Genomic DNA, 450439 nt, shown 5'->3' with positions numbered 1-450439 from the left:
CGTCGGGCGTGACCTCCAACCCATAGATGCCGGGGCCGACGGGCAGGTCGAGGGCGGGATCGTAGGTGGCTTTGGCGCCGTCGAGGGCGAGGACACCCACCTTGGCCGCCTTGTTCTTGGCCACGAACGCGCGGCGCCCGTCCGGGGCGATGGCCAAAGCCGCCGCCTCGTCGCCGACATCCACGGTGGACACGGCGCGCACGTTCGTCCCGGCGATCGACAGGATCGTGACGCTGCGGCCCTCGCGGTTGGCCACGAGGGCGACATCGCCTGTCCGTGCGATCGCGAGGCCCGAGGGCTGGCGCCCGACGCGGATGGTCTCCACCAGACGCGGCGGGTCCGCGAGGAGGTCGATCACGTGGAGCCGGTCGTCCGCCTGCGCGTACCAGGCCTCGCCCTCCTGCCGCATGAGCACCGAACTCGCCACCAGCCCGAGCCGTCCGTCCGGGGTGATCTGCAGGTTGGTGGGCGGCCCGTAGACGGAATTGTCGAGAGGCAGGACATGGGCGAGGCGGGGGCGGGCCTCGTCGCTCACATCGACGATGGCCAGCGCATCGCGTCCATTGGGGCCGTTCCGGCCGCCTTCGGGCAGGAAGAAGGTTTTTCCATCGAGGCCGACGAGGAGATAGGCCGGCGCCTCGGCGGCGCAGGCGGGCGTGAGGCCGAGGAGCCCCGCCATGAAGATTCCGACGAGGCGCATCGTTCTCACTCCCAGCCGTCGCGGACGAGAGCCGCCGTGCCACCGCACCTGCCGATCCCGATGCGACGAAGGCATAATGATCCAGGACCGGGAAGGTTTGCGGCGGATCAGGCGCCCGCTGTCATGCGGCCCTGACCGTGGAGAGGAATTGCGACATCGCGGTATCGAGCTGGTTGAACTGCAGTGACAATTCCGAGGCCGAGGCGAGAACCTGGGCCGAGGCGGCCCCCGTCTCCTCGGCGGCCGAGGCCACGGCACTGACGTTGTGGGTGACCTCCCTGGTCCCGGCCGAGGCTTCGGTGACGTTGCGGACGATCTCCTGGGTCGCCGCGCCCTGCTCCTCCACGGCCGCGGCGATGGAAGCGGACACGTCGTCGATCTCACGGATGCGCTGGGTGATGCCGGCAATCGCCGAGACCGCCATGCCGGTGGAAGCCTGGACGCGTGCGATCTGGCCGGTGATCTCCTCGGTGGCCTTGGCGGTCTGGTTTGCCAGTGCCTTCACTTCGGAGGCGACCACCGCAAAGCCCCTCCCCGCCTCGCCCGCGCGCGCAGCCTCGATGGTGGCATTCAGTGCCAGCAGGTTGGTCTGGCCCGCGATCGTCGAGATCAGGGACACCACATCGCCGATACGGGCCGTGGACTCGCTGAGATCGCGAACGAGCGCGGCGGTCTCGGCCGCTTCGCTGACGGCACGCTGGGACAGGCTGGCGGAGCCTTGCATCTGGCGGCCGATCTCCTGCACCGACGAGCCGAGCTCCTCGGCGGCAGAGGCCACCGCGGTGACGTTGGCGGCGGCCGTGTCCGCCGCGGCCGCGGCATTACCGGAGCGTCGGGCGGTCATCGTGGCCGTGGCGCTCATGCTGCCCGCCGTGGCCTGCAACTCCGTGGCGGCGGCGCTGACCTGAGTGGCGATGCCGCCGACCGCGGCCTCGAACCGATCGGCCATGTCGAGCATGACCGCCCTGCGCTGGGCCTCGGCGCCGGCGCGCGCGGCTTCGGTCTCCGCCTCCAGGGCACGGGTGCGGATGATGTTGTCCTTGAACACCACGACGGATTTCGCCATCGCGCCCACTTCGTCCATGCGATCGACGCCGGGGACCTCGATATCCGTGTCGCCCCGAGCGAGAAGCTCCATGGCCGAGGTCATCCGGCGCAAGGGGCGGCTCACGGTGAGTGCCAGCATGATGGCAGCGCCTGAAGCCATCAGCGCGGCGATGGCGACGAGGACCATGGTCGAGATCACGGCACCGTCATAGGTCGCCTGCGCTTGGGTGCCGCTTTCGCGCGCCACGCGCGCTTCGTAGGTGACGAGCTTCTGAAGCTCGGCCAGCACCGCATTGATCCCCGTCGACATGGTCGTGTTGTAGGTGCGCTGGGCCTGGGCAAGGTTCCCGGCCTGCGCCTCCGTGACGATGCCGTCCTGCAACGCCAGATAGGCGACCCATTGGGTCTCGAACGCCTTGTACAGTGCCTTCTCCTCGGCCGTGTCCAGGCGAGGCGTGTAAGCCGCCTGGACGTCGCGCATCTCATCGGCACGCAATTTGAGCGTGGCGGCGACGCTGGCGCGCAGTTCCGGCGTATCCGCGGTGATCAGACGCCCGCCACTCACCCGCTGCCGCAGGACGAGAACCTGGATCCTGCCGAGCATCTCGGTCTTCGGCAGGTGATCGTCCCGCATCTCCCGCGCGATGTCATTGACGGCTTGGAGAAAATAGAGCGATGCCCCTGCGAGTGCAGCCGACAACAAGAACATGATTCCGAAGCTGGCGACGAGCTTTGCTCGAACGGAGAAAGACTTAGGAAACATGGAAGCGGCGACCTCGAAATCCGAATTTCCGATGGAACACCGAGCATGTTAAGATCCGGTAACGTCGCCGATCGATACTTGCCGCGCCCTGAGCGGCAACCGCAAAGTCGTGTCGTGTCTGTTTCTAGACTAAACACGGCCGAGGCTGCATGGCGCGAACACTGATCAGAGCGAGCATCGGGCGCTACCACGATCGGGCGCTCGGCCCAGTCTCACTTCGGCTTGGGTTCAATCCGGCGCGCGGCCGAGCGCCCTGCGTATCAGCCGCTTGGCATCCTCGCTGCCCCAATCGGCCGGTCCCTTCATCACGCCGAGGATACAGCCCTTGGCGTCCACCAGCATCGTCGTGGGCAGGCCGAGCGAACCGGTCGCCTTCTGCATCGCCGGCAGCACCCGCCCGCCGGGATCGGCATAGTAGGCGAGGTTCGTGATCCCATTCTCCTTCAGCCATTGCGGCGGCTTCTCGAGATTGCGCGTGTCCACATTGATCGCCGCGACGGTGAAGTCCGTCCCCCCCAGCGTCTGCTCGAGCCGGTCGAGGGCCGGCATCTCGGCCTTGCAGGGCGCGCACCATGTCGCCCACAGGTTCACCAGCGCGAGCCGCCCCTGTAGCTGGGCGAGCGTCCGGTCGGTGCCGTCCGGCCCCTTGAACACGAGGTCCGGCGCGGCGCGCGGAACCTTGGAGACTTCCATGGCCGCCACCTCGCCACGGGCATGGGGCGCGATGCGCGCGATCGTCTCCACGGCGCCACGGCACGGCTCGGCCACAGCCTCGCTGTTGCCGCCGGTCGGACGCGTCCCGTATACGGCGAGACCGCCCGCGATCAGGACGGCGACGACGGCTCCCGCAGCCAGGGTCGCCTTGGCTCCGGGCATCATCGTTGCGTCGCCCGACGGGTGGATGGGGCGGCCGAGAGGAACAGTGTCGACATGAGCAACCGGATGTGGGGCGGGCGCTTCGCGAGCGGCCCCGCCGAGATCATGGAGGAGATCAACGCCTCCATCGGATTCGACAAGCGCCTCGCACCCCAGGACATCCGCGGCTCGCTGGCGCATGTGGCGATGCTGGGCAAGGCGGGCATCCTGCCATTGGCCGATGTGGCAGCGATCGAGGACGGTCTCAAGGCCGTGCGCGCGGAAATCGAGGGCGGCGGCTTCGTGTTCAAGCGCGAGCTCGAGGACATCCACATGTCGGTCGAGAGCCGGCTCACCGAGATCGTCGGCCCCACCGCCGGGCGCCTGCACACGGCCCGCTCGCGCAACGACCAGGTCGCCACCGACATGAAGCTCTGGGTGCGCGACACCCTCGACAACCTCGACGAGCAGGCCGCCGGCCTGCAGCGGGCTCTGGCCGAGAAGGCGCTGGCGCACGCCGCCACGGTGATGCCGGGCTTCACCCATCTGCAATCGGCCCAGCCCGTCACGTTCGGGCACCATTGCCTGGCCTATGTGGAGATGCTGGCCCGCGACCGTGGCCGGTTCCGCGATGCCCGCGCGCGGCTCAACGAGTGCCCGCTCGGAGCCGCGGCGCTGGCCGGCACCTCCTTCCCCATCGACCGGCATGCCACGGCGGCGGCGCTCGGGTTCGACCGGCCCACCGCCAACTCCCTCGACTCGGTAGCCGACCGCGACTTCGCCCTGGAATCGCTCTCCGCCGCCTCGATCTGCGCCGTGCACCTGTCGCGCTTCGCCGAGGAACTCGTGGTCTGGACCTCGGCCCAGTTCAACTTCGTGAAACTGTCGGACGGCTACACCACCGGCTCGTCGATCATGCCACAGAAGCGCAACCCGGATGCGGCCGAGCTCGTCCGCGCCAAGTCCGGCCGCGTCATCGGCGCGCTGACCGGCCTGCTCATCGTGATGAAGGGCCTGCCGCTGGCCTATTCGAAGGACATGCAGGAGGACAAGGAAGGCACGTTCGACGCGCTGCAGGCGCTCTCCCTGTGTCTGGCCGCCATGACCGGCATGGTCCGCGACCTGGAGCCCAATGCCGACGTGCTCGCCCGCGCCGCCGGCTCCGGCTACGCCACCGCCACGGACCTCGCCGATTGGCTGGTGCGCGAACTCGGCCTACCGTTCCGCGAGGCGCATCACGTCACCGGCCGCCTCGTCGGCGCTGCATCCGCCAAGGGGATCGGGCTGGAGGAATTGGCGTTGTCCGAGATGCAGGCAGCCGAGCCGAGGATCACCGATGCGGTCTATGCGGTGCTGGGCGTGGAAAACTCCGTTTCCAGCCGCACCAGCTATGGCGGCACCGCGCCGGACAACGTGAGGACGCAGGCCACGCGCTGGCTGGCGCTGCTCGACGCGCCAGCCGCGACAGCGTGATTCACAGGGCGACAAAAAAGCTCGGCCGGAGCGGATGCGTTCACGGTCGAGCTATGTGATCCTGCCTAAAGCTCGGACCCACGCACGCCGGAGATGTCGATGCCCGTCGAGAGTTGGATGAATCCCGAAGACACCGCCGCCCTCGCGGCGGAAGCCACCACGCTGATCGATACCGTTCTGGCCCGCCTGCCCGAGGCGGACCGGGCTGCGTTCTGGGCATCGATCCGCAAATGCTACAACACGCCCTACAATGACCCGAAGCCCCGCGCCCTGCCCGTCCGCGACGTGATGGAAGCCAATGCCACCGCACCGCATTTGGCAGCCTCGATCGCCGATCTGTCGGCCATCGCCGAGCCGCCGCGGGTGGAGATGGCGATGGGCGCCATCCTCGCGGGACCGACCTTCGCACCGGAGGCGCACCCGGCCTGAATCGTCCCAACGCGCCGACCCCATTCGCGCGGAGCCGCTGGTCGATCCGGCCCGGCGTGAACGCCTGATGGCGTCTCGCCGCAATTCCGCACAATTTTACAGCCTGTGTCGGGACAGCCGCTTTGGCTGCCAGTCCGTCCTTCGCGGCGCAGATTTGCCCTCCACGCTGTCGGCGGGCCTTCTTTCGTATTCGAGAACCTGAACACGATGCAGCATCCTCTCCGCCGCCTCCTCGCCGTCAGCGCCTCGGCGGCTGTCCTGGCGACCCTCGGCCCGGCCTCTCTCACCGCTCCCTCGCCGGCACTGGCGCAGCAGGAGGCCGCCACCGCAGCCGAGGCTCCGGCCAAGTCACGGGGGCGCGGGCGAGAGAAGAAGAAAGCGGTCAGCGCGCCGGGCATGCAGCAGGCGACGCCGGTCGCCATCTTCGGGGACTGGAACGTCTTCGCCAACGGCCAGGGCAAATCACGCACCTGCTACGCCATCGCTCAGCCCCAGGCCCGCACACCGAAAACGCTCAAACGCGACACCGCCTACTTGTTCGTCACCATCCGCAAGGGTGACAACGTGCAAAACGAGGTCGCGGTCATGTTCGGCTTCCCGCCCAAGCCGGCCGCCAGCCAGGCAAAGGCCAATGCCACGGCCGCCTCCGATCCAATCCTCAGCCTCGGCAGTTCGCAATACGGCTTGGTCGTGAAGGACGAGAATGCCTGGCTTCAGAACCCATCCGAAGAGGCCCGCCTCGTCGGCGAGATGGCCAAACTGGCCAAGGTTCAGGTCAAGACGACGTCCATGCGCGGCACCTCTACCAGCGACGAATACGCGTTGGCGGGCTTCGGTGACGCGATGAAGCGCGCCCGCGAGGAATGCAAGTAAGACCAAGCCTCAACGAGGCGCGCGAGTGTCCGCTGCCGCTCACTCGCGCAGCCGGGCCTCGATGAGAAAACGTCATCGAGGCCCGCTATCAGGCACCGCCCAGGGCCGCCCGTGTGAGCGCGTCGGCCCCGATATCCTCGGTGCCGTTCATGCCCAGCGTTTCGATCAGCCGGCCACGGGCGCGGCTGACACGGCTTTTCATCGTTCCCACGGCGACACCGCAGATTTCGGCGGCCTCCTCGTAGGTGAAGCTCTGCGCGCCGACGAGGACGAGGGCCTCGCGCTGGCTCAGCGGCAGCAGGTCGAGGGCGGCCTGGAACTCCCGCATCTCCACCCGGATCTCCTGCTCGGGCAGGCTGGTGAGCCGCGCGGCATGGACGCCGTCGGCATCCTCCACCTCGCGCTTGCGCTTGCGTTGCTCGGAATAGAACAGGTTGCGCAGGATGGTGAACAGCCAAGCCGTCAGGTTCGTGCCCCGCGTGAAGCTATCCGCCTTGGTCCAGGCGCGGGCCAGCGTGTCTTGAACGAGGTCGTCGCTGCGATCGAGATCGTAGGTCAACGAATAGGCGAACGCTCTCAGGGCCGGAATCGCGCCGAGCAGAAGCTCACGCATCTCGGTATCGGCGCCCGAGGGCGTGCCGACAGGATGGGTATGGCAGCTCATCATGAGGTCTCCCGCGAAGCAGGCTTGGCCGCGAGTTCGGCGAGAAGGGTCTCGAAACGGTCGGGGAGCGGCAGATCCAGGACGTTGCCGTAGAGAATGCGGAGGTTTCGGCCGATCCGCCGCCGGGACTCCGTGTCCATGCCGGCTCGGTCCATGCCCGATCGGTCCATGCCGACTTGTGCGACGCCCAGACCGGGGCCGGCCATGGCTTCCGCTTCCGCAGACGACGCTTCGCCGCCGCAGGCGTGGTCACGGGGGACCCGTTTCCCCACGTCCAGCACCTCGAAAGGGCCGTGGATATCGCTGGCGTCGATCGTCATGGTTCTCCACCGTTATGTCGGTGTCGGTCCTAGTGACGAGCGCTTTAACGCGTTCTGAAAAATGTATTCAGAAACCTTTAAGCTTGTAAAAGCAGCGTCTCTCGCGCGATTCGATGTGTCGAAAGACATCTTATGCGGAAGCACAGCCAGAACAAGCTGAGCCGTAGATTCACACTACATTTACAAATCTGGATGGATGCTGAACGAGAACGGTGCCCCGCGCGGGGATGATGAAGGCCGGACCGACCGATTCACGAATCCTAACGGTTCTATGCGCCTCGGCGCGGCGCGTAGGGACATCGATCGCGCCGCCTGAAATCGAGCGGAAATATGAATTTCCGGCCTCGGATGTCCCTTCGGTATCGCACGGTTGTGCACCGCACGGGGCTGCCCGTGCGGCGCGGAACCGCCATCCAACGGGATCATTGGCCCCGCTGATACAGGAGGTCCGATGCCGATCATCCAATCGCTCGCAGGCGATGCGATCCGCTGGCTCACGTGGCTGCCCTGGTGGGCGCAGACCCTTGCTCTCGTCGCCGGATGCTGTGCCGTGGTCCTCCCGCTCCATGGCGTCGTGTTCCGCGCCATGCAGCGCGCAGTGGCGGATCGGAGCCTGTTCTGGCGGTCCCTGGTCTCGCGGACGCATGGGCCGAGCCGTCTCGCGCTGCTGATCGTTTCCGTCACGGCGGCGTCGTCTGCCGCACCCCTCTCATGGGACGTGCGGATCGTCCTCAACCAGATCCTCGTCGTCGCGCTCGTGGCGCTGGCCGGCTGGTGCTGCGCCACCGCCCTGCATATCGCGACAGTGATTTACCTGCGCCGGTTCAAGCTCGACGCGGAGGACAACCTTCTCGCGCGCAAGCACTTCACCCAGATGCGAATTCTGGAGCGCGCCGGCGTGACGCTCGTCGCGCTGCTGACCATCTCCATCGCGCTGATGACCTTCGAGCCGGTCCGGCAGTACGGCGTCAGTCTTCTCGCCTCGGCCGGGGCGGCGGGGCTGATCCTGGGCCTCGCGATGCAGCCCGTCCTCTCGAACCTCGTGGCGGGCATCCAGATCGCGATCACGCAGCCGATCCGGATCGAGGATGCGGTGATCGTTGAGAACGAGTGGGGCTGGGTCGAGGAGATCAACTCCACCTATGTGGTCATCCGGCTCTGGGACTGGCGCCGCCTCGTCCTGCCGCTGACCTACTTCATCCAGAAGCCGTTCCAGAACTGGACCCGCGAGGGCGCCTCGCTCATCGGCAGCGTCTTCCTCTATGTCGATCACCGCGCGCCGGTGGAGGCGATGCGAGCGAAGCTTTCCGAGATCGCGGCGCAGTCGCGCCTGTGGGACCGCAACGTGGTCAATCTCCAAGTGTCCGACGCCAAGGAGAGCGTCATCGAGATCAGGATGCTGGTGAGCGCCCGCAACGCTCCGCAGGCATGGGACCTGCGCTGCGAGGTGCGCGAGAAGATGATCTTCTTCCTGCAGACGGAATATCCCGGTGCCCTGCCGCGCCAGCGGGCGGAATGGATGCAGGCGGAGGCCGCGCCCCTCCCCCGGCAGGAGCCGGAAATTCCGCGCCGCGCGGCGTAACGCGTCGCCGCCGGGGAATTTCACCCGATCCCCGGTGGTATGGCTCGCCGAGCCCGCCCGTCTGGCCCATAAGGCGAGCGGAAGACCCGAGCCACGAGGACGAACCTTGACCGTCACCCAGCTGACCCACCACGACCTCGACGGCTACGGAGCCTCGACCATCGTCGGTGCCTTCCTCGACGTGTCGCGGATCGTCCATATCCCGCGCTATGCCGATGTCGGCCCGGTGGTCGACGCGGAATTGAAGCGGCTCTCCCGCGCCCAGGCGCCCGAATGCCTGATCATGACGGATCTCGGGTTGGAGGCCGTCGCCGTCACCTTCATCACCCGGTTCACTTCCATGAACCTGCGTCGCGACGAGGCAGCGCGGCACCGGCTGATCGTGCTCGACCACCATGCCTCCTCCCTCGACCAGTTGCGCGACCAGGGCCTCACTCTCGCGCCCGTGCCGGAGAGACCCGGCCTCACCAAGGTCGAACTCTCCGACCCGAACGTAGTCGTCCTCATCGACGAGGACCGCTGTGCCACCCGCCTCGCCTACGAGCATCGGGAGCTCTACGCCTCGCGTGAGGTGGAGGCCGGGACGACCGAGGAACTCGAGACGCTTGTCGCTGCCGTCGATGCCCTCGACCTATGGAAGAAGGAGCGCCCGACATTCCGGGGCGGCCTCGCCTTGGATGAGATCTTCTGGGACAATGTCGCGACCCTGATCCCGCTGGGCCATCCCTGGCATGACCGCTTCATCAGCGCGCTGCTGCGGGCTGTCTCCGCCCTGTTGCGCGAGGGGGCATCGCCGGCCCGCGTCGAGGCCGAGATCGCCGCGACCCGGCGTCGCCTCGTGGATGCGCTCCTCGCCGACGAGCCTCAGGACGACCCGACCCTCACCACCCGCATGCGGATGGCCCGAGCGCTCGCCCGGTCGGATGCCCTGTTCCAGCGACTCTCGGATGGGACGATGCTGTCCTTCGGCCTCGATTCGGGCATGTTCCAGCGCGTGTCCGACCTCGTGATGGAGAGCGGCAGGGCGACCCGCGTCGTCAATGTCCAGCGCACGGGCTCGCTGTCGTTCCGCTCGAACAACGAAACGGCGCTGGACGGTGCGCGCAAGTTCCGTGGCGGTGGCCACAAGGATGCGGCCGGCGGCAAGCTGAATGCCGGATCGGCCTTCTCCCTGGCCGATGCCGTCTCCCAGGTGGAGCCGGTGCTCAACCCGCCCCAGCCCGATCCGGCCTCCAGCCCCTTCGCGGCGCTCAAGGCCTGGAAGGGCTGAACCTCGCTCCTCAGCCGACCTTGCCCGTGGTGAGGACGCCGCGGGCCGCCGCCAGCACCTCCTCGCTGAGCTCATCGTCGTCGATGGCACGGGCCAGGGCGACGGCTCCGATCATGAGTGACAGGCTCGCAAAGGCCCGCTGGCGCCGCCGCTTCGCCAGGGCCGCGGGAAGCAGGCCGGTCATGCGCTCGATCAGGTCTCGGGCCCCGTGAAGAAACCGCGCCCGCAGCGGAGAACCCGGCGCTTCACGCGACACGTCATTGGCCAGACACGCCAGTGGACAGCCGAGGCCCGGGTTCCGAACGTGGCCGAGAGTCAGGTAACCCGCCATCCAACCGTCGAGATCGTCAGGGCGCCAGTTCTGGTTGGCCGCCAAGTCGAACGCCTCGACCGCCAGCGCCTCCTTGCTGGCGAACTGGCCGTAGAAACCGCCATGCGTCAGGCCCGCCGAGGCCATGATGTCGGCGACGCCGACGCCATGCAGTCCGCGCTCGCGGAACATGGCCGCGGCGACCTCGACCACCCGTTGCCGGTTCAGCTTGGCCTGCGCCTGTGAAACCTTTGGCACGGTGAGATCCTCCTGCTTGACCTCCCAACATATAGATGATCGGCCTCATGCAAAAGGGGGCATCGCGACGGCGATCCAGGGCAGTCGATGCCACCGGTCCTGATTCTTCGTGTCGCGGGCTCACCGCACGCGTGGCAGCATCTCCTTCGCAAAGCGCCGCATCTCGGCCTCGAACGGCTGAAACTGCAGCATGAACAGGTCGATGCCGGAGCCATGAAAGGCGCGGATGCGTGCGGCGACGGTCTCGTAGCTGCCGACGAGCCCGGCCGCCGTGCCGCCATTGGTGCCGACATGCTGGGCCGCCGCCGCATCGGTCTTGGCGAACATCACGCTGGCGGCGTCGGTACGGGCCCTCGTGGCATTCCGTAGCCCCTCGTCGCGCCGCGCCAGGGCGAGGAGCCGGGCATGCTCGGCCTCAGCCTCGGCATCCGTCTCGCGGGCGATCACGAAGGCGGAGAGGCCGTAGCGCAGCGGCCCGTTGGCGGCGGGCCGGCGCGCGACATCCGCGATCAGGGCCCTGACATCGTCGAGCGGCTGTCCGTTGATGAACCAGACATCCGCCCGCTCCGCCGCCAGGGCGCGGGCCGGCTCGGATTCGCCGCCGAGATAGACCGTCGGCCGTGGCCGAAAGGTCCCGGCCGGGCGCAACTGGTAATCCTCGACATGGAAATGCCGGCCCGCATGGGTCACGCGTTCGCCCCGCATGAGCCGGTCCACGAGGCCGATCCATTCCCGGCCATAGGCGTAGCGGTCGTCATGGGCCGGGAAGGGCAGGCCCGCCCGCTCGAACTCGGCCTTGTTCCAGGCATTCACGAGGTTGAGGGCGAAGCGACCCTCGCTCACATGCTCGATCTGCAGGGCCATCTTGGCGAGCACGACCGGGTGGTAGAGTCCCGGCTTGATCGCCGCGATGATCTCGATGCGGCGCGTCAGGGCGGCGAGCGCAGCGGAGGCGGTCCAGGCCTCCAGCTGGTCGCGCTCGTCGTCGTAGGGATTCGCGGTGTGCTGGGCCACCAGGACCGAGTCGAAGCCCAACGCCTCGGCCTCCAGCACCAGGGACCGGTTACGGGTCCAGCTGGCATCGTCCGGCTCGTCCGGATCGTGGTGGGACGCGCGCGAGCCGTGGACGGCCGCCCAGATCCCGAAACGGGGCGCATCGCTCATGCGCGTCACCCCGCCCGCGCGGCGGGCGGTTGCCAGATCGCCACCCCGGTGGCGTCGAGCTTGCGGGGGATCAGCTTGGCCTCATAGAACGTATCGGCGATCTCCTGCTGCTCGCCGAGTTCGGCACGGGTCACGGGAGTGACTTCGTAGGTCCGGCGGCGGTTCACCGTCGCGACGATGTCGGGGGACAGGTCGCCCCAGATCGGGGCCAGCAGCGCCACCGCGGCGTCCGGCTCGGCCTTCGCCCACCGGCCGGCTTCCTTCAGGGCCTCGTAGACCGTGGCGACGACCTGCGGGTTCTCGGCCACGAAACGGTCGTTGGCGAGGAAATAGCGGTGATAGCTCGACAGGCCGGTGGCGTCGGCCAGCACGCGCACCGGCCGCTTGGACTGCGCGATGGCAAGAAAGGGGTCCCAGATGACCCAGGCATCGAGACTGCCCTGGTTGAACGCGACGAGCCCCTCGGGCGCCTGGAGATAGGCCGGCTTGATATCGGGGAAGCCGAGACCGGCCTTCTTCAGCGCCGCCGCCAGGATGAAATGGCAGCCCGACCCACGCGATACGCCGACCGTCCGGCCCTTCAGGTCGGCGATGGAGCGGATGGGCGATTCGGCCGGTACGATGATCGCCTCGGCGGAAGGAACACCGATCTCGCGCGCGTAGAAGGTGAGCTGAGCGTTGGCGGCCTGAGTGAAGATCGGGATGGCATCCGCCACGTCCGCGTGCAGATCGACAGCCCCCGCATTCATCGGCTCGATCACGCTGGTGAACAGATGCCAGGACGGCGCGAAGCCAAGGGGCTTCAGACGCTCGTCCAGGGTGCCCTTCGCCTTCAGGATGGTGAGCAGGGTCGAGGAGCGCTGGTAGCTCAGGCGGACGGTGCGCTCGGCGGCGTGCACCGCCGGCGATCCGAGCGACAGGCTCGCTGCCACTCCTAAGCCGGCACGCAGAATCGTCCGGCGCGAGGGGGATGCTCCGCCCGGAGTGTCATGATTCATCTTCGTCTCCAGGGTGAGGAAAGCACGTCCGGTGCGAGCTTATTACAAGATGAAGCCCACACAGATCCAGGCAGCGCCTGCGGATCTGCGGCTTGACCAAGCATAGGCACCGACCGACTCCGGTGTCTTACCGAGATGCTTGACTTCTCCACAAGAAAACAGTTTTTCGAATTTCCCCGCCTTCGCGGACGAATATTTCCCACCCCCTCGTCGTTGAGATGCTTATCCTTCAAGATGGCGACAGCGATGCCATTCGTTCTCGAAACGGCACGTTCCATGGCTTAAAGCAGTCGCTCGAGACCCTGCAACGGGTCGAGCGCCGGAGATGCACCTGCAAGGACCGCAGATCGTGGTTGGGTGTGAGGATGCAGAGGCCGCCAGTCCAGGACCAGTCGCCACAGGCACAAGCACGGCGGCAGGATCGAAGCCTGCGAGGCATTTGCGTCTCGAAGGCCTGCGACGCCCATGATTCGCGACGCTAAGCCAACCGACCTTCCATCCGCGATCCTGCTCGCGGGAAACCAAGCATCTTAAGTACATCATTCTAAAATTGAAAATGACGCACGATTAAATCTTTAGTAATCCCGACAATCCAAATAGAATAATTCCGATTACGATTGTCTCCATGACCACGCGACAGATCATGACGGCCTGGATGGCCAAATGGTCGGCATAATGAGGACCGGGCTCGGGCAGGTGTCCCTTGTCGAAATGCTGCATCGGAAAAGCGACCCCCATGATGCGCAATAATTTAAGATCTTGGATAATTTATAGAAAAATTCGCAACCTTTCAAAAGAGCAGAAGGAGTATCCGTCAGGGTTGTCAAACGCGAATGTGGCAATCGATGAGACATCGATCGCCGCCCGGTCGCAAGAAGGCGCCGCCGCCATGGATGCATGATCTCGGCCTGCCTCCCGGGATTGGACACCACTGTCAGCAGGCGCCAAGGCATGGCGTGAAGATTGTCATCGAAGCACGGTCGGCGAACCGGATCCGCCTTCTCCGCGTCGGCGAGCGACCGCTTCCGTCGCGCCCTCGCGCATCCCCACACCGGGAGGCGCCAGGAACACGTCGCCGAAGATGGGCGAAGAGTTCGCAAACAGATGTGGCGTCGGCGCTACGGCGGCGGGCGATAGGCCCGGATCGGCAGATCGGGGGACAGGCGGTCCTCCGTCTCCACGCTCGTGGGGGCAGCGGGTTTCGGCGCGGCGACGGGAGCCGTTGGCGCGAGCGTGGGGGTCGGATCGGTGATGTAGCGCGGGGCGCCCGTGGCGGGACCGGCCGGCAGCGGAACGGCGGTGCCCGCGGCAGGCGGCGACGGGATCGTGGGGGAAGCGCGCTCCACGACAGGAACCGGGGCGCGCCGGCCGTCATCGGCTTTCTGGTTTCGTGCGCTCGGCCGTTCCATGGCACCGGGCGGCTGCGCGGCCGCCTTCGCGGGCTCCTTCGAAGCGCGGGCGGACGGTGCCTCGCGCCGGGGCTTGGGCGCCGCGCGGGTGGATACGTGCGGTCGTCCGCCCTCGCGCCCGGCACCGAGGGAGAGGTTCATGCGTTCGACGCCGGAGACGAGATCCGCGAGGGTCGCGGTAGCCGTCCGGCACAGGCTCACCCGGAGGGACGCCGCGCGCTCGGTGCTTCCGCCGAAGAGACTGTCAGGGGCCGATCGCCCGCCGGATCGCGGAGCGAGATCGATCCATTGCCAGGCGTAGAGGCAGTTGCTGCCCACCGCGAGGCCCACGGGGCCATAGGCGTTCCGCTTGGGAACGGTGGAGACGCGCATGCCCTCCCCGGGAAAGCGCGCCAGGAGTTCCGCGGCGATGCCGAGGCGGGTCGGCTTCGCCATGATCAGGGCGGAGCCGAAGCGCCCCCCCGCATCGGCTCCGTTGCGAACGCTGATCTCGGCGTAGTTGCGCGGGCCACCGGCAAAGGTCACGCGCTGGGCGAAGCCATCGCGAAAGGCGGTCTGCGCCACATCCGAGACGCGGCCCGCGCCGGGGATCTCGACCACGGATTGCGCGAGAGCGGCCCGTGTCGTGAAGGCCCACGGTAGGAGGACCAGGGCAGCGAAAACGCCGGATCGCAGGGAGGAGACCAACCGATGGGAGCGGATCATGGACGTTGCATCGAGCTCGGCGCGGTATCGGGCTGATCGTAGCCGCGATTGACGGCCTGCGAATTGGGCAAGGTGAAGCGGTCGGCCTCCGACGCAGCACGCTCCTGCGGGCCACGGTTCCGCGAGGCCTGCTGCGCCCGCCATAGGGTGCCCTCGCCCGGCTCCGACAGGGTGGAGGGCCGTTCGGAGCCGTCATAGCCCGGCAACAGGTTGAAGCCATAGCTCTCGTAGGGCATCGGCCCCGCTCCCGATACCCGGCGCGCGACGAGCGGCATGGTCTTCGAGGCGGGCGGCTCGGCCAGGAAGGCGCCGTCCTGCCGATCCGCGACCACCCGCGCCAGGGAGGGCGGAGCGTAGCGCAGGGGGTTCTCCGCCGACACTGCGAGGGGGAATTCGCTGCGCTGGACCGGCAGGGGCTTGGTCTGGCCGTCTCCCGATGCATCGGGTTTGGGCACCCGGCCATAGGCTGCCGTGTTGCGGGCCGGCGCGGTCGCGGCGGGAGCGGCGGAGGCGGCCGGTGCCGGGCGCCCCCCCTGGGACGGGGCTGCGTCCGCTGTCGCGGCGCAGGCCAGGGGTGGTCCGGCCGGCCCCTCGCGGAACAGGAGATCCACTACTTTGGGGAACAGGCCGTCGTAGCGGTTCACGATGGTGAGGTAATCCTGCTTGCGCTTCAGGCGCTGCAGCGACAGGGCATAGCCGGTCACGGCGGACTCGCTCGGAAGCCAAGCGACCGCGTGCTGGAACCATTCCAGCGCGGCCTCGAACTGGCACGAATTGTAGGCGTACCAGCCGAGGGCCTCGGCCCCCTCCCCCGACGCCGTGGCCAGGGTCACCTTCGCATAGCGGTTGATCCGCTCCAGATCGATGAAGCTGGGATTGGCCTGCGTCAGCCTGCGGCCCATGAGGTCGATGAACAGGATGCTGTTGCCGACATACTTGTCGCGCCAGGCATAGGCGACCTCCTCGGCCTCCCGCAGCATCCCGAGCTCGCGCAGGGTATGGGCGAGGCCATGGGCGATCATGGCATCGCCGCCGCGGCTGATGGCGAGCTTGAACCAGTCGAGGGCCGCGCGGAACTGGCGGTGGTTGTACGTGTACCAGCCGAGCAATCCGGTCTGGCTCGCATCGCCGGAGGCGCGGGCATAGGCCTGGAACGCGGCCATGTCCGCCGCGCTCGGCTCCTGGGCCGGAGCGCCGTGGAGATCCGCGACGATGCGGGCGCGGGTGATGTCGTTGGCGATCGCCTTGAACTCGGAGCCTCCCTCGGCATCCGTGCGCCCGATGGCGATGAGCTTCTCCGCCAGGGCCATCGGCAGGGTCGACATCGCCTTCTGGATCGTGGCCAACCGCACGCTGGTGTCGTTGCTGGTGTCGAGCACGGTCTTGTAGAGGGCCAGGGCCTCGTCCGAGCCGGCCGCTCCCCCTTCGGAGGCCAGGGCTTCCGCCGTGGTCCAGTAGCTTTCCACGTCGCTCGGATCGAGGGCGCTCGGGTCGGCCCGGTAGAGGGTGACGATATCCGCCGTCTTGCGCCCGGTGGTCAGGGCTTTCAGGCGGCTGCGGAAACTGGCCCGCAGGAGCTTGCGCGACAGTTCGTCGGAGGGGCGCCAGTTCGGGTCGGCGGCGCGGCGGGCCGCGATCGCCGCATCGAGGTCGTCGAAACGCCCTGCGGTGAACAGGTCCCAGAGCGGCGCCTCCTCAGGCGGGCTCGGCTGCAGGGTGTCGAGGTCGGTGGGTTCGACCCAGCCGGGATAGAGCTGCTTCAGCCGCGCCGCCTCGGCCTTCATCCGCGTCGTCTGCTTCTGCGACGCGTAGTAGCGCAGGGCGCTCTCATCGACCATGCCGGCGGCGGCGGAACTGCCGGGCACCGCGATGATCGCGGGCGCACGCGCCGCGTCGTCCGGGCTCTCGGTCTGCGCCGCCAACGGAGCGACGAGGCAGAACCCGGCGAGGGAGACGCCGCAGAGCAAGGCGAAACCCCGCGCCGCTCCCGTGGCGCGAGCGGTCGCCGGCCTCCCCCATCCGCGGATCACCGTGCCGGACATGACAGGTTCCTCATCTGCAGCGCCACCATCGACAGGAGGTGCAGCGTGGTCGGATAGTAGTTCTCGTTCCCCTGCGGCCGTCCGAACCCGTCGGGCAGCGGCATGCCCTTCCGGTCGCACAGGAGCAGCCCCGAGAGGGCGGTATAGCCGCTCTCGCTCAGGGACTCGACCGTCCGGCCGTCGGAGGTGTCGACGATGGGCAGGCGCTCCCGGTCGGGGCCGGACCAGAGCGCGACGAACGGGTCGTAATCGCTCGGGCGCCCGACACCCGCCCAGACCATGTAGAGGGGAATGCGAATGGCGTTGTAGGAGAAGAGCGGCGGGAATCCATCCGCCGGACGCGGCTCCTCGCCCTTCAGGGAGATCCATTCGGTCGGCAGCTTCGCCGTGCCGAAGCGGGAGCGGCGGATCAGGTTGAGCCCGCTGGCGGTCAGAGCCGCCCATTCGAATTCGGGGGCCACGATGGGGAGCCGGGCGAAGGCCGGGAACACCCAGTAGGAGAGGTTGATCAGCGGCCCGTCCGCGCGTTCGGCTGCGGAGAAGCCGGAGACCGCCGGCAGCAGCAGTGCCCCGTTCTTGTCCTTGAACAGGATGGTCTTGCGCGCGACCTCCACGGCGATGCGCCGCGCGGCCACCCGGTACGAGGCCTCGTCCCAGGCCTCGGCCGCTTCGGTGAGGGCCCAGGCCACGAGGATGTCGCCGTCGGACGCGTCGTTGAGATCGGCCACCGCCGGTCGTTTGCCGGGCTCCCAGCGCCAGGCCAGCAGCTCGTCCGAGCGGACCATCAGGTTGGCGCGGGTCCATCCCCATAGCCGTTCGAAGGTGGTCCGGTCATTGGCGGCGACCGCGAGGAGCATGCCGTAGCCCTGCCCTTCGCTGTGGCTGATCATACCGTTGGCAGTGTCCACCACGCGGCCCGCCTCGGTGATGAAGCGGGACCGGTAGGAGCGCCAGGCATCGGGATTCTTCAGGGAATCGGCGAGAACCGCCGGCTTCGAGGCTCCCGGCATGGCTTCGCCTTTCGCGGTGGGGGCACCGGGCATCGCGGTGGCGGGTGGAACCGGCGAGGCGCCGTCCTGCGCCCTCGCGGGAACGATCCAGGGGCTCGCGGCGGCCAGTGCCGCGCCGAGAACCAGGCCGAGAATGGGATGCACGGTGCGGGTCATCCGTTTTTCCGGCCGATATTGCGGACAAGGGACGTCGTCGTCAGGCCGAGGAGCAGGGCGAGCCCGAGGGTCAGCGCCACATAGATCGCCGGGTTCATCGAGAGCCAGCCGGCGGTGACGAGGCGAATGTTGGAGAGTGAGCGCGTCTTCGTCTCGACGAGCTCCACGTTCCGGGGAGCCACCGTCTCGAGGGATCCGTCCGAGGCATCGAGGAAGGCGAAGCGCCCATCGATCCGCGACCAGACCTCGGGATCGATGAGGCAGGCCGCCGAAGCCTTGAGCAGCAAGGCATTGGGGGCGGTGATCACGGTCACCGACCCGTCGAAGCCGTTCTGCGCCGCCGCCTCCGTCGGAAAGCCCTGGGCCATGATCAGGCTGGCGCCGGGGGGAACCGTGACCGTGGCGGGCGTCGATGGCGCCGCGCTGAACAAGGCGCGGGGGTCACCCACGACGGAGTTGAGCAAGGCCCTCCCCCGCTCGACGACGCCGTCCGCAGCTTCGAGGACGGGATGGCGCGCGCGAAGGGTCTCGTCCCATTTCGTGACGAGATCACCGTCCGACAGCCTGGCCTGGGGCGAACGTCGCGCCTCGGCGGGCGCGGCGGAGGCAATGGTCGGGCTGGGGGCCGGCGCGCGCAAGGTCAGTTCGGGCAGGCTGCAGCGCGGCGGCAGGTTGCGGCGAAGCCGGTCCAGGGTCGGGGCCGGCACCGAGCCGGACTGGCCGGGCGCCCGCGCCGTTTCCGCGCGCGCCTGCCAGATCGTCCTGATCTGGTCCGGGTCGAGGCCCAGCCCCGACAGCGTCGAGGGAGACAGGGACCGCACCGGGGCGACGACGAGGGTCGGCCCGGGAGAGCCGCTCTGCATGTCGCCGGCGAGCTCGAAATCGATCATCCGCCCGGCGGCGCCCGCCAGTCTGGCGGCGAGGGTCGCGGCGGCCGCCACCGTGTCCTTGTCGAGGGTGGGCAGGACCAGACGCGGACGGCGTTCGGACTTGACGAAGGCCAGGGCCCCGCTCGTCGTCGCGGCGAGATCGGGAATCCTGGCCGCGTGCGCCAGGGTGGGAATCGACAGGCTCGCGCGGTCGAGGATGAGGAAGCGCTCACGCTTCGAATCCGTGGCGTTGAGGCCGCAGGTCTCGTCCGCCGGGGCGGGAACCTGGGCCATGATCGCGACGCGGTTGAGGCCCGGACGCCATTTCGCCAGGGGCAGCGGGATCGTGTTGTTCTCGAACACCTCGCCGCGGGTCTGGGCCAGCGGCACGCTGGCGGCATTGCTGCCGTTGAGATCCACGAGGATGCGGGCGTCCGAGGTCAAGCCGGACGCGTAGGCGCCCGCCAGGTTCAGCATGACCTTGCCGTAGTCCGCCGGCAGGAAATCCGCCGGCAGGTAGACGTCGAAGGCGGTGCGCAGCAGCCGCCCCGAGAATTCGCGGGTGGAGACGCCGAGGCTCTGCAGCGAGACCGTCTCGTCACCGTCCAGGATGGTGCCGCGTGCGAGGGACGCCGCCTTCAGGCCGGCGGGAGTGCCGTAGACCTCCCCTCCCCGCGCCAGGGCGGCGATGGCTTCCTCGATCTCGGCATAGCTGGTGCCCGTGACGACCAGGGTCGGTACCCGGTCCGGGCGCGGCGGCAGGACCACCAGCCTCGGCCCGCCGGTGGCGCCGATCGATTCGAGATCGGGCATCTCCCGTAATTCCGCCGCCGTCCCGACGATGAGGTTGAGACCCGACCGGCCCGACATGGGCGGGCCGAATTCCACCACCGGCCGGGCGATGCGACCGATCAGGCCCACCGCCTCCACCGCGTGGATCATACGCTCGAGCCGGGGCAGGTTCGGCTTGTCGTTGGCGACCACCCGCACCGGCAGGGCGCCGCTATGGTCGGGCTCGAGGGCGGGAAGATCCTTGAGTTCGAGGCTGGCGGCGGCGACCGGCGCGACCACGAGCCCGGAGCGCGACGGATCGATCTGCGTCCAGAGTTCGTAGGTGGCGTTGAGCGAGCAATCGACCCGGTGGCGCTGGCTGGCCTGCAGGGAGACGGCGTTGTAGCCGAGCTTGAGGCTTCCCTCCGGAATCTCGAATTCCACCACCTTCACCGCGCCCGGCGCCTGGATATTGGTGCGTCCGACCACCGCGCCATTGACGCTCACGGTCAGTTCGGAGGCTTCGGGCGCGACCGAGATGGCCGAGAGGTAGGAAATGCGCAGGCGCGGGCGGCCCCGCGTCTGTGCTTCCGTCAGATAGACCGGGAAGCGCAGCGTCGCCTCCTCCCCCTCCATCCGGAACCCGTCGGTGGTGGCCGCGAGGCGACGCGCCGGGGCGATCCGGCCGACAGGCTCGCGCTGGGCCTCCTCGGGGGGCGGGGCGGGGCGGGTTGCGGGCGGCGGGGCGTCCGGGCGGCGCATGGCATCGCCCACGGGCGGCACCGAGAAGCGCTCGGTCGGCCCCGATCCGAGGAAGCTCTGGGCTTGGCCGGCCGGCGGCTGCAGGATCAGGCCGAGGGCGCCAAGACAGGCGAGGACGCGAAAGGTCGACATGGTGATCTGCCTCACGTCCGCACGAGCGGGTCGTGCGACCCACGGCTCGCTTGCTTGCCCGAGCTTTCGAGAAGGCGGTCGTTCTCGAATTCCAGCATCAGCCGGACCCAGTCCGTCGCGGCCTCGCTGCCGGGAATGCGGCTCGATCCCTGGCGGACGACGAGGGGATTGTCGGACGGGCCGGGCGGGGTGGGCTGCGTGTCGGCGGGTGCGGTGAAAGGGGCCGGCTGCTGCACCAGGAGGGGGGCTTGCGCGCTTTGTTTCGGCAGGACCGGGCCTGCCTTGGCCACGGTCTCCGCCGTAGAGGCATGTCCGCTCTTGAAGGCGTAGCTCGCCGCGCGGAACGGCTCGACCAGGCCCCACCAGATCAGCTGCAGCGTGCCGGAAAGGATGTTCTTGTGCCGGCGGCGGCTCTGCTGGAAGCGCAGGAGCGCACCGGCATCGCCGTACATCAGGCCCGCCAGCGCCCCGTATCCCTTGGGGTCGAGGGGCTGGAATTGGAGGTTGAGCACCATCTCGTCGCCCGATTGGGTCATTTCGCCGATCTCCACCGGCAGCGGCACCTGCACCGGAGCACCGTCGATGGGGACGACGGAGAGCTGGCCGGTGCGGTGCGTACTCCCAGCTCCCGGCGGCAGCGCCTCGGCGCCGAAACGGATCGTGCAGCCCAAAGCAGAGGCGCGTTCGATGGCGACATCGAGAGCGCGCCCGCCGAAGACGAGGCGGCCATGCCGGTTGATCGCCAGCGAGGGGCTCGCTTCGGTGGTCCTGCGCTCCGCCGCCACGCCGAGGGCCACGCCGGCGGTGAGGAGGTTGAAGAAGTTCCAGAGGCCCACGACCAGCATCAGGTTGGTGACGCCGGGCTCGAACAGGTAGCGGTAGAGGGCCGTGCCGCAGCCGATGAGCAGGATGAAGTAGACCGCGAAATAGGGCCACGCCATGGGCGAGAGGTGGTCCTGATCGAGGGCGGCCCCCTTGGCGGTGACGTTGAAGGTCGGCTTGCGCGGCGAAACGATCACCGAAATGATGGCCCGGAAGAGATACAGGCCCTGGACGTATTCGTAGAGCTCCGAGACGAAGGGCCAGCGAAACTTACCGTAGACGTAGTTCTGCATCATCAGGTTGATGACGATATAGGTCGCCGTATAGGCGATCGACTCATCGACGCTGGCGACGAAGATCTTCAGGTCGAAGAAGATGTGCAGCATGGGCGCGAACATGAAGATCATGCGCGGCACCGGAAAGAACCAGAACGTCATGCTCGACAGGTAGGCGAGCTTCTGGATCGGGTGGAGCCCGCGCTTGAACAGCGGGTTCTTGAGCATCAGGATCTGGAACATGCCCTGGCACCAGCGCGAGCGCTGGCCGATGAAGGCCACCAGCGTGTCGGGCTGCAGGCCGGCGATGAGGGGCGTGTCCACGTAGATGCTGTTCCAGCCGCGCGAATGCAGCTCGAAGGCGGTCTCGCAATCCTCGGTGATCGTGACGCCGGAGAAACCGCCGGCCTCGTCCAGCGCGCGCCGGCGCAGGAGAGCGGCCGACCCGCAGAAGAACGACCCGTTCCACTTGTCGAGGCCGCGCTGCGTCACCGAGTAGAACATTTCGTTCTCGGAGGGCATGCGGTCGAAGGTGCGCAGGTTCCGCTCGATCGGGTCCGGATTGAGGAAGGCGTGCGGGGTCTGAACCAGAAACAGGCGCGGGTCGGCCGCGAAATGGCCGATCGTCTCCCGCAGGAAGGAGCGGAACGGCACGTGGTCGGCATCGAGGACGACGATGATCTCGCCCTGCGAATGCTTGAGACCGTTATTGAGGTTGCCGGCCTTGGCGTGCTGGTTGCGCGGCCGGGTCAGATAGGTGACGCCGAGCGCCTTGCACAGGGATTGAAGCTCGCTGCGCCGCTGTATCGCCTCCTGCGCTTTCGCGGGGTCGGGATCGGCGCATTTCTGGTCGGTGCCGCCGTCATCGAGCAGCCAGACATGGAGCTTGTGGGCCGGGTAGTCGATGAGCTTGGCGGCGGACAGGGTCGTGGAGAGAATTCCCGCATCCTCGTTGTAGCTCGGAACGAAGATGTCGACGGTGGGCAGGTCCTCGGGCGGGCCCAGGGGCGGCGTGGCGCGGCGAAGCGGATCGGCGTTGATGATGAGGCTGATGAAGAGGATGAAGACGCAGTAGAGTTCGCCCAGCAGCAGGACGAGGCCGAACCCGAAGCTCACTGGATCGGACGGGGACGGCAACGTGTTCGTGACGCGCCAGAACATGTAGCGCAGGACCACGAGGCTCCCGAGAGCCAGGAAGACGAACCGCGCCGGCGGATTGTCGAAGAAAATCCATAGGATGCTCATCGCCACCATGGCGCACAGGCTCATCGCGAGCTGATCCTGCGTGCTGATCGGCTGACTCAGCAGAGCGAGAACGGCGACCGCGGACACCATCCACACGATCCAGCGCAATGCAGATCTCAAAACGAGTATCCCTTTGGGGGCGGGCAATCGGTCGGCACAAGCAATTATCGCGCGGGTGCATGAAGCTGTCGTGAGGAAGAATGCTTAACTTCCAGCATCCGACATCCACGGCAGCGTCAGGCATCGGACTCGGCCATTTTGCGGCCAACCGGTTGCGATTGTCTTGCTACGCTGAAAATCGAGAAATCTCGGTCTTAATATGTCGTTTAGGATGCAATTGGGCGGTTGCGACGCCGAAAAAGCGCGGAATGGTGTGACGCGTCGAAACGAAGCACGGCAGGCACGGCCTCAGAACGCGGCCCGGGCCTCCACACTGGAATAGTAGCCGCTGCCCTGGATCCGGTCCTTCACGTAGCCGACGCCAACGGCCATCTTGATCGGGCCGATGGAGAAGCCGGTGACATGGGCGCCGATGCGGTACTGGCTGAAGAAATTGTCGCCCAGGACCATGGCCTCGGGCCCGATATAGATTCCATCGGCGACCATGTAGCCGGCGCGGAAGCGCGTGTAATAGGCGCTGAACTGCGTCGAGTAGGAGCCATAGGCCGAGACCATGGTGTTCTCGGTGGGCCGAGCGTAGAAATTCGCGGCGAGCTTGGCCCCGACTCCGGTTCCGATCACGGGGTTGTCCGGGTCGAGAATCGAGAGCTGGTTGCTTCTCACGTTGAAGCCGACGAAGCCGGCCAAGGCCGCGTCGCGCCAGATCCACTCGTAGCCGGCGCTGAGCGCGCCTTCCTGCTGGTAGCCGTTGACCCGCTGGGCGACGCCCTGGCCGGGATAGCTGTAGGTTCCGGCGACCGCCTCGACGCGAATACGCGGGCCGCTCTGAAGCAGAGTGCCTTCCGTGGCAAACGTCCCCGTCACCGAACCGAAGGCCGAACTGTTCGAGGTGACAGCCGCCGAGGCATCCACGGCCGTCGTCCAGGCGTCGTCCCGCGCCACGGGCTCGGCGCCCGTGTACCAATCCGCCGCCTGAGCCGACATCCCGACGAGCAAAGCGGGGACGAGGACAGTAGCGAGAGTTGCAAAGCACTTCATGGGGGCACGACCCTGTTGTCCCGGCGCGCCCGGATGCATCCCTCAACGGGTACCGTTACCATCGGCGCGAATTCTTTTATGTTCCGTCAACGTTAACTGAGAGCTAACGGCGGCCGGGAAGCCACCATTCTTCGTAAGCTTGCTGGAAACTTACTCAGAGACGCGCGATCTTGTGTCGCAACGGGACGAGAACGCTCAAGCCAATACGTCCGTGACAGGCCGGCTCATCCCGTGACGGGCGCGCGGCGACATCCGAGGCGGATGCCGCGATCATCGATCGCGATCCGAGGATCGTCGGCCGGCGGGACGTGCGTCCCACGCCAGTCCAGCCACGAAGCCGCGATTGTCGGTCCGAGCTCGCGGGACGAGGCGTCCCGCGCCTTCTCAGGCCGCGACCGCCGCGTTCTTGCGGGCGGCCTCGCGCATGACCGCCGCCAGGGCCGGATAGCGGAATGGCTTCTCGATATGCAGGAACGCGCGGGCGCTCGCTGGCAACTGCCCCCCCGGGCTCGCGAGAATGACGCGGATCTGGGGATGGCGGTTGGTCATGGTCACGGCCAATTGGAGACCGCTCACCACGGGCATGGCCCAATCGGCGATCATGACATCGAAGGTCGCCGCTTCGTCGACGAGGGCCAGGGCATGCTCGGCTGAGCCCGCCTGGACGACATCGTGGCCGAGATCGGTGAGGGCATCGGCGAAGCTCTGGCGCACGAGGCTGTCGCTGTCGACGAGGAGCACCCGAAGGGCGGGCATCTGCGCGCCGGCTTCCTGCGCCTCGGTTTCGGAGGGCGCATCCCCGGCGCGGAGCCAGACTTCCGCGAGAAAGCCGGTGGCACTGCTGCCATCCGCCAGAAGTCTGAAACCACCTCCGACCTGGGTGAGGAGAGCAGCCACCGCCTTGGTCGCCTCGCTGTCGCTGGAGGGTATGGTCGTGGCATGGCGACCTGGCGTGCCGCTGGCCAGGATGATCCGCACGTAACGGCCGGAGGCGAGTGCGATCCCCTCGTCGTCGGAGAGCACCTTCTCGTCGGCACCGATGGCGAACCCTTCCGAGCCGATGTCGCGGACATGGAAGGCGAGGTTGAGAAGGACGGCCTCCAGAACCTTCTCGCTGCACAGGACCTTGGCGAGGCCCGGACGGATCCGGGTCTCCACCGAGGTCTGGTGCAGCACGTTGGCGCCCAGGAACGGGACGAAGGCGGTCAGCGTCACGGCCACGTCGGTTTCCTGCAGGCCGGAATCGTCGCGGCGCACGAAGTTGACGAGGCGCCGGGTCAGGCTCGATCCGCGTTGGGCGCCCGCCAGGGCGGCATCGATCAGGCGTGCCTGGTTCGAGGGAAGATCATGACGCCGTTGAAGGGTCGCCAGATTGGCGATGACCACGGTGAGCACGTTGTTGAAGTCGTGGATCACCCCATCCACCACCTTGCGCAGGACGGTACCGGTCCGGGATTCCACGGGACCATCGGTCTCCCGGCGACGCCGCTCGACCGGAGACGCGCTGCCCTCCGCCTCCGCGCCACCGACGAAATTCGGGTCCTTGACGGTCTCGCCGACGAATTCGCGGCTCAGCGCGTGCAGGATCGTGGGCTTGGCCGACTGCGTCTCGTCCTCGGCACGGATGAAACGGACGAAGAGGCGCCGCTGGCCATTCTCCGCCAGACTTCCGGTGGTGCGCAGGACGACGTCATGCGGGCCGGGCTGGTCCAGCGCCGACCGCATCGTGAAATCCATCAGATCGCGATCGTCCGGGGCGATTCCGCTCTTGAGATCGGTGAGGGCGACGGCGCGGTCCGGAACCGCATGGTTCGCGTGCGTGGCGGGGTCGCTCCAGGTGACACTGCCGGCCTCGGTGTCGATCTCCCAATAGGTCCAGCCCGACATGGATTCGAAGGTGCGGAAGCGCTCCCGGATGCGCGAGAGGGCCGAGCGCGTCTCTTGGAGTGCGCGGACACCGCTGCGCTCCCGTGCCACGAGGCGCTCTTCGTGTTCCGACAATTCCGCGATACGCGAGGGCGACGAGACGCCCTGCTCGCTCTCGCCGATCAGCTTGAGCCGCCGCACGATGCGATCGCCGACGATCCAGCCGCCGCAGGCCGTCAAAAGACAGACGGCCAGCCACAGCACCACGCTCCCGTTATCGGGAAGGGAGGCCTCGATGCTCCGCGGCGCTCCGGCATTCGTCACGCGTGCGACAGCGAGCCAGCCCGAGGGGGCGAGATCACGAAATCCTGCGCTCGGCGTCGCCTGTTCCACGACCTCCCGGGCACCAGAAGCCTGTTGGGCCATGAGGCCCGAACTCGGCCGCGCATCGGGAGCGAGAATGGACAGGCCCATGACGCCGTTCGTCACGGGGCCGCTCGCCGTGGCAGAGGCGGCCAGCACCCTGTCCTGAATCTCGCCGATCCACGCCTCGTTCAGGCGGGCGACGAGAATGCCCTCTCCGCCGGCCGCAGGGCCCGGAACCGGCAGCGCGATGTCGAACACCGTCCGCCCGTTCGCCCCCGGAGACGGCACGGCGACGATGGCTTGGGAGGCCCTGGCGCGCAGGAACCAGGACCGGCCGGATACGTCCCGGCCGAAACCGAGATCGTTGCCGGCGACCTTCACGCGGCCATTCGGGCCCACCAGGTTGAGTTCGGCATAATCGGGACGCAACCTGAGCCATGCGCTCAGCACCGGCTGAAGCTCATCCGCATCGAGGCGCTGGGACGTCTGCTTCAGGGTGACGGCGAGCGTCTTGAGATCCTGGACGACGTCGTAGACCCCGCGATCGAGGGCGGCGGCGAAGCGCTGGGAGGCTTGGGCGGCCTCCAGCGGCTTGCGCGCCTCATCACGGCTCAGGTTGGAGACCGCGAGACTGCCCGAAACGACGAGGATGCCCACGAGCGCTGATGCTCCGGCCACCACGGCATAGAGCGATTTCATCGACATCAGGCTCAGGCTGAGCTTCTTCATCTCATCTCACGCTGATCGTTCTCGGCGTCACGCCGGGACCGCGTTCCTGACCGTCGGGGAGACATCAGACAGACAGATCAGCATTAAAAACTCTTTAAGCGCGGCGCTTAGCGGGTTGCAATCGTTCAGTGTTCCCAAGCGGAACCGGGCCGTTCCCCGCCCGCACGCGCCACGTCCCCCATCCGGCCCGGCCGTCGGCCGCGGTCCGACGGTCCGCCGCTTATCTAACGCCCCTTGGGGTGTCGCCGTCAGGTGGCGACAGGGCGCACCTCATAAGCGGACGGCGTTCCGCAGGCCCGGCAGAAGCGCTCGAAGGTGCTCTTGCGGTGGTCGCAGGTCGGGCAGCGTTCGAAGGCGCCGAGGCCGCAATGAGGGCAGAAGTTCAGGTTCGGGTCGTCGAGGGCGATCGGCCGTTCGCAGCCCGGGCAGGCCTTCTTGGCGAGCCGCTCCAACGCCTGATCCGTGGCGATTTCGCCCCGGCGCTCCTCGGTCGGTCGTGTTTCCGCCAGCTTCTGCCGCTCGTTATAGGATTGCAGGGCACCGATCGCCGCACGGCCGGCGACGAGGGTCACGAGGACGCCGACGCCGTATTGCACGTAGCCGCCATAGCTCGGCAGATACGGAACGAGCTCGACGAAGAACGCGAAGGTCGCCGCAAAGGCGAAGCCCCAGACGAAGGGCCAGTTGCGGCCCCGCCGCCGCTTCAGCAACAGCCACCCGGCCAGCCCCAGCAGCGGCAGGGTCAAGGCGAGGCGATATCCGAAGACGCGTAGCTCCTGCTCCCGCTCGACGGCGTCGAGCTTGACCTGAGCCGCAGCGCGCAGGTCGCTCTCCGCTTGCGTCAGCGGTTCTTCCTGCTCGGAAAGGGCGAGCCGCGCCTTCGCCAGCCCTTCCAGCCGCTCCTCGATGGTCCGTTCCGCCCCCTTCAGCGCATCGAGCGCCTGCGTGCGCGCGATGAGGTCCGGATCCTGGTCGACGCGCTGCGTGGCGTCGCGGGTCTTCAGCCAATTGGCGAAGGTCTCGCGCGCAGCCTCCGAGGCCGAACGCGCGGCATCGAGGGCGAGCTGCTCCTGCTCCGTCCGGCGCCGAATGTCGTCCTGCTCCCGCCGGATCCGCTTGAGGGACTCGGCCGCCGCGCCATCGGCCGGTCCGTCGAGGAACTGTTCGAGGGTATAGCGGTGCTCGACCTGGGGCAGGTCACCGACGATGAGGGCGCCAAGGCCGATCAGGAACCAGCCGAAGAGGAGGGCGATGAGCCAAAGCCCGAGCGTCAACCAGCGTTCGGACAATCTTCGGCTGGACCGCATGTCGTGACCCCTGTCGATGGCCCCGCCCCCGCCTCGGATTCACGAGGTCGAGGCCGTCTCGCGCAACCCCCGAAGGGGCCGATATCGCGAGCTGGGCCATAAAGCTGACGGGTGTACCCGCCTTCGCTCCGCGCGAACAGGTGCGTGCCGGCCATCTGCGGATGAGAGAACAGGGCGAGGCGTAAAACTAGAAACCGCGAGGATGGGCAAAGCCATTACCTCTCCAGACGGCGAGTGAAGGCAGCTTCAATGACCCTAAGCTGTTCTTCGTGTTATGATCCGTTTTATCAGATGGCCTTTTATGAAGGCTTCAGCTCGATCAGTTTCCGGCCAATATTATACAGCCTCTTGTCGTCCTCCTGGGCACACCGCGCTAGGTTTGCAAGCTTATGGCTGTCGCGCTGGCCCATTTTAAACGCTTCGATCACGTGCCCTATTTCTTTTGCATCGCCCTTGCTGAAGGCCTCCCACAACTCAGCGCGACCTTTTACATCCTGTCCTTGGTTCAGGCTCCAGTTCAGGTCGTCTTTAACTGATTTCCAGTTTGCAGACATTATTTCCTCCCTTGCCCCGTGCGGGACGAGAAAGAGGATACGCTTCTTTTTATCATCGTCGAGCAAATCCGCATGGGCGGCCTTGCTCGCGGGATCGCGGTCAAGCTGCCTCCTGCTAGGGAGGCTGGATGACGTATCGCCGGTTATCGCTAGTCCTCCATACTGCATTCACACGCTCGTCCGCGCATGGAAGGCAAACGGATGGGCTACGACAGCCCGCGACACGGCGAGTGGTCGTAGCCCATCCGTGACGGCGGCCACGCGGTGGTATGGCCGACGCCACGGATCTGGTTGCGGGAAAGCCTTCTCAGGAGAATGAGCCGAAACTCTCAAAAACCGACGGAGACACAGCTCTCACATATGGAGCCGGAGGTGCCGACGTAGGCTGGATCGTCCCGTTATTAGTGGTTGGCTCTCTACGCCCAATGTCGGTCAAGGAGCTAGAGCCGAGCACCACTGGTTCCAAGGTTGCGGGCGTAGCAAGACGACCACGTTCAATGTGATTGTACATTTGTCAGGCCCATCTGGACGCGTTGAATTGGGAGAAGTGAGCTTAGAATGCGCTGCGAGCGGGCGTGTTCCGGCTGGTATGCCTGGGTCTGGTGTCGCACCGTCACATGGTCAAGCTTCAATCTACTGCCCACTAAGAGATGGTCCGCCCGAAGTCCCACCGGTGCCGGGCGGGCTGCTGGTGAGCGTGCCGCCGATATTCACGTCCGGCGTGCTGCCAGGAACGGAAGCCGGGCTCGGATTGCCCGGAATAGCATCGGCAGGACGGCCCCTCGCACCGCTTGCCCGCGGCACCGGACCCGGCTCCATGGATGGTGTCATGACGCCAGTGTTCCCAGCCCCGCCGGTGGGAGCCAGCTGCTCGGCGAAAGCCGGCGCGGTCAAAAGGACAGCCAGCGTAGTCGTGAGAGCGAGTTTCGTGAGGGTCATGTGTCCGTCCGTGCGGCTGAAGTCGATCAGCAACGGCCGGCGGTTCGGAAGGTTCGGCGCCGCTTCGACGAGAGAGCCGCAGGCTGCCCTCGCCGCGGACACCGACAAATCAATGTCGAGCGCCGTGTGCTTCTCATCGGCGGCACCGACGCGGCCGGTATCGCCGATACGGAGCGCCGCTGCCGCGAAGCCGAGGGCGCCGCCGTCGGCGGCCTTGGCGGAACACGACGTTGTCGTCGCGCGCAAGCGGCCCGGCGTGATGGGCATCCTTCTCAACGACGGCAAGGAATGCACGGAACAGGTCGGCATCCGTCCCGCCATCCGGGCGAGCGACGTCGCGACGACGCTTCGACTGACCCTGGCCGGGGCGGGCACCTCCCGAGCCTCATCGCCGCCCGTGACGTCGAAGGGGGCCTGCTCGTCCGGGTTCGCGGACCGTGGGCCACCACGGGCGGGGCATCGAGGACAGTGAGTCTGGCGGGACGGAATTTGCCGGAACGCGTACGCCTGTTCCCCGAACATGTGCGCACCGAAATCTCGAAGCGGTTTTCCTTGGAATCCACGCAGCGATAGAAGATCCGGGCAGCGAGTTTCTCACGGAAGCCTCTCGTCGCCCTCGCGTGCGGACGAGCCCCCGACTCCTCTGCGGGGAATGCGACGCGCCCATACGTGGAAACCCGACGCTCGGTACCAGCTTCGAAGCTTCTTATTGGTCGGAAGAGGGACCGTCCGCTCCAGAGGGGAAGTATCGAGGAGAACCGTTCATCCAGAAGCGATGAGTTCGAGGGCTCATCGCTCATGTCACATCTGCCGACCCAGTCTCGTCTTTGTGGCATGACGCGCGTTTCTTGATCCTAACGAGCCAGATGCAAGCGCGTCCCACGAAAGGGATGACGATGACGACTGCAGTGACAACCAATATCGGACGAACCGATCCCGGATATGCTGGCGCTCCACCTGTGGGGGCTGAGGAGTTGGTGCCCTCGCGCTACGCAGTGCGGATCGGTGAGATCGACGTGCTGGTCGTCAGCGACGGAGTGCTGCCGCTCCCGACCAAGATGTTGGGACACAACGTCGAGGCGGCCGAGAGGGCGACTTGGCTGAGCGACATGTTCCTGCCGCCGGACGCGTTCGACTGGTCGCTGAACGTGGTGGTTGTCCGCAGTGGCGGCCAGACCATTCTCATCGACGCCGGATTGGGGCTGGACCCGAACCTCAACCTGCCGCGGGCCGGGCAACTGGTCAGGCGATTGGAGGCCGCCGGTATTGATCTGGCGTCCGTGACCGACGTGGTGCTGACCCATATGCACATGGACCATGTCGGCGGGCTCCTCGTCGAGGGAGTGAAGGAGCGGCTGCGCCCGGACCTGCGGATCCATGTGGCGGCCGCCGAGGTCAAATTCTGGGAAGCGCCCGACTTTACTCATGTCGACATGCCACAGGGGTTCCCGGACGCGCTTCGGGCGGCCGCCAAGCGGTTCGCGCAGGAGTACCGCAGCCAGTTGCGGCTGTTCGATGAAGAGCACGAGGTCGCGCCGGGGGTGGTCGTCCATCGCACCGGTGGCCACACTCCCGGGCACAGCGTGGTCCGCCTGGCATCCGGCGGCGACCGGCTGACATTCGCCGGCGACGCCGTGTTCACGGTCGGGTTCGAGCACCCAGACTGGCACAACGGCTTCGAACACGATCCCGAGGAGGCGGCTCGCGTTCGCGTCAGGCTTCTGCGGGAGCTGGCGGCGACCGGTGAGCAGTTGATCGCCACGCACCTGCCGTTCCCGTCGGTCGGTCGGGTCGCGGTCGATGGCGACGCCTTTCGGTGGGTTCCCGTGTTCTGGGACTACTGAAGGCATGGGGTCAGTGCCGACCCGGTCGTCCGTTGGAACCATGGTTCGCGCACGCATGATCCATCCGCAATGGCCGCTCCTCGGGATCCGTCCCGAGGAGCGGTTTCCATGGGATCACGCCGTCCCGGCACGCCCGAACCGGGACGGCTTTTCTCCGAGGCCGCGCCCGTCGCGAGCATCCCACATGGCGAGCCCTCGCCGGTCCCAAGTCGGACGCATCGATCGTCCGCGCCGATGTCACACCGCGAGGGGCATTCCTCGTCATGACGGCGACCGGTCCCGATGGGACTGGAGACAAGATGGAGCGTCACATGAAGATCGTCGTCATCGGCGGCACGGGGCTGATCGGCTCGCAGGTCGTCACCATTCTCAAAGCCGCCGGCCACCAGGTCCTTGCGGCCTCGCCGAATACCGGCGTCAACGCCGTCACGGGCGAAGGCCTCGCGGAGGCGTTGCGGGGCGCCGGCGTGGTGGTCGACGTCGCCAACTCACCGTCCTTCGCCGACGAGGCGGCGATGGACTTCTTCGTTCATGCCGGACGGAACCTCGCGGAGGCCGAGAAGAATGCCGGCGTCTCCCACCATGTCGCGCTCTCGGTCGTCGGGACCGAACTCCTGCTCGACAGCGGCTACTTCCGAGCCAAGCTCGCCCAGGAAGAACTGATCGCCTCGGCGGGCGTGCCGTGGACGCTTGTCCGTGCCACGCAGTTCTTCGAATTCGTTGCGGCGATTGCGGAGGCCGCCATCGTCGACGGCGTTGCGCGCGTCACCTCCGCGTCGATCCAGCCGATCGCATCGGCCGATGTGGCCGCGAAGGTCGCCGAGTTTGCCCTGGCGCCACCCCGGAACGGCATGATCGAGATCGCCGGCCCTGACCGGCTGCCGATGGCCGAATTGGTGAAGCATCACTTCGACGGCATCGGCGAGACACGCGACGTCATCACGGACGACACCGCACCGTATTTCGGGGTGGTCCTTGGAGGGCCTTGGCTGACGCCCACCGGGGACGCGTGGCTTTCGCAGCGGCGCTACGGCGACTGGCTGGCGGCGCAGCCGAAGCGCGTGGCCTGAGGCTCCCCGCCGGTGGATGCGGCCTATATCTCAGCGCTGTCCGCGCTTGCGGGGTCGGCCATCGGCGCGATGGCCTCCTTCGCGACCACATGGTTGACGCAGCACAGCCAGGAGCGCGCGACGCTCCTGGTGCAGGATCGCGCGCGACGGGAGGCACTCTACGGCGAGTTCATCCGCGAGGCCTCGACCCTGTTCGGCGACGCCTTCGAGCATGACCTCGACGACCCGGCCAAGCTGGTCAACCTCTATGCCATCGTGAACAAGATCCGGCTCTTCGGAGAGCCGGAGACACTCGAAGAGGCCGAGCGTGTCATGCAGCGCATCGGCGAGACCTATTTCGCTCCCAACAAGGATCTCGCCGCCTTCTCGGACATCCGCCATGCCAGGGACCTCGATCCGCTCTGCGCGTTCTCGATCGTCTGCCGCAGGGAACTGGCAATCGCCCGCCGTTGAGGCTCAGTGAGACACCGGCGCTCCCAGCATCCCTCCGAACCGCATGGCCATCCTCTGGAGCTTGTCCGGATTGCGGGTGAAGTAGATGCCGACGATCAGTCCGGCCTGAATATCCAGGGCGACGGTCTGGAGCATTCCGCCCGGCTCCAGGCTGACATAGCCCGGCAGGCCATCGATCCAGAGGTCCTGCAGCTTTTGGGCATGCTGGATCCACGATTTTCGCGTGGCGCCCTCGAACATGCGCGTGACCTTGTCGATGCCGACGATGGGCCGCGGGAATGCATGCACCTTTCCGCCGCCGTCCGAGTGCACGACGACGGCATCGGCGAGCATGCTGCGCAGGGCCGCGACGTCGCCTGTCGCCGATGCCTCGAAGAAGGCTTTCGCGATCCGCGCACCCTCCTCCCTCTCGACCGGAAAGCGCGGGCGGGCGGACTGCACGTGCTTCCTGGCCCTCGCGGTGAGTTGACGAACCGCCGGCGGCTCACGCCGGAGCGTGACCGCGACGTCCGCGAGCGGGACCGCGAAGACATCGTGCAGGAGAAACGCGGCCCGCTCCAGCGGCGAGAGCCGCTCCAGGGCCAACATCAGCGTGAGTGTCAGGTCGTCGCCCGGGTCTTCGTCCGGGGCCATGGCGACGGGCTCGGGCAACCAGGTCCCGAAATAGGTCTCGCGCCGTACCCGCGCGGATTTCATGACGTCCAGGCAGAGCCGCGTGACCGTGCGTGACAAGAAGGCACCGGCCGAGCCGACCTCGGCATGGTCGACGCGCCGCCAGCGGAGCCAGGCGTCCTGTACGACATCCTCGGCCTCGCCGATGGACCCGAGCATGCGGTAAGCGAGCCGGACGAGCCGCACCCGCTCCTGCTCGAAGACGAGGGTCGGATCGTCAATGGTCGGCATGGCGGAACGACCAGATGCTGAGGGCGACCGCAATAAGCGCAGGAAGTGTCACCGCGGGGAAGTCGCGAGGCAGAACCTCCGGTCCGCAAATGCCGACGGCCACCTCCCAGACATGGAACAGCGCATGGCCCGAGAGCCAGGTCGCACCCATGGTCCAGAGCAGGACACGCGAGCCGGGTCTCACGACACCGTACACAAATCCCGACCCGATCAGCACGAAGATCAGGCCGATATCTCGCAGGAAGTGCTGATTGAACGGGCCTGTCGAGGTCACGCCCGGCACCGCGAAATACCAAGCCTCGGGTGCGGCGAGCATGTAGAGGCCATTGCCGATCAATCCTGCGCCAAGAAGGCCAGCCAGCAGCCGAATAGCTTTGGTCATCGCACTCTCCCCACGTGATTGGTCAGTGTGGGTGACGACGCGCCAAGGCCGGATGTGACATGGGATGGGTCTTATCCCGGCACTTTCATCGGCGCCTTCGGTCTTGCACGGCGCACCTCACTGAATTCGAGTCGGCTGCGCTGATGTTCGAGTGTCGGGAAGTTTGAGCGTGCCGCGAAGAGATTCGGCCGCTGTAGCGCGGGCATGATCGCGTTGGTTTCGACCAGTGATTTCGATCGTTCCTGCGATGTCGGCAGGGGCAATGCGGCATCGAAGCAGTGTCAGGCATCCGGTTGCAAGGACGCCTCACCGCAGCCTGTTTCGACGCACGACGAACGGGCAATGGAGTTGGGCTGGACGGGGATCTGCCTCCGAGAAGTGGGCGCAGGAGGTAAGGCGATGCGTCACTGTATGACATCACTCGGGGGCACACGGAGTAATCGCCGCAAATCCATTTGCGCTCCGTACAATGAGCCTCCTCGGTGAGACGATCGAGGAGCGCATCGATGTCGTAGCTGCGTACGCTCCTTGTATGGCGGCGGATTGATTATTTCATTGTATCAATTCTAATATTGATCACATCACTGCTCTGTGTGAATTGCCTCTTGTGTGTGTATCGGAATTTTGCAATCCGATCCTTTACGCGCATCTGTTCCAGGATGCTTTAACTCGGCACTCGAAATGCTCCGCGTTTCCCGAACGCAGTCCGAACAGGAGTCCCGGCTAGGCATACTTTATCGCACCCATCGCGAGGCACTTTTGCGGTTTCTCGGTCGCAAGGTGGGTGTTCACGAAGCCTCCGATCTCGCGCACGAGACGTTTCTTCGGGTGGCCCACGTCGCCCTGGACGATCCCCCGCTGCAGAACGAACGCGCATTCCTGTTCAAGGTCGCGGCGAACTTGGCGATCGATCATCGGCGAGCCGAGGCACGTCGGGCACGCCTGCTCACCGCGGAGGACATTGCCGCCCATCTCTCGGTGCCGGATGACGCACCGGGACCGGACCGGGATGCGAAGGCACGTGCCGATCTCCGCCGTCTGACACAGGCGCTGTCCGAGTTGCCGCCTCGCCGGGCGACCGCGTTCCGTCTCAGCCGGATCGAGGGCATGAGCCATGCGGCCATAGCCACGCATCTCGGTGTTTCGCTCCGCACGGTCGAATCGGAGGTTCGGATGGCACTGGACCATTGCGCCGAGCGCCTACGGATCGGTCACCATGGACGCTGATTGCGGGGCGGCACGGGCGGAGGCGTCTTCCATCGTAACGGCCCGCAACCGAGGGCCTGTGTTGCAGAGTCATGCCAATAACCGGCGAAGGCTCCGAGCATCCGGTCGGATAGGCTGTCTAAGCCGTCGCTCCGGGAGAGTAGCCCTTGCACGCCACAGTCTGGGAATGCTCTTGCGGCGTGTCCACGAGGAGAAGGCACGAAGGCTATGATGGCCGGGGATCACGACCGGGAACTCGGATCCGGCGACGCGGCGGCCGTCGAACGGGAGGCTCGTGCCTGGATCGTGCGGTTGACGTCCGGGACGGCAACGCATGCCGATGCGGAGGCCCTTACCGCGTGGCGCACGCGGCCCGAGCACGATGCCGCTTTCATCGCGGCCTCAAAGCTGTGGCGCCAAGCCGGTATCGCGCTCCCGAAGCAGGTCGCACCTGCCCTTGTCCGCGAGGCACCGCGTGACATCTCCCGCCGCCGGATACTCCGGGGGGCGGGGCTGGGAATCGCCTCGGCCTCCATCGCCGCGAGTGGGGCTGCCTTCCTGGCGAACTGGCCCGAACTGAGCGCGGATTTCCGAACCGGCACCGGAGAGGTACGGACGATCGATCTGCCGGGAGGGGTCCGGATCGAACTCGATGCCGAAACCGCTCTCGATGCCGGGACGGCTGAACCCGACACTTTCGTCCTGCATGCGGGAGCCGTCGCCGTCACGGTCCCCGCCAATGCGCGTCCGATCTCCCTGACGGTCGGTCCGGCGCATGTGGCCGCGCGTCCCGGGATGGCGACGGAGTTCGTCGTTCGCTGCCGTCCGGCCGAGGGGCTTACCGGCTGGACCGGCGGGACGGACGCCGAACTCTCCTGCATCTCGGGCTCTGTCGAAGTGGTGGCGGAACCGGGCGCGCCGCCGACGGTGCTGGCCGCCGGCCAGGGGGTCGACACGAAGCGTGGGGCGCGGGACATTCATTCCATCGACACGGCGACGACAGCGGCGTGGCGGCGCGGCCTTCTCGTCTTTCGCGACACGCCGTTGTCTCAGGTCGTCGACGATCTCAACCGCTATCGCCCCGGTCGGATCGTGTTGGGCAGTTCGGCGGCCTCCGCCCGGCGGGTGACGGGCATCTTCCACCTGTCGCGTCCGGAGGAGGCACTCACGAACATCCGCACCGCCCTCGCTCTCTCCGAATTCAGGCTCGGCGACCGGCTCGTCATCCTGCGCTGACCCGTCACGGACTTTTCTTGCGGGGTGACGGGCTCCGCAGCGTCTCAGGAATCAGACGGGCGATCACGACCCGTCGCACAGCGGTGGCAAGCCGCCTTGAGACGATGGGGCTGATGACGGTGCGGCGTAGCAGACAAGACCGGGGACGGGACCAGTACCGGATGGCCATTGGATTGAGCGGTCTCGCGACATTGGTCGCCGCCATGCCGGCTCCGGCTTCGGCGGCGATCGAGCATGCCGGCCCGGCTGCAACGATGGGTCGATTACATCTCGTCCAGGCATCGGCACTCATGCCGGCCCAGGACACGGTGATCGACTTCGCTCTTCCCGCCATGCCCCTCGACGAAGCGCTCGCGGCCTATGGCGCGGCCAGTGGCGTTCAGTTGATCTATGACAGCAGCGCCACCCAATATCTGCGCTCGGTCGCGGTCGTCGGACGCTACGACCGTGCCGAAGGGTTGCGGCGGCTCCTGGCCGGCACGGGACTGACGCCCCAGTTCACCGCCGAGCGATCCGCCACCCTCCTGCGCGTGGTGGCACAGGCTGGTATCGTCGCCCCGGATCAGGCCGGGGCCGTTGCCCTCGACATGCTGGAGGTGTCGGGGGAGAACGCCATCGGTCCCGTCCACGGCTATGTCGCCCGCCGCAGCGCAACCGCGACCAAAACCGGAACGCCGATCCTGGAGACCCCTCAGGCCATCAACGTGGTTGGGCGGAAGGAGATCGAGGACCGTCAGGCCCAGAGCGTCAGTCAGGCCCTGCTCTACACGCCCGGCGTGATGAACCAGTACGGCACAGATGTGCGCTATGATTGGCTCTACGTCCGCGGCTTCGTACCGGGCCGCTACCTCGATGGATTGCGGTTGCCCTTCGGAGCCCGGGGCTACTCGCAACCGCGTGTCGAATCCTATGGTCTCGAGCGTGTCGAGTTGCTGAAGGGGCCATCGTCGGGACTGTATGGTCAGAATTCCCCAGGGGGCCTGCTCAACCTCGTGAGCAAGCGCCCGACGGCGACACCTCTGCGTGAAATCCAACTCCAGACCGGTAGTTTCGGGCGTGCGCAAGCCGCCTTCGACCTGTCCGGGCCGATCGATCCTGAAGGCAAGATCCTCTATCGGCTGACCGGTCTGGCCCGCACCACGGGAACGCAGCTCGATTATCTCGAGGAAGACCGCGTCTTCATCGCGCCGAGCCTCACCCTGCGGCCGGATGCCGATACGTCCCTGACGATCCTGTCACAATATCTCAACATCGATTCGCCCGGCGGGGGAGCGCCTCAGGGATTGCCCGCCCTGGGCACACTCTACGCGAACCCGAAGGGCCGCATCCCTACGAAACGCTTCATCGGAGAGCCGAATTACGACCGGTTCAAGCTGCAGCAAGGCTTCATCGGATACGCGTTCGAACATCGCTTCAACGACGTCTGGACCGTCCGGCAGAACCTGCGTTACTCGCATGTCGACGCCAATACCCAGCGTGTGCAGGCAATCGGCCTCGGCGCCGATAACAGCACGCTCTCCCGCTACGCCTGGGCCTTCCCGGAGCGGTCGGACCTGTTCAACATCGACAACCAGGCCGAAGCCCGTTTCTCCACCGGCCCCTTCGCGCATACGCTTCTCCTCGGCGCGGACTACCTGCGCGAGGATGCCCGGTACGATGAGTCCCAGCTCCGGATCGTGCCATCCGTCGACGTGTTCGCCCCGGTCTATGCAGGCACGGTCACGCGTCCCCCGCTCGGTACGCGGATCACCCAGGGACGAAACCAGACCGGACTCTACGCGCAGGACGAGATCCGCTTCGGCGGCTTCCGCCTGACCGTCAGCGGGCGTCAGGATTGGGCCGACGCGGTGACCCGCACGACGAATGCCGCGACCGGCGCACTCACGCGAGTGAAACAGGATGACGCTGCTTTCACGGGCCGCGTCGGGCTGAGCTATCTGCTGGACGGCGGATTGGCCCCTTACATCAGCTACGCCACCTCGTTCCAGCCGACGGCCGGAACGGACCGCGCCGGTCAGCCCTTCGCACCGACGGAGGGTGAGCAGATCGAAGGCGGCATCAAGTTTCAGCCGCCCGGTACGAACCTCCTGATGACGGGAACGGTATTCGATCTGACGCAGAAGAACGTTCTGACACCGGACCCGACGGATTTCCGGTTCAATGCACAGACCGGCGAGGCCCGCGTCCGCGGCGTGGAACTGGAGGTCAAGGCAAGCCTGACCGAGAGTCTCGACCTGATCGCCTCCTACGCCGCCATGAACAGCGAGATCACCAAGGCGAATGCGAACGCGGCCGGGGCAAGCATCATCGGGAACGAACTCCCCTTCGTGCCCCAGCACCAGGCATCGGCTTGGCTCGACTACACGTTCCGAACGGGTGATTGGGCCGGGCTCGGTCTCGGGGCAGGCGTGCGCTACATCGGCGCCTCGGTGGGGGACAACGCCAACCTCTATCATATCCCGGTCGTCACCCTGGTCGACGCGGCCGTTCGGTATGATTTCGGCTACCGCTATCCAGCGCTGAAAGGCGTGGATCTCGCCGTCAATGCGACGAACTTGTTCGATAAGACCTACGTATCGACCTGCATCGCCGCGACCGGCTGCTTCTACGGCAATCGTCAAACCGTGCTGGCGACGCTGCGCTACCGTTGGTGAATGGCTGAAGAGGACTCAGTCCCAAGCGAAACGGTATTGCCGCTTTGCTTGGAACTCATCAAATTTTGCCTGCTGGCTGAATTTGAACATTTTGACGAAAGCGCAAAGATTATCTGCTTTGCGCTATTCGTTTGGCAAATCGCGGTAATCTGCGTTGCTGCACGCGATCATATCGGCATCCCCGCGGCCGAATATCCCTCGCCATTGTTCAATGATGCCTGAACGTTGCAGTCGTTGGCCTGTATAGGAAACGAAGCAGCGAGGAACCATTTCGCACACGATTCGATCGTCGGCGCAGGCCCCGTTTGCGTAGGCCGGCGGGACGTAGGCGACGCCAGCCTTCCCAGACATCGTAATGCGCTGCCACCAAGACAGCGCGACTTAGAAGTCGGTCCGCTCGGTAGTGAAGTACTGGCCATTTTCGACGGTGCTAGGATGCGCCGCCCAACTTGAATATGGGGGTATCCTCCGTAATCGGCACCATTACGCCACGGCCTGCCCCATCTGGTGACCCAAGTACAAAGTTAGCGCGTCAGCGGCCGTGTGACGATGGCGGAGCGAGCGAACGGCGCTGAGCTGCTTGGCTCTGCTGACCAGATGACGACCTCTGGCGCTGGCGGGTGGCAGCCGACCGACTGGTCTGGGCGGATGCTGTTGTAGCGCCTCCGCCATAGCTCGATCACGAGGCTGGCCTCCTTGAATAATTGGCAGATGAATAAGCTGGCAGAACGAGCCCGGGCCGAATTAGGCTGCTGGATGGTTAGCCCAGTCGTCGCAATCATTCTGGACGTCCGCAAGCGGACGCGTCCCCCATAGGCGGCCCTACCGAGCCCTCGCGCCGCGGCTAGAGCTGCGCCCGACCACGTTGGGTCGGGACACATCTCTAAGCCTCTGTTTGCCGCGCTCTTTTTCGCCGAACCGGCATCCACTTCGGCGGAGAGCGCTCTAGACCGTAACGACGATCTTTCCGATCTGCTCGTTGCTTTCCATGAACCGATGCGCCTCGGCGATGCCATCGAGTTTGAAGGTTTTCGCGATGACTGGCTTGAGTGCCCCTGACGCGAGGCCCTCGACGATATACACTTTGGCCTTCCGAAGACGCTCCGGGTCCTGGGTGATCTCGAAGAGTTGGTAGCCGCGCACGGTGAGGTTCTTGCCGAGCAGCGACAGGACCGGGATCGTGATGGGCGTGGTGTCGAGCGCGCCGTACTGAAAGAAGATCCCGAGGGAGCTCAACGCCTCAAGGATCTTGCCGACCTCCGGTCCGCCGGCCGGGTCGAAGGCGACGCGAGCGCCCTTGCCGTCCGTGATCCGCCTCACCTCGGCGACGAGGTCCTGCTCCTCCGTGGCGATGACATGGGCGGCACCATGGGCCAGGAGTTCGTCGCGCTTGTTGCTGCGCCGGGTCAACGCAACGGGGATGGCGCCAAGCGCCTTTGTGATCTGAATGGCGGCGAGCCCGACGCTGCTGGACGCAGCGCGGATCAACACCGTCTCGCCGGCCTTCACGTCCGCGATGTCGATCAGCGCACCGTAGGCGGTCGTAAACATCATCCAGGCAGCGGCCGCCTCCTCCCAGGACAGCGTCTCCGGGTGCTTCACGACACCGGTGGCCGGTGCGTTCACGAGTTCGCCGTGCAGGCCGTACTCCCCCAGCATGAAGCAGGGAATTACGCTGACGGCATCGCCCACCGCGAGGCCATCGACGTCCGGTCCGAGAGCTTCGACGGTGCCGGCGGCCTCGTACCCGAGGATGGCCGGGAAGGTCGGCTCGGTGACGTACTGGCCGGTCCGGAACATCACCTCGGCGCGGTTCAAACCCATCGCCTTGACCCGGATCTGGACCTCGCCGGCCTTCGGCGCCGGTACCGCCACATCCTCGACCTTGAGGACCTCGGGGCCCCCGATTTCATGGAAGCGTACGATGCGCGTCATGGGTTGTTTCCTGTCGTGGGCGCCATTCCCGCGGATCGGGGATGGGCTGGTGTCTCGAACCTAAGGATGGGCGACTGCTGCAATAACCTGCTAGTTTCTGCGCGCGGTGATGAATGAAAGTGAACAATGCGCGCGAGCGAGCTCGGTGAGATGTCGACCTTCCTGGCAGTCGCCAAGCATCGCAGCTTCCGGAAAGCCGCAACCGAGCGCGGCGTCGCTTCCTCCGCTGTCAGCCATGCAATCCGCAGCCTCGAGGAACGCATAGGCGTTCGGTTGCTACAGCGCACGACCCGATCCGTTGCTTTGACCGACGCAGGCGAACGCTTTCTCGCCGAACTCGCACCCGCCTTCGACCAGATCGCGAGGGCTCAGGAGAGCCTGAACACCTTCCGGGAGACGCCGTTCGGCATGGTCAGGATCAACCTGCCCACCTCGATTGCCCCCTTCCTGCTGCGCGACGTCCTGGTTCCGCTGACCGAAGGAAATCCGGGTCTGCACCTCGACGTCGTGTCCACAGACCGCTTGGTCGACATCGTCGAGGAAGGTTTTGACGCCGGCATCCGGTTCGGCGAAGTGCTATCCCGCGACATGGTTGCCATCCGGATTGGCCCGGTGCAGCGTCTCGTCGTGGTGGCTTCGCCGGATTACTTAAGCAAAAACTCTCGTCCAGAGCATCCACGGGACCTCGCACGGCATACCGGCATCCGATACCGCTTCCCCAGTGGCAAAATCTTCAACTGGCGGTTCGAGCGCGACGGCGAGGCCATCGAGGTCGAGGTCGATGGTCCTATCACCCTCGACGACCAGCAACTGATGATCGAGGTGGCCGCCAAGGGAGGCGGCCTCGCCTACGTCTGGGAGGATCGCGCCAAGCCGCACCTCGACGCCGGGACGCTGGTCCTGTGCCTGGAGGAATGGTGCCCCGTGAAGGAAGACTTGTTTCTCTACTATCCGAGCCGGCGGCATGTCTCCGGAGGTCTTAGGGTCTTGATCGACCGCATGCGGATCTGATCGAACGATAGCCGACTGACGGCAAACCACCCGACCTTACCGTTGAGCGAACCGGCGGTTGGTGATTGAAAACAACAACACCCCGCCCAAGCTGGTGACGTTGACCACCTGAGTTACCGTAGCCTTTGCCTTACGGCCAAACGCATCAGCCCTGCCCCTTGAAGACGAGGCTTTTCTCATATCGGGGATCTGTCCTGCTGACGCCGGAGACAGTCGTGCGATGCACCGGAGAGGTGACGCGAAGCTCTTTCTTTCTCGTGCTTCTTTCAAGTCCCGAGCATGTCCGCCTCTGCCCTGCCCACGGCCGCTGCCTGTTGCTGCGCGACGGCCCTGTCGGATCTGCGCTTGAGACGGAGGCCGATGGCAATGACGAGGGTAGCGCCGAGCACACCTATCGCGTGCGGGACCAAGCCCTGCAGGGTTGAGGGCATGAGCGCGACCATGTGCTCTTGAACGAGCCGATCCGTCGCGATCATCTCGCCGGCCACCCAACCCAACAGCCCGCCGCCGAACCAAATCAGGATCGGGAACCGGTCGATCAGCCGGGTGATCAGGCTGGCGCCGACCACAAGCAGCGGTACCGAGAGAGCCAGGCCGATGATGAAGAGTTCGTCGTGTCCCTTGGCGGCGCCCGCCACAGCGACGACGTTGTCGAAGCTCATCACGGCGTCGGCCACCACGATGGTCCAGATCGCCTTGGGCAGGCTGGAATGCTCCTTGATGGCGCTCTCATCTTCCTCCTCGCCGCGCACGAGCTTGACCGCGATATGCAGCAGGATGAGGCCACCGGCCACCTTCAGCAGGGGCACCGCCAGCAACTGCGAGATGATGACGGCGAAGACGATCCGCAGCAGAGCCGCCGCGAAAGCGCCCGCGAACACGCCGATCCGCCGCTGCCGCTCGGGCAGGCCGCGGCAGGCCATGGCAATGACCACCGCATTGTCGCCCGACAGGATGATGTCGATCCAGACGATCTGCAGGAGCGACAACAGGAAGGAGGAGGTGAGGTAGGATTCCACGTCGAAAACGCCTCTGCTGCTCCGGCTCGGCGAAGCGATCGAGCACTCGGCAGGTGCCCATTGTCCCGCCTGCACATGCGCAGACGGGCACCTCGGATTGTCGGCAGAGCCGGCAATCCCCCCAAGGAGATACCGGCTCTGATCGCGGGTTCAGGGATTGGCTTCGACGGCGGAGCGGAGCACGGGGGTCCACCGCGCCACCTCGCGTTCGACAAGCGCCTGCAGAGCGTCCGGGCCGGCCTCGGCATCCTTCGGCACCGTGCCGCCGAGATCGAGGATGCGCTTCGTCGTGCCCGGGTCCTTGAGCGCCGTCTCGAGAGCCGCCACGAGTTTGGCCCGGACATCCGCCGGCAGGCCTTTCGGCGCGAACACGGCGTTCCAGGCGCTGACCTCGTAGCCGGGCAGGCCGGCCTCCTTCGTCGTCGGCACGTCGGGCAGGCTCGGGGAGCGCTCGGGCGTCGCGATGGCATAGGCCTTGATCGTGCCGCCGGCGATCTGCGGGGCGACGTTGACGATCTGATCCGTCATGAAGTCGACCTGGTTCGCCATCAGGTCGTTCAGCGCAGGCCCCGTGCCGCGATAGACGACGAGCGTGGGTTTGGCGCCGGTGAGCGAGTTGAACAGCACGCCCGCCGAATGCGAGACCGAGCCGACGCCCGCATGGGCCTGGTTTATCGAGGGGCCGCCCGCCTTGATCGCCTCGATGAAGCTTTTGAGATCCTGCGCCGGGAAGCCCTTCTTGGCGACGATGACGATCGGCGTGCCGGCGGCGAGGCCGATGGGATCGAAGCTCTTGGCCGGATCGTATTTCAGGCCTTTGAACAGGGCCGGTGCCGCGCCGTGCGTACCCATGTGGCCCATCATGATGGTGTAGCCGTCGGGCAAGGCCTGTGATGCACGGGTGATGCCGGTGGTGCCGCCGGCTCCGGTGACGTTCTCGACAACGACCTGCTGGCCGAGCGCGCGGGACATGGGTTCGGCGACGATCCGCGCCACCACGTCGGTCGGTCCACCGGCCGCGAAAGGCACCACCATGGTGATCGGACGCTGGGGATAGGTATCGGCTGCAGCGCTGACGGCGGCGAGCGCCGACAGGAGGCCGATGGCGAGAGCCCTTCTCATGTTCCTCATCCTTTTCGTTTCTGGTTATCGTGTCCGCCGTCGAAGGACGCCGGGGCGTCCGCTCCGTCAGGCCTCCGTGAACACCTCGTCGCGGCTTCGCCGCAGCGACGGCAGCAGCGCCGCCGCCAGGATGGTGAAGGCGACGAGGAACAGCACCGCGCTGACCGGGCGCTCGAGGAACACCAGGGCGTCGCCGCGCGACAGGGTGAGGGCACGGCGCAGGTATTCCTCCATCAGCTTGCCCAGGACGAAGCCGAGTAGCAGCGGCGCGGGCTCGAAGCCGAACTTGATCAGCCCGTATCCGAACACTCCGAAGGCCGCGATCAGCATCACGTCGGTGGGCAGCGAGTTGATCGAGTAGATGCCGATCGAGCAAAACATCAGGATCGCGGGGAACATCAGCCGGTAGGGCACCTTCAGCAGGCGCACCCAGATGCCGACGAGGGGCAGGTTGATGACGAGGAGCATGAGGTTGCCGATCCACATCGACGCGATCATGCCCCAGAACAGGTTGGGGTTCTTGGTCATCACGCCGGGGCCCGGAACGATGCCGTGGATCGTCATCGCGCCGACCATCAGCGCCATCACGGCGTTCGGCGGAATGCCGAGGGTAAGGAGCGGGATGAAGGCCGTCTGAGCTCCGGCATTGTTGGCGCTCTCCGGACCAGCGACCCCTTCGATGGCGCCGCGCCCGAAACGGCTCGGATCGCGAGCGAGCCGCTTCTCGATCGTGTAGGAGGCGAAGGGGCCGAGGACGGCGCCATTGCCGGGCAGGATGCCCAGGATCGACCCGATCGCCGTCCCGCGCAGAGCCGAGGGTGCGGCCTGCCGAAGGTCCGCGAGACTGGGCAGCAGGCGGCCGATCCGCGCCCGGGCGATCTCACGGGTCTCGGTCTGGTCGAGGTTACGCAGGATCTCGGCGACCCCGAACAGGCCCATCGCCAGGACCGAGAAATCGACGCCGTCAGTGAGGAAGACGAGGCCGAAGGTCATGCGCTCCTGGCCGGTCTCGAGGTCGGTGCCCACGGCGGCGAGCAGGATTCCGACCAGGATCATGGCCACGGCCTTGAGCACGGAGCCGTGTGCGAGGACGACGGCGAAGGCGAGCCCCATCACCATCAGGGCGAAGTACTCCGCGGGCCCGAAGATCAGCGCGAGGCGCGTCAGCGGTGCGCCGAGCGCCGCGATCAGCAGCGTGGCGACGGTGCCGGCAAAGAACGAGCCGATGGCGGCGATGCCGAGGGCTACTCCGGCCCGCCCCTGACGGGCCATCTGGTGCCCGTCGAGGGTGGTGACGACCGACGTCGCCTCACCGGGGATGTTGACCAGGATCGCGGTAGTGGAGCCGCCGTATTGCGCCCCGTAATAGATCCCCGCGAGCATGATCAGGGCGCCGACGGGATCGAGCCCAAAGGTGATCGGCAGGAGCATCGCGATGGTGGCGATCGGGCCGACGCCGGGCAGCACGCCGATCAGGGTGCCGACGAGACAGCCCAAGAAGCATAGCGTCACGTTCTGCAGGCTCAGCGCGACGGCAAAGCCGAGGCCGAGATTGGCGAGGAGATCCGTCACGTGCCGCGCTCCCGATCAGGTCGACATCGTGTGCGGCGCGACGTCGATCCGACCTCGGTGGGTGGAGCGGCGCTGCATGGCGAGCAGGCCGAGTCCCGCAAGGGCGAGGGCGCCGGCCCCGAGCCTCAGCATCACGCGCGATGGGATCGTGCCGCTCGCCGCCTCGATGAGGACGGTGGGAAAGATGGGGATCGGCAGGTTGAGCAGGTCCCCGAACAGCATCATGCAACCGGCGCTGAGAAGCAGGGCCAGGATCAGAAGTTCGCGAAATCGCGCTTCGGGTGTGGCGTAGCCCCCGATGATCACCGCGAGCGGCCCCGCGACGATCAAGCCGAGGCCGGGACCGGCAACGGGGCCGAGGGAGACGGGACGGATCGTGACCGCGAAGGCAAGGATCGCCAGCACGACGGTGACCGGGCCGCGCAAGCCGAAGGTCTGGAGGCCCGCGCCTTCACGGACGAGCCCCGTCAAGGCCAGCACGCCGCCGCAGATGGCGACACCGATCGCGACCCAGTGCGGCAGCATGCCCGGTCCCATGGACCCCAGGGTGCCCCGTGGCAGATCGCTTGCGGCCCAGATGCCAAACATCCCAAGCAGAACCAGCGCGATGCCGGCCACGAAGCTCTGCGGCGCAGGCACGATGGACCTTGTCCGCCGCACGCCGTCGGATGCGTCACTCATCGTTTCTCCCCTACGCGCGCCGCCTTCGTTCTTCGGGCGGTCGTCACAGCGATGTTCAGATCAGATGTGTTCCGACGAAGCGTATCCTCGAGGACGGCCTCTGCGCGGCCTGGGCAGCTAACGCTTTCGCTCACACAGAAAAGATAGACCTAAAATCATAGGATCGCCCCTATTGATCGTTGTCAAGAGGCTATGCCCTGAACCGAAACCTCTAAAAGTGGCCATGCGTTAACAATCAACTTGTTTTGCAATCCGATCTCGCGGAGTGAAGCTACGCGGCAGGGCGCGCTTTAATCCATGTTCACCGAAAGATTTTGAGTGAGCGGGCTTCGTTCAACTGCGACCGCTTCCCGACCCGATGGTTCGGCGAAGTCCGCAAAGCAGTCGGATTGCGAAACACCATCGTCGGGTCGATCGGAAACTGCGGCTACAGGTTTCCTTCCGCAACCGATCCATCCGGACACTCACTCCAGCCTTCGGGCCATCGTTTTTTCATGAACGGTCCTTCTCGTGCGAGCCGAGCCATGCGCCGTCTAGCGTGGCTCATCCCCGCATAGGATCGGCATTGCCTGGTTCGCACCGATCACGGTCGTTAGCGAGCCGGCATATTCGTCTGTCCCGAGGACCAGCGTCCGGGAACGTTCTCCTGGTTCCCGCGGTCGGGGGTACGACCCCTCATCAGGGGAAGGATGGGATCGCCGGAGCCAGCCTCAGGCTGACACTGGGGTGCGAAGCGGGGAGTACGTGGCGCGGTAGCTGCGCGGGCCGATCACGGGAAGCAGGAGGTTTCTGGCCCAGCCCGGCATCCGCGCGGTGCGGGACAGGCGATCGGTCATGGCCTGGACATGGGCCACGCGAGGCCGGCGCAGCGCTTCGTAGTGTGCACCCACCGTGCCCCAGTCCGTTCTCTCCGCCAGCAGAGCGCTCAGCACGAGCGCGTCTTCCAGGGCGAGGGCGGCGCCCTGGGCCCAGACCGGCGCGGTCGCGTGCGCGGCATCTCCGACCAGCACCACCCGGTCCCGGTTCCAGCTCGGAATCCGAACCTCTTCGAGGGGGGAGTGATAGAGCCCGCCCGGCTCGGCCAGAACCACATCGAGGGTGTCGCGGACGAGACGCGGGAACGACGCGAAGGCAGCACGCGAGGCGGCCAAGTCCCGCCCCTGTCCGGCAGCCTTGACGACGGAGACCCAGCCATAGACCTCGCCCCGGCCGACGGGGATGAGCAGGAACAATCCGCCCGATCCCGCCCAGAGTGTCCAGGCGTCGAGGCCTGGATTCGGTGCCATGAAGCGCCAGCTCGCCGGGGCCAGCATCGCCGCGTCGGGCGCACGATCGCCGAACACGCTGCGTCGGACCCGCGAATGCACCCCGTCCGCGCCGACGAGCAGCCCCCGGGTTTCGACACTTCCGTCCAGGCATTCGGCGGTGACACCGTGCGGCCCCTGCCTGACGGCGGCGACCTCGCATCCGCTTCGGATGTCGTCCGGCTCGAGGTCGAGCGTCAGAAGGCGCAGCAGGTCGGCGCGACGGAGACAATGAGGCCGTGCCGCCTCGCCCCAGAACGCCGTCTCGTCGACGGCGAAGAGGAGGCGCCCGCTCTCGGTGCGGTATTCGCGCCGGTGAATGGGTGCGCCGACCCTGCGCAGGGCGTCGCCCAGGCCAAGTTGGCCGAGAGCCTGGACCGCATTGCCCGGCAGGTTGATGGCGAGGCCCGCATCCGCCGGCCCTCCACGCCGCTCCAGGGTGAGCGAAGGCAGCCCGCGCCGCTGCAGCGCCCGCCGCATGGCGAGGCCCGCGATGCCGCCACCGGCGATGAGAACTCGATCCTCTTCGTCTCTGGCCATACGACTTCGCAATCCTCTTCGCTTCTGCTCAATGCCAACGGTAAGGCTCGGCCAACGGGAAGGCTCGGCCAACGGGAAGGCTCGCGATCCTGCTTCTCGGGAATGAGCACCCAGAACGGATGATGCGAAGCGCTCTCGGAAAAGACCAGATCAAGTCAAGATCAGGACCAGTGGCGGCGTTCGGGTCGCGACGCGTTCATCAAGGGCATCGCGACAAACTCCGCATGACGGGGATAGGCAAGCCCGGCAAGCGCAATCAGCAGCACGAGCGGAGGTAGCATCGTCGCGGCAGGATCACCCGCATACCAGTGGCTGCCGACGGCGCCGGCCATCAGGATGGCGAGCAGTGTCGCTCCGACTGCGGTGAAGCCGCGAACCCAGAGCAATACCGCGCCGAGCAGTTGCAGAGCCCCGATCACGTACATGAACCAGAGCGGGTAGCCGAAGCGCTCGAAGCCGGCGACCTCGAAGGGCAGTGCGGCAAACTTCATACCGGCCGCAGCTGTGAAGATGAGCGTCAGTATCGCGCGCGCAATGAAGCCGCTGAATGTCTTTCGGTCCCATGTCTGTGCCATTGCGGTTCCCCTGTCCAAGTAGAGCTGTCCCCGCCGATACGGTGCCGAACCATGACCCAATTTGTTTTCAACGCGATGGCGTTGTCTTTCACGAGGCTCGCGAAATCTCCGCAACGGCCGAGGCCAGCGTGCCGATACGCGCCCCGTCGTCCCCGCAAGGCGTGATGCGGCGGAGAGAGTGTCCGGGCCGCCGCCGTGCGTACGGCGGCGGCCGTTCTACGGTTCCAAACCTGAAGAGCTTGGCGCCCGATCAGCCGCAGACGCGCTCGTAACCGTCGAACAAGGGCGTGTAGACGGTGCGGCAATCGCCGAAATCGGAGCTGAGAAAGTCGCCGCTTGCGGGAGCGACCCAGGGGAGCCCGCCGAAGCGCTGGCGGAACCCGCGGTAGTAGAAACGTCGATCATGCCCGAACCGCCCGTACCCGAACCGCCCGTGCCCGAACCCGCGGTGACCGAAGCCTCCATGATGGCCGAAGCCGCCGTGAAAGCCGCCGTGTCTGAACCCGCGGGCATCCGCACTGAGACTACCGGCAGCCAAAGTCGCGAGCGCGAGACCGGCTGCAATCATCATCTTCGTCGAATTTGTCTTCATCGTGCTTCTCCCTGTTGGGGTGGAAGCACTCTGCCCTCGATGATGATTGATCTCTGTGATCTGGGTCACGAATACCTGAGCGTTCGCCTCGACTCGAAGAATATCACGGCGGAGGTGGATCGTGCCGCAGCCAAACCTCTATCGGCTGAGCGCGTCCACGGATGGCCGCAATCTGTTGCTCATCGAAAATGTCATCCGGTGTATCGATGCCGGCGGCTTTCAGCAGATCGGCGCTCACGGCGAGGCGCGACGTTCTCTCGGAGGCCACCGCCAGCAGGCGGCTCGCGACGTTGACCGTATCGCCTGTCGCCGTGATGTGCTGATTGGTGTCGCTTCCGAGGCGCGAGAGAATGACCGGCCCGTAATGAGCGCCGATGCGCACATCGAGCGCGCGTCCTGCGCCCGCCAGCTCAAGGTCGCGTGCGATCCAATCCCGGGTGCGTCGGATGAGGTCTTCGGTTGCCCGCACGGCGTTTTCCGCTCGCGCCGGATCGGGGTCCAATGCGCCGAACACGACCATCGCGCCGTCGCCCATGAAGTTGACGACGAGACCTCCGTGTGAAGAAGCCGTCTCGTCCACGAGATCGTGGAACGTCTTGAGGATCGTGCGTGTGCGCACCGGGCCAAGGCGCTCGCTCTGGCGGGTGAATCCGGTGAGATCGATGAAGAGAACCGGGATCTCGCGCGCCAGGGGCTCAGCCAGATAAGTCGGGTCCCAGGCGAGGCGATCCGCGAGGGCTGCGGGTTGAAGCTGGCGCAGGGCCTGCTCCGATTGCGCCAGCCGCACGCCTCGGTGGCGATCCAGCATCTGCCGGGCCACCGCACACAGAAGCATCGGCAGTCCGGCCGCTGCGACCGGCAGGGCGGCGCTCAACCAGATGCCATGGCTGAAGGCGACGGTGCCCACGGCAAACCACGCAGCCAGCAAGATCAGCACGAGGATGGACGCCGGGCCAGGCGGCGCCAGCGCGATCAGAAGCACGGCGGCGCCCGCGAGAGTCACGGCCGCCAGGGCGTCGAGCCGCCGCACGCGGGCATCGCGCACCAGGCCGTCCCCCGTGGTCAGGTGGGCGATGCCGGTCGCCAGCAGTTCGACGCCGGGCATCACCGGATCGAACGCCGTGGCAAAGGTGTCGCTGCCTCCGAGTGCCGTCGCGCCGATCACGACGATACGGTCGCTCAGAGATGCCACCGCTGCCGTACCATCCAGGAGCGCGGCGGCGCTGAGGGTCCGGATCGTGCGCCGCGGCCCATAGGGACGAAGAGGAAGATGATAGCCGAGATCGAGCGGGATGACGGCAGAGCCGATCCGGACCTGCCCCTCGCCCAGGACCGGATCGGTCTGGGCGGCCAGGGCCGCCGCGCGCAGGACGAAAGCCGTGGCCACGCCCTCATCCGTCATCGCAACCAGGGGAAGGTGCCGCGGCACGCCCGCAGCGTCCTCGGACACATTGACGATCCCCGACAGCGCGGTCGCGCCGATCCCCGGTATCGGCCGGTGCACGGCGGTGGCGACCGGGATACCGTCCTCGTTCGTCACCTCGTTGAAAACGGCCGCCGCCGCCAACACGGCGGGCACTTTGGCAAGGGCAGCGGCGAGGGCACGATCCGCCTCCGGCTGGCGCCCGTTTTCCAGGAACAGAACATCCACGGCGAGCGCGCGCGGGCGGGCGGCGGCGATCGTCTCGATCAGCCGCGCCATCGTCGCGCGCGAGATGGGGAAGCCTCCGTCCCGGCGGACGATCTCGTCGTCGATGGCGACGATCGCGATCTCTTCGGGGGGTGCGCGCCGACCGGCCAGCCGCATGCGCAGGTCCGTCATGGCCGCCTCGACGTGGTCGAGTGGCGTCGCCCGCCCGGCGATGTGCAGATGGGCGAGCCAGCCGCTCCAGCCAAAAGCGGTCACCAACGCAAGGAGGACGAAGCGCCGGGTCACCCGACGGCGGTTCGAGATCGGCTCACGCCCCTGCATCAGGCCCGCTGCTTTCACTGCCCGAAGCGTTCCAGCAAACCTCTGACGCGTTCCTGCGGCCACCGCCGCACGTCCAGGGGCCCCTGGTCCCCGTCGACATCGACGCCCTCACCCGGGGCCAGCGTGACGGAAACGCCCGGCGCGTTACGGCGCGCGACGACGACATGGCCGCGAGCCACGAACACCGCCGTTTTGGCGTCGGTCACATCGACGGCGTAGACCGTGCCGCGCACGGAGGCAATCGCGTGGGGCGTGAGGATCTGGAAGCCGCCCTTCCGGGGACGCGAACGGGGCGGCAGGGTCACCAGAACGGCGCGGCCGCCGATCTCGGCGCCTTCCAGTTGCCCGTCGCCGTTCCGATCGATCGGCCGCAGCGTGGCCGACCGCTCGGTTTCCAGTGAAAGACCATCCGTGCAATGCAGGACCCGCAGGGGCGGATCGAAGCGTGTCGTTTCCGTGCAGCGCGTTTGGGCAAGGGCGATACCGGGGACGATGCTGGCCGCGAGTGCCGCCGCGACTCGTGCCGGGTTTTTCATGGGTTGGATCCCTTCTGCCGCTTCAGATCCGGGACGGACCGCCGAGGGCCGCCAGACGCTGTGCGAACTTCACATTCACGCGTGAACGCCCAAGATCGATGATGCCGGACCGGCGCCAATCCTGAAGAACGCGGTTCACGCTTTCCCGCGCCGCGCCAACATAAGCAGCAAGCTCTTGCTGCGTCACCTGAATCTCGGCACCGTAATCCTCGGACAACATGATCAGTCGGCGTGCCAATCGAGCGTCGAGGGGAAGCAGCGTGGCTTCCTCCATCCGCTCGCTCATCCAGCGCAGTCTTTGGCACAGGAATTCGATGATCCGTACCGCCAGCGTTGCGTCATGCGTGAGAAGGCCGAGGAAGTCCCGCCGCTCGATGACGAAGAGATCCGTCGCCTCGAGTGCGACGGCCTCTGCGGTGCGGGCATGGCCGTCCAGAAGGGCAATCTCGCCGAAGACATCGCCGGCCCCGAGGAGATTCAGCGTCACGGACCGCCCCTCCTCGCTGCAAGCGGCGATGCGGATCTGCCCGCGACGGATCGCGTAGAGAGCATCGCCCGGATCGCCCTTCTGGAAAAGTACCTCGTTTCGCGCGACGCTCACTGTCCTGCACAGGCCGGCGATGCTTTGGATGGCTTCCTGGCCCAGTTCGGCGAAGAAAGGATTGGCCGCCAGGATGCGGGTGAGCCTGTGTGGCGTGCTCACGACAGCGCCCCCTGAAGTCGCGAGGCCGGGCGCACGTTCGGGACCAGACTTCGCAGACAAGCGATACGTCGACGGTCGAACCTCGGACCGGATCTGCGAGGACGGCGCTCCGCGCGCAGCGTCGCCCCCAGGGTCTTCTTCGCACCGGAACGGGTACTCCCGCCGAAGGCACTGCTCTGTTTCACCGTCATCGTCCGATCCGTCCTGCAGCCTCGTGTCGGCGCGATGCCTCGCCCTATGGCTCTTCATGGACCGGATCGTCCGTGATGAAGGTCACAGAGCGGCGCAGCCAAGTCGTCGCGCGAGGTTAGGCTCGCATGACGGCCCAATGTACAACGGCGTCTCAGTATCTCTCACAGAACTGCCTTTGCGCCGTCGTGCTCCGAGCGAGGGCCGACCGTGGCCGGGAGTTTCGTGAGCACTCTTGGAGCCGGGAGATCTGGCAAGACCGGTCCTTCGGCAAGACTTGCGCGTCTCCTTCGGCTGGGGCGTCGCGCCTTCCTCACACGGTCGGTATCGTGCCCCCATCGATGACGTATTCGGTCCCGCTGATCGAGGACGCATGGGGTGATACGAGGAACAGGATCAGACTCGCGACTTCCTGGGGCTTTGCGGGGCGTCCGAGTGGGATGCCGCCAATGCTGTTCATGATGATCTGCTTGCCCCCTTCATAATCCGTCCCCGCTTCGGCCGCGAGGCGTTCCGCCAGCTGGATCGATGCTTCGGTCTCGACCCATCCCGGAGATACGCGAACGACCCTGACGCCCTTGGGCGTGACCTCCCTGGACAAGGCCTTGCTGTAAGTGGAGAGCGCGCCTTTCGCCGCGGCGTAGGCGGTGGTCGATTCCGGCAGGGGGAGCTGGCGCTGGATCGACGTGACATGCACGACGATTCCGTGCCCACGCTCGACCATGGCAGGGACAAGGGCTCGGTCGAGGCGGACCGCCGCCATCAGGTTCTGTTGTATCTCCCTGTCCCAGGTCTCGTCGTCGAGCGCCGAAAAGCCGCCGCCCGGGGCGCTCGAGCCGCCGAGTACGTTGACGATGATGTCGACACCCCCGAACGCCGCAATCGCTGCCCGGGCCAAGTCGGAGCATCCGGCGGATGACGCAGGTCCGCCGCGACGAATTCCACACGGTCCAGCAGGTTGGCCGGTCTTGCGTGGGCACTCGTCATTCAGCGTCTCCGGTTCTCCGATCTCGAGCGCGCGATCCCGGCGATTTCACAAAAGATGCTGGTTCAGCAGTTACGAGGGTTGGAAGCAGACGGAATCGTGACACGCCTCGTCCACCATCAGGTTCCGCCGAAAGTCGAGTATAGCCTCACGGAGTGGGGGCAATCGTTGTGCCCGATGCTGGACGCGCTTCTGAAATGGGCTACTGCGCGATACACGTAGGAATAAGATCGCGCCGCGGAATCGTCATGCTCTGCAACAGCGGAATTGCTTCGATCACCCGGCCGGATTGAGCCGCAGACGGCCTAACGGGTCGCTCGACGAAGACGCGGGACGCTGCACCAAAGGGGAGATTTGAAGAAAGGCGGGCAACCTCACCCATGACTCGCCCTGCGCCCTCAAGTCAGAGATCGGGCGGGAGGTTTCACCGCATGCTGCGCAGCAGGATCGCGGCCTCGGGCCGAGTCATGCCGTCCCTCCCTTCGGAGGGCCTCGCGCAATTGCCGTTCGGTCGCCCGCAGGCGGACCTCGGAGGAGGCCAGAGCGGCAAGCGCCGACAGAGCCTGCGCCTCACGCTCGTCGAGCACGCGCTGCTTGTAGTCGATCACGCAGAGCGAGCCGACGGGGAAACCTTCGTTGTCGAGGACGGGAACGCCCGCGTAGAAGCGGAACCCAGGATCGCCCGCAACGGCCGGATTACTGCTGAATCGAGGGTCCTTTGCGAGATCCTCCACCGAGAAGACCCCTTTTTGCAGAATGGTATAGTTGCAGAACGCCCAACTCCGCGGCGTCTCCGGAAGGTCGAGCCCAAGGCGTGACTTGAACCATTGCTGCGTCGGCGTGAGTAGGGTCAGCAGCGAGATCGGTGCTTTCAGTGTCTGGCTGGCAAGCCATGTCAGGCGATCGAAGGTCTCCTCGGGTGCCGTGCCCAGGAGCCCGGATCGTTCCAACGCCACAAGCCTCTGGCCCTCGTTGAGGGCGACCGGGAAGGGCAAGGCCCCGGACGGCAGTGCCGTCTGCCCCGTATCGGCCAACGATCGGCGGATGGCCGCCACCGCCTGTTCGGGGGTATCGATGGCGATCACACGACCGAGCCCATCGGACCTTTCCGGCGGCACGGAGGCACCCACGGCCAAAATACGGCTGTGACCTAAGGATGGGTTGGCCACGAGGCTGTGCAGGAGGCAGGACCGTTCGACATCCCCGTCCGCAAGATCGACCACGATGGCATGGGGACGGGCCGAGCCGAGCGCGAACAGCGCAGCATGCAGATCTTCGAAGATCTCAGCCTCGCATTCGGGGACGGCGGCGAACACTTCCTCGTAGAAACGAATTCGGTCTCCCGGTGTGATGACGATCACAGTGGCGGAGGCCGAGGGCGTGCCACATCCACCACCCTCGATGAGCGCTTCGATATCCGTCCGATACACACGGCGATGCCCACCCGGCGTCTTCCAAGACGGAACCGAGCCCCCCTCGATGAGCAGCTGAGCTGTGCGGACTGAAACGCCGAGCAGCTTGGCCGTCTGGGCCGTGGTGAGGATGTCCTTCTCCATCGCCTTCACTGTGTCCACCTGCTGATCCCGCCGACGCGAACGGCGCCGTCGGCAGCAAAAAACGAGCCCTAGCAGGGAAGCCGTCCCCGCGCAAAATTGGCATATTTGCTAAATCTGATAGATTTGATATAGCGACGCTTCCCTGTAGCGGTTCAGCTAAGAGCCTCAGACGGGTGCACCGTCTCCCGAAGCCGAATCCAAGCAACTTCAGCATTTCGCAGCGGAAGCCACCAAAGACCGGGGGAGACTGTCTTTGTCCCTAGTGACCACAGTTTTACGGAAGAGGAGGCATGAAATGGTGAGCCACCCCTTTGATGAAGACCGGGATTTGTCTCGTCGTGCGCGGGAGAACCAAGGGCGCCTGATCGCCGAGTTGAAGCCGCACTACGATTTCATCGTGTGCGGCGCTGGCGCGTCGGGCTCCGTCGTCGCACGGCGGCTCGCGGAGAACTCCGAAGCGCAGGTGCTGTTGATCGAAGCCGGCGGCAGCGATGACGCGGAGGCTGTGCTCGACCCCGCTCAATGGCCCGCCAATCTGGGCAGCGAGCGGGATTGGGGTTTCCAGGCGCAACCGAACCCGCATCTGAACGGTCGTGCCCTGTCGATGTCGATGGGCAAAGGTCTCGGGGGTGGCTCCAGCATCAACGTCATGGTGTGGGCGCGCGGGCATCGCAGCGACTGGGATTTCTTCGCCGAAGAGGCTGGCGATCCCGGCTGGGGTTACGACAATGTCCTCGAGATCTACCGTCGGATCGAGAATTGGCAGGGGACGCCCGATCCCGCCTATCGCGGCCAATCGGGGCCGGTCTGGGTCCAGCCCGCCTCTGATCCCAGTCCCATTGCATACGCGATGCTCGATGCCGCCCGCGAGATCGGTATCCCGACCTTCGAGCACCCGAACGGCCTGATGATGGAGGGGCCGGGCGGCGCCTCCATCTCGGACATGCTGGTCCGCGACGGCCGGCGCCAGTCGCTTTACCGGGCCTATATCCGCCCCTGGCTCGACCGCCTCAACCTGACGGTCTTGACCGACACGACCGTTCGGCGCGTGCTGATCGAGAATCGGCGCGCCGTCGGGGTCGAGGTGGTTCGCGCCGGGCAGGTCCTCACGATCCACGCGCGGTCCGAGGTCGTGCTGTCACTGGGCGCGATCCAGACGCCCAAGGTCCTGATGCATTCGGGCATCGGAGATCAGGCGGAACTGACCCGTATGGGAATACCGGTGCTGCAGCATCTGCCGGGCGTCGGGCAAAACCTTCAAGACCACGTGTCCTTCGGATGCATCTGGAATTACGAAGAGCCTATCGCCCCGCGTAACAGCGGCAGCGAGGCCACCCTGTACTGGAAGAGTCGTCCGGAACTCGATGCGCCGGACGTGTTGTTCTGCCAAGTCGAATTTCCCGTCCCCAGCGAGCGGACCTCGGCGCGCGGTGTGCCGGCACATGGCTGGACGATGTTCGCCGGTCTCGCGCATCCGGCGAGCCGCGGCCGGCTGCGTCTGACGAGCGCCGACCCCTCGGTGCCGATGGCGATCGAGGCCAACATGATGTCCGAGCCCGCGGATATGGCAACGGCCCTCAGATGCGTCGATCTCTGCCGCCAATTGGGAAATGCTCACGCGTTCCGGCCCTTTGTCCGCAACGAGGCCGTGCCCGGCGACCTCAAGGGTGACGCGCGCGAAGAGTTCGTCCGTGATGCCGCGGTGACCTACTGGCACCAGAGCTGCACGGCCAAGATGGGCCGTGACGCGATGTCGGTCGTCGATGCGTCGCTGAAGGTTTACGGGATCGAATCCCTGCGTATCGCAGATGCCTCGGTCATGCCGCGTGTGACCACGGGGAATACTCAAGCGCCCTGCGCCATCATCGGGGAGCGGGCTGCACAGATGATCCACCAGGCTCACGGCCTATCATCGTAGCGCAGCCATGCGCCGCGCCGACGGACGGCGTTCGCGGTGAGGATATCGGCAGGATGGCGGTTCCTGGATGCTCGGTCATCGACACGATTGTCCCAGGTCTTGGCGCCATCCTGCGTGATGCCGTGAGCCGAGAACGGATGATTTCATGCATCGTCGAGCAGATGCATAGCATCATATCGGCATCATCAGAATTTTTGTCAGTGCTCCAGGCTCAAGCGCGCTTGTCGTCTACGAAATTTCGAATGATCGCCGGCCGGTCATCTCCGCGCGCATGAATCGATCTTGATCCAGGCACATCGGATCGGTCGCAATCATGCGAGATCCTTCTCATTCACAGGTCACGACCAAGTGTCGCGATCGTCGCACTGGTGGTCCCCGATGAACGTCCATGCTGTCGAACGCAAGCTGCGGCAAATGGGAGATGAGGCAAGGGGGCTCGCCGTGATCGGTGCGGTCTTACGCGTGCGGCAAGGAGCGGCAAAGGTTCATCCGGAGGTAGAGCGCCGTCTGCTCGATGCGGTCGCCGCCTTGGTGCCGGGAGGCCTGGATGAGCTCGATCAGGAGCGGATGTCCGCTCTGCTGACATCCGCCACCCACGCGCTGGAGGAAGCACGGGATCTGCTCGAGCATCCGGACAGGCCTCCGCTCTGGCAGGTCAGCGATCCTGCGATGCTGCAGGCCCAAGGCCAAGCCTCGCGCGGCGTCGTACGGCGCTTGGCAGCCTTGGCGGCGGAGCGTCCAGCGCTCGCGGCCGCGCTTGGCGGGCATTTCCTGGACGTCGGCACCGGTGTCGCCGGCATCGCCCTGGAGGCGGCTGCGCAATGGCCTTCGCTGCATGTCGTTGGTTTGGACATCTGGAAGCCCGCCCTCGATTTGGCCCGCGAGAACGTGGCGGCGAGCCCTTTTGGCAGCCGCATCGAACTTCGCCTGCAGGATGTGACCCGTTTCGATGAAGTGGCGGGCTACTCGCTGACATGGCTCCCGACGCCCTTCCTTTCGCAGGACGCGGCCCGGACAGCGCTCGATCGACTGACGGCTGCTCTCCGACCGAAGGGATATCTGGTCGTGGGGCTCTATGGCCCGCCGGCGGAGCCCATCGGAGCCGCACTGGCGGCCCTGCGGTTGGCCCGGAGTGGCGGGCATCTGTGGGATTGTCACGACATGGAGGTTGAACTGCGCTCCCGCGGGTTCACTGCTGTCGAGACCTGTCGCGGACAGCCGGTGTCGCTCGTCATGGGACAGGGCGCATAAAGCGCTCATCCCTCAGCCTGACCCGGTACGCCCGCGCCGTCATCGGCGACTGGTCCGGCATCGGCGACGCGTGCGGCGACCCCGCCCCGGGCACCCCGGAGAACATCGACGCCCTGATGGCCCGTCGGGAAGCTTACGAACGGAATTACCAACTCGTGTTCACCCCGGCCGTCGACGCGAACACCGACCAGGCCGTCGACGCCGCGGCCTGAGATCCACCGCATATCGTCCTGAGCGGGCGCCGATCTCGACCACATCGGGTCGGCTGCGGCGCACGCACGGACATCGACGACGCAGCGCTACTCGCGCGGCGCGGACGGAAAATCACGGGTGGTAGCGAATCTTCAGGTCGCGCATCGGGCCGTGAAGAACGGGGCCTGAACAGGCCTTGGGGAACGCGATGGCGAACATGGGGAACGCGAGATCAGCGGAAGGGGGCCAGAAAATCTGACGCTTCAACGAGTTAGTTGGAGCGGGCGATCGGGATCGAACCGACGACATTCAGCTTGGGAAGCTGACGTTCTACCACTGAACTACGCCCGCATGCCGGTTGCGGGAAGGCCTCGACAGCCTCCACTCGTCCAGCAGAGCGGACCATATCAGAGCGGCCCGCTTTGTCCACGGCCTGGCGAGGGCGCGGCGCGACGGTTTGCGTTTCCAAGGAGCGGGCTTTCCGATAGCGTACCGGCCGGTCCGGCATGTCGATCCGGCACGCCAAGCGGGCCGCTCGCGACCGGGTCGGCCCGCCCTCTCCCCCAGCCTGCGGATTGTCAAAAAGCACCAATGGATATCTCTTCCGCGCAGGGCGGCACGCACGCCACGATGAATGACGCCTCCGGCGAGACGCCGCGCCGGGGCCCTCGCCTCGTTCTCGCCTCCGCCTCACCGCGCCGGCTGGCGCTGCTGCAGCAAGCGGGCATCGAGCCCGACGCCCTGCTTCCCGCCGATGTCGACGAGACCCCCCACAAATCGGAAGCGCCGCGCGAGTTCGCACGACGCCTCGCCAGGGCCAAACTCGACGTGGCGGGGGACGCCGCCCGCCGCCGCGACGACATGCGCGACAGCTACATCGTCGCGGCCGATACGGTGGTGGCCGTGGGACGGCGCGTCCTGCCGAAGGCGGAACTGGCCGACGAGGCCACCGATTGCCTGCGCCTGCTCTCCGGGCGCCAGCATCGTGTCTACACGGCGGTCTGCGTGCTCTCGCCCAAGGGAAGCCGCCGCGAGCGTGTGGTGGAGACGCGGGTGCGGTTCAAGCGTCTCTCCGGCCGCGACATCGAGCGCTACATCGCCTCGGACGAGTGGCGGGGTAAGGCGGGCGGCTACGCCATCCAGGGTCTCGCCGGTACCTTCGTGGTCAAGCTCGTCGGCTCGCACAGCGCCGTCGTCGGCCTGCCACTCTACGAGACGATCAGCCTTCTCGAAGGCGAGGGCTTTCCCGTGCGGCAAGGCTGGGGGGCGATGGCATGAGCCGGGCCGTTCCCATCAAGCCGAAGCCGGAGCCGTGCCCGATCTGCCGCAAGCCCGCACAGCCGGAATTCCAGCCCTTCTGCTCGGCCCGCTGCGCCGATATCGACCTCGGCCGCTGGCTCACCGACCGCTACGCGATCCCCACCGAGGAGGACGAAACCGAGGACGAGGACCCGCCGCGTTCGTCCTGAGCCGATTCCATCGCACGAAGCGCGCAAAGGAGGCTGGACAGGGCCCCGCCACCTCACTATACCCCCGCTCCAGTCGACGGCGCCAAGCGCTTCGGCGGGGGCCCAGGTAGCTCAGTTGGTAGAGCATGCGACTGAAAATCGCAGTGTCGGCGGTTCGACTCCGTCCCTGGGCACCATCTATTTTTTTAAGCCCGTAGTTTCGCTGGATTATCCCGATCGGCTCCCGCACCAGGGTAGTAGGTCAGGGATAAATGAGCGCCGAGCGGGCCAGCCGGACTTTTTCGGCGGTGCGTGTGTAGACCGCGCTTTCCCGGCTTCCGGGCGTCCACCCATAGAGAGCATTGCGCTGGGCCACCGTAGCTCCAGCTTTGGCAGCACGGCGCGCCGGAGTTCCGTAGACCGTGCGTTGACCCCGCCCGCCGGCATCACGACAGATCTTGTTGAATCAGTTCCCGTACGATTCTTTCGTGAAGGCCCGGCCGTGCTCGCTGATGATGAAGGTGAGATCTCCGGTCGGCGGCGCTGCGGTCGGCTCGGCCAGCATCGGGAGGATTGGCCGCAGGACGACGTTTCCCGTCTTTTCCGTGCGAATCGACAGCTCCCCGCTCCGGACGTGCTGGCAACCGATCTTCACCGCATCGCCGCGCCTGAGGCCCGTATAGAGCAACACGTCGAAGGCGAGGCGCTGGCGGGTGCCGACCGGCCACTTCGCTTCGAACCGGACTAGTTCGTCCTCCGTCCAGCTATGGAAGCGCACGTCGTCGTTCGCGCCCGTCAACAGCTTGACGTTGAGGGTCGGGGCGACCGGGACAAGCCCCCGATCCGTGGCCCAACCGAAGAGGCCACGCATGGCCTTCAGGAATGTGTTGGCGGCGTGCGGCTTGTCGCGGCGCTTATCCCGGCCGGCGAGAATCACCCTCCGATCTATGGTGGTCAGAGTCTCCGAACCGGCAGTTTCCTGGATGGCGCGGTACACCGTATGCCGCCTGCGCGTGGAGACGCTGAGGTCTGACCATTTGGCGCTATCGAGGCATTTCTCGATCAGCCACGAGAGTGCCCCTGTGGCTGGCCCTTTGTACCTCGGCGGGCGCTCCCTCGGGCGCGAGGCCGTAGGGTGGCTGCTGCCATTCGCTTCCTGCGCAAAACAGAGCTCGGCCATTTCGGGGAGAACGTCCGCTTCCTTCGTTCGTCGTTGGAAAGCGGACGGGTCACCATTTCACGACGAAATGGTGGGTTCAGGCACGAGCGCCCTTCGTCCGACTCCTTCCGTCAGCTCCAGGCGTGGAACGGCGGGTTCACGCCGTTGAGGGCGTGGTTGCCGATGATCGCGTATTTCCAGCGCACCGGGTCGTGGAGGGTGTGGGTGCGGGCGTTGCGCCAGTGCCGGTCGAGGTTGCTCTCGGCCAGGGTCGAGCGGGTGCCGGCGAGCTCGAATAGCTTGCTGCTCGCCTGCACGGCGATCTCGGTGGTGAGCACCTTCGATTCGGCGACGGCGAGCTGGGCCGCAGCCACCGTCTCCGCGCTCGGGTTGGCCACTGCTTCGTCGAGGGCGAGGCCGGCTTTGTCGAGGATGGCTTCGGCCGCATGGAGTCGGATCGTCAGCTCGCCGATCGCCTGGATCGTATAGGGATCGTCGGAGGCGCGGTCCTGGCCGCTATCGACCCAGGGGCGGGTCTTGGTGCGGACGAAGGCGATGGTGTCATCGATGGCCTCGCGGGCGATGCCGGCATCCACCGCCGCCTGGATGATCTGGAAGACGGCTCCATCGGAGCGCGGCTGCTCGTAGCCCTTCCAGGCCGGAACGAGATGGGTCTTGGGCACACGGACGTCGTCGATGAGGACGGTGCCGCTCGCCGTGGTCCGCTGGCCGAAGGCCGACCAGTCGTCGATGACGGTGAGGCCGGGGGCGCCCCTGTCGGCGATGGCGTACCAGGCGCGCCCCTCGCCGTCGAGGGCGACGATGGGGACGAGATGGGCGAGCAATGCCCCCGTCGAATAGAACTTCTTGCCGCGCACGATGACGTGTTCGCCGTCGTCGACGAAATGGGTCTTGAAGTCGGTGGCGCGCGGGGTGCCGATCTCCGAGAAGGCATTGCCGAAGCGGGTGCCCTTCAGGACCTCGCCGAACAGCAGCGCCTGCTGCTCCGGGTCGGATACCGTACGGATCGCCGCCACGATGCCGAGGTGGTTCTGCGAGATCTGGCCGATCGAGGGGTCGGCGGCCGAGATGATGGCGACGACCTGCGCCAGGGTCTTATAGGACACCTCCGGCCCGCCGAAGGCCTTGGGCACGTTGATCGACCACAGCCCGCTCTGCGAGAACGCGTCGAGCTCGGCATAGGGCCGCCGGTTGGTCTGGTCGCGTTCGGACGCGCCCTCGCGGAACTCCTTGGCGAGGGCATGGGCGACGCGGATCGCCTCGGCATCGTCGCGGATGACATGGGCGGGGGATGCCGGACGGGGAACCGGCGGCGCGCCCCGGGCGGTTTCGAGCGACTGGGCGCTGACAGCGATGTTCATGGATGGCTCCAGGGTACCGGGCAGGCGATGGGCTGGTTTGAACGGGCGTTTGAAGACCTCAGCCGGATCCCCCTCTCGTCGGGGGCGAGGCAAGCGGAGGCGAGGCCGAAGCGAGGGTGAGGGGGCGATTCCGAAAGAGGCTCCTCCGGACGAGCCCCCTCACCGGCGGATGCCGCCTCGCCGCGCCGACGACGAGGTCGTCGCGGCCCTCTCCCCGCCTGCGGGGAGAGGGGATGCGCGGCTGTCGTCAGCTGGCGCTGGAAAGGCCGCTCAGGCGGCCTCGGCCCGACGCTCGCGCGCGGCTTCGAGCGCCCTCACCTTCGGGATGATGTGCGCGCCGAAATAGGCGACCTCCTCCTGGAAGTGCAGGAAGGCGAGGAGCGCGAGGTCGACGCCGGCATCCTTCAGGGCCACGATACGCTCGGCAATCTGGTCGGGCGTGCCGATCAAGTTGGTCTTGAAGCCGTCATTGTACTGGACGAGATCCTCGAAGCTCGATTTCGCCCAGTTGCCCTCCCCTTCCGGAGAGGCCTTGCCGGCGTTCTTCACCTCGTGGCCGAAGGCCTTCACCGCATCGGGATCGGCGTTGTCGATGATCTCCTGGAGGACGGCGCGGGCCTCTTCCTCGGTGTCGCGGGCGATGACGAAGGCGTTGACGCCGACCTTCACCGAATGGCCGTTGGCCGAGGCCTTGGCTTGGATGTCGTCCACCTGCGCCCGGATCCCCTCCGGCGTGTTGCCGTTGGTGAAGTACCAATCGGAGACGCGGGCCGCCATGTCGCGCGCCGCGCGGGACGAGCCACCCTGGAAGATCTCGGGCTGCGGGTCGGCCGGCTTCGGCTTCAGGGTGTAGTTGGTGTAGCGGTAGAAATCGCCGCGGAAGGTGAAGTCGTCCTGCGTCCAGATCCCGCGCAAGGAGCGGATAAACTCCTCCGAGCGGCGATAACGCTCGTCATGGTCGAGCCAGGGCTCGCCGATGGCGCGGAACTCACCGGAGAACCAGCCCGACACGACGTTGATGGCGATGCGCCCGTTGGTGAGTTGGCTGATCGTCGCGATCTGCTTGGCGGCGATGGTCGGGTTCCAGGGGCCGGGCAGGAGCGCGGCGATGACCTTGAGCTTCGTGGTCACAGCCAGCAAGGCGTGGCTGAACGCCACCGATTCATGCTGGTACTCGGCGCCGTAACCGGCGGTGAAGCGAATCTGCGTCAGGGCGTAGTCGAACCCCGCCTCCTCGGCGATCTGTGCGAGGCGGCGATTGTAATCCGCTTCCCAGCTCGTGCGTTGTTCGATCTTGCTGATGACAAGGCCACCGGACACGTTCGGCACCCAATAGGCAAAACGGATCGGCTCCGGAGGGCGATGGCTCGGGCGGGTCATAGTTCTATCCGCGAATGTGAGAAACCAGGCATTCATCTGGAGCGAAAGCCTCAGTTGAATACATTATTGCAGCAAGCATATTATCATTCACTGCTTGTGCTTCATCTTTGATAGATGAAATCTCTTACAAACCGGACCTATAGTCAAAGGAATGGAAATACATTTTCTTGCCGCAGACAAGGACAATCTTTCGATACGCAGCCGTTCAGCGAGAACATTCTATTTCCCCCCGTCGACCTCGCCTCGGTGAGACGATCACCCGGGGTGCATCGGACGCGTCGCGGAGCCGACCTTCGCCACAGGGTGCCGACCGCCGGCCCCTCCGTGAACGACAAGGTATCGGGGGTTTTCCCTCGCCGAATGTTTCATCGCCGCCTGGGCCTCCCGCGCTGCGGTCAACGGCCCTAGCTATCGATGCGCGAGCGATGGTAATCCCGCGTTCAGTGGTGACGGACAGAGACTCGGCCCCGGCCCGGACAGGGCGTGGCAGGGCATCTCGGATGACAGGTGGGAACCAGGCGATGACCGGCTTCGACGCTTCGACCTCTCCTTTCGCCGGACCGTCATTGCCGCGTCCGTCATCGCAGCTGGTCACCGTCTTCGGCGGTTCGGGCTTCCTCGGACGCCATGTGGTGCGGGCGCTGGCCAAGCGCGGCTACCGTATCCGGGTCGCGGTCCGGCGGCCGGACCTCGCCCTGTTCCTGCAGCCTCTCGGCAAGGTCGGGCAGATCGTCGCCGTGCAGGCGAACCTGCGCTACCCGGATTCCATCGCCAGGGCGGTGGAGGGAGCCGACGCGGTGGTGAACCTCGTCGGCATCCTCCAGGAGACCGGCAGGCAGGGATTCCTCACGCTTCAGGCTGAAGGGGCGGGCGAGATCGCCCGTGCCGCCGCCGCAATCGGCGCGCCCTTGGTCCACGTCTCGGCTATCGGGGCGGACCCGCATTCCGACTCTCTCTACGCGCGCTCGAAGGCGCTGGGCGAGGCGAAGGTGCTGGCGGCCCAGCCCCGGGCTGTGGTCCTGCGTCCCTCCCTGGTCTTCGGCCCCGGAGACAGCTTCTTCAACCGTTTCGCGTCGCTCGCCCGCGTGCTCCCGGTCCTCCCCCTCGCCGGAGCCGAGACGCGCTTCCAGCCGGTCTTCGTCGGCGATGTGGCCGAGGCCGTGGCCCGCGCGGTGGACGGGCAGGCCGAGGCCGGCCGCGTCTACGAACTCGGCGGCCCGGAGGTCGAGACCCTCGACGGCCTCGTCCGCTATATGCTGAAGACCACCCGCCGCCGCCGCCTCGTCGTCGACCTGCCCAAGCCCATCGCCATGCTGCAGGCCCGCGTGATCGAGACCGTGGACACGCTGAGCCTCGGCCTGCTGCCGGACAGCCTCAAGCTCACCCGCGACCAGGTCACGCTGCTCCAGACCGACAACGTGGTCTCGGAAGCCGCCAAGGCGGAAGGCCGCACGCTGGACGGGCTCGGCATCCTGCCCACCGCGATGGCCGCCATCGTGCCCGGCTACCTCTGGACCTTCCGCAAGGCGGGCCAGTTCTCGAAGGAGGCCTTCACCGCTTCAGAGGAGGAGGCCGCAGAGCCGTCCTCCCCGCCGGTCGCCCGGCCGAGCGGTCCCCCGATCGGCCCCGATGCGGCCGCCCCGAGCCGGATGGGCGTGCGCTGGGGCACGCGGGGATAGTACGCCGTCTGGAGTGGCGGCGGAGAACGGATGAAATCCGAAACCGGGCGAATGTTTGAAACAGACAGGTTGTGTGTAGCCGCGAAGTTTCGTCGTAGCCCGGAGAAAAGCGTCACCTGCATTGGCGTGCAGGGCTGCGCGGCTACGACGGCACCCAGAAGCTGGCTGGGCACAAACGCGTGGCGTTGATCGATGCCGAAGGGCATGTCCTGGCTTCAGCGAACGTGCAGGATCGCGTTGCGCTGGCTGCCCCTGATGACGGCAAAAAGAGATGGTCCAGCCTGCACTCAGCCAAATTCGACGGTGCCTCACGGTCGAGCGCCGCCAGGATTGGTGCCTGATCCAGGGCACGCGCCACCCCGCCATCGAGAAGCCGCCGGATCAGAGCTGCCCTCATCTTGAGCTTGTCGAAGGATGTCGTGCTGGAACAGCGCCGAGACGTTGAATGAATCTTCGGTGGGCTTCGCCATTGGGGCGGCCCGCACCGACAACGTGCCGAACGCCCTGGATGTCGCAACCAGACGGCTCGCTTGCGTCGCCGTCCTCCCGGCCAAAAATGCCCTCGACAATCCCGCATGAGAATGCAGGCCAATACAGGCTCTAGGGAGCTCGTTGCCGTCGCCGAGGAGGTCTCCTTACTGTCATGCAGTTGTGATCCAAGGGCCTGGATCATTCCCATTCATCAGGAAGGCAATGTTATGGACGGCACGCGCGCCGGGACTCGTCCTTTCGATATCGAGGCTATTCGTCGAGAGATGGCCGACGACTTCGATGAAGAATTGGAGATGGAACTAGAAGACGAGCGCCTTGAGCGACTGGTTAGCGAAATCGATGCAAGCCCGCGTCCGCCCAGCATGGACCGGCGAGTCTATTTCCGTGAGCTGTTTCGGCTCCAACACGAGCTGGTTCGTCTGCAGGATTGGGTCCAGGCCCAGAAGCTCCGCGTGGTCGTGATCTTCGAAGGGCGAGATTCGGCTGGTAAGGGCGGGGCCATCAAGCGCATCACCCAGCGTCTCAATCCGCGCGTCTGTCGCGTTGCCGCGCTTCCGGCTCCCAGCGAGCGCGAGCGCACGCAATGGTATTTCCAGCGCTACGTCGCGCATCTGCCGGCGGGCGGCGAGATCGTGCTGTTCGACCGCTCCTGGTACAATCGCGCCGGCGTCGAGCGCGTGATGGGGTTCTGCACCCCGGACCAGTACGAAGAGTTCTTCCAGTCCGCGCCGGAATTCGAGCGCATGCTGGTGCGGTCCGGCATCATCGTGCTGAAATACTGGTTCTCGATCACCGATCAGGAGCAGGAACTGCGCTTCAACATGCGCATCCACGATCCCCTGAAACAGTGGAAGCTCTCACCGATGGACGTCGAATCCCGTCGCCGTTGGGAGGATTATACCAAGGCGAAGGAAGTGATGCTCGCCCGCACGCACATTCCCGAGGCGCCGTGGTGGGTGGTCGAGGCCGTGGACAAGAAGAAGGCCCGCCTCAACTGCATCAGCCATCTCCTCACGCAGATCCCCTATGGTGACGTGGAGCACCCGCCGGTGCATCTGCCCGAGCGCATGCGCCACGAGGATTACGCCCGCCAGCCAGTTCCGCAGGATATGTTCGTCCCGGCGCTGTTCTGATCGGAGCCGAGGGCATCGAAGGCCGCCTGTCCGGTCTCCCTGCGGTTGCCCAAAGCGGCACGGATGGGCAAGACCCGTGTCGAAGAGGCCGATGAACGGCCGGTCCGGCATGGGAACCCCGCATGAGCGCCACCGACGAGATCCTGTTCGAAACCGACGATGCCGGCATCGCCCGCATCGTCCTCAACCGGCCACAGGCACGAAACGCCCTGACCTTCGCGATGTATCAGGGCCTCATCGACCTGTGCGGACGGATCGAGGCGGACGAACGGATCAAGGTTCTCGTCATTACCGGCGCCGGTGAGAAGGCCTTCGCCGCCGGCACCGATATCGCCCAGTTCCGGGACTTCTCCAGCCCGGAGGACGCCCTTGGATACGAGCGCTTCATGGACAAGGTCCTCGGCACGCTCGAGCGTCTGCGCGTGCCGGTCATCGCCGCTGTCGCCGGCGCTTGTACCGGCGGCGGTGCCGCCATCGCGGCTTCCTGCGACCTACGCATCGCCACACGCGATGCCCGGTTCGGCTTTCCCATTGCGCGGACGCTCGGCAATTGCCTGTCCATGTCGAACCTTCAGCGCCTGTCCGGCCTCATCGGTCCCGCACGGGTGAAGGACATGATCTTCACCGCTCGGTTGTTCGGCGCGGAGGAGGCGCTTTCGGCCGGTCTCGTCGGCGAAGTCGTGGAAGATGCCGCCGCTCTCGCCGCCAGGGCGACGGAACTCGCGACGCAGCTTGCCGGCCATGCACCGCTGACCCTACGCGCCACGAAGGAAGGTCTGCGCCGCCTCGCCGCCGAGGAGGAGGCATCGGAACGGCCCGACGACGATCTCATCCTCATGTGCTACACGAGCGCCGATTTCCGCGAGGGCATGGAGGCGTTCCTGGCCAAGCGCCCGCCGAACTGGACCGGCAAGTAAGGCGCTCCTCACAGAGCACTACTCTGAAGCGGATGTGGGAAGCGCGACACACCGGGATAGGGAATTCCTGCGGCCACATCGCTCCCTCGTATCGGTTACAGCTCTGTCACGCTCTGCATGATAGAGCGCGAGCGGGGGTCGGTCGCCCTGGGACACGCTTTTCCGAGGAATGATGCTCCGCTCGTTTCCTCTTGCGACCGTCGCAGCCCTGATGTCCGGCCTTGCCGTGTCTGGCGCCCACGCCCAGACCGCTGCCGAGATTGCGGCACGGCAGGCGCGTCTGGCGCTGGAGGGGCTCGATATCGGCTCACCGCGCGGCGCCGGCGGCGATCCGCAGACGTCGGTGGCGCAGTCGGTGACCTCGGCCAAGCCTTCGGCCAACCTCAACACCTCGATACAGGACCAGCTCGGCCCGTATGGCGACCCCTATGGCCTGCGTTCCTTTCTGAAGACCAAAGGCATCGAGTACAGCCTCACCTATATCGGCGAGAGCTTCGGCAACGCGACGGGCGGTGTACGGCGCGGTGCGATCGTCGAAGGGCGCCTGGATATCCAGTTCGATGCCGACCTCGAGAAGCTGGCAGGTTGGCAAGGGGCGACCTTCCACACCAATCTCTACCTCATCCACGGCACCGGCCTGTCGCGCTACTACGTCAACAACTTCATCACCGTGAGCGCCATCGAGGCACTGCCCTCTTCGCGGCTCTACGAAATCTGGCTGGAACAGAAGCTGTTCGACGGACAGTTCGGATTGAAGGTCGGTCAGATCGCTGCCGATACCGAATTCGCCGTGACTCAGACCGGCACGCTGTTCATCAATTCCACCTTCGGCTGGCCCAACATCATGGCGGAGGTGCTGCCGAGCGGCGGTCCGATCTACCCGCTGGCGGTGCCGGCGATCCGGGCGAAATACGTCCCGAACCAGAATTTCTCGCTGCAGGTCGGCGTCTTCGACGGCGATCCGGCAGGGCCTTACCCCAGCGATCTCGATCCTCAGCGCCGCAACCGCACCGGCACGAATTTCCGCACCAGCGACCCCGCCCTCGTCATCGCGGAGGCCGCCTATGCGTACAACATCGCGCAAGGTGATGAGGGCGATCCCGGCACGGTGACGCTGGGGGGCTGGCATCATTTTGGCCGGTTCGACAGCCAGCGTTTCGACGAGGCCGGGCGCTCGCTGGCCGATCCGTCCACCACCGGCATCGCCCGGCGCTTTCGCGGCGATAGCGGCCTCTACGGCATCATCGACCAGACCATCTACCGCGAGCCCGATGACCCGAATGACGGTGCCAGTGTGTTCCTGCGCCTGTCCGGTTCGCCCTCCGACCGCAACATCGTGGATTTCTACGCCGATATGGGCATTGCCTATAAGGGCTTGTTCAAGGGACGGTCCGACGACACGATCGGCGTCGCCTTCGCCCTGGCCCGCATCTCGGACAGTGCCCGCGGGTTCGACACAGATGTGATCCGCTTCGGCGGCGCGAGTGGACCCCGTCGGAGCAGCGAGGCCGTGATCGAGGCGACCTATCAGGCCGTCCTCGGACCTGGCGTGACGGTTCAGCCGGACATCCAGTACATCTTTCGCCCGGGCGGCGGCGTGCCCAATCCGCGCGATCCCGATGGCGCCCGGATCAAGAATGCCGCGGTGTTCGGCGTGCGGGCGACGGTGCGTTACTGAGGAGCACCGGTTTCTCGCACCTCGCGAATGTTTCGAGCAAAGTGGCAAGATCTCCGGGCGCGATAGGCCCCGAATGCCCTGCCGGGCCGGGTCACATCGTCAGCGCGGCCACGGCGGCACGGTAAATGGTCTGATCGATCGCGCCGAGATGTTCGGCGCAAGCGGCTTGCGCCTTCTCCCAGAGCGGGTACGCCTGTGCCAGGACGGTGCGACCTTCGTCGGTAAGCAGGATGCGTCTGACGCGCCTGTCGTCCGCATCGGCCTCGATTCTTAGCAGCCCGCGTCGTTCCAGGGGCTTCACGTTGGCGGTGATGGTCGTGCGATCCATCGCTAGGGCCTGTGCCAGCACGCCGATGGTCGGAGCCTCGTCTCGGACGAGCATCATCAGCAGCGTAAACTGCCAGTTCGAGAGGCCGGTCGGGCGGAGCGCCGCGTCATAGCGCCGGCCAATGGCGCGCGCCGCCTTCTGAGCCGCGAAGCTGAAGCAGGCTTGTTCGACCCCGGCCGCGATCTTTGGAGTGAGGACCGGATGTCCGGCCATACGAAATTCCCCCGGAGTGTTGATACCAACGAGATAATGGCCCTGCGGGTTTTGTACAGCCCCTGCCAAACGAGACCTTCTCCGAATATGATTGGTATCAACCTATGTGCGGACGCGCACCGCAGGCTGCGACGCTACGTTTATATCAACGTTATTGCAACGGGCCGAAGCGTCGGGTCATCGGAAACCTCCCCCGACGAACGCTCACCGAACAGGACGTCGTATCATGACCACTCGCTCCACCTTCATCACCGGCGCCATCCTCACACTCGTCGTCGCCGCCATCGTTCCTGCCAAGGCCGAGCCGGCGAGGTCGTTCGACGCCTGGGGGCATCGCTTCACTGTCCCCGGTACCCAAGCGACAGTGACCGCACCAGCCACCAAATCGCCGAACACCGATTTCATTGCGCCGAAGCGGTCCTACGCATCGGCCAAGGCGAGCGCAGAGACCGTGGACGCTCCGTCTAAGCCGTCGATCCGCACGCTCAATATCTGGGGTGCACGCGTCGATGCCCCCCGCTACTGACGGCAGGGCTGAGAACGACGTCGAAGCTCCGCCTCATCGCTGGCGGTCGGCGTCCATCGGCTGCCGATCAGAGGCGCCTCGGCTTCGGGACTTAGGTCTCAAACCCTTGGTGAAGTGACAAGCCCAGCCGATGACGAGACAGGGTGAGACATCCCATCCTGTCTCACGCTTTCGAGCGACGTATGCGGATCGAAACGGCTGGAGACGTAAACGGCCGCACGGTCCAATTGGAAGCATCGCATTGATACGGTCGATACCGGATATCGATACTATCTGTTTGATGAATGGTGCGCCGCAAAATATATCGGTCTCACGAAACGGGGCATCGGCCCCGAAACATCAGAGGGATCAATATTATGACCGTTCGTAGCCTTGTCCTCGCCGCTCTCGCCTCCGCCACCCTGGTCGGTACCGCGACCGCCGACGAGCGCATCACCGTCACCCCCACGCTCTATCGGGAGCAGGCCCGCGTCACGGCCGCCGTGCGTCCGGCCTCCGAGCTGACCACCACGCCGTCCCTGACCTCGCGTGCTCCCGCGACCCGGCGCATCGTCGCCGAGATCGTCGACCCCGCGACCCGCTAAGGCCGCTCCCGTGAGCGGGGCCGGAGCAAAGGCGTGCATCAGCGCTCCATGGGGTCTGCCCCATGGAGCGTTTTGCGTGTCGAGCCTACCGAATGCGGGTGTTCAGGCGCTCGCCTGGCTCACGAACTTCGTCGTCAGATAGGCCTCGATCGCCTCCGAGCCGCCCTCGCTGCCGTAGCCGGAATCCTTGATGCCGCCGAAGGGAGTTTCTGGGAAGGCGAGGCCGTGATGGTTGATGCCGAGCATGCCGCTCTCGACCCGAGCGGCGATCTCCGTCGCGCGGGAAGCCGAGCGCGTATAGGCGTAAGCGGCCAGACCATAGGGCAGCCGGTTGGCCTCGGCGAAGGCCGCCTCGTCGTCGGAAAAGCGCTGGACCAGGGCCACGGTGCCGAACGGCTCCTCGTTCTTGAGCCGCGCGCCGCCGCTTTCGGCCAGCAGGGTTCAGCCAGTGCGCGGCGTTCGGTCGGAGGACGAAATCACAGCCAGAAGCCGGCGTGCCTCCATGGACATTCGACGCGCCTCGCCGATGCCGCGAACAGGTTGACCTCCATAACGCTACAGCACAGACAAAATACCCTACAGGCGGATAGTCAGGCAATAGCTATAGTCTTAATTTCGATTTATGCTTGATAACATAGTATAAAACTGCAAATAGGATCGAGTCTCTGCGTGATTAGATCGCCGGGATGGCCATTCGTATCCAGAATAACCAGGTAAGATACATGCATAAGACCCTGTTTCGTGCTGCCCTGGTGGCTGGCGCGCTGATGCCGGCCGCCGCTTACGCCACGGATGGCTATTTCCTGAACGGCGTGGGCGGGAAGGCCAAGGGCCAGGCGGGGGCGGCCATCGCCGACCCACAGGACGCGTTGTCCATCGCGGCCAATCCCGCCGCCGCGACCGACTTGGGCCACCGTGTCGATTTCGGCGCGGAGATCTTCGTGCCGGATCGTACCGCCAGGATTACCGGCAACCGCGTGGGGCTGAACGGCGATTATAGCGGCAACGGCCTCAATCCTTCCCTCCTACCCGATTTCGGCTATGTCCGGCCCTTGTCCGACAAGATTTCCCTCGGCATCGCCGTCTACGGCAACGGCGGGATGAACACGGTCTACAAGCGCAATCCCTTCGCCAGCTTCGGTACGACGGGCCATGCGGGGGTCGACATCAAGCAGATGTTCATCGCGCCGACCCTCGCCGCGGAAGTGGCCCCCGGCCAAAGCATCGGCATCTCGCCGCTCGGGGTGATTCAAAGCTTCAAGGCGTCGGGTCTTCAGCCGTTCGCGCAAGTGTCGGCCGACCCGGAGAATTTCACCAACCGGGGAACGGACTGGGCGACCGGGGCGGGCGTACGCATCGGTTATCTCGGCCATTTCGGGGTCGTGAATCTCGGCGCATTCTACCAGTCGAAAGTCCTGACCGAACGGTTCGACAAGTATGCGGGGCTGTTCGCCCAGCAGGGTGGGTTTGACGTCCCGGCCTCATGGGGAGGTGGCGTTTCCGTCAAGGCGAACGAGGCCTTGACGATCTCCGCCGATTTCAAGCGCATCGAATATGCCGACATCCGCTCGATCGGGACGCCGCTGGCCCCCCTGCTCACCGGCAAACCCTTCGGCGCGGGTGACGGTCCCGGCTTCGGCTGGCGCGACATTTCGGTCTACAAGCTCGGTGTGCGTTACGCGGTGGACGAAAGCCTGACCCTGCGCGCCGGCTACGGGTATGCGCAGAATCCGGTTCGATCCTCGGAAACCCTGCTCAACATCCTCGCACCGGGTGTCGTCACCCATCACATCACCGCTGGCGCGACGTGGACCACTCGCACGGGCATCGAGGTGACGGGCTATGTCCTTCACGCGCCCAAGAACACGGTAAAGGGCAGAGGCTCGATCCCGGCTGCCTATGGCGGCGGCGAGGCCGACATCGCCTTGGCGGAAACCTCTTTCGGGCTTTCGGTAGGCTGGAAAATCTAGACTCGAACCGGCTCTCGATAAGCTGGGCTGATCGAGAGCCGGTTGCAGGGATCTCGGGCGCTCAGGCGCTCGCCTGGCTCACGAACTTCGTCGTCAGATAGGCCTCGATCGCTTCCGAGCCGCCCTCGCTGCCGTAGCCGGAATCCTTGATGCCGCCGAATGGGGTTTCGGGGAAGGCGAGGCCGTGATGGTTGATGCCGAGCATGCCGCTCTCGACCCGGGCGGCGATCTCCGTCGCGCGGGAGGCCGAGCGCGTATAGGCGTAGGCGGCGAGACCATAGGGCAGCCGGTTGGCCTCGGCGAAGGCGGCCTCGTCGTCGGAGAAGCGCTGGACCAGGGCCACGGGGCCGAACGGCTCCTCGTTCATGATCCGCGCGGTGAGCGGGGTCTCGGTGAGTACGGTCGGTTCGAAGAAATGGCCGCGGTTGCCGATGCGCTTGCCGCCGGTGCGGAGCTCCGCGCCCTGCGCTACGGCATCGGCCACCAGGGATTCCATCGCCTCGCGCCGGCGGGCATGGATCAACGGCCCCATCTGGGTCTCGGGATCGAGGCCGTCGCCGACCCTGATGCCCTGTGCATGCGCCACGAACCCCTCGACGAAGCGGTCGTAGACGGAATCGTGGATGAGGAAGCGGGTCGGCGCGACGCAGACCTGCCCGGCATTGCGGAATTTGTTGGCGCCGAGCACCGAGACGGCCTTCTCCACATCCGCATCGGCGAAGACCAGGGCGGGGGCGTGGCCCCCGAGTTCCATGGTGATGCGCTTCATGTGGCGCCCGGCCAAAGCCGCGAGCTCCTTGCCCACCGGAGTGGAGCCGGTGAACGAGATCTTGGCGATGACCGGATGCGGGATCAGGTAGGACGAGATCTCGGCCGGATCGCCGAAGACCAGGGACAGCACGTCACCCGGCACCCCGGCATCAAGGAAGGCGCGGACGAGTTCGGCGCAACTCGCCGGCGTATCTTCCGGCCCCTTCAGGATCACCGAGCAGCCGGCGCAGAGCGCCGCCGACAGCTTGCGGACGGCCTGGTTGATCGGGAAGTTCCAGGGCGTGAAGGCGGCGACGGGGCCCACCGGCTCGCGCAGAACCATCTGGCTCACACCCGGCACGCGGGCGGGGATGATGCGGCCGTAGGCGCGTTTCCCTTCCTCGGCGAACCAGTCGATGACGTCGGCGGCGGCAAGCGTCTCCACCCGCGCTTCGGCCAGCGGCTTGCCCTGTTCCAGCGTCATCGTCCGGGCGATGTCGTCGACGCGCGAACGGAGCAGATCGGCGGCCCGCCGCATCACCTTGGCGCGATCGAAGGCCGCGACCCTGCGCCATTCGGCGAATCCGCGACGGGCGGCCTCCAGGGCACGGTCGAGATCGTTGCGCGTCGCCACCGCCACGGTGCCAATGGCGTCGCCGGTGGCGGGGTTGAGGACGGGGATCGTCCCCGCGTCGGAGCCGGGCGTCCAGGCCCCGGCGATGTGAAGGGTCACGTCCGTGTCGGTCATCGGCGGCTCACGCTCTCGAAGGAGCATGGGTTGTCCGCCCTTCGCGCCAGCGCCGCAACCCTCCATGCCGCAACCCTCGGGAGCAGTCTCAGGCGGCGATGCGGACCCGCGCCTCGTCGGCGCCCTTCACCGTCACCGTGCCGCTGCGTGTCGCCTGCAACGTGCCGCCGCGCGGGATCACGATCCAGCCCTCCTTGCAATCGTCGATGGGCTCGGAGACCACAACGAGACCGGTTTCGGTCTGGCGGTAATAGAGGCTCGGCGGGCGGCCGTCGCAGGCCCAGCGATAGGCCGTCAGGGTCTCGCCGTCGGTGACGACGGAGGTGAAGCGCAGGGCCTCGGTGATTCCGGCCGCCTGCATCAGGTCGCGGACCGTCGAGAGGGTTTCGGCCATGGCACCGATCGGGTCTTCGGCGAGGCCGTTGGCCAGGGCCAGGAGGAAGATCGCCTCGGAATCGGTGGTGCCGCGCCGCGCTTCGTAGAGCGCGTCCGGGATCAGGGCCTCGATCCGCCGCTTGATGCGGTGATAGCCGCCGATCTGGCCGTTATGCATGAACAGGTGCCGGCCATGGGCGAAGGGATGGCAGTTCGCCCGCGTGGTGGCCGTGCCGGTCGAGGCGCGGACATGGGCGAAGAACATCCGCGCGCGGACTTGCTGGCAGAGGTTGACGAGGTTCTCGTCCGACCAGGCCGGGCAGACGTCGCGATACTGGCCCGGATCGGTCCGTTCGCCGTACCAGCCGATGCCGAAACCGTCGCCGTTGGTCTCCGTCTTCGCCTCGGTGGCGTGCAGCGACTGATGCACCAGCGAGTGCGTCGGCGCGCAGACGAGATCGGTCAGGAAGACCGGATCACCGCTATAGGCGAGAAAGCGGCACATGACTGAGCAACAACCCCCTGTTTCGGCACCCCTCCCCGGATCGGGAAACAGAAACCGTTCCATGATCCAGCTTGACGGTCGTTGAACTGTAACATTCGATCTTTTGCGGTGAACAGATCGTTAATGCGTTGCGGTATGCCCGAACCTTGTGCGTCTGCGTAGACGATGTGCAGAGACGCTCGATTTCGTGCATTCTCGGATCTTAGGCTGCCACCAAGCCCGCTTTGAGGCGGTTCCGCTTTTTATGGAGCGAGAGGCGCATGGCCGTGGCGGCGGCTGGCACTCTTGCCGATCCCGGCCAGGCGGCGCAGCCTTCGAACAATCGAATCATCGACCGGGCGCATGACGCCCTGCGGGGCCGCGATCGCGCCCGCCCCCATTCCAAGAAGGAGACCTCATGAATCATACCATCCACTCGACCGCCGACACCGTATCGCCAGCCCAGATCGACGGCCCCGTTGCCCTCGTGGTTGAGGACGACGCGGCGGTTCGCGACCTCGCTGCAGCCATTCTCGAGGAAACCGATCTCGACGTGATCGCCTGTGACAGCGCCGAGGCGGCCATCGGCTTTCTCGAGCGCAAGGGACTGAACGTCGCCCTGCTGTTCGCCGATGTGCGCCTCGGCGGGGCCATGGACGGCATCGCCCTGGCGCGGACCGTGGAGCAGCGCTGGCCCGATGTTCGGATGGTCCTGACCTCGGGCTACGACGAGCGCAGCACCGGTCGCCTGCCCGAACAGGCCATTTACATGCAGAAGCCCTGGCGCGCCCTCGATGTCCTGGTGGAAGCCGAGCACGCCTCCGCCGCCGTGGGGATCGCCTGAAACGACAGAATGCCCGGACGCATCGGCGCCCGGGCATTCTGAGAGATGGGACGGTAGCGCCAGTAACCGCGTTCGGGGCCGATACGGGATCGGCCGCCGGTCGGTCTTACGAGGCGACGTTGGCCGAGGGAGCGGCGCTCGGAGCGAAAGGCGAACCGCCCGGACGACGCGGCGCACCGGCGCCGAAACGGGGCTTCGGCTTCGGAGCGGCGATCAGGCCCTCACGGATCGCGGTCTTGCGGGCCTGCTTGCGGGCGCGGCGCACGGCCTCGGCCTTCTCGCGAGCCTTGCGCACGGAGGGCTTCTCGTAGGCCTTGCGCTGCTTCATCTCGCGGAAGATGCCCTCGCGCTGCATCTTCTTCTTGAGAACGCGGAGTGCCTGGTCGACGTTGTTATCGCGAACGAGTACCTGCAACGGACTTGATCCTTTAGAGACGTATGTTTGTCGGACGGCGCCCTCTCCGAACGCCCCCGCCTGTCCGACGAGGGCAAACCGCCAATAGCCCCATACCCTGGATCGCTCCAGGGAGGGACCTGTGTGTGACGGTCTCGAATCGACGCTGAAAACTCACTTGGGGCAGGCTCATACACCAAGCGGACACGAGTTCCAACCGCTCTCGGTTAAATCCTGAGCCGGACCCGCATCCTCATGCGTGCGATTGGATGAAGTTGCGCACGAGCGGGTAGGTCTGCCCCTCCCACTTGCGGCCGGTGAAGACGCCGTAATGACCCACGCCCGCCTGCAGGTGGTGGCTCTTCATGTGCGGGGGGAGGCTGCCGCACAGGTCGTGCGCCGCCATGGTCTGCCCGACGGCGCAGATATCGTCGCGCTCGCCCTCCACGGTCATCAGCGCGGTCTTGCGGATGGACCGCATGTCGATGGGATTTCCGCGATAGGTCAGTTCGTTCTTGGCGAGGGTGTAATCTTGGAACACCGTCTGGACGGTTTCGATGTAGAACTCGGCCGCGAGGTCGAGGACGGCAAAATACTCGTCGTAGAACGTCTCGATCTGGTTGGCCTTGTCGGCCTCGCCGTTGGCGAAATGCCAGAACAGGTCGGCATGGCTCTGCTGGTGGCGCTTGGCATTCATCGAGACGAAGGCCGAGACCTGTATGAAGCCGGGATAGACCCGACGGCCGGCCCCCGCATGACGCTGGGGCACCGTGGCGATGAGGTTCTTTTCGAACCACGCGATCGGCTTCGAGGTGGCGAGCTTGTTCACCGAGGTCGGGCTGATGCGGCAATCCACCGGCCCGGCCATGAGCGTCATGCTGCGCGGATGCGCGATGTCTTTCGACTGGGCCATGACGGCGGCGGCGGCGAGCGCCTGGACCGCCGGCTGACAGACCGCCACCACATGCGAGCCCTCGCCCATCACGCCGAGGAACTGCACCAGGTGATCCACGTAATCGTCGAACCCGAACGGACCGTCGGCGAGCGGCACGTCGCGGGCATTATGCCAATCGGTGATGTAGACGTCGTGGTCGGCCAGCAGGGTCCGCACCGTGCCGCGCAGCAACGTGGCGAAATGGCCCGAGAGCGGCGCGACGACGAGCACCTTGGGCTGCTCGGAATCGATGTCCTTCCTGAAGCGCAGAAGCGTCCCGAACGGGGTCGAGAACGTCGCCTCCTCGCTCACCGACACCTCGCGGTTGCCGACCCGGACGCTGTCGATGCCGAAGGCGGGGCGGGCGAAGGTCAGGCCCGCGCGCATCATCATCCGGGCGCCGGCCGACCACCAATTCATCGGCGCCGCGTTTCGCGACCCGACCCAGGGCGACACGGCGTCGTGGACGAGCTTCCCCCAGGAGCGCGTGCGCTGGGCAAGGTCGGACTGCACTTCGAAGGCATCGTAGAGCATGACGCTCGAACTCCTGCGCGAACGATCGGATAGCGGGTCATTCGCTTCGTTGTGCTCAACCGCCGGGATCGCCTCCGACGGTCGTCACAGCCCGCTAGGCTGAGCCACGGTTGCGCGCAACGCAATCGGCTGCAGGTACGATCTGTAATAAATGTTGTGAGAATGCATCACTGTCCCATCGACGAGACAGGAAAGGTTTTTCTCCTTCGGAGAAGGCCGGTTCGATGCGGCACGAGACTTGGATGCCCCCTGCACAGCTCGGGCCGAAAACCTTATGGACGGTCGGGGATGAGAAGACAGGGGATGGACATGCCAGTCGCCACGCTCACGATTTCGAGCCGGAACTACTCATCCTGGTCGCTCCGGGGATGGTTGGTCTGCCGCATGGCCGGTCTCGATTTCGAGGTCGAGGTCCTGTCCGGTGACGACGAATCCTCACGGGCCGAGCTTCTACACCTGTCCCCGTCCTTCCTCGTGCCCCGCCTCGTCCATGGCGAGATCGAGGTCTGGGATACCCTGGCCCTCTCCCAGTATCTCAACGAGACCTACCCCGATGCGGGCTTCCTGCCGAAGGATCCGGTGGCGCGGGCGCGCTGCCGTTCGATCTCGGGCGAGATGCATGGAGGGTTCATCAACCTGCGCTCGGCCCTGCCGATGAACCTCAAGGCCCGCCACACCCATTTCAAGATCTTCAACGGAGCCAGGGGCGATATCGAGCGCGTCATCACCATCGTCGAGGATTGCCTGGCGCGCTACGGCGGTCCGTTCCTGTTCGGCACGCGTCCGAGCCTCGCCGACGCCATGTTCGCGCCGGTCTGCACGCGGTTCCAGACCTACGACGTCTCGCTGCCCCGCAACGTCGCGGCCTATCGCGACACCATCCTGGCCTGGCCCCTGATGGTGGAATGGAGCGAGGCGGCCGCCGCCGAACCCAACGAGATCGAAGAACTCGACATGGAGTTCTAAGGGAGACCCCCGGCGTGTAGCCCCCCCGGTGCCTGGGCGTGGATGCCGGGCACCGGGCGGGACCGCCCTTACGTGTTGAAGTCGAACAACAGGGCGCTGGCGCTCGCGCCGGACGCCTTGGCACCGGAGGCGGCGTAACCGGACGCACTCGTCTGCGATTCCTGGAGCGTCGTCATGAAGCTGTCGAGAAGCTCGCTGACGCCGGCCGACATGTCTGTCGAGGATGACGCGCCTTGTGCCTCAACCTCGGATGGCGGCGGGCCGGCTGGTCGAGCGCCCGCGCCACCTGCGTCCCCAACTCCTCCCCTGCCCGACGCGTTGGCTTCGAACAGCGTCTTCAGGGTCTCGGCCTGATCGGTGGTGAGGTCGCCGCTGGAGACCTGATCCTCGATGAGGCTGCCGATCGTGTCCTCGATCTGCGACGGGTCGAGGCGTGTGCTCGTTCTGCCGGTCGCGTTGGAGCTCTCGCTCTTGAGGCTCGAATCGATGGAATCGAGGGCGTCGGTGAGAGCGGTGCCGTCGGTGGCGCTGATGCCGCCGGTGGAGACCTCGCTGGCGATGGCCTGCGCGACCGGATTGCCTCTGGACGGCGGCGGACGCTGGGCCTGGAACGTGGCGGAGGTCTGAGTGGAACTGACAGATGTCATGGCGCGGTCGCCTCGGTCGAATGCCGTCGCGGGGAGCTCGCGACGGGTGTCGAGAGAGCGACACCCAGGGTTAAGCGGACCTTTCCCGCGCCCGGCACAAGAGTTTCGCGATGTTTCGAACCCACGTTCCGAAACAGTCGAATGCCAAAATCAGGAAATGACCGGGGCGACGGTCCCAGGGTTCGTCGATGGAGACGCGCGCAGCTGCCCTCCCTGAGCGACGGCGAGGGGCAGGTCGATACGGGCCACGAGGCCGTGGGGGGGCTTGTTCGACAGGGTCAGCCGGCCGCCATGCCCCTCCACGATGGCGAGAACGATCGACAGACCGAGGCCGAAGCCGCTGGCCTCGTTGAGATTCCGGGCCCGGTCTCCGCGTACGAAAGGCTGCACCATGGCGTCGCGCTCGGCCTCCGGAATGCCGGGACCGTCATCGGACACTTCGAGAGCCACGCCCTGATCCGACGGGTGCATCGTCAGCCGCGCCGCGCCGCCATACTTCACCGCATTATCGACGAGGTTGACGATGGCCCGCTGGAGCTCGTCCGCCCGGCCGCGCACGAGGACGTGCCGCGTCTGTTCCACACGCACGTCCGCGCCGACATCTGCGAAGCCGTCGCACACGGTCTGGACCAGGGAAGCGAGGTCGACGAGAGTCTGGGTGCCCCCGGCCTGACCATCCCGGACGAAGGACAGGGCGGCGTCCACCAGCCCGTTCATCTGGTCGAGGTCGCGCAGGGTCATGGTGCGTGCGTGATCGTCCTCGATGAATTCGGCCCGCAGCCGCAAACGGGTGATCGGGGTGCGCAGATCGTGGCTGATCGCCGCCAGCATCTGGGTTCGGTCGTCGATCAGGCGGCGGACGCGGCCGCGCATCGTGTCGAGGGCGCGGGACACGGCCATCACCTCCTTCGGCCCGTTCCGGGGCAGAGCCACGAGGTTCATGCCCGTGCCGAAGGCATCGGCGGCCTCGGCGAGTTTCGCCAGCGGTGCGGTCAAGGCCCGCGTCGCCCAGATCGACATGAGCGACAGGGTGATGCCGAGGAGGACGAAGGTGAAGATGATCGGGCCGGGGCCGAACGGAGACCGGACGTCATCCGGCAGGGTCGCGCGCAGGCTCGCACCGGACGGCGTCGTGATGCCGATCCGGATGCCACTGGCCGTCTCCGGCACTTTCCCCGGAGACGAGAGATCGGTGATCGTGAGGGGCCGTCCGAACCCGTCGCGCATGCGCTGGACTATGGGATGGTCGGCCTGCCCGTCCCGAGTGCCGGGGGCGGGAGTTTCCGGCGGGGCCGCTTCGAGCTGCAGGCCGGGCAGGCTGCGTGCCGCATCCTGCAGCAGGCGCGGCCGATCCCCCGGCGGAGCGGCATCGAGCAGGCGAACGATGGTGGCCAGCCGTGTCGCGGCTACGCCCGGATGATTGTCCGGATTCCAGGGTTCGCGCAGCATCAGGAAGGCCAGGGTCGCGACCGCATGGCTGACGACGATGGCGGCCACGCTGAGCATCGCGATCTGGCCGGCGATACTGCGGGGCGGAAAGCCGAGAAGGCGCCCCCACCGGCCCTTCGTGGTTGCGCTCATGATCGCGTCACCGCCGGGGTGAACAGGTAGCCGCCCGAGCGGATGGTACGGATGATCTCCGGGTTGCGAGGGTCGGCCTCGATCTTCTGGCGGATGCGGCTGATGAGAACGTCGATGCTCCGCTCGTATGGGCCAGCGGCCCGTCCCTGGGTCAGGTCGAGGAGCTGGTCGCGCGAGAGCACCCGGCCGGGTCTCAGGCAGAGCACGTGCAGCAGGTCGAATTCCGCCCCCGTGATGGTGATGCGGGCATCGTCCGGGCTGAGGAGCTGACGCAGGGACACGTCGAGGGTCCAGTCGAGGAAGCGCAGCCGGCGGGCGCCATCGTCGCCGGCAGCCTCGGCGCTCGCGCCCCGCCGCAGGATCGCGCGGATGCGGGCGAGAAGCTCGCGCGGGTTGAACGGTTTGGCGAGGTAATCGTCCGCCCCGATCTCGAGCCCGACGATCCGGTCGATCTCCTCGGCCTTGGCGGTGAGCATCAGGATCGGGATCGAGGACCCCGCGCGCAGGCGCCGGCACAGGCTCAACCCGTCCTCGCCCGGCAGCATCAGGTCGAGCACGATGAGGTCGACGCGCGCATCCGCCAGCGCCTTGTCCATCTCGCGCCCGTCCCCTGCGAGGCTCACCCGGCATTCGTTGGCGCGGAGGTAGCGCGCCACCAGGGCGCTGATCTCGCGGTCGTCCTCGACTACGAGGATATGGGGCGTGGCGGAATTCGTCTGCGTCATGTCTCGTCCATCCGGTGGCCGTTTATGACGCCTCGGCGGAGGGATTCGAAGGGGATAGCGAGATCAGAATTGTAAACGTCTGTTTCGGTCCGGTATCCGGGACACATTCGGCAAATGTCACCGCAAAGACGCTTGCGTCGACTATGCTCTACCGCCTGCGAAACCCGAAATAGCCGCCATCGGCGTCGTAAAGCACGTCGAAGCCATTGAGAAAACGCAGGCCGGTATTGACGAAGGGCTCCGGGCGACGGGTGTTGAGGGTCACTTTGCCCGGCGAGAGCGGGGACGCGTCGCCGATGACGATGTCGTAGGCCGCCGCCGGTTCGGAGCCTCGTCCGGGGAAGGTGAAGCCGAGGCGGGTACCGGGCAGGAACTGGCTCCGGCCGTCGGCATCGGAAGTGACGGCACCGTCCACGGCCCCTGTCGGCAAGGTCAGGTACATCACCGACACGCCCGTATCGACGAGCGCCCGGCCGCAGGCGCCGGGTGCCTGGCCGTTCACCGTGATGCAGACGGGGACGCCCTGCCATTCGCCGGGAATGCCGGGGTGGGGATCGAGCTTCACGAAGCGGATGTCGCCGCGCGTATTGGCTCCGGTGAGACCCGCATGGATGCCGTCCCGCGTCACCACGTAGCCGCGCCGTGCGGGGCTCCTGCCGTCAGGCGCGAGGTTGAGGAGCGGGTTGGTGTCGGGCGTGCTCTGGCTCTGCGAGTCGCCCTCCCGTCCGAAGCCGATGCCCAACATGGCCACGTGGCCCGGCATCGTCTCCGGCGTGCAGGCGCGGGCGTTGTTCGTGCACGCGATCTCGGTGACCGCCAGGACGGGGAGCGGTGAGGTGGTCACGCTGGCCCCGTTGCCGCCGACGAGCGTGACGGGCAGCGTCACCCAGCGTCCGATCATGATCCGCCCGGAACTGCTGTAGGTGAGCCGTCCGGGCCGCGACGGCATCGTCTCGAAGCCGGGGATCCGGCTCGCCGAGACGACGATGCCGGTGGAGCCGGTATCCATCAGGACCGGGCGCACCTCATCCCCGAAGGACAGGCCGAGGCGCGGCGAGCGCGTGATCTCGGCGCCATCCTCCCCCGCGTTGAGGTAGGAGAGATACGTGCCCTGACGGAAGCCGTCGTAATGCGGTCGCTCGTCGGCGGAGGCCGGGTTGGCGGACGTGCTCAAGGCGGCGATCCCAAAAGCAAGTGCGGCAAGCGTTGCCTCATTGAGCGATCGGGGCCGGCGTCCCGCGGCGCGGATGCGGTGCTTGAGGCCCTCGATCATCATTCTCCCCTCCGACACGCTGGTAAAGCGGCGCCGGAGCCCTCGTCTCGGTGCCACCGCTTGTCGGTTAAGCCTTGGCAGACAACCACTTAAGGGACGCTTACACGGATCGGTGCGCGTCAGCCGCCATCTCGTTCCGCAGCGGCGGCGGCGACGGCCCTGGCCACCGAGGCGATGGTGGCGCTACGCGCCTCCGGCGACGTCTTCGCCCCGGTCAGGTAGACCGTCAGGACGAGGGGAGCCCGGCGCGGCGGCCAGATCACGGCAATGTCGTTGGCCGTGTCGTTCTCGCCGGATCCGGTCTTGTCGCCGATGCGCCAGTCCTTCGGCAGGCCGGCGTGTAGCCGTGCATCGCCGGTGCGGCAACCCACGAGCCAGGCGGTGAGGAGGGCGCGCGAGGAGGGCGAGAGCGCGTCCGCGAGGACGAGGCGCCGGAGCGTCTCGGCCATGGCCAGCGGCGTGGTGGTGTCACGCGGGTCGCCGGGCACGGCCTCGTTCAGATCCGGCTCGATACGGTCGAGGCGGGTCGTCGCGTCGCCGAACGCGTGGATCTGGGCGGTGAGTCCGGCCGGGCCACCCATCGTCCCCAGGAGCAGGTTGGCGGCAGTGTTGTCGCTGAGCGTAACGGCGGCCTCGCAGAGTTCGGCGAGGGTCATGCCCTCGCCATCCGCCCTCGGTCCGCTCATGGGCGAGTAGGGCACGACCTCGCTCGCCGCGTAACGCAGCCGCCGGTCGAGACTGTCCTCGCCCCGGTCGATCCGCGCCAGCACAGCACCGGCCGCGAGAACCTTGAACGTACTGCACATCGGGAAGCGCTCCGCCCCGCGATGCGCCGCCTGGGTCCCACTGCCGGTATCGAGAAGACCGATCCCGAGCCGTCCGCCGCTCGTCGCCTCGATCTGCGCGAACCTGTCGGCAAGATTCTCCGGAAACGAAGCCGCGGCGAGCGCCGGTCTCCCCCCGGCGAGAAGATGTCCCGCAGCCCAGGCGGCTGTGCCGAAGGTATAATCGCGTCGGGTGACCATGCGCATCCTTGCCGGTCCGTCGAATCGGCGGTGACCATGGCGACCGGTTTGCGGTCCCATCGTGGCGGATCGAACGTGGTTTTGGCGGGCCGGACCGCGAATTCCTCGGCCGTGCGCCTTGCCTTCGGATTGCCTCGCACGCCTTCGATTCTTATCTGCTTACCTCAGGTGCCGGCGCGATGTCCGACGCGGGCCTCGATCTCGGGAGACGACGATGCAAGGCTCTAAGGACGGCGCGGGCCGCGGCTCCAACCGCTTGTTCGACGATTTCGCCCGACTCATGACCGATGCCGCCGGTGCGGCGCAGGGCGTGAAGCGTGAGGCGGAGACCGTGTTCAAGGCGCAGATCGAGCGGCTGATCCGCGACATGGACATCGCCACCCGCGAAGAGGTGGACGTGCTGCGCGATCTGGTCTCGGCTCTCCGCACCCAGAACGATGCTCTCGCAGCCCGCGTCGCCGTGCTGGAGGGCCGGCTCGGCACGCAGGAGCCGCCGCCTCCGCCAGCGACATCGGTCTGATTCGCGGGCCCCGAGTCCGGTCTAAGCTTGTGCACAGGAAGGAACGGTGGAAATCCGCTTTCCTGTTCACCGGTCATCGGGAGCGCTTTGAAACGCGAGTCCGCCACGGTCTATAGTGAGTGAGGCACTGATTCGCTTCGCCCCCGGACCCGACCTTCGACCCTTAAGCTTCCCCTCGATCACGCTGTGTCTTGCCTGTGCGCGGATTCAGCTTGGGGATGGGAAATCCGGAAGGGGATTGATTGTCGTTCACCATTATCGGCGCCCCTTTCGGGACGCCTAGCTGGACCGCTATGACCCAACTTCACATCGAAGGCCTCGACCGGAACGAGCACCCCCTCGACATCGTCGAGCGGCTCGCTTCCCTTCGCGATTGGATCTTCGACCGGGCCGAGACCGACGAGATGTCGGTGGCCGTGGCCGGCCGCTGGTCCGACTATCACGTCGCCTTCACCTGGATCGAGGATGTGGAGGCCCTCCATGTGGCCAGCGCCTTCGACCTGAAGGTGCCGGCTCACCGCCGCACCGAGATCCTCACCCTCATCTCCCTCGTCAACGAGCAGCTCTGGGTCGGTCATTTCGACCTGTGGTCCACCGACAGCGTGGTGATGTTCCGGCATTCTCTGCTGCTCACCGACGGTGCCGCGCCGACCCAGAGCCAGTGCGCGATGATGCTGAAATCCGCCGTGGATGCCTGCGAGCGCTACTATCAGGCGTTCCAGTTCGTGCTCTGGGCGGGCAAGTCCGCCCGTGAATCCCTGGATGCGGTCTTGTTCGAGACCGAAGGCGAGGCGTGAGCATTCCATCTTCCTCCGCCCTGCCCGCCTCCCTCACCCTGGTTGGGGCGGGCAAGATGGGTGGCGCGATGCTGGCGGGCTGGCTCGCGGGCGGACTCGATGCCGCCAGGACATGCGTCGTCGATCCGCAGGCCTCGCCCGAGATGGTGAGGCTCTGCGAGAGCCATGGCATCGCCCTGAACCCGAGTGACGTCCCGGCCAACGATGCGCTGATCCTCGCCATCAAGCCGCAGGGGTTGGAGGGCGCGGCCGGCCTCCTCGATGGGATGATCGCACCCCATACGCTCGTCGTCTCTATCCTGGCGGGCAAGACCATCGGCGACCTGCAGGGCCGCCTGCCCTCCGCGCGCGCCATCGTCCGGGCGATGCCGAACCTTCCGGCGAGCATCGGCCGCGGGGTCACCGGCGCGGTGGCGAATGCCAACGTCTCCCCGGATCAGCGCGACCAGGCCGATGCCTTGCTCAAGGCCGTCGGCGCTGTGGAATGGCTCGACGACGAGGCGCTGATCGACACGCTGACGGCTTTATCCGGTTCCGGCCCGGCCTATGTTTTCCTCCTGGCGGAGGTGATGGCCGAGGCGGGTGTGGCGGCTGGGCTGCCGGCCGACATGTCGGCACGGCTTGCCCGCGCCACGGTGTCAGGGGCCGGGGCGCTCCTGTCCACCAGCCCTCACGATGCGGGACAGCTGAGGCGCGACGTGACGTCACCGGGCGGCACCACCGCGGCGGCCCTCTCCGTGCTGATGCGCGAGGGCGGTGTGCAGGACCTGATGCGCGAAGCGGTCGCCGCCGCGAAGCTGCGGGCAGGCGAGCTCTCCGGCTGAGCCGCCCCCTAACCGATCCGCCTGCACAACCTACATGATAGGGAACAGACACGAGGATCGAACGACCATGGCAAACACCACAGGTGCGAAGCCCGAGGGCGGTAATGAGACCGGCGGCAACGAGACCGCTGGGACGGACATCGCCGTCGCCGCCCCGCAGCACTCCCCGCGTGAGGCTGCCGTCGAGGCGCTGATGCGGCTCGCCGCCGTCCAGCCCTGGAACGACATCGAAATCGGCGACATCGCCCGCGAGGCCGGCCTGTCCCTCGCCGAATTCCGCGACCTGTTCCCCTCCAAGGGCGCGGTGCTCGGTGGCCTTTCGCGGATCATCGACCGCAAGGTGCTGGAAGGCGATTCCTCCGACCTCGCCGAGGAGCCCACCCGCGAGCGTCTGTTCGACGTGCTGATGCGCCGCCTCGATGCGATGACCCCCTACAAGGACGCCCTGCGCCGGATCTCCTACGCCCTGCGCGGCGATCCGCTCTCCCTCGTCGCGCTGAACGGCGTGGCGCTGAACTCGCACCGCTTCATGCTGGCTGCGGCCGGCATCAACACCGAGGGGCCTCTGGGCCGGCTGAAGCTGCAGGGCGTGGTCATCGCCTTCGCCCGCACCGTCGAGGTGTGGCTCGACGATGACGACCCGGCCCTCGCCCGCACCATGGCCCGCCTCGACAAGGAAATCCGCAACGGCGAGCGTTTCATGGAACGTGCCGACGATGCCCGCCGCCTCACCGCGCCGTTCCGTGCCATCGGTCGGTCGCTCCTGGAGCGCGGCGCCCGCCGACGCCGGGGTACGCGTCCCGAGGACGAGGTCGGCCAGCAGACGGTGTGACAGAACGCTTTCCCTCCCCCCTATGCGGGGGAGGGTGGCCCGCGAAGCGGGTCGGGAGAGGGGAGCGCCATCTCCGGAGAGGTCGCCCCCTCTCCCGCCTGCTCCGCAGGCACCCTCTCCCGCAGAGGGGAGAGGGTGCCTGCGGAGCAGGCGGGAGAGGGGGCGCAAACGAAAAGGGCCGCCCCACCGGGCGGCTCTTTCCTGTTTCACGGGGCGATGGCTCAGCCGCCGATACGGTCGGCGAGGACGGCCGAGTGGCCGTGCTGGTTGGCGATGTAGGGCAGCGCCTGGTTCGCGAATTCGCGGCCCTGGGCGTTGTCGCCGTTGCGCGAGTAGGACTCGTAGAGGCCGAGGGTGCGGGCATCCGAACGGGCCTGCTGCTGCACGAAGGTGCGGTCGAATTCACGGCCGGTGCGGGCATTCTTCAGGCGGTCGATCCGGGCCTGACCGTCCGGGCCGATGGCGACGCGGCGGCCGGGCTCACCGGGGGTGTTGTCGACGAGGCCGACGCCACCGAGCACGCCGCCGACGATCCGTGACGCGATGGTGGCCGAGATCGTTACCGGGGCGAGGACGACGCCGACCGGGTTGTCGAAGCGGGTCTCGAAGGGCTGGCTGTCGGAGACGACGGTGCCGCCGGCGGTCAGCGAGGTGCCCTCGGGCAGCAGCGCCTTGGTGGTGGCCTCACGCTCGACCAGCACGTTCTTGGCGTAGTTGCGGACGTTCGGGTTGCGCGAGCGCTCGAGGGCGATGCGGCTCGACTCGATGCTGACGGCATCCGAGCGCAGGGCGGCGGCGCGGAACGAGGAAGTATCCCGGGCCTCGGGGGCGTTGGCGTCGAACTGGGGCGCGACGCGGATACCGAGGGGCTCCTGCGCGAGCGCCGGGGTCGTGATCGCCGCGACGGTGAAGCCGAGGGCGGCGAGAAGCTTGGTGTTGATCATGGCGGAGGTTGTCCTCACACGCCTTTACGGCGTTTGGTTGAAAGACCGTTTCGTCCGGCATGAACGTTTCGTTAACTTGGCGGTTCCTGCGCGGAGGGCATGGCTGTGGTGCATCAGCAATAATTCCAGCCTTAAACAAAACCGGCAATTATTCCTAGTGCATATCCTCCCTAATTCTATCAGGCAGCTTTGAACGCAATTGTTCATCATGCCGAAATAAAAGATCTATTTTTTGGATTTAAGCGCCTGACCCCTTCGTGATATTTGCTTTGAGATGCTGCAGGATTAGCAGGTAGAATGCCGGCTTTTAGCGCATTTAAGCATTGCGTTGCAACAGAGTCTGCCGCTGATAGCATTCGGTTTGCGATATTTTCCTTTCCAACATCAACGCTTGCATAAATGAATTGCATTCGCTGCGGAATGTAAATATCTTCTAATATAGGTATTTCTCTGGAATTGAGCGCGTTAATATTACCTAAATCGTGATCAGTTACAACTCCTACCCTCTCTCCATCGAGAATTTTATTTTCCCTAAGCAATATCTCTAAGGCCGTGACCCACCCAAGCTTTTCTGGATCAAATTTTGGTCTGGTTATTTCGACGCAAAATACAGTATCAGTTTTCCAGAAGTCCTCTAACCCCTCTTTGCTTGGTAGTGGTTGGTATCTAAATAATAATACTCCGACCGCCGAGACTGTATTTCCGAGATGTGAGATCGTATTAGTATCTATTGCGCACACGACATCATAATTTTCTCGCAGCGCGGCATCAGACTCGAACGATAGGCGATCTGATTTTTGCGGAATTCGCGTGATTATTTTAGGCTTCTTAGGTCTATGATAAGATATTTCTGAATACGTATTTACCATTTCATTGCCAAAAAATATTTCTCCTGACCATTCGTCTATAGATACAGTAATTCTATCCACTTTGCTTTTCGTTGTTCCATAAATATACTCAGTCCTCTTCTTCCGTACATCTTTTGTCATAGTTGGATCCAAAGCGCGTCTTAAGAAATCATCGCACAACGTTCAATGCGCCTCCTCCCAATTCCCCGCCGCCTGCGCCTCCACGACCAGCGGCACGCGCAGGGTCAGCGCCGGAGAGGGCGCCTCGACCATCACCCGGCGGATCACCGGCAGCGCCTTCTCCACCTCGTCCTCGGGTGCTTCGAACACCAATTCGTCGTGCACCTGCAGCAACATGGTCACGTTGAGTTCTTCCGCCCGCAGCGCCTGCTCCATCCGGACCATGGCCCGGCGGATGATGTCGGCGGCCGAGCCCTGGATCGGGGCGTTGATCGCCTGGCGCTCCACGCTCGCCCGCTCGTTCGGGTTGTTCGAGCGGATCTGCGGATAGTGGCAGACGCGGCCGAACAGGGTGGTGACGTAGCCGAGGTCGCGGCAGAGCTTCTTGGTGTCGTCGATATAGGCGCGGATGCCGGGGAAGCGCTCGAAATACTGCTTGATGAAGGCCGAGGCCTCCTCGCGGCCGATGCCGAGGCGGTCGGCCAACCCAAAAGCCGAGATGCCGTAGATGATGCCGAAATTGATCGTCTTGGCGCGCCGGCGCAGGTCCGAGGTCATGTCCTTCAAGGGCACGCCGAACATGGCGCTGGCGGTGGCCGCGTGGATGTCGACACCGTCTTCGAAAGCTTGGCGCAGCTGCGGGATATCGGCGATGTGGGCGAGGATGCGCAGTTCGATCTGGCTGTAATCGGCCGAGATGAGCTTCCTGCCCTCCGGCGCCACGAAGGCACGGCGGATGCGCCGGCCCTCCTCGGTGCGGATCGGGATGTTCTGCAGGTTCGGCTCCGAGGAGGAGAGCCGGCCGGTGGTGGTGGCCGCCAGCGAGAACGAGGTGTGGACCCGGTCCGTCTCGCGGTCCGCATGCTGCTGCAGCGAATCCGTGTAGGTGGATTTCAGCTTGGCGAGCTGGCGCCATTCCAAGATCTTTTTGGGCAGTTCGTGCCCGGCCTGAGCCAGTTCCTCCAGCAGGGTGGCGGGCGTCGCCCACTGGCCGGACGGCGTCTTCTTGGCGCCGGGCAGGCCCATCTTGCCGAACAGGATGTCGCCGATCTGCTTCGGCGACGAGACCTGGAAGCGCTCGCCGGCATCCTCCTGGATCTCTTCCTCCAATCGCACGAGGATCTGCGAGAAATCACCCGAGAGCCGGCTCAGCATGTTGCGGTCGACGCGGATTCCCGCCGCTTCCATCCGGGCGATGACCGGGATGAGGGGGCGTTCCAGGGTCTCGTAGACCGTCACCCGGCGCTCGGCGACGAGGCGCGGCTTCATCATCCGCCACAGGCGCAGGGTCACGTCCGCATCCTCGGCGGCGTAGGCGGTGGCCTTGTCCAGGGGCACCCTGTCGAAGGTGACCTTCGCCTTGCCGGTGCCGGCCACGTCCGAGAAGGTGATCGGCTGATGGCCGAGATGGCGGCGGGCGAGTTCGTCCATACCGTGCCCGCCCTTGCCGGCATCGAGCACGTAGGAGATCAGCATCGTGTCGTCGAACGGCGCGATCTCGATGGCGACGGTCTGACGCCGGAACACCAGCCAGTCGTACTTGATGTTCTGGCCGACCTTGAGGACGCCCGGATCTTCGAGGAGCGGCTTCAGCGCCGTCAGGGCGGCATCGATCGGGATCTGGCCCGTGACTTGGCTGAACTGCCCCGTGGCCGCCTTGGCATCGCCGAACAGGTCGCTCGCCTCGGACGCCGCCACCGGCTCCAGATGGGCGAGGGGGATATAGGCCGCCCGCCCCGGCGCCACCGCCAGGGAGACTCCGACGAGGGCGGCGTTGTTCGCGTCGAGGGAGTCGGTCTCGGTATCCACCGCCACCACTCCGGCCTCGCGTGCCTCGGCGATCCAGGCCCCCAATTGAGCGAGGCTGGTGATCGTCTCGTAACCCGTCGTGTCGATGGGGTTCGTCGCCTCGGCCGCGCGCAGGGCAACGAGGCCGGAGGGCGTCGGTTCTGAGGGGCCGCGCGGCTTCGCTTCGCCTTCCGGCAGGTTCAGGTCGGCAAAGGGATCGACCTCGCCGCCTTGTGCCGCGGCCTCGAACGGGGGCGCGTCGGCGCCGTCCGACCCCGGCAGCAGGGCCGGATCGGGCTTCACCTTCTCGGGGTCCACATGCAGCATCGAGGCGATGCGGCGGGTCAGGGTGTTGAACTCCATCGCCTTGAGGAAGCCGACGAGCTTCTCGGGGTCGGGCGCTGGCAGGCGCAGGTCGTCGAGGGCGATGGGGAGCGGCACGTTCTCTTCCAGCGCCACCAGCCTCCGAGAGAGCTTCGCCTGATCGATACTGGCAAGAAGGGTCTCGCGGCGCTTGGGCTGCTTGATCTCGCCCGCCCGCTCCAGCAGCGCGTCGAGGCTGCCGTATTCCTTGATCAGGGCGGCGGCCGTCTTGAGGCCGATGCCGGGCACGCCGGGCACGTTGTCGGACGTGTCGCCGATGAGCGCCAGGGCGTCACCGATCTGGTTCGGCTGCAGGCCTTCCCATTTGGCGATGATGGCGTCGAGGTCGAGGTTGCGCTCGGGCCTATGCCCGGGCTTGCCCTTCACGCCGGATTCGAAATCGTAGAACCGCACCAGCGGCCCCACCAGCTGCATCAGGTCCTTGTCTGAGGAAACGATGATGACGCCGGCCCCGCGCGCCTCGGCTTGGCGCGAATAGGTGGCGATGAGGTCGTCGGCCTCGTAGCGCTCCAGCTCAATGGGTTGGAGGCCGAAGGCGCGCACGGCCTCGCGCATCAGCGGCATCTGGCGTTTGAGGTCGTCCGGCGCGTCGGGGCGGTGGCCCTTGTAGTCGGGGAAGAGCTCCTTGCGGAACGAGCCCTCCGACTTGTCGAACACGATGGCCAGATGCGTCGGCTTGATCCCCGCTGCCCCGTCCTGAACGAACTGGGCGATCTTGGTGCAGAACAGCCGGACCGCCCCCGTGGGCAGCCCGTCCGAGGGCCTGGTGTTGTACTTCTGGTCCTGGTTGATCGACTGGAAGTAGGCCCGGAAAATGAACGACGATCCGTCCACCAGGATGATCTGATCGCCGGGGCCGACGGGGGCGGATGGAGAGACAGCGTTCATCGTGAGAAAAAGGCCAAGTTCAGGAGACGAGAGCGAGCGCGCTCAGGAGGCAGAAAAAGCGTCGCGTTCGGCGATGCAGGCATGACGTACTTCGCCGAGCCGTTCTTGGACGGCAGCCCAGACCAGATCCAGCTCTACCTTGTGATAGGGATGTCGATAGACGTTGCCGACATTGGCGATCGATTGCCAGGGAATATGCGGGTTGCGCAGCTTCGTTTCCGGATCGAGGCGGCGACTGGCCTCGGAGATGATCTCGAGACAGCGGATGACAGCGTAGACCGTACGTTGGTCAGCGATGAACGTCTCGAACGTCATTCCAGCCGTGAAGTGCTGAGCGGCGTCGATATTGTCGATGATGTCGATGATCGCATCGCGGACGCGTTCAGAACGCATGAACGGCATCTCGTTCGGCCCGCAGACGGATATGCGGTTTCAGAGCATCACGGCTGGCCACGTCCACGCTGACCGGAAAGAGCGCCTCGATGAAGTACACCAGGCCCACATAATCGTAGACGTCACGAATGGTCTCTCGGTCGAGAACGACCATGACGTCGACGTCGCTTGAACCGATCGCCTCTCCCCGCGTCGTCGACCCGAACAGCGCAGCATGACGGACGCCGCGTAGGCATAGCTCCGCCTCGTTCTCTCGAAGAATTCCGATGGCGATGCCGCGATCCATTCGGCGACACTACTTCAAATCGCGGGCGCGCTGAAGGGCCGGGTGGAAGTGTCGCGTGCCGGAACGGCGGATTCCAAGACCGCGTTTCAGCCTCGTCCTCCACAGTTTCGGAATCCCACCGCATGATCCCGGTCCGCCGCTCGACCTGCCTCGCCCTGACACTCGCCCTCTCCGCCGCCCCGCTCCCGGTCTTTGCCCAGGCGCTGCAGAACCCCGGCACGGCGACGATCGAGGCCCATGTGGTGAAGGCCGCGCCGCTGGAGGCGACACCGGAGCGGATCGCCGCTCTGAAACTCCCCGCAGGGTTCAAGATCGAGGCCTTCGCCCGCGATCTCGGCGCGCCCCGGGTCATTATCGTGGCGCCGGACGGGGCGCTCTATGTCAGCGACCGCGACGCCGGCACGGTCACCCGCATTGATGCGACCGACGCGGCCAAGCGCCAAGTCGTCCTAAAGAAGCCGGATGTGCACGGGCTCGCCATCCATGACGGCACCCTGTTCTACGTGACGGTGAAAGAGATCTTCTCCGCGCCGATGAAGGCCGATGGCGGTCTCGGCCCCGAGACGAGGCTCGTCGCCGACCTTCCCGATGCCGGCCAGCATCCGAACCGCACCATCGGCTTCGGGCCGGACGGCTGGCTCTATGCCAGCCTCGGTTCCACCTGCAACGAATGCGAGGAGCGCAACCCCGAGAACGCCACGATGGTGCGGATGAAGCCGGATGGGTCGGGCCGGGAGATCGTCGCTTCAGGCCTGCGCAACACCATCGGTTTCGCCTGGGAGCCCGGGACGAAGGCGCTCTATGGCTGGGATGACGGCGTCGACTGGCTCGGAAACGACGCAACGCCGGAGGAACTGAACCGGATCGAGCCGGGCAAGAAGTATGGCTGGCCCTACATCTTCGGCGCCGGGATCAAGAACCTCTACCGTGAGGTCCCGAAAAGCTCGCTGGAGCAGTGGGACAAGGACAGCGACCGACCGCTTCTCACTTGGACGGCGCACGCCTCTTCGATGCAATTCGCCTTCTACGACGGCGCGCAATTCCCGGCCGAGTACAAAGGCGATGCCTTCGTCACCATGCACGGTTCCTGGAACCGCAAACCGCCGAGCGGCTACGAAGTCCTGCGCGTGCATTTCGAAAAGGGCCGCCCGACGACGATCACCCCCTTCGTGTCGGGCTTCCTCACCGAAGGCGGCCCGAGCGGCTGGTCGCGCTTCGCGCGGCCCTTCGGTCTGGCGGTCGCCAAGGATGGAAGCCTTTTCCTCGGCGACGACCAGCACGGCATCATCTACCGGATCAGCTACAAGGGCTGAGCGGAACTCAACTCGCGGCGCCCACCGTATCCGCCATGCGGGCGTCGCGAGCTCCCAAGGGCTCCTCGTGTCCGATAGTGGTATCGGCCTCGGTCTGGTGCTCCATCTCCGCATTGATCTCGGCGCCGACGAGGACGATGGTCGTCGAGATCCAGATCCAGGTCATGAAGCCCACGACCGCGCCGAGGGAGCCGTAGGTCTCGTTGTACTTGCCGAAATTCGAGACGTACCAAGAAAAGCCCAGCGACCCCGCGAGCCATAGCACGCCCGCGATGGCGCTGCCCCAGGTCACCCAGCGCCAGCGCGGCGCGTCGCGGCTCGGACCATAGCGATAGAGCACAGCGAGGCCGGCCAGCACCGCGAGCAGCAGCACCGGCCAGCGCAGGAGCGAGATGTACCAGGCCTCCGCGCTGAGACCGACGACGTTGATCACCGCCGGCACCACGACGATGCCCACCAGGGCCAGCACGATGAAGAGCAGCGCCCCCGCCGTGAAGGTGAGCGAGCGCAGGTTGAGCCAGAAGAAGTTTCGGGTCTCGCGCTCCTCGTAGACGATGTTGAGGGCCTGGAAGACCGCTTTCATCCCGCCATTGGCGCTCCAGATCGACAGGGCGAGACCGGTGAAGAAAGTGAGACCCAGGGTGGTGTCACCCTTCTCAGCGATGCGCTTCACCTGTTCGCCGATGATGTCGAGAGCACCGGACGGGATCACGCCCTGGAGGTTCTGCAGGTGATCGTTGATCGTCGATACCTCCGCCACCAGACCGTAGCAGGCGACCAGGGCGGCAATGGCGGGGAAGATCGCCAGCAGAACGTAGAAGGTCACGCCGGCGGCCACCGAGACGAGGTTGTTCTCGCCGATATCGTGGAAAACCCGAAGACCGATATCCTTCCAGCCCTTGGCGGGGATTTCGGACGGTGTCGACGCCTGCCGCCCGCGTTCGGTCTCCGTCCTGGCGACGTGCTTGGCGTCCCTTCCCTCATGGGAGGGGGAGGGCTCGCTCGTGCGCGGGGCGGAGGGAGACCTGTCCAACGATGACCCGGACGGGGATGGCCGCGTGCCCTTCCGCGGCAGGACGACGAGACCGACGAGCGCGGTCACGAGCCCCAGCGTCCACAGGGTGGAGCCGGATTGCCCAGCGCCCCCCGCTCCCGCCGGGTCATGATGTGGTTCGGCCATCGGCGGTTCGTCCTGTAGAGCGGAAAGTGAATTCAATTCCCTGCGACAACCTTCCGCCGCCCAGAGAGTTTCATGCACGGTCGCCGACCGTCTTTCAGCGGACGAAGTCGGTGAGGGAGAGCCGCAGACGCGCTGTCCGGCACGGTGCGTGCTCTCAGGCACGGACTGTCAACCCGTCTGCGGTTATCTAGCGCCATTCGGCGCTTGCCCTCGGCAGCCGTTGCCCTCACCGTTTTCGCGAAATCTTCCAAACGAGGACACGACAGCCCCGTGCCGCACGCGACAGAGCTGATTGCCATCATCGCCCTCGGTCTCGTCCTGGCCTTCGCCTGTGGGATGCTGGCCCAACGGCTGCGGCTTCCTCCCCTGGTCGGCTATCTCCTGGCCGGGGTTCTGGTTGGGCCGTACACACCCGGCTTCGTCGGCAACAGCCAGCTCGCGAGCCAGCTGGCCGAAATCGGCGTGATCCTGCTGATGTTCGGGGTCGGCCTGCATTTCTCGATCAAAGACCTGATGGCGGTGCGCACCATCGCCCTGCCGGGCGCGATCGTGCAGATCGTGGCCGCTACCGCCATGGGTGGGCTGCTGGCGCATCTCTGGGGCTGGGGCATCGGCGCGGGCCTCGTCTTCGGCCTGGCCCTCTCGGTGGCGAGCACCGTGGTGCTGCTGCGTGCCCTGGAGGAGCGTCGGCTCCTCGACAGCGACAAGGGCCGCATCGCGGTGGGGTGGCTCATCGTCGAGGATCTGGCGATGGTCCTCGCCCTGGTCCTGCTACCCGCTCTCGCACCATCCCTCGGGGGAACCGGCGACGGCGCGGCCCACCATGTCGCCGACGGCAACATCTGGCTCACCCTGGCCCTGACGTTGGCCAAGGTCGCGGTATTCGCCCTGGTGATGCTGGTGGGCGGACGCCGCGTCGTGCCCTGGCTCCTAGATCAGGCGGCCCGCACCGGCTCGCGCGAACTCTTCACCCTCGCCGTCCTCGCTTTGGCGCTGGGCATCGCCTTCGGATCGGCGGAACTCTTCGGGGTCTCCTTCGCGCTCGGTGCATTCTTCGCCGGCATGGTGCTGGCCGAATCCGACCTCAGCCATCAGGCGGCGGCCGATTCCCTGCCCCTGCAGGATGCGTTCGCGGTGCTGTTCTTCGTCTCCGTGGGCATGTTGTTCGATCCGGGCATCCTCCTGCGCGAGCCGCTCTCGGTGCTGGCCGTCCTCGGCATCATCCTCCTCGGCAAATCGCTCGCCGCCGTGGCCATCGTGCTGGCCTTCAAGCATCCCATCGGCACCGCGCTCACCATCGCGGCCAGTCTCGCGCAGATCGGCGAGTTCTCCTTCATCCTCGTCAGCCTCGGATTGTCGCTGAAGCTCCTGCCGACGGAAGGACGCGATCTCATCCTCGGCGGCGCGATCCTGTCGATCACGCTCAACCCGCTCTTCTTCGTCCTGGCGGAGCGGGCGACGCGCTTCTTCGCCGAGCGGCCGGAGCTCGCGGCCCGGTTCGAGCGTCGCGGCGCAGCGGCGATGGCGGTGACGGAGGAGGCGAAGCCTCACCGCGGGCATGCCATCGTCATCGGCTATGGCCGTGTCGGAAGCACCATCGCCAAGGCCTTCGCCACCTGGGACCTTCCCTATCTGGTGATCGACCGCGACCGCCGCCGCGTCCTCGACCTGCGCAAGGACGGTGTCGAAGCGGTGTTCGGAGACGCCACGGCGCCGGGTATCCTCGAGGCCGCCGATATTGGCCAGGCGAAGCTCATCGTGGTCGCATCGCCCGAGCCGCATACGGCGCGCCGCCTCGTCGAACTCGCCCGCGAGGCCAATCCCGGCATCGACACGCTGGTGCGCACCCATAACGATGGCGAGCGGCACTATTTCGAGGAACAGGGCGTCGGCCTCGTCCTCATGGCCGAGCGCGAACTGGCCTTCGGCATGACGCTCTACGCCCTGCGCAGCCTCGGGCTGAAGGAAGGCGAAGCCCGCATCTTCGTCGATAGCACCCGTGTGGAGAGCCGCACGGCCCCGGTCGAGGCCGAGATCGACCAGGGCGCTCCGGAACTCCGCCCGCACAAGCCGGATGTGGTCGAAGGGTAGGGCTTGGTCTGCGGTCCTGCGAAGGACGGGATGGGTTCCGTCTTTTCAAACACATCCTGCGGGCAGGCATCGTCCTGAGTCCGTCCGAGCGCCCGGGTATGTGCGACGCAACCCACCCCATGTCCGGAGCATTTCGTATCGAGTGACCGGCCGATCGGTCCGATGAGCTCCGGGGGCGTCCCGGCTCAGGCAGGTCCTGCCAGGGCGCTCTTGGGCAGTAGCATGTGCACCCCCTTGTTGCCGTCGACCGTTTGCGTGATCCGGAGGTTCCCGGCGAGCGAGCACAGCATGTTGGCCTGATTGCGGGTCAGGCTGCTGCGTGCGCAGACATGGCGGACCATCTCGCGCACCGCCTGGCGCATGGCCTCGTCGAGGCTTTCATGCAGGCCGATCGTCATGAGATCGGTCGGGGTCTCGGCAAACGGCCACGCATAGCCGAGATCCTTGCGCACGGTCAGCCGAAAGGTCCCCGATAGGCCGGTCTCGAGAGCGGTGATGCAGACCTCGCCGTCACCCTGCACGCCGTGGCCGTCGCCGGCATAGAAGCCCGCGCCCGGATTGAAGACTGGCAGATACAGCGACGTGCCGGCCTTGAGTTCCTTGTTGTCCATGTTCCCGCCGAAGGCGCGGGGAACCGGAGAACCGACCCTTCCCCAGGCTGCGGGAGGCGCCGTGCCCATGATTCCGAAGAACGGATCGAGGGGCAGCTCGGCGCCCCAGGGCAGGATCGCGACGCCGCGGGCGACGTCGATGTCGGGATGGATCGTCTCGTAGTCGGTGAACTCGTCCGGCAGGGTGCCGAGCAGCGGAAGGATCGCCACGAAGCCCCAATCCATGCGGAACTTCAGATCGAGGATGTCGACCTGAAGCACGTCGCCGGGTTCCGCCCCGCGGACATGGACCGGACCGGTGACGAAATGCGGCCCGGGGCCGGAGGCGAGGGTATCGAGGGCGGCGAGGTAATCGGCCGGCACCCGAGCCGGATCGGGATGGAGCGATTCCTTGCCGCCGGCCGGAAACGAATGGAGCGTGACGGTGTCGCCGGACTCGACCTCCAGGACCGGCAGCAGAGCGGCGTCGAAATAGCCGAGCACCATCGTGTCGGGGGTCGCGGGAATCTCGTGATGCGTCGACATGAGGGATCCTTCCGAAGGTCTGATGGCGGCTGGTCAGACCGCGATGTGCCGGGACAGGGTGGCGTGGTCCAAGGTCTCGCGCGTGCCCCGTTCGACCACGTTGCCGCGCGAGAGCACGACGAAGGAATCGGCGAGGCGAACCGCGAATTCGAGATATTGCTCCACGAGGAGCACGGTGATCCGGCCTTTGAGCTCTTCGATCACGGTCTCGATCGCCGAGACGATGGAGGGTTGAATGCCTTCCGTGGGCTCGTCGAGGAGGATGAGGCGGGGGCGTGTGCTCAGCGCGCGGGCGATGGCGAGTTGCTGCTGCTGACCGCCCGAGAGATTGCCGCCGGGCCGGTTCCACAGGTCGCGCAGGGCCGGGAACAAGGCGACCGCTTCATCCACGGCGTCGGTGCGGTCCAGCCCGTGTGCCCGGGCGGCGACACGCAGGTTCTCGGCCACAGAGAGGTCGGCGAAGATCTCGCGCCCTTGCGGCACGATGGCGAGGCCCGCCCGCGCCCGCCGGTCGGGAGACATGTCGGTGATGTCGGTCTCGCCGAGGATGATGCAGCCACGGCTCACCGGAATCAGGCCGGCAAGACAGCGCAACAGCGTCGTCTTGCCGGCGCCGTTGCGGCCCAGCACCGCCAGGCAGGAACCCGGCTCGATGGACAGGTCGACGTTCCGCAGGACTTGCGCACTGCCGTAATGCTGGTCGAGGCCGGTGACGGACAAGCCGAGCGGAACCGGCGAAAGGGAGGGGGACACGTCGCTCATCGGCCGAGGAACACCTCGATGACCCGTGAATCGGCGCGCGCGCCGGCCATTCCGCCCTCGAACAGGGTGCGGCCCTCGTGCAGCACGGTCACCCGGTCGGCGATCGCCTCGACGAATTCCATGTCGTGCTCGATCACCAGAATGGCCCGGTCGGGCCGGCGCAGGGATCGAATGAAATCGGCGGTGCGTGCAGTCTCGGCATCGGACAATCCTGCCACCGGCTCGTCGAGGAGGACCAGCTTCGGCTGCGAAGCTAGGACCATGCCGATCTCCAACCATTGCTTCTCCCCGTGCGCCAGGGAACCGGCGAGGGTGTCCGCACGCGTCTCCAACCCGGTCTCGGCGAGGGATACCGCGATGCGGTCGGATCGCTCGGAGATCGGGCAGTCGAGGCCACAGCCGATCTCAAGGTTTTCGCGCACGGTCAGGGCAGGAAAGACGCTGGGCTTCTGGAACTTGCGACGCACGCCCGCATGGGCGATCTCGGCCTCCGAGCGGCGGGTCAGGTCGAGGTCGTCGCCGAGCATGATGCGGCCCGAGGTCGGTTTGGCGATGCCCGTGATGGCGTCGAGAAGGGTGGTCTTGCCGGCGCCGTTCGGACCGATCACCGCCCGGACCTCACCAGGATCGATGGCCAGTGACAGCTCGTCCAGGGCGCGGAACCGCCCGAACACGACGCTCAGATTCTCGATGGTCAGGGCGCTCATCCGAGCCTCCCGCCGCGCCGCAGCCAGGTCGGCTTCAGGCGCAGGGCCGCGAGGTCGAGGAGGCCGTTCGGCAGCCCCAGCACCACGACGAGGACGAGCCCCGACAGGATGAAGGGCCACGCCTCCGGCATCGCGGCGCTCAGCCAGAACTTGAGGGCGTTGACCGCCACGGCGCCGATCACCGCGCCGCCGAGCCTTCCCATCCCGCCGATGGCGACCCAGACTGCGATCTCGATGGAGAGATCGGGGCTCAGCACGCGCGGGTTGATGATGCCGACCTGAGGCACGTAGAGGATCCCGGCGATGGCGGCGATCGTCGCGGAGAGGCACCAGATCCCGAGCTTCAGGCGCGTCGTACTGTAGCCGAGGGTGCGCAGGCGGGCCTCGTCGTCGCGGCAGGCCAGCATGCGCCGGCCGATACGGCCGACCACAAGGGCACGCGTGCCCACGAGGATCAGGGCTAGGGCCAGCAGCGTCGCCACGGCCAGACCCGTGACCATGCCGGGCGCGCCGATGGGATAGCCGAACAGGAGCGGGAATCCGGTCATGCCGTTATTCCCGCCGAGACCGGTATCGTTCCGGAACATCAGCAGCATGGCGACATAGACCAGGGCCTGGCTGATGATCGAGAAGTAGACGCCGTTCACCCGCGAGCGGAAGGAGGCATAGCCGAACAGGAAAGCGATGGCGGCCGACAGGACAAGGGCCATGACCAGAGCATACGGCGCGCTCGCGAGACCGGACCAATAGAGCGGCAGGGTCTTCCAACCCATGAACTGCATCAGGTCCGGTGCCACGCCGGTGACGGTATAGGCGTGGGAGAGCAGGTGCATCGCGCAGACGTAGCCGCCAATGGCGAAAAACAGGCCATGCCCCAGGCTGAGAATGCCGAGATAGCCCCAGACCAGATCGAGGGAGACGGCGAGGATCGCGAAGGCCGCGAGTTGGCCGACCATGTTGACGAGGTAGGGGGCGGGTTGCAGCAGGAGGATCGCGAGCGCGCCGGCGAGGACGAGACCGATCACCGCCGCCAGCAAGGTATCTCCCCTCAAAGCCGGAAGAAGCCAGCGGAACGCCGGCATGGGCCGAGATCGTGTCATGGGCTGAGATGGTATCGTCGGCGAGGGTTCCACGGCCTCGCTCATCGCCGACGCCTGACGGCGAACAGCCCTTCGGGCCGGCGCTGGAGGAAGAGGATGATGCCCACGAGCACGATGACCTTGGCGGCGACCGCGCCGTAGAACGGCTCGATCAGGACGTTGGCCCCGCCGATGCCGAGGGCCGCCACGAGGGTGCCGATGACGGTACCGACGCCACCGAGCACCACCACCATGAAACTGTCGACGATGAAGGTCGCGCCCATGCCCGGATTGACGCTGTAGATCGGGCAGAGGGCCACACCGGCGAGCCCCGCCAGTCCCGAGCCGAAGCCGAAGGCGAGGCAGTCGACCCGGCGGGTGCGGATGCCGAGACAGGCCGCCATGTCGCGATTCTGCGTCACCGCACGGATGTCGAGGCCGAGCGGCGAGCGCTTCAGGATCAGGAGCGTCAGCACCAGGGTGATCGCCGCAAAGGCGATGGCGAAGAGCCGGTTCCAGGTCACGATGAAATCGGCATAGAGGGGCACGCCGCCGCTCACGTAGGACGGCATGGCGAATTGCAGGTTCTGCGATCCGAAGACCACGCGCACGAAATTGATGAGGAACAGGCTCACGGCCCAGGTGGCGAGCAGGCTCATCAACGGTCGACGATAGAGGTGGCGCAGGATCAGCGCTTCGATGACGATCCCCACCATGGCGGCGGCGAGGAAGGCGACGGGGATCGCCGCGAGGAGGTAGAGGTCGAGGAAGCCCGGAGCGAAGCGGCGGAACGCCTCCTGCACGGCATAGGCCGCATAGGCGCCAACCATGATGAACTCGCCCTGTGCGAGGTTGATCACGCCCATCAGTCCAAAAATGATCGCCAGCCCCGCGGCGGCCATGAACAGGATGCTGGCGAAGCTCAAGCCGTTGTAGAGGAGCGCGAGGCCGTTGCCGATCCACACAGCGCGTTCGACCTTGGCGATCGCGGCCTCCAAAGCCGCACGGAAGGCGGGGTCGGCGCGATAGGCCGGATCACTCTTCAGGGCGGAGAGCCGCGAGAAGGCAGCACCCGAGGGAGCCTCGGCCACCGCCCGGATCGCCGCCAGGCGACGCGCCGGATCGGGCGAGGACAAGGCCGCTCCCTGTGCCGCCACGCCGATTGCCGTCTTTAATCCGGCATCGTTCTCGTTGTCCTGCGCCCGCACCAGCACGGCATCGGGGACGCCCGCCATGCGCCGCTCGACGGCTGCCAACCCCTTCCGTCGAAGCTCCACCGTCTCGCCCGCGATCAGGGTCGAGATGCCGAGGGCGGTCTCCACGAGGCCGCGCTGGCGGAGGCCGAGCACCGGCGAGCGTCCGCCATTCGTGGAACGAACGCCGCCGCTCACAACCTCGCGCCCGTCCGGTGCCCCGGCCTTCTCGAGCAGAACAGCCGTATCGCCGAGGCAGACGAGGCGTCTCTCAAGCAAGCCGCCCAGCAGGATGCCGGCGAAAGCGAGATCCTCGACCGTCATCTCGCCGCTCGACCGGATCAGCGCATCGAGCACCCGGCTCTGCGCGGCCCCGTCACCGCACAGGCCGACCGCGAAGCCCGCGCGTTCGAAGCTAGGCGACGCTCCGAAGGCCGGCTGCATCAGACCGGCGACGAGCAGGATCGCGCCGCAGAGCCAGGATTTCAGGCTCTCAACCATACGGGCTGAACGGCACGGGTTTGGGAGCGTCGGGCGATTGCCAGAGGATGTCGAAGCCCTGCTTCTCGTTGACCGAGCCGATGAAGACGCCGCGGGCGACGTAGTTGTTCTCTCCCGTCATCGTCAGTGTGTAGCCGGAGGGATCGGCGAAGCTCAGGCCGGCGAAGGCCTTGCGCACTTCGGGCACGTCGAAGCTCCCGGCCTTCGCCGCCGCCAGGGCCCAGAGCTGAACGCTGTCATAGGCCGAGACCATCGGATCGATGACGGTGTCGGCGCTGAAGGGCACCGATTTGGCCTTCACGTAAGCGGCCCAATCCGCAAGGAACCGGGTATTGGCCTCCGCCTTCGCCGCCTGGAGATAGGCCCAGCAATTGAGGTGGCCGACGAGAGGCGCCGTATCCAGCCCTTCGAGATCGGCCTCCACCATATCGAGGCCGAGGATCGGCACATCGGTGGCCCGGATGCCCTGGTTGGCGAATTCGCGCAGGAAATCCGGAATCGACGAGCCCACCACCGTGAGCACGACAATGGGCTGCCCGCCCGGCTCGGCGGCGAAGCTGCGGATCTGGTTCACCAGGGTCTGGAAGTTGGAGAAACCCAGGGGCACGTATTCCTCGCGCCAGGCCGTCGCCGCCACGCCCTTCGATGCCCAATAGGCCTTGAGTTGCTTGTTGATCGTGCGCGGCCAGACGTAATCGGAGCCTATCATGAAGAAGCGTTTGGCCCCGACGCCCTCGGCACCCATCAGGTAATCCACCGCGGGCAGCACCGAGCTCGCCGGCGGTGAATTCACGTAGACGACGTTCTTCGAATTCTCGTCGCCTTCGAAATGAAGAGGATAGAACAACAGCCCGTCACTCTGCTCCACCACCGGCAGGACCGACTTGCGCGAGACCGAGGTCCAGCAGCCGAACAGGGCGGCGACCTTCTCCTGCTGCAGCATCTGCCGGCCGATCTGGGCGTAGAGCGGCCAATCCGAAGCCGGGTCCGAGGTCACCACCTCGATCCGGCGTCCATTGACGCCGCCCTTGGCGTTGATTCCATCGGCCGCCATGCGCACCACATGGTTCAGGCGGCCTTCGATATTGGCCATCGTGCCCGAGGAGGAGAACAAGCATCCGAGCTTGACCGTGTCGGCTGCCCAGGCCGGACGGATGATTGCGGGGGCAGCGAGCGCCGCCGCGGTCCCGATGAAATGACGCCTCGTGACATCGACCATGGGCTTCGAACCTCCCCCGATACGACCCGAAGTTTCCAATTCCTCAGGACCGAACGGAAGGTCAAATACGCTGCATGGTCCCCCTTGGATGCGCAAAAGGTCATCGGACCGCCTGCAACATGGGCTGGATCCGATGCAAAACGTCAAAATTTGCATTTGCGCCGTCAGCTATTCGCCGGCCTGACCTCCCATTCCACGGTGCGCTTCTTGCTGGTGCATCTTGCTCGAAGCCAAACCCCATCTTCGATCGCGAAGGTCTACACATGCGTCGATGCCGACACACCGATCAGGAGGTCGCCTTTCTCCTTAGGGAAGCCGAGAATGGGACTCCCATTTCGGCCATCTGCGAGACGGCTCATATCTCCGTCGGCACGTTCTACCGCTGGCGTCGCCGCCTCGGCGGTCTACCGCCGGCAGGCGTCGCCCATCTCGGGCAGATCGAACGCGAGAACGCCGCATTGCGGGCCGAACTGGCTCGCCTGAGGCATTCCTTGCTCGCCCTGACCCCACGCTATCCCGATCACCGGGTGGATCTCACGACCAAAGCCCTCGACCGCGCTGAGACACCCCCAGCCCATGGCGAAGGCGTGCGCTATCGCGGAGAAGCCGCCACGGTCGGTCGCTACGCCTTCGTGCGCGGCGCCAACTGAAGCCCGGCTCCGTTACGGGAGAGGTTCGTCGAGGATCGGACCATGCCGGCGTATCGGTGGCCGATGAGATGCATGGACGTACGCGCCCAACGCTGCTCCGGATGGCGATCCGAGTCTCGCATGGCGAAACGCCGCTTTGACCGCCGACACCGTTGCGCGGGGCCACGGCTTGGGTTAGGTGTCATCCACGGTCAGCACCCGTAGCTCAGCTGGATAGAGCGTTGCCCTCCGAAGGCAAAGGTCACACGTTCGAATCGTGTCGGGTGCGCCAATTTTTCGACGAATTAGGATTTGGACTCATAACCAATAGCTGATGGTTGCAGCGATGCAGGCAGCTTTGAGTTAGTGGGCTGCAGACCCGTCGTATCGCGTGGCGCTGCGACGGAAGTCCTTGATGCGGCCGAACATGCGCTCGACGGCATTGCAGCCCTGGTAGAGGACCGGCGAGAAGCAGGGCTTCCAGCGCCGGTTGGACTTTGGCGGGATGTTGGAGGCGGCTCCTGTCGCTTCGATCTGCCGGCGAATGGCATCGCTGTCGTAGCCTTTATCGCCGAGCAGGATCCGGCACCGGGGCGAGCGCTCGAGGAGCAAGGCTCCTGCCTTGCGGTCCGCGACTTGTCCGCCCATCAGTAGGAAGGCGAGCGAGCAGCGCTGCGCCACTCGGTTCAGGTGGCCAAGTCAAGATCTGCTTTGCAGGCGGGCGGTGGAACGCTCCTGCGCCGGAGGCACGCGCTTCCGCCGAATCGTCAAGGATGACGAATGGTATTCCAGCGCGCTCGCAGATCTCCACATCGCAGCCTTCGTCTGTCTTCTACTCGAACAGGCTGCTCAACGCGCAGACAGTCGATAACGGACGAGATTCGATACCCATCAGATCTGTCCGGGCTGGCAGCCATAGGGTGGCACCGAGCGCGGGAAACGTTCTTTGATGCGCTCGCAGCCCCACGACCGCAGCGACTCTGGCAGGCGGCGGTTCACTTCGATGCCAACCTCGTCATAGGGCGTTTGTCCGGCTGTGACGTAGCTGTACCAGCGCCAGCCCAGGGTGCCGACGCCTGCGAGCAGGATTGCGAAGGCCACCGTCGCGGCCAGCCCCAAGCGTGACTGCGCAGGTCTCGTCTTATCTACCATGCAGACCATGTCCTCGATGTTCGTGCGATCCTGACAATGCTCTGCTCCCTCGCGGGGAAGAGCCCGTTGCGACCGACAGGATGATGGGGGCTCCCTTACAACACCCATTCAACGGATGGCCATGCTGCCGCTCTGTGAAAGACGGACGATCGGCTTGGCAACAACGTCAACGCCTCTCAGCATCCGCCCGGATGCCTAGCCTTTTTGATGTAAAAGGTATGTATTAACCCAAAGAATTTTCTCCGCCTCATGGGCCAAACCAGCCGCTCTTCTCTACGTTGTCTGTCCGCACGGCACGAGGTGAGCTCGTTTGATCGTGCCATGCTAAACGTGATGGACAAAAATCTGTAATGATACATCAGCTTGTTTACTATAGCCGAAACGTTGTTGCCGGCAACGATCGCTCCATGCTTATGAATTTGCGTGACATCGTCTCGGCCTCACAACGCAACAACAGCCGTGATGGGATTACCGGTTTTCTCATATTCGATAAAACCTGGTTCATTCAGGTTCTTGAGGGCGACCAAGCGCAGGTGAGTAGTACCTATACGCGCATCGCCCGCGATCCGCGCCATACAAGTGCTACCATTCTGGATGCACGGAACGTTCAGGGCCGCTCCTTTCCCAACTGGACCATGGGTGGCGCCATGCGAACCCCAGAAGTCGAAGAAATTTACTTGCAGCATGGCATCGGAAGCTTCATCGACCCGACGCGCCTGACGAGCGGCAAGGTCATCGCCCTCGCCCTCGACCTTCAGGCTTTCGATGCCGCGAAACGTCAGACTCAGCGGCTCGCGAGTTGAAGTCTGCGCGACCAGTCCGGGTACGGCATTTGACGCGGTTCGACCGCAGACATAGCAACGCGTCCACAAGGCTGCGTGCCCGCACTCGACTGGCCTCAAGTCCCGGTGCATGACCGAAAGCCCGGCCCTCTGAAACGATCTCGCGAGCACTCGCGTCTCGCGGGGCCGGTTCTCTTCGGCTTCGAGTCGAGGGCGGATGCGGCGGAAACGGGAATATGGGCGTGTCCCTGCGGTGGATCGGTGCAACGGCTGGCGGGATCCTGGCCCGCTTGGCCATGGCCGCTATCCAACCGTGGAGGCGTGCCGGCGAGGCTCGCCACGCAGGTTTGGGACGGCTCGCGGCGAGGCGGACCCGCGTCGACGGCCAGATCATCCATGCCCTTGTCTCCATCGATGCCGTGCCGGATGATCGACTACCCGTGATCCTGGTCCATGGGCTGGGAATGTCCAGCCGATACATGGTCCCGCTCGCAAGGCATCTTGGCCCTCACCTGAAGGTCTACGCCCCCGACCTGCCCGGCTTCGGCTTGAGCGACAAGCCCCGGCACGTGCTCACCGTTCGCGAACTCGCCGATGCGCTGGCCGCCTGGATGCAGGCCTTCGACCTGAAGCGGGCGGCTTTTATCGGCAACTCGCTCGGCTGCGAAATACTGGTCGAACTGGCGATCGCTCACCCCCACCTCGTCGACCGCCTGGTTCTGCAGGGGCCCACGCCAGACCCGGAGGCGAGGAGCCTCTTCCGGCAGGTTGCGGGGTTCCTGGCCATCGCGCCGTTCGAGCGCTGGTCGCTGGCCTGGGTGGCGCTGAGCGATTATGCGCGGGGCGGGATCAACCGATACATCCTGACCTTGCACAGCATGGTCGGCAACCGCATCGGAGAGAAGGCGCTCCGCGTCATGCAGCCCACGCTCGTGGTCTGGGGCGCCCGTGACTACATCGTTCCCTACGCGTTCGTCACGATCCTCGCCGAAAGCCTGCCGCGCGGACGCCTTGCCGTCATTCCCGGTGCGGCCCACGGGATCAACTACTCCCACCCCGAGGCATTCACTGCCGTGCTTCTCCCTTTCCTCCTCGCCGAAGGCGACAGGCCTGCCGCGCAGAACCAGTCCTAAAGCGCTCACCGCCGAAGTGGATGCCGGTTCGGCGAAAAAGAGCGCGGCAAAACAAAGGCCTGGAGTTGCACCCGACTCAACGTGGTCGGGTGCAACTCCAGGCGGCCGGCACAGGCTGACATTCGGCCAGCGAGCGCCGTTATCGTTGCTCCCGCCGGTCGCGACATACGTCGGCAGGAGGTCCGTCTCGGACCGGAGGCGATGACGGGCGCGCCGAAGGATCGGCTGTCGAAACATTCGCCGAAGAACGGGCTCGTCATAGGATACCGCGCCAATACGCCGTCCGGCACGGATGCCGACCCCTTCACGACTCCTCAACCACACGGCGCCAGGATCGGGTTATGCTGAACCTCTCGACTCCACGCCGTCTGACCTTCCTTCTCTCGCTGGTGCTGATCGGCCTCGCCGTCGCCAGTCTCTATTTGCGCCTTCCGACCATTGGTCCCACTGTGGTCAAGTACCGGACCTGGTTCTTCGTCGGCGCGTATGTCCTGCTGGCTTTCGGTGTCGTCTCGAAAAGCCTCTGACCGGTCGCAGACGAAGATCGTACGTCCCTGTTCTTCCTCCAGATCAACGACACACGATTTCTGAGGCCATACTGTCCATGCCAACGGTGTTCCTGGATTGCGATGGCGTGCTGGCCGATTTCGATGCCGGCGCGAAGCAAGCCTTCGGGATGTCACCGGCGGAATTCGAGCGGCGTTTTGGCCTGAAGGGTTTCTGGGGCGAGCTTGCCTCGCTCAACAACTTCTTCGGTGAGCTACCGTTGATGCCGGATGCCATGGAACTGTATGAGGCGGTTCGCCACCTCGAGCCCATCATCCTCACGGGTCTTCCGCGGGGAAACTGGGCTGAGCCACAGAAACGCCTCTGGACGGCCCGGTATTTCCCCGGTGTCGAGGTGATCACGACGAGTGCCGCGCTGAAACGAGAACATTGCCGTCCTGGCGATGCCCTCGTGGATGACCGGGAGAAATACCGGCCCCTTTGGGAGCAGGCTGGAGGCATCTTCATCCATCATCGCAATGCGGATGCATCGATCCGGCGGTTGCGCCAACATGCATTCATCTAAGATAAAATGGCTTGTGCTTGTATCTCACTGGACAAGCATCATCTGTTCCTCATATGCTAAGCATTCGCTGCCGACGCGTCTTGCGTCCTTGAGCGTGTCGATCTCAGGATTATCTCATACATGAAGCGCCGTAGCGCGCGACCTTTCACGGTCGAAATCAAGCATACCCGTACATCCCGCGCCTCGCTCCCCGACGCCCCGGCACGTTCCCGCGTCGGCGACGACCTGTGGGGGGACCTGCAGGCAGCTGTGGCCGACAAGCCGGCCGATATGCAGCCCCTGCGCCTCGCTCATCCCGAGCCTGCACCGTCAGTGGCGCCCGCCGAGCCGCCCGCTCGGCGTGTCCTGCCGAGTCTCGTGCCGATGTTTGCCATGCCCGATGAGCCGGACGCATCCGAGGTCGTCAAAGCGCCGGAAGAGGAGCGACTGCCACGCGTGCAACGCGTGAAGCCACCGACCAAACGTAAGCAGAAGGTCGTGGCGCAGGTCGACTCGGCACTTTCGTTTGCCGATGCGGAAGACGAGCTCGACGATACACCGGTTGTCGCGAGCGCTGACTCGACACAGCCATCCGGTGGCGTCAGTGGGCCTGCTTTGGCTCAAGCGCGGACCGCACGGCGCGCTCAGCAGGCGGCGGCTCTACGGCCGGGCGAGCGTTGGAAGCGGCGGCTGCCACGTGCGCTCTGGTGATCCAACGCAACGGCTTCCTGCCTTGCTCGAGATGTAGCCTCCATTGTTCGATGGTTTGAAGCCTGCCCGCGCGGCCGCGTGGTGGCCGTCCGCGGGCCCTCAGTCAGCCTGACCGATGAGCCTGCATGATCTCCGAGTTGGTCGGCAACGACGCATAAGGCCGTTTTCCAATCGAGACGGGCGGAATGCGACACCATGCAGGCCGCGCTGCCAAGCGAGAGCAGGTGCACGCGTAACGAGTGCACTGCTCAAGACGATAGACGAATAGCCGTTTTACCAAGTCGTCGGCTTGGGGTTGCGCTCGTCGAACCCCTTCTGGTGCCAATAGGGATAGATCGGCGTCTCTTGGCTCGCCGCATCGAGGCGGGCCACCTGCTCGGGCGTCAGCGTCCAGTCGAGAACGGCAAGGTTCTGCTTGAGCTGCTCCTCGGTGCGGGCGCCAACGACGATGTTGCACACGGTGGGCCGGGTCAGCAGCCAGTTCAGGGCGACCTGCGCCACCGTCCTGCCGGTCTCCGCCGCCACATCATCCAGCGCATCGACCACGCCAAAGAGGTACTCGTCCGACACCGGCGGCCCGCCCTCGGCGCCGCCCGCAGCGATGCGGCCGCTCTGGTTCGGTTGCCCACGGCGGATCTTGCCGGTCAGACGGCCCCAGCCGAGCGGACTCCAAACCATCAGGCCCACGCCCTGGTCGATGCCGAGCGGCATCAACTCCCACTCGTAATGCCGCCCGATCAGGGAATAGTAGCCCTGATAGGCCACGTAACGCGCGAGCCCATAGCGCTCGGATGTGGCGAGCGCCTTCATCAGGTGCCAGCCGGAAAAGTTCGAGGCGCCGATATAGCCGATCTTGCCCGAGCGGGTGAGATCGTCGAGCGCCCGAAGCGTCTCCTCCACGGGGGTGAGTGCGTCGAATCCGTGCATGAAGTAGACGTCGATATGCTCGGTACCGAGCCGCTTCAGGCTGGCCTCGCAGGCACGAACCAGATGATGGCGCGAGGAGCCGACTTGGTTCAGGTCGTCATTGAAGCGGAAGGTCGCCTTGGTGGAGATCAACGCGCGCTCGCGCTTGCCCTTCAGAGCCTGGCCCAGGATCTCCTCCGAGGCACCTCCCGAGTAGATGTCGGCCGTGTCGAAGAAATTGACACCGGAATCCAGGCAAAGGTCCACCATACGGGTCGCCTCAGCGACATCGGTCTGGCCCCAGCGCTGAAAGAATTCGTTTGTCCCGCCGAACGTGCCCGTGCCGAAGCTGAGCACCGGTACGGTAAGGCCGGAGCGGCCAAGCTGCCTGTATTCCATCGAATCCTCTCAGCAACCCATCGCGCGGTATGTGATGCGCCTGCCGATCTAACGCGACGGGAGGCCTCGGTTTCCGTCGCGCGGGCATCGCTTCCGCGCGCCTCCTGGCTCTCGGCATGCAGGCCGCCTGCGTATCCTCGAAGTACTTTCGTTTGTATCGACCCGAGTGTTGCACCACGCATCTTGTACAGTGATCGCATCGGATATCGACGATCATCAGAATAGCCTGCGAAGACCTGTTGAACAATCGATGCCGGTCTCGCAGGCGTATGCGCAGATCGAGCTGTGCCCCGCTGCATCTTTCGTGGCCCCGATCCTGGATGCCGAGGGGACTCATCGTTCCCACACGAAACCCGAAGATTCCACATTGGAGGCTCCGACTTCGGAGAGCCCCGACTTCGGAAAGCCCCGACTTGGGGATGCTTCGACCCGGGGGATACTCTCGGGGGATATTTCGGCATGACAGGCATGCCGGTCGCCGCGAGCGGCTGCCCCGAGAAAGGACGAGCATGGACACGATGACGATCCTCGACGCGCACCGCTGCCATCTCGGCGAGGGCCCCTGCTACGATCCGCGAACCGGCACGGCATGGTGGGTCGACATTCTGGAGCGGCAGCTGTTCGAGAGGTCGCTCGCGGACGGCACCGCGCGCCTGCACGACCTGCCTTTCATGGCGAGCGGCGTCGCCGCGGTGGACGAGACCCGTCATCTCCTCGCCGCCGAAGACGGGCTTTACCTGCGCGGGCTGAGTGACGGAAAGCTCATGCTGCTCTGTCCGCTGGAGGCGGAGGATGCAGGCACCCGCTCCAACGACGGCCGTGTGCATCCCTGCGGCGCTCTGTGGATCAGCACCATGGGCCGCGATGCCGAGCCGGGGCGTGGCGCGATCTACCATGTCGCCGGTACCCGGGTCACGCGCCTCTACGGGTCGCTCACCATCCCGAACGCCATCTGCTTCTCGCCCGATGGCGCGACCGGCTACTTCGCCGACACCGATGCGGGTCTGCTGAAGCGCGTCAGCCTCGACCCCAGCACCGGCCTGCCGACGGGCGAGCCGTCGACGCTCTACGATCATCGCGGCGGGGATGGCGGCCTCGACGGCGCTGCGGTCGACGCCGAGGGCCGCATCTGGTGCACCCGCTGGGGTGCGTCCTGCATCGATGCCTATAGCCCGGAGGGCGAGCGCGTGCGGACGGTTCCCCTGCCGGTGACCCGCCCCTCATGCCCCACATTCGCCGGGCCGGATCTCGATCGCCTGCTGATCACCAGCGCCTATGAGGGCATGAGCCCGGAGGAACGCGACGCCGATCCCGAGCACGGGCGCACCCTCTTGGTGGCCGCCGGAATACGTGGCCTGCTGGAGCCCGCCTTCCGGATCTCCCCGTAAGTCGGTCGTTTCCGGCTATGCGCGACAGCCACTTGGCGCAGGAGTCGGAGACAGGCGCTGTGGGAACGCCGATGCTCATTCTTTGCCAGCGGACAGCGTCACCACGAAGACCGCGCCCTCATTCGTCCCGGGCTCACAACGCACCGTCGCGCCCATGCGCTCGGACAGCGTCGCGACGATGAACAACCCCATGCCCGTGCTCGGCGGTCCATCGGATCGCGTCCCAACAGACTGATGGAACTTCTTGAACAGGAGATCGTGACGGGCAGGATCGATACCCGGTCCGCGATCCTGAACCCGGATCGACACGTCTCCGCCATCCTGTGCGGCGCTGACCGTCAGGATGCCCCCCGTCGGACTGTAGCGGACGCCGTTGCCGAGAAGATTGTCGAGAATCTGTGCCAGGGCACCTGCGTCGAGCGTGGCGACCAACGGGCGATCCGGAAGGTCCACGTCGATCCGAACGTCGGCGGATTGCGCGAGCGGCTTGGTCCGGCCTGCGGCGGCCAGCACATGCCCTCGCACATCCTCGTCGGTGAGGCGCGTGAGCGGCCGGTGCTCGGCGGCGTGCGCATCGAGCAGCCGGGTCGCGAGAGCGAGCATCGCGTCGATGCTCGCTCTCGCCTGGTGCAAGACGACGAGCGGCAATTCCGGCTCCCGCGTTGCGCGCCGGACGGCGAGATCGAACAGGTTGCGCAGCCCGTAGAGGGGACTGCGCAGGTCATGGGCGGTGATCGCCATCAGGGTGTCGAGTTCGCCGTTCCTCTCCATCAGCCGGTCATTCTGCAGGCGGATGGTGCGCTTCTGCTCGTAATCGCTGCGACGTCCGGCATGGATCAGCGCTGCGGCGACGACGGCGATGACCGAGACGATCGCGGCATTGACGATGGCGATGACCTGCTCGGCGGGAAACGTCGCCGTGCCGAGCACGATCCAACAATAGGTGAGCAGCAGCGGGATCAAGGTCAGCCCGAAGGTGAGCGGCGGCAGCACGAACAGCAAGGTCAGAGACAGGAGCATCATAGGGTATCCGCTCGTCAGCCGCCCCTTGGCGCCCATCGCGGCGATCGCCCATTGGGTATCGAGCAATGTCAGAACCAGGAAGATTACGACGAAGACGCGCGGGAGCCACGTCCCACCGCCGCGCCGCAGCGTCAGCGAGGCAAGCAGGAAGCAAAGCGCCAACACGATTTCAACGGCGATCTGTACGGTCCTGAGCCCGGTGGCGAACTCGATCGACTTCGTGAACAGCCCCAGCATGCAGGCGATCTCGACCCGTCGAATATTGACGAGGGTCAGCATGTCTCCGAAGCTCATGCCGGCCTGCTCGGCGGGGGACACGTCCCAGCGTGCCAGCCAGCTCTTCATGATGACCTGCCTTTCATGACGGATCGAGACGCCCCGCGAGGTGATCCGCCGCATAGCGTTCGAGCATTCTCACACTGTCCAGCCCGAGCTTGACCTTCAGGCGCTCCCGATAGGTACCGACGGTCTTCACGCTCAACCCGAGTTCCTTCGCCAGAGATTGCAGCGTCGCACCGCTGCCGATCAGCTGGAGAACCTGAAGTTCACGGCCGGATAGGGCGCCGATATCCGTCCGACGGTCGCATCGACGCGCGAGATCACCGATCAGCAGCTGTTGCACCGGCTCGCTCAGATGGATCGCGCCCGCCACCACGCGGTCGAGGGCCACGGCGACGGTTTCGAGCGGCTCGGATTTCGCCACGTAGCCGTGCGCGCCGGCATAGATCACAAGAGGCCCCCAGACCGTTTCGTCGCGGCTGGAATAGACGATGATCCTGGCCGCCGGCAGGATGGCGCGCAGATCCTCGATCAAGGCGATGCCGTCACCGTCCCCCATGATGAGATCGGTAACGATGATGTCGGGCTGCACTCGTTCGGCCTCGATACGGGCCGTCCGGGCCGAGCTGGCCTCTCCGCTCACGTCAAAGCGGTCATTGCCCTGGAGCAACAGCTTCAGACCGGCCAGCACGATCGGGTGGTCATCGACGATCAGCAACCGAAACAAGGACATGTCTACCCCGAGCGAAGCGGCCAACCAGGGTATGATTCCTCATTGTTGCGCCCCCTGTAGGTCACCGACCTACACGAGATCAACGTCATGCGACCATGATCCGTCCAAGACGCCACGTACGCTTCTGAATGACCCTCAGGCGAATCCGCTTCGCGCGGGCGGCCAAGGCCCGTGAGCCATAAGCCATACCGATCCCACAGACCCGTACACGTCGCCGGATAGAGCCCTGGCCCGCCGGCCCGGGCAACCGGACAGCCTTGGTCCGCCCGACGCCCGACGCCCGACGCCCCGAGTCTGCCATCGGAGACTGTGTCGCCCACCCGGCGTGAGCGACCTGGAGCATTTGGACGAAGGCGCACCAGCGCCGACGCTTCACGGCTTCACGCCGCACCACCCTCGTTCAGGTACCCTCCCCACGCCGCCCCACGCCGCCCCACGCCGCCCCACGCCGCCCCACGCCGCAAAAACAATTCAGTAACCTTCAATCGAAGCAATCAGCTTCGATTGACTTGAACTTTCCCCAAAGATTGAAATGTTTACAATAAGCTCATGATTTTCGTTCATCTCTGTATTTAAATTCCATTCGCTGCTCAAGAATTGAGCATGGAAGTGAATTTCTGTAGGTCAATGACCTACAGAGCTACCGAACCAGTCATGTATTTGGGCGATATGGGATTCGCAGGATGAGTTCGGTGGCGTACAACCAAGATGTTATCGAAAAACCGAATGCAAGTGGCGGTCTAGACTTACGGCAGGATGCGTCGCGCGCAATCAAAACCGGGACGACGAAGGCCGTCGCGACGAAACTCACTGTGCGGCCCGGCATGGAGGCTCGCTTCGCAACGTGGCAGGCCGAGTTTACCCGGGCCGTCTCGGCATCCCATGACTTCGTCAGCCTCGAGATCATCCCGGCTTTCGCCGGTTCGGTCGAATGGCAGATCATCCAACGGTTCCGCTCGCCCGAAGCGCTGACCCGATGGGTCGAGGACGAGGCGCGCGCTACGCTCCTGGCAAACCTCACGGCCTTGGAAAGCGACGGCAAGGGACCACACGCCGATGAGGCGGCGCCGGATTATCACTCCACGACGACCGTCACGGAGGTCATCACGACGGTTGTGAAGCCGGGGCAGGAAGAGGCGTTTCGGCGTTGGGCCGAACGTATTCAGCAGGGACAGGCCCGCTTTCCAGGATATATGGGCACCCTCGTCCAGGCGCCCCTGTCGCCGGAAGTCCCGTACTGGACAACGCTGGTGCGCTTCGAAAGCCCGGCCTTCCTCGATGCCTGGCTGCAATCCCCGGAAAGACAGGCGATCCTGGCCGAAGCGACGCCCCAGGTATCGACCTGGCGGAGCCACAGGATGAGCAACCCGTTCGCCGGGTGGTTCGCCAATGAGCAGCGTCTCGCGCCGCCACCCGCCTGGAAGCAGACCTGCCTCGTCCTGCTCGTTCTGTTTCCCGTCGTCATGCTGGAAATCCGCTTCCTCAGCCCCTTGCTGAACGGATTGCCGCTGACCGTTTCCACCTTCATCGGCAATGCCATCAGCGTCTCGCTCGTGTCATGGCCGCTGATGGCGGTGGCGATTTTCGGCCTGGGCTGGTGGCTGAAACCGGATGCGCACAAGCGCTGGCGCAAGGAGTTGCTGGGCGTGACGATTCTGGCCGCACTCTACGGGCTCGAAATGTTCTTCTTCTCCCACCTGTTTTAATCATTCGTCATCGTTCGTCACAGCATAAGCTGATCACTCAACCGAGGAAGACTGGAAATGGCTCACGACCACACTGATTTCATGGCTCGGGCGATCGCGTTGTCCGAAAAGACCTCCCTGGTCGAGAGCGCCGGTGGCGTCTTCGGCTGCGTCATCGTTCAGGATGGCGAGATCATCGCCGAGGGCGCGAATCGCGTCGTCGCGGAAAACGATCCGACATGGCACGGAGAGATCGAGGCCATTCGCAAGGCCTGCAAGTCGCAAGGGACGTTCAAGCTTCGCGACGCGACGCTCTATACCAGCGCCGAGCCCTGCCCGATGTGTATGGCGGCCGCGTACTGGGCCGGCATCAAGCGGGTTTACTACGCCGCCCAGGTGGAAGACGCACTGGAATACGGCGGCTTCGACGACAGCATGATCTATGCCGAGCTCAAGAAGGATGTCTCCGAGCGCTCCATTCCGACAACGCAGATCATGCGCACGGAAGCCGTCGAAGTCTGGAAGAAGTATGCCCAGAAGGCGGACAGGGTCCCTTACTGAATCCGACTCTCGAACGCCGATCAAAGCAAGATCCTCCGCCCGGATCGCTCCCATCCGGGCGGGCTCCTCCTTCATACTGCGTGACGCCATGAATATCGTTGGTCTGAGGGACGCCTGCAAAGGTGAGGTCTTCGCTGCGGGCGATGCGCAGTTCCTCGAGGCGATCCATGGGAATCTCTGGAACAGGCTGATCCCGGACCGTGCCCCCCAGGCCGTCGTGAGAGCCGTGGACGAGGACGATGTCGTCGCGGCCGTGCGGTTCGCCCGCGCGAGCGGCCTGAAGGTCGTCGTCCGCGGCGGCGGCCATAACTGGTGCCAGCCCTCGTTGCGTCATGGCGGCATCCTGATCGATCTCTCGAATTTCACGAAGATCATCTCCATCGATGCCGATAATCTGAAGGCGGTCATTCAGCCGATCATCAGCAATCGTGACATCCAGAAAGCGCTCAATCCCCTTGGGCTGGCCTTCCCCACCGGCCATTGTCCTCAGGTGAAGGCGAGCGGCTATCTGCTCGGTGGTGGCATGGCCTGGAACCCCACCGTCTGGGGGAGCGGAGCCGAGAGCGTCGAGGCGATCGAACTCGTCACGGCGCAGGGCGACTTGATCAAGGCGAGCGCGACCGAGAACACGGATTTCTTCTGGGCTGCCCGAGGTGCAGGCTCCGGATTCTTCGGGATCGTCACGAAATACTTTCTCAAGCTTCATCGGCTGCCCGAAGCCATGCATGGCAGCACCTATTACTATCGGCTCGATGACGCACCGGCGATCGGAACCTGGCTCGGCACGATAGCCCCGAGCCTGTCTCCCGCGGTCGAACTGAGCCTGTTCGTCGTACAGGCGCCACCGGAGTTGAGAGGACAGGCCGCCGCTCGGAACGGCTGGCTTTGCATGGTCACGGCGACGGCGTTCGAGCAGACGCCGCACGCCGCGGAGGCCGCGCTGCAGGCGCTGGAACACGCTCCGATCCTTCCGCTCTCGTCGTCGTTCGCGACGCTCGTTACCTTCGAGCAGCTGTTCGATGCGTCAGGATCCTTCTGGCCGGAAGGTGCCCGCTCTCGCGTCGAGGCGACCTATTCCGATCACTCCCCGGGAGAGTTGGTGCAGGCCATCCTGCACCTGCTGCCGAGCGCGCCTTCCGCGACATCCGTCTTCTTGTTGACCATCTTCTGCGGCCCCAATGTCCCGGCCGCACAGAAGGACATGGCCTATTCCGTCTCCTCCAAGGTTTATGGTGGCCCGTGGACCATGTGGTGGAAGGCCGAAGACGATGACGCCAACACCGAATGGCATCGCCGTATCACGACGACCTTGCGCCCTTTCAATACCGGCTATTACATCGGCGAGACGAACACGGTCGAACAGCCAAGCAATATCCCCCAAGCCTTCACCCCTGAAAAATGGGAACGGCTTTGTGCTCTGAGAGACAAGCACGATCCAGATCGCGTCTTCTTTGATTACTACGATGGATTCTGATGAAAGTTGAATTTTATTTATGTTGTGATGCCGCTTTATGATCAAGAACACGAAAGATTGTCAACGATCTCACGCGGAGTTGCTTTCACCTGTTCACCGACACCACGCATCACCGATTGGAGGTGATGAGGCTGGTCGAGCGTAGCCCTCCATGTAGGCGAACACGTCGCGTCGGGCCTCGTCCCGGGTCGGCCATCGTCGCGGGTGGACGAGGCCCGACCTTGAGGTCGTGGAAGAAGCTATCTGACGTGACGGTCGAGACGTGAGACGTCCGGGCGCTACAGCCATTCTTGTCCGCGCGGCATCAGCCCGGACGGACGCGATCGTCGTTCTTCTGGCACGATTCGAAATCCCGCACCGAGCGATTGTAGGTCTCGTTGAAGCGTTGCGCCGGCTGGCTCGGGTCGCCTTTCGCGCGAATGTCACGCGCCACATCCCGGCCATGCCCGATCAGGCTCGCGACCGTATCCGTGTAGCCCGTGCAGGATGAGTCGGCTTTCGGACTCATGCCGTCGAAGGTCGTGCCAAGCTGCCGGTTGGCGTTCGATACCTCGGCCAGTGCCGCCAGAAAGGGCGCGACATCTGCCTTCGGTCCCAGTGACTCGAAGCGCCGCACGGCGCGTCGCAAGGTAAGGCTCGTCGAGAGAAGACGGCGCGCCGGCGCGTCTTCCGGAAGCGTCGTCAGGCGCCGCTCATCCCGGGCAATCTCACGCTCGAACAGCGCGGAGCCGTAAGTTTCGATCGCTTTGGCAGCGGCCTCGACACGGGGGACGAGGATCGCGTGCTGCTCCCTTGCGAATTTGTAGCCGTCCTCCTTGAATTCTCGTGTGGTCTGATAGCGGGTGAGTGCCTTCAGCGTGGGGTTGAGCTCGCGCAGCGCCGCGAGCAATCGGGCGGCCTCGGCATCGATCTCGGGCACCGCTCCAGGCAAGGCGATGGCCTTCTCCAACTCACCGATGACTCCATCGAAATCCACGATGCCGAAATGGTACCACGCATTGGCTCCGAGCTTCGTGCCGAGCTTGAGCACCCGCTCATTGTCGCGGCGATAATCGGCGAGTTGCTGCTCGAGAGGGTGGGACCGGACGAGATGGTTCTGAGCCTCCGTATAGGCATTGGCCTTGGCGAGCGCCTGAGCCTCGGGGGTCGGCGGCGGCGCAGTGCGGGTGGGCGCACCCGTGCTTCTCGGTGGCGACGGTGGGGTCTGCAGCAGAGCCTGCGAAGCTGAGGGCGCAGCCGGAAAATCGCATTTGAAGGCATCGATCAGGCTTTTGCGTACGGCCTCGTGAGCCTGGGCACATTGATAGGCCACGGTCGGTCGAGCCGTCTCGTTACGCATGACCGTGTCGCGGAAGCTCTCCCGCATCGTGTTGATGCCCTGTCGAATGCCTGGGCGGGCCGCCTCCGGTACTCCAGGGCTGGCAGCACATCGGGCATATGCCTCGAGGAACGCGTCGCAGCTCTCCACTCCCACGGGCGTCACCGGCGTGATGGCGAAAGCAGGCGTCGTCAAAATCCCAAGCAGAATGGCCGACACAGCGGCGGCGCCACGACGCGGTCCTGTATGATGCATCCGTGCTGAGCCGCGCATTCTCATTCCTTCGGTCGAAGAGCCAGTCGGGCCTTTACGCAGTCAGCGACCACTTCGTTGCAATACGCTGAGGGTAGCTCTCGCTTTTGCAGCGGTCCGCGAATTCAGGTCTCCGCACGCGGGATCCCCGGCCGGAAAAAAAGGCCCGCCTGCAAGCTGTCGCCGATGCGGTGAGCACGCTCGATGAGGATCGTCGCGATGTCAGGTGGGAACTCCTCGTTCGCCGCTTGTTCGAACAGCGCGAGCCAGCGGGCGAAATGGGCTGGCGTCAGATCACCGAGCCCCCGATGCTTGCCGAAGGGATTACCCTTGTAACGGCCGGATTTCAGAAGCACCGAGGACCAGAAATCCTGAATGACAGCCAAGTGGCGGGGCCAATCGTCATTGGCGATGACACGGGCAAAAACCGGCCCGATGAGGGGATCGCGTTGAACTCTCGCGTAAAAGGCACCAAGGAACGCGTGCAAGCTCGCTTCCGTAAGGGTGTCTTCCGTCATCTTGCCCTAGCCCATCGCCCTGCGTGACGCCGCATGCACAACGCCCCTGTTTTCCATAGTGTGCCGTGACGGCGCCAGGGTCAGGGGCGAGGCAGGCTGGGCCTCATGCCTTTGGATCTCCCGGCCATCATGCCCCTCGCCCTCGAACCATTCCCTCTCGCTGTCGCAGCCTTCGCTTTCTTCCTTGCCGGGTTCGTCAAAGGTGTCGTCGGGCTTGGCCTACCGCCTGTGGCCATGGGGTTGCTCAGCTTGGTCATGGCACCGGCTCAGGCCGCCGCACTCCTGGTCGTGCCGGCCTTCGTGACGAACATCTGGCAGCTTGCGGCCGGTCCGCGCTTCGGGACGCTGGCGCGGCGCCTCTGGCCGATGCTCACGGCGAGTGTCGTTGGGACCCTGGCGGCAGCTGCGCTCCTACATGGAAATTTCGGAGGCGGGGCCATCGTTGCTTTGGGCCTCGCCCTGATCGCTTCTGCGATCCTCGGGCTCGCGGCCCCCCGCCTGAGAGTCCCACCAGGGGCCGAGCGTTGGCTGGCACCGCTGGCTGGGGCGACGACGGGATTGGTGACGGCCGCCACGGGTGTCTCCTCGATTCCCGCCGCACCGTTTCTCGCCGCACTGGGTTTCAATCGGGAGGATCTCATCCAGGCCCTTGGGCTATCCTTCACGGTGTCCACCGTGGCGCTTGCCGTCGCCCTGGCGGGTAGCGGGATCCTGAACCTCGGCATCGCCAGTGTCTCGGCGCTCGCCCTGGTCCCTGCCCTCCTCGGCATGAAGCTGGGTGGTTGGGTGCGCGGCCGTGTGAGTGAGCCCGTCTTCCGACGCTGCTTCTATCTCGGGCTGTTGGGGCTCGGGCTCCACCTCGCGTCCAGGGCACTTGTCTGACATGTGAGCCCGGTGGACCGGTGCGGCATCTACGCGACCACGCCGCCTTCCGGTCAGTACTCTCCCTCATCGGGAATGCTCAGCACGGTCCCGCAGGCCTTGCAGTGAACCGCATCCGGCTCGTGCCTTTGTAAAGCGCAGGCCGGACAAGGATGCCTTACCTTGTTGGGACGAAACAGAACTTGAGCGAGGCGCAGAAACAGCGTCACTCCGCATATCATCACCACGACGGACAGTAAGCGACCAGACGTGCCAGGCAAGGTCACGTCGCCATAGCCGGTGGTGGTGAGTGAGGTGACGGTGAAGTACAAGGCATCGACGTAGTTGGCGATAGCCGGATTGGTGCGGTGCTGAGTGGCGTATACCAACCCCGTCATCACGAAGACGAACACCGAAAGGTTGGCGGCGGCGAGGATCACCTCCTCGTTGCGGCGGAAAAACCCGCTATCGGAGCGCAAGCGGTCAAGGAGTTGATAGGTCCTCAGCAGCCGTAAGGTTCGCAGGATACGCAGAAACCCGGCCCCTTCGCCGACGATGGGGGCGAGGAACGAGACCAGTGCGGCGATGTCGGCCCAGGTGGTCGGACGGAGTAATTCCCGCCAGCGGTGCCGTTCGATGGAGAATCGGGCGACGAAGTCCGTGAGCACTGCAAGGCCGACGAGGACATCGAGTCCCTCCACGACCGGCGCCCTTGGCATGAACGACGACACCACAATGAAAAGGATCGTCGCGATATCGAAGACAAGCAGGCCGTAGCGAAATCGGTGTGCCCTGTCGCTATCGCCCTCGTACAGGTCTCTGAGACGATGCTTGATCGCTTCCATAAAGGTTTCTACCCGCCCCAGCCTTCGTCGTCCCGTTCCACTTACACATGTGTCTGAAGGAACGTTCCGCAAAACGTCCGGGCTGGCGCTCTGCCATGGCTTGCCCCCCCCTGAAACATGGTCCGTCCTCGGACCTGGCCTCGCCCGAACGGATTGCAAAGTCTGACGTTTTCCCGTTTCAGGTGAGGAGACGTGGTGCTGTCGGACGGACAGGCGATGGAGTTGGCGCCGTTTATTTCGGCCTGTCGCCCGAAGGCCAAGATGCGGCCCAAAGCGCTTCGGCGCACGATCTCGGGGTCCTGTCCCGGGCAGGCGAACCGCCACGGCGTTCTGTCGCGCGATCCGCAGGAAGGGTGACGAATTAATCCAGGCCGGCGGCCCCGAGGCCCTAACGCACGAAATCGCATTTATCCGCGAACTGGCCCCAACAAGGCCGACCCTCGCGAGGCCAACATCACCGAGGCATGGACCGGCCTCGCGGGGTGGTTGTCATGAGCGTCCCACCGACAGAGCGATTGACGGCTACGCCTACCCCATCAACGCCTTCTCGAACGAGTGGCCCAAGCCGTTACCGACATCGGTCTCATCGCCAAGCAGGCGACGACCGGATGCGATCACCTGCACGGCTTGGCGGCGAGAACATTCCTGGCGGGCAACGACTTCAAGGTCTCGCAGATATTCGATCACAGGCTCTCGCGCTTTGGGTGCCCGACCAAACACGGATGTCACCCTCGCCTCTACGAGGCCGGGGATCGCTTCCCAGAATTCCCCGGACCGTTCGAGCATGGCGACTTCTCCCGTCAGGTCAGAAGAAAGTGTGTCCACCTTAGGGTCGCCACCTTCATTCACACAGGTTGATACCCAGCGGGCCCGTCGGATCTCACACACAAAAACGGCGAGGCTCTCGCCCCGCCGCCAACGACAACCGTTCTCAGCAAGCTTAGCGGTTACCGCCCGAGGTGCGGCCATACTGCCAGACCGGGAAGCTGTTCTGCTCCGCATTGCCTTCCTGAGCGGAAGTGCGACCGCGGCTGTACCCGATCGATCCGGTAGTCAGATCGTCATCGGCCGTGACACGGCTCGGGGCGGAAGAGGTCACCTCATAGGCCGGAACTTCGCCACGTGCGAGATAGGTCTTGGCAAGGGCGGGCGAAGCAACGGCGCTGACGCTCAGGACGACAGCAGCAACAGCAGACGTAATACGAGTGTTCATGGCACAATCCACTTGGGTTTGCGCGGTCTCCGTCGAATGGCGGTTGGCCGTGACTTGTTCAGTGACCATGATCTAGGCCCGCCTCGCCCGGCACGCCGTGCGGTTCGGCACTCGCTCACACGCCAACCCGCTCTGGATCTCAAGCATGCCCCATCCTGTCACATGCCGTGCCCCACCGGCGTTGCTGACATGGAAAGGCCCCGCCGATTACCGAAAGGGCCCGTCCGATCGAGTTGCACAACGCGATCGTCCTTAGGAGGTGGTGTGATGCGATGCGCGAAGGGTCGCCAAAATTGACCGTCTAGGGCCGCCGTCAACTCGGCCGGTGGTCGTGGCGGTTTCGGACCGAGTGCCTTCCCTGGCCCGCTGGGGCGACGGGGCAGCCATCCAGCTCCGCCTGAATGCAGCGAACCCAAACTCCGCTGCGACAATTCGTGCAGGAACGTGGAGAGCGGACATGCTCGGTGGCTACTGGTCTGCCGCAAACCCCGGCTTGTGGCGCTCGGTCTAGATCGCGCCTCTGGCTTTATCGTCCGGTGGCTTGGCCTTGGTTTCATCCGCCGGGATGATGCTGATACGGCCATCGGCTTCGATCGAGGCTTCCTTGATGCATGCTGGGTCATCGATCCCCTGATGTCTGAGCTGGCTCATCAGTTCCGCATGAGTGATCATGGCTTGGCGCATGTTCTTCCAACAGATTTCGCCATCTGCCACCAATCGCAGGCGCTTGGGTACGATGAAATTTTCGAAAATTGGCAATCGAAAGCTCAACCAATCGATAGCATAGTTCCAAAACACGATCGTCAGAACCAGCAGGATGCCTTCTGTCAGAGACTTGTATTCATTAGAAAATGCATTCTGCGACACATCTGCAATCAATACGATCACAAGGAGGTCGGCAAGACCTACAGCGCCAGCTTGCCTTTTCATAACGAAGCGCATGATGATAAATAGCATCAGGTACATCACAGAGCCACGCAGAAGTATTTCAAGAAGCGAGTGCTCCGGTACGATCATCGCGCGCCAATCCATCGTGCTTTTCTCCTCGGCAGCCAAGGTACAGGGCTGAGTTCCATAGGATCGCTCGCTGGCCCCGTGCGAGCCACGTTTCTCGATGTGGCAACCGTCCGTAAAAATAGCTCGCAATCGATAGTCAATATGAGCTGGAGCCCTGCGAGCCGAAGGGATGGCGCATTTTTGGGCCCGCTAACACACAGAAACCATTGTAAGAACGTCGATCAAATCAACACGACGTCTACGATGGCAGAGGTGTAGGACCGATCGATGACGACGAGGAAACCTATGACGAGCGACAACTTTATCCGGGACCAAGTCGGTCACCTTATTGCCTTTCAGGAGCTCGAGCATCTCACCGGGCGGCGGTTCTCCGAGACCGAGCTCGCCAAGATGGAAGAAGCGGCACAAACCCAGGGGCACACTCTAGAGGAGGCACTTGCCAGGTTCCTCCACGCCTTGCGCAGCATTAGCCAGGACGACCTCGAGACGATTGTTAAGCTTCGGGGGGCACCTCACTAAGAGAAGAGTTCGTTGCAGACCTTACGTGTCAGAGTCCCTCTCCTTCTGCCGGATCGCTTCCACCAAGTGCTCGTTCTTTACGGGCCCGTGCAGGCCGTGGTGGATCTCGCGGTGGCAGCCTGGACAGACAACTCCTACGAACCGTCGATCGTCTGGACCGCCGTCGCTGAACCGCCGAGTATGATGGGGCTCAAGGTAGGGCTCTCCCCGCAGAGTGACGAAGGGTGCAGGCTGATTGCAGCTCTCACAGATCCCGGCCGCTTGAGCGAGGGCGTAGCGACGGACAGCTGCCGAGCGTCGGTAAAGGCTTCGGCGAGTTTCAGTGCCAGCGACCTGGGGCGTCAATCGAGCTGCATCCAGAGCGCGCGAGCGGACGACGGCTAGATCGACGTCGACCTCCTCGGCCTGCTCCTCTCCGACCTCGAGCGGCTTGTCACCGACACTGGCTAGGACGAACTCGAAGACGATCGCAGAGCGTTGGGTGCCTTCTCGATCAGGAGCTGGCTCGGTGCTGTCGCCGGCGCACTCGAACTGACCCAGGAACCGCACGCCCTACCATGACGGCAGAGAAACCTCGGCACGCCGACCATGTTAATGAAGCTGTTCGAACGCATTGTGAGCCCGAAAGCGTGGCCTTCATTGGAACTGCTGGGTGGAATGTGCCGAAAGCCTACGCTGGTGCGTTTCCGGCCGTTGGAAGCCACCTACAGCGCTATGCCCAGCGCCTCACCGCCGTGGAGATCAATACGTCGTTCTATCGCCCTCATCGTCTCGCCACCTACAAGCGATGGGCCGAGGCCACGCCTGAGCATTTTCGCTTCGCCGTGAAAGTCCCGCGCATGATCACGCACGAGCTGCGGCTTGGGAATGCCGACGCCCCGCTACAGCGATTTCTGGATGAGATCGCTGGACTCGGCCCGAAGCTCGGCCCGCTCCTGCTTCAGCTACCGCCGAGCCTTCGCTTCGACGATCGGACGAGCGACCCGTTCCTGCGAGCATTTCGGCACGCCCATGGCGGCAGCATCGTTTGCGAGCCGCGGCATGCCAGCTGGCTGGCGCCAAGTGTTGATGCGCTGTTGACGAAACTTCGTATTGCCCGTGTGGCAGCAGATCCGGCACCGATGCCGGGCGCAGACGAGCCCGGTGGCTGGCAAGGCCTACGCTACTATCGACTTCACGGCTCGCCGAAAATCTACTACTCCGCTTACGAGCAGCACGCCCTCGACGCGATGGCTGACCGCCTCGCCGCAGACGCGACGCGGGGATGCGAAAGCTGGTGCATCTTCGATAACACTGCCACCTTCGCCGCGACCGGCGACGCGCTCTCGATCCTGGAGCGTTGGGCGTCCTAGCGTCGTCTAGTGAAGTTCACTCCGCAACCTAGCGTCACTGTGAGGCACAGCTTGCCACCCCGCATTCTGGCCGCATCGCGTATTGATCGGATGCATAGGCGAAATGCCGCCGCTACCAGCGACCGCAAAATTGACTGCCGAGTTGGATTGCCCTTGTTCTCAGCACGTTAACTGGAAAGGCTGGGGCGCTCAGAGCATATCTTCAGCCTATAGAGTGTACACGTAGCACATATTGCGCCACCACCGGCAAGTCGGACTACGTAGGCAATTCGCGCCATAAATTTTCAGAAAAGTGAATGAATTAGTTAAGGAACGGTTTTTGTTGCGATGCCGTTGAATAATTCGCTGATGCCGAAATCCTGGCGCAGCGCACAAAGGCGGCGCGGAGACAGGTCGCCTCATAGATTTATAATGCAACTAATTGGGCGCACTTGCAACAAAGTGCGCTCTTGCTTTGGGTTAACGAGATTAGTCAGTAGAACTAGCGATCATCCGCCTTATCAGAGGCGTTGATCCAGCCGTACAGTCGTGCGTGATAGCCCTCTAAATAAAACGGCTAAACTTCTGTTGAGCATGCCAGTTAGCCGCAGGTTGCCATTTGGTTAATTCACTATTAGCCATCTTAAATTCATCGAATGAGCCAACGCCAGGCAGCATTCGGGCCTAAACCACATCTAATACTCCGCGATTGCGTCTGCGCCCATGTTGGACGCCTGGATCGCTGTGCCATTAGTCGCTTGGAGCCAAGTATAGATTTGCTTGGATCCTTGGCGTGCCTGTCACTCATGCTTTCTACTTAAGGAGAGTCCTATGCAGCGACCCGTACCGGCCTCCGCGTCCCTCGTTGGCCAGAAACCAAGTCATACACGGATGGTGCGAGTCTCAGCATATTCGGTCGCAACCGTCCTCGCCCTACTGATGACTACGGCGACCCTACCGCCCCTCCTCGCTGATCAGTCGGATCGTGCCGTCATCAACGCGCCAATTAGCTTACTGACGGCGCCCATTGCCGGGGAGATGACTAAGGTCTCTGCCACCATCGGGCAGCACCTCGGCCCCGGAGCACCGGTGGCGCGCATTCAGAACGTTCGCATCGACCGCACGACGCTGATTACTCTTGATGGCAAAGTTGACGAGTTGCGCGGCTCTCTCCTGGCGGCGCGGCAAAAGAGGGAGTCCGACGAGACCTACGTAGCGGCTCTTGATGCCGAGATTAGGCGTCAGGTGGAACAAACTGTCGCTAAGCTCGACGGAGAAGTGGCTGAAGCTCGCGCCCGCGTGGGGTCAGCAGATGCCGAGGGTCAATCCACCAAGGCGGTGGTCGACCGCCAGCAGGCCATGGTTGATCGCAACACCGCCAGCCTCGATCTCCTGCGTCCGACTCAGCACAAGCTCGAAGCCGCTCGCTTCGACAAGGAAGCAGAAACGGCCAAGCTGAACCAGAAGTTGGCGGAGCTCAGTGCGGTCAAGAAGAGCGTCTTCGTAGGCAACCAGTCCAATAGCCTGGCGGTGCTGACTCAGAAGCGGCGGGATCTTGCATTCGATGCCCAGCGGCTTGCTATCGAGGAGGCGCAACTCTCCACAAGTCTGAAGGCGCAAGAGGCGTTGCTCGTCGCGGAACGCAAGCGCCTCGACAGCCTTGCCGATGCGGAGATGCGGGCCATGAACGGTGGTGTCGTCCTCGGACTCGGTGTTGCGGAAGGGCGTCACGTCAACCCAGGCGACTCGGTGGCGACTTTGGTCGATTGCGATCAATCCTTCGCTGTCGGGATCTTCTCCTATCGCCAAGCACAAGAACTGGCAGTTGGAACGCCGGTGCGAATTTCGGCGGCGGGCAGCAGCATTCCCGAGCGCGGGTGGGTCAGTGAGATTCTGCCGAAGACCAGCGACAAGACCGATCAGCAATACGCGGTGCCGTTCCCTCAAACCGAGCGGCGCGAGATGTATGTGCTCGTAAGCCTGGACCGCGACACGCTGCCTAACTCGGACAAGACCGCTTCCCCCACCGAGGCCGCGCGCCGCACCACGCCGTGTTCGGTGGGCCAGTGGGTCACGATTACCCGGGAGAACGGTTGGGTTCCATCGGCTTCTGTGGCCTGGAAGGCGGTCGCGTCTGGGGTTACGGGGCCGGAGATCAAGGCGGCCTGGGCTTCTCTGGCCACGACCGTCAACGGGACGGCGGTGCAAGCCTCCGATCTCGTGAGCCGTGGTGTGAACTCGCCGGCGGCGAAGCAGGCATGGGCCTCTGTGGCGAACGGCGTCACGCAGGCGGCAGATGCAGTGGCGAATGGGGTCAAAGACCTGTTCTCGAAAGGTTCGACCGCCCCCGCGAACGGTAAGACGGCACAATCCGCGCCGCGCCAGCACAGCGCCGAGAACACCCATTGACCCGGCCGCATCCGCGCGGCGGATCTGTGCTGGCTCTGACCGTGGCAGCGCTGCTCCTGGTCTCGCTCCGGCCCATGGAGGCGGAGTCCTCGCCAGGTAGAGTCGAACGTGCCCCTTTGTCGTTGGCGGGAACGCTGTGTCACTCTCTATCTGAGGCCGTCGACACGACGGGAACCGGACCGATTTTTGTGTCGAGCTATCGTCCGGGCCCGCATGAGATTGAGCTGCCCGCTCCCCTGAAGAGTTCGGCCTTCACCTACGACAATGCCGTTGCGGCGATCGCTTTGATTGCCTGCGGCGAGGTCGGGCGGGCCCGCAGGATCGGCGACGCACTCCTCGCCGCGCTGGCACGGGACCGCAGCTTCTCCGATGGCCGCATTCGCAATGCTTATCGTGCCGGTCCAGTAGGTGACGGCTCGTTGGCTCTGCCCGGGTGGTGGGACGCGAGACAGAATCTATGGGCCGAGGACGCCTATCAGGATGGCACTGCTACCGGGAACGTCGCCTGGGCCGCCCTCGCCCTTCTCAACCTAGACGCAGTGGCACCCGGCGGCGGTTACCGCGCCGGCGCTCGACGGATGCTGGGGTGGATCGCCGGACAGACCGGCGATCCGCGGTCTCCCGAAGGGTATACCGGCGGCGTCGATGGTTTCGATCCGCATCAGACACGCCTGATGTGGAAATCTACTGAGCACAACCTCGACATCCACGCGGTCGCGGCCTGGCTTCATCGTCTAGACGGCGGAGCGGAGGAAGCTCGGATCGCGGCGACGGCGCGGGGCTTCCTTGACGCGGTCTACGCGCGCGATCCGGGGGTGTTTCGTCTCGGCACGACGCCAGACGGCAAGCTCCAGCCCATCGCCAAGATCGCCCTGGATACGCAGCTCTGGCCCCTGATCGGGGTGATCGATGCACCCGACATCTGGCGCAGGGCGCTCGACTTCGCCGAACGCCATCTCGCAATCCGAGGCGGTTTCGATTTCAACGAGGACCTCGATGGCCTCTGGCTCGAGGGCACGGCCCAGGCCGCGTTGACCGTCCGTTTTCTCGGCCGAAGCGCCGAGGCCGACCGCCTCCTCGCCACCATCGCTGGGCAGCTCTCGCCATCCGGCTTCCTGTTCGCCACCGATGTCACCCGCCTCACCACCGGCATCGCCATCGGTCCGGCCAGTGCCGAGCCCGATTTCTTCTACTTCCGCCGGCCGCATCTCGGCGCCACCGCCTGGGGCGTCCTCGCGGCCGTGGGCTGGAATCCCTTCACCGGACGGAACGTGGAGTAACCCCGCCCATGTTCGAAGCGCCTCAGGACGTCCTGTCCGTCCTCACCATCGATCTCGGTATTCTCATCGGGCTCCTCGTCATGGCGGGCCTGCTCGACCGCACGAGCGCCGCCGCCCGCATTCTGTTCGGCCTAACCACGGCCGTGTTCATCGTCTGCTACGCCGCCTGGCGCTGGCACGACACCCTTCCAAGCTTCGAGCCGGGGCTCGACATGCTCTGGCCCTACCTGTTCTTCGCCTTCGAGATGGTGGCGATCCTCTACACGCTGATGTCCATCGTCATCCTATTCCGCTTCGAGGACCGGTCCGCCGAGGCCGACCGCGAGGAGGCGCGGCTCTCGGTGAGCGGTGCTTGGCCCGCCGTCGACATCTTCATCTGCACCTACAACGAGCCCCTGGACGTGGTCGAGAAGTCGATCATCCCGGCGTTGGCGGTGGATTACCCGAACGCCACGGTGTGGGTCTGTGACGACACCCGGCGCGACTGGCTGCGGACCTATTGCGAGGAGGTCGGGGCGAACTACGTCACGCGGCCCGACAACCACGGTGCCAAGGCCGGCAACCTGAACAATGCCCTGCGTCATACTGCGAGCCGGTCCAACGCGCCGATCATCCTGGTGCTCGACGCGGATTTCGCGGTAGCGCCCAACATCCTGCGCCGCGCCGTCGGCCTCTTCCACGACGAGCGAGCGGCCGTCGTCCAGACTCCGCAATTCTTCTTCAACGCCGATCCCATCCAGCACAACCTGATGGCGTCCGAGGCCTGGGTCGACGATCAGCGGATCTTCTTCGACGTGTTCCAGCCGGCCAAGGATGCCTGGGGCTGCGCCTTCTGCGTCGGCACCTCGTTCCTGGTGCGGCGCGACCGCGTCGAGGAGATGGGGGGATTCCCGCACGATGCGATCTGCGAGGACATCAATCTCACCTACTCGCTGATGCGCCACGGTTATCGCACCCATTGGCTCAATGAGCGCCTTAGTGCCGGGTTGTCGGCGGAGGGACTACCGGAATACATCACCCAGCGCACGCGCTGGTGCCTCGGCACGATTCAGGTTGCTCTGCTCAAGGTCGGCCCCTTCCGCAGCGGCGATTACACCCTGCTGCAGCGGCTGCACTACTTCCACGGAGTGCTGAACTGGCTGTGCAAGCCGTTCATCGTGCTCATGCTGGTGGCCCCGTCGATCTACTGGCTCTTCGATATGCCGGCCTTCCAGGCCGACTACCTCTCGTTCCTTCGCTACGGCCTGCCGACGCTCTTCGCCCTCTGGACCTACAGTAGCTGGGTGTCCGGACGGCGCACCCTCCCATTGTTCATGGAGGTCACGCACATCATGACGGCCCTGGCCATCACGCTCACCCTGGCATCCGCCGCGATCCGGCCGTTCGGTCGTCCGTTCAAGGTTACCGACAAGGGCGGCGATCGCTCGGTGTCCATGGTGCGTTGGCGCATGGCGGCAGGATTCGGAGCGATCACCCTGCTCTCCGCCGGCGCGATCGTCTGGTCGTTCGTCTCCCCGTCCGGGGCCACCGAGATCTCATCCCTCGACTATTTCAACCTGATCTGGGCCGGCGTCGCCATGCTGTTCTGCTTCGTCGCCTTCCTGGTCTGCTTCGAGCGTCCCCGCGGGGCGGAGGAGTTCCGGATCGAAGAGCCCGTGCGGGTGAGGTCGGGCGGGGTCGCTTACGACGCGGTTCTGGCGACCCTCGGTATGGAGACCGCCCGGCTGCGTGTCACCGCACCGGGCCACGCCTTCGCAGTGGGCGACGGCCTCGATGTCCTGATCGAGCCAACCGGCTGGGTTCCAGCCAGTTTTCTTGCGGTGCAGGCGGGCAACTATGCGGTTGCCCTCGCGCCAAACCCTCTGCAGCGCCGAACCCTGATCTTGCGACTATTCACGCAGGCAGTGGACCCGATCGCGCGCACGGCGAGCCTGCGACTTGCTCTGCGGGGCCTCATCGCCCGCTGCTTCCGAGCGACGTGACGCGGGATTTGACGCGATCAGGGAGCGCATTACAGCCCTTATTGCGAGGTCGCTTTGGCATCGACGTCTCGATCCATCCGCCGTGAGATGCCTGTCCCCTCGACAGCGCTGATCGCCGTGACGAAGCGGTGGAAGCCATGCCATGCGAGAAGCAGGGCACCGAAGAGTACGACCGCGTGGGCTCAGCCGTTTGGGCGTATGTCTGATTGGGCGAACCGCATTCCAAAAGCGGACCGGCAGAAATCCACCCGTCCCAGCCGTAGATCACTACCTCACCAAGCAGCCTGCCAGCGGACGTTCCCAGCTTCTGTAAGGGGTCGTAAGCGGTCCCCTCGACTATGTCCGCTTGATGCAACCGCTGTCCAGAAACGGACGGGCAGGAGACCACCCGATCTAGTCGTAGGTCTTTGTCTGCGAGGTCGCCTGGAAGCGGACCTTCCCGGGGTCTGCAACGGGTTGAAAGCGGAAGCTCTACCACGCTCATCATCAGGGGCGGCGCGAGGTCGGTCGTGATGATGCCGGCCTTACTGAAGCGCCAGGGGCGGTCCCCTTGGCGCCCCGTGCTCTGCAATCCAATCCGGCAACACTGAGCGGAGTTAATCGCTTCAGGGTGACGCCATCCAACAAGCTACGTGAGTTTTGCTTGGTGAAAGCGTTGTGTTTCGTACCAAACTTACTCTATGGGGCGTCCACGGATCCTCAGAGAAAATGCTATGGCCGACAGCACCCAAAATTCTCAGCCAGACTACATCAAACTCGCAGCGGACATCGTCGCCGCCTACGTCTCCAATAACTCTTTGCCAACAAGCGCCTTGGGCGAGTTGCTGAGCAACGTGCATGCTGCCGTCAGCAGTCTTGCGATTGGTGGAACCGGTACGGTGGCCGAGGACAAGATCGAGAAGGCGACGCCGGCTCAGATCAAGAAGTCCATAACGCCCGACCATCTCATCAGCTTCGAGGATGGCAAGCCCTACAGAACGATGAAGCGGCATCTGACGCTCCGTGGACTGAGCCCCGAGACCTACCGCGCGAAGCATGGCCTACCTGCCGACTACCCCATGGTCGCCGCAAGCTACTCGGCTGCAAGGTCCGCCCTGGCCAAGCAACTCGGTCTCGGGCAGCAGCGGAATGGTGCGGCCAAGGCGAAGGCTGTCGTGCCGGAAAACGCCGTCGTTGAAGAGACCGCTCCGGCTCCGGAGAAACCCAAGAAGGCGGGTCGGCCTCGGAAGGCTGCCGCAGCAGCTTGACGAACATAACGGCAGCATCTCAGGTGCCGTTTCCGCTTGGGTCTCAGAAAATCTCGGCACCCCCAACTCAGGTGAGTGCGACCGCGCAAAAGCGGTTGCACAAGGATGGGCCTGTAAGATTGCACCCCGCAATCTAGCGAGTGCCGTGCCGCCCCCTCGCTGCTCCTCCGCCATGGTGACCCTTTGTCGAACACCGTCAGCCCCATAGGGAGCAACGCTATCCCATTAGTGCGGGAGCAAGTTGGGCAGGCGATCAAGTTAGCTCATGAGATGCGGGCAGAGGTAAAGCGCAGCCGTGCTTTGATGAAAGAAGCGAAGGAAACCCTCCGTAAAATCAAGCCCTATCGCACGAACTTCGACTGAGGTTCGGCGGTCGCACCTTGGTGCATTTGCTCCATAAGGCCGGCTTTTTGGGCATGGTCTCTGCGGAAGCCATGGGGGGCGACGGGAAGCCCTGCGAACGCCGCTCTCAGCAAGGCCCAAGGCGGGGCGGGCCGTCCATCTCACAGTGAGCCGATACGCAACTTGGCTCGATGGGAGGATGCACCGGGTCGGTTAGCGGAAGGACAAGGCGCTGGAACCGACACGGCCCGGATCGGGAATGGCAGATGAGGCACAGGTGCCTAGTGCCTGTGCTGAACGTCTGAGAAGGGTGGAGGCTGTGTGAGAACGCATTTGCGGCCTGGAAAGATCTGACAGCGCATCGCGCAAAGGGACCGGGCTTTCAGCCTCGGATAGCTGCGATGAGCGGGCCGGCACCGAGGATCGCGATCACTCGCTTCATGTTGTAGGCAAGAACCTGCAGGCTCATCTCACTGGCCACGTTCCTCAACCCCCGGGTCAGGAAGTGGGTCGCTCCCATCCAGGCTTTGAGGGTGCCGAAGACGTGCTCGACCGTCTGGCGGCGGTCACGCATCGCGTTCGGGTTCTCGTCGAGCCGGCGCTGGACGGCTTCCAGCACGTGCTCGTGTTCCCAACGCGTGATGCGACGCTGCTCGGCGGGCGTGCAGGAGGTCTTGATCGGGCAATTCGAACAGGCCGACGTCCAGTACCGCCGTAGGGTCATCCCGTTCTCGATGCTCTCGAAGCGATAGGTCAGCGTCTGGTCCCCCGGGCAGCGATAGGTGTCGTCGCTCGCCTGGTAGACAAAGTCCTGCTTGCCGAATCGGCCCTCGGCCTTCGCACCGGACGTCATCGGCTTTGGCAGGGTGACCGCGATCCCCGCCCGGTCGCAGGCCAGGATCTCCTCACCGGAGAAGTAGCCCCGATCCGCCAAAACCTGGATGGCTTCCTCGCCCGCGGCGGCCTGAGCTTGCCCCGCGATATTGGCGAGCTGGGTGCGGTCGTGGCCGACGTTGGTCACTTCATGGGCGACGATGAGGTGATGCTTCGTGTCCACCGCGGCCTGAACGTTGTAGCCAACGAGCCCGGTGCCCTTGCCGTTCGTCGCCATGGCCCGCGCATCGGGGTCGGTCAGCGAGATCTGTCGGTCCGGCGCGGCCTCGACGAGCGTCTCCATCGCCTGCAGCGCGCGCAGCCGATCCCGGAGTGCAGAGAGCCGCTCCTTCAGGCGCGGGGTACGAAGCTCTGTCACCTCGGCCTCCTGACGGTCGGCGGTATCGAGGGCTGCGAGGTAGCGCACGATGCTCGTCTCGACCTGCTCGATGCGCCTGCGGACCGCGGCCGGGGTGAAGTTCCGGTCGCGCGTGTTCACGGCCTTGAACCGGCTGCCGTCGACGGCCACGACGCCTCCGGCCAGGAGACCGACCTGCCGGCAGAGCATCACGAAGTGCCGGCAGGTCGCGCGAAGCGCATCCCCGTTCTCGCGTCGGAAGTCGGCGATCGTCTTAAAGTCGGGTGCGAGGCGGCCGATCAGCCACATCAGTTCGACATTGCGGCCGGCCTCCCGCTCCAAGCGCCGGCTGGACGGGATCTGGTTCAAGTAGCCGTACAGGTAGAGCTTCAATAGCGTCGCAGGGTGATAGCCGGGTCGACCGGTGGCGGCGGGCGTCACGCCGGCAAAGCCGAGTGCTGCGAGATCCAATTCATCGACAAACGCATCGACGACGCGGGCTGGATTATCTTGCGTGACGTAATCGTCCAGGCAATCAGGAAGCAGTGCAACCTGGTGACGATCTGCAGCTTGGACAAAGCGTGTCATCCCGGGCCTCCGTTAAAGGCTAAGTCTAACACAAAACGCATCAGATCAAATATATGTTGATCTAATTCGCTGATTGTCTGTCGAATATTTCAGATCCAGGGATCGAACGATCGACGTCGCGGATTTCTTTGAGCTTCCTTGCGATCTCGCAACGATCGGGATGGGGGGCAAAAAGCCTGCCCGCCGCTCTCCCAAGCGGCCGGACAGCCCCAGCTTGGCGCCCTCTTTTCACACGGCCTCCACCCAACGCAGTCATTCCAGGCCGCATCTCCACGGGTATGCCTCGCAAAGGCTGCACCCGCCCAACGCATAGCTTGATCGTGTCGGGTATCCGTTCGTTTTAACGACACCCTGGGCGTAGGCGCAAAAGTCCGAGAAGGGTGGGAAGCGGTCCCTGCCCCCTGGCCCTGAAGCGGACGTTCCGCCTCCGACCCAACCTAGTCGAAGACGCAACTCCCAATGGTCGCCGGAAGCAGACGTTCGCTAGGCGAGCTAACGAGAGAGTGCCTCACAATAATCCCGTCCAGGCGATGATGACCCGGCCATGCGGCTCAGCCAGAGCCCCATACTTCAGGGCATTGGTCGCCAGTTCATGGACGGCCAGCGTGAGGACTTCCGCGGCCTTTGGAGCCAGTAGGAGTTCCGGTCCGGAGAGACGGTACTGGTCGTCGTGCTCCGCCTGGCCCTTGATCTCTTCTCGGACCAGGGTGGCCAGATCCACGTCGGCATTGGCTGTTCGGGTGAGCAGCGCTGCGTTCGGGCGAGTGCACGAAAGCGGCCCTCCAGGCGGTTACGGTAATCCTCGACGCTGTCTGCCGTGTCGCCCATCAGAGCGACAGCCCAAGGATTTTAATCCGTCCAGACAGCCCAGTTCGAGGCCGCCCGTTCCGAACACGAGCATCCGTGAATCACCTAGTATGTTCAAGAGATACTGAACCAAACTTCAAAAACGGGGTTCTTTTAGCGAAACAGGAGGTTCAATGGCTCCCATCGATAAAAAACCGTCACCGGTCAAAAGTAACCGCTTCGGCCTGATTGCGGCAGGTATCTTGTTCGCAGCGCTGGTGGCATACGCAATTTACTTCATCTCTATCCCATCGCCGTTGCCGCCGCAGTGAGGAGGACACCCAAGTTAGGTGACGCCTCATATTATCTTTAGCCAAATTCAAATTGATCAATCGCGCATGCACATAGGTAGTCTCCATCTGGTTAGGTGGTTGAGATTGCCTGCCTTCGGCGTGAATTTGCCCGGCCGCACATGAGCCCAAAGACCCTCAGCCGGACTACGCGTAAACGCCGTCAGCCCGCCGAACTGCTTGGTAAGTTCCGATCGCACGCACGTGTAATCGGAGCCGGGAAAGCCGTGGCCTTAATTATCGGAGAGGGGTAGTAGGATTTGGATCGGATGGTGCGGCATCTCGGGTCCATGGGGTCGGGCTAAGCTAGCGATAGGGGCTTGGTGCATCCGCCGCTATCTGGCGAAGGCCCTGGCACCTTGCATCTCAGGACGCGCATGAAGAAAGGCCGCGATAGCCTTGGCAATCTTCTGCCCGCCTTTGACCGACGGCTCGATGGGGTTGGCAAAGTCAGCGTCCTCGTTGCACAGAACGCGCAGGTCGACCAGCGAGAGATCACGCGTGAAGGCCTCGCGCGTGATTACGTCATTCAGCAGCGTGAGGGCTGTCGTGATCAGCCGTCGTCGTTGAGGGTCTGGATAGCGTGGGTCGTAAATCGTGCAGAGTGCCGTGGGGCGTGCCGCCGCCAGGACCGTGTCCAGCATGGCGCTGTACGCGGTCTGAAAGCGTTCTCTTACCTCAGCCAACAGGTAGAGAGCCTCAGCTACTGATCGGGTGGGATGCTCGATCACACCGGACGCTCTCAGCGCGTCGTTACCACCCACACTTACCACGAGGTGGGTCGCGCTGTCTGGAAGCCGGCTCAGCTGGCGCGGCACGTCCGTGATCACGTGACCATCGACGGCCAGCAATGTGGACTGTGAGCCCTCAGGCAGAACTGTTCGCAGTTGCTGTACCACATCTGGCGCTCCGCCCACGTAAGCAGAGTTATCAAAAACAGAGTCGCCGAGCAGTACAACGTGCAGCATGGATGTCTCACCTGATATGCACATCTAGGATGTGAGGGCAGAGGAAGTATCAGGCCTATTGCGGCCAAGTCTTGCTATGGCCGATAAGCAAGACCAGAGAACGCATCGCATGGTCTCCGAGCTATCACGAGCCCGCTTCCTTACACCCACCCCCGAAGCAGGGTATCAGTCGTGACGGTCTCGACCTGCTGGCCATATCGGCCATGGTAGAGGGTGAGCATCGCATCATGCGCCTCGTCCGAAGAGCTGCAGAGCCCGTCTGTGACGACGACAATGCGGTAGCCGCGATCGACAGCGCCTAACACGGCACTAAGCACGCACACGTCCGTCTCACCACCTGTAACCACGAGCGTGTCGATGCCCCGCCCGCGCAAACGTTCGTGCAGGTCTGTGCCCAACCATGGCGAGTAGACGTGCTTGTCGATCATCTCGGCAGGCGGCACGAAACGGCTAAGCTCTGGGACAAGGTTGACCCTGTCTACTCCGAGGTGCGCAATCGTCATGGAAGACCAGCGCTCGTAGTAGCGCTTCCACGTTCCTTCCCCATTGCCCGGCATTTGGGCTGGCACGAAACGAGTGAACAGGGTCTCTTTGGGATGAGCCTCGACGATCTGCACCACCTTCGGCAGAACGCGAGGCATCCAGGGCGTGCACCAATCGGTTTGCTCAGCGAACATACGCTGCATGTCGACACACAAATGCGCGCAGCTACGGCCGAGTGGTCCGAAACGAAGCTCGTCGGTTCCTACCATATTGCGCCCGTCAGAAGTTGTTTCTCTCTGTGGGCTATGCAAACGGGAAGGGCTGGAGGAGAGTTCCGAAGCAAGCATCGGTCAAGCTACTGTCGCACAGCAGCACGGACGCATGTACTAGCAAGTGAATAAAGATCTCCTCGCAACACGCGGTAGCAGTTCAGGTTGTTTTCGGTCAGCGGGCCTCGCTGAGGGGTACACGCAGGGCGTCTACTGGCGGAGAAAGGTCATAGGCGCATTTTGAGCGTCCTACCCTTCTCATGGTGCAGCCAATGCGTTGCGCCAAGCAGCAACTCGGTTCTCTCTTGCATGCATAGGTTAAGGCTCTCGGCCGCGGGCTTAGAGCTAGATGCGAATTGCCCCATATCCAGGGTAGGTGAGCGGATCGGCCTCAACTCCGGCACCCGTTCGATCACATCGGCATTGTCCCGCATCGGCGCCCTGATCATCTCGGCGTCAATGCCGCCACGCCTATCTTAGGTTGCATCGAAGAGCAATGCTGCTACCGACCAGTTAAAGTCTCAGGTGGCAGGAACGCCTGCTAAATTACTCCAAGCCCGTTCTTGGCGAAGGCGCGGTTGGGCCTCATCGTGCGAAGCGCGCCGCCACCCGCGCGTCGGTAACGCAGCCCCGAGGCGGGCAAGCGCCTCCATGAGGAGTTCGATCGTGGATCAAGCGTGTTTACGAGCCACCACTCCGCTCCTTCCGCCCAGCGAGCGGGTCTTCTCCTCGTGGCCGGAAAAGCGCTCCTGCAGATCCTTTCCTCGATGGCGCGGACGTTTCCGTCGATGAAGACGAACTGCCGAACGGCCCCGCAGACTTTCTCAGCAAACATTCGGTGTATCGAGTGCACCAGCTTCGACCGGGCCGGTGACACCGAGGCAGATGCCAACGGAAGCTCGGGTAGCTCACTCGTTCAGTGCTGCGAGTTTCCTACAGGCGATCATGGGCGGTGGATCTGCAACCATGGGCGAAACACCGGCCGCGCAGGCCAACCGGAGGCGGCACAGTTCCCGGACCTGCTCGGCCATATCGACGGCGAGACGCAGCCGTTTGACGCGCAGCGGTTTTGAAGCCTGTTCACAAAACGCGGATGAGAGACCCTAACCGGCCAAAGCCTGCATCTCGGCTACGCCATCGTGGAGCACGTAGCCGCGTCCCCAGACGGTCTCGATGTAGTTCTTACCGGACGAAGCGTTCGCGAGCTTCTTGCGCAGCTTGCAGATGAAGACGTCGATGATCTTCAACTCGGGCTCATCCATGCCGCCGTAGAGATGGTTGAGGAACATCTCTTTCGTGAGGGTCGTGCCCTTGCGCAAAGCGAGGAGTTCAAGGATCTGGTACTCCTTGCCGGTGAGGTTCACCCGGTTGCCGGCAATGGCCACCATCTTCTCGTCGAGGTTCACCGTCAGGTCACCGGTGGTGATGACCGATTGGGCATGGCCCTTCGAGCGGCGGACGATCGCGTGGATGCGGGCGACGAGTTCGTCCTTATGGAACGGCTTTGTGAGGTAATCGTCGGCTCCGAAGCCGAGGCCCTTCACCTTGTCCTCGATGCTGGCCATGCCAGAGAGGATCAGAATCGGTGTCTTGACCTTCGCCACGCGCAGATTGCGGAGCACCTCATAGCCCGACATGTCGGGAAGGGTGAGGTCGAGCAGGATGATGTCGTAGTCGTAGAGCTTGCCGAGGTCGATACCTTCCTCGCCGAGATCCGTCGTGTAGGTGTTGAAGCTCTCCGACTTGAGCATCAGTTCGATGCTCGCGGCGATCGAAGCGTCGTCCTCAATCAGCAGCACGCGCATGGGAAGATCCTCAAAAGATTGAGACTTCCTAACCGGACGTTGGCAACAAACCGTTAAGGTGCGGGAGAAAGACTCGCTTCTCTATGCAGGCATGGCTCGGCTGCGCACCAGGCCACGGACGGCCCGGAACGGAAGCGTCACAACCGTGAGGCAGGCGCCCAGCGCCAGGACCACGATGACCGACAGGATCGCCGTCAGGATTTTGATCATAGGCTTGCTCACTCCGGCGTGCAGCGGCATAGGCCCTGCACCACCGCCACGATCCTCCTAAAGTTCGGCGAGAGTGTGTGCGAGCCAACCCAAGCCATCGCGATGCGCGCATCGGCCCTACTGGCCAGCCACATCCACTCATCGGCATGACCAGGTTTGATGCACATACGAAAAACGCCCCAGGAGAAGCTCCTAGGGCGTCTGTTGGCCGAGCGGCCGGCTGGATCGGGCTGGGGATGCTCAGTCAGAGGATATAAGGCGAAGCGCCTTAGTAAGATCCGAACTTGTAGTTCAGGCCAGCGCGGACGACGGCGAACTCGCTCTCACGAGCGGTGACCGAACGGCTGAGCGTAAGAACGTTGGTGGCTGGGTTGAACACCGAGCGATTGCCGGCCCGGCCTTCGTTCTCGAGGTTCACGTACAGGCCTTCGACCTTCAGCGTCACTGCGGACGACTTGAAGAAGTTGAAGAACGAGTCGGTAGGCATCGCGTACTCGAAACCACCACCAGCGGTGTAGCCGGTGCGGAAGTCGTCGCCACCCGTGCCACCGTCGCCATAGGCAAAGCCGCCGGTGCCGTAGAACAGGACGCGATCGAACGCGTAGCCGAGGCGGCCGCGGACGGTGCCGAAGAAGTTCATCTCGTTGCCCGGGACGCGGACACCGACGGGGCTGTTGAGAGCGCCGGCGACAGGGCTGATGGTGCCGGTCACGGTGCGGCTCTTGTTGCCGAAGTCGGTGTACTGGGCGTCCGCCTCAACACCGACGACCACGCCCAAACCCGGGGTGAACTGGTAGTTGTAGCCGACCTGACCACCGCCGACGAAGCCTTCGAGGTCGTTGCCGCCATTGGTGGACACGACCACCGGGGTGCGGGTGAAGGAGTTCAGCACCGAACCACCCGGCAGGGCGTAGCGGTCGCTGTTGCTGCCAGCGTCGAAGCCGTAACCGGCGTTGATACCGAAGTAGGCACCCGTCCAGGTGAACACCGGCACCGGCACGAAGACCGGGGGAGCGGCGCGACGCGGAAGGTCGGCGGCCGAAGCGGCGCCAGCCAGGAGAGCGGTGGCCGCAGTGGTGAGGAGAAGCTTCTTGAACATGGAAGTCATTGGCCCGTGCGATGAATTTGAACGACACAGAGCCTCGAAAGCGTCAGCAGCGATAGTGCGATCTTGCAACACTGGGGATTTACAGCGCATCAGCCGCGCGCCGATTCCCTATGCTGCAAAGACAAATACGCAGTGGCCGTCAGGCGGAAGGCAATCATACTTAACCAATACTTAATTGAGCGGGTGGCCACTGTGACTGTAAAATCCACGACAGACGTTGATCGTACCGTCGGCCTACGCATCGCAACGCTGCGAAAGGCGAAGGGATTGTCGCAGACTGATCTAGGCCAGCACGTCGGCGTCACGTTTCAGCAGATCCAGAAGTACGAGAAAGGAGCGAACCGCGTCAGCAGCGGCCGGCTGCAGCAGATCGCTCAGTTCCTCGAAGTGCCGATGTCTACCCTGTTCGGCGATCATGAAGCCGAGGAGCACAACGATGCCTTCGGCTTCTTCAGCGAGGCCAGCGCTGTCGATCTGCTTCGTGCCTATGCCACCATCGAGAACGATCAACTGCGCTGCGACGTGCTGCAGCTCGTTCGTTCAGTGGTGGGCTTGAGGGCGAGGCAAACCCAAGGCGCGGAAGAACCTAGACAGATTGTTTTGACAGGTGACAGGCCAAACTCTCACTCCTGATCGCCCTTGGCCTTCTCCTGCCCAATCTCCCCGTCGAGCATTTCCCAGCCCCGTTTCCAGGTGGCATGCTCCTCAGTGTCCAAGGGGTAAGGATTGGCGCTGCTTGGGTCGCCACGATCACGGGCGTGACGCCCTTCCTGGCTGACGGCTGAAGGCGATCGCTGCGGAAAAGACACGGTCGACCTCCTCGTCCGCCGCTACAGATCATCATCCTGATTGAACACTGGCTTATCAGGCTGCGCATCGGTTTCGGCGGTTTTTGGATGCTCCCCCGGCTTTGGCGGCTTGGGTGCTGGAGATCCAGCTTCGGGCGTGGAGGAGTACACAGGCGGTCGGGGCCATAGCCCAGGCTCGCGAGCTTCACGCCCATCGCGAATCGTTAGCCAGCGTCACGGCACTTGACCGTGCCGTAGCTCCTTGGGGCATTTGTTCCATAAGATCAGATTCAATCAGCCAATCGCATCGCATTGCCCTCAACGATTTCAGGTGAGTTTGCTACATGATATCGAACTTTTGTTCAGGCAAACGCACGTTGCTAGCTGGGTTTTGTTGCAGCAAGCGCCTTGCGTCACGGGTTATGGCCCATCCGAACACATCTTTTACTCGGATAAATCATTCCTGTTAATTGATCGCGCGGTGACGCCTTGCTTGTCGCGGTGATGAGTTGCCCATTCATGAACGTCATCATCTGATAAGGAATTGACGTCACGGTCTCCGAAATATGAAGAAAGGAATCCAAATATGCAGCGATAGCGTTTGACTGTCGCAGGCTGAACTTCCTGTTTTGGCCCTGCCTCCCAGGCCGAAAAAATGTCGCTGATTGTAACAGACCGCCTCTTCACCCGACGACGAGCGCCGGTATCCCAAGGTAGGGAAGCGAGCAAGTGTCTTATCCACACTATAACCCCCGCTGGCGTTTCGAAAGCCGCAGCCTGCAGCTTGGCGCGTTGCTCGACAAAGCTCCCGCATCAGAAGAACCCGACTGGCTACATCCGTCACAAGCGATTTTTGCTGCAGAAGTGCGTCCGCTTGAGCTCCGAACGCGGCCTCTAGAGCGCTCTCCGCCGAAGTGGATGCCGGTTCGGCGAAACAGAGCGCGGCAAACAGAGGCTTAGAGATGTGTCCCGACCCAACGTGGTCGGGCGCAGCTCTAGCGTCACCATCGGGATGGCACGGAGATCGTCGAACGTGGCCCACTCTGCCGGTGTTCCGGCCTCCTCGAGAGTGCTTAGGAAGGCGTCGCGCAGGGTCTCGAAAGTGATGTGATCCGTTTTGAGATCGCTCCCAACCCGATCGGCTTCCCCGACCACCCTAAGGAGGTATCGGCTTCTGTCGTCACCGAGACATTGCATCCCTGCGGCGTACATTTGTCCTGTCAGCGCCGTCACTTCTCTATGCGTCAGCGGCTGTGGCCCGATCCGGACGGTTTCCCAATAGCGCTTGAGTTCGGCATCAGCCTCGCTGTGGCGTCGCTTCGCTTCCGCAACATCCTTGGTTCGGAGGGACACCTGGACCGCTGCGCCAGCAGTGACGGCCACAGGCTTTTCACCGATGTGAAGAATGACTCGCGTCCCTTTGATACGGGAGACACAATCCTGTGCGGCCTTTGCCGCAGGTGACAGGTTCCCGTGCCGGGATCCTTCCGGGGACGCGCCATCTGGGAGGCCGCCGTGTGAGACCCGGCCAGCCTAAGTCCCTCAGACAGCGTAACCTATTGCGCTTGCACGCAAAAGCATGGTGCCGGCGGAGAGGATTGAACTCCCGACCTTCGGTTTACAAAACCGCTGCACTACCGCTGTGCTACGCCGGCCCGACGCGTTAGCTACCAGTCGGAGGCGCGGCATTCAACCGGGGATGACGGAGCGTCGGTGATCTGTCATGCGACGCCGCTCCCGCAGGGGGCGATGCAGGGCATCCGCCTGCCGGGGCCTCGGATGGACTCATGTGGGCATGCCGTCTTGGCAACATGTTAATCTGTGGCTGCCATGCTGAAACACAGCGCTAGAAATCGGGCGAGTGACCAACGCCATGCACATTGTCATCGTCGACACGAGCCGTGTTGTCCTGAAGGTCGTCGCCGGACTTCTGGAACCGCAAGGCCATACGGTCGATGTCTTTACCGATTCTCAAGCAGCACTCGACTTCGTGACTTACACGACGACTGTGCGAGTCCTGATCACGAGCCTGGAAGTCCGCCCCTTGAGCGGGCTCGAACTGTGCTGGTCGGCGCGCCTGATCGCCGAGACCAATCGTCCGCTCTACGTGATCACCATGTCTTCGGCCCGTAACTCCCGCAATCTGGCCGAGGCCCTCGACAGCGGAGCCGACGATTTCATCGAGAAACCGCCCGGCGCCGAGGAACTGCATGCCCGCATGCGGGCCGCAGAACGGCTGACGACCATGCAAAGCGAGCTGATTCGCCTTGCCGAGACCGATCCGCTCACCGGTCTCCTCAATCGGCGCGCCTTCCTCCAGCGGGTGCGGGACGCTGCCGACCGCGTCGGCAACCACGGCGACATGTCGGCGATCCTGGTGGATATCGACCATTTCAAGCGCATCAACGACGAGTACGGCCACGATGTCGGCGATGCGGCGATCCAGAACGTCAGCAAGACTATCGCGGAGGAAGGCATCGTCGGGCGGCTCGGAGGCGAGGAGTTCGGCATCGTGCTTCCGCACCGGCCGGTGGCCGATGCCGAGGCTCTTGCGTCACGCCTGCGCCGCCTCGTCGAAGGCATGCGTATCCGTGGGGCGCGCACGCCGATCCGGCTGACCTGCAGCTTCGGGGTCAGCCAATGGAACGAGGGCGACACGATCGAGGCCATGATCAAGCGCGCCGACATCGCCCTCTACGAGGCCAAGACCACGGGCCGCAACCGGGTGATTTCCGCCGCCTCCGACCTCGTCCTCGCCCGGGCAGGCTGATCCCGGATCTCACTGCCCCCAACCTATGGGTCGGTGTCAGTGAGGCATGGAATGAGCCGATCCCATTTCGGACCGGGCTGTTCCTGATAGGGACAGGCGTGGTCGGTCGGCCAGCATGCATTCGCCCGCGTTAACCGAGATAAGGCGATTTTCGCGGCTGTTTTCGCGATATGCGTCCTTGTATTCATCGCGCGACGCGGAATCGCGCCGAATAAACCGATGGAATGGGATTTGAACCGCTCTTGACCAGCCCGGGCGCGATGTATCGCGATGGGACAGAGGGGGGAGCGGCATGAACCAGGCCGTTGGAGTTTTGATCGTGGACGAACCCGTGGGGCTCGGGCCTGTCCTGAGGGCCTTCCTGGAGCATGAGCCCAGCCTGCATACGGTGAGCGAGGCCGATCTGCCGCTCGACGGTCCGGGAATCGAGAGCGTCGTCGCCCTGGTCTTCCTGCGGGAGAACGCGAGCGAGGCCGACCTCGCCCGGATCACCGCGCTGAAGAATCATCCGAGGCTTCGCGTGCTGGCGGCCTTCCAGAGCCTGCCCGCCGACACCCTGCGCCATCTGCTCGTGGCCGGTATCGATGCGGTGGTCGCCCAATCGGCGACCCCGCGGGAGATCAGCGCCACCATCGTCCGCCTGGCCCAGGCGGGCAAGGCGGACGCCCCGACCTCCAATGTCGAAACGTCCGATGCGGCGGATGCCGGGGAAGGGCTCACACCCCGCGAGGCGGAAATCCTGCGGTTTCTCAGTGCCGGTTTCAGCAACAAGGAGGTGGCACGACGCCTCAGCCTCAGCGTCCGCACCGTGGAGACGCATCGCCTCAACCTTCGTCGCAAGACCCAGACGGGCCGGCTGAAGGACCTCGTCTGCCTCGCACGGCAACTGGGTCTGGCCCCCGTCGTCGAAAGCGAGATGCCGCGCCAAGGCAAGGGCGACAAGGGCAAGTCCGAGAAAGGCAAAAGCGAGACCGGCCTGCACGGCCGCTCGACCATCATCGAAGCGATGGCGCGACACTGAGGAAGCGTGACGGGACGGCTCGCGGGGTCGGCCGTACCCGCACCCCCGAAGAAAATCCCGCCAGACGCAGGCAGGACCGGATTCGCCGAACGGGCGCTTTCGCGTCGATGCCAGCGGTAAAAATTCGACGTTGGGTGACCGCCGCTGGGAGCAGCCCGCTTTCAGCGTCGTTTATTTAACCGCAGTGGAACCCCCATCATCTCGAAACACGGCGATCCCGAGGTGCTCCAACCGTTGCCGAGCTTCCACGCAGCCCTTGGTGCCTGGGTCTTCTCCCTACAAGTCTAAGCGATACGACAAGCTGATGTCCGAGCACGAGAAGTACTTCGAGGAGCATGGCGTCGCGCTCAGCGGCCATCCCAAGCAGGAAGAAAAAGAATACTCCCACTTCGTCATCGAGAAATCGGACTTTCCCGCGACATACGAGGGCAAACCGACCGTCCTGCTCTACCTTTCGGTCGTACCGCGACCGGAGGAGGAGCGGAACCTTCTCGTCACCGACGGAAGGTCACCGGACGGCGGCAAGGAGCATTCCGACGAGTTGACGAAGATCGTGAAAAGCCTGGGAGCTTCGATCGACGAGCAATGATATCGGCGATCAATCCGCGCCGAATCCTGGGCTCGACCGTCCGGGCTAAGCTCGCTCCCGGTCACCACCTTCACGGAGGGACGTGACGGCTGGTTTCGTCAGTTTGCAGAAATCGGGAACGCCCGTTTACAGGCCGCCCAGTAAGGCAGTGAGATACAGCCAGGACGGATGGAAGTTCTCCAGTCCATTTCAAGTATATCGGAGGGCGATAGTTGCCATTCGCCAAGCTCGCAGGTTGCGCCACTGAGCAGAGAATATGACGTCGCCCTGCGGGACGCGCTTTCGGCTGCGCCGGAGCCAAGCCAATGGGGTCTTTCGCCATCGATCCATATTAGATCGCTCTCTTCCGGACGATCCAGCAGATCAGCGCCGACGCAATCAGGATGGCTGCCACGTTGCAGATCATGGCACCTGAGAATGCGTCGGCATAGCGCGCGAAGCGCGCCATGCCCGCACCGGCATCCTTATTGAGGATCGTCATGAAGAAGATGCCGACAATCGAGACGCCGAAAGCTCCCCCAACTTGCTGCATGGTCGAAATGAATCCAGCCGCCATCCCGGCGTGGCGTTCCTCGACATAGCCGAGAACCAGATTGAGCAACGGCGTCATCGACAGCCCTTGCCCGAATCCAAACATGATGAGCGGCGGCACCAAAGCGAATGCGTCGGCCTTGCTATCCAGTCCCGAGGCGGTTCCTGCGAGCCAGCCTATGCCGGCGGCATAGGTCAGTGCGCCCGCGACGATTCCCATGTCGCCCATGCGCGACACCAGCCACGGAGCCACGAGCGAGGCGGCAACGAAGCCGATACTGGCCGGAGCGAACACCATTCCGGCTTCCAGCGGTGTAAGCCCAAGGCCCGATTGCACCAACAGCGCGAAGCACAGAAACAGGGACGTCGCGGTGGAATAGATGAGCAGCACCACCAACGATCCTATCGAAAAACCGGCACTCTGAAACAGCCGCAGGTCGATCGCCGGATCCCCGCCACGTCGGGCAACGCCACGTTCCCAGCGCACAAAGGCGACGAGCAGCATCACCGAGATCGCCATGCTGGCCCAGGTCCAGAATGGCCAGCCGTTACTTGGCCCTTCGAGAAGCGGGAGCAGCAACAGTAACAGTCCGGCCGTGGCGAGAGCGATGCCAGACCAGTCGACACGCATGGCCTGGGAAGAGCGCGATTCTGGAACCGTCTGGATCAACAGCGCGGCGGCCAAGCAAATCGGCAGATTGACAAGAAATATGACCCGCCAACCGAGTCCGAACAGGTCGCTTTCCACGATGAGGCCGCCGAGAACCTGTCCCGCGATCGCGGCCAATCCCACTGACATACCCAATAAGCTGAAGGCCCGGCGTCGGCCGGCCTCATCGCACATCACGCGTAGCAGCGCATAGATCTGCGGAAACAAGAGTGCGCCCGTTGCGCCCTGAAGGAAGCGGGCGACGATCAGGCTCGTGGCATCGGGCGCGATACCGCAGAGCAAAGACGTCAGGGCGAAGCCGATCATGCCCAGCGAAAACACTCGCCGTCGCCCATGCCGATCGCCGAGCCGGGCACCCGCGATCAGCAAGACCCCGAAGGCCAGTTCGTAACCCGCTATGATCAAGCCGATCTCGGCAAAACCGGCACCGAGATCGGTCTGTATCGACGGGATCGCGACATTGACCACGAAGAGGTCGAAAACAGTGATGAAGCCTCCGAGCAAGAGGGTGACGAGCGCCACGACCGAAGGGTGACGAGCAGGAGAGATGAAAGGGTGGGGTTCGGTGGACATGGCGGCTCCATCATTGTTGCGATGGCTTCGCACGCCACTTAAACTGTTACTATGGAGTTATTTATGGGGTTACTATGAGTAGCAGCATAGCGTGCCGCCTGGATCGCACACGGCTAGAGCTGGCGGACTTTTTGCGTCAGCGGCGGGAGACGCTGTCGCCGCTCGAAGTGGGACTGCCTGCCGGCAAACGGCGTCGCACTCCAGGGCTGCGTCGGGAGGAAGTTGCCGCGCTCGCAGGCGTCGGCTTGAGTTGGTATACTTGGCTAGAACAGGGCCGCGCCATCCAGGTCTCATCGGCCTTCCTCGACAGCGTATCGCGCGTTCTCAAACTCGACGAGATCGAGCGTCGTCATCTGTTTCTTCTTGCGCATCAGCGCCCCCCGGCAGTGCCGGGGCAGACCTCCTGCGTGTTGCCGCCCCTGGTGCGCCGTCTACTGGACGATTTAACGCTGCGTCCAGCCTACGTCCTCAATCTGCGCTGGGACGTGATCGGCTGGAATTCGGCGGCGGACCGGTTGTTCGGTTTCGAAATCCGCGATCCGGCGGAACGCAACATGCTCTGGATGCTGTTTGCCGACGACGCCCTTAATGGACGTATCGTCGACTGGCATGCTCAAGCGCCACAAGTTCTTGCCAGCTTCCGGCGCGACTTCGCGCGAGCGCCGGACGACGACGACATGATTGCGTTGGTAGAGACGCTCGAACAAGTTTCGGCTCGATTCAAGGCTTTGTGGAACCGCCATGACGTCCACGGGCGCTGTGAGGGGCGGCGCATCTTTCTGATCGAGGGGATCGGTCAAGTCGTTTTCGACCACTCGTCCTTTGTAGTGGATGAGGATCGACATCTACGACTCGTATTCTATGCCACACCGGACGAATAGGCTTTTCAAAGCGGTGAACGCTGATGTCGACATGGCGTGATGGGGCCACGGCTTATTGAGCCAGACGGTTGGAGCGTACCATAACCGGTGCCGCCGGTGCTCACGCCGGGCAGGTCTGGCTAGAGCTGCGCCCGACCACGTTGGGTCGGGGCACATCTCCAGGCCTTTGTTCTGCCGCGCTCTTTTTCGCCGAACCGGCATCCACTTCGGCGGAGAGCGCTCTAGGCCGTGTGGACCCCCAAGTCAGCTAAAACCGCTGCGATGCCGTTGGTTACAATCAGGCGTGACCATCCCGAGACGCTCCCAGCATCAATCGGCTTGCAAAGCGCGTCGCCAAGCGCAGCGCACCGGAACGAGGCTGGGCTCAGCCTCGACTTCCCACTCATCGCGGACGTTCAGGGCGGGTACCGTCCGGTAGATTTCGGCCACGCGATGTTCGGTCCCGGCCTATGCCGTCGCTCGGGCCTCGGGCTTCACCGAGCCGGAACGTCGCTTGCGCGACGTCACTTCGCCCGTCGCAGCCCCCATGGCCTTGGCCTTCGTCGAACTCTTGGCCTTCGTCGAACTTTTGGCCTTTACCTTGGCCGGCACCTTCGTCCTGACCGAGACGGTGCCCTTCGCCTTTTCGAGCCGCGCCCGCAGCAATCCGAGAACCGCCGCCTCTTCGGGCTTCAACCGGGCGATATCGTCCCGCAACTCGTGCTCCACCGCATCCGCCACCTGGATCAGCAGCGCGCCCTCCAGATAACCGTCGAGAATTTCGGGGTGGATGTAGCATTTGCGGCAGATCGTCGGCGTGTTGCCGAGCCGCGCCGATACGCTCTCGATGGCCGCGCGCAGGTTCTTCTTGGCCTTGGCCGCGCTGTCGAACGCCTCGAATTCCTGGAGGGCCAGGGCGGCCAGCACCGTGCCGGCCCAGGTCCGGAAATCCTTGGCGGTGATCTCCTGCCCGGTGATCTCGCGGAGATACGCGTTCACGTCGGCCGAGGTGACGTCGCGCGTCTCGCCCTCGTCGTCGATATACTGGAACAGTTCCTGGCCCGGCAGGTCCTGGCAGGATTTGACGATGCGGGCCACACGCCGGTCCTTCACCGACAGGTTCCACATCTTGCCGCTCTTGCCCTTGAAGCGGAACGTCAGCTCCGCGCCGGCGACGGTCACATGGGGATCGCGCAGGGTGGTGAGGCCGTAGCTCTTGTTGGTCCGGGCGTAATCGTCGTTGCCGACACGGATCAGAGTCGCCTCAAGGAGGTGGACGATAGTGGCGAGCACCTTCTCGCGGGACAGGCCGCGACGGCTCATATCCTCGTCCACCCGCGCCCGGATGGCAGGCAGGGCGTCGGCGAAGGCCATGATGTGCTCGAACTTCGTCGAGTCGCGCGCCTGCCGGAAATCGGGGTGATAGCGGTATTGCTTCCGCCCTTTGGCGTCCCGTCCCGTGGCCTGGATATGGCCATCGGCGCGGGGGCAGATCCAGACATCGGTATAGGCCGGCGGGACCGCCAGGGACCGGACCCGCTTCAGGATCTTCGGGTCGCGGACGGGCTTGCCCTTGGCATCGCGATAGGAGAACCCGGTTCCGCTCCTGCGGCGCGTGAGCCCCGGACGGTCGGCATCGACATAGGTCAGGCCTGCCTCGATGGCCGCATCCCGCGGATCGGCGACAACGCCGTCCTCTTCGCGATCCATCGCCATCACCCGCCTCCCGTCGATCGTCAGGAACCGTCAACCGGCCGGGCACGGGCGGCGTTCCGAACCGGGGCGGCGGCGCGATGTCTCGTCGAGGGGATGCCTGACAGGCACGTCCTCGCTCATCCTGTCTCCCACTTGCCATAACACTCCTGCCATTCGGCTCGCCCTGCAGCGGCGGCGTGCTACAGCCTCTCTCATGGCCACGTCCCCTTCGCCCTCCTCCGCGCCGATGAAGCGGCTCGTCTTCGTCGTCACCGAGGACTGGTTCTTCGCCTCGCACTTCCTGCCCATGGCGCGGGCCGCCGTGGCGATGGGCCTGTCCGTGGCGGTGGTGACCCGCGTGCGCGCCCACCGGGCGGTGATCGAGGCGACGGGGGCGCGCGTGGTCGAGTTGGAGGCCGAGCGCTCCAGCCTCAACCCCATGGCGGCGGGTTATGCGGCGGGCCAGCTCGCGGCGATCCTGAAGGCGCTGAAGGCGGATATCGTCCATTGCATCGCGCTGCGCTCGATCCTCGTCGGCGGGACGGCGGCGGCGATGGCGGGTATCTCAGGCCGGGTCTATGCCCTGACCGGGCTCGGCTTGATGGGCGCGCGCGCCGACGTCGCGGGACGCATGGCCCGCATCGCCCTGCGCCAGCTCATCCGCGGCCCCCTCGCCTCGAAACAGACCCGGTTCCTGTTCGAAAACCCGGACGACGCCATCGCCCTCGGCCTCGATCCGGCCGACACGGCCGTCACCATCGTCGGCGGGGCCGGCATCGACCCGGCCATACTCGCAGAGACGCCGCAACCGCCCTCCCCGCCCCTGCGCATCGCCGTCGTGGCGCGGATGCTGTGGTCGAAGGGCATCGACACTGCCGTGGAGGCGACGCGCCTCGCACGCGCTGAGGGCGCGGCGGTGGAGCTCTCCCTCTACGGTGCCCCCGACGCCTCGAACCGGAGGGCGATCCCGCAAGAGACCCTGCGTTCCTGGAGCCGGGACGGCATCACCTGGCATGGCCCGACCCGCGACGTGAGCACCGTCTGGGCGGAGCACCATGTCGGGTGCCTGCCCTCCCGGGGCGGCGAAGGCCTGCCGCGCACGTTGCTGGAGGCGGCGTCCTGCGGGCGAGCCCTTCTCACCACCGACGTTCCCGGCTGCCGGACGCTGGTTCGCGAGGGAATCGAGGGCATGCTGGTCCCGCCGGACGATGCGCGGAGCCTCGCTGCCGCCATGATCCGGCTCGCCGCCGATCCGCTCCTCGTGGCGCGGATGGGCGAGGCCGCGCGGCGACGCGTGGTCGAGGGCGGCTTCACGGAGGAAGCGGTGATGCAGGCGGTCTCGGGCCTCTACGCGGATCTCATCCGCTCATGACGCCCTCGGTCGATCCACTTCGCTTCATCCGCGCCAATACGCGGCTTCTGCCCGTCCCCCACGCGCCGGAGATCGTGCTGCATGTCGCCGACGAAGCCACGGAGCTGTGGCAGAAGACGGAGGACGAACTCGATTCCATCGGCCTGCCGCCGCCGTTCTGGGCCTTCGCCTGGGCGGGCGGGCAAGCCCTGGCCCGGCATATCCTCGACCGCCCGGACCTCGTGGCCGGGCAGCGGATCCTCGATTTCGCCTCCGGCTCCGGGTTGGTGGCGATCGCGGCGACGCTCGCCGGCGCCACCCATGCGACGGCGAGCGACCTCGACGCCTTCGCGATCGCCGCCATCGGTCTCAATGCCGAAGCCAACGGCGTCGGCGAACGGATCACGCCCGTCCTCGACGACCTCATCGGTTCGCGGCCGGCCGATCTCGGCGTCACGACGATCCTCGTCGCGGACATCTTCTACGAGAGCGACATCGCCGGCCGGGTCACCAACTGGCTGGCGGCCCTGCACGAGCAGGGCGCCACCATCCTCATCGGCGATCCCGGCCGTTCCTACCTGCCGAGGGACCGGCTCGACATCCTCGCAACCTACGAGGTGCCGGTGAGCCGCTCCCTCGAGGATGCGGAGATCAAGCGCAGCAGCGTCTGGCGCTTCAGGGCTTAGGAGCCGGGGGCGTCGCCTCCGGTATCATGCCGGAGCCGGTGCCGGTGCCGGTGCCGGTGCCGGGGGGCACGTTCGAGCCGGGCGCCGTCGGGGCAGGTGCAATCGGGGCAGGCGCATTCGCTGCGGGGGCCGTGGGGGCGGTGGTCGCTCCGGAGGCGTCGTCGCCCTTCAGGCAGGATTTGATGAAGGCATGCCGGTCGGCCTTGTCCGCGCCGGCGGATTTCAACTCCTCCTTGCACGCCTTGAGCGCGTCGTCCCTGCAGGACTTCATGAACGTCTTGCGCTCGTCGCCCTTCAGGCCCTTGGCCTTCAGCTCCTGCTTGCAGGCGCCGATACGGCCACCCACGGCGGCGGAGGCGTCCGTCATGGGCAATCCGGTGAGCATCCCGGCAAGCAGGACGAGCCGCAACGTCGAGTTCTTCATGATCGCACTCGCTTCAACGGATGGAGGGGGATGGGATCGCGACGGACCGGAGCGTGGCCGCGATCGGTGTGGCGACGCGCCCCGTGCCGTCGGTCGTCGCACCACGCTCGGTCATCGGCCATGCCCGCCGTGGATGCAACGTCCGGCCCCCTGCCCTTCGCCCGCCCCCGGGCACATTCCCGTGAGGATCGCCCCCGGGACGGCGCGGTCCTGCCGAGGAGCGGCGATCCGCGCTCACCCCGCCTGCGGGGCGCGGATCTGGTCGAAGTCGAGCAGGGCCGTCTCGATCACGATCTGGGTGCGGCTGATGACGTCGAGCTTGCGCAGGATCTCGGAGACATGCGCCTTGACGGTGGAATCCCCGACCTGAAGCTCGTGCGCGATCTGCTTGTTCAGCTTTCCCTGCCGGATCATCAGGAGGACCCGTAATTGCTGCGGCGTCAGGCGGGCGATCCGCTCCGCGAGCTGCGTCGCCGGAGGGGCCAGATCCGCCGCGGGCCCGGAGAGCGCCGCCGGAATCGACAGGCCTCCACCCAGAACGTCCGCGATGGCACGGGTCAGCGTCGCCTTGTCGACCGCCTTCGGCACGAACCCGGCCGCGCCGTGCCGCAGCGCCTCGCGCATGATGCGCGGATCTTCCAGGCCGGACACGACGAGGATCGGAACGCGCGGGAAACGGGAGCGGATCGAGATCAGGCCGTCGAATCCGACGACGCCCTGCATCGACAGGTCCAGCAGCACGAGATCGATTCGGCTGTCGGCCGTCAGGGCCGCCATGGCGCTGACGATCCCCTCGGCCTCCGCGATCGCCGCTTCGGGAAAGGCGAGCTTGACGGCGCTCGCCAACGCATCGCGGAACAGCGGATGGTCGTCGACGATCAAAAGACGCGTGGCCGCCCCGCCCCTGCCCTCTTCCCCCGGCATCGAACCCATCCCGCACCGATCTCGCACGCGAGCCCTACGGTGACCCTACCAGAACAGTGTCGAACGCGCCAAAGCGAGGGCAAGCGACGCGCCGGCGACGGCATCGGAGGGGGGGGCACCGAGGCCCCCCGTCCCGCATCCCCTCGCCCGGCCCGATCGGCGCTACTTTGCGGTGATCTTGACGCCGGTCTTCTCCACCTCGGCCCGTACCATCGTCTTGGTCTCCTGGGGAGCAACCGACCAGGCTACCGCACAGACCAGGCAGAGTGCAGCAAAACTATAGGCAAACCCATGCATCACTCCCACCAGGCCGAGCAGGAGAGGGATGAGAGATAGCGCCACTGCCATCGTCGAATTACCGGTCAGATAGTAAATCGAAACAAAAGCAATCACCGTCATGACGAGTGCTTTGAGAAAATTAGGCACGGACATCTCCGTTTCAAAAGTCGGATCTATGATCTTTCGGCCATAGACATGTATCTGCGGCGACTTAACCCCAGAGGCTTCAAACGGTTAAGCTTATCGCAGAGCTATGACAATTCGACATTCCTCATGCAGGCCATGCAAGAATCCAAGGCCATGAATCCGAGGGCCACGGCACGCCGGTCGACGTGACAATCCGCATGCCCGATGGCAGAAACGAATCTCCCATCATTCGTGACACGCCTGGAAACCGGCCCTTCCCCACCCCGTGAAACCACGGCTGCAATTCCCGCGCCGCGATGACGGAATCCCGCCCGGCAGCAACATGATCCCTCCGGGCGGCATCGCCCGAAAGCGTATTCGGACCCGCAATCCCTTCGTCCGGCCCGGCCGGAAAAGAAAATCGAGGCGAGCGGCCAAGGATGCCAATCGTCTCGATCGCGCGCGTCAGAGATCCCGAGACAGGGACTCGATCATGCCGAATGTCGAATTACGCACAAAGAACGCCAAAAACGCTCATAATCCACAAATCACCGCCTATCATTTGTTGGACCCGTGACGCAGTTGCTATGGTACGTTCGGCGTTTGGGGTTGATGAGCGGCGCGTAAACCGGACGCCGACTCTTCGGGGCAATTGCATGGTCATTCCTTCTCAAAAACACGTTCGCAACAGCCTTCTCTCCCGGATGCACCCCGACGATTATGCGGCCATCGAAACCGTTCTCGAGCCGGTCACGCTGAAGCGGAAGGACGTCCTCATCCAACCCGGCCAGCCCTTGACCCATATGCGTTTCATCGAGAGCGGCGTCGCCTCGGTGGTGGTCGGCACCCGCGAAGGCAGGCGCATCGAGGTGGGGATCATCGGCTCGGAGGGAGCCAGCGGCCTACCGCTGCTGTTCGACGTGGAATCCACGCCCCACGAAACCTTCATGCAGATCGACGGCGAAGCGCTGCAGGTGGACAAGGCCTCGTTCCGCAGCTTGGTCGAGGAAAGACCTGCCTTCCGCAAGTTGATGATGCGCTATGCTCACATCTTTCAGCTTCTCACCGCCCAGACAGCCTTGTCGCACGGTTCTTATACTTTGGAAGAACGGCTGGCTCGTTGGCTGCTGATGTGCCACGACCGTGTCTCGGGCGATGAGTTTCCCATCACGCACGAATTCCTGTCCGTCATGCTCGGCGTCCATCGCCCCGGGGTGACGACGACGATCCATATCCTCGAAGGCGCCGGCACGGTCCGGGCCCGGAGGTCTCACATCGAGATCGTCAATCGCGACAAGCTCAAGCTCATCGCGGGCGAAAGCTACGGCATACCGGAGGCGGAGTACCGCCGCCTCATCGCCGAGGATGCCGCGGAGAGTTGATCCCTGGACCGCCCCCAACGTGTTCAGGCTTCGATGAACGTCGATCTCATCCCCGGCGATGGTCATGATCCGTACCAAGCGTCTGGCCGACCTTATTCACCGTCTTCCTTTTGCGTATCACCGTCCTAGAATCGACATCTCGTCTTCGATATGATCGAGGCGCTCGCCCCGTGGCCTGAACTAGAACTTTCGCGATCGATGCCTCACCTTCCCTACAGCTGCTATCGGAGCCGTCTTTACGGTCATGTGGCCCACCAGGAGCTTTTGGCACTTTTGCGAGGACGTATAGTCAAAGAAGACGAGAGCATGCGGCAAATGATCATCCCCATGGATCTGGCGGTCGAGCAAGCCCCTTTCGCCTTGACGATCCACGGTTTCGGGAATCGATCAGTCACAGCAGGAGGTGGGGGCGGCGCCCGTCCGGCTCGAACCTTGCGTCGAACCGGGGCATGACTACGACTTTAGTACGAGAGCGATTATCTTAAGATAATCGCGGTTCGCGTCCTTCAATTGTCATAGATCATTGAAAGCGCGTTTCGAAGAATGCTACTTTTGGCGAAAGCCGATGTTGATCGCATAGAGATATCGACCATTGTCGCGGAATAGATTCTCGAATACGGCGGATAGCGTGTTCAATCCTCTGATCCAGAAGCTGGAAGGCTTCGTGGAACTGAGCGACGCCGATAGGGACGCGCTTCATCGGCTCGCGTCCGTCGCCCGCGACGTTCCCGCCCGCACCAACCTCGTCCGCGAAGGCGAGCCGCCGAGCGATATCATCTTCATCACCGAAGGAATCGGTTGCCGGTTCAAGCAACGCGCCAACGGCGCCCGACAGATCACGGCCTATCTCGTTCCGGGCGATACCTGCGATCTCGACATCGCCCTGCTGAACCGGCTCGACCATACGATCGCGACCCTATCCCCCTGCAAGGTCGCGCGCGTTTCTGCCACGACCCTGAGGGAGATCACCGAGAACCATCCGGCGATCGCCCGGGCGATGCGCATCTCCGCCCTGATCGACGAGGCGACGTTGCGCGAATGGCTGGTGAATATCGGCTGCCGGTCGGCTCTGGAGCGGATCGCGCATCTCTTCTGCGAGTTCCTCGTCCGGCTGCGGGCTGTCGGCCTGGCCACGGAGGATAGCTGCGATCTCCCCATGACGCAGCATGAACTGGCGGACACGACGGGAATGACGACCGTCCACGTCAACCGCTCGCTGCAGGAGCTGAGACGGCGGGGGCTGATCGAACTCAAGGGCAAGAACCTGAAGGTCCTGGACTGGCCCAGGCTGAGGTCTCTTGCCGAATTCAAGGCCGGCTACCTTCGGGTGGATGGGCAGACCATGTTCTGAGCAGGATCGCCGCCCCCAAAGGCGGGGGCTGCGTCCGGTTTCCTGCCTGTGGTTGCTTGCGTACAGCGTCTTGCCTGCGGTTTCTTGCCTGCGGTTTCTTGCCTGCGGTTTCTTGCCTGCGGTTTCCTGCCTGCGGTTTCCTGCCCGATCTCCCTTGCGGCAGCCGCATGGCACACCCAGTCTAGGCTTGGCCGTTACGGTAGGAGACCGGCATGCCGCGATACTTTCTGAACCTGCGCGATCGCGACGGGCTCCATCTCGACCCGGACGGAGACGAGTTCGGCGGCCTGGACGACCTGCGCGACGAGGTCATGATCGGCGTCAAGCAGATCGTCGCCAACGCCCTCGTCAGCGGCTCCACCCTGAGCGACGCTCTGGATCGCTCGTTCGAAATCATCGACGAAGCGGGCGAAACCGTCCTGACGGTCCCGTTCTCCGAAGGTGTCGCGACGAACACCACGCGATGACGCGACGGGACGTCGCCCGCCTTCGTGGCAAAGGAGGCGCGACGAGACGATTCCGAAGAAAGTTTCCGTCTCGACCCATTCAGGGTGGTTGACCGGAACGGACGAGCCGTTGTGTTGTCCCCGCCGACAACGAGGGGCTTTCGCGGATGACTTCGAGGCACGTGCCGACTTCGCCATTCTCTGACCAGAAGCCCGGGACGTCGGGCCTTCGCAAGAAGGTCCCGGTCTTCCAGCAGCCCCGCTACGTCGAGAATTTCGTCCAATCCATCTTCGACATCATCCCCGACCGCGAGGGCGCGACCCTGGTGGTGGGCGGCGATGGCCGCTTCTTCAACCGCGAGGTGGTGCAGACGACCCTCAAGCTCGCCGCCGCCAACGGCTTCGCCCGGGTCCTCGTCGGCCAGGGTGGTCTCCTCTCCACACCGGCGGCCTCCTGCGTCATCCGCAAGCACGGCGCGATCGGCGGCATCGTCCTGTCGGCGAGCCACAATCCCGGCGGACCGGACGGAGATTTCGGGATCAAGTTCAACGCCGCCAATGGCGGTCCGGCCCCGGAATCCGTCACCGCCGCCATTTACGAGCGCACGAAGGCGATCACCCAGTATCGCATCGCCGACGTGCCGGATCTCGACCTCGACATTGTGGGCGAGGCTCGGATCGACGGCATGGTCGTGTCCGTCATCGACCCGGTGGCCGATTACGCGGCCCTGATGCAGGAACTCGTCGATTTCGATGCGATCCGCCGCCTGTTCGCCTCCGGCTTCCGCATGCGGTTCGATGCCATGAGCGCGGTGACCGGCCCCTACGCCACCGCAATCCTGGAAGGCGCCCTCGGTGCCCCTCCCGGCACGGTGGTGAACGGCACGCCGGAGGAAGATTTCGGCGGCCACCACCCCGACCCCAACCCGGTCCATGCCCACGAGCTCTACGAGTTGATGCTGAGCGCGGACGCGCCGGATTTCGGCGCGGCCTCGGACGGGGACGGCGACCGCAACATGATCGTTGCGCCCGGCCTCTTCGTCACCCCGAGCGATAGCCTGGCGATTCTTTCCGCCCATGCCCATCGCGCGCCGGGCTACGCCTCCGGCTTGGCAGGCATCGCCCGCTCGATGCCCACGAGCCGTGCCGCCGACCGGGTCGCCGCGTCGCTCGGCATTCCCGCCTACGAGACGCCGACGGGGTGGAAGTTCTTCGGCACCCTGCTCGATGCCGGCCTCATCACCCTCTGCGGCGAGGAGAGCGCCGGCACCGGCTCGAGCCACGTCCGCGAGAAGGACGGGCTCTGGGCCGTGCTGCTGTGGCTGAACATCCTGGCGGCGACGGGCAAGCGCGCCGATGCCATCGTGCGCGAGCATTGGGCCTCGTTCGGCCGCGATTACTACACCCGCCACGATTACGAGGAGATCGAGTCCGAGAGCGCCAACCGCCTCATGGAGGGGTTGCGCGCGCAGGTCGCGAGCCTGCCCGGCCGCCGGATCGGCGATCTCACCGTCTCCACGGCGGACGATTTTCGCTATGTCGACCCGGTCGACGGCTCCGTGACGGCGCAGCAGGGCATCCGCATCAGCTTCGCGGAGGATGCGCGCGTGGTCTACCGCCTCTCCGGCACCGGCACGGCTGGGGCGACGCTGAGGGTCTATATCGAGCGCTACGAGAGCGACCCGGACCGGCTCGACCTGGCGCCGGATGCCGTCCTCGCCCCTGTCGTCCAGGCGGCGCGCGACATCGCCGACATCGCCGGTATCACGGGGCGCAGCGAGCCGAGCGTCATCACCTGAGCCCGGGGAGGGACGCCCCTCCCCGCCGATGCCGCATCCCGGGAACCGCGTTTTCCTCGGCCCATTGTCCTGAAGATCACGGGTGATCGCCGGCCACGCAATGGCCGCGCACCCCTTCTCGCACGGATGGGACAGACATGAAGTTGCAGGGCAAACGCGCTCTGATCACCGGGGCGGATTCCGGTATCGGACAGGCTGCGGCCGAGTTGTTCGCGCGCGAAGGCGCGGACGTGGCGATCACCTACAACACCGATGCGGACGGCGCGCGGGAGACCGCGCGCCGGGTCGAAGCCGCCGGGCGCAGATGCCTGGTGATCCAGGACGATGTCGGCGACCCGGCCTCCGTCGAGGCGACCTTCGCCAAGGTGGCGGCCGAGTTCGGCGTTCTCGACATCCTCGTCAACAATGCCGGTCAGGCCATGAGCGGCATGCCGGTGGCCGAGATGGACGACGGCAAGCTCGAACAGATCCTGCGGGTCAACCTGATGGGGCCGGTCTTCTGCGCCCGCGCCTTCATCAAGGTCCGGCGGGCCAATGGCGGGCGGGGTAAGATCGTCATCGTCTCGTCGGTGGCCCAGCACCTGCCGACGCCGGAAAGCGCGCCCTACGGCATGTCGAAGGCCGGTGTCGGCTCACTCTGCCGGAGCCTGTCGCGCGAGCTCGCCGAGGACAAGATCAACGTCAACAACGTCGCCCCCGGCCTGATCGAGACACCGATGACCAGCGACCGGTTCGAGAACCCCGAGAAGCTCGAAGCCTCCCTGGAACGCATCCCGTGGCACCGCGCCGGCCAGCCCGACGAGATCGCCAAGGCGATCCTCTACCTCGCCTCGGACGACGCCGATTACGTCACCGGCCATACCCTCGTGGTGGATGGCGGCCTGACCATGCAATGGGGCGGCGCGTAGGGCGGGCTTCTCTTCGGGAACAGAATGTCGAAAAGGGCCGGATCGCGATCGATCCGGCCCTTCTCATGTCTGGTCTCACGTCGCCGCCTTGGGTGCGGCGGGTATGACAATCTACGCGGCCGGCGGAGCGGTGGCCTCGACCGCCGTGAACTCTTCGAGGATCGTGTAGGTGTGCTCGGCCTCGGCCGGGACGAGCCAGGAATCGCCCGGCTCCAGGGTCACCGTCTCGCCGCCGACCGTGAGTTCGGCGCGGCCGGAAATGACGTATCCCACCGTCTCGTAGGGCCGGCTGGCGCTCGGCTTGTCGTCCGTCGGCGGCTCGTGACGCCACATCCGCATGGCGACCCGCTCACCCTTGGCGAGACCGATTTCGCCATGCGCATCCGCGCGGGCATCCGTCGTGGAAATCTTCGTGGTCATGGCGCTTGAAACCTCGTCGCGTTGCGGTGAATCCAACCGGGGCATGGCGGTGGCGTTCCTGATGAATCGTCAGGAGGGATGCCCGAGGAACGCCTCGGCCGAGCGGAGGGCCAGCGCCATGATGGTCAGGGCCGGGTTGGCGGCCAGGGAACTCGGGAAGGTCGATCCGTCGCTGATCCAGAGGTTCGGAATCTCGAAGCTCCGGCCATGGGGATCGACCACGGCGCTGTCGCCATCCATGCCCATCCGGCAGGTGCCGATCGTGTGCGCGACGCGCTCCAGCACCCAGATGTCGGTGGCGCCGGCGGCTTCCCAGATCGCCTTCATGGTCCGCGTCGCATGGGCGTTCAGCCGATCCTCGTTGGAGGAATAGCCGAAATCGATCTGCGCCTTGCGCATCCCGAACGCGTCCACCTCGTCGGCGAGGACCAGCACGTTGGCGTCGCAGGGCAGGGTCTCACCGTTGATCCCGATGCCCGCCATGTGGTTGTAACGATTGAGATGTTCGGTCAGCGCCCGCCCCCACAGGCCGCGCCCCCGCGCCACCGAGTTGCCCCAGGTGACCGGCAGGACGCCGAGACTCTGCATCAGGTAGCCGCCCGCGAAATCTGCATCATCGGGCCGGACCATGTCCTCGCTGATGAGCGACGAGGGATAGCCCCGGTTCATCCGCATCTCGGCCTCGAACGTCCCCCAGACCTGGGTCGCCACATGGCCCATATAGTTGCGGCCGACCTGGCCGCTGCCGTTGGCGAGCCCGAGATGCAGGAGGAGCCGGGGCGTCTCCACGGCCCCGGCGCAGAGGTAGACCGCCGCGCAACGCTGCCGATGATCGATGCCGCCATGCCGGTAGATCACCGACGTGATCCGGCCCTCGCGGTCGCGCTCGAGCCCGTGCACGCGACAATCGGGGCGGATTTCCGCGCCATTGGAGACCGCATGCGGCAGGTAGGTCACATCCATGCTGGTCTTGGCGCCGGTGCGACAGCCCTGGTGGCAGTAGCCGCAACTGATGCAGCCCCGGCGCAGACCGCCGCCCTCCTGGGAGAAGTCGCGCGAGACGACGGCGGCAGGCGAGTCGGCGGTTCGAATGCCGAGCCGGTCGCAGGCTTGGCCCATCACCTGCGCCGGCGCGTTGTGCGGGACCGGTGAGAGAGGATAGCGCCGGCCGGGATCCCAGGGGTACTGGGAGGAGCCGGACACGCCGATAAACGCCTCGACGCGCTCATAGAATGGTAGCAGGTCGTCGTAATCGAGCGGCCAATCCACGCCCATCCCGGTCTCGGAGTGAAGACGCAGGTCGCGCTCGTCGGCGCGCGGCGTGAAAGCCCCCCAATGCAGGGTGGAGCCACCAACCCCGGTCCCGCTGTTGTTGGCGCCGAAGGCCTCCGGTGTCGAACCGCCGCTGAGGCGTTCCTCGGTCCAGTAGATCTCATCCGCGAGCGTTTCGTCGAACGCGAACTGGGTGGGATCGAAGTTCGGTCCCGCCTCCAGGGCGACGACCGTGAGCCCTGCCGCTGCGAGACGGGCGAGCACGGGCGCGCCGCCCGCCCCCGTGCCGATGACGACCACATCGACGATGTCATCGGTTGCGTAGCGACGCATCGCATCGAGCTTCACAGACCGATCTCCCCGCCGGTCTTACCCAGGGCGGCAGATTCCCATGGTTCAGGGTCACCGATCCCCACCCGCACGAAGCCGGGCATACGATCGGTGTCGTCGCCACCCGCGCCGATCCCGCCGAAGCCGATCCGCGCGAGGCTGGCGGGATGGGCCAGATAGATCCGTACCGCGTCACTGCGCAGATCCTCGAACCACAGGCTCATTCTTTCGGCGTCGAACCCCTGCCTCGGCCCTTCGGGCGAGAGCCGCTCGCCGGCTGAGGCCGCGTGCAGGAGGGCGTCCTGATCGGCCCCGCCGAGGGACAGGAAGCCCGTCTCGTGGACGGATCTCGCGGCGGCATCGAGCGTGCTCAGCGCGACACGGTAAGCCTCGCCGTCCTCCGGCAGCTTGGCGAAGCGCCAACCATCCCCGGTTCCAGCAGCGAGCCGGGCCTCGATCCGTGCAGCGATGTCGATCCGGCCGGCATCGCCCTGCGGGAGCACCCGGTCGAGGACGGCGCGAAGGAGGGCGAGTTCCATGGGGTCGAACCATGTGGACCGGCACTCCGAAGCATCGGGCTCGGCGCGGGCGATGAGCGCCGCCCTCAGACGGCTGTTCACCCGATTGGAATCGATCAGCGCGCGGTAGGGCTGCGGCACCTCCGGTGAGATAGACCGTCGCGCCGCCCCCTCCGCGACGAGATCTGTAATGAGCTCGGCCACCGCCTCCGGTCGCTCCAGGGGCAGGAGATGTCCTGCACCGTCGAGGGCAACGAGGCGGCCGGATGCCAAGTGAGGAAGCGTCAGGGCCTCCTGCGCTGTAGCGCCGAGATCGGCATCCTCGGTTCCGCCGACGACCACGGCCGGTATGCGCAGGATGCCGATCCGGCGGCGCCAATCCTCGCGGGAGCCATCGCGAAGCCATGCCGTCCAGGCGGCGGGAGCGGCACGCAGCACATCCTCGATCGCCCGGGTTCGACGCGGTTCGTCGAGGCGCGCACCGGTGTTCTGGTCGATGAACTCGCCTGCCTTGCGCCGGCGGGTCTCCGCATCCGCGGAAATCCAGCCCAACATCTCCTGCCGCTTGTCGTCGGACATCGGCTCTGGACTCGGTGGCGAACCGCCGAGCAGGACCAGCCCGGCGAGCCCCGCCAGATCCGGCGCCCCGTCCTCGGCGCGCCGGGCGATAGCCAGTGCCACCTTGGCACCCATGCTATGGCCGGCGAGATACCATCGTTCCCCGGGATCGGCGGCCGTAATGCGGGCAGCCACATAATCCGCCATCGCATCCACCGTGTAGCCCGGGACGGCAGCCGCATCTCCGAACCCCGGCAGGTCGAGCGCGACCAGACGAACGACGCCATTGAGACAGGCTGCGACCGGCTCCCATTCCCGCGCGCTTCCGCCGAGGAAATGCAGGCAGACCAACGTGGATGGGCCGCCGGTACCCAGGCCCGCGATGGCCGGGGCAGCGGCGGTGGTATTGGAAGCGGGACGATTTGGCATCAGCCCGAACTCGGGCGCGTGCCCTCCCGATCAAGGGCTTAATCCCCCACCGGGCTTGCGGCATGGCGTCCGTCCACTCCGATCCGCATCGTGAGCGTCAGGGGGGCCGACCCCTCTCTCAATCCCGATCTCAGTTCGAGGAAAAGGTCCTCCGAGATGGAATCGTAGCCATAATACGGCCAGTCGATGGCGACGATCATCGTCATGGCCAGAGCGATGGAGAAGGAGAGGAGGCAGCTCATCAACAGATGAGCCGCGAAATTTTCGACACCGAACAGGACGGCGAAAGCGATCATTGAGATCGAGCCGAGAAGCACGACGGCCCAGACGATCCGGTCGACGCCATTGATGGCCAGATCGCTTCGTCCGCGATGGAGATCGTAGAGATCGTCGATGTGCTTGCGAAAGTCCTTCACCGTGAGAACGTCCGCCAGATCCTTCAGCGGCAGCGCTGCAGCATCGAGCCATAGGCGGTGGAGCACCCGAGTTGCTGCGACGGGCCGCTCCGCCCGTCTCATCTGGGGCCACTCCTCCTCGATCACCACCTGAACGTCAGTCGCCAGATGAGCACGGATGGCAGCACGGTTCGGTTCGGGAAGGGTCGTCACCTCCCGCGCCAGTCTCGCGACTTTATCCGCCTCCTCGAAAACGAGGGTTTCGGCACGGTCCTTCCGCGTCATGACGGTGATCGCCAGGGAAGAGATCGAGATCGCGTAGATGACACCGACGACGGCGATGAAGAAGCCGGCGATATCGTTGTGGGACCGCCGACGATCCTTCTTCCAAACCCTGTCGACCATCAGGAGGACCAACACCGTGCCACCCACGGAGATGAAGCTGATGATGCAGGCCATCTGCCAGATCGGCGCGCCATAGAGGAAATTGACGAAATCCATCATGCTCCGAGCCTGCGGTCTCGCATCGGCACGACGTCGCCCTGGCAAAGTGACATTCCGGCAAGTTCCGGCTTCGGCAGAGGCTCAAACGGGGGCTCACCTGCCCAAGCGCACATTGACTGTGCAACCGAATGCGGTTGGGCGGAACAAACCCTCGCTCCTCGCACTTTCGCCTGTCGTCCCTTGAGGTTTTCGAGGATTCAAGGATTTCGAGGATAGCCGGATACCCCTCGCCGGACCATGGCGAACCCGTTAAGATCTTGCGGCGCACCATCGGGTGTTGCCAATCTTCGCAGAGAGCCCGCTCCGTGCCGACCCGGCCGCCCTTCCTGTCCTCCGCCGAAGCATCGACATCCCTGCCGACGTTGCGCCGCGGCTCGCAGCTGCACGAGACCGAGCGCCGTCTGAACGCGGTGCTGAACAATGCGTCGGTGGCCATCTTCCTGATGGATGACAGGCAGCACTGCGTCTACATGAACCGCGCCGCCGAACTGCTCACCGGCTTCACCGTCGGGGAAGTGCTCGCGCGCGATTGCCCGCTTCACGACATCGTCCACCACACCTATCCCGACGGTCGCCCGTTCCCGCTGGAGGAATGCGCCATCGACCGTGCCTTCCCGGAGAACAACCAGGAGCGCGGCGAAGAGGTGTTCGTCCACAAGGACGGTCATTTCTACCCAGTCGGGTTCACCGCGAGCCCGATCCGTGACGACGCCGCCAAAATCATCGGAACGATCATCGAGGTCCGCGACATCACCGAAGAAAAGGCGGCAGCCGAGCGGCAGAGGCTGCTGACCAACGAGCTGAACCACCGGGTGAAGAACACACTGGCCACCGTCCAGTCCATCGCGGCGCAGACCTTCCGCGCCATTTCCGACCAGCCGGCCCGCGCCGTATTCGACGCTCGTGTCACGGCCTTGTCGAACGCTCACAACGTCCTGACCGAATCCAACTGGGAGAGCGCCAGCCTCATCGGCGTCGTCGAGCGGGCGATCGCGCCCCACGCGGTGGCGGAGGCCGACGCGAACCGGTTCCAGATCACCGGCCCGGATACCCGTCTTCATCCAAAGGTAGCCGTGACGCTGGCCATGGCGTTGCACGAACTGATGACGAACGCCGCCAAGTTCGGTGCTCTTTCCGTGCCCGAGGGCAGGGTCACCGTCGTTTGGACGCTGAAACCCGATGGGGCGCGCGAACGCCTTTCCCTCACCTGGACGGAGACGGGTGGCCCGGAAGTGGCTCCCCCGACGCGCAGGGGTTTCGGTTCCCGTCTTGTCGAGCGACAATTGCCCTTGGAGTTCGACGGCAACGCCGCGATCGATTTCGCGCCAACCGGGGTTGTCTGTCGCCTCGATATCCCCCTGACGGCCTTGGGCTGGCATGGGCAGGAGATCGTGACGGGGCGACCGGGCTCATGAGCATGCTCGAGGGGCGCCGCGTCCTGCTGGTGGAAGACGAAAGCCTGGTGGCGATGCTCGCCGAGGACATGCTGCTCGATCTCGGCTGCGAGGTCGTGATCGCCATGCGCCTCGAACAGGCATTGAGGAACCTGCAAGCGGAGACATTCGATCTCGCTGTCTTGGACGTGAATCTCGGTGACGCGCGCAGTTATCCCGTAGCCGACAAGCTGTTCGAGCGCTGCATCCCATTCCTCTTCGCCACAGGCTACGGGGCGGCCGGTGTCGAGCCCGCCTATCGCACCGTCCCGGTGATGCAGAAGCCCTACCAGAAGGACGACCTGGAGACGCTGTTGCAGCATCTCCTGACCTGCGAGACGTCGCAGCGGAAGACCGAAGCCGGATCGTTCGGTTGCAGTTGCACGCCCCACTCGAATGGGGCGGGGCGCAATCAAATCCGGGCAGACTGACCCCCGGTTCCAACCTCCCAGCGCGCGTCGGTGCGCGATGCCGGCCGCCTAGTGGAAATCGGGCGGGGTATCGACGGCTTGCAAACCCTTCAATGAAGCTTCGAGCGTGCAGACCACGCCGGACATGCGGTAATCGAGGGAAACCTCACCGCCGAAATTGCCGGCCAAGCCGCGCGATATCAGCCGCGTGCCGAACCCCGTCCGCGTCGGCGGCTGCACGGGAGGCCCGCCGGCTTCGACCCAGCGCAGCAGCACCCGGTCGCTGCCGTCGCTCTCATGCGGGCGGATCTCCCAGAGGATGGTGATGCTTCCCTTCGCGGCGGAGAGCGCGCCGTATTTGGCTGCGTTCGTCGCGAGTTCGTGGAGGATGAGAGCGAGCGACATCGCGGCCTTGGCGCCGACATTCAGCGCGGGCCCACGAACGGCGAACCGGTCCGGCTTGTCCTTGTGAGGCTCCAGCGTGCTCTCGATCAGCGTCTTGAGGGGCGTATCGCCGAGCGAGCCGCCGAGGAGCAGGTCGTGGGATTTGCCGAGAGCGATCAGACGACCCGCCAGCACGTCCTTCGCGGTGGCGATGTCGGTGGCGTTGCGCATGGTCTGCGTGGCGATGGATTGCACCATCGCCAGCATGTTCTTCATGCGATGGCTGAGTTCGAGGTTGAGCACGCGCTGCTGCGCTTCCGCCTCGATCCGCGCGATCGCAGCGCGGGTCCGGTCGGCGACGTTGCGGACGAAACCGATTTCCTCGGTCGTCCAGGCATGGGGCACGTCCTTGGCCGCGTACAGCAAGGCCATGAAACGTCCGTGCTCCATGACGGGCAAGTTCAAGAGCGATCGGATGCTAATGGGGATGAGCGAGGCTGCATCCGCCACCGTTCGCGGATCTGAGGTGACATCCTCAATCAGGACTGTCCCGCCGGTTTTCAGCTCATCGATGTACGAGCCGTATTCCCGGAAGTGATGAAGTCCGTCGATACGGGGAATATCCTGGGCGGACCAGCCCCGGCCGATGAGGATGGTCTCGCGATCCTGGTCCACCGCGCCGTAGCCGGCATGGGACAGTCCGAGGGTACGGCCAACGATCTCGGCCGCGGTGAAGGAGATCGTGACAGGATCGCTCAGATGGCGAAGGCGGTCACCGAGTTCCGCGATGGCGAGGCGGCGGGTCTCGTTCTGTGCGCGTTCGGTGACATCGAGAAAGAGACAACTGAAGCGCTGGTCGCTCTCATGGCCAGCTCGAACCTCGAAGCTGCGGTCGAGAGCGGCGACCGTGATCTCGAACAGGGTTGGCTCGCCCGTATCGACGACGGTCGCATAGCGGTCGATCACCCATTGCTCGATATCGGGCACGAGTTCGCGGATGGTCCGGCCGACACTGTCGTCGGGAAGGCCCGATTGCCGAGCGAAAGCCTGGTTGATCTCCAGGAATCGGTAATCCAGCGGCCGTCCCGCCGCGTCGCGGATGAGCTCGGCAAGAAAGAAGCCTTCCTGCATGCTGGTGAACAGGCCGCGCCAGCGTGCCTCGCTGGCGCTGATCAGCTGCTCGGCATTCTTCTGGACGGTGATGTCGCGCGAGACCGACAGCAAACGCTCCGGCTGCCCTTCGGCGTCGAGGATTGGCGTAACCTGCACATCCCACCACCGGAGATTTCCCGCCATGGTGTTGGCGAGGCCCTGGAAATGGCCCGTGCGCCCGGCCTTGGCGGCAGCGACAGCCTCCCGAGCCTGGATGTGACCTTGATCTTGCCAGAAATCGGGCCAGGGACAGTTCTTGATCGCGTTGAAGTCGCTGACTTCCATCACGCGCATCCCGCCTTCGCTCATGAAGGTGAGCCTCGTGTCGAGGTCCAGCACCTTGATGCAATCGGCCGAAGAGGCCAGGACGCTGCGCATGAACTCGGCGTCGTTGTGCTGCTTCTGGCTCGCGAGACGCTGTTCCGTGCGATCCCGCAGGATCTTGATGAAGCCCTCGGGATTCCCGTCTTCGTTCCTCAGCGGCATCATCTCGCCGAGGCCCCAGAACAGGGACCCATCCTTCCGCTTGTGCCAGCGCTCGTCGCTGGCCCGGCCATGCATCAGCGCCGCGCCCATCTCCTGCTCGGGCAAGCCGTTCTCGACGTCCTCCACTGTGAAGAAGACATGGGCGTACTCGCCGCACATCTCCGCCTCGGTCCAGCCGAGGACGCGCTCCGCCCCGGTGTTCCAGCTCGTGACCTGGCCGGACAGGTCCATCGAGATGATGCCGTAATCGACAGCGCTCTCCAGGATCGCCTTGTTGAGCCGGTCGCTCTCGCGCCGGTCCTGTAGGGCCCGCCGTAGATCGAGGAGGGCCATCACCTGCTTGGCCAGCGTGCGCAGGATGAGCATCTGCGCTGGGGTGAGGCTGTTCGGCTTGGTGTCGAGGACGCACAGCGTTCCGAGGGTCACGCCGTCCGCCGTCTGCAGCGGTACGCCAGCATAGAAGCGAACGTGCGAATCGCCGGTAACAAGCGGGTTCGTGGCGGTCCGCTCGTCGCCGGTCGTGTCGGAAATCTCGAACACCGCGTCCTGTTCACGGACGGCATAGCGGCAGATCGAGGAAGAGATCGGAGTCTCCCTCTGGCCGAAACCGGTCTCGGCCTTGAACCATTGCCGTTCGCCATCGAGCAGGGAAATCAACGAGATCGGCACATTGCAGGCCGCCGACGCCGCTTTCACGATATCGTCGAAATCAGCCTCGGCCTCGGTATCGAGGATGCCATAGCGTGCGAGGGCCGCACGACGGTGGGCCTCGATGCCCGCACTGTTGTCGTCGTGGTCCACAGAGCTTTCCTGCCCGCATTCGTCTTATTCGGACCGAAAAGCCGAGATCCGCCGGTTCATGCGCCGAAATTCCAAGACGGGCAACCGGCTGCGATATGTCCCTCACCATGCTTATCATCAAGAGCGATCCAGGTCGAAAGCGGCGCAGGACGGCCGCTCTCGGACGACGGTTGGGTCGAGGAGCGAAACGACACCTCGCACTCATGGGCTCCCGGAAACCGGCCGGGAGCCTTCCGTCAACAGTCGAGCGTGGTGTCGCGCTCCCACTGCGTCAGATGGCGCGAATAGGCGTTCCATTCCTCGGTCTTGAGCTTGAGATAGCTGGGCACGAAGCTGCCGAGGGATTGAGCGAGGACGTCCGACTGTTCGAGCGCCCGCATGGCGTCGAGCATGTTGAGCGGCAGGCGCTTGACGCCCTCGACCATGTGACCGTCCGTGTACATGTTGATGTCGAGCCGCTTGCCCGGATCGCGCCGGTTGCGCAGGCCATCGAGGCCGGCAGCGAGGAGACCTGCCTGGAGCAGGTAAGGGTTCGCGGCGCCGTCGGCGAGACGGAACTCGAAGCGCCCGCCATCGGGGATGCGGATCATGTGGGTGCGGTTGTTACCCGTATAGGTCACCGTATTGGGGGCCCAGGTCGCGCCGGATGTGGTGCGCGGGGCGTTGATGCGCTTGTAGGAATTGACGCAAGGGTTGGTGATGGCAGCGAGCGCATCGGCCGAGTGAATCAGGCCGCCGATGAAGTGGTAGCCCTCCCGCGACATCCCGATCTCGTCCGACGGATCGGAGAATACGTTGCGCTCCCCGTTCCACAGTGAGACGTGGGCGTGGCAGCCGGAGCCGGTCAGGTCCATGAAGGGCTTGGGCATGAAGGTCGCCCGAAGTCCGTGCTTCTCGGCGATCGAGCGGGTCATGTACTTGAAGAAAGCGTGCCGGTCGGCCGTGATGAGGGCGTCGTCGTAGTCCCAGTTCATCTCGAACTGGCCGTTCGCGTCCTCATGGTCGTTCTGGTACGGCTTCCACCCGAGGGTCAGCATCGCATCGCAGATCTCGGTGATCACGTCGTAGCGGCGCATGAGGGCCGACTGGTCGTAACAGGGCTTCATCTGCCGGTCGGCCATATCGGCGGGTTCGGAACCGTCGGGCGTGATCAGGAAGAACTCGCACTCGACGCCGGTCTTCATCTGAAGGCCGTCCCGCGCCGCGTCCTTGATGAGACGCTTGAGGATGTTGCGCGGCCCCTGCTCCACGGGCTTGCCACCCATGACGAGATCGGCGGGCAACCAGCCGACCTCCGGCTTCCAGGGTAACTGGATCAGGCCCGCCGCATCGGGGACGGCCAGGAGGTCGGCATCGGCCGGGCTCATGTCGAGCCATGTGGCGAAGCCTGCGAACCCCGCGCCGTTCCGACAGGTGCTGGCGATGGCGGCGGCCGGGACGAGCTTGGCGCGCTGGGTTCCGAACAGGTCCGTGTAGGATACGAGGAAATACTTGATGCCACGCTCTTTTGCGACGGCTTCGAGATCCGGGGTCATGGCGTCACCCTGCGTTGCGTCGTGCGGCCGATCGCGGCCATGCGGTGGAGAAAAGGCCGCCCTTAAGGGGCGGCCTTGCGTGGTCAGAAGCCAGTCTTTCCGGGAATCCAGCTGGTGCCGGCCATCGGAACCTGCGCCATGGCGGCAGCTTCGATGGTGAGCGCCACGAGATCTTCGGGTTCGAGGTTGTGCAGGTGGCTCTTGCCGCAGGCACGCGCGATGGTCTGCGCTTCCAGCGTCATCACCGCGAGGTAATTGGCGAGACGCCGGCCAGCCAGAACCGGATCGAGGCGCTTGGCCAGTTCGGGATCCTGCGTCGTGATGCCGGCGGGATCCTTGCCCTCGTGCCAGTCGTCATAAGCGCCGGCGGTGGTGCCGAGGGCCTGGTAATCGGCCTCCCAGCGTGGATCGTTGTCGCCGAGGGCGATGAGCGCCGCCGTGCCGATGGCGACGGCATCCGCGCCCAGAGCCAGAGCCTTGGCCACATCGGCTCCCGAGCGGACACCGCCCGAGACGACGAGCTGCACCTTCCGGTGCAGACCGAGATCCTGCAGCGCCTGCACCGCGGGACGGATCGCCGCCAGGATCGGAATGCCCACATGCTCGATGAACACGTCCTGCGTCGCGGCTGTCCCGCCCTGCATGCCGTCGAGGACAACCACGTCGGCGCCGGACTTAGCTGCGAGCGCAGTGTCGTAATAGGGCCGCGAGGCGCCGACCTTCACGTAGATCGGCTTCTCACCATCGGTGATCTCGCGCAGTTCCTCGATCTTGATCTCGAGATCGTCCGGCCCGGTCCAGTCCGGGTGGCGGCAGGCCGAGCGCTGGTCGACGCCCGGGGGCAGGCAGCGCATGCCCGCGACACGCTCGGTGATCTTCTGGCCGAGCAGCATGCCGCCGCCGCCGGGCTTGGCGCCCTGGCCGATGACGATCTCGATCGCGTCCGCCTTGCGCAGGTCGTCCGGGTTCATGCCGTAGCGCGAGGGCAGGTACTGATAGACCAGCGTCTGAGAATGCCCGCGCTCCTCCTGCGTCATGCCGCCGTCGCCGGTGGTGGTCGAGGTGCCGGCGAGCGTGGCTCCGCGCCCGAGGGCTTCCTTGGCCTGGGCGGAGAGCGAGCCGAAGCTCATTCCAGCGATGGTGATCGGTGTCTTGAGGTGGATCGGCTTCGAGGCGAAACGAGCGCCCAATACCACTTCGGTGCCACAGCGTTCGCGGTACCCCTCCAGCGGGTAGCGACTGATGGAGGCACCGAGGAACAGGAGGTCGTCGAAATGCGGCAGCTTGCGCTTCGCCCCGGCACCCCGGATGTCATAGATGCCGGTGGCGGCGGCGCGGCGGATCTCGGACATCACGTCAGGCGTGTAGGTCGCCGAGAAGCGGGGCTTGGTGCGCGGCAAGGGGCGCGCATCCTTAAGGGTCGGATCCTTGAGGGTCGGGTCCTTGGGAGTCTCGGCCATCAGTAGGCTCCGGCGTTGTCGACGTTGAAATGATAGAGGCGGCGCGCGGAGCCGTAGCGCCGGAATTCAGACGGGCTCACCTCGCCCGCCAGTCCGGCGGCCTTGAGCTTGGCGTAAAGCTGTTCGCGGTGCTCGTCGCGCATCTCTTTCTCGATGCAATCGGCACCCAGACTCTTGACCGAGCCGCGCACGTAGAGCCGTGCTTCGTAGAGGGAATCGCCCAGCGCCTCGCCGGCATCGCCCAGAACGGTCAGGGTTCCGGCCTGGGCCATGAAGGCCGACATGTGGCCGATCGAGCCCTTCACGACGATATCGACGCCCTTCATCGAGATGCCGCAGCGAGCCCCTGCATTGCCGTCGATCACCAGCAGGCCGCCATGAGCCGTGGCGCCGGCCGATTGGCTGGCGTCGCCGCGCACATGGACGAAGCCCGACATCATGTTCTCGGCGACACCCACGCCCGCATTGCCGTTGATCACGACGCTGGCGAGCTTATTCATGCCGGCGCAGTAATAGCCGACATTCCCCTCGATCTCGACGGAGATCGGCGCATCGAGGCCCACCGCTATGGCGTGGCGACCATCCGGACCGGTGATGGTCCAATGGGTCTCGTTGGTGTCGGGGCGCAGGGCGTGTAATGCCCGGTTGAGGTCGCGCAGTGGCGCCTGGTTGAGATCGTAGGACGACATCAGTGACGCTCCCAGGCGTAGACCTTGGCGGGTTCGGGTTCGAAGACGCGGGCGGAGGCGATGCCGGGCAGACCCACGAGGGCCCGGTATTCGGAGCCGAACGCCACGTAATCGTCGGTCTCGGCCATCACCGCAGGCTTGCAGGCGATCGGATCGCGCACGACGGCGAAGCCCGTCTCGGTCCCGACCACGAAAGTGAAGAAACCGTCGAGATCCGACAGGCTCGATTCCAGGGCCTGCTGGAGGGACGCCCCCTCGCGCATGCGCCAGCTCAGGTAGCCGGCGGCGACCTCGGTGTCGTTCTTGGTAGCGAAGGTGAGCCCCTCGCGCTCGAGGCGGCGGCGCATGTCGTTGTGGTTCGACAGCGAGCCGTTATGGACCAGGCATTCGTCGATGCCGGTAGAGAACGGGTGCGCGCCATTGGTGGTGACCGCGCTCTCCGTGGCCATGCGCGTATGACCAATCCCGTGGGTGCCGGTCATGCCGGCGAGATCGAACCGCTCGGCCACGGAGGCCGGTAGCCCGACCTCCTTGTAGATCTCCATGCGCCGGCCGGCGCTGACCACGTCGATGCCGGGCGCCTCCTTCTTGAGCCACGCGCGGATCCGCCCCTCGCGCTCGGCGGGCACGGAAATGACGGTATGAGTGTCGCGTTCAATCTTGTTGAAGGTGAATGTGAGAGCCTCTTCCAGACCGGAGATCGCCTTCCGCAGCGTTGCCTGATCCGAACCACGGAGGGTGAGCTTCACGCCGTCACTGCCCGATCCGTAAACGGCGAAGCCAGCACTATCGGGACCGCGATCCGTCATAGTCGCGAGCATCTTGGACAGAAGCGAGCCAAGCTGCAGCTCAAGCTTTGAGTTCTTCAAGTACAACCCGACTATACCGCACATCGCGCTTTCCCGCTTCCACCGAGCATGTTGATCGTTGCTCTCACATTCCAACCGACCCGTCAACTATCGGTCACAAAAAATTCTTCCGGGGAAATATTGGGGTGACCGATCATCTGCCGCCCGAACAGAGGCGCCTTTCTGTGAGGCACGTTGCGAAAAGGACAAATGCTCGCAGTGAGATTCGCCTGGCCAGCACAGCGCCCTGCAAGTTTACCGCTCTGAAGAACTGTATCGCTGAGAACAAGGCGTCGTTACGATACGCCTATCCTCGTCAAATAGGTCCGACGCGACCTGTAGCGACGAGAACACCTGCTCGCCGGAACGACGAAAAATTCCCTTCAAGAAATAGGGTTTCGCGAAAAGCGTGAGGCCGTCAAGTCCTGACGAACGGAGAATGTGTACCTTCATCATAAGAGAAAGTGATGGCTCGCGAGCGAGTGACGAGGTCACCGCCCACCCCTCTCCACCATCAAGCGACGGCTGAGAAACAGTTGACTCTCTCAAGGGACAGGCAAGAAAGTTCAATACACGTGCACTGCGCCACCAATTTAGGCATTGACAAGGGCCTATTCTCGGCAGGATCTTTCCAGAAAGGAACCCTGGGTTCTCAAAAAGAAAATTTACGAAGGAGGACATGCCGTGAATCAGGATCCCCGCATTTCATCCATGTTCAGACGCGACAGCGCAGCCGCCGCGTTCGCCGTGGTCGCGGTCTGGCTGATCTATGCCTTCACGTTCTGGAGCATGTGGAAAGCTTTCGAGAGCGCCAGCCTGCTCATCCCGATGGCGATCCTTGGCGCCATCGTGCTCTTCCTCAACACAGCATCCACCTTCGCGATGATCCGTCACTACAGTGAAGACAAGTCCGCAATCTACGGCACCGACATCTATTATCTCGACCAGATCCGCAAAGCGCGGCAGCACAAAGGAGCAACCGAATGAAAAAGGTTCCCTACGAGCCGCCGAGTCAGCCGATCATCGGGCAGATTTTCGATGCGATCCTGATGCTCATTCTTGTGTTCATCACACTCTACCTGCCGCTTTGGCTCAAGCTGGCCGGCGGCGGCACGACCACGACGGAATATCCGAATCCATCCTGGGAATCACTGGGACAGAACGCGGTCATGGCGGCTCAGTGGGAGAAGCTGGGCATCGCGCCAGAGAAGGCCGCGACGATCATCGGGACCCGATTCGACTATAACTTCAACTGGACGGCCCTGGCATTCACGGCGCTGATCATCGTGGCCTACTTCGTCTTCATGTTCCGCTACTCCGACCACGAGTACCGCGAAGTCATCGCCGAGCGCTTCGGCGACGATGACCCGAGTAAGACAGTAGAGCCTCGCTGAGCCTCACTGGCCGCGGTCGCAGTCAGCCCGTTCATTTCCTACGAGGATATCCGTCATGGTCGTGATCATGAACTGGAGTGCCTGGGCGATCGCCGGAGCCCTTGCGCTCTGGATGGCCGTCGATCTGGTGCGCACCAACCGAGCCTTCGGAGAGGACTACCTCCTCTCGTCCGAGGAGGGCGAGATCGTTGATGCCGATGTCGGCGAACAGGCAGCGAGGTCGTGATGCAGGATGTTCAGATCGCCACTCCGCCTGGATTCCAGACCCCGAAAGTCTCGCTGCCAGACGTGTCGTCAGTATCGGCCGCTGTGCCCGCCAGGAAGATCGCGCTCTTGCGCGTGCTCGGGCCCGGCCATGTCTGGGCGCTCGGCGTCGGGATCGTGCTGGTGGGCGAGTTCATGGGTTGGAACTTCGCCGTCGGGAAGGGGGGGCCGGTCGCGGCGCTGACCGCCTGCTGGCTCGCCGGGATCCTCTACACCTGCGTGGCCATGATCGATTCCGAGATTACCTCCACGGTGGCCGCCGCGGGCGGCCAGTACGCGCAGGCCAAGCACATCATCGGGCCGCTCGCGGCCTTCAATGTCGGCCTCTACCTCGTGATGGCCTACACGATGCTCGAGGTCTCGAACGCCATCGTGACCGGGGATCTGATCGAAGCGTTCATGGCCAATCTCGGCGTCGCGGGCACCGTCGACAAGCGCGCGTTCATGGTGCTCACCATCGTGGCCCTCGCTTTCCTGAACTATCGCGGCGTGCTCGCATCGTTGACGATGAACCTGCTGATCACGGCCGCTGCCTTCCTCGCCATCGTGGTGCTCTTCGTGGCGACCCAACCCTGGGCGCCGGGCGCAGTGCTGCAGCACGATGCCCTCTTGGTCGGCCTGCCCTACGGGAATCTCGGCATCCTCGCCGCCATGCATTTCGGCCTGTGGTTCTACCTCGGCATCGAGGGAACGACGCAGGCCGCGGAGGAGGTGCGCTCGCCCGCCCGTGCCCTGCCGCTGGGCACCATGACGGGGATGATGACCCTCCTGATCGCCGCGACGGCCACTTGGTACGTCTGCTCTGGGCTGATGCCCTGGGAATATCTCGGCCAGGCCGTGACGCCGCTCTACGATGCCGGGCGTCTCACGGGGAATCGCTGGCTCGAAGTGTTTCTGTTCTTCGGCACCCTGTTCGCCACCGTCGCCTCGGCCAATGGCTGCATCAACGACGCCTCGCGGGCCTGGTTCGCCATGGGGCGCGACCGTTACATGCCGGCCTGGTTCGGTGCGGTGCACCCCGCCTACCACACACCCTACCGGTCGATCGTCTTCTTCGTGCCGGTGGCGATCATGTTCGCGGTCTCGACGCCGCTCGACCAGACCATCACCTTCTCGATCCTGTCCGGGCTGCTCGGCTACACGCTGATGGCGCTCTCCATCGTCCTGTTCCGTCGGAAGTGGCCTCTCGGCACCATTCAGAGAGGCTACGTCCATCCGCTCCATCCGCTGCCGTGCCTTCTGCTTCTGCTTCTGTGCAGTGTCACCTACGTCGCGGTGTTCCTCGGCTACGGAACGCAGCTCGTTGCGATGATGACCTTCTACATCATCGCCTCCGCCTGGTTCGTGCTGCACCGCTACAAGTATGTCCGGCGCGGCGACCAGTTCACGATGCACTGGCCAAAGCCGCGCGGCTATTGAGGCCGGAATGATCGACCTCCTCGCCCTCCCGACACTGGGTGCCGTCGGCTACGCGCTCTTCCGGCGCGGCCGGACGGCCTCGGCGGAACGGGCCGGAATGCTCCGACCCTGCGAAGACCTTCTGGCGAAGCCGGTCCATGGCCGCGACCCGACGGGCTTCGGAACTCTCGCGGGCCGGTTCCTGGGCATGCCGGTCGAGATCAGGGTCATCCCGGAAGCCCTTGCCTTCCGGCGCCTTCCGCAGCTCTGGCTCAGCGTCTCGGTGCATCATGCGACAGGCGTTCGCGGCACGATCGACATCCTCAGGCGCGTGGTGGGTGCCGAATTCTATGCCCCGGCGGACAATCTCCCGGCGCGCTACGATGTGCCGGAAGGCTGGCCGGGCGAGACACTGGTGCGGGGATCGCTCGGTGCCGCCCCCCTCCTTGCCCGTGCCTCCGGCACAATCGCGACCATTCTCGCCGAGCCACGCGTGAAGGAAGTGCTGCTCACGCCTCGGGGGATCCGGATCGTCAGCCAGCTCTGCCAGGGCGAACGCGGTGCCTACCTGCTCCTGCGCGAGAACCGTTTTTCCATGACGCAGATCGGTCCGGAGCAGTTGCGGCCTCTGCTCGCCCAAGCAACCGGCCTCGTCCGGAGCCTTACCGGAGAAGATGCAGTCCATGGATCCGAAGAAGCCCCTGCGCGCGCCGCAGCCTAACCCCTATCTGGTCCTCGCGGCGGCCATCGTGCTTCCCGGCATGGGCCATGTGCTGCTCGGAAAGGCACAACGCGGCTTGGGATTCGCGTTCTTCACTCTGGTGGGGGCGTGGCTGACCACGAAATTCGCGTCGCCGGATGTGGATGTCATCGGTCGTCACGCCGCCGGCGTGTTCGTCTGGGCCCTCTCGATCCCCGACGCTTACCGGATCGCGCGCCTGCGTGCGGTGACATCCTATGGTTCCACGTCACGCTCGACCACTTCGGCATCCTGACCCACGGCCTGTGCAGGCGATCGTCCGGAAACGGGCGCCCGCCTTCACTCGAGGCGGACTGGACGTCTTCTCCGAAGCAACGCGTCCGCTCGCACACCATCTTTTCTACACGGACGGGTTTCGCGATTCGGTGCGCCTGATCGGCTGATGTGTCGGGCAAAGGAACCAACCACACAGATCCCGCCATCGACAATCATGAGTCGGATCGCCTCACCGGTAATCGCGCAATCTGTTCGATGCGGTATTCCGGTGTTAGACGTGAATCCTGTGCCGACATGATGGCTCCTGAGCCCCGCGTCGTGCTCGATGCGTGTTGCGATGAGGGCGAGATCAGAAACCGGATGCTGAACACCGCCTCTAACGCACCGGTCGACGACAAGCGCACACTCGAGCGGGCACTTGGCCACCAGATCCGCCTGTTCCGGCGCGAGCGCGACCTCTCTGTAGCCGATCTCGGCACGGCGGCCGGGATATCACCCGGCATGATCTCCAAAATGGAGAACGGGCAGATTTCGCCGTCGCTGTCGTCGATCAACGCTGTGGCGAAGGCGTTGAACGTGCCCATCACCGTGTTGTTCTCGGCCTTTGAGGAGAGCCGCGACTGCTCCTTCGTCAAGCGCGGACAGGGCGTCGTCATCGAACGGCGCGGCACGAAGGCCGGACATCTCTACGAACTGCTCGGGGCGGGCCTGCGCGGCGAGATCGTCGTCGAGCCCTATCTCATCACCCTGGAGAACGATGCCGAGTCCTATACGGAGTTCCGGCATGGTGGGACCGAGTTCATCTATATGCTGACCGGTGAAGTCATCTATCGCCATGACAAGCACGATTATACGCTGCAGCCGGGGGACTCGCTCCTGTTCGATTCGGCGGCCTCGCACGGGCCGGCCAAACTGATCAAGACGCCGATGACCTACCTGTCCGTCATCATCTACCCGCGCAGCTGAAGCATCCGGGTTGGGAACCGGCCTGCGCCGCTCACGGCGCCGCGTTGCGAACGTCGTAGCCGAACTCAGCCGCGGCATGGCTCAGCCACGACCAGACGCTGCCGGCGAAGCTGCGCGCCACGGCGAGGTCGTAGGTGGGGGAAGCGTCCCGCTGCCAAACCTGCGCGCTCATATGCGCAAGGGCGGTGACGGCCACCTGCCCCGGCTGGAAGGCACGGGGATGAAGGTCGATGGCGAGGCCTTTGGCGAGGAACGCCCGGGCGTCCGGCCCGGACACGCGGATGATCGCGCGGGCGTCGCTCTGGTCGGTGACCGCGGCAATACCCTGCAACGCCTCGCCGAGGCCCGCCATCTCTTGGCGCGTCTCGAAGAGAGCGAGCCATTGATCCGGTCCGGACCAGACCAATCCCCGCTCTCCCGTGAGACTGGCAGTCCCCGTATCGGGCAGCGACCAGCCGAAGCGCTCGCCCAGAACCTGCTGCAGGGCGTCGGTCCGGCCCTTCACCGCGATCACGGTGGCAAGCCCGAATTCGTCGCGCAGGGTCAGGGTGAGACCGGGCTCGCCGCCCGGGCGGCCGTGCCGGCCGATCCGCGCGATCCCCGCCCAGGCGCTCTTCGGCCGCCATGTCGTCTCGAGTGCATCAGACACGCAGCTTCTCTTCTTTCGGGTCGACGAAGACCGGTGAGCAGATCTCGACTTCGACATCCCCGTCGCGCACCGGATCGTAGGCGCGCACGCGCGTCCCATGGCGCTCGGCGCCGCGCCGGATCAACCCGAGCCCGATCCAGTGCCTGAGGCTCGGCGAATAGGCGACGGAGGTCATGACACCCTCATCGGCCGCGAGGCTCGGGGCGGCGCCGACGGCCAGGAACCGCGCCCCCGCGCGCAGGCGCTGGCTGCGATCGACCGGGCGGAACCCCACGAGGATCGGCCGATCGGGATCGACGAGGGCCGGGCGCTCCTTCATCAGGCGGCCGACATAGTCTTTCTTCTTGGCGAGCATGCCGCCGAGGCCGATGTCTCGTGCCGTGGTCTGGCCGTTGATCTCGGCGCCGGCGGCGTGGCCCTTCTCGATGCGCATCACCGAGAGCGCCTCCGAGCCGTAGGCGGTGATACCGTGGGCCGAGCCGGCCGCCATGACCGCACGCCAGGCAGCGTCGCCATAGGCCGCCGGCACCGCGAGTTCGTAGGCGAGTTCACCCGAGAACGAGATGCGGAACAGCCGCGCGGGGATGCCCCCTCCGACCGTGATGTCGGCGCAGGCCAGGAAAGGGAAGGCCTCGTTCGACAGGTCGAAACCGGGGTCGACGATGCCCTGCAACGTGTCGCGGGCACGTGGGCCGGCCACGGCGCATTGCGCCCACTGCTCGCTCACCGAGACCACCTGCACGTCGAGTTCAGGCCACAGCCATTGATGGCAGAATTCGAGGTGCTGCATGACCTTGGCGGCGTTGGCCGTGGAGGCCGTCATCACGAAATGGCTCTCGCCCAGCCGTGCGATGGTGCCGTCGTCCAGGACGAAACCGTCCTCACGTAGAAGTACGGCGTAGCGCGCCTTGCCCATGGGCAGCGTGCCGAACGGATTGGCGCAGACCCGCTCGATGAGGGCGAGGGCGTCCCGGCCCTGGATGTCGATCTTGCCCAACGTCGTCACATCGCAGATGCCGACATGGGCGCGGACGGCGTTCACCTCGCGATTGACCGTTTCCAGCCAGTCGCTCTCGCCGGCCTTGGGGAAATAGGCCGGACGAAGCCACAGGCCGGTCTCCACGAAGACCGCGCCCTGCTCCTCGCACCAGGCATGCGATGGGAGATGCCGGGTCGCGCGGAAATCCTTGCCCCGGTGATGCCCGGCGAAAGCGCCGATGGCGACGGGGGTGAAGGGCGGCCGGAACATCGTGGTGCCGACGCTCGCGACCGGCTGGCCGGTGAGCTCCGCCATGATGCCGAGCCCGGCGAGGTTCGAGGTCTTGCCCTGGTCGGTGGCCATGCCGAGGGTGGTGTAGCGCTTCAGGAGCTCCACCGCGCGAAAGCCCTCGCGATGGGCGAGCTCCACATCGGAGGCGGCCACGTCGTTCTGGAAATCGACGAAGGCCTTGCCCCTCGATACCGGCACGCGCCACAGCGGCGTATGGGCGATGCTCTCGGGATCGGATTTCGGGGTCTCGGGCGCGGCGCCCGCGAATCCGCAGGCTGAGGCGGCCTCCGCACCGGCCCGGCCGCCGGTCTCCAGGCAGGAGGCGAGGGTGAAGGCCCCGCCCGCCGCCCCGACGGCCACCATGCCCGAGGGAAGCGCACCCGGCACGAAGGCGTGGATCGCCTCGTCCCAGACCGGTCGCCGCGACAGATGCGAATCGAGATGCACGATCGGATTCCAGCCATTGGCCATGGCGAGGCAGTCGCAGGCGATGGTCTGGCGGCTGCCATAGGTGTCCACCACCTCGATCGCCTCTAGTCCGAGATGCCCCTTCGTACCGGTGACGTAGCCATCACAGATCACCTGCGCGCCGACGGCCTCGGCCGCCCGGCGCAGCTCGGCCGGCACCGATGCGCGGGAATCGATCACGGCCACCACCTGTCCGCCCGCCGCGGCGACATCGGCCACGGTGCGCCAGCCGTCATCGCCCGAGGTGAAGATCGCGACGGCCCGGCCCGGGAGCACGCCGTATCGGTTGAGGTAGGTCCGCACCGCGCCGGCCAGCATCACGCCGGGCCGGTCGTTGCCGCCGAAGACGTGAGGGCGCTCGATGGCTCCGGCAGCGAGAATGGCTTGCTTTGCCGTGATCCGCCACAGGCGCTGGCGCGGCGCATGGACGGGGGGCACGGCCAGATGATCGCCGACGCGCTCGACCGCCCCGTAGGCTCCGTGATCGTAGACCCCGAACAGAGTGGTCCGGCTCAGAATGCGCACCTCCGGCATGCTCGCCAGTTCGGCGAGGGTGTCCGTGGCCCAGTCCGCACCGGATCGGCCGGCGATCTCGCGCCGGTCGGCAAGCAGGCGCCCGCCCGTCCGGTGATCCTCGTCGACGAGGATGACACGCGCGCCCGACCGTCCGGCGGCCAGGGCTGCGGCGAGCCCAGCCGGTCCGGCCCCGATGACCAGCACGTCGCAGAACGCGAAGGCCTTGTCGTAAGTATCGGGATCCGGCGCATGGGCGGCCCGGCCGAGGCCGGCGGCGCGGCGGATCATCGGCTCGTAGAGCTTCTCCCAGAGAGCGGCCGGCCACATGAAGGTCTTGTAGTAGAACCCCGCCGCGAAGACCGGCGCCGCCAGGGCGTTGACGGAGAGGGCGTCGTATTTCAGCGACGGCCAGCGATTCTGGCTCGACGCCTCAAGCCCCTCGTAGAGTTCGGCCACGGTGGCGCGGGTGTTCGGTTCACGCCGTGCGCCCGAGCGCAGTTCGACGAGGGCGTTCGGCTCCTCCGAACCGGCGGTGAGGATGCCGCGCGGGCGGTGGTACTTGAACGATCGGCCCACGAGCCGCACCCCGTTGGCCAACAGCGCCGAGGCCAGGGTATCACCCTGGAAGCCGCTGTAGCGCTGGCCGTCGAAGGTGAAGTCCAGGGGGCGGCGCCGGTCGATCATGCCGCCGGTCCCGGTACGAAAGCCCTGCCCAACGGCCGTTGCCGGGGAGGCGCCGCTGGGGGAGGCGGTATCCCGAAGGGTGAGCGTGGTCATGCGACCTCTCCTGTCCGGCGGCTCAGCGCGACGTCGCGGGCGGAGGACACCCCGGTGATTTCGTGGGTGCGCGTATCCCGGTCGACCACGAGCCAGGAGCGGCAGCCGGCGCCGTGATACCAGAGCTCGCGATGGGGGCCGGCCGGGTTGTCACGCAGGTAGACGTAGTCGTGCATGGCGGCGGGCGGCACCTCCATGCCGTCGGGCCGGATCGGCGCGGCGTCGCCGAGATAGCTGAACTCGCCGTTGTCGCGGGGCCCGCAATGGGGGCATCGGATACGCATGATCGTCGTTCCCTCAATCCAGATCCGCGCTCAATGCAGGTTCGGCTGGGCGCCCATGCCCTTCTCGTCGATGAGATGGCCGGTGGCGAAGCGGTCGAGTCGGTAGGCGGCGGCGTCCTCATGGGACGTGTCGCGGGCGATGAGATGGGCAAAGCAGAACCCCGCCGCCGGGGTCGCCTTGAAGCCGCCGTAGCACCAGCCCGCGTTGAGATAGAGACCGTCGATCGGAGTGCGGTCGATGATCGGACTGCCGTCCATGGACATGTCCATGATCCCGCCCCAGTGCCGCAGCAGGCGCAGGCGCCCGAGGCCCGGCCACAGGGCCATGCCGCCCTCCATCACGTCCTCGATCGTCGCGAGGTTGCCGCGCTGGGCGTAGGAATTGTAGCCGTCGATGTCGCCCCCGAAGACGAGGCCGCCCTTGTCCGACTGGCTGACGTAGAAATGGCCGGCCCCGAAGGTCATCACCGTGTCGATGAGAGGCTTCACGCCCTCGCTGACGAAGGCCTGGAGCACGTGGCTCTCGATCGGCAGGCGCAGATCGGCCATGGAGGCCAGCAGCGATGTCGAGCCCGCCACCGAGAGCGCGACCTTCTTCGCCCGAATGAAGCCACGGCTCGTCTCGACCCCGACCACCCGCCCGTTCTCGCGGCGGATGCCGGTGACGGCGCAGTTCTGGACGATATCGACGCCCCGGTCGCTGGCCGCGCGGGCATAGCCCCAGGCCACGGCGTCGTGCCGCACCGTGCCGCCCCGACGCTGGAGGAGACCGCCCTTCACGGGAAAGCGCGCATTGTCGAAATCGATGAACGGCACCATTCCCCGAACCCCCTCGCGGTCGAGGAGTTCGGCACCGATGCCCGCCATCCGCATGGCGTTGCCGCGCCGGGCATAGGCATCGCGTTGCGCATCCGAATGGTAGAGATTCAGCACGCCACGCTGGCTCACCATGGCGTTGTAGTTGATGTCCTGCTCCAGCCCCTCCCAGAGCTTCATCGACCGTTCGTAGAACGGGATGTTGCCGGCAAGTCCGTAGTTCGAGCGGACGATGGTGGTGTTGCGCCCGACATTGCCGGAGCCGACATGGCTCTTCTCCAGCACGGCCACGTTGGTGATGCCGTGCTCCTTGGCGAGGTAATAGGCGGTCGCGAGACCGTGGCCGCCGCCACCGACGATGACGACATCATACTCGGCCTTGGGCGCGGCATCGCGCCATTGGGGCTTCCAATCACGCTGGCCACGCAGGGCCTGACCCAGGACGCTGAGGAGGGAATAGCGCATGGCGGGACATGCTCCGGGGCTGGTTGCGGCGGGTGTCACCTTGAGTAGCGTATCGCCGGCTAACGCCCCTTGCATTTTGCGACGTCATTCGGACAATTTGCGCAGAAATGAACGGCCGTCCTCTAGCGCCAAAGTCCCCGAATCTTGCCCGATCTTGCCCTTGACGCCACGGCATCGAAAAAGCCGGCGCCGCTGACCGTCGGCTTCATCTTGCTGCCGGGCTTTCCGCTCATGTCCTACGCGGCCGCGGTCGAGCCCATGCGGGCGGCCAACACCCTTCTGGAAAGCGAAGTCTACCGCTGGTGGCATGCGGCGCCGGGCGGAGGCGCCGTCCAGGCTTCCAACGGAATTGCGATCCTGCCGGATGTCGATGTCGGCGACACCAAGCTCGACGCCGACCGTGTCTTCGTCTGCGCGGGTGGAAATCCCGCCGCCTTCGACGACCCAGCCCTGACCGCTTGGCTTCGCCATCTCGCCCGGCGGGGGATCACGCTCGGCGGCATTTCCGGAGGGCCTTACCTGCTCGCCCGTGCGGGTCTGCTGAGGGGGCGCCGTTGCACGCTCCACTGGGAGCATGTTCCCGCTTTCGAGGAACGCTATCCGGATATCGAGGTCGTGCGCTCCCTCTTCGAGATCCAGGACGATCGGATCACCTGCTCGGGCGGCATCGCCGCTCTCGACCTGATGCTCAACCTGATCGAGCGCGACCACGGTCCGGGCCTCGCCAACGGCGTCAGCGACTGGTTTTTGCACAACCAGATTCGGGAGGGCCTGAGTCCGCAGAGGATGGACCTCCGCCTGCGGATCGGGGTGCGCGACCCGCGGCTGCTCCGGGTCCTCGCCGCGATGGAAGCCAATCTGGAAACGCCGCTCTCGCGGCAGGGACTGGCCGATCTCGCCCGCGTGTCGATCCGTCAGCTCGAGCTACTCTTCAGAAACCGGATCGGCATCAGTCTTCACCAGCATTATCTCGCCCTGCGGCTCGACCGGGCCCATCAGCTCCGCCGCGAGAGCGCGCTGAGCTCGGCAGATATCGCCATGGCGACGGGATTTGCCAATGCGGCCGAACTCGCCCGAGCCGAACGCCGGAGGCGCCTCAAGGCCACAACCCCGCCTAGCAAAACCGGCGAGGGGTGAGAGGGCCGTTCCGGGACGGGCGTCCGCGCCGGAACGGCCGCCTTCGAGGGGAGCGAAGGCTCAGCGCCCGTACGCGGTCCGATGGATGTCGAAGCCCGCGTCGGCCCGGACAGGATCGAGGCGGGGCGAGGCGGCCTGCCTGCGCGGCGCGCGACGAGCCGCGAAACGGTCCCGAGCCGCCTTGGCGGCCTTCTCGACGCTGGCGAAGACGAGCCCGTCGAGGGGGTCGAAATCACGGCCGGACGAGAAGAACCGGACGCCGCCCCGTTCGGGCACGGCGATTCCGGCCGTCACGTCGCCGATTTCGATCACCCGTGGCGGCGGGGCGGTATGAAGGCGGTTACGGGCACGGGCCTCGAGATGATCCGCCCGTGCATCAGGCGTGTGCAATCGGTTCAACGCCCTGTGGGCGTCGTCCTGGTGAAAGTGGGGCATGGTGTCGAAGTCTCCTGGCGCGGCCTAACGGCCATCTGCTGAAAGCAATCGGATCTGACGGGTGGGTCAGCTTCGACAGCGGGAGCAGGCACAAAAGAGACTTTGGAACGAGGGTCGATCAATCACGGCAAGTCATCCTTTCGATGAAGGACCACGAGGCGCGAGCGCTCCGCAGTGCTTTAGCGTTTGATGACGCGGCGCAAGCTACATACTTCAAATCACCGCGGCGGACCAAGCCATCCGGTCTGGAACCGCACCTCTAAAATGAGAGCAACACGTCGCTTCGTCAACGGATGCATCTTCCGAATGCATGCAGTCTTGTGGCAGGAATGACGCCTGGACCCACGAAGCGCAGGCGATTTCTTCGGAGGGTGGTTTTTTGGAGTGCGCCGCGGTCAAGCGGACGCGGCGGCCACGCGCCCGATCAGGCCGGCAAGGTCGCGATGATGCCCGTAGACCCGTTCAGCACCGGCCGCGATCAGGTCCGCTCCCGTGGAATCGTGCAGCCAATGCCCTCCGCCGGTGAAGCCCAGGACGCGCATCCCCGCGGCGCGCGCCGCCGTGACGCCAGGCACGCTATCCTCCACCACGAGGCATCGGCCAGGAGCGAAGCCCATCTCGGCAGCGGCAAGGAGGAACAGGTCGGGAGCCGGCTTGCCGCGGGAGACCATGGTCGCCGAGAAGATACGGCCCTCAAACAGGGGCAACAGGCCGGTGAGGCCGAGCGAATGGGCGAGCCGCGCCGGATCGCTGCTGGACGCGACGCAGCTCGGAAGCTCCAGCGCCCGCACCGCCAGCGCGATCCCCTCCATGGCGCGCAGGTCGCGGTCGAAGGCGCGAAGGGTTTCGGCTTTCACCGCCTCGACGAAGCCGTCGGGCGCGGCGATCCCGTAATCGCGCTCGATATGCCCCATGATCGACGTCATGGATGTGCCGGCGAAGCGCTCCCTCACCGTATCCACATCGATGGCGACGCCGATCCGGTTGAGCCCGGCGGTCAGCGTCCCGAGACTCAGGGGCTCACTGTCGACCAATACGCCGTCGCAATCGAAGATCACCAGTTCGGTGGGAGTTTCGGGTTCGGTCGGCAAAGCGCTGGTCCGCTGGAAATGTCTGGGCCGGGCTGTGCCACGGAGGCGTCTCGGGGCGCAATGGCAGTCCTCGCGCACTCGTTGCCGGGACGGCGTGCGCCTCGGACACCTTGCGCCTCGCGACGGCGGCCCGTAATCCCGCAGGGCCGGCACGGGAGCCGGCTTGTGTGCAAGCCGCGATGCTCCGCTTTCTCAGCCGCCTCCTCGGATACGTCGTCCTCGCGGCGGGCTTTGTCGGCCTCGTCTATGATGGCGCGCGTTCGATCGCCAATAACGGCGTACGCGTCACCAGCCTGAGCGACCTGCTGATGACATTGTTCAAGGAGCGCGGAAGCGCGCTTCAGGGCGCGGTGGAGAGCGTGGCGCCATGGCTTTGGCAAGCCCTCGTCCTGCCGCTGACCCTGGCCCCCGCCTGCCTCCTCGGCCTCGGCCTGGGGGCTTTCCTACTCTGGCTCGGCCAGCCGCCCCGCGAGCCGATCGGCTTCCTCAGCCGGCCCTGACATCGACGTCCGGCGGCATGGCCGTTTCGACACGGGGCATTCAGGAACGGGGCCGGCACCCCATATAGGGGACATCCCGCCCTCTCATGGAGGCCCCCGATGCTCCAGTTCTTCCGCAAGCGTCCCGAGATGCCGAGCGCCACCGATGCGTTGCCCGGCCGGTCGACGCCGATTCCCACCACCGAGACCCATTTCGTCAACGGCAATCCGCTGAAAGGCCCTTATCCGGAGGGAACCGAGCAGATCGTCCTGGGACTCGGCTGCTTCTGGGGCACCGAGCGCAAGTTCTGGCAATTGCCGGACGGAATCGTCGTGACGGCGGTGGGGTACGCTGGCGGCTTCACGCCCAACCCGACTTACGAGGAGGTCTGCTCGGGCATGACCGGCCATAACGAGGTTGTCCTCGTCGTCTACGATCCGGCCGTGCGCCCCCTGGAGGCAGTGCTCAAGACGTTCTTCGAGAGCCATGACCCGACCCAGGGCATGCGCCAGGGCAACGATGTCGGCACGCAGTACCGTTCGGGAATTTACACGGCAAACGAGGCACAGGCCGAGACCGCCCGACGCGTTCGGGAGGCCTACGGAGAGGCGTTGAAGGCACGCGGGTTCGGCGAGATCACGACGGAGATCGTCCCCCTCGATACGTTCTACTTCGCCGAGGGCTACCATCAGCAATACCTTGCCAAGAACCCGGCTGGCTATTGCGGTGTAGGCGGCACCGGAGTGACCTGTCCCGTCGGAACCGGGATCGCCGCCTGAGGCGCCCGGCTTATCCAAGCCCGAACCTTGTCGAGCTTGGCGGTACATGGCAAACCCCCGCCCGGTCGGACGGGGGTTTTGGGACAGATGGTCGAACAGGTTTTCGAACGCGTACTTTTCGCGTGTCGCTGGCTGCTGGCGCCCTTCTATGCCGCACTGGGCATCGGCATCGTCGTGCTGCTGGTCAAGCTGCTGCAGGAACTCGCCCACTTCGTCTTGCACATGTGGAGCGCCACTGAGTCACAGATCATTCTCGGCGTGCTGACTCTGGTCGATCTGTCCTTCACCGCATCCTTGCTCATCATCGTGATGTTTTCGGGGTACGAGAACTTCGTCTCGAAGATCGATCATACGGACCATAAGGACTGGCCCGAATGGATGGGGACGATCGACTTCACCGGACTGAAGCTGAAGTTGATGTCTTCGATCGTCGCCATCTCGGCGATCTCGCTGCTGAAAGCCTTCATGGACATCAAGGCGACGCCGGACCGAGAGCTGTACTGGCTCGTCGGTCTCCACATGGTCTTCGTCGTCTCCGGCATCCTGATGGCCCTGACGGATCGGATCGCCGCCGGGCATCACGACAAGTAGGAACGTTCCGGGAGTCGGCTCGATGACCCGCGCGGAAGCCGTCGGTGAAGCGCTTCGGATCCTTGCTCCGCGCCTTCCCGCCTTCGAGACGGATTCCGTCCTTGCCCGGGCGCTGGCCAGTCCTGGCCTACGGAATGCGAGCCCCGAGACCGCGGCATGGCTCGCCCTCGTCGCCTTCGCCCGCCACGTCTTCACCGAATACGAATCCTATCTCGAAGAGGGCTACGACCGGGACAGCGCCCGCCATTTCGTCCTCGACGAGCTCAACGAGACGTTGCGCGGCTGGGGCGTGCATCGAACCGTGTCCGAGGACGTAGAACAACCGGACGAGGAGTGACCCCCGCGTCCGTCCCGCCCAGCAAGGGGGACGTAGCGCCTGGCTTGACCCTTCGGATAGGCGCCCTCCCGAAGAACATCTCTGCGGGAAACCTTTCCGGCCACGCAACCGTTTCCACGATCGAGGGGGCCTCGACCGTTCACAGGACAGTGGCCATGCGCAGAATGCTCCCCATCATCGCCGGATTGGTGCTCGCATCCGGTGCGGGTCTCTCGGCCGACCGGGCATGGGCGCAGCAGGAAGCCGATCCTGCCGCCTGTACCACGTTCGACTGGCCGATCCTGCGGGAGCAGGCTTGGTTCGAGGCGCCCTCCCTCCCCCGGCTCGATTCCGGCGCGACCCTCTCCGCGGAAATGCCGGGCGCCGTTCTGGCGCTCAAGCCGGTCGCGGGAGCCGATCTTCCCTTGACGCCTTCGCGGGAACCGAAGCCCGGCACGTTCGGCGGCAGCTTGCGGATCCCACCCGTCGTCACGCCCGGCCTGTATCAGGTGACGTTGTCGGACAATGCCTGGATCGACGTGAGCCAGGACGGCGCGACGACGCGCAAGCCCGTGGCGAGCACGATGCGGCCCGGATGTCCTGGCGTCTCGAAGAGCGTCCGGTTCCAGTTCGGCACCACTCCTATTCTCGTCGTCGTCAGCGGTGCGAAATCGGATTCGATCAAGATCGCGGTCGCACCGGCGGAATAGTCGAGAGCTCTCGACGGCCCGACGGCCGATAGACTAAGTTGGCGCCATGCACCTGACCTCTCGTCCATTCCGCCTCGCGGTTCTCGCCTTCCTCTTGTGTGGAGGGGCCGCACAGGCCCAGGATAGGGGCAGCGTAAACCCCAAGCCCCTTCCACCCCTGGCCGATCCCGATGCGCCGTCGACGCCGGCCAAAGCCCTGTTCGGGCGGGCGACGACACCGGCACCCGGCCCCGCCCGGCCCTATGGCTCTTATGCCAAGGGATGCTTTTCCGGCGGCGAGGCCCTGCCCAATGACGGACCGACCTGGCAAGTCATGCGCCTCTCCCGGAATCGGATGTGGGGCACACCGCATCTCGTGGATTTCATTGAGCGCCTAGCCGCCAAGGCTCCTCGCGTCGGATGGAACGGGCTTCTCGTGGGCGACATGTCCCAGCCTCGTGGCGGCCCGATGCTCACGGGCCACGCCTCGCATCAGCTCGGCCTCGACGCCGATGTCTGGCTCACGCCCATGCCCGACCACCGCATGACCCGCGCGGAGCGTGAGGAGACCTCTGCCACCAACGTGGTCCGCGCGGACCGCCTCGACATCGACCCGCAGGTCTGGACGCAGGAGCACCTCAAGCTGATCCGCCTCACGGCCCAACAGCCCGAAGTCGCGCGCCTGTTCGTCAACCCGGCGATCAAGAAGGCTTTGTGCCGGGAGGCGGGGGGCGACCGCTCCTGGCTCAACAAGGTGCGCCCGATGTACGGGCACAATTACCACTACCATATCCGCCTCTCCTGCCCGGCTGGGGACGACCAATGCGGCGACCAAGCGCCGCCGCCATCCGGCGACGGCTGCGGAGAGGAGCTCGCATACTGGTTCAGCGACGCCGTGCTGAACCCGCCGAAATCCACGAAGCCGGTGAAGCCCAGACCGCCGATGACCATGGCGGCCCTTCCCGCAGCCTGCCGGATGGTGCTGAAGGCCCGGTAAGCTCAGCTTTCCTGCGAGCACAGCGAGGATTCGTGTTTCGGGATCCGCGCCGATGGGCGGGGATGCGCAGCGTCAGGCCGAATAGCCCATGCGATTCGGCATCACGGATGCCCCATCCCGGAACAGTGGCACGCAACCGGGAGAGGCGGGTTCTACGCCCAACCTAATCGGCAACCGCATCGGCGGACCGGCTGTCGCGCGCACGGCGCACGAAAGCGCGCGGCGGTTGTCCCGTGAGGCGGCGGAACGTCTTCGACATCTGGCTCGCATCGCTGAACCCCGCCAGGGGGACAATCTCGCTCAGACTCATCGTTCCGGTGGCGATAAGGTCCTGCGCACGGTTCACCCGCTCGCGCAGGATGAACTGGTAGGGCGTCACCCCGAATGACGTACGGAAAGCGCGGACCAGATGACCGACGCTGATACCGACCGCATCCGCGAGGTACTGCAGGCTCAGCGGTTCGGTGAGGTGGGTGAGAATCAGCTCTCGAAGGATGGCGGCCTGCGTCGAAGTCAGGGTCGGGCCATTGCGGTGTGGAGGCGCATCGGTGCCTGAGAACAGCTGCAGCAGCGTCGCCGATACGCTTTCTACCAGCAGAGGACCGTTGGCGCAGCCGGTCTCGAGGTCGGCCGAGACTGCCTGCAGGAGATGGCCCGCGGCGACTTGAGAGCGCGACGGGAAGAACTGCGTCCGGATGCGCGTCTTGGCCAGGGAGAGATCGGTAATGCGCTCGACGGCCTCTGGAGCCAGCTTGAGGACCATGGTGCGAAACGCACCGGTCCAGTTCTCGATCACGGTCGCCCCCGGCTCGAGGACCACGATGTTGTCCTCGGAGAAATGATAGCTCTGCCCGGACCACAGGAAGTGCTGGCTTTGCGGGGCCAACGAGAGGGCGAAATGGATGCCTTGCTGGACGATGGACGCCGTCCCATGGCTACCGAGCATCAGGTCGCAGAACCCGATACCGGCCCAGCCGAGCCCCGTACTGGTCTGGAGCACTGCCTCGATCTCGCCATCGAGTTCGAGCGTGCAACCGAACTCACTCCGCTCAACCCGCATTCACGATTTCATGGTGCATGTGAAACCCTCGTGCTGCAGCCCGCTCAATGGATTGTGCCTTATCGAAGCGTCAGAACTTCCCAGCTCTGCCGCAGGATATTCCGGCAACAGGCAAAGGAGACTTCGGCAATGCGGTGTGTCATTTCGAAGAAAATCGATCTGTCACTGTCCAACACGTCGCAGCCTCGGATGCAGAGATATGACACGCAACGAACCGATGCAAACAGAGCCGCTTGTTTAGAACTCCACTAATTGGACGCATCTTGTCCTTTTGCTTCGTCCATCGAAACGACTCATGGCGGCATGCACGCATTATGGAACAGGCGGAGCGTTTGCTCAGGCCTCGATTGAATTCTTCATCCGGTACACCTGATTTTGAAGGATCGTGAGATCATTGCGTCTATCGCCCCCAACATTGGGAGAAGCATTTTCCCCACAGTCAAGCCGAGCCCGTCTCTTCGATTCACATGCGACAAAATGTCAATTCTCTGAAAAAAGCTCTTTTGTTTCCAACACTTATGGACTGCAACACAAAATTCCAGCCTTGACTCCGATTTCGATCAACAATCGCCAAAAACGCCTGTCGCAGGCGATATGATACAGGATATTATGCACCGCCGCCGAAGGCATATAGATATAGATCATCAATCGCCAATATAGGTCTATCCGTTCCTCACTAAGATCGAAGGGTCGAGATAGTGGCTTGATGGATCGGGCAAGAGGTGTAGTCTGGATGACAGAAAGCAATCCCGAACGCTTTCAAACATAGAACGACGAGAAAACAATCGATCTGCCGAACACATCTTGGAGAGAAAATATGTCGACTGCCAATGACACTATTCGCCCCCTCGAAGCATCCGAGCTCGATGCTGTCGGCGGCGGCCTCTCCCTGGGACTTGACCTCGACCTCTCCAGCGAACTCGGTGCCGTAGGCGGCACGGTCGATCAGGTCGGCGGGCTGGTAAGCGGTCTCGTAGGCGGCCTTCTCGGTGCCGTAGGCGGCGTTGTCGGCGGACTGCTCGGCGGCAAGTAACGCTGCCTTCGAACCAGCGTCCTGATTTCTCCAGGCCCGGCGCGAAACGAACGCGCAGCCTCATACCGGAGCTATGACATGACCCAGAACCTCGACACCATCCGCGAACTCGACGCCAAGGAACTCGACGCCGTCGGCGGCGGCCTCTCCCTCGGCCTGGAACTGGACCTCTCCAGCGAACTCGGCGCCGTCTCCGGCGTGGTCGGTCAGGTAGGCGGATTGGTCAGCGGTCTCGTCGGTGGCCTTCTTGGCGCGGTCGGCGGTCTTCTCGGCGGCCATTGAACCACGCCACGAACTCTCCGCATCCTTCCGATCGGTGAATAAGCGCGGCGGGCCAGTAGGCCCGCCGCGTCGTTCGTGCATATGAAGCCACAGAGCCGAAGCACGCCGTCTCTCGGCCAGGAGAACCACCGGACCCGATGACGTCGCCGCTTTTCCGCGCAGAGGTCGCCCAGGCGCGGCGGGATTCCTGGCTGGGCGAAGCCCAGATCGTGCAGCCGCTCTCGATCCGGCTGATGACTGCGATCACGATCCTGATCACGATCGCCGCGCTCCTCTACGTCGTCTTCGGCACTTATACGCGGCGCATCCACGCCTTCGGCATGCTCACGCCGGATGTCGGTCTCATCACCGTGGCAAGCCCGGTGGCAGGACGCGTCAGCGTCTCGGGGGTGAAGGAGGGCGACAGGGTCGTTCAGGGCCAGCTGCTCTACACCCTGGACCTCGACGCCGTGTCGGCCAACGGTCCGACCCAGCAGCGCATCATCGATCAGCTGGCCCGGCAGAAGGAGACGATCGAGGCGCAATCTCGGTTGCGGTCGGCCATGGCGGCCACCGAGAAGCGCTCCCTCGCCGAGCAGATCGACAATCTGCAATCCCAGTCGCGGCAATTGGAGGAACAGGTTCAGCTGCAGGAAAAGCTCGTACCGCCGCTGAAGGAGCGGGTCGATGTCCTGGCCAAGGCGGTGAGCGACGGCTTTGCCCGCTCGGCCGACCTCCAGAACCAGAATTACCTCTACCTGCAGGCGAGTTCCCAGCTTGCCCAGTTCCGCAACTCGCGTCTGCAGCTCATGGGCAAGGTCGGCGAGCTGCAGGCGACGCTCGCTACCTTCGACGACAAGCTCGCCCGCGACCTCGCCGAGATGGACCGCACCGCCGCCCAATTGGAGCAGCAGCGGGCCGAGAGCGAGGCACGCCGGGCCATCGAGGTGCGGGCGCCGGAAAAGGGCATCCTCACCTCCATCCGGGTCCAGGCCGGTCAAGGCGTGGCAGCGGGCGCCACCCTCCTCACCCTGCTACCGAGCGAGGGCCGGCTCCAGGCGAACCTGTTCGTGGAATCCTCCGCCATCGGCTTCATCGATACGGGGGAGGCCGTGATGCTGCGCTACGCGGCCTTTCCCTTCCAGCGCTTCGGCCTCTATCGCGGCACCGTCACGGAGGTGACCCGCGCGCCCCTGGAGGCCGCCGACCTGCCGGAAGCCGCCGGCGCCAAAGCGAAGAACGGCGACGGCATCTACCGCATCATCGTGCGGCCGGACGAGAACAGCGTGATCGCCTATGGCGAGAGCCGCCGTCTGGAAGCCGGGATGCGGGTGGAGGCCGACATCGCCCTGGAGAAGCGCCCTCTCTATCGCTGGCTCCTCGACCCGCTCTACCGGGTGAAGCGCAGCGTCGATCTCGTGACCCGGGGCGGATGAAAGCGTGAGCCTGCTCAGCACCCTTCACTTCGGCTTCGGCCGGCGCGTGCCCGTCCTGCTTCAGGCGGAGGCCGCCGAATGCGGCATGGCCTGCCTCGGCATGGTGCTCGGCTATCACGGCCGCCATGTCGATCTCGGCGCCCTGCGCCGTCGGCATGCCCTATCGCTCAAGGGCATGACCCTGCGCAACCTCATCGATCTGGCGGGCTCGATGGGCCTCGCCACCCGGGCCTTGCGGGCCGAGCTGAAGGATCTGCCCAAGCTCAAGACGCCGTGCATCCTGCATTGGGGGCTCAACCACTTCGTCGTGCTCACCGCCGTGAACGGCAGGGGGATCGTCATCCACGATCCCGCCCGTGGGCGGCGCAAGCTCACCTTCGCGGAGGCGTCGCGCGAGTTCACGGGCGTCGCGCTGGAGGCGAGCCCGACCACCAGCTTCGTGCGCGAGAAGCGCCGGCGCGGGCTGGCGCTGGGCGACCTCTTCCGCACGATGGGCGGCATCCGCCCGGCCCTCGCCCAGATCCTGGCCCTGTCCCTCGGCATCGAACTCGTCGCGATCCTGATGCCGATCGCATCGCAGATCGTCATCGACGAGGTTATCGTCAACGCCGATCTCGACCTGCTGCTGGTGGTGGCGGTGGGGCTCGCCCTGCTGCTCGTCGTCCAGCTCGTCCTCTCGGTGGCGCGGACCTGGGCGATCATGCTCACCGGTACCAAGCTGAACTATCAATGGTCGGGGAGCCTGTTCGACCACCTCTCGCGCCTGCCGCTGGACTATTTCGAGAAGCGGCACGTGGGCGACGTGATCTCGCGCTTCGGCTCCCTTGCGACGATCCAGAAGGGGCTCACCACCGATCTCGTCCAGGCCGTGCTCGACGGCATCATGTCCATCGGCATGCTCGCCATGCTGGTGGTCTATGGCGGCTGGCTCTCCCTCGTGGTCGTCGCCTCGACGGCGCTCGCCGCGGCGCTGCGGATCGCCGCCTACGCTTCCTACCGCGAGGGCACCGAGGAAGCGATCGTCGCCGAAGCGCGCCAGCAGAGCCACTTCATCGAGACAGTGCGCGGCATGGCGAGCGTGAAGCTCCTCGACCTGCGCGAGCGCCGGCGCGGCACCTGGATGAACCACTTCGTGACCTCGCTGAATGCGCGGCTGCGGCTCCAGCGCCTCGACCTCGTCTTCGGGCGGGCCAATGAGCTGCTGTTCGGTCTCGACCGGCTGCTCCTGCTCGTGCTCGGCGCGCGGGCGGTCATCGACCAGTCGATGACGCTCGGCATGTTGGTGGCCTTCCTTGCCTATCGCGACCAGTTCTCGCAGCGGATCGGCAACCTGATCCAGTCGGGCTTCCAGTTGCGCATGCTCAATGTCCAGACCGACCGGTTGTCGGACATCGTCATGAGCGAGCCCGAGGAGGGTTCCGGCTCCACCCTGGAACCGGCCGCCCCGGCGGTGACCCGGGCGGCGGAGGGGACGGGGAGTGTCGCCGTGAAGGGGCTCGCCCTGCGCTACGGCGCGGATGAGCCCTGGATCTTCCGCGATCTCAGCCTCGACGTGACGGCAGGGACGAGCTTCGCCATCACCGGCCCTTCGGGCTCAGGCAAGACCTCGTTGATGAAGATCATGATGGGCCTTCTGCCGGCGAGCGAGGGGCGCGTCCTCGTCGACGGGCAGGAGATCCGCACCCTCGGGGCGGCCAGCTATCGCCGCCGGATCGCGGGCGTGATGCAGAATGACGGCCTCTTCGCCGGCTCCATCGCCGAGAACATCGCCAGTTTCGACGAGCGGCCCGATGCGGGCTGGATCGAGGAATGCGCCGCGCGCGCGGCCATCCTCGCCGACATCAAGCGCACCCCGATGGGGTTCGAGACCCTGGTGGGCGATATGGGCTCTACGCTCTCAGGCGGCCAGAAGCAGCGGGTCATCCTGGCCCGCGCCCTCTATCGCAAACCGGAGATCCTGTTCCTCGACGAGGCGACGAGCCATCTCGACGAAGCGACGGAAGCCGTCATTGCCGAGGCTTTGCGCGACCTGCGCATGACCCGGATCATTGTCGCCCACCGCCCGGCCACCATTGCCGGAGCGGACCACGTCTTCACCCTGACGCCCTCCACATGAGGCCCCGTCGGGACGAGAGCCTCCGCACCCGCCCATCGAGGAGCCACCCTGGCGCGAGCGTCAAACCTCGCGGTATTGTTCGTCGGTGACCTGTTCCAACCACGTCACCGCCCGGCCGTCGCGCTGCTCTTGGATCGCGATATGCGTCAGGGCCGTCGTTGCCGTTGCCCCGTGCCAGTGTTTTTCACCCGGCTCGAACCAGACGACATCGCCCGGCGCGACAGCCTCCATCGGGCCGCCCTCCCGCTGAACCCAGCCTGCCCCGAAGGTAACGATGAGCGTCTGGCCGAGCGGATGCGTATGCCAGGCGGTGCGGGCGCCCGGCTCGAATGTCACGCTCGCTCCGGCGACCCGCGCCGGCTCAGGTGCGGAGAAAAGAGGGTCGATCCGCACGGTCCCGGTAAACCATTCGGACGGTCCCCTGCCGGACGGTCGCGACCCGCTGCGTGTAATGTCCATTCGCCTGCTCCTCCGTTTCCACCGCATCGACCGTCAAAGCGACCAGCCACCGTCGATCACCGTGGCGGCTCCGGTCACGAACCCACCGAGGTCCGAACACATCCAGAGCACCGCTTCCGCGATCTCCTCCGGCTTGCCGAGACGCCCTACCGGTTCGAGGTCGATCGCCTTCTGAACGTCGCCTCCCGTGAAACGGTCCATCATCGGCGTTTCGATGTTGCCGGGCAGGATAGCGTTCACCCGTATGTTCTTCCGGGCATAGTCCAGCGCTGCCGAGCGGGTCAGACCGATGATGGCGTGTTTGGAAGCGGCATAGGCCGCGCCGCCCGCGACACCGCGGATGCCGGCACCGGAAGAGGTGTTGACCACCACGCCGCCGCCCTGGCGCACCATCTGCGCCAGTTCGTACTTCATGCAGAGGAAGGTCCCCCTCAGGTTGATGCCGAGGATGCGGTCCCATTCGTCGAGTTCGATCTCGTGGACCGGCGTGGCCCAGTTCTCGACTCCGGCATTGTTGAAGGCGCAGTCGAGGCGTCCGAAGCGTTCGACGGTTCGGGCAATCGCCGCTTCCACCTCCTCCGGTAGAGACACGTCGCAACGGATCGCCAGTACCTCTCCGCCGGCCGCTTCGATCTCGGCCCGCGAGTCTTCCAGGGTCTCCTCACTCCGGTCGGCAATCGCCACACGAGCGCCCTCCGCCGCGAAAGCGAGGGCGGCGGCACGCCCGATGCCGCTGGCGGCACCAGTGACGAAAACGACCTTTTCGGTGAAACGGTGCGTGGTGAGCATGTCGGAAGCCTCTGGCTGGCCGTGATGGCGAGCCCTACCGCTCACCGATCGGCGAGAAGTAGGCTCACAGCGTCACTCCGATGACCCACCATTGCTTCAACGGACCGATGAGCATGGCTCATCGGTGGGCGACATCGCGCCTACAGACCGAGCGGCCTAAGCTCGCGAACCAGATCGATGAGGAGCCGCAGGCCGGTCGGCACCTGGCGACGTCCCGGATAGTAAATGTGGAAGCCGGCTCCCGCGGGGCCCCAATCCGTCAGAACGACGCGCAGTTCACCGCGACTGACCGGCGACCTGACGCATGGTTCGGGGAGGTAGGCCAGCCCCCCGCCTGCCGTCGCGAGGGACAGCGCGAAGTGCGTGTTGTCGATGGTCACGGCGCCGGGCACGTCGAGCGCGAGCGGCTCACCGGCCCGTTCGAACTCCCAACCGTAGAGCCGTTCGTCACCGAGGCGGATGCGCAGGCACCGATGCGCCAACAGGTCGTGTGGATGCTCCGGCGTTCCATGCCGATCCAGATAGCAGGGTGCGCCGACCACCACCCAGCGCAGGTCGGCCGACAGGCGCTGGGCAATCATATCCTGAGCGACGGTGCCGCCATATCGGATGCCCGCATCGGCCCCGGCCTCCACGATGTCGAGCAGATCGTTGGAGACGCGGACGTCGATCTCGATCTGCGGATGGCGCTCGCTGAAGACGGGCAGCACGGGCGCGAGCAGCAGCGTGCTCGCATGTTCGAGCACATTGAGACGAATGCGCCCCGCGGCGTTCCCTGGCTCCCGGTGGCGGTTGAGTCCATCGAGCGCCGAACCGATCGCCGCGAAGGGTGCATCGAGCGACGCCAGAAGCTCTTCGCCCGTTGCGGTCAGGGTGACGCTCCGACTGGTGCGGTTGATCAGCCGCACGCCGAGGCGAGCCTCCATCGCCTTGAGGGCATGGCTGAGCGCGGAGGCACTGACACCGAGTTCCAGCCCCGCGCGCCGGAAGCTCAGATGACGAGCGATGGCGAGGAAGGTGCCAAGATCGGCAAGATCGGTCCGGCTGGTCAGCATGAGGCAGGGGAACGTTCGCTGGCGGGAAAGTGTCCGAGCCGGCCTCCGTCGGCAAAGGCTCGCAGGCCGAGGTTATCCAACGTCAGGCATTGCCCCTAGGGACTTCCGGTTCGGCCGGGCACAATCGTCCGATGGGTCTGCTTCTCATCCTCTCCATCGGCCTCGTGGCGGGCGTCGTCAGCGGCATCATCGGTACCGGCTCCTCGATCATGCTGGTGCCGGTGCTCGCGTATGTCTACGGGCCCAAGGAAGCCATCCCGATCATGGCGGTCGCGGCCGTGATGGCGAACCTCTCCCGCATCCTGGCATGGTGGCGAGAGGTCGACTGGCGGGCTGTCGCCGCCTATGCGGCGACTGGAATTCCGGCGGCCATGCTCGGCGCCCGCACGATGCTGGCCCTGCCGCCGCGGGCTGTCGATCTGACGATCGGAGCGTTCCTTCTGGTGATGATCCCCGGACGCCGCTGGCTGGCCGATCGCCTGGTCAGGGTGCGGCTCCCCCATCTGGCGGTTGCAGGAGCAGTTATCGGCTTCCTGACCGGCATCGTCGCCTCGACCGGCCCGGCCTCGGTTCCGGTCTTCATCGGCTACGGCCTGACCAAGGGTGCGTTCATCGGCACGGAGGCCGCTGCGTCGCTGGCAATCTACCTGACCAAGACCCTGACCTTCCAGGGAACCGGCGCATTGCCGGTCGCGGATTTCGTCAGAGGCCTTGCCGTGGGCGCGGCTCTCATGGTGGGGGCGTTCGTGGCAAAGCCCTTCGTGCTTCGCCTCGCCCCGGAGACGTTCCGGTTCATGATGGACGGGCTTCTGGCGATCTCTGGCACGTGTCTCGTCTGGAATGGCCTCGGGTGACCCATCGCATCGAGTAATCGAGGCCATGCTCGACGCGAGAGGGGCTGCCGGGCCATCGCGGTCCGGCAGCCCCTCTCGGATCGTCTTCGAGCCGGCTGGATCGCCACCCGGCTCGAAGTCGGTACGGGCGTTACTCCGCAGCCTGGAGAATCGGCATCTCGGCTGCCAGAGGCATCGGGTTGCCGCCCAGTGCCGCCGCGAGTCTGACCTCGTCCACTTCACCTTCCCAGCGGGCGACCACGATGCAGGCCACGGCATTGCCGATGAAGTTGGTGAGCGCGCGGCACTCGGACATGAACCGGTCGACGCCGAGGATCAGCGCCATGCCGACGACGGGCACCGAGGGCACCACCGCGAGGGTCGCCGCCAGGGTGATGAAGCCCGAACCGGTGACGCCGGCCGCGCCCTTGGAGGAGAGCATGGCCACGAGGAGCAGGAGGCCCTGCTCGCCATAGGTGAGCGGCGTGTCCGTGGCCTGCGCGATGAAGAGGGCCGCCATGGTCATGTAGATGTTGGTGCCGTCGAGGTTGAACGAGTAGCCGGTGGGGACCACGAGGCCGACGACGGGCTTCGAGCAGCCGGCGCGCTCCATCTTCTCGAGCAGCGAAGGCAGGGCCGACTCGGAGGACGAGGTGCCGAGCACCAGCATCAGCTCCTCCTTGATGTAGCGGATGAGCTTGATGATCGAGAAGCCGTTATAGCGGGCCACGAGGCCGAGCACGCCGAGCACGAAGATCGCCGAGGTCAGGTAGAAGGCGCCGACGAGGTAGGCGAGGTTGGCGAGCGAGGCGATGCCGTACTTGCCGATGGTGAAGGCCATGGCGCCGAAGGCACCGATGGGGGCGACCTTCATGATGATGTTGACGACGCCGAAGATGGCTTCCGACAGCACCTTAATGATGTCGAGGACCGGCTTGCCGCGATCGCCCAGGAAGGCGAGGCCGAAGCCGAACAGCACCGAGAAGAACAGGACCTGAAGGATCTCGCCGCCCGAGAACGCACCCACCGCCGTGGTCGGGATGATGTTCATGAGGAAGTCGGTGATCGACTGCGTCTTCGCCTTGTCGGCGTACATCGCGATCGACTTCGGATCGAGGGTCTTCGGATCGATATGCATGCCCGCGCCCGGCTGGACGAGGTTCGCCACGATCAGACCGACGATGAGGGCCAGCGTCGAGAAGGTGATGAAGTAGATGAGCGCCTTGCCACCGACGCGGCCGACCTTCTCGAGATTGGTCATGCCGGCGATGCCGGAGACGACCGTGAGGAAGATCACCGGCGCGATGATCATCTTGACGAGCTTGATGAAGGCGTCGCCGAGCGGCTTCATATCCGCGCCGACCTGCGGGTAGAAGTGACCGAGGGTGATGCCGATCGCCACGGCGACGAGCACCTGGAAATACAGCGTGCGATAGAGGGGCTTGGGCTTTGCCGGCGCGTGCGGCGCGGTCAGCGGAGACGGTATGGTGGCCATGGCGGGCTTCTCCCTGGAGATAGATAAAACTGGGTCGGATCGGTGCGCCGGTTCTGTCCGGGCATCGTCGTCTCTTGGTCTTGGCGTCGGGGCACTCGCCCCTTCGGCTTGCAGCCCTGCGAACAGCGCAGGCCTGCGTTTCGGTTTAGGAATGGCAACCCCCATGCCAGCTTGGGAACTCCTGAAATATTTCGTTAAGACGTTGATTTCAGACATATTTCTCTTGTCGGCGAGGTTCCCATTCGCGGCCCCTGTGCGAAATCCCGCACTCAGTCGTCAAATTCCGTCCGGGAAATCGCACTGATGCGAAGCACGTGAATCAGAATTTTTCTCTCCGCGGCGGAACCGAACCGCGATGGCGCGCGCGGTGGCATCGCACCCTCATTCCGGTCGCTTGCCTGATCCTGGTTCTCGTTGGGGCATGGCTCGCTGGGCGGGCGGCCGAGCGCTGGGCGCTGACGGACCTTCGCCGTACGGCCCAGGCCTCCCTGGCGCTGCAGGTCAGCGCGTTGAGGGCCGAAATGCAGAAGCAGGCCTCGCTTCCGCTGGCCCTGGCCGCGGATCCTGAGATCGCAGCAGTCGCGGGTCCTGAGCCGGGGCAGCCCTTGGTCACCAGGGTCAACAGACGGCTCGCTCAGATCGCGGCGGCCACGGGCGCGGCGGTGATCTACGTCATCCGCTCCGACGGGATCACGGTGGCTGCGAGCAATGCAGGGTCGGAGCGCAGCTTTCTCGGCCGGGACTATGCTTTCAGGCCCTATTTTCGGCAGGCGATGACCGGCGGCGCTGGATCGCAATTCGCCCTGGGTACGGTGAGCGGCCGGGCGGGCCTCTACCTCTCGCGGCGGATCGACGAATCCGGCGGCGTCGTCGTGGTGAAGATCGAATTCCATGACGTCGAGGCCGCATGGCGGCAATCGGGGGATGGGGTGTTCGTGGCAGATGCAAGGGGCATCGTCCTCGTGGCGAGTGATCCCACGTGGAACTTCGCGACTCTCCGCGAAGTCGGCGAGGACGAGCGAAAGCGCATCCGCGCGGCGCTGGAATTCGGCGACGCCCCGCTCACGGCGCTTCCGCTCCATCCCGTCGGGGGGATGCAGGACCTCGTCCGCGTCGGGCTGGGGTCGCGGCCGGCGCGAACCGCCCTGGCCCTCGACGCCCCCATTCCAGGCACCGACTGGCGACTCCATACCCTGACGCCGGTGGGTTCTGCCGTGGACCGCGAGCGGGTGCAGGCCTGGATCATCGCCGCCCTCGGCACCGGGCTGGCCTGTATTGGGATCGCGACCGTGGCGGGCCGCCGGCGACGGACACGCCAGCGCCTCGCTCAAGCCGCGACGCGCCGGGAAGAGTTGGAGAGGAGCGTCCGTGAGCGGACGATGGAACTCACCGACGCCAACAGGATGCTCCGGCTGGAAATCGAAGAGCGACGGAGGGCGGAGGAGGAGCGACGGCAGGCGGAAGCCGAGCGCGAACGCCTCGGCCGAGAACTCGCTCAGGCCGGGCGGCTCGCGGCCTTGGGCCAGTTCGCCGCCAGCATGGCGCACGAGATCAATCAGCCGCTGGCCGCCATCCGCTCCTACGCCGACAACGCGGCGATCCTGGTCCGACGGGGCCGGGGCGAGGAAGCGGCTGAGAACGCCTTCGCCATCGGCCGCCTCACCGACCGGATCGGCGGCCTGACGCGGCAGCTCAAGGGTTTCGCCCGGCGTTCATCGCCCCGGCGCGAGCCCGTGCCCCTCGCCGATATCCTCGCCAACAGCCTGGAACTGGTGGAAGCACGGGCGAAGGCGGCCGGGATCGCGCTCACGGCGGAGACGCCGGCCCCTGGCCTCTGCGTTCTCGGTGACGGGCCGCGCCTCGAACAGGTCGTGGTCAACCTGCTTCAGAACGCCCTCGACGCGGCGGCGGGGAGCACCGATCCACGGGTCTCCATCCTGGTGCGGGACGTGCCCGGGGAGCGTGTGGCGGTCGAGGTGCGCGATACTGGGCCGGGCTTGCCTGAGGCCATTCGGGCCCAGCTCTTCGACGCCTTCTTCACCACCAAGTCCGATGGGCTCGGGCTCGGGCTCGCCATCGCCCGCGGAATCGTCGAGGATTGCGGCGGCAGCCTGAACGCCCTGGACGATCCGGCCGGCGGAGCGGTGTTCCGGATGGAACTGGCCAAAGCCCCCGTGGAGACGACATCGTGAGCGTTGAAGAGGGTGCGGGCGGGTCGGCCGAACGGGTCGTCTTCATCGACGACGAGGCGGATGTCTGCCGCGCCAACCGCCAGAGCCTTGAGCTCGATGGGTTCACGGTGGAGACCTTCGGGGCCGCCGGACCTGCGCTGGCCGCCATCCTCGCCGATCCGCCCGGCCTTGTGGTTACCGACGTGCGCCTGCCCGATCTCGACGGCATTGCTCTGTTCGGGCGGATCAAGGCCATCGATCCGGAACTGCCGGTCATCCTGATCACGGGGCATGGCGACATCCGCATGGCGGTGAGCGCCATGCGCGACGGGGCCTACGATTTCCTGTCCAAACCCTACCCGGCCGAATCCCTCGTCGCCTCGGCGCGCCGCGCTCTGGAACGACGCCGGCTCGTTCTCGAGAACCGCACCCTGCGCGCCCGGCTGGACGCGGCGGTGGAGGAGGACCCGGCTTTCCTCGGCATTTCCCCGGAGATGGTGCGCCTGCGCCGTCTCGTGCGGGATGTCGCCGATGCCGATGTGGACGTTCTCGTCTTCGGCGAGACCGGCTCGGGCAAGGAGGTGGTGGCGAGCGCCCTGCACCGCTGGAGCCGGCGCGCGAGCCGGAACTTCGTGGCGATGAATTGCGGCGCGCTACCCGACAGCGTCGTCGAGAGCGAACTCTTCGGCCATGAGGCCGGTGCCTTCACCGGCGCCCTCAAGCGCCGCGTCGGCCGGATCGAGCACGCTCAGGGCGGCACGCTGTTCCTCGACGAGATCGAGAGCATGCCATTGGGCCTGCAGGTGAAACTCCTGCGCGTCCTGCAGGAGCGGGCGGTGGAGCCGTTGGGCAGCAACGAGATCCGCGCCATCGACATGCGCGTGGTGGCCGCGACCAAGGTCGATCTCGGCCAGGCGGCGGCGCAGGGCACCTTCCGCGACGACCTCTACCACCGCCTCAACGTCATCACGATCGCGATTCCGCCCCTGCGCGAGCGGCGCGAGGACGTGATGCTGCTGTTCCAGGAGTTTCTCACCCGCGCCGCTTTGCGCTTCGGCCGCGAGCCCGCGCCGATCACGCCGGCCGTGCGGGAGCACCTGCGCCGGCACGACTGGCCCGGCAACGTGCGCGAGCTCGGCCATTTCGCCGAGCGTCACGCCCTCGGCCTCGGCCAGCACGACGCGCCCTCACCGGAGGCCGCCAGCACCGGAACCCTGGCCGAGCAGGTCGACCGGTTCGAGCGGGGCCTGATCCGCGAGGAGCTGATCATGGCCGGCGGCGACGTCCGCATCGCCGCCGAATCCCTCGGCACGCCGCGCAAGACCCTCTACGACAAGATGGCCCGGCACGGCCTCACGCCCACCGATTATCGCTGAGCGAAAGGTCGGCCCGGATTCAGTGAAGCGGGTAGCGGCTCAGGATGTCGCCAGTCCGCTGGACGGTCTTGTCATAGAGGCACGCGTAGGTCGCCGTTGTGGTCCCGCTGCCGCTGTTCCACTCGCTGACGATCAGAGCCCCGCAATCGGCGTCGCGGAACGCGATCCAGGCACGCTGCGCCGCGGCGAGTTGCGCCTTCCACTCCGTCTTGGCCTTGGCATCCTTGCCGCTATCGTCCGCGTCGATCACCGAGAGCGCCTTCCGGTAGGCTTCGTTCAGTGCCTTGTCGGCGCCCTCCAGGGCTTTCTCCATGCATTCCGCCGTCTCGGGAGTGGAGTTCTCGGTCGTGCAGAGCTTCGCCGAGGGCTGTGCGGCGGACACGGCCGTCGCCGAACCTGCGAGCGTCAGCAGCACGGCGAGGACGAGAAAGCCGGAGCGACGGCTCTTCTCCCGCCCGCCATGGAGCTCTTGGCCATGCATCGTCATGCTGCGGAGATCCATCGGAAGGGAACGGGAGGCGGCCGGAATCACGGGAAGCGTGCGGTGTCAGAAACGGCGCTCCTTGCGGTCCGGGTTCGGGCCGGTGGTGTGATAGCTGGCCATGCAAGCGTGATAGATCTGAGAACCGAGGTCGTAGAGGCTGAGATTGCTCGGGTTGGCGGCGCTGAACACCTGCGCCCTGGCCTGCTCGCGGCAGGCGGCGTCCTGCGGGCTATGGATCGGCGGCTCGTTCACCTGCTGGGCAAGGGCCGCACCCGTGAGGGCGATGAAGAGACATGCGGTCAGGGTCGTGCGCATCGTGTCGGATTCCGTCGTGGGAGAAGAGGAACGTGATGGGGCCTCACCGCCAGAAACCCGAGGTTTGTCAAGGCGATAGGGGTGAGCGTCCCGACCTGCCGGGATGCGGTGGTCAGGCGTTGCGCTCGACGATGGCGGCGGTGCCGTAGGCGACGACCTCCATCATGTTCTGGTCGGTTTCGGAGGAGTCGAACCGCATCGTCAGGACGGCGTTCGCGCCGAGCTGAGCCGCGTTCTGCGCCATGCGGTCGATGGCCTGGCCGCGCGCTTCCTCGATCAAACGGCTGTATTCGCCGACTTCGCCCCCGACGAGGGAGCGCAGGCCGGCACTGAAATTTCCGACCGCGCCCCGGCTGCGGACCACGGCGCCGAAACAGGGGCCTCGCACTTCGCGGACCGTGCAACCCGGAATGGTTTCGGTGGTGACGATGATCATGCCGGAACGCTCCTCACGGATTCTCCCGTCCCGGAAGGCCAGGGAGAATCGCGCGCAGTCTGTGACCAATCTGTGCCGTGAGACCCCGAGCGGAGCAAGACGCGATCGACGGGCAGACTTTCCAATTCGGCGCGGGCCGCCCGGACCAGTTGTGCCAAAACGGCAGACCGTCACCGCCACGCGCACCCGGTTTCGACCGCCATCGGACGGGCCTTCGTGCGCCATCCGACACGCGAAATTAACGGCCCCCGTGGTTTTGAAATCCGTGGCCGTACCGCGCGATTCCGCCGCCGGCCTCGGACATGACGCGGACATCGCCATGCGGATGGCCACGGATTCCGCTTTCAGCCTGCCCCCGCACGGACGCCTCGCAGATGAACCCCTACCTCCTCCTTGCCTTCGCCATCAGCGCCGAGGTGACGGCGACCCTCGCCCTCAAGGCCGCCGACGGCCTGACCAAGCCGCTGCCGACCATCGTCGTGGTGCTGGGCTACGGCACGGCGTTCTGGCTGATGTCGAACAGCATGAACATGCTGCCGATCGGGATCGTCTACGCGATCTGGGCCGGGGTCGGCATGGTCGGGGCGGCTTTGGGCGGCGCGCTCCTGTTCCAGGAGCCGATCACCCTGCCGATGATGATCGGGATCGCGGTGATCGCCGTCGGGGTGACGATCCTCGCGTCGGGCCAGACCGCGCCTCACTGAAGGACAGGGCTCCGCCGGCGGCCGGGGCCGGCCAAGAGGTGTACCGAGCGTCATGTCGAGATTGCACCGCCTCCGGCCCCGCTTCCGTCGGCCTTGGCTCGCCGGGGCGCTGATCTGCGCCGGGGTCCTGGGTGGGATGGCTGCCGCCATCGGGCCGCTGCTCGGCGTGCCGAACCCGGTCACCCTGGTCGCCCTCGCCATCGTCGAGCCTTCCTCGGTGGGCACCTGGTTCGCGAGCCGCCCGGTGGCGGCCAGACCCTCGTCCCGCGCCCTGCCCGCCCGGCCGCGCGCGATTCTCGGCCATGTCCCCTGGAAGGGACACAATGTTCCCCTGGCGCAGATGCTGGAGGCGACCCATACCAACGCCCTGCTGGTGACCCAGGACGGCGTCCTCGTCCATGAATGGTACCGCCCCGGTTCGGGCCAGGCGACGCTGTTCCCGTCCTGGTCGGTGGCGAAATCGGTGGTCTCGCTGCTGGTCGGGCAGACGATCGCCGAGGGCAAGCTCGCCGAAACGGACCATGTGGCAACCCTGCTGCCGTATCTGCGGGGCGAGCCGGCCTTCGGCCGCATCACCGTCCGCGACCTCCTCGACATGACGAGCGGACTCGCGGTGCCGGAGAATTACGACCCGTGGAACCCCCTGGTGGGGACCGCCGGCATGTACCTCACCCGCGACATCCGCGATTTCGTGCGCGACCACGCCACCCTGTCGTCGAAGCCCGGCAGCACGGGCCAATACCGTAGCATCGACACCGAGATCCTCGGCCTGATCCTCGCGGAGGTTCAGAAGAAGCCCCTGGCCGACCTCCTCTCGGACGCGATCTGGAAGCCCATGGGCGCGGAGGCGAACGCGACCTGGAATCTCGACCGGCCGGGGGGAACGGAGAAGGCCTTCTGCTGCATCAACGCCGTGGCGCGGGACTTCGCCCGCCTGGGGCTGATGGTGGCCGACCATGGCCGCGTCGGCGGCACGAACATCGTTCCCCCGCGCTGGATCGAGCGGATCGAGACCCCGGCCCGCAGGGATGTCGACGGCTGGCCCTACTCTGCGCAATGGTGGCACGTGCCAGAGGGCGACGACGACATCTCCGCCATCGGCGTCTATGGCCAGTACATCTACATCAACCGCCAGACCGGCACCGTGATCGTCAAGCTCAGCGATCACGGCGCCGAGCAGGACGAGGAGGACACGCTGGCAGTGATGCTGGCGATCTCCCGCGCGCTGGCCGCGTCCCGCCCGGCGCGCTGAGGCGAAGGGCCGGGCGGCGGGACCACACAGTTCTCCCTGTCATCCGAGCCAAGGGTATAGGCCGATGATGCGCAATCTCAGTTGTTCGGCATGGACTTGCACAGACGCATCTTCAGCCTCGATGCCTATGCCGAGGAGTTGTTTTCATTTGCTTGTCCAGGATCTTACCTCATCCTGAGGTGCCGCGTAGCGGCCTCGAAGGAGGCATCCAGGGAGCGCTTCGGTGTCTGGAGGGCTCCTTCGAGGCCCGCTGACGCGGGCGCCTGAGGATGAGGTAAAGCCTTGGAACAACAACCTGAACCGGGCTACATCGATCCAGTGGGGAACATCTGACGTTTGGTACTTGCCGCAGGGTCCGCTTTCGACCGAGGCTGTGTGAGAACGCAGATCCCTCAGGTTCAAGGCGAATGTCCTGAGAGTGTCGCCGAGCGAAGTGGTGGCCTTCAGGCTCGGATCGCCGCCATCAGCGGACCGACCCCGAACATCTGGATCATCCGCTTCATGTTGTAGGCCAGAACCTGCAGGCTCATCTCTGTTCTGACCCTGGCCAAGGTCCGGGTCAGGAAGTGGGTCGCTCCCATCCAGGCCTTCAGCGTGCCGAATGGGTGCTCGACGGTCTGGCGACGGATCTTCATCGCGTCTGGCATTCGGTCGAGCCGCGCCTGCATTGCGTCGAGGACGCCCTCGTGCACCCAGCGTTTGACACGCCGCGTCTCCGCCGGCGTGCAGCGGGGCTTGAGCGCGCAATCGAGACAGGCCGTCAGGTTGCGGTAGTGGTCCATCTCGTCGCCCTCGGCCCGGCGATCGGACCGGGCCGGCCCCTTGGTCAGGTGCTGGCCGGCGGGACAGGTGTAGTGATCGTTTTCGGCGTCGTAGACGAAGTCCTGTCCCGTGAAGAGGCCACGCTTGGCATGGCCCGAGGTCAGGGTCTTTGGCACGCAGGGCAGCACGCCGGTCCCCTCGCAGGCCAGGACCTGCTCGCCGTTGAGGTAGCCCCGATCGGCCAGCACCGTAAGCGTGTCGCATCCTGTCGCTGCCTGCGCCAGAAGCCCCATCGGCGCGAGTTGGGTCCGATCATTGCCGATGTTGGTCACCGTATGGGCGACGATCAAGTGATGCTCGGCATCCACGGCCGCCTGGACGTTGTAGCCGACCATGCCGGTGCCTTTGCCGCTGGTCGCCATGGAGCGCGCATCGGGATCGGTCAGCGAGATCTGGCGATCGGGCGCAGCCTCGACCTGCCGGCCTCTCGCCTGGAGAACCTGCATCTGCTCGCGTAAGCCCGCGATCTTCTCCTTGAGCCGCGTCGTGCGCGCCTCGGCGATGTCGCTCGGCTCGCGGTCAGCCCGGTCCAGCGCCGCGAGGTAACGGCCGATGCTCGTCTCGACCTGCGCCATCCGGGCTTCGACCTTGGCGGCGGTGAAGTTCTTGTCGCGGTTGTTGACCGCCTTGAACTTGCTGCCGTCGACCGCGACGACGGCCTTGCTGAACAGGTTCAGCCGCCGGCACAGCACCACGAACTGCGCGCAAGCGGCCTGGATGGCAGAACCGTTGTCCTTGCGGAAGTCGGCCAGCGTCTTGAAGTCGGGCATCAGCCGACCGGTCAGCCAAATCAGCTCGACGTTGCGCTGGCTCTCGCGTTCGAGCCGACGGCTCGACGGGACACGGTTGAGGTAGCCGTAGAGGTAGATCTTGAGCAGCGTCGCCGGGTGATAGGCCGGACGGCCGGTCGCCTCCGGCACCGCGCCTGCAAAGCCGAGTGCCGTCAGATCGAGCTCATCGACGAACACTTCGACGAGGCGAACCGGATTGTCGGCGGTGATATAGTCGTCCAGGCAATCGGGAAGCAGCGTGATCTGCTGACGATCCTCACCTGCGATGAAGCGCTTCATCCCGACCTCCAAGATCGGAATTTACCCTATCAGATCAGCACGTTTTCACACAGCCTGGACCCTTCACCGACGCTCGGAAGGTCCGCTTCAGAGCAGCTTGGTGGAGGATGGCCGACGTCCGGGTCGGCTGGACAGCCGACCTACTGCGTTATGGAGTATTTCAATCAATGATGGAGCTAGCGCGACTGAATTATAAGCCACGCTGGCATGCAAGCTAAAGAAAAGCCGCCACTACTAGAATTATAAATTTGATAGTATGCTTTTGCGACAGCGATACTCTAATACTAATAGCTTTGTGCCAATTCCAATAAATGCTCCAATGCTGCCTGTCAAAATAGCAATAAAGGGATAAACAATAAGAAAATTTACTTGATAAGTTACGAATAGTCCGAATATCACCATCACGTCTACGAGAGCGATCAAAATTGCAGATAAAAGTAGTGATCGCCTCGTAGGTAATATCACGGCAAGTGCTAGCGGCACTCCAAGTACGACGAAAATCAATGACTTACCCTCGGGCCGCGTGAACAATCCCTAATTGCTCAACGAGCCGTTCTATCGCAAGTTCTCAATCAGATCATGGACATTATGGACGGTCTCCGTCTTCTAAGGGTTGGAGGTGGAACGTCCGCTTCAGGGCCAGGGGGCAGGGTCCGCTCCCCACTCATCTCGGACACTCAGGACGGGTACCATCCGTCAGACTTCGACCACTCCATCAACGACATCCCGGAAAAACGCGGAAGCGCCGGCTCTATCCACCCGCCATCGTTGATCCGCGTCCTGATACGATACGGTTCGCCAGGACGTGTGCGTGAGAAAGGCCGGCGGCCGGTGCCATGGCGGCGGACGACGTGGAGGTCGTCGAGCGGCAGGAATGGAACCCGGCCGTCGTCACCGACCGGCGGAAGCGGTTCTTGTCGCTCCGGCACGCTGAAACGGCGACGCTGTGGCTGGGTACCATGGGGATCTGCAAATCCCCATCGCGCCAGGGTCGCCCGAACCTTCCGGGGCCTGGTCGTCCCCATCGGATGTCAGACCGACCCACTGCCCTCCGCCGGCCTATGACGCCGGCGAGCGCCGTCGGGCGAGGCTCCGCATCCGCGCCACCGCCTCGGCGCGCCAGTTGCGCAGGAGCCGCCGCTTCACGCCGTTCCAGCCGATCGCCTGGACCGGCGAGACGGGATCGATCAGGGCGCTGAGCGCCCGCGAATAATCGAGCACGAGACCCGGCGTCCATGTCATCGCGCCCGCACCGTTGCGCAGGAGCGCGGCCGCCCAGAATTCCGGGCTCATCGCCGCCTGGGCGAGGGTGCGCCACGGCTTGCCGTTCCGGTTGAACGCGCCCTCGACGGCGGCGTCGAGGGCACAGGCCACCGTCGTCGAGCAGTTCCGCGCGACGAGGTTGTAGGTCGTGTCGCGACGATAGGCGGCCCAGAAGCGCCTCAGGCGCGCACCGTCGATTCCGTGGAGGGTGACCGTCACGGTGGCCTCACACCAATCGTCCGCCTCCTCGCGGTAGCTCGGCAGGAAGCGGCCCGGCACGTCGTTTTCCGGGCCGGCGCGCAGGGTCGCGCGGAGATGGTCGGGCGAGCGGTCGATCTCCACGGCGGGGTAGTGGCTCACATAGAGCGCCCCCTCCTCGCCCGGCTCGCCGAGCTCCAGGGCGGCATGGCCGGTGGAGATGTGGCCGTGCCCGTTCACCGAGATGACGTAGCGATGCACCAGGCGCTGCCGGACCGGGATCGACGCCGTTCCGGTCGGCGTCCAGACATGGACGGTCAGCGCTTCCGGGCCGGTCCCGGCCAAAGGCGGCTCAGGAACTAAGTGCGGCTCGGGAGCCAAGTTTTGTCCAGGCGCCACGGGAGGGCGCCGCAACCTCAACCCGAGGATCGCCACCTTGATTCCGCTCAGGATCAGGAAGGCGCCGATGCAGAACCCGACCGTGCCGGCGTACCAGGTGGGCCAGGGTTGCAGCGTGACGATGCCGAGGGCGACTCCCAACAGCCCGTGCGCCGCCGACAGGCGCCAGCCCGGAAAGCGCAGCACGTTCGAGAGCGCGAAGCGCGACAGGCCATCGAACAGGAAGGCGGCCCCGAACAGCATGGCGAGCAGGAACGTGCTCGCGGGCGAGGCCAGCATCGTCAGCACCGCCACCACGAGGAGGAGCACCGCCTTGAGGAGGCGCAGCCGACGCGCGGCGCCGGTGGCGACGAGGCCGCGGACGAACGAGCCCACCGCCTCGAACACGAGGAGGAGACCGAACCAGCGGTCGGGAATGTGGAGGGCCCCGTCGAAGGCGTCGATCACGAGCGCGAGGCCGAACGCCGTCCAGACGAGCCCCGCCCCCGTCACGATGCCCCACCGCTTGTGAACCGCGTCGCGCCCGACCAGCAGCAGCCAGAGCGGGAGCGCCATCTGGCGCGAGGGAGCCTCGGAGGCGGCGAGGAGATCGTCGACCGGGTTGCCGCTTCCCTTGCGCAGGGCAAGGCTGAGCACCCCCTGCTCCTTCGGGCTCAGCCGTTCCGGAACGGCGGCGCCATCGAGGGGGGACGCCTCTGTCGCGGAGCCGTCGTGGTATGGTTGAGGCCGTATGGTCACGGGTGATCGCCCCTCGGAACGCGACGTCTCCTACGCCCAGAGGCCAGAACAAGGCAAAGGTTCGCTTAAGACCGCCGCATCGTCGCGGTCTTTTCTCAAATTGACCGCGTGTCCTCCACCGTGCAGCAAGCCCTTGGCGCGGCCACCATGCAGGAGAGCGACCGAGCGAGCGGACGACACGCGCCGCCCCGACCGGTCCCGCTCAGGACCTTTGGCTGCCCTCGATTTCTCGGGGGCAATGACGATGGGCTGGCGTGAAGGGCCGGATCGATGCCCAGAGAGCGAAAAGCCCACATGCGGCGAACCAGGACCCACCCTTTGCGCTGAAGGCTCCTCGCCGAGAGGGTCTCTGGCTATCCACGCAAGTGAATGACCGTGTTGTTCTTTTCCAGTTTGGAACGGCAGTTTCCATGGCTGGCATGGGCCGGAACCCGTCCGTCCGCTCTACGGCGGGGTTGGGCGAAGAGCCAATGCGACAGCATCCGCACGGGGTCAGGCAGCCAGGCTTGCGAAGACGAGGGACTGGTGCACGGAAACGCCCGCCGTCACACCGTCCGCCACGGCCCAACTCACGCTATGGGGGGCGCGGGCGATGTCGCCCGCAGCATAGACACCCGCCACCGTCGTCAGTTTGCTGGAATCCGTGCGGATGACCGGACCGAACGGTCCCTCGTCCAGCGCGCAACCCAGACGTTCCGCGAGCGGGCTGTTCAAGCGTGAACGCGGTGCGAGATAGAGGGCATCGACCGCGACCGTTCGGCCGTCCACGAGCCGCACACCCGACAACGTATCGCCGTCGCCCGTGAGAGCGACCAGCGGAGCCGGCTCGATCTCGATGCCCCGTTGGACGAGCCGGGCATGCATTGCCTCATCGGGCCTATCACCGCCGTTGAGGTAGAGCGTCGTCGGCCCCCATTCGGCGATCAGCAAAGCCTGGTGGGCGGACATCGGCGATAGCGCGAGCACCCCCAGCTTCCGCTCCGCGAATTCATAGCCATGACAATAGGGGCAGTGGAGGACGCTCTTGCCCCAGCGCTCGGCAAGGCCGGGCAGGTCCGGCAGAACGTCCGAGATACCGTGAGCGAGAACGAGGCGGGCGGCGTGCAGGGTCTCTCCACCCGCCAGGACGATGGCGAAGTCCTGGCCCGCGCGGGCGTCCACGACCTCCCCCGCCACGAACGTCACCTGAGGGTACCCCGCGAGCTGTGCGCGCGCCTGCGCGATCATCGCCCGGGGGTCGCTTCCGTCCTGACCGAAGAAGCCGTGGGAGGCCGCCGCGAAGCGGTTCCGCGGGTTGCCCGTATCGATCACGCAGACCGAGCGTCGCCCGCGGGCGATGTAGGTCGCCGCCGACAAGCCGGCGAAGCTGCCCCCCACGATGATCACGTCAAATGCCATGGGCCTGCTCCAGGGTGAGGGTGCCGCCCCGTGCGGCGAGACGGGCGTGGAAATCGGCACTGAGGGCCGCGAGGGTGACGCGGCCGAACTGCTCCAGCAGCAGCGCTTCGGCCTCGCGGAAGCCCGTATCGAGGGCGGCGTTCACGGCCTGCTCGACGAGGCAGCCCGGCGATTCCGTGCGGTTGCCGATGGCGAGGAGTGCGGGCGAACCGAGCGCGACGTAGATGTCGCGAAGGGTGATCTCGTGCAGTTCGCGCGCGATCGTCCAGCCACCACCGTGCCCGCGCTCGGACCGGACGAAGCCCGCCTCGCGCAGTCCGGCCATGATGCGGCGCACGACGACCGGATTGGTTTGCATGGCGGCGGCCAGCACCTCGGAGGTCACCGGGCCCGGCTCCTCGGCCATGTGGAGCAATACGTGGAGAATGCCGGACAGGCGGCTATCGCGTCTCATGTAGCAAACGATGTTACATAAGAAGGCGCACGTCAACCCGGACGGGGCTCCTGTCCGTGAGGAATGGATTTCTGCCAACCTGCTTCCGGGCACGAAACGCCCTCGGCGGGCATCGTCCAGGGTATCCGCCGGGGCCTAACCGAAGGCCGGACCGGTGCGAGGGGGATGCGGCCGCCGACTTACGGCGTCGATCTCGTCGGCACACCCGGGTGAAGGGGTCAACGCGTTTCGCGCAGCCACTTCCAGACGTGCTGCACCGTCCCCTGACCGCTGGTCTGCTGGACCACCCGGCGCTCGCCCCGCCAGGCCTGGGGTGGCGCGCCGAAGCGGTTGCGGAAGCTGCGGCTGAGCTGCGAGGCACTGCTGAAGCCGAAGACCTCGGCCAGACGGGCAAGGGTGCGCGTCTCCATCGGATCGGCCAGCGCGTCGCGCATGGCCTTCAGGCGCTCGCCTTGCACGAAGTGCATCACGCCCCCTTCCGGCTCGAACAGCCGGTAGAGCGTGGCCCGCGAGACCCGCATCTGTCCGCCGATGAAGGCGGGCGACAGGTCGGACCGGGACAGGTTTTCCTGCACGATCATCCTGGCCAGCGCCATCAGGCCGCCATCGAGGTCGCGGCCTTCGAGCACGTCCTTGGCCCGCGAGGGATCGAGCAGGCGGCGCAGGAAGCCGACGAACTCGACGGCGAGAGCCGGGGCGTCGTCGAGGCGCGTGGTCGGCAAGCGGCGGTAGAGGTCCAGAATGCGGGCGGAGAGCAACCGGTTGCGGGCCGCATCGAAGAGCATCTCATGATCTTCCAGCGGCAACCCATGGAGGCGGGCGCAGGGGACGACGATGCCGGTCGTATCGGCGCGGTCGAGCATGCCATCGAGCAGGTGACGGCGGCCGATGAAGGTCACGGTACCGGCCGAGGCCGCGATCGCTCTTCCCGCGACGGTGCCCTGAAATCGGCCGGACCGGTAGAGTTGGACGGTGTACTGGTCGGACCCGGCATCGACACGTCGGCGATCGCGCTGGAGCCGCTGGGTCGAGAGCAGGGTGCGATGAGCGACGAGGTCGTCGATCGGGTACGCGATGTTGGTGCCGAAAGGCAGGACGGCGGAGCGCGTCGTCGGACTGACCTCGTACATCGGCGCCAGGAGCGTGCGCCATCGTTCGAAGGCCTCTCCGGGTGGCAAGCCCGACGTCGTCAGGCAGAAGTACGGCAGGCCCGGTTCAGCCGTCGCGTCATCTGCACCCAACGAGCCAAATCCTTCGTCACCCGACCCGTCGAAGCAACGACGTTAGGCATGAAGTCCTTGATGAGGCAACCGAAATGCACGTCGGTGCTCGGTGGAGCGTAAAAGCGTCGCAACCCGGCCGGAGAACCGCTTCGGGCGACACGGCATGTCGGCTTCTCCGGCAAGATCGGGTGGGAGTCGGACGATCCGCTTGCCGCCGCGCCGCCGACATCCTTTTGCCGCCCGAAGCGAATCTGTGATCAGGCCCTCGACATCAGAATTCGACCGATGGAAACCGTGAGTCTGCGATCCCGGCCCGGGACCGTCCACGGCAAACCCGTCCTTCCCGCGAGATCGACCCTCGGTCCGGCGGGCCGGTTGTCGAGGCCGCCGGCTGCTGCCATGGTCGCGGAATGGCATATGCACCTCCCTCCCGTTACTCGCCGGCCGAGCTGATCGAACAATTGCGCGAAGCCGCCGAGGAGATCGCGCCCGAACTTCCCGGCATCCGGGCGGAGGAGACGCTGGAGGGCGAGGCGGCCCAGACCATCGAGGAGATGGCCGAGGCCCTGATGCGGATCGCGAACGGCGCGCCGCGCCCCCAGGACCTCGCCCGCGCCGCCCTGGAGGCCAAGGCTCCCCTGAAGCCGATCGGCCGCCCCAAGAGCACCGTCGTCAAGATGCAGAAGCCGACGCGCCGCTGATACCAAGCCTCACTGATCCTGACCTATAGGTCAGGATCAGTGAGATCCGGCGGACGACCGCCGCCGCGCCGTCGCGCGGGCAGACCTCGATGAGTCAAGCTCATCGAGGTCTGGTATGGGACGAGCCAAATCCCCGCGCGGCGAGGCCTCGCCTCAGGCCGCAGCGCTGGCGCCCGCAAAGCCCTCCACTTGCCCGATCTCGGCGGCGATCCCGGTGGAGGCCAGGTTCTTGCCCTTCGCCTCGATCTCGAAATCGGCCCAGGCGAGGTGCCGGGCCACGAGGGCGTTGAGCGCCCGGTTGCCCATCAGGTGCGAATGGGCCGCGATGTCGCGCCAATTGTGCCCGGCTCCCACCAGGGCGGCGTAATCGGGCAGCGTGTCCGGGTCGTGCCCCTCCAGCAAAGCCTCGCGCGAGAGGCTGATATGGGCGATGGGACGCACGCCTCGCCAGGACTCGCGGATACGGGCGATCCGCGTGTCATCGGGCTCGATATAGACGCCGCCGCTCTGGACCCAGTGGTGGTGCAGGTCGAGCACCACCGGAACGCGGTCGGCCAGGTCCAGCACGGTGTCGAGGCCGAAAGCGTTCTCGTCGTTCTCCACCGTCAGCAGGTCGCGCGCGGTCTGCGAGAGCTTGGGCAGGCTGGCGCGAAACCCGTCGATGCCGGGGTCGCGGGCGCCGACATGGATGTTGATATGGGCGCCATGCGGGTGCCAGCCGGCGCCATACCCCATCATCGCCATCAACTCGGCATGGTATTCGAGTTCGGAGATGCCGTTGCGCTCGGCATTGGGGTTGCGCGAGGCGATGACGCAGAACGGCCCGGGATGGAAGCTGAGGCGCACGCCGCCCTCCCGCGCCCGCTCGCCGACCCGCGCGAGACCGGCTTCCACGAGGGCGACCATCTCGGGCTCGGCATAGATCGCCCGCGCGACCTCGTGGGTGTAGCCGGGCAGGACGTTGCTCGCCATGCGCAGCAGGCGCTCCAGGGGCGGCCGCGCCGCCACCCAGGCGATCTGCCGTTCCAGCGCCGCGAGGTTGTGCCGGGCGAGGCTCTCGAGCTTGGCCCGCCGCGCCGACGGCGCGAGCTTGTCGAGATGACTCATGGTGGTGTGCGACAGGTTCATGTGAAGCGTCGCCTCGCGGGCGGCCTTCAGCGTCTTGAAACTGGCGGGATCGTCGTCGAGCACGAAATTGCAGCAGAAACCGAGGCGGGGCGTGTCCATCATCATGGGGGGATAACGGCGAGGCCCGGCTTTGGTGTCGCCGGTCCCGACGGATTCGGGACGCCCCGTGGTCCCTCGCGGCGAGGGTCAATCCAGGCAATGGGTAAAGTACAGCTGCCTGGTCCGCTCCAGGGCCTGGAACCCCTCGGCGCGCGGGTTGAGGAGTTCCGGCCCCTCCGGGACGCGGCCGAAGAACGCGCTCGACGGATCGGCCACGAAGCCGCGCTCGCCGATATAGAGCCCGTCCCGGTTCTTCACGTTGACCGAGCCGCAGATCCACCCGCCCTCCGCCTTGCGCAACGCCGTCACCTTCGGGTCGAGCGCGCCGAAACGCTCTCCCACCATGCCGAGAATCGTCGCCGCCACGCCCTTGCCGATGACGACGTCGGACCCGTCCTCGACCCGCTGCGCCCGCGCGGGGCCGGACAGGGCCGACAGCAGCAGGAGCGCCCCCGCGACGAGACCGGGGCGGCCGGTCATCGGCCGTGGCCGAACCATGACGCGACGGCCCTTACTGCGCCGGACCCGTTCCGCCGCCAGCGGTCGCCGGTTTGGCATCGGAGATCAGAATGTCGAGGGATTGGCGCACGATCTCCAGGGCGCTCACGCCCTTGGTCGCGGCCTCCGCCTCGACCTTCGCCCGGTCGGCGGACGGCAACCCGTCGAAAATCGCCTGCGCGACTCCGACCGACGCGTGCTTGTGATGTTCGCCCATGATCAGACCAGCCGGATGACGGTGAGGCCGAAACTCTCATTCGATACTAATAAGTATTTCATGAGAACACCCGGAGCCTGCACTCGGAAAAGATGGGCCCTCTTCTTCCTTACATTGCAGCCGAGATCAACTCGTTTAAGGGTGGAGGTTGGGGGGAGCTGTTTGCCCGTCAGCAGGGTGACGGAGGAACCTGTGGGTGGGCGTGACCGTGTGCGTGTTCTCCGCCCCTCGGGGCTGCGTTCGACCCGGAGCGGCAGCATTCCGTAGACCGTAGGACGGGTTCAGGCGTTCGTGAGCGTCCAGGGACGCATCGCCTCGGGGCCGATAATGTCGGGTGGCGGCTTGAAGTCACGGGCCGCGCCCCGCATCGCCTCGGGACGCCGTGGGAAGCCGCTCCGGCGGCGGTAATCGCGCCGGACCTTGTCGGACGGGGCAAGGGGTGCTTCCGAAAGGCTCCGCGCACAGATCACATCGACGGCTGTGACGCCGACGAGTGCCACAAGGGCGATCAACACGTTGTCCTTGCGCGAATTCTGCGGATCGAGCCCGGGCAGAACCGTAGCGATATCGAGGGCGTCTCCTGCGACGCGGGCCGACACCCAAGGGGTCGGATCATGCGAGCCCAGGATCCCGGCACCCTGCACGAGTTCGCGCACACCGTAGGCTCGGATGACCGGAGCGGCGCGCGGCATTCCGAGCCAGCGAGCCAGGGCGTCGGCACACACCACTTCGGTCAGCCCAAGGCCGACCGAGAACCAACCCAACCCGCGGGCGAGTTCCCTGGTCCCGGGATCGGGTCTTCGACGCGGCTCCGAGACGAGATAGCTCGGCAGAGTCGAGCGCCCGGAAGCGCGGTTCTGGTCGCGGTGAGACATGCGGACGTCCTCCCTGCCGCAGTGGGGCCAAGCCAGCCCGTCCCGGCGAGACGGGCCGGGGACACAATCAGGGTCTGAGCACCACCTTGATGCAGTTGTCCTTCTTGTCACGGAAGGTCTTGTACATCTCCGGCCCTTGTTCGAGCTTGGCCCGGTGCGTGATGACGAAGGAGGGATCGATCTGCCCCTCGTCGATGCGCTTGACGAGGTCGTCCGTCCACCGGTTCACGTGGGTCTGGCCGGTGCGGATGGTCAGACCCTTGTTCATCAGGGCTCCCATCGGCATCTTGTCGACGAGCCCGCCATAGACGCCCGGAATCGAGAGGATTCCGGCGGGCCGACAGACGTAGATCATCTCGCGCAGCACTGCGGCGCGGTCGCTCTCCAGCATCACCGCCTGCTTCAGCCGGTCGTAGGCGTGTTCGAGGGCGCGGGGGGAATGCGCTTCCATGCCGACGGCATCGATGCACTTCTCCGGGCCCTTGCCGCTCGTCAGCTCGTTCAATCGTTCGACCGTGCTTTCCTGGCTATTGTCGATGGTGATCGCACCGCCGGCGCGCGCCATCTCGAGGCGCTCGGGTACGCTGTCGATACAGACTACCTGTCTGGCCCCGAGCAGAAGGGCGGAGCGCAGCGCCATCTGACCGACGGGGCCGGCACCCCAGATTGCAACCGTATCGGTCGGCTGGATATCGGCCTGCACCGCCGCTTGCCAGCCGGTGGGGAAGATATCACCGAGAAACAGCACCTGCTCGTCGCTGAGATTCTCGGGCACCTTGATGTGCGTCTTATCGGCGAACGGCACGCGAACGTATTCGGCTTGGCCGCCCTGGTAACCACCGGTGAGATGGGTGTACCCGAACAAGCCCGCGGTGGTGTGCCCGAAAACCTTGTCGGCGATGTCCTTGTTGCGATTCGTGCGCTCGCAGACGGAGAAGTAACCGCGCTTGCACTGGTCGCACTCGCCGCAGATGATCGTGAAGGGCACGACGATGCGCTCACCTTTTCTGAGCGCACCGTTGACGCCTTTGCCTGTCTCGACGACCTCGCCCATGAACTCGTGGCCCATGACGTCGCCCTTCTCCATGCCGGGCATGAAATGGTCGTAGAGGTGCAGGTCCGAACCGCAGATCGCGCAAGCGGTTACCTTGATGATCGCATCTCGATCAACTTCGATCTTGGGATCCGGAACCGTATCGCAGCGGATATCCTGAGTCCCGTGCCAAACCAGTGCTTTCATGGAACGTCTCCCTAAAGCGCAGGAAGGATTTCAAGCCCGTGGAACGATGTGCCTAACTAATAGATATCCGATCCAAAATCGATTTGTGGCGCAACAACATATGATGCAGCCAGGATGACATTCCATTTCGTATATTATGTTGGTTTTCAACGATGTTAATCACGCAGGCTGGACAATGAATAGCCTCTCGATGACTGGATTGACCTTGGAATGCGACGGGTCACGTCCAGCGAAGATGAAGTGATCCGGATTGTCTCGAGGACACGGACGGCACATCGACTGTCCGGCGGCCCTTATTGGGTTTCGTTCCTCGCATATGCTCCCGGTGGATAGCACGATACGATCCACGGCGGCGCGGGCGACGATCAGGTCGCGGGAGGCTCGGGGACCGACACGATGTCGGACACGTCCGGCCTGAACCTCGTCCTCGGGGAAGCCGGAACCGACCTGATCACCTTCGCCGATACGGCAAGCGGCGAGGCGGATGGAGGGGCGGACGACGACACCTTGTTGGACACGTCATCCACACGGTTGCCGACGTCTCGATCGCGATCAGGGGCCTTCGGGGGCTTCAACCCCGCAGAGCCGCGAGGCTCCGCCTCTGGCGCCCGGCATCGTCGAAATTCTCCGGCGCGAGCCAGGCGGCGAAGGCCTCCCGCAGGCGGGGCCAGTCCGCATCGGTCACCGCGAACCAGGCCGTGTCGCGCGAGCGGCCCTTGGTGACGATGGCGTTGCGGAAGATGCCCTCGAAGGTGAAGCCGTAGCGCAGGGCCGCCGCGCGGGAGGGCGCGTTGAGGCTGTCGCATTTCCACTCGTAGCGGCGGTATCCGAGGTCGAAGGCGCGGGCCATCATCAGGGCCATCGCCTCGGTGGCGGCGGGGTTCCGGGCGAGGCCGGGGCCGAACTGGAGATGGCCGACCTCGATACAGCCATGGGCCGGCTCGATCCTGAGATAGGCCGCGAGGCCCAGCGCGCGGCCGGTGGCGGCGTCGAGGATCGCGTGATGCAGCGGGTCACGGCTGCGGGCGATCTCGACCAGTCGAGCGCGATACTCCGCCTCGTCCGCCGGGGGCTCTCCGGGCAGGTAGGTCCAGCGCGCCGGGTCGTACGCCAGGGCGCCGAAGAGGTCGCCCGCATGGCGCTCGGCGTCGAGGGGCTCGATCCGGCAGAACCGGCCCTGCAACGCCTCGCGCGGCGGGGGCGGCGGCGGGCTCCATTCCGGCAGGGCGGGGCCGATCGGCTGGCCGTAACGGTTCACGCGCTCGCTCATGCCCGCTGTCCCATTCTGTCGACGAGATCCGCCATGGCGTCGTCGCCGCCCGCATCCCGGCGCAAGCCCGCCGCGACGCCGGCGCGGTCCGCCTCCGAGCGGTTCTGGCTGACCTTCCATTTGCCGGTGAGCCGCGCAATCGGAATCTCGATGCCGACGATCCCCCTGATCTGCGCCGCCGTGAAGGCCGGCGGCGCGTCCGCCACCGACCAGGGCGCGTCCCGCCCGGCCTCGCGCATCCGCGTCAGGTCGTCGATCTGCCGGCGCAGCCAGGCCTCGTCCTCGATGACACGCGGGCGGCCCCGTGCCTGCACGGTGGCGTAGTTCCAGGTCGGCACGACCTTCCCCGTCTCGCGCTTCATCGCGTACCAGGAGGGCGTGACGTAGCGGTCGGGACCCTGGAACACGACGAGGCATTCGGCGAGCCCGTCGAGGTCGCGCCAGTGCGGGTTGGCGCGGGCGAGATGCGCCCGGAGCGTGCCCGCCTCCCCCGCCTCGCGGTCGAGCAGGAACGGGACCGGGTTGGCCATCAGCCCGCCGGCGCCCGCGCTCACGAGGAGGCCGAGCGGACAGGCGCGGATGAGGGCGGCCTGGGCTTCGAGATCGTCGCACCGGAAATGGGGCGGCTCGTACATGATGATCCTCGGCGCGGCGTGGTGTTCGCCGCCTCTGTTGACGCGAAGCGGATCATGCGGAAGATCCAGTTTCCGCATCCCGACTGGACCAGTTCGACGACGACCCGGCGCCGCCCTCCCCTTCCACTCCAGCTCGCCCTCGATCCGCCGCCGGCCGGCGGGCCCCATCGAGCGGAGACGAGCCTGCACGGGCGCGTGCGGGAAGCCGTACGCGACGCGATCCTGTCAGGCCGCCTGCCGCCCGGAGAGCGCCTGCCCTCCTCCCGCAGCCTCGCGGAGGATCTCGGCTGCGCACGCGGCACGATCCTCCTCGCCATCGAGCAGCTCGTGGCCGAGGGCTACCTCACCACGCGTGCGGGCTCCGGCACCCGCGTCGCCGAGACCCTGCCCGACGACCTCCTGGTCCCACGCAATCCGGGCTCCTCCGCCCGCCCCTCGCTTGCGACGGCGGTGCTCTCGCGCCGCGGGGCCGCCATGGCCTCGGCACGGGGCGACGCCCCTCCGATCCCCGACGCCTTCGCCCTCGGTCGCCCCGCCCTGGATGCGTTTCCACGTGAAACCTGGGCGCGCCTGCTCCAGGCCGAATGGCGGGCCGGCCCTCCCAGCCTGCTCCATCCCCTGGGCGAGCCGCGCCTGCGCCGGGCCCTGGCCGCCTATCTGTCGGCCGGGCGCGGGGTCGCCTGTCACCAAGAGGCGGTGATCGTCACGAGCAGCATCCGCCAGAGCCTCCGCCTCCTGGCCGAACTTCTGCTGGAGCCCGGCGAGGCGGCCTATCTGGAGGAGCCGGGCTTTCCCGGTCTCGCCCACGCCCTGCACGCCGCCGGCCTGCGCACGGTCCCGGTGCCCTGCGACGCGGCGGGATTCTCGATCGCGCGGGCGCGGTCCATCGATCCCGGAGCGCGGCTGGCGGTGGTGACGCCGGCCCAGGGCCATCCCCTCGGCGCCACGATGAGCCTGGAGAACCGCCTCGCCCTCCTCGCCTGGGCGGAGGCGCAGGGTGGCTGGATCGTCGAGGACGATTACGACGGCGAGTACCGCTATGCCGGGCGGCCGCTGGCGCCGCTCCACGCCCTCGACCGGGCCGGACGCGTTCTCTATGTCGGCAGCGTCTCCAAGGTGCTCATGCCGGCCCTGCAGATGAGCTACCTCGTCCTGCCGGAAACCCTGGTGGAGCCCGTCCGCCGCGCCCTCACGGGCAGCGGCGGCTTCGCCTCGATCCTCGGACAGGGCGCGCTGGCCCGCTTCATCGACGAGGGCCATTTCGGCGCGCATCTGCGCCGGACGCGGCGTCTCTACGGGCAGCGACAGGCCGCCCTCGTCGCGGCAGGCCGCGACCACTTCGGCGGGCTGCTGGAGGTGCCGACCCGCGACGGCGGCATGCATCTGGTGGCTCGGCCCCCGGCCGGGGCGGCCTTCGACGATCTCACGGCGGTGGACGCCTGCGCGCGTGCCGGCATCGCCACGACGGCGCTCTCGCCGCATTTCGCCGATCCGGCGCGCGCCGAGCAGGGGCTGCTTCTCGGCTATGCCTGCGTGCCGGAGCGTGCCGTCATACCGGCGGTGAGACGGATGGCCGAGGCGCTGAAGCCGAGAGGAGGGACGACCTGACGACGGTGTCGGCCTTTTCCCGAGACAAACAACATCCGGCCAGGAAGCCATCCGCAATGCATTTTTTTGCAGGAAATCAACCCGCACAAGGGGGAGTGGATCGGTTGTGCGACTTGGAGGCCTGCACGCACCGGTCTCCACACAATCGACCGCACTCATTCCTCAAGTATATAACATTCTTTAACATTATTTATGCGTTCTCGCCGAGTGGATCGAGCCATCTCGGCAGATCAGGGTGCCAGCATGTCTTTCAGATGGTTCAATACGCTCCGCGCCCGCATCGTTGCGGTCGCCCTGGCACCCTGTCTCGCCTTCGGAGCCGTGACGGCGATCGCGGTCTCTGACCGGGCGACGCAGCGCAACGAGATGATCCGCGTCGAGGCGCTGGCCAGCCTCGCCACGCGGATCAGCGCCTTCCTGCACGAGGTCCAGCGCGAGCGCGGCGCGTCGAGCCTGTTCATCGGCTCGACGGGGAGCCAGTTCGCGCCCGAACTCGCGGCCCAGCGCGGCCGGACCGATGCCGGCATCCGCGACGTGAAAGCGGCCCTGGACGATCCGGCCTTCGGACGCCACCGGCAGGCGCTCGAACAGGATCTGGCCCGGCTGGCGGACCAGCGCCGTCGCATCGACGCGCTGGAACTGACCGGGCCGCAAGCCGCAGCCTTCTATACCGGACTGGTCTCGGAAGGGCTTGCCATCGTCCGCGAGATGGCGGGTCTCGTCGGCAATGCCGCCATCGCGCGGCGGGCCTCGGCCTATTCGGCCTTCCTCACCCTGAAGGAGCAGGCGGGCCAGGAGCGCGCGGCGGGGGCCGCCGCTTTCTCGGCGGGTCGCCTCGACCAGCAGGCCCTCGTCCGGCTCGCGGGCCTGGGAGGCGGACAGAGCTCCGCCGAGGCACGGTTCCGCGCCGGAGCGGAGGCCGACCAGGCGGCCTTGCTCGACGCGGTGGAGGCCTCCGAGGCCGCCCGTGAGACGGCGCGCCTGCGCAAGCTCGCGCTGGATACGGCTGTGGGCGAAACGCTGCCCTTCCGCGACGCTCCGCTCTGGTTCCAGCTCGCGTCGAAGCGGATCGACGGCCTGAAGGGGGTCGAGGACCGCCTGAGCGCCGATCTGGTCGCCGCCGCCGCCGCGACCCGGACGGGGGCGGAGAGCGCGCTGCTGGCCTGGCTGGTCGCCGGCCTCGCCACGTTCCTGCTCTCCGTGGGCCTCGCCTTCGGGCTGGGCGGCGCCATCGCCCGGCCGCTGACCCGGATGGCCTCGGTGCTCGATGCGATCGGCCGGGGGGACGAGGATGTCGCCGTGCCCCAGGGCGGCCCACGCGAAGTCAGGGCCCTGTCGAAGGCGGCGGAAGCCTTCCGCGACAGCGTCGTCGAGCGCCGGCTGCATCGCGCCGAGCAGGAGCGTCTGGCGGCCTCGGTGGCGGCCCGGCAGCGGCAGGCCGTACTCAGCCTCGCCGACGAACTCGAAGCGGCGGTGGGCGGCATCGTCGCCACGGTCTCGTCCTCGGCGACCGAGCTTCAGGCCACCGCCCGCAGCATGAGCGCCACGGCGACGCAGACGGCGGCCCAATCCACCAGCGTCGCTGCGGCGGCCGAGGAGGCGGCGGCCAATGTCGGCACCGTGGCGGCGGCGGCCGAGGAACTCGGCGCCTCGGTGAGCGAGATCAGCCGGCAGGTCGACGGCTCGGCCGAGCTCGCCCGCCGGGCGGTCAGCGAAGCCAACCGGACGGCCGACCTCGTCCAGGCGCTCGACGGCTCGGTCTCCCGCATCGGCGACGTGGTCGTGCTGATCTCGCAGATCGCCGGCCAGACCAATCTTCTGGCGCTCAACGCCACGATCGAGGCGGCGCGGGCCGGCGAGGCCGGTCGCGGCTTCGCGGTGGTCGCCGCGGAGGTCAAGGAACTCGCCAACCAGACCGCACGGGCCACCGACGAGATCGGCCGGCAGATCGGCATGATCCAGGGGGCGACCGGCGAGGCGGTCAGCGCCATCGGCGACATCACCGCCCGCATCCGCGAAATCGACGTCGTGGCGACCAGCATCGCGGCGGCGGTGGAGCAGCAGGGCGCGGCGACCCAGGAAATCGTCCGCAACGTCGCGGAAGCCTCGAGCGGAACGAGCGAAGTGACCGCGAATATCGGGGGCGTCGCCCAGGCCTCCGAGGAGACCGGCGCGGCGGCGAGCCAGGTGCTTTCGGCCGCCGCCGAACTGTCCCGCCAGGCGGACCGCCTCGGCACCGACGTCGCCCGCTTCCTCGCGACCGTGCGGGCCGCCTGAGGGGGCGGGCCCGTCTTCCCGGGGCCGCATCGCGGCATCGTCGTTGGGGCGGGCGCGAAAAGCGGGTATCCTATGCCGGCAATCAGATGGACAGCCCCAGGACGCGCGATGGACAAGGACCCGACACATTCCAGCACGGCCGCCCATGCGGTGTTCGACGTCGCCGCCGCCGTGGCGACCCTGCCGGAGGCCTGTTCCACCATGGTGGCCGACCATCGCTTCGTCGACGTTCCGGCGGCGAGCGCACGGGTGTTCCGGGTCTATTCACCGACCCCGCCACACAGCCACGCCTCCTGCGACGAGTATCTCTACGTCCTTTCCGGCCGCTGCATGATGAAGTTCGCCGACGAACCCGCCGTCGAGGTGGGGCCGGGCAAGCTGGTGATGTTCCAGCGCGGCGTGGTGCATTCCGTGCCGGAGATCCTGGAGGAGCCGATGGTGTTCCTCTCCGTCGACACACCCCGCCGCGAACCGCGCGACATCCGCTTCGTCTCGGACGGCACCGGCACACCCGACAGCTTCATGCGCCAATCGCAGCAGGCCCAGCAGCAATAGGGAACGCGCGCCCCCCTCTCCCCGCCGGGCGGGGAGAGGACGTCGTCCTCCCCTTGCCGGGAGGCGACGTGAGCCCGTCAGGGCGAGGGTGAGGGGGTATCTCCGGATGCGGCTCCTTCGGATAAGCCCCCTCACCCTCGGCTGCCGCCTTGCCGCGCCGACGACAGGGCCGTCGCGGCCCTCTCCCCGCGCGGGGAGAGGGGAATGCGCGCCGGCCTTCGAGCCCAACAGTCTGAGGGCACGTCCCTATTCGGAAATGGCCGGTCCCCCTCTCCCCGCGGGCGGGGAGAGGACGTCGTCCTCCCCTTGCCGGGAGGCGGCGTGAGCCCGGCAGGGCGAGGGTGAGGGGGTGTTTTCGGATGCGGCTCCTTCGGACGCGCCCCCTCACCGTCGGCTGCCGCCTCGCCGCGCTCCCCAACGAGGGGGAGACGCGGCCCTCTCCCCGCGCGCGGGGAGAGGGGAATGCGCGCCGGCCTTCGAGTCCAACAGTCTGAGGGCACTTCCCTATTCAAAAGAGGCGGGGTTCCCCCTCTCCCCGCGGGCGGGGAGAGGACGTCGTCCTCCCCTCGTCGGGAGGCGACGTGAGCCCGTCAGGGCGAGGGTGAGGGGGGATCCCCGGATGCGGCTCCTTCGGACGCGCCCCTCACCCTCGGCTGCCGCCTCGCCGCGCCGACGACGGGGTCGTCGCGGCCCTCTCCCCGCACGCGGGGAGAGGGGAATGCGCGCTGGCCTTCGGGCCGATCCGCCGCCAGCCGATGACGAGCCCTGTGATCACCAAGGCTCCGGCGAGCAGATTGAGCAGCCATTGCGCCGCGTCCCTCGCCGGCGGGTGGCCGACGAGGACCGGCAGATCGAGGCGGTGGAGCGCCGTGAACAGCCAGCGGTTGACGCGGCCGGAGCGGTCGAGCCGGTTGAGGATCTCGCCGCTCTGCGGGTCGACATGCAGCCAAGTCGCGGCGGGATCGGCAAAGCGCAGGCGCAGGATGGGGAGCGTCCCGCTCGTGAGCGGCGACCAGTAGAGGTCGTGGGATTCCAGGCGATCGACGCCCTCCAGCCTCGCACCCGACATCGCGAGACCCGCCGCCGCCGCGATCCGGGCGGTCGAGGGTGCGTCTCCGATCGCCCGTTTGCCGGTGCGGTCGAGCCCCATCGCGACCCAGTGTCCGCCGATCCGCGCGAGATGCAGGCCGAGGGGCGCATGGGCGGCCATCGCCCGCAGGCTCTCTGTCTCGATGCCGACAGGGTTGTCCGCCCCGGCATAGGCCTCGCGCAGGGCGGCGGGCGGCGCGAGGGAGGTGAACCAGCGGTTCGGGTTCATCGAGAGCCAGCCACTGAGGATGAAGGTGGTGAGGCCGATCCCGCCGATAAGCCCGGCGAAATGGTGCCAGCGTGCCATCCCGCGATAGGGCGTGACGCGCCCTCGCGCGTAGCGCCGCCTCAGGCGCAGGCGCCAGATCCCCAGGACGAGGCCGGTGAGCGCCGTGAAGGCGGCGATGCCGGAGAGCCACAGCACCACGTCGCGCCACAACTCCGCGCGGGCACGCAACGGCGTGAGATAGACCCAGTGGGTGACGGCACCGACCCAATTCCAGCCGCGCTCGAACCGCGTCGTGTCGAGGACGATCTCCCCCGTCCCTTTCGAGACGTAGAGCTCCGTGCCGGCCGCGTCGTTCACCGCGATTTTGTGGAACGGGCGGAGCTGATCGTAGCGGGCCGTCACCGTCCATTGGTCGCGCGCGACCTCCTCCACGGACGCGCCGGGACCGGCCCCGGTGAGGCGCTGGGCCGCCTCGGCATCGACCGGACCCGCCGGCGCGCCGGTCCGCGCCGAGAGGGTGATGCGGCGGCCATCGCCGGACGATATCCGGTAGACCGGCTCGTCGCCGCGCATTTCCAGATCGAGGCTGCGGGGCATCCGGGTCTCGCCCAACTGGGCCAGGGCCTCGTCCGGCGAGACCGCGACCGCCTCCCACGCCATCGGGCGAAGACGCGCGAGGCGCTCCGTCACCGTCAAGCTCGGGAACGGCACATAGAGCATCACCAGCCCGGAGCCGATCCAGAGGGCGAAGAGCAGCCCGGTTCCGATGCCCAGCCAGCGATGGCCGAGGACCAGCCACCGCTTGCCCTGCTTGAACAGGCTCACCACGCGACGCTGTAGGCGACCTCGAACGAGCGCGGGCGCCCGAGGATCCAGTTGGTGCCGATCCCGTCCACGGCGTTGCCGCTGATCGCGTAGGTTGTGTCGAACAGATTGTAGACGCGAAGGCTCAGGCGCGAGGCCGGGGTGACCTGATGGTCGAGGCCGAGATGGGCCAGGGTGTAATCGGGCCGCGGCGCAGTGTTGGAGAAGTCGCTGAAGACCCGGCCGACATTCTGCAGCCCGATCCGCGCCTCCCAGTCGCGGGCGAAGGCCCAATTGAGCCAGACATTGGCGACGCGCTCGGGCACGTCTTTGGGCTGGTTGCCCGCATAGGACACCGCCCCTTCCCGGAACTCGTCGTATTGCGCGTGGAGCAAGGCGAGGTTGGCGTCGATGCGCCAGCCGTCGGGCAGGCGCAGGGCGAGCGCCCCCTCCACCCCGTGCGAGGATTGCCGGCCGACCTGGGTCGAGACATTGGGCTGGCCCGGCACCGCCGAGATCAGGTTGTCCTTGACGATGCGGTAGCCCGCCACCGTCCATTCGAGGGCGCCGTTCAGCGCGAGGCCCTTGGCCCCGACCTCGATCTGCTCGCCGGTGGAGAGGTCGAAATTGGCGTTCGTTTGCGACAGGCTGATGAGGCTTCCCACCGGATCGGTGGCGGTGGCGTATTGCACGTAGAGGGCCGAATCCGGCGTCGGGTTGTAGACGAGGCCGAACCGGTAGCTCAGGGCCTCGAACGAGCGCGCGAAGGTGTCGCCGGTCTGCAGGTTACGCCGGTGCAGGGTCGGCGCGTCGAAACGCACGCCGGTAAGGAAGGAGAGCTGCTCGCTCAGGATCAGCCGGTTCTCGGCGAAGACCGAGGCCTGGTTGGTGCTGGTGGCATAGGCCGGGCTCGCGCGGCCATTGGCCGGGAACAGGCCCGGATCGTAGGTGAACGGATCGACACTGGTGACGAGGCCGCCGCCCACGCTGGAGAAGTTGTTGGTGTGGCGGAAATCCACGTGGTTGACGTCGAATCCGATGGCGAACTCGTTGCGGAAGCCGAACAGGTCGCCCTTGAAGGCGGCGTCGAAGCGGTTCCCGACCTGCTCCTGGTTGTGGTAGATTTCGAGGTAGTCGGACCTGTCGATCCGTCCAGTACCGCTATTGAACCGGTACTGCTCGACATCGAGCCAGTGGCGACGGCTCTGCAGCCGGTAGGCGGTGTTGCGGATGGTGATGTCGGCGCTGGGCGTCCACTCGGTCTTGAGCTGAGTCCAGTTATCGGCCCAGACGATCTTCGCGCCGTCGACATTGTAGTTGTTGTTGCGCAGGGACTGGACGATCCGGCCATTGACCAGCGGCGTGCCCCAGTAGCGCGCGGGCTCCTGGTAGCCGAGATCGTGGCTGAGGGTGACGGCGAGATCGGGGTTGAGCTGGAACAGCAGCGCGCCCGAGACCGCGAGGTTGCGGAAATCCCCGTTCGGGCTGGTCCAGCCGCCGTCGCGGTTTCCGCTGACATTGAGGCGGTAGGCCACCGCATCGCCGATGGGGCCGCCGAGATCGACGGCGAGGCGCGCGAGCCCGTCCGACCCGGTGGCGGCGCGGGCGGCATGGATCGGCGTGAAGCTCGGCTTCTTCGAGACCACGTTGACCACGCCGCCGATGGCGCCGTCGCCATAGAGCACGGAGGCCGGGCCGCGCAGCACCTCGATCCGCTCCACGTTCCAGGTGTCGAACGGGAAGGTCACCGTGCCGGCGCCCACGAACAGCCGCGTGCCGTCATAGAGCTGCTGGATCGAGTTCGGGCCGGCGAAGCCCCGGCTGGAGAAGGCACCGTTGCCGTTGCCCGGCGACGCGATGGTGGTGATGCCAGTGGCGTTCTGCGTCACCGCCTCGACCACCGTGTTCTGGCCCCGAATGCGCGCGGTCTCGCCGCTGATGACATCGATGCTGGCGGGCGTCTCCAGCGGCGTCAGGCCGAGGCGACTGGCGCTGCGGGAGGGGGTCGAGAGGTTGAGCCCGACAGGGTTCGCCCGCGTGAGGCCGACCCCGCTCCCCTCCACGGTGAGCTGGTCGAGGGTGACGCTATTCTGGCCGATGGAATCCTGGGCGCGGACCTCGCCCGCGAGCAAGGTCGAGCCGAGGAGTGACGCGAGGAAAGCGGTGGCGCGGGCCGGGGATATCCGCCCGGGGGCGCGGTGGATGACCTGTGTGGGCATGTTCGTTTGGGCAAACCGGAGTGATCGCTGGCCGAATGCCGCGCCCCTTCTGCTATATCGTATGTTATAACGTTACAATACGTCGAACCGGGCAAAATGCCTGCGCGGAGGACCAAACGGTCTCGCCGAGGGCAAGCTGTGGAGCGATTCTGTAACGGAAGGAACAGGGACGATCGGGCATCGCGGGCGAACGGCAGGCGCGGCTCAGCGCAGTGGCACGTCACCGCGAACGAAGCCGATCCCCACGCGAGCGCAGGTCCCGACACCCCACCAGGACACCCCGCCCGATGCGTTTCGCGTGTGACCACGACTGACGGCAGGTCTCCTGGCTCGCGGGTCGACGCCCTCTCATCGTCTTCCCAGAAGCCGGAGCCTCCAGTGACGTGTTGATGATGGGCTCGCCGCTTACAGTTGCGGGGGCAGCCGCGGCATCGGGCTCAAGACCCTCACCGCGTTCCCTTTTGATCCCCCGAAGGGGAACCGTCATCGTCAGGCTAGTCGAGGGCGAGAGACCGCGTCAACGACGTCACGGCAACAGCCCAAAAGAAAAGCCCCGGACCGTTCGATCCGGGGCCGATCTCATCGGATGCGTATCGCCTACCAGCGGTAGGTGACGGAGCCCGTCACGCGGCGGCCTTCGCCATAATTGCAGCCGACGAAATTGACCTGTTGCGAGCAGGTGCCGACATAGACGCGGTCCGTGATGTTGTTGGCCGCCACCTGGAAGCGCCAGTTCTCGTATGTGTAACGGAGCGATGCGTCGAAGAGGACGTAGTCCGGCACGCGGATGTTGTTCTGGGGATCGCCGAACGATTCCCCGATGTAGCGGACACCGCCGCCGATCCCGAGTCCGCGGAACATGCCGGTCTGGATCGTGTAATCCAGCCAGGTCGCTGCGGTGAAGTTCGGCACCTGGATCGGCCGCTTCCCAACCGCGCTGGGATTGCCGTCCGGCGCATTGTCCTTCGTCACTTCGGCCTGCAGGACCGTGAATGACGAGATGAGCTTCAGGCCGTCGAGGAGGTCCACGGTGGCCTCGCTCTCGAAGCCTTTCACCTCGACTTCGCCGTTCTGATAGAAGGCCTGCTGCAACGGGTCGCTGGGGTTAAAGAACAGGGCGTTGGTCTTCTTCGTGTTGAACACGGAGAAAAGAACCGAGGTGGCTTGGCCCGGCGGCTGGAACTTCACGCCGGCCTCGATGGTCTCGCCGATCTCGGGCTTGGCCGGGGTTATGTTGTAGGTGAGCGGCACCGCACCGATGCCGGGCACGACCGCGATCGTGCTGTTCTGGAGGAAGACCGGCAACACATTGAACGAGCGCGCGGCCGAGACATAGGGCGTCAGGCCGTTGTCGAAGAGATACGAGAGCCCGACCCGGCCGCTATAGGATTGCGCGTCCTGGTTCGCGCCGAAGCTCGTGGGAATGCCGTTCGGGAACGGGACGGCGTTGAGCATTTGGCGCACGGTATCGATGACCGGGTTCTGAGCATCGGTCTTCGTCGTCACCCAATCGTAGCGGGCGTTCATGCTGAGCAGCCAGCGATCGTAGAACTTGACCTGATCCTGAGCGTAGACGCCGACTTGCTCCTGCTGCAACCGTGACAGGAGGGAGCGCGGAAGTTGCGCGACGGGCTGGCCGTAGACCGGATTGAGGATGTTGAGCGGGCCGACGAACGGGCCGATCCCGAGCAGGCCGAAGCTCGTACCGCCGTACTGGTCGCTCTTGTTGTTGATCTTGCTGTAATCGACCCCGAGCAGCGCGGTGTTCTTGATGTTGCCGAACTGCGCATCGTGCTGGATCTGGGTATCGACGGTGAAGACGCCGTAATCCTCAAGCCAGGTCTGAGCCTCGCGGGTGACGGTGTTGGGCATCGCCGGATTGGTGACGCCCGTGGAGTAGATCGCGTTGTAGTCGGTCGAGGCATGGGCGTAGCGCAGGTTCTGGCGCACGGTCCAATGGTCGTCGAACCGGTGTGAGAACTGGTAGCCGCCCTCGAAATGCTCGGCGAGGAAGCGCGAGAAGCCCGGCTCCCCGAGGAAGCGGCTGCGCATTTCCGACTTATTGGGGTTACTGCCCCGGGTGTATTCGCGCGGGATGGCGCGGAACGTGTCGCCGGTGCGGTCTCTCTGATAATTGCCGAGCACCGTCAGGCTGGTATCCGCTGAAGGCGCGAAGGTCACCGCGGGCGCGATGTAGATTCGGTCCAGCGGCGTGTAATCCACTTGCGTGCCGCCTTCGCGCAGCAGGCCGGTGATCCGGTAGAGGATCGTCTTCTCAGGGTTGAGCGGGCCGCTCAGGTCGAAGCCGAACTGCTTGCGGTTGAAGCTGCCATAGGAACTAAAGATTTCCCGCAGCGGCTCGACCGTCGGCTTCTTGGTGATGAAGTTGACGAGGCCACCCGGATCGTTGAGCCCGAAAAGGCCCGAGGTCGGGCCGCGCAGCACGTCGATGCGCTCCACGCCGTAGGGCTCGATCGGGAAGCCGGAGAAGCTCGTCTGTGGCAGACGCATCCCGTCCTTGTAGATGCCGCGCTGGGTCTGGTCGAAGCCACGGATGATCAGCTGGTCGAAGCGGCCATCCTGCCCCTGGGGCGACGCGAGGATGCCGGCGCTGTAGGCGAGCGCATCGGCCAGGTTCTCTGCGCCGCGATCCTCGAGCTGCTTCTGCGTGACCACGGACACCGACTGGGGAATCTCCCGCAGGGTCGCGTTGGTCTTCGTTCCCGACATGCTCCTGGGCACGACGTAGGAATTGGCGGCCGTCACGCCACCTCCATTGCCGCCTCCCGAACCATTTCCGGAGCCCTGCACCGACAAGGTATCGAGCTGCACCGCCGCCGTGCCGCCCGAAGCGGCTTGGGCGGAGGCTTCCCCGCTCCACAGGGCGGGAACCATGGCGAGCAGCGCCACGGTCGAGACGCCGGCGAGGCAGCGCATGCCACTCACGGCTTTGTGAGAGAACGTGCCAGAAGAGAGCAACATGCCATCAGACATAGGGAAGACCTTGATCGTCGGAAATACGGCGCAGACCTGATTGGTAAAGAACGAGATTTCCTTGTCGATGCATCGCGTAGAACGATTCAAAAACAAGATCGGGTCTCGACAAGACGAATCCACACGGCGTCTTTGTCAGCAAGTCAAAGTTGAGATTTAATGACAAAAGTTGCGGCGGCGTTGCCTAAGAAACACAACCCTTCTTTGGAACAATTCAATTCAAGAGCCGCAAAAAACTTGTCGAAAGACGATCAACGGCGGGCCAGCAGCCACATCAGGAACGGCCCACCGACGAGGGTCGCCACCAATCCGGCGGGGAGCTGGTAGGGGAAGAACGCCATCCGTCCGACGAAATCCGCCGCGACCATGATCAGCGCCCCTGCGATGGCCGCACCGGCGAGTTGCGGCGCGGCCCGGGTGAGGCCCGCCAAGCGCGCCACCTGCGGCCCGACGAGGCCGACGAAGCTCAACGGCCCCGCCACCAGGGTCGCCGCGGTGGTGAGGATCGCCGCCAAGGCCAGGATGACGAGACGGCTGCGGCGCAGGCCGAGCCCCAGCGAGCGGCCCGTCGGAGCGCCGAGGGGAAGCAGCTTGAGCCAGCGGGTCAGGGCGGGAAGGCAGGCGGCCCCGAGGACGAGGATGGCGATGGCAGCGACGGCATCCTCCGGCGCCACCCGCGCCGTGGACCCCGCCGTCCACCCCAGCAGCATCACCACGGAGGGATCGCCGCTGATCATCAGGATGGTGAGGAGGGCGCCGAACCCGGTGGTGAGGCCAATACCGGCCAGCAGCATCTGCTCGGGCACGGTGTCGGCACGGCGGGCGAGGCTCGCGATCGCCAGGAGGGTCGCGAGGGCCCCGAGACTGCCGGCGCCGAGCAACGCCATCCGGTCCGGCGTTCCGAGGACGATGGTGACGGCAACGAGGCCGAGGGCGCCCCCGGAACTGATCCCGAGCACTTCGGGGCTCGCTAGGGGATTGCCGGTGAGCCGCTGCAGCAGGGTGCCGGCGATGGCCAGCATCGCGCCGGCCGCGAGCGAGGCGGCGATACGGGGCAGGCGCCAGGGAAGCAGTTCTTCGAGGCCAGCCCCGAGGCTCCAGTGCCAGCCGGCCGGGTCGCGGCCGAGGGTCAGCGCGACGAAGACGAGGAGGGCCAGCGACACCGCACCGGCCAGGATCAGGCGCCAGGGCCGCGTGAGCCGGGCCGAGGCGCCGCCCTCCGGGCGATGCAGCGCGCCGACGCCACGCAGGCGCGGCAGCAGCCAGAGCAGCATTGGCACGCCGACGAGGGAGGCCAGCGCCCCCGTCGGCACCTGTGCGATGGGGGCGAGCGCCAGGACCACGGAATCGGTGAGCCAGATCAGGGCGGCCCCGAGCAGGGGCGCGGCGATGAGACGGGCGCGCAGCGTGCGCGTGCCGGTGAGGCGGACCAGGATCGGCGCGGCGAACCCCACGAAACCGATGACGCCCACCCCCGCCACCACGAAGCCGCCGAGCGCCACCGCGACGGCCACGGCGAGGAACCGGACCCGGCCGAGGGAGAGCCCGAGGCTCTTCGCGTTCGCCTCGTCGAGGTCGAGCAATGCGAGCGGCCGCGCCATCAGCGCCACCAGAAGGACGGCGACCGCGAGGCGGGGCGCGAGATAGGCCGGCGCGCTCCAATCGTTCATGGCGAGCGAGCCCGCTCCCCAGACGAACAGGCCGAACAGCCGCTCCTGGTGCAGGATCACGAGGAGGGTCTGGATCGCCCCGCAATAGAGCTCGACCACGAGCCCGGCCAGCAGCAGCCCCAGGGGCGCGAAGCCCTTGGCACGCCCCAACGCGAAGACCGCCAGCACCGCCAGGGCGGAGCCGGTGAGCGCCACGGCCTCCCGGCCCTGCGAGAAGAGGCCGGGCGCGAACAGCGAGGCCAGGGCCAAGGCGAGCTGCGCCCCGGCCGAGATGCCGAGCGTCGAGGGCGAAGCGAGGGGATTGCGCAGCACTTGCTGCAGCACCAGCCCCGACAAAGCGAGGGCGGCGCCGGCGAGCCATGCGGTGACGATCCGCGGCAGCACGCTCTCATGCAGGATGACCTGCGCGATGTCGGTCCAGTCGGGACGCCACAAGGCTTTCAGCGCGAGGCCGAGCGGCATGTCGGCCGTGAGCGTGCGCAGGGTGAGGAGCCCGGCCACGAGGGCCACCGCGCCGATGAGGAGCCATGTTCCGCCGATCCGCGAGCGGCGCGGCGCGGGGGCGGCCAGGCCTAGTTCAGCCAAGTTTGGTTCAGCCGAGACCGATTCCCCCAAGCCCGATCCGGCCAGTTTCGCATCAGCCACGGGGGCAATTCCGCTTGGAGAGATCGGTCATCAGTTCGGCGAAGCGCGCGATGGCCGGCAGCCCACCGTAGAACCAGACCGGCGGCACGACATCGACATGGTGCTCGCGCACCGCCGGCAGCGTCTGCCAAAGCCGGCTTCCGGCCAACGCCTTGGCCGCATCCGACCGGATCGGCCCGACATGGACCATGCGGGCATCGGCCGGACCGGTGGCGAGCTGCTCGATCCCCACCGCCGTGAAGCCGGATGCGTTGCTGGCGCCGGTCCACGCATTCTCGATGCGGAGGCGGTCGAGCACGGTCTGGAACAGGCTGGTGCGGCCGTAGACCACGATGTTGCGGTGATCGACGATCCAGACGAGGTAGGTCGGGTGCCTCTCGGCCGGGCAGGCGCTCGCCGCCGCCGCGTCGAGAATCGCCTCGGTACGGGCCTCCAGGGCCTTGGCTTCATCGACGCGGCCGAGACGCAGAGCGATGCGCATGGTCTCCGCCTTCGCCCGCTCGTAGGGATCGCCCCCGGCATTGGCGATGGAGACCGCCTCCGTCGGGGCGATGCGCGACAGGAAGCTGCCCTGCGTCGCCACCTGGATCGGGTTGGCGAGGATGAGGTCCGGCTTGAGGCTCGCCAGCACTTCGAGGTTGGGCTCCACGACGAGGCCGAGATCCACCACGCCCTCGGGGAGCGCCGGCGACACCACGGTGCGGTTGTAGTTCTCGGGCTGCGTCACCGCGATCGGCACGATGCCGAGGCCGAGGAGGAGTTCCACGGCGCTCCAGTCCAGGGCCGCGACCCGCGGCTGGGCGGGCATCTTTTTCTCCGCGCCCGCGGGCAGACAGGCCAGCATGAGGAGGCAGGCCGCCAGACCGACAACGGCCCTTCTAGCGGACATCGACGGCAGCCAGGGCGAGATCGTCGGCCTTCCTTTTCGCCTCCGGCGCGAGGCTCGCATCCCGCAGGGCTGGCGTGAGTGCCGCAATGGCGGCGGTGGCGGCGAGGCAGAGGCCGCCACCCGCCGCCATGGCGATCCGCGCCGAGGCGAGATGGGCCGTCGTGCCCGCCTGCATCCCCCCCAGAGCCGGCCCGATCGTCTCCTCCAGCACCCACAGGCTCGACACCCGGCCCAGCATCGCGTCCGGCGTCGCGCGCTGGATCAGGGCCGCGCGCAGGATGCCGGCGAGGCTCGCGGCGGCGCCGAGAGTGGCGAGACAGAACAGGGCGGGAGCCATGCCCTCACTGAAGCCCAGCGCGATGCAGGCGCAGGCCCAGATCGCCACGCAGGCCACGAGCCAGCGCCCGGCGAACGGGCTCGCGCCGGCCCGTCCCGAGGCCAGGGCGCCGAAGAGCGCGCCGGCCGAGGGGGCGGCATAGAGCAGGCCGATGCTGTCGGGCCCTCCGCCGAGCCCATGCGTCGCGAGTTCGGGCAGCAGCACGTAGGGCACGGCGAAGACCAGGGCGACGAGATCGACGAGGAGCAGGCTCAGCACCAGGGGCGAGCGGGCGATATAGCGCAAGCCCCCCATGAAGCCGGCCTCGTCGGCGGCGAGCACGGGGAGGGGTGCCGCGGCGGACGGGCCGGCCAGCGGCGGCAGCGGCGGCAGGAACCCGAGCACGATCGGCGTGATGCCGGAGATGAGCGCGACGACGCCGTAGCACGCGACGAGCCCCGCGCCGGCGGTGATCGCCCCGGCGAGGAACGGCCCGGCAATGGCGCCCGCCTGCGCCGCCACGGCGGTGAGCGCGGCGGCCCCCGACAGGTGCTCGCGCCCGACGAGGGCCGGGGTCGCGGCCATGATCGCCGGCATGCCGAAGCCGAAGGTCGAGCCGCCGACTACGGCCGCCGCGTAGATCGGCCAGACCATCGGGGCCGCGAGGGCCGCGTTGGCCATGAGGATCAGGATGGTGAGGAGATGCGCCGTGCGCGACCAGACCATGACCGCGCGGCGGTCGTAGCTGTCGGCGAGCCAGCCGCCGACGATGAGCGCCAGCGCCATCGATCCCGCGACGGCCGCGTTGAGGAACGCCACCTGCAGCGACGACGCGGTCAGCGCGTACATCTGCAGGCTCACGGCGACGCCGAGCACCCCGAAGGCGAGGAACGAGGCAGCCCGCGCCGCATAGAGCAGCTGGAACCCGCGGCTCGCCCGCAGGGGAGACAGGTCGAGCATCATGGAATCATGCCGCCTCGGATGACGCTCTTTGACATCACGCTTCAATCCTCGTCCTTGGCGTCTTCGTCGGCGCCGCGCCGCCAATAGGCCACGGCGAGATGCTGGTCACGGGTGAGGCCACAGGTCTTGCGCCAATGCGCCCGCAGGGCCTTGAACGCATCGAATTCCGAGCCGGCCCAGGCGAAGACCGTGCGATCCTGCGGGAACGGGATTGCCCGGACCGCATCCGCCAGGAGCGTGGTCGTGCCGGGCGGTGCGCCGTTGCGGTGGAGCCAGCGCAGCTCCACCCCCTCGGGCCGGTCGAGCGCCTGCTCGTCGGCCGGCCCATCGACCTCGATCACCGCGACCCCGCCGACATGGCCCGGCAGCCGCCCGAGGATGCGGCCGATGGCCGGCAGGCCGGTCTCGTCGGCGGCGAGACAATACCACTCCGCCGCGCCGACGCTGCGGCCCCCGGGGCCGAGCAGCCCGACCACGTCCCCGACCTTGGCGCGTTTCGCGAAGGACGCGCCGGGACCGGCGTCGTGATGCATGACGAAGTCGATGTCGATCTCGCCCGCAGCCGCGTCGATGCGACGGATCGTATAGGTCCGCATGGAGGGCGCGCCGTCGCCCTGCGGCCAGACCGGGATGCCGTCGATTCCCGGCACGGGCCATTGCGGCGCATGGCCGGCGGGCGGAATGATGACATGCACATGCATGTCGAACGCGTCGTAGCGCGCCAGGTCCGCGCCGATGAAGGTGACCCTGCGCATATGCGGCGTGGGATCGACGATGCGCCGGACCGTCACCTCGCGCAGGCTCGGAATGGTCTCGTCGGCGCAGCCGTCGCCGGTCCAGACGATGGAGGCGTCCGTCGCGCCGGGAAGCTCCTGCAGATGCGAGGCGAGCATGAACTTGACGACGGCGAGGGAGGTCTCGTCGGCGGCCTCCGCCTTGAGGGCGAGCAGGCCTTCGGCGGCGACGAGGGTTCCGGTCCCGACATCGAAATCGACCCGGCCGCGTCCCGGCTCGTGAAGCACGGGGATGTCGTGTTCGAGGAAATGCTCGCACAGATCCGCGATGTAGCGCCCGGCATCGGCGAGGCGGACCTGGGCTTCGGAAGCCATGGCTATCACGAGATGTTCTCCACGAGAGCGGGGCGAGATGAGGCCGAGCCTCGATTTGATCGATGACCGTAAAGGGCTGAGCAACGCAAGGCAGCGCTTGAATATTCCGACACCTTCATCGGTTCAAACCACCATGTATAGTATGGATCTCGACCCGGATCATAAGCATGATACTCGGTCGTGTACTGGATTCACGCAATGCCCACAACCCAGGGGTGAGTCTGGGGCGATCGGGCTCTCCGCATCCCGGTGTCGGTGTGTCTTGAAGGCAGGGGATGGTGCGAGCCTGACGGAGCGCCGTTCGAACCGGGCAGGTAGAGATCCGGTCGACCTGCCATGTCGAGGTAAATCTTTCCAGTCGCATCTATATCCGGTACGGATTTTCATCATTCCATTTGCAAGGTAAATTCGTTCTCTACTAGGATATGGACAAACCGAAATGAAACCCCATATTCTTGGGCGTTCGCAGCCTGACTCGACCAATACTCTTGCCGCATAAAGCCTTATTCTTATGAGGCTCTTCTTGGAGAATGCATGACGGGAATCGCCTTTCGCGAGATGCTCGACGCCCATTGCCTGATGCAGTCGGGCTGTTACGTCTCGGATGTCGAAACCGCGCCCGATGGTGGACGCTACCTCTGGTCCGCCGCCATTCCGGAACCGGGCTTCAATGTCGGCGTGGAGACCACCGATCTGTCCTGGGTCCGGGCGGCTTCCGCGAAACGCGAACGCCTGCCGGCCCTTCTCGTCACCGAGGACCGGGACCGCGAGAGGCTCGGAACCCATCCCGACCTGCAGGCGGCCTTCCCGACGCGCTGGATGGTCCGCGATTGCAGGCAGGCGCAGACGCCGGTCATGCCGGGCGGGCTGACCCTCACGGCGGAGGCGAAGGCCGCGCCCAGCGAGGCGTATCTGTCGGTCTGTCGCGGCCTCTACGACGACGAGGGCGTGAACGCGATCGCCGAGGCGGTGTTCCTGCCGGTGCTGCGGGAGGCCCAGCCGGTCGAGGGCGTGGAGGCGCATCATCTCACGGTGAGCGAGGACGGCGTCCCGGTCGCCTGCGCCTCGCTCTACCGCTCGGGAGGCCTCGCGGGCCTCTACAATGTCGGCAGTCTCGCGAGCCGCCGCGGGCGCGGTCTCGGCGCCCTGGTCACGCGGGCGGCGATCGAGACGGCGAGACGAGAGGGCGCCGAGACGGTGATGCTGCAATGCGTGGCCGGCGGCCATGTGGAGCGGCTCTATGCCGGCCTCGGCTTCACCGTGGCGGCGAGCCCGACGCTGATGGTGTTCTCGCATGGCGACGCGTCCGCGGAATGACGCGATAGCGGTCTCGCCGCTCACAGCGAGGCCGCGAAACTGTCGTGGAACATCGTGGAATCCACGATCTCCCGGTGGGTGACGTCGGGGATCACGGTCACCTGTTCCACCCGGTTGGAGTAGCGCCCCCAATCCACATGGTTGAGGCCGCGCTCCACCGAGCGGCCGGCGAGCCAGACCCGGATCGGGCAATCGAACTTGTCCGCCCGGTAGCGGCGGTACAGCAGCGTGTTGTCGACGAAGGTCCAGAGTTCGTATTCCTTGCTGCCGACGCCCGGCCCGTCGAGGGGTAGCGGATCGGGGGCGGCCGCCACGTAGGCGAGGAACTGCTCGTGGAGTTCCGGGTCCATGCGCCGGAACAGGTCCTCCCAATCGGCCCGCATCGGCGAGCGCTCCAGCCAGGACGCGACGTTCTCCTGAAGGTGGCGGCGATGCTCCGGCGTCAGCACCGGCAGGGCGCCGACGGCGAAGCTCACATCGATGTCGCAGACGTCGAGCATGCCGACGAAGCCTAGGTCGACGCGCGAGCCCAGCATCCGCGCCGCCTCGTAGGCGAGGACGCCGCCCCAGGACCAGCCGAGCATGGTGCAGGGGCGTTCGGCGCTCTCCTTCTCGATGATTTCCGCGTAGCGCGCGGCGATGTCCTCCACCGAGACCACGCTCTTGCGCGCGTCGGTGAGGGAGTAGCAGACGAAGCCGGTGACCGGCTGGTCCGGCCCGAGGCGGCGGACCAGGGGCGCGTATTCGCGGGTGTTCACCATCAGGCCGGGGAAGCAATAGAGCATCGGCCGGTCGCCGGTCGCCCGCAGGCGCACCACCTGCGCGGTGCCGACCGCATTGGCGGTGAGCGCGGCGGCCAGGGTCTCGACGCTCTGGTTGTTGAAGATGTCGGCGATGGTCGGGCTGCGCTCCGGGAAGGCCGCGCCGAGGGCAGTGAGCACGCGCAGGGCAGTGAGCGAATTCGCCCCCGCCTCGAAGAAGTTCCGGTCGGGCGGGATGGCGGGGAGGCCGAGCGCCTTGGCCCAGATCTCGGCCACCACGGTCTCGGTAGGGGTGAGCGGGCGCGAAGGGCCGCTCATCGCCTCCGTCAGCGGCTCGGGCTCCGGCAGGGCCGCGCGGTCGAGCTTGCCGTTGGGCGTCAGCGGCAACCGATCCAGCGCCACGATCCGGCTCGGTACCATGTAGTCCGGCAAGCGTCGGGCGAGGTCGGCCCGGAGTGCCGTAGGGTCGAACTCCGCCCCGGCCGCAGTGACGACGTAGGCCACCAGCATCGGACCCGCCGGGCCCTGGCGCAGGCCCGCCGCCGCGCCGGCCACGATCTCCTGCGCCAGCAGCGCCGCCTCGACCTCGCCGAGTTCGATCCGGAACCCGCGCAGCTTCACCTGCGCATCGGCCCGGCCGAGATACTCCACCGTCCCGTCCGCCCGCCAGCGCGCCAGATCCCCGGTGCGGTAGAGCCGGCCGCCTTCCCGACCCGACAGGTCCGGGAACGGATCGGGGATGAACCGGTCCGCCGTCTGCCCGGCCTGGCCGAGATAGCCCCGCGCCAGAGCGTCACCGCCGAGATGCAGTTCCCCGGTGACGCCCACCGGCACCGGCTGCAAGGCCGCGTCGAGGATGTAGGCCCGGCGATCCCCCACCGCCCGGCCGATCGGCGCGTAGGCCCCCTCCACCGCGTCGCCGGCCCGGGCCCGCCAGACGAGGGGCGAGATCACCGTCTCGGTCGGGCCGTAGCCGTTGATCAGCAGGGTCGGGTCGAGCGCCCGGCCGATCAGGGCGAAGCTCTCCCGCGACAGGGCCTCGCCGCCGAAACTGTATGAGCGCCGGCTCGGGCGCGGGCCGCTGGCGGCCTCGAGCGCGAGCTGGTGCATGTAAGCGGTGGGGAAGCCCGCATGGGTGACGCCGTGGCGCTCCATGGCGTCCAGCGCCTCGCGCGGGGTCCACAGTCCGTCCGGCTTGAGCACGACGCAGCCGCCGAAGGCCAGCGGCACCATCCAGCGCTCCTGCGCCCCGTCGAAGCTCATCGACAGGACGTGGAGCTCGCGGGTCTGCCGGTTCGTGCCGTAGACCGCACCGGTGGCGCGCACGTGTCGGGCCAGGGGGCCGTGGGCCACGGCGACGCCCTTGGGCCGGCCGGTCGAGCCCGAGGTGTAGATGACGTAGGCGAGCTGGTCCGGATGAGCGATTCGCGGTGGCGCGGTCTCCGGCTCGGAGGCGAGGTCGAGGCTGGACGGGTCGAGCCGCGCGAGGCCGCCCGGACCGGCTCGGCTCAGCCCGTCGAGGGTGCTGCCTTGGGCCAGCAGCAGGCGGGCGCCGGCATCCTCGATGAGGGCGGCGAGGCGCGCCGTCGGCTGGGCCGGATCGAGGGGCAGGAAGGCGCCCCCGGCCCGGAGGATGGCGAGGAAGGCGGCGATCTGGTCGGGCCCGCGCGGCAGGGCGACGGCGACCACGGTCTCGGGGCCGATTCCCTCGCGGATCAACCGGTGGGCGAGACGGTTGGCGGCCCGGTCGAGCTCGCCGAACGTGGTGGTGCGTGGCCCGCAGACCACCGCCGGCGCGTCGGGCGCGGCGAAGGCCGCCTCGCCGATGAGTTCCGGCACCAGCGCCTCCGACAGCGGCATCCCGTCCGCGTAGGGCGCCGACAGATCCGACAGGGCCTCGAACGGAACCAAGGGCAACGCGTCAACACGGCGGCCGGGCTCCTCTACCGCACCGCGCAGAAGGGTGAGGAACCCGTCTCGCATCCGCTCCATCGTGTCCCGCTGGAACAGGTCGCGGGCATAGCCGAACGATCCGCGCAGCGCCCCGCGGGCTTCCGTCACCGTCTCCAGCACGAGATCGAACTGGACGTTGCCGGTCCCGCGTCCGAAGGGCGAGACCGTCAGGTCGCCGATCTCGAACCGTCCCGGCCCCTCGACGCGGTGGCTGTGCATCACCTGGACGACGGGGGTGTGGCTCACGGTCCGGCGGGTCTGGAGCGCTTCGACCAGTCGCTCGAAGGGCAGGTCCTGGTGGCCTTGAGCATCCACCATAGCGTCGCGCACGGCCCGCACATGGTCGAGGACGCTCGCGCCCGGATCGACGATGACCCGGATCGCCAGGGTGTTGACGAAGAGACCGACGAGCCCTTCCGTCTCCGGCCGGTTTCGATTAGCCACCGGGATGCCGATGCGCAGGTCCGCCTCGCCGGTATAGCGCCGGAGGACCAGGGACAGGATGGCGAGGAGGACCATGGCACTGGTTGCGCCGGCCTGCCGCGCCAGGGCTTCGAGCCCGGTCGCCACATCGGCATCGAGGGTGAAATCCACCGCCGCGCCCCGGAAACTCTGAACCGCCGGGCGGGGCCGGTCGGTGGGTAGCGGGATCACGGTCTCGGTGGCCCCGAGGCGCTCGCGCCACCAGGAGAGCTGGCGGTCGAGCTCGCCCGCCTCCAGCCAATCGCGCTGCCAGCGCGCGTAATCGGCATAGGCGATGGGCAGCGCGGGCAAGCCGGCGGCCTCGCCCGCCGCATAGACGCGCATCAGCTCGGCGAGCAGGATCTCCACCGAGCGACCGTCCGAGACGAGATGGTGCATCGTCAGGAGGAGGACGTGGCGCTCTGGCTCCATGCGGACCAGCACGGCTCTGAACAGGGGCGGTGCCGCCAGATCGAACGGTCGCCTGGCCTCCTCGCGGGACAGGGCGGCGAGGCGCTCCTCTGCGATATCGCGATCCGACGTCTCGAGCGAGACATGCCGCAGGCTCGCCGCGACCACCGCCAGGGTGACGGCCTCGACCCCGTTGCTCTCGCCGGCACGGAACCCCGTCCTCAGGGCCGGATGCCGCGCGACCAGGGCTTCGAAGGCCCGCGCCAGGGCATCGCCGTCGAGCGGTCCGACGAGGTCGAGCCCGCCCGCGATATGGAGCAGGGCGGCGTCGCCTCCCATCCGCCCGATGAGCCACAGCCGCTCCTGCGCATAGGACAGGGGCGCGACCCCCTCGGGGCCGGCATCCTCCTCCCGCGCGACGATCGGCAACCGGGCGAAATCGATGCCCCGGGAGGCCAGGGCGTCGAGGAAGACGCGGCGCTTGTCGGCGGAGAGCCGGCCGAAGCGGCGGCTGAGATCGGTCGCCTGGGGTGTGGCTTGGTCGGCGGGGCGGGCGGTCATTCAGGCCTCCAGATCGGCGAGGAGGGCATCCATGTCGGACAGGTCGTCCGCCTCGTCCCGTCCGTCGCCCGCCGTCTCGTTCGACGTCACCGCGAGGGCATAGCCGCGCAAGGTCGGCGCTTCGAACAGGGCGCGGATCGGTACGGTGACGCCGAGGCGCTGCTTCACCCGCATGGCGAGCTGTGCGGCGGTGAGGGAATGGCCGCCGAGGCCGAAGAAGTCGTCGTCGCGGCCGATTGCGTCCACTTCCAGCACCTCGCGCCAGATCTCCGCGAGGGCGACCTCCATCGCCCCCTCCGGCTCGGCCGAGGCTCGCGAAAGGGGCAGCGGCGTGGGCAGCGCGTGAAGGTCGAGCTTGCCGTTCGGCGTGAGGGGCAAGGACGGGACAGACACGATATGGGCCGGGACCATGTGGCTCGGTAGCCGGCGAAGTAGGGCCTCACGCAGGCTCGCCTCGTCCACCGGCGTGCCGGTGACATAGGCGACCAGCTGCTTGTCCCCCGCCGTTTCGCGAAGAACGATCGCGGCATCGGCGATACCGTCCTGCGCCCGCAGGGCGGCGGCGATCTCGCCCGTCTCGATCCGGAAACCGCGCAGCTTCACCTGTCCGTCGGCCCGCCCGAGATAGGCAAGCGTGCCGTCCGGTCGGCGTCGGGCGAGATCGCCGCTGCGATAGAGCCGTCCGCCAGGCGGACCGAACGGGTCCGGCACGAAGCGTTCGGCCGTCAGCGCGGCGCGCCCGAGATAGCCCTGGGCCAAGCCGGCACCGCCCACATGGATCTCGCCCGTCACCCCGTCGGGAACGGGATCGAGGGAATCGTCGAGGAGGTGCAGGGTCAGGTCGGGCAACGCCTCGCCGATGGGGCTGTCCGCCCTCTGCGCGTCGCCGGCGGCGAGAGGTCGGTAGGTCACGTGAACCGTCGTCTCGGTGATGCCGTACATGTTCACGAGACGCGGCACCGCATCGCCGAACCGGTCGAACCAGGGCTTCAGCCCGGCGACGTCGAGGGCCTCTCCGCCGAACACGACGTGGCGCAGGGCCAATCCCTGCGGTCGGGCGACGGCCGCCTGCATCAGCGGCCGGAAGGCGGAGGGGGTCTGGTTCAGCACCGTGACGCCCTCGTGGACGAGGAGATCGAGGAACGCATCCGCCGCTCGCGTCACCTCACGCGGCACCACGACGAGGCGCCCCCCATGGCAGAGCGCCCCGAAGATTTCCCAGACCGAGAAGTCGAACCCGTAGGCATGGAACAGGGTCCAGACATCGTCCTGGCCAAAGCCGAAATCAGCCTGCGTGGTGGTCAGCAGGCGCGCAGCGTTGGCATGGGTGACGACGACGCCCTTCGGCTGTCCGGTGGAGCCTGACGTGTAGATCACATAGGCCGGCTGATCGGGATGAGGCGCCGGCGGCAAGGGGGTGTCTCCGTCCTCGGTCGCTGCCGCTTCGTCGAGGAGGATCGGCTGGGGACCACCCTCGGGCAGGCTCGCGGCGAGGCCCATGGTGGTGAGCACGTGCCGGGCACCGGAATCAACGAGCATGAACTCGATACGCTCGGCCGGATAGCTCGGATCGAGGGGAACATATCCGGCTCCGCTCTTCAGGATCGCCAGGATCCCGACGATGAGGGAGATCGAGCGCTCTGCACAGAGCCCCACGAGATTACCGGGGCGCACGCCTTCACGGACAAGACGCCGGGCAAGACGCGTCGCTCTGGTCTCGATCTCCGCATAGGTCGCCCGCTCGCCCTCGAAGGTGACGGCCACCGCGTCCGGCCGCACCGTGGCGTGTTCCGCGATCCGCAGATGGATGGCGGGTTCGACCGGGGCCGTGCGGCTGTCGGCGGCCCGGCGTCGGGCCTGCTCGATCTCCTCCGGCAGGACGAGGGAGAGCGTATCCACGGGCGCGCCAGCCGCATCCATGACGGTGTCGAGGATGTGCAGCAGCTGCGCATTGAGGCGGTGGATATCGGCCGGGGAAATCCGGGCCTGATCCACGCTCCAGTTGAGGCGCGGCGCGCCGTCGAGAAGAAGCGACAGGGTCAACGGGACGTCGGTGGCCTCCAGCGTCGTCACCGGACCGAATTCCAGCCCGCCGAGGCTGCGGTCTCGGACGACGGCGTCGAGAGGATAATTCTCGACGACGAGCAGGCTATCGAAGAGCGGCTGTCCGCTCCGCCCGGCCCAGGTCTGGATATCAGCGAGGGAGGCGAGATCGTGGTCCCGCAGGGCCGCGGCCTCGCCCTGGAGCCGACGCAGCCAGTCCGAGACCGGACGCCGTCCGCCAAGTTCGACACAGCGCGGCACCGTATTGATGAACAGGCCGAGCACCTCGTGCATCCCGCCATCGTCAGGCGGACGGCCCGACCCGGTGATTCCGAACGCCACGCTCTTGCGTCCGGTGAACCGGCCCAGGGTGAGCGCCCATGCGGCTTCGAACACCGTGTTCAGGGTCACCTGCTCACGCCGGGCGAAGGCCTGCAAACGGTCGGCGCGGGCTTCGCCCAGGACCGTATCGATAGCGATGTGGCCGCTCGCCCCTGCCACGCCGGACAGAGCCGGGGCGATGAGGCTGGGTGCGTCCAGCGGGGCCAGGGCGTCACGCCAGAACCGCTCGTCGCCGCCGCGGTCGCGTGTCGAGAGCCGGGCGAGATGGTCGCGGAACAGGCGGGACGGCGGCGCGATCGTCTCGCCCGCATAGTCGCGGAGCACCTCGGAGATCAGGCGGGCATTGCTCCATCCGTCGAGGAGGAGGTGGTGGCAGGTCCAGATCAGCCGGTGCCGTCCCCGGCCGAAATCGACGATGAGGAGACGCATCAGCGGCGGCCGGGACAGGTCGAAGCCTTGGGCTCGCTCGGCCTCGGCGATCGCGGCGAGGTCCGTCTCGGTCGCGTCCGGCCGGTCGAGGCGCGTCACCGGCAGGTCCGCCGAGGCATGGACGACCTGCAAGGGAGCGTCGAATTCGTCCGTCCAGTGGAAGCTGGTGCGCAGGACGGGATGGCGCGCCACGCTCGCCCGCCACGCCGTCGCGAAGCGCTCGGGATCGAGGCCGCCCAGGGTCACGCTGAGTTGATTGACGTAGAGACCGGCCCCCGGAGCGGCGAGCGCGTGGAACAGGATCCCGCCCTGTGTCGGGGTCAGCGGGTAGAGGTCCTCGATCGTCCGCCAATCGAGGCCGAGGCCGTCGAGTTCGTCCTGGGTCAGGCCCGCGAGGGCGAAATCCGATGGGGTCGCGCCGCCGGCGGCCTCGTCATGGCCATGCACAGCGAGGGCATCGAATGCGAGCCTGAGGAGGTCGATCAGTCGTTCGATGGTCGGGCCGTCGAAACGGTCCCCGCCATAGCCGAGGCGCAGGGTGATCGCTCCCTGGCCCTGGTAGCTGTCGACTACGAGTTCCGAACCCAACGGAGCGGCGGGATCCGCCGACAACCGCATCGCCTCGGTGTCGAGCGAGAACAGGGGGCCCGCATCGATATCGGCGACGGTGCCGAGGTGATTGAAGGTCACCTCCGGCCATGGCAGCGCAGACAGGCGCTCACGTTCGGTCCGTGACCCGAGATAGCGCAGCAGCGACAAGTCCGTGCCGTCGCCGGGGAGCCGACGCAGGGTTTCTTTCGTCGCCTTCAGATCACGCGCGATGTCGCCCGAAACCGTCAGGCCGACCGGCACCAGGGTGGTGAACCAGCCGACGGTCCGGTCGAGGGGAATATCCGCCGCGTCGCCGTCCCGCCCATGGCGTTCGAGCGTCACGCCGAACGTGGGATGCTTCGTCCAGGCGGCGAGGGCCCGTGCCAAGCCTGACAGAAGCACCTCGTCGAGGCGCATCCGATAGGCTTTGCGCAGGCGATCGAGGCCGGCCACGACAGAAGAATCGAGGACCAGATGAGTCGCTCGTGCGTGACGCTGATCGCGTGGGGCATCGGGATGGTCGACGGGAAGCCGGGCGGCCGAGCCTGAGAGCGCGCTGATCCACGCCTCGGTCTCCGTCCGGATCTCCGCCGTATGGTCGCGCAAGCGGTGGGCCCAGGACTGGAACGGCGTCGCGGGCACGAGGGCCGCATCGCCTCGGTAGAGCAGGTCGAGGTCCGAGACGAGGATGCGCCAGGAGACGGCATCCACGACGAGGTGATGGGCAGTGAGCAGCAGGCGCTGGCGTCCGCCGGGAAGGTTTGCCAGCACAGCGGCGAAGACGCGCCCATCCGCGAGGTTGAGGCTGCGCTCGGCGGCGAGGAAGCAGGTCCGCGCCTCGTCATCGCTCTCCACTTCGACCACCGAAAGCGGATCGGCGAGGCGGGCCGGCGAGACCGGCTCCTGAAACCACGCGCCTTCCGCGTCACGACCGAAGGCGTAGCGCAACGCCTCGTGATGGGCGACGAGGGCCGTCAGCGCCTCTCCGAGACGGTCGGCATCGAGATTCACGCGGGCATCCAGCTCGACGGACTGGTTCCAGTGGTCGCGCTTCGGCATCGGTTGCTCGAAGAACCAATGCTGGATCGGCGTAAGGGGGGCGGGGCCTTCCGGCACGCGGATCGTGGCCGCCGGTCCTTCGACCAGCATGATGGCTTGGGCGAGTGCCGCCACGGTCTGATGCTCGAAGATCTGGCGCGGCGTCGCGGCAAAACCCGCTTCGCGCAGGCGGGCGACGATCTGCAGGCTGAGGATGGAATCGCCGCCCGCCTCAAAGAAATTCCGGTCGGGCGGGATGGCGGAGAGGCCGAGCGCCTTGGCCCAGATGTCGGCCACCACGGTCTCGGTGGCGGTGAGCGGACGCGAGGGGCCGCTTAGCCCCTCCGCCAGCGGCGCGGGCTCCGGCAGGGCCGCACGGTCGAGCTTGCCGTTGGGCGTCAGCGGCAACCGATCCAGCGCCACGATCCGGCTCGGTACCATGTAGTCCGGCAAGCGTCGGGCGAGGTCGGCCCGGAGTGCCGTAGGGTCGAACTCCGCCCCGGCCGCAGTGACGACGTAGGCCACCAGCATCGGACCCGCCGGGCCCTGGCGCAGGCCCGCCGCCGCGCCGGCCACGATCTCCTGCGCCAGCAGCGCCGCCTCGACCTCGCCGAGTTCGATCCGGAACCCGCGCAGCTTCACCTGCGCATCGGCCCGGCCGAGATACTCCACCGTCCCGTCCGCCCGCCAGCGCGCCAGATCCCCGGTGCGGTAGAGCCGGCCGCCTTCCCGACCCGACAGGTCCGGGAACGGATCGGGGATGAACCGGTCCGCCGTCTGCCCGGCCTGGCCGAGATAGCCCCGCGCCAGAGCGTCACCGCCGAGATGCAGTTCCCCGGTGACGCCCACCGGCACCGGCTGCAAGGCCGCGTCGAGGATGTAGGCCCGGCGATCCCCCACCGCCCGGCCGATCGGCGCGTAGGCCCCCTCCACCGCGTCGCCGGCCCGCGCCCGCCAGACCAGCGGCGAGATCACCGTCTCGGTCGGGCCGTAGCCGTTGATCAGCAGGGTCGGGTCGAGCGCCCGGCCGATCAGGGCGAAGCTCTCGCGTGACAGGGCCTCGCCGCCGAAACTGTACGAGCGCCGGCTCGGGCGCGGGCCGCTGGCGGCCTCCAGCGCGAGCTGGTGCATGTAGGCGGTGGGGAAGCCGGCATGGGTCACGCCGTGACGCTCCATGGCGTCCAGCGCCTCGCGCGGGGTCCATAATCCGTCCGGCTTGAGCACGACGCAGCCGCCGAAGGCCAGCGGCACCATCCAGCGCTCCTGCGCCCCGTCGAAGCTCATCGACAGGACATGGAGCTCGCGCGTCTCCCGGCCCGTGCCGTAGACCGCCCCGGTGGCGCGCACGTGCCGGGCCAGGGGGCCGTGGGCCACGGCGACGCCCTTGGGCCGGCCGGTCGAGCCCGAGGTGTAGATGACGTAGGCGAGCTGGCCCGGATGAGCGGTACGCGGTGGCGCGGTCTCCGGCTCGGAGGCGAGGTCGAGGCTGGACGGGTCGAGCTGCGCGAGGCCGCCCGGACCGGCTCGGCTCAGCCCGTCGAGGGTGCCGGCTTGTGCCAGCAACAGGCGGGCGCCGGCATCCTCGACGAGGGCGGCGAGGCGCGCCGTCGGCTGGGCCGGATCGAGGGGCAGGAAGGCGCCCCCGGCCCGGAGGATGGCGAGGAAAGCGGCGATCTGGTCGGGCCCGCGCGGCAGGGCGACGGCGACCACGGTCTCGGGGCCGATTCCCTCGCGGATCAACCGGTGGGCGAGACGGTTGGCGGCCCGGTCGAGCTCGCCGAACGTGGTGGTGCGCGGCCCGCAGACCACCGCCGGCGCGTCCGGCGCGGCGAAGGCCGCCTCGCCGATGAGTTCCGGCACCAGCGCCTCCGACAGCGGCATCCCGTCCGCGTAGGGCGCCGACAGATCCGACAGGGCCTCGAACGGAACCAGAGGCAATGCGTCAGCGCGCTCGGCTAGGCTACCGGTGAGGCCGTCGAGGAGGGCGAGATAGCCGTGCTCGAACCGGGCCATGGTATCGCCATCGAACAGGGCCTCGGAATAGGCGAAGGTGGCGGCCAGGCTGCCGGCTTTCTCCGCCACTTCCAAGACGAGATCGTAGGCAGGCGTGCCGGTATCCTGGCCGAACGCTTCCAGCGTGAGGCCGCCGGCCGTACCGAACGCCCCCAAAGCCGCCGGCTGCTGACTGATCATGACGCGGGCGAGCGGTGCGCGACCTGGAACACGCTCCGGCTGAAGGGCTTCCACCAGACGCTCGAAGGGCAGGTCCTGATGGGCCAGGGCATCGGTGAGCGAGGCCCAGGTCCGGCTCACGACCTCGCGACCCGGCAGGACCGGATCGATGGTCACCGGCAGCACCAGCGTATTCACGAAGACGCCCACGAGATTCTCGACGCCGGGCAGGTGGCGACCCGCCACCGGCATCGCGATGCGCAGGTGCCGCGTGTCGCCGTAGCGGTAAAGGAACAGCGCGAAGGCGCTGAGCAGGATCGCGAAGGGCGACGTGCCAGTTTCCGCCGTGAGGGCGGTGACTTGGCGGGTCAGGCCGTCACCGATCTCGAAGCCGTGCCGGCGGACACCATCGGGCTGCCCTGCGGGCCTGCGCCGGTCGGTAAGGGACAGGGCGGGTTCCGCGTCGCCGAGGCGGTCGCGCCACCAGGACAGATCGGCCTCCATCGCTTCGGCCTGGGCCTCACCCCTCTGCCAGAATGCGATATCGGCCGGTTGGATCGCTAGGGCGGCCAGATCGGCCGATCGTCCTTCGACTTCCGCCGCGTACAGGGCGGGCCATTCACGCAGGATCACCGTCATGGACCAGCCGTCGGCCACGATGTGATGCAGGGTGATGAGGAGGACGTGATGCGTCTCGTCGAGCTGGACCAGGGTGAAGCGCGCCAGGGGGCCGCCGCATCGCGCGAAGGGCCGTTCGGCCTCCTCGCGACAGAGTTCGGCGAAGCGCTTTTCGCAGGATTGCAGAGGGATCGTCGAGAGATCGAAGTCGGCTAAATCTATCTTGTAGCCGGCTTCTATCCTTTGTTCTCCGCGACCATCGGGTCTGCGAGAGAGCCGCGTCCGGAAGGCGTCGTGGCGCGCCGTGAGGGCATCGAGGCTGCGCGTCAGGGCATCGCGGTCGAGGGAGCCGCGCAGATGAATACCGCCTGCGATATGATGAGTTTCGTCGTCGCCGAACTCGGCCTCGAACCACAGCCGCTCCTGCGCCAGGGACAAGGGAAGCGCTACCTCCCGCGATGCGGGCTTGATCAGGAGGGCTTTCCGGCCCGCCGCGATTTCGGCTTCCACCGCGCCGGCGAACGCCCCGAGCCGGGGATGAGCGAACAGAACCTGTGGGGGAACTGCGACGCCGAGCGCGGTGCGAAGCTCGGCGAGCATCCGTATGGCCGCGATCGAGTTGCCGCCGAGGGCGAAGAAGTGGCTGTCGCGGGTCACGTCGCTGCGGTCGAGAAGCGCGGACCAGATCGCGGCGAGGCGCAACTCCAACTCGGTCATGGTTGTATCGGGGCGGGGGTTCGGTGCCTCCTCTCCGTCGACTCGGCGGCCATCCTCCACCACCGCATAGGCGTCGAGGGAGCCTGCCTGCCACCCGCGCCGCGCGGCGCCCCGCTGGATCTTCCCGCTGGATGTGCGCGGCAGGCCGCCTGGATTGAGGAGAACGACGACACGCGCGGTCTCGAGGAAGGCATCGGCGACCGCCTCGGACACCAGGGCGGCCAGCGCCTCGGGCGCGGTGAGCTTCTGGACGGTGCGCGAGACCTCCACCGCGACGCCGATGCCTTCACGCCCATCCCGCTCGATGGCGAAGGCGGCGATGCGTCCCTGGCGCAGGATGTCGACATTCCGCTCGACGACCCGCTCCACATCTTGCGGGTAGACGTTCTGACCGCGCAGGATGATGAGATCCTTCTCGCGCCCGACGAGAAACAGCCGGCCCCCATGCAGGAAGCCGAGGTCTCCCGTCCTGAGGCTCCGGATACCGTCCCGCTCGACGAGGGCGGCATCGGTGGCGTCCTGGTTGCGCCAATAGCCCTGGGCGAGGCTTGGGCCGGATGCCACGACCTCGCCGATCGCCCCATCCGGCAGGCAGGACCCGTCAGGTCCGGCGATATGAATCGGATGGTCGGGCTGCGCGAAACCGCAATCGACCAGCCGAGTGCCCTCCTCTGCCGCCACGGCGCGGCCTTCCGCGAGAATGGCCGGGTCGAGGTCAAGACTGCGCATACCCTCGCCCCGCTGGCCCGCGGTGAGGAAGAGCGTCGCCTCCGCCAGACCGTAGGACGGCCTCAGCGCACGGGGATCGAAGCCGGCGGGCGCGAAGCGTTCCGCGAACTCGACCATGGTGGAGGCGCGGACCATTTCTGACCCGGAGAAGGCGATCTGCCAGCTCGACAGGTCGAGACGCGCCGCCGTCTCGTCGTCGACCCTGTCCTGGCATAGGCGGAACGCGAAATCGGGTCCGCCGCTGACCGTCCCCCGAAAGCGGTGGATGGCCTCCAGCCAGCGTGCCGGTCGTCCGAGGAAATGCTTGGGCGACATGAGGACGCCCAGGATACCCGCGTAGATCGGCTGCAGCATGCCGCCGATCAGCCCCATGTCATGGTAGAGCGGCAGCCAGCTCACCATGACGTCGTCGGGGCGGAGATCGAACCCGACCCGGATCAGGTGTTCGTTGGCGACGAGATTGCCGTGGCTCACGACCACGCCCTTCGGCACCGCCGTCGAGCCCGACGTGTATTGCAGGAAGGCCACCGCCTCCGGTGCCGGCGTGGCAACGAGCCAGTCGGCGCCCTCCCCCTCGGCAAGGTCGTCTGGGGTGATGTCCTCCACCGGAAGGACCGCCCCTGGCTGGCCCGAAGCCGCGAGCATGTCGCGGACGGACTCCGCGTCGCCGCGATGGACGAGGACGATCGCGGGCTCGGAATCCGCGATGATGGCGGCGATCCGGGCCTGATGTTGCGCCCGGCGCGGCTCCGGCGGGAAGACCGGGACGGCAATGAGGCCGGCCTCGAGGCAGCCGAAGAAACCCGCGACATAGTCGAGGCCGGTATCGAGTAGCAGGCAGACCCGATCGCCGGGGCTCGCCGATCGCCGCAGCCGGGCGGCGATGGCCCGCGCGCGCCCGGCGAGCTCCGCATAGGTGACGGTGATCTCGCCCGACCGGGGGTCGTCGAGGAAATGAAGGGCCGGGACGGTGCCGTGGTTCCTCTCGAGCCAACGCAGGTGGCTGACGAGGTCTGATGCGGGCGGGACCGCCAGCGGCGCGCGCGGAAGACCGTCGATCATCGGATGTCCTGGAAGTGTCATCGGAACGGGGGGCGGAACGCTCAGGCTCTGGCGTCGCCGTTGAGGGAGCGGCGCAGGCTGAGCGGCCGCATGTCGGTCCAGACCGTCTCGATATGGGCGAGGCACGAGGCACGTGGCCCGGAGAAGCCGGTGGCACGCCACCCGGCCGGGACGGCGCGGTGGGCGGGCCAGACCGAGTATTGCTCCTCCCCGTTGATCACGACGAGGAACGTCGCTTCGCTGTCGTCGATAGCCATGGCGTCGTGCTCCGCGAATGGGCCGGTGTCGAAGCCCAAGACGGTGGCGGACGGCCGAAATTTAAGCCGCGGCGCAACTATTTTCGCGGCGGCTCCTAAATCCCTCCCCCGCCCGAACGTCCCTTAGCCTGACAGTTGCCGGCGGATCGTGAGGTCCGCTCGGCGCGGACATCTCGGCGCAGGAATGGAGGTTCGGTGATGACGGAATCCTACGACCCCTCGGACACCTCATATTCCCTGCGCGACACTTTCCGGGGTTCGCAGGGCGGGCGCTGGGACGACGACGAAGCACCGGCCTACGACGGGGTCGGCGTCGGCTTCGGCCCGTCGAACCTGGCGCTCGCCATCGCCCTCGACGAGGCGGGACGGCAGCAGGGCCGCCAACCGCGCGTGCGCTTTCTGGAGCGCCAGGACGAGTTTGTCTGGCATGGCGGGATGCTTCTGCCCGATAGCGGGATGCAGATCTCCTTCCTGAAGGATCTCGTCACCCTGCGCGATCCGACGAGTCCCTACACCTTCATCAACTACCTGCATGTCCACGGCCGGCTAATCGACTACATCAACCGCAAGTCGTTCTTCCCGAGCCGGATCGAGTTCAACGACTATCTGCGCTGGGTCGCGGGGCATTTCGCCGATCGCTGCGATTACGGCGATACGGTGCTGGCCATCGAGCCGGAGGGACGCGGCGATACCATCCGCCACCTGCTGGTCCATTCGCGCAAGGCCGATGGCCGCGAGCAGAGGCGGCGTACCCGCGCCGTCATCCTCGCCACCGGGGGCGAGCCGCGCATCCTGCCGGTCTTCGAGGAGTTGCAGAGCAGCGCCCGGGTGTTCCACTCCTCGCGCTACCTGTCGCGGATCGACGGTGTTCCCCTGCCGGAGGCTTCCACGCGCCGGCCGCGCATCGCCGTCATCGGCGCGGGCCAGACGGCGGCGGAGCTGTTCCTCGACCTGCAGAGCCGTATCCCCGACGCGGACATCGCCATGATCTTCCGCGGCCAGGCGCTGAAGCCCGCCGATGACAGCCCTTTCGTCAACGAGATCTTCAACCCGGACTTCACCGACTTCGTCTATGGCCAGCCCGAGGCCCATCGCCGGGCCATCATCGACGAGTTCCGCGGCACCAATTACTCGGTGATCGACACCGACCTGCTGACGCGGATCTTCGATCTCCTCTACCAGCAGAAGGTCAGCGGCGAGCATCGCCATGCCCTGCGGCCGAGGACCACCGTGGTCGGGGCCTCGGAGCAGGCCGACGAGATCGTCCTCGAAACCCTGGACGCCGCCACCGGCCTCACGACGCGGGAATCCTACGACACCGTGATTCTCGCCACGGGGTACCGCCGCGACCGTCTGGAGACCATGATGCCGGCCCTCACGCCGCATCTCACCGACGGCGCCATCGGACGCGACTACCGCCTCGCCACCCGGCCCGGCTTCGAGCCCGCCATCTACGTCCAGGGTTTCAGCGAGCCGACCCACGGTCTGAGCGATACCCTCTTGTCCATCCTGGTCATGCGGGGGCATGAGATCGCCCAATCGCTCCTCGCCGACCGGCAGAGGGCCGGTGCGCGGGCCTGACGCGGCCCTCGATCCCACCATCATGGCGGCGTTGCAGCGTCGAACGGGCGAACGATGTCCTTGAGCCGAGCCGATGCGGGAGCGAGACGCGAGCCGAGTCCGGACGATGCGGACTACAGCCTCGACGGGGTCACGTTTTCCGTTCCGGGACGCGTGCTGCTGCACCCACTGAGCCTCGTTATCCCCACCGGGCGGGTCATCGGCCTCATCGGCCATAACGGCTCGGGCAAGTCGACCCTGATCAAGCTGCTGGCCCGCCAGCAGGCCCCGAGCGCCGGACGTCTCCTGTTCAAGGGCGCATCGATCGAGAGTCTGGGAGACCGCGCCTTCGCCCGCGAGGTCGCCTACCTGCCGCAGGCGACGCCGCAGGCGCCCGGCATGCTGGTCAAGGAGCTCGTCGCCATGGGCCGCTATCCCTGGCACGGGGCGTTGGGCCGACTGGGCTCGACCGACCGGGACGCCATCGCCGAGGCGATGCGGCTCACCAAGGTGACCCCCTTCGCCGAGCGCATGGTGGACAGCCTCTCCGGCGGCGAGCGTCAGCGCGTCTGGCTCGCCATGCTGGTGGCGCAGAATGCCCGCTGCCTGCTTCTCGACGAGCCCATCGCCGCCCTCGACATCGCCCACCAGATCGAGGTGCTCTCCCTCGTGCGTCACCTGTCCCAGGAGCGGGGCCTCACCGTCATCGTGGTCTTGCACGACGTGAACATGGCGGCCCGCACCTGCGACGACCTCATCGCGCTCCATGGCGGACGCCTCATCGCGCGCGGCACCCCGGCCGAGATCGTGACGCCGGAGGGGCTGGAGGCGATCTACGGGGTGCGCATGGGGGTCTTCCCCCACCCCCGGACGGGGATGGCCCTGAGCTACCTCGACTGAGGCCGGCCCGAACCCGCATCGCGCTTCAGGCGTTGCCCCGTCAGATCAGGGAGCGACGCATGTCCGAGACGACGAAACCGCCCGAACCGACCAAGGTGAACGAGGATCTGGCCGCATCCTCCTACGACCGATCGCGCGGCGGCGGCTCCGGCAAGCCCGAGCAGAACAGCGCCGCGACCGGGCCGAAGGATACGGTCAGCGGAACCGTCCGGGAAACGCCGGACGATCCGAGCGACCGCCCCGGCACCGAAGCTGAGGAAGCCGCCCGATGAGCATGGATGGATCCACGCCCGAGGCGCCCACCACGGTGTCGCTGAAGGAGCCCCGGGACAAGGCCTATTGGGCCCGTTACTTCCAGACCCCGAGCGAGGAGGTGGAGGCGGCCGTGGCAGAGGTCGGCCACGATCCGGCGAAGGTCGCCGAACGGCTCGGAAAGCCGTGGCCGTTCGAAGCCAGCGGCATCGTGTGAGGGAATCCCCTTGAGCGGGAGCGGCGGGAGGCTGACGTGTCGCCCCCACTTAACTTGCAGACGAGGCGTGGCTCCGGTCCCGCCTCGCTTTGGCGGCACCCGCATCTTCCGGCGGGGGCCGATTTCTCTATATGCCTGACCGTAAGACCGCGTCTCTCCGTTCGAAAGGAACGCCGCTTTGGTCTCGAGACTGACTGCCCTCGCGTTGATGACCCTGCTGCCCGTCGCGGCACTTGCCGCGGACCGGACGGTGACGATCGTCGGAGGGCAGGTCAGCGCGCCGGTGGGCCTGACCGTACAGGTGAAATCCGTCACTTTGGGTGAGGACGCCACGACGGTCCGTCTGCTGGCGAGCTTCGACAGTCACAAGACGACCTTCGTCAACATGAACGACCGGCAGAATGCCTATCTCGCCTGGGGCGACGGGGCGGAGCAGCGCCTCCACCTTCGCCAGATCGCCGACAACAAGTGGATGCGCGTTCTCAACGGCCGGACCATGGAGGGCGATCTCGTTTTCCCCGGCGCCCTGCCCTCCGACGCGAGCCGGCTGACGCTGGTCTTCAACCCCGGCCGGTCCGGCGACGACATCAACGCGCCCGGCATCACCGTTCCGCTGGCTCTGACCCCGTGAGAGGGGCGGTACTTTTGGCGGCGATCCTGGCAGTGCCCGGGCTCGCTCCGGAGGGACATGCGTCGAGCTACACCGTGACGGCGGGCGGAGCCGCGATCGGCGAGGCTCCCTCCCGGTTCGCCGAGATCGGCCTCCCCGCCTCGCATTGGGAGGAGAAGCCCCAACCGAGCGCTGCGGCCAGTGCGGGCGGCGCTTCCTCCTTCGGGGCGAAGGGCATGACGTCCGAGGCGCGTCTGAAGACGGAGGCCAACCTCTCCGCCCTCGGCGCCCGGCGGGAGGGCGCGGCCATCCTGGTGGAACTGCCGAGCGACGTCCTGTTTGACTTCGACAAGTCCCTGATCCGCGCCGAAGCCCGCCCGGCCCTGGTCCGGCTCTCAGAGGTTCTCGTGGCCATGCCCAAGGCCCGTATGGCCATCACCGGCCACACCGACGCAATGGGCTCGGACGCCTACAATCAGGCCCTGTCGGAGCGCCGGGCGGTCTCCGTCCGCGCTTGGCTGGTGGGGCGCGGCATCGCCGCCGGGCGGCTGTCGGCGGCGGGCAAGGGCGAAACCATGCCGGTCGCGCCCAACGCCAATCCCGATGGTCGCGACGACCCCGCCGGACGGCAGCGGAACCGCCGCGTCGCGTTCCTCATCGCGCCCGATGGATAGACGGAGAACGACCGACCGGAAATGTCCACCCGGATCGTCGGGGACCACGACCTCCCGATAGCCTCGTCCCGCTTACCGAACGGCAGGCGCTTCCAGCCGTCCGGCTGCGCGCTCATCGCTTCCTCACCGGCGGCACGCCCGCCTGCTTCAGGTCGGCGAGGCATCCGCGCATGACCCGCATCATCTCCGCCTCCGTTTCGGCCGAAACGCCCATGGGCCGGAGGGCGGGACTGGCATTTTCGGACCAATCGACCCGTGTGCAGGAGAGGAAGAGATGCCGAAAGTGCCGGCTGCACCCGCGCTCCGCCAGGGTGCGCAGGGCCGGCGGGTCGACGTCCCGCACGATCTCCTCGACGCTCCCGAACGCCCCGGAGGTGAGCGGCCGGTCCCGCCGCTTCCACTGGCCTGTTCGATGCTCGACGAGGCCGTTCACGCACTCGTCCGCCAGACTCGTCGGCGGCCGGACCAGGAGTTCGTCGAAGGCGCAGGCGGGCGAGGATATCGCCAGCGACAGGGCGAGCAGACGCATCAGCATCGCGATCGGCCCCGAACGGGTCCGAGACGGCGCTGGGGAGGTCGCGGATGTCGACCCATTCTGCGGGCTCCTCGGGCTCGGGGCATGACCGATCCTGCCGGGACGGACGACGCTCTTCAATCCGGCGGAGCGACGGTGGCCGAGCCCGGCCGGGTGTCCCCCTCCTGTCCGATCAACGCTTGGGTCCTGCCCCTCAGGGCCTGGAGGCTCCGATAGCCGACCGAGGCGGCGACGTGGCGTGCCGCCCGGCCATCGGCCGCGAGGGCCAGGGCCCGCACGATCCTGGCCCTCGCGCGCCACTGCCCGAAGCTGAGGCCCGTTTCCCGGCGAAACCCGCGCGTCAGGGTCCGGCGGCTCACGCCGGCCCGGTCGGCCCAGGCGTCGAGACCGAGCGCCAAGGCGGGATCGTCGATCAACCCGAGGCAGATCCGCCGGAGGCGGGCATCCTACGGCAAGGGCAGGGTCAGCCGGGTTTCCGGGGCGCGTCTGGTCTCGTCGAGCACCAGGGCGGCCAGATGCCCGCCCCGACCCGTCTCGTCATACAGAACGGGCTCGCCTGTCAGGGCCACCAGGGCGGCGGCGAGAAGCGGCGAGACCTCGATGACGCGCGCCCGTTCGGTGAAGCCGGCAATCGCCTCGACGGCCAGATAGGCCGAGCACATGGCGACGTCGCCATGCATGACGACCGCATGGGGGAGGCGCGGTGGGATCCACAGGGCATGGCCCTCCGGCACCACCCAGGTCCCGTCCTCGGCGGTCGCCATCATCAATCCGGCGGTGGCGTAGAGCAGCTGCGCCCGCTTGTGGGAGTGCCGCTCCGTGCGGCTGCCGGCCACGAAGGTCTTGGGCATCACCGCGACGGCGCGCGGCACGTCCTGATAATCCTCGGCCCTGATGGAGCGCATGGTTTCCCCGTCGGCGCGGTTTGCCTTGGCGTCGTTTGCCTTGGCCCGATCGCGTACACCTTCGGCCCGACAGCGTTCAACGGGTCAGCTAGAGCGGGGCCTGCCTGCGGAGATCCTCTATCGATGGACGCCGAAACCCTGTCCCGCCGCACCCTGCGCTTCGTCAACGTGGCGCATGCCCTCGATCACTTCGTGCTGCTGATCTACCCGACGGCCGTGATCGCCATTGCGGCGCAGACCGGGCTTTCCTATGGGGAGCTCATCGCGCTCGCCACCGGGGCCTTCGTGGCCTTCGGCCTCTGTGCGCTGCCGATGGGCTGGCTCGCCGACCGGTTCGGACGGCGAAACCTCCTGGCGGTGTTCTTCTTCGGCTACGGCCTGTCGTGCCTCGGGGTCGCGAGCGCCGCCAGCCCGACGGCCTTCGCCCTGTGGCTCTGCATGCTCGGGCTGGCCTCGGCGATCTATCACCCGGTCGGCTCGACCATGCTGGTCTCTCACTCGCGCCGCCTCGGGCGGGACCTCGGCGTCAACGGCGTCTGGGGCAATGTCGGCGCCGCGACGGCCTCGGGTGTCACGGCTCTGCTGGCGACGGGGTTCGGCTGGCAGGCGGCCTTCGTGGTGCCGGGCCTGGTCTGCCTGGCCTGCGGAGCGGCTTTCCTGGCGATGGTCCCCGGCGACGGCGAGGGCGCGCAGGGCAAGGAAGGGGGCAAGGCGGTGCTCGCGGTGTCCCGCCCCATCCCCCTCCTCGTGGTTTTCGCCTGCGCCATCGTGGCCGGCGGGATGACCTTCAACATCACCACCATCGCCCTGCCGAAGGTGGTGGACGAGCGCGTCGGCGAGGGGCTGCCCCTCGCGCTGATCGGCTCCGTGGCCACCCTGGTCTTCATGGTGGGAGCCCTGACCCAGCTCCTCATGGGGCGACTGATCGACCGTTACAGCCTGCCGGCGCTGTTTCTCGGCCTGTCGGTGCTGCAGCCGCTGGGCCTCGGAATCGCCGCCCTGAGCACCGGCGTCCCGCTCCTCGCCGGGCTCGTCCTGACCATGGCCGCGCTCTACGGGCAGGTGGTGATCAACGACGCGATGGTGGCCCGCTACGTGCCGCCGCTCTACCGCGCGCGGGCCTACAGCGTGCGCTATTTCCTCGGTTTCACCGTGAGCGGGTTCGTGGTGCCGCTGATCGCCCTGCTGCACGAGAGGGGCGGGTTCGGGCTCGTGCTCGGGATCGCGGCGGCGTGCGGCGGCGTCATCGTCGCCTCGGCGGTCGGCTTCTTCGGCCTCACGGGGAAAGACCGCTCCCGCCCCCTCGCGCCGGCGGAATGAGGCGGGGCCAACCGCCACGCGACCGGCCTTCGCACCGCCATCGGACGGGGTCATCGCGAAACCTGAGCGAACGTCCTATTCCGGTCGCGCCAGCGGGAGCGATGCCATGCAGAAGCGCTACGAGATTTTCGCCGACTACCACCAGTTCTATCTCTGGGATCACGGCGAGATGCCCGACGCGGCGCTGGATTACAGCGAGGACGACCTCCAGCGGAGGGTCAAGACGGCGCCGTTCCTCGTGGTCATCCAGCCCGAGCGCAACATGTCCGTGCCGGTGGAGCTCGACATCCTCGACGGGCCGCGCGACGAGGCCCTCGACCTCTGGGACCACGTGGTGGAGGCGAGCCTCGACCTGCCCTCGGGCCGGCTCGAAATCCACGAATGCACGGGCGGGTCGATCGACATCTTGTCCGTGGCCCCCGGCACCTACCGCGTCCGCGCCTGTTTCGGCGGCCTTACCACCCTCACCGACGACCGCCTGGACGGCGAGGACCATTACCGCCTCGTCCTGTGGCCGGCCCCTGCCGCCCCGCTCGCGGTGCTCAAACAATTTGCCGGCGCCCGCTGAGAGCCCGGCCCCACCGTTCGCAGATCGCGCGAGATGCGCGGCTCTGCCCTCCTCCCCCTTGTGGCAGGGCGACCGCATATGCCGATTTGCCTGTCAGAAACCCGCTGGCACCACCCCGTCATCCCGGGTCCGCGCAGCGGAGCCCGGGATCCAGAAACACAAGTGGTGCAGGACTTTACACTGTCAGCGGCTCTGGATTGCACGCCTCCGGCGCGGTCCTCCGGGTCCGGGCTCGCCTGTGGCGACCCGGAATGACGGCGTGGTGTCATATGCGATCGCCCTGCCCTTGTGGGGAGGAGTTGGAGGTGGGGGTGGTCGGGCGACCCTCCTGCTGCTTCGGAGGCTGGCGGAGCCACCCCCACTCCTAGCCTCTCTCCACAAGGGGGAGAGGGACGCGCTCTGCCTGCACGAGCAGATGTGAGAACCCAGCAGCCCCGCGCTGCCCGCGAGAGGTCCGAAGCCCGACCCCTCACACCGCGAAAAAAATCGACACCACCCCGGAACCACATCCCACCATCGGCGTTATGCGCGTGCGAGGCCCGGATGGGCTCGCATTCTGGCGCCGGACACGGTGTCCGGCGCGCTTTGTCATCACGTTGCTCTTCAGGAGGATGTGGTCATGAGGACTTTGGATTTCGCACCGCTCTATCGCTCGACCGTCGGCTTCGACCGCATGATCTCGCTGCTCGACCAGGCGACCCGGATCGAGCCGTCGACCACCTGGCCGCCCTACAATATCGAGAAGGTGGCCGACGATGCCTATCGCATCACCATGGCGGTGGCGGGCTTCACCCCGGATGAGATCGACCTGACGCAGCACGACACCGTGCTTCAGGTGACGGGCCAGAAGGGGGGCCAGGACGGAGAGCGCGCCTATCTCCATCGCGGGATCGCGACGCGCCCGTTCCGGCAGACCTTCAACCTCGCCGACCACGTGAAGGTCACCGGAGCCAGCCTCGACAACGGGCTGCTGACCGTGGACCTCGTGCGCGAGGTGCCGGAGGCCTACAAACCCCGCCGCATCGCCATCGGCGGCGCGACGCAGGCGGTGGGCCAGGACAACGCGCCCGCCCAGGTCGAGGACCACGCCGAGGCCGCCTGATCGCCGACGCCAAGCATGAGAGAGACCCTCGGGGGCCTTCAGGCCCGCGAGGGCCGCATCCCGTTCTCAGTCCTGCCTCACAGCCATAGGGAGGATCGATCATGTCGATGAGGGAAACGCATTTGTCCCGTTCCGGCGCCGGGCGTTCCGGCCTCATGAACCCCGCCGCCACGCAGCCCGCCTCGTTCGAGGCCTGGCAGGCCGTGGTCGCCCCCGGGGACGTGTTTCGTCATCCGCGCGAGGTGCTGGCGCACCCGCTCCTGAGCCGCGAGGAGAAGCGGACGATCCTCGCCTCCTGGATCTCGGATGCCTGTGCCCTCGAGAGCGCGCCGGGCCTGCGCTGCCTCACCGGGGCCAGGGCCGAGCCGGTCACCGTCGACGCCCTGCTCGCGGCGCTCGCCGAACTCGACGGCCCCGCCGCCCCGGAGACGACCGCCGCCGACGCGCCCCGGCCCGCGCCGCGCCGCCGGCCGCGCCTCGCGAACCTGCACCGCTATCTCCGCCCACGCCGCCGAAACAACGACGACGACGACCCGCCGCCCTGCCCGGCGACGATCATGCCCCGCCCCCGGACGCCGCCCAGCGCGGACGCGATCCCGGCTTGAGCGGGGAAGGCTGACGCGCGCCGCCGCCGCCGAAGGGCGGCGGTCGCGGCACGCGGCCTTCGTGGCGGTCTCGCCCACGCTTGTGAAGACTTTCATTCCCTTTTCCTCGCCAGCCAAAGCATCCGTTTCTGAGGCTGGGTACAGGCGCGGGAGGTCAACTCCCAGTGGGAAGCAGGCTTTGACGAGGCAACTGAAATCGGACGCTCCGCCCTCGGTCGAATTTTCCATCCAAGGCAATACACACCCGGCCGAAAAGGGGTAGTCCGTCCAGCAACCACTGCAGCAACTTGGCGCTGGAGGAAGCCATCTCGACAGTCCATACGTCAGAAGGAATCTTGGACTCCTCAAGTAGCATTAGGACATTTACAGTCACCACAAACTTAAGGCACCCACAGGCAACGCCGGACTTATCTATGTTTGATAATTCCAAGTTGGTAAGTGCTTTCCTACGTAGCCGACCTCTACGGTTCGATTTGTTTTATCAAGAAAGACATGCACTCGATTCCCGCGATCAATCCAGACGTGAGTTTCGTAAGTTCTCATGACGCCGCTCGCAGACCGAAAGCGTCGGTTGTCGCCATAATTATCCATCGTAATTTTACTTTCCAGACACAGTTCCATGACGCCCGAATCTGGCTCCGCATCTCCCGAAAGCGACCATCGTCGAGCCATATCGTCAAGGTTTGCCAACCGCGAGAATGCGAGTCCAAGATACTCCGAGGGGAAAACTGTAATCTGGTCGTCGACCTCTTCGCCCCAGATCAACGAGGGAAAAGCGGTCTGTCGATATGCAAGAAAATTGCGACGAGTTACGGTTGCCTGTGCAGCCCGACGAACACGTTGTGAGATAGCGTCGACATGACCAACACAGCTTGCATGGTCAAAGGTGACAACATCTTGGTCGCAAGTAACCGCGCCGAGATCGAAGTCCCACTTAGGCTTCGCCAGACCCACAAGTGTACCACCGGTCACGACGCACTGCATTGCCTCGTGGCCAGCTTCGCAGACAGCTTCGAAAATCCCTTCCTGCCCCTCAGCCGCGCATGAAGGTGTTAATCTAAGAATGGCCTCTATCGCCTGTTCGTCAAGCTGATCGACCGCCGGTGCATAAAATCGCATTGCATCGAAGAAGACAGCTAGTTCGCGCGTTGCGCCATTTTCATAGAAGCCATTAACGATCTCTCCAAGCGAGACTGAACTGCCATCGTCGTCTACCGCCACGTAGATGTCCCACGGTTCTCTTGGCAGCTTCAGAGCGCGTGGCGCACCGTTCATCTGAGTGTCGAGTTCGGCCAGGGTCTCTACAAAGCTTGTTATTAGCCTCGTCGCGTCCCGCAAGCTATCATTATTAACATCAATGGACGCGATGTTTAGCACATACTCTGACATGACTAGCCCCGGCGCGGACGAGCAAGGAGAGCAGCGTTTCGTCGATGTTGGTCAAAAAAGCCTTCCGGCCATTCGGAAAGCCGTCCATTCGCATCAATTTCGGGGCTTGTACGAACAGTTCGGCCGTCAATCTGTTGAAGATAGTGAAAGCTGACATCGTCACGATTAAGCACAGCGTCCCGGACGGCAAGGCGAGCACCATCTAGAACGTGATCACTATGAGTTTCGATGATTACTTGAACGCCTGAAGCAGCTGCGCGCGCGCAAAGCTCACCCATCTTAGTTTGTCCACGGGGGTGAAGATGCGCTTCAGGATTTTCAATCAGCACTAATCCGCCCGGCGGCGCGGCGAGCAGGGCTGCAAGCACGGGCAGAATATAGCTCAGCCCAAAACCAACATTCGTGGGGCGATACTCGGGAGACCGGAGCGACCCTTCTCTACCGAACGTGAAGGATCCAACAGCCATGTCAGCATTGGGGACGCCGACAATACCTAATGCTACACCTGGGCTAACCTCATCAAGCCAAGCCTCAATCTGATCGCGAAGCCGGCCACTAGACGCTTTGGGCAGGCTGCGGGGATCGTCAACTGCTAGGGTGATTCGATCTTGATGGTGCAACAAGGCGTCAAAAACATACTGACCATGCTTACCAACGTCGAACAGCCGACCATGTCTGTCGTCGACCGGAAGAGCTTTGCGGGGGCCGAACCGTTCCGCGTTAAGATAATTGAAAGCAGCTACACATGGCGTTCCTAAAGGACCGCCGTTAAACAATGCCACCCCTCGCTCAGCCATGCCCTCAATGACAGCGCGCGCGTCATCTAGATTGGCCCAGCTTGCTTCCCCGCCTTCTATATCAACCAAAAAGGCTGTGTCCAAAACCGGATGCGTTTCAGCCTCAAGCTTTATCCAAATCGTGTCCTCGTTGGCGTCAGTGCAGAGAATGTCCGCAGCGCGGCCAAGATCAACCAAGTCTCCCGAGAGCGAAACCTGGGGCCCAGAAAAAGCACCATGGAGACAGATCTGACGCAAAATTAATAGAGATTGAATTACGCTGCTTTTACCCGCCCCATTAACACCTGAGAGCAGGGTAAAGCGCGCAAGAGGGAAGGACTCCTCTCGGAAGCACTTGAAATTCCCGAGACCAATCGTATTGATCAATTTGTGTCTCCATTTAGTAGCACCAGGGCAATGATTTCTTCAATGGCGCCGAAACGCTTATGTACCCGCTGGACCGCACCAGTCGATGATGAAACTGATGCGTCAAAAAACCGGTCGTTTGCCATAAGATATTGAAACTGTTTGCGAATTTCGTCACGGTAACTGATTAGGACGAAGAGCTTATCGTCCTGTAGTTTAGCGAGATTAACGCTCCACGCTTCAAATAATGCTTTGCTAACTGGCTTACGGGTATCGTCAAAATTATAGCGCTTGCGGAACGCGTCATTGCCGAAGATGGCATGAGCGGCATTCATCGCCACTACGAAGCGGTCTCTCACCGCCTGCAGCGAATGAGCGTCGAGAGCATTCAGTTTGCGCATTGCCTCGCTTAGGAAGGCATCTAGATCATTGCGATCGTAGGTCTGCCATTCATCGAGAAAGAAGGCGGCGAATCGCAGAACACACTCCTGTGCATCCATGCGATCGTCATTCACACGGCCGTCGGTAGCTCTTTGGAAATCTTCACTGCGGACTAAATCGGCCAAGAAATTGCGCACTTGCCCTTTGTAGAGCGCGTTGCGGATTTCTTGCCCTGTGAGCGGTAGGCCGCCGGTGTTGAGGCGCCTAAAGATATTGATCATCACTTCGTCTGGAGTGCCCGGCTGAATGATATTTAATACTAGTGATGTCTCTTCGATCCGCCGCTGCATGGGGCGGGGTAGCTTTGAGAAATATAAACCTTCTAGCTTGTGTAGGTACTCGAGGCCCGAGAGGGGGAAACGATCCGATAGGAAGTCATGAATCGTGGTCAGACGCTGGAGGCCGTCGACAACCGACCACATATCATCGTCGGTGGCTGCGACATAAAACACCGGCAGAGGAATACGCAGGAGTATAGATTCGATTAGTTGTCCTTTGCGGTGCGGCTTCCACAACCGCGCCCGACGTTGAAATTCCGGCGCGAGATCGATTTCCTCGTGCTTAATCCGACGGTGCAGCAAATCGATTGTACGAGGCTCGGTGGTTACCCGTATTTTGCTCGGATCGAACGGGTGAATGAGGTCTACTTCCCCTTCGCCGGGCTCGTCCTCCACCCCCATTGCCTCCTCAAGCGCTAAACGCTCGGTTTCGCTAATTTGATCTTCCGCCACACCTAGATCCCCGCGCATGCGATAATGATTGGCAGTTCGGTGACACAGATTGCAACGAGGCGCGACAGGGAAAACGCCGTTCGCCGAATAGCGGGCGACTCCTCAACGTGCGCGGAGACCTGCTTTCCTTGTCGGGCCTCGCGGCGTCATTCCGTCGTTCTCCGCCAGTGCAGAACTGAAAGATAGCATTAAAATGATAACCGGGGGACATCATTCACTGTTGCGCTCGTCGTCGCCAAAACAGACAATCGCACTCCTACTCGCTTCATACGTAGAGCTATACCACCAGCGTCGTGAAACGGACCTAATTAACTTCTGCAATGAGTCGAGGGCAGGCGCGACCGAACGTCAGGCTTCCCACCGCCGCCGCGCCTTCCCCCTAAGAGTCCGCCTAAAACTCCTAAAATAGGAATTTATGATTGACGCCGTGACGCTCCTTCTATATCAATGAGGAACGCTCAAGAAGTGTGACGAGAGGGGCAGCGAGATGGAGCTTCCCTTGGAAACACGAAAACTCGTCGAGCAGTTGATGCGGACGACGAGCATGACGAGCCGCGAGATCGCGGAGCGGACAGGGGTCCGCGCCCAGACGGTCAGCACGTGGAATCGCCAGCATGGCTGGCGCGAGGGGGTGAGCGACGTAGCGCGTCGGCTCGACCCCGGAGCCTGGGCGCCCGCGCGGCGGCGCGCCGTGGAGACGCTCTACGGGATGATGGAGATCGAGCCCGCGACGCTGGCTCTGGCGCTGGGCGGCACCGTCGCCGGCGCGCCGGCCCTGTTCCGGGCCTGCGGCTTCGAGCGCAGGCCGCGCGCCCGCCCGGCGCCGCGCCCGCCGAAGGCCGGGGCGGCCCCTCCGGCGGCGCGGGTGATGGACAATCTGGGCGAGGCCCTGCGCGCCCATATCGGCCGCCAGATCGCGCGGTTCGACGCGGCCCTGAGCGGCGAGACGCCGCCCGCGCTCGATTCCGCGAAGGTGCTGCGCGACCTCGGCGGCCTGAAACGGCTGCTCGACGACCTCTCTAGCGAAGACCGGGAGCGGAGCGATGCGCAGCGCAACCTTGCGGACGGGGCTTCTGAGACGTCCCGCCCCCCGGCCGATGACAGCGACCTGCCCGCCCTGCGCGCGGCAATCGCGGCGCGCTATGCGGCATGCCTCGGCGAGCGGCCGGATGCCGGGCTTCCTGGCGAGCCTGCCGCCGCACCTGATCCGGGCGCTGGCCTCGGACTGGCTCCATAACGCCCGGACCGACCAGCTGCCGCCCTGCCCGTCGCGGGGGGACTGGACGACCTGGGCGGTGATCGGCGGGCGCGGCTCGGGCAAGACCCGCACGGGGGCCGAATGGGTGCGGGCCCTGGCCACGGGCGACCCCGCCTTCTGCGCCCGGGCGGTGGGCCGCATCGCCCTCATCGGCGAGACCTATGCCGACGTGCGCGACGTGATGATCGAGGGGCCGTCCGGCCTGCTGGCGCTCTCCGGGGCGCGGCCGCATTGGGCGCCCTCGCGGCGGCGGCTCGAATGGGCCAACGGCGCGGTGGCGATGGCCTTCTCCGCCGAGGAGCCGGATTCCCTGCGCGGGCCGCAATTCGGCGCCGCCTGGTCCGACGAGATCGCCAAATGGCGCCGGCCGGACGCCACCTACGACATGATCCAGTTCGGCCTGCGCCTCGGTGAGCGGCCGCGCAACCTCGTCACCACCACGCCCCGGCCGATCCCGCTGATCCGCCGCATCCTTTCCGACCCGCTCACGGTGGTGAGCCGGTCGCGCACCGCCGACAATGCCGCCAACCTCGCGCCGTCCTTCCTCGACGCCGTGGTGGGGCGCTATGCCGGCACGCGGCTCGGGCGGCAGGAGCTCGACGGCGAGCTGATCGAGGACCGGCCCGACGCGCTCTGGACGCGGGAGGGGATCGAGGCCGCGCGGCGGGACGGGATGCCGGAGCTTCGGCGGATCGCCGTGGCGGTGGACCCGCCCGCCTCCTCGAAGGCCGGGGCCGATGCCTGCGGGATCGTCGCCGCCGGGCTCGGGCCGGACGGGCATGCCTATGTGGTCGCCGACGCCACGTTGGGCCGGGCGAGCCCGCAGGCCTGGGCCGGCGCGGCCCTGGCGCTCTATCACCGCCTGGAGGCGGACAGCCTCGTGGTCGAGGTCAACCAGGGCGGCGAGATGGCCATCGCGGTCATCGCCGAGGTCGACGCCTCGGTGCCGGTGATCCCGGTGCGGGCGACGCGGGGCAAGTATCTGCGGGCCGAGCCGGTCTCGGTCCTCTACGCGCAGGGCCGCGTCCACCATGTCGGCAGCCTGCCGGCGCTCGAGGACGAGCTCTGCGATTTCGGGCCGGGCGGCCTCTCCAGCGGCGCCTCGCCCGACCGCCTCGACGCCCTCGTCTGGGCGTTGACCCACCTGATGCTGGGGCAGAGGGCGGAGCCACGGATCCGGCGGATGTGAGCGCGCCCCCCTCTCCCCGCCGGGCGGGGAGACGGGAATGAGCGACGGCCTTCGGGTCCAACAGCCTGAGGGCACGTCCCTATTCAAAAGAGGCTGGTCCCCCTCTCCCCGCCGGGCGGGGAGAGGACGTCGTCCTCCCCTTGCCGGGAGGCGACGTGAGCCCGCTAGGGCGAGGGTGAGGGGGTCTCTCCGGGTATGGCTCGTTCGGACGCGCCCCCTCACCCTCGGCTGCCGCCTCGCCGCGTCGACGACAAGGTCGTCGCGGCCCTCTCCCCGCATGCGGGGAGAAGGGACCGCGCACAGGCCTTTCGGACCAGAACTGATCGAGTCAGGACAGTCCCATGCCGAACCTCCTCGCCCGCCTCGCGCGGGCCGCCTTTCCCGTGGCCGAGACCAAGGCGGCGCCGGTCTCCGGCCTCGGCATCGCCTTCTACGGCGAGGGCCGGGCGGTCTGGACCGCGCGGGATTACGGGGCGCTGGCGCGGGAGGGGTTCCAGCGCAACGCCATCGTCCACCGGGCGGTGCGGCTGGTGGCGGAGGCCGCCGCGGCGCTGCCCCTGGTGCTGACGGACCGGGCGGGGCCGCATCCGCTCCTCGCCCTCCTCGCCCGGCCGAATGCCCGCGAGGGCGGCGCCCGCCTGCTGGAGACGCTCTACGGACACCTGATGGTCTCGGGGAACGCCTATCTCGAAGCCTTGAGCCTCGACGGCAGCCCGCGCGAACTCCACGCTCTCCGTCCCGACCGGATGCGGGTGGTGCCCGGCCCCGATGGATGGCCCATCGCCTACGACCATACCGTCGGCGGGCGGGTTCTGCGGCACGACCAGACCCGCGAGGGCGTGCCGCCGATCCTCCACCTCACCCTGTTCCACCCGGCCGACGATCATTACGGCCTGTCGCCGATGGAGGCGGCGGCGGTGGCGCTCGACATCCACAACGCCGCCGGGGCCTGGAACAAGGCGCTCCTCGACAATGCCGCCCGGCCCTCCGGGGCGTTGGTCTATGCCACCTCCACCGGCGCGACGTTGAGCGACGCGCAATTCACCCGCCTCAAGGGCGAGCTGGAGGCGAATTACCAGGGCGCCGCCAATGCCGGGCGGCCGCTGCTGCTGGAGGGCGGCCTCGACTGGAAGCCGCTCTCGCTCTCGCCGAAGGACATGGATTTCGTGGAGGCGAAGGCCGCCGCCGCCCGCGAGATCGCGCTGGCCTTCGGCGTGCCGCCCCTGCTGCTCGGCCTCGCGGGCGACAACACCCACGCCAATTACGCCGAGGCCAACCGCGCCTTCTACCGGCAGACGGTGATCCCGCTGGCGCGCCGCACCGCCGAGAGCCTCGCCCAATGGCTGGAACCCGCCTTCGGCCCCGCCCGCCTGGAGCCCGATCTCGACGCCATCGAGGCCCTGGCGCCGGAGCGGGAATCACTCTGGCGCCGGGTCCAGGCGGCGGACTTCCTCACCGAGGCGGAGAAACGCGAGGCCGTGGGCTACGGGACGGCGCTATAGGTTCGTCAGTTCCAGGTGTGCAGCACCGTGCGCCAGTCCTTGCCCTCGCGCTCCAGGACGTTGACCCAGTTGCCCTCGAACGTCTTCTTCGCGCCCCCCTCGCCGGGGCCGGACATGGACCAGCGCCCGGTGACGAGGAGAACGCCCCCCTTCATCTGCGCCGAGTTGACCTTGATCGCGTGCTCCTCGAACCCCTTCGCCTTCAGCCCGGCGAAGAAGGCGCCGATCTTGTCGGCGCCGGACACCGCTGCGCCCTTCGGGATCACCATCGCATCGGTGGCGTAGAGGGCCTTGAGGCTGTCCATGTCGCCGGAATTGTAGGTCTTGTCCCAGCGGGCCGCCGCGGCCTGGGCATCGGCAGTGGGATCCGCGGCCGAGGCCGGGATCGGACCAAGCAGGCACAGCAGAACGGATGCAATGCATAGCTTAACGCTCAAGCTCATGATGATCCCCCGTTTCCGATTCGCAGTCGATCGAAGTCGAATAATGTCACTGATCTGCGATCAGGAAAGCGAAATCTTGGTGTATCCGGGCGGATATTGCCAACCCGGACCATCGTCTCGATCGGGGCGCGACGGTTCGGGTGTCACGTCGATCGGGCCGGTGGCTTAGCCGGAAGGTCCGGCCCGAACGATATCCGTGAGGGTGAAATCCTCGCCCTTGAACAGCAGGACCGCCTGATGGGCTCTCGCGCAGGCATAGGCGTGGCAATCGCCCATGTTGAGGGACGCCGGATGCCGGCCCTTGCCGAAGCGCTCATAGGCTTCGACGGCGAGTTCGAACTCACGCCCGGCAATCGGAACGAGGCGGATTTCCGCCTCCTCGCAAGTCAGGCGAACCCGTTCGCGGGCCGCCTCGACCGTGAAGGCGTAGCTGCGCACGAGGCCCGCGATGGTTTCCCAGAGCGAGAGCGCCGAACACAGCCTGTCGGGATCGGTCTCCAGGATATCCGCGAATGCGTCGGCCTCCGCCTCGCCGGCGATGATCGCGATCAGGGCGGAGGCATCGACGAAGAGCGTCACTCTCCGCTCAGGTCGTCGAAGAAGGCCTTGTCGGCGGCCTGCCCGGTGGGCTTCGGCAGCGGATGACGGGCCCTCAAGGCGGCGAGGCGTTCGCGCAGCGGCACCGGAGGGGTCAGGCGGTTCAGTTCGGCCGTGACGGCCCGGCGCACGGCCTCGGATTTGGTGACGCCGGACGCTTTCGCGAGCTTCACCACGAGGCCCGCCGTCTCGTCGTCCTTGATGTAGAGCGGCACACGCACCTCCGGGATATCCTCGGCATGATGAGGATATCCCACCGCCTCACCCCAGTCACCCCACCCTTCGGGAGCCCTCCATGGACGGCCATTTCATCGGCTATGCCAGCCTGTTCGGCGTACCCGATCTCGGCAACGACGTCGTGTCCGCCGGCGCCTTCGCGGCGAGCCTCGGCGAGCGCGGGGCCGCGGGTGTGCGGATGCTGTTCCAGCACGATCCGGCCGAGCCGATCGGGCGGTGGCTCTCCCTGCGCGAGGATACGCGCGGCCTGCGGGTGGAGGGGCTGATCAACCTCGCCGTCCAGCGCGGGCGCGAGGTCGACGCGCTGATGCGCGGGGGCGGCCTCGACGGTCTGTCCATCGGCTTTCGCACCTTGCGGTCGAGCCCGCAGCGCGGCGGCCTGCGCCGCCTGCTCGCCATCGACCTCTGGGAGATTTCCCTCGTCACCTTCCCACTCCTGCCCGGCGCCCGCGCCGCACGGGACGGTGACGCCCCTCGCCCGCGAGTTGCGCGCTTTCGCGCACCGGCTCGCGCCGCGTGGCGCGCCGTCCCCCCGGACGGCCTCCGCCCCTTCCCCCTTCACCCAGCAGACGAGGTTCGCATGAGTGTTCACGTTTCGCCGAGCGCCCCGGAGACCAAGGCCGATCCGCATGGCTTTCTGGAAAACCACGCCCTTCTGGAAAACAAAGCGGCGCGCCCCGCCTCCGACGCCGAAGTTGGCGCCGCGATGGGCGAGCTTTCCCGCGCCTTCGAGGCCTTCAAGGAGACCAATGACGGCCGGCTCGCCGAACTCGAGGGGCGCCGCTCGGGCGATGTCCTCACCGAGGAGAAGCTCGCCCGCATCGACGCGGCCCTCGACTCGGCGCGCACCCGCCTCGACCGCCTCACCCTCGACGGCCGCCGTCCGCCCCTGGGCGGGGACGGGCCGACCCGTCCGGACCCGGCTTCCGTGGAGCACAAGGCCGCCTTCGACCTCTATGTCCGGGCGGGCGAGAGCGGCGGGCTGAAGCGCCTGGAGGAGAAGGTGCTCTCCGCCGGCTCCGGCCCCGATGGCGGCTATCTCGTGCCGCAGGCCATCGAACGGGACGTGCTGAAGCGGCTCGCCAACCTCTCGCCGATCCGGGCGCTCGCCACGGTGCGCACCATTTCGGGCGGGCTCTACAAGCGCGCCGTCTCCACCACCGATGCGGTCTCGGGCTGGGTCGCCGAGACCGCGGCGCGGCCGCAGACGGACGCTCCGTCCCTCTCTGAACTGAGCTTCCCGGCCATGGAGCTCTACGCCATGCCGGCGGCGACCCAGACGCTCCTCGACGACGCCATCGTCGATATCGACGCCTGGCTCGCCGACGAGGTGGAGACCGTCTTCGCCGAACAGGAAAGCGTCGCCTTCGTCACCGGCAACGGGGTCAGCCGCCCGCGCGGCTTCCTCAGCGTGGACAACGTCGAGAATTCCGCCTGGGTACCGGGCAAGCTCGGCTTCGTCGCCACGGGCGCGGCCGGGGCCTTCCCCAGCGCCAACCCGTCCGACGTGCTGTTCGACCTCGTCTATGCCCTGCGGGCCGGCTACCGCCAGAACGCCAGCTTCGTGATGAACCGCAAGGTCCAGAGCACGATCCGCAAGATGAAGGATGCCGACGGCAACTACCTGTGGCAGCCGCCGGTCTCGGCCGACAGGATCGCGACCCTCCTCGGCTTCCCCGTGGCCGAGGCCGAAGCGATGCCGGATGTGGCGGCCAACAGCCTGTCCATCGCCTTCGGCGACTTCAAGCGCGGCTATCTCGTGGTGGACCGCGCCGGCCTGCGCGTCCTGCGCGACCCCTACTCGGCCAAGCCCTACGTGCTGTTCTACACGACCAAGCGCGTCGGCGGCGGCGTGCAGGATTTCGACGCGATCAAGCTGCTGAAATTCGCGTGAGGCAACGGGGCGGGTCGGCCGGTCACCGGGGGGCGGTCCGCCACGACATTCCGGCGATAGGAGGCTGACGCTCGCCCCGCCGAGTCGCAACCGAGGCGGTGAGAGGGGGGCGCGCTCCTCAGGTGGCCCCGGTGACGAGGGCGATCATCGCCTCGTCACCGGGTCTCGTCGGGCGAAGCTTGACGGGCTGCTGCCCATGGAACCGCCATGCCCGTCCATCGCGGTTCTGCCGTCCGTCGAACGTGGCTTCCGTGGTGCGATATCCCGAAAGGGTCAGGACCACGCCATGATGTCCGTCCGGGCAGGGGATCGCCACGGTCCTCCCCGTATCCTCCTTCCACAGCGCCACGGACCGGGACCCGTCCTTGCGGCCGGTGCGGTTCGCACGCTCGATCAGGGCAAGGGAGGTGAAGGTGAGGACGGACGACCCAGGGTCGTCGGCCAGCACGGTGGCGTAGCGCGCGGGCCATCTCTCCGGGACCTGCGGCCCATCCATGAGCAGCGCGAAGACGAGACTCGGGCCGATGGAACGCAGCACGGTATGACAGGGGTCGACCCGGGCCATATCCTCGCAGATCATCGTGGTGAACGTCGATGCTTCACGAAACACGTTCACGTGGATTTCCCGTTTGGGGACCATCGTCTTCTCCCACCACGTCACGCGAGGATCGAGGGCGGCGGCCAGGGCATAGGTCGAGATCTGCGATTCATCGAGGCGCCAGCGATGGTGCTTCGAACGACTCGTCGTGATCGTGCGCGCAAGCCAATCGGGATTGCTGGACTTGAACACGCTCGAGAGCGCGACGTTCGCGACCTCACCCTTGCAGTTCATGCTCGATCCCGCGACCAGAAATTCGATGGATGGAAAGCGGGTGGCGATAGCCTTGACGATCCTTTCGTAGATCGGCCAGTCGAGCGCGAACTCGGGAAAGACCACGCCGTGGAGATGGCCGACATCCTCCATCGACCGTTCGATGAGCTTGATCGTGAAGGCGATGAGAGCGTCGCGCCGGGTCATTCCCCGCGGCTGCCTGCGCCCATTCAACCATTGCTGCTGAAGCTCGAACCACCCCCAGGGCGTCGTATTCGTGCCCCCCGAACGATCGGCGTCCTCGGGGGTCAGGCGAACGTGTCCCTTGAACCACTGGGCCGAGATCTGGAATGGGTAGGGGATCAAGAGCAGGTTGAGCGCGTCGTCGTCATCGGACCTCAGCGGTCCGGGCGGCCGTTGCCAGCACGCACGGACGATCCCGCGAGGCGGGAGCGTCGCGAGGTTGTGACTGAAGGTCCGGAGCGTGCAGCCCATCGGAGGTGTGCGCGATTTGGGTTGAACGCAGACCACGTCTGGATCGGCCTGCATGCAGACGGTCGAGTGCTGGGGAAAGTACGTGATGTGGGCTTGCGCCTTCTCCAGCAGGCTCTGGTAGATCCATTCCTGCGAGCTGTACCAGGCATCGTAGACCCAGCTTGTCGCCGCGCTCCCGGAAGGGACGACCTCGCGGGTCGTTCCGTATCCGAGATCGGCACAGGCTTCGTCTGCGATGACGAGGAGACCGATGGCCGGAAGCCACCACTCGGCAGGGGGCGCATGAGGGCGATGCTCGACGAAGACCGGGTGGCCGGCACATTTACCGACCTCGCTCCATAAGCGCGTCACCAGTTCCGGAACGGCGGCATGGCCCATCCATGTCTGCCCGGACTTCACCCATTCGGCATGCTCGTCGAGGTCCATCAGCAGGGCCGACGCACTCCAATTCGCAGGTTCGTCTCGGGGCACGAGATAGTGGTAGGCGCCCGCCGTCTCCAGAAGATAGGCGGCGACGGCAAACAGATCCGCCGGGTAGTCCGGCACGGCAGGCCATCCCTCATGTCCTTTGTCCGAAAAGAAGGAGCGCGTTCCGTTGGGGAAAATGCGCGCGACAATTGTGCCGAAACTGAGCGAGGCTGACATCGTGGCGCACTTGCAATTCGAAGGGAGACGCGTGAATGCTACCTATGCGTGTCATGGCAGCCTCCGCAAGCGCATCTCTCGAATCCTTTGAAGCGACGCGACATCCCGTGTGGCGCATCGCCGGGGAGCGGCCCTGACATTCGCGTCGGGTGCGAGTCACCAGAGGGCAAGATGTTGAGGAGAAGGAACTTTTCCTCTATCGCCACGTACCAAACGGCGCTATCGAAAGAATGATTTAACCGATTATTCGCTTATCTCATGCGAACCGTGGATGGTACGCCCGGTTGTGATTTCCAGATACCCATCGTCACCATTGCCAGGGACGCTCCGAGACGTTCAGCCCTGCAACCCAGCATGGAGCCGCAAATGTCAGCCGTAAGCCCGATCGCCTACCTGAAGGCGCAGCACGTCGCATCACAGGAGGCCAGTGCGCGGCTCGTCGAGCACCTGACACGAGCGGGGATTCCTGCCGAGACCGCTCACCAAGTGGTGGCTCAGCACATCGCGGGATCAGCTGAGCGTCTGCACTCGGAGAACGAGTCCATCTTGGACGCCAATATCCATTGGACGCAGAACGGTCACAACTGATCCAGAGGCCGGAGGGCTGCGGAGCGCCGAGGACAGACACTGCGCCCGGCGAGGCCACCTAGACCGGTGACGACCGAGGCCGTCCACAGTCAAAGCCCACCTCCGTTGAGCGCGTCCCCGAGGCTCGTTTCAAGGCATGACGCCGACGAACGAACGCCGATTCTGAAGAGAATCGACGCTCCGCCCCTCACCGCCGTCCCGGCCGCGCCATCCAATCCGAGCGGTTGGAGCGGCGGAAGCTCGCGGGGGCTTCGCTCGGGGAGAGCTGGGCCATCTCGGCGGCGCGGGAGGTGATCCAGCCGGCATGCTGGCCGGTGGGGGTCACCGCCGTGAAGCCGCCGCAGGCGGTGCGGGCGCGCTTGTCCTGGCGCATGGCGCCGCTCGACCAGCTGACCACGCCGACGATCTGGTAACCGCCCGGACCGCCGCGCAGGATCGGCCCGCCGGAATCGCCGAGGCAGGCGCCGGCTCCCGCCGTCTCGGCGAGCTTGCGCCGGTCCGTCACCACCGTGACCGTGTTGGCGACCTGGAGTGAGCCGATGGAGACGAGATGCGCCTGCCGCAGGGTGCGGGCGGTGTTGCGGCGGTTCTCGGCCACCACGCCGAAGCCGGCGATGTCCACCGACTCGCCGGTGCCGATGGCCCCGCCGCCGCGCGGATCGAGGGGCTGGAAATCGGCCCCCAGGGGCTCGGACAGTTTGATCAGGGCCAGATCGATGCCCGGCTGATCCTCCGGCGTGGTGCCGGGCACGAAATCGGGATGCATCGACGCCGCGATGGCGGAGATGCGGCGCTGGCGGAACGACCGGTCGACGGCGACGACGCTGTAGCCGGCCTGGTGCATGACGCAATGCGCGGCGGTCAGCACGAGATCGGGACCGATGAGGGTGCCCGAGCAGATCTCGCCCTCGGTGCTCTCGATGCGCACCACCGAGGCGCGCAACCCATTGGGATCACGGGAGACTTCGCCGTTGATCACGGCGAGCGCCGGAGCCGGGACGAGACCGACCAGCGCCGTGACGGCGACCCTTCGCAGCGCGGTCGTGAACATCGTGTCTCTCCCGCGCCCGGCATGAGCCCCGGACGTCCCTGGAATGAAGCCTAGCGTAAGGCAATCCCTCGGCCAAGCTCCGGTTCCGTCGCTGAGGCAGAGCGGCGTCAGGGGGCGGACCAGCCTGCGGAGCGGCCCCAGCCCGCGAGGGTCCGGTCGATCCAGTCGCGCTGCGGCCCCAGCAGGACGCCTTGTGAGATGCCCCCGCAAGCGCCGCCCCCGACCCAGGCGGAGACGGCCAGCGGCGGCGCTCCGGGCGCATCCGCGATCGGCCCGCCGGAATCGCCCTGGCAAGCGCCGGATGCGCCGCCGGACGGCTTCATCCAGACCAGGATGCGGCTCTGCCCATAGGGCTCGACCACGGGGAGGACGGCGCTGCGGAAGGTGCCGGTGGTGCGCGGCTCGCCCGGTTTCGACACCCCGTAGCCGGAGAGGACGAGGCTCTCGCCGGCGCGCGGCAGCGCAGCGCTCAACCGGGTGGGGCGAAAGCGGCCGGGAAGCGGCGTGGCGGTGCGGACGAGGGCCAGATCGATGGAGCGCCGACGCCCGGCGATGGCGCCGGCATCGTAGCCTGGATGAACCGCGCGGGCCGCGAGATCGACGAGCACCGGCTGGCCCGCCTCGTCGCGAAAATGCACCCGGTGCTCCGCGCCGCCCTGGCGGGAGCCCGCCGCCACGCAATGGCCCGCCGTCAGCACCGAATCCTGCGCCACGACGATGCCGGTGCACACGCCGCCGTTCGAGGACAGCACCATCACGGCCGAGCCGGCCGAATCCGGCGCCTCCCGGCCGCCGACCACGGCACCGGCCGGCCCGGCGGCGAGGCCGAGCAGCAGCGCGATACCCGCAGACCGCATGTCGAGATCCATTCCGCCCATCCCCTTCACCGTCCCACCCGGAGACGACGATGATCCCGTTACGCGTCGATGCCGCCATCGTCGAGCCGGTCACGTTGGCGGACATGCGCGCCCACCTGCGGCTCGACCCCGACGACGATGCGGAGGATGCGCTGGTGGAGGGCCTGATCGCCTCGTCCCGCGCCATGGTGGAGCTCGCGACGCGGCGCATCCTGGCGCCCGGACGCTACCGGGTGATGCTCACGGCCTGGCCCCGGGACCGGTTCGTACCCCTTCCCCTGAGCCCCCTCGTCGCCCTGGCGAGCGCCGGCTCGGTGGATGCGACGGGCACCGTCACGGACTTCGCCCCCGGCCTCGTCCGCCTCGCGCCGGATACGGTGGAAGCGCCGGGGCTGATCGTCTCGCCCGCCCTTCCCGCCCTGTACCGGGCCGCCGCCCTGATCGAGGTCGATGCCGGTTATGGCGGAGCGGGTCTGCCGATCCCTCCTGCCCTCGCCCAGGCGATCCGGCTCGTGGCGGCGCATGGGTTCGAGCATCGCGGCGACCTGCCGGTGACCCTCACCCCGATGGTGGAGGCGCTCGTCGCGCCGCACCGCCGGATGCGCCTTTAACCGTAACGTCCGGAGCCTTGTCATGACGCATCCGCCCATCGGCGCGCGGCGACGCCGCTACGTGCTCGAACGCTTCGTCGACGACCCGGACGGGTTCGGCGGGCACCTTCGCCGGTTCGTGGCCGGCCCGCTCCTGTGGGGCACGCTGGATTCCACCGGCCATGCCGAGCGTACACGCGGCGGCCGTTCGGATGCGGTGGCGACCCACCGCATCCGCCTCGCCTACCGGGCGGACGTCACGCCCGCCATGCGGCTCGTCTCCGGCTCGCGCCGCTTCGCCATCCGCGCGACGGGCGATCCCGACGGGCGCGGGCGCGACCTCGTCTGCGAGGTCGAGGAGCTGATCGAAGCGACGGGGGCCTGACGTGAGCGACGCCCTGTCCCTTCCGGCCAACCCGCTCCTCGCCCTGCGGGCCGCCATCCTCACCGTCCTCAGCGGCGACGCGGAGCTCGGCCGGCTCATGGGCGGCGAGGTCCGCATCCATGACGAGCCGCCGCGCGGCGCGGCGCCCGTCTACGCGCTGTTCGGCCCCGCCGAGATGCGGGACGATTCCGTCGACGGCGCGCTGCGCCATACCCATCGGCTCGGGCTGATCCTGTTCGCCAGACCCGGCTCCAGCCGCGGCGCCATCGAGGCCGCCGGCCGGGCCGCCGCCCTGCTGCACGAGGCGCTGCTCTCTCCCGCCGGCCATGCGCTCTCGGTCCTGCGGGTCGAATCCCTCGCCTGCGCCCGCGACGAGCGCAGCGGCGAGACCCGCGCCATCCTCACCCTCCAGGCCGTCACCGAGCAGCTGCCGACCTCCTGAGCCGGCTTTGCTCCGCAGAACCGGCGACCTCTCTTGCTAACCCGCTTTAAGGAGCGACCCCATGAGTGCCCAGAAAGGCAAGGACCTCCTCATCCGGATCAGCGAGGGAACGGGGTTCACGGCGGTGGCCGGCCTGCGCGCCCGGCAGCTCGCCTTCAACGCCGAGACCGTGGACGTGACGAGCGCCGAATCCGTCGGGCGCTGGCGCGAGCTGCTGGCCGGGGCGGGGGTGCGCCGCGCGGCCGTCTCGGGCTCGGGCGTTTTTCGCGACGAGGCCTCCGATACGCGCCTGCGCCAGATGTTCTTCGACGGCAGCATCGACACGCTGCAGGTCGTGGTGCCGGCCTTCGGCACGATCCAGGGCCTGTTCCAGATCACCAGCCTGGAATATCGTGGCGATCATGCCGGCGAGGTGACCTTCGACATGGCCCTCGAGTCGGCCGGGCCTCTCACCTTTACGGGCCTGTGATGGCCAACCGCAGACGCGGAGAGGTCTCCGTCGCGATCGGGGACCGGCGCTACACCCTGTGCCTCACCCTGGGAGCCCTGGCCGAGCTGGAGGAGGCGCTCGGCGCCTCCGATCTCACCGGCCTCGCGGGCCGCTTCGCCGAAGGCCGCCTCGCCAGCCGCGACCTCATCGCGCTCCTCGGCGCGACCCTGCGCGGCGGCGGCCACGACCTCGACGATGCGGCAGTGGCGCGGCTGCCGCTCTCGGGCGGGATCGAGCCCATCGCCACGGCCCTCGGCGAGGCCCTGGCCGCCGCCTTCGGGGCCGAGACGCCGGACCCTTGAGCCCCACGGGCGGGATCGCGCCGGAGGCTCCCTCCGCCTTCCCGTGGGACGAGGCCATGGCCCTGGGCCTGAACGCCCTGCGCTGGAGCCCGCGCGACTTCTGGGCGGCGACGCCCCGCGAATTGATGGCCGCACTCGGAGGCTCTAGCCGCCGCGACGCGGCCAGCGCCGCCGACCTGCGGCGGCTGATGGATGCCTATCCCGATCCTTGAACGGAGGCCTGCATGGCCGAGACCGAGACAGACCGCACCATAGCCGCGCAGGCAAAGCAACTCGGTACCCTGGACAATCTGGCCCAGAAGTTCGGCGACAGCCTGAGCAAGGCCTTCATCAGCACGGTCGGCCCGGCCAAGCAACTCGATGGGGCGCTGACATCCCTCGTCACCAAGCTCGCCGGTATGGCGGGCAAGGCCGTCCTCGATCCGGTGAAGGGCGGCATCGAATCCCTGGTGAAGAGCCTCATCAATTCCGGCGCATCGAGCGCGGCCTTCGCGAAGGGCGGCGTGATCGCTGGCGGCCGGGTGCGCCCCTTCGCCAGCGGCGGTGTCGTGGCCGCGCCCACCTACTTCCCGATGCGCGACGGGACGGGCCTGATGGGCGAGGCCGGGCCGGAGGCGATCCTGCCCCTCGCGCGCGGCAGCGACGGGCGGCTCGGGGTCGCCGGCGGCGCCTCCGGGCAGCCCGCCACCGTCACCGTCCACATCGCGACGCCGGATGCGGAGAGCTTCCGCCGCTCCGAGGCCCAGGTGGCCGCCGCCCTCGCCCGTGCCGTAGCGCGCGGAAGGCGCGCGTCCTGAACGAACCACGCGCGTCCCGAAAACCATCCAGGGAGGCCCGCCATGGCCGGTGATTTCCACGAGGTCCGCTTTCCCCTCGACGTAGCCCTGCGCGGCAGCGGAGGGCCGAGCCGGCTCACCGAGATCGTGACGTTGGCCTCGGGGCGCGAGCACCGCAACAGCCGGTGGGCCGATTCGCGGCGGCGCTACGATGCGGGCCTCGGCATCCGTACCCTCGACGCCCTGCATGCGGTCCTGGCCTTCTTCGAAGAACGACGCGGACGCCTCTACGGCTTCCGCTATCGCGACAGGATCGACCATCGCTCGGGGCCGCCGAGCCAGGCGGTGGGGCCGGGCGACCAGCCTCTCGGTCTCGGCGACGGCGCGACGCGGGTGTTTCCCCTCGCCAAGACTTACGGCACCGGGCCGCTGCCCTATCGCCGCCTCATCGCCAAGCCGGTGGCGGAGACGGTGCGGGTGGCGGTGGCCGGTGTCGAGCGTCCGCCCTCGGCCTTCATCTGCGACGGCACCACGGGCCTCGTGACCCTGGCGACGCCCCCCGCCCAGGGCGCGCCGGTGACGGCGGGGTTCTGGTTCGACGTGCCCGTCCGCTTCGACACCGACGATCTCAGCGTGGACCTCCAGGCCTTCAGCGCCGGCGAGATCCCGAACGTGCCGCTCGTCGAGATCGTGCCCTGACCGGAGCTTGGATTCATGCGCGACATCCCCGCCGCCCTCGCCGCGCATCTCGCCGGCGGGTCCACCACCCTGTGCCATTGCTGGTCACTGACCCGGCGCGACGGCCTCACCCTCGGCTTCACCGACCATGACCGCGACCTCGCCTTCTCCGGCATCACCTTCGCGGCGCGCTCGGGGTTAGAGGCCGCCGAGGCGAGCGCGGAGCTCGGCTTCGCGGTGGGCGGCTGCGAGGTCGCCGGGGCGCTGACCTCGCTCGGCATCGCCGACGCGGACGTGGCGGGTGGACTCTACGACGCGGCCGGCATCGAGACCTGGCTCGTGGACTGGACCGATCCGGGGACGCGGCTCCTCCTCGATGTCGGGACCATCGGCGAGATCCGCCGGGCGGGCACCGCCTTCGTGGCGGAAGTGCGCGGGTTGATGGACCGCCTCGACGCGGAGCGCGGCCGGACCTTCCGGGCCACCTGCGGCGCGGATCTCGGCGATGCACGCTGCCGCGTCGATCTCGCCGACCCGCGCTACCGCACCACCGGGACCGTTCTCGCGCCGGCGACACCGGGCGAGATGCCGGCCACCCTGGCGGGGATTTTCGCCGAGGGCGCCTTCACGAGCGGACGGCTCAGCTGGGATTCGGGCGCGAATGCCGGCCTCGCCAACGACGTCCGGGCGCACCGGCAGGCCGAGGGCGGCGTCCTGATCGAACTCTGGCAGGAGCCGCCCCGCGCCATGGCCGCCGGGGACCGGTTCACTCTGACGGCCGGCTGCGACAAGCGCCTCGCCACCTGTGCGGCGGTCTTCGCCAATGCGGTGAACTTCCAGGGATTCCCGCACATGCCCGGCAACGACTTCGTCATCAGCGCCATCCCGGGTTCCAGTACCGCCCTCGACGGCAGCAGCCTGTTCCGTTGAGCCGGCAAAGGACTTGCTCATGCGAAGCTCCGATCGGATCGTCGCCGAGGCACGGGCCTGGATCGGCACGCCCTACCGGCATCAGGCCTCGCTCAAGGGCGTCGGCTGCGATTGCCTCGGGTTGGTCCGGGGAATCTGGCGCGGGCTCCTCGGGCCGGAGCCAGAGACCGCGCCGCCTTATTCGGCCTCATGGGCGGAATCCGCCCTCCCCGGCAGCGACCCGATGGCGGAGGCCGCCCGCCGCCATCTCGCCGCCGTGCGCGATCCTCTAAACGGCTACACTCCGGCCCCAGGGGACGCCCTGCTCTTCGCCTTCCGCTCTCATTTGCCGGCAAAACACTGCGCGATCGCGAGCGGGGATGGGACGATGATCCACGCCCATGACGGTGCGGCGGTGACGGAAGTCACCCTCACGCGATGGTGGCGCCGTCACCTGGCGCATGTGTTCCGGTTTCCGGGGGCCTGATATCGGGAAGCCGAGACGGCAGGCGCGCTTCCCCTCTCCCCGCACGCGGGGAGAGGGTCGCAGGCACCTCGTCGTGCCTGTGACGAGCGGAGCGAGGGTGAGGGGGCGGCTCCGAGTGAGGCTCGTCCGAAGAAGCCCCCTCACCGTCGGCTTCCGCCTCGACGTGCTCCCCAGCAAGGGGGAGACACGTCCCTCTCCCCGCAGGCGGGGCGAGGCGATGCGCATCGACCGGTGTAACCATCGAACTCCGGAAACGGCCGTGAGCGGCCCGCCGCGCACAGGATGCGCGCTTCCCCCTCTCCCCGCACGCGGGGAGAGGGTCACAGGCACCTCGTCGTGCCTGTGACGAGCGGAGCGAGGGTGAGGGGGCGGCTCCGAGTGAGGCTCGTCCGAAGAAGCCCCCTCACCGTCGGCTGCCGCCTCGACGTGCTCCCCGGCAAGGGGGAGACACGCCCCTCTCCCCGCGAGCGGGGCGAGGCGATGCGCACCGAGTGTCCCTGATCCTTTAGCCCTCCCTCCCGGAGCCCTCCCGCATGGCCACGCTCATCCTGCAGACAGCCGGGGCGGCTCTGGGGACCGCGCTCGGCGGGCCGATCGGCGGGGCCGTGCTCGGCACGCTCGGCGCCGTGGCCGGTGGTGCGATCGACAGCGCCCTGTTCGGAGCGCGGGCCGGGCCGCGCTTCGTCGAAGGCCCGCGCCTGACCGATGTGGCCGGGCTGTCCTCCACGGAGGGCGAGCCGATCAAGCGGGTCTATGGCCGCGCCAAGGTGGGTGGAACCCTGATCTGGGCGACGCGCCCGCTGGAGGTCGCCAATACCAGCGTCCAGCGCGCCGCGTCCGGGGGCAAGGGCGGCGCCGGCCAGAAGACCGTGACCACGACCTACGCGTATTTCGCCGACCTCGCGGTGGGGCTGTGCGAAGGCGAGATCGCCCATGTCCGCCGGGTCTGGGCCGATGGCCGCGAGATCGACCTCACCACCCTGAATTACCGGCTGCACCGGGGCGGGGCCGACCAAGCGCCCGATCCGTTGATCGTCGCCAAGGAGGGCGCGGAACGAGCCCCGGCCTATCGCGGCCTCGCCTATATGGTGTTCGAGCGTCTGGCGCTCGCCGAGTTCGGCAACCGGGTGCCGCAGCTGGCCTTCGAGGTGATCCGCCCCGTCGAGGGGCTCGCCGGGATGGTCCGCGCCGTCTGCCTCATTCCCGGCTCGACGGAATTCGGCCTCGACCCCCGCCTCGTCACCGAGGATGCGGGTTTCGGCACCACGCGGGCCGCCAACCGGTTCCAGTTCCAGGAGGCGAGCGACGTCACCGCCTCCCTCGACGCGCTCCAGGCCCTGTGCCCGCGCCTCGCCCGCGTCTCGGTGGTGGCGAGCTGGTTCGGCAGCGACCTGCGCGCGGGCCGATGCACGGTGACGCCAAAGGTCGACCGGCCGGACAAGGCGACCCTCGGCGACACATGGAGCGTCGCCGGGCTGACCCGCGATGAGGTGGAGACGGTCTCGACCGCGCCCATGGGAGGTGCGGCCTATGGCGGCACGCCCTCCGATGCGGGGCTCGGCCGCCTCGTCGCCGAGTTGCGCCGCCGCGGTCTCGAGGTCGTGCTCTACCCGTTCGTGATGATGGACGTGCCCGCCGGCAACGGCCTGCCCGATCCGCGCGACGCGGGCGCGCCCCATCAGCCACCCTATCCCTGGCGGGGCCGTATCACCTGCGCGCCGGCCCCCGGCCAGCCGGGAAGCCCGGACGGGACCGCCGCTGCGTCCGCGCAGGTCGCGGCCTTCTTCCAGAACCCGGACGGATACCGCCGTTTCCTTCTCCATTATGCCGACCTCGCCGCCGGCTGGGCGGCCGACGGCGTTTCGCTCTCCGGCTTCATCATCGGCAGCGAGTTTCCGAGCCTCACCCGCGTGCGGGGCGAGGCCGGGCGCTATCCGGCGGTGGAGGCGTTCACGGCGCTGGCCCAGGAGGTGCGCGCTCACCTCGGGGCCGGCGTGGCCCTGGTCTACGCGGCCGATTGGACCGAATACGGCGCCCATGTCAGCGACGGCGGGGCCACCGTGCGGTTCCCCCTCGACGCGCTGTTCGCCGATCCCGCCATCGCGGCGGTGGGCATCGACTATTACCCACCGATCAGCGACTGGCGCGACGGCGATGACCATGCCGACCTCGCCGAGACCGACAGCCTCTACGACACGGCCTATCTCAAGCGCCGCCTCGGGGCCGGCGAGGCGTTCGACTGGTACTATGCCGACGACGCCGACCGGCGGGCGCAACGGCGCACGCCGATCACCGACGGCGCGGCGGCCAAGCCCTGGATCTACCGGGCCAAGGACCTCGTCTCCTGGTGGTCGAACCCGCATCGCGAACGCGACGGCGGGGTCGAGACCGGCACCACCGCCTGGATTCCCCGATCCAAGCCGATCTGGCTCACCGAGATCGGCGTGCCCGCCGTGGACAGGGGCACCAACGGCCCCAACGTCTTTCCCGACGCGAAATCCTCCGAGAACGCCGCGCCGCCCTTCTCGGCCAATCGTCGCGACGACCTGATCCAGGCCCGTGGCCTCACCGCCATCCTGACCCGCTTCGATGCGGCGCTGCCGGGTTTCGAGCCGGCTCACAACCCAGTCTCGCCCGTCTATGGCGGCCCGATGGTCGCCGCCGAGTCGGTCTTTGTCTGGTGCTGGGATGCGCGGCCCTTCCCGGCCTTCCCGGATTTCGACACGGTCTGGGCGGATGCGGAGAACTGGTCCCTGGGTCATTGGATCACAGGACGGATCGAGGGGCTGGAGCTCGACCGCCTGATCCGCGCGATCCTATCCGATCTCGGCATCACCGCGCCGGCCCGGATCGCCGCCGATGCCTGGCTCGACGGCTACGTCATCGACCGGCCGATCTCGGCGCGCGGCGCCCTGGAACCGCTCGCCCAGATCTACGGGCTCGACGTCTCGGCGGTGGGCGGCAGGCTCGACATTCGCGGCCCGCGCCGCGAGCGCCCGATCGTCCTGGCGACCGCCGATCTCGTGCTCACCGAGCGGGACCGGTCGCCGTTGAGCTTCGTCCGCGCCGAGGAATCCGAACTGCCCCGCGCGCTCACCCTCGGCTTCTGCGACGGGGAGAGCGCGGATTACCGGAAAGCCAGCGCCTCGGCGATCCGTCCCACCGGCCTGAGACGGCGCGAGAGCAGCGCCGACGCCCCCATCGTCACGCGACGGGAGAGCGCGGAAGCGCTGGCCGAGGCGCTCCTCGACATGGCCATTGCCGGGCGCGACAGCGCGGGTTTCGCGGTGAGCCCGCGCCGGATCGACCTGGTGCCGGGCGACCTCCTGGCCCTGCCCGGGGCCCGGCTCCCCCACCGGATCGTGCGCATCGCCGACAGTGCCGGCGCGCGGCGGATCGAGACCCGTGCGGTCCCGGCCCAGGGGTTCCGCCGCGACGCCTATCGCAGCCCCGACGGGAAAGCCCACAGGCCGCCGCCATCCATGGCCGGGCGCCCCTTCGCCCGCGTGCTCGACCTGCCGGTGGACAGGGGCAGCCCGACCATCCTCCAATATCTCGCCGTCTCGGCCGATCCCTGGCCCGGTGAGATGGCCGTCTGGCGCTCCGCCGGCACGGACGGGCCGCTCGGCCTGCACCGCATCGTCGATTACCCCGCCTGCCTCGGCGAGACGCTGACCCCGCTGCCGCCGGGACCTCTCTGGCGCTTCGACCGGGGGACCCGGCTCGATCTGCGCCTGCGCCATGCCGGCGCCCTCTCCTCCATCGCGGAGAGCGACGTTCTGGCGGGCGGCAACCTGTTCGCCCTGGTGGGCAGCGATGGCGGGGTCGAGATCATCGCGGCGGCCGGCGCCGAGCTGATCGGGCCCGGCACCTACCGCCTCAGCCGCCTGCTGCGCGGCCTGATGGGGAGCGAGGATCTCAGCCGGCGTGCGAATCCGGCCGGCTGCCTCGTCGTGCGCCTCGACGACGGGGCGGTCGTCCCCCTGGTGGAGCGGCTCGACGAGGCCGGCCGGCCCTTCCGCTACCGGATCGGGCCGGCCGCCCGCGACCCCGGCGATCCGAGCTATGTCGAGCTGCAGGCGAGCGCCGGCCTGCTGCCGCTCCGCCCCCTCGCGCCAGTGCACCTGACCGCGCGCCGCGAAGCGGACGGGATCCGGCTCGCCTGGATCCGGCGGGCGCGGCGGGACGCGGATGGCTGGGAGCCGGTGGAGATTCCGCATGACGAGGCGGGCGAGACCTACGAGGTCGCGATCCACGCGCCGGACGGATCGACCCTGAGGACCGCCCGGACGACCGAGCCGGTGCTCCTCTACCTCGCCGCCGACGAGTGCGCCGATTTCGGCGCGACGCAGACCCGCCTCGACGTGAGCGTCGCCCAGATCGGCGCCCTCACCGGCCCCGGCCCCGGCCGCCGCGCCATCCTGCCCGTGCGCTCCGCCTGAGCGCCCATCGATCCGGAGCTCCACCATGTCGCAGATGACGGCCAACCTCGCCCTGCCGCTGATCGCGGCGGGGCAGGCGGGAAAGCACGTGACCCATAACGAGGCCCTGGCGGCCCTCGATACCCTCGTGCAACTCGCCTGCCTCGACAAGGACCAGACGTCCCCGCCCTCCTCGCCCGCCGAGGGCGACCGCTACCTCGTCGCCGACGCCGCGCCCGCCGGCGCCTGGACCGGGCTGTCCGGCCACATCGTCCATTTCCATGACGGCGTCTGGAACGGCCTCGCGCCGAGGGCCGGGTGGCTCGCCTATCTGGCCGACGAGGACGCGTTCTATGGTTTCGACGGCGCCGCCTGGATCGCCCTCTCCCGCACGATCTCGGCCCTGCAGAGCCTCGCCCTGCTCGGCCTCGGCACCGAGGCGGATGCGGAGAACCCGTTCGCGGCCAAGCTCAACAAGGCCCTGTGGACGGCGCGCGGCACGGCGGAGGGCGGCACCGGCGACCTGCGCTTCGCCCTGAACAAGGCGGCCACGGCCAACGTCCTGTCGCTGCTGCTCCAGACCGGATTCTCGGCGCGCGCCGAGATCGGCCTGATCGCCGACGATGGCCTGTCCGTGAAAGTCTCGGCGGATGGGACGAACTGGGCCCATGCCTGGCGGGCCCAGGCGAATAACGGCTTCGTCGGTTTCGGCTCGGCCGCGTCGCCGGGCGGCCCGGTGCCGGGTGCTCCGGTCTCCGTCTCGGGCTCGTCGAGTGCCGCCCTGATCCAGCTCGAATGCTACAGCCCGGGCGCGCCGGTGGTGAACATCACGACGCGCATCGCCCGCGGCACCCCGGCCGCCCCGACGGGCATCCTCGCGGGAGACCGGTTCTTCGGTTTCTTCGGCCGTGGCTACCATGCGGCGGGCGGGTTCTCCGGCAACATGGTCACCTTCAACGGTGTCGCCGAAGAGGATTTCACCGCCACGGCGCAGGGCACGTTCGTCGATTTCCAGACGACGGACATCGGCACGAGGTCACGCCGGTCCGTGGTCAAGTTCAGGGGCAACGGCGCCCTCGAACTCATCCCCCGCACCGGCACGCCGAGCGCAAGGCTCGCACCCGGGCAGATCCTGTTCGACGGCACCGCCACCGCGTTCAAGGTCTATGACGGGACGCGCTGGTCCCGCCTCACCGACCTGCCCCGGTTCGCAGCCGCCATGGGCGCCGACATGACGATTCCGGCGGGCGCCTGGGCGAAGGTGGCGTTCAACACCGCCGAGGTGAACGACCAGGGCGCGTTCGTGCCCGCGACGAACCGGTTCGTCGCCCCCGAGGCCGGCACCTACACGTTCGGCGCGGGCCTCGCCTTCCGCAAGAGCGGCAACGCCGCGCCCACCGCGCTCCAGGCCCGGTTCTACCGCAACGGCGCGGCGTCCCCGCGCCACCGGGCGGGCGTGACCGGCCTGGTCGACGGCGTCTCGACCCTCGCCCTCACGGCGACCCTCGCCCTGGCGGCGGGCAACACCGTGGAGGTGTTCGCGCAGTTCGCCGGCGCCGAGGGCGGCATCCTCGCCGCCGACACGACGTTCTGGGGCCTCTCCGTGCCCTGAACCGCCCGGGGGGCGGTGTCCTCCCGGATCGCGCGTCGCCGGACGACGCTCCTCCCCCGTTCCAGACCCGGAGTGAACCATGGACCTCAGCGCCATCGGCAGTGCCGTGCTCGTCGCCCGCGAAGGCCGGCGCCTCGACGCCTACCGCGATTCCGTCGGCATCTGGACCATCGGAATCGGCCATACCAGCGCGGCGGGGCCGCCCGCGGTGACACAGGGCCTGCGTCTGACCGCGGCGGAATGCGACGCCGTCTTCGCCCGCGATGTCGGCCGCTTCGTGCGCACCGTCGCGGCGGTGGTGCCAAGCGATCTGCCCGACCATGCCTTCGATGCCCTGGTCTCCCTCTGCTTCAACATCGGCGAGGGCGCGTTCCGGCGCTCGACCGTCGTGCGCCGCCTGAAGGCCGGGGACCGCGCGGGGGCCGCCGAGGCGATTTTGATGTGGAACCGGCCCGCCTCCCTGATCCCGCGCCGGAGGGCCGAATACGACCAGTTCCGTACGCCCTACGCGACCTCCCTGCCGCGCGCCCGCTCCACCGATCCCGCCGTCATCCCGCGCCCGGCTGAGACGACCGCACTGCCCGCGAGCGCGGCGCGGGAGCAACCCGAAGCAGGGCCGGGACTCGTGACGGGCCCGGCCGTCGGCTCCGAGCGCCGCCCCCTCCCCCGCACGCCCTCGATTCGGACCGCGCCGCCGCAGCGGAGCGTCGCGCCCGCAAGTGCCTGGGCTCGGTTCACGGCGTCCCTCCGGGCCCTGTTCGGCCCAGGGGCCTGATCCCGAAAAGCCCGCTCCCCCGCCGCATCCCGGAGATCGTCATGAAACCCTCGTTCCTCGTCCTCGGCGGCCTTGCCGTGCTGCTTTCCTCCTGCGCCGCCTCGCCCTGCATGGCGGCGACGGCGGAAACCGCCATCCTCCTGCCCTGGGGCGATGCCGCCATCGCCCTCGCCCAGATCGTCACCGCCTTCCTGGTGCCCCTGGCGATCACCGCGGCGACCGCCGCATTGGCGCGGATCGCCGGCCCGTTGCAGGTCCTGATCACGACCACCCTGATCGAGCGTCTCGTGCGCAATGTCGGCGATTACGCGATCAATGCCGTGGCCGGCGCCGTACGCGGGCGGACCTTGTCGGTGCCGGTGGGCTCGGCCGTGATCGCGCGCGCGGTTCAACGGGCCCTCGACCAGGCGCCGGCCTGGCTGGTGACGGCGGCGGGCGGGGCGGAGGGGCTCGCGGAGAAGGTCTTCCGCAGCCTGCCCCTCGATGAGGAGGCCACGACCGGCAACACCCTGCCCCCCGCCCTCGACGCCCTGCGGGCGAGACAGGGCACGGTGTCCCCGGTCTGAGCTGCGTTCCGTGGACCGAGGGCTGCGATAGTCACACTTCTCGCGGGCTGCGCCACCCTGCCCTCCTCCCCAGCGGATCTCGGGCTTGCCCGAGATCCGTCGAGCTTGTGGGGGGAGTTGGAGGTGGGGGTGGTCGGGCGACCCTCAGCTTACGGAGGCTGGCGGAGCCACCCCCACTCCTAGCCTCTCCCCACAAGGGGGAGAGGGACGCGCTCTGCCTGAAGCAGCAGATGGGTGAGCCGATTCGGGGCAGCGGAGGGAAGATTCCCATGGACAGGATCGCGCTCGAAGCCGCCCGACTGCTGTTCTCGGAGGAGGGCGCGGGCTGGATCGTCGCCGCCCTTCTCGGCTTCGCCTGCCTGCATCTCTACCGGGAGGTGGGCCGGGCGCAGGAAGCCCGGATTGGCGAGGCCGGCGCCACGGCGACGGCTCTGGAACGGGCCTCGCAGGCGAACTCGGCCGTGGCTCTGGCCATCGAGAGCCGCACACGCGTGCTCGAAGACCTGTCCCGTCTCGCGAGCGAGATCTCACGCGGTGTCGATCGCGGCGACGAGCGGGCGCGGGAGAAGTTCGACGAAATCCTGCGCCGCCTCTCGGAACCCCGCCACGAGGGCCGATGACGCCCAGGCTTTCCCCTCCGCGCGGCGCTCATCGCGCCTCGTGCCCCTTGCCCGTGGTAGGAGATCACCCCGATGAACCGTCTCGCCCGCTTCTTCCCGCCCTCCCCGCGCCTGCGCGCCGCCTCCGGTCGCCTCCGGGCGGCGGAGACCGGATTCGAGCTCTCGATGACCGACCTGCGCAGGGCCGCCCTTGAGCACGTCGATTGTCACCGCCTCCTCGGCATCGCTTTGCGGGCGAGCCTGCAACCTCCGGTTCTCCGCGGCGAAGGCCGCTCGTGACCGCCCGTTTCGGGAACCGGAGGGGGCACGATCGGCTTGCCCGCTCTCATCTCGCCGCGCCACGATCCGATCGTTCGGGATCGGGGCCCGGCCGAACCCGCATTCAGGGCGCATTCAGTGCCCGAAGACCATTGACTCATCCCATGCGCATCCTCCTCGCCCTGCTGTTCATCGGCCTGACCGTCGCGGCTTTCGCGACGGGGCCGATTCGCACGCTGGCGGAAGAGACGATGACGCCCGGTACGGCCGAGGTCTCGGCGCCGATGCACGTGGTCCCGCCGAGCGAGAGCTGTCTCAGCCCGGCGGACCTGCGCGAGGCGGTGGCGGACAAGCGGGTGATCGAGCCGGTGGCCGCGATCCGTGCCGCCCGGACGGTGATCTCCCGGGCCGAGATCCAGCGCGCCCGGCTCTGCCGGCACGGGGAGGGCCTCGCCTATCTCCTGACGGCCTTGCGCCGGGACGGACAGTTCGTCCACGTGTTGGTGGATGCCACCACCGGACGGGTTATCGGCAAATAAAGGCGGGGGCGCCTATCGTTCTCCGCGACGGGGGCTTCACCGCCGCCTCATCTTGGGAGTGAATCGCAGTGCGTCTGCTCGTCGTCGAGGATGACCGGGACATCAACCGGCAAGTGGTCAGCGCGCTCGAGGAGGCCGGCTACGTCGCCGACAAGGCCTTCGACGGCGAAGAGGGCGCCTATCTCGGCGAGAGCGAACCCTACGACGCGATCATCCTCGACATGGGCCTGCCAAAGGCGGACGGCGTCACCGTGCTGCAGAAATGGCGCCGCGCCGGCATCAAGACGCCGGTCATCATCCTCACCGCCCGCGACCGCTGGTCGGACAAGGTCGACGGGTTCGATGCCGGAGCCGACGATTACGTGACCAAGCCCTTCCACATGGAAGAGCTGATGGCCCGCGTACGCGCGCTCCTGCGCCGCGCCACCGGCCACGCCACGAGCCAGATCTCCTGCGGGCCCGTCGTGCTCGATACCCGCTCGGGCCGCGTCTATGTGGACGGCAACCCGATCAAGCTCACGAGCCACGAATACCGCCTGCTCGCCTACCTGATGCACCATACCGGCCGCGTGGTCTCCCGCGCCGAGTTGACGGAGCATCTCTACGACCAGGATTTCGACAGGGATTCCAATACGATCGAGGTCTTCGTCGGGCGTCTCCGCAAGAAGCTCGCTGTGGACCTGATCCAGACCGTGCGCGGCCTCGGCTACCTCGTCGACCCGAACCAGCCTGCGCCGCGGGTGTAGGGGGTAGAACTTCGGCGGATCTTGCCCCCGTCTCATCTGAGCCCCATAATCGGCTCAGTTGAGATGGGAGCAAGACATGGCGAGCTACGACATGCCCAGCGGAGTAGCCGTCGCCGACGTTCTGGGATTCGAGGGACCGAGGTCCGGCGAAAGCACGGACGCGAATGTCATCGCGCAGGTCACGGCGGGGTTGCCGGTGGCTTCCGTCGATCGGCTCGCCTCCGCTGTCGCTCCCGACGATCGGACATTCGCCTTCAACTTCGTGGCACGCGCTACGCTCAACCGCCGCCGCGCCGAGGCGAAGGCGAGGCTGACCCCGCATGAGAGTGCGAAGGTGGTGCGTCTGGCGAAGGTCTGGGCGATGGCCCGTGAGGTCTGGAAATCGGATGACGCCGCCCGGGACTTCCTTCACCGCCCTCATCCTCTCCTCGAGAACCGGCCGCCCCTCGAAGTCGCGCTGGAATCCGAGTTCGGCGGACCACGCGTGGAGGCCGTCCTCGGCCGGCTCAAATATGGCTCCGCTGCGTGAGCGGTCAGACGCTCGCGCAGGCACAGAAGGCCTATCGAATCGGGGATCCCGACGGCGAGCACGCAATCTTCGATCCGACGGGGTCACGCCTTTTCCCCGGCCGCTGGAACACACCGGCAAGCCCGATGATCTATGCGTCGGCCGACTACTCCACATCCATGCTCGAAAAGCTCGTCCACGGCAGCGGACGGCTTCCACCCAACCAGCACTACGTCGAGATCCTCCTGTCGGCCGGTCTCTCCTACGAGGTGCTGTCCCAACCTGCGGTGCCGGGATGGGATCATCCCGATTGCAACGCGTCGCGGACCTTCGGCGAAACTTGGCACCGCTCTCGCCGGTCGCTGCTTCTGTTCGTCCCGAGCGTCGTGGCGCGCGTGAGCACCAATATCCTCATCAACCCGGACCATCCGGATTTCGGCAGGATTACGGTGGGGCTTCATCAGCCATGCTGGTGGGACAACCGCCTGTTCGAGCGGCCGGGCAGCCCTGCTTCGGCACCAACGGCCTCATCGCGGCCGGTCCAATCCGCCGGGCCGCACGACGCCCTCTCCGCTATCGGCGAGTTCGGCGACGGTCCGAACCTGGATCCGTGACGTCTCTTGCGGTGACGTCTCTTGTAACTCGCGGGCAACCGCACGCCTGATCGCCTCGTCGGACGAAACGCCCCAGCGCTCCGCCAGGGTTCTCACAAGCAGTTCGGTCTCGGGATCATCGATGTCGAAGGCCATCGCCGCATCTCCATTCGGATGATGGTACAGACGGTACGACACGTCTTTCAACCAGAGCGAGACCGCCGCACCATCATGACGACGAGACGAGTGTGATCGCCTTTCCCTCCTGGCTGCCGTTCCGGCGGCGCTCCATCGCCGTGCGCTTGGCGGGCTCGGCTCTGATCGCGAGTTCGGCGATCCTGCTGATCGCGGCCTGGATCCTCACCACGCTCTACCGTGAGAACACCGAGCGCTCCTTCGACAGCCGGCTCCTCGTCTATGCCAACAACCTCGCCACCGATCTCGTCTCCCCCAACGATCCCGAGAGCCGCTCCTTCAACCTGAGCGACCCGCGCTTCGACCTGCCCCTCTCGGGCTGGTACTGGCAGGTGGGGCGGCCGGATGCGCGCCCGCGCGACCTGCGCACCTCGCGCTCCCTCGTGGGCGTGCCGCTGAAGCCGGCCGGCACGCCGGACAACAATGCCGGGATCGGCCAGATCCGCCAGGGCTACGGCAAGGCCCAGGACGACCGGCCGCTACGCATCATCGAGCGCGACGTCGATCTCGGCGAGGAGGGACGCTACACCGTGCGCGTCGCCGGCCCCGCCGACGAGATCGAGAACGATGTCGGCCGCTTCCGCTTCTCGCTGATGGTGACGTTCGGCCTGCTCGGCCTGTTCCTGGCGCTGACGACCCTGCTGCAGATCCGCTTCGGCCTGGCGCCCCTGGCCAAGCTCCGCACGGCCCTCGGCGCGATCCGCCGGGGCGAGGCCGACCGGATCGGCGGCGAGTATCCCCGCGACATCGCCCCCCTCGCCGGCGAGGTGAACCTCCTGATCGAGACCAACCGCGAGATCCTGGAGCGGGCGCGCACGCAGGTGGGCAACCTCGCCCACGCCCTAAAGACGCCGCTATCGATCATCGTCAACGAGGTCGGCGCCAGCGACGCGTCGGACGACCTCGCCGCGAAGATCCGCGAGCAGGCGGCTGTGATGCGCGACCAGGTGAACTACCATCTCGACCGGGCGCGGGCGGCGGCTTTGGCCGGCACCCTCGGCACCTCCACCGAGGTGGAGCCGGCGCTCGCAGGGCTGGTGCGCACCTTCGGCAAGATCTACCGCGACAAGGACATCGCCTACGAGGTCCATGTCCCGCCGGGTCTGCGCTTTCGCGGCGAGCGCCAGGATTTCGAGGAGATGATCGGCAACCTCGTCGACAACGCCTCGAAATGGGCGCGCAGCCGCGTCTCGATCCGGGCGGAAACGGTGAGCGAGCACCATTATCCCCACCTTCTCGTCTCCATCGAGGATGACGGGCCGGGCCTGCAGCCGGAAGACCGCGCGGCGGTGCTGGGCCGTGGACAGAGGCTCGACGAGACCAAGCCCGGCTCGGGCCTCGGCCTCTCCATCGTGGCCGATCTGGCGGCCCTCTATCGTGGCCGTTTCCGCCTGGAGGAAGCCCAGCTCGGCGGCGTCCGGGCCGTGATCGAGGTGCCCGGGGACGCACCGAATGCCAGCGCCGGATGAGCGCCGGACTATGCGAAACGCCCCGAATGGTGTTTCAGACGGGCGTGCCCCTCGGGTCGGCGACTTCCGACACGGCACAGGTTCACGTGACACCGTGTCGCCGAACCGGTCCCTGCGTTCAGGCTCGTCCGGCGCTTACATGCGATGCTGCGAGTTTGGGGTGCGATGACGGCGATCTGGTTCATTTTGGCGGTGATGACGGGGGGCACCGTGCTGGCATTGCTCTGGCCGATGTCGCTGTGGTCCAAGGCACGGCGGGCGGATGCCGCTCCCCCGCCTCCGGCCGGAGCGCTGTCCACCGAAACCGCGTTCTATGAGGACCAGCTCCGCGAGATCGAGCGCGACCTGACGCGCGGGCTGATCGCACCCGCCGAGGCCGACGCGGCCCGCACCGAGGCGGCCCGCCGCCTCCTTCGTGCCAGCCGGGAGAACCCCGAAGCCGTCTCCGATGGGATGGCCGAGCCCGCCCTGCGCCAGCGCCGCGCGGCCTCGGCCTTCGCACTGTCGACGATCCCGCTCGTGGCGCTCATCGCCTACGGGCTCTACGGCTCGCCGCACATGCCGTCCCAGACGGCCTCCGACCGGCAGGCGGTGCAGTCCGGCGGGCAGGACATGCTCAAGGCCATCGGGCAGATCGAGGCGCGGCTCGCCAGCGATCCGAGCGACGGCCGCGGCTGGTCGGTGCTCGCCCCGGTCTATGTCCGCCTCGGACGGTTCGACGATGCGGCCCATGCCTATGAGGCCGCCACCCGCCTGCTCGGCGAGTCGCCGCAGCGCCTCTCCGATTGGGGCGAGGCCCTGGTCGCCGGCGCCAACGGGACCGTGACGCCCCGGGCGAAGGAAATCTTCGAACGCGCGGCGAGGCTCGATGCCGGCGCCGCCAAGCCGCGTTTCTACCTTGCGCGCGCCGCCGAACTCGAAGGCGACATCCCCGGCGCGGTCCGCCAGCTGACCACCCTGATGGAGAGCGCCCCGGCCGATGCGCCCTGGCTGCCCCTGGTGCGCGAGACGCTCACCCGCCTGAACGGCGAGGCGCCGGCCACGGCCGCCAAGCCCGGTCCTGCCGCCAAGGCTCCCGATTCCAGCGCTGCGGCGGACCTGCAGGCGATGCCCGCCGCCAATCGCGACGCGGCGATCCGGGGCATGGTCGACGGGCTCGACCGGCGCCTGACCGAGAAGGGAGGTACCGCCGACGAATGGGTCCGCCTCGTCCGGTCCTACGGCGTGCTGGGAGATCGCGAAAAGATGAAAGCGGCCCTCGACCGGGCGCGGAACGCGGTCGGCAGCGAAGCTGGCGCCGGGACCAAGCTCGATGAACTCGCACGCGAGTTCGGCCTCGCCACGGCACCGGCGGCTCCGCCGGTGACCGCCGCCGATGCGGCAGAGCGCGCCGGGACGGATGCCGCCGTGGCTGCCGTGAAGGCGATGCCGGCGCCCGAGCGGGACGCCGCCATCCGCGGCATGGTCGCCGGCCTCGACCGGCGGCTCGCCTCGAAGGGCGGCACGGTGGATGATTGGCTGCGTCTTGTGCGTTCGTACAGCGTATTGGGTGAACGCCAGCAGGCGAGCCATGCCCTCGATCGCGGTCGCATGGCCCTCAGCCCAGATGCCCGCGCGATGGAAAAGCTCGACATCCTGGCCCAGGAACTCGGCCTGCGCGGAGGCAACGACAAGCCGTGATCCGGGCTGCGACGAAGGACGCCCCCTGACAATCCGCCCCGGCCACGGGCCTTGACCCGGACTGTCATGGGGCCGAAACCCGAGTTACGCCAGAAACCTAAATTATACCGGACCACTGGCCAGACGACAGGACAGCCGGATCTGCCCTTCCGCGCCGACCGAGCGCCCGTTCACGAGGCGCCGGAACAGAAACGGGACGAAACTTGTGACTCGCAAGAGCCGCCGCCTGATCCTGATCGCCGCCTGCGGTGCCGTGCTCGCGCTGGCCCTCGGCCTGATCCTGTCCGCCATGAGTGGGTCGATCGTGTTCTTCCGGTCACCCACCGATGTGACCGCGCAGGGTGTGGCGCCGGGCACCCGCTTCCGCCTCGGCGGGCTGGTCAAGGAAGGCTCGCTCCAGCGTGGCCCCGACCAGAACATCGATTTCGCCGTGACCGACACCAATGCGACGGTCCAGGTGCAGTATCGCGGATTGCTTCCCGACCTGTTCCGCGAGGGCCAGGGGATCGTCGCCGAAGGGCGGCTCGAGCCGGGCGGCATCTTCCGCGCCGACACCGTGCTGGCCAAGCACGACGAATCCTACATGCCCCGCGAGGTCGCCGATGCGCTCAAGGCGCAGGGCCGGTGGCAGGAGGGCGGCTCCAAGGGAGCCCCCGCCGGGAAAGCCGCCGAGGGCGTGAAGACCGCCGACGGCGAGCCGACGCTCGGACGACGCAGCGAACGATGACCGGTATGACCCTGAGGAAGGACAATCCGACGTGCTGATCGAAGTCGGACATTTCGCGCTGGCATTGGCGCTGGCGCTTTCCCTGGTCCAGGCGGTGATGCCGGTCTGGGCCGCCCGCTCGGGGGACGCGGCCCTGCGCGCCGTGGCCACTCCGGCAGCGCTCGGCACCTTCGCCTGCATCCTGTTCTCGTTCGGGGCGCTCACCTACGCGCATGCCACGTCGGACTTCTCGGTCCAGAACGTGATCGAGAACTCCCACACGGCCAAGCCCTTCCTCTACAAGCTCTCGGGCGTGTGGGGGAACCATGAGGGCTCGATGCTGCTCTGGGTCCTCATCCTGGCCCTGTTCGGCGCCCTGGTCGCGGTGTCCCGGAACTCGGTTCCGCCGGTGCTCCGCGCCAACACCCTGGCGGTCCAGGGTCTCGTCACCTTCGTTTTCGTGCTGTTCATCATCACGACCTCGAACCCGTTCATGCGGGTGAGCCCAGCGCCGATCGAGGGCAACGACCTCAATCCGCTGCTGCAGGATTTCGGCCTCGCGATCCATCCGCCCCTTCTCTACGTCGGCTATGTCGGCTTCTCGATCACCTTCGCCTTCGCCATCGCGGCGCTGATCGACGGCCGCATCGACGCGGTCTGGGCCCGCGCCGTGCGCCCCTGGACGCTGATCGCCTGGAGCTTCCTGACCCTCGGCATCGCGATGGGCTCGTACTGGGCCTATTACGAACTCGGCTGGGGCGGCTGGTGGTTCTGGGATCCGGTGGAGAACGCCTCGCTGATGCCCTGGCTCGCGGGCACGGCGCTGCTCCATTCCACCGTGGTGATGGAGAAGCGCGACGCGCTCAAGGTCTGGACGGTGCTGCTCGCCATCCTCACCTTCTCGCTGTCGCTGCTCGGCACCTTCATCGTCCGCTCGGGTGTCCTCACCTCGGTGCATTCCTTCGCCACCGACCCGACGCGCGGCGTCTTCATCCTCGCCATCCTGATCCTGTTCATCGGCGGCTCGCTCAGCCTCTTCGCCTGGCGCGCGCCGATGCTGCGGCAGGGCGGCCTGTTCGCGCCGATCTCGCGCGAGGGCGCCCTGGTGATGAACAACCTGTTCCTCGCCGCCGCCTGCGCCACCGTCTTCGTCGGCACGCTCTACCCGCTGCTGCTCGAATCCCTGACCTCCGAGAAGATCTCGGTGGGGCCGCCCTTCTTCAACTACACCTTCATCCCGCTGGCGATTCCGCTCCTCCTCATCGTCCCCTTCGGCCAGACCCTGGCCTGGAAGCGCGGCGACGTGCACGCGGCCTCGCAGCGCCTGTTCGCCGCCATGGGTGTCGCCCTCGCCGTCGGCCTCGCCGTGCTCGCCTGGACCTGGGGCGGCCCGATGATGGCGCCCATCGGCATCGGCCTCGGTGCCTATCTGGTCGTCGGCTCGGCCATGGAGATCGTGTCGCGGGCCCGCGGCTACGGCAACAGCCGGGCACGGACGGTCAGCGCCGTCATGCGACGGGCCATCGGCCTGCCGCGCTCGGCCTGGGGGACCGCGCTGGCCCATGCGGGCGTCGGAATCGTGGTTCTGGGCATCGCGGCGCAGGGTTGGGCCACGGAGGCCCTGAGCACGGTGAAGCCGGGCGAGTCCCTCACCTCCGGCCCCTACGTGGCGACCCTCGACCGGGTGGGCCCGCGAACGGGCGAGAATTACGAGGAGACGACGGCCTTCCTCACCATCCGCAACACGGCCGGTGACTTCATCGGCACCGTGGAGACGGGCAAGCGCTTCTATCCCAGCCGCAAGATGAACGTGACGGAATCCGGGTTGCTCACCGTCGGGGTCAGTCAGGTCTATGCCAGCCTCGGCGAGATGGTCCCCGGCGGGGCTATCGGCCTGCGGCTCTACTACAAGCCCCTGGTACTGCTGATCTGGCTCGGTTCCGTCGTCATGGCGCTGGGCGGGGCGGTGTCCCTCACCGACCGCAGGATGCGGGTGGGCGCGCCCGCACGGGCCAAGGAGAAGGCCAAGACCATGCCCGGCACCATGGCCCCCGCCGAATGAGCGCGGCTCGTCTTCCCCGCCTGCTCGTCGCCCTGGCGCTTCTCGCCGGCTCGACGGGCACCACCCTGGCCGTCCAGCCGGACGAAGTCCTGCCGGACGCGAAGCTCGAAGCGCGGGCGCGAGATATCTCCTCGGGCCTGCGCTGCCTCGTCTGCCAGAACCAGTCCATCGACGATTCCGATGCGCCCCTGGCGCGCGACCTGCGGTTGATCGTGCGCGAGCGGCTCAAGGCGGGCGACGACGACAGGCAGGTGCAGGATTACGTCGTCGGCCGCTATGGCGAGTATGTCCTGCTGCGCCCGGTCCTCGCCCTGCACACGTTGCTGCTTTGGCTGACGCCCCTGATGGCCCTCGGCCTCGGGGTTTTCGGGCTCTGGCGTCTGTCCCGCCGGCGCGCGGATCACGAGACCAAGCTGAGTCCAGCGGAAGAAGCCGAGATCGCCGCCCTTACCCGACGCGACTGACGGAACGCTCGTGCTGCATTGCAGCATAGGATGCTTCTACCTCAAGCGCGGACGGGATCGCCTCCTGCGTAACGTACATTTCCCGGCTGAGGAGTAGCAGTTTCAATCGCTCACACTTCAGACCTATGTAATCTTGACATGCATCGAGATATTTTTTGCCGAGTCATGCAATTCAAGCATTGACGCATTGCAATATTCATCTCTTCGCAGCGCAGCATAAAATTGGCATATGTCGGTCTCCCGGTGCAACCGGCTCTCCGAACGGGCACTCCCGGCGGACAGTAACCGCACAGGTTCCCTCATCATGCGCATCTCGTCCAAAGCTCTCCTCGCCGCCGCGCTCACCCTCGCCTCCGCTACCGCCTCCCAGGCGGCCGAGCTTTCGCCCGCGAGCGCCCAGAGCGTCGACCTCGGCACCTATCGTGGTTCGGCCTATTACACCGTCGAGAATGGCCGCTACCGCGTGGTCGCCACCCTCGCCAGCGTCAATTCCGGCCATGATCTGCCCCAGGTCATCCGCCTCGTGACGACCCTGAATCCCGAACAGACCGTCCACCTTTCGGTGCCGGGCACGCTTGGCTCCGACGGACGCGAGACCACCATCGCCTTCTCGCGCACCGGCGACAGGGTCGATGTCGCCTCGGCCGATTCGACGGCCTACTGAACGGCTCTTTCCTCGGTCATCCGTATCCATCGATGCCTGGGGACGCTCCCTCACGGACGGCCCCGGGCGTTTAATCCAATACTTTCAATTTGTTAGCCGCCTCGATTTAAACTCCCGGCAAGGTTCGGGCGTCATCAGCTTCACGATAGCTTTAGATGACGGAACACATCGATGCGCCTTTCCCTCGGCAACAAACTCGCGGCGGTGATGGGGCTTCTGGCACTCGGTGCCTGCGCCCTGTCCCTGTTCAACGACCGCGTGGTGCTGCATCAGCAGGCGCGGGCGGCCGAAATGGACTCGGTCTGGGAACAGGCCCTGGCGGCGCAAAGCCTCGCCCTCGCCATCGAACGGACGGTGGTGGCGGCGGGCGCGGTCTACACGGCGGACGATACCGATGACGCCAAGGCCAAGTTCGGTGGCCTGAAAACCGCCCTCGCCGAAGTCGGCGAGCAGAAGGACGTGTTCCTGAGCCGGATCGCCGGGCAGGTTCCCGATGCGGATCGCCTCAAGCTCGATCTGATGCTGAAGGAGTTCCTGGCTTATCAGACCGATACGGCGGAACTCGGCCTCACCATCTCACCGAAGGCCGCGCTCATCCAGGGCACCGACGAGGCCACCGTGGCGAGCCGCGCCAGGATGGTGTCCGCGATCACACGCATTGGCAAGGACACGCTCACGCGTCTCGGCAGCGAACGCGCGGAGACCGTGGCGGAGATCGAGCAGACCCGCGTCATCAGCCTCGTGGCCTCCGGGGCGGTGATCCTCTTCACCTTCGGTTTCGCACTCTGGCTCGTCCTCAAGGAGATCCGCCAGCCGCTGGCCCGCCTCGGATCGGCGATCGATGCCCTTGCGGCCATGGATCTCACCCGGGCCATCCCGTTGCTGGAACGACGCGACGAGATCGGAACCATGGCCCGCTCCATTGCGGTGCTGCGGACCGTCATCGTCGACAAGGTCGAAGGCGATGCGCGTGCTCTCGCTCATTCCGCTCTCGAAGCCGAGCGCGCCGCGCGCCTGGAGGCAGCCGCCCAGGCTTTCGAGGAGGAAGCTCAGCGGGTGGCGCAGGATCTGTCGAGCGCCGCCACTGCCATGGCGGGCGCGGCGGAGGCGGTGTCGGACGCCGTGCGGCTCACGCGGGATCAGACCACCATCGTTTCGGAAGGTGCGGCCGGCGCGGGGCAACAGGTGCGCAGGGCCGCGGCAGCCAGTGCGGATGTCGCGGGTGGTGGCGAGGCGATCGACCGGCAATCACGGATCCGCGACGGTTTGGGCGCCCTGGCACACCGCGAGGTCACCGCGACGCGCCGCGCCGCCGCCCTCCTCACCGAAGCGGGGCGCGAGATCGGCACCGTGGTCGAGACCATCGCCACCGTCGCCGCGCAGACCAATCTCCTGGCCCTCAATGCCACGATCGAGGCCGCTCGGGCGGGTGAGGCCGGACGGGGCTTCGCGGTTGTCGCCGGCGAGGTGAAGGCGCTCGCCGCCCAGACGGCCGGTGCCACCGAGGCGATCAAAGGACAGATCGAGGCGATGCGGGGCGCGGCTCAGGACACGCTCCGGGCGGTGGAAGCGATCGGTGGAACGATGGATCAGATGGCGGGCGCGGATGCGGCCGTTGCCCTCGCTCTCGAGGCTCAGCGGATCGCGGGCGCTCGCGTCGCCGACAGTGTCGCCGATGCCGAAGCCAGCGCCGACGCCGTGTCCGGCGGCATCGCCACGGTCGAGGAAGCCGCCGCGTCCAGCGCACAGGCCGCCGAATCGGTGAGGAGTGTCGCCGGCCGCGTGGCGGCGGCGAGCCTCGCCCTCGACGAAAGCATTGCGGGGTTTCTCGCCAGCGTCCGGGCCGCTTGACGGAAGGTCGCGCCTCGCTTTCGCCCCACTGAAATCGGAGGAGATCGAGGCGGCGGCCGGACTCCCGGCCCCCGTCGCAGCACCCGTTCAGACTTTCTTTACCCTGACTCGCGAGCGTCCAGCATGGCTTCGCCGACCGCTCTCCTCTCCGCTCGCTCCTTCGTCGCGTCCTCTTTGGCGGCGCTCGCCCTCAGCCTCGGGGCCGCCGCTCCGGCATCGGCCCATCCGCATGTCTGGGTGACCTCGAAGGCCGAGATCGATTACGGCGAGGGCGGCAAGGTGACGGGCATCCGTCACGCCTGGACCTTCGATGCCAGCTACTCGGCCTCGGCGATCCAGGGGCTCGATGCGAACGGCGACGGCACGGTCTCCCCCGACGAACTCGCGGGCCTCGCCACGGACAACACCGCCAATCTCGCGGAATTCGCCTATTTCACGAAGCTCAAGATCGGCGGCAAGGAGCAGACCTTCGCCGATCCGATCGAGCCGAGCATGAGAATGGACGGCGACAGGCTGACCCTCAGCTTTCTTCTGCCGCTGAAATCGCCGGTGGCGCAGGGGCGCGGAGTCGCGGCGTTGGAGGTCTTCGACCCGACCTATTTCGTTGCGTTCAGCCTCTCGGAAGATGCGGACACCGCGCGCCTCGTCGGCTCGCCGGCCGGTTGCGCCGCCACGATCACCCGGCCCAAATCCGAGCAGGCGAAGACCGCGGATGCCAAGACTGCCGATGCCAAGCCGGGTCTGTCGGAGGCGTTCTTCGAAGCGCTGACCAACGCATCGAGTTACGGCGTCCAGTTCGCGAACCGGATCATCGTCGCATGTCCGTAGGCGTGGCCGCCGCATGGGCCGATCATCCGCGCGGCCGGATCGCCTTACGGATCGTCCTGGCTCTCGCAGCGATCGCCTGTGTCGCCCTCGTTCTCACGGCGCTGTCGTGGCTCCTCGGCTCCAGCGTGGCGCCACCGCCGCCCCGCTCCCCATTCGGCGTGGGATTTCGCGAGGCGGCCCCCTCGGCCACCGGGATCGGCGGCTGGCTGCTCGCCATGCAGTCGAGCTTCTCGCGCAGCCTGCAAGCCACCGTCGCCGCCATCAAGCAGGGCGGAAGCTGGGGGCCCATGATCCTCATCGGCTTCAGCTACGGCGTGTTCCACGCCGCCGGACCGGGCCATGGCAAGGCGGTGATCGCCGGCTACATCATGGCCGGGGAGCGGGCGCTGGCGCGCGGCTTCTCGCTCAGCACCGCCGCGGCCCTGCTACAGGCCCTCGTCGCCATCGCCATCGTCGCCATCGGCAACCTCCTCCTCAACGCCACCGCCGCCGGGATGACGCGGGCCGGCACGGTCATCGAGACGGTGAGCTTCGCCCTCGTGGCCCTCCTCGGCCTCACGGTGACGTGGCGGAAGGCCGGACGACTGGCGGGACTCGTCCACGGCGGTAACGCTGCCGCCTGTGCGCCCGGCTGCGGGCATGTCCACCTAACCGACGCCACCGCCATCGGCCGCCTCGATTCCTGGCGCGAGCGGGCGGGCGTGGTACTGGCGGCCGGCTCACGCCCCTGCGCCGGCGCCATCCTCATCCTGGTCTTCTCCGCGTCGCAGGGCATTCTGGCTGCGGGTATCGCGGCGACGTTCGCCATGGCCCTGGGCACGGCCCTGACCACCGGGGTGCTGGCGAGCCTGGCGGTCTTCGCCAAGGCCCTGGCCCTGCGTCTCGCGGGAGGGCGCGGGTCCACGGGGGCAATCGCCGTAGGTGGGCTCGAACTGCTGGCCGGCGCTTTCGTCTTCGTGCTCGGCATCGCCATGCTGGCGGGGCTCGCCGTGGGCGTGGGCGGATAAGATTTTCCTCGTCACGGATTGCCGTCCTGTGGCAGGTTTCGGGTGACCCGCCGGTTAGCGGCTGGGTTTTCCCGTGAAACCGACGGAGCCGGCCCGCATGGCATCAGGTTTCGAGCACATCCTTCACTGGCGGTTGCTGTCCGGCTCGCACCCCTTCCCCGGCCCGGATGGCGGGACCTGCATCAACGAGGCGGCGGTCGTCGCGGCCGGCCTACCCTACCGGTCGATCCGCTCCTCTTCGGATTGTCCGCCGTGTTTCTCGAAACCCCTCGCTGCCTACGCGCTCGGCCTCAACGACGCGATGCCGGATCACCAGCGCTCTCGCTTGATGGCCTTCGTCCTACGCCTCTCCGGCTCCGCTGATACGGCGGAGATCGAGGAGCAACGCACCCGCTTCCTCGCCCTGGAAAGCATTCGTCGGATTCTGCCGCCTCTCCTCGACCGGGCAGGTTTTGCTGATCTCGCCGCTCGCTGCGACGAAGCCCAGGATCTCGATGCGGGTCTTTTGGCTGCGCAGGCCGCTGCGTGGCGCGGTGGGACCGTGGCCCAGGCCGCGTCGCAGCAGCGGGACTGGCGACGGGGCGCCCTCGCCTCCGCCATCGCTCGCAGCGCGGAGGCAGCAGTGAAGTCGGCCACCGATGCCCGGTCAGCGGCCGAGGTCGCGGAAGGTTCGGCTCCTTTTGCCGAGGGCGTATGGGACAGCGCAGCGACCATCCTCGACGAGGCCCTGACCATCGGACGGCAGGCGCCGGACATCGATCTCGTTCAGGCGCAGGAACGATTGGATGCGGCGCGGGCGAGCGCGTCCTGAGCCTCGGCCAATAGGTTCGACGAGGCGGGTGATCTCCGCCGCGTCGGCTCAGACGGCCACCGGCCCCGATGCGAGGTCGAGTTCGGTGGTGGCGCAGTTGTCGAGCCAGATGCCGGTGAGGTGAAAGAAGAACGTGCCGTGGCCGACGACGGCGATGGTCCGCTCGCGCCGCTCGGTCAGCCAGTCGCGGAACGTCGCCACGCGACGATCGAAGAGGTGGCGCGGCTCCACATGGACGCCCTCCGCGATCGGCTCACCCTCGGCATGCCACCAAATTTCGGGCAGGTGATCGATGTCGAGATGCGGGAATTCCGCCTTCAGCACGGAGGCGGCGCGCCCGACATCGCAGCTGCTCTCCTGGCATTCGCGATGGAGCACTTCCACCAGGATCTCGGGCTTGGCCGGATGATCGCCGAAAATGCCGGCGGTGGTCTGGATGGCGCGGGTGAGCGGGGAGGTCACCACCAGATCGAACGGAATGTCCCGCAGCCGTTCCCGGGCCGCCACGACCTGGGCGATGCCCCGCTCCGTCAGCCGGGCATCGATATGGCCGGGATCGCGACCGGTGAGGCGATGGGCTGCGTTGAAGGTGGATTCGCCGTGGCGGATGCAGACGATGCGTGTCTCGGGCATGCGGGCTCGGATCGGGAGGGACGACAGGGGTAGGATGCGATGATCAAGCGCTGAGCCGCTGCGCCGTTCCGTGAAACAGCCGACCACCGCCTCGATCTCCTCGCCCCGTCGGCAACGCTCCGTCAACCTCGGTGGCGTTGAGTGGGCTTTTCGCTCTTGGATCACCGCGCGATGCTCCACGTTCCGCCTTCACCTGCCACTGCCAGCGCCATCGCCTTTCCCGGCGACGAGGCAGTCCGGTCCGTCGCCATGGCGTGGCAGGAGAGTTTGCTGCGCGAGCGCCGGATGGCCGCGAACACGGTGGAAGCCTATGCGCGCGACCTACGGCAGTTCCTCGACCACCTGCAGAGCCGGCACGGCACGGTCGGAATCGCCGGGCTCGTCGCATTGAAGCCCCGCGACATCCGAGGATTCATGGCAGCGCGCCGGGCCGAGACGGTGAGCGGTCGATCGCTGATGCGCGCGCTCGCGGGCCTTCGCTCCTTCGCGCGGCACCTCGAACGGGACGGCCACGGCAGCGTGTCGGCCCTCGGGGCGATCCGCTCGCCCAAGGTCGAGCGGCGCTTGCCTCGCCCGATTCCCATCGCCGCCGCCCGCGCCTTGACCGATATCGACATCCGCGCCGGGGAATCCCGCGAGCCCTGGGTTCTGGCGCGTGACGCCGCCGTTCTCGCTCTCCTCTACGGTTCCGGCCTCCGCATTTCCGAAGCCCTCGGCCTCACCCGGCGCGATGCGCCCGTACCGGGAGTAGAGTCGGTGACGGTGATGGGCAAAGGCGGCAAGGAGCGGATGGTGCCGATCCTTCCCGTCGTGGCCGAGGCGGTGGCGGCCTATCTCGCGGCGTGCCCCCATGCGCTCGATCCGCAAGGGCCTCTCTTCGTTGGCGTGAAAGGCGGCAAGCTCTCCCCACGGATCATCCAATATGCGGTGGCCTCCCTGCGCGGCGCGCTCGGCCTGCCGGACAGCGCCACGCCCCACGCCTTGCGGCACTCCTTCGCCACGCACCTCCTCGGCCGCCAGGGCGAGCTGCGCGCGATCCAGGAATTGCTCGGCCACGCCTCGCTCTCGACGACGCAGCTCTACACCAAGGTCGACGCCGCCCGCCTGATGGATGCGTTCGAGCAGGCCCATCCGCGTGCGGGTGCGCGCGCTACAGGTCGAGTTCGGGATAGCGTCGGAAGATCCCCTGCTGGTTGAAGGGGATGCGGCGCGGGCTCGCCAGATAGGCGGCGATCCCGGGCCGTTGCCGCACCGCGTCGTGAAGGGCAGCGACGTGGCGGTTTTCGGCGAGGGTCCGCTCCGTCGCGTGGGGGAACGCGTAGAGCAACCCGTCCACGAGTTGGAACAGGGACAGATCGGCGTAGGTCGTGGACCCGCCGACGAGATGGTAGCCGTCGTTACGGCCGAGCACATGGTCGAACCAGGCGAGATATTCCGGAATCCGGTTCGCCTGAAAATCCTTCGCGCGTCGAAGCGCTTCGGGCTTCTGGTCCTCGTAGGTGAGGCTCACCGCGATGGGATGGTGCGTATCGTGAGCTTCCGCCACCACATCCGCGATGGTCAGCTGGATCTGATGGGTCCAGAGGCGGTCGGTTTCGTCCGACGGCGCGAGGCCGAGCCGGGGACCCAGATAGAGCAGGATCGCCGCCGTCTGTCCGACCACGACGTCGCCATCTCGGAGAAAGGGCGGCGCATAGGACGGCCGCGCCACCGAGGGATCGCCGAGAAAAGCGGTCATGGCGCCGAGGCCCTGGCCCTCCTCCTCTCGCCCGCGGGCGATATCGACATACTCCGCCCCGGCATCCTCCAGGGCGAGGCGGACGAACTCGCCGCGCCCCTGGATCGTCGGCCAGTAATAGAGTTCGTAGGGCATCCGGCGCTCCGCTGCGGAAGGTGTGAGACACCTGTTCCAACACGGGCACCCCGTCCGGGGTGCCGAGCGAAGCGACGTTCCCGAACGGCGGCCTACGTCGAACCCGGCCTCCGGCTCATTGCCAAGACGGGGGCGGTAGCCGGTCTTAGATGTGGATCGCCCGCTTGCCGACGGCGAGGGCGGCTTCCTTGACCGCCTCGGTCAGCGTCGGATGAGCGTGGCAGGTCCGGGCCACATCCTCGGCACTGGCACCGAACTCCATGGCGACGGCCACTTCCGCGATCAGGTTGCCCGCATCCGCACCGACGATATGAACGCCGAGCACCCGGTCGGTCTTGGCATCGGCCAGGATCTTCACGAACCCGTCCGTGGTGTGGTTGACCTTGGCGCGACCGTTCGCCGTGAAGGGGAACCTGCCCGCATTGTAGGCGATACCGTCCTTCTTCAGCTCTTCCTCGGTCTTCCCCACCGAGGCGACCTCCGGATAGGTGTAGACCACGTTCGGGATCACCCCGTAATTCACGTGGCCCGATTGCCCGGCGAGGAGTTCCGCAACGGCGACACCCTCGTCCTCGGCCTTGTGAGCGAGCATCGGCCCCGCGATCACGTCGCCGATGGCGTAGATGCCGGTGACGTTGGTGGCGTAGTGGCTGTCGGTCTGGATGCGGCCCTTGTTGTCGAGCTGCACGCCCACGGTTTCGAGACCCAGCTTCTCGGTGTAGGGCACGCGGCCGATGGCCACGAGCACCACATCGGCCTCGAGCTTCTCGGCTTCGCCGCCGGCGGCCGGCTCCACCGAGACGGTGGCGGCGCCGTCCTTCACCTCGACGCCGGTGACCTTCGACGACAGCTTGAAGACGATGCCCTGCTTGCCGAGGATGCGCTGGAACTGCTTGCCGACCTCACCGTCCATGCCGGGCAGGACGCGGTCGAGATATTCCACCACGGTGACCTCCGAGCCGAGGCGACGCCAGACGGAGCCGAGTTCGAGGCCGATCACGCCGGCACCGATGATGAGGAGCTTCTTCGGCACGGACTGAAGCTCGAGGGCGCCGGTGGAGGAGACGACGATCGTCTCGTCGATCGTCACGCCGGGCAGCTTCGTCACGTCGGAGCCGGTGGCGATGACGATGTTCTTCGTCTCCAGCATCTGGTTGCCGCCATCCTCGGACAGCACCTCGACGCGGCCGGCACCGGCGACCCGGCCGAGGCCGTGATAGGCGTCGATCCCGTTCTTCTTCAGCAGGAACTCGACGCCCTTGGTGTTGCCGTCGACGCCGTCCTGCTTGAACGACATCATCTTCTTGAGGTCGAGTTCCGGTGCGCTGACGATGACGCCCATGTCGGCGAAGTGCTTCGAAGCCTCCTCGAACGCCTCGGAGGCGTGAAGCAGGGCTTTCGACGGGATGCAGCCGACATTGAGGCAGGTTCCGCCATGGGTCGCCCGCTTCTCCACCACGGCGGTCTTGAGTCCGAGCTGGGCGGCGCGAATGGCGCAGACATAGCCGCCGGGGCCGGTACCGATGACGACGAGATCGTAGGACATAGGCTGGTGACTCGCTTGAAGGTTCGGCAGGTCAGGCCCCACCATCGAAGTTCACGCACGCGGAAGCGTCCGGCCGCCCTGCGGCGGCCGGCGGACGGCAGCTGCCGGGTTGTTTCAGAGGTCCAGCACGAGGCGTGCCGGATCCTCCAGCGCCTCCTTGACGCGTACGAGGAAGGTCACGGCCTCCTTCCCGTCGACGATGCGGTGATCGTAGGAGAGCGCGAGATACATCATCGGCCGCGCCTCGATCTTGCCGGCGCGGACCACCGGACGCTCCTCGATGCGGTGCATGCCGAGGATGCCCGATTGCGGCGCGTTGAGGATCGGGGTCGACATCAGCGAGCCGTAGATGCCGCCATTGGTGATGGTGAAGGTGCCGCCCTGCATCTCCTCGATGGACAGCTTGCCGTCCCGCGCCTTCTTGCCGAAACCGGAGATCGTCTTCTCGATGCCGGCGATGGAGAGGTCGTCGGCATTGCGCACCACCGGCACGACGAGGCCCTTATCGGTGCCGACGGCGATGCCGATATGGTAGTAGTTCTTGTAGACGAGGTCGGTCCCGTCGATCTCGGCATTGACCGCCGGCACGTCCTTGAGCGCTCCGATCACCGCCTTGGTGAAGAAGCCCATGAAGCCGAGCTTGGTGCCGTGCTTCTTCTCGAACATGTCCTTGTACTGGGCGCGCATGGCCATCACGGCCGACATGTCGACGTCGTTGAACGTCGTCAGCATCGCCGCCGTGTCCTGGGCGTCCTTGAGCCGGCGCGCGATGGTCTGGCGCAGCTTCGTCATCTTCACGCGCTCTTCGCGCGCGGCATCGTCGGGCTTCGAGGCGGGGCGCGGCGGCGAGGGAGCCTTGGCCTGCCGGGCCGGCTCCTGAGCCGGGGCCGGGGCGGAGGGCGCCTTGGAGGTCGCCTCGATCATGTCACCCTTGGTGACGCGACCGTCCTTGCCGGTGCCGTTCACCGTCGAGGGGTCGATTCCGGATTCCCGCGCCATCTTGGCGACGGCGGGGCCGTTATCGCCGGCCTGACGATCGGATTTCGGCGCCGCGGCCTCGCCGTGGTTGCCGTAGGCCGCCGAGGATTCCTCGGCGGGCGCCTTGTCCGCGCCCTCGGATTTCGGAGTTGCTTCTTCCGTGCGGGTGTCGGCCTTGGTCTCGGTCTTCTTGGCGGCGGGAGCCTTGGCGCCTCCGCCGGCGCCGGCCTCGACGATGGAGCCGAGCAGGGCGCCGGGCTCCACGGTCTCGCCGTCCTTCACCAGGATCTCACCGAGTTCACCGGCGGCGGGCGCGTTGACTTCGAGGGTGACCTTGTCGGTCTCGAGCTCAACAAGGGGCTCGTCCGCCGCCACCGCGTCGCCCGGCTTCTTGAACCAGCGGCCGATGGTGGCCTCGCTCACGGATTCGCCCAGCGTAGGAACGAGGATGTCGGTTGCCATGGTGCTCTGTCCGCCCGAATGGTTTGGTCGCGTCGGAGAAGGGGATACCGGGGTCGTCAGACCGCCAGCGCCTCGTTGAGGAAGGCCTGGAGCTGGGCCTGATGCTTGGAAAGAAGGCCGACCGCCGTGGAGGCCGAGGCGGGGCGGCCGACATAGCGCGCCCGCTTCACCTGCGACTGAGCCTGGCCGAGGACCCATTCGAGATACGGATCGACGAAGGACCAGGCGCCCATGTTCTTGGGCTCCTCCTGGCACCAGACGACCTCCGCATTACGGAAGCGCGCCATCTCGTTGGCCAGCGCCTTGAGCGGGAACGGATAGAGCTGCTCCACGCGCATCAGGTAGACGTCGTTGACGCCACGCTTCTCGCGCTCGTCGTAGAGGTCGTAATAAACCTTGCCCGAGCAGAGCACGACGCGACGGATCTTGTCGTCCTTCACGAGCTTGATCGTGTCGTCTTCGTGCTCCGCATCGTCCCAGAGCACACGGTGGAAGGTCGATCCCTCCGCCAGCATGTCGAGGTTAGACACCGCCCGCTTGTGCCGCAGGAGCGATTTCGGAGTCATCAGCACCAGCGGCTTGCGGAACTCGCGGTTCAGCTGACGGCGCAGGATATGGAAGTAGTTCGAGGGCGTGGTGCAGTTGGCGACCTGCATGTTGTCCTCGGCGCACATCTGCAGGAAGCGTTCGAGGCGGGCCGAGGAATGCTCCGGCCCCTGCCCCTCGTAGCCATGCGGCAGCAGCAGCGTCAGGCCGGACATGCGCAGCCACTTGCGCTCGCCCGAAGAGATGAACTGATCGATGACGACCTGCGCGCCATTTGCGAAATCGCCGAACTGCGCCTCCCACAGAACCAGGGAATTGGGGTCGGCCAGCGAGTATCCGTATTCGAAGCCGAGCACGGCCTCCTCGGATAGCATCGAGTTGATGACCTCGAGATTCGCCTGCCCCTCGCGGATGGAGTTGAGCGAGGTGTAGCGCTGTTCGTTTTCCTGATCGATCACCACGGCATGGCGCTGCGAGAAGGTCCCGCGCTCCACGTCCTGGCCCGACAGCCGGACCCGATGCCCCTCGATGAGGAGCGAACCGAAGGCCAGGGCCTCGGCCGTCGCCCAGTCGATCCCCTTGCCCGTCTCGACGGCCTTGGCGCGGTTGTCGAAGAAGCGCTGGATCGTGCGGTGGAGGTGAAAGCCGGGCGGCGGCGTGGTAATGCGCTGGGCGATCTCACGCAGGATATCGGCCGGCACGCCGGTCTTGCCACGGCGCGGATCGTCCACATCCTCGCGCACGGCCTTGAAGCCGGACCAGCGCCCGTCGAGCCAATCGGCCTTGTTGGCCTTGTAGTTGCCGGCGACTTCCAGTTCCCCGTCGAGCATGGCGCGGAACTCGGCCTTACGGGCGTCGAACTGCTCTTGCGTCAGCACGCCCTCGGCGATGAGCTTCTTGGCGTAGGTCTCCAGCGCCGTCGGGTGCTTGCGGATGCGCTGGTACATCTTCGGCTGGGTGAAAGCCGGCTCGTCGCCCTCGTTATGGCCGAAGCGGCGGTAGCACAGCATGTCGATGACGACGGGCTTGCCGAACTTCTGGCGGTACTCGATGGCGATCTTGGCCGCGAAGGTGACGGCCTCCGGGTCGTCGCCGTTGCAGTGGAAGATCGGCGCTTCCACCATCTTGGCGACGTCGGACGGATAGGGTGACGAGCGCGAGAAGCGCGGATCGGTGGTGAAGCCGATCTGGTTGTTGATGATGAAGTGGATCGACCCGCCGGTGCGATGACCCTTGAGGCCCGACAGGCCGAGGCACTCGGCCACCACGCCCTGGCCGGCGAAGGCCGCATCGCCGTGGATGAGCAGCGGCACGACGCTGGTGCGCTGGACATTCGGCTTGGCCCGCTGGTCCTGCTTGGCGCGCACCTTACCCAGCACCACCGGATCGACGATCTCGAGATGGGACGGGTTGGCGGTCAGCGAGAGGTGGACGTTGTTGTCGTCGAAGGTACGGTCCGACGAAGCACCGAGATGGTACTTCACGTCGCCCGAGCCCTCGACCTCGGCGGGAGAGGCCGAGCCGCCCTTGAACTCGTTGAAGATCGCCCGGAACGGCTTCGACATGACGTTCGACAGCACGTTGAGCCGGCCGCGATGGGCCATGCCGAGCACGATCTCCTTCGCGCCCAGCGCGCCGCCGCGCTTGATGATCTGCTCCAGCGCCGGAATCATCGATTCCGACCCGTCGAGACCGAAGCGCTTGGTGCCGGTGTATTTGAGGTCGAGGAACTTCTCGAATCCCTCCGCTTCCACCAGCTTGTTCAGGATCGCGCGCCGGCCCTCGGGCGTGAAGGAAATCTCCTTGCCCTTGCCCTCGATGCGCTCCTGAATCCACGCCTTCTCCTCCGGGTTGGAGATGTGCATGAATTCGACGCCGAGGGTCTGGCAGTAGGTGCGCTCCAGGATCTCGACGATCTCGCGGATGGTCGAATATTGGAGGCCGAGCACGTTATCGAGGAAGATCGGACGGTCCCAATCCTTCTCCTCGAACCCGTAATGCTGAGGGTGCAGCTCCTCGTGGTCGCCGCGCGGGGCGAGGCCGAGGGGATCGAGCTTGGCGTGGAGATGGCCGCGCATGCGGTAGGCGCGGATCAACATGATCGCGCGGACGGAATCCTTGGTCGCCTGCTCGACCGAGACGCCGCTGGCGGCGACGACGGCCGCGCCATTGGCGGCCTTGGCGCCATCGATCTTCGCGGTGTCAGACTTCGCGCGGATCTTCTCGCCCACCGCCTTCTCGACGGTGGCCCAGTTGCCGTCCAGGGCCGAGACCATCTCGCCATTGGCATGGACCGGCCAGTTCGGCTTCTGCCATGAGGCGCCGGCGGCGTTCTTCTCGGCAAGGCCGCTCTCGTCGCCGAGGGATTTGAAGAAATCCTGCCACTGCGGATCGACCGAATGCGGATCGCGGGCATAGGCCGCCTGCAATTCCTCGAGATAGGCGGCGTTGCCGCCGGTGAGGAACGAGGTTTCGAGAAGCGCGTCCTGGCGAGCCATCGTCGATCATCCTACCGCTTGGCGGGGTGGCCACCCCTGCGGCGGCCCCCTGCTCCCCATGGCGCCGACGGGCGCTTCGATGGGGATGTTCGTGTCGGCGCGGCGATCAAGCCGCGCCGTTTCCTAGATAGATGCTGCGGAGTCATTTTGCACCGCAACACAAGTGACAGATTCCCGAGAACCTCACCCCTTGAGGACGTCGACCAGCGTGCTGCCGAGGCGCGCCGGAGACGGCGATACCCGGATGCCGGCCGCTTCCATCGCGGCGATCTTGTCCTCGGCTCCGCCCTTGCCGCCCGAGATGATGGCACCGGCATGGCCCATGCGGCGGCCAGGAGGAGCCGTGCGCCCGGCGATGAAGCCGACCATCGGCTTGCGACGGCCGCGCCTGGCCTCGTCGGCGATGAACTGTGCCGCCTCTTCCTCGGCGGAACCGCCGATCTCGCCGATCATGACGATCGATTCGGTCTTGTCGTCGGCCAGGAACAGTTCGAGCATCGAGATGAACTCGGTGCCCTTCACCGGATCGCCGCCGATGCCGACTGCCGTGGTCTGCCCGAGACCGGCATTCGTGGTCTGGAACACGGCCTCGTAGGTCAGCGTGCCGGAGCGCGAGACGATGCCCACCGAGCCCGGCTTGAAGATGTTGGCGGGCATGATGCCGATCTTGCATTCGCCGGCCGTGACCACGCCCGGGCAGTTCGGCCCGATGAGGCGCGACTTCGAGCCTTCGAGGGAGCGCTTCACCCGCACCATGTCGAGGACCGGGATCCCCTCGGTGATGCAGACGATGAGAGGAATCTCGGCGGCGATGGCCTCGCAGATGGCGTCGGCCGCGCCCGGCGGCGGCACGTAGACGACCGATGCGGTCGCGCCGGTGGCCTCGCGGGCTTCGGCCACGGTGTCGAAGACCGGCAGGCCGAGATGGGTCGCGCCGCCTTTGCCGGGCGAGGTGCCGCCGACCATCTTGGTACCGTAGGCGATCGCCTGTTCGGAATGGAAGGTCCCGTTCTTGCCAGTGAAGCCCTGGCAGATGACCTTGGTGTTCGCGTCGATCAGGATGGACATGGGTACTCTCAGCCCTTCTTCACGGCGGCGACGATCTTCTGCGCGGCATCGTCGAGGTCATCGGCGGGGATCACGTTGAGGCCGGAATTCCGGATGATCTCCTTGCCTTTCTCGACATTGGTGCCTTCGAGACGCACCACCAGGGGCACTTCGAGGCCGACAGCCTTCACCGCCGCGATCACGCCGTTCGCGATCACGTCGCATTTCATGATCCCGCCGAAGATGTTGACGAGGATGCCCTTCACCTGCGGATCGGCGGTGATGATCTTGAAGGCCGCCGTCACCTTTTCCTCGCTCGCGCCGCCGCCGACATCGAGGAAGTTCGCCGGCTCCTCACCGTAGAGCTTGATGATGTCGAGGGTCGCCATGGCGAGGCCCGCACCGTTGACCATGCAGCCGATGGTGCCATCCAGCGCGATATAGGCGAGGTCGTATTTCGAGGCCTCGATCTCCTTGGCGTCCTCTTCGGTCTCGTCGCGGAGCGCCAGAATGTCGGGATGGCGGTAGAGCGCGTTCGAATCGAACGAGATCTTGGCGTCGAGGCACTTGAGATGGCCATCGCCGGTGAGGACCAGCGGGTTGATCTCCAGCATGCTCATGTCCTTGGCGGTGAACGCCTGGTAGAGCTTGGTGGTGAGGTCGCCCGCCTCCTTGGCCTGTGCGCCGGTGAGGCCGAGAGCCTTGGCGACGGCCCGGCCGTGATGGGGCATGATCCCGGTGGCCGGATCGACCGAGAAGGTGATGATCTTCTCGGGCGTGTCGTGGGCCACGGTCTCGATATCCATGCCGCCCTCCGTCGAGACGACGAAGGCGACCTGCCCGGTCTCGCGGTCCACCAGCATCGAGAGGTAGAACTCGGCGGCGATCTGCGCGCCTTCTTCGATGTAGAGGCGGTTGACCTGCTTGCCGGCTTCGCCGGTCTGGATCGTCACCAGCGTCTCGCCCAGCATCTCGCCGGCGAATTGCTTGACCTCGTCGATGGACTTGGTGACACGCACGCCGCCCTTGGCGCCAGCGGGCGCGCCCTTGAACGTGCCCTTGCCACGTCCGCCGGCATGGATTTGCGACTTCACCACCCAGACAGGACCGCCCAGCTCCTTGGCGGCAGCCTCGGCCTCTTCCGGCTTGAAGATCGGAACGCCGCGGGAGACGGGCAGGCCGAACTCCTTGAGCACCGCCTTCGCCTGATATTCATGGATGTTCATTAGGACATTTCCTCGCCTCGTCCCGCGGCAGCGCGCGGGATTGGAAGACACGACACACCGGCCTCGTTCACGCCGACGGGACACCCGCCGGCGCGCGACGCTTCTTGTGAGATTTCAGGCCAGCGCCGGGTTCACGGTCTTGCAGGCTTCGATCAGCGTCTTCACGGCGCCCACCGACTTGTCGAACATGGCCTTCTCGTCGGCATTGAATTCCACCTCGAGGACACGCTCGACACCGCCGGCGCCGATCACGATCGGGACGCCGACATACATGCCGTCGATGCCGTACTCGCCGCTGAGATAGGCGGCGCAGGGCAGCACCCGGCGCTTGTCGCGCAGGTAGCTCTCGGCCATGGCGATGGCGGATGCGGCCGGGGCGTAGAAGGCCGAGCCGGTCTTGAGCAGGTTCACGATCTCGCCGCCACCCTTGCGGGTGCGCTCGACCATGGCGTCGAGCTTCTCCTGGGTGGTCCAGCCGAGCTTGACGAGGTCCGGCAGCGGCACGCCGGCGACGGTGGAGTAGCGCACCAGCGGGACCATGTCGTCGCCGTGGCCGCCGAGCACGAAGGCGGTGACATCCTCCACCGAGACCTTGAACTCGTCGGCCAGGAAGTGGCGGAACCGCGCCGAATCGAGCACGCCGGCCATGCCGACGACCTTGTTGGTGGGGAGGCCCGAGAACTTCTGCAGGGCCCAGACCATGGCATCGAGCGGGTTGGTGATGCAGATCACGAACGCGTCCGGAGCGTGTTCCTTGATGCCGGTGCCGACGGCTTCCATCACCTTGAGGTTGATGCCGATCAGGTCGTCGCGGCTCATGCCGGGCTTACGCGGCACGCCGGCGGTGACGATCACCACGTCGGCTCCGGCGATGGCCGAATAATCGCTGGCGCCCGTATAGGTCGCATCGAACCCGTCGACCGGAGCGGATTCCGCGATGTCGAGGGATTTGCCCTGGGGAACGCCGTCGACGATGTCGAACAGGACGACGTCGCCGAGTTCCTTCAGGCCCGCCAGATGCGCGAGGGTTCCGCCGATCTGCCCGGCGCCGATGAGCGCGATCTTGCTGCGTGCCATGGAAAACGAACCTCCAATATCAGTGCCGATCCGCGATGCTCCGTCCCTACGGACGGGCTGCTTGCCGAGGTCGCGATCGCACGTTGATTTCGCCGCGACGGTGTGGCGGAAAAGTCCCCATGCTTCAACCCGACGTGGTCGGCGCTAAGCAGAGTTCGGGCCACAGACGTACCGCGACGCTGGAGGATGCCTTCCAAAAAAGTCTTTCGCCGGAGCATTTTAGACCAACGAACCCCTCTCCGGTTCGACGGCAAAGCTTCGGTGACAGGTCCAAAATATTGTTACTTCGCTTAAAGTGCGCCGATCCGTAGCACTTTCTGGATCGCCTGGATGACGGCTCCGAAGCGCGCCTGGATCAGGTCGACGGGCAGATCGGAATCGTGTTGCATCGCCAGCGGATGGGTGAAGCGGTAGCTCGCATCGAAGATGTAGGCGATGGCCCGCTCGCGATCGCGCGCCACGAAGGCTCCCGCAGCGATCCCCTCCTCCACCACACGCTCTACGAGACTGCGTAGGCGAACCCGGTGACGCCGGGCGATGGGCCGTGCCGCCACCGTCGCATCGAGATGGACCGCGAACAGATGGGGCTCCCGTGCCAGGACTTCGCGCTGCGCGCTCGCCAGGGCCATCAGGAGGCGCTCGATCTTGTCGTCTGCGGGGTCGGGCGCATCGGCGATGCGGGCGAGTTCCGCCTCCACATCTCGGAGCCAGCGGCCCGCGACGGCATCCAGAAGGGCATCCTTGGATGGAAAATACCGGTAGACATTGGCGTGGGTCATGCCGGCCTCGGCGGCCACCGCGACGACCGTCACCCGTTTGTGCCCGAGCCTGGCCAGATGCTCCGTCGCGATCGCCAGGAGGCGCGCATCCACCGAGAGCGGCGTGGGGCTGGCCCGGCTAATTCGGGCCTTGGGCCTGTCGGGCGGGCGGAGACCCGTCATGGGTGTAGCATCATCGCTGCCGACCGAATCATAGCCGACCACAAAGGACGTACCTGCCGTCTCCATCGATACTCCAGCCGGCGCTGATAAGGAGGGCGGGCCGTATCCGGAGTCGGCGTCGCCCCCGCATGTCTCGCTGAGATCGAGACAGCCAGAGGCCCATAGCCGGTCAGAAGCTGTTCTTCCAGGCCCTTAATGCAGTGAACACTAGTTCCGCCGGTGAATTAGCAGAAAGATTCACTGCTTTAGCGAGGGAAGGCTCCGTGGAACGAAGGAAAGGATTGGTCGCGCGCTCATGCCTCATCGTCGTCGGAACCAGGAATCTGCCAGCGGCCTTTGCGTCCTGAGCCTCCGCCATACGAGACTTCAACGCCACGTTGTCGGGATCGGCGGCGAGGGCGAAACGGGCATTGGAGAGGACGTAATCGTGCCCACTGAAAACCTCGGTGTCGTCCGGCAGGGGGAGAAACCGCTCCAGCGACCGCCAGAGCGATTCCGGCCGGCCTTCCACAACCCGCCCGCATCCGAGGGTGAACAGGGTATCGCCAGCGAACACGATCTGCGCTCCGGAGAACCAGTAGCTGACGTGGTCGTTGCAGTGGCCCGGCGTTTCCCAGACCTGCGCTTCGAGTTCGCCGACCCGGACGAGATCCCCCTCGGCGACGGCGACATCCACCTCCTGCACATCGGCCCCGGCCTTGCGCGGCGCAGTCACCCGCGCGCCGGTGCGGCGCTTCACCTCCGGGATTCCCTCGATATGATCGAGATGCCGGTGCGTCACCAGGATATCCGTGAGCGTCCAACCGGTTTCGTCGAGCACCTTCAGGACGGGAGCCGCCTCCGGCACGTCGATGGCGGCGCAGGCGCCCGTCCCGGGATCGCGGATCAGCACGCCGATATTGTCGCTCCGGCAGAGGAAGGTGCGGATCTCGGGGCGGGAAACGGTCACGAGGCGTTCCTCTCTGGTGGCGCGGTGAACCTGAGCAAGAACCGGACGCGGCGGCGAGGAGTTCCGGCATCCGGACGTTGCGGCGGACGTTGCGGGTTGTGGGCGAGCGGCCTCGTCCCCATTGATCCGATTCCTAGCCTGCGTCAAAGAACCCTGTAACTTCAAAACGTCCGGCCGCGCCGGAGCAAGCCGCCCATGCGCCTCGACGTGACCGATCTGCGCGCCTTCTATGCCAGCCCCCTCGGCGGCGTGACCCATCGCATCGTCGGGCGGGCGATCCATGGATTCCTCGGCTCGGTCTCGGGCCTGAGGGTTCTCGGCCTGGGCTACGCGACCCCCTATCTCGGGCCGATTCACGTCATCGCCGAGCGCACGCTTGCCTTCATGCCGGCCACGCAGGGAGTCGTGAACTGGCCCGGCGGCGGACGCTCCTGCTCGGCCCTCGCCGACCCCACGATGATGCCCCTGCCGGAAGCGGCGGTGGACAGGGTGATCCTGGTCCATGCCCTCGAATCGGTGGAAAGCCCGACCGAATTGCTCCAGGACGTGTGGCGCGTGCTGACGCCGGGGGGGCGGATGATCCTCGTCGTGCCCAATCGGCGCGGCGTCTGGACACGTCGCGATGCAACGCCGTTCGGCCATGGCCAGCCGTATAGCCGCTCGCAGCTCGGGCGGCTGATGCGGACCACCCAATTCTCGCCGGAAGGATGGGCCGAGGCGCTCTACATGCCCCCGGTGAACAGCCGGCTCTGGCTGCGGACGGCCAGCGCCTGGGAGAAGGTCGGGACCGGTCTCTCCCTCCCCTTCGCTGGCCTGCACGTCATCGACGCCACGAAGCAGCTCTATCGTCCGGTGGCGGTCCGCAAGGTGCAACGGGCAACCCGCCTCGCTCCGGCGAGAGTACTGGTTCCCACCCCCTCCCCGGGCTGAACCGAGGCCACTCGATTCAGGCATCCGACCAAGGCTCCAGACCAAAGGCAGCCGTTTCCATGTTCAGCCTCATCGCCCCGGAAGCGGCGCTCCACAGCTTCGTCTTCGCGTTCTCGAGCCTCTTCTCGATCGTCAATCCGGTCGGCTCGGCCCTCATCTTCTCGCAGATCACCGCGCAGAACTCCCATCCGGAACGGGTGGAGATCGCCAAGCGCATCGGCTTCTACTCAGCGCTGATCATGCTCGCGGCCCTATGGGCGGGGGCGCCGATCCTCAACTTCTTCGGCGTGTCGCTGGGTGCCCTGCGGATCGCAGGCGGTCTCGTGGTCGCCGCCTCCGCCTGGACCCTGCTCAGCGCACCCGAGGCTCGTGAGGCACGGAAGCATGCCGAGGCGACCCATGATGCTCCCGACAGCGTCGCCGACGTGGCGTTCTTCCCCCTGACCCTACCCTTCACGACGGGCCCCGGCACCATCGCCGTCGCGATCGCCCTCGGCTCGAACCGGCCCGTTCCGGGGCCCGACCGGATCGGGTTCTATCTCGGCATGTCGCTGGCGGCCCTCGCCATCGCGCTCCTGGTCAGGTTCACCTACGGCTCGGCCGACAGGGTGGTGACCGCCATCGGCCCGGTCGGCGCACGGGTTCTCGGCCGGCTCTTCGCCTTCCTGCTCCTGTGCATCGGCACCCAGATCACCGTGAACGGCGTCACCGACGTCCTCGGACCGATCCTCGCCGCCGGCAAGCGCTGAGCGGACAGGCCCGCACACCGACAGCCTCGCCTTGGCCAACCTCGCCTTGGCATCGCCCGGTTGAGGCTGTACCGCAGGCGCGAATTCTCGTGGAAGGACGACAGGATGCGGCTCGCAGTGGTCGGTGCCGAGGGGCGCATGGGGCGGATGCTCATCCGGGCGGTGACGGAGACCGAGGGCTGCACCCTGAGCGGCGCCGTCGAGCGCGAGGGCTCGCCCGCCCTCGGCCAGGATGCAGGGACCCTCGCCGGCCTGCCGCTGCTCGGCGTCAACGTCACCGACGATCCGCTCACGGTCTTCGCGGCCACCGACGGCGTCCTCGATTTCACCGCCCCCTCGGCCACGACCTTCTTCGCCGAACTCGCCGCCCAGGCCCGCATCGTCCATGTCGTCGGCACGACCGGCCTCGCCGAGGCGGATATCCACAAGCTCGTTGCGGCAGCGCACCATGCCCGGATCGTGCGCTCGGGCAACATGTCCCTCGGCGTGAACCTGCTCGCCGGTCTCGTGCGGAAGGTCGCTGCGGCTTTGGGAGAGGATTTCGACATCGAAATCGTCGAGATGCATCACCGCATGAAAGTGGATGCGCCCTCCGGCACGGCCCTCCTCCTCGGGGAGGCGGCTGCGGAGGGGCGCGGCGTCAACCTCGCCGAGACGCGCGTTTCCACCCGGGACGGCCATACCGGCGCGCGCCGGCCCGGCGATATCGGCTTCGCCACCCTGCGTGGCGGCACGGTGGTGGGCGACCACAGCGTGACCTTCGCCGGCCCCGGCGAGCGCATCACCATCAGCCACCATGCCGAGGATCGGGCGATCTTCGCCCGTGGCGCCGTACGAGCGGCGTTGTGGGGCCATGCCAAACCTCCAGGCCTCTACGGCATGGCCGACGTCCTCGGTCTCTGATACGAGCGCCCGGTCATTGACTGTTCAGGTCGGCCGGTACACCAGCCCCGCAGGCGCAGATTCTGTTGCGTCGCACCATTCACCGAGAAATAGGATGGACGTCTGATGGAGCGCCTGCTCGTCCTCGCTCGCCACGGCCAGAGCGAATGGAACCTCAAGAAGCTTTTCACCGGCTGGCGCGATCCGCAACTGACCGAGCTCGGCATCACCGAGGCCAGGACCGCCGGCCGCTGGCTGAAGCAGCAGGGGTACGCTTTCGACGTCGCCTTCACCTCCAACCTTCAGCGGGCACAGCATACCTGCGCACTGATCCTGGAGGAGATGGGCCAGGGCGGCATCGAGACGGTCCGGTCCGAGGCGCTCAACGAGCGGGATTACGGGGACCTGTCGGGCCTCAACAAGGACGATGCCCGTGAGCGCTGGGGCGATGCCCAGGTCCATCAGTGGCGCCGGTCCTACGACATTCCGCCCCCCGGCGGGGAAAGCCTGAAGGACACCGCGGCGCGCGTGCTGCCCTATTACATTCAGACCATCCTGCCGCGCGTCATGGCCGGCGAGCGCGTCCTGGTGGCCGCCCACGGCAATTCGCTGCGCGCGCTGGTGATGGTGCTCGACGGGATGACCACTAAGACCATCGCGAGTCTCGAGATCGCCACCGGTATCCCCCTCGTCTATCAGCTCAAATCCGACACCACGGTGGAGAGCAAGGCCGTCCTCGAGCGGGACATCGACCACGACGCCTGAAGGCAAAGCGCGGTGAAAGCCGCGCCGGGCATCGGTGCGCGGTTCCGGAACAAACATCCGGCATGCCTATGCTCCCTCGTTCCGCCGAACGTGGCTCCGCCCGGGAGGCGGGCCGACAGCGGCGTGGAGCCACGGCCCCGCCGCAGGCCGACCGGAACGCTTGACAGCGGCAAGGTGTGGGCCGACCCATCGTCGGCGAGCCTTCCTCACGAAGGCCGCGCGAGCCCTTCGCCTTGACCGGAGTCGTCTCGCGTCCGAACACCTGAACCGGAGCCGCAACAGGCGGCTCCGTCGCGGAGAACCGATCCGATGCGTCTGCGTAATCTCGTCCGTCCGGTCGCGGCACTGGCCCTGATCGCCGGGCTCTCGTCAGGCGCCATCTCCGTGGCCTGGGCTGCCGATGCGATCTTCCCGCCGAGTTCGCGCTTCGGCTTCACGCCGGCCTCGGACATGACGTTGTCCAAGCGGTTCTCCGGATTCGAGCGGATGGAAGGCGGCGCGACGCTCTCCATCGTCGAGCTGCCGTCGACGGCCTTCGTCGACCTGGAGAAGAGCTTCACCGACGAGAACCTCCGTACGCAGGGGTTCGTCGTCGCGACGCGGGAAGCCATCAAGGTCGCGGGTGACGTGGATGCCGTGCTCTTCACGGGGGAGCAGCCGGCCCCGGAAGGCGCCAACACCCCAGCCATCAAGAAATGGCTGCTGCTCGTCGGTGACACCACGGTCACCGGCATCATCATCGCCCAGACCGTGCCCGATGCCGAAACGCCGGAAACCATGCGGAACATGCTGACCAGCGTGAAGATCCGGCCGGAACTCACCCTGGACGAACAGGTCGCCGCGCTGCCGTTCCGGATCCGTGAATCGGCCGGCTTCCGTCCCGTCCGGGTGCTCGCGGGCAATTCGATCCTGATGACGCAAGGTCCGAAGGACCAGATGCTCAATCTCGAACAGCCCATCCTGGTCCTGGCCCAGGCCGTCCAGCAGCCGCCGCAGCCGGAGCAGCGCGATGCCTTCGCCCGTGCCGCGCTCTATTCGAACCAGACGATGAAGGATTTCGCGGTCGAGCGTTCGCAGACCTACCGCCAGAACGGCGTCGACTGGCACGAGATCGTTGCCCGCGCAGTGGATGGCCCTTCGAACACGCCGGTGGTGGTCTCGCAAACCATCCGGTTCGCGCCGGACGGTTACCTCCGCGCGCTCGGCGTGGTGCGGGCCGACCAGCGCAGCGCCATGCTGTCGAAGTTCCGCGAGGTCATCGACAGCGTCGAGGTGAAGTAGCCGGGCGGCAGCCTCGCCCGGGAGGTATCGTCCGGGACGAGGCTGCAGTCATCATTTGATGTTCGGCCGATGCGTCAGGCCGCGTCCGCCGGATTGGCGGCGGCCTTGGGGCCACCCTTGGCGACACCCACCAGGGCCGGTCGCAGGACCCGGTCGCCGATGATGTAACCGGACTGCATCACCTGCACCACCGTGCCGTTCGGGACCTCGGCATTGGGAACTTCGAACATCGCCTGGTGGCGGTTCGGATCGAAGCGCTGGCCCTGCGGCTCGATGAGCTTCACGCCGTGGCGCTCCAGGGTCTTGGCCAGATCGCGCTCGGTCAGTTCGATCCCGTCGATCAGCGCCTTGAACGGCCCCTCGGCGGCCGAGGCTGCTTCAGCCGGCACGCTCTCCAACGCACGACGGATGTTGTCGGCCGCGTTCAGCATGTCGCGCGCGAAATTCGTCACGGCGTAGGTCCGCGCATCGGCCACCTCGCGCTCGGTGCGCCGGCGCAAGTTCTCCATCTCGGCCAGAGTACGCAGGACGCGATCCTTCAACTCGTCGCGCTCGGCGATCAGGCCCGCCAAAGCCTCGGCGTTGTCCTCCGCACGCGCATCGGTCTTCGCCTCGGCTTCCGCCGCGTCGGCGCGCTGCCCATCATGCTCCATGTCGTTCGCCATCATCGCTCTTCGTCGATCGCAGGTTGCTCGTCCCGCACCGGTCGTCGGTCATAGTCGCCGGCGACCCACAGCACGCGGTCGATCGGAATGGGGTCGGGCCACGACGCCGAGACCCGCTCGACGGGGGTCGGCATCATGTTCCGGGATCGGAGGTGATATCAGACGCGCAGAGGATGAAATCAAGCCGAGCGCCGCCCTGGTGCCGTCTCCCGCCTCAGCCCCCTGCGTGATTCATGCCTGCAGGGGGCTCAGGCTTCCCGCGGAGGCGGCGACTCCACCAGCGCTTCCAACCCCTCCGCCCTCAGGGCAGCGACATCGCTGGCGAACACCTCCATGACCGCGTTGCGGATCGCCGCCTGCCGGTCGGGCTGGATCACCCGGGTGCCGGTGAGATCGGTGACGTAGAAAACGTCCACCGCCCGCTCGCCGAAGGTCGCCACATGGGCGGAGGTGATGTTGAGGCTGAGGCGCCCGAGGGCGGTCGTCAGCTCGTAGAGCAGGCCCGGCCGGTCGAGGCCGGTGACCTCGACGACGGTCTCCCGGCTCGACAGGGCGTTGTCGATCGCCATGTCGGGAGGGATCAGGAACGTGTTGGAGCGGTTGCTCGGCGGATGCCGGTCGGCCACGAGATCGGCGATGCGGATCTCGCCCCTCAGCGCGCGCTCGATCGCCGTGGTGATGCGCTTGGCGCGACGCAGCTCGTCGTCGTCCCGCTCGAAGGCGCGGGAGATGAAGATCGAATCGAGGGCGAAGCCGTCGGTCGTGGTGAAGATCTGCGCGTCGACGATGTTGCCGCCCAGCGCCGCGCAGGCTCCGGTGACGATGGCGAGGAGACGCGGATGGTCGGGCGAATAGACCGTGATCTCGGTCACGCCCCGCGTCGGGTCGGTCTCGTAGACGGTGGCGACGGTGCGGCCGTCCTCCATGACGCCGCGCACGAACCCCGCATTCTTGAACTGCCGGACGGCGTCGACCTTCAGCCAATAGGCCTGGTTGTGCCGGGCGGCATAGGTATCGAAGAAGGCCGGATCCCAATCCGCCAGCTGTTCGCGCAAGCCCATCTGGATGAGGCGGACCCGGTCGGTCCGGGCGATCTCGGAATGACCGCCCGACAGGAGGACCTCGGTCTCGTCGTAGAGGGTGCGCAGGAGCGTGCCCTTCCAGGCGGTCCACACGCCCGGCCCCACCGCCTTGATGTCGGCGACGGTGAGGATCATCAGGAGCTTCAGCCGCTCCATGGTCTGCACCACGGAGGCGAATTTCTGGATCGTCTTCGGGTCGGAGAGGTCGCGGCTCTGAGCCGTCATCGACATCAGCAGGTGGTGCTCGACCAGCCAGGCCACGATCTCGGTCTCGGCCTGGGTGAGGCCGAAGCGCGGGCCGATCTTCTCGGCAATGGCCGCGCCGGCGATGGAATGGTCTTCCGGTCGCCCCTTGGCGATGTCGTGCAGCAGCACCGCGACGTAAAGGGCGCGGCGGTGGCTGATCGTGTCGATGAGCCGCGTGGCGATGGGGTGGTCCTCGGAGACCGTGCCGGAATCGATGGCCGCCAGCACGCCGATCGAGCGCAGCAGGTGCTCGTCCACCGTGTAGTGGTGGTACATGTTGAACTGCATCAGCGCGACGATGCGGCCGAAATCCGGGATGAACCGGCCGAGCACGCCGGCCTCGTTCATCAGCCGCAGGATCGTCTCCGGCGAGTTCTTCGACGTCAGCACATCGAGGAACAGGGCGTTGGCCTCCGTATCGGAGCGCAGCGAATGGCCGATGAGTCGGAGCGAGCGAGTGGCGACCCGGGTCGCATCCGGGTGGATCGGCAGGTTGTGGCGATCGGCGAGCCAGAACAGGCGGATCAAGTTCACCGGATCGCGCGAGAAGGCGTCGGCGGTGCGCAGGTTGATCCGACCATGATCGTCGATGAAATCCTCCGCCTCGATGGCGGTGGCGCGGAAACGATCACGGAAACGGCCGATCCAGCGGTCGAGGACCGGCGTGCGCTTGGCATGCCGCGCCTCGAGAGCCGCGCAGACGATGGCTGTGAGATCGCCCACTTCCTTGGCGATCAAAAAATAGGCCTTCATGAAGCGCTCGACGCCCGACAGGCCGCCGCGCGGCTCGTAGCCGAAGCGTTCGGCGATCCGCGGCTGCAGGCCGAACGAGAGCCGCTCCTCGGACCGTCCAGTGACGAAATGCATGTGGCAGCGCACGCGCCAGAGCAGTTCCTCGCAGCGCTCGAACACCCGGTACTCCTCCGGCGTGAACAGGCCGGCGGGGACGAGTTCGCTCTGGTCGCGGACGCGGTAGGTGTATTTCGCGATCCAGAACAAGGTGTTGAGGTCGCGCAGGCCGCCCTTGCCGTCCTTGACGTTGGGCTCGACGAGGTAGCGCGAGGCTCCCGCTTTCGAGACGCGGGTATCGCGCTCGCGCAGCTTGGCCTCGACGAATTCCGGCGCCGTCCACATGACGAGCTCGGTGTCGAACCGCGTGACCAGCTCCTCGTACAGCGCCCGCGCGCCGAAGAGGTAGCGCGCCTCGAGGAGGGAGGTGCGGATCGTCATGTCGGCCCGCCCCTCGCGCAGGCACTCCTCCACCGAGCGCGTGGCGTGGCCGACCTTCAGCTTGAGGTCCCACAACACGTAGAGCATCGCCTCGACGACGCTCTCGGACCAGGCGGTCTGCTTGTAGGGAAGCAGGAACAGGAGATCGATGTCCGATCCCGGCGCCATCGTGCCACGGCCGTAACCGCCGGTGGCCACCACCGCGAGCTGCTCGCCCGTGGAGGGATTGTCATTGGGGTAGAGCCGCCACACCACCGCATCGTGTATCGTGCGGATCACCGCATCGGTGAGGTTGCTGATCCGCTGGGCGCAGGCGGTGCCGTTGCGCTCCTCCGTCAGCCGGGCTTCGGCGTCGGCATGTCCGAGCTCGATGATGCGGCGGAGCTGCGGCACGAGAAGCGCGCGCAGCTGCGTCGCCTCGCGCACGTCGCGGTCGAGAGTGGTGAGGACCGTCTTGAGGGCGTCGGCGGCGTCGAACATGCGCAAACCCGTTATCATGTTCCCGGTCGGACACCAGAGACAACGCTAGGCAGAGGCGTAGATGTGATGGGCACTCGGCATGATGTCGTTCTACGTGCCGGAAAATTTGTTTGACGAAACGAACGGTCCTGGCTACCTCGGAAACCCCGCGCCGCTGCCGGGACCATGGAGACCATTGACCGATGACACTGTCTCGTCGCGCCATCCTGAGTGTCATCTGCGGCGCCGCGTCGCTTCTGCTGATGCCGCGCCACGGCGAGGCGGCGGAGGTCAAGGAGATCCGCCTCGATTGGGCAACCTACAACCCGGTGAGCCTGATCCTCAAGGACAAGGGTTTCCTGGAAGAGGCCCTGAAGGACAAGGGCATCAAGGTGCGATGGACCCAGTCGCTGGGTTCCAACAAGGCGCTGGAATTCCTCAATGGCGGCGCCATCGATTTCGGGTCCTCGGCGGGGGCCGCGGCTCTGCTCGCCCGGATCAACGGCAACCCGATCAAGGCGGTCTACGTCTTCTCGCGTCCGGAATGGACGGCACTGGTGACCCGCAAGGACAGCGGCATCACCAAGCCCGCCGACCTCAGGGGCAAGCGCATCGCGGTGACTCGCGGCACCGACCCGCATATTTTCCTCATCCGCGCGCTTCAGGGCGCCGGGCTGACCGAGAAGGACGCCAAGCTCGTCCTGCTTCAGCATGCCGACGGGCGCACCGCCCTCGACCGGGGCGACGTCGATGCCTGGGCCGGCCTCGACCCGATGATGGCGGCCTCCGAGATCGAGAACGACGACGTGCTGTTCCACCGCGATGCCGCCGCCAATACCTGGGGCGTGCTCGACGTGCGCGAGGATTTCGCCGCCGCTAACCCGGACCTCGTCCGCACCGTCATCGCCGCCTACGAGACCGCGCGCGACTACGCGATCAAGAATCCGGACGCCCTGAAGAGCGCCCTCGTCACGGTGACGAAACTGCCGGAAACGGTGATCGCCCGCCAGATCGAGCGGACCGACCTCACCCGACCCGCCATCGGCAAGGCTCAGGCGGAGTCGATCACCGCCGCCGGCATCGCCTTGCAGCAGGCCGGAGTGATCCCCGCCGGCACCGACGTGAAGGCGGCGGTGGACGGGCTGATCGATCCGCAATTCGCACCCGCCGCCCGCTGATCCGTGAACGAGTCCGCTGCGACCGAGCGCGCTGTGATCGAGCCCGCTGCAACCGCCTCCGTGGTGTCGGCCGCGCACGACGCGGCTGACGGGACGGCGTCGCCCAAGCCACGGGGGGACACTTTCTGGCACCGGGGCGGCCGCCTCGCGCTCGGCCTGATCCTGCCCCTGGCCCTGGTTATCGGGTGGGAGTTCGCCGTCCGCACCGGCCTCGCCCAGGGGCGGCTGATGCCTCCGCCGAGCCGGATCGCGGCGACCCTCCACGACCTTGCCGCCTCGGGCGACCTGTGGATGCACGTCCAGGCGACGCTGGTGCGCGTCGCCCTCGGCTTCGCCTTCGGCGCCCTGGCCGGCATCGCGGCGGGCGCCTTGACCGGGGCGCTTCCCACAGCCCGCCATATCCTCGACCCGACGCTCCAGGCACTGCGTGCCGTGCCGTCCCTCGCCTGGGTGCCGCTCTTCATCCTCTGGCTCGGCATTCTCGAGACGCCGAAAGTGGCGCTCATCGCCGTGGGGGTGTTCTTCCCGGTCTATATCGGGGTGGCGGGAGCCATCGCCTCCGTCGACCGCAAGCTCATCGAGGTCGGACGCATCTTCCGGCTGTCGAAGCTGCAGCTCGCCCGGCGTATCCTGCTTCCCGCCGTCCTGCCCGCGACCCTGACCGCCCTGCGCACCGGCCTCGGCCTCGGCTTCCTGTTCGTGGTCGCCGCCGAGCTGATGGGAGCCTCCGAAGGACTCGGCTACCTCCTCATCGACGGTCAGCAATTCAGCAAGGCCGACCAGATCCTGGCGGCGATCATCGCTTTTGCGATCCTCGGTAAGCTGGCCGATGCCGTCCTCGTCGCCGTGACCCGGCCTCTCACACGCTGGCAGGACACGGCGCGGGAGACGTTGTAGGTCCCCTCACCGGATCGAAGAAGGCTGGTGCCCCGCGATGCTCACCCTCGATAGCCTGTCCAAGACCTATTCCGACGGCACGCGGGCGCTGGAGCGCATCGATCTCTCCGTGCCCCAGGGCGAGATCGTCGCGCTCATCGGCGGCTCGGGCTGCGGCAAGACTACTTTGCTGCGGCTCGTCGCGGGGCTCGACCGGGCGAGCGAGGGCCGCATCGTCCTCGACGGCGAGCGGATCGCGGAGCCGCATCCGGGCGTCGGGCTCGTTTTCCAGGAACCGCGCCTGCTGCCCTGGCTCGATGTCGCCGACAATGTCGGCTTCGGCCTCGGCCACCTGCCCCGGGCGGAGCGCAAGGCACGCATCACCCATGCCCTGGACATGGTAGGGCTTGCCGAACATGCGGGCCGCTGGCCGCGGGAACTCTCGGGCGGGCAGCAGCAGCGCGTCTCCATCGCCCGCGCCTTCGTGGCGAACCCGCGCGTGCTCCTCCTCGACGAACCGTTCTCGGCGCTGGACGCCTTCACCCGCAAGGACCTGCACGGCCATCTCCTCGCCCTCTGGCAGGAGACGAAGCCGACGATCCTCATCGTCACCCACGATGTCGGGGAGGCAGTGGCGCTGGCCGACCGGGCGGTGGTGATGCGCCCCAAGCCCGGCCGGCTCGACGATGCGATTCCCCTGGCGCTGGCCCGGCCGCGCGATCCGGCCTCGCCGCATAGCGAGGCCGCCACCCGCCGCATCCTCGCTGCCCTGGACCGCTCGCTGAAGCCGGCTCAAGCGGCGGCGCCTACCGAGGCGGCGCAATGGTGGTGAGCCCTTCCCTGGCGTCCGGGCGCATCCCAGGTTAGACGCCGAGGCAAAGACCAAGACGACAATCGCACCAAGACGACAATCGCACCAAGACGACAATCGCACCAAGACGATCGAGGAAACACCCCATGGACGCCACCACCCTGCGCTCGCTCCAGGCCCCTCTCAAGGACCAGTACCGCAATACGCCGGAATCGGCCGTCATCACCCTGAAGGCCAAGGGCACCCTTGACGACACCTCCATCGCCTGTAGGGTCGAGACCGGGCGGGCGCTTGCGGTCGCCGGCCTTCACCCGGCCACCGGCGGGTCCGGCCTCGAACTCTGCTCGGGCGACATGCTGCTCGAGGCGCTGGTCGCCTGCGCCGGGGTCACGATAAAAGCGGTGGCGACCGCCCTCGAGATCGATCTGCGCGCCGGCACGGTGAGCGCCGAGGGCGACCTCGACTTCCGTGGCACGCTGGGTGTCGACAAGGAAGCGCCGGTGGGTTTTCGCGCGATCCGCCTGAACTTCGCCCTCGACACCGATGCGCCGCAGGAGAAGCTCGACCAGCTCCTCAAGCTGACGGAGCGCTACTGCGTGGTCTTCCAGACCCTGAACCACAAGCCCGAACTCGCGGTCCACGCGTCGAAAGGCTGATCGGCGAAGGCGCCCGGTTGGCGCCTTCAGCCCTCGCGCCGGAAAAGAGGAGCGTGCCCGGCGCTGAAAGATGCGCTCAGGCTGCTGCGATTCGCCCTTCGATCGCGTCCCAGACCGAGACCGCCAGATCCGGTCCCCCGAGCCGCTTGATCGCGCGGATGCCCGTGGGAGAGGTGACGTTGATCTCGGTGAGGTTGCCGTCGATCACGTCGATGCCGACGAGGATGAGGCCGCGCCGGCGAAGCTCCGGTCCGATCGTGGCGCAGATTTCCCGCTCGCGCTCGGTGAGGTCGGAGGCCGCCGCCGCCCCGCCGCGCACCATGTTGGAGCGGATGTCGTTGAGCGCCGGGACACGGTTGATCGCGCCCATCGGCTCGCCGTCCACCAGGATGATGCGCTTGTCGCCCTCGGTGATCTTGGGAAGGAAACGCTGGACCACCCAGGGCTCGCGGAACGTCACCGAGAACAGGTCGAACATCGAACCGAAATTGGCGTCCTCCGGCAGCACCCGGAACACCGCCGCGCCGCCATGGCCGTGCAGGGGCTTCATGACGATGGCGCCGTGCTCGGCCCGGAATGCCTCGATCTCCGCCTTGTCGCGGGTGATCAGGGTCGGCGGCATGAGCTGAGGGAAATCGAGGACGAACAGCTTCTCGGGCGCGTTGCGCACCTCGGCCGGGTTGTTCACCACCAGGGTCCGAGGATGGATCCGCTCCAGCATATGGGTCGCGGTGATGTAGGCCATGTCGAAAGGCGGATCCTGGCGCATCAGCACCACATCGACATCGGCCAAATCGACACGCTCCACGGCACCGAGGGTCGCGTGAGCGCCCTCCACATCCTGGACCCGGAGGGGCTCGACCCGCGCGGTCACCACCTGCCCCTGCATGGAGAGGCGGTCCGGCGTGTAGAACAGAAGGTCGTGGCCTCGCGCCTGCGCTTCGAGGAGCAGGGCGAAGGTGGTGTCACCGGCGATCCTGATCGCCTGGATCGGGTCCATCTGAACCGCGACGGTCAGAGCCATGGCGCACGAGCCTCATTCACGTTCGAGCATCGGCGAAGGCTCGGGGACCCGCCCGTCCCCAGTCTTCGTCGGACGCAGCAGGCCTAGTCGACGGCCCGGCTCGCGTCGACAGACTTCTTACCGGGACGCGTCGCCGAGGGGTGACTTTCCCCTGTCGGCGAGACTTGTCTCCGTGGTCCCGCCTCAGCGGGACCTATCCTCTCAGCGGGACTTATCCTCTCAGCGGGACTTATCCTCTCAGCGGGACTTGCCGCCGGTGCGACGGTCGTAGTCGCCGATGGCGTTGCGGCATTCGGGAGAGAGACGAGGGCGATTGCGCTCCATGCACTTCTCGGCCTCGTTGCTGTTGGGATCGACGCCGGCACAGAGGCGGAAGTAGTCGTTGGCGCAGCCGAGCTGCAGGCCCTGATCTTCACGCTGGGCCTGGGCTGGGCCGGCCGCCAGGAGAAGGAGCGCGAAGGGAGCGGCTTTCAGAGCCACGGACAGGCCCTTCGAGAGGCTGGAGGATCGTGTGGTCGCCACGCGCATTCTGCGTTGTCCTTCGCTCGGATCGGATTGAGGCGGCATATCTGCCGCTGCCATGGGTTAGCAAGCGCGCGGGATGCCGTCCTTGTTCCGGCCAAGGCTCATCGGACACGGAGGCGGACGGTGAGCGTGTCGTGCCGGTCACACTTTTTGCTCGATGCACCGCGAGACGGGTCATGAAAATGGCCCCGCTCACAGGTGGAGCGGGGCCGAGTACAAGGGAGGAAACGCCCGCCATGGGCAGCGAAGAGCGAAGCAAGGAGCAAGCCAGGGCTCGTTTCCAACTGCTATTCGGAGGGCCCCGTCGCTGCGGCGAAATTGCCACGCGACCGCGTTCCCCAGGTCAGCCGTCCCGCGCTACCCTTCGAATTGAAGGAGTGCAGAAACCTTTCGTTAACTACCCCGTGATGATCTCCGCTCTGCATCACGATGGATTGAGAATTCGACGGGGCCAGGCCCCGACGGGATTCGAGTGGACGCTTCCGACAGGTTCGGGTGGTGCGGATCGAGGATCGATGGGATCGCCAGCGATGACGCCTGACCGCAAGTCCCAGAAAGCCGACCTACATACCGGAGAGCCTTCGGGCGACCGGGGGGATCGTTCGATGACGCGCCCGACCGCGAGCGTCGTGCCGTTCCGCCAGAGCGCCGTCCGCCGCTTCCGCAGGGAAGACGAAAGCGCAGACGGCATGGCGGGAGAGATCCTGCTGTTCACCGGCGTCCGCTACGAGCGCATGCCCGACCCGGCGTTGCCCGCCCCCCGCCAGCGCCGACGCTCCTGACGCCCCACGCCTCTTGAGACCCCGCCTCCGGTCACCGCGAGCCGAGCAGCACCGTCACTCCGAGGAAGCGCGATGCCGGCGTCCCATTCCGTCAGCTCCACCCGACGCCCGGTCCGGACCGCAACCGCCGCCGCACTTCTGCTGTTGGGAGGCTGCGCCCAAAAGGGTGATTTCGGCCGTCCGGCCCCGAGCGCGTGGAACAGCCTCGTGGCATCCACCGGCACCGTGGCCGCGCATTACCGCAACGAGCCGGCCTCGTATTTCCCGCTCACGGATGACGAGCGCACCCTGCGTGACCGGGCCTGGCGCTTCCTGATGCCGGCAGCCGAGAACGAGGCCTTCACCGACGCCCTAGCCAATCTCACCCGCACCCGCGTGCTGCCGCCGAGTTGGCGGAACGATGACGTCGCCAGCTATCACGCGGCCCTGGTCGCGGAGCCATTCCGCTCGCCCGTTTCGCGCTATCGTCGCCTGTCGGACGACATCACGGCGGATGGGCGCCTGATCCCACTCTTCGTGGCTACGGCCGCGCGGGTGGCGAATGCCGATACCCTGCGCCTGCGCAGCCTGCCCTTCGTGAAGAGCCTGGACGACGAGAGCATTCGGCAGGCCGCCATGCGGGTCGCCGAGAACCGCTGCCTCGTGGCCTGGGTCCGGCTGGAGACGGGGGTTCGAGCGGAACGTTACCGCTACGCCCTGCAGCATCTCCTCGTGGAGGTCCCTTCGGTCGAAGCCGTCTCGGTCGAGCGCAGCCTCGCCGGCCTCGACGGACGCCGGGTGATGCTCGACCCGCTGCTTCCGGCGGAGGCGGAGGCGCGCTGCGGATTGGTGGAAGCGCCCGTTCCCAAGGCCGCCCTCCCCATCGTCGCGAAGTACTGAATCAGGGCTGCCCGTCCGGAGAGGATGGGGGCCGGCCATCAGCCGCCGGATTTCGCAGCGTCCTCGGTCGGGCTGTCGATGGTGCAGGAAACGGCCTGGACCGCCTCGTTCGCCGCCTGCCGCTGGCTCGGAAGGGCCGCGACCACGCGCACCACCACGAAGCCCTCCCGCTCGGTGGCGACGATCCGCACGTCGCGGCTTACATCGTTCTCGTCCTCGTTGGCCAAGGCTTCGTCGTATTGGGCGCGGGTGAGGATCACGAGGTCGAGGGCGCCGCGCACCGCCGCCTGGTCGGTGACGGCGTAGAAGGCCCCCCGCCGGCCATGAACGGCCAGGGACAGCATCAGCGCGCCGGTCCGTGCCGAGACCCGCATCGGACCCTCGGCGAGGTTGTAGGCGCAGATCCCCACGGCGACGGAGGGATCGGGAATGGGCAGCCACGCCTCGGCTGGAGCCGGGTTGATGCCGGTGGCCAGAGTGTAGACCGGCATCGCGTGATCGAGCGTCTCGCTGGTGCGTGCCTTCGTCAGCGCGTCGGATTCCGACAGGCTCGGGATCGCCAGCACGACGACGATATGCACCAGCCCGGCCAGGACGAGGCCGGCGAGGGTCGCGAGAAGGAAACGGCCGGTCGGGTTCATTCCGCGCATTCCGTGCGGGAGATCGTGGGAACCGCGGATCGCTCCACCGTGCCGGCGCTGGCCGCCACCGGCGTATCGTAGAGGCGGAGCGCCAGCCGCACCGGGCCGGCAGCGCGCGGCATGGGCAGCCAGTTGCCGGGCTGGACGTCCGGGGCGAGGACGATGGAAAAGCGCCCGTCCACGTCGCGCAGCACCTCTGTGGAGGTGAAGCCTTCGCGCATCACAGGCCGGTCGGGGTCACGCTTGCCGCGCCCGGCGACGGTGATGGTCCAGGCCCGTGCAGGAGGCGTCGCCCCGGCGATCCGGTAGGTGCAGGTGGCATTGAGGGCGCGGCCCTCGTCGTCCTGGGAGGCGGTGAGAAGCAGGCCTTCCCCCACCGCCAGGGGAATCTCACCGCGCCGGGCATTCACCGCGCGGGCATACGGATCGGCGCCGAGCGAGCCCGTGCGCGGCCAGGCGACCCAGCTCCCCACCGAAACGCCGCCGAACGGATAGCCGCCCCGCGTGGCGTAATCCGCCGCCGCCAACCCCAAGCCCGCGCCGAGGGCGAGCGTATAGAAGACGAGCCCGACGCGGGACGTCCGGCGCAGGACGGCCCGAAAGGCGCGGCTTCCCCGGCCGGCGACGCCCGCGATGCCCGGCATCGCGCCGGACCGGGCAGGGTGATCTGTGGTGCTCATGCGGCGGCTGACATCCTGGGGCCGTTGGACACCGTCGCTACGGGATGCCAATGCGGCCGCCGACCGGGCGGGCGCCATCGGCCACGGCGCCCGTGGTCTCCCCAGCGGCGGCGCGGGCGCCGGCGGGCGTCCCCGCCTCCACGGTGCGGAACAGTCCGTTCATGCTGCCGATGACCTCGAACGAGCGCCGCGAGAGCTTGCCGGCCGCACTGGCGGCGGCGTTGGGTGGTGAGGACGACCCGGCCTGCGCGATCGGACGGGTGTTCTCCTTGAGGCCCGGCATCGCCTTCAACTCGATTCCCTGGTGAGCCGTTTCCATCACGTCGTGCCAGGCCATGGCGGGCAGCGAGCCACCGGTCATCTTGTTGGTGGAGGTGGAATCGTCGTTTCCGAACCAGACGGCGCCCACGTAATTGCCGGTATAGGCCACGAACCAGGCATCCTTGTAGGCGTTGGTCGTCCCGGATTTACCCGCGACCTTGATGCCGTCGAGCTGCGCGCGACGGCCGGTCCCCTCCTCCACCACCTTGTTCAACATGAAGTTCATGTCGGCCACCACCTGGGGGGAAAGGATCTGCTCGGGCTTCTCGTCGGCATGGCGGTAGATCACCTCGCCGGAGGAGTTCTTCACCTCCATGGCCGCGTAGGGCTTGGCCTTGCGGCCGCCATTGGCGAACACCGCATAGGCCGCCGCCTGATCGATGACGTTCACCTCCGCCGAGCCGATGGGAAGCGAGACGGAATCGGTGAGCGGGGTGGTGATGCCCATGCGATGGGCCATATCGATGATCTTGGCGCGTCCGGCCTTGGCAGCGGGGAAGTCGCCCTTGATGCCGATGGCCTTGCCGAGTGCGACCGAGATCTGGATCGGGATCGTGTTGATGGATTTCGCCACCGCCACGGTGAGGTTGGTGGCGCCGGAGAACGAGCGGCCGTAATTCTGCGGGCACCAATTGCCGAGGCAGATCGGCCGGTCCACGACCCGGGTGTCCGGCCTGTAGAGGCCGGCGGCGAGACCCGCCGCATAGACGTAGGGTTTGAACGACGAGCCCGGTTGGCGCAGGGAATCGGTGGCCCGGTTGAACTGGCTCTCGCCGTAATCGGCCCCGCCGACCATGGCGCGCAGCGCCCCGTCCGGATCGAGGATGACCATGGCGGCCTCGTCCACGTCGTACTGGTCGCCGTACTGCCGCAGGATGTTCTCCACCGCCTGGTCGGCACGTTTCTGGATACCGATGTCGAGGGGCGTCTTCACGATCAGCACGCGGTCGCCGCGCAGCTTGCCGGCATCCGCCATGCCCTTGATCTCGCCGAAGGCCCAGTCGAGGTAGTAATCGGCGGTGATGTCGCGGGTGCGGGTCACCGGCGTCGCCGGGTTGCGCAATGCCGTCTGGATCTGGCCTTCGGTGACGAAGCCAGCTTCCACCATGTTGTGGAGCACGTCCACCGCGCGGGCGCGGGCCGCCGGCAGGTTGACGTGCGGCGCGTATTTCGTCGGCGCCTTGAACAGGCCGGCCAGCATCGCGGCCTCGGCGAGGCTCACGTCCTTCAGGGGCTTGCCGAAATAGTAATCGGCCGCCGCCACCGCGCCGAAGGTGCCGCCGCCCATATAGGCGCGGTCGAGATAGAGCTTTAGGATGTCGTTCTTGCTGAGATGGCTCTCGAGCCAGAGCGCCAGGAACGCCTCGTTCACTTTGCGCTCCAGCGAGCGCTCATTGGTGAGGAACAGGTTCTTGGCGAGCTGCTGGGTGATGGAGGAGCCGCCCTGCGTGTTGCCGCCGCCGCGCGAGTTCGACACGAGCGCGCGCGCCGTGCCGATCGGGTCGATGCCCCAATGCTCGTAGAAGCGCCGGTCCTCCGTGGAGACCAGCGCCTTGATCATGCTGTCGGGAAAGTCGTCGAGCTTCAGCGAATCGTCGTGCTTGATCCCGCGCCGCCCCACCTCGACGCCGTAGCGGTCGAGGAAGGTGACGGCGAGATCCTGCTGCTTCAGCCAGTTCTCGCTGGTGAGGTTGAAGGCGGGTTGCGCGAGGGCCAGCATCAGAACGGCGCCGCCGGTCCCGAGCGTCACCGCTTCGCTGGTGAGATCGAGGGCGACACGCTTCCAGCCGCGCACCGAGAAGATCTGCATGCGTTCCTGGAAACGCTCGTAGGTCTCGGCGGTGGAGCGGCCGCTGTCGTACAGGCTCGCATTCACCCAGGCATCGAAGCCGAGGGCGGCGTGTTTCAGGCGCGTCAGAAGCGAGGTGGCTTTGGGCAGGCGCACGACGTGATCTCTGTCCCTCAACGCACGGCCGGCACCGCTCACCGATGCCGCAGGTCAAGCACTACCAAGCTCCGCGCGTCTTCGCGAGGCCCGGCAATCCACACCACCCGCCCTTCGGCAGGGGAAGAACGCGGACGGCCCGCACCATAATGCGTCGGAAAGCGAAAACGTCGCGACGTCGGCGAGAATAACCCTTCGTCAACCTTGATCCGGGAATGGGGCGCGGAGGTGGCGCGGCTTGCCGATCAGGCCCACATGCGTCAAGGAGCCTGCGCGCTCCGCCCTCCGTTTCGAACCCCGAAGGTGCTCCCGATGAGGGACCGCACATCCCCCCTCCTTGCCCCGGACCCAATGGCGCCCGAGCGATCGAAGCCGTTCTGGCGAGAGAAGACCCTCGACGAAATGTCGTCGTCCGAGTGGGAAAGCCTGTGCGACGGCTGCGGCCGGTGCTGCCTGCTGAAGCTCGAGGATGACGATACCGGCGAGGTCTACCATACCGATGTCGGCTGCACCCTTCTCGACGGGCTCGCCTGCAACTGTCGCGATTACGTCAACCGCCAGAGACGGGTGCCCGATTGCGTCCGCCTGACGCCGGAGGCGGTCCGCACCATCCCGTGGCTGCCGCCGACCTGCGCCTATCGCCTCGTGCGCGACGGCCAGGATCTCTATCCGTGGCATCCCCTCGTCTCAGGCCGTCAGGCCAGCGTCCACGAAGCCGGGATCTCGGTGCGCGGCCGGATCTCGGGCAACGAGGAGGAGTTCACCACCGACGAACTCCTCGACCAGATCGTCACCTGGCCCGGCCGTACCCCGGAGACCGAGGACGAGGATTAGGCGCCGCGAAGGCGCCTCACGGATCGAGACGGAAGCGGTCCACGTCGCGCAGGAGATCGAGGAAGGCTCTCGCACCGTGGTCGAGGGCCGCGAGGCCGGCTTCGCGCGTGCCGAGAGTCGCGTTGCCGATGGCACCGGAAGGATGAAGGTCCTGCGATTTCCAGGCGAAGGCGGCAGGGCGGCCGGCACGCAGATGGGTGAAGTCGCGCTCCATCGCGACTGAGCGAGGCTCGAAATCGGCAATGGCCTGCCGACGCACCGAACCGGGCTTCAACGCCAGCATCAGCGCCGTCTCGACGGCGCCGGCATGGATGCCATGCCTGATTTCGTCGTCGGGAAAGAGGCCCGGCGGGTAGCCGAACCGGCTCCAGGCCGTGGTGACGGCGAGCATGCCGAGACTGCGCAGGTCGCTCGCCACGAGGTCGATGAGGCCACTATTGCCCCCATGGGAGGTGACGATGACGAGCTTGCCGCATCCGGCGCAATGGAGGCTGCGGCCGATCTCGCCCCAGGCCCGCAGGGCCGTCTCGGCCGTTAACGTGAGCGTACCGGGAAACGCGTCGTGCTCGTCCGATTTGCCGACGCTCTGGACCGGCAGGACCAGGATGTCGAGGTCGCTCGCATCGAGTTCGGCCAGCTTGGCGAGATAGCCTTCGGCGATGGTGACATCGGTGGACAATGGCAGATGCGGGCCATGCTGCTCCACTGCCGCCACGGGGAGGATGGCGATGGAGTGGCCGATGGCGGATTCGATCTCGCCGGTCGTGAGATCGAACCAGTTCCGCACCGCCATGGTCGTCGTGTCCCTTGCGGCCCCGCGCCGCCAGGGTGGTCTTCTAGGCCGAATAGGCCCTCACAAGAAGGGTGTCCGGATCTCGGACTCAGCGCGAGGGGCGCAACAGCCATCCGAGCCCGAAGGCTGCCGCCGCCACGAGAGCGAGCGTGACGGCCTTGTTCTCGTCCGCCCGAGCCGCCACCGCCCGGCCGTGCCGCACAGCTTCACCCCGGTAGTGACGGCCGCGGCGCTGAGCTTCGTCGGCGAGCGCATACCCACGGTCGGCGATCGCCTGGCGACGCTGCTCGGCTTCGTCGGCCAGGGCATGGGCGCGGGAGCTCGCCTCACCGATGAAGCGTTCGCCATCGCGGCGCAGGTCGTTCACGGTGTCGCTTGCTTCGCCATACGCGTATTGCGCTGCGCCGGCGGCCTGATCGTATGCGCCTTCGACCTGCTGGCGCGCGCGGCCCGTCACAGCGCCGATGGCCGTCTTGCCGCGACCCTGCAGATTACGGACGCCACCGTCGAAATGATCTCTGTTCATGGACACATCTCCATTCGCGAGCCGATGGAAGGGCGTGGGCCCGATCCATCCTGCCGTCGCACCGATCCGGGCGTTGGCCCTGAATCGGGGTCCCGGTCCCGGCCCTCGGAATCGTTGTTCGGTCTTTGATTCTGTCTCAGCTGGACGTCGATCTACGGTGAGGGGACGGAAACTCCCCTCACCGGACTGGCCATCGGGCCGGATCGTCAGATCTTCTTGACGGCGTCGGCGGCGCTCTGAGCCGCGCCCTTGATCCCGTCCTTGGCGTCTCCCACAGTCTTCTGGGCTTCACCCTTCAGTTCCTGCGCCTTGCCTTCGGCCTGCAGCTTCTCGTTGCCCGTGGCCGAGCCGACACCCTGCTTGATGTTGCCGACGGCTTCGTTGGCGAGACCCTTGATCTTGTCGGTGGTGCTGCTCATCGAAATGATCCTCATGATCGCTCGGGGAGGCCGGGACGCGGCATGCGCCGGGCACCGCGAAGTCGAAGGCCGAACGATAACAATTGCTGAAATGTTCCGATTCGAGGCCGTGGAATTGTACGATTCCCGACTGATCCGGGTGAGGAACTCCGCAGCTGAGCACTGACGTGAAGTTAAAGGCCTCCGCAGCAAGAGTTTGAATTTTTTATACGCGTGATCCAAATTTTTTGTTTCGGCTTGCGACGCCATTGCCAGCAAAGTTTCTTGAATTCAAAATATTCCCGGCTAGAACTCGGCAAACAACAGACGAGACACCGAGGAAGACGGTCATGACCGTTCGCGCCGCCATCCCACGTTCGGGCGGGACCACCCATCCGACCCTGGGCACGGCGTCCGCACCGCCTTTCGGGCGCTGGGGTCAGCTGGTGATCGGCGTGATCTGCATGGTGATGATCGCCAACCTGCAATACGGCTGGACGTTCTTCGTCCCCGACATCCAGAAGAAGTTCGGCTTCGACCGGGCGGCGATCCAGTGGGCCTTCACCCTGTTCGTGCTGTTCGAGACCTGGCTGGTCCCGATCGAGGGCTGGTTCGTGGACAAGTACGGCCCGCGCGTGGTCGTGCTGTTCGGCGGCGCGCTCTGCGGCATCGGCTGGGTCATCAACTCCTACGCCGCCTCGCTCAACATGTTCTATCTCGGCCAGGTCGTCGCCGGCATCGGCGCCGGCGCCGTCTACGGTACCTGCGTCGGCTCGGCCCTGAAGTGGTTCCCCGACAAGCGGGGGCTGGCCGCCGGCATCATCGCCGCCGGCTTCGGCGCCGGCTCGGCGCTGACCGTCGCCCCGATCCAGTGGATGATCGCCGACCACGGTTTCCAGGCCGCCTTCTTCAACTTCGGCATCGGCCAGGGCCTCGTCGTCTGCGCGCTCGCCTTCTTCTTCACCTCGCCCAAGAAGGGCCAGGTGCCGGAGGTCGTGGCCAACGCCAACATCATCCAGACCCGGCGCAACTACACCCCCGGCGAAGTCGCCCGCCAGCCGATCTTCTGGCTCATGTACTTCATGTTCGTCATCGTCGGCGCCGGCGGCCTGATGATCACCGCCAACCTCAAGCCCATCGCCTCCGATATCGGCGTCGACAAGGTGCCGGTCACCATCATGGGCATCACCATGGTGGCCATCACCTTCGCGGCCACCATCGATCGCGTGCTCAACGGCCTGACCCGCCCGTTCTTCGGATGGGTCTCCGACAAGATCGGCCGCGAGAACACCATGTTCATCGCCTTCGCCATGGAAGGCTTCGGCATCTACATGCTCTACCTCTGGGGCCACGACCCGCTGTGGTTCGTCCTGCTCTCCGGCTTCGTGTTCTTCGCCTGGGGCGAGATCTACTCCCTCTTCCCCTCCACCTGCACCGACACGTTCGGCACCAAGTTCGCCGCCACCAATGCCGGCCTGCTCTACACCGCCAAAGGCACCGCCGCCCTCCTGGTCCCGGTCGCCAACTACCTCCAGCAGGCCACCACCAGCTGGGACGGCGTCTTCCTCGTCGCCGCAGGCGCCAACATCCTCGCATCCCTCCTCGCCATCGTGCTGCTGAAGCCCTGGCGTGCCCGTATCGTTGCCCGGAGCATCTGAACCATGGCCCGCTGGATCGGATATCGTCACGACGGACGCGCCGGTTTCGGCCGCCTCGACGGAGAGCAAGTCACTGTCCACGAGGGCGACCTGTTCGACGCGCCCCGGGCCACGGGAGAGGTCCTGCCTCTCGCCGAGGTGGTCCTCGACCTGCCCTGCCGGCCGAGCAAGGTCATCGCCCTGTGGAACAACTTCTCCGCCATGGCCGAGAAACAGGGGCTGACCCCTCCGGTCGCTCCGCTGTTCCTGCTGAAGCCGGCCAACACCTATCGCCCGAGCGGCGCCGAGATCGCGGTGCCGGATTGCGCCGGTCGTATCCTGTTCGAGGGCGAGCTCGGCATCGTCATCGGCAAGGTCGCCGGCCGGAGCGCGCGCGACCTCACACCGGACGAGGCGGCCGACCACATCTTCGGTTACACCTGCGTGAACGACGTGACCGCGCTGGAGATCCTGAAGGCCGATCCGAGCTTCGCCCAATGGACGCGCTCCAAGGGACTGGACGGGTTCGGTCCCTTCGGCCCGGCCATCGCCACCGATCTCGACCCCGAGGCGCTCTCGGTGAAGGTGCGGGTGAACGGGCGCGAGCGCCAGACCTATCCCCTCTCGGACATGATCTTCCGCCCACACGAGATCGTCGCCATGATCTCGCGGGGCATGACGCTGGAGCCCGGCGACGTCATCGCCTGCGGCACCTCCAACGGTTCCGGCCCAATCCCGAAAGGCGCCACGGTCGAGGTGGAGATCGAGGGGATCGGAATCCTGTCGAACCGCTTCTCCTGAGCCGCACAGACCAGACCGACACGACATCCGGACAATGAGGATACCAGCATGAGCATCGCGATCGTCGGCGCAGGCGCCATCGGCGGATTTCTGGGGGTTCGCCTCGCGAATATCGGCGAGGACGTCACCTTCATCGCACGCGGGGCCAATCTCGATGCCATCCGCTCCAACGGCATGCGCCTGATCGAGGAGAACGGCTCCGAGATCCACGTGAAGAACCTCAAGGCCACCAAGTCCATGGAGGAGGCCGGCGTCCACGACGTGGTGCTCCTCACCGTGAAGGCGCATCAGGTCGGGCCGATCGCGGCCGATCTGCACCACCTCATCGGCCCCGATACCATCGTCGTGACCATGCAGAACGGCATCCCGTGGTGGTATTTTTCGGGTGGCCATGGCGGCGAACTCGCCGGGACGCATTTGGAAACCGCCGATCCGGGCCGGCTCATCGCCGAGTATCTCGACCCGAAGCATGTGATCGGCTCGGTGGTCTATCCGGCGGCCGTCCTCACCGAGCCCGGCGTGGTCCAGGTGATCGAGGGCCACCGTTTCGGTCTCGGCGAACTCGACGGCTCCATGAGCCCGCGGGTCCAGGCCCTGGCTCAGCTCCTGATCAAGGCGGGCTTCCGCGCGCCCGTCACCAGCGACATCCGCGCGGAGATCTGGCTCAAGCTCTGGGGCAATCTCAGCTTCAACCCGATCTCGGCGCTCTCGCACGCGACCCTGGTGGATATCTGCCAGTTCCCGGAGACGCGGGCGCTCGCCGCCGACATGATGCGCGAGGCGGAGACCATCGCGAACAAGCTCGGCATCACCTTCAAGCTCGGGATCGAGCGGCGCATCGCCGGGGCCGAGAAGGTCGGCGCGCACAAGACCTCGATGCTGCAGGACGTGGAGGCCGGGCGGCCGATCGAACTCGAAGCCCTCGTCGGCTCGATCATCGAACTCGGTCGTCTCACCGACACCCCGACCCCGCATATCGGCACCGTCTATGCCCTGATGCGGCTGCTGTCCCAGAGCCTCGAACGGGCGCAGGGGCGCCTGTCCATCGCGACGGCCTGACCACCGTTTCCCCGGCGGTCGCCCGCGACCGCCGATCCGCGTGAACATGTGCCGCTCCCCATGCGGCGGACCGCCTTCTCCTCCCCGAAGGCAACTGACGATGAGGACACAGCTACCATGGCCGAGACCGCAACCACCCTGCACGCGCTGATCCAGGCGGGCGCCGACGAGGCCACCGCCCTGTCGAGCCCCGGCGGCGTTCCCCTGACTTTCGGAGCCCTGCGGGCGCTCACGGAGAGAACGATCGCTTCTCTCAACGCGCAGGGCATCGGCCGTGGCGACCGGGTCGCCATCGTGCTCGACAACGGCCCGGAAATGGCCGCCGCCTTCATCGCCATCGCGGCGGGCACCACCTCGGCGCCGCTGAACCCTGCCTACAAGGCCGACGAGTTCGAGTTCTACCTGACCGATCTCAACGCCAAGCTGCTGGTGGCGGCGGAAGGCTCGCAGAGCCCGGCTGTCGCGGTGGCCGAGAAGCTCGGCGTGCCGGTGGTGCGTCTCACCCCGACGCCTGGACAGGGCGCGGGCAGCTTCACCCTTGCCTTCCCCGCCGGAACCGTGACGCCGGCCGCCAATGGCGGCCCGGCCCATCCCGACGATATCGGCCTCGTGCTCCACACGTCGGGCACCACGTCGCGCCCGAAGATCGTCCCGCTGAAACAGTCGAACGTCTGCGCCTCGGCCCGCAACATCCGCACCACCCTCGCCTTCACGGCCGAGGATCGCGGGCTCAACATCATGCCGCTGTTCCACATCCACGGTCTGATCGCCGGCATCCTGGCGCCGCTCTCGGCCGGAGGTCAGGTGTGCTGCACCCCGGGCTTCAACGCCCTGAAGTTCTTCGGCTGGATGAGTGAGGTTCGCCCGACCTGGTACACGGCGGTGCCGACGATGCACCAGGCGATCCTCGGTCGCGCGGCTCGCAACAAGGAAATCATCGCGGCCAACCCGCTGCGCTTCATCCGCTCCTCCTCCTCCTCGATGCCGCCGCAGGTGATGAAGGAGATCGAGGACGTGTTCGGCGCGCCGCTGCTGGAAGCCTACGGCATGACCGAGGCCGCCCACCAGATGGCCTCGAACCCGCTGCCGCCCCGGCCGCATTATGCCGGCTCGGTGGGCATCGCCGCCGGCCCCGAGATCGCCATCGTCGACGAGGATGGCGAGCCGCTGCCCGCCGGCGAGACCGGCGAGATCGTGATCCGCGGCGACAACGTGATGGCAGGCTACGAGAACAACGAGAAGGCCAATGCCGACGCCTTCACCAAGCAGGGCTGGTTCCGCACCGGCGACCAGGGCACGCTTTCGCCGGAGGGATATCTCTCGATCACCGGACGCCTGAAGGAGATCATCAATCGCGGCGGCGAGAAGATCTCCCCGCGCGAGGTGGACGAGATCCTGATGGACCACCCGGCCGTGTCGCAATGCATCACCTTCGCGATGCCGCACGACAAGCTCGGCGAGGATGTGGTCGCCGCCATCGTCCTGCGCGAGGGCCATGACGTCCTGTCGGAGAAGGAGCTGCGCGGCTTCGCCTCGGAGCGCCTCGCCCCGTTCAAGGTGCCGGCCAAGATCATCTTCCTCGAGGAGATCCCCAAAGGCGCGACCGGTAAGCTCCAGCGCATCGGCCTCGCCCAGAAGCTCGGACTGGTGTGAAGACGGGGCCTTGCGGCCCGTACTCGGGAAAGACCTCCTCGGAAAACCGTCCGGGGACCACCTGCCTTCAGACGACTTGCCCCCGATGCCCCGTCACGATCGCTCGTGACGGGGCTATGGTGGGTAAGCGTCGTTCGCGTTCCCTATGATGGCAGGACCATCCTGAGGGAGAAATGCGCGCCCTTCACATCGGGCGCCACGGTGAGCGGACCGCCGAGTTGGCGGCCGAGATTGTTGATGATGCGCATGCCGAGGCTCGCGCTCCGGGCCTGGGTCGGGTCGAACCCGTCCGGCAGACCGGCGCCATCGTCGGCGACGCCGATGACGAGGCCCCCCTCCTCATGCGGACGGGCGGTGACCCGGATTTCACCCTCTCCGTCGGGATAGGCGTATTTGATCGCGTTGGTGACGAGCTCGTTCACGAAGAGCCCAAGCGGAATCGCGAGATCGGCCGGAATGTCGAGACGGACCGCTTCGCAGCGAATGACGTTGCGCCGGGCGCTCTCCTGGAGCTTGCCGCAGAGCGCTTCCAGGAAGCCCGAGACGTCGATGGCGCCGAGGGTCGGCTGGCGCCAAAGCTGATCGTGAACCGCGGCCACGGCCTCGACGCGGGTGCGCGCATCGACCAGGGCTTCCTTCACCTTCTCGTCGTCCGAGCCGCGAGCCTGCAGGGCCAGGAACCCGGCGACCACCGCGAGGCTGTTCTTGACCCGGTGGCTCATCTCGCGGGACAGGAGGTCCTGCCGTTCCAGGGCCGCCTTCAGCCGCGCCTCGCCGCGCTGACGCTCGATGGCGCCGCCGAGAAGATTGGCGAAGCCCTGCATGAAGGCGATGTCCGCCTCCTCGAACTTGCCCTCGCGGGTGTCGTCCACTTCGAGCACCCCATAATGCCCGTCGCGGTTGGCGATGAGCACGTTGATGGCCCGCTTGATGCCGTGATCGGCCATGATCTGCGGCGTGCGAAACCGGGTCTCGACCTGAAGATGATTGGAGATGACCGGCTGGCCGGTCTTCAAGGCGTAACCCGCCGGGGATGCCAGATCGGCCCCTATGATGGCCTTGCCGACGACATCGTCCTTCCAGCCGACACCGGCGCAGATCAGCAGGCAATCCTGCTCTCTGGAATATTCCAGAGCCTTGCAGAACTCGGCCTTCATGCCTTCCGCGCAGAGCTCGACGGCGCGATGCAGCAAGGGCAACAGCTCGGTGGCACGCAGGGCCTCGACGCCGAAATCCGAGAGCAGGGCCTGCTGACGCAGACGCAAGGCCAGGGCGGGTGAGACATCGGTCATGGAAGATGGTCCTGCGACCGGCTGGATAGATGAGAAGAACGCCATCTGGTCTGTGCGGTGCCGTGAGGCAGGATGCAAGGGCGGCGGGGGTAACTCACGTGAGGGTGGCGTGGGGAGGACCGGATTGGCGGCAACGCTTCAGCAGCGGCCAGCGCAGGCGGAGGATATCGGAGGAGCAAAGCAGGTTATATAATAAGTACTTATAAACAAACCTGTTTGAGCTTGAGCGCATGACTTGAGATTATTGCCTGAACAAGAAAATTTCGCTAACTGCCCCGAAAAACCGGCGTCGAAAGCACGGTGTTCAGCCGGTACAACCGATGGGAGGATGCGAGATGTTCGACGAGAAAGTTGCCCGTGCCGTCCTCGTGGCGATGGCACTTCTGGTCTCCGCCCCGGCGCAGGCTTTGTCGATGAACGACCCGCTGACGGAATGGACCAAAGGCACGGCCATGGACTGGATGCAGATCGCCTCACGTCTCGGCAAGTCGTTCAACAGCATCAGCGAAAGCTTCACCGCCGGGTACTTCCTGAAATGCATCGATGACGTCGCCGCCTACGGCAACGCCAAGGCGGCGAAGATCGAGGATGCCATGCGCGAATGCGTGGCGGCGCGGATGCCGCGCAGCCCCGACGCCGAATAGTCAGATCTCGATCTCGGTGCCGACCTCCACGAGCTGGCGGGTGGGGATGCAGAACTGCGCGCCGGTGGCCTCGGCGTTGCGCAGGAGGAAGGCGAAGATGGTCTCACGCCATGTCGCCATGCCGCGCTGGTCGCTCTTCGGAATGATGGTCTCGTGGCCGATGAAGATCGTCAGGTCGTCGAGGAACTCCTTCGGCAGGGTCCCGCATTCGACGGCGCATCGTAGCCCGTCGGGAATCGAGGCGTCCTCCATGAAGCCGTAATGCAGGACGAGGCGGAAGATATCCGGGGTGATCTCGGTCACCTCGGCGCGCTCGGTCCGCGGCACGCTCGGCGCCTCCTCGTAGAGCGCAGTGACGAGCAGGATGCGCTTGTGCAGGGCATGGCTACGCTCGACGAAGCGCGACAGGTGGAGTGGAATCCCGCTCGTGGCCGAGGACAGGAAGGCCGCGTTGCCCGGCAGGGTGATCGGCGGCTTGCGGCGCAGCTGCTCGATGAACTCCGCCTCGGGCTGCCGCAACGTCGCGCGGGCCTCCTCCACCAGGATGTTTCCCTTGCGCCAGGTCAGCATCAGGAAGGCGACGAAGCCGGCCAGCACCAGGGGAAACCAGCCGCCCTCGAACAGCTTCACGCTGTTGGCACCGAGGAAGACGACGTCGATGGCGAGGAAGAAGCCGTTGACCGCGAAGACCGCGACGGGGTTGTAGCCCCATTTCAACGCCACGAGGGCGGCGAGCAGGGTGGTGATCGCCATGAGCGACGACACGGCGATGCCGTAGGCACCGGCCAGCTTGTCGGATGAGCCGAAGGTGAGGACGGCCGTGAGTGTCGCGGCCGCCATCAGCCAATTGATCACCGGGACGTAGATCTGCCCGCGCTCCTCGCGTGCCGTGTGGATCACCCGCATGGGCGGCAGGAATCCGAGCTGGATCGACTGCTGGGTGAGCGAGAACACGCCCGAGACGATGGCCTGCGAGGCGATGACGGTGGCCAGCGTCGCCAGCGCGATCAGCGGATAATAGGCCCAGTCCGGGCTCAGGCGGTAGAACGGGTTCTCGATCGCGTCGGGCTCCACCAGCAGAAGCCCGCCCTGGCCGAAATAATGGATGACGAGGGCCGGCAGGACGAGGCCGAACCAGGCGATGCGGATGGGTCTGGCGCCGAAATGGCCGAGATCGGCATACATCGCTTCGCCGCCGGTGACGGCGAGGAAGGCCGCGCCCAGCATGGCGAAGCTGACATGCCAGCCCGCATGGACGAGGAAATCCACCGCGCGCCAGGGGTTGAGAGCGCCGAGGATCTGAGGCGCGTGCCAGATGCCGCCGAGGCCCAGCAACGCGAGGACGATGAACCACACCACCATTACCGGGCCGAAGATGCGGCCGATGAAGGCGACGCCCTTGCTCTGGACCAGGAACAGCCCGACCAGGATCACAATCGTGATCGGCAGGACGAGGTGATCGAGCCCGGGGGCCGCCACTTTGAGGCCTTCCACGGCGCTCAGCACCGAGATTGCCGGGGTGATCGCGCCGTCACCGTAGAGCAGGGCCGCGCCGATGAGGCCGACGACGAGGAGCGCGGCCTGCCGCGTGCCCGGCTTTGCATGGCGAGCGCCGAGCAGCGCCAGCATGGCGACGATGCCGCCCTCCCCCCGGTTGTCGGCCCGCAGGATCAGCACCGCGTATTTCAGCGAGACGATGAGGATCAGCGCCCAGAAGATCAGCGATACCGCGCCGACGACCGCGATGGCGGCCGGTGGGCCGCCTCCGCTCGCCGCCCGCACGGCCTCCTTGAACGCGTAGAGGGGGCTCGTTCCGATATCGCCGTAGACGATGCCGAGCGCTCCGAGCAGGAGGGGCAGACTGGCACGGGGCGCGACGCGCGCGTCCGTCGGCGCTCCATGAGCCGTTTCCTGGTGGGCCAATGGAGTACTCCTTGCACGGACAAGCCGAAGACGCTGGCATCCGCCGGATCGAACCCAAGTCTATCGAACCTAAGGGTAACGGACGGGCCGTCCATGGTGTATGGCCCCGGATCGCACAAGTGACGACATCGTGCGCGGTCCCTGGGCGAATCCCCGGCGGGACGAGACAGACTCGCCATTTCCGGAACGCTGGCGCTGTCGTCAGGCGGTAAGGTTTAACGAGCCGGCCTGTACCAGCCGCGCCAGAGCCTCCGGGCACTCGCCGTCGCGGGCGATGCAGACGACCGGAACCGGCACATGGCGGGCGATGGCGTCGGCGACCGTCTCCGGCGACGTAGGAGCGCCGAGGCTTTCGCAGACGACGACGGCGAGCAGCCGCTGGCCGTGGCAGCGCAGGGTCTCCGCCGCCGTCAGCGCATGGCTGATCGCCCCGAGATAGCTGCCGGAGACGAGGATCGTCGGCAGGGCCAGGGCCTTGAGCCAGTCGAGGCCCGTCGCCTCCGACGTCACCGGGCTCATCAGGCCGCCGACGCCTTCGATGACGATGATCGTCTCCGGGGCGCCCCCCTGGAGCCGGGCCTCGCACCAGCTCACGAGCTCGAAAAGGCTCAGGCTCCTCCCTTCGCGGGCGGCGGCGAGATCGGGGCTGAGCGGCGCGGCAAAACGCCAGGGCGAGCAGGCCTCCACCGTCTCGGCCGTCAGCGGCATCCCCTGTGCGTCCAGCAGGATCGCCGTGTCGCTCTCACGAAATGCCGGATCGCCGAAGGGCGGGACACCGCTCGCCAGAGGCTTCAGGGTCGAAACGGCGCAGTCCTGCGCGCGCAGGGCACGCGTCAGGGACGCGGTGACGTAGGTCTTGCCGATCTCGGTGCCGGCGCCGGCGACGAAGACGGCGCGCACGTCACTTCTCGACGAAAGCCTTCTCGATGACGTAGTGGCCGGCCTCACCATGGTTGCCTTCCACGTAACCGCCGCTGGTCAGCATCTCGCGGGTGTCGCGGATCATGTCCGGCGAGCCGCACAGCATGAACCGGTCGTTCTCCACCGACATCGGCGGCAGGCCGATATCCTCGAACAGCTTGCCGGAGGTCATCAGGTCGGTGATCCGGCCACGGTTGCGGAAGGGCTCGCGGGTGACCGTGGGGTAATAGATCAGGCCGGCGGAGATGACCTCGCCGAGGAACTCGTGGTTGGGCAGGTCCTGCGTGATCGTCTCGCCATAGGCGAGTTCCGAGACCTGTCGGCAACCATGGACGAGAACGACCTTCTCGAAGCGCTCGTAGGTCTCCGGGTCCTTGATGATCGACATGAACGGCGCGAGGCCGGTGCCGGTGCCGAGGAGATAGAGGTTCTTGCCCGGCATCAAATTGTCGAGCACCAGCGTCCCGGTGGGCTTCTTGCCGACGATGATCGGGTCCCCGACCTTGAGGTGCTGCAGCCGGGAGGTGAGCGGGCCGTTCTCGACCTTGATCGAGAAGAACTCGAGCTCTTCCTCGTAATTGGCCGAGACCACGCTGTAGGCGCGCAGCAGCGGACGGCCCTCGACCTCGATTCCCATCATCACGAACTCGCCGTTGCGGAAGCGGAACGCGGGGTCACGGGTGGTGCGGAAGGAGAACAGCGTGTCGGTCCAGTGATGGACACTCAGTACACGCTCCTCGTTGAACTTGCTCATCGACGGGTCCGTCTCAAACTTCGCTTGCGAATCTCGGCCTTCAGCCGGGTCTTCTCGCACCTGCGGCACGCCCGTCAAGGCATAGCAGGCGCGCAGGCAGCGAAACCGCCAACTGTCTGGAATTGCTCTTACTTGAGGGCGGCGATGCCTCGGGCGATGCGACCTCGTCTCGATTCCTTCTCAAGATCTTGCGGGAACGCGGGTGGGAAGGGGCATTCGCGGGGCTCCCGTGCCCTCACCGGGAGGGAGGGAGAGTGTCCGCCCAAGGCAGCGGGCTGCATCGCGACGCATGCCGCCCGCCTCATCGAGAGGCGGGCGGCGCTGATAGTCCTCGACCGGAGAAGTGCGATCGGCCCTCGGTTCAGGCGGCGCGCACCGTATGCAGGAACTTCTGCACTTCCGCGCTCAGCCGCTCCGCCTGCCGTGCGAGTTCCGACGAGGCGGTGAACACTTGGCTGGCGCCGGCGCCGGTCTCCTGCGCCGCACGGGCAACGCCGGTGATGTTGGCGCTGACCTCGCCGGTGCCGATCGAGGCTTGTGCCACCGAGCCCGCGATCTCCCGAGTCGCGGAATCCTGCTGCGCGACCGATGCGGAGATGGCGGCGGCCGTCTCGTCGATCCCGTGGATGGTCGAGGAGATCCCGTCGATGGCGCTGGCTGCCTGGCGGGTGGAGGATTGGATCGCCCCGATCTTCGCGGAGATCTCCGTCGTCGCCTTGGCGGTCTGGTTCGCGAGCTCCTTCACCTCGGAGGCCACCACCGCGAAGCCCCGGCCCGCTTCTCCGGCCCGCGCAGCTTCGATCGTCGCGTTGAGAGCGAGGAGATTGGTCTGACCGGCGAGGTTGGAGATGAGGTTCACGACATCGCCGATGCTGGCGGCGACCTCGCGAAGTTCCGACACCGCCAGTGCGGTCTGCTCCGCCTCACGGACGGCGGCGGCGGTCATGTCCGCCGAACGTGCGACCTGACGACCGATCTCCGCCACCGAGGCGCCGAGCTGCTCGGCCGAACCGGCCACGGCGGTGACGTTGGCCGAAGCTTCCTCGGCGGCCGACAGAACCGCGCTGGACTGTGCCGACGTCTCCTCGGCGGAGGCCGTCAACTGCGAGGCGGTAGCCTGCATTTCGGTGGCCGCGGCGGACACCATGCTCACGATCCCGCCGACCGCCGCCTCGAACTCGTCGGCGAGGCTATGCATTCCGGACTTGCGCTCCGTCTCCGCGACGAGGCGCAGGCGCTCGGTTTCCGTCTCGAGGGCGCGGTTGCGGATCATGCCGTCCTTGAACACCTGCACCGCCGACGCCATGGCGCCGAGCTCGTCCGTGCGCGTCCGATCCGGGATCGCGACCTCGACATCGCCTGCTGCCAGCCGGTTCATCGCGTCCGTCATTCCGCGTATCGGCCGGGCGACCGTGATCATCGAGAAGAGGGCCGAGCCGGCCTGAAGGAGGATCGCTACACCACCGATCACGAGGCCCAGAAGGGTGGCGGTTTCCACGGCACCGGTCGACGACAGCCGCGCCTCGTCCGTGAAGCGCTGCGCATTGGACAGCGATTGCTCGATGGCGACGAGGGCCTTCTTGCGAACACCGTTCCGCTGTTCCCCCGTCGACGTCAGGGCCGCCTCGTCGATCCTCTTGCGACCCTGGTCGTACGTAATGGTGGCTGCCGACTTGAGGGCGAGTTCCGTGAACTGCGACAGCCCAGCATCGATGTCCTTGAGGACGTCGGGCTTCAGGGCGATACGGATCGGTGCCTTGAGGCCCTCATGGGCTGAATCGAAGCTCGTCCTGATACGGCCGACGGCCTCCTTGTAGGCCTCTTCCGTTTCGGACAGGCGCGCGTCGCGGAAGGCGACCTGAATTTGGGACAGGCCGAGCTGCGCGTTCTTGATGCCGTCGAGGATCGTCTGCTCTCGGCCGACGGCTTCGATAGAGCTCGTGATCCGCTGGTTTCCCATCCACTGGTTGGCGACCAATCCGACCGCCATTAGAATGCCAAGGCCTGAGAAAAACCCCAATTTCTTCGCGATCGACAACTTGAACATCGTTCAGCCTGAGTTCCGATGGGATGGGAGAATGTCGGAGGCCTTTTCACTGCTCTTGCCGACGGGAGGTTTCGCCTCCGATGTGCGTTATCGCCAATACGGGCTAAATATTTCTTAATTCGATCGCCTTTTCAGGCGAGTACTGTTTTTGATAGAATTACTCAGATAAATTAGACTAAATCGATAGCTCGATGCTTTTTCCGCCGGGATCTTGCCCCCCGACTCGAGACACGGCCCTTCCGGGAAAAGGGGGATCGTGCTCACCGGTGTGATATAGCCGTCGGTAACCTGCCAGGATCGCCGACAGAGCTGGACCGATCAGCTTGATGGAGTTGATTTGGGAGGTTTGGTAATCATCGCTGAGCGTTGCGGATGCTTGTCGATCTGATGGAGCGGACGCGCAGAGCCATCCATTCGTTGCTTCCCTCGAACAGAATCACGCTGACAAAGTGAGTGCTGGTGACTTGGTTCGGGCGAAAAATGACGGCGGCGCGGGCAATCGACGCCCGTTCCCGGTTTCGTCGTCTGACGTAAGTAGTTCGCATTGGCCAGCCAAAGCTTCACCTCGCTCTGGCCTCTGAACGGTCACAGGTTCGAGGACGCAGAACCGGCGACCATTTCTGTTGAACTTGAGTAGCCGAAACCGGTCCGCGTCGGGGATCGTCTCATGCCGAACCTGCTCGGGGTAGTCGTCTTGCGGTCAGAGGGGCTTCAGCCCGGCTTCGATCTCGGCGCGGCGTCCTTCGAGGAAGGGCGGCAAGGACAGGCGCTCGCCCAGGGTCTCCAGCGGCTCGTCGGCGGTGAAGCCCGGACCGTCGGTGGCGATCTCGAACAGGATGCCGTTGGGCTCGCGGAAGTACAGGCTTTTGAAATAGTAGCGGTCCACCGGGCCGCTGGAAGGCATGCGGCGCTGTTTCAGCCTGTCGGCCCAACCTGCGTAGTCCGCATCGGGGACGCGGAAGGCGACGTGGTGGACCGCCCCCGCTCCCTGGCGTGCGGGCGGCAGGTCGGGTTGGGCGATGAGGTGAAGCTCGGCACCGGCGCCACCGTCCCCCATCTGCCAGACGCGGACTTCGCCTTCCGGCAATTCATAGGTGCGGGACTGGCTCATCCCCAGCACGTCGGCCAGAACCGCCTCGGTCGCCTCGATCCGCGCAAGGCTCAGACGGATCGGCCCCAGACCACGGATCTGCCGCTCTACCGGCACCGGGCTGGCGGGCCAGGGATGGGCATCTCCCGCGCTACCGTCATCCACCAGCATCAGGCGCTGGCCTTCCCGATCCTCGAAATCCAGGGTGAGGCGACCGTCGCGCAGGACGGGCTCCTCGTGGATCACGCCGTCTCGCGCGAGATGCTCGCGCCACCAGGCGATCGTGCCCTCCCCCGAGACGCGGAACGCCGTCCGGACGATGCTGTCGGTGCCCCGGCGCTCGGGTGGCGCCGGCCAGTCGAAGAAGGTCATGTCGGTGCCGGGTGCGGCGACGCCGTCGGCGTAGAACAGGTGGTAGGCCGAGACATCGTCCTGATTCACCGTCTTCTTCACGAGCCTCAGCCCGAGGCTCCGCGTGTAGAAGGCCGCATTGTCGGCGGCCCGCGCGGTGATGGCGGTGAGGTGATGAAGTCCGGTGAGGTGCATCAGCCTGTCCTTCGAATGACGAGGGAACGCTGACATGGGTCATCCGACGCCGGAATGCGATGCCCCTGCGTACCATCCGCGAAGGGAGCGTGCCCCTAGGCCGGGGCGGAATGCGCGATAGATCCCTCGCTCACCGACCATCGGAGTTCCCGCATGCTCCACCTGCTCTACGTCGAAGCGTCACCGCGCAAGGAACGCTCGGCGTCGATCGAGGTCGCCAGCGCCTTCCTGGATGCCTGGCGTGCGACGCATCCGGAGGGCAAAGTGGACATGCTCGATGTCTGGAACATGGCGCTTCCGGACTTCGACGGGGAAGCGCTGGCGGGCAAGTACGCGGCCCTGGCGGGCGAAACCTTGAGCCCCGCGCAGGAGGAGGCCTGGGTGGCGATCCGCGCCCTTGCGGACAGGTTTCGGGCGGCGGACCTGATCCTGTTCGCGGTGCCGATGTGGAACTACACCATCCCCTACAAGCTCAAGCACTTGTTCGATCTGGTCTCCCAGAAAGACCTTCTCTTCACCTTCGACGAGCGCGGCCAGAACGGGATGCTCGACACCACGGCCGTCGTCATCAATGCGCGCGGCGTCGCCATCGGCACGGATTTCCCGGCCGAGATCTACGACCACCAATCGACCTACATGGCCACCTGGCTGCGCATGGTCGGCATCACCGACGTCCACCAGATCGCGGTCGAGATGGGATTGATGGGAGCCGATCTCGACCGGCAATCCCGTGACGAGGCCCGCGCCAAAGCCGAAGCCCTGGCGCGAAGGCTGTAGGGCTACGCTTTCAGAAAGCGCCGGCCAGGAGGCCGAGACCGGCGGCCGCGAAGGCTGCGCCGGCGACACGTAGCGCCGGACGGCCATTCTGCTCACCGAGGCGGCCCATGCCGAGGCCGAGACCGAGACCCACGGCGTGGAGCAGGGCGGTGGCAGCGACGAAGCCGGCGCCGTAGGCGAGGCCCGAGGCCGCCTCCGGCATCTCGGCACCGTGGGCATGGCCGTGGAACACTGCGAAGACGCCCACGAGCGCCATGGCGGCCGCGACCGGCATCGTCAGGCGCAGGGCGACGGCGGCACCGAGCACGGCGACGGACAAGGCGATGGCGGTCTCCACATGCGGAAGCGCCACACCGGACGCACCGAGCGCGCCGCCCACCACCATCATGCCGATGAACGACAGCGGGACGAGAAGGATCGCGCGGCCGCCGACCTGCGCGGCGACGAGGCCCACCGCCACCATGGCGAGCATATGGTCGAGGCCGGTGAGCGGATGGAGGAAGCCATGGGCGAGCCCCGATGCATCGCCCTGCCCGGTATGCGCCAGGGCGGGACCGGCCATGAGGCCGAATGCCAGACCCGGCAGAATTCGAACGAAACGCGTCATCCCTACTCTCCCCGAAGCCCCGAAGGCCATCACCCGTCCTGAATGCAGGACGTGATCGGTCCTGGCAACGGTCGTGCCGACGCGACGGCGGGCAGAATCAGGTAGACTTGGCAGGACGGTGACGTCCCCCGATGCGTGGGGCGCGAAAGGCACCCGATCCGGGGCTCGGCCGACACGCCGCGAGGCATGCGAATCCTACAGGAAATCGGTGGGCCGCCCCGCCGCCACAACGAGCATCCTGCCGTCGGCGAAGGTGCGAGCGCCGGCGCGGCGGATATCCGCCTGGGTTACGTTCGTCACCATTTCGTTGCGGCGGGCGAAGTAATCCATCCCCAGCCCTTCGAAGGAGATCTGCACGAGCTGATGCGCGATCTTGGTCGAGGTGTCGAAGCCGAGCGCATAGGAGCCGGTGAGATAATCCTTGGCCTTCTGTAGCTCCTCGTCGGACGGACCGTCGCTGATGAGCCGGCCGATCTCGTCGCCGATCACCGACAGGGCTTCACCGACGCGCTCGTTCTTGGTGGCCGTGTAGCCCCAGGTCATGGCGCTGGCGCGGTGGCTGACGAGGGAGGTGCCCACGGAATAGGCCAGTCCCCGCTTCTCGCGCACTTCCTGGAACAGGCGTGAAGTGAAAGAGCCGCCGCCCAGAATATGGTTGAGCACATAGGCGGGGATGAAATCCGGGTCCTTCCACGGCACGCCGCCCATGCCGAAGCGCAGGACCGATTGCGGCACGTCGATATCGACGACGACGCGGCGACCGAGCTGGCCGACCTGCGTCTGCGGCACGGCATTCAACGGTCCGGCCTCGTCGAGCACGCCGAAAGCGCGGTTGAGGGCATCGGCCAGACGGTCGGAATCGATGGCGCCGACGGCGGCCACCTTGAGTCCACCGCGGCCGATGAGTTGCCGATGCATCGCCACGAGGTCGTCACGGGTGATGGCCGCGATGCTCTCCGGGGTGCCGGAGGACGGCCGGGCATAAGGATGGCCCGCATAGGCCTCGGCGAAGAAACGGCGTGAGGCCATCACGCCCGGATCGTTCTGCTGGTAGCGCAGGCCGGCGAGGGTCTGGGCACGGACCCGCTCGATGGCGTCGGCGTCGAAGCGCGGCCTGGCCAGCGCGAGGGCCAGGAGATCGATGGCCTCGTCGGCGTGCTTGACCAGCATCTTCAGGGAGCCGCCGACCGCATCGGCGCCGGCATGGAACGACAATTCGATGGCCCGCGCGGCCAGACGCTCCTGGAAGGCGTCGGAGGAGAGATCGCCTGCGCCCTCGTCGAGGAGGCGGGCCAGCATCTGGGCGACGCCGCCCTTGCCCTCGGGATCCTGCGCGGCACCGCCCTCAAAGGTGAATGCCAGGGCAATCATCGGCACCACGGGCGATTCCACGTGCCAGGCTTCGATCCCGGCGGCGGCGGCCACCGGAAGCGCCACCGTGGGAGCGTCCGCGCCGCGGGCGGTGGTATCGACCAGATTGGCTTCGACCGAGTTCATGAGAACCTCATTCTTTTTCTGGGCGCCCGGGCCGGCATCAGCGGGATCGCGCGAGGGCTCGCCTCACGCAGCGGCCGCGTCGGGATCGCGCGTCTTCGTCAGGTATCCGGTCACGGAGCGGGCGGGGATCAGGTAGCGCTCTGCGACGGCGGCGAGCCGGGCCTGCGTGACCCCCTCGATATCCGAGGGCCAGCGACGGACCTCCTCGATGCTCTCGCCAATCGCGAGGGCCGAGCCGTAGATGCGGGCCAGCGAGGATTGGCTGTCGGAAGAATAGACTGTTTCGGCCACGAGCCGGGTCTTGGCCCGCTCGATCGCCTCCGGGCCCAGCGCTTCGGAGGGAACGCGGCGCAGGACGCGGTCGACCTCCTCCTCCAGCCGCTCCAGGCTGACGCCCTCGGCCGGGATGGCGTAGACCGAGAAGCGGGTGTCATCGATGGCCGAGCCCATGTACCAGGCACCGGCATTCACGGCGACGCCGAGTTCCATCACCAGCTTGCGGTAGAGGAACGAGGTCGAGCCGCCGCCCATCACCTCGGCCAGGAGTTCCAGGGCATGGCACTCGCCGTCGCGGGCGGTCATGCAGGACGGGGTGAGGTAGAGGCGCTGCAGGGTCGGCTGCTCCACCTTCGGATCGGCGACGCTGAGGCGGCGCAGGGCGCGGGGCTCCGGCTCCTTGGCGCGGACCCGCACCGGTCGCGATCCGCGCGGCGTCACGAGGCCGTAGGTATCGTCGGCAAGGCGGCGGACCTCATCGGGCGTCACGTCGCCGGCGACGACGAGGATCGCATTCTCGGGGGTGTAGAAGCGGTTGTAGTAATCCAAAGCGTGGGTGCGGTTGAGATCCTCGATCTCGTGCATCCAGCCGATGATCGGTGTGCCGTAGGGGTGATGCACGAACAGCGAGGCAGCCATGGCCTCCGAGAGCTGCGCCGACGGATCGGTCTCGACCCGCATGCGGCGCTCTTCCAGCACCACGTCGCGCTCGGGCGCCACGACGGAATCTTCGAGGACGAGACCGGTCATGCGGTCGGCCTCGAACTCCATCATGGTCTTGAGATGGTCGCGGGCGACGCGCTGGAAATAGGCGGTGTAATCGTAGGAGGTGAAGGCGTTCTCCTGCCCGCCGAGGCCGGAGACGGCCTGCGAGAACGCGCCGACCGGATGCTTCTCGGTGCCCTTGAACATGAGGTGTTCGAGGAAATGCGCGATGCCGGACTGTCCGATCGGATCATCGGCAGAACCGTTGCGGTACCACACCATGTGGGTCACCACCGGGGCGCGGTGATCGGGCACCACCACGACGTCGAGGCCGTTATCGAGGGCGAAGGCGGAGACTTCGGGACCACCTGCCTCGGACCGGCCGAAGGGCGCGGCCTCGGCCCGGCCCGCATGGCCGTAGCGGTGGTTGAGCGAGAACCCGGGCGTATCCTTCCGCAGCAGATGCATCGTTTTTTCCTTGATACGGCGGCCACACGTGACCGCCCGTCATGAGCGCAATGCCTCTTGCGCACTCCTCGGATGCCGTGAGCCCGAGGAACGAAGTCAGGGCAAATCCCGTACCGACACCGGCCGGGCGTTACCCTCGCCCTCTCGAAGAGCCGGACCAGGCAGGTCCGAGATTCGAACGCGCCTAACGTCCCCGGATGTAGGCACCCGGATCGGCTTCTTCACGCTCGCGCGAGGGATTGTTGATCGGGTCGCTGTTGTTCCGGGCGACCGCCTTCGGAGCCTTGCGGTATCCGTTCGGCGGATCGGTCAGCGTATCGCGATCGGGCTCGACGAGAATCGGCTCAGCCTTCTCCTCGCGCTTGCCGAAAATGTCGAAGGGGCTCCAGATCGAAGACGAAGCACCGTCGCTTTCGGGACGACCCGGCTCGGTACGCACGCTCGCGTCGGCACGGCGACCGCCGCGCATCTCGTCGAGCGAGAGCGTCATGTTGTTGTCGTCCATCCGCCCCTGTGCCCCGCGGGAGATCGGCTTCCTCGCGTCGGCGAGTTCGCGCTCGCGTTGAACGATCTCGGGATCCTTGGGCCATTGCGGCGTGGCGGTGGCGGCGCGCGGCGGCGGCAGCGCCTTGCCGTCGAGCTTGGGCGGCATCACCAGGGGCGCCCGCTCACGGTAAGTGATGGCCGGCTTATCGGCCTCGATCAGGCCCATGCTGCTCAGGGTGTCGCGCATGAACACGCCCTGCTGCGCCTGCGCGCCACTCGCGGCGAGGAGTCCGGTAAGGCCCAGGATGAACCCACGATGCCCGATCATGCTGCCCCCAAATTACGCCGGCTCGCAGATTGCGCCGGCTCGAATGCGTGCCTGCCCGGAAGGCACCGGCGTTCGTTGGTCGATGCCGATCCTGCCCTCGTGGCCTGACGGCGGTTTCAGGCGATCGTATGGCGCCTTGACCGCAGCGCACCAGCCTCACGGAGATAAGGATCCGCATTGTGGTTTATGGAACACAGCCACGCGAATCTTCAGGCCTCGCCGGGCGAGGCCCCGTCGCGAGGGCGCCGGACCGGGATCAGGCTGTCGATGAGGAGGCCGACCACACCGGCGACGATGGCCGCATCGGCGATGTTGAAGACGTACCAGGACCATGCTCCTGCATGGAGGTGGACGAAGTCGAACACCGCGCCGTAGGCCGCACGGTCGATGGCGTTGCCGATCGCCCCGCCCGCGATGAGGCCGAGGGCGGCGGCCAGGAGTGCCGACGAGGCACGGCGCATCCAGGCGATCATCCCGATCGAGGCCGCCACGGAGACTGCCACCAAGATCCAGCGACCCAGGCCGCCATCCTGCTGGAACAGGCCGTAGGAAATCCCGCGATTCCACACGACGACGAAATCCACGAAGGCGGTCAGGTGCCAGGGCTGCGTCAGCACCAGGTCGGTGCCGAAATAGAGCCAGAGCTTGGAAGCCTGATCGAGGACGAGGGTGGTCAGGAGGACGACGAGGCCAAGGCGGAAGGAGGTCATGGCCACACTCGTCCCTTTCCCACTCGCGAGCGAGGTCGGCCCTCGCCTGAGCTTGGGTCAGGTGAGGGACGCGCCGCGTCGCTCGGAGACGGCGCCCGCTCCTCCGGTCGCTTCATGACCGGCCTCCCCCGGAAAAGAGGGATGGCCGCCCGGCGCATTCGGATCACGCCGCCCCCGCCCCGCCATGGACGGCGTCCCACTCGCGCAACGCCTGGGCATCGCGCGGCGTCACGTCCGGATAGGCGGGATCGGACCCGACAGTCTCCGAGACCCGCCACGACCGGGCGCATTTGCGTCCCTGGGCCAGCCCCGGGACCAACGCCACGCCCCGCACATCGTCGAGCCGGAAAGCGTCGGCCGGCCCCTCGCCCGCCTCAATGGTGATGCCGGAGGTGATGCAGACTTCCGAGAAGTCGATTCCGTCGAGGGCCGTGAGCAGGTCGGGATCGGCGATGAACACGGTCGGCGCCGCCTCGAGACTCGCTCCGATGCGCTTAGCTGCGCGCTCGATTTCCAGGGCGCCGGTGACGACCCGGCGGACGCGGCGGATCTTCTGCCAGCGCTGAGCCAATGCGTCGTCGCGCCAGGACGTCGGGGTTTCGGGCAGCGTCTCGAGATGGACCGAACCGACGGCGGACGGGTAGCGATCGAGCCAGGCCTCTTCCGCCGTAAAGGCGAGCACGGGCGCGAGCCAGATCGTCACCCGGCGGAAGGTTTCGTCGATCACCTGCAGGGAGGCACGGCGGACCTGCGACGAGATCGGGTCGCAATAGAGCGCGTCCTTTCTCACGTCGAAATAGAAGGCCGAGAGATCGCCGGTCATGAAGCCGTTGAGCAGGGCTACCACGCGCTTGGTGTCGAAGCTGGCGTAGGCCTCGCGGATCTCGCCGTCGAGCTCGCAGAGGCGATGCAGGATGAGCCGCTCGAGTTCGGGCAGCTCGGCATGGGGTACGGCCGGACCGGCCTCGAAATGCGCCAGCGAGCCGAGCATCCAGCGAAGCGAGTTGCGCAGCTTGCGGTAGGTCTCGGCGAAAGTCTTGATGATCTCGGGGCCGATGCGCAGGTCGTCGGCATAGTCCGAGGCCGCGACCCAGAGGCGAAGGATATCGGCACCGGAATCCTTGATGACGCTCTGCGGCGCCACGACGTTACCCTTGGATTTCGACATCTTCAGCCCTTTCGGGTCGAGGACGAACCCGTGGGTGAGGACGATGTCGTAGGGCGCACGTCCCCTGGTCCCGCTCGATTCGAGCAGCGAGGACTGGAACCAGCCGCGATGCTGATCGGAGCCTTCGAGATACATCACCGTGTCGAGGCCGCCGTCGCGCTTACGCACGACACCCGACAAGCCGGGAAACATCTCAGGGTCGTCGAGCACGAAAGCATGCGTCGAGCCGGAATCGAACCACACGTCGAGGACGTCGGTCACCTTCTCGTACTCGGCCGGATCGTAATCCGGGGCTAGGAAGCGAGCGCCGTCGGCATCGGTGAACCACGCATCCGCCCCTTCCGCCTTGAAGGCTGCCGCGATGCGGGCATTCACCGCCTCGTCGCGCAGGACCTCACTGGTGCCCCGCTTGACGAAGACGGTGATCGGCACGCCCCAGGCGCGCTGGCGCGACACCACCCAGTCCGGGCGGTTGGCGACCATGCCGTTGATGCGGTTCTTGCCCTGGGTGGGCACCCATTGTGTCTCGTCGATGGCCTTCAGCGCCACGTCGCGCAGTGTCTTCTCGCCCAGCGCCTCCACCGGCCTATCGAGGGCGATGAACCATTGCGGCGTGTTGCGGAAGATCACCGGCTTCTTTGAGCGCCAGGAATGCGGATAGCTGTGCTTGAGCGTGCCGCGCGCGACCAGGGAGCCTGCCTCCGTCAATGCAGCGATGACCGCCTTGTTGGCGTCTCCCTTGTCGCCCTTCGGAGTCAGAACGAGTTTTCCCGTGAAACCGGGCGCCTCTTCGGTGAGCGCCCCGTCGGCATCGACGGTGTAGGGGATACGGGTCTCGATACCGCGCTGGGCAAGGGCCCGGCCATTGGCTGTCCAGACCTCGAAATCCTCGCGGCCGTGGCCCGGCGCCGTATGGACGAAGCCTGTACCGGCCTCGTCGGTGACGTGGTCGCCGTCGAGGAGGGGTACCGCGAAATCGTAGCCGGGGACGTACCCGGCGAGCGGATGCGAGAGGGTGAGGCCGCCAAGCTCAGCGGCCGTGACGTCCCTGACACGCTCGAACTTCTCCACGCGGGCAGAGGCAAAGACCCCGGCGGCCAGGCTATCGGCCAGGATATAGCTGTCGCCGGTCTTGGCCCAGTTCTCTTCGGCGGCCTGAGTCACTCGGTAGAGCCCGTAGGCGACGCGCTTCGAATAAGCGACGGCGCGGTTGCCCGGCATCGTCCAGGGGGTCGTGGTCCAGATCACGATCCGCGAAGCGGCCAGGTCATCGGACGCCCCTGCGGTGAGCCGGAACGCCGCGAAGATCGTGTCGCTGACATGGTCCTCGTATTCGACCTCGGCCTCGGCCAGGGCGGTCTTTTCCACCACCGACCACATCACCGGCTTCGAGCCGCGATAGAGCTGCCCGGTCATGGCGAAGGTCATGAGTTCACGGGCGATGGCGGCTTCCGCCGGAAACGCCATGGTCGCGTAGGGGTGCTCCCAATCGCCGGTGACGCCTAGGCGCTTGAACTCGGCGCGCTGCACGTCGAGCCAATGCGCGGCGAATGTCCGGCACTCCTGGCGGAACTCGATGACCGGAACGTCGTCTTTGTTACGACCCTTGGCACGGTACTGTTCTTCGATCTTCCACTCGATCGGCAGGCCGTGGCAGTCCCATCCCGGAACGTAATTGGCGTCGTAGCCGAGGGCGCCTTGGCTGCGGACGATGACGTCCTTCAGGATCTTGTTGAGCGCCGTGCCGATATGGATGTTGCCGTTGGCATAGGGCGGCCCATCATGGAGCACGAATTTCGGCCGGCCGGCCGCCTTCACGCGGATCTGGCCATACAGGTCGATGGCGGCCCAACGCTCCAGCAGGTGAGGCTCGCGCACCGGCAATCCGGCCCGCATGGGGAACTCGGTCTTGGGCAGGAACAGGGTCTGCGAATAGTCGCGGGCGGGCAGGCCGGCGTCGGTGGCTGTCGAATCGGTCATGGAATCTTCTGCGAAACGGTGCGCTGATCTTCAAGACGGTCGGCATTGGGCCGATGTCGGCGAACGGAGGCGGTGCGACCGCCCTCCCGGCTCCCGCTCGGGCCGCCGCAGCGGCCTTCAGGCGGAGGCCGGGCTCGTAATTCGAAGGCGGCTCGCGCCGCGCGGGACGTCAAGAACGCGCATTCCCGGCTTCTAGCAGCGCCGGACGGCAGAAACCAGCAGCGGTGCGAGAGTCAACGGGCAATCGCTTGAAGCCATCCCAATGCGCCTCTCATCTCCTCTTCCTGGACCCGCCCCCCCATGGAACCGCGAGCGCCCGGCGGGATCGATGCCACCTTTTCGAAGCTCGGCCGTTATCAGTCTATGCGTGACGGCGCGCCGTCCTTGTCGAGGACGGTGCCGATCCGAACGCTCGAAGCCGAACCGGCCGCGAACATGCGGCCGGTTTAGGAACGAAAGAGAAGGAAAGCCGTCATGAAGAAGGCATTGCTTGCTGCCACCCTCGTCCTATCCGCCTTTGCGCTGTCGGGCGCGGCCGAGGCCCAGGGTCTTCCCGGTGGTGTCCGTCGCGGCGCGGCCGAGGGTGACCGGGTCGGCGGACCGATCGGTGGCATCGTGGGTGGCGCGGTCGGCGGCGCAGTCGGGACCGTCAACGGCGCGCTCGGGATCGATCCGGGTCGCAGGGCCTACCGGACGCGCATGAATTCGCGTCGCCACTACCGCCACCACCACCACCGCCGCTGAGGCGAATCCGAACCGGCCTTCCCGCGACAGGGAAGGCCGGCGGGCTTTTCTGCAACGCTCGCCATTGGTTTAAGAGTGTCTTTATGGAGGTGTGGCAACGTCGGTCCGACGATACCGAGAGACCGTCTGCAAAATGGCAAAATGGGTTCCCCTGACGGCCCTTTTCGGTCTCGTCTGCCTCATGGTGATCCCGACACCGGGCGTCATCGGTATCCTGATCGGGAGCGCCTGCGCCTTCGCCATCATCGTCAGCGCCATCGTCATGATGATAGACCGGCTTGCCGGACGTCTCGCGCGCCGGTTGGAGCGCCGCAAGCTGCGGCGCGCGCCCAAGCCTAAGCTGGGTGTCCACGCGAACTCGGGCATCGCCAGAAAAATCTGAGGGCGCTCCTCAGTTCGGCACGCGCAGGTTTCCACCCCAGTGACGCGTCACCGATTCGCTGGCCGAAGAGCAGAATCCCAAAGGGTTCAGTCGAGGCGGTCGGCCTGGATCGGCACGACCAGCGCATCGGGCTCGTCGTCGTCGAGTTCGATATCCGAGTCTCCGTCGACCTCGTGGCCGGTGACGCCGGACACGTCGGCCAGGTTGCGAGCGGCCTTGCGCAAGAGCTTGCGCAGGCGACGCCGTTCCTTGCCGTCGAAACCGTCGAGCATTTCGGCTTCGACATCGTCCCAGATGCGCTCGATGGCCTCCGCCTTGGCGAGGCCCGTATCGGTAAGCCGCACGCGCACGACGCGACCATCCCCGGCTTCTGCACGACGCTCGACGAAACCGAGGGCCGCGAGGCGCGAGATCGTCTTGGAGGCGGTGGGCGGACGAACCCTCAAAGTGGCGGCCAGATCTCCCATGGTCATGGTTCCGGCAACGGCCAGTGCCTGCACCACTTGTTCCTGTCCGGCGAATAGATCGAGGGCGGCCAAGCGGTCGCCGACTCTGGAACGATGCAGCCGCGCGGCCTGAACCAGGGCCCAGCCGACACTCTTCGAACCGGGAGGACGGATACGCTTGTCGGACTTGCCCATCGTCTGCTCGCTATCCCTATCGGCCTCGCCGAGCTTGCCTGTTTCGGATTTGTCCATTTCGGACTTGCCCGAGGGTGAGGCCTTGCCGGACGACACCGTCCCTCGCTGATCAGCCGAAACCATCGCCGCCCGACTCCACACTTGCAGACAGCCACGCTCTTCCCGCACGGCCAGATGGCACAGGCGGGATCAGCGGGCTATTTGGGCGCATGTGGCGTCCGGCTCGTGAAGCTGGGATGACAGTCGGCTTAAATTCGCGCCAAATCGACGGTCGGCAAAGGACTCTTCGCCGACCGGCTCCGTGCTGAGGAGGTCCGAACCTATGCGGAGGCCTCAGCAGGGCATCAGGCTCCTGATCTGCTGAAGGATGTCCTCTCCGGTGCAAGGCCTGGAGATGAAGCGGGCGCCTGCGGGAATCCGCTCCGGATCAGGCGCGGCGCGGCCAGACACGATGACGATCGGCAAAGTCGGCCGGGCCTCCGACACCGCGTTGGCGAGTTCGAACCCGTTGACCTTGCCCGACAATTCCACATCCGTGATCAGCCCGCAGATATCGGGCCGGGCCTGCAGGATGCCGAGGGCGCGTTCCGCAGACGCGCATTGCACCGTCTCATAGCCGCCATCCTCGAGGACATCCCCGAGGTCCATGATTGTCAGGGCTTCATCCTCGACGAGGAGGATCACCGGCCTGTCGTCGTCCGAGCGCGTCGTCTCATTCACCACGATGCCCACCCTTCACCGTTTGACCCAACCTGATCCAACGATAAACATCCGTTCAGGTTGCAGGGTGGAAGCGGACAGATTTTCAGCTCTGCGCCTCAGCGTCGACCGATGCCCGGACCACATGGGTCACGGCTTCGCAGAGCCGGTCGAGATCGCCCGGCGCGATGGTCAGGGCCGGCGTCAGGTAGACGATGTCGCCGAAGGGACGAACCCAAACCCCCTGCTCCACGAAGCGCGCCTTGAGCGCAGCGAGATCGGGTGCGCGTGCGAACTGGACGGCTCCGATGGCGCCGAGAACGCGGATGTCGGCGATACCGGCGAGGCCGCGAAGGCCGGAGAGCCCATTACGCAGGCGAAGCTCGATCGCCCGCGCCTGATCCAGGCGCGGCTCGGTCTCGAACAGGTCGAGGCTAGCATTGGCGGCGGCGCAGGCGAGAGGGTTAGCCATGAAGGTCGGCCCGTGCATCAGCGCCGCAGCGGGATCGTCGGACAGGAAAGCCTCGAAGACCGGACGCCGCGCGATCGTCGCGGCCAGCGCCATGGTGCCACCGGTAAGCGCCTTGGACAGGCAGAGGATGTCGGGCACGATTCCGGCCTGCTCGCAGGCGAACAGGGTGCCGGTGCGGCCGAAACCCGTGAAGATCTCGTCGGCGATGAGAGGCAGTCCATGCCGCTCGGCCGCCCGCGCCACCCGTGCCAATGTCTCGGGCGCGTGCATCACCATGCCGCCGGCCCCCTGGACCAGGGGCTCGACGATGATCGCCGCGAGGGTAGCGCCATGCAGGGCCAGGGCGCGGTCGAGGGCGTCGGCGGTGGCGTCGTCGCGCGGAAGATCGCAGAAGACCTGGGCAGGCACATAGGCGCCGAAGCGCCGGTGCATGCCCTCTTCCGGGTCGCAGACCGACATCGCCCCCATCGTGTCGCCATGGTAGCCGCCACGGAAGGCGAGGAAGCGGCTGCGTCCGGCGATGCCCCGGTTAAGCCACATCTGCGCCGCCATCTTGAGCGCCACCTCCACCGCCACCGAGCCGGAATCCGTGAAGAACACGTGGTCGAGGTCGCCCGGCGCCAAGGCGGCGAGGCGGGACGCCAGGCGCTCGGCCGGCGCATGGGTCAGCCCGCCGAACATCACATGGGGCATGGTGTCGAGCTGGGCCGCGACCGCGTCGCGGATGTGGGGATGGTTATAGCCATGGACGGCGGTCCACCACGACGCGATACCGTCGATGAGTTCGCGTCCGTCGGCGAGCACGATCCGCGAGCCGGAGGTGCGCACGGCTTCGAGCGGAGGCGCCGCATTCCTCATCTGCGTATAGGGCCGCCAGAGGGAGTTTTTCGGAAGCGCGGGCGGAGGTGAGGCAGGCATGGGTCGGGGGATGAGCGCGCGAGGCCGAACGGTCAAGAGAGCGAGCCGCAACCCGATCTGAAAGCCGCCGGAGGCAGGGTCAGCGACCGGCCTTCCAAGGGATCCGGTTTTTCTCCGGGACCATCCTATGCCTCTCACGAGACCCGAGTTCGTTTCCGGTACAGTTCCTCACGCTTCACGCCCGACCCTCATCGAAAGGGATCGACCGCGCGAGTGGTCGCGGCACTCGCTTGACATCGCGATGGCGCGGGCTTCCTTCCCGCTCCCATGTCCGACCTCGATCGCCCCACCAGCCTCGAAGCGTTCGCCCGCGACCATCTCGCCCGCCTCGACGAGACCTCCCTGCGCCGGCATCTCAATCCCACCACGCGTGGCCCGCAGGCGGCGGCGACGCGGCACGGGCGCAGCCTCGTCTCGTTTTCCTGCAACGATTATCTCGGCCTGTCGCAGGATCCGCGTGTCATCGCAGCGGCTCAGGCCGCGACCGCACTCTACGGGACCGGCGCCGGCGCCTCCCGTCTCGTCACCGGCAGCCACCCGCCCCTCGCTGCCCTCGAAGAGCGCCTCGCCGCCCATAAGGGGACGGAGGCGGCCCTGGTTTTCGGCAGTGGCTATCTCGCCAATCTCGGAATCGTCTCGGGGCTCGCCGGCCCACGCGACCTGATCCTCGTGGACGCGCTCGGCCATTCCTGCCTCTGGGCGGGGGCGCGGCTCTCCGGCGCGAAAGTGATGCGGTTCGCCCATAACGATCTCGGCGATCTCGAAGCGCTCCTGACCAAGCACCGCTCCCGCCACCAGCACGCGCTGATCCTCACGGAGCGCGTCTACAGCATGGACGGCGACCGGGGGCCGATCGCCGAGATCCTGACTCTGGCCGACGTGCACGATGCCTGGACCCTGGTGGACGATGCCCACGGCCTCGGCGTGATCGCAGCAGATGCCCGCGCTCCCCTCGAAATGGGCACCCTGTCGAAGACGCTCGGCTCCTATGGCGGCTATCTCTGCGCGTCCCGCGCCGTGGTCGACCTGATGACGAGCCGCGCCCGGAGCTTCGTCTACACCACCGGCCTGCCGCCGGCTTCAACGGCCGCCGCCCTGGCCGCCCTCGATATCGTCGAGGCCGAACCGGATTTCGCCGCGCGTCCGCTCGCCCTCGCCCGCCGCTTCACCGCGCAACTCGGCCTCCCCGAGGCACAGAGCCCCATCGTCCCCATTCTCGTCGGCGAAGCTGACGCCGCGCTCGGCCTCTCGGCCGCTTTGGAGGAACGGGGCTATCTCGTCGTCGCCATCCGCCCGCCAACGGTCCCGGCCGGGACGGCGCGGCTGCGAGTGGCGTTCTCCGCCGCGCATACGGAGGCGCAGGTGGAGGGGTTGGCCAACGCGGTAAGGGGACAATGGCCACGAACCCTCCCCCCTTTCCGGGAGAGGGTTCGCTAGACCTACGCCGCAGCGGTGGCCTCGCCGCCGGCCCGCTCGTGCGCGAGCTTGACCACGCCGACCTGATCCACCTTGCCGGTACCCAGCATCGGCAGCTTGTCCAGCACCACCACTTCGGCCGGGATGGCAATCTCGGTGGCGCCCTTGGCCTTGGCGAAGGCCTGGTAGGCGGGGCGTGTGGCGTCCTTGCGCTCCGTGAACAGGATCAGCCGCTCGCCCTTTCGCGCATCCGGAACCGCCGCCACCGCACTCGGTGTATCCGGCCAGAGCTCGCCGGCAATGGCCTCGATGCCGGCGAGCGACACCATCTCGCCGGCGATCTTGGCGAAGCGCTTGGCGCGGCCCTTGATCGTGACGAACCCTTCCGCGTCGATGGCGACGATGTCGCCGGTATCGTGCCAGCCCTCCGGCGGCGCTTCCAGCACGCCGGGCTTCTCCGCCCTGAGATAGCCGAGCATCACGTTCGGGCCCTTCACCGAGAGACGGCCGCCCTCCTCGATGCCGGGCACCGGTTCGAGCCGGGACTCGATCCCCGGCAGGAGCCGGCCGACGGTACCGAAGCGGTTGAACATCGGCGTGTTGAGGGCGACCACCGGCCCGCATTCAGTGACGCCGTAGCCTTCGAGGATACGCAGGCCGAACTTCTCGCTCCACGTCTTCCGGGTCGCCTGCTTCACTGCCTCGGCCCCGGCCACCACGTAGCGGAGCGAGCGCAGGTCGTAGGAATGAGCGGTCTTGGCGTAGCCGGAGAGGAACGTGTCGGTGCCGAACAGGACGGTGGCATTCGAGCCGTAGATCAGTTCCGGCACGATCCGGTAATGCAGCGGCGACGGGTAGAGATAGACCGGCACGCCGGAGACCAGGGGCAGGATCAGGCCCGCCGTCAGTCCGAAAGCATGGAACACCGGCAGCACGTTGAAGACCTTGTCGGTCGGCCCGAAATCGATTCGAGCGGCGACCTGGGCGGTGTTGGCGAGCATGCAGCGATGGGCGAGTACCACGCCCTTGGGCGTGCCCTCCGAGCCCGAGGTGAACAGGATCGCCGCCGGATCGTCGCCGCGCCGCGCCACGAGGGGCTTGCGGGGGCTGAGGAAACCCCGGATCTTGTCGCCGGTGGTAATGCTGGCGCGCACGTCCTCCAGATAGACGAGCTTCACCTTGCCCTGGATGGCCTCGATCAGCGACCCGAGGCGGCCCTTCTCGATGAAGGCGCGGGAGGTGAGGATGGTATCCACCTCCGCCGCCGAGCAGGCCGAGAGGACGTTGGCGGGGCCGGCCGAGAAGTTGATCATCGCCGGCACGCGCCCGGCGCTGGCCAGGGCGAAGAAGGTCACGGCCGCGCCGTTGGCATTGGGCAGCATCAGCCCGATGGCCTTGCCCTCGGCGGCGAGCGGCATCAGCTTCCGGCCGAGGATGTTGGCGCCCATCACGAGGCGGGAATAGCTGAGCGTGCCCGTGACCGGGTCCTCCAGCGCGGTGCGGCGCCAGCCATGGTCGGCACCGGCCTGGATGAGAGCACTCATCACGCTGCGGTCGATGGGGGCGGTGTCGAAGACGAGATCGGACATGATGTCGTAGAGTGCCGCTCCTGCCGCGCGCCGCCGGTTCTTGCCCTTCAGCGCGGGATCGACGGTAAGCGCCACCGGCGACATCACCGTGACGATGACCTTCGGCCACCAGCGGCGGCGGACCTGATTGCGGGAGAGGCGCGAGAAGGCGGTCTTCTCCAGCCCCTCGATCTTCACCGGAACCACCTTGGCTCCCGATTTCTCGGCGATGAGGCCGGCGCCGTCATAGACCTTCATCAGGCTGCCCGTGACGGTGAGGCGCCCCTCGGGAAAGATGATCAGCGTCTCGCCGTTCTTGACGGCATTGATGAGCGTGCGCGTGGCCAGCGGCCGCGTCGGGTCCAGGGGCATCGCCTTGGTCACCCGTAGGAAGGGCTTCACCCACCAGCGCTGCGCGATGCCGTGGTCGACGGCGAATACCGGCTCCTTGTCGAGGAGCGAAAGGGCCAGCGGTGCATCGAGAAACGAGACGTGGTTGAGGGCGATGATGGCGTTGGGGCCGGCCTTCTCGACATTCTCCAGGCCCCGCACTTCGAGCCGGTAAAAGGCGCGGAACAGGATCGAGAGGAAATCGCGGAAGGCGCTCGTCGGCATCATCTTCAGGACGATCACGCCAGCGGCGAGGTTGGCGACGCCGATGAGGGTGAGGAGCGAGGCCATCGACCAGCCTGCGCCCTGCAAAGCAGCGAGTCCCAGCGCCCCGGTGACCATGAAGGCGGCGGTGAGCACGTTGACGGCGCCGATGACGCGGGCGCGCTTGTCCTTGTCGGTCCAGGCCTGCACGGCGGCGAAGGAGGGAACGATGTAGAGGCCGCCCGCGATGGCGAGGCCGGCGAAGGACGCCGCCACGCGAAGGCCCGTCCCGGTGGAGAGGAAGGCGCCGGCCCCCATCACCTCGCCGGAGACCGGCGGCAGGTGCGAGATGGTCCAGGCGAGGTCGAGGGCGAACAGGCCCATGAACAGGGCGCCGATCGGCGTCGGCAGCAGGACGATGCGTCCGCTGGCGAGCCAGGAGGCCAGGGCCGAGCCGACGGCGATGCCCACCGAGAAGATCGCGAGAAGCAGGGTGACTACCGTCTCCGAGCCGTTCAGGCTCTCGCGCACCAGCACCGGCAGCAGGGCGAGCACCACGGCACCCACCAGCCAGAACCAGCTGACGATGAGCGAGCCGCGCCACAGCCGGGTATCGGCATAGAGGTCACGCAGCAGGGCCACGGTGGAACGGGCGACGTTGGGATCGATTCTCAGCGTCGGCGCCGCCTCGCCAGTGGAGGGGATCTGCCGGGCCGAGAGCCAGCACAGGATCGCGAACACCATGATCAGGGCGCTGAAGGCCAGCGCATCGCCGCCGAGCGCGCTGGCGAAGCCGGCCACGATGGTGCCGAGCAGGATGGCGAGGAAGGTCGCCGCCTCGACCAGCGCGTTGCCGGCGGTGAGCTCGTTGCGCTTCAGGTGGTCGGGCAGGATGCCGTATTTGATCGGGCCGAACAGGGCCGCCACCGTGCCGAACAGGCCGAGCGCCACGAACAGGACCGGCACGGAATGGAGGAAGAAGCCGATCGCTGCGGCGGCGGCGGCGAAGACCTCCGCGAATTTCAGCCGCTTGGCGATGAGCGCTTTGTCGTAGCGGTCGGCGAGCTCACCCCCGAGACCCGACAGGATGAAGAACGGGCCGATGAAGACGGCACCGGCCAGGGTCACCAGGATGCCCGGATGGGCGGCCTCTCCCCCGGCGCCCGCGACCTTGAACAGGATCAGGAAGACCAGGGCGTTCTTCAGAAAATTGTCGTTGAATGCCGAGAAGAACTGGCACCAGAACAGGGGCGCGAACCGGCGCGTCGTCATCAAGCTACGGAACATCTTGGTCTCCTCGGGGCGGACCATGACTGCCCACCCTGTAACGAACCGTCAAATCCGGTACGGCCGCGACTTTTGAACGTCGTGCAAATTAACGCCCGGCAGGGATGGCGGCAACGTTGATTTTGCACGTCGTGCAATCTATGCGCTGGTGGCGTGCCGGGCGGCACGCGAGCGTGGGGACAGAGTGGCGAAGGCAACCAAATCGGCACGGCGCGGCACCGGCCCCAGAGGCGAGCATAACCGCGAGGAATTCGAGGCCCTGGTGACCAAGGCGGCAGAGGGCCTGGTCCGCATGGAGGGCCTGCGCGGCCTCGGCATGCGCCGGCTCGCCTCGGTGATCGGCTACGCACCGAACTCGATTTACAACGGTGTCGGCGATCTCGATGCGGTGGTGATGCGGGTCAACGCCCGCACCCTGGAGCGCCTGCACGCGGCGCTCACCGGCGCGATCCGTCCCGACGCCGCCCCGCGCGACAACGCCCTTGCCCTCGCCGATGCCTACCTCGCCTTCGTGGCTTCAGACCCGCGAGTCTGGAGCCTCGTCTTCGAACATTCCCTGGCACCGGATTCAGCCTTTCCCGACTGGTACGCCGCCGCGCTGGCCCAGGCGACCGACCTCGTCGACGGGGTGCTCGAACCCATGATTCCGGATGCGGGCGAGAGACGGCAGGCGGTGGCGACCCTCTGGGCCGGCCTTCACGGGCTCGCCTCCCTGTCCACCTCCAACAAGCTCGCCGTTCTGACCCCCGAGCCGCCGCGCGACCTGGCGCGGCTGCTGGTCGGGCGGTTCCTGCGCTGATCCGCCATTCCTTCTCGGAAGCGTTCGTCAGCATCGCCGTGGATGCGAGATCCGGCACGATGCTGTAGGTTTCAAAGCCCGCCCCTGTCGTCCGAAAGCCCCATGGCCAAGCAGTTTCCGGCCCTCGACGAGCGCCACATCGATTTCATCGCCCAGCAGCATATCGTCTTCACCGCATCGGCGGCGGAGGGCACGCGGATCAACCTGTCACCGCGCGGAACCGACACGTTTCGGGTCATCGACCCGAACACCGTGATCTATCTCGACCGCACCGGCAGCGGGAACGAAACCGCGGCGCATCTGCGGGTGGATGGACGGCTGACGGTGATGTTCTGCGCCTTCGAAGGCGCGCCGACGATCCTGCGGCTCTATGGGCGCGGGGAGATCTTGGCGCGCGGCAGCGACGCCTATGCCGGTCTGCTGGCAGGCGCGTATGACGGACAGGAGCCGCCCGGAGCGCGCCAGATGGTGCGCCTCACGATCGATCTCGTGCAGACCTCCTGCGGCTTCGGCGTGCCCCTGTTCGACTATCGCGAGGAACGTCCCACCCTCGACCGCTGGGCCCAGGCCAAGACGGAGGCCGAACTCGACGCCTATCGCCGCCAGAAGAACGCGCGCAGCATGGATGGCCTGCCCACGGGGTTGTTCGCGGAGGAATAGGTCGGACGCCTTACCGTGCGTTGGGCAAATGGACCCTCACGGAAGTCCGGCCCGAGGGCTCCGGTTTCGGGCCCCATTGCGTCGCCTCGATCCCCGCATTGCCCCAGCCGGTGGGCAGGGAGATCGTCAGCGGCAACAGCATCGCCCCGCCGGGAACGGGCGCGAGCCGTACGCGGATGTCGTCGTTCTCGGCCATGCGTCGCACGCTGCTGCCATTGGGGCGGTGGCCCGAGATCGGCACCCAGCGCGCCCGGCAATCGAGGGCCGGTCCGCGATAGGGTCCCTCCTGGACGGTCACCAGCACCCCGCGGGAAAGGACGATATCCGCCCGGCTCACCCCGTTGAAGACCGGGATGCGCCGCTCGCAGAGGGTGGGATCGAGGGATGCCCGGCCCAGCGGAATCGCCAGCATGGTCAGGGGATCGACGACGCCGACCTTGTCCTGCGGTGCTACGGGAATCCTGTCGGGCATCGGCGTCGGAGGCGGCTCCACGCTCTCGTCGTGCGCGCGGCCGCTCGACAGGGTCATGGAGACCCGGACCGGCTTACGACCGTACAGGCTGTCGGACCGGAACGTGCCGGTGAGCGCTCCGCTCCGCGACCGCTCCCCCGACGCGGATGCCGTCCCCGATCCTTCGAAGAAGACGCCGGCCAGTCCGCGCAGGCCCGCCTTCAGATCGTAGGCGTAGCGCCCACCGGTCTGATCGACGGAGAGATCCGCCTCACCAACCGGAAGGTTGAGGAAGAGCAGGCGATAAGTGACGGAAAAGCGCTGGGGTGCCGGTTCGGCCGAAGCCGTGACCGGTGAGGCGAGGGCCAGAAACACCGCGCCGATCAACGCGATGAAGCACGTCTCGTGAGCATCCTTGGACGAGGCGACCATGCGCTGCCCTCCTGCATGCCATCATGCCTTAAGAGATGCCGCCACTGACGCTGGTGCGGACCGGCACCTACCGGGTGATCGTCGCATTCGAGAACCGGACGGCAGACGCACTTCCAGCATCCGGTCAGTTCTCCCCCGCCTCCATCTGGCGATACACCCGCCCATGCTCGCAATAGCCGGCGACGATGCGGGTCATCATCGCGCGCTTGTCCGCGTCGAGGGGGCCGAGGATGCGGGCCGGGCGGCCGCCCCAGAGATAGCCACTCTCGAGGAGCTGGCCCGGATCGGTGGTGGAGCCGCCGGCGAGCAGCACGTCGTCGGCCACCACGGTGCCGGGGGCGAGCACGCAGCCGATGCCGATGAGGCTGCGCGCACCAATGCGGCAATCGGCCATCCGCACGTTATGCGCGATCGTGGTGTCGCGACCGATGACGACGCCCTCGGCCCGTGCACGGATGACGGTGTTGTCCTGGATGTTGGTGTCGGCGCCGATGAGGATGGGGCCGACCTCCGCATGCAGGTCGCAGGAGAACAGCACGCTCGATCCCGCCCCGAGGGCGATGCGGCCGCGCAGGCGAGCGGTGCTGGCGACATAGACGCTGGGATCGACATCGATCTCGTCGCCGGCGACGGGCGACGGGGTATCTCCCGTGGCCTCGCGCACGCGCTCGGCCCGCTCGGCGACCTCGGCCGCGGTAATGGGGCGCTGGGGTTTCGCCGGGCTGCCGGCATAGGCGAATCCGGCGGCGAGGTGCGAGCGCGGGAAGACGGTGGCACCGGCCTCGATCAGCACTCCGTCCTCCACGGTGGCCCCGTCGAGGACGATGACATCGTCTTCGATCACCACGTCGGACCCGACCGTGCAGGCATGGACCACGGCGTTGCGGCCCACCGTCACCCGGTCACCGACGAGGGTGGGATGCGAATCGGTGGCGATATGGAGCGTCGAGCGATGGCCGAGCCAGAAGCGCTCGCCGACGGTCACCGCCTCGCCGTCGGCACGGATCACGCTGTCGTCGCCGAGCCAGGCCTGGGCACCGATCGTGGCGGCGCCGATGACCGTGCTTCCGCGCCCGCACCAGACCGGACGGGCCGAGAAGACCGGCAGGACGCCGTCATGGGGCAGGATCAACTCAGGCGTCACGCGAGGGGAATTCCTTCGAAGCCGGTGGCGTGGACCGGGTATGGGACCGACTGGGCATGGCACCCATGCCGGTCGAGTGGTAAAGGCCGGGCGCCGGAATGGTGTTGCCGGAACGACGCGCAACAGCGTGGAACCACCGCGCGGACTTTGCAATGTCGCGCATCCCTTAAGGGGGATCAAACCCGGTCGCGAGGGCTTTCGCGCCGATGCGTCAAGGAATCGATGGATGTCGGCAGGCGAGATGACGGCGGGAAATCAGCCCGCACCCGCGATCAGCATCCAGAGTGCGCCCTTCGACGTGGCCGCGGAGATGGCCGCACTGAGCGGGACGCTTCGCGGCAGGACCGGGGCGATCGTCACCTTTACCGGCCTGTGCCGCGACGAGGGCGGGCGCCTGACCGGGCTCGAACTCGAACATTATCCCGGCATGGCCGAGGCGGAGATCGGCCGGGTGGTGGAGGCGGCGCAGGACCGCTGGCCGCTCCAGGCGGTGCGGGTGATCCACCGGCACGGCCTCGTCGCGCCGGGCGATGGCATCGTCCTCGTGGTGACGGCGGCAAGCCACCGCGTCGCCGCTTTCGAGGCGGCGAGCTTCCTCATGGACTATCTCAAGACGAAGGCTCCGTTCTGGAAGCGTGAGCATCTGGCGGACGGCACCATGGGGGGCTGGGTCGAGGCCACGGGCGCCGACGATGAGGCCGCGTCACGCTGGACGTGAGGGCAGACCGGCGGCGATTCGCCTCCGGTCCGTCCACAGAGGAGAGTGGGCCTCATGCCTTGCGCCCCTTGTCTGTAACGGGTTTCGCGCGCCCGTTCGCACCGCGCTTCGGTAGACCGCGCGAGGGGACGGGCAGATGCAGCAGGGTACGCCGATCAAGGACGAGCCGGGTCCGCACCCCGCCAACTGGTCGCCGACAGCCTCGGGAATCGCCGTGGTGGCGTTCATCGCCCTCCTGATCCTCGCCTGGACCGCCGCCTCGACCCTGCTCCTGATCTTCGCCGGAATCCTGCTCGGGGTCTTCCTCGATGGGCTGACGCGCCTGCTCGGCCAGGCCATCGGGCTCGGTCGCGGGCTGCGGCTCACCATCGTCAGCCTGATTCTTGGAGGGCTCACCCTCGGCTTCCTCGCCTTCGGCGGCGCGACGGTGGTGCAGCAGGGACGGGAGCTCGGCCAGACCGTCACGAAACAGGCGGGGTCTGTCCGTGACCGCCTGAAGGAATACGGGATCGATCTGCCGGCCTTCTCGGTACCGAGCGAAACGCCGGGCGATCAGGACGCCGACAAAGCCAAGGACACTGACAAAACCAAAGACACCGAGACCGACAAGGACAAGAAGGCCGGGGGCCTCGGCGGCCTCGCCTCGGGTGCGATCAAAAGCCCCGGCTCCCTTCTCTCCGATGCCGGCAGCATGCTCGGACCGGCGGCCACCGTCATCACCGGCCTGTTCAATGCGCTGGGCAACGTCCTGGTGATCGTGTTCCTCGGCCTCGCCTGCGCGGCCGATCCCGCCAGCTACCGCGACGGCGCGGTGCGGTTCGTGCCGCCCCGTTACCGTCCCCGCGCCACCGCCCTCCTCGACGGGATGGGCGAGACCCTCCGGCACTGGCTGTTCGGCCAGCTCATCACCATGGCGGTGATCTTCGTTTGCATCTGGGCCGGCCTGAGCTTCCTCGGCATCGGTGGCGCCCTCATCCTCGGCCTGCAAGCGGGGCTCCTCGCCTTCATCCCCACCATCGGCCCGCTGATCGCCGGCGTCGTCATCGTGCTGGCGGGCCTCGCCTCCGGCACCAACGCGGCTCTCGGCGCCTTCGGTGTCTACCTCGTGGTGCAATGCCTGGAGAGCTACGGGCTGACGCCCTTCATCCAGAAGCAGGCGCTGGACATCCCGCCGGCCACCATCTTCGCAGGCCAGCTCGTGCTCGGCGTGCTGTTCGGCCTTTGGGGCATCGCCCTCGCGCTGCCGCTGATGGCGGTGATCAAGGTCGTGCTGGAACAGGTCTATATCGAGGACACGCTCGACGAGGACGCGAGCGTCTAAGCGCGACGCTGTCGGCCAGGCCTGACGACAACACCCGAGACGACGACGCGGAGCGGATGGATCGACGGTCCGCCCATGGCATTCGCATTGCCATCTTAAATGGCCATCGTCATCCAAATGATCGCCCTTGTTCCAGTAATCGTGAAGCGGCGTCGGAGATCCTGGATCGAGATCGAGGCGTCTCCCCAAGGGGGGCTTAGACATACCGACCAATAGGGCCGACGATCGTCCTACAATCTCACGTTGCGATGAGGGTATTGTTGCGAGAAATATTGCGATCTTATCAAAAGATAGGTATCCGTTGCTTCAGGTCGTCGTTCCCCTTGGCTTGGCCATGGCTCTGACGATTGTCGTGAGATCGCGGTTTCACAATGTATGGTGGGGTACCGAGAAGCCTTTCGTATGACGTTCCAAGCCAGATCAAACATTTTGGTACCGTCGGTCATTGGCACTGGGATTTCGTCGGCAACACTCATGTCTGGTCGCCCGGGCTCTATCCGATCCTAGGGCTTCCCGATGGCCTCATCAGGCCCGACTACACGCTTCTGTTCCGGCTCATTCATCCGGATGATTGCCCGCGGACCATGGAACCCGACTTCGTCAGGCAATCGGACACGGTACCGCCCTCGATCTTCCGCATCGTCCGGCCAGATTCCGGAATCTGTACCGTCATGAGCCGCGTGGAGGTAACGACCTCGCCCAATGGCCGGCCCTTGAGCGCGCACGGCATCCTCGCCGATATCAGCGATCCTGCCATGCTGGCCCGCGCCGAGGCAGCGCAGCGGCAGAGAGACCAGGCGATCTTCGATTCCGTCCGGGCCTTCACCTCGACCACGCACACGTTTCCTTTCACAAAATTCTCGGAGAAATGGCTCGACCTCGTCGGCCTTCCCGAGAGCGAGCTCCTGCAGGACCCCGCGCGGCCGTTCCTAAAGGGCGAGGGCGCGCCATGGTCGGCGCGTATCGGGGGGATGTACGCGTCCAATCACGCCTCATATCTGCTGCCGGACCTCAGGCTGGCGAACGGCGACACCGTGCGATACCGCCTGTTAGTGGCTCCCCTGCTGAACGATGCGGGGCAGATCGAAAGCTGGACCCACTTCATCGGTCCGATCCAATTGCGGATCAGGCCCACCGGCCGCCTTCTGCTCGGCCTAGAACAGAGCCTCGAAGCCGGGCACATCCGCGCGGCACGCGCGCTGCTCGACTGGTCGATGGCGGATCTGAGCGGAGCCTCGGGAGTGTCGCTCTCGACGATCCGGCGGCTCGAAGGCTGCATCGCCTCCGTCTCGGTCGCCAACCGCAATCAGGTGGTCGGTGCCTTGCGCAACGCAGGTATCGTGTTCTCGCTCATGGGTGGGGCGACGATCGCGGTCAGCAAGGGGAGGCAGATCGCCGGATGAAACACGGCCGGAACGGCGCGGTGGCCCGTTCAGATGGGAGCGCTGTCGGGTTCAGCCGGTTCGTCCATGAGGGGGTGGAGATCGCGGACCATGCTCTTCAGCCGCTCGTTGAGGACATGCGTGTAGATCTGCGTCGTCGAGATGTCGGCATGTCCCAGAAGCTCCTGCACGATCCGCAAGTCGGCCCCGTTCTGCAGGAGGTGGCTGGCGAAGGCGTGGCGCAACACGTGCGGGCTCACCCGGTCCTCACGGATCCCCGCCGCCGCCGCCGCCACCTTGAGGTCGCGGGCGAAAGCCTGCCGGGTCAGGTGGCCGCTCTCGCTGTCGGCCGGAAACAGGAAGGGACCCTCTCCGCTGAGATGAGCCAGGTGCTCGCGCATGGCGCCCCGCGCGAGATCGGTGAGCGGGACCAGCCGCTCACGTCCGCCCTTGCCCTTCACCACGAGGTAGCGCTGTTTCGTGGTGGCGGCCGAGCGTGGCAGGGCGATGAGTTCCGACACGCGCAGGCCGGTGGCGTAGAGGGTTTCGAGCAGGCACAGCATCCGTACCGCGCGCCGCCGCTCGCCCGGAGCGTCTCCGGTCTCCGACGCCACGGCTCGCTCGCGGGCGGTGCGCAGCAGGTCGTCCACCTCGGCCACCGACAGCACCTTGGGCAGGGTGCGCCCCCTGCGCGGACCACCCACGGGCGCGCTCGGATCTGCCTCGGCGAACCCCTCCGCGTAGAGGAACTTGTGGAAGCCGCGAATGCAGGACAGCCGGCGCGCGGCGGAGGAGGCCTTCAACCCTTGGGTTTCGAGATCCGCCAGATAGGCGCGGACCTCGCCCGCATCGGTCTCGAGCGGGTCACGTCCCGAAGCGGTCAGAGCCGCGAGGTAGTGGTCGAGGTCGCGGCGATAGGCGGCGAGCGTATTGGCGGCGGCACCACGCTCGGCCGCGAGCATGTCGAGATACGCGACGATGAGAGCGGGGCCGTCGGTCCCCGCCTCGTCCCCGGGCGAGCCCGTCACCGGTTCGGCGGCTGTAGCTTCGCGGCGGGAATGCTGACGCTCATTTCCCGGGGCGTGGGCTGAACGAAGGTCGCGAGCGCGAACATGCCCGCGAAGACCAATCCGCCGAGGATGGCGAGCGTGGCGAGGAAACGAAACAGGGTCGGCACTCGGACGAACCTCGGTCGGAGGGAACTCTGCGGAAATGGACGGCTTCGGTCCGCGAGATCGGCAGGCAAGTCATTGCACGGCCAAGCCAAGGGGTTGCACCATGCCGGGCCCACAATGGCAAGCACTTCGGAGCCACAGGGTGCACCGCAAGAGAATCCCGGTCGACGAGCGGCGATCGGCCTCACCGGATCGGGAGGCTTCGCGGCTTTGGAGGCAGGCCCTATGAAGACGCCTTTAAGAATCGCGTCGTGGTTTACGGCCTCGCTTCGCCCGGACGGTGAAACGCGCTAGGATCGCGAGAACAGGTATATCAAGATTTCAACGATGACCGAGATCGAGCCATCGGAGGGCGACATCGCTCCCGATCCCATTGAAGTCAGGCTCCGCCGCGCTCTCGGCGCGCGCTCGATCGTGCTCGTCGGTCTCATGGGTGCCGGCAAGAGCACGGTAGGGCGACGTCTGGCGACGCGACTTGGGCTGATGTTCAAGGATGCCGACAACGAGATCGAGGCGGCGGCCAAGCTCACGATCCCCGACATCTTCGCCATCTACGGCGAGCCGAGCTTCCGCGAGGGCGAGGAGCGTGTGATCGCCCGGCTCATCCGCGAGGGGCCGCTGGTGCTGGCCACCGGCGGGGGCGCCTTCATGCGCGAGGCGACACGCGCCCGTATCGCTCAGGGCGGCGTCTCGGTGTGGCTGAAGGCGGAACTCGACGTGCTGATGCGCCGCGTCCGCAAGCGCGGCAACCGGCCCCTGCTCCAGACCGACGACCCCGAGGAGACGATGCGGCAGTTGATGGAGATCCGGCATCCCGTCTATGGCAGTGCCGACGTGATGATCCCCTCGCGCGACGTGTCGCATGATCGCGTGGTGGAGGACGTGATGGAGGCCCTCGATGCCTATCTCAACGGCCCCTCGAACCAAGGCGTCGCCGCGCAGTGAGTGACGGACAGACGGTCCACGTCCCCCTCGACCAGGGCCGCGACTACGACATCCATATCGGGCGGGGCCTCCTCGCCGAGGCGGGTGCACGCGTGGCCGCCCTCGGCGCGCGGGCCGCCGCCATCGTGACCGACGAGACGGTCGCGGGCCTCTATGGCGAACGCCTGCGCGAGAGCCTGGAGGCGGCGGGCCTGCGCTCCGGTCTCGTCACCGTGGCGCCGGGCGAGGCATCGAAGAGCTATGCGGTCTACGCACAGGTGTGCGACGGCCTCCTCGCCCACCGGATCGAGCGCAACGACCTCGTGGTGGCCCTCGGCGGCGGCGTGGTCGGCGATCTCGCGGGCTTCGCGGCGGCGACGCTCCGGCGCGGCGTCCGCTTCGTCCAGGCACCCACGACCCTGCTCTCCCAGGTCGATTCCTCGGTCGGCGGCAAGACCGGCATCAACTCGCCGCTGGGCAAGAACCTGATCGGCGCCTTCCACCAACCGCGTCTGGTCCTGGCCGATACCGCCACCCTCGACACCCTGTCCGAACGCGAGATGCGCGCCGGCTACGCCGAGGTGGCGAAATACGGCCTCATCGCCGATTCCGGTTTCTTCGATTGGTGCGAGGGCCACTGGGCCGGCATCTTCTCCGGCGGCCCGGAGCGCGACGAGGCGGTGGCGATCTGCTGCCGGGCAAAAGCCGGCGTCGTGGTGCGCGACGAGCGCGAGGACGGCGAGCGCGCCCTGCTCAACCTCGGCCACACCTTCGGCCATGCTTTGGAACGGCTCACCGGCTACGAATCCGCCCGCCTCGTCCACGGCGAGGGCGTCGCCATCGGCCTGGCGCTGGCCTTCCGCTTCTCGGCCCGCCTCGGCCTCTGCCCCGGCCAGGATGCCGGTCGCGTGGCTAACCATCTGGCCCTGGCGGGCCTGCCTACCCGGCTTCAGGCCGTCCCCGGCGGATGCGGGGGCGTCGACGCCATCCTCGACGCCATGGCCCAGGACAAGAAGGTCCGGGACGGCGCGCTGACCTTCATCCTCGCACGGGGGATCGGCCAGAGCTTCATCGCACCGGGCATCGACCGCACAGAGGTAAAGGCCTTCCTGACGGACGAACTACGCGAGGCGTGACCGGATCGCCTCCCTGTACTGGAGGCCTGGAGCTTCAACTGGGGATGATGCGCTCCATGAACCGCATCCCCTCCGATCCCGACGCCTGCGGCATCGATTCGCTCCTGGGTTGGTATATGAGGGGGCTTTCCGGAACCGGCACAGTGCCGGTGCGGCATGGCTTGGTGCGACGACCGCCTGATGGACACGCATACCGATCTCTGGCTCGCCGCGAGCATCGTGGTGATGTCGCTGCTGCTCTCGGCCTTCTTCGCGGGGGCTGAGACCGCCTTCACCGCGGCCTCGCGGGCACGGATGCTCTCCCTGGAGAACAATGGCGACCTGCGGGCACGCCTCGTCAACCGCATCCTCGCCTCGCGCGAGCGGTTCATCGGCGCCATGCTGATAGGCTACAACATCGTCGCCATCGGCGCTTCCGCCTTCACCACCAGCGTGCTGACCACGATCTTCGGCAAGAGCGGGGTGCTCTACGCCACCGGGGTGATGTCGGTGCTCGTCATCGTTTTCGCCGAGGTGCTCCCGAAGACCCTTGCCATCAACAAGCCGGACCAGGCCGCCCTGGTGATGGCGCGGCCCGTCGCCTTCGCGGTAGCGCTCCTCGGCCCCGCCGCCATCGCCATCGAGAAGGTCGTGCGGCTGATGCTGCGCCCGTTCGGCGTCAGTATCGGGCAGCATCAGTCGATCCTCTCGCCCACCGAGGAAATTCGCGGGCAGGTCGCCCTGCTCCACCGCGAGGGCGGTGTCGCCAAAGCCGAGCGCGACATGCTCGGCGGCCTGCTCGATCTGCACGAATTATCCGTGTCCGAGGTCATGGTGCACCGCACAAAGATGCGCACCATCAATGCGGACCTTCCTTCGGAGGAGATCGTCCGCGAGGTTCTGTCCTCGCCCTATACGCGCATGCCGCTCTGGCGCGGCACCTCGGAGAACATCATCGGCGTGCTTCACGCCAAGGATCTGCTGCGCGCGCTCGACGCCGCCGGCGGCGACGCTTCCGGTCTGAAGGTCGAGACCCTGGCCCTCGAGACCTGGTTCGTGCCCGACACGACCAGCCTGCGCGACCAGCTCAAGGCCTTCCTCACCAAGAAGACCCACTTCGCCCTCGTCGTCGACGAGTACGGCGAGGTGATGGGTCTCGTCACGCTGGAAGATATCCTGGAGGAGATCGTCGGCGACATCGCCGACGAGCACGACGTCGCGGTTTCCGGGGTGCGCCCCCAGGGCGACGGCTCGGTGAATGCGGATGGCTCCGTCGCCATTCGCGATCTCAACCGCGCCATGGACTGGAATCTACCCGATGAGGAGGCGACGACCATCGCCGGCCTCGTCATCCACGAGGCGCGGGCGATCCCCGACACCGGCACCGCCTTCAACTTCCACGGCTTCCGGTTTCAAGTCCTGCGCAAGGCGAAGAACCGCATCACCGCCCTGCGGATCACCCCGCTCGTGCCGCTAATCGCGAAGAAGGACGAGATCGAGGGCTAGGCCCCGGGCGAGGCGAACGGAGAAACGCGCCTCCCTCAGCCGCGCGGCACCGGCCGCCAGCCCGGAGGCGCCATCTCGAACCCGTCGAATCGGAAGGCCGGGGAGACGGTGCAGCTCACCAATGTCCACGATCCGAGGCTCGTGGCGGTCTGCCAATGCCCCGCCGGCACGACGATCTGCGGCTGCTGGCCATGGGCGAGGTCGGGGCCGAGATAGGTAGCGGTGGCATCGTGACCGTTTGGGCTCGTGGTGATCACCATCGGCGCGCCGGCATGCCAGAACCAGATCTCGCTGGCATCGACCCGGTGCCATTCCGAGGTCTCGCCGAGATCGAGCAGGTAGTAGATCGCGCTGCCCACCGAACGGCCATCGACCTCCGTCGGATCGCGAAACGTTTCGCGATAATGGCCGCCCTCCGGGTGGGGCTGGAGCCCCAGCTTGGCGATCACCTCGGCGGCTTTCATGTCGTTCTCCCTCGTCCGGCGATCATTATTGGCCGGCCGGAATGGCGCCCTGCGGCAATTGAAGACCGCGAGGGGCTGCGCCCTCCCCTCGCCCAGCTCCCTCGGCGGCGGAGGCCTTGGGCGGGCGCGGTGATTTGGCGACGGATTTGGGCTTCACCTTGGCGACCGGCGCCGCCTTGACCTCCGGGGCATCGCCGCAGCGGCGGTAATCGAGGCGCGCCAGGACCTCGCCCGCTTCGGAGACGATGTTGAGAAAATCCGGCAGCACCGTGAGTTGCTCGTCCCAGCGGACCGGTCCGCCTATCGTCGCCTCCAGGGCTGCGGGGCTGCCGCCCCGGCGCAGGGCCAGGAGGTCGGGGCCGAAGGCGGTGGCGGCCTTGTTGCCGATGACGACCTGCAGCACGCGGGTAGCCTCCGGCGTCAGGGGGCGAAGCGGGTTGTCGACGGTGATCGTGCCGCTCCGCGTCACCCAGAGCGAGACCGCGCCCTGCCCTTCGTAGAACGCACCCTGACCGTTGTCGCAGACGACGATGAGCTCGGGCAGCTTCACGGGAGCGAGATTGGCGGCCGGCGTCGGCAGGGCCGTGGCCGGAGGAGCATCGGGCGTCTCGGCAGGTTTGGCGACGGGTTTCGGTTTCGGCTTGGGCTTTGGTCTCGGCTTAGGCTTGGGGGCCGGTGCCTCGGCCTCGCCCAGAGGTGCGGCGGCGTCTTCTTGCGCGAGTCCGGGAGCGGCTCCCAGCATCCCGCATAAGAGGGCAACGTAGGAGACCAGCGCCAGGCGGCTCCCGCTCCGCATCCTCCTAGCCCGAAACACGGAGCTCGGGTCGCCGGGAGGACTGGACGGGATCGGACGGATCTGCATGGCCCAGAGGGTTACCCCAGCCGGAACCGGGTTGCATCCACTTGTCTCGCACCACAGGAGCGCTTTCGCACAAGGGCCGGGCATAGCACTTCGGGTTACCGTGGTCGGAACGGTCCTTGCGTCTCGTTTCGACCCCTTGCGCCGAGGGAACGTGGAGCCGAAACCATGCGGACGGATTGGCTTTGCACGGTGGTGATGCTGTTCGGCCAAGCCATCCGTCGGTGGATGACGGGTCGTCATGCACGCATTGTCTTCGGCGCGATGCCCAACCTGTTCTAAGGCGACTCGACTCCGGGGCCGTCCTCTTTCTTCTGTCCAGACAAGGTCGATCGATGCGCATGCTTGACCGCAGCCCAGCTAGTGCGGTGCCCGATCCCGGCGAGCTGGAACAGGATCTCATCGCCCTCATCGAGGAATCTCGCGAGCGTTCGAGCGAGGATCCGTTCCGCAATCCCGTCCTGGCGGTGACGCTCGCGATTACCCGACGCTTCGACCGCGAAGAGATTGACGACGACGACCTCGACGGCCTGTTCACCCGCCTGCGCGCACAATCGTTGATCGCTCGGGCGGAGCGCCTGCGCGGCTATGTCGGGCTGGACCGGGACACCCAGACATCGGCGGACAACACGATGCCTGCCCGTCTCGTGGCTGCGATTCCGAAAGGGACGGGGGATTTCGAGACCTTCCGCGACCTCGTCGGCCGCACCGGATTCGCCGTGGTGTTCACTGCCCACCCGACATTCGGGATGCCGAAGGCCGTGGCGGCCCTCATCGCCGAGGCTGCGTCGCAGGACAGCGAGGCAGCACGCCTGCCCCTGCTCGAGAAAGCCGCCGCCCTCTCGACCCGGCCGGATGCGAAGATCAGCCTGGACGACGAGTTCGAGCAGGCCTGCCTCGCGGCCAATCACGGCCGCGCGGCTCTGGACAGCTTCAACGCAGCCCTGCTCGATGCGGCCCGCACCCGTTGGCCCGACCGCTGGACCGAGTTGGTGCCCAAACCCTTCGCCATCGCATCCTGGGTCGGCTGCGACACGGATGGGCGCACCGATATCGGCTGGTGGGACACCCTGCGCTATCGCCTGGAATCGAAGCGGATGCAGCTCGACAGGGTCATGCGCCACCTCCCAGTCGTACCCGCCACGAACGTCGTGCGTGAGCTGACGCAAGGCGCGCTGGCGGCCGTGAACCGGCAACTCGCCGTTGCCCCGCGCCTCGGGACCAAACCTACCCTGGAGGCTGTGCACCGCTTCTCGCTGGCGCTCATCATCGAGCGCGAGCGGGCCCAGACCGATTCCGGACCGATCCTGGCCGGCCTCGCCGGAGCCATCGGCGGCGTGGAAAGCGACGAGGACAGGCGCGCCATTGCCCTCCTGCGCTCCGGCATCGCGACACACGGCCTGTCGAACGCCCTGCCGCATTTCCGGTTGAACGCCAGCCAGATCCACAATGCCGTGCGCCGGGTCATCGATCTCGACGGCGAGCCGACGGACGCGGCCCATCGGCGCTCGCATCTCGCCACCATCCATGCCCTTCTCAACGATGTGCAGCCGGTGGCCGTGGATTTCGGCGCGCTCGCCGCCGAGCGTGCCTCGGCCGCGCGCCTGATGATGACCATCGCGCAGATCCTGAAACACGTGGACGGCACCCATCCGGTGCGCTTCCTCATCGCCGAGACGGAGACCGGCTACACCCTTCTCGCCGCCCTCTGGCTGGCCCGGCATTACGGGATCAGCGACAAGGTCGAGATCACGCCGCTCTTCGAGACGGCAAGCGCCCTGGAGCAAGGCATCCGCGTGCTCGACGACGCCCTGCGCAACCCGCATTGGCGCGCCTATCTCAAGCGCATCGGCCGGTTGACCGTGCAGTTCGGCTACTCGGATTCGGGGCGCTATGTCGGCCAGCTCGCCGCGAGTTTCTGGATCGAGCGCCTGCGCCTGCGCATCACCGACCTGATGACGCAGAACGGCCTGTCCGGCATCGAACTGGCGATCTTCGATACCCACGGCGAATCGATCGGGCGCGGCGCCCATCCGACCTCCCTGCGGGACCGCCTCGCCTATCTCGCGCCGGAGGATTCACGACACAAGAACCGGAAGGCGGGGATCAAGGTGCGCCTGGAATCGAGCTTTCAGGGCTCGGACGGCTACCTCATGTTCGGCACCCAGGCTCTTGCCCGCTCGACGGTGGAGCGGATCGCCGAACACGTCTTCGCCTTCGACACGGCCGACGACGATTCCTTTGCCGATTATGTCCTGTCCGACGCGCCGGGCGCCGACGAGACCGACGACCCGATCTACGGTGAGGCCGATTTCGCCGCCGAGTTCTTCACCGTGGCCCGGCAGGACATGGAAGCCCTGGTGGATGATCCCGGCTATGCGGCGCTGCTGGGCACGTTCGGCCCGAGCCTGCTCGACCGCACCGGCTCGCGTCCCGTGGCCCGCCAGACCGATAGCGGCGGCCCCAGCATGATCACCCATCCCCGCCAGATGCGGGCGATTCCGAACAACGCGATCCTGCACCAGCTGGGCTATCTCGCGAATTCGCTCCACGGCCTCGGCCGGGCGGCGAGCCGCGCACCGGATCTGTTCCGTGACATGCGCCGCGATTCGGTTCGGTTCTCGCGCGCGTTCCGCCTCGCCCAGCATGCCTCGGCGGTGGGCGACCTCGATGTGCTGCGCGCTTATATCGATACGCTCGACCCGGCCATGTGGCTCGAACGGGCACGGCGCACACAGCGCGACGACCGGCGCGACGAACTCCTCGTCATCGCCACCGCCCTCGACCGCCTGCGACTCGCGCCCGATCTGCGCCGTCTGTTCGGGCGCCTCACCAGCGACTGGCTGAGTCTGCAATCAGCCGCCCCGGACCTCGGCAAGATGTCGGTGCGGCTGACCATGCTTCATGCCCTGCGCCTCGCCCTGATCCACCGGATCTGGTTCCTGGCGGTGCACATTCCGGGCTTCCGCCCGCAATCGGGCATCACTCGCGAGCAGCTGATCGAGCGCTTCCTGCGCCTCGACATCGACGGCTGCCTCGCCATGCTCGACGAAATCTTTCCGATCACGCCGGACCCGACGCTCGGTCTCAATTTCGGTGAGCCCGCCGGCCCGCGCGACGTGGGGACCTATGAATCGGAGCACAAGACGATCTTCGGCCCGATCCGCCAGTCCTTCGCCCGTGTCCGCGAGCTGTCGGGCATGATCCAGCACGAGGTGGGCGCATTCGGCTAGGGTGCGGCAAATCCCGGGCTCCGCTCCGCAGGCCCAGGAAAGCTGGCGCCGGTGGGGAAGGGCGTTCCATTCCTCGCCAACCAGCCCCCTTCCCGGTCGGCTAACCCACTTGGAACCGCATCACGCTCCGGCGGGGCGCGGCCTTTCGCCGAAGATCGCTGTGCCGACGCGGATATGCGTGGCTCCCATCTGGATCGCCGCCGGGAAATCCGCGCTCATTCCCATGGAGAGGATGGGCAGGTTGTGACGCTCGGCGATGCGGGCCAGGAGGGCGAAATGCGCCGACGGCGGGTCCTCGGCGGGGGGAATGCACATGAGACCGTTGATCGCCAGGCCATGGGTCTCACGGCATTCGCTGAGAAGAACATCCACCTGAGACGGCGAGACGCCGGCCTTCTGCGGTTCGTCACCGGTATTGACCTGAACCAGCAGCTTTGGCGTCCGCCCGGTACGGTCCATCTCCTTGGCCAGGGCCGCCGCCAGTGACAGCCTGTCGAGGGCATGGATCACGTCGAACAATTCCACCGCCTCGCGCGCCTTGTTCGATTGGAGCGGCCCAACGAGATGAAGCTCCACATCGGGAAAGCGCTCACGCAAAGCCGGCCATTTCGCCTTCGATTCCTGAACGTAATTCTCGCCGAAGACCCGATGACCTGCCTCTAGGGCGGGGATGATCCCATCCGCATCGATGAGCTTCGAGACGGCCACCAGCGAAATCTCGGCCGGATCCCGCTCGGAATCCTGGGCCGCCTGGACGATGGTCTCGCGCACGGCCTTCAAGCCGGCGACGACGTCGGCCGCGTGCGGATGAGCGTATCTCGGCGGGGTAGAGTCGGGCATGATGTCTCGTCAGCCTTGAGAGGAAGGGCAGGTCCTGCCTGACCTAACACCCGCAACGTGGTCCGCAAGCGCCGGGCTTCGGCGGGAAGGCTCTGTTGACCGGCAAACAGGCCGTGTTAGTCCGGCACCCAACCTCTCCGGCGCCGCGTGAGGCGCCTTGCCAGGCCATCCTGGTCCGTATCTCAGAGTTCCTCTCATGACCTCCTCCCCCATGCCCGTTCCAGAGCGCTACAACGCCAAGGATGCCGAGCCGCGCTGGCAGGAGGCCTGGGCCGCGCACGGCATCTACGCCACGCGCAACGACGACCCGAGACCGAAATACTACGTGCTGGAGATGTTCCCCTACCCGTCGGGGCGCATTCATATGGGCCACGTCCGCAACTACGCCATGGGTGACGTGGTGGCCCGCTATAAGCGCGCGAAGGGGTTCGCCGTGCTCCATCCGATGGGTTGGGATGCGTTCGGCTTGCCGGCCGAGAACGCCGCCATGGAGCGCAAGGTCAACCCGCGCGACTGGACCTATGCCAACATCGCCACCATGCGCGGCCAGTTGCAGAGCATGGGCCTGTCCCTCGACTGGAGCCGGGAGATCGCCACCTGCGATCCCGACTACTACAAGCACCAGCAGCGTATGTTCCTCGACTTCCTCGACAAGGGACTCGTCACCCGCCGCACGGCCAAGGTGAACTGGGACCCCGTGGACCATACCGTGCTGGCCAACGAGCAGGTCATCGACGGGCGCGGCTGGCGCTCGGGCGCGCTGGTAGAGCAGCGCGAGCTGACCCAGTGGTTCTTCAAGATCACCGATTTCGCGCAGGATCTCTACGACGCACTCGACGGCCTGGAGCGTTGGCCGGAGAAGGTCCGGGTGATGCAGAAGAACTGGATCGGACGTTCGGAAGGGCTCGAGGTCCGCTTCGCGTTCGATGCCCGTGACGGTGAGATCAAGGTCTACACGACCCGTCCCGACACCCTGTTCGGCGCGAAGTTCTTGGCCATTGCCGCCGACCACCCGGTCGCCGCGTCCGTGGCCGCCACGCGTCCCGAACTCCAGAGCTTCATTGAGGAATGCCGCCGCACCGGTACGGCTCAGGCCGCGATCGATACCGCCGAAAAACTCGGTTTCGACACCGACTTGCGGGTGCGCCACCCCCTCGACCCGTCCTGGCTTTTGCCGGTTTATGTCGCCAATTTCGTGCTGATGGATTACGGCACCGGCGCCGTGTTCGGCTGTCCGGCTCACGACCAGCGCGACCTCGACTTCTCGAACAAGTACGGCCTCGGCAATACGCCCGTGGTCTGTCCAGAAGGGCAGGACGCGGCGAGCTTCGTCGTCACCGACACCGCCTATGACGGCGATGGACGGATGATCAATTCGCGCTTCCTCGACGACATGACGACGGACGAAGCGTTCCATGCCGTGGCCAACCGCTTGGAGGGCGAGGTCCTGGACGGCGAGCCTGTGGCGGCGCGCAAGGTTCAGTTCCGCTTGCGGGATTGGGGTGTCTCGCGCCAGCGCTATTGGGGCTGCCCAATCCCCGTCATCCATTGCGATTCCTGCGGTCCGGTTCCGGTGCCGGTCTCCGACCTGCCGGTGAAGTTGCCCGACGAGGTCTCGTTCGACACACCCGGCAATCCGCTGGAACGCGACCATGCCTGGCGTAACGTGCCCTGCCCGCGCTGCGGCGCTGCCGCCCGACGCGAGACCGACACGATGGACACCTTCGTGGATTCGTCCTGGTACTACGCCCGCTTCACCGCTCCTTGGCTGAAGGATGCGCCGACCGACCGTTCGGCGGTCGATCACTGGCTGGCGGTGGATCAGTATATCGGCGGCATCGAGCACGCGATCCTACATCTGCTCTACGCCCGCTTTTTCACACGGGCGATGCAGGCGACGGGCTGGTCCGGCGTCTCGGAGCCTTTCGCCGGCCTGTTCACACAGGGCATGGTCGTCCACGAGACCTACAAGGACGCAGCGGGCGCATGGGTTCAGCCTGCGGATATCCGCATCACCGCCGACGGCGGCGGGCGCCAGGCGTTTCACGTGAAAACAGATGCGCCGATCGCTATCGGCTCCATCGAGAAGATGTCGAAGTCTAAGAAGAACGTGGTGGACCCGGACGACATCATCGCGAGCTACGGGGCCGATACCGCTCGCTGGTTCATGCTGTCCGATTCTCCGCCCGAGCGTGACGTGATCTGGACGGAGGATGGAGTGCAGGGCGCGGCCCGCTTCGTTCAGCGAGTCTGGCGCTTGGTCTCCCTCGCGGTGGGCGTGCCGGCAGCGAGCGGAGCGTCGGACGCTGCGCTTCGCAAGGCCGCCCATAAGGCTCTTGCTGCGGTGGAAGAGGATGTGGAGCGCCTCCGCTTCAACCGTTGCGTCGCCCATATCTACACGCTGTCGAACGCTCTCGATGAGGCGATCCGTACGGCTACCGTCTCGCGCGATGCGGCGACGGAAGCCGCAGGCATCCTCACGCAGCTCGTTGCGCCGATGATGCCACATCTGGCCGAGGAATGCTGGTCGGCCCTCGGACGGCAGGGACTGGTCGCTCAAGCCGCGTGGCCGGTGGTCGATCGTGCCCTGCTTGTGGAGGACGAGATCACCCTCCCCGTTCAGCTCAACGGGAAGAAGCGGGCGGATGTCACCGTGCCGCGCACGGCCGACACCGCCGCGGTGGAAGCGCTCGTTCTGGCCGACGAGGCCGTGCAGAAGGCGCTCGAAGGCCGTGTCCCCCGCAAAGTGATCGTCGTGCCGGGTCGGATCGTGAATCTCGTGGTGTGAGCGAGGCGCGGCTTCGCAAATCAGATCTCGCCAAGGCCCGGGCAGGGCGAGACTTTGCATAACGGCAGGACGAAGGACGCCCCTCCAGGGCGATGTCGTTTCGGGCACCACCATCGTCCTGCCGCAGAGGAATCGTAAAGCTTGCCGCTTATACAGGTGACGCGACAGGCGGGATCGCCGTAAAGAGCGAGACCGGACGGAGAGCATTGCTGCGATGATGATCCATGGGCTGAGACAGGCGGTACGGTCCCGCGCGGCGAAAATCGCGTTGGTCTCCCTTATGGCCGTCAATCTCTCGGCCTGCTTTCGCCCGCTCTATGGACCGACCGCGTCGGGCGAGCCCATGGCTGCGCTCCTCGCCTCGATCCAAGTGGACGACGTCTCCACCGCTGCCGGGCAGGAGCGGCTTGGCCATTATCTGCGCAGCGAACTCATCTTCGATCTCGATGGTTCGGGCCAGCCTTCTCCCAAGCGCTACCGCCTGAAGATGCAGGGCAGCGAATCCGTGAAGACCCCCATCGTGTCGTCACAGACTGGACGCGCCGAGGCCGGCACGCTGGTTGGCACCATCCGCTTCTCGCTCGAATCCCTGGACGGTTCGAAGATCATCACCGAGGGTGTGGCCGTCGCCACCACCACCTATGACCGCTCGATCCAGCGCTTCGCCTCGCTGCGTGCGGCCCGCGACGCTGAGATCCGGCTGGCAAAGACCTTGGCCGACCAGATCAAGACGCGGGTCGCATCCGTGCTGGTGACCAAGCCCTGACCGCCGTAAAGGCTGGCGATATCGAAGCGTTGCTGCGACGCGGACCCGCGTCGCAGATCGCGGTGATCCTCGTCTACGGACCGGATACCGGCCTGGTCTTCGAGCGCGCCAAGCGTCTGGCCGAGAGCTTCGTCACCGATCCCTCCGATCCTTTTGCGCTGGTCAAGATCGATGGCGATACCCTCGCCTCGGATGCAGGTCGCCTCGTGGACGAGGCCGGCACCGTCGGCCTGTTCGGCGGTCAGCGTAGCATCTGGGTACGGGCCGGAAGCCGCAATTACGCCCCGGCCGTGGACGCGGCATTGAAGGCAGAGATCGCCGGCGCCCGCATCGTCGTAGAGGCGGGAGACCTCGCAAAGAGCGCACCGTTGCGAACACTCTGCGAGAAATCCACACGGGCGCTCGCCCTGCCCTGCTACGCCGATGACGAGCGGGCCTTGGCGGAGCTCATCGACCGCACGCTTCAGGAGAATGGCCAGCGGATCGCCCGCGAGGCGCGCGACATCCTGGCGATGAGCCTGGGCGGTGATCGTCGAGCGAGCCTGTCGGAGATCGAGAAACTGACCCTCTATGCCAGGGGCCAGACCGAGATTACCCTGGACGATGTGGAGGCCGTGATCAGCGACGTCGCCGGCAGCGTCCTTAATACGCTGATCGATGCCGCCTTCGTCGGACGGAGCGAGGAGGTCGAACGGGATTACCGCCGCTTCCGGCACGAAGGTATGGATCCGTCGATGATGCTTGGCTCTGCGCTGCGCCACGCTCTTACTCTGCTGTCGACACGGATTGCAGGTGAAGGACAGAGTCCGAGCATGATGGTTGGCAATTGGCGTGGGCTGCATTTCCGTCGTAAGGCGCTCGTCGAAGCCCAGCTTGGGCGCTGGTCTCCCGTTGCCCTCCGCCACGCCGTGCAGTTGCTTCAGGAGGCCGTGCTGGCCTGTCGACGCTCCCCGCCTGACCTCGCCCATGCCCATGCTTCCGCGACGCTCCTGCGCATCGCCACGGAGGCGGCGCGTCGGCGGGGCTGACGCGATCTGTCGTCTGTCTCCGATCGTCCTTCCCGCGATGCCTCCATGGCAGGACGGGCTTCGACGTCGAATGTGAAGCAGCCGGATTCGGCAGAGGATGAGATACGCTCGCGCTCCTCGTTGACGACTCGCTCCGGTCGCGCCTAATCACCCTATGTCTCAGACAAGTCTTTCCTTCGACGTGGTCGTGGTCGGAGGCGGCCATGCTGGCGTGGAAGCCGCTGCTGCTGCTGCCCGCATCGGCGCCCGTACCGCCCTCGTCACGCATTCAGCTGCCACGATCGGCGCGATGTCCTGCAACCCGGCCATCGGCGGTCTCGGCAAGGGTCATCTCGTTCGCGAGGTCGATGCCCTCGACGGACTGATGGGCCGTGCCGCCGACGCAGCCGGCATTCAGTTCCGCCTGCTCAACCGACGCAAGGGGCCGGCAGTGCGCGGACCGCGCACCCAGGCCGACCGCAAACTCTATGCGCGGGCCATCCAAGAAGCCGTCGCCAGCACCGCGAACCTTCATGTCATCGAGGGTGAAGTCGGGGACATTCACATTGCAGCCGCACAGGTCGCCGGGGTGATTCTGTCGGATGGGAGAACGGTTGCCTGCTCCGCTGTCGTGCTGACCACCGGCACGTTTCTTCGAGGCCTCATCCATATGGGAGAAGTGCAGATTCCCGCCGGGCGCGTCGGGGAGGGGCCATCCATCGGCCTCGCGCAGACGCTGGACCGGCTGGGCTTTGCGCTCGGACGTCTCAAGACCGGCACCCCTGCCCGTCTCGATGGCCGCACCATTGATTGGTCGGGCCTCGACATGCAGTCGGCCGATGACGATCCGGTACCGTTCTCGACCCTCACGGAACGGATCACCACACCGCAGATCCAATGCGGCATCACGCGTACGACCCAGGCGGTGCACGATCTCATCCGTGCGAATCTTCACCGCTCGCCGATGTATTCGGGGGGGATCAGCAGCCGGGGGCCGCGTTACTGTCCGTCCATCGAAGACAAGGTGGTGCGCTTCGGAGACCGCGAAGGTCACCAGATCTTCCTGGAACCCGAGGGGCTGGACGACCCGACCGTCTACCCCAACGGCATTTCCACCGCGCTGCCGGAGAGCATTCAGCGCGATGTCATCGCACTGATCCCGGGTCTCGAACGTGCGGCCATCGTGCGACCCGGCTATGCCATCGAGTATGACTACGTCGATCCTCGCGAGCTCGACACGACCCTCCAGGCCAAGCGACTGCCCGGCCTGTTCCTGGCTGGACAGATCAACGGCACGACCGGCTACGAGGAGGCCGCGGGGCAGGGGCTGGTGGCTGGGATCAATGCCGCCCGGCTCGCCGGGGGATCGACCCTGTCGCGCTTCGACCGGGCCGAATCTTATCTTGGGGTGATGATCGACGATCTCGTGACCCACGGCGTCAGCGAACCTTATCGCATGTTCACTTCGCGCTCGGAATATCGGCTGTCCCTCCGCGTTGACAATGCCGATGAGCGCCTGACCCCGCGCGGGGCTGCTCTCGGCTGTGTCGGCTCCGAAAGGGCCGAGCATTTCGCTCGGTCACAAGGTGAACTGGAGGCAGCGCGGGGGCTGCTCGATAGGCTCAGCCTGACACCGGCCGCAGCGGCTCGGCATGAGATCGCGCTTAACCAGGACGGTATTCGCCGAAGTGCCTTTCAATTGCTCTCCTATCCGGAGATCGGCTGGGACCGTCTGACCGAGGTGTGGCCCGAGCTTCGGAGCGTGTCTCCTCGTATCGCGGATCGCCTCCGCACGGATGCGACCTATGCCGTCTATCTTGATCGCCAGAATGCCGACATCGCGGCTTTCCGACGAGACGAGGCCCTGTCGCTTCCAACGAAGCTCGACTATGGCGCCATTCCCGGTTTGTCCAATGAGATGCAGGCCAAACTCGAAACGGTGAGGCCCGGCACGCTTGGTCAGGCTGCACGGATCGAGGGCGTGACTCCTGCTGCGCTGACGTTGCTGGCAGCCCATGCTCGCCGCGCCGACCGCTCGAATCCGGCGGCTGTCCATGGCCGCTAGGCATGACGACCGAACTCGCGTTGTCGCCCAGGCAAATGTTTCACGTGAAACAGCCGAGGCTTTAGACATCTATGTCGAGCAGCTAAGGAGGTGGCAAAGCGTCAAGAACCTCGTCGGTCCCGCCACACTCACGGAGGTTTGGACCCGCCACATTGCCGACGCCCTCCAACTGCTCGATCTCGCCCCCGACGCCAGCAAGTGGCTCGATCTCGGTTCGGGGGCTGGAATTCCTGGCCTCATCTTGGCTATCGCAGGACGTGATCGGCCGGGTTTTCAGGTGGACCTGATCGAGAGCAATGCGCGCAAATGCGCCTTTCTCACGGAGGCGGCCCGATTGACGAAAGCTCCGGCGCGGGTTCGCAACGTCCGCATTGAGGACGCTATCGCCGAACACGTTGGAGTTCACGCCGTCTGCGCCCGTGCTTTGGCTCCCCTCCCCCAATTGCTCGAATGGACGGAACCGCTGTTGACAACAGGCACCATCGCGCTGTTTCCGAAGGGCCGTGATGCGCAGGCGGAATTGACCAATGCAGCGCAACGGTGGAGATTCGTTTACGATCTGGTGACGAGCCGTACTGAGTCGGACGCGCGGATCGTCCGCGTCACCACCCTCTCCCGCGTGGATTCATGACCATCGAACCCTCCTCCGCCTCCAGGGCAACGCCCGAGCGGCCGTTGCGCATCCTTGCTTTGGCCAACCAAAAGGGCGGTGTCGGCAAGACGACGACAGCCATCAATCTCGGTACCGCGCTCGCTGCTATCGGTGAACGCGTCTTGGTGATCGACCTCGATCCGCAGGGAAACGCTTCCACCGGGCTCGGCATCGACCGCCGCTCCCGCAAGCTGTCGACCTACCACGTGCTCGCCGGCGATGCGTCCCTGGCCCAAGCGGTAGTACCCACGGCCGTACCCCGGCTGCTTCTCGCCCCCTCGACGATGGATCTTCTTGGCCTCGAATTGGAAATGGCGAGTTCCTCCGACAGGGCTCACCGCCTGCGCAACGCCATGATCGACCTCGGCAAGGCCGGTGCCACCGAGGGCGTGACCTATGTCCTGATCGATTGTCCTCCTTCCTTGAACCTGCTGACGATCAATGCACTGGCAGCCGCCGACGCCGTGCTCGTGCCCATGCAATGCGAGTTCTTCGCCCTGGAGGGGTTGAGCCAACTCCTGCGCACTGTCGATCAGGTCCGCAGCGCGCTCAATCCGCGTCTCACCATTCAGGGTGTGGTGCTGACTATGGTGGATCCGCGCAACAACCTCTCGAATCAGGTTGCGGCCGATGTCCGTAGCTTCCTCGGCGACAAGGTCTACGAGACCACGATTCCACGCAACGTCCGCGTTTCGGAGGCCCCGTCGCATGGCAAGCCGGTGTTGCTCTACGACCTGAAATGCGCCGGCTCGCAGGCCTATCTGCGCCTGGCCTCGGAAGTGATCCAACGCGAGGGGCGGCTTCCAGTCGCGGCGTAGGTCGCTCGTTCTTTTTCGTGAATGCGTAGCGTATCGGAGTTGAAGCAGGTGGCGATGGCGGATGATGTGGCGCGGCCTCGACTCGGGCGTGGGCTTGCGGCCCTGATCGGAGATTTCGGCGACGATAGCGGCGATGCGGGGAAGCCGCAGGCACAGCGCAAGGTCGCCGTCGAATTTCTGCGCCCAAATCCGCGAAACCCGCGTCGGCGCTTCCACGAAGCCGAACTCGACGAGCTAGCCGCTTCGATCAAGATCCGCGGCATCATTCAGCCTATCGTGGTCCGCGCTCTGGCAGGCGTTCCGGATACCTACGAGATCGTCGCCGGCGAGCGTCGTTGGCGCGCCGCTCAGCGTGCCGGGCTGCACGAGGCCCCCGTCGTTGTCGTCGAGATCGACGATCGGACCTCCCTCGAATACGCCATTCTCGAGAACGTCCAGCGCAGTGATCTCAACGCCATCGAAGAGGCAGCTGGTTATGAGCGGCTCATGAGCGAGTTTCGCTATAGCCAAACGGAGCTCGCCGAAATCATCGGAAAGAGCCGCAGCCATCTCGCCAACACGTTGCGTCTGCTGCAATTGTCCAGCGCGATCCAGGACCGAGTCGTCGCTGGGGAGATCACAGCCGGTCACGCCCGCGCTCTTCTCGCGGTGCGGGAGCCCGAAGCCGTCGCGCGACGGATCGTGGCTGAAGGGTTGTCCGTCCGTGAGGTCGAGGCCCTGGCCTCAGCTGAAGTGCCGGAAGGCGACGCCCCCCGCCCGGGACGTCCGCGCAAGCCGGAGCGGGATGGGCAGGTCCGTAGCCTGGAGCAAGCCATGGCGCGCGCGCTTGGCGTCACGGTATCGCTGAAGTCAAAGACTCAAGGCAGCGGGGAAATTCGCATCCGCTACGAAACGCCGGAAGAGCTCGACGCCCTGTGTCGCCGTTTCGAGATCTCGAACGGGGCCTAGCTTCCCGCAGCGAACGGCCAGGGACCACCAGCCTTGGCGCCACCCGTCACTTACCGATACAGAACCCGGAGAAGAGGCGATCGAGCATATCCTCGACGCCGACCCGACCGGCGACCTCGCCCAAGGCGCGAACGGCAAGCCTCAGATCCTCAGCGAGCAACTCCGGAAGGGCAGGGCCCGACAAGATCCTGGAGAGGTGACGGCTGCAGCGGGTCAACCCATCGCGGTGCCGCTCGCGAGTAATGAGAGCATCGCCGCCGCCAAGGGCTTGCTCCGCCCTCGCTTCAATGAAGCGTAGCAGGTTGTCGATACCCGCACCGGTCAACGCGGATACGGCGAGTACCCCATTCACGGCAACGCCCAAATCCGACTTCGTTTGAACCCGGATCGTGCGATCTGGCAGGTCAGGTGCAAGGTCGTGTGGTCCGTCATTTGGCTGGAGCGCAAGGATGAGATCGGCTTGGTCCATCCGGTTGCGGGTGCGCCGGATGCCTTCGGCCTCGACTGGGTCGGTCGTATGCCGCAAGCCGGCCGTATCCACGATGATGATCGGCAGCCCGCCGAGATCGCAACGAATCTCGATAAGGTCGCGGGTCGTGCCTGGAATGGCAGAAACGATCGCGGCATCGCGCTGGCTCAGAGCATTGAGCAGCGTGGACTTGCCGGCATTGGGCGGCCCTGAGAGAACCACGACGTAGCCCTCCCGCAGACGCTCTCCCCGCCGGCTATCGGCGAGAGCGTGATCGATGTCGTCACGGATGGCGCGAGCCTTGGCATGAAGCGCCGCATCGAGCGCGGAATCATCCACATCGCCCTCATCGGCGAAATCGAGGGCGGCCTCGGCTCCGGCCAGGAGATCGATGAGACGACCACGCCAATCGGCCACCTTACGACCCAGGACTCCGTCGAGTTGACGCAGAGCTTGGCGTCGTTGCGCTTCTGTCTCCGCATCGATGAGATCTGCCGCACCCTCGACGGCGGTCAGGTCCATCCGACCGTTCTCCACGGCACGTCGGCTGAACGCACCAGGTTCGGCGATATGGCATCCGGGATGAGCAGCAAGCGCGGCCATGACAGCGGAGCGCACCGCGAGGCCACCATGGAGGTGGAGTTCGGCCATATCTTCGCCGGTGAACGTCGCAGGTCCCGGCATCCACGCCACGAGGGCGGAATCGAGTGGTTCGCTGGTCGTGGGTTCGCGGAGAGTCCGAAGAGATAAGCGCCGAGGCGGTGGCAGTCGCTTCGCGACGCTCGTGATCAGGTCGGCTGTAGCAGGCCCACTGATTCGAATGACGGCGACGGCCGCACGTCCGAAACCGCTGGCGGGTGCGAAAATGGTAGTGCCGTCGTTCATAGCTCAACCACGACGCCGCGTAGGTCCCATGTCGGTCCGCTCTATAGCCGACGAAAAGAATGGTTTCTTTTGGAAACCATTCTCATTGAGCGCACGCTTGAGACTCGCGCTAGCGGATCTTACGCGAAGGAGGGACCCGAACGAGGACCTTCAACGCGCAAGAGGGAAAACCTCGATACCCCGCAGGCACAGAAGGGAAGAGAGACTCAGGGTCCCTCAGGTATTCATCGAGTCGAAGAAGTCGTTGTTGCTCTTGGTCTGGCGCAGCTTGTCCATGAGGAACTCGATGGCGTCCGTGACGCCCATCGGGTTGAGGATACGACGCAGCACGTAGGTCTTCTTGAGCGAATCCGGCGGCACCAGGAGCTCTTCCTTGCGGGTGCCTGAGCGGGTGATGTCGATCGCGGGGAAGATGCGCTTGTCGGAGACCTTGCGGTCGAGAATGATCTCGGAGTTGCCGGTGCCCTTGAACTCCTCGAAGATCACCTCGTCCATGCGCGAACCGGTATCGATGAGCGCGGTGGCGATGATCGAGAGCGAGCCGCCCTCCTCGATGTTGCGAGCGGCACCGAAGAAGCGCTTCGGCCGCTGGAGCGCGTTGGCATCCACACCACCGGTGAGCACCTTACCGGAGGACGGCACCACGGTGTTGTAGGCGCGGCCGAGGCGGGTGATCGAATCGAGCAGGATGACCACGTCACGGCCATGCTCCACGAGACGCTTGGCCTTTTCGATCACCATCTCGGCGACCTGAACGTGGCGGGTGGCCGGCTCGTCGAAGGTGGAGGCGATGACCTCGCCCTTCACTGAGCGGATCATGTCGGTGACTTCCTCGGGACGCTCGTCGATGAGCAGCACGATGAGGTAGCATTCCGGGTGGTTGATGGTGATCGACTGCGCGATGTTCTGCATCAGCACGGTCTTGCCGGTACGCGGCGGCGCCACGATGAGAGCGCGTTGGCCCTTACCGATGGGCGCGACGATGTCGATGATACGCGGCGAGAAGTCCTTCTTCGGCGGAGCGTCGAGTTCGAGCTTGAAGCGCTGCGTCGGGAAGAGCGGCGTCAGGTTGTCGAAATGGACCTTGTGCTTGATCTTCTCCGGGTTCTCGAAGTTGATCGTGTTCACCTTGAGCAGAGCGAAGTAGCGCTCGCCATCCTTCGGGCCGCGGATCGGCCCCTCCACGGTATCGCCGGTCCGCAGGCCGAAACGGCGGATCTGGGTGGGCGAGATGTAGATGTCGTCGGGGCCGGGCAGATAGTTCGATTCAGACGAACGCAGGAAACCGAACCCGTCCTGAAGCACTTCCACCGTGCCGGCGCCGATGATCTCGACCTCCTTGGCAGCGAGCTGCTTCAGGATGGAGAACATGAGCTCCTGCTTGCGCATCGTGGAGGCGTTCTCGACCTCGACCTCCTCCGCGAAAGCGATCAGGTCCGTCGGGGTCTTGGACTTCAGATCCTGAAGTTTGACCTCGCGATGCGGGCTCAGATCGGCAGCGACCAACCCGACCTCTGCCGGCGGATCAACGGGAAGGAGGGAATCGTTCTGTGACGTCATGGGAGAATGAGAACCGACGATGGACGAGGGTTGATCGGGCTGAACAGTCGGAGGAGCGCCGGATGCCTTGTCGGCACCTGTGGTCGGAACAGCGGTAAAGACCGGTTCCGCGCATCGTCTATGGGGAGCCTATGGCTCTCGGATGCAACACGGCGTAAAAGGAGGGACCTTCCCATATCGCGTTTCCGCATCCTGCTCAAGCCCCTTATAGGCGATCGGAATGCGGGATCGCGCTCTTCTTGCTGGGAGACGCCTCGATTTACGACGTCAGCGTCGCCTCAGCCGGACGTAAAGGGCTCCGGCGCCACCATGATGGCGCGCCGCCTCCTCGAAGCCGATGACGACGCTGCGCAGTTCCGGCGCACGCAGCCAGTGCGGCACCGAGCGGCGCAGGACCCCTCGCTCCGAGAAAGCATTGTCATAGCCTGCCCCGCCCCCCTTGCCGGTGACGACGAGGACATGGGCATGGCCCGCCGAACGGCAGCGCATGAGAAAGCCGATCAGGGCATCGTGAGCTTCGGCCTGATACAATCCGTGAAGGTCGATCCGTGCCTCAACCTTGAGCGATCCACGCCGCAGGGCGAGGCGAGCCTTGCGTTCCAGGCCCGGCAGGGCAGGTGGAGTGACGATGGCCGCCGGGGCCACCACGAGAGCGGGGGCGGGGACAGGTTTCACGATGCGTTTCGGGGGCGCTTTCACGCCACCGGGCAAGCCGGCCCTTTCGGCAACAGGCTTGGCAACAGGCTTGGCGACGAGCGCCGGTACTTCCGGTTTCCGCTTCGGAGGAACGGGATCCCCAGTTGGCAGTGTTTTGGCCTTCGGAGAAGGAGCACGTCCGCGCAGCGGCGTGATCAGCCGTGCGATTTCGCCCCAGAGGAAGGCGTCCTCCCCGGACAGACCTCGGGGTCTGCGCGGCATCCTCATGGGACCGCACGCGGCTTAGGCAGTAGGACGACGAAGCCGACCGCATCGCGCAGGTTGCCGGCGGCGATCCCCGCCGCTTCTCCCGTGCCGAGATAAAGGTCCCCGCGCGCCGGGCCGACGATGGCCGAACCGGTATCGGCCGCAACGACGAGGCGCCCCGGGGCATCCTCCCCGGCGATCCGTCCCTCGAGCCAGAACGGCGTTCCGTAACGCCACAAAGTGGAGTCGACCGCCAGGCTCCGGCCCGGGGTCAGGGGGACGCCGGCCGCGCCCGGAGGGCCGAGGCGGGGATCCTCCACTTCGGCGAGCCGGAAGAAGATGTAGGAGGCGTTTGCCCGCATCAGTGGCTTGGCGAGGGCCGGATTGTCACGAAGCCAGCCGGTCCAGCGGGCGAGCGTCAGGCCCTCGAGGGGGAGATGTCCCGCCTGGACGATGAGCTTGGCCACCGACGTATAGGGACGACCGTTGCGGCCGTCATAGAGCACCCTCACTGCCCGTCCATCGGGAAGGCGTACGCGCCCCGATCCCTGGACCTGGAGCACGAAGAGATCGACCGGATCGCGCAGGTAGACGAGCGGCCGGGCCCGCTCCCCGATTGCTCCATCCTCTATGGATGCACGGTCGGGGTAAGGCTCGAAGCCGCCCGGCGTCGCCCGTGCCGCCCGCAATGTCGGATCGATGCCGAGTTTCGTCTCGCCGGGGGCGAGACTCACGAGATCGTCCGGCCGGGCAAGGGCCGGGGTGGTGAAGCCGGGGCCGGCCGCGAGGGCACCGGTGAGTTCCGGTTCGAAATAGCCGGTGAGAAAGCCCGTCTGGCGCGGAGGACCACCCGCCTCGCCCGCTCTTACGATACGGTAGGCATCGAAATTCCGCGCGAAGAAGGCCCTGGCCTCTTCCGGCTTGACCGAGGCCGCAAGGGTGCAGGCGGCGGCAAGATCCTCCGCCGAGCCGGCGACAGTCGCGGCGATCTCCACCGGTGGAGCGGCGCAGGTCCGGCGGAACACCTCGAGGGAAGCGGCCGGATCGGAGCCGGGAAAGCCCGGCAAGGCGGTCGGGTCCACGGGCTCGAGAATCGCCTCTCCGACGCGAAGCGGCCCGGTCGCGAGAGCGACCGGGCCGGGAAGACAGCCAGTAACGAGAGCTAGGGCGGCGAAGGATGCCCGATTGATAAACCCGGTCACGACAAACCCTGGATCCTCAGGCGCCGGCTTCCGTGGCCACGAGCTGCCAGTTCGGATCGCGGCTGCCCAGCGTGCGGGCGAAGGTCCAGACATCCGGTACCTCGGCCACGGCCTCGGCATTGCCGTCGATCACCTGACCATCGGCGCTGCGGGTCGCGGTTATGAGATGCGAGAGGAAGTGTACGGTCACCTGTGCCACCTTGTTGCGGACATCCACGGCAACGATCTCCGCCTTGTCGAGAGAGACGAAAGTGGTCTCCACTGTCTCACGGCGCGACTCGCGGGCTGTGATCTCCCGCTCGAACCCCTCGCAGACTTCACGCGAGAGAAGGCTGCGCAGGGTCTTGCGGTCGCCCTTGGCGAAGGCGATCACGATGGCCTCATACGCACCCTTGGCACCTTCGACGAAGGCGCGGGGATCAAAGTTCGGCTCTGCCTGAACGATCGCTTCGAGACCCTGGGCGACAGCCGAGCCCGGCTCGGCGATGCCGCGCCAGTCGCGGGCGACGGCAGCGGCGGCCGGTGCCGAATCAGGCTGCGGCTGAACCCGGTCCGCCCCTGGCAGACGCACAACGTTATCGCCTTCCGACCGGGTCGGCTGCGACGGATTGTGGTTCCGGTCCACCGGTTTGAACGGCGAGCGCTCCGCTCCGGTCTTCTGTCCCAGCACAGACCGGAGCCGCCAAATGACGAACACCGCGAGTCCCAGGAAGATCAGGGTCGTCAAATCGAAAGAATCCTGCATCACCGATCCGATCGTGGCCGTCGCACGACATGCTTGTTCGAGGGGGCTCTCAAGAATCCCGCCGCTACGCCCTTTATTGGAGCGTTGCGCAAGGATCGAGCCGGAGAATTCAAAGGATCCCGCCCGCGAGAGGAGGGCGCGACCCACAAGGTCACCCTGCATATGGGGCTGCCCGCGCGCCGTATCCAGGCAGGGAGGAGCCATGCCGGAGGCCTCAGGGTCAAGAGCAGACCGCCGACTTCGGAGACGGCTCCGGTTCCTCGACTGGATCGACGCGCCTGCGGATCGCCTCCTCCCGCCCCTCGTCTTGTCCGGGGTGGCCCATCGTGTTAGCGCGCTGTGCTCTCGGCCCCGGCCCTGCGACGATCAGACGATACGCCGCGCAGTGGATCGCCGAGGTGGCCCAGTAGACCCCGCGAAAGAGGACGAGATCGCCATGGCCGATACCCCGGCACCGAACGGCAACGGCGCGGCTCCCGCCGAGGACCAGTCGCCCGCCATCAACGCGTTGGCGCAATACGCCAAGGATCTCTCCTTCGAGAACCCCAACGCGCCGCGCTCGCTCCAGCCGCAGGAAAGCGGCCCGCAGATCAATATCCAGGTCAACGTCAATGCCAAGCAGTTGGCCGAGGCCGATTTCGAGGTCGAGCTGACCCTGGAAGGCGATGCAAAGATCAACAACGAGGTGCTGTTCGCCTTCGAGCTGAACTATGCCGGCATCTTCCGCATGCGCAACATCCCCCAGGACCAGTTGCATCCGGCCGTGATGATCGAGTGCCCGCGCCTTCTCTTCCCGTTCGCGCGCCAGATCATCGCCGAGGCCGTGCGCAACGGCGGTTTCCCGCCTCTCTATATCGATCCGATCGATTTCGTGGGTCTCTACCGCCAGAAGGCCTTCGAGGCCCAGAACCAGCAGGGCAACACCCCGACCGGTCCCCTCGCCTCCTGATCCACGAACGGATCTGCCAAGGCATTTCCGCCATCGATCCCGAGAACGCCCCGGCCGCCTTCAGCGTGCCGGGGCGTTCTCGTCTCGGGATACGAGCAAGCGGCAAGTCCACCTGTTGCACGTGAAAACAGCCGCGCTTGGCCTGCCAGCGCCGATCTCAAGCACGTCGCGCTCCGGAACTGGGCCACGGCGCGACGGTTGCCCGGCTGGGTGAATGGAGGAGCTCTCCCGGCATGAAGCAAGATGACAACCGCACGCTCAACGTGAGTGAGCCCCGTCGCGTGCCCTGGCTCAGCATCGTTCTCGGCTACGGGCCGATGGTGCCGTTCGCCCTCGGTGCGGCTTTCGCCTGGTGGCGGCGGGACGATCTCGGCGATGCGGTTCTCTACCTCACCATTCTATGGGGCTGTGCCATCCTGCTGTTTCTGTCGGGCGTACGGCGTGGTGTCAGCTTCCGCACCGAGGGTGGTCCGACCTTCATCCAGATCGCCACCATGTTCGGCCTGTTCGGCCTCGGTTTTCTCGCGCTCCTGTCCGCATCCCTCGGCCAGACAGTGGCGGCCCTCGCCCTTCTCATCGCCGGCTTCACCGCCGTGGCGATCCTCGATCCCATCGCCGCCCGTACCGGCGAGGCGCCGCTCTTCTTCGCTCGACTTCGCCCGCTTCAGATCCCCATCGCCATTCTCAGCTTATGCGCGCTGCTCGGCCTCAAGCTCTAACGACGGCACCCGGTGTCACGCCCTTTGCCCGGCACGCTTGCCGCTCGGGAACACCCGCGATAGAGCCCGCCTGACATCGACAGCCCGAACGCAAAGCGAAGACACCATGGCCAAGGCCGAATCCAAGAAGGCCGATCCCACGAAGGCCGACACGTTGAAGGCGCGCCTGCCGCGCGGCTTCGTCGACCGTCGCGCCGATGAGATCGCCGCCCAGCACCGGATGCTGGAGACGATCCGCCAGAGCTTCGAGCTCTACGGGTTCGAGGCGTTGGAGACGCCCTTCGTCGAATACACCGAGTCCCTCGGCAAGTTCCTGCCCGATCTCGACCGGCCGAACGAGGGCGTGTTCTCGTTCCAAGACGACGACGAATCCTGGCTGTCCCTTCGCTACGACCTCACCGCGCCTCTGGCCCGGCACGTGGCCGAACATTTCGACGCAATCCCCAAGCCCTACCGCAGCTTCCGCGCCGGCTACGTCTTCCGCAACGAGAAGCCCGGTCCCGGCCGCTTCCGCCAATTCATGCAATGCGATGCCGACATCGTCGGCGCGGGCTCCGTCGCGGCGGATGCCGAGATCTGCATGCTGATGGCCGACACGCTGGAAAAGCTCGGCCTGTCCGGCCAGTACGTCATCAAGGTCAACAACCGGAAGGTGCTCGACGGCGTCATGGAGGCTATCGGCCTCTCGGGCGAGGACAAGGCCGGCCAGCGCCTCACGGTTCTGCGGGCCATCGACAAGCTCGACCGCCTCGGCGTCGACGGGGTACGCCAACTTCTCGGCGAAGGGCGAAAGGACGAGAGCGGTGATTTCGCTAAAGGTGCGGGCCTCGCACCCGACGCCATCGAGCGCATCCTCGCCTACGTCTCTTTCCAGGCCGCTCCCGACGCAGAGGGCGACCGCATGGCGTTCTGGGAGCAATTCTTCGGCTCGTGGACCGATGTCGTCGGCTCGTCCGAGACCGGCCGTGAAGGCATCGCCGAACTGCAAGCGATCATGCGGCTCTGTGCGGCGGCGGGCTATGGCCACGACCGCATCCGGGCCGACCCTTCGGTGGTGCGCGGCCTCGAATACTATACCGGCCCTGTCTACGAGGCCGAGCTGACCTTCCCCGTCACCAACGAGGAGGGCCAGACCGTGCGCTTCGGGTCGGTGGCGGGCGGCGGCCGCTATGACGGCCTCGTCGGCCGCTTCCGCGCCGAGCCGGTGCCGGCGACGGGCTTCTCCATCGGCGTGTCGCGCCTGTTCTCGGCGCTGCAACTGACCGGGAGCCCGCTGCTCGAGGGCACCGCGAAGCCCGGTCCGGTGGTGGTGCTGGTTCTCGACCGCGACAACATCGCCGATTACCAGCGCCTCGTGGCGCGCCTGCGTGAGGCCGGCATCCGCGCCGAACTCTATCTCGGCGGCTCGGGCATGAAGGCGCAGATGAAATACGCCGACCGGCGCGGCAGCCCTTGCGCCATCATCCAGGGCTCCAACGAGCGCGAGGCCGGCGAAGTCCAGGTCAAGGACCTCATTGAGGGTGCCAAGGCGGCGGGCGACATCGCCAGCAACGCCGAATGGAAGGCGGCACGCCCGGCCCAGTTCTCGGTGAAAGAAGACGAGATGGTCGAGCGCGTCCGCGAGGTGCTGGCGCGGCATTTCTGAAGGCGACTGGGACAACCGGAGGCTGGACCATGCGCGGTCCCGCCCCCGGATCACTCGCCCGCCGCCCCTCTCACGCGGCTGGTGACAGCTCCGTCCTCGCCAGGCTGAGCGCCGCCTGGCGCAGGTCGCTTGCCGGCACCGCTCCGTAGCGTTCCTCGAACGTCTGCTGCGCCTGCTCCCAAAGGGGAAGCGCGTCCTCCATTCGCCTCCGCCCCGCAGTGGTGAGGGTGAGGGAGCGCGTGCGACCATCCGGCCCGGGACCGACGGCGACGAGCCCGTCCCGCGTGAGGGGACGAAGAGCGCGCCCCATCGTGGTCCGGTCCATCACCATGATCTCCGCGAAGGTGTTGATGGAGATCGGCCCGACACGACCTAGGCTGCGCAACATTCCGTACTGGCTGGTCCGCAGGCCGGTGGGCGCGAGATGCTGGTCGTAATGCTGCGTCAGCCGCCGCGATGCCTGGCGTAGGGCGATGCAGTGGCACGGTGACGCCAAATCCATCGTGAGAAATCCTCGATATACGGAATCACTGGGTTCGGGGACGAGATGCTTGTCTAACGGGTGCATATGCGCCTAAGCAAGGCCGACCGCGTCGTGGTGCCGGGCTTGTTCGCCGGGTCGTCACGCCGAACCACCATGCGGAACCCGAAGAGGCCGTATGTCCATCACTGCTCCCTTCGGATCGTTATCGAACGCCGTCGCAGGGCCCCTCGCCCGCCGGAACGTTCATTACGGCTGGGTCGTCGCCGCCGTCACCTTCCTCACCATGTTGGTCACGGCCGGCGCCGTGGGTGCGCCCGGCGTCCTGATCCTGCCGCTTCAGAAGGAGTTCGGCTGGGACACGGCGACGATCTCATCGGCCCTGGCCGTGCGCTTCGTGCTGTTCGGATTGATGGGGCCTTTCGCGGCCCAGCTGATGAACCGCTACGGCCCGCGCCGCATCGTGCTCCTGGCGCTTTTCCTCATCGTCGGGGGGTTGCTCACCTCCCTCTTCATGAGCGAGGTCTGGCAGCTGGTCATGCTCTGGGGCGTCGTCGTCGGCATCGGCACGGGGCTTACCGCCCTGGTGCTCGGCGCCACCATCGCGACCCGCTGGTTCTCGCGGTCGCGCGGCCTCGTCGTCGGTCTCCTCACCGCCAGTTCGGCCACCGGCCAACTCATCGTTCTCCCGCTCCTCGCCGCCCTCACCGAGCATCTCGGCTGGCGTGCAGCACTCCTGGTGATCTGTGGACTCCTGCTCGCGGCGGGGCTCGCCGTCACGGCGCTGATGCGCGACCGGCCGGAGGAGATGGGCCTCGCCCCCTATGGCGAGACCGCCGTTACCGGCGCCGTCGCGCCGCCGGCCGTGAACGGCTCCGCCCTCGGGGTCCTGGCGGAGGCGTCGCGCACGGGCGTGTTCTGGGTTCTCTTCGCCACGTTCTTCATCTGCGGAGCCAGCACCAACGGGCTGATCCAGACCCATTTCATCCCCCTCTGCGCCGATTACGGCATCGGCCCGGTCCAGGGGGCGAGCGTGCTCGCGGCGATGGGGGTGTTCGATTTCATCGGCACGGTGGCGTCCGGCTGGCTCTCCGACCGATACGACAACCGCTGGCTCCTGTTCTGGTATTACAGCCTGCGCGGCCTCTCGCTGATGTTCCTGCCCTTCTCCGACTTTTCCTTCGTCGGCTTGTCGGTCTTCGCCGCCTTCTATGGGCTCGACTGGATCGCCACGGTGCCGCCCACCGTACGGCTCACCGCATCCCGGTTCGGGCGCGAGAAGGCGAACCTCGTCTTCGGCTGGGTGTTCGCGGGCCACCAGCTCGGGGCCGCCACCATCGCCTACGGCGCCGGCCTGTCGCGCACGGCCTTGTCGAGCTACCTGCCGGCCTTCTTCGCCGCCGGCGCCCTGTGCATCCTCGCCGCCATCCTGGTCATGACCCTGTCCCGTCCAGGAGACCGGCGGGACGTCTCGCCCGCCGCCCTGCCGACGCGTGGGTAGCAGGATGCGGCCGTCAGAGGATCTGCAGCCGCGTACGCGGCCCGACGCGCCGCAGCAGGCGAACGAGATCGGCTCGCTTCACCGCCACGCAGCCCTCCGTCGGCAGGTATCCCGGCCGTGCCACATGCAGAAAGATCGCCGAGCCGCGTCCCGGCCGGATCGGCTGCCGGTTGTAGTCGAGATCGACGACGAGGTCGTAGAGACCGTCCTCCCGCCACATCCGTTCCGCGCTCACGCCGGGGGCGGGCAGGGTGATCGGGCGGTTGTAGCGCCGGTCGCGCGGGTCGTCGCACCAGCCGTCGTTCGGCCGCGTCGGGCGCAGAGCCAGGGCGGTGCGGGGGCGCGCGCCGAAATGGTCCGGCCGATAGGCCCCGGCCCGGAGGCGAAAACGACCGCGCGGGGACAGGCCGTCCCCTTCCCGCTTGACCTGCCCGATGCCGGAGCGGCCGAGCGCACAGGGAATGATGGAGCCCGCCATGAGAATCTGCCCGCGGGTCGGGTCACCCACCAGCCGGCGGACGCGGATGAGAGAGAGGGTCAGCGGGATCATGCCCGACTTATCGTCCGAACGGACCGGTTCCGACCAGCGCGTTCCTCGTCACGGCGCTCGATGGTCGCGCCGGCGAGAAACTTTTCGAGGCGTGGAGCCGTCGAGAATGTACGAAGTCTGGCCTCGCCGCGAAGTCGTTCAAGGTTCTGACATAAAACATCCATCACTCTGCTGTTTTACGCTCGCGGCCGACGATTCGGCCATCTCTCAGGTTTTCGGGACCGGCCCGTCCGGTCTTCCCAGCTGCGTGTGAAAGTATCCCGGCCGATGTCGACCACCCATCGCCTGCTCATCTGCGACGACGACGAGTCATTGCGCGAAACCTTGATCGAGCAACTCGATCTGTACGAGGAGTTCGTCATCGTCAGCGCGGAAGACGCGAAATCCGCCCTCGCCCGTGTGGCCGAGGACCGGATCGACCTCGCGATCATGGATGTGGGCCTGCCGGACATGGATGGGCGGGAGGCGGTGCGGGCCATGCGCCGCAACGGCTACCGCGGACCGGTTATCATGCTGAGCGCGCAGGATTCGGAGGACGACATGGTGGAGGGCCTGGAGGCGGGCGCCAACGATTATGTCGCCAAGCCCTTCAAGTTCGCCGTGCTCCTCGCGCGGATCCGCGCGCATCTGCGCAGCCATGAGGCGAGCGAGGACGCGGTCTTCCAGATCGGCCCCTACACGTTCCGCCCCGGCGCAAAGCTCCTCGTCTGCGAGCGTGGCTCGAAGTTGAAGCTCACCGAAAAGGAGACCGCGATCCTGCGCTTCCTTTACCGTGCCGGCCGCGAGGTGGTGGGACGTGATACGCTCCTGGCCGAGGTCTGGGGCTACAACGCGCAGGTCACCACGCATACGCTGGAGACCCACATCTACCGCCTGCGCCAGAAGATCGAGCCGAACCCGGCCGTTACCGCCATCCTCGTGACGGAAGGCGGCGGCTACAAGCTGCTGCCCTGAGGATCAGGCAGCCGCGTTCGGCGCATCACCGCCGGACGTGTAGAAGGCCGCGATCTCCCGGATGAGGTCGCGCTGCTGCTCGTGGACGAGATCCGACAGGATTTCGTCGTCGTTGCGGTCGATGACCGACAGCAGGCGGATATCCGGATATTGGCCTTCGAAGAAAACCAGGACTTCGGATTGCGCATAGGGATCGTTCGGATCCAGGCAGAAGTGATTGGACACCGGAATTTCCGTCTTCGTCTTGCTTGAGAGACGCGTCTATCGACCGGTTTCATGACATCTGTTTGATCGACGCTCCGTCCCTGCGCCGGTGCAGCGCCGGATTTCCCCCTCGCCCGCCTTCGGCTAAGGCTTGATCCGCCGGAGGGGTCACCTCCGTCTTGAGGGAGCGCACGGCATTGGGGCTCGACGACGACATCGCGATCCTGGCGGCCGCGCCCCTGTTCAGCCACATGGCGCGCGATGCCCTGAGACTCCTCTCCTTCGCCGCCGAGCGCCGCAGCCTGACGGCGGGCGACGTCCTGTTCGCCCGCGACGAGCGCAGCGATGGCGGGTTCGTCGTCATGTCCGGAACGATCGAACTGGCGCCCCGCGTGGACGGAGCCGAGCCCGTCCGGGTCGGCCGTTCCGCCCTGATCGGACAGATGGCCCTGTTCCTGCGCGGCGAGCGCCCCACCGATGCCCATGCCGTGACACCGGCGGAGGTCGTCCGAATCACGCCCACGCTGATGCGCCGGGTGCTCGAGGAATTTCCCGACGCGGCCGAGACGATCCACGCCACCCTCGCCGACGACCTGGATGCGTTGGTGAAGGGGCTCGACGGCGTCCGCGCCAGGATCGATGCGTTCTGACGGCCGATCGGCGCGCTCCGAGATCTGGCGAAACCGGCACAGACGGGCCACAAGCCTTCAGGTTCTCACACCTGCCCAGGAAGTGCCCATGCGTGCCCTCGTGATTCTGTGCCTCGCTCTCCTGCCCGCCGCCCCCGCCCTGGCCGCATCCCCCTGCGACGAGCTCTGGGGCGAGCGCAACGCGGTCTATGCGGAGGCCGGCTACTGCTTCAAGACGCAGCGGGCGATCTCGGCCTTCGGCAACGTCAATTGCCGCTTCTCCGACATCCGCGACGTCCCGCTCTCTGCCCGCGACCGGGCGAAGGTCGGCGAGATCGTGCGGGAGGAAACCCGTAACGGTTGCCGCGAGTGAGCCTGCGTCTCGCCTGACGCCCCGAGGTGACAGGCCGGGCCGCCTTTTGTAAGCACGGCCCTTCCCCCTAACCGACCGGAACGCCACCATGTCCCACGCCGATCTCTCCACCACCATCGAGACCGCTTGGGAGGAGCGTGCCGGCATCGACGTCTCGACCAAGGGCGCCGTGCGCGACGCCGTGGACGAGGCTCTCGATCTTCTCGATACCGGCAAGGCCCGCGTGGCCGAAAAGGTCGGTGAGGAGTGGCAGGTCAACCAGTGGCTCAAGAAGGCGGTGCTGCTGTCCTTCCGCCTCAACGACATGGAGATCATCCATGGCGGACCCGATGGCGCCAATTGGTGGGACAAGGTGCCATCGAAGTTCGAAGGCTGGAAGAAGAAGCATTTTCGTGAGGCCGGTTTCCGGGCCGTGCCGGGCTGCTTCGTGCGCCGTGGCTCCTACATCGCGCCGGGCGCGGTGCTGATGCCCTCCTTCATCAATCTCGGCGCCCATGTGGGTGAGGGCACGATGGTCGATACCTGGGTGACGATCGGCTCCTGCGCGCAGGTGGGGAAGAACTGTCACATCTCCGGCGGCGCCGGCATCGCGGGCGTACTCGAGCCGCTCCAGGCCAACCCGGTCATCATCGAAGACAATTGCTTCATCGGCGCCCGCGCCGAGGTGGCCGAGGGCGTGATCGTCGGTGAGGGCAGCGTGCTCTCCATGGGCGTCTATATCGGCGCGTCGACGAAGATCATCGACCGGTCCACGGGCGAGGTCATGTATGGCCGCGTGCCGCCCTATTCGGTGGTGGTCTCGGGCACGACGCCCGGCAAGGACCTGCCCGACGGTACGCCCGGCCCCGGCCTCTACTGCGCCGTCATCGTCAAGCGCGTCGATGCCGGCACCCGCTCCAAGACCGCCATCAACGAGCTGCTCCGGACCTGAGACGCGCTCGCATTAGACGCAGATCGGCACTCCCCTCTTTCCCGTCGAGGAAAGAGGGGAGGCGGACGGTCGTCATCGGCCCTGGCGCGACACCGAGCCGGCCTATGCGGCAGCGACCGGCGCGTTAGATCTCCAATCCGATGCAGACCGTCCCGGATGAGGCGTTGCCAGCGATGATCGAGCCTGCCCACTCCACCCGTGGCTTTCAGCTCGACGTGCTGGAGCGCAAGGTCCCTACGCCGTGCGACATCGTCGGGAGCGGCCCGGCCGCTCTGCTCCTGCCCGCCCTGTCGTCGATCTCAGCACGGGCGGAGATGCGGCCCCTGGCCAAGATCCTGGGCCACGACTGCCGCTGCCTCATTCCCGACTGGCCCGGCTTCGGCAACCATCCGCGATCCCGCATCGCCATGGAGCCGGAGACTTTCCATGCCTTCATGGATTCGCTGATCGCAGCCGTGCCGGGCCCCTACGCCATCGGCATCGCGGCGGGTCATGCGGCCCCCTATCTCGTGGCAGCCGCCCAACGGCATCCAGGCCAGTTCGACCAGCTCGCTCTCGTCGCTCCCACATGGCGTGGACCGCTGCCCACCGCGCTCGGTGATGCGCGCCGTGGCTGGCTCTCGGGGATCCGCAAGGCCATCGAGCTTCCGCTTCTCGGCGAGGCGCTCTACCGCATCAATATCAGTCCCCCGGTGATCGGCCGGATGATGCGCGCGCATGTCTATGCCGATCCGGACCACGTCACACCGGGCATCATCGCCGACAAACATGCCGTGACGCTCCAGCCGGGTGGCCGGTTCGGCACGGCGGCCTTCGTCACCGGAGGGCTCGACCCGTTCAAGGGCCGCAAGGACTTCCTGGCCCTGTTCGAAGCCGAAGGGCTTCCGCCGATCCTGGTCCTGCGTCCCGAACGCGCCCCGCGCCGGTCCGGCGCCGAGATGGACGCCCTCATCGCCGCCGGCCATGTGGCCAAGGCTTCGGTTCCGGGGGCCCTCAGCCCGCACGAGGAATATCCGTGGGAGGTCGCCGCCGCGATCCGCGCGGGCATCCGTTAGGGGGATCCCGCGGCCGCCGAGGGACACATTCGTTACGGAATGGCGAAATGTCATGCGTTTCGAGTGCCATACGAGTGTCGTTCAGGAACCCTATGGCTCCCCTATCGCTTGCCATTCCCGACGCATTTCACCCTGAGCCGCTGCCATGTCTCCTCTGCTTCCCGCTCTCGCGTCGCTTGCCTTCACGTCCTGCGCCTTCATGGCGGCTCCCGTCATGGCGCAGGCGCCCACGCCGAACCCCGCCGACACCAAAGCCACGAGCGGAAAGCCTCGGTCGGCGCCGGCCGTCGCAGCGACACCGTTGACGCCGGGGATGCCGGCACGCGCGCCCTATCTGTCCGACGCCACAGCACCCGATACAGTCGCGATCCTGCCTCCGCCCCCGCGGGGTCAATCGGCCGCCGAGACGGCAGATAAGACCATCTTCTCGGCGACCCGCGCCCTGAAGGGTAGCGCGCGCTGGGAACTCGCCACGGCGGATGTGGCGGACGGCCCCTCGGCCATCCTCGATGATTTCGCCTGCGTACTCGGGCGCAAGATCGATCAGTCCCGCTCGCCGGCCCTGATGACGCTGCTCGAACGCACGCGCCTCGATATCAGCCGGGCCACCCGCCCACTCAAGGAACATTACCGTCGCCTGCGTCCCTTCGTCGGCAACGACGCGGAGATCTGCGTGGCGCGGACCCGCGAACTCGGAGACGCGTTCAGCTTCCCCTCGAGTCACGCGACTCAAGGCTGGGCCTACGCATCCATCCTCGCGGCCCTGGTGCCGGAGAAGGCCACACAGTTCTTCCTGCGCGGCAAGGCTTACGGTGAGAACCGCATCGTTTGCGGCGTGCATTGGGCCAGCGACGTGGAGGCCGGACGCACCACGGCCAGCGTCGTCATCAGCGCGCTCCAGGGCGATGCGGGCTTCCGGGCCGATCTCGAAAAGGCACGGGTGGAGATTGGCAAGAACCTCTCGCAAGAAGGCTTGCCACCGGACGCGGCGATCTGTGCTCGCGAGACCTCGGCCCTACGCGAGCCGATCCTGTAGGCGGTCACGAAGACGCGTCCGCGACCGGCGACGTTGGCCGCGGACCGTCACCCGCCTGCGCAGGCGAGCGAGTGAAGTTTCAGCCCATCCGCCAAGACCGATCGATAATCGAACGAAGAAAGGCCCGACCGCTGTCCCGGTCGGGCCTTTCTTCGTTTTCCCGTGAAACTGAAGGGGAGGGGCTTTGCCCCTACCCCGCGCTGGTCTTGCCCCGCTTCCGGCGCCGGGCGAGGAGATTGAGCCCCTCGACGCCGGCCGAGAAGGCCATGGCAGTGTAGATATAGCCCTTCGGTACGTGGGCGCCGAAACCTTCCGCGATCAGCGTCATGCCGATCATGATGAGGAAGCCGAGAGCCAGCATCACCACGGTGGGGTTGGCGGCGATGAAGCGCGCCAGCGGGTCGGCTGCCAGCAGCATGACGGTGACGGCCGTGATGACGGCGATCACCATGATCGGCACGTGATCGGTCATGCCGACGGCCGTGATGATGCTGTCGATGGAGAAGACGAGGTCGAGGACCAGGATCTGGCCGACAGCTGTGGCAAAGCTCAGCGCCACCGGGGCGGACGCGTCCTCGTGGCCGTCGTCGGGATCGACGCTCTCATGGATCTCCTTCGTCGCCTTCCACAGCAGGAACAGGCCGCCGCCGATGAGGATCATGTCCCGCCAGGAGAAGGCCTTGCCGAAGATCTCGAAGACCGGCTGCGTCAGGTGGACGATGTAGGCGACGGTGCCGAGCAGGCCGAGGCGAAGGATCAGAGCGAGGCCGATGCCGATGCGGCGGGCCTTGGTCTGCTGATGGGCCGGCAGCTTGTTGGTGAGAATCGAGATGAAGATCAGGTTATCGATACCGAGCACCACCTCCATCACGATCAGGGTGGCGAGCGCCACCCAGGCGGTCGGGTCGGCGGCGAGTTGAAGAAGCGAATCCACGGGGAGAAAACCTCGAACGTCGTCAGGTCGGAAAGCGGCGGAAGATCAGGATGCGGCGGGCACGATGCCGGGACGCTCAGAAGGTTCCGGCGCGAAGATCCGGAGGGCCTTGGGCACGACCTTGAAATGCGCCGGCGTATAGGTGGAGAGTTCCCCGTCGGTGTTCACCGGACGAGGCTTCTTCGTCTTCACTACGATCTCGGTGGTGTTGAAGGCACGAACGTCGGCGGCCTTGCCCTGGGTGCCCCGACGGAGGGCCGGCAGCAGCGCGATGAGCCGCCACCAATGCGTGACCTCCAGGCTATAGAAATCGAGCTTGCCGTCATCGACGGTGGCGGTCTCTTCCACGGTCATCCCGCCGCCATAGTGGCGCCCGTTGCCCACCGAGACCTGGATCGTGGTGATGGTCTCGGTCAGTCCGTCATGTTCGAGATAGACCGTGAAGGGACGTACCCGCCTCAGGACGCGCATGGCCGCGATGGCGTAGCCGAGCGTGCCCCATTTCTTCTTCGATTCGGCGGTGAGGTCACCCGCAAGATCGGCGGAGAAGCCGATACTCGCGACGTTGAAATAGTAGCGGCCGTTGACCCAGCCGAGATCCACCGCCTGGGGCTTCGCCGTGCCGATGAGCTCGGCGGCTTCCACCGGGTCGGTGGGCAGGCCGAGGGAGCGGGCGAGGTCATTGGCGGTGCCGAGCGGCAGGATCCCCAACGGTAATCCGGTCTCGACCAGAGCGGGAGCGGCCGAATTCATGGTGCCGTCGCCACCGCCGAGGATGACGAGATCGCACTCCTTCGCGTGACGCTTGATCACTGCCGTGCAATCGGGATCGCCCGGCGGCTCGAAGGGCTCGATGCCGGCGGCGCGCAAGGAATCGCGCACGGCGTCGAGGGAAAACGAGCCGTTCCGAGCGTTCGGATTGACGAGGAGGAGGGCCCGGCGAGTGGATGCGGCACTCATGAGGCCACCTCCGAAAACGAGCATCCCGAGATGCCGCAAAAGATCATCGATACAACCACGTGTGTCAGAACCCCCCGGTGCGTTCGCGCCGCGTCAGCGCAAAGGCAGAGAAGGAGTCCGACATCGCGGCCGACGCCTCGGCCGCCAGAGGGGCCCGGACCCGTCAAGCTCTCAAGAGGTGGGCGCTCCCGCGAGGATGGCAAGAGGTCATGCCCAGGAGATCGGCTTCAGGAGATCGGCGGCAACGCCCCGGGGACAGGATGTTCCCAGGGAGAAAGCGTGCCTGCAACTTCGGCGGAGAATGCCCGCCAACCGTTGGGAACAACGGGCATAGCGCGGGGAACGAAGGCTGACCCGACCGGTCGGCGCGGCGGTATGCTAGGTCTCTTGCCGGGGCGAGGTCCTTTGGTGAACGACCCGGTTCGACGCGGGCAACCGAACACGCGACCCTGACGTTTCCCTTCGACGTTTTCCTTCGGCCGGGCGCTTTGATGCGGTCGTGCCCACCTTCCACGTCGTTCGCGACAGCGGTGAGATGCCATGCACCACGGATTGTTCTCCACCTGCTCGGCCGCCCTTCTCGTGGCCCTGGTCTCTACGGTCAGCGCCGAGGCGCAGGGGCGCCCGGCCTGGGTCGACCCCCCGGCCAAGGCCGATGTGAAGCCCGAACCCAAGAGTGAGGCGAAACCTGTCTCCCCTCAGGCGGTGCAAGAGGCCCCCCAGAGCAGCCCGGCCCAGGCGGCGAAGCCCGAGACCACGACGCGCGCCGCATCCGTCGCGGAGAGAGGCGCGGAGGCACCGCGGCGGGCTCGTCGTGGCACCCGCCACGCCGAGACCAGGCATTCCCCCCGCCGGCTCTCGCAGGTTCCGCCGAACGCGCTTCCCCTCACCGTCTCCCCCGGCGCACCGCCCCCGAGCATGGCGATGGCCTCCGAGGATCGCTTTCCCGAATGGGCACGCAAGGCCCAAAGGCTGAACGAGGATTATCTCGACGCGATCTCTGAGCCCGGCGATGGCATGGTCGCCGCAGCACCGCGCTTCTACGCCGATCATGTCCGCTTCCACGGTCGCACCCTGTCGCTGACGGCGGTGATGGCGGAGAAGCGCCGCTTCGTCCGACGCTGGCCGGACCGCCGCTACGTGATGCAGGACGGCTCCCCGCGCACGGCCTGCAGCGTCAACACGAGCAGCTGTATCGTGCGCTCGACCTTCGATTTCCGTGCCGCGAACCCAAGGAACGGTGCCCGCTCGCAGGGCGTGGCGGAACTGACCCTCGAGATTTCGTTCGCCGGATCACGCCCGGTGATCGTGTCTGAGTCGAGCCGCGTCCTGCGCCGCTTCGCACCTGGACCGCTGAGTGCGGCCGTATCGACACGGCATGGTGCCTGAGCCACAGTCGAACCAATGATCGCGACCGCCCCAAAGACACGCGCAACGGACACGTCACGCGCCGCCGACAGGACGCGCGCCACCGGCAAGGCTTCGAAAACGAATCCGTCCGACGAGGCCGAGGCTCCGGCCATTGTCGCTGCTCGGGCTGCCCGAGAGGCAGTCAAATCCCTGATCGATGCGGAGATCCGGCGCCAGAACGCTTTCCCGGTGGCCCGGCGGACGCTTCAGCTTTTGGCTGAGGCCGTGGTCGAGCCGACATCCGCTCCACCCTTCTACCGAATCGTCGACCGTTCCGGGACACCGCGTCAGGGCGAGACCGGCCCCCTGACCTTATCGGAGCTGTTCGCCGAATTGCGGGAGCGTCATGGGGCGCTGTTCGTACCGGTGCCACCCGAACCCGTGGCGGACGTGCCGCCCGAGCCCACCGCATCGGACGAGATCAAGGCGGCCACGTCCCGGTTCGTGGAAACGCAGTCTGAGCTGGCCCGCTCCGTGATGGCCCGTTCGGTCGCCAGGGGAAGGTCCGCCGCGGCTGCGGTCTCGGCGACCCTGGCGGGCACTTTGAGCAACGTCCGCCACTCCCTGGCCGATCGCCCGAGCGACGGGCAAGGCGCCGGGCCGCAACCGAGTCTGCGCGAGCGCGGCATGCGCATCGGGGCCTCCTTCGGCGACAGGACCCGCGAGACCGTCGCCATCGCTCGTGAGCGTCTCTCGGGCCTCGCTGCAAAGAACGGCACGACGTCTCCTCTGGCGACCCCAGGCCAAGGAGCGCAACCAGCCCGCTGGCCCGGGCTGCTCGCCCGCGCCGGTGACCGGGTCCGTCGCCTTCGGCGGGATGACGGCACGATCCTGACCCGGCCGAGCGTGCTCGCAGGCGCGGGACTGCTTGGCAGCCTCGCCCTCATCTTGCTCCTCACCCAGGGCGGTGGGGAAGACAGGCCGGCCTCCGCACCGGATGCGGAAGCTCCGCGCCAAGAAACGAAGGCACAGGATTCGGCCCCGCCGACGCAGCCGCCCCAAACGCAGCAGGCCCAGAACCAGCCATCCACCATGACCAACCCGCGTGAGACCGTTCCGCCGGCGACGCCCCCCGGGATTCCCGCGGAAGAGCCGAGCCCGCCCTCGGCCGAGGAGAGCCGGGCCAATCCCCCACAGCCGTCCAATGCCGTCACCGGCAAGACCGAAGTGATCGACACCGCAACCCTGCGCGTCGGCGGCAAGCTCGTTCGCTTGTTCGGCGTGGAATGGGTCCGTGGCGGGCAGCCGGAGGAACTGACCCGCTACCTCGCCGGCCGTCCGGTGACGTGCCAGCCGGTCGCCGGAAGTGCGGCCTATCTCTGCGCGGTGGAAGGCCGCGACCTGTCCGAAGTCGTGCTCTTCAACGGCGGAGGCCGGGCCTCTTCGGAGGCAACGCCCGATCTCGTCGCTGCCGAAGACCGTGCGCGGACGGAACGCCTCGGAGTTTGGGCGCGCTGACGCGAGGATGATTCGCCTTGCATAGGGGAAGACGCTCGGCCTCAATGCCCTTCCTTGAAGGGATGTGGGGACAGGCATGGATCTCTCGATCGGGTTGAGCGTGGTGGCGGTGGCGCTCGTGATCCTGGTGGTCGTCACCCTAGCCATCGGCATCAACGTGATCCCGCAGGGCCACGTCTACACAGTGGAGCGGTTCGGCCGGTACTCGCGCACCCTCGAATCCGGGCTCGGCCTGATCGCACCGTATGTGGAGCGGATCGGCCGGCGCGTGAACGTGATGGAGCAGGTCATCGAGGTGCCGAGCCAGGAGGCCTTCACCCGCGACAATGCGGGGGTGAAGATCGACGCGGTGGTGTTCTATCAGGTGCTCGACGCGGCCAAGGCGTCCTATGAGATCTCGAACCTCGAAACCGCGATGATGACGCTGACGATGACCAACATCCGCACCGTCGTCGGCTCCATGGATCTCGACCAGCTGCTGTCGCACCGTGACGAGATCAACGAGCGCCTGCTCCATGTCATGGACGCGGCCTCCTCGCCCTGGGGCGTGAAGATGACTCGCATCGAGATCAAGGACATCCTGCCGCCCGCCGATCTCGCCGGCGCCATGGCGCGCCAGATGAAGGCCGAGCGCGAGAAGCGTGCCTCCGTACTCGAAGCCGAGGGCCATCGGCAGGCCGATATCCTGCGCGCCGAAGGGCGCAAGCAATCCGCCATCCTCGAAGCCGAAGGCCGGCGCGAGGCTGCCTTCCGCGACGCGGAGGGGCGCGAGCGCAGCGCCGAGGCGGAGGCGCGCGCGACCGGCCTCATCAGCGCGGCCATCTCCGAGGGCGATCTGGCGGCGGCAAATTTCCTGGTGGCCGAGAAATACGTGGACGCGATCAAGGCCCTGGCCACAGCACCGAACCAGCGGGTGGTGGTGGTGCCGATCGAGGCGGCCTCCCTCGCGGGCACCCTGGGTGGCATCGCCGAGATCACCCGTAGCGTGTTCGGCGAGGGAGCGGCGCAGACGCGAAAGAGCTCCGGCCTGCCGCCCAAAGTCGGGCCGAGCAGCGGAAGCTCCTCGTGAACCTCGACATCCTGAGCGCTTTGGGGCCGGTCTGGACCTGGGTCCTGATCGGGCTGCTCCTGATGGGAGCGGAGCTCGCGATCTCGGGCGTGTTCCTGGTCTGGCTCGGCATCGCGGCCATGATCACGGGGCTGGAGACAGCCCTCGTGCCCATGCCCTGGCAGGCTCAGATCCTGTTCTTCGCCGGCCTCTCGGTGGGGCTCGTCATCCTCGCGCAGAAGCGGATGGCCGGACGGCCCAACAGTCTCAATCGGGGTGCGAACGGGCTGATCGGCCAGGAATTTCGCCTCGATACCGCCATTACCGAAGGGGTCGGGCGGATCAGGGTGAACGACACCGTGTGGCGCGTCTCCGGTGCCGACGCACCGGCCGGCACCCGGATCCGGGTCACCGGGATCGAGGGAACCGTCCTCATCGTAACGACGGCCTGACAGCCGGAGGAGGACTCCTCCGGCTTCGCTCGAGCAGGTTCAGGCGACGCTGATATCGACCTGGATGTTGCCGCGGGTAGCGTGGGAATAGGGGCACACCACATCGGCGCGCTTCACCAGATCCTCGGCCTTGTCCCGCTCGATGCCGGGCAGGGTCGCCTTCAGGGTGACGACGAGACCGAAGCCTTCGCCGTCGTCGCGCGGGCCGATGCCCACCGAAGATTCGACCTTGGCGTCCTCGGGGATCTTCACCTTGTCCTTGGCGGCGACGAACTTGATCGCGCCGAGGAAGCATGCGGCATAGCCGGTGGCGAAGAGCTGCTCGGGATTCGTGCCGTTGCCGCCGCCGCCACCGAGTTCCTTCGGCGTCACGAGGGTGACATCGACGGCCTTGTCGTCGGTGGAGGCCGAACCTTCACGGCCGCCGGTGGCGTGGGCATGAGCGGTGTAGAGAGCCTTCATCGGGGGTACTTTCTGCTGGGTATGAAATAGGGATTGCGTCTGGAACTGAGGTTCGGCGAGGCTTCGTTCCTTTAACGAAGAAATTTTCGCCACCACTGATCCTCGGGTGAACGAAACTCGGTTGCGCGCAACTGATATTCCATATGGCACCAAACCCGATTGCGCGCAACCATGATGCGGAATTACCGCGAACGTTGGTGACCATTCCGCATTATCAATTAGATAGGGTACTCGGCTCGGACCCGACACCGTACCCGACCGACATGAAGGAGGCCGCACGAATGGCGGGCCGGACCACCACGCAGACCTCTGAATCCCAGGACGTCCCGGTCGCCGAAAGGGGGGTCGACGGCCAGCTTTGCTTCGCGGTCTATTCTGCGGCTCACGCTTTCGGTCGTGCCTACCGTGCCCTGCTGGCCGCCCATGATCTAACCTACCCGCAGTACCTCGTCCTCCTCGTCCTCTGGGAACAGGAGGGGCTGACGGTGAAGGAGATCGGCACGCGCCTGTTCCTCGATTCCGGAACGCTCACGCCCCTTCTCAAGCGGCTGGAGACATCGGGCCATGTCCGCCGCGCCCGCGACCGGGCCGACGAGCGCCAAGTGAGCATCTTCCTGACGCCGAAGGGCCGCGAACTGCAGGGGCGGATGGATTGCGTGCCCGGCCTCGCCGGCGCCTTGACGGGAATGTCGGAGGAGGCACGGCACGCGCTCCTCGAATCCCTCGTGATGCTGCGCGGCGCGCTTCACGACAACGTGGCCGACGCCATGGCGGAAACCGCTGTCTCCGGGCGAGGGGCAAGGGCATGAAAAAGGCCGCCTCCCCGGCGGGGAAGCGGCCTCTCGATCGCTGATTCCGATCCGGCGGAGGATCGGGGAACGCTCTCAGTTCTGGGTCTTGAGGTAGGCGATCACGTCAGCGAGCTTCTTGTCGTCCTTGAGGCCGGGATAGACCATCTTGTTGCCGGGCACCTTCGCCTTCGGGTCCTTCAGCCACTCCTTGAGGTTCGCCTCGTCCCAGGTGATGCCCGAGCCCTTGAGAGCGGCCGAGTAGCTGTAGCCCTCGTAAGTGCCAGCCTTGCGGCCGACGACGCCCTTCAGATCGGGACCGACGCCGTTCTTCACGAAATTGTGGCAGGCCTTGCAAGGCGCGAAAGCCTTCTCGCCGGCTGCCGCGTCGCCGGCTTCCTGAGCCTGGGCGGAGATCGGGAGCATGAGCGCGAGGGCGGCGCCGAGGATGAGGTGACGCATTATGATTTTTCCTCCATTGGGCAGCATGAGCCAGCCGAGCTTATGGCAGAGCTTTTGGTTTTAGAACAGATCGAGACTGGGAACGTTCCAAACTCGCCTCGCGGTCCGTGCGGCGAAACGAAGCCGACACCTCTCCATTTCGCCTTCAGACAACGTCGACACACCCGATCCTGATGCATCGAAACCGGTTATCGTTTAGATATCTTCCAATTCCATTGTCCTGAACGGTTCAAGGCTCGTTTTTAGTCCTTCCAAGCTGAGCGGTGGCTGAAGACAGGCCGATCCATCGAGGAGCGCCCGCCCCATGTCGATCGCCTTCCCCACCCCCGATCCCGATATTCTCGCTCGCCGCGAAACGATCATCGCCGGCCTGCGCCCCCTCGTCGCGGCGGAGGCCCTGATCGTGACCGAGGACGAGCGCCGCGCCTTCGAGACCGATGGGCTGACGGCCTACCGCAAGATGCCACTCGCGGTGGTCCTGCCCTCGACCACGGCCGAGGTCTCCGCCGTGATGGCCTATTGCCACGCCAACGGCGTGCGGGTGGTGGCGCGCGGCGCCGGCACCTCCCTCGCTGGCGGAGCGATCGCCCAGGAAGACGCGATCATCCTCGGCGTCGCCAAGATGACCCGCGTCCTCGACGTCGATTTCGAGAACCGCGTCGCTCGGGTCGAATCGGGTCTAACCAACCTCGCCATCTCGGGGGCGGTCAGCCATGAAGGGTTCTTCTACGCGCCGGACCCGTCGAGCCAGCTCGCCTGCACCATTGCCGGCAACATCGCGATGAATTCGGGCGGCGCGCATTGCCTGAAATACGGCGTGACCACCAACAACCTCCTCGGTGTCACCCTGGTGATGAGCGACGGCACCGTGGCAGAGATCGGCGGCGCCCATCTCGACAGCGCCGGCTATGATCTCCTCGGCCTGATCTGCGGCTCGGAAGGGCAGCTCGGCATCGTCACCGAAGCGACGGTGAGGATCCTGCGCGCGGCCGAAGGCGCGCGCCCGGCCCTGGTCGGCTTCTCCTCGGTGGAGGATGCGGGCGCCTGCACCGCCGCGATCATCGCCGCCGGCATCATCCCGGTAGCCATGGAATACATGGATCGCGAGGCGATCCTCATCACCGAGGATTTCGCCCAGGCCGGCTATCCGCGTGACGCCGAAGCGATGCTGATCATCGAGGTCGAAGGATCGGACGAGGAATGCGAGGCGATGCTGTCCCGGATCGAGGCGATCGCCCGCGACTACCGGCCGACCAGCATCAGGGTCTCGAAATCCGAAGCCGAGAGCGCCGCGATCTGGAAAGGGCGCAAATCCGCCTTCGGCGCCACGGGCCGCATCTCGGACTACATCTGTATGGACGGCACGATTCCCACCGGGCAATTACCGTTGGTGCTGGAGCGCATCGGCGCGATCTGCGCCGATAAGGGGCTTCGCGTCGCCAACGTGTTCCATGCAGGCGACGGCAACCTGCATCCCCTCATCCTCTTCGACATCAACAAGCCGGGCGAGCTGCAAAAGGCGGAGGCCGCTGGAGACGAGATCCTGAAGCTCTGCGTCGAGGTCGGCGGCTGCCTCACCGGCGAGCATGGTGTCGGCATCGAGAAGCGCGAGCTCATGCGCTTCCAGTATGCGCAGGTCGATCTCGACCAGCAGATGCGGGTCCGCAACGTGTTCGACCCGAAATGGCTGATGAACCCCGCCAAGGTGTTCCCGCTGGAAGGGCGCGTCGCCGCTTGAGGCCAGTGCGCCGCGCAACGCGGTTTCTCGTCATCCCCCTGAGCCGTGCCCGGAACGCTAAGCTCCGGGCCGGTGTTTCCTCCCAGCAAAATCGTGGAGGATGATCATGCGCATCGTTGCAACGCTCTCGGCCCTGGCGCTGCTCACTGTGGCAAGCACGGGAGCGGCCGAAGCCAAAGGCTGCATCAAAGGCGCGATCATCGGTGGCCTCGCCGGGCATTACCTCGCCGAGCGCGGCGTGGTGGGCGCGGTCGCGGGCTGCATCGGCGGTCGCTATCTCGCCAATCGCCGCGCCAAGCAGCAGCGCGAGATCGAGTACGGATCGCGGGTGCAGCAGCGTGGAGCCGGCTACGCACCGAACCAGGCCTATCCGCGCCGGTCCTACAATTACTGAGATCGACAAGATCGAGGCGGTTCGGCGACGGAGCTAACCGTTTCGCCGGCCCGCCTCGGTGTGCCCGTCCATCCTCACGGCGATCCAGAGCACGTGACGGCGGCCGCCGGGATGGGCGGGATAGCGGTGCTCTTCGACATCGAAGCCGAAACGGCGGAGCCGCTTCTTGAACCGGCGGTCCGGCCCCCCGGACCAGACGGCCAGGATTCCCCCCTCCCGCAGCGCGTAATGCGCCCGTTTGAGACCCCAGCCATCGTAGAGCCGGTCGTTCTCCCGGCGCGTCAGCCCCTTGGGGCCATTGTCGACGTCGAGGAGAATGGCATCGAACTGAGCCTGTCCCGACTGGATGAGGCGGTTCACATCGGCCTCGACCAGGGTCACGCGCGGATCGTCGAGGCTCCCGGTGAAGAGATGGACAAGTGGTCCGTTCGCCCAGGCGATGACCGCCGGCATCAGTTCGGCCACGACGACTTCCGCCTTGGGGCCGAGAGCGTCGAGGGCCGCACGCAGAGTGAACCCCATGCCGAGCCCGCCGATCAAGATCTTCGGCGCCGGATTTCCCTCGAGCCGCGCGCAGGTGACCGTGGCCAGGGCCCGCTCCGAATCGCGGTGCCGGTCGTTCATCAGTTCGGCGCTGCCGACCATGATCGAGTAGGCGTCGTCATAGCGGACGAGCCGCATCGTCTCGACGCTGCCCGGAATCGCCGCGCTGGCGATGGGAATCGCGGAATCCATCGATGGGGCGACCTTCAGGGAAGAACTCAAGCTTCGACGCCGAACGCGTCGCAGCGGAAGGCCCCGTAATCTCCGCGCGCCAGCCGCTCGGCTAGAGCGGGCAGGAAAAGGGCCGCCTCGTCGGCGAGACGCCAGGGCGGATTGATGACGATGAGGCCGTTGCCATTGAGGCGGTTCGGATACGGCTCCGAGATCATTAGGTCGATACGCAGGGCGGGCCGGGAGAGCGAACGGTCCAGTTCCGCCACCATGCGGTCGATGAGGCCGACATCCTTGATCGGATACCAGCCGAGATAGATGCCCGTCGGCCATTTCGCGACGGCCTTGGCCAGAGCCGCGCCAAGCCGGTCGACCTCGCCGAGTTCTTCGTAAGGCGGGTCGATCAGCACGACTCCGCGCCGCTCGGGAGGCGGGATCAGCGCGTTGAGGGCGGTCCAGCCATCGAGATGCATCACCTTGGTGCGCGGATCCTGGTTGTAGCGTTCGCGCAGGATCTCGGCATCGGCCGGGTGCAACTCGACGAAGACGCCCTGGTCGCTGGGCCGCAGGAATTCGCGGATGATCGCCGGAGAGCCGGGATAGATAGTCGCCCCGTGGCGTGCCTGGGTGGCGGCGACCGCCTCGCGATAGGGGCCGAACAGCGCCTCCACCTCTTCGGGGAAGGGGGTATCGAGACGGCCCCAGCCGTCATGCCACTCGCCCGTCCGCCCGGCCTCGTCGCCGGTCAGGTCATAGAAACCGAGGCCCGCATGGGTGTCGATGGCGCGAAAGCCCGTGGGCTTGGCCTGGAGATGATGGAGCACGCGCGTCAGCACGAGGTGCTTGAGCACGTCGGCGAAGTTGCCGGCGTGGAAGGCGTGCCTGTAATTCATGGGCGCAGGTTCCTGGCCTCACCGGCTCGCGTCGACGGCGATCTCGCCCGCACGGCAATTCTGCCGCGCCACTTCGGGGCAGGGCGTGAAGCCGCGCAAATCCTTGGTGAAGCAGACCCGCACCTCCTGCAACTCTCCCCGGGTGCAGGTGACCGACATCATGTCCGGGCGCAGGCCCCGATTGGCCGCGACGAACTGACGGGCGATGTCGACGGGAGCGATGCGGGTATCGGAATCGGGCTTGGCGAAGGCGGCCGGGATCGTCACGGCCTGCCGCGCCTGGGCGGTAGCCTTGAAATACGACATCGGGTCGAGGCCCGAGCAGGTGCCGTGCTTGCGCCATTCGTGGCGAGCCAGTCCCTCGCTGGGAAAAACTTCACCTGCCACGTCCATGGCTTGGCGGGTGGGAGAGCGTTCCACGGAAGAGCAGTCGGACGGGTAGCCCCGCGTATATTGCGGCCATAGCCCATGGACGACGAAGCCGAGGCCGCGACCCGGCCGGCACTGGCCGTCGGCGTCACGCCGCCCGGCCGTTTCGCAATAGGTCGGCGACCAGGACAGGGCCAGCACGTAGAAATCGAACTCGCCGGGCGTGCCGCCGCGTCCGTAGCCCTGGGCCTGCGCGGTTCCGGCGAACGCCGTCAGGAAGAGTGCGGCGAGCGCCGAGGCACGTCTCACGGACGGGCTTCGCGGCAGGCCGTGGCGTAGGCATAGGCGAGGTTGCGGTCGAGGCCGTGGACGCAGAACTCGACCCCCCAGCTTGCGCCGATCAGGCCGAGACCCTCGCGCACGGAATAATCGACCTTGCGCTTGATGCCGTCCGAGGTGGTCGCCACCGCGCTGCAGAACCGGCGGGGATAGGTGTCGAGCCCCCAGGGGCGCCACGCGGTCCGCTCGATCCGGTCATAGCCCACGATGGTGAGGCTCGAGTTCCAGAACTTCGCCTCCTTCTCGGCGAACTGGCTCGACACCTTCTCCAGCACCGAGGAATCCTGGCAGCCGGGGATGTCGCCATCGAACGGGAACTCACGCTCCTCGGCTGGGGTGATCTCCTCGCGGCCCGAGCGGGCGAAGGCGGGTTGCAGGCTGCCCGCGAGGGCGAGGCCGAGGGCCAGGGCGGTGACGAGAGAATTCAGGCGCATGCCGGCGTCTTTTCGCTGGAGTCCGTTCATTCCGGGACGATGGCGTCTCGTCGAGCGGTGTCAAGCGGAAGGGCCGTGGTGTCGTCGCTTTCGCTCCGGCCTGGGGCAGCCGGAACACAGTCCGGCCCTCAGTAGATCGGGTCCGAGAGGCCGGGCGCGGCGAGGGAGAGCGGTTCGGCCGAGAAGCCCGGCGCGGGTTCGTCATAGGTGGGTGCCGCCGCGAGTCGGGACGTCTGCGGGCGCGGCGCCGGACGGGTCACCGGCGTGGAGGCATAGGCCGAGGGCGCGCGGGCGGACGGAACGGCAGCGGAGAGGGCAGGAGAGGGCGAGCGGGCGACCTGCGGGCTCGTCCGCGCCGGGTGCCGGTTCGAGGACATCGGCGTCACGCCGTAGGGATCGTCCTCCTCGATATCGACGGGGGCCTGCGGCGCGGCGGGCTGGCGCTCGACCGGGCGAGGCCGCGAGACCGGCCGGGGCACGCCGTCCGCACCGAGTTGCGGCGTGAATTTCAGCAGCGGCTGGCAGATGCGCTTGAGGCCGCGCGGGTCGTGGCGGGCGAGATCCACGTGGATATGGTCGTAATGGAAGACGTTGGAGCCGGGGGCGAGCACGGTGGAGAAGCGCGCGCAGGCACCGATGAAGACCTCGCGCAGGAAGCCCTGCTCGGCCTCGGTGCCGCGCCAGCCGCCCTTCACGGTGATGACGTAGCCGTCGGCGAGCTTGAACGACATGATGTCGACGGCATTGCCGAACGAATGCTCCGAGAGCTTGGCCCCGGCCTGGTTGTTGCGTCCACGGCAGGCATAGGAGCCCGCGTTGATCTCCGCCACGGGCTGACCGAAATACAGGTTGGCGGCGGGCTGGATCGTGTCGGCCAGCCATGCCTCGGCCTCAGCCAGGGCCGGGCAGGCCAGCGTCATCCGTTGCTTGAGCACGACCGAGCCCTTGCCGAGACGGGTAATCCGGTATGGCTGCAGCATGCCGCAGACGCCCGGGCCGGCGATCTCCTTCACCGGCGTCACGAATTCGGTGGTCTCCACCAGCCGCTTGGCGTTGCAGGCCTGTTCGGTCTGGTCGCGCCAAGGCTCACGGCTCTCGAACGGGCTGCGTCCACAGCCGGTGAGACCTGCGCCAATGAGGCCGAGAACGGAAAACGCGAGTACGCTACGCCACATATCGGAACAATGGGCAGCTTTTCGTAAAGCGTTCGTCAACGATGCAGAGCGATCGCACCCCTGTGGAGGAGTGTGGATGACGAAGGAGGCTGCGTCGCAGACAGCCGCAGGCGGCAGGTATGCGGCCCCTCGACCGCGCCCTCCGGCCACGCTATCGCAGCCTGACCGATGACCCCGCCGACGGCACCGATGCGTTCCTGGAAACAGGCTGTGGCCCGGGCCTTCGACGGGGCAGATCATTACGATGCCGCCGGAATCATCCAGGCGGAGGTCGCTGGACGGCTGGCGCAACGCATCGCCCTCCTGCCCCTCGCCCCATCGCCACGCATTCTCGAAATCGGCTGCGGCACCGCCTTCCTCACACAGGCCGTCCTCGCTCGTGTGAAGCCCGGCATGATGGTCGCCTCCGATCTGGCACCCGCCATGATCCGGCGGGGGCGTGAGCGCATGCAGCATCGGCCCGACCTGACCTTTCTCGTCATGGACGGCGAGCGGCCCTGCCTGGCGCCGGGCTTCGACCTGATCTGTTCGAGCCTGGCGGCGCAATGGTTCGAGGATCTGGAGGGCACGCTCGGCCGCCTTTCCGGTCTGCTGGCGCCCGGCGGGTTCCTCGCGGTGACGACTCTGGCGTCCGGCACATTCCGCGAATGGCACGAGGCGCATGAGGCCGTTGGCCATCGCCCCGCCACGCCGTCCTATCCGACGGCGGAAGCTCTGGCCCGGCTCCGGTTCGCCGGCTGCACGAGTAACTTGTTCCTGGAGCCGGTCGTCGAGAAGCACGCGGACGGCCGGGCCTTCCTCCGCTCGCTTCGCGCCATCGGGGCGGGAACGCCGGGCACCGTCCGTCCCCTCTCGCCCGGCGCATTGCGGACGGTCATCCGACAGTTCGAAAGGGGAGGGGCGGCGATCACCTACGAGGTCGCCACCTTGGAGATCCGGCGCGATCCCTGACATGGAAACGGCGGGGCTCTCGCCCCGCCGCACAGCGTTCCGGTCTTGGTGAAAGATCCGACCTACGAGGCCAGGAAGACGCTCGCGGTGCCGACGATCGTCCAGATCAGGCCGCCCGCGAAGGCACCGATCATGGCGTAGGAAAAGCCCTTCAGAACCATGTTCGTCCCTCTCGTCTCAAACGATCAGCAGCGGTTTCCGCCAGAGGTCTGACCGTATTGCTGGACCGGGAAGTTCTGCTGGTTGGCATTGCCTTCGGCGGCCGAGCTCATCGGGCAGCCCAGATAGGCGGGTGGGCGGCTGACCTCCCTGAGGGAGCCGGTCTCGGTGACGTCATAGGGCGAGAACGAGGTGTAGCGCGAGGGGCGCTCGAACGCCGTTGCAGAAGAGATCGAAGCAGCGCCAAGCACAAGAGCGGTAGCGACGGCGGCGATACGGTTCATCATGGCGTTTAATAAGTTCCTTTACAGTGCAGACCAGATATTTGGCCCGCTTCACTCTGTATGAAACTGATATAGGAAGTCTTTTTCCTTCATGACGTGTCACGGCACACGAACCATGCGGGATTAAGTGACGAGTCTGCCGATGGCATCGGGCCGGATACGATTCAGCGCGCGACGGCGTAGAGCCGGGGCCCGGAGGCCTCGCTCACCGTCCCGGCCGAGATCCAGTTGAGACCGCTCGCCCCGGAGCCGGCAAGGAGATCGCGAAAATCCTCCGAGATGGCGATCGGGAGGTCCACGGCCTTGGCCCGCGCCTCGATGCGCGCGAGGGTGTTCATCGCCGGGCCGAGCACGGTGAATTCCGCGCGATGACCGTCGTCGAAGACGCCGACGAGGACGTCGCCGGCATGCAGCGCGATGGTGACGCGCAACGAGGGAAGGCCTTTCTCCGCGAGGCGCCGGTTGAGGGCCGCCAGCCGCAGCTGGACCGCCTCGGCACAGGTGAAGGCCGCGCGCGCCTGCGCCTGGGGAGGGCCGACGAGGAACTGCGCCAGCACACCGTCGCCGATATATTTGTCGACGATGCCGCCGCGTTCCGTCACGGCCCGATGCGTCAGGGCGCGCATCTCCATGAGGACCTCCACAACCTGCTGGGGAGGCCGTGTCCGCGTCAGCGCCGAGAAGCCGCGGATGTCGAGGGCGAACAGGCAGGCATGACGCTCCTGGACCTCGCCCGGACCGCCGCCCTGCGCCAGATCCTCAGCGACGGCGGCCGGGACGAACCGGGTGAGAATCAGGCGCTCTCGCTCCAGCCGGAACGTCGCCGCCACCGCCCAGGTCAGCCGCCGCACACCGTCGAGGACCACGAGGCTGGCGACCATGAAGGTGAGAAGCCCCGGAACTTCCTCGTCGAGGGTGACGTGCGGTCCGAGATGATGGCTCTCTGGCGAGAGATAGACGAACAGGATGGCGCCGCCCCACCCCGCCGTCACCAGACCGGCGAAGAGGCAGGTGTGCCAGACGCGCATGGTGAGCGCGGTCTGCAGCAGGATCAGGAAGGCCGGGATCCGGCTGACCGCGGCGGCTGCCTCCTCCGTGTCGGCGGCGCCCAGAAACATGTGCTCGACGAGGACGTAGATCGCGACGCTGGCATTGAGGAGGGTCGAGCCCCAGCCGAGCCATCCTCGGCTCGGGCCCACGGGGATGCCGGTACCCGGTGCCGTTCGCAGGCTGAGCAGCGCCAGGAGAATCGAGGCCCCGGCATAGACGGACAGGACGATCCAGTGTCCCAGCCCGTGAATCGATCCGTCATAGGTCTGCGCGGTGACGAGCAGGACCAGGACGATGAGCAGCTGCAGGGCGAAGGACCGGCCGCTCGATGCCTGCTGCAAATGCATGATCGTCGGCGAACGCGACTCTTCCGCTCGAGTCCGGTCTCGATCCCCAAATCTCAATAGGATGTCTCCTCCTGCGCCATCGGCCGCCCCTCATGCCGGATGTCGTCCATGCAGGCCATCAGTGGAGATTGCCGCATGGCGGGCGCCGGCAGCCGCACCCTCGCTTCGCTGGAGGGCGTCCGGATCGCCCTATGTCGGGTCGGACGACGCTCCGTCGCCGCGCCGCAGGAGGAACACTCCCTGCGCGCCGAACAGGTTCCAGACCCACCACGGCATGGAGATCCGCATCGGCCGGCCGCGCGCGTCGAGCGCAGTGGCCTTCTCGATCTCGGCCCCCACGGTCCGGCATAGGCCGACGAAGTCGCGGATGGTGCAATGGTGGATGTTCTGGGTCTCGTACCATTCCTCCGGCATCAGCTCGGTCACCGGCATCCGGCCCCGGAAGGCCAGTTCCGAGCGGACCCGCCAATGGCCGAAATTCGGGAACGAGATCACCACCTGCCGGCCGATCCGCAGCAGGTGTTCCAAGACGATGCGCGGGTTGCGCGTCGCCTGGATGGTCTGGGACAGGACCACCACGTCGAAGGCGTCGTCGGGATAATTGGCGAGATCGGTGTCGGCGTCGCCCTGGATCACCGGCAGGCCGCGCGCGAGGCAGGCGTTGACGCCCTCGCGGGAGAGCTCGATGCCGCGCCCGTCGACGCCGCGCCGGTCGCGCAGCAGCGCCAGGAGCGTGCCGTCGCCGCAGCCGATATCGAGGACGCGGGCGCTGGGCGGCACGAGGCCGAGCACGACGAGGTGGTCGACGCGGGCGCCGTCGCTGCGTGGCAGCGTGTCGGTCGTGCTCCAGGGGGCGGGGGCCACGCGACTCACCGACGTCACAAGCCCCTCGCCCGGGCGGCGGCGTCGATGAAGCCCTTGGCGGCGTTGAACATCACCGGCTCGTCGAGGAGGAAGGCGTCGTGCCCCTTGTCGCTCTCGACCTCGACGAAGGCGACCGAGGCCGAGGCCGCGTTCAACGCATGCACGATGGCGCGGGAATCCGCCGTGGGAAACAGCCAATCGGAGGTGAAGGACATCACGCAGAACCGCGTCCTGGTGTTCCGGAATGCGTTGGCGAGCACCCCGCCATGATCGGCCGCGAGATCGAAGTAATCCATGGCGCGGGTCAGGTAGAGGTAGGCGTTGGCGTCGAACCGCTCGACGAAGCTCAGGCCCTGGTGGCGCAGGTAGCTCTCGATCTGGAAATCGGCGTTGAACGAGAAGGTCGGCGCGGACCCGCCCTGGAAGCGGCGGCCGAACTTGCGGTGCAGGGCCGGCTCAGAGAGATAGGTGATGTGGGCACCCATCCGCGCCACGCCGAGCCCCTTGGCGGGGCGCGTGCCGGCTTCGAGGTAACGTCCCTCCGCCCAGGCGGGGTCGGCCATGATCGCCTGACGGCCGACCTCGTGGAAGGCGATGTTCTGGGCCGAGTGGCGGGCGCCGGTGGCGATGGGAAGCGCCGAGAAAACCCGGTCCGGGTAGAGGGCCGCCCATTGCAGCACCTGCATGCCGCCCATGGATCCGCCGACGCAAAGGAACAGGTCGCGGATGCCGAGCCGGTCGAGGAGCATCGCCTGGCCCCGCACCATGTCGCGGATCGTCACCAGTGGAAAGTCGAGGCCGTAGGGCTTGCCCGTGGCGGGATCGGTGGAGGCCGGCCCCGTGGAGCCCATGCAGGAGCCGATCACGTTCGAGCAGATGACGAAGTAGCGATCGGTGTCCACGGGCTTGCCCGGTCCCACCAGCGTCTCCCACCAGCCGGGCTTTCCCGTCACCGGGTGGGTATGGGCGAAATGCTGGTCCCCGGTGAGCGCATGGCAGATGAGCACCGCGTTCGACCGGTCCGCGTTGAGGGTGCCGGCGGTCTGGTAGGCGATCCGGAACGGCGCGAGATCGACGCCGGCATCCATCGCCAGGGGTTCGTCGAGCCCGAACAGGGCCACCGGGCTTCGCGGGTCGCGGGAGAGCGGCGCATCCGACGGGATGCCCTCCGGCCGGGTATTGCCGTCGTCGGGCTTTGCGAGACTATCGAGCGACATGGTCATCAGGCGTCTTCGCGCGTCATTCGCCGATTTGCTTCCGCGGAGATGCGAAGAAACAGCCGGGTGCCGCTCCATCGACGTTTCGCGAAGGTCCATTCCCATCGGTGCCCGACGAAGCCGGGTAGCGATGGGCGTAATGTGCGTATGCACGGGCGTCAACGAAAGGGGCCGCGCGCGAGAAGGTCACAACCGGTGCTCTGGTCCTCGGGCTTCGGGAAACGTAGACACGATCGGCCGTCTCCCTCATGCGGGGTCGGCAAGATCCACACCCGATCCATACCCGCCGCCGGACGCGACAGCCCGCATGCGCTTCACCACGAGACCCGCACCGCCCCTCGACAACCTCGCCGAGCTGCGCGCCGAGATCGACCGGATCGACGCGGAGATGCATGCCCTGCTGATCCAGCGCGGCTCGATCATCGACCGGCTCATCGCGGTCAAGCGCACCTCGGCCAGCGGCTCGGCCTTCCGGCCCGGCCGCGAGGCCTCGATGATGCGGCGCGTGGCCGAGCGCCATCGCGGGCTTCTCCCCCTCGACACCGTGGAGGGGATATGGCGCGTCATCATCGCCACCTTCACCTGGGTCCAGGCCCCGTTCAGCGTTCATGCCGACGTGTCCGGCGGCGACGCACCGATGCGCGACTCGGCGCGATTCCATTTCGGATTCACGGTGCCCTACCGGCCGCATCCTACCTGCGCCGCGGTGGTCGAGGCCGTGGCCGCCTCTCGCGGCGATCTCGGCATCTTCCGCCTCGACCCCGAAGGTTCCGCACCGCCGAGCCCGGAGGCGCCGTGGTGGGAGGGCCTCGTCGGTGAAGGCCGGCCCAAGGTGATCGCACGCCTGCCCTTCATCGAGCGGCCGACCCATCCCGCCGGAACCCCGGTCTTCGTGGTGGCCAACCCCCTCGACGATCCGGCCGCGGCCCAGCGCGACTGGGTGCTCCACGCGGTCCGGCTGGAGAGCTGGACGCCCGAGAGCGCCCGCGCCGTGCAGGGCCTCTACGGCGAGGTGGTGGCGCGCGCCACGGCAGCGGACGGGCACTGCCTTCTTCTCGCCGTACCGGGCGGGGTCGGCGGCCGGCAATTACGCGAGGTTCTAGAACGGGCCGGTGCGAGCGTGGAAAGCCTCGACGAGATCGGCAGCCACGCCGCCCGGTTCCGGGTGTGACGCAGGGCAGGCGAGGGCCGGTTCTCTCGTCAAGGCGGACAAGCTGCGTTAGACGGGCAGACTGAACTCCAGCCGGCCCGCGCTCATGTCCTCCGCTCCCTCCGTGTCCCGTCCCGTCCCCCGCCCCGGCATCCTCGCCATCGAGGCCTATGTGCCCGGCAAGAGCGGCGCCCCCGGCGCGGTGAAGGTCCATAAGCTCTCCTCGAACGAGACGCCCCTCGGCCCGAGCCCGCTGGCCATCGAGGCGATGCGCGAAGAGGCGTTCCGCCTCGCCCTCTATCCGGACGGAAATTCCACACGCCTGCGCGAGGCCATCGCCTTCCGCTACGGGCTCGATCCCGCCCGCATCGTCTGCGGCGCCGGGTCGGACGAGCTCCTCTCCTTCCTCGCCTACGCCTATCTCTCGGAGGGCGACGAGGGGATCTTCACCGAGCACGGATTCCTGGTCTACCGCATTGCCATCCTGGCCGCCGGCGGCACGCCCGTGGTGGTGCCCGAGCGCGATCTTCACGCCGAAGTCGACGCGATCCTCGCCGCCGTCACGCCGCGCACGAAGATCGTCTACCTCGCCAATCCCAACAACCCGACCGGCACCTACCTGCCCTTCGCCGAAATCCGGCGCCTGCATGCGGGCCTACCGCCGAACGTCCTCCTCGTCCTCGACGGGGCCTATGCCGAGTACGTGCGGACGAACGATTACAGCGCCGGCCTCGAACTGGTCCTCGAATCCGAAAACGTGGTGATGACCCGCACCTTTTCGAAGATCCACGGCCTCGCGGCCCTGCGGATCGGCTGGATGGTGGGCCCGGCGGGGGTGATCGACGCGGTGAATCGCATTCGCGGCCCGTTCAACCTGTCGGGCAGCGCCATCGCGGCCGGGGCGGCGGCCATCGCCGACGAGGCGCATGTAGCGGCGGCGGTCGCTCATAACGAGACGTGGCTCGCCTGGATGACCGAGGTCGTGTCCTCGCTCGGCCTCGTGGTCACCCCGAGCGTCGCGAATTTCATCCTCGTCCATTTCCCCGACGAGCCGAATCGCAGCGCGGCGGAGGCCGATGCCTATCTCAGCGCACGCGGGGTGATCGTCCGACGGGTTACCTCCTACGGGCTGCCGGACGCGCTGCGCGTCACCATCGGCAGCGAAGAGGCGAACCGGGCCTTCGTCACGGTGCTCACCGCCTTCGTGAAGGATGGCATCCGTGCCTGAGGCGAACCCCGTCTGCGAACGCCTCGCCATCGTCGGCCTCGGCTTGATCGGCTCCTCTATCGCGCGAGGAGCACGGCAATACGGGCTGGCGCGGAGCATCGTCGCCATTGACCGCGACCCGGCCGTGATCGAGCGTGTGCGGGCCCTCGGCCTCGCCGACGAGGCGACGGGGGAGGCCGAAGCCATTGCCGGCGCAGACCTCGTCATCCTGTGCGTGCCGGTGGGGGCGGTGGGCGCCGTCGCCGAGGCGATGGCGCCGCATCTGAAACCCGGTGCCATCCTGTCCGATGTCGGTTCGGTGAAAGCCTCGGTGGTCGCCGCCGTCTCGCCCCATCTGCCGGAAGGCGTCCGTTTCGTGCCGGCCCATCCCGTGGCGGGCACCGAATATTCCGGACCCGATGCCGGCTTCTCGACCCTGTTCTCGGGCCGCTGGTGCATCCTCACCCCGCCGGAGGGCACCGACGAGGCCGCCACGGCGCAGGTCCAGGCCTTCTGGGAGGGGCTCGGTGCCATCGTCGAGAGCATGACGCCGGAGCATCACGACCTCGTCCTGGCCATCACCAGCCACGTGCCGCATCTCATCGCCTACAACATCGTCGGCACCGCCGCCGATCTGGAAGCCGTGACGCAATCGGAAGTCATCAAGTTCTCGGCCGGCGGGTTTCGCGACTTCACCCGCATCGCCGCCTCCGATCCGACCATGTGGCGGGACGTGTTCCTCACCAACAAGGACGCGGTGCTGGAGATGCTCGGCCGTTTCAACGAGGATCTCTCGGCCCTCGCCCGCGCCATCCGCTGGGGTGACGGGGACGCGCTGTTCGACCTGTTCACCCGCACCCGCGCCATCCGCCGGGGCATCGTCGCCCTCGGACAGGAGACGGCGGAAGCGGATTTCGGCCGCAGCCGCACCCTGCCGGAGCCAGCGAAGGACGAACCGGTCTCGGGGCGGTAGGGTTTCATCCGGCCGAGGAAACGCTGTCTGTCTCTCGCCCACCACCTCATCCCGAGGCGACGCAGCGAAGCGGAGGCCTCGACGGAGGGTTCCAGTTCGCGCAACGGGTTCTGGAAGCCTCCTTCGAGGCGGCTGTCGCCGCGCCTCAGGATGAGGTCGTGGGTGGGATGGTGACCTCATCCGCAGCAGGACGAATCCGTCTACCGGCCTCTCAGTACAGCGGCGGCACCTGGACATTGGGAATCGGGAACGGGCCGAGCATCAGGCGGCCATCGGCGAGCCGAAGGGGCGGCATAGCCTTGAGCGACGGATCTCCCGTCGCAGCAGACGCTGCGGCCGCTTCGGCGTCCTGGCGGCGACTTCCGCCACCGAGCAGCTTGCCGACCAAGCCTCCGATCAGAGCCCCCTTCTCCGCCCCGAAACGCTGGCCCATGATCTGACCGACCAGGGCCTCCACCCCGGCGGCGCGGATATCGATCTGGCCGGCCGGGCGGTGCTCGTCGTCGAGGGCGATCTTCCCTTGAGCTTGGAGGCGGCGATCTCCCTTCGCCAGGGAAAGCAGGGCGATGTCGAGGCTGCCGCCGGCCTGGCGCCAGGTTTCGAGCTCACGCGCGACCTGCCCGGTCCGGAAGGTGGTGGCCCGATTCACCGTGGCGTCGAGCGCCGCGTCGACGGGGGCGGTATTGCCGAGGAGGGGATCGAGGACCGGCACGTTCGCCTGGGTCAGCCGCAGGCTGGTATCGACGGCCCCCTCGGTGGCGAAACGGGCGGGTGTCGGCCGGGCGTGGAATTCGAGGTGCTTGGCCGTCACGTCGATGGGCTGCGGCGCGGCATTCTTCACGCTGACTTTCGGTCCATCCACCGCCAGGGAGGCCCGCGTGAACCCATCCGAGGTACCGTGGAAACTCGCCTCCAGCGAGGTCCAGGTGGCGTCGGCGACGAGGCCGTCCTGTTCCACGTGGAACGGCCCGCTCGCCTGCAGGATGCCCTGGCGCGGCTGGTAGACCTGCACCACCGCGGTCAACGGTCCGAGGGTGAAGCGGCTATCGGCCCGCGAGAAGGCGAGGGAGGCGCAGCGCAGTTCGATCCGGAAGGGATAGCCGGTGATCGAGCGATCGGCGCAGGTCCAGTTGCGCCCGGCCGAAGCCTCGCGGGCGATCCAGGCATCCATCTCGGAGCCGGCCTTGCCGCGAATCCAGAACCAGCCCGCGCTCCAGAGCAGGACCACGGCGAGGAGGAGGATGTAGGGTAGGAACAGGCCGGTCCGCGATGGCCGTTTCCTGGCCGTCAAATCCGGTGCCTGCGCCATCGTCAGCTCGCCTCGATCTCGAAGCCCCGTCGCCGTCGACAGGGGGTCCTTCGTGACAGAGCTTTGGCGGGTCTCAACGCGGCGAAAGCATGGCCGCCCGCCGATTCAGGCCGCGACGCCCATCATCTGATCCAGGGGATGGTCCACCTCAAGATCGGCCACGATCTCGCAGCGCTCGGCCTCATCCTCGGCGAGGCGGTGAACATGCATCTCGTTCGCACCGCCATGGCGCGCACGAGCGATCCAGTTACGGGTGAGCCGTTCGCGCGGGCTCGACCCCGCCGCAGTCACGGCGATGAGTTCGCCGATCCCGGCGGAATCCCGGCGCACGGCCATCACCACCGCCTCGCCCATGTCGTCGAGTTCGCGCTCGACCAATTCGTGGATGCCGACGACGTAGCGGCGCCCGGACCGTCCGCGCCAAGCGCTCAGCACCAGGGCAGGAGTTCCACGCAGGCTGGCCGCCGTCCTGAGACGTACTTCGCGCATCGGTGGGATCTCCGGATCAGAGGATGGGCGTCGGTGAAAGCCGTGTTCCGCGCCTTGCGGCACGAGAACGGAGACGGCTTTCTCGTTCGCCCTTTGTTCCAGAATAATCTTAACAATTTCCACCCGTCAAGAGTCGCGCTGTCGCTCTCTGCAGGGTGCCTCCGACCGGCTTATCCACAGCCTGTGGATAGACTGAGCGCTCACGCGGTCCTGGATTGTTCTGCGACGGCACCGGTCTCGGGCACGGCATGACCGCGTGCCGCCAGATCCGCCCGGCCGGACGCCAGGAGAGCATCGGAGGCGGCTTCGATCCGAGTCTGCATCTCCTCAAGGAACGCCGTGCGGTCCAGCCCGGGAGCGATGGGGGGGAGGAACTCGATCACCGTGGTGCCGGGGCGGCGGGTCAGCTGGCGGCGGGGCCAGTAGAGGCCGCTGTTGAGGGCGACGGGCAGGCAGGGCACGCCCAGGGCCGCGTACAGATGGGTGATGCCGAGCTTGTAGGCGGGGGGTGAACCCGGCGCCTTGCGGGTGCCCTCGGGGAAGATGATGAGCTGGCGTCCGTCGCGGATGGCGCGCGCCGCCGCCTCGTTCATGGCGGCCATGGCGCGGGTGCCCTTGGACCGGTCGATGGCGACCATGCCGGAGCGGGAAAGGAACCAGCCGAAGAGCGGGATCCAGAGCAGCTCGCGCTTGAGGATATAGGCGAAGTCCGGGAAGGCGGTGACGAGGGCCAGGGTCTCGAGGGCGGATTGATGCTTGGACGCCACCAGCAGCGCTCCGGGTGGGCGGTGGTGCAGCCCCCTGACCTCCACGCGTACACCCCCGACCACGCGCAACAGCCACAGGCTTACATGGGCCCAGAACCGGGCGACGCGGATGCAGGCCCGCTCCGAGACGAGGGCCGGCAGGCCGCCGATCGCGATGAGGGCGGTGGCGAGATAGAAGACGATGTTGAAGGCGATGGAGCGGAGGATGTGCATCGGAAACCCGGAATGATGCCCTTCCTGTAGCGCGCGCAGTCCCGCCGCACCATCCGCCGGGCCCGAACTGCCCTATTCGCCCTCGGCCAGGGTTCCGCGCTGGCGTGTATCGGCGGCCCCGGCCACGAATCCCTTTCCCATCATCACCGAATTGGCCGAGCCCGAACTCGACCCCACCCGCACCGCGTGCCCCTTCGCCCGGAGCAGAGCGAGGGTGTCCGGCGAGAGCCCGTCTTCGGCGAACAGCACGTCGGGGCGCCATTGGTGATGGATGCGCGGAGCGGTGACCGCCTCGGCGAGGTTCATACGGAAATCGATGACGTTGACGATCACCTGCAGCACCGTGGAGATGATGCGGCTGCCGCCCGGGCTCCCGGTGACGAGGACGAGGCGTCCGTCCCTGAGCACTATGGCCGGCGTCATCGAGGAAAGCGGCCGGGCCCCGGGCGCCACGGCATTGGCCGGGCCACCCACGAGGCCGTAGGCGTTGACGCTCCCGGTCTTGGCCGAGAAATCGTCCATCTCGTTGTTGAGGAGGACGCCGGTCCCTTCCGCCACGAGCCCGAACCCGTAGGAGAAGTTCAGGGTCGTGGTGGTGGAGACAGCGTTCCCGGCGCGGTCCACCACCGAGTAATGGGTAGTCTGGTCGGATTCGTAGGGCAGCGGGTCGCCCGCCTTCACCGCGTCGGCCGGGCGGGCGCGAGCGGGGTCGATGGCGGCGCGCAGGGTCTCGGCATAGGCCTTGGCGGTGAGGCCCCGCACCGGCACCTCCGAACGAGACGGGTCGCCGAGCCAGGTGGCCCGGTCGGCATAGGCCGGCTTCATCGCCTCGGCGAGGGTGTGGAGGGCCTGGGCGCTGCCCGCGCCCATCGAGGCCAGGTCGAACCCTTCGAGGATGTTCAAGATCTCGATGAGATGAACGCCGCCGGAACTCGGTGGCGACATCGAGACGATCTCGTAGCCGCGATAGCTGCCCCTCACCGGCTGGCGGATCACGGGCCGATAGGCGGCAAGGTCGCCCGGCGTCATCACCCCGCCGACATCTCTCGCCGCCGCCGCGATCCGCTCCGCGATCGGGCCGGTATGGAACGCATCGGGCCCCTGTTCGGCGATGGCCGTGAGGGTCCCGGCGAGATCGGGCTGGACCAGGGTCTCGCCCCGCTGGAGCGGTCGGCCGTCTCGGAAGAACACGGCTCGGCTCGAAGGCCACCTTCCGAGGCGGTCGGCGGCGCGGGACAACGAATCGGCGAGCCCGCCCTCCACGGGAATCCCGTCCCTGGCCAGCGCGCGGGCGGGAGCGATGAGATCGGCGAGGGTGAAGCGTCCCGACCCGTAGAGGCGGTGCGCCTCGGCCAATCCGCGCACGGAGCCCGGGACACCGACGGCCTTGCCGGTGCGGATGGATGCGCCGCGATCGGGCTGGCCGTCGGGCGCGAGGAACATGTCCGCCGTCGCCGCGGCGGGTGCCGTCTCACGAAAATCGATGGCTACGGTCTCGCCGGTCCCGGCGAGGCGAACCAGCATGAACCCGCCGCCTCCGAGATTGCCCGCCTGCGGCAGTGTCACCGCGAGGGCGAAGCCCACCGCCACGGCGGCATCCACGGCGTTGCCCCCGCCTTTGAGGATCGCGACACCGACGCGGGTCGCAAGGGCATCCTGCGAGGACACCATGCCGTGTGTCCCGAGAACGGGGAGGATGCGGGCATCGTCGGAAGGGATCGGGGGCAGTTCCGGGACCGCTTGCGCGAGGGCTGGTCCTGACAGGAGCGTGAGAAGCGCCAAGGCGAGGCTGAAGCGATGTCCGGTCATGCCCAATCCGTCATGCGAGGCTCTCCCACGGCATCCTGCGCCGATGCCCGTCGCAGCCAACGCAACGACAGCGGTGCCCGTTCAGGCCCCCACGGGCCGGTCGCGTATGGCGATCCAGCCATAGACCAGCCCGGCGGCCGCTCCGGCAAGGAAAAGCAGGGCCGTGACCCGTCCCTCAACGGCGAGGTTGTGGGCGGCGAGGGAGGCGGGCGCGCCCCGCATCAGCCACGGCACGAGGGCGGTGGCGAGCCCCGTGCCGACGGAATAGGCCGGAGCGCTGCGCAGGTTCATCGCCTCGCCGATGAGCGCCATGGCGAGGGGCGGCAGCACCAGCAGGACGAACCCGGCGCGGGCGATACCGGCGGCCAGGAGGAGGAGTGCGTCGGGTCCGATCCCGGAGGCGAGGTCGGTCATCCCCTGCAGGAAGCCGAACAGGCCGAGCCGGGTCAGCGCCTCGCTGGAGACCGGATCGAACAGGATGGCGACGACGAGCACCAGGGCCCCGCAGGGAATGGCCAGACACAGGGCGAGAGACGCCCAGATCAGGCGGCCAACGAGCCGCATGGGACGCGCTCAGCCTTCGTCGTCATCGGCCCCGGCATAGACGCCCTCGGCGCCGATCCCGTCTTCCAGCATCATCCGGGCGCGAGCGCGCAGCTTCTCGGTCTCGCTCTTGAGCTGGCCGCAGGCGGCGAGGATGTCTCGGCCGCGCGGCGTCCGAACCGGCGACGCGTAGCCGGCTTCATAGACGATTTCGGAGAATTGCTCGATCCGCTCCCAGTCGGAGCATTCGTAGATGCTGCCGGGCCAGGGATTGAACGGGATCAGGTTGATCTTGGCCGGGATGCCCTTGAGCAGCCGCACCAGTTCGCGCGCATCCGCATCGGAATCGTTGACGCCCTTGAGCATCACGTATTCGAAGGTGATGCGGCGGGCATTGTTGAGGCCGGGATAATTGCGGCAGGCCGCAAGCAGTTCGGCCAGGGGATACTTCCGGTTCAGCGGCACCAGCGTGTCGCGCAGGTCGTCCCGCACCGCGTGGAGCGAGATCGCCAGCATGGCATGCGCCTCGACTCCGAGCCGCTGCATCTGCGGCACCACGCCGGAGGTGGAGACGGTGATACGCCGACGGGAAAGGCCGAGGCCTTCCTGGTCCGACATGACACCCACGGAATCGATCACGTTGTCGATGTTGTAGAGGGGCTCGCCCATGCCCATGAAGACGATGTTGGTGACGGCGCGGCGGGTCTCGTCCTCCCCAGCGGCCACCGGGTTCTGGCCGACCCAGTCGTTCAGCCGGTCGCGGGCCACGACCACCTGGGCGGTGATCTCGGCGGCGGTCAGGTTGCGCACCAGACGCTGCGTGCCGGTGTGACAGAAGCTGCAGGTGAGGGTGCAACCGACCTGGGACGAGACGCAGAGCGTGCCACGACCCCGGCCGGGAATGTAGACGCACTCGATCTCGGCGCCGCGATTGTGGTCGTGCTTGCCGGTGGGTGCCATGCGCAGCAGCCACTTGCGGGTGCCGTCGCGGGAAATCTGCTCGGTGACGACCTCGGGCCGCTCCAAGGTGTAGGCGCGCGCCAGATCGGCCTTGAGCCCCTTGCCGACATTGGTCATCTGGTCGAAGTCGGTGGCGCCGCGCGCGTTGAGCCAGTGCCAGAGCTGGCCCGAGCGCATGCGCTGCTCGCGCTCCGACACGCCGATGGCGGCAAGGCGACCCTTCAATTCCTCGCGGGTGAGGCCGATGAGGGACGAGCGGCCCGGCGGAACGGCGTCCGGCTGGAACTCGGGAAGCTTCTCGATTGCGGCCACGACGTTGACGTCGCGACCGGCGGTGTCGAACGACGCCGTCGCCATGGATCTCTAACCTTCGGACTTGGAACGAATCCGATATAGGCGATCCCGCACCGGAACGCGAATGCGTCCCGATGCGTGGACGGAATGGCGGGGTCTATTGAGCCGGTTTGGGCTCGGCCGGAGGCTTCGCCTCGGCGGGTGGGGTGGCTGTGCCCATGGGAAGCAGCACGTTCTTCACGACATTGCCCTCGGGGCCGTATTCGCCGGCGACCGCCAGGCAGGCCTGCTCCCGGTTCAGCTGCATCTGATTCGACATCAGCGCGAAGATCGTCTGGACCTTGTTGCCGAAGGGTCCACGTGGGCCGACATCGGCGGCGCTGACATTCTGCTTCTGGAGCAGGGCATCGAATTGTTCGACGCCGATCTGGTAGCCGCAGACATTCGCGGCGGCGAAGATATAGGCAGCGAATTCCAGGGCACGGGGCGGAGGCGCGTTGCGGATCTGGGCCTGCGCAAGGGTCGGTGCGAGCAGGCCGGCCGCAAGGCACAGGGTGAGAACGGGTTTCAGGCGCATGGACGGCGTTTCCTCGGAAGCATTCTTGAGGCGGCGCGGATTCTTACGTTCCGCTTATGCTGCCCGTCCGAGATAGACCGCCGGGCCGTCCTGTCAAAGCGACCGTTTCACCGCGTCAACCGAGCGACCAATCGATGGGGGAAAGGCCCCGGCTCGCCAGCCAGGCATTGGCCTCGTCGAAGGGCCGCGTGCCCGGGAAATCCCGCAATCGGTTGAGCGGCGAGGGATGTCCGGTCTCGATGACCCCGCATCGTTCGCGGTCGATGAGGGCCGCCCGCGCGCGGGCCTGTGCGCCCCAGAGCAGGAAGATCGCGGAGGTCGGGCGGGCAGAGACCGCCGTCACGGCCTCATCGGTGAGGGCGGACCAGCCATAGCGCAGATGCGCACCGGATTTGCCGGCCTCCACAGTGAGAGCGGAGTTCAGGAGCAGCACGCCCCTTCTGGCCCAGGGGGTGAGGTCTCCGCTTATCGGCGGGCCCGGCAGTTCGGCGAGGATCACCTTGAGAGAGGCCGGAAGCCGGCGGGGACCGACATAGGAAAAGGCGAGGCCGTTGGCATCGCCCGGCGTCGGATAGGGGTCCTGCCCGAGGATCACGGCCTTCACCGACTCCAGCGGCGTCAGGGTGAGGGCACGGAAGACCGCATCGGGGGAAGGCAGGACCGTCGCTCCCTCGGCGATCCGGCGATCGACCCGCGCGCAGACGGCATCCGCCGCTCCACCGGAAAAGAACGGCAGCGTCAGCCAGGACGAGCCCGAGGCGCGGAACTCGTGGAGGGCCAGGCTCAGCGGGCCGTGCGCCGTCACCGGATCACGATCCGGCCGTCCTCGGGAACGGAGAGGGGAGCATGCCGGGCGATATAGGCCATGACTTCGTTGGCCACGAGCTTGCCGTCCGTGGCGCCGATCAGGGTGCGCCCGTCCGCGAGGAGGCCGTAGCCGTTGCCGCCATCGTAGAGGAAGTTGTTGGAGGCCACCGTATAGGTCCGCGTCTCGTCGAGGGGCTGTCCGTCCACCAGGATGGACTGAATCCGGTGTCCCGCATTCGCCCCCGGATCCACCGTGACGACGAGACCCGAGACCTGCGGGAAACGACCCGCCGGGCGGCCGAGATCGGCAAGGGCCGATTCCAGCAGGGTCCGCACCTGGGCGCCCGTCAGCGAGACCAGAACCGTGGTGTTGCCGAAGGGAAGCTCGGTGAGGATGTCGCGCCGGGTCAGCACGGTACCGGCCGGATAAAGCCGGTTGCCGCGAATGCCGCCGCCATTGGTGAGGGCGATCTCCGCCCCCGTCGCCGCCCGGAGCGCATCGCCGACGAGGTTGCCGAAGCTGCCTTCGCGGAGGCGCACGGTCGAGATGCGGCTGTCGAGGGGCGTGCTGATCGTCCCCACCGGCACATCGAGTTCCTTCGCCAGCCGGGCCTCGAGCCGCTGTGTCAGGGCGAGGGTCTCGGGATCGGGGGTGATGTCGGCGGTGTCATGGATGCGGAAGGTCGGGTGCCAGGACAGGGTCCGGGCCTTGCCCGCTCCTTTCACCGTTACGGCGACGTCGATGGCGGTGACGTAGCGGGCGTCGAAGCTCGACTCCGCCAGCAGGCTGCGCCCGTCATACTGCACGATGAGGTCGTGGTCGTGGCCAGAGAGCAGAATGTCGACGATCCGTGCCGCCACGATCGCCTCGTCGGTGATCCGCGCCGTATGGCAGATGCCCACGATGAGCTCGGCCCCTTCGTCGCGAAGGGCCTGGGCCGCCGCACGCAACGTCTCGATCTCGGGACCGAAGACGAGGTCGCCGGATTGCGATTTCTCCGGCGTGCTGGCGAGGGCGATGCCGACGATGCCGACCCGGATCCCGCCGAGCGTCACGATCATCCGGTCGCGGATCCCCTTGAGCGGCTTGCCGTCCGCACCGCGTAGATTGGCCGCGAAGACCGGAAAGGCCGCCTCGCCCATGCGCTGGGCGAAGGTCGTGGGGCCGAAATCGAATTCGTGGTTGCCCGGAACGAAGACATCCGGCGGCGCGATGTTCAGGAGTTCGACGATATGCGCGCCGCGGTCGAACCCCGACATCAGCGAGGGGGACAGGGTGTCGCCGGCATGGGCGTAGAGCATCGGCACGCCGCGCGCCCGCTCGGCCTTCACCACAGCGTTGAGGCGGGCGAAACCGCCACGGCCCTCGACCTCGGACATCAGGTAGATGTCGTTGACGAGGAGGAGCGTGAAGGTCGGTTCGATCGCCCCAGCACGGGCTGGCGCGGCCAAGCCTGCCGCGAGACCGGCCCCGAGACCGAGGCTCAGGGTCTGACGACGGGTAGGACGTGGCATCGCGACAGGTCTCCGAGGGGCCGGGCGGCGGAGTTTCCACCCGAAATCCAGTGTGGACGCGATCGATGAAGCCGATGCAACAACGGGGCACCGGTTCCGGCATCAGGCCGGAACGCCGAACTCAGCGAGAGGCGAAACCGTCGCGCACCGCCTTGGCGTTGCGGCGGATCATCGGCCAGATCCAGGCGCCTGACACCAGATAGGCGGCGGCCGGCATCGGCTTCAGATCGACGGCCAGGCGCTGGGCGAGGCCGGGATTGGCGAGTTCGCCCACCGGGGCGTCGGTCTTCACGTAGACGACCGTCGTGTCCTCGCGCCAATATTCGGGATGGGGGACGAGGCCGGCCCGACGGGCGAGAAGGTCGAAGGTCTCCCGGACGTAGCCGTGGACATGGGCGAAGTGGAAACGCTCGTGCGGCGGCTTGCCGGTGGCGGCCATGTTCGGCACGGCAGCATAGAGCACCCCGTCGGGCTTCAGCCAGCGCGACAGGCGCTCCATCACCACGGCCGGATCGCGCAGGTGCTCGAGCACGTGATGCGTCGAGATCACGTCGAAATGCCCGGGCGGAAAACGCTCGTCGCTGGCATCGTCGAGAACCTCGACCTTGTGGTGCTGGCGGGCATAGGCGGCGTAGTCCCGGCCGGGCTCGATGCCGACCGCCTCGCAGCCCCGGGCGCGGACGGCGGCCAGGAATTCGCCCGAACCCGAACCGAAATCGAGCACCCGGGCGCCGGGCTTCAGCTTCGGCGCCAGCAGGTCGGCGCGGAAGGTCGCTTCGCGGGCCGAGCGGTTGAGGTGGTGGCGCGGCGGCCCGCCGGCGAAGGCGAGCTGGTAATCCGCCCGGTAGGCATGGGCGTAGTAATGCGCCAATTCGTCCGGCGTCGGCATCGGGTCGGTGCGAATCAGCCCGCATTGCGCGCAGGCGATGGATTTCAGGGTCTTCAGCCGCCGGTCGGTCTCCGCCACCGTCACGGTCTCGCCCGATCCGCACAGATTGCAGACCGTCGGCGCCCCCTTATAGGGGTAGCCGGTGAACGGCATGAAGTGGTTGAAGAAGTACCGGGGAGACGGCATGTCGCGCCTTCATTGACGAGATGGTCGCTGG

Annotated in this window: 411 protein-coding genes, 4 tRNA genes, 6 pseudogenes and 1 riboswitch (1 of these 422 cut by a window edge); of the genes and pseudogenes, 203 read left to right on the top strand and 218 right to left on the bottom strand. The window is 66.6% G+C overall.

Annotated features, from left to right (window positions below):
- From ACYQR9_RS06715 to tlpA, 3 genes are all read right to left on the bottom strand, one after another.
- Positions 1 to 700, bottom strand: partial view of a YncE family protein gene (locus ACYQR9_RS06715; protein WP_461229110.1) — the 5' portion only. It extends 467 nt beyond the left edge of the window; the window shows 700 of its 1167 coding nt (coding positions 1-700); its start codon is at positions 698 to 700; its stop codon lies beyond the left edge, outside the window.
- A 121-nt stretch (positions 701 to 821) separates the two neighbouring features.
- Entirely contained in the window at positions 822 to 2510 is a 1689-nt protein-coding gene (locus ACYQR9_RS06710) for a methyl-accepting chemotaxis protein (protein ID WP_461229109.1), read from the bottom strand.
- A gap of 228 nt (positions 2511 to 2738) precedes the next feature.
- On the bottom strand, positions 2739 to 3386 hold the full coding sequence (gene tlpA / locus ACYQR9_RS06705) for a thiol:disulfide interchange protein TlpA (protein WP_461229742.1): 648 nt from the start codon (positions 3384 to 3386) through the stop codon (positions 2739 to 2741).
- 54 nt (positions 3387 to 3440) lie between these two features.
- On the opposite strand from tlpA, the gene argH reads away from it, so the two are divergent.
- The 3 genes from argH to ACYQR9_RS06690 all read left to right on the top strand — a co-directional run bounded on the left by argH (position 3441) and on the right by ACYQR9_RS06690 (position 6140).
- Positions 3441 to 4838, top strand: coding sequence for an argininosuccinate lyase (gene argH, locus ACYQR9_RS06700; RefSeq protein ID WP_461229108.1), 1398 nt, complete (start codon positions 3441 to 3443; stop codon positions 4836 to 4838).
- 99 nt (positions 4839 to 4937) lie between these two features.
- Positions 4938 to 5267, top strand: coding sequence for a hypothetical protein (locus ACYQR9_RS06695; RefSeq protein ID WP_461229107.1), 330 nt, complete (start codon positions 4938 to 4940; stop codon positions 5265 to 5267).
- A 207-nt stretch (positions 5268 to 5474) separates the two neighbouring features.
- A complete protein-coding gene (locus ACYQR9_RS06690) occupies positions 5475 to 6140 on the top strand; it encodes a hypothetical protein (protein ID WP_056427996.1) in 666 nt (221 codons plus the stop codon).
- Between the two features lie 88 nt (positions 6141 to 6228).
- On the opposite strand, the gene ACYQR9_RS06685 is transcribed toward ACYQR9_RS06690, so the two are convergent.
- Together ACYQR9_RS06685 and ACYQR9_RS06680 are read right to left on the bottom strand one after the other, a co-directional pair.
- A complete protein-coding gene (locus ACYQR9_RS06685) occupies positions 6229 to 6804 on the bottom strand; it encodes a sigma-70 family RNA polymerase sigma factor (RefSeq protein WP_461229741.1) in 576 nt (191 codons plus the stop codon).
- On the bottom strand, positions 6804 to 7124 hold the full coding sequence (locus ACYQR9_RS06680; RefSeq protein ID WP_419953872.1) for a NepR family anti-sigma factor: 321 nt from the start codon (positions 7122 to 7124) through the stop codon (positions 6804 to 6806). Before ACYQR9_RS06680 ends, ACYQR9_RS06685 begins: the two co-directional genes overlap by 1 nt.
- A 451-nt stretch (positions 7125 to 7575) precedes the next feature.
- Between ACYQR9_RS06680 and ACYQR9_RS06675 the strand changes: the two genes are divergently transcribed.
- Positions 7576 to 8706, top strand: coding sequence for a mechanosensitive ion channel family protein (locus ACYQR9_RS06675; RefSeq protein ID WP_207413894.1), 1131 nt, complete (start codon positions 7576 to 7578; stop codon positions 8704 to 8706).
- 106 nt (positions 8707 to 8812) lie between these two features.
- On the top strand, positions 8813 to 9976 hold the full coding sequence (locus tag ACYQR9_RS06670) for a dimethylmenaquinone methyltransferase (protein WP_461229106.1): 1164 nt from the start codon (positions 8813 to 8815) through the stop codon (positions 9974 to 9976).
- 10 nt (positions 9977 to 9986) lie between these two features.
- Here ACYQR9_RS06670 and ACYQR9_RS06665 read toward each other — a convergent pair whose 3' ends face one another.
- The 3 genes from ACYQR9_RS06665 to ACYQR9_RS06655 form a co-directional block, all read right to left on the bottom strand.
- Positions 9987 to 10544 carry a TetR/AcrR family transcriptional regulator gene (locus tag ACYQR9_RS06665; protein ID WP_461229105.1) on the bottom strand — a complete coding sequence of 186 codons (558 nt, stop codon included), beginning with the start codon at positions 10542 to 10544 and terminating at the stop codon, positions 9987 to 9989.
- 120 nt (positions 10545 to 10664) lie between these two features.
- Positions 10665 to 11708, bottom strand: a complete 1044-nt coding sequence (locus ACYQR9_RS06660) for an LLM class flavin-dependent oxidoreductase (RefSeq protein ID WP_461229104.1) — start codon at positions 11706 to 11708, stop codon at positions 10665 to 10667.
- Between the two features lie 5 nt (positions 11709 to 11713).
- On the bottom strand, positions 11714 to 12706 hold the full coding sequence (locus tag ACYQR9_RS06655; RefSeq protein WP_056428012.1) for an ABC transporter substrate-binding protein: 993 nt from the start codon (positions 12704 to 12706) through the stop codon (positions 11714 to 11716).
- A gap of 736 nt (positions 12707 to 13442) precedes the next feature.
- Here ACYQR9_RS06655 and ACYQR9_RS06650 point away from each other — a divergent pair.
- On the top strand, positions 13443 to 13607 hold the full coding sequence (locus ACYQR9_RS06650; RefSeq protein WP_461229103.1) for a hypothetical protein: 165 nt from the start codon (positions 13443 to 13445) through the stop codon (positions 13605 to 13607).
- A gap of 217 nt (positions 13608 to 13824) precedes the next feature.
- Here the strand turns inward: ACYQR9_RS06650 and bcsN are convergent, their stop codons facing one another.
- The 10 genes from bcsN to ACYQR9_RS06600 all read right to left on the bottom strand — a co-directional run bounded on the left by bcsN (position 13825) and on the right by ACYQR9_RS06600 (position 30090).
- The gene (gene bcsN, locus ACYQR9_RS06645) at positions 13825 to 14820 is read right to left on the bottom strand and encodes a cellulose biosynthesis protein BcsN (protein ID WP_461229102.1); all 996 of its coding nucleotides are present in this window, start codon (positions 14818 to 14820) and stop codon (positions 13825 to 13827) included.
- Entirely contained in the window at positions 14817 to 16862 is a 2046-nt protein-coding gene (locus ACYQR9_RS06640; protein WP_461229101.1) for a hypothetical protein, read from the bottom strand. The genes bcsN and ACYQR9_RS06640 overlap by 4 nt, the downstream gene beginning before the upstream one ends.
- Entirely contained in the window at positions 16847 to 18028 is a 1182-nt protein-coding gene (locus ACYQR9_RS06635) for a glycosyl hydrolase family 8 (RefSeq protein ID WP_461229100.1), read from the bottom strand. The genes ACYQR9_RS06640 and ACYQR9_RS06635 overlap by 16 nt, the downstream gene beginning before the upstream one ends.
- Positions 18025 to 20562, bottom strand: a complete 2538-nt coding sequence (locus ACYQR9_RS06630; protein ID WP_461229099.1) for a cellulose biosynthesis cyclic di-GMP-binding regulatory protein BcsB — start codon at positions 20560 to 20562, stop codon at positions 18025 to 18027. The genes ACYQR9_RS06635 and ACYQR9_RS06630 overlap by 4 nt, the downstream gene beginning before the upstream one ends.
- 11 nt (positions 20563 to 20573) lie before the next feature.
- Positions 20574 to 22994, bottom strand: coding sequence for a UDP-forming cellulose synthase catalytic subunit (gene bcsA / locus ACYQR9_RS06625; protein WP_461229098.1), 2421 nt, complete (start codon positions 22992 to 22994; stop codon positions 20574 to 20576).
- 318 nt (positions 22995 to 23312) lie between these two features.
- Positions 23313 to 24062 (bottom strand): cellulose biosynthesis protein BcsS, encoded by a 750-nt coding sequence (gene bcsS, locus ACYQR9_RS06620; protein WP_056428626.1) that lies wholly within the window; start codon positions 24060 to 24062, stop codon positions 23313 to 23315.
- Between the two features lie 384 nt (positions 24063 to 24446).
- On the bottom strand, positions 24447 to 27023 hold the full coding sequence (locus ACYQR9_RS06615) for a cache domain-containing protein (protein ID WP_461229097.1): 2577 nt from the start codon (positions 27021 to 27023) through the stop codon (positions 24447 to 24449).
- 248 nt (positions 27024 to 27271) lie between these two features.
- Positions 27272 to 28330 (bottom strand): serine endopeptidase, encoded by a 1059-nt coding sequence (locus tag ACYQR9_RS06610; RefSeq protein ID WP_461229096.1) that lies wholly within the window; start codon positions 28328 to 28330, stop codon positions 27272 to 27274.
- Positions 28331 to 28629: 299 nt separating this feature from the next.
- Positions 28630 to 29052 carry a hypothetical protein gene (locus tag ACYQR9_RS06605; RefSeq protein ID WP_461229095.1) on the bottom strand — a complete coding sequence of 141 codons (423 nt, stop codon included), beginning with the start codon at positions 29050 to 29052 and terminating at the stop codon, positions 28630 to 28632.
- A gap of 465 nt (positions 29053 to 29517) precedes the next feature.
- Positions 29518 to 30090, bottom strand: coding sequence for a hypothetical protein (locus ACYQR9_RS06600; protein ID WP_461229094.1), 573 nt, complete (start codon positions 30088 to 30090; stop codon positions 29518 to 29520).
- 623 nt (positions 30091 to 30713) lie between these two features.
- On the opposite strand from ACYQR9_RS06600, the gene ACYQR9_RS06595 reads away from it, so the two are divergent.
- The 3 genes from ACYQR9_RS06595 to ACYQR9_RS06585 all read left to right on the top strand — a co-directional run bounded on the left by ACYQR9_RS06595 (position 30714) and on the right by ACYQR9_RS06585 (position 33190).
- Positions 30714 to 31667 (top strand): MBL fold metallo-hydrolase, encoded by a 954-nt coding sequence (locus ACYQR9_RS06595; protein ID WP_461229093.1) that lies wholly within the window; start codon positions 30714 to 30716, stop codon positions 31665 to 31667.
- Between the two features lie 311 nt (positions 31668 to 31978).
- Entirely contained in the window at positions 31979 to 32737 is a 759-nt protein-coding gene (locus ACYQR9_RS06590) for an SDR family oxidoreductase (RefSeq protein WP_461229092.1), read from the top strand.
- Between the two features lie 12 nt (positions 32738 to 32749).
- Entirely contained in the window at positions 32750 to 33190 is a 441-nt protein-coding gene (locus tag ACYQR9_RS06585; RefSeq protein ID WP_207410998.1) for a hypothetical protein, read from the top strand.
- Positions 33191 to 33193: 3 nt separating this feature from the next.
- On the opposite strand, the gene ACYQR9_RS06580 is transcribed toward ACYQR9_RS06585, so the two are convergent.
- The gene (locus ACYQR9_RS06580; RefSeq protein WP_461229091.1) at positions 33194 to 34093 is read right to left on the bottom strand and encodes a sigma-70 family RNA polymerase sigma factor; all 900 of its coding nucleotides are present in this window, start codon (positions 34091 to 34093) and stop codon (positions 33194 to 33196) included.
- Positions 34080 to 34475: a hypothetical protein gene (locus ACYQR9_RS06575; RefSeq protein WP_461229090.1), complete on the bottom strand. Its 396-nt coding sequence runs from the start codon at positions 34473 to 34475 to the stop codon at positions 34080 to 34082. Before ACYQR9_RS06575 ends, ACYQR9_RS06580 begins: the two co-directional genes overlap by 14 nt.
- A 681-nt stretch (positions 34476 to 35156) precedes the next feature.
- On the opposite strand from ACYQR9_RS06575, the gene ACYQR9_RS06570 reads away from it, so the two are divergent.
- The 4 genes from ACYQR9_RS06570 to ACYQR9_RS06555 all read left to right on the top strand — a co-directional run bounded on the left by ACYQR9_RS06570 (position 35157) and on the right by ACYQR9_RS06555 (position 39793).
- A complete protein-coding gene (locus tag ACYQR9_RS06570) occupies positions 35157 to 35702 on the top strand; it encodes an RNA polymerase sigma factor (protein WP_461229089.1) in 546 nt (181 codons plus the stop codon).
- Between the two features lie 207 nt (positions 35703 to 35909).
- Entirely contained in the window at positions 35910 to 36917 is a 1008-nt protein-coding gene (locus tag ACYQR9_RS06565; RefSeq protein WP_461229088.1) for a FecR family protein, read from the top strand.
- 161 nt (positions 36918 to 37078) lie between these two features.
- Positions 37079 to 39571, top strand: a complete 2493-nt coding sequence (locus ACYQR9_RS06560) for a TonB-dependent siderophore receptor (RefSeq protein ID WP_461229087.1) — start codon at positions 37079 to 37081, stop codon at positions 39569 to 39571.
- Complete coding sequence (locus ACYQR9_RS06555; RefSeq protein ID WP_461229086.1) at positions 39572 to 39793, top strand: hypothetical protein; 222 nt, start codon at positions 39572 to 39574, stop codon at positions 39791 to 39793.
- Positions 39794 to 40516: 723 nt separating this feature from the next.
- On the opposite strand, the gene ACYQR9_RS06550 is transcribed toward ACYQR9_RS06555, so the two are convergent.
- Positions 40517 to 41506 carry a zinc-dependent alcohol dehydrogenase family protein gene (locus ACYQR9_RS06550; protein WP_461229085.1) on the bottom strand — a complete coding sequence of 330 codons (990 nt, stop codon included), beginning with the start codon at positions 41504 to 41506 and terminating at the stop codon, positions 40517 to 40519.
- Positions 41507 to 41632: 126 nt separating this feature from the next.
- Between ACYQR9_RS06550 and ACYQR9_RS06545 the strand changes: the two genes are divergently transcribed.
- Positions 41633 to 42517 carry a LysR family transcriptional regulator gene (locus ACYQR9_RS06545; RefSeq protein WP_461229084.1) on the top strand — a complete coding sequence of 295 codons (885 nt, stop codon included), beginning with the start codon at positions 41633 to 41635 and terminating at the stop codon, positions 42515 to 42517.
- A gap of 266 nt (positions 42518 to 42783) precedes the next feature.
- Here ACYQR9_RS06545 and ACYQR9_RS06540 read toward each other — a convergent pair whose 3' ends face one another.
- The 11 genes and pseudogenes from ACYQR9_RS06540 to ACYQR9_RS06490 all read right to left on the bottom strand — a co-directional run.
- The gene (locus ACYQR9_RS06540) at positions 42784 to 43536 is read right to left on the bottom strand and encodes a TerC family protein (protein WP_461229083.1); all 753 of its coding nucleotides are present in this window, start codon (positions 43534 to 43536) and stop codon (positions 42784 to 42786) included.
- A 150-nt stretch (positions 43537 to 43686) separates the two neighbouring features.
- Positions 43687 to 44658, bottom strand: a complete 972-nt coding sequence (locus ACYQR9_RS06535; protein ID WP_461229082.1) for a tripartite tricarboxylate transporter substrate-binding protein — start codon at positions 44656 to 44658, stop codon at positions 43687 to 43689.
- A gap of 66 nt (positions 44659 to 44724) precedes the next feature.
- Positions 44725 to 46230: a tripartite tricarboxylate transporter permease gene (locus ACYQR9_RS06530; RefSeq protein ID WP_056428081.1), complete on the bottom strand. Its 1506-nt coding sequence runs from the start codon at positions 46228 to 46230 to the stop codon at positions 44725 to 44727.
- A 15-nt stretch (positions 46231 to 46245) separates the two neighbouring features.
- Positions 46246 to 46911: a tripartite tricarboxylate transporter TctB family protein gene (locus ACYQR9_RS06525; RefSeq protein WP_461229081.1), complete on the bottom strand. Its 666-nt coding sequence runs from the start codon at positions 46909 to 46911 to the stop codon at positions 46246 to 46248.
- A gap of 710 nt (positions 46912 to 47621) precedes the next feature.
- Positions 47622 to 48755, bottom strand: a complete 1134-nt coding sequence (locus ACYQR9_RS06520; RefSeq protein WP_461229080.1) for an FAD-dependent monooxygenase — start codon at positions 48753 to 48755, stop codon at positions 47622 to 47624.
- A 161-nt stretch (positions 48756 to 48916) separates the two neighbouring features.
- Entirely contained in the window at positions 48917 to 49330 is a 414-nt protein-coding gene (locus tag ACYQR9_RS06515) for a DoxX family protein (RefSeq protein ID WP_461229079.1), read from the bottom strand.
- A gap of 250 nt (positions 49331 to 49580) precedes the next feature.
- A complete protein-coding gene (locus ACYQR9_RS06510; protein WP_461229078.1) occupies positions 49581 to 49922 on the bottom strand; it encodes a hypothetical protein in 342 nt (113 codons plus the stop codon).
- Between the two features lie 103 nt (positions 49923 to 50025).
- Positions 50026 to 51912 carry a CHASE2 domain-containing protein gene (locus ACYQR9_RS06505; RefSeq protein ID WP_461229077.1) on the bottom strand — a complete coding sequence of 629 codons (1887 nt, stop codon included), beginning with the start codon at positions 51910 to 51912 and terminating at the stop codon, positions 50026 to 50028.
- Positions 51909 to 52430 carry a FecR domain-containing protein gene (locus ACYQR9_RS06500; RefSeq protein WP_056428099.1) on the bottom strand — a complete coding sequence of 174 codons (522 nt, stop codon included), beginning with the start codon at positions 52428 to 52430 and terminating at the stop codon, positions 51909 to 51911. Before ACYQR9_RS06500 ends, ACYQR9_RS06505 begins: the two co-directional genes overlap by 4 nt.
- A 22-nt stretch (positions 52431 to 52452) precedes the next feature.
- Positions 52453 to 53133: a Crp/Fnr family transcriptional regulator gene (locus tag ACYQR9_RS06495; protein WP_207410983.1), complete on the bottom strand. Its 681-nt coding sequence runs from the start codon at positions 53131 to 53133 to the stop codon at positions 52453 to 52455.
- A 502-nt stretch (positions 53134 to 53635) separates the two neighbouring features.
- A pseudogene (locus ACYQR9_RS06490) lies at positions 53636 to 54309 on the bottom strand (SDR family oxidoreductase); the annotation flags it as partial.
- Here ACYQR9_RS06490 and ACYQR9_RS06485 point away from each other — a divergent pair.
- On the top strand, positions 54281 to 54529 hold the full coding sequence (locus ACYQR9_RS06485) for a winged helix-turn-helix transcriptional regulator (protein ID WP_461229076.1): 249 nt from the start codon (positions 54281 to 54283) through the stop codon (positions 54527 to 54529). The pseudogene ACYQR9_RS06490 and the gene ACYQR9_RS06485 sit on opposite strands and share 29 nt — an antisense overlap.
- A gap of 176 nt (positions 54530 to 54705) precedes the next feature.
- On the opposite strand, the gene ACYQR9_RS06480 is transcribed toward ACYQR9_RS06485, so the two are convergent.
- Positions 54706 to 55881 (bottom strand): GAF domain-containing protein, encoded by a 1176-nt coding sequence (locus ACYQR9_RS06480; protein ID WP_461229075.1) that lies wholly within the window; start codon positions 55879 to 55881, stop codon positions 54706 to 54708.
- 277 nt (positions 55882 to 56158) lie between these two features.
- Between ACYQR9_RS06480 and ACYQR9_RS06475 the strand changes: the two genes are divergently transcribed.
- Together ACYQR9_RS06475 and ACYQR9_RS06470 are read left to right on the top strand one after the other, a co-directional pair.
- Positions 56159 to 57781, top strand: a complete 1623-nt coding sequence (locus ACYQR9_RS06475) for a GMC family oxidoreductase (protein ID WP_461229074.1) — start codon at positions 56159 to 56161, stop codon at positions 57779 to 57781.
- 441 nt (positions 57782 to 58222) lie between these two features.
- Positions 58223 to 59032 carry a methyltransferase domain-containing protein gene (locus ACYQR9_RS06470; RefSeq protein ID WP_461229073.1) on the top strand — a complete coding sequence of 270 codons (810 nt, stop codon included), beginning with the start codon at positions 58223 to 58225 and terminating at the stop codon, positions 59030 to 59032.
- 468 nt (positions 59033 to 59500) lie between these two features.
- Here the strand turns inward: ACYQR9_RS06470 and ACYQR9_RS06465 are convergent.
- Positions 59501 to 59575, bottom strand: a tRNA-Gly gene (locus tag ACYQR9_RS06465).
- Between the two features lie 240 nt (positions 59576 to 59815).
- On the opposite strand from ACYQR9_RS06465, the gene ACYQR9_RS06460 reads away from it, so the two are divergent.
- The 3 genes from ACYQR9_RS06460 to ACYQR9_RS06450 all read left to right on the top strand — a co-directional run bounded on the left by ACYQR9_RS06460 (position 59816) and on the right by ACYQR9_RS06450 (position 60869).
- Complete coding sequence (locus ACYQR9_RS06460) at positions 59816 to 60502, top strand: Maf-like protein (protein WP_461229072.1); 687 nt, start codon at positions 59816 to 59818, stop codon at positions 60500 to 60502.
- Complete coding sequence (locus tag ACYQR9_RS06455) at positions 60499 to 60693, top strand: DNA gyrase inhibitor YacG (protein WP_311275930.1); 195 nt, start codon at positions 60499 to 60501, stop codon at positions 60691 to 60693. The genes ACYQR9_RS06460 and ACYQR9_RS06455 overlap by 4 nt, the downstream gene beginning before the upstream one ends.
- 100 nt (positions 60694 to 60793) lie before the next feature.
- Positions 60794 to 60869, top strand: a tRNA-Phe gene (locus ACYQR9_RS06450).
- Positions 60870 to 61138: 269 nt separating this feature from the next.
- Here the strand turns inward: ACYQR9_RS06450 and ACYQR9_RS06445 are convergent.
- The 3 genes from ACYQR9_RS06445 to sfnG form a co-directional block, all read right to left on the bottom strand.
- The gene (locus tag ACYQR9_RS06445) at positions 61139 to 61669 is read right to left on the bottom strand and encodes a hypothetical protein (protein WP_461229071.1); all 531 of its coding nucleotides are present in this window, start codon (positions 61667 to 61669) and stop codon (positions 61139 to 61141) included.
- Between the two features lie 293 nt (positions 61670 to 61962).
- A complete protein-coding gene (locus ACYQR9_RS06440) occupies positions 61963 to 63213 on the bottom strand; it encodes an SfnB family sulfur acquisition oxidoreductase (protein ID WP_461229070.1) in 1251 nt (416 codons plus the stop codon).
- A 270-nt stretch (positions 63214 to 63483) separates the two neighbouring features.
- On the bottom strand, positions 63484 to 64593 hold the full coding sequence (gene sfnG, locus ACYQR9_RS06435; protein ID WP_056428126.1) for a dimethylsulfone monooxygenase SfnG: 1110 nt from the start codon (positions 64591 to 64593) through the stop codon (positions 63484 to 63486).
- Positions 64594 to 65114: 521 nt separating this feature from the next.
- Between sfnG and ACYQR9_RS06430 the strand changes: the two genes are divergently transcribed.
- The 4 genes from ACYQR9_RS06430 to ACYQR9_RS06415 all read left to right on the top strand — a co-directional run bounded on the left by ACYQR9_RS06430 (position 65115) and on the right by ACYQR9_RS06415 (position 70492).
- The gene (locus tag ACYQR9_RS06430) at positions 65115 to 66272 is read left to right on the top strand and encodes a complex I NDUFA9 subunit family protein (protein ID WP_056428129.1); all 1158 of its coding nucleotides are present in this window, start codon (positions 65115 to 65117) and stop codon (positions 66270 to 66272) included.
- Between the two features lie 698 nt (positions 66273 to 66970).
- Positions 66971 to 67897, top strand: a complete 927-nt coding sequence (gene ppk2, locus ACYQR9_RS06425) for a polyphosphate kinase 2 (RefSeq protein ID WP_056428132.1) — start codon at positions 66971 to 66973, stop codon at positions 67895 to 67897.
- 122 nt (positions 67898 to 68019) lie between these two features.
- A complete protein-coding gene (locus ACYQR9_RS06420; RefSeq protein WP_419953582.1) occupies positions 68020 to 68814 on the top strand; it encodes an enoyl-CoA hydratase/isomerase family protein in 795 nt (264 codons plus the stop codon).
- 169 nt (positions 68815 to 68983) lie between these two features.
- A complete protein-coding gene (locus ACYQR9_RS06415) occupies positions 68984 to 70492 on the top strand; it encodes a carbohydrate porin (protein ID WP_200919100.1) in 1509 nt (502 codons plus the stop codon).
- A gap of 91 nt (positions 70493 to 70583) precedes the next feature.
- Here the strand turns inward: ACYQR9_RS06415 and ACYQR9_RS06410 are convergent, their stop codons facing one another.
- A complete protein-coding gene (locus tag ACYQR9_RS06410; RefSeq protein ID WP_056428138.1) occupies positions 70584 to 71033 on the bottom strand; it encodes a MarR family winged helix-turn-helix transcriptional regulator in 450 nt (149 codons plus the stop codon).
- 226 nt (positions 71034 to 71259) lie between these two features.
- On the opposite strand from ACYQR9_RS06410, the gene ACYQR9_RS06405 reads away from it, so the two are divergent.
- Together ACYQR9_RS06405 and ACYQR9_RS06400 are read left to right on the top strand one after the other, a co-directional pair.
- Positions 71260 to 71559, top strand: coding sequence for a hypothetical protein (locus ACYQR9_RS06405; RefSeq protein WP_461229069.1), 300 nt, complete (start codon positions 71260 to 71262; stop codon positions 71557 to 71559).
- A 356-nt stretch (positions 71560 to 71915) separates the two neighbouring features.
- A complete protein-coding gene (locus ACYQR9_RS06400; RefSeq protein ID WP_082470407.1) occupies positions 71916 to 72143 on the top strand; it encodes a hypothetical protein in 228 nt (75 codons plus the stop codon).
- Between the two features lie 102 nt (positions 72144 to 72245).
- Here the strand turns inward: ACYQR9_RS06400 and ACYQR9_RS06395 are convergent.
- Positions 72246 to 72560: pseudogene (locus ACYQR9_RS06395) on the bottom strand (aldehyde dehydrogenase family protein); the annotation flags it as partial.
- A 305-nt stretch (positions 72561 to 72865) separates the two neighbouring features.
- Here ACYQR9_RS06395 and ACYQR9_RS06390 point away from each other — a divergent pair.
- Positions 72866 to 74113 (top strand): OmpP1/FadL family transporter, encoded by a 1248-nt coding sequence (locus tag ACYQR9_RS06390; protein WP_461229068.1) that lies wholly within the window; start codon positions 72866 to 72868, stop codon positions 74111 to 74113.
- A 61-nt stretch (positions 74114 to 74174) separates the two neighbouring features.
- On the opposite strand, the gene ACYQR9_RS06385 is transcribed toward ACYQR9_RS06390, so the two are convergent.
- Both ACYQR9_RS06385 and ACYQR9_RS06380 read right to left on the bottom strand, forming a co-directional pair.
- Positions 74175 to 75611, bottom strand: a complete 1437-nt coding sequence (locus tag ACYQR9_RS06385; protein ID WP_461229067.1) for an NAD-dependent succinate-semialdehyde dehydrogenase — start codon at positions 75609 to 75611, stop codon at positions 74175 to 74177.
- Between the two features lie 88 nt (positions 75612 to 75699).
- Positions 75700 to 76491 carry a class II glutamine amidotransferase gene (locus tag ACYQR9_RS06380; RefSeq protein WP_461229066.1) on the bottom strand — a complete coding sequence of 264 codons (792 nt, stop codon included), beginning with the start codon at positions 76489 to 76491 and terminating at the stop codon, positions 75700 to 75702.
- A 260-nt stretch (positions 76492 to 76751) separates the two neighbouring features.
- Between ACYQR9_RS06380 and ACYQR9_RS06375 the strand changes: the two genes are divergently transcribed.
- Both ACYQR9_RS06375 and ACYQR9_RS06370 read left to right on the top strand, forming a co-directional pair.
- On the top strand, positions 76752 to 76892 hold the full coding sequence (locus tag ACYQR9_RS06375; protein ID WP_207410968.1) for a hypothetical protein: 141 nt from the start codon (positions 76752 to 76754) through the stop codon (positions 76890 to 76892).
- Positions 76889 to 77314, top strand: coding sequence for a response regulator (locus ACYQR9_RS06370; RefSeq protein ID WP_461229065.1), 426 nt, complete (start codon positions 76889 to 76891; stop codon positions 77312 to 77314). The genes ACYQR9_RS06375 and ACYQR9_RS06370 overlap by 4 nt, the downstream gene beginning before the upstream one ends.
- A gap of 106 nt (positions 77315 to 77420) precedes the next feature.
- Here the strand turns inward: ACYQR9_RS06370 and rpsU are convergent, their stop codons facing one another.
- Positions 77421 to 77729, bottom strand: coding sequence for a 30S ribosomal protein S21 (gene rpsU, locus ACYQR9_RS06365; protein ID WP_056428151.1), 309 nt, complete (start codon positions 77727 to 77729; stop codon positions 77421 to 77423).
- A 232-nt stretch (positions 77730 to 77961) separates the two neighbouring features.
- A complete protein-coding gene (locus tag ACYQR9_RS06360) occupies positions 77962 to 79176 on the bottom strand; it encodes a polyhydroxyalkanoate depolymerase (RefSeq protein WP_461229064.1) in 1215 nt (404 codons plus the stop codon).
- A gap of 309 nt (positions 79177 to 79485) precedes the next feature.
- On the opposite strand from ACYQR9_RS06360, the gene ACYQR9_RS06355 reads away from it, so the two are divergent.
- Complete coding sequence (locus ACYQR9_RS06355; protein ID WP_461229063.1) at positions 79486 to 80142, top strand: glutathione S-transferase family protein; 657 nt, start codon at positions 79486 to 79488, stop codon at positions 80140 to 80142.
- A gap of 68 nt (positions 80143 to 80210) precedes the next feature.
- On the opposite strand, the gene ACYQR9_RS06350 is transcribed toward ACYQR9_RS06355, so the two are convergent.
- The 5 genes from ACYQR9_RS06350 to bla all read right to left on the bottom strand — a co-directional run bounded on the left by ACYQR9_RS06350 (position 80211) and on the right by bla (position 85393).
- Positions 80211 to 80789 carry a hypothetical protein gene (locus tag ACYQR9_RS06350; protein WP_056428160.1) on the bottom strand — a complete coding sequence of 193 codons (579 nt, stop codon included), beginning with the start codon at positions 80787 to 80789 and terminating at the stop codon, positions 80211 to 80213.
- A gap of 150 nt (positions 80790 to 80939) precedes the next feature.
- Positions 80940 to 82370 carry an ATP-binding protein gene (locus ACYQR9_RS06345; RefSeq protein ID WP_461229062.1) on the bottom strand — a complete coding sequence of 477 codons (1431 nt, stop codon included), beginning with the start codon at positions 82368 to 82370 and terminating at the stop codon, positions 80940 to 80942.
- Positions 82367 to 83095, bottom strand: coding sequence for a response regulator (locus tag ACYQR9_RS06340; protein ID WP_207410965.1), 729 nt, complete (start codon positions 83093 to 83095; stop codon positions 82367 to 82369). The genes ACYQR9_RS06345 and ACYQR9_RS06340 overlap by 4 nt, the downstream gene beginning before the upstream one ends.
- A gap of 148 nt (positions 83096 to 83243) precedes the next feature.
- Entirely contained in the window at positions 83244 to 84371 is a 1128-nt protein-coding gene (locus ACYQR9_RS06335; protein ID WP_461229061.1) for a hypothetical protein, read from the bottom strand.
- Between the two features lie 116 nt (positions 84372 to 84487).
- Positions 84488 to 85393: a class A beta-lactamase gene (bla, locus tag ACYQR9_RS06330; RefSeq protein WP_461229060.1), complete on the bottom strand. Its 906-nt coding sequence runs from the start codon at positions 85391 to 85393 to the stop codon at positions 84488 to 84490.
- A 214-nt stretch (positions 85394 to 85607) separates the two neighbouring features.
- Here bla and ACYQR9_RS06325 point away from each other — a divergent pair, with 214 nt between their 5' ends.
- The 4 genes from ACYQR9_RS06325 to ACYQR9_RS06310 all read left to right on the top strand — a co-directional run bounded on the left by ACYQR9_RS06325 (position 85608) and on the right by ACYQR9_RS06310 (position 88366).
- A complete protein-coding gene (locus tag ACYQR9_RS06325; protein WP_311275941.1) occupies positions 85608 to 85913 on the top strand; it encodes an accessory factor UbiK family protein in 306 nt (101 codons plus the stop codon).
- Positions 85914 to 86206: 293 nt separating this feature from the next.
- Positions 86207 to 86710 (top strand): type III secretion system chaperone family protein, encoded by a 504-nt coding sequence (locus ACYQR9_RS06320; protein WP_018045511.1) that lies wholly within the window; start codon positions 86207 to 86209, stop codon positions 86708 to 86710.
- Positions 86707 to 87534, top strand: a complete 828-nt coding sequence (gene proC / locus ACYQR9_RS06315; RefSeq protein ID WP_461229059.1) for a pyrroline-5-carboxylate reductase — start codon at positions 86707 to 86709, stop codon at positions 87532 to 87534. Before ACYQR9_RS06320 ends, proC begins: the two co-directional genes overlap by 4 nt.
- Positions 87535 to 87601: 67 nt before the next feature.
- Complete coding sequence (locus tag ACYQR9_RS06310; RefSeq protein WP_207410962.1) at positions 87602 to 88366, top strand: TetR/AcrR family transcriptional regulator; 765 nt, start codon at positions 87602 to 87604, stop codon at positions 88364 to 88366.
- A gap of 221 nt (positions 88367 to 88587) precedes the next feature.
- Here ACYQR9_RS06310 and ACYQR9_RS06305 read toward each other — a convergent pair whose 3' ends face one another.
- The 5 genes from ACYQR9_RS06305 to ACYQR9_RS06285 form a co-directional block, all read right to left on the bottom strand.
- Positions 88588 to 89310, bottom strand: a complete 723-nt coding sequence (locus ACYQR9_RS06305; RefSeq protein ID WP_207410961.1) for a DUF4142 domain-containing protein — start codon at positions 89308 to 89310, stop codon at positions 88588 to 88590.
- Positions 89311 to 89516: 206 nt separating this feature from the next.
- Complete coding sequence (locus ACYQR9_RS06300) at positions 89517 to 90299, bottom strand: hypothetical protein (protein WP_461229058.1); 783 nt, start codon at positions 90297 to 90299, stop codon at positions 89517 to 89519.
- 42 nt (positions 90300 to 90341) lie between these two features.
- Positions 90342 to 93398 (bottom strand): DNA polymerase I, encoded by a 3057-nt coding sequence (gene polA / locus ACYQR9_RS06295; RefSeq protein WP_461229057.1) that lies wholly within the window; start codon positions 93396 to 93398, stop codon positions 90342 to 90344.
- 42 nt (positions 93399 to 93440) lie between these two features.
- Positions 93441 to 93791, bottom strand: a complete 351-nt coding sequence (locus ACYQR9_RS06290; RefSeq protein ID WP_461229056.1) for a HepT-like ribonuclease domain-containing protein — start codon at positions 93789 to 93791, stop codon at positions 93441 to 93443.
- Positions 93781 to 94077 (bottom strand): nucleotidyltransferase family protein, encoded by a 297-nt coding sequence (locus ACYQR9_RS06285; RefSeq protein ID WP_461229055.1) that lies wholly within the window; start codon positions 94075 to 94077, stop codon positions 93781 to 93783. Before ACYQR9_RS06285 ends, ACYQR9_RS06290 begins: the two co-directional genes overlap by 11 nt.
- A 122-nt stretch (positions 94078 to 94199) precedes the next feature.
- Between ACYQR9_RS06285 and ACYQR9_RS06280 the strand changes: the two genes are divergently transcribed.
- Positions 94200 to 95390 (top strand): PQQ-dependent sugar dehydrogenase, encoded by a 1191-nt coding sequence (locus ACYQR9_RS06280; protein ID WP_461229054.1) that lies wholly within the window; start codon positions 94200 to 94202, stop codon positions 95388 to 95390.
- Between the two features lie 7 nt (positions 95391 to 95397).
- Here ACYQR9_RS06280 and ACYQR9_RS06275 read toward each other — a convergent pair whose 3' ends face one another.
- On the bottom strand, positions 95398 to 96570 hold the full coding sequence (locus tag ACYQR9_RS06275; RefSeq protein WP_461229053.1) for a YihY/virulence factor BrkB family protein: 1173 nt from the start codon (positions 96568 to 96570) through the stop codon (positions 95398 to 95400).
- Between the two features lie 270 nt (positions 96571 to 96840).
- On the opposite strand from ACYQR9_RS06275, the gene ACYQR9_RS06270 reads away from it, so the two are divergent.
- Positions 96841 to 98661 carry a monovalent cation:proton antiporter-2 (CPA2) family protein gene (locus ACYQR9_RS06270; RefSeq protein WP_461229052.1) on the top strand — a complete coding sequence of 607 codons (1821 nt, stop codon included), beginning with the start codon at positions 96841 to 96843 and terminating at the stop codon, positions 98659 to 98661.
- A 185-nt stretch (positions 98662 to 98846) separates the two neighbouring features.
- On the opposite strand, the gene ACYQR9_RS06265 is transcribed toward ACYQR9_RS06270, so the two are convergent.
- The 6 genes from ACYQR9_RS06265 to ACYQR9_RS06240 are packed head-to-tail and all read right to left on the bottom strand — an operon-like array spanning position 98847 to position 105258.
- Complete coding sequence (locus ACYQR9_RS06265; protein WP_461229051.1) at positions 98847 to 99797, bottom strand: acetamidase/formamidase family protein; 951 nt, start codon at positions 99795 to 99797, stop codon at positions 98847 to 98849.
- A 33-nt stretch (positions 99798 to 99830) separates the two neighbouring features.
- Complete coding sequence (gene urtE / locus ACYQR9_RS06260; protein WP_207410954.1) at positions 99831 to 100559, bottom strand: urea ABC transporter ATP-binding subunit UrtE; 729 nt, start codon at positions 100557 to 100559, stop codon at positions 99831 to 99833.
- Complete coding sequence (locus ACYQR9_RS06255; RefSeq protein WP_461229050.1) at positions 100556 to 101266, bottom strand: ATP-binding cassette domain-containing protein; 711 nt, start codon at positions 101264 to 101266, stop codon at positions 100556 to 100558. Before ACYQR9_RS06255 ends, urtE begins: the two co-directional genes overlap by 4 nt.
- Entirely contained in the window at positions 101263 to 102348 is a 1086-nt protein-coding gene (gene urtC, locus ACYQR9_RS06250; protein ID WP_461229049.1) for an urea ABC transporter permease subunit UrtC, read from the bottom strand. The genes ACYQR9_RS06255 and urtC overlap by 4 nt, the downstream gene beginning before the upstream one ends.
- Positions 102349 to 102407: 59 nt before the next feature.
- Entirely contained in the window at positions 102408 to 104039 is a 1632-nt protein-coding gene (gene urtB / locus ACYQR9_RS06245; protein ID WP_461229048.1) for an urea ABC transporter permease subunit UrtB, read from the bottom strand.
- Positions 104032 to 105258 (bottom strand): transporter substrate-binding protein, encoded by a 1227-nt coding sequence (locus tag ACYQR9_RS06240; RefSeq protein WP_461229047.1) that lies wholly within the window; start codon positions 105256 to 105258, stop codon positions 104032 to 104034. Before ACYQR9_RS06240 ends, urtB begins: the two co-directional genes overlap by 8 nt.
- Positions 105259 to 105521: 263 nt before the next feature.
- Here ACYQR9_RS06240 and ACYQR9_RS06235 point away from each other — a divergent pair, with 263 nt between their 5' ends.
- Complete coding sequence (locus ACYQR9_RS06235) at positions 105522 to 105908, top strand: transposase (protein WP_461229046.1); 387 nt, start codon at positions 105522 to 105524, stop codon at positions 105906 to 105908.
- A gap of 194 nt (positions 105909 to 106102) precedes the next feature.
- A tRNA-Arg gene (locus ACYQR9_RS06230) sits at positions 106103 to 106179 on the top strand.
- 71 nt (positions 106180 to 106250) lie between these two features.
- Here ACYQR9_RS06230 and ACYQR9_RS06225 read toward each other — a convergent pair.
- Positions 106251 to 106550 (bottom strand): annotated as a pseudogene (locus ACYQR9_RS06225) (transposase); the annotation flags it as partial.
- A 228-nt stretch (positions 106551 to 106778) separates the two neighbouring features.
- Positions 106779 to 107039 (bottom strand): hypothetical protein, encoded by a 261-nt coding sequence (locus ACYQR9_RS06220; protein ID WP_311275955.1) that lies wholly within the window; start codon positions 107037 to 107039, stop codon positions 106779 to 106781.
- A 350-nt stretch (positions 107040 to 107389) separates the two neighbouring features.
- On the opposite strand from ACYQR9_RS06220, the gene ACYQR9_RS06215 reads away from it, so the two are divergent.
- The 5 genes from ACYQR9_RS06215 to ACYQR9_RS06195 all read left to right on the top strand — a co-directional run bounded on the left by ACYQR9_RS06215 (position 107390) and on the right by ACYQR9_RS06195 (position 110716).
- The gene (locus ACYQR9_RS06215; protein ID WP_056428264.1) at positions 107390 to 107842 is read left to right on the top strand and encodes a BLUF domain-containing protein; all 453 of its coding nucleotides are present in this window, start codon (positions 107390 to 107392) and stop codon (positions 107840 to 107842) included.
- Between the two features lie 215 nt (positions 107843 to 108057).
- Positions 108058 to 108954, top strand: a complete 897-nt coding sequence (locus ACYQR9_RS06210) for an alpha/beta fold hydrolase (protein WP_461229045.1) — start codon at positions 108058 to 108060, stop codon at positions 108952 to 108954.
- 341 nt (positions 108955 to 109295) lie between these two features.
- On the top strand, positions 109296 to 109481 hold the full coding sequence (locus tag ACYQR9_RS06205) for a hypothetical protein (protein WP_461229044.1): 186 nt from the start codon (positions 109296 to 109298) through the stop codon (positions 109479 to 109481).
- Between the two features lie 77 nt (positions 109482 to 109558).
- The gene (locus ACYQR9_RS06200) at positions 109559 to 110026 is read left to right on the top strand and encodes a hypothetical protein (protein ID WP_461229043.1); all 468 of its coding nucleotides are present in this window, start codon (positions 109559 to 109561) and stop codon (positions 110024 to 110026) included.
- 120 nt (positions 110027 to 110146) lie between these two features.
- Positions 110147 to 110716 carry a hypothetical protein gene (locus ACYQR9_RS06195; RefSeq protein ID WP_461229042.1) on the top strand — a complete coding sequence of 190 codons (570 nt, stop codon included), beginning with the start codon at positions 110147 to 110149 and terminating at the stop codon, positions 110714 to 110716.
- A gap of 273 nt (positions 110717 to 110989) precedes the next feature.
- Here ACYQR9_RS06195 and ACYQR9_RS06190 read toward each other — a convergent pair whose 3' ends face one another.
- A complete protein-coding gene (locus ACYQR9_RS06190; protein WP_461221419.1) occupies positions 110990 to 112021 on the bottom strand; it encodes an aldo/keto reductase in 1032 nt (343 codons plus the stop codon).
- Positions 112022 to 112530: 509 nt separating this feature from the next.
- Between ACYQR9_RS06190 and ACYQR9_RS06185 the strand changes: the two genes are divergently transcribed.
- Complete coding sequence (locus ACYQR9_RS06185) at positions 112531 to 113409, top strand: SMP-30/gluconolactonase/LRE family protein (RefSeq protein ID WP_461229041.1); 879 nt, start codon at positions 112531 to 112533, stop codon at positions 113407 to 113409.
- A 75-nt stretch (positions 113410 to 113484) separates the two neighbouring features.
- Here ACYQR9_RS06185 and ACYQR9_RS06180 read toward each other — a convergent pair whose 3' ends face one another.
- Together ACYQR9_RS06180 and ACYQR9_RS06175 are read right to left on the bottom strand one after the other, a co-directional pair.
- Positions 113485 to 114777, bottom strand: coding sequence for a sensor histidine kinase (locus ACYQR9_RS06180; RefSeq protein WP_461229040.1), 1293 nt, complete (start codon positions 114775 to 114777; stop codon positions 113485 to 113487).
- A gap of 13 nt (positions 114778 to 114790) precedes the next feature.
- Positions 114791 to 115444 (bottom strand): response regulator, encoded by a 654-nt coding sequence (locus tag ACYQR9_RS06175; protein WP_461229039.1) that lies wholly within the window; start codon positions 115442 to 115444, stop codon positions 114791 to 114793.
- Positions 115445 to 116127: 683 nt separating this feature from the next.
- Here ACYQR9_RS06175 and ACYQR9_RS06170 point away from each other — a divergent pair.
- The 3 genes from ACYQR9_RS06170 (at position 116128) to ACYQR9_RS06160 (ending at position 119164) form a co-directional block, all read left to right on the top strand.
- Positions 116128 to 117150 (top strand): antibiotic biosynthesis monooxygenase, encoded by a 1023-nt coding sequence (locus ACYQR9_RS06170; protein ID WP_461229038.1) that lies wholly within the window; start codon positions 116128 to 116130, stop codon positions 117148 to 117150.
- A gap of 57 nt (positions 117151 to 117207) precedes the next feature.
- Positions 117208 to 117690 (top strand): nucleoside deaminase, encoded by a 483-nt coding sequence (locus ACYQR9_RS06165; RefSeq protein WP_018043743.1) that lies wholly within the window; start codon positions 117208 to 117210, stop codon positions 117688 to 117690.
- 88 nt (positions 117691 to 117778) lie between these two features.
- Entirely contained in the window at positions 117779 to 119164 is a 1386-nt protein-coding gene (locus ACYQR9_RS06160) for an FAD-binding oxidoreductase (RefSeq protein WP_461229037.1), read from the top strand.
- Between the two features lie 304 nt (positions 119165 to 119468).
- Here ACYQR9_RS06160 and ACYQR9_RS06155 read toward each other — a convergent pair whose 3' ends face one another.
- On the bottom strand, positions 119469 to 120530 hold the full coding sequence (locus ACYQR9_RS06155; RefSeq protein WP_461229036.1) for a DUF3829 domain-containing protein: 1062 nt from the start codon (positions 120528 to 120530) through the stop codon (positions 119469 to 119471).
- A gap of 329 nt (positions 120531 to 120859) precedes the next feature.
- On the bottom strand, positions 120860 to 121252 hold the full coding sequence (locus ACYQR9_RS06150; RefSeq protein WP_461229035.1) for a group III truncated hemoglobin: 393 nt from the start codon (positions 121250 to 121252) through the stop codon (positions 120860 to 120862).
- A gap of 105 nt (positions 121253 to 121357) precedes the next feature.
- On the opposite strand from ACYQR9_RS06150, the gene ACYQR9_RS06145 reads away from it, so the two are divergent.
- Positions 121358 to 122134: a sulfite exporter TauE/SafE family protein gene (locus ACYQR9_RS06145; protein WP_461229034.1), complete on the top strand. Its 777-nt coding sequence runs from the start codon at positions 121358 to 121360 to the stop codon at positions 122132 to 122134.
- 53 nt (positions 122135 to 122187) lie between these two features.
- On the opposite strand, the gene ACYQR9_RS06140 is transcribed toward ACYQR9_RS06145, so the two are convergent.
- The 4 genes from ACYQR9_RS06140 to ACYQR9_RS06125 form a co-directional block, all read right to left on the bottom strand.
- Positions 122188 to 122958: a potassium channel family protein gene (locus ACYQR9_RS06140; protein ID WP_056428304.1), complete on the bottom strand. Its 771-nt coding sequence runs from the start codon at positions 122956 to 122958 to the stop codon at positions 122188 to 122190.
- A 528-nt stretch (positions 122959 to 123486) separates the two neighbouring features.
- Complete coding sequence (locus ACYQR9_RS06135; protein WP_461229033.1) at positions 123487 to 123744, bottom strand: hypothetical protein; 258 nt, start codon at positions 123742 to 123744, stop codon at positions 123487 to 123489.
- A 154-nt stretch (positions 123745 to 123898) separates the two neighbouring features.
- Positions 123899 to 124240 (bottom strand): hypothetical protein, encoded by a 342-nt coding sequence (locus tag ACYQR9_RS06130; RefSeq protein ID WP_405030652.1) that lies wholly within the window; start codon positions 124238 to 124240, stop codon positions 123899 to 123901.
- Between the two features lie 438 nt (positions 124241 to 124678).
- A complete protein-coding gene (locus ACYQR9_RS06125) occupies positions 124679 to 125203 on the bottom strand; it encodes a DUF421 domain-containing protein (protein WP_056428309.1) in 525 nt (174 codons plus the stop codon).
- A 270-nt stretch (positions 125204 to 125473) separates the two neighbouring features.
- Between ACYQR9_RS06125 and ACYQR9_RS06120 the strand changes: the two genes are divergently transcribed.
- The 6 genes from ACYQR9_RS06120 (at position 125474) to ACYQR9_RS06095 (ending at position 133956) form a co-directional block, all read left to right on the top strand.
- The gene (locus ACYQR9_RS06120) at positions 125474 to 125707 is read left to right on the top strand and encodes a hypothetical protein (protein WP_056428312.1); all 234 of its coding nucleotides are present in this window, start codon (positions 125474 to 125476) and stop codon (positions 125705 to 125707) included.
- Between the two features lie 557 nt (positions 125708 to 126264).
- Positions 126265 to 127059, top strand: coding sequence for a DUF72 domain-containing protein (locus ACYQR9_RS06115; RefSeq protein WP_461229032.1), 795 nt, complete (start codon positions 126265 to 126267; stop codon positions 127057 to 127059).
- A gap of 1068 nt (positions 127060 to 128127) precedes the next feature.
- A complete protein-coding gene (locus ACYQR9_RS06110; RefSeq protein WP_162239902.1) occupies positions 128128 to 129447 on the top strand; it encodes an HlyD family efflux transporter periplasmic adaptor subunit in 1320 nt (439 codons plus the stop codon).
- Between the two features lie 74 nt (positions 129448 to 129521).
- Entirely contained in the window at positions 129522 to 130727 is a 1206-nt protein-coding gene (locus ACYQR9_RS06105; RefSeq protein ID WP_461229740.1) for a hypothetical protein, read from the top strand.
- An 8-nt stretch (positions 130728 to 130735) separates the two neighbouring features.
- Entirely contained in the window at positions 130736 to 132709 is a 1974-nt protein-coding gene (locus tag ACYQR9_RS06100) for a glycosyltransferase family 2 protein (RefSeq protein ID WP_461229031.1), read from the top strand.
- Positions 132710 to 133422: 713 nt separating this feature from the next.
- A complete protein-coding gene (locus tag ACYQR9_RS06095) occupies positions 133423 to 133956 on the top strand; it encodes a Ros/MucR family transcriptional regulator (RefSeq protein WP_056453467.1) in 534 nt (177 codons plus the stop codon).
- Between the two features lie 724 nt (positions 133957 to 134680).
- Here ACYQR9_RS06095 and ACYQR9_RS06090 read toward each other — a convergent pair.
- The gene (locus ACYQR9_RS06090; protein WP_419952803.1) at positions 134681 to 136117 is read right to left on the bottom strand and encodes an IS1182 family transposase; all 1437 of its coding nucleotides are present in this window, start codon (positions 136115 to 136117) and stop codon (positions 134681 to 134683) included.
- Positions 136118 to 136625: 508 nt separating this feature from the next.
- Positions 136626 to 136838 carry a hypothetical protein gene (locus tag ACYQR9_RS06085; protein ID WP_461229030.1) on the bottom strand — a complete coding sequence of 71 codons (213 nt, stop codon included), beginning with the start codon at positions 136836 to 136838 and terminating at the stop codon, positions 136626 to 136628.
- 259 nt (positions 136839 to 137097) lie between these two features.
- Here ACYQR9_RS06085 and ACYQR9_RS06080 point away from each other — a divergent pair, with 259 nt between their 5' ends.
- Positions 137098 to 137235 (top strand): hypothetical protein, encoded by a 138-nt coding sequence (locus ACYQR9_RS06080; RefSeq protein WP_156467779.1) that lies wholly within the window; start codon positions 137098 to 137100, stop codon positions 137233 to 137235.
- Between the two features lie 353 nt (positions 137236 to 137588).
- Here the strand turns inward: ACYQR9_RS06080 and ACYQR9_RS06075 are convergent, their stop codons facing one another.
- The 5 genes from ACYQR9_RS06075 to ACYQR9_RS06055 all read right to left on the bottom strand — a co-directional run bounded on the left by ACYQR9_RS06075 (position 137589) and on the right by ACYQR9_RS06055 (position 142087).
- Positions 137589 to 138221: an SGNH/GDSL hydrolase family protein gene (locus ACYQR9_RS06075; RefSeq protein WP_461229029.1), complete on the bottom strand. Its 633-nt coding sequence runs from the start codon at positions 138219 to 138221 to the stop codon at positions 137589 to 137591.
- A gap of 140 nt (positions 138222 to 138361) precedes the next feature.
- Positions 138362 to 138973, bottom strand: a complete 612-nt coding sequence (locus ACYQR9_RS06070; RefSeq protein WP_461229028.1) for a cysteine hydrolase family protein — start codon at positions 138971 to 138973, stop codon at positions 138362 to 138364.
- A gap of 1103 nt (positions 138974 to 140076) precedes the next feature.
- On the bottom strand, positions 140077 to 140778 hold the full coding sequence (ctrA, locus tag ACYQR9_RS06065; RefSeq protein WP_056428356.1) for a response regulator transcription factor CtrA: 702 nt from the start codon (positions 140776 to 140778) through the stop codon (positions 140077 to 140079).
- Positions 140779 to 140859: 81 nt separating this feature from the next.
- A complete protein-coding gene (locus ACYQR9_RS06060) occupies positions 140860 to 140988 on the bottom strand; it encodes a hypothetical protein (RefSeq protein WP_461229027.1) in 129 nt (42 codons plus the stop codon).
- Between the two features lie 268 nt (positions 140989 to 141256).
- Positions 141257 to 142087, bottom strand: a complete 831-nt coding sequence (locus tag ACYQR9_RS06055) for an outer membrane protein (RefSeq protein ID WP_461229026.1) — start codon at positions 142085 to 142087, stop codon at positions 141257 to 141259.
- A gap of 201 nt (positions 142088 to 142288) precedes the next feature.
- Between ACYQR9_RS06055 and ACYQR9_RS06050 the strand changes: the two genes are divergently transcribed.
- On the top strand, positions 142289 to 142729 hold the full coding sequence (locus tag ACYQR9_RS06050; RefSeq protein ID WP_461229025.1) for a helix-turn-helix domain-containing protein: 441 nt from the start codon (positions 142289 to 142291) through the stop codon (positions 142727 to 142729).
- A gap of 1049 nt (positions 142730 to 143778) precedes the next feature.
- Here the strand turns inward: ACYQR9_RS06050 and ACYQR9_RS06045 are convergent.
- Together ACYQR9_RS06045 and ACYQR9_RS06040 are read right to left on the bottom strand one after the other, a co-directional pair.
- Positions 143779 to 144237, bottom strand: a complete 459-nt coding sequence (locus tag ACYQR9_RS06045) for a DUF6538 domain-containing protein (RefSeq protein ID WP_461229739.1) — start codon at positions 144235 to 144237, stop codon at positions 143779 to 143781.
- Between the two features lie 227 nt (positions 144238 to 144464).
- Positions 144465 to 144539, bottom strand: a tRNA-Thr gene (locus ACYQR9_RS06040).
- Between the two features lie 218 nt (positions 144540 to 144757).
- Here ACYQR9_RS06040 and ACYQR9_RS06035 point away from each other — a divergent pair.
- The 3 genes from ACYQR9_RS06035 (at position 144758) to ACYQR9_RS06025 (ending at position 147264) form a co-directional block, all read left to right on the top strand.
- On the top strand, positions 144758 to 145654 hold the full coding sequence (locus ACYQR9_RS06035) for a GGDEF domain-containing response regulator (protein WP_461229738.1): 897 nt from the start codon (positions 144758 to 144760) through the stop codon (positions 145652 to 145654).
- A gap of 292 nt (positions 145655 to 145946) precedes the next feature.
- On the top strand, positions 145947 to 146675 hold the full coding sequence (locus ACYQR9_RS06030; protein WP_207410916.1) for a helix-turn-helix transcriptional regulator: 729 nt from the start codon (positions 145947 to 145949) through the stop codon (positions 146673 to 146675).
- A gap of 304 nt (positions 146676 to 146979) precedes the next feature.
- Positions 146980 to 147264, top strand: coding sequence for a hypothetical protein (locus tag ACYQR9_RS06025; RefSeq protein WP_461229024.1), 285 nt, complete (start codon positions 146980 to 146982; stop codon positions 147262 to 147264).
- Positions 147265 to 147595: 331 nt separating this feature from the next.
- Here ACYQR9_RS06025 and ACYQR9_RS06020 read toward each other — a convergent pair whose 3' ends face one another.
- On the bottom strand, positions 147596 to 149038 hold the full coding sequence (locus ACYQR9_RS06020; protein WP_461229023.1) for an MFS transporter: 1443 nt from the start codon (positions 149036 to 149038) through the stop codon (positions 147596 to 147598).
- Between the two features lie 74 nt (positions 149039 to 149112).
- Between ACYQR9_RS06020 and ACYQR9_RS06015 the strand changes: the two genes are divergently transcribed.
- Entirely contained in the window at positions 149113 to 149919 is an 807-nt protein-coding gene (locus tag ACYQR9_RS06015; RefSeq protein WP_461229022.1) for a helix-turn-helix transcriptional regulator, read from the top strand.
- A gap of 447 nt (positions 149920 to 150366) precedes the next feature.
- On the opposite strand, the gene ACYQR9_RS06010 is transcribed toward ACYQR9_RS06015, so the two are convergent.
- Positions 150367 to 151614 (bottom strand): DNA topoisomerase IB, encoded by a 1248-nt coding sequence (locus ACYQR9_RS06010; RefSeq protein ID WP_461229021.1) that lies wholly within the window; start codon positions 151612 to 151614, stop codon positions 150367 to 150369.
- Positions 151615 to 151807: 193 nt separating this feature from the next.
- On the opposite strand from ACYQR9_RS06010, the gene ACYQR9_RS06005 reads away from it, so the two are divergent.
- Together ACYQR9_RS06005 and ACYQR9_RS06000 are read left to right on the top strand one after the other, a co-directional pair.
- Positions 151808 to 152965 carry a glycosyltransferase family 4 protein gene (locus tag ACYQR9_RS06005; protein ID WP_461229020.1) on the top strand — a complete coding sequence of 386 codons (1158 nt, stop codon included), beginning with the start codon at positions 151808 to 151810 and terminating at the stop codon, positions 152963 to 152965.
- Positions 152962 to 153630, top strand: a complete 669-nt coding sequence (locus ACYQR9_RS06000; protein WP_461229019.1) for a class I SAM-dependent methyltransferase — start codon at positions 152962 to 152964, stop codon at positions 153628 to 153630. The genes ACYQR9_RS06005 and ACYQR9_RS06000 overlap by 4 nt, the downstream gene beginning before the upstream one ends.
- Here the strand turns inward: ACYQR9_RS06000 and ACYQR9_RS05995 are convergent.
- The 3 genes from ACYQR9_RS05995 to ACYQR9_RS05985 all read right to left on the bottom strand — a co-directional run bounded on the left by ACYQR9_RS05995 (position 153620) and on the right by ACYQR9_RS05985 (position 155404).
- Complete coding sequence (locus ACYQR9_RS05995) at positions 153620 to 154054, bottom strand: PsiF family protein (RefSeq protein ID WP_461229018.1); 435 nt, start codon at positions 154052 to 154054, stop codon at positions 153620 to 153622. The genes ACYQR9_RS06000 and ACYQR9_RS05995 overlap by 11 nt on opposite strands.
- Before the next feature lie 234 nt (positions 154055 to 154288).
- Positions 154289 to 154978: a response regulator gene (locus tag ACYQR9_RS05990; protein ID WP_207410910.1), complete on the bottom strand. Its 690-nt coding sequence runs from the start codon at positions 154976 to 154978 to the stop codon at positions 154289 to 154291.
- 162 nt (positions 154979 to 155140) lie between these two features.
- On the bottom strand, positions 155141 to 155404 hold the full coding sequence (locus tag ACYQR9_RS05985) for a hypothetical protein (protein ID WP_207410909.1): 264 nt from the start codon (positions 155402 to 155404) through the stop codon (positions 155141 to 155143).
- A 479-nt stretch (positions 155405 to 155883) separates the two neighbouring features.
- Here ACYQR9_RS05985 and ACYQR9_RS05980 point away from each other — a divergent pair, with 479 nt between their 5' ends.
- The 5 genes from ACYQR9_RS05980 to ACYQR9_RS05960 all read left to right on the top strand — a co-directional run bounded on the left by ACYQR9_RS05980 (position 155884) and on the right by ACYQR9_RS05960 (position 161269).
- The gene (locus ACYQR9_RS05980; protein WP_246747780.1) at positions 155884 to 156765 is read left to right on the top strand and encodes a Crp/Fnr family transcriptional regulator; all 882 of its coding nucleotides are present in this window, start codon (positions 155884 to 155886) and stop codon (positions 156763 to 156765) included.
- A gap of 628 nt (positions 156766 to 157393) precedes the next feature.
- On the top strand, positions 157394 to 158116 hold the full coding sequence (locus ACYQR9_RS05975) for a Crp/Fnr family transcriptional regulator (protein ID WP_244478163.1): 723 nt from the start codon (positions 157394 to 157396) through the stop codon (positions 158114 to 158116).
- A 212-nt stretch (positions 158117 to 158328) separates the two neighbouring features.
- The gene (locus ACYQR9_RS05970; RefSeq protein WP_461221483.1) at positions 158329 to 158583 is read left to right on the top strand and encodes a DUF6894 family protein; all 255 of its coding nucleotides are present in this window, start codon (positions 158329 to 158331) and stop codon (positions 158581 to 158583) included.
- Positions 158584 to 158729: 146 nt separating this feature from the next.
- The gene (locus tag ACYQR9_RS05965) at positions 158730 to 160361 is read left to right on the top strand and encodes an alpha-D-glucose phosphate-specific phosphoglucomutase (protein WP_461229017.1); all 1632 of its coding nucleotides are present in this window, start codon (positions 158730 to 158732) and stop codon (positions 160359 to 160361) included.
- A 137-nt stretch (positions 160362 to 160498) separates the two neighbouring features.
- Entirely contained in the window at positions 160499 to 161269 is a 771-nt protein-coding gene (locus tag ACYQR9_RS05960; protein WP_461229016.1) for an SDR family NAD(P)-dependent oxidoreductase, read from the top strand.
- Between the two features lie 111 nt (positions 161270 to 161380).
- Here ACYQR9_RS05960 and ACYQR9_RS05955 read toward each other — a convergent pair whose 3' ends face one another.
- The 4 genes from ACYQR9_RS05955 to ACYQR9_RS05940 all read right to left on the bottom strand — a co-directional run bounded on the left by ACYQR9_RS05955 (position 161381) and on the right by ACYQR9_RS05940 (position 165695).
- On the bottom strand, positions 161381 to 161689 hold the full coding sequence (locus ACYQR9_RS05955) for a cupin domain-containing protein (protein WP_461229015.1): 309 nt from the start codon (positions 161687 to 161689) through the stop codon (positions 161381 to 161383).
- A 69-nt stretch (positions 161690 to 161758) separates the two neighbouring features.
- Positions 161759 to 163309, bottom strand: a complete 1551-nt coding sequence (locus ACYQR9_RS05950) for a GMC family oxidoreductase (RefSeq protein WP_461229014.1) — start codon at positions 163307 to 163309, stop codon at positions 161759 to 161761.
- On the bottom strand, positions 163306 to 164796 hold the full coding sequence (locus ACYQR9_RS05945; RefSeq protein WP_461229013.1) for an alpha/beta hydrolase: 1491 nt from the start codon (positions 164794 to 164796) through the stop codon (positions 163306 to 163308). The genes ACYQR9_RS05950 and ACYQR9_RS05945 overlap by 4 nt, the downstream gene beginning before the upstream one ends.
- Before the next feature lie 38 nt (positions 164797 to 164834).
- A complete protein-coding gene (locus tag ACYQR9_RS05940) occupies positions 164835 to 165695 on the bottom strand; it encodes a bestrophin-like domain (protein ID WP_461229012.1) in 861 nt (286 codons plus the stop codon).
- A gap of 305 nt (positions 165696 to 166000) precedes the next feature.
- On the opposite strand from ACYQR9_RS05940, the gene ACYQR9_RS05935 reads away from it, so the two are divergent.
- Positions 166001 to 167110, top strand: coding sequence for a sensor histidine kinase (locus ACYQR9_RS05935; protein ID WP_056454422.1), 1110 nt, complete (start codon positions 166001 to 166003; stop codon positions 167108 to 167110).
- Complete coding sequence (locus ACYQR9_RS05930) at positions 167107 to 167559, top strand: response regulator (protein WP_207410901.1); 453 nt, start codon at positions 167107 to 167109, stop codon at positions 167557 to 167559. The genes ACYQR9_RS05935 and ACYQR9_RS05930 overlap by 4 nt, the downstream gene beginning before the upstream one ends.
- A gap of 48 nt (positions 167560 to 167607) precedes the next feature.
- Here the strand turns inward: ACYQR9_RS05930 and ACYQR9_RS05925 are convergent, their stop codons facing one another.
- From ACYQR9_RS05925 to ACYQR9_RS05905, 5 genes are all read right to left on the bottom strand, one after another.
- A complete protein-coding gene (locus ACYQR9_RS05925) occupies positions 167608 to 170361 on the bottom strand; it encodes a PAS domain-containing protein (RefSeq protein ID WP_461229011.1) in 2754 nt (917 codons plus the stop codon).
- A gap of 236 nt (positions 170362 to 170597) precedes the next feature.
- The gene (glnT, locus tag ACYQR9_RS05920; protein WP_207410899.1) at positions 170598 to 171896 is read right to left on the bottom strand and encodes a type III glutamate--ammonia ligase; all 1299 of its coding nucleotides are present in this window, start codon (positions 171894 to 171896) and stop codon (positions 170598 to 170600) included.
- 83 nt (positions 171897 to 171979) lie between these two features.
- Complete coding sequence (locus tag ACYQR9_RS05915; protein WP_082470585.1) at positions 171980 to 173356, bottom strand: FMN-binding glutamate synthase family protein; 1377 nt, start codon at positions 173354 to 173356, stop codon at positions 171980 to 171982.
- Positions 173356 to 174045: a GltB/FmdC/FwdC-like GXGXG domain-containing protein gene (locus ACYQR9_RS05910; protein WP_056428416.1), complete on the bottom strand. Its 690-nt coding sequence runs from the start codon at positions 174043 to 174045 to the stop codon at positions 173356 to 173358. Before ACYQR9_RS05910 ends, ACYQR9_RS05915 begins: the two co-directional genes overlap by 1 nt.
- A complete protein-coding gene (locus tag ACYQR9_RS05905; RefSeq protein WP_461229010.1) occupies positions 174045 to 174938 on the bottom strand; it encodes a class II glutamine amidotransferase in 894 nt (297 codons plus the stop codon). Before ACYQR9_RS05905 ends, ACYQR9_RS05910 begins: the two co-directional genes overlap by 1 nt.
- Before the next feature lie 639 nt (positions 174939 to 175577).
- Here ACYQR9_RS05905 and ACYQR9_RS05900 point away from each other — a divergent pair.
- From ACYQR9_RS05900 to ACYQR9_RS05870, 7 genes are all read left to right on the top strand, one after another.
- Positions 175578 to 175880 (top strand): hypothetical protein, encoded by a 303-nt coding sequence (locus tag ACYQR9_RS05900; protein ID WP_461229009.1) that lies wholly within the window; start codon positions 175578 to 175580, stop codon positions 175878 to 175880.
- Positions 175877 to 176287 carry a hypothetical protein gene (locus ACYQR9_RS05895; RefSeq protein WP_311276537.1) on the top strand — a complete coding sequence of 137 codons (411 nt, stop codon included), beginning with the start codon at positions 175877 to 175879 and terminating at the stop codon, positions 176285 to 176287. The genes ACYQR9_RS05900 and ACYQR9_RS05895 overlap by 4 nt, the downstream gene beginning before the upstream one ends.
- Before the next feature lie 55 nt (positions 176288 to 176342).
- Complete coding sequence (locus tag ACYQR9_RS05890; protein WP_461221497.1) at positions 176343 to 176513, top strand: hypothetical protein; 171 nt, start codon at positions 176343 to 176345, stop codon at positions 176511 to 176513.
- On the top strand, positions 176513 to 177970 hold the full coding sequence (locus ACYQR9_RS05885) for an APC family permease (RefSeq protein WP_461221498.1): 1458 nt from the start codon (positions 176513 to 176515) through the stop codon (positions 177968 to 177970). The genes ACYQR9_RS05890 and ACYQR9_RS05885 overlap by 1 nt, the downstream gene beginning before the upstream one ends.
- A 7-nt stretch (positions 177971 to 177977) precedes the next feature.
- The gene (locus tag ACYQR9_RS05880; RefSeq protein WP_461229008.1) at positions 177978 to 178670 is read left to right on the top strand and encodes a hypothetical protein; all 693 of its coding nucleotides are present in this window, start codon (positions 177978 to 177980) and stop codon (positions 178668 to 178670) included.
- Entirely contained in the window at positions 178633 to 178944 is a 312-nt protein-coding gene (locus tag ACYQR9_RS05875) for a hypothetical protein (protein WP_461229007.1), read from the top strand. Before ACYQR9_RS05880 ends, ACYQR9_RS05875 begins: the two co-directional genes overlap by 38 nt.
- Before the next feature lie 341 nt (positions 178945 to 179285).
- Positions 179286 to 179891, top strand: coding sequence for a helix-turn-helix domain-containing protein (locus ACYQR9_RS05870; protein WP_056454447.1), 606 nt, complete (start codon positions 179286 to 179288; stop codon positions 179889 to 179891).
- Between the two features lie 31 nt (positions 179892 to 179922).
- Here the strand turns inward: ACYQR9_RS05870 and ACYQR9_RS05865 are convergent, their stop codons facing one another.
- From ACYQR9_RS05865 to ACYQR9_RS05850, 4 genes are read right to left on the bottom strand one after another with little or no spacing between them, the layout of a single operon-like run.
- Entirely contained in the window at positions 179923 to 180540 is a 618-nt protein-coding gene (locus tag ACYQR9_RS05865; RefSeq protein ID WP_461229006.1) for a sarcosine oxidase subunit gamma, read from the bottom strand.
- On the bottom strand, positions 180533 to 183571 hold the full coding sequence (locus tag ACYQR9_RS05860; RefSeq protein WP_461229005.1) for a sarcosine oxidase subunit alpha family protein: 3039 nt from the start codon (positions 183569 to 183571) through the stop codon (positions 180533 to 180535). Before ACYQR9_RS05860 ends, ACYQR9_RS05865 begins: the two co-directional genes overlap by 8 nt.
- On the bottom strand, positions 183568 to 183855 hold the full coding sequence (locus tag ACYQR9_RS05855; RefSeq protein WP_018045590.1) for a sarcosine oxidase subunit delta: 288 nt from the start codon (positions 183853 to 183855) through the stop codon (positions 183568 to 183570). Before ACYQR9_RS05855 ends, ACYQR9_RS05860 begins: the two co-directional genes overlap by 4 nt.
- Before the next feature lie 30 nt (positions 183856 to 183885).
- Entirely contained in the window at positions 183886 to 185136 is a 1251-nt protein-coding gene (locus ACYQR9_RS05850; protein ID WP_461229004.1) for a sarcosine oxidase subunit beta family protein, read from the bottom strand.
- Between the two features lie 231 nt (positions 185137 to 185367).
- On the opposite strand from ACYQR9_RS05850, the gene ACYQR9_RS05845 reads away from it, so the two are divergent.
- On the top strand, positions 185368 to 186273 hold the full coding sequence (locus tag ACYQR9_RS05845; protein ID WP_246747779.1) for a GlxA family transcriptional regulator: 906 nt from the start codon (positions 185368 to 185370) through the stop codon (positions 186271 to 186273).
- A 60-nt stretch (positions 186274 to 186333) separates the two neighbouring features.
- Here ACYQR9_RS05845 and ACYQR9_RS05840 read toward each other — a convergent pair whose 3' ends face one another.
- Positions 186334 to 186708: a hypothetical protein gene (locus ACYQR9_RS05840; protein WP_207411028.1), complete on the bottom strand. Its 375-nt coding sequence runs from the start codon at positions 186706 to 186708 to the stop codon at positions 186334 to 186336.
- Positions 186709 to 187103: 395 nt separating this feature from the next.
- On the bottom strand, positions 187104 to 187799 hold the full coding sequence (locus tag ACYQR9_RS05835; protein WP_461229003.1) for an HAD family hydrolase: 696 nt from the start codon (positions 187797 to 187799) through the stop codon (positions 187104 to 187106).
- Between the two features lie 179 nt (positions 187800 to 187978).
- Here ACYQR9_RS05835 and ACYQR9_RS05830 point away from each other — a divergent pair, with 179 nt between their 5' ends.
- From ACYQR9_RS05830 to mepA, 6 genes are all read left to right on the top strand, one after another.
- The gene (locus ACYQR9_RS05830; RefSeq protein ID WP_056428459.1) at positions 187979 to 188299 is read left to right on the top strand and encodes a hypothetical protein; all 321 of its coding nucleotides are present in this window, start codon (positions 187979 to 187981) and stop codon (positions 188297 to 188299) included.
- A 99-nt stretch (positions 188300 to 188398) separates the two neighbouring features.
- A complete protein-coding gene (gene msrA / locus ACYQR9_RS05825) occupies positions 188399 to 189058 on the top strand; it encodes a peptide-methionine (S)-S-oxide reductase MsrA (protein WP_461229002.1) in 660 nt (219 codons plus the stop codon).
- An 87-nt stretch (positions 189059 to 189145) separates the two neighbouring features.
- Complete coding sequence (locus ACYQR9_RS05820; RefSeq protein ID WP_207410888.1) at positions 189146 to 189649, top strand: TIGR00645 family protein; 504 nt, start codon at positions 189146 to 189148, stop codon at positions 189647 to 189649.
- Between the two features lie 22 nt (positions 189650 to 189671).
- Positions 189672 to 189986: a DUF2293 domain-containing protein gene (locus ACYQR9_RS05815; RefSeq protein ID WP_461229001.1), complete on the top strand. Its 315-nt coding sequence runs from the start codon at positions 189672 to 189674 to the stop codon at positions 189984 to 189986.
- Between the two features lie 155 nt (positions 189987 to 190141).
- Positions 190142 to 190675, top strand: a complete 534-nt coding sequence (locus ACYQR9_RS05810; RefSeq protein ID WP_461229000.1) for a hypothetical protein — start codon at positions 190142 to 190144, stop codon at positions 190673 to 190675.
- 46 nt (positions 190676 to 190721) lie between these two features.
- Positions 190722 to 191651, top strand: a complete 930-nt coding sequence (gene mepA / locus ACYQR9_RS05805) for a penicillin-insensitive murein endopeptidase (protein WP_461228999.1) — start codon at positions 190722 to 190724, stop codon at positions 191649 to 191651.
- A gap of 163 nt (positions 191652 to 191814) precedes the next feature.
- On the opposite strand, the gene ACYQR9_RS05800 is transcribed toward mepA, so the two are convergent.
- On the bottom strand, positions 191815 to 192711 hold the full coding sequence (locus ACYQR9_RS05800) for a helix-turn-helix domain-containing protein (protein WP_056428474.1): 897 nt from the start codon (positions 192709 to 192711) through the stop codon (positions 191815 to 191817).
- An 817-nt stretch (positions 192712 to 193528) separates the two neighbouring features.
- On the opposite strand from ACYQR9_RS05800, the gene ACYQR9_RS05795 reads away from it, so the two are divergent.
- From ACYQR9_RS05795 to ACYQR9_RS05780, 4 genes are all read left to right on the top strand, one after another.
- Positions 193529 to 193744: a hypothetical protein gene (locus ACYQR9_RS05795; protein ID WP_461228998.1), complete on the top strand. Its 216-nt coding sequence runs from the start codon at positions 193529 to 193531 to the stop codon at positions 193742 to 193744.
- Positions 193745 to 193822: 78 nt separating this feature from the next.
- On the top strand, positions 193823 to 194026 hold the full coding sequence (locus ACYQR9_RS05790) for a hypothetical protein (RefSeq protein ID WP_056428480.1): 204 nt from the start codon (positions 193823 to 193825) through the stop codon (positions 194024 to 194026).
- Between the two features lie 137 nt (positions 194027 to 194163).
- Positions 194164 to 195441: an HlyD family secretion protein gene (locus tag ACYQR9_RS05785; RefSeq protein ID WP_207410885.1), complete on the top strand. Its 1278-nt coding sequence runs from the start codon at positions 194164 to 194166 to the stop codon at positions 195439 to 195441.
- A 4-nt stretch (positions 195442 to 195445) separates the two neighbouring features.
- Positions 195446 to 197557 carry a peptidase domain-containing ABC transporter gene (locus ACYQR9_RS05780; RefSeq protein ID WP_461228997.1) on the top strand — a complete coding sequence of 704 codons (2112 nt, stop codon included), beginning with the start codon at positions 195446 to 195448 and terminating at the stop codon, positions 197555 to 197557.
- A 60-nt stretch (positions 197558 to 197617) separates the two neighbouring features.
- Here ACYQR9_RS05780 and ACYQR9_RS05775 read toward each other — a convergent pair whose 3' ends face one another.
- From ACYQR9_RS05775 to ACYQR9_RS05765, 3 genes are all read right to left on the bottom strand, one after another.
- The gene (locus ACYQR9_RS05775) at positions 197618 to 198016 is read right to left on the bottom strand and encodes a (R)-mandelonitrile lyase (protein WP_461228996.1); all 399 of its coding nucleotides are present in this window, start codon (positions 198014 to 198016) and stop codon (positions 197618 to 197620) included.
- A gap of 33 nt (positions 198017 to 198049) precedes the next feature.
- Complete coding sequence (locus ACYQR9_RS05770; protein ID WP_461228995.1) at positions 198050 to 198805, bottom strand: glucose 1-dehydrogenase; 756 nt, start codon at positions 198803 to 198805, stop codon at positions 198050 to 198052.
- Between the two features lie 140 nt (positions 198806 to 198945).
- On the bottom strand, positions 198946 to 199860 hold the full coding sequence (locus ACYQR9_RS05765) for a LysR family transcriptional regulator (protein ID WP_461228994.1): 915 nt from the start codon (positions 199858 to 199860) through the stop codon (positions 198946 to 198948).
- 131 nt (positions 199861 to 199991) lie between these two features.
- Between ACYQR9_RS05765 and ACYQR9_RS05760 the strand changes: the two genes are divergently transcribed.
- Entirely contained in the window at positions 199992 to 200714 is a 723-nt protein-coding gene (locus ACYQR9_RS05760; RefSeq protein WP_461228993.1) for a sulfite exporter TauE/SafE family protein, read from the top strand.
- A 130-nt stretch (positions 200715 to 200844) separates the two neighbouring features.
- Here ACYQR9_RS05760 and ACYQR9_RS05755 read toward each other — a convergent pair whose 3' ends face one another.
- Positions 200845 to 202188: a dicarboxylate/amino acid:cation symporter gene (locus ACYQR9_RS05755; RefSeq protein ID WP_419953401.1), complete on the bottom strand. Its 1344-nt coding sequence runs from the start codon at positions 202186 to 202188 to the stop codon at positions 200845 to 200847.
- 314 nt (positions 202189 to 202502) lie between these two features.
- Between ACYQR9_RS05755 and ACYQR9_RS05750 the strand changes: the two genes are divergently transcribed.
- Positions 202503 to 204380 carry a sensor histidine kinase gene (locus tag ACYQR9_RS05750; RefSeq protein ID WP_461228992.1) on the top strand — a complete coding sequence of 626 codons (1878 nt, stop codon included), beginning with the start codon at positions 202503 to 202505 and terminating at the stop codon, positions 204378 to 204380.
- Positions 204377 to 205735 carry a sigma-54-dependent transcriptional regulator gene (locus ACYQR9_RS05745; protein ID WP_461228991.1) on the top strand — a complete coding sequence of 453 codons (1359 nt, stop codon included), beginning with the start codon at positions 204377 to 204379 and terminating at the stop codon, positions 205733 to 205735. Before ACYQR9_RS05750 ends, ACYQR9_RS05745 begins: the two co-directional genes overlap by 4 nt.
- 19 nt (positions 205736 to 205754) lie before the next feature.
- Here the strand turns inward: ACYQR9_RS05745 and ACYQR9_RS05740 are convergent, their stop codons facing one another.
- From ACYQR9_RS05740 to ACYQR9_RS05730, 3 genes are all read right to left on the bottom strand, one after another.
- Complete coding sequence (locus ACYQR9_RS05740) at positions 205755 to 206222, bottom strand: lysozyme inhibitor LprI family protein (RefSeq protein WP_461228990.1); 468 nt, start codon at positions 206220 to 206222, stop codon at positions 205755 to 205757.
- Positions 206223 to 206282: 60 nt separating this feature from the next.
- On the bottom strand, positions 206283 to 206534 hold the full coding sequence (locus ACYQR9_RS05735; RefSeq protein WP_461228989.1) for a hypothetical protein: 252 nt from the start codon (positions 206532 to 206534) through the stop codon (positions 206283 to 206285).
- Positions 206535 to 206646: 112 nt separating this feature from the next.
- Positions 206647 to 206970: a YbjQ family protein gene (locus ACYQR9_RS05730; RefSeq protein ID WP_056428511.1), complete on the bottom strand. Its 324-nt coding sequence runs from the start codon at positions 206968 to 206970 to the stop codon at positions 206647 to 206649.
- A gap of 374 nt (positions 206971 to 207344) precedes the next feature.
- On the opposite strand from ACYQR9_RS05730, the gene ACYQR9_RS05725 reads away from it, so the two are divergent.
- Positions 207345 to 207674, top strand: a complete 330-nt coding sequence (locus ACYQR9_RS05725) for a DMT family transporter (RefSeq protein ID WP_424753472.1) — start codon at positions 207345 to 207347, stop codon at positions 207672 to 207674.
- Positions 207675 to 207726: 52 nt separating this feature from the next.
- Positions 207727 to 208926 (top strand): serine hydrolase domain-containing protein, encoded by a 1200-nt coding sequence (locus ACYQR9_RS05720; RefSeq protein ID WP_461228988.1) that lies wholly within the window; start codon positions 207727 to 207729, stop codon positions 208924 to 208926.
- 443 nt (positions 208927 to 209369) lie between these two features.
- On the opposite strand, the gene ACYQR9_RS05715 is transcribed toward ACYQR9_RS05720, so the two are convergent.
- The 5 genes from ACYQR9_RS05715 to ACYQR9_RS05695 all read right to left on the bottom strand — a co-directional run bounded on the left by ACYQR9_RS05715 (position 209370) and on the right by ACYQR9_RS05695 (position 216509).
- Positions 209370 to 210818: an IS1182 family transposase gene (locus ACYQR9_RS05715; RefSeq protein WP_461228987.1), complete on the bottom strand. Its 1449-nt coding sequence runs from the start codon at positions 210816 to 210818 to the stop codon at positions 209370 to 209372.
- Positions 210819 to 211877: 1059 nt separating this feature from the next.
- Positions 211878 to 213416 carry an HdeD family acid-resistance protein gene (locus ACYQR9_RS05710; protein ID WP_461228986.1) on the bottom strand — a complete coding sequence of 513 codons (1539 nt, stop codon included), beginning with the start codon at positions 213414 to 213416 and terminating at the stop codon, positions 211878 to 211880.
- Between the two features lie 492 nt (positions 213417 to 213908).
- Complete coding sequence (locus tag ACYQR9_RS05705; RefSeq protein WP_461228985.1) at positions 213909 to 214814, bottom strand: NAD(P)/FAD-dependent oxidoreductase; 906 nt, start codon at positions 214812 to 214814, stop codon at positions 213909 to 213911.
- A complete protein-coding gene (locus ACYQR9_RS05700) occupies positions 214804 to 215268 on the bottom strand; it encodes an RrF2 family transcriptional regulator (protein ID WP_056428528.1) in 465 nt (154 codons plus the stop codon). The genes ACYQR9_RS05705 and ACYQR9_RS05700 overlap by 11 nt, the downstream gene beginning before the upstream one ends.
- A 218-nt stretch (positions 215269 to 215486) precedes the next feature.
- On the bottom strand, positions 215487 to 216509 hold the full coding sequence (locus ACYQR9_RS05695) for a helix-turn-helix domain-containing protein (protein WP_461228984.1): 1023 nt from the start codon (positions 216507 to 216509) through the stop codon (positions 215487 to 215489).
- Positions 216510 to 216901: 392 nt separating this feature from the next.
- Here ACYQR9_RS05695 and ACYQR9_RS05690 point away from each other — a divergent pair, with 392 nt between their 5' ends.
- Positions 216902 to 217192 (top strand): hypothetical protein, encoded by a 291-nt coding sequence (locus ACYQR9_RS05690; RefSeq protein ID WP_056428532.1) that lies wholly within the window; start codon positions 216902 to 216904, stop codon positions 217190 to 217192.
- A 153-nt stretch (positions 217193 to 217345) separates the two neighbouring features.
- On the opposite strand, the gene ACYQR9_RS05685 is transcribed toward ACYQR9_RS05690, so the two are convergent.
- The 5 genes from ACYQR9_RS05685 to ACYQR9_RS05665 form a co-directional block, all read right to left on the bottom strand.
- Positions 217346 to 218425, bottom strand: coding sequence for a UV damage endonuclease UvsE (locus ACYQR9_RS05685; RefSeq protein ID WP_461228983.1), 1080 nt, complete (start codon positions 218423 to 218425; stop codon positions 217346 to 217348).
- An 81-nt stretch (positions 218426 to 218506) separates the two neighbouring features.
- Entirely contained in the window at positions 218507 to 218899 is a 393-nt protein-coding gene (locus tag ACYQR9_RS05680; protein WP_461228982.1) for a hypothetical protein, read from the bottom strand.
- A gap of 31 nt (positions 218900 to 218930) precedes the next feature.
- Positions 218931 to 219134, bottom strand: coding sequence for a hypothetical protein (locus ACYQR9_RS05675; RefSeq protein WP_461228981.1), 204 nt, complete (start codon positions 219132 to 219134; stop codon positions 218931 to 218933).
- A 281-nt stretch (positions 219135 to 219415) separates the two neighbouring features.
- A complete protein-coding gene (locus ACYQR9_RS05670; protein WP_311276760.1) occupies positions 219416 to 220009 on the bottom strand; it encodes a cyclase dehydrase in 594 nt (197 codons plus the stop codon).
- 67 nt (positions 220010 to 220076) lie between these two features.
- Positions 220077 to 221249, bottom strand: coding sequence for a zinc-dependent alcohol dehydrogenase (locus tag ACYQR9_RS05665; RefSeq protein ID WP_461228980.1), 1173 nt, complete (start codon positions 221247 to 221249; stop codon positions 220077 to 220079).
- Positions 221250 to 221588: 339 nt separating this feature from the next.
- Here ACYQR9_RS05665 and ACYQR9_RS05660 point away from each other — a divergent pair.
- A pseudogene (locus tag ACYQR9_RS05660) lies at positions 221589 to 221645 on the top strand (hypothetical protein); the annotation flags it as partial.
- Positions 221646 to 221820: 175 nt separating this feature from the next.
- Here the strand turns inward: ACYQR9_RS05660 and ACYQR9_RS05655 are convergent.
- Positions 221821 to 222519 (bottom strand): GNAT family N-acetyltransferase, encoded by a 699-nt coding sequence (locus tag ACYQR9_RS05655; protein WP_461228979.1) that lies wholly within the window; start codon positions 222517 to 222519, stop codon positions 221821 to 221823.
- Positions 222516 to 223154 (bottom strand): FMN-binding negative transcriptional regulator, encoded by a 639-nt coding sequence (locus ACYQR9_RS05650; protein ID WP_461228978.1) that lies wholly within the window; start codon positions 223152 to 223154, stop codon positions 222516 to 222518. Before ACYQR9_RS05650 ends, ACYQR9_RS05655 begins: the two co-directional genes overlap by 4 nt.
- 54 nt (positions 223155 to 223208) lie before the next feature.
- On the opposite strand from ACYQR9_RS05650, the gene pdxR reads away from it, so the two are divergent.
- The 3 genes from pdxR (at position 223209) to ACYQR9_RS05635 (ending at position 227594) form a co-directional block, all read left to right on the top strand.
- Entirely contained in the window at positions 223209 to 224762 is a 1554-nt protein-coding gene (pdxR, locus tag ACYQR9_RS05645; protein ID WP_461228977.1) for a MocR-like pyridoxine biosynthesis transcription factor PdxR, read from the top strand.
- A gap of 243 nt (positions 224763 to 225005) precedes the next feature.
- Positions 225006 to 227039, top strand: a complete 2034-nt coding sequence (locus tag ACYQR9_RS05640; protein ID WP_461228976.1) for a methyl-accepting chemotaxis protein — start codon at positions 225006 to 225008, stop codon at positions 227037 to 227039.
- Between the two features lie 108 nt (positions 227040 to 227147).
- Entirely contained in the window at positions 227148 to 227594 is a 447-nt protein-coding gene (locus ACYQR9_RS05635) for a cupin domain-containing protein (RefSeq protein ID WP_056428555.1), read from the top strand.
- Positions 227595 to 228237: 643 nt separating this feature from the next.
- Here ACYQR9_RS05635 and ACYQR9_RS05630 read toward each other — a convergent pair.
- The 7 genes from ACYQR9_RS05630 to ACYQR9_RS05600 all read right to left on the bottom strand — a co-directional run bounded on the left by ACYQR9_RS05630 (position 228238) and on the right by ACYQR9_RS05600 (position 240521).
- Positions 228238 to 229740 carry a PepSY domain-containing protein gene (locus ACYQR9_RS05630; RefSeq protein ID WP_461228975.1) on the bottom strand — a complete coding sequence of 501 codons (1503 nt, stop codon included), beginning with the start codon at positions 229738 to 229740 and terminating at the stop codon, positions 228238 to 228240.
- On the bottom strand, positions 229734 to 231935 hold the full coding sequence (locus ACYQR9_RS05625) for a TonB-dependent receptor (RefSeq protein WP_461228974.1): 2202 nt from the start codon (positions 231933 to 231935) through the stop codon (positions 229734 to 229736). Before ACYQR9_RS05625 ends, ACYQR9_RS05630 begins: the two co-directional genes overlap by 7 nt.
- Before the next feature lie 298 nt (positions 231936 to 232233).
- A riboswitch (cobalamin riboswitch) is annotated at positions 232234 to 232435 on the bottom strand.
- A 97-nt stretch (positions 232436 to 232532) separates the two neighbouring features.
- Positions 232533 to 234872: a TonB-dependent siderophore receptor gene (locus tag ACYQR9_RS05620; protein WP_461228973.1), complete on the bottom strand. Its 2340-nt coding sequence runs from the start codon at positions 234870 to 234872 to the stop codon at positions 232533 to 232535.
- 308 nt (positions 234873 to 235180) lie between these two features.
- A complete protein-coding gene (gene fhuB / locus ACYQR9_RS05615; protein WP_461228972.1) occupies positions 235181 to 237184 on the bottom strand; it encodes a Fe(3+)-hydroxamate ABC transporter permease FhuB in 2004 nt (667 codons plus the stop codon).
- A gap of 52 nt (positions 237185 to 237236) precedes the next feature.
- A complete protein-coding gene (locus ACYQR9_RS05610) occupies positions 237237 to 238052 on the bottom strand; it encodes an ABC transporter substrate-binding protein (RefSeq protein ID WP_461228971.1) in 816 nt (271 codons plus the stop codon).
- Positions 238053 to 238122: 70 nt separating this feature from the next.
- On the bottom strand, positions 238123 to 239412 hold the full coding sequence (locus ACYQR9_RS05605; protein ID WP_461228970.1) for an MFS transporter: 1290 nt from the start codon (positions 239410 to 239412) through the stop codon (positions 238123 to 238125).
- A 41-nt stretch (positions 239413 to 239453) separates the two neighbouring features.
- Positions 239454 to 240521 (bottom strand): DUF2218 domain-containing protein, encoded by a 1068-nt coding sequence (locus ACYQR9_RS05600; RefSeq protein WP_461228969.1) that lies wholly within the window; start codon positions 240519 to 240521, stop codon positions 239454 to 239456.
- Positions 240522 to 241055: 534 nt separating this feature from the next.
- Here ACYQR9_RS05600 and ACYQR9_RS05595 point away from each other — a divergent pair.
- Entirely contained in the window at positions 241056 to 241838 is a 783-nt protein-coding gene (locus ACYQR9_RS05595) for a GNAT family N-acetyltransferase (protein ID WP_461228968.1), read from the top strand.
- 20 nt (positions 241839 to 241858) lie between these two features.
- Here the strand turns inward: ACYQR9_RS05595 and ACYQR9_RS05590 are convergent, their stop codons facing one another.
- Genes ACYQR9_RS05590 through ACYQR9_RS05580 form a run of 3 tightly spaced genes read right to left on the bottom strand, consistent with a single transcriptional unit; the run spans position 241859 to position 255984 of the window.
- Positions 241859 to 245986: an amino acid adenylation domain-containing protein gene (locus tag ACYQR9_RS05590; RefSeq protein ID WP_461228967.1), complete on the bottom strand. Its 4128-nt coding sequence runs from the start codon at positions 245984 to 245986 to the stop codon at positions 241859 to 241861.
- Entirely contained in the window at positions 245987 to 255727 is a 9741-nt protein-coding gene (locus tag ACYQR9_RS05585) for an amino acid adenylation domain-containing protein (RefSeq protein WP_461228966.1), read from the bottom strand.
- Between the two features lie 41 nt (positions 255728 to 255768).
- Positions 255769 to 255984 (bottom strand): MbtH family protein, encoded by a 216-nt coding sequence (locus tag ACYQR9_RS05580; protein ID WP_461228965.1) that lies wholly within the window; start codon positions 255982 to 255984, stop codon positions 255769 to 255771.
- 198 nt (positions 255985 to 256182) lie between these two features.
- On the opposite strand from ACYQR9_RS05580, the gene ACYQR9_RS05575 reads away from it, so the two are divergent.
- The 6 genes from ACYQR9_RS05575 (at position 256183) to ACYQR9_RS05550 (ending at position 260197) form a co-directional block, all read left to right on the top strand.
- Positions 256183 to 257565, top strand: a complete 1383-nt coding sequence (locus ACYQR9_RS05575) for a lysine N(6)-hydroxylase/L-ornithine N(5)-oxygenase family protein (RefSeq protein WP_461228964.1) — start codon at positions 256183 to 256185, stop codon at positions 257563 to 257565.
- Between the two features lie 54 nt (positions 257566 to 257619).
- Positions 257620 to 258444 (top strand): ATP-binding cassette domain-containing protein, encoded by an 825-nt coding sequence (locus ACYQR9_RS05570; protein ID WP_461221583.1) that lies wholly within the window; start codon positions 257620 to 257622, stop codon positions 258442 to 258444.
- A 59-nt stretch (positions 258445 to 258503) separates the two neighbouring features.
- Positions 258504 to 258716 carry a hypothetical protein gene (locus tag ACYQR9_RS05565; protein WP_461228963.1) on the top strand — a complete coding sequence of 71 codons (213 nt, stop codon included), beginning with the start codon at positions 258504 to 258506 and terminating at the stop codon, positions 258714 to 258716.
- Positions 258713 to 258913: a DUF3606 domain-containing protein gene (locus ACYQR9_RS05560; RefSeq protein ID WP_461221586.1), complete on the top strand. Its 201-nt coding sequence runs from the start codon at positions 258713 to 258715 to the stop codon at positions 258911 to 258913. Before ACYQR9_RS05565 ends, ACYQR9_RS05560 begins: the two co-directional genes overlap by 4 nt.
- A gap of 178 nt (positions 258914 to 259091) precedes the next feature.
- The gene (locus tag ACYQR9_RS05555) at positions 259092 to 259544 is read left to right on the top strand and encodes a hypothetical protein (protein WP_461228962.1); all 453 of its coding nucleotides are present in this window, start codon (positions 259092 to 259094) and stop codon (positions 259542 to 259544) included.
- A gap of 14 nt (positions 259545 to 259558) precedes the next feature.
- The gene (locus tag ACYQR9_RS05550) at positions 259559 to 260197 is read left to right on the top strand and encodes an OmpA family protein (protein ID WP_461228961.1); all 639 of its coding nucleotides are present in this window, start codon (positions 259559 to 259561) and stop codon (positions 260195 to 260197) included.
- A gap of 112 nt (positions 260198 to 260309) precedes the next feature.
- Here ACYQR9_RS05550 and ACYQR9_RS05545 read toward each other — a convergent pair whose 3' ends face one another.
- The 3 genes from ACYQR9_RS05545 to ACYQR9_RS05535 form a co-directional block, all read right to left on the bottom strand.
- Positions 260310 to 260732, bottom strand: coding sequence for a hypothetical protein (locus ACYQR9_RS05545; RefSeq protein ID WP_207410847.1), 423 nt, complete (start codon positions 260730 to 260732; stop codon positions 260310 to 260312).
- Between the two features lie 116 nt (positions 260733 to 260848).
- The gene (locus tag ACYQR9_RS05540) at positions 260849 to 261148 is read right to left on the bottom strand and encodes a helix-turn-helix domain-containing protein (RefSeq protein WP_461228960.1); all 300 of its coding nucleotides are present in this window, start codon (positions 261146 to 261148) and stop codon (positions 260849 to 260851) included.
- A 30-nt stretch (positions 261149 to 261178) separates the two neighbouring features.
- Positions 261179 to 261637, bottom strand: coding sequence for an AraC family ligand binding domain-containing protein (locus ACYQR9_RS05535; RefSeq protein ID WP_461228959.1), 459 nt, complete (start codon positions 261635 to 261637; stop codon positions 261179 to 261181).
- A gap of 123 nt (positions 261638 to 261760) precedes the next feature.
- On the opposite strand from ACYQR9_RS05535, the gene ACYQR9_RS05530 reads away from it, so the two are divergent.
- The 4 genes from ACYQR9_RS05530 (at position 261761) to ACYQR9_RS05515 (ending at position 265232) form a co-directional block, all read left to right on the top strand.
- Entirely contained in the window at positions 261761 to 262957 is a 1197-nt protein-coding gene (locus ACYQR9_RS05530) for an MFS transporter (RefSeq protein ID WP_461228958.1), read from the top strand.
- Positions 262958 to 263063: 106 nt separating this feature from the next.
- Entirely contained in the window at positions 263064 to 263525 is a 462-nt protein-coding gene (locus tag ACYQR9_RS05525; protein ID WP_461228957.1) for a hypothetical protein, read from the top strand.
- A 619-nt stretch (positions 263526 to 264144) separates the two neighbouring features.
- Positions 264145 to 264627: an Hsp20 family protein gene (locus ACYQR9_RS05520; RefSeq protein WP_461228956.1), complete on the top strand. Its 483-nt coding sequence runs from the start codon at positions 264145 to 264147 to the stop codon at positions 264625 to 264627.
- A 101-nt stretch (positions 264628 to 264728) separates the two neighbouring features.
- The gene (locus tag ACYQR9_RS05515) at positions 264729 to 265232 is read left to right on the top strand and encodes a hypothetical protein (RefSeq protein WP_461228955.1); all 504 of its coding nucleotides are present in this window, start codon (positions 264729 to 264731) and stop codon (positions 265230 to 265232) included.
- 411 nt (positions 265233 to 265643) lie between these two features.
- On the opposite strand, the gene ACYQR9_RS05510 is transcribed toward ACYQR9_RS05515, so the two are convergent.
- From ACYQR9_RS05510 to ACYQR9_RS05500, 3 genes are read right to left on the bottom strand one after another with little or no spacing between them, the layout of a single operon-like run.
- Positions 265644 to 266621 carry a hypothetical protein gene (locus ACYQR9_RS05510; RefSeq protein WP_461228954.1) on the bottom strand — a complete coding sequence of 326 codons (978 nt, stop codon included), beginning with the start codon at positions 266619 to 266621 and terminating at the stop codon, positions 265644 to 265646.
- Positions 266622 to 266623: 2 nt separating this feature from the next.
- Entirely contained in the window at positions 266624 to 267784 is a 1161-nt protein-coding gene (locus ACYQR9_RS05505; RefSeq protein ID WP_461228953.1) for an AAA family ATPase, read from the bottom strand.
- The gene (locus tag ACYQR9_RS05500; protein WP_461228952.1) at positions 267781 to 268935 is read right to left on the bottom strand and encodes a GmrSD restriction endonuclease domain-containing protein; all 1155 of its coding nucleotides are present in this window, start codon (positions 268933 to 268935) and stop codon (positions 267781 to 267783) included. The genes ACYQR9_RS05505 and ACYQR9_RS05500 overlap by 4 nt, the downstream gene beginning before the upstream one ends.
- A gap of 499 nt (positions 268936 to 269434) precedes the next feature.
- Between ACYQR9_RS05500 and ACYQR9_RS05495 the strand changes: the two genes are divergently transcribed.
- The 3 genes from ACYQR9_RS05495 (at position 269435) to ACYQR9_RS05485 (ending at position 272884) form a co-directional block, all read left to right on the top strand.
- The gene (locus ACYQR9_RS05495) at positions 269435 to 270172 is read left to right on the top strand and encodes a hypothetical protein (RefSeq protein ID WP_461228951.1); all 738 of its coding nucleotides are present in this window, start codon (positions 269435 to 269437) and stop codon (positions 270170 to 270172) included.
- On the top strand, positions 270105 to 271382 hold the full coding sequence (locus ACYQR9_RS05490; protein WP_461228950.1) for a DNA-packaging protein: 1278 nt from the start codon (positions 270105 to 270107) through the stop codon (positions 271380 to 271382). Before ACYQR9_RS05495 ends, ACYQR9_RS05490 begins: the two co-directional genes overlap by 68 nt.
- Before the next feature lie 341 nt (positions 271383 to 271723).
- A complete protein-coding gene (locus ACYQR9_RS05485) occupies positions 271724 to 272884 on the top strand; it encodes a phage portal protein (RefSeq protein WP_461228949.1) in 1161 nt (386 codons plus the stop codon).
- Between the two features lie 5 nt (positions 272885 to 272889).
- Here the strand turns inward: ACYQR9_RS05485 and ACYQR9_RS05480 are convergent, their stop codons facing one another.
- The 3 genes from ACYQR9_RS05480 to ACYQR9_RS05470 all read right to left on the bottom strand — a co-directional run bounded on the left by ACYQR9_RS05480 (position 272890) and on the right by ACYQR9_RS05470 (position 274145).
- Positions 272890 to 273327, bottom strand: coding sequence for a YybH family protein (locus ACYQR9_RS05480; RefSeq protein ID WP_461228948.1), 438 nt, complete (start codon positions 273325 to 273327; stop codon positions 272890 to 272892).
- A 165-nt stretch (positions 273328 to 273492) separates the two neighbouring features.
- Positions 273493 to 273906, bottom strand: a complete 414-nt coding sequence (locus tag ACYQR9_RS05475) for a type II toxin-antitoxin system VapC family toxin (protein ID WP_311276564.1) — start codon at positions 273904 to 273906, stop codon at positions 273493 to 273495.
- Positions 273903 to 274145, bottom strand: a complete 243-nt coding sequence (locus ACYQR9_RS05470; RefSeq protein WP_311276565.1) for a type II toxin-antitoxin system VapB family antitoxin — start codon at positions 274143 to 274145, stop codon at positions 273903 to 273905. Before ACYQR9_RS05470 ends, ACYQR9_RS05475 begins: the two co-directional genes overlap by 4 nt.
- 74 nt (positions 274146 to 274219) lie before the next feature.
- On the opposite strand from ACYQR9_RS05470, the pseudogene ACYQR9_RS05465 reads away from it, so the two are divergent.
- Together ACYQR9_RS05465 and ACYQR9_RS05460 are read left to right on the top strand one after the other, a co-directional pair.
- Positions 274220 to 274558: pseudogene (locus ACYQR9_RS05465) on the top strand (HK97 family phage prohead protease); the annotation flags it as partial.
- A gap of 183 nt (positions 274559 to 274741) precedes the next feature.
- Positions 274742 to 276055 carry a phage major capsid protein gene (locus tag ACYQR9_RS05460; protein ID WP_461229737.1) on the top strand — a complete coding sequence of 438 codons (1314 nt, stop codon included), beginning with the start codon at positions 274742 to 274744 and terminating at the stop codon, positions 276053 to 276055.
- 118 nt (positions 276056 to 276173) lie between these two features.
- Here ACYQR9_RS05460 and ACYQR9_RS05455 read toward each other — a convergent pair whose 3' ends face one another.
- A complete protein-coding gene (locus ACYQR9_RS05455) occupies positions 276174 to 277907 on the bottom strand; it encodes a hypothetical protein (RefSeq protein ID WP_461228947.1) in 1734 nt (577 codons plus the stop codon).
- A gap of 465 nt (positions 277908 to 278372) precedes the next feature.
- Between ACYQR9_RS05455 and ACYQR9_RS05450 the strand changes: the two genes are divergently transcribed.
- Positions 278373 to 278594, top strand: coding sequence for a hypothetical protein (locus tag ACYQR9_RS05450; RefSeq protein WP_156467747.1), 222 nt, complete (start codon positions 278373 to 278375; stop codon positions 278592 to 278594).
- Positions 278595 to 278781: 187 nt separating this feature from the next.
- Here ACYQR9_RS05450 and ACYQR9_RS05445 read toward each other — a convergent pair whose 3' ends face one another.
- Both ACYQR9_RS05445 and ACYQR9_RS05440 read right to left on the bottom strand, forming a co-directional pair.
- Positions 278782 to 279645, bottom strand: a complete 864-nt coding sequence (locus ACYQR9_RS05445) for a S1 family peptidase (protein ID WP_461228946.1) — start codon at positions 279643 to 279645, stop codon at positions 278782 to 278784.
- A gap of 107 nt (positions 279646 to 279752) precedes the next feature.
- Entirely contained in the window at positions 279753 to 280502 is a 750-nt protein-coding gene (locus ACYQR9_RS05440; RefSeq protein WP_461228945.1) for a S1 family peptidase, read from the bottom strand.
- 50 nt (positions 280503 to 280552) lie between these two features.
- Between ACYQR9_RS05440 and ACYQR9_RS05435 the strand changes: the two genes are divergently transcribed.
- The 20 genes and pseudogenes from ACYQR9_RS05435 to ACYQR9_RS05340 form a co-directional block, all read left to right on the top strand.
- On the top strand, positions 280553 to 281113 hold the full coding sequence (locus ACYQR9_RS05435) for a head-tail connector protein (protein ID WP_461228944.1): 561 nt from the start codon (positions 280553 to 280555) through the stop codon (positions 281111 to 281113).
- A 22-nt stretch (positions 281114 to 281135) separates the two neighbouring features.
- Positions 281136 to 281477 carry a phage head closure protein gene (locus tag ACYQR9_RS05430; protein WP_461228943.1) on the top strand — a complete coding sequence of 114 codons (342 nt, stop codon included), beginning with the start codon at positions 281136 to 281138 and terminating at the stop codon, positions 281475 to 281477.
- Position 281478: 1 nt separating this feature from the next.
- On the top strand, positions 281479 to 281919 hold the full coding sequence (locus tag ACYQR9_RS05425) for a DUF3168 domain-containing protein (RefSeq protein WP_461228942.1): 441 nt from the start codon (positions 281479 to 281481) through the stop codon (positions 281917 to 281919).
- Between the two features lie 61 nt (positions 281920 to 281980).
- A complete protein-coding gene (locus ACYQR9_RS05420) occupies positions 281981 to 282388 on the top strand; it encodes a phage major tail protein, TP901-1 family (protein WP_461228941.1) in 408 nt (135 codons plus the stop codon).
- On the top strand, positions 282388 to 282711 hold the full coding sequence (locus ACYQR9_RS05415; RefSeq protein WP_461228940.1) for a gene transfer agent family protein: 324 nt from the start codon (positions 282388 to 282390) through the stop codon (positions 282709 to 282711). Before ACYQR9_RS05420 ends, ACYQR9_RS05415 begins: the two co-directional genes overlap by 1 nt.
- A complete protein-coding gene (locus tag ACYQR9_RS05410) occupies positions 282708 to 282923 on the top strand; it encodes a phage tail assembly chaperone (protein WP_461228939.1) in 216 nt (71 codons plus the stop codon). The genes ACYQR9_RS05415 and ACYQR9_RS05410 overlap by 4 nt, the downstream gene beginning before the upstream one ends.
- A 12-nt stretch (positions 282924 to 282935) precedes the next feature.
- Positions 282936 to 283508, top strand: coding sequence for a phage tail tape measure protein (locus ACYQR9_RS05405; RefSeq protein WP_461228938.1), 573 nt, complete (start codon positions 282936 to 282938; stop codon positions 283506 to 283508).
- Positions 283509 to 283550: 42 nt separating this feature from the next.
- Positions 283551 to 284186 (top strand): phage distal tail protein, Rcc01695 family, encoded by a 636-nt coding sequence (locus tag ACYQR9_RS05400; RefSeq protein ID WP_461228937.1) that lies wholly within the window; start codon positions 283551 to 283553, stop codon positions 284184 to 284186.
- A gap of 15 nt (positions 284187 to 284201) precedes the next feature.
- On the top strand, positions 284202 to 285095 hold the full coding sequence (locus ACYQR9_RS05395; RefSeq protein WP_461228936.1) for a DUF2163 domain-containing protein: 894 nt from the start codon (positions 284202 to 284204) through the stop codon (positions 285093 to 285095).
- Between the two features lie 19 nt (positions 285096 to 285114).
- Positions 285115 to 285561, top strand: a complete 447-nt coding sequence (locus tag ACYQR9_RS05390; RefSeq protein ID WP_461228935.1) for an NlpC/P60 family protein — start codon at positions 285115 to 285117, stop codon at positions 285559 to 285561.
- 533 nt (positions 285562 to 286094) lie between these two features.
- Positions 286095 to 290003: a baseplate multidomain protein megatron gene (locus ACYQR9_RS05385; protein ID WP_461228934.1), complete on the top strand. Its 3909-nt coding sequence runs from the start codon at positions 286095 to 286097 to the stop codon at positions 290001 to 290003.
- A gap of 25 nt (positions 290004 to 290028) precedes the next feature.
- The gene (locus tag ACYQR9_RS05380) at positions 290029 to 291594 is read left to right on the top strand and encodes a DUF2793 domain-containing protein (RefSeq protein ID WP_461228933.1); all 1566 of its coding nucleotides are present in this window, start codon (positions 290029 to 290031) and stop codon (positions 291592 to 291594) included.
- Positions 291595 to 291673: 79 nt separating this feature from the next.
- The gene (locus tag ACYQR9_RS05375) at positions 291674 to 292369 is read left to right on the top strand and encodes a lysozyme (RefSeq protein WP_461228932.1); all 696 of its coding nucleotides are present in this window, start codon (positions 291674 to 291676) and stop codon (positions 292367 to 292369) included.
- Positions 292370 to 292410: 41 nt separating this feature from the next.
- Positions 292411 to 292935 carry a hypothetical protein gene (locus ACYQR9_RS05370; protein ID WP_461228931.1) on the top strand — a complete coding sequence of 175 codons (525 nt, stop codon included), beginning with the start codon at positions 292411 to 292413 and terminating at the stop codon, positions 292933 to 292935.
- A gap of 269 nt (positions 292936 to 293204) precedes the next feature.
- Entirely contained in the window at positions 293205 to 293555 is a 351-nt protein-coding gene (locus ACYQR9_RS05365; protein ID WP_461228930.1) for a hypothetical protein, read from the top strand.
- 72 nt (positions 293556 to 293627) lie between these two features.
- The gene (locus ACYQR9_RS05360) at positions 293628 to 293834 is read left to right on the top strand and encodes a hypothetical protein (RefSeq protein ID WP_461228929.1); all 207 of its coding nucleotides are present in this window, start codon (positions 293628 to 293630) and stop codon (positions 293832 to 293834) included.
- Between the two features lie 143 nt (positions 293835 to 293977).
- Positions 293978 to 294352, top strand: a complete 375-nt coding sequence (locus ACYQR9_RS05355; RefSeq protein WP_056426845.1) for a PepSY domain-containing protein — start codon at positions 293978 to 293980, stop codon at positions 294350 to 294352.
- Positions 294353 to 294420: 68 nt separating this feature from the next.
- Entirely contained in the window at positions 294421 to 295098 is a 678-nt protein-coding gene (locus tag ACYQR9_RS05350) for a response regulator transcription factor (protein WP_056143225.1), read from the top strand.
- 76 nt (positions 295099 to 295174) lie between these two features.
- Positions 295175 to 295627: an antitoxin Xre/MbcA/ParS toxin-binding domain-containing protein gene (locus ACYQR9_RS05345; RefSeq protein ID WP_461228928.1), complete on the top strand. Its 453-nt coding sequence runs from the start codon at positions 295175 to 295177 to the stop codon at positions 295625 to 295627.
- Positions 295624 to 296097: pseudogene (locus ACYQR9_RS05340) on the top strand (RES family NAD+ phosphorylase); the annotation flags it as partial. The gene ACYQR9_RS05345 and the pseudogene ACYQR9_RS05340, both read left to right, overlap by 4 nt.
- Before the next feature lie 36 nt (positions 296098 to 296133).
- On the opposite strand, the gene ACYQR9_RS05335 reads toward ACYQR9_RS05340, so the two are convergent.
- Complete coding sequence (locus ACYQR9_RS05335) at positions 296134 to 296355, bottom strand: type II toxin-antitoxin system VapB family antitoxin (protein WP_082470591.1); 222 nt, start codon at positions 296353 to 296355, stop codon at positions 296134 to 296136.
- 92 nt (positions 296356 to 296447) lie between these two features.
- Here ACYQR9_RS05335 and ACYQR9_RS05330 point away from each other — a divergent pair, with 92 nt between their 5' ends.
- The 10 genes from ACYQR9_RS05330 to ACYQR9_RS05285 all read left to right on the top strand — a co-directional run bounded on the left by ACYQR9_RS05330 (position 296448) and on the right by ACYQR9_RS05285 (position 307936).
- On the top strand, positions 296448 to 297863 hold the full coding sequence (locus tag ACYQR9_RS05330; protein ID WP_207410809.1) for a sensor histidine kinase: 1416 nt from the start codon (positions 296448 to 296450) through the stop codon (positions 297861 to 297863).
- Between the two features lie 165 nt (positions 297864 to 298028).
- A complete protein-coding gene (ccmI, locus tag ACYQR9_RS05325; RefSeq protein WP_461228927.1) occupies positions 298029 to 299543 on the top strand; it encodes a c-type cytochrome biogenesis protein CcmI in 1515 nt (504 codons plus the stop codon).
- Positions 299544 to 299748: 205 nt separating this feature from the next.
- The gene (gene ccmE, locus ACYQR9_RS05320) at positions 299749 to 300270 is read left to right on the top strand and encodes a cytochrome c maturation protein CcmE (protein ID WP_461228926.1); all 522 of its coding nucleotides are present in this window, start codon (positions 299749 to 299751) and stop codon (positions 300268 to 300270) included.
- 31 nt (positions 300271 to 300301) lie between these two features.
- Entirely contained in the window at positions 300302 to 302311 is a 2010-nt protein-coding gene (locus ACYQR9_RS05315) for a heme lyase CcmF/NrfE family subunit (RefSeq protein ID WP_207410807.1), read from the top strand.
- Positions 302308 to 302775: a cytochrome c-type biogenesis protein gene (locus ACYQR9_RS05310; RefSeq protein ID WP_238254205.1), complete on the top strand. Its 468-nt coding sequence runs from the start codon at positions 302308 to 302310 to the stop codon at positions 302773 to 302775. Before ACYQR9_RS05315 ends, ACYQR9_RS05310 begins: the two co-directional genes overlap by 4 nt.
- 304 nt (positions 302776 to 303079) lie before the next feature.
- Positions 303080 to 303439 (top strand): hypothetical protein, encoded by a 360-nt coding sequence (locus tag ACYQR9_RS05305; protein WP_207410806.1) that lies wholly within the window; start codon positions 303080 to 303082, stop codon positions 303437 to 303439.
- Positions 303440 to 303610: 171 nt separating this feature from the next.
- Entirely contained in the window at positions 303611 to 305290 is a 1680-nt protein-coding gene (locus tag ACYQR9_RS05300) for a methyl-accepting chemotaxis protein (protein WP_461228925.1), read from the top strand.
- Between the two features lie 123 nt (positions 305291 to 305413).
- Entirely contained in the window at positions 305414 to 306118 is a 705-nt protein-coding gene (locus ACYQR9_RS05295) for a DUF1007 family protein (RefSeq protein WP_207410804.1), read from the top strand.
- Positions 306109 to 307125 carry a nickel/cobalt transporter gene (locus ACYQR9_RS05290; protein WP_461228924.1) on the top strand — a complete coding sequence of 339 codons (1017 nt, stop codon included), beginning with the start codon at positions 306109 to 306111 and terminating at the stop codon, positions 307123 to 307125. The genes ACYQR9_RS05295 and ACYQR9_RS05290 overlap by 10 nt, the downstream gene beginning before the upstream one ends.
- 97 nt (positions 307126 to 307222) lie before the next feature.
- Complete coding sequence (locus tag ACYQR9_RS05285; RefSeq protein ID WP_461228923.1) at positions 307223 to 307936, top strand: hypothetical protein; 714 nt, start codon at positions 307223 to 307225, stop codon at positions 307934 to 307936.
- 48 nt (positions 307937 to 307984) lie between these two features.
- Here the strand turns inward: ACYQR9_RS05285 and ACYQR9_RS05280 are convergent, their stop codons facing one another.
- Positions 307985 to 308569 (bottom strand): histidine phosphatase family protein, encoded by a 585-nt coding sequence (locus tag ACYQR9_RS05280; RefSeq protein ID WP_461228922.1) that lies wholly within the window; start codon positions 308567 to 308569, stop codon positions 307985 to 307987.
- Between the two features lie 171 nt (positions 308570 to 308740).
- Here ACYQR9_RS05280 and ACYQR9_RS05275 point away from each other — a divergent pair, with 171 nt between their 5' ends.
- On the top strand, positions 308741 to 309766 hold the full coding sequence (locus ACYQR9_RS05275; RefSeq protein WP_461228921.1) for a tyrosine recombinase XerC: 1026 nt from the start codon (positions 308741 to 308743) through the stop codon (positions 309764 to 309766).
- Here the strand turns inward: ACYQR9_RS05275 and ACYQR9_RS05270 are convergent.
- From ACYQR9_RS05270 to gloB, 9 genes are all read right to left on the bottom strand, one after another.
- Entirely contained in the window at positions 309720 to 310442 is a 723-nt protein-coding gene (locus tag ACYQR9_RS05270; RefSeq protein WP_461228920.1) for a glutathione S-transferase, read from the bottom strand. The two genes, ACYQR9_RS05275 and ACYQR9_RS05270, sit on opposite strands and share 47 nt — an antisense overlap.
- Before the next feature lie 145 nt (positions 310443 to 310587).
- Positions 310588 to 311988 (bottom strand): dihydrolipoyl dehydrogenase, encoded by a 1401-nt coding sequence (gene lpdA / locus ACYQR9_RS05265; RefSeq protein ID WP_461228919.1) that lies wholly within the window; start codon positions 311986 to 311988, stop codon positions 310588 to 310590.
- A 114-nt stretch (positions 311989 to 312102) separates the two neighbouring features.
- Positions 312103 to 313428, bottom strand: a complete 1326-nt coding sequence (gene odhB, locus ACYQR9_RS05260; protein ID WP_056426888.1) for a 2-oxoglutarate dehydrogenase complex dihydrolipoyllysine-residue succinyltransferase — start codon at positions 313426 to 313428, stop codon at positions 312103 to 312105.
- 56 nt (positions 313429 to 313484) lie between these two features.
- Positions 313485 to 316472 carry a 2-oxoglutarate dehydrogenase E1 component gene (locus ACYQR9_RS05255; protein ID WP_056426891.1) on the bottom strand — a complete coding sequence of 996 codons (2988 nt, stop codon included), beginning with the start codon at positions 316470 to 316472 and terminating at the stop codon, positions 313485 to 313487.
- A gap of 183 nt (positions 316473 to 316655) precedes the next feature.
- Positions 316656 to 317540, bottom strand: coding sequence for a succinate--CoA ligase subunit alpha (sucD, locus tag ACYQR9_RS05250; RefSeq protein WP_461228917.1), 885 nt, complete (start codon positions 317538 to 317540; stop codon positions 316656 to 316658).
- Positions 317541 to 317548: 8 nt separating this feature from the next.
- Entirely contained in the window at positions 317549 to 318745 is a 1197-nt protein-coding gene (sucC, locus tag ACYQR9_RS05245; RefSeq protein ID WP_461221660.1) for an ADP-forming succinate--CoA ligase subunit beta, read from the bottom strand.
- Between the two features lie 114 nt (positions 318746 to 318859).
- Positions 318860 to 319822 carry a malate dehydrogenase gene (gene mdh, locus ACYQR9_RS05240; RefSeq protein WP_018045796.1) on the bottom strand — a complete coding sequence of 321 codons (963 nt, stop codon included), beginning with the start codon at positions 319820 to 319822 and terminating at the stop codon, positions 318860 to 318862.
- A gap of 290 nt (positions 319823 to 320112) precedes the next feature.
- Positions 320113 to 320763, bottom strand: coding sequence for a TetR family transcriptional regulator (locus ACYQR9_RS05235; RefSeq protein WP_244478182.1), 651 nt, complete (start codon positions 320761 to 320763; stop codon positions 320113 to 320115).
- 169 nt (positions 320764 to 320932) lie between these two features.
- Positions 320933 to 321712: a hydroxyacylglutathione hydrolase gene (gloB, locus tag ACYQR9_RS05230; RefSeq protein WP_461228916.1), complete on the bottom strand. Its 780-nt coding sequence runs from the start codon at positions 321710 to 321712 to the stop codon at positions 320933 to 320935.
- Positions 321713 to 321907: 195 nt separating this feature from the next.
- Here gloB and ACYQR9_RS05225 point away from each other — a divergent pair, with 195 nt between their 5' ends.
- The 5 genes from ACYQR9_RS05225 (at position 321908) to ACYQR9_RS05205 (ending at position 326319) form a co-directional block, all read left to right on the top strand.
- Positions 321908 to 322642, top strand: coding sequence for a methyltransferase domain-containing protein (locus ACYQR9_RS05225; RefSeq protein WP_461228915.1), 735 nt, complete (start codon positions 321908 to 321910; stop codon positions 322640 to 322642).
- Positions 322643 to 322701: 59 nt separating this feature from the next.
- A complete protein-coding gene (locus tag ACYQR9_RS05220; protein WP_461228914.1) occupies positions 322702 to 323391 on the top strand; it encodes a MarC family protein in 690 nt (229 codons plus the stop codon).
- A 105-nt stretch (positions 323392 to 323496) separates the two neighbouring features.
- The gene (dapB, locus tag ACYQR9_RS05215; protein ID WP_461228913.1) at positions 323497 to 324294 is read left to right on the top strand and encodes a 4-hydroxy-tetrahydrodipicolinate reductase; all 798 of its coding nucleotides are present in this window, start codon (positions 323497 to 323499) and stop codon (positions 324292 to 324294) included.
- A 105-nt stretch (positions 324295 to 324399) separates the two neighbouring features.
- Complete coding sequence (locus tag ACYQR9_RS05210; protein ID WP_056143159.1) at positions 324400 to 325038, top strand: 2,3-bisphosphoglycerate-dependent phosphoglycerate mutase; 639 nt, start codon at positions 324400 to 324402, stop codon at positions 325036 to 325038.
- A 309-nt stretch (positions 325039 to 325347) separates the two neighbouring features.
- Positions 325348 to 326319: a hypothetical protein gene (locus tag ACYQR9_RS05205; RefSeq protein WP_461221664.1), complete on the top strand. Its 972-nt coding sequence runs from the start codon at positions 325348 to 325350 to the stop codon at positions 326317 to 326319.
- A gap of 74 nt (positions 326320 to 326393) precedes the next feature.
- Here ACYQR9_RS05205 and grpE read toward each other — a convergent pair whose 3' ends face one another.
- The 3 genes from grpE to ACYQR9_RS05190 all read right to left on the bottom strand — a co-directional run bounded on the left by grpE (position 326394) and on the right by ACYQR9_RS05190 (position 330022).
- The gene (gene grpE, locus ACYQR9_RS05200; RefSeq protein WP_461228912.1) at positions 326394 to 326987 is read right to left on the bottom strand and encodes a nucleotide exchange factor GrpE; all 594 of its coding nucleotides are present in this window, start codon (positions 326985 to 326987) and stop codon (positions 326394 to 326396) included.
- Positions 326984 to 327121, bottom strand: a complete 138-nt coding sequence (locus ACYQR9_RS05195; RefSeq protein WP_156467748.1) for a hypothetical protein — start codon at positions 327119 to 327121, stop codon at positions 326984 to 326986. The genes grpE and ACYQR9_RS05195 overlap by 4 nt, the downstream gene beginning before the upstream one ends.
- 111 nt (positions 327122 to 327232) lie before the next feature.
- Positions 327233 to 330022, bottom strand: coding sequence for a [protein-PII] uridylyltransferase (locus ACYQR9_RS05190; protein WP_461228911.1), 2790 nt, complete (start codon positions 330020 to 330022; stop codon positions 327233 to 327235).
- A gap of 182 nt (positions 330023 to 330204) precedes the next feature.
- Here ACYQR9_RS05190 and ACYQR9_RS05185 point away from each other — a divergent pair, with 182 nt between their 5' ends.
- The 4 genes from ACYQR9_RS05185 to ACYQR9_RS05170 all read left to right on the top strand — a co-directional run bounded on the left by ACYQR9_RS05185 (position 330205) and on the right by ACYQR9_RS05170 (position 333522).
- Positions 330205 to 331179 carry an aliphatic sulfonate ABC transporter substrate-binding protein gene (locus ACYQR9_RS05185; RefSeq protein WP_461228910.1) on the top strand — a complete coding sequence of 325 codons (975 nt, stop codon included), beginning with the start codon at positions 330205 to 330207 and terminating at the stop codon, positions 331177 to 331179.
- A gap of 156 nt (positions 331180 to 331335) precedes the next feature.
- Complete coding sequence (locus ACYQR9_RS05180) at positions 331336 to 332076, top strand: ABC transporter permease (RefSeq protein WP_210348203.1); 741 nt, start codon at positions 331336 to 331338, stop codon at positions 332074 to 332076.
- A gap of 37 nt (positions 332077 to 332113) precedes the next feature.
- Positions 332114 to 332887 (top strand): ABC transporter ATP-binding protein, encoded by a 774-nt coding sequence (locus tag ACYQR9_RS05175; protein ID WP_461228909.1) that lies wholly within the window; start codon positions 332114 to 332116, stop codon positions 332885 to 332887.
- Between the two features lie 125 nt (positions 332888 to 333012).
- On the top strand, positions 333013 to 333522 hold the full coding sequence (locus ACYQR9_RS05170; protein WP_461228908.1) for an OsmC family protein: 510 nt from the start codon (positions 333013 to 333015) through the stop codon (positions 333520 to 333522).
- A gap of 76 nt (positions 333523 to 333598) precedes the next feature.
- On the opposite strand, the gene gshB is transcribed toward ACYQR9_RS05170, so the two are convergent.
- Both gshB and ACYQR9_RS05160 read right to left on the bottom strand, forming a co-directional pair.
- The gene (gene gshB, locus ACYQR9_RS05165; protein ID WP_461228907.1) at positions 333599 to 334546 is read right to left on the bottom strand and encodes a glutathione synthase; all 948 of its coding nucleotides are present in this window, start codon (positions 334544 to 334546) and stop codon (positions 333599 to 333601) included.
- Positions 334547 to 334783: 237 nt separating this feature from the next.
- Entirely contained in the window at positions 334784 to 335074 is a 291-nt protein-coding gene (locus ACYQR9_RS05160; RefSeq protein WP_056426933.1) for a hypothetical protein, read from the bottom strand.
- 602 nt (positions 335075 to 335676) lie between these two features.
- Here ACYQR9_RS05160 and ACYQR9_RS05155 point away from each other — a divergent pair.
- A complete protein-coding gene (locus ACYQR9_RS05155; RefSeq protein WP_311276602.1) occupies positions 335677 to 335853 on the top strand; it encodes a hypothetical protein in 177 nt (58 codons plus the stop codon).
- Between the two features lie 72 nt (positions 335854 to 335925).
- Positions 335926 to 336732, top strand: coding sequence for a hypothetical protein (locus tag ACYQR9_RS05150; protein ID WP_461228906.1), 807 nt, complete (start codon positions 335926 to 335928; stop codon positions 336730 to 336732).
- 38 nt (positions 336733 to 336770) lie between these two features.
- On the opposite strand, the gene ACYQR9_RS05145 is transcribed toward ACYQR9_RS05150, so the two are convergent.
- Genes ACYQR9_RS05145 through ACYQR9_RS05135 form a run of 3 tightly spaced genes read right to left on the bottom strand, consistent with a single transcriptional unit; the run spans position 336771 to position 340319 of the window.
- Positions 336771 to 337373: a DUF1254 domain-containing protein gene (locus ACYQR9_RS05145; RefSeq protein WP_056427089.1), complete on the bottom strand. Its 603-nt coding sequence runs from the start codon at positions 337371 to 337373 to the stop codon at positions 336771 to 336773.
- A complete protein-coding gene (locus ACYQR9_RS05140) occupies positions 337370 to 338053 on the bottom strand; it encodes a DUF1214 domain-containing protein (protein WP_461228905.1) in 684 nt (227 codons plus the stop codon). Before ACYQR9_RS05140 ends, ACYQR9_RS05145 begins: the two co-directional genes overlap by 4 nt.
- 37 nt (positions 338054 to 338090) lie before the next feature.
- The gene (locus tag ACYQR9_RS05135) at positions 338091 to 340319 is read right to left on the bottom strand and encodes a transglycosylase domain-containing protein (RefSeq protein ID WP_419953256.1); all 2229 of its coding nucleotides are present in this window, start codon (positions 340317 to 340319) and stop codon (positions 338091 to 338093) included.
- A gap of 312 nt (positions 340320 to 340631) precedes the next feature.
- Between ACYQR9_RS05135 and ACYQR9_RS05130 the strand changes: the two genes are divergently transcribed.
- Positions 340632 to 341153, top strand: a complete 522-nt coding sequence (locus tag ACYQR9_RS05130; RefSeq protein WP_461228904.1) for a YcgN family cysteine cluster protein — start codon at positions 340632 to 340634, stop codon at positions 341151 to 341153.
- A gap of 16 nt (positions 341154 to 341169) precedes the next feature.
- On the opposite strand, the gene ACYQR9_RS05125 is transcribed toward ACYQR9_RS05130, so the two are convergent.
- The 3 genes from ACYQR9_RS05125 to ACYQR9_RS05115 all read right to left on the bottom strand — a co-directional run bounded on the left by ACYQR9_RS05125 (position 341170) and on the right by ACYQR9_RS05115 (position 342891).
- Positions 341170 to 341946, bottom strand: coding sequence for a creatininase family protein (locus ACYQR9_RS05125; RefSeq protein ID WP_461228903.1), 777 nt, complete (start codon positions 341944 to 341946; stop codon positions 341170 to 341172).
- An 88-nt stretch (positions 341947 to 342034) separates the two neighbouring features.
- Positions 342035 to 342472, bottom strand: a complete 438-nt coding sequence (locus ACYQR9_RS05120) for a CsbD family protein (protein WP_461228902.1) — start codon at positions 342470 to 342472, stop codon at positions 342035 to 342037.
- A 206-nt stretch (positions 342473 to 342678) separates the two neighbouring features.
- Complete coding sequence (locus tag ACYQR9_RS05115) at positions 342679 to 342891, bottom strand: CsbD family protein (protein WP_056251411.1); 213 nt, start codon at positions 342889 to 342891, stop codon at positions 342679 to 342681.
- A 329-nt stretch (positions 342892 to 343220) separates the two neighbouring features.
- On the opposite strand from ACYQR9_RS05115, the gene oxlT reads away from it, so the two are divergent.
- From oxlT to ACYQR9_RS05095, 4 genes are all read left to right on the top strand, one after another.
- Complete coding sequence (gene oxlT, locus ACYQR9_RS05110; RefSeq protein WP_461228901.1) at positions 343221 to 344528, top strand: oxalate/formate MFS antiporter; 1308 nt, start codon at positions 343221 to 343223, stop codon at positions 344526 to 344528.
- Positions 344529 to 344531: 3 nt separating this feature from the next.
- Positions 344532 to 345308, top strand: a complete 777-nt coding sequence (locus tag ACYQR9_RS05105) for a fumarylacetoacetate hydrolase family protein (protein ID WP_461228900.1) — start codon at positions 344532 to 344534, stop codon at positions 345306 to 345308.
- A 48-nt stretch (positions 345309 to 345356) separates the two neighbouring features.
- Positions 345357 to 346367 (top strand): ketopantoate reductase family protein, encoded by a 1011-nt coding sequence (locus ACYQR9_RS05100; protein WP_056430895.1) that lies wholly within the window; start codon positions 345357 to 345359, stop codon positions 346365 to 346367.
- A 117-nt stretch (positions 346368 to 346484) separates the two neighbouring features.
- Entirely contained in the window at positions 346485 to 348020 is a 1536-nt protein-coding gene (locus ACYQR9_RS05095; protein WP_461228899.1) for an acyl--CoA ligase, read from the top strand.
- A 143-nt stretch (positions 348021 to 348163) separates the two neighbouring features.
- On the opposite strand, the gene ACYQR9_RS05090 is transcribed toward ACYQR9_RS05095, so the two are convergent.
- Positions 348164 to 349312 carry a sensor histidine kinase gene (locus ACYQR9_RS05090; RefSeq protein WP_056430889.1) on the bottom strand — a complete coding sequence of 383 codons (1149 nt, stop codon included), beginning with the start codon at positions 349310 to 349312 and terminating at the stop codon, positions 348164 to 348166.
- Positions 349313 to 349647: 335 nt separating this feature from the next.
- On the opposite strand from ACYQR9_RS05090, the gene ACYQR9_RS05085 reads away from it, so the two are divergent.
- The gene (locus ACYQR9_RS05085) at positions 349648 to 349956 is read left to right on the top strand and encodes a hypothetical protein (protein WP_461228898.1); all 309 of its coding nucleotides are present in this window, start codon (positions 349648 to 349650) and stop codon (positions 349954 to 349956) included.
- On the opposite strand, the gene ACYQR9_RS05080 is transcribed toward ACYQR9_RS05085, so the two are convergent.
- The 5 genes from ACYQR9_RS05080 to ACYQR9_RS05060 form a co-directional block, all read right to left on the bottom strand.
- A complete protein-coding gene (locus ACYQR9_RS05080) occupies positions 349957 to 351816 on the bottom strand; it encodes a potassium transporter Kup (protein ID WP_461229736.1) in 1860 nt (619 codons plus the stop codon).
- Between the two features lie 264 nt (positions 351817 to 352080).
- The gene (gene bioD, locus ACYQR9_RS05075) at positions 352081 to 352779 is read right to left on the bottom strand and encodes a dethiobiotin synthase (RefSeq protein ID WP_461228897.1); all 699 of its coding nucleotides are present in this window, start codon (positions 352777 to 352779) and stop codon (positions 352081 to 352083) included.
- A 1-nt stretch (position 352780) separates the two neighbouring features.
- Positions 352781 to 353554, bottom strand: a complete 774-nt coding sequence (locus ACYQR9_RS05070; RefSeq protein ID WP_056454539.1) for a ferredoxin--NADP reductase — start codon at positions 353552 to 353554, stop codon at positions 352781 to 352783.
- Between the two features lie 361 nt (positions 353555 to 353915).
- Positions 353916 to 355544, bottom strand: a complete 1629-nt coding sequence (locus ACYQR9_RS05065; RefSeq protein ID WP_461228896.1) for a methyl-accepting chemotaxis protein — start codon at positions 355542 to 355544, stop codon at positions 353916 to 353918.
- A 757-nt stretch (positions 355545 to 356301) separates the two neighbouring features.
- Positions 356302 to 357237 carry a ring-cleaving dioxygenase gene (locus ACYQR9_RS05060; protein ID WP_461229735.1) on the bottom strand — a complete coding sequence of 312 codons (936 nt, stop codon included), beginning with the start codon at positions 357235 to 357237 and terminating at the stop codon, positions 356302 to 356304.
- A gap of 153 nt (positions 357238 to 357390) precedes the next feature.
- Here ACYQR9_RS05060 and ACYQR9_RS05055 point away from each other — a divergent pair, with 153 nt between their 5' ends.
- Positions 357391 to 358014, top strand: a complete 624-nt coding sequence (locus ACYQR9_RS05055; protein WP_461228895.1) for an FMN-dependent NADH-azoreductase — start codon at positions 357391 to 357393, stop codon at positions 358012 to 358014.
- A 10-nt stretch (positions 358015 to 358024) separates the two neighbouring features.
- Here ACYQR9_RS05055 and ACYQR9_RS05050 read toward each other — a convergent pair whose 3' ends face one another.
- The 6 genes from ACYQR9_RS05050 to ileS form a co-directional block, all read right to left on the bottom strand.
- Positions 358025 to 358621, bottom strand: coding sequence for a HupE/UreJ family protein (locus ACYQR9_RS05050; RefSeq protein ID WP_461228894.1), 597 nt, complete (start codon positions 358619 to 358621; stop codon positions 358025 to 358027).
- 195 nt (positions 358622 to 358816) lie between these two features.
- On the bottom strand, positions 358817 to 360118 hold the full coding sequence (locus ACYQR9_RS05045; protein ID WP_461228893.1) for a M16 family metallopeptidase: 1302 nt from the start codon (positions 360116 to 360118) through the stop codon (positions 358817 to 358819).
- Between the two features lie 63 nt (positions 360119 to 360181).
- Positions 360182 to 361567, bottom strand: a complete 1386-nt coding sequence (locus ACYQR9_RS05040) for a M16 family metallopeptidase (RefSeq protein ID WP_461228892.1) — start codon at positions 361565 to 361567, stop codon at positions 360182 to 360184.
- A 184-nt stretch (positions 361568 to 361751) separates the two neighbouring features.
- On the bottom strand, positions 361752 to 362381 hold the full coding sequence (locus ACYQR9_RS05035) for a hypothetical protein (protein ID WP_207413047.1): 630 nt from the start codon (positions 362379 to 362381) through the stop codon (positions 361752 to 361754).
- Between the two features lie 209 nt (positions 362382 to 362590).
- A complete protein-coding gene (gene lspA / locus ACYQR9_RS05030) occupies positions 362591 to 363091 on the bottom strand; it encodes a signal peptidase II (protein ID WP_056423178.1) in 501 nt (166 codons plus the stop codon).
- Positions 363092 to 363254: 163 nt separating this feature from the next.
- Positions 363255 to 366239, bottom strand: a complete 2985-nt coding sequence (gene ileS, locus ACYQR9_RS05025) for an isoleucine--tRNA ligase (RefSeq protein WP_461228891.1) — start codon at positions 366237 to 366239, stop codon at positions 363255 to 363257.
- 474 nt (positions 366240 to 366713) lie between these two features.
- On the opposite strand from ileS, the gene ACYQR9_RS05020 reads away from it, so the two are divergent.
- Together ACYQR9_RS05020 and ACYQR9_RS05015 are read left to right on the top strand one after the other, a co-directional pair.
- The gene (locus tag ACYQR9_RS05020; RefSeq protein WP_056423171.1) at positions 366714 to 366983 is read left to right on the top strand and encodes a hypothetical protein; all 270 of its coding nucleotides are present in this window, start codon (positions 366714 to 366716) and stop codon (positions 366981 to 366983) included.
- A gap of 133 nt (positions 366984 to 367116) precedes the next feature.
- A complete protein-coding gene (locus tag ACYQR9_RS05015; RefSeq protein ID WP_461228890.1) occupies positions 367117 to 367365 on the top strand; it encodes a hypothetical protein in 249 nt (82 codons plus the stop codon).
- Between the two features lie 86 nt (positions 367366 to 367451).
- On the opposite strand, the gene ACYQR9_RS05010 is transcribed toward ACYQR9_RS05015, so the two are convergent.
- The 3 genes from ACYQR9_RS05010 to ACYQR9_RS05000 all read right to left on the bottom strand — a co-directional run bounded on the left by ACYQR9_RS05010 (position 367452) and on the right by ACYQR9_RS05000 (position 370095).
- Positions 367452 to 368006: a MarR family winged helix-turn-helix transcriptional regulator gene (locus tag ACYQR9_RS05010; RefSeq protein WP_156467655.1), complete on the bottom strand. Its 555-nt coding sequence runs from the start codon at positions 368004 to 368006 to the stop codon at positions 367452 to 367454.
- Positions 368007 to 368339: 333 nt separating this feature from the next.
- A complete protein-coding gene (locus ACYQR9_RS05005) occupies positions 368340 to 368729 on the bottom strand; it encodes a response regulator (protein WP_056423399.1) in 390 nt (129 codons plus the stop codon).
- A gap of 82 nt (positions 368730 to 368811) precedes the next feature.
- Complete coding sequence (locus ACYQR9_RS05000; protein ID WP_461228889.1) at positions 368812 to 370095, bottom strand: adenosylmethionine--8-amino-7-oxononanoate transaminase; 1284 nt, start codon at positions 370093 to 370095, stop codon at positions 368812 to 368814.
- A 267-nt stretch (positions 370096 to 370362) separates the two neighbouring features.
- On the opposite strand from ACYQR9_RS05000, the gene ACYQR9_RS04995 reads away from it, so the two are divergent.
- Positions 370363 to 371532, top strand: coding sequence for an aminotransferase class I/II-fold pyridoxal phosphate-dependent enzyme (locus ACYQR9_RS04995; RefSeq protein ID WP_461228888.1), 1170 nt, complete (start codon positions 370363 to 370365; stop codon positions 371530 to 371532).
- Between the two features lie 2 nt (positions 371533 to 371534).
- Here the strand turns inward: ACYQR9_RS04995 and ACYQR9_RS04990 are convergent, their stop codons facing one another.
- Entirely contained in the window at positions 371535 to 374960 is a 3426-nt protein-coding gene (locus tag ACYQR9_RS04990; RefSeq protein WP_461228887.1) for an acyl-[ACP]--phospholipid O-acyltransferase, read from the bottom strand.
- Positions 374961 to 375144: 184 nt separating this feature from the next.
- Between ACYQR9_RS04990 and ACYQR9_RS04985 the strand changes: the two genes are divergently transcribed.
- Together ACYQR9_RS04985 and ACYQR9_RS04980 are read left to right on the top strand one after the other, a co-directional pair.
- Positions 375145 to 375759: a TetR/AcrR family transcriptional regulator gene (locus ACYQR9_RS04985; protein ID WP_461221695.1), complete on the top strand. Its 615-nt coding sequence runs from the start codon at positions 375145 to 375147 to the stop codon at positions 375757 to 375759.
- Positions 375760 to 375861: 102 nt separating this feature from the next.
- Complete coding sequence (locus ACYQR9_RS04980; protein WP_461228886.1) at positions 375862 to 376419, top strand: pyridoxamine 5'-phosphate oxidase family protein; 558 nt, start codon at positions 375862 to 375864, stop codon at positions 376417 to 376419.
- Between the two features lie 10 nt (positions 376420 to 376429).
- Here the strand turns inward: ACYQR9_RS04980 and ACYQR9_RS04975 are convergent, their stop codons facing one another.
- Positions 376430 to 377302 carry a DUF3108 domain-containing protein gene (locus ACYQR9_RS04975; RefSeq protein WP_461228885.1) on the bottom strand — a complete coding sequence of 291 codons (873 nt, stop codon included), beginning with the start codon at positions 377300 to 377302 and terminating at the stop codon, positions 376430 to 376432.
- A 124-nt stretch (positions 377303 to 377426) separates the two neighbouring features.
- Positions 377427 to 378446, bottom strand: a complete 1020-nt coding sequence (locus ACYQR9_RS04970; RefSeq protein ID WP_461228884.1) for a gamma carbonic anhydrase family protein — start codon at positions 378444 to 378446, stop codon at positions 377427 to 377429.
- Between the two features lie 226 nt (positions 378447 to 378672).
- On the opposite strand from ACYQR9_RS04970, the gene ACYQR9_RS04965 reads away from it, so the two are divergent.
- From ACYQR9_RS04965 to ACYQR9_RS04955, 3 genes are all read left to right on the top strand, one after another.
- On the top strand, positions 378673 to 379164 hold the full coding sequence (locus ACYQR9_RS04965) for a molybdenum cofactor biosynthesis protein MoaE (protein ID WP_461228883.1): 492 nt from the start codon (positions 378673 to 378675) through the stop codon (positions 379162 to 379164).
- Positions 379165 to 379300: 136 nt separating this feature from the next.
- Complete coding sequence (locus ACYQR9_RS04960) at positions 379301 to 380485, top strand: AI-2E family transporter (RefSeq protein WP_461228882.1); 1185 nt, start codon at positions 379301 to 379303, stop codon at positions 380483 to 380485.
- 671 nt (positions 380486 to 381156) lie between these two features.
- A complete protein-coding gene (locus tag ACYQR9_RS04955) occupies positions 381157 to 381888 on the top strand; it encodes a helix-turn-helix domain-containing protein (RefSeq protein WP_461228881.1) in 732 nt (243 codons plus the stop codon).
- Positions 381889 to 381917: 29 nt separating this feature from the next.
- Here ACYQR9_RS04955 and ACYQR9_RS04950 read toward each other — a convergent pair whose 3' ends face one another.
- On the bottom strand, positions 381918 to 382895 hold the full coding sequence (locus tag ACYQR9_RS04950) for a site-specific tyrosine recombinase XerD (RefSeq protein WP_461228880.1): 978 nt from the start codon (positions 382893 to 382895) through the stop codon (positions 381918 to 381920).
- Positions 382892 to 383044, bottom strand: coding sequence for a hypothetical protein (locus ACYQR9_RS04945; RefSeq protein ID WP_056423134.1), 153 nt, complete (start codon positions 383042 to 383044; stop codon positions 382892 to 382894). The genes ACYQR9_RS04950 and ACYQR9_RS04945 overlap by 4 nt, the downstream gene beginning before the upstream one ends.
- Positions 383045 to 383369: 325 nt before the next feature.
- Between ACYQR9_RS04945 and ACYQR9_RS04940 the strand changes: the two genes are divergently transcribed.
- The 3 genes from ACYQR9_RS04940 to ACYQR9_RS04930 all read left to right on the top strand — a co-directional run bounded on the left by ACYQR9_RS04940 (position 383370) and on the right by ACYQR9_RS04930 (position 386587).
- Entirely contained in the window at positions 383370 to 383987 is a 618-nt protein-coding gene (locus tag ACYQR9_RS04940) for a shikimate kinase (protein WP_056423131.1), read from the top strand.
- Positions 383984 to 385102 (top strand): 3-dehydroquinate synthase, encoded by a 1119-nt coding sequence (gene aroB, locus ACYQR9_RS04935; RefSeq protein ID WP_461228879.1) that lies wholly within the window; start codon positions 383984 to 383986, stop codon positions 385100 to 385102. The genes ACYQR9_RS04940 and aroB overlap by 4 nt, the downstream gene beginning before the upstream one ends.
- A 180-nt stretch (positions 385103 to 385282) precedes the next feature.
- Positions 385283 to 386587: an HlyC/CorC family transporter gene (locus ACYQR9_RS04930; RefSeq protein WP_056423389.1), complete on the top strand. Its 1305-nt coding sequence runs from the start codon at positions 385283 to 385285 to the stop codon at positions 386585 to 386587.
- 35 nt (positions 386588 to 386622) lie between these two features.
- Here ACYQR9_RS04930 and ACYQR9_RS04925 read toward each other — a convergent pair whose 3' ends face one another.
- Both ACYQR9_RS04925 and ACYQR9_RS04920 read right to left on the bottom strand, forming a co-directional pair.
- On the bottom strand, positions 386623 to 387051 hold the full coding sequence (locus tag ACYQR9_RS04925; RefSeq protein WP_461228878.1) for a cupin domain-containing protein: 429 nt from the start codon (positions 387049 to 387051) through the stop codon (positions 386623 to 386625).
- A 25-nt stretch (positions 387052 to 387076) separates the two neighbouring features.
- Positions 387077 to 387847: a hypothetical protein gene (locus ACYQR9_RS04920; protein ID WP_461228877.1), complete on the bottom strand. Its 771-nt coding sequence runs from the start codon at positions 387845 to 387847 to the stop codon at positions 387077 to 387079.
- Between the two features lie 404 nt (positions 387848 to 388251).
- Between ACYQR9_RS04920 and ACYQR9_RS04915 the strand changes: the two genes are divergently transcribed.
- The gene (locus ACYQR9_RS04915; protein WP_461228876.1) at positions 388252 to 391143 is read left to right on the top strand and encodes a phosphoenolpyruvate carboxylase; all 2892 of its coding nucleotides are present in this window, start codon (positions 388252 to 388254) and stop codon (positions 391141 to 391143) included.
- Positions 391144 to 391263: 120 nt separating this feature from the next.
- On the opposite strand, the gene ACYQR9_RS04910 is transcribed toward ACYQR9_RS04915, so the two are convergent.
- Entirely contained in the window at positions 391264 to 391983 is a 720-nt protein-coding gene (locus ACYQR9_RS04910) for a YggS family pyridoxal phosphate-dependent enzyme (RefSeq protein WP_461228875.1), read from the bottom strand.
- A gap of 196 nt (positions 391984 to 392179) precedes the next feature.
- On the opposite strand from ACYQR9_RS04910, the gene leuS reads away from it, so the two are divergent.
- The 7 genes from leuS to ACYQR9_RS04875 all read left to right on the top strand — a co-directional run bounded on the left by leuS (position 392180) and on the right by ACYQR9_RS04875 (position 401027).
- On the top strand, positions 392180 to 394771 hold the full coding sequence (gene leuS / locus ACYQR9_RS04905; protein ID WP_461228874.1) for a leucine--tRNA ligase: 2592 nt from the start codon (positions 392180 to 392182) through the stop codon (positions 394769 to 394771).
- 214 nt (positions 394772 to 394985) lie between these two features.
- On the top strand, positions 394986 to 395537 hold the full coding sequence (gene lptE / locus ACYQR9_RS04900) for an LPS assembly lipoprotein LptE (RefSeq protein WP_207413067.1): 552 nt from the start codon (positions 394986 to 394988) through the stop codon (positions 395535 to 395537).
- Entirely contained in the window at positions 395534 to 396565 is a 1032-nt protein-coding gene (holA, locus tag ACYQR9_RS04895; RefSeq protein ID WP_207413085.1) for a DNA polymerase III subunit delta, read from the top strand. Before lptE ends, holA begins: the two co-directional genes overlap by 4 nt.
- Before the next feature lie 154 nt (positions 396566 to 396719).
- Positions 396720 to 398609: a tRNA uridine-5-carboxymethylaminomethyl(34) synthesis enzyme MnmG gene (mnmG, locus tag ACYQR9_RS04890; protein ID WP_461228873.1), complete on the top strand. Its 1890-nt coding sequence runs from the start codon at positions 396720 to 396722 to the stop codon at positions 398607 to 398609.
- Positions 398599 to 399240 (top strand): 16S rRNA (guanine(527)-N(7))-methyltransferase RsmG, encoded by a 642-nt coding sequence (rsmG, locus tag ACYQR9_RS04885; protein WP_461229734.1) that lies wholly within the window; start codon positions 398599 to 398601, stop codon positions 399238 to 399240. The genes mnmG and rsmG overlap by 11 nt, the downstream gene beginning before the upstream one ends.
- Positions 399237 to 400079, top strand: coding sequence for a ParA family protein (locus ACYQR9_RS04880; RefSeq protein ID WP_056423099.1), 843 nt, complete (start codon positions 399237 to 399239; stop codon positions 400077 to 400079). Before rsmG ends, ACYQR9_RS04880 begins: the two co-directional genes overlap by 4 nt.
- 54 nt (positions 400080 to 400133) lie before the next feature.
- A complete protein-coding gene (locus tag ACYQR9_RS04875; RefSeq protein ID WP_056423097.1) occupies positions 400134 to 401027 on the top strand; it encodes a ParB/RepB/Spo0J family partition protein in 894 nt (297 codons plus the stop codon).
- A 46-nt stretch (positions 401028 to 401073) separates the two neighbouring features.
- Here the strand turns inward: ACYQR9_RS04875 and mnmE are convergent, their stop codons facing one another.
- The 5 genes from mnmE to ACYQR9_RS04850 form a co-directional block, all read right to left on the bottom strand.
- Positions 401074 to 402381 carry a tRNA uridine-5-carboxymethylaminomethyl(34) synthesis GTPase MnmE gene (gene mnmE, locus ACYQR9_RS04870; protein ID WP_461228872.1) on the bottom strand — a complete coding sequence of 436 codons (1308 nt, stop codon included), beginning with the start codon at positions 402379 to 402381 and terminating at the stop codon, positions 401074 to 401076.
- 216 nt (positions 402382 to 402597) lie between these two features.
- Positions 402598 to 403941: a transcription termination factor Rho gene (gene rho, locus ACYQR9_RS04865; protein WP_056423088.1), complete on the bottom strand. Its 1344-nt coding sequence runs from the start codon at positions 403939 to 403941 to the stop codon at positions 402598 to 402600.
- A 267-nt stretch (positions 403942 to 404208) separates the two neighbouring features.
- Positions 404209 to 404865 carry a Smr/MutS family protein gene (locus ACYQR9_RS04860; protein ID WP_461228871.1) on the bottom strand — a complete coding sequence of 219 codons (657 nt, stop codon included), beginning with the start codon at positions 404863 to 404865 and terminating at the stop codon, positions 404209 to 404211.
- The gene (mltA, locus tag ACYQR9_RS04855) at positions 404862 to 406046 is read right to left on the bottom strand and encodes a murein transglycosylase A (RefSeq protein ID WP_461228870.1); all 1185 of its coding nucleotides are present in this window, start codon (positions 406044 to 406046) and stop codon (positions 404862 to 404864) included. Before mltA ends, ACYQR9_RS04860 begins: the two co-directional genes overlap by 4 nt.
- Positions 406047 to 406062: 16 nt before the next feature.
- On the bottom strand, positions 406063 to 406791 hold the full coding sequence (locus tag ACYQR9_RS04850) for a Tim44/TimA family putative adaptor protein (protein ID WP_461228869.1): 729 nt from the start codon (positions 406789 to 406791) through the stop codon (positions 406063 to 406065).
- A gap of 436 nt (positions 406792 to 407227) precedes the next feature.
- On the opposite strand from ACYQR9_RS04850, the gene secB reads away from it, so the two are divergent.
- The 3 genes from secB to hisS all read left to right on the top strand — a co-directional run bounded on the left by secB (position 407228) and on the right by hisS (position 410104).
- Positions 407228 to 407740: a protein-export chaperone SecB gene (gene secB / locus ACYQR9_RS04845; protein WP_056423082.1), complete on the top strand. Its 513-nt coding sequence runs from the start codon at positions 407228 to 407230 to the stop codon at positions 407738 to 407740.
- 233 nt (positions 407741 to 407973) lie between these two features.
- Positions 407974 to 408459, top strand: a complete 486-nt coding sequence (locus ACYQR9_RS04840) for a DUF3429 domain-containing protein (protein ID WP_461221719.1) — start codon at positions 407974 to 407976, stop codon at positions 408457 to 408459.
- A gap of 106 nt (positions 408460 to 408565) precedes the next feature.
- Positions 408566 to 410104 (top strand): histidine--tRNA ligase, encoded by a 1539-nt coding sequence (hisS, locus tag ACYQR9_RS04835; protein ID WP_461228868.1) that lies wholly within the window; start codon positions 408566 to 408568, stop codon positions 410102 to 410104.
- A gap of 70 nt (positions 410105 to 410174) precedes the next feature.
- On the opposite strand, the gene ACYQR9_RS04830 is transcribed toward hisS, so the two are convergent.
- Positions 410175 to 410606, bottom strand: coding sequence for a MarR family winged helix-turn-helix transcriptional regulator (locus ACYQR9_RS04830; RefSeq protein ID WP_461228867.1), 432 nt, complete (start codon positions 410604 to 410606; stop codon positions 410175 to 410177).
- A gap of 157 nt (positions 410607 to 410763) precedes the next feature.
- Here ACYQR9_RS04830 and ACYQR9_RS04825 point away from each other — a divergent pair, with 157 nt between their 5' ends.
- Positions 410764 to 412086 (top strand): MFS transporter, encoded by a 1323-nt coding sequence (locus ACYQR9_RS04825; RefSeq protein ID WP_461228866.1) that lies wholly within the window; start codon positions 410764 to 410766, stop codon positions 412084 to 412086.
- A 13-nt stretch (positions 412087 to 412099) separates the two neighbouring features.
- On the opposite strand, the gene ACYQR9_RS04820 is transcribed toward ACYQR9_RS04825, so the two are convergent.
- The gene (locus ACYQR9_RS04820; protein ID WP_207413077.1) at positions 412100 to 412636 is read right to left on the bottom strand and encodes a L,D-transpeptidase family protein; all 537 of its coding nucleotides are present in this window, start codon (positions 412634 to 412636) and stop codon (positions 412100 to 412102) included.
- Positions 412637 to 412903: 267 nt separating this feature from the next.
- Between ACYQR9_RS04820 and ACYQR9_RS04815 the strand changes: the two genes are divergently transcribed.
- A complete protein-coding gene (locus ACYQR9_RS04815; RefSeq protein WP_056423065.1) occupies positions 412904 to 413590 on the top strand; it encodes a response regulator transcription factor in 687 nt (228 codons plus the stop codon).
- A 3-nt stretch (positions 413591 to 413593) separates the two neighbouring features.
- Here the strand turns inward: ACYQR9_RS04815 and ACYQR9_RS04810 are convergent, their stop codons facing one another.
- Entirely contained in the window at positions 413594 to 413815 is a 222-nt protein-coding gene (locus tag ACYQR9_RS04810) for a hypothetical protein (protein WP_207413078.1), read from the bottom strand.
- A gap of 176 nt (positions 413816 to 413991) precedes the next feature.
- Here ACYQR9_RS04810 and ACYQR9_RS04805 point away from each other — a divergent pair, with 176 nt between their 5' ends.
- The 5 genes from ACYQR9_RS04805 (at position 413992) to ACYQR9_RS04785 (ending at position 417818) form a co-directional block, all read left to right on the top strand.
- Entirely contained in the window at positions 413992 to 414444 is a 453-nt protein-coding gene (locus tag ACYQR9_RS04805; RefSeq protein WP_056423059.1) for a cyclic nucleotide-binding domain-containing protein, read from the top strand.
- An 88-nt stretch (positions 414445 to 414532) separates the two neighbouring features.
- The gene (locus tag ACYQR9_RS04800) at positions 414533 to 414796 is read left to right on the top strand and encodes a YARHG domain-containing protein (protein ID WP_056423056.1); all 264 of its coding nucleotides are present in this window, start codon (positions 414533 to 414535) and stop codon (positions 414794 to 414796) included.
- Positions 414797 to 414884: 88 nt separating this feature from the next.
- On the top strand, positions 414885 to 415727 hold the full coding sequence (gene dapD / locus ACYQR9_RS04795) for a 2,3,4,5-tetrahydropyridine-2,6-dicarboxylate N-succinyltransferase (protein ID WP_056423053.1): 843 nt from the start codon (positions 414885 to 414887) through the stop codon (positions 415725 to 415727).
- Positions 415728 to 415900: 173 nt separating this feature from the next.
- Positions 415901 to 416782: an alpha/beta fold hydrolase gene (locus ACYQR9_RS04790; RefSeq protein WP_461228865.1), complete on the top strand. Its 882-nt coding sequence runs from the start codon at positions 415901 to 415903 to the stop codon at positions 416780 to 416782.
- Between the two features lie 145 nt (positions 416783 to 416927).
- Entirely contained in the window at positions 416928 to 417818 is an 891-nt protein-coding gene (locus ACYQR9_RS04785; RefSeq protein WP_056423048.1) for an acid phosphatase, read from the top strand.
- 190 nt (positions 417819 to 418008) lie between these two features.
- On the opposite strand, the gene ACYQR9_RS04780 is transcribed toward ACYQR9_RS04785, so the two are convergent.
- On the bottom strand, positions 418009 to 418752 hold the full coding sequence (locus tag ACYQR9_RS04780; protein WP_311275669.1) for a TerC family protein: 744 nt from the start codon (positions 418750 to 418752) through the stop codon (positions 418009 to 418011).
- Between the two features lie 45 nt (positions 418753 to 418797).
- Entirely contained in the window at positions 418798 to 419712 is a 915-nt protein-coding gene (locus ACYQR9_RS04775; protein WP_207414246.1) for a lipid kinase, read from the bottom strand.
- Between the two features lie 540 nt (positions 419713 to 420252).
- Here ACYQR9_RS04775 and ACYQR9_RS04770 point away from each other — a divergent pair.
- The 4 genes from ACYQR9_RS04770 to ACYQR9_RS04755 all read left to right on the top strand — a co-directional run bounded on the left by ACYQR9_RS04770 (position 420253) and on the right by ACYQR9_RS04755 (position 424080).
- A complete protein-coding gene (locus ACYQR9_RS04770) occupies positions 420253 to 421101 on the top strand; it encodes a hypothetical protein (RefSeq protein ID WP_461228864.1) in 849 nt (282 codons plus the stop codon).
- Positions 421102 to 421116: 15 nt separating this feature from the next.
- A complete protein-coding gene (locus ACYQR9_RS04765) occupies positions 421117 to 422580 on the top strand; it encodes a thermonuclease family protein (RefSeq protein ID WP_461228863.1) in 1464 nt (487 codons plus the stop codon).
- A gap of 76 nt (positions 422581 to 422656) precedes the next feature.
- Entirely contained in the window at positions 422657 to 423649 is a 993-nt protein-coding gene (locus ACYQR9_RS04760) for an SPFH domain-containing protein (RefSeq protein WP_056423036.1), read from the top strand.
- Positions 423646 to 424080 (top strand): NfeD family protein, encoded by a 435-nt coding sequence (locus tag ACYQR9_RS04755; protein WP_461228862.1) that lies wholly within the window; start codon positions 423646 to 423648, stop codon positions 424078 to 424080. Before ACYQR9_RS04760 ends, ACYQR9_RS04755 begins: the two co-directional genes overlap by 4 nt.
- Positions 424081 to 424119: 39 nt before the next feature.
- Here the strand turns inward: ACYQR9_RS04755 and ACYQR9_RS04750 are convergent, their stop codons facing one another.
- A complete protein-coding gene (locus ACYQR9_RS04750) occupies positions 424120 to 424542 on the bottom strand; it encodes an organic hydroperoxide resistance protein (RefSeq protein ID WP_056148692.1) in 423 nt (140 codons plus the stop codon).
- A gap of 281 nt (positions 424543 to 424823) precedes the next feature.
- On the opposite strand from ACYQR9_RS04750, the gene ACYQR9_RS04745 reads away from it, so the two are divergent.
- Positions 424824 to 425351 (top strand): MarR family winged helix-turn-helix transcriptional regulator, encoded by a 528-nt coding sequence (locus tag ACYQR9_RS04745; RefSeq protein WP_246748202.1) that lies wholly within the window; start codon positions 424824 to 424826, stop codon positions 425349 to 425351.
- Positions 425352 to 425426: 75 nt separating this feature from the next.
- Here the strand turns inward: ACYQR9_RS04745 and ACYQR9_RS04740 are convergent, their stop codons facing one another.
- Entirely contained in the window at positions 425427 to 425792 is a 366-nt protein-coding gene (locus tag ACYQR9_RS04740) for a c-type cytochrome (RefSeq protein ID WP_056249457.1), read from the bottom strand.
- A 304-nt stretch (positions 425793 to 426096) separates the two neighbouring features.
- Between ACYQR9_RS04740 and ACYQR9_RS04735 the strand changes: the two genes are divergently transcribed.
- Positions 426097 to 427530, top strand: coding sequence for an FAD-linked oxidase C-terminal domain-containing protein (locus ACYQR9_RS04735; protein WP_461228861.1), 1434 nt, complete (start codon positions 426097 to 426099; stop codon positions 427528 to 427530).
- 106 nt (positions 427531 to 427636) lie between these two features.
- On the top strand, positions 427637 to 427924 hold the full coding sequence (locus ACYQR9_RS04730) for a hypothetical protein (RefSeq protein WP_026176297.1): 288 nt from the start codon (positions 427637 to 427639) through the stop codon (positions 427922 to 427924).
- A gap of 33 nt (positions 427925 to 427957) precedes the next feature.
- Here ACYQR9_RS04730 and ACYQR9_RS04725 read toward each other — a convergent pair whose 3' ends face one another.
- From ACYQR9_RS04725 to ACYQR9_RS04705, 5 genes are all read right to left on the bottom strand, one after another.
- Positions 427958 to 428689 (bottom strand): spermidine synthase, encoded by a 732-nt coding sequence (locus ACYQR9_RS04725; protein ID WP_461228860.1) that lies wholly within the window; start codon positions 428687 to 428689, stop codon positions 427958 to 427960.
- The gene (locus ACYQR9_RS04720; RefSeq protein ID WP_207411164.1) at positions 428686 to 429531 is read right to left on the bottom strand and encodes a 23S rRNA (adenine(2030)-N(6))-methyltransferase RlmJ; all 846 of its coding nucleotides are present in this window, start codon (positions 429529 to 429531) and stop codon (positions 428686 to 428688) included. The genes ACYQR9_RS04725 and ACYQR9_RS04720 overlap by 4 nt, the downstream gene beginning before the upstream one ends.
- An 18-nt stretch (positions 429532 to 429549) precedes the next feature.
- Positions 429550 to 430209: a ribonuclease T2 family protein gene (locus ACYQR9_RS04715; protein WP_056423016.1), complete on the bottom strand. Its 660-nt coding sequence runs from the start codon at positions 430207 to 430209 to the stop codon at positions 429550 to 429552.
- Entirely contained in the window at positions 430206 to 430673 is a 468-nt protein-coding gene (locus ACYQR9_RS04710) for a hypothetical protein (RefSeq protein WP_461228859.1), read from the bottom strand. Before ACYQR9_RS04710 ends, ACYQR9_RS04715 begins: the two co-directional genes overlap by 4 nt.
- Positions 430674 to 430801: 128 nt before the next feature.
- A complete protein-coding gene (locus tag ACYQR9_RS04705) occupies positions 430802 to 431848 on the bottom strand; it encodes an extensin-like domain-containing protein (RefSeq protein WP_461228858.1) in 1047 nt (348 codons plus the stop codon).
- A 189-nt stretch (positions 431849 to 432037) separates the two neighbouring features.
- Between ACYQR9_RS04705 and ACYQR9_RS04700 the strand changes: the two genes are divergently transcribed.
- A complete protein-coding gene (locus ACYQR9_RS04700; protein WP_461228857.1) occupies positions 432038 to 432799 on the top strand; it encodes a methyltransferase domain-containing protein in 762 nt (253 codons plus the stop codon).
- 185 nt (positions 432800 to 432984) lie between these two features.
- Here the strand turns inward: ACYQR9_RS04700 and ACYQR9_RS04695 are convergent, their stop codons facing one another.
- From ACYQR9_RS04695 to metX, 4 genes are all read right to left on the bottom strand, one after another.
- Positions 432985 to 433245: a hypothetical protein gene (locus ACYQR9_RS04695; protein WP_311275658.1), complete on the bottom strand. Its 261-nt coding sequence runs from the start codon at positions 433243 to 433245 to the stop codon at positions 432985 to 432987.
- 161 nt (positions 433246 to 433406) lie between these two features.
- The gene (locus tag ACYQR9_RS04690) at positions 433407 to 434639 is read right to left on the bottom strand and encodes an adenylate/guanylate cyclase domain-containing protein (RefSeq protein ID WP_461228856.1); all 1233 of its coding nucleotides are present in this window, start codon (positions 434637 to 434639) and stop codon (positions 433407 to 433409) included.
- Positions 434640 to 434828: 189 nt separating this feature from the next.
- Positions 434829 to 435512, bottom strand: coding sequence for a methionine biosynthesis protein MetW (gene metW, locus ACYQR9_RS04685; RefSeq protein ID WP_056423365.1), 684 nt, complete (start codon positions 435510 to 435512; stop codon positions 434829 to 434831).
- Between the two features lie 5 nt (positions 435513 to 435517).
- Positions 435518 to 436726, bottom strand: coding sequence for a homoserine O-acetyltransferase MetX (gene metX / locus ACYQR9_RS04680; RefSeq protein ID WP_461228855.1), 1209 nt, complete (start codon positions 436724 to 436726; stop codon positions 435518 to 435520).
- 301 nt (positions 436727 to 437027) lie between these two features.
- Here metX and ACYQR9_RS04675 point away from each other — a divergent pair, with 301 nt between their 5' ends.
- The 3 genes from ACYQR9_RS04675 (at position 437028) to ACYQR9_RS04665 (ending at position 440050) form a co-directional block, all read left to right on the top strand.
- Complete coding sequence (locus tag ACYQR9_RS04675; protein ID WP_461228854.1) at positions 437028 to 437891, top strand: chorismate mutase; 864 nt, start codon at positions 437028 to 437030, stop codon at positions 437889 to 437891.
- An 85-nt stretch (positions 437892 to 437976) separates the two neighbouring features.
- Entirely contained in the window at positions 437977 to 439098 is a 1122-nt protein-coding gene (locus tag ACYQR9_RS04670; protein ID WP_461228853.1) for a pyridoxal phosphate-dependent aminotransferase, read from the top strand.
- Positions 439091 to 440050 carry a prephenate/arogenate dehydrogenase family protein gene (locus ACYQR9_RS04665; protein ID WP_461228852.1) on the top strand — a complete coding sequence of 320 codons (960 nt, stop codon included), beginning with the start codon at positions 439091 to 439093 and terminating at the stop codon, positions 440048 to 440050. Before ACYQR9_RS04670 ends, ACYQR9_RS04665 begins: the two co-directional genes overlap by 8 nt.
- A 211-nt stretch (positions 440051 to 440261) precedes the next feature.
- Here the strand turns inward: ACYQR9_RS04665 and ACYQR9_RS04660 are convergent, their stop codons facing one another.
- The 10 genes from ACYQR9_RS04660 to ACYQR9_RS04615 all read right to left on the bottom strand — a co-directional run bounded on the left by ACYQR9_RS04660 (position 440262) and on the right by ACYQR9_RS04615 (position 450408).
- Positions 440262 to 441359, bottom strand: coding sequence for a DUF2125 domain-containing protein (locus ACYQR9_RS04660; protein WP_461228851.1), 1098 nt, complete (start codon positions 441357 to 441359; stop codon positions 440262 to 440264).
- Positions 441360 to 441464: 105 nt separating this feature from the next.
- Complete coding sequence (locus ACYQR9_RS04655) at positions 441465 to 441848, bottom strand: hypothetical protein (RefSeq protein ID WP_207411156.1); 384 nt, start codon at positions 441846 to 441848, stop codon at positions 441465 to 441467.
- Positions 441849 to 442048: 200 nt separating this feature from the next.
- Positions 442049 to 442828: a lysophospholipid acyltransferase family protein gene (locus ACYQR9_RS04650; RefSeq protein ID WP_461228850.1), complete on the bottom strand. Its 780-nt coding sequence runs from the start codon at positions 442826 to 442828 to the stop codon at positions 442049 to 442051.
- Between the two features lie 72 nt (positions 442829 to 442900).
- Positions 442901 to 444637 (bottom strand): gamma-glutamyltransferase, encoded by a 1737-nt coding sequence (gene ggt / locus ACYQR9_RS04645; RefSeq protein WP_461228849.1) that lies wholly within the window; start codon positions 444635 to 444637, stop codon positions 442901 to 442903.
- An 81-nt stretch (positions 444638 to 444718) separates the two neighbouring features.
- Positions 444719 to 445201: a hypothetical protein gene (locus ACYQR9_RS04640; RefSeq protein ID WP_461228848.1), complete on the bottom strand. Its 483-nt coding sequence runs from the start codon at positions 445199 to 445201 to the stop codon at positions 444719 to 444721.
- A 9-nt stretch (positions 445202 to 445210) separates the two neighbouring features.
- Positions 445211 to 446497, bottom strand: a complete 1287-nt coding sequence (gene rlmN, locus ACYQR9_RS04635) for a dual-specificity RNA methyltransferase RlmN (RefSeq protein WP_207411152.1) — start codon at positions 446495 to 446497, stop codon at positions 445211 to 445213.
- A gap of 94 nt (positions 446498 to 446591) precedes the next feature.
- The gene (locus ACYQR9_RS04630) at positions 446592 to 447011 is read right to left on the bottom strand and encodes a hypothetical protein (RefSeq protein ID WP_056422980.1); all 420 of its coding nucleotides are present in this window, start codon (positions 447009 to 447011) and stop codon (positions 446592 to 446594) included.
- Positions 447012 to 447126: 115 nt separating this feature from the next.
- Positions 447127 to 447816 carry a uracil-DNA glycosylase gene (locus ACYQR9_RS04625; protein WP_461228847.1) on the bottom strand — a complete coding sequence of 230 codons (690 nt, stop codon included), beginning with the start codon at positions 447814 to 447816 and terminating at the stop codon, positions 447127 to 447129.
- Positions 447813 to 449333 (bottom strand): bifunctional metallophosphatase/5'-nucleotidase, encoded by a 1521-nt coding sequence (locus ACYQR9_RS04620; protein ID WP_461228846.1) that lies wholly within the window; start codon positions 449331 to 449333, stop codon positions 447813 to 447815. The genes ACYQR9_RS04625 and ACYQR9_RS04620 overlap by 4 nt, the downstream gene beginning before the upstream one ends.
- A gap of 121 nt (positions 449334 to 449454) precedes the next feature.
- Complete coding sequence (locus ACYQR9_RS04615; protein ID WP_056422972.1) at positions 449455 to 450408, bottom strand: class I SAM-dependent methyltransferase; 954 nt, start codon at positions 450406 to 450408, stop codon at positions 449455 to 449457.
- Positions 450409 to 450439: the final 31 nt, after the last annotated feature.

The organism is Methylobacterium sp. CM6241, assembly GCF_054817845.1.
Note: the sequence above shows the minus strand (reverse complement) of the source record. Positions and strands in the feature narration are given on the sequence as shown.

What these genes read in the sequence shown, in the direction of transcription:
- ACYQR9_RS06710 (WP_461229109.1), bottom strand. Translation starts at nt 2,510, where the DNA reads ATGTTTCCTAAGTCTTTCTCCGTTCGAGCAAAGCTCGTCGCCAGCTTC.
- tlpA (WP_461229742.1), bottom strand. Translation starts at nt 3,386, where the DNA reads ATGCCCGGAGCCAAGGCGACCCTGGCTGCGGGAGCCGTCGTCGCCGTC.
- argH (WP_461229108.1), top strand. Translation starts at nt 3,441, where the DNA reads ATGAGCAACCGGATGTGGGGCGGGCGCTTCGCGAGCGGCCCCGCCGAG.
- ACYQR9_RS06695 (WP_461229107.1), top strand. Translation starts at nt 4,938, where the DNA reads ATGCCCGTCGAGAGTTGGATGAATCCCGAAGACACCGCCGCCCTCGCG.
- ACYQR9_RS06690 (WP_056427996.1), top strand. Translation starts at nt 5,475, where the DNA reads ATGCAGCATCCTCTCCGCCGCCTCCTCGCCGTCAGCGCCTCGGCGGCT.
- ACYQR9_RS06685 (WP_461229741.1), bottom strand. Translation starts at nt 6,804, where the DNA reads ATGAGCTGCCATACCCATCCTGTCGGCACGCCCTCGGGCGCCGATACC.
- ACYQR9_RS06680 (WP_419953872.1), bottom strand. Translation starts at nt 7,124, where the DNA reads ATGACGATCGACGCCAGCGATATCCACGGCCCTTTCGAGGTGCTGGAC.
- ACYQR9_RS06675 (WP_207413894.1), top strand. Translation starts at nt 7,576, where the DNA reads ATGCCGATCATCCAATCGCTCGCAGGCGATGCGATCCGCTGGCTCACG.
- ACYQR9_RS06660 (WP_461229104.1), bottom strand. Translation starts at nt 11,708, where the DNA reads ATGAGCGATGCGCCCCGTTTCGGGATCTGGGCGGCCGTCCACGGCTCG.
- ACYQR9_RS06655 (WP_056428012.1), bottom strand. Translation starts at nt 12,706, where the DNA reads ATGAATCATGACACTCCGGGCGGAGCATCCCCCTCGCGCCGGACGATT.
- ACYQR9_RS06650 (WP_461229103.1), top strand. Translation starts at nt 13,443, where the DNA reads ATGATGCGCAATAATTTAAGATCTTGGATAATTTATAGAAAAATTCGC.
- bcsN (WP_461229102.1), bottom strand. Translation starts at nt 14,820, where the DNA reads ATGATCCGCTCCCATCGGTTGGTCTCCTCCCTGCGATCCGGCGTTTTC.
- ACYQR9_RS06640 (WP_461229101.1), bottom strand. Translation starts at nt 16,862, where the DNA reads ATGTCCGGCACGGTGATCCGCGGATGGGGGAGGCCGGCGACCGCTCGC.
- ACYQR9_RS06635 (WP_461229100.1), bottom strand. Translation starts at nt 18,028, where the DNA reads ATGACCCGCACCGTGCATCCCATTCTCGGCCTGGTTCTCGGCGCGGCA.
- ACYQR9_RS06630 (WP_461229099.1), bottom strand. Translation starts at nt 20,562, where the DNA reads ATGTCGACCTTTCGCGTCCTCGCCTGTCTTGGCGCCCTCGGCCTGATC.
- bcsA (WP_461229098.1), bottom strand. Translation starts at nt 22,994, where the DNA reads ATGGTGTCCGCGGTCGCCGTTCTCGCTCTGCTGAGTCAGCCGATCAGC.
- bcsS (WP_056428626.1), bottom strand. Translation starts at nt 24,062, where the DNA reads ATGAAGTGCTTTGCAACTCTCGCTACTGTCCTCGTCCCCGCTTTGCTC.
- ACYQR9_RS06615 (WP_461229097.1), bottom strand. Translation starts at nt 27,023, where the DNA reads ATGAAGAAGCTCAGCCTGAGCCTGATGTCGATGAAATCGCTCTATGCC.
- ACYQR9_RS06610 (WP_461229096.1), bottom strand. Translation starts at nt 28,330, where the DNA reads ATGCGGTCCAGCCGAAGATTGTCCGAACGCTGGTTGACGCTCGGGCTT.
- ACYQR9_RS06605 (WP_461229095.1), bottom strand. Translation starts at nt 29,052, where the DNA reads ATGCAGTATGGAGGACTAGCGATAACCGGCGATACGTCATCCAGCCTC.
- ACYQR9_RS06600 (WP_461229094.1), bottom strand. Translation starts at nt 30,090, where the DNA reads ATGCCCATCACGCCGGGCCGCTTGCGCGCGACGACAACGTCGTGTTCC.
- ACYQR9_RS06595 (WP_461229093.1), top strand. Translation starts at nt 30,714, where the DNA reads ATGACGATGACGACTGCAGTGACAACCAATATCGGACGAACCGATCCC.
- ACYQR9_RS06590 (WP_461229092.1), top strand. Translation starts at nt 31,979, where the DNA reads ATGAAGATCGTCGTCATCGGCGGCACGGGGCTGATCGGCTCGCAGGTC.
- ACYQR9_RS06580 (WP_461229091.1), bottom strand. Translation starts at nt 34,093, where the DNA reads ATGCCGACCATTGACGATCCGACCCTCGTCTTCGAGCAGGAGCGGGTG.
- ACYQR9_RS06575 (WP_461229090.1), bottom strand. Translation starts at nt 34,475, where the DNA reads ATGACCAAAGCTATTCGGCTGCTGGCTGGCCTTCTTGGCGCAGGATTG.
- ACYQR9_RS06570 (WP_461229089.1), top strand. Translation starts at nt 35,157, where the DNA reads ATGCTCCGCGTTTCCCGAACGCAGTCCGAACAGGAGTCCCGGCTAGGC.
- ACYQR9_RS06565 (WP_461229088.1), top strand. Translation starts at nt 35,910, where the DNA reads ATGATGGCCGGGGATCACGACCGGGAACTCGGATCCGGCGACGCGGCG.
- ACYQR9_RS06560 (WP_461229087.1), top strand. Translation starts at nt 37,079, where the DNA reads ATGGCCATTGGATTGAGCGGTCTCGCGACATTGGTCGCCGCCATGCCG.
- ACYQR9_RS06555 (WP_461229086.1), top strand. Translation starts at nt 39,572, where the DNA reads ATGGCTGAAGAGGACTCAGTCCCAAGCGAAACGGTATTGCCGCTTTGC.
- ACYQR9_RS06550 (WP_461229085.1), bottom strand. Translation starts at nt 41,506, where the DNA reads ATGACGCGCATCGTACGCTTCCATGAAATCGGGGGCCCCGAGGTCCTC.
- ACYQR9_RS06545 (WP_461229084.1), top strand. Translation starts at nt 41,633, where the DNA reads ATGCGCGCGAGCGAGCTCGGTGAGATGTCGACCTTCCTGGCAGTCGCC.
- ACYQR9_RS06535 (WP_461229082.1), bottom strand. Translation starts at nt 44,658, where the DNA reads ATGAGAAGGGCTCTCGCCATCGGCCTCCTGTCGGCGCTCGCCGCCGTC.
- ACYQR9_RS06525 (WP_461229081.1), bottom strand. Translation starts at nt 46,911, where the DNA reads ATGAGTGACGCATCCGACGGCGTGCGGCGGACAAGGTCCATCGTGCCT.
- ACYQR9_RS06520 (WP_461229080.1), bottom strand. Translation starts at nt 48,755, where the DNA reads ATGGCCAGAGACGAAGAGGATCGAGTTCTCATCGCCGGTGGCGGCATC.
- ACYQR9_RS06515 (WP_461229079.1), bottom strand. Translation starts at nt 49,330, where the DNA reads ATGGCACAGACATGGGACCGAAAGACATTCAGCGGCTTCATTGCGCGC.
- ACYQR9_RS06510 (WP_461229078.1), bottom strand. Translation starts at nt 49,922, where the DNA reads ATGAAGACAAATTCGACGAAGATGATGATTGCAGCCGGTCTCGCGCTC.
- ACYQR9_RS06500 (WP_056428099.1), bottom strand. Translation starts at nt 52,430, where the DNA reads ATGAAAAACCCGGCACGAGTCGCGGCGGCACTCGCGGCCAGCATCGTC.
- ACYQR9_RS06475 (WP_461229074.1), top strand. Translation starts at nt 56,159, where the DNA reads ATGGTGAGCCACCCCTTTGATGAAGACCGGGATTTGTCTCGTCGTGCG.
- ACYQR9_RS06460 (WP_461229072.1), top strand. Translation starts at nt 59,816, where the DNA reads ATGGATATCTCTTCCGCGCAGGGCGGCACGCACGCCACGATGAATGAC.
- ACYQR9_RS06455 (WP_311275930.1), top strand. Translation starts at nt 60,499, where the DNA reads ATGAGCCGGGCCGTTCCCATCAAGCCGAAGCCGGAGCCGTGCCCGATC.
- ACYQR9_RS06440 (WP_461229070.1), bottom strand. Translation starts at nt 63,213, where the DNA reads ATGAACATCGCTGTCAGCGCCCAGTCGCTCGAAACCGCCCGGGGCGCG.
- sfnG (WP_056428126.1), bottom strand. Translation starts at nt 64,593, where the DNA reads ATGACCCGCCCGAGCCATCGCCCTCCGGAGCCGATCCGTTTTGCCTAT.
- ACYQR9_RS06430 (WP_056428129.1), top strand. Translation starts at nt 65,115, where the DNA reads ATGACCGGCTTCGACGCTTCGACCTCTCCTTTCGCCGGACCGTCATTG.
- ppk2 (WP_056428132.1), top strand. Translation starts at nt 66,971, where the DNA reads ATGGACGGCACGCGCGCCGGGACTCGTCCTTTCGATATCGAGGCTATT.
- ACYQR9_RS06420 (WP_419953582.1), top strand. Translation starts at nt 68,020, where the DNA reads ATGAGCGCCACCGACGAGATCCTGTTCGAAACCGACGATGCCGGCATC.
- ACYQR9_RS06415 (WP_200919100.1), top strand. Translation starts at nt 68,984, where the DNA reads ATGATGCTCCGCTCGTTTCCTCTTGCGACCGTCGCAGCCCTGATGTCC.
- ACYQR9_RS06410 (WP_056428138.1), bottom strand. Translation starts at nt 71,033, where the DNA reads ATGGCCGGACATCCGGTCCTCACTCCAAAGATCGCGGCCGGGGTCGAA.
- ACYQR9_RS06405 (WP_461229069.1), top strand. Translation starts at nt 71,260, where the DNA reads ATGACCACTCGCTCCACCTTCATCACCGGCGCCATCCTCACACTCGTC.
- ACYQR9_RS06400 (WP_082470407.1), top strand. Translation starts at nt 71,916, where the DNA reads ATGACCGTTCGTAGCCTTGTCCTCGCCGCTCTCGCCTCCGCCACCCTG.
- ACYQR9_RS06390 (WP_461229068.1), top strand. Translation starts at nt 72,866, where the DNA reads ATGCATAAGACCCTGTTTCGTGCTGCCCTGGTGGCTGGCGCGCTGATG.
- ACYQR9_RS06385 (WP_461229067.1), bottom strand. Translation starts at nt 75,611, where the DNA reads ATGACCGACACGGACGTGACCCTTCACATCGCCGGGGCCTGGACGCCC.
- ACYQR9_RS06380 (WP_461229066.1), bottom strand. Translation starts at nt 76,491, where the DNA reads ATGTGCCGCTTTCTCGCCTATAGCGGTGATCCGGTCTTCCTGACCGAT.
- ACYQR9_RS06375 (WP_207410968.1), top strand. Translation starts at nt 76,752, where the DNA reads ATGGCCGTGGCGGCGGCTGGCACTCTTGCCGATCCCGGCCAGGCGGCG.
- ACYQR9_RS06370 (WP_461229065.1), top strand. Translation starts at nt 76,889, where the DNA reads ATGAATCATACCATCCACTCGACCGCCGACACCGTATCGCCAGCCCAG.
- ACYQR9_RS06360 (WP_461229064.1), bottom strand. Translation starts at nt 79,176, where the DNA reads ATGCTCTACGATGCCTTCGAAGTGCAGTCCGACCTTGCCCAGCGCACG.
- ACYQR9_RS06355 (WP_461229063.1), top strand. Translation starts at nt 79,486, where the DNA reads ATGCCAGTCGCCACGCTCACGATTTCGAGCCGGAACTACTCATCCTGG.
- ACYQR9_RS06350 (WP_056428160.1), bottom strand. Translation starts at nt 80,789, where the DNA reads ATGACATCTGTCAGTTCCACTCAGACCTCCGCCACGTTCCAGGCCCAG.
- ACYQR9_RS06345 (WP_461229062.1), bottom strand. Translation starts at nt 82,370, where the DNA reads ATGAGCGCAACCACGAAGGGCCGGTGGGGGCGCCTTCTCGGCTTTCCG.
- ACYQR9_RS06340 (WP_207410965.1), bottom strand. Translation starts at nt 83,095, where the DNA reads ATGACGCAGACGAATTCCGCCACGCCCCATATCCTCGTAGTCGAGGAC.
- ACYQR9_RS06335 (WP_461229061.1), bottom strand. Translation starts at nt 84,371, where the DNA reads ATGATGATCGAGGGCCTCAAGCACCGCATCCGCGCCGCGGGACGCCGG.
- bla (WP_461229060.1), bottom strand. Translation starts at nt 85,393, where the DNA reads ATGGTCACCCGACGCGATTATACCTTCGGCACAGCCGCCTGGGCTGCG.
- ACYQR9_RS06325 (WP_311275941.1), top strand. Translation starts at nt 85,608, where the DNA reads ATGCAAGGCTCTAAGGACGGCGCGGGCCGCGGCTCCAACCGCTTGTTC.
- ACYQR9_RS06320 (WP_018045511.1), top strand. Translation starts at nt 86,207, where the DNA reads ATGACCCAACTTCACATCGAAGGCCTCGACCGGAACGAGCACCCCCTC.
- ACYQR9_RS06310 (WP_207410962.1), top strand. Translation starts at nt 87,602, where the DNA reads ATGGCAAACACCACAGGTGCGAAGCCCGAGGGCGGTAATGAGACCGGC.
- ACYQR9_RS06305 (WP_207410961.1), bottom strand. Translation starts at nt 89,310, where the DNA reads ATGATCAACACCAAGCTTCTCGCCGCCCTCGGCTTCACCGTCGCGGCG.
- ACYQR9_RS06300 (WP_461229058.1), bottom strand. Translation starts at nt 90,299, where the DNA reads ATGACAAAAGATGTACGGAAGAAGAGGACTGAGTATATTTATGGAACA.
- polA (WP_461229057.1), bottom strand. Translation starts at nt 93,398, where the DNA reads ATGAACGCTGTCTCTCCATCCGCCCCCGTCGGCCCCGGCGATCAGATC.
- ACYQR9_RS06290 (WP_461229056.1), bottom strand. Translation starts at nt 93,791, where the DNA reads ATGCGTTCTGAACGCGTCCGCGATGCGATCATCGACATCATCGACAAT.
- ACYQR9_RS06285 (WP_461229055.1), bottom strand. Translation starts at nt 94,077, where the DNA reads ATGGATCGCGGCATCGCCATCGGAATTCTTCGAGAGAACGAGGCGGAG.
- ACYQR9_RS06280 (WP_461229054.1), top strand. Translation starts at nt 94,200, where the DNA reads ATGATCCCGGTCCGCCGCTCGACCTGCCTCGCCCTGACACTCGCCCTC.
- ACYQR9_RS06275 (WP_461229053.1), bottom strand. Translation starts at nt 96,570, where the DNA reads ATGGCCGAACCACATCATGACCCGGCGGGAGCGGGGGGCGCTGGGCAA.
- ACYQR9_RS06265 (WP_461229051.1), bottom strand. Translation starts at nt 99,797, where the DNA reads ATGTCGACGCATCACGAGATTCCCGCGACCCCCGACACGATGGTGCTC.
- urtE (WP_207410954.1), bottom strand. Translation starts at nt 100,559, where the DNA reads ATGAGCGACGTGTCCCCCTCCCTTTCGCCGGTTCCGCTCGGCTTGTCC.
- ACYQR9_RS06255 (WP_461229050.1), bottom strand. Translation starts at nt 101,266, where the DNA reads ATGAGCGCCCTGACCATCGAGAATCTGAGCGTCGTGTTCGGGCGGTTC.
- urtC (WP_461229049.1), bottom strand. Translation starts at nt 102,348, where the DNA reads ATGCCGGCGTTCCGCTGGCTTCTTCCGGCTTTGAGGGGAGATACCTTG.
- urtB (WP_461229048.1), bottom strand. Translation starts at nt 104,039, where the DNA reads ATGGTTGAGAGCCTGAAATCCTGGCTCTGCGGCGCGATCCTGCTCGTC.
- ACYQR9_RS06240 (WP_461229047.1), bottom strand. Translation starts at nt 105,258, where the DNA reads ATGGTCGATGTCACGAGGCGTCATTTCATCGGGACCGCGGCGGCGCTC.
- ACYQR9_RS06235 (WP_461229046.1), top strand. Translation starts at nt 105,522, where the DNA reads ATGCGTCGATGCCGACACACCGATCAGGAGGTCGCCTTTCTCCTTAGG.
- ACYQR9_RS06220 (WP_311275955.1), bottom strand. Translation starts at nt 107,039, where the DNA reads ATGGTAGATAAGACGAGACCTGCGCAGTCACGCTTGGGGCTGGCCGCG.
- ACYQR9_RS06215 (WP_056428264.1), top strand. Translation starts at nt 107,390, where the DNA reads ATGATACATCAGCTTGTTTACTATAGCCGAAACGTTGTTGCCGGCAAC.
- ACYQR9_RS06210 (WP_461229045.1), top strand. Translation starts at nt 108,058, where the DNA reads ATGGGCGTGTCCCTGCGGTGGATCGGTGCAACGGCTGGCGGGATCCTG.
- ACYQR9_RS06205 (WP_461229044.1), top strand. Translation starts at nt 109,296, where the DNA reads ATGCTGAACCTCTCGACTCCACGCCGTCTGACCTTCCTTCTCTCGCTG.
- ACYQR9_RS06200 (WP_461229043.1), top strand. Translation starts at nt 109,559, where the DNA reads ATGCCAACGGTGTTCCTGGATTGCGATGGCGTGCTGGCCGATTTCGAT.
- ACYQR9_RS06195 (WP_461229042.1), top strand. Translation starts at nt 110,147, where the DNA reads ATGAAGCGCCGTAGCGCGCGACCTTTCACGGTCGAAATCAAGCATACC.
- ACYQR9_RS06190 (WP_461221419.1), bottom strand. Translation starts at nt 112,021, where the DNA reads ATGGAATACAGGCAGCTTGGCCGCTCCGGCCTTACCGTACCGGTGCTC.
- ACYQR9_RS06185 (WP_461229041.1), top strand. Translation starts at nt 112,531, where the DNA reads ATGGACACGATGACGATCCTCGACGCGCACCGCTGCCATCTCGGCGAG.
- ACYQR9_RS06180 (WP_461229040.1), bottom strand. Translation starts at nt 114,777, where the DNA reads ATGAAGAGCTGGCTGGCACGCTGGGACGTGTCCCCCGCCGAGCAGGCC.
- ACYQR9_RS06175 (WP_461229039.1), bottom strand. Translation starts at nt 115,444, where the DNA reads ATGTCCTTGTTTCGGTTGCTGATCGTCGATGACCACCCGATCGTGCTG.
- ACYQR9_RS06170 (WP_461229038.1), top strand. Translation starts at nt 116,128, where the DNA reads ATGAGTTCGGTGGCGTACAACCAAGATGTTATCGAAAAACCGAATGCA.
- ACYQR9_RS06165 (WP_018043743.1), top strand. Translation starts at nt 117,208, where the DNA reads ATGGCTCACGACCACACTGATTTCATGGCTCGGGCGATCGCGTTGTCC.
- ACYQR9_RS06160 (WP_461229037.1), top strand. Translation starts at nt 117,779, where the DNA reads ATGAATATCGTTGGTCTGAGGGACGCCTGCAAAGGTGAGGTCTTCGCT.
- ACYQR9_RS06155 (WP_461229036.1), bottom strand. Translation starts at nt 120,530, where the DNA reads ATGCGGGAGAGCTTCCGCGACACGGTCATGCGTAACGAGACGGCTCGA.
- ACYQR9_RS06150 (WP_461229035.1), bottom strand. Translation starts at nt 121,252, where the DNA reads ATGACGGAAGACACCCTTACGGAAGCGAGCTTGCACGCGTTCCTTGGT.
- ACYQR9_RS06145 (WP_461229034.1), top strand. Translation starts at nt 121,358, where the DNA reads ATGCCTTTGGATCTCCCGGCCATCATGCCCCTCGCCCTCGAACCATTC.
- ACYQR9_RS06140 (WP_056428304.1), bottom strand. Translation starts at nt 122,958, where the DNA reads ATGGAAGCGATCAAGCATCGTCTCAGAGACCTGTACGAGGGCGATAGC.
- ACYQR9_RS06135 (WP_461229033.1), bottom strand. Translation starts at nt 123,744, where the DNA reads ATGCTCGAACGGTCCGGGGAATTCTGGGAAGCGATCCCCGGCCTCGTA.
- ACYQR9_RS06130 (WP_405030652.1), bottom strand. Translation starts at nt 124,240, where the DNA reads ATGGTCACTGAACAAGTCACGGCCAACCGCCATTCGACGGAGACCGCG.
- ACYQR9_RS06125 (WP_056428309.1), bottom strand. Translation starts at nt 125,203, where the DNA reads ATGGATTGGCGCGCGATGATCGTACCGGAGCACTCGCTTCTTGAAATA.
- ACYQR9_RS06120 (WP_056428312.1), top strand. Translation starts at nt 125,474, where the DNA reads ATGACGAGCGACAACTTTATCCGGGACCAAGTCGGTCACCTTATTGCC.
- ACYQR9_RS06115 (WP_461229032.1), top strand. Translation starts at nt 126,265, where the DNA reads ATGACGGCAGAGAAACCTCGGCACGCCGACCATGTTAATGAAGCTGTT.
- ACYQR9_RS06105 (WP_461229740.1), top strand. Translation starts at nt 129,522, where the DNA reads ATGGAGGCGGAGTCCTCGCCAGGTAGAGTCGAACGTGCCCCTTTGTCG.
- ACYQR9_RS06100 (WP_461229031.1), top strand. Translation starts at nt 130,736, where the DNA reads ATGTTCGAAGCGCCTCAGGACGTCCTGTCCGTCCTCACCATCGATCTC.
- ACYQR9_RS06095 (WP_056453467.1), top strand. Translation starts at nt 133,423, where the DNA reads ATGGCCGACAGCACCCAAAATTCTCAGCCAGACTACATCAAACTCGCA.
- ACYQR9_RS06090 (WP_419952803.1), bottom strand. Translation starts at nt 136,117, where the DNA reads ATGACACGCTTTGTCCAAGCTGCAGATCGTCACCAGGTTGCACTGCTT.
- ACYQR9_RS06080 (WP_156467779.1), top strand. Translation starts at nt 137,098, where the DNA reads ATGGCTCCCATCGATAAAAAACCGTCACCGGTCAAAAGTAACCGCTTC.
- ACYQR9_RS06075 (WP_461229029.1), bottom strand. Translation starts at nt 138,221, where the DNA reads ATGCTGCACGTTGTACTGCTCGGCGACTCTGTTTTTGATAACTCTGCT.
- ACYQR9_RS06070 (WP_461229028.1), bottom strand. Translation starts at nt 138,973, where the DNA reads ATGGTAGGAACCGACGAGCTTCGTTTCGGACCACTCGGCCGTAGCTGC.
- ctrA (WP_056428356.1), bottom strand. Translation starts at nt 140,778, where the DNA reads ATGCGCGTGCTGCTGATTGAGGACGACGCTTCGATCGCCGCGAGCATC.
- ACYQR9_RS06060 (WP_461229027.1), bottom strand. Translation starts at nt 140,988, where the DNA reads ATGATCAAAATCCTGACGGCGATCCTGTCGGTCATCGTGGTCCTGGCG.
- ACYQR9_RS06055 (WP_461229026.1), bottom strand. Translation starts at nt 142,087, where the DNA reads ATGTTCAAGAAGCTTCTCCTCACCACTGCGGCCACCGCTCTCCTGGCT.
- ACYQR9_RS06035 (WP_461229738.1), top strand. Translation starts at nt 144,758, where the DNA reads ATGCACATTGTCATCGTCGACACGAGCCGTGTTGTCCTGAAGGTCGTC.
- ACYQR9_RS06030 (WP_207410916.1), top strand. Translation starts at nt 145,947, where the DNA reads ATGAACCAGGCCGTTGGAGTTTTGATCGTGGACGAACCCGTGGGGCTC.
- ACYQR9_RS06025 (WP_461229024.1), top strand. Translation starts at nt 146,980, where the DNA reads ATGTCCGAGCACGAGAAGTACTTCGAGGAGCATGGCGTCGCGCTCAGC.
- ACYQR9_RS06020 (WP_461229023.1), bottom strand. Translation starts at nt 149,038, where the DNA reads ATGTCCACCGAACCCCACCCTTTCATCTCTCCTGCTCGTCACCCTTCG.
- ACYQR9_RS06015 (WP_461229022.1), top strand. Translation starts at nt 149,113, where the DNA reads ATGAGTAGCAGCATAGCGTGCCGCCTGGATCGCACACGGCTAGAGCTG.
- ACYQR9_RS06010 (WP_461229021.1), bottom strand. Translation starts at nt 151,614, where the DNA reads ATGGCGATGGATCGCGAAGAGGACGGCGTTGTCGCCGATCCGCGGGAT.
- ACYQR9_RS06005 (WP_461229020.1), top strand. Translation starts at nt 151,808, where the DNA reads ATGGCCACGTCCCCTTCGCCCTCCTCCGCGCCGATGAAGCGGCTCGTC.
- ACYQR9_RS06000 (WP_461229019.1), top strand. Translation starts at nt 152,962, where the DNA reads ATGACGCCCTCGGTCGATCCACTTCGCTTCATCCGCGCCAATACGCGG.
- ACYQR9_RS05995 (WP_461229018.1), bottom strand. Translation starts at nt 154,054, where the DNA reads ATGAAGAACTCGACGTTGCGGCTCGTCCTGCTTGCCGGGATGCTCACC.
- ACYQR9_RS05990 (WP_207410910.1), bottom strand. Translation starts at nt 154,978, where the DNA reads ATGCCGGGGGAAGAGGGCAGGGGCGGGGCGGCCACGCGTCTTTTGATC.
- ACYQR9_RS05980 (WP_246747780.1), top strand. Translation starts at nt 155,884, where the DNA reads ATGTCGAATTACGCACAAAGAACGCCAAAAACGCTCATAATCCACAAA.
- ACYQR9_RS05970 (WP_461221483.1), top strand. Translation starts at nt 158,329, where the DNA reads ATGCCGCGATACTTTCTGAACCTGCGCGATCGCGACGGGCTCCATCTC.
- ACYQR9_RS05965 (WP_461229017.1), top strand. Translation starts at nt 158,730, where the DNA reads ATGACTTCGAGGCACGTGCCGACTTCGCCATTCTCTGACCAGAAGCCC.
- ACYQR9_RS05960 (WP_461229016.1), top strand. Translation starts at nt 160,499, where the DNA reads ATGAAGTTGCAGGGCAAACGCGCTCTGATCACCGGGGCGGATTCCGGT.
- ACYQR9_RS05955 (WP_461229015.1), bottom strand. Translation starts at nt 161,689, where the DNA reads ATGACCACGAAGATTTCCACGACGGATGCCCGCGCGGATGCGCATGGC.
- ACYQR9_RS05945 (WP_461229013.1), bottom strand. Translation starts at nt 164,796, where the DNA reads ATGCCAAATCGTCCCGCTTCCAATACCACCGCCGCTGCCCCGGCCATC.
- ACYQR9_RS05940 (WP_461229012.1), bottom strand. Translation starts at nt 165,695, where the DNA reads ATGATGGATTTCGTCAATTTCCTCTATGGCGCGCCGATCTGGCAGATG.
- ACYQR9_RS05930 (WP_207410901.1), top strand. Translation starts at nt 167,107, where the DNA reads ATGAGCATGCTCGAGGGGCGCCGCGTCCTGCTGGTGGAAGACGAAAGC.
- glnT (WP_207410899.1), bottom strand. Translation starts at nt 171,896, where the DNA reads ATGACCCCGGATCTCGAAGCCGTCGCAAAAGAGCGTGGCATCAAGTAT.
- ACYQR9_RS05915 (WP_082470585.1), bottom strand. Translation starts at nt 173,356, where the DNA reads ATGGCCGAGACTCCCAAGGACCCGACCCTCAAGGATCCGACCCTTAAG.
- ACYQR9_RS05910 (WP_056428416.1), bottom strand. Translation starts at nt 174,045, where the DNA reads ATGTCGTCCTACGATCTCAACCAGGCGCCACTGCGCGACCTCAACCGG.
- ACYQR9_RS05905 (WP_461229010.1), bottom strand. Translation starts at nt 174,938, where the DNA reads ATGTGCGGTATAGTCGGGTTGTACTTGAAGAACTCAAAGCTTGAGCTG.
- ACYQR9_RS05895 (WP_311276537.1), top strand. Translation starts at nt 175,877, where the DNA reads ATGAAAAAGGTTCCCTACGAGCCGCCGAGTCAGCCGATCATCGGGCAG.
- ACYQR9_RS05890 (WP_461221497.1), top strand. Translation starts at nt 176,343, where the DNA reads ATGGTCGTGATCATGAACTGGAGTGCCTGGGCGATCGCCGGAGCCCTT.
- ACYQR9_RS05885 (WP_461221498.1), top strand. Translation starts at nt 176,513, where the DNA reads ATGCAGGATGTTCAGATCGCCACTCCGCCTGGATTCCAGACCCCGAAA.
- ACYQR9_RS05880 (WP_461229008.1), top strand. Translation starts at nt 177,978, where the DNA reads ATGATCGACCTCCTCGCCCTCCCGACACTGGGTGCCGTCGGCTACGCG.
- ACYQR9_RS05875 (WP_461229007.1), top strand. Translation starts at nt 178,633, where the DNA reads ATGGATCCGAAGAAGCCCCTGCGCGCGCCGCAGCCTAACCCCTATCTG.
- ACYQR9_RS05870 (WP_056454447.1), top strand. Translation starts at nt 179,286, where the DNA reads ATGCTGAACACCGCCTCTAACGCACCGGTCGACGACAAGCGCACACTC.
- ACYQR9_RS05860 (WP_461229005.1), bottom strand. Translation starts at nt 183,571, where the DNA reads ATGACCACGCTCACCCTTCGGGATACCGCCTCCCCCAGCGGCGCCTCC.
- ACYQR9_RS05855 (WP_018045590.1), bottom strand. Translation starts at nt 183,855, where the DNA reads ATGCGTATCCGATGCCCCCATTGCGGGCCCCGCGACAACGGCGAGTTC.
- ACYQR9_RS05850 (WP_461229004.1), bottom strand. Translation starts at nt 185,136, where the DNA reads ATGCGCTATTCCCTCCTCAGCGTCCTGGGTCAGGCCCTGCGTGGCCAG.
- ACYQR9_RS05845 (WP_246747779.1), top strand. Translation starts at nt 185,368, where the DNA reads ATGTCCTACGCGGCCGCGGTCGAGCCCATGCGGGCGGCCAACACCCTT.
- ACYQR9_RS05840 (WP_207411028.1), bottom strand. Translation starts at nt 186,708, where the DNA reads ATGCCCCACTTTCACCAGGACGACGCCCACAGGGCGTTGAACCGATTG.
- ACYQR9_RS05830 (WP_056428459.1), top strand. Translation starts at nt 187,979, where the DNA reads ATGCTCCGCTTTCTCAGCCGCCTCCTCGGATACGTCGTCCTCGCGGCG.
- msrA (WP_461229002.1), top strand. Translation starts at nt 188,399, where the DNA reads ATGCTCCAGTTCTTCCGCAAGCGTCCCGAGATGCCGAGCGCCACCGAT.
- ACYQR9_RS05820 (WP_207410888.1), top strand. Translation starts at nt 189,146, where the DNA reads ATGGTCGAACAGGTTTTCGAACGCGTACTTTTCGCGTGTCGCTGGCTG.
- ACYQR9_RS05815 (WP_461229001.1), top strand. Translation starts at nt 189,672, where the DNA reads ATGACCCGCGCGGAAGCCGTCGGTGAAGCGCTTCGGATCCTTGCTCCG.
- ACYQR9_RS05810 (WP_461229000.1), top strand. Translation starts at nt 190,142, where the DNA reads ATGCGCAGAATGCTCCCCATCATCGCCGGATTGGTGCTCGCATCCGGT.
- mepA (WP_461228999.1), top strand. Translation starts at nt 190,722, where the DNA reads ATGCACCTGACCTCTCGTCCATTCCGCCTCGCGGTTCTCGCCTTCCTC.
- ACYQR9_RS05800 (WP_056428474.1), bottom strand. Translation starts at nt 192,711, where the DNA reads ATGCGGGTTGAGCGGAGTGAGTTCGGTTGCACGCTCGAACTCGATGGC.
- ACYQR9_RS05795 (WP_461228998.1), top strand. Translation starts at nt 193,529, where the DNA reads ATGTCGACTGCCAATGACACTATTCGCCCCCTCGAAGCATCCGAGCTC.
- ACYQR9_RS05790 (WP_056428480.1), top strand. Translation starts at nt 193,823, where the DNA reads ATGACCCAGAACCTCGACACCATCCGCGAACTCGACGCCAAGGAACTC.
- ACYQR9_RS05785 (WP_207410885.1), top strand. Translation starts at nt 194,164, where the DNA reads ATGACGTCGCCGCTTTTCCGCGCAGAGGTCGCCCAGGCGCGGCGGGAT.
- ACYQR9_RS05775 (WP_461228996.1), bottom strand. Translation starts at nt 198,016, where the DNA reads ATGGACATTACACGCAGCGGGTCGCGACCGTCCGGCAGGGGACCGTCC.
- ACYQR9_RS05770 (WP_461228995.1), bottom strand. Translation starts at nt 198,805, where the DNA reads ATGCTCACCACGCACCGTTTCACCGAAAAGGTCGTTTTCGTCACTGGT.
- ACYQR9_RS05765 (WP_461228994.1), bottom strand. Translation starts at nt 199,860, where the DNA reads ATGCTGACCAGCCGGACCGATCTTGCCGATCTTGGCACCTTCCTCGCC.
- ACYQR9_RS05760 (WP_461228993.1), top strand. Translation starts at nt 199,992, where the DNA reads ATGGGTCTGCTTCTCATCCTCTCCATCGGCCTCGTGGCGGGCGTCGTC.
- ACYQR9_RS05755 (WP_419953401.1), bottom strand. Translation starts at nt 202,188, where the DNA reads ATGGCCACCATACCGTCTCCGCTGACCGCGCCGCACGCGCCGGCAAAG.
- ACYQR9_RS05740 (WP_461228990.1), bottom strand. Translation starts at nt 206,222, where the DNA reads ATGACGATGCATGGCCAAGAGCTCCATGGCGGGCGGGAGAAGAGCCGT.
- ACYQR9_RS05735 (WP_461228989.1), bottom strand. Translation starts at nt 206,534, where the DNA reads ATGCGCACGACCCTGACCGCATGTCTCTTCATCGCCCTCACGGGTGCG.
- ACYQR9_RS05730 (WP_056428511.1), bottom strand. Translation starts at nt 206,970, where the DNA reads ATGATCATCGTCACCACCGAAACCATTCCGGGTTGCACGGTCCGCGAA.
- ACYQR9_RS05725 (WP_424753472.1), top strand. Translation starts at nt 207,345, where the DNA reads ATGAACCCCTACCTCCTCCTTGCCTTCGCCATCAGCGCCGAGGTGACG.
- ACYQR9_RS05720 (WP_461228988.1), top strand. Translation starts at nt 207,727, where the DNA reads ATGTCGAGATTGCACCGCCTCCGGCCCCGCTTCCGTCGGCCTTGGCTC.
- ACYQR9_RS05715 (WP_461228987.1), bottom strand. Translation starts at nt 210,818, where the DNA reads ATGAAGCGCTTCATCGCAGGTGAGGATCGTCAGCAGATCACGCTGCTT.
- ACYQR9_RS05705 (WP_461228985.1), bottom strand. Translation starts at nt 214,814, where the DNA reads ATGGCATTTGACGTGATCATCGTGGGGGGCAGCTTCGCCGGCTTGTCG.
- ACYQR9_RS05700 (WP_056428528.1), bottom strand. Translation starts at nt 215,268, where the DNA reads ATGAGACGCGATAGCCGCCTGTCCGGCATTCTCCACGTATTGCTCCAC.
- ACYQR9_RS05690 (WP_056428532.1), top strand. Translation starts at nt 216,902, where the DNA reads ATGGCATATGCACCTCCCTCCCGTTACTCGCCGGCCGAGCTGATCGAA.
- ACYQR9_RS05685 (WP_461228983.1), bottom strand. Translation starts at nt 218,425, where the DNA reads ATGATGATGGACACGCCCCGCCTCGGTTTCTGCTGCAATTTCGTGCTC.
- ACYQR9_RS05680 (WP_461228982.1), bottom strand. Translation starts at nt 218,899, where the DNA reads ATGACCGGCCGCCCCGGTCTCGTCGCGGGGGCGCTCCTGCTGCTGTCG.
- ACYQR9_RS05675 (WP_461228981.1), bottom strand. Translation starts at nt 219,134, where the DNA reads ATGGGCGAACATCACAAGCACGCGTCGGTCGGAGTCGCGCAGGCGATT.
- ACYQR9_RS05670 (WP_311276760.1), bottom strand. Translation starts at nt 220,009, where the DNA reads ATGTCTCACCGCGACCAGAACCGCGCTTCCGGGCGCTCGACTCTGCCG.
- ACYQR9_RS05665 (WP_461228980.1), bottom strand. Translation starts at nt 221,249, where the DNA reads ATGAAAGCACTGGTTTGGCACGGGACTCAGGATATCCGCTGCGATACG.
- ACYQR9_RS05655 (WP_461228979.1), bottom strand. Translation starts at nt 222,519, where the DNA reads ATGAGCGAGCGCGTGAACCGTTACGGCCAGCCGATCGGCCCCGCCCTG.
- ACYQR9_RS05650 (WP_461228978.1), bottom strand. Translation starts at nt 223,154, where the DNA reads ATGTACGAGCCGCCCCATTTCCGGTGCGACGATCTCGAAGCCCAGGCC.
- pdxR (WP_461228977.1), top strand. Translation starts at nt 223,209, where the DNA reads ATGCGGAAGATCCAGTTTCCGCATCCCGACTGGACCAGTTCGACGACG.
- ACYQR9_RS05640 (WP_461228976.1), top strand. Translation starts at nt 225,006, where the DNA reads ATGTCTTTCAGATGGTTCAATACGCTCCGCGCCCGCATCGTTGCGGTC.
- ACYQR9_RS05635 (WP_056428555.1), top strand. Translation starts at nt 227,148, where the DNA reads ATGGACAAGGACCCGACACATTCCAGCACGGCCGCCCATGCGGTGTTC.
- ACYQR9_RS05625 (WP_461228974.1), bottom strand. Translation starts at nt 231,935, where the DNA reads ATGCCCACACAGGTCATCCACCGCGCCCCCGGGCGGATATCCCCGGCC.
- ACYQR9_RS05620 (WP_461228973.1), bottom strand. Translation starts at nt 234,872, where the DNA reads ATGCGCTGCCTCGCCGGCGTCTCGACCGTGGCGCTGCTCGCCATGGTT.
- ACYQR9_RS05610 (WP_461228971.1), bottom strand. Translation starts at nt 238,052, where the DNA reads ATGCCCGCCCAGCCGCGGGTCGCGGCCCTGGACTGGAGCGCCGTGGAA.
- ACYQR9_RS05605 (WP_461228970.1), bottom strand. Translation starts at nt 239,412, where the DNA reads ATGATGCTCGACCTGTCTCCCCTGCGGGCGAGCCGCGGGTTCCAGCTG.
- ACYQR9_RS05600 (WP_461228969.1), bottom strand. Translation starts at nt 240,521, where the DNA reads ATGGCTTCCGAAGCCCAGGTCCGCCTCGCCGATGCCGGGCGCTACATC.
- ACYQR9_RS05595 (WP_461228968.1), top strand. Translation starts at nt 241,056, where the DNA reads ATGACGGGAATCGCCTTTCGCGAGATGCTCGACGCCCATTGCCTGATG.
- ACYQR9_RS05590 (WP_461228967.1), bottom strand. Translation starts at nt 245,986, where the DNA reads ATGACCGCCCGCCCCGCCGACCAAGCCACACCCCAGGCGACCGATCTC.
- ACYQR9_RS05585 (WP_461228966.1), bottom strand. Translation starts at nt 255,727, where the DNA reads ATGATCGACGGTCTTCCGCGCGCGCCGCTGGCGGTCCCGCCCGCATCA.
- ACYQR9_RS05580 (WP_461228965.1), bottom strand. Translation starts at nt 255,984, where the DNA reads ATGGCTATCGACGACAGCGAAGCGACGTTCCTCGTCGTGATCAACGGG.
- ACYQR9_RS05575 (WP_461228964.1), top strand. Translation starts at nt 256,183, where the DNA reads ATGACGGAATCCTACGACCCCTCGGACACCTCATATTCCCTGCGCGAC.
- ACYQR9_RS05570 (WP_461221583.1), top strand. Translation starts at nt 257,620, where the DNA reads ATGTCCTTGAGCCGAGCCGATGCGGGAGCGAGACGCGAGCCGAGTCCG.
- ACYQR9_RS05565 (WP_461228963.1), top strand. Translation starts at nt 258,504, where the DNA reads ATGTCCGAGACGACGAAACCGCCCGAACCGACCAAGGTGAACGAGGAT.
- ACYQR9_RS05560 (WP_461221586.1), top strand. Translation starts at nt 258,713, where the DNA reads ATGAGCATGGATGGATCCACGCCCGAGGCGCCCACCACGGTGTCGCTG.
- ACYQR9_RS05545 (WP_207410847.1), bottom strand. Translation starts at nt 260,732, where the DNA reads ATGCTGATGCGTCTGCTCGCCCTGTCGCTGGCGATATCCTCGCCCGCC.
- ACYQR9_RS05535 (WP_461228959.1), bottom strand. Translation starts at nt 261,637, where the DNA reads ATGCGCTCCATCAGGGCCGAGGATTATCAGGACGTGCCGCGCGCCGTC.
- ACYQR9_RS05530 (WP_461228958.1), top strand. Translation starts at nt 261,761, where the DNA reads ATGGACGCCGAAACCCTGTCCCGCCGCACCCTGCGCTTCGTCAACGTG.
- ACYQR9_RS05525 (WP_461228957.1), top strand. Translation starts at nt 263,064, where the DNA reads ATGCAGAAGCGCTACGAGATTTTCGCCGACTACCACCAGTTCTATCTC.
- ACYQR9_RS05520 (WP_461228956.1), top strand. Translation starts at nt 264,145, where the DNA reads ATGAGGACTTTGGATTTCGCACCGCTCTATCGCTCGACCGTCGGCTTC.
- ACYQR9_RS05515 (WP_461228955.1), top strand. Translation starts at nt 264,729, where the DNA reads ATGTCGATGAGGGAAACGCATTTGTCCCGTTCCGGCGCCGGGCGTTCC.
- ACYQR9_RS05510 (WP_461228954.1), bottom strand. Translation starts at nt 266,621, where the DNA reads ATGTCAGAGTATGTGCTAAACATCGCGTCCATTGATGTTAATAATGAT.
- ACYQR9_RS05490 (WP_461228950.1), top strand. Translation starts at nt 270,105, where the DNA reads ATGCCGGGCTTCCTGGCGAGCCTGCCGCCGCACCTGATCCGGGCGCTG.
- ACYQR9_RS05485 (WP_461228949.1), top strand. Translation starts at nt 271,724, where the DNA reads ATGCCGAACCTCCTCGCCCGCCTCGCGCGGGCCGCCTTTCCCGTGGCC.
- ACYQR9_RS05480 (WP_461228948.1), bottom strand. Translation starts at nt 273,327, where the DNA reads ATGAGCTTGAGCGTTAAGCTATGCATTGCATCCGTTCTGCTGTGCCTG.
- ACYQR9_RS05460 (WP_461229737.1), top strand. Translation starts at nt 274,742, where the DNA reads ATGAGTGTTCACGTTTCGCCGAGCGCCCCGGAGACCAAGGCCGATCCG.
- ACYQR9_RS05450 (WP_156467747.1), top strand. Translation starts at nt 278,373, where the DNA reads ATGTCAGCCGTAAGCCCGATCGCCTACCTGAAGGCGCAGCACGTCGCA.
- ACYQR9_RS05445 (WP_461228946.1), bottom strand. Translation starts at nt 279,645, where the DNA reads ATGTTCACGACCGCGCTGCGAAGGGTCGCCGTCACGGCGCTGGTCGGT.
- ACYQR9_RS05440 (WP_461228945.1), bottom strand. Translation starts at nt 280,502, where the DNA reads ATGCGGTCTGCGGGTATCGCGCTGCTGCTCGGCCTCGCCGCCGGGCCG.
- ACYQR9_RS05435 (WP_461228944.1), top strand. Translation starts at nt 280,553, where the DNA reads ATGATCCCGTTACGCGTCGATGCCGCCATCGTCGAGCCGGTCACGTTG.
- ACYQR9_RS05430 (WP_461228943.1), top strand. Translation starts at nt 281,136, where the DNA reads ATGACGCATCCGCCCATCGGCGCGCGGCGACGCCGCTACGTGCTCGAA.
- ACYQR9_RS05420 (WP_461228941.1), top strand. Translation starts at nt 281,981, where the DNA reads ATGAGTGCCCAGAAAGGCAAGGACCTCCTCATCCGGATCAGCGAGGGA.
- ACYQR9_RS05415 (WP_461228940.1), top strand. Translation starts at nt 282,388, where the DNA reads ATGGCCAACCGCAGACGCGGAGAGGTCTCCGTCGCGATCGGGGACCGG.
- ACYQR9_RS05405 (WP_461228938.1), top strand. Translation starts at nt 282,936, where the DNA reads ATGGCCGAGACCGAGACAGACCGCACCATAGCCGCGCAGGCAAAGCAA.
- ACYQR9_RS05400 (WP_461228937.1), top strand. Translation starts at nt 283,551, where the DNA reads ATGGCCGGTGATTTCCACGAGGTCCGCTTTCCCCTCGACGTAGCCCTG.
- ACYQR9_RS05395 (WP_461228936.1), top strand. Translation starts at nt 284,202, where the DNA reads ATGCGCGACATCCCCGCCGCCCTCGCCGCGCATCTCGCCGGCGGGTCC.
- ACYQR9_RS05390 (WP_461228935.1), top strand. Translation starts at nt 285,115, where the DNA reads ATGCGAAGCTCCGATCGGATCGTCGCCGAGGCACGGGCCTGGATCGGC.
- ACYQR9_RS05385 (WP_461228934.1), top strand. Translation starts at nt 286,095, where the DNA reads ATGGCCACGCTCATCCTGCAGACAGCCGGGGCGGCTCTGGGGACCGCG.
- ACYQR9_RS05380 (WP_461228933.1), top strand. Translation starts at nt 290,029, where the DNA reads ATGTCGCAGATGACGGCCAACCTCGCCCTGCCGCTGATCGCGGCGGGG.
- ACYQR9_RS05375 (WP_461228932.1), top strand. Translation starts at nt 291,674, where the DNA reads ATGGACCTCAGCGCCATCGGCAGTGCCGTGCTCGTCGCCCGCGAAGGC.
- ACYQR9_RS05370 (WP_461228931.1), top strand. Translation starts at nt 292,411, where the DNA reads ATGAAACCCTCGTTCCTCGTCCTCGGCGGCCTTGCCGTGCTGCTTTCC.
- ACYQR9_RS05365 (WP_461228930.1), top strand. Translation starts at nt 293,205, where the DNA reads ATGGACAGGATCGCGCTCGAAGCCGCCCGACTGCTGTTCTCGGAGGAG.
- ACYQR9_RS05360 (WP_461228929.1), top strand. Translation starts at nt 293,628, where the DNA reads ATGAACCGTCTCGCCCGCTTCTTCCCGCCCTCCCCGCGCCTGCGCGCC.
- ACYQR9_RS05355 (WP_056426845.1), top strand. Translation starts at nt 293,978, where the DNA reads ATGCGCATCCTCCTCGCCCTGCTGTTCATCGGCCTGACCGTCGCGGCT.
- ACYQR9_RS05345 (WP_461228928.1), top strand. Translation starts at nt 295,175, where the DNA reads ATGGCGAGCTACGACATGCCCAGCGGAGTAGCCGTCGCCGACGTTCTG.
- ACYQR9_RS05335 (WP_082470591.1), bottom strand. Translation starts at nt 296,355, where the DNA reads ATGGCCTTCGACATCGATGATCCCGAGACCGAACTGCTTGTGAGAACC.
- ccmI (WP_461228927.1), top strand. Translation starts at nt 298,029, where the DNA reads ATGACGGCGATCTGGTTCATTTTGGCGGTGATGACGGGGGGCACCGTG.
- ACYQR9_RS05310 (WP_238254205.1), top strand. Translation starts at nt 302,308, where the DNA reads ATGAGCGCGGCTCGTCTTCCCCGCCTGCTCGTCGCCCTGGCGCTTCTC.
- ACYQR9_RS05305 (WP_207410806.1), top strand. Translation starts at nt 303,080, where the DNA reads ATGCGCATCTCGTCCAAAGCTCTCCTCGCCGCCGCGCTCACCCTCGCC.
- ACYQR9_RS05300 (WP_461228925.1), top strand. Translation starts at nt 303,611, where the DNA reads ATGCGCCTTTCCCTCGGCAACAAACTCGCGGCGGTGATGGGGCTTCTG.
- ACYQR9_RS05295 (WP_207410804.1), top strand. Translation starts at nt 305,414, where the DNA reads ATGGCTTCGCCGACCGCTCTCCTCTCCGCTCGCTCCTTCGTCGCGTCC.
- ACYQR9_RS05290 (WP_461228924.1), top strand. Translation starts at nt 306,109, where the DNA reads ATGTCCGTAGGCGTGGCCGCCGCATGGGCCGATCATCCGCGCGGCCGG.
- ACYQR9_RS05285 (WP_461228923.1), top strand. Translation starts at nt 307,223, where the DNA reads ATGGCATCAGGTTTCGAGCACATCCTTCACTGGCGGTTGCTGTCCGGC.
- ACYQR9_RS05280 (WP_461228922.1), bottom strand. Translation starts at nt 308,569, where the DNA reads ATGCCCGAGACACGCATCGTCTGCATCCGCCACGGCGAATCCACCTTC.
- ACYQR9_RS05275 (WP_461228921.1), top strand. Translation starts at nt 308,741, where the DNA reads ATGCTCCACGTTCCGCCTTCACCTGCCACTGCCAGCGCCATCGCCTTT.
- ACYQR9_RS05270 (WP_461228920.1), bottom strand. Translation starts at nt 310,442, where the DNA reads ATGCCCTACGAACTCTATTACTGGCCGACGATCCAGGGGCGCGGCGAG.
- lpdA (WP_461228919.1), bottom strand. Translation starts at nt 311,988, where the DNA reads ATGTCCTACGATCTCGTCGTCATCGGTACCGGCCCCGGCGGCTATGTC.
- odhB (WP_056426888.1), bottom strand. Translation starts at nt 313,428, where the DNA reads ATGGCAACCGACATCCTCGTTCCTACGCTGGGCGAATCCGTGAGCGAG.
- ACYQR9_RS05255 (WP_056426891.1), bottom strand. Translation starts at nt 316,472, where the DNA reads ATGGCTCGCCAGGACGCGCTTCTCGAAACCTCGTTCCTCACCGGCGGC.
- sucD (WP_461228917.1), bottom strand. Translation starts at nt 317,540, where the DNA reads ATGTCCATCCTGATCGACGCGAACACCAAGGTCATCTGCCAGGGCTTC.
- sucC (WP_461221660.1), bottom strand. Translation starts at nt 318,745, where the DNA reads ATGAACATCCATGAATATCAGGCGAAGGCGGTGCTCAAGGAGTTCGGC.
- mdh (WP_018045796.1), bottom strand. Translation starts at nt 319,822, where the DNA reads ATGGCACGCAGCAAGATCGCGCTCATCGGCGCCGGGCAGATCGGCGGA.
- ACYQR9_RS05235 (WP_244478182.1), bottom strand. Translation starts at nt 320,763, where the DNA reads ATGACGGGTCTCCGCCCGCCCGACAGGCCCAAGGCCCGAATTAGCCGG.
- ACYQR9_RS05225 (WP_461228915.1), top strand. Translation starts at nt 321,908, where the DNA reads ATGCGCCTCGACGTGACCGATCTGCGCGCCTTCTATGCCAGCCCCCTC.
- ACYQR9_RS05220 (WP_461228914.1), top strand. Translation starts at nt 322,702, where the DNA reads ATGTTCAGCCTCATCGCCCCGGAAGCGGCGCTCCACAGCTTCGTCTTC.
- dapB (WP_461228913.1), top strand. Translation starts at nt 323,497, where the DNA reads ATGCGGCTCGCAGTGGTCGGTGCCGAGGGGCGCATGGGGCGGATGCTC.
- ACYQR9_RS05210 (WP_056143159.1), top strand. Translation starts at nt 324,400, where the DNA reads ATGGAGCGCCTGCTCGTCCTCGCTCGCCACGGCCAGAGCGAATGGAAC.
- ACYQR9_RS05205 (WP_461221664.1), top strand. Translation starts at nt 325,348, where the DNA reads ATGCGTCTGCGTAATCTCGTCCGTCCGGTCGCGGCACTGGCCCTGATC.
- grpE (WP_461228912.1), bottom strand. Translation starts at nt 326,987, where the DNA reads ATGATGGCGAACGACATGGAGCATGATGGGCAGCGCGCCGACGCGGCG.
- ACYQR9_RS05195 (WP_156467748.1), bottom strand. Translation starts at nt 327,121, where the DNA reads ATGATGCCGACCCCCGTCGAGCGGGTCTCGGCGTCGTGGCCCGACCCC.
- ACYQR9_RS05190 (WP_461228911.1), bottom strand. Translation starts at nt 330,022, where the DNA reads ATGTTCGACGCCGCCGACGCCCTCAAGACGGTCCTCACCACTCTCGAC.
- ACYQR9_RS05185 (WP_461228910.1), top strand. Translation starts at nt 330,205, where the DNA reads ATGACACTGTCTCGTCGCGCCATCCTGAGTGTCATCTGCGGCGCCGCG.
- ACYQR9_RS05175 (WP_461228909.1), top strand. Translation starts at nt 332,114, where the DNA reads ATGCTCACCCTCGATAGCCTGTCCAAGACCTATTCCGACGGCACGCGG.
- ACYQR9_RS05170 (WP_461228908.1), top strand. Translation starts at nt 333,013, where the DNA reads ATGGACGCCACCACCCTGCGCTCGCTCCAGGCCCCTCTCAAGGACCAG.
- gshB (WP_461228907.1), bottom strand. Translation starts at nt 334,546, where the DNA reads ATGGCTCTGACCGTCGCGGTTCAGATGGACCCGATCCAGGCGATCAGG.
- ACYQR9_RS05160 (WP_056426933.1), bottom strand. Translation starts at nt 335,074, where the DNA reads ATGCGCGTGGCGACCACACGATCCTCCAGCCTCTCGAAGGGCCTGTCC.
- ACYQR9_RS05155 (WP_311276602.1), top strand. Translation starts at nt 335,677, where the DNA reads ATGACGCGCCCGACCGCGAGCGTCGTGCCGTTCCGCCAGAGCGCCGTC.
- ACYQR9_RS05150 (WP_461228906.1), top strand. Translation starts at nt 335,926, where the DNA reads ATGCCGGCGTCCCATTCCGTCAGCTCCACCCGACGCCCGGTCCGGACC.
- ACYQR9_RS05145 (WP_056427089.1), bottom strand. Translation starts at nt 337,373, where the DNA reads ATGAACCCGACCGGCCGTTTCCTTCTCGCGACCCTCGCCGGCCTCGTC.
- ACYQR9_RS05140 (WP_461228905.1), bottom strand. Translation starts at nt 338,053, where the DNA reads ATGAGCACCACAGATCACCCTGCCCGGTCCGGCGCGATGCCGGGCATC.
- ACYQR9_RS05130 (WP_461228904.1), top strand. Translation starts at nt 340,632, where the DNA reads ATGAGGGACCGCACATCCCCCCTCCTTGCCCCGGACCCAATGGCGCCC.
- ACYQR9_RS05125 (WP_461228903.1), bottom strand. Translation starts at nt 341,946, where the DNA reads ATGGCGGTGCGGAACTGGTTCGATCTCACGACCGGCGAGATCGAATCC.
- ACYQR9_RS05120 (WP_461228902.1), bottom strand. Translation starts at nt 342,472, where the DNA reads ATGAACAGAGATCATTTCGACGGTGGCGTCCGTAATCTGCAGGGTCGC.
- ACYQR9_RS05115 (WP_056251411.1), bottom strand. Translation starts at nt 342,891, where the DNA reads ATGAGCAGCACCACCGACAAGATCAAGGGTCTCGCCAACGAAGCCGTC.
- oxlT (WP_461228901.1), top strand. Translation starts at nt 343,221, where the DNA reads ATGACCGTTCGCGCCGCCATCCCACGTTCGGGCGGGACCACCCATCCG.
- ACYQR9_RS05105 (WP_461228900.1), top strand. Translation starts at nt 344,532, where the DNA reads ATGGCCCGCTGGATCGGATATCGTCACGACGGACGCGCCGGTTTCGGC.
- ACYQR9_RS05100 (WP_056430895.1), top strand. Translation starts at nt 345,357, where the DNA reads ATGAGCATCGCGATCGTCGGCGCAGGCGCCATCGGCGGATTTCTGGGG.
- ACYQR9_RS05095 (WP_461228899.1), top strand. Translation starts at nt 346,485, where the DNA reads ATGGCCGAGACCGCAACCACCCTGCACGCGCTGATCCAGGCGGGCGCC.
- ACYQR9_RS05090 (WP_056430889.1), bottom strand. Translation starts at nt 349,312, where the DNA reads ATGACCGATGTCTCACCCGCCCTGGCCTTGCGTCTGCGTCAGCAGGCC.
- ACYQR9_RS05085 (WP_461228898.1), top strand. Translation starts at nt 349,648, where the DNA reads ATGTTCGACGAGAAAGTTGCCCGTGCCGTCCTCGTGGCGATGGCACTT.
- ACYQR9_RS05070 (WP_056454539.1), bottom strand. Translation starts at nt 353,554, where the DNA reads ATGAGCAAGTTCAACGAGGAGCGTGTACTGAGTGTCCATCACTGGACC.
- ACYQR9_RS05065 (WP_461228896.1), bottom strand. Translation starts at nt 355,544, where the DNA reads ATGGCGGTCGGATTGGTCGCCAACCAGTGGATGGGAAACCAGCGGATC.
- ACYQR9_RS05060 (WP_461229735.1), bottom strand. Translation starts at nt 357,237, where the DNA reads ATGCACCTCACCGGACTTCATCACCTCACCGCCATCACCGCGCGGGCC.
- ACYQR9_RS05055 (WP_461228895.1), top strand. Translation starts at nt 357,391, where the DNA reads ATGCTCCACCTGCTCTACGTCGAAGCGTCACCGCGCAAGGAACGCTCG.
- ACYQR9_RS05050 (WP_461228894.1), bottom strand. Translation starts at nt 358,621, where the DNA reads ATGACGCGTTTCGTTCGAATTCTGCCGGGTCTGGCATTCGGCCTCATG.
- ACYQR9_RS05045 (WP_461228893.1), bottom strand. Translation starts at nt 360,118, where the DNA reads ATGAACTCGGTCGAAGCCAATCTGGTCGATACCACCGCCCGCGGCGCG.
- ACYQR9_RS05040 (WP_461228892.1), bottom strand. Translation starts at nt 361,567, where the DNA reads ATGCATCTGCTGCGGAAGGATACGCCCGGGTTCTCGCTCAACCACCGC.
- ACYQR9_RS05035 (WP_207413047.1), bottom strand. Translation starts at nt 362,381, where the DNA reads ATGATCGGGCATCGTGGGTTCATCCTGGGCCTTACCGGACTCCTCGCC.
- lspA (WP_056423178.1), bottom strand. Translation starts at nt 363,091, where the DNA reads ATGACCTCCTTCCGCCTTGGCCTCGTCGTCCTCCTGACCACCCTCGTC.
- ileS (WP_461228891.1), bottom strand. Translation starts at nt 366,239, where the DNA reads ATGACCGATTCGACAGCCACCGACGCCGGCCTGCCCGCCCGCGACTAT.
- ACYQR9_RS05020 (WP_056423171.1), top strand. Translation starts at nt 366,714, where the DNA reads ATGAAGAAGGCATTGCTTGCTGCCACCCTCGTCCTATCCGCCTTTGCG.
- ACYQR9_RS05015 (WP_461228890.1), top strand. Translation starts at nt 367,117, where the DNA reads ATGGCAAAATGGGTTCCCCTGACGGCCCTTTTCGGTCTCGTCTGCCTC.
- ACYQR9_RS05010 (WP_156467655.1), bottom strand. Translation starts at nt 368,006, where the DNA reads ATGGGCAAGTCCGACAAGCGTATCCGTCCTCCCGGTTCGAAGAGTGTC.
- ACYQR9_RS05000 (WP_461228889.1), bottom strand. Translation starts at nt 370,095, where the DNA reads ATGCCTGCCTCACCTCCGCCCGCGCTTCCGAAAAACTCCCTCTGGCGG.
- ACYQR9_RS04995 (WP_461228888.1), top strand. Translation starts at nt 370,363, where the DNA reads ATGTCCGACCTCGATCGCCCCACCAGCCTCGAAGCGTTCGCCCGCGAC.
- ACYQR9_RS04990 (WP_461228887.1), bottom strand. Translation starts at nt 374,960, where the DNA reads ATGTTCCGTAGCTTGATGACGACGCGCCGGTTCGCGCCCCTGTTCTGG.
- ACYQR9_RS04980 (WP_461228886.1), top strand. Translation starts at nt 375,862, where the DNA reads ATGGCCAAGCAGTTTCCGGCCCTCGACGAGCGCCACATCGATTTCATC.
- ACYQR9_RS04975 (WP_461228885.1), bottom strand. Translation starts at nt 377,302, where the DNA reads ATGGTCGCCTCGTCCAAGGATGCTCACGAGACGTGCTTCATCGCGTTG.
- ACYQR9_RS04965 (WP_461228883.1), top strand. Translation starts at nt 378,673, where the DNA reads ATGTCGGCAGGCGAGATGACGGCGGGAAATCAGCCCGCACCCGCGATC.
- ACYQR9_RS04960 (WP_461228882.1), top strand. Translation starts at nt 379,301, where the DNA reads ATGCAGCAGGGTACGCCGATCAAGGACGAGCCGGGTCCGCACCCCGCC.
- ACYQR9_RS04955 (WP_461228881.1), top strand. Translation starts at nt 381,157, where the DNA reads ATGAGCCGCGTGGAGGTAACGACCTCGCCCAATGGCCGGCCCTTGAGC.
- ACYQR9_RS04940 (WP_056423131.1), top strand. Translation starts at nt 383,370, where the DNA reads ATGACCGAGATCGAGCCATCGGAGGGCGACATCGCTCCCGATCCCATT.
- ACYQR9_RS04930 (WP_056423389.1), top strand. Translation starts at nt 385,283, where the DNA reads ATGGACACGCATACCGATCTCTGGCTCGCCGCGAGCATCGTGGTGATG.
- ACYQR9_RS04925 (WP_461228878.1), bottom strand. Translation starts at nt 387,051, where the DNA reads ATGAAAGCCGCCGAGGTGATCGCCAAGCTGGGGCTCCAGCCCCACCCG.
- ACYQR9_RS04920 (WP_461228877.1), bottom strand. Translation starts at nt 387,847, where the DNA reads ATGCGGAGCGGGAGCCGCCTGGCGCTGGTCTCCTACGTTGCCCTCTTA.
- ACYQR9_RS04915 (WP_461228876.1), top strand. Translation starts at nt 388,252, where the DNA reads ATGCTTGACCGCAGCCCAGCTAGTGCGGTGCCCGATCCCGGCGAGCTG.
- ACYQR9_RS04910 (WP_461228875.1), bottom strand. Translation starts at nt 391,983, where the DNA reads ATGCCCGACTCTACCCCGCCGAGATACGCTCATCCGCACGCGGCCGAC.
- leuS (WP_461228874.1), top strand. Translation starts at nt 392,180, where the DNA reads ATGACCTCCTCCCCCATGCCCGTTCCAGAGCGCTACAACGCCAAGGAT.
- lptE (WP_207413067.1), top strand. Translation starts at nt 394,986, where the DNA reads ATGATGATCCATGGGCTGAGACAGGCGGTACGGTCCCGCGCGGCGAAA.
- mnmG (WP_461228873.1), top strand. Translation starts at nt 396,720, where the DNA reads ATGTCTCAGACAAGTCTTTCCTTCGACGTGGTCGTGGTCGGAGGCGGC.
- rsmG (WP_461229734.1), top strand. Translation starts at nt 398,599, where the DNA reads ATGGCCGCTAGGCATGACGACCGAACTCGCGTTGTCGCCCAGGCAAAT.
- ACYQR9_RS04880 (WP_056423099.1), top strand. Translation starts at nt 399,237, where the DNA reads ATGACCATCGAACCCTCCTCCGCCTCCAGGGCAACGCCCGAGCGGCCG.
- ACYQR9_RS04875 (WP_056423097.1), top strand. Translation starts at nt 400,134, where the DNA reads ATGGCGGATGATGTGGCGCGGCCTCGACTCGGGCGTGGGCTTGCGGCC.
- mnmE (WP_461228872.1), bottom strand. Translation starts at nt 402,381, where the DNA reads ATGAACGACGGCACTACCATTTTCGCACCCGCCAGCGGTTTCGGACGT.
- rho (WP_056423088.1), bottom strand. Translation starts at nt 403,941, where the DNA reads ATGACGTCACAGAACGATTCCCTCCTTCCCGTTGATCCGCCGGCAGAG.
- ACYQR9_RS04860 (WP_461228871.1), bottom strand. Translation starts at nt 404,865, where the DNA reads ATGAGGATGCCGCGCAGACCCCGAGGTCTGTCCGGGGAGGACGCCTTC.
- ACYQR9_RS04850 (WP_461228869.1), bottom strand. Translation starts at nt 406,791, where the DNA reads ATGCAGGATTCTTTCGATTTGACGACCCTGATCTTCCTGGGACTCGCG.
- secB (WP_056423082.1), top strand. Translation starts at nt 407,228, where the DNA reads ATGGCCGATACCCCGGCACCGAACGGCAACGGCGCGGCTCCCGCCGAG.
- ACYQR9_RS04840 (WP_461221719.1), top strand. Translation starts at nt 407,974, where the DNA reads ATGAAGCAAGATGACAACCGCACGCTCAACGTGAGTGAGCCCCGTCGC.
- hisS (WP_461228868.1), top strand. Translation starts at nt 408,566, where the DNA reads ATGGCCAAGGCCGAATCCAAGAAGGCCGATCCCACGAAGGCCGACACG.
- ACYQR9_RS04830 (WP_461228867.1), bottom strand. Translation starts at nt 410,606, where the DNA reads ATGGATTTGGCGTCACCGTGCCACTGCATCGCCCTACGCCAGGCATCG.
- ACYQR9_RS04825 (WP_461228866.1), top strand. Translation starts at nt 410,764, where the DNA reads ATGTCCATCACTGCTCCCTTCGGATCGTTATCGAACGCCGTCGCAGGG.
- ACYQR9_RS04820 (WP_207413077.1), bottom strand. Translation starts at nt 412,636, where the DNA reads ATGATCCCGCTGACCCTCTCTCTCATCCGCGTCCGCCGGCTGGTGGGT.
- ACYQR9_RS04815 (WP_056423065.1), top strand. Translation starts at nt 412,904, where the DNA reads ATGTCGACCACCCATCGCCTGCTCATCTGCGACGACGACGAGTCATTG.
- ACYQR9_RS04800 (WP_056423056.1), top strand. Translation starts at nt 414,533, where the DNA reads ATGCGTGCCCTCGTGATTCTGTGCCTCGCTCTCCTGCCCGCCGCCCCC.
- dapD (WP_056423053.1), top strand. Translation starts at nt 414,885, where the DNA reads ATGTCCCACGCCGATCTCTCCACCACCATCGAGACCGCTTGGGAGGAG.
- ACYQR9_RS04790 (WP_461228865.1), top strand. Translation starts at nt 415,901, where the DNA reads ATGATCGAGCCTGCCCACTCCACCCGTGGCTTTCAGCTCGACGTGCTG.
- ACYQR9_RS04785 (WP_056423048.1), top strand. Translation starts at nt 416,928, where the DNA reads ATGTCTCCTCTGCTTCCCGCTCTCGCGTCGCTTGCCTTCACGTCCTGC.
- ACYQR9_RS04775 (WP_207414246.1), bottom strand. Translation starts at nt 419,712, where the DNA reads ATGAGTGCCGCATCCACTCGCCGGGCCCTCCTCCTCGTCAATCCGAAC.
- ACYQR9_RS04770 (WP_461228864.1), top strand. Translation starts at nt 420,253, where the DNA reads ATGCACCACGGATTGTTCTCCACCTGCTCGGCCGCCCTTCTCGTGGCC.
- ACYQR9_RS04765 (WP_461228863.1), top strand. Translation starts at nt 421,117, where the DNA reads ATGATCGCGACCGCCCCAAAGACACGCGCAACGGACACGTCACGCGCC.
- ACYQR9_RS04760 (WP_056423036.1), top strand. Translation starts at nt 422,657, where the DNA reads ATGGATCTCTCGATCGGGTTGAGCGTGGTGGCGGTGGCGCTCGTGATC.
- ACYQR9_RS04750 (WP_056148692.1), bottom strand. Translation starts at nt 424,542, where the DNA reads ATGAAGGCTCTCTACACCGCTCATGCCCACGCCACCGGCGGCCGTGAA.
- ACYQR9_RS04745 (WP_246748202.1), top strand. Translation starts at nt 424,824, where the DNA reads ATGGCGGGCCGGACCACCACGCAGACCTCTGAATCCCAGGACGTCCCG.
- ACYQR9_RS04740 (WP_056249457.1), bottom strand. Translation starts at nt 425,792, where the DNA reads ATGCGTCACCTCATCCTCGGCGCCGCCCTCGCGCTCATGCTCCCGATC.
- ACYQR9_RS04735 (WP_461228861.1), top strand. Translation starts at nt 426,097, where the DNA reads ATGTCGATCGCCTTCCCCACCCCCGATCCCGATATTCTCGCTCGCCGC.
- ACYQR9_RS04730 (WP_026176297.1), top strand. Translation starts at nt 427,637, where the DNA reads ATGCGCATCGTTGCAACGCTCTCGGCCCTGGCGCTGCTCACTGTGGCA.
- ACYQR9_RS04720 (WP_207411164.1), bottom strand. Translation starts at nt 429,531, where the DNA reads ATGAATTACAGGCACGCCTTCCACGCCGGCAACTTCGCCGACGTGCTC.
- ACYQR9_RS04710 (WP_461228859.1), bottom strand. Translation starts at nt 430,673, where the DNA reads ATGCGCCTGAATTCTCTCGTCACCGCCCTGGCCCTCGGCCTCGCCCTC.
- ACYQR9_RS04705 (WP_461228858.1), bottom strand. Translation starts at nt 431,848, where the DNA reads ATGTGGCGTAGCGTACTCGCGTTTTCCGTTCTCGGCCTCATTGGCGCA.
- ACYQR9_RS04700 (WP_461228857.1), top strand. Translation starts at nt 432,038, where the DNA reads ATGCGTTCCTGGAAACAGGCTGTGGCCCGGGCCTTCGACGGGGCAGAT.
- ACYQR9_RS04695 (WP_311275658.1), bottom strand. Translation starts at nt 433,245, where the DNA reads ATGATGAACCGTATCGCCGCCGTCGCTACCGCTCTTGTGCTTGGCGCT.
- ACYQR9_RS04690 (WP_461228856.1), bottom strand. Translation starts at nt 434,639, where the DNA reads ATGCATTTGCAGCAGGCATCGAGCGGCCGGTCCTTCGCCCTGCAGCTG.
- metX (WP_461228855.1), bottom strand. Translation starts at nt 436,726, where the DNA reads ATGACCATGTCGCTCGATAGTCTCGCAAAGCCCGACGACGGCAATACC.
- ACYQR9_RS04675 (WP_461228854.1), top strand. Translation starts at nt 437,028, where the DNA reads ATGCGCTTCACCACGAGACCCGCACCGCCCCTCGACAACCTCGCCGAG.
- ACYQR9_RS04670 (WP_461228853.1), top strand. Translation starts at nt 437,977, where the DNA reads ATGTCCTCCGCTCCCTCCGTGTCCCGTCCCGTCCCCCGCCCCGGCATC.
- ACYQR9_RS04660 (WP_461228851.1), bottom strand. Translation starts at nt 441,359, where the DNA reads ATGGCGCAGGCACCGGATTTGACGGCCAGGAAACGGCCATCGCGGACC.
- ACYQR9_RS04655 (WP_207411156.1), bottom strand. Translation starts at nt 441,848, where the DNA reads ATGCGCGAAGTACGTCTCAGGACGGCGGCCAGCCTGCGTGGAACTCCT.
- ACYQR9_RS04650 (WP_461228850.1), bottom strand. Translation starts at nt 442,828, where the DNA reads ATGCACATCCTCCGCTCCATCGCCTTCAACATCGTCTTCTATCTCGCC.
- ggt (WP_461228849.1), bottom strand. Translation starts at nt 444,637, where the DNA reads ATGACCGGACATCGCTTCAGCCTCGCCTTGGCGCTTCTCACGCTCCTG.
- ACYQR9_RS04640 (WP_461228848.1), bottom strand. Translation starts at nt 445,201, where the DNA reads ATGCGGCTCGTTGGCCGCCTGATCTGGGCGTCTCTCGCCCTGTGTCTG.
- rlmN (WP_207411152.1), bottom strand. Translation starts at nt 446,497, where the DNA reads ATGGCGACGGCGTCGTTCGACACCGCCGGTCGCGACGTCAACGTCGTG.
- ACYQR9_RS04630 (WP_056422980.1), bottom strand. Translation starts at nt 447,011, where the DNA reads ATGCGCCTGAAACCCGTTCTCACCCTGTGCCTTGCGGCCGGCCTGCTC.
- ACYQR9_RS04620 (WP_461228846.1), bottom strand. Translation starts at nt 449,333, where the DNA reads ATGCCACGTCCTACCCGTCGTCAGACCCTGAGCCTCGGTCTCGGGGCC.
- ACYQR9_RS04615 (WP_056422972.1), bottom strand. Translation starts at nt 450,408, where the DNA reads ATGCCGTCTCCCCGGTACTTCTTCAACCACTTCATGCCGTTCACCGGC.